395 protein-coding genes and 9 pseudogenes (1 of these 404 running past the window's edge) are annotated in these 456294 nt (G+C 73.2%); 211 read left to right on the forward strand and 193 right to left on the reverse strand.

Annotation, left to right across the window (positions count from 1 at the left end):
• Positions 1-16 precede the first annotated feature (16 nt).
• Positions 17-1240, forward strand: a complete 1224-nt coding sequence (locus tag Sfr03f_RS05000; RefSeq protein ID WP_108952465.1) for a phospholipase D-like domain-containing protein — start codon at positions 17-19, stop codon at positions 1238-1240.
• A 77-nt stretch (positions 1241-1317) separates the two neighbouring features.
• Here the strand turns inward: Sfr03f_RS05000 and Sfr03f_RS05005 are convergent, their stop codons facing one another.
• Genes Sfr03f_RS05005 through Sfr03f_RS05015 form a run of 3 tightly spaced genes read right to left on the reverse strand, consistent with a single transcriptional unit; the run spans position 1318 to position 4158 of the window.
• Complete coding sequence (locus tag Sfr03f_RS05005; protein ID WP_108952466.1) at positions 1318-1920, reverse strand: HD domain-containing protein; 603 nt, start codon at positions 1918-1920, stop codon at positions 1318-1320.
• Between the two features lie 56 nt (positions 1921-1976).
• A complete protein-coding gene (mmuM, locus tag Sfr03f_RS05010; protein ID WP_108952467.1) occupies positions 1977-2903 on the reverse strand; it encodes a homocysteine S-methyltransferase in 927 nt (308 codons plus the stop codon).
• Between the two features lie 10 nt (positions 2904-2913).
• Positions 2914-4158, reverse strand: coding sequence for a YihY/virulence factor BrkB family protein (locus Sfr03f_RS05015; RefSeq protein ID WP_174721532.1), 1245 nt, complete (start codon positions 4156-4158; stop codon positions 2914-2916).
• Between the two features lie 125 nt (positions 4159-4283).
• Here Sfr03f_RS05015 and Sfr03f_RS05020 point away from each other — a divergent pair, with 125 nt between their 5' ends.
• Positions 4284-5927: an acyl-CoA dehydrogenase family protein gene (locus Sfr03f_RS05020; RefSeq protein ID WP_108952468.1), complete on the forward strand. Its 1644-nt coding sequence runs from the start codon at positions 4284-4286 to the stop codon at positions 5925-5927.
• A 107-nt stretch (positions 5928-6034) separates the two neighbouring features.
• Here the strand turns inward: Sfr03f_RS05020 and Sfr03f_RS05025 are convergent, their stop codons facing one another.
• The 3 genes from Sfr03f_RS05025 to Sfr03f_RS05035 all read right to left on the reverse strand — a co-directional run bounded on the left by Sfr03f_RS05025 (position 6035) and on the right by Sfr03f_RS05035 (position 8900).
• The gene (locus tag Sfr03f_RS05025) at positions 6035-6799 is read right to left on the reverse strand and encodes a DUF4097 family beta strand repeat-containing protein (protein WP_108952469.1); all 765 of its coding nucleotides are present in this window, start codon (positions 6797-6799) and stop codon (positions 6035-6037) included.
• A 132-nt stretch (positions 6800-6931) separates the two neighbouring features.
• Positions 6932-7561: a ThuA domain-containing protein gene (locus Sfr03f_RS05030; RefSeq protein WP_108952470.1), complete on the reverse strand. Its 630-nt coding sequence runs from the start codon at positions 7559-7561 to the stop codon at positions 6932-6934.
• 79 nt (positions 7562-7640) lie between these two features.
• Positions 7641-8900: an FAD-binding protein gene (locus Sfr03f_RS05035; RefSeq protein WP_108952471.1), complete on the reverse strand. Its 1260-nt coding sequence runs from the start codon at positions 8898-8900 to the stop codon at positions 7641-7643.
• 219 nt (positions 8901-9119) lie between these two features.
• On the opposite strand from Sfr03f_RS05035, the gene Sfr03f_RS05040 reads away from it, so the two are divergent.
• From Sfr03f_RS05040 to Sfr03f_RS05050, 3 genes are all read left to right on the forward strand, one after another.
• A complete protein-coding gene (locus Sfr03f_RS05040; protein ID WP_108952472.1) occupies positions 9120-10484 on the forward strand; it encodes a radical SAM protein in 1365 nt (454 codons plus the stop codon).
• Positions 10485-10637: 153 nt separating this feature from the next.
• Positions 10638-11309 (forward strand): YitT family protein, encoded by a 672-nt coding sequence (locus tag Sfr03f_RS05045; protein ID WP_108952473.1) that lies wholly within the window; start codon positions 10638-10640, stop codon positions 11307-11309.
• A gap of 66 nt (positions 11310-11375) precedes the next feature.
• Positions 11376-12887 carry a SulP family inorganic anion transporter gene (locus tag Sfr03f_RS05050; RefSeq protein ID WP_108952474.1) on the forward strand — a complete coding sequence of 504 codons (1512 nt, stop codon included), beginning with the start codon at positions 11376-11378 and terminating at the stop codon, positions 12885-12887.
• Positions 12888-12966: 79 nt separating this feature from the next.
• Here Sfr03f_RS05050 and Sfr03f_RS05055 read toward each other — a convergent pair whose 3' ends face one another.
• Positions 12967-13686, reverse strand: a complete 720-nt coding sequence (locus Sfr03f_RS05055) for a hypothetical protein (RefSeq protein ID WP_372514306.1) — start codon at positions 13684-13686, stop codon at positions 12967-12969.
• Between the two features lie 248 nt (positions 13687-13934).
• Positions 13935-15170: a cysteine desulfurase-like protein gene (locus Sfr03f_RS05060; protein WP_108952475.1), complete on the reverse strand. Its 1236-nt coding sequence runs from the start codon at positions 15168-15170 to the stop codon at positions 13935-13937.
• 513 nt (positions 15171-15683) lie between these two features.
• On the opposite strand from Sfr03f_RS05060, the gene Sfr03f_RS05065 reads away from it, so the two are divergent.
• On the forward strand, positions 15684-16445 hold the full coding sequence (locus Sfr03f_RS05065) for a thioesterase II family protein (protein ID WP_108952476.1): 762 nt from the start codon (positions 15684-15686) through the stop codon (positions 16443-16445).
• Between the two features lie 39 nt (positions 16446-16484).
• Here Sfr03f_RS05065 and Sfr03f_RS05070 read toward each other — a convergent pair whose 3' ends face one another.
• Positions 16485-17330: an NmrA family NAD(P)-binding protein gene (locus Sfr03f_RS05070; RefSeq protein WP_108952477.1), complete on the reverse strand. Its 846-nt coding sequence runs from the start codon at positions 17328-17330 to the stop codon at positions 16485-16487.
• Positions 17331-17421: 91 nt separating this feature from the next.
• Between Sfr03f_RS05070 and Sfr03f_RS05075 the strand changes: the two genes are divergently transcribed.
• Both Sfr03f_RS05075 and Sfr03f_RS05080 read left to right on the forward strand, forming a co-directional pair.
• Positions 17422-18048 carry a TetR/AcrR family transcriptional regulator gene (locus Sfr03f_RS05075; RefSeq protein WP_108952478.1) on the forward strand — a complete coding sequence of 209 codons (627 nt, stop codon included), beginning with the start codon at positions 17422-17424 and terminating at the stop codon, positions 18046-18048.
• A gap of 85 nt (positions 18049-18133) precedes the next feature.
• On the forward strand, positions 18134-20023 hold the full coding sequence (locus Sfr03f_RS05080; RefSeq protein WP_108952479.1) for a CocE/NonD family hydrolase: 1890 nt from the start codon (positions 18134-18136) through the stop codon (positions 20021-20023).
• 70 nt (positions 20024-20093) lie between these two features.
• Here the strand turns inward: Sfr03f_RS05080 and Sfr03f_RS05085 are convergent, their stop codons facing one another.
• The 3 genes from Sfr03f_RS05085 to Sfr03f_RS05095 are packed head-to-tail and all read right to left on the reverse strand — an operon-like array spanning position 20094 to position 21709.
• Positions 20094-20312 carry an EF-hand domain-containing protein gene (locus Sfr03f_RS05085; protein ID WP_108952480.1) on the reverse strand — a complete coding sequence of 73 codons (219 nt, stop codon included), beginning with the start codon at positions 20310-20312 and terminating at the stop codon, positions 20094-20096.
• Positions 20313-20351: 39 nt separating this feature from the next.
• The gene (locus Sfr03f_RS05090) at positions 20352-21065 is read right to left on the reverse strand and encodes a VOC family protein (protein WP_108952481.1); all 714 of its coding nucleotides are present in this window, start codon (positions 21063-21065) and stop codon (positions 20352-20354) included.
• 26 nt (positions 21066-21091) lie between these two features.
• Entirely contained in the window at positions 21092-21709 is a 618-nt protein-coding gene (locus Sfr03f_RS05095; RefSeq protein WP_108952482.1) for a TOPRIM nucleotidyl transferase/hydrolase domain-containing protein, read from the reverse strand.
• Positions 21710-22097: 388 nt separating this feature from the next.
• Between Sfr03f_RS05095 and tuf the strand changes: the two genes are divergently transcribed.
• From tuf to Sfr03f_RS05115, 4 genes are all read left to right on the forward strand, one after another.
• The gene (gene tuf / locus Sfr03f_RS05100; RefSeq protein ID WP_108952483.1) at positions 22098-23267 is read left to right on the forward strand and encodes an elongation factor Tu; all 1170 of its coding nucleotides are present in this window, start codon (positions 22098-22100) and stop codon (positions 23265-23267) included.
• Between the two features lie 210 nt (positions 23268-23477).
• A complete protein-coding gene (locus Sfr03f_RS05105) occupies positions 23478-24158 on the forward strand; it encodes a hypothetical protein (RefSeq protein WP_245967402.1) in 681 nt (226 codons plus the stop codon).
• Positions 24151-24741, forward strand: a complete 591-nt coding sequence (locus tag Sfr03f_RS05110; RefSeq protein WP_359289847.1) for a putative immunity protein — start codon at positions 24151-24153, stop codon at positions 24739-24741. Before Sfr03f_RS05105 ends, Sfr03f_RS05110 begins: the two co-directional genes overlap by 8 nt.
• Before the next feature lie 112 nt (positions 24742-24853).
• Positions 24854-25975 carry an AI-2E family transporter gene (locus Sfr03f_RS05115; RefSeq protein WP_108952485.1) on the forward strand — a complete coding sequence of 374 codons (1122 nt, stop codon included), beginning with the start codon at positions 24854-24856 and terminating at the stop codon, positions 25973-25975.
• A gap of 113 nt (positions 25976-26088) precedes the next feature.
• On the opposite strand, the gene Sfr03f_RS05120 is transcribed toward Sfr03f_RS05115, so the two are convergent.
• Together Sfr03f_RS05120 and Sfr03f_RS05125 are read right to left on the reverse strand one after the other, a co-directional pair.
• Complete coding sequence (locus tag Sfr03f_RS05120; protein WP_108952486.1) at positions 26089-26733, reverse strand: dihydrofolate reductase family protein; 645 nt, start codon at positions 26731-26733, stop codon at positions 26089-26091.
• Positions 26734-26834: 101 nt separating this feature from the next.
• A complete protein-coding gene (locus Sfr03f_RS05125; RefSeq protein ID WP_108952487.1) occupies positions 26835-27698 on the reverse strand; it encodes a universal stress protein in 864 nt (287 codons plus the stop codon).
• A 235-nt stretch (positions 27699-27933) separates the two neighbouring features.
• Here Sfr03f_RS05125 and Sfr03f_RS05130 point away from each other — a divergent pair, with 235 nt between their 5' ends.
• The 5 genes from Sfr03f_RS05130 (at position 27934) to Sfr03f_RS05150 (ending at position 34104) form a co-directional block, all read left to right on the forward strand.
• Positions 27934-29298, forward strand: coding sequence for a nicotinate phosphoribosyltransferase (locus Sfr03f_RS05130; RefSeq protein WP_108953449.1), 1365 nt, complete (start codon positions 27934-27936; stop codon positions 29296-29298).
• A gap of 71 nt (positions 29299-29369) precedes the next feature.
• Positions 29370-30356 (forward strand): Acg family FMN-binding oxidoreductase, encoded by a 987-nt coding sequence (locus Sfr03f_RS05135; protein ID WP_108953450.1) that lies wholly within the window; start codon positions 29370-29372, stop codon positions 30354-30356.
• Positions 30357-30513: 157 nt separating this feature from the next.
• Entirely contained in the window at positions 30514-31233 is a 720-nt protein-coding gene (locus tag Sfr03f_RS05140; RefSeq protein WP_108952488.1) for a DUF4389 domain-containing protein, read from the forward strand.
• Positions 31234-31565: 332 nt separating this feature from the next.
• Positions 31566-32672, forward strand: a complete 1107-nt coding sequence (gene rsgA / locus Sfr03f_RS05145) for a ribosome small subunit-dependent GTPase A (RefSeq protein WP_108952489.1) — start codon at positions 31566-31568, stop codon at positions 32670-32672.
• 208 nt (positions 32673-32880) lie between these two features.
• Positions 32881-34104 (forward strand): SGNH/GDSL hydrolase family protein, encoded by a 1224-nt coding sequence (locus tag Sfr03f_RS05150; RefSeq protein ID WP_108952490.1) that lies wholly within the window; start codon positions 32881-32883, stop codon positions 34102-34104.
• Positions 34105-34149: 45 nt separating this feature from the next.
• Here the strand turns inward: Sfr03f_RS05150 and Sfr03f_RS05155 are convergent, their stop codons facing one another.
• Positions 34150-34644: a DUF456 domain-containing protein gene (locus tag Sfr03f_RS05155; protein ID WP_108952491.1), complete on the reverse strand. Its 495-nt coding sequence runs from the start codon at positions 34642-34644 to the stop codon at positions 34150-34152.
• A 177-nt stretch (positions 34645-34821) separates the two neighbouring features.
• Between Sfr03f_RS05155 and Sfr03f_RS31775 the strand changes: the two genes are divergently transcribed.
• The 3 genes from Sfr03f_RS31775 to Sfr03f_RS05170 all read left to right on the forward strand — a co-directional run bounded on the left by Sfr03f_RS31775 (position 34822) and on the right by Sfr03f_RS05170 (position 39804).
• Complete coding sequence (locus tag Sfr03f_RS31775; protein WP_439959675.1) at positions 34822-37293, forward strand: protein phosphatase 2C domain-containing protein; 2472 nt, start codon at positions 34822-34824, stop codon at positions 37291-37293.
• 92 nt (positions 37294-37385) lie between these two features.
• On the forward strand, positions 37386-39128 hold the full coding sequence (locus Sfr03f_RS05165; protein ID WP_108952492.1) for a pyruvate dehydrogenase: 1743 nt from the start codon (positions 37386-37388) through the stop codon (positions 39126-39128).
• A 247-nt stretch (positions 39129-39375) separates the two neighbouring features.
• Positions 39376-39804 carry an ATP-binding protein gene (locus Sfr03f_RS05170; protein WP_245967495.1) on the forward strand — a complete coding sequence of 143 codons (429 nt, stop codon included), beginning with the start codon at positions 39376-39378 and terminating at the stop codon, positions 39802-39804.
• Positions 39805-39826: 22 nt separating this feature from the next.
• On the opposite strand, the gene Sfr03f_RS05175 is transcribed toward Sfr03f_RS05170, so the two are convergent.
• Entirely contained in the window at positions 39827-40816 is a 990-nt protein-coding gene (locus tag Sfr03f_RS05175) for a DUF2637 domain-containing protein (protein ID WP_108952494.1), read from the reverse strand.
• A gap of 238 nt (positions 40817-41054) precedes the next feature.
• A complete protein-coding gene (locus Sfr03f_RS05180) occupies positions 41055-41903 on the reverse strand; it encodes a (2Fe-2S)-binding protein (RefSeq protein WP_108952495.1) in 849 nt (282 codons plus the stop codon).
• Positions 41904-42064: 161 nt separating this feature from the next.
• Here Sfr03f_RS05180 and Sfr03f_RS05185 point away from each other — a divergent pair, with 161 nt between their 5' ends.
• On the forward strand, positions 42065-42871 hold the full coding sequence (locus Sfr03f_RS05185) for a GntR family transcriptional regulator (protein WP_170145034.1): 807 nt from the start codon (positions 42065-42067) through the stop codon (positions 42869-42871).
• 162 nt (positions 42872-43033) lie between these two features.
• On the opposite strand, the gene Sfr03f_RS05190 is transcribed toward Sfr03f_RS05185, so the two are convergent.
• A complete protein-coding gene (locus Sfr03f_RS05190) occupies positions 43034-43837 on the reverse strand; it encodes a hypothetical protein (RefSeq protein ID WP_108953453.1) in 804 nt (267 codons plus the stop codon).
• 161 nt (positions 43838-43998) lie between these two features.
• Positions 43999-45732: a PucR family transcriptional regulator gene (locus tag Sfr03f_RS05195; protein WP_108952496.1), complete on the reverse strand. Its 1734-nt coding sequence runs from the start codon at positions 45730-45732 to the stop codon at positions 43999-44001.
• A gap of 264 nt (positions 45733-45996) precedes the next feature.
• On the opposite strand from Sfr03f_RS05195, the gene Sfr03f_RS05200 reads away from it, so the two are divergent.
• The 4 genes from Sfr03f_RS05200 to Sfr03f_RS05215 are packed head-to-tail and all read left to right on the forward strand — an operon-like array spanning position 45997 to position 51057.
• A complete protein-coding gene (locus Sfr03f_RS05200) occupies positions 45997-46887 on the forward strand; it encodes an FAD binding domain-containing protein (protein ID WP_108952497.1) in 891 nt (296 codons plus the stop codon).
• Positions 46887-47375, forward strand: a complete 489-nt coding sequence (locus tag Sfr03f_RS05205) for a (2Fe-2S)-binding protein (protein WP_108952498.1) — start codon at positions 46887-46889, stop codon at positions 47373-47375. Before Sfr03f_RS05200 ends, Sfr03f_RS05205 begins: the two co-directional genes overlap by 1 nt.
• A complete protein-coding gene (pucD, locus tag Sfr03f_RS05210; RefSeq protein WP_108952499.1) occupies positions 47372-49891 on the forward strand; it encodes a xanthine dehydrogenase subunit D in 2520 nt (839 codons plus the stop codon). The genes Sfr03f_RS05205 and pucD overlap by 4 nt, the downstream gene beginning before the upstream one ends.
• A 29-nt stretch (positions 49892-49920) precedes the next feature.
• The gene (locus Sfr03f_RS05215; protein WP_108952500.1) at positions 49921-51057 is read left to right on the forward strand and encodes an XdhC family protein; all 1137 of its coding nucleotides are present in this window, start codon (positions 49921-49923) and stop codon (positions 51055-51057) included.
• Here Sfr03f_RS05215 and Sfr03f_RS05220 read toward each other — a convergent pair.
• Entirely contained in the window at positions 51002-52384 is a 1383-nt protein-coding gene (locus tag Sfr03f_RS05220) for a chloride channel protein (RefSeq protein WP_108952501.1), read from the reverse strand. The genes Sfr03f_RS05215 and Sfr03f_RS05220 overlap by 56 nt on opposite strands.
• Before the next feature lie 102 nt (positions 52385-52486).
• Positions 52487-52906 (reverse strand): Immediate-early protein 2, encoded by a 420-nt coding sequence (locus Sfr03f_RS05225; protein WP_108952502.1) that lies wholly within the window; start codon positions 52904-52906, stop codon positions 52487-52489.
• 133 nt (positions 52907-53039) lie between these two features.
• Between Sfr03f_RS05225 and Sfr03f_RS05230 the strand changes: the two genes are divergently transcribed.
• The 13 genes and pseudogenes from Sfr03f_RS05230 (at position 53040) to Sfr03f_RS05285 (ending at position 66903) form a co-directional block, all read left to right on the forward strand.
• Complete coding sequence (locus Sfr03f_RS05230; RefSeq protein WP_108952503.1) at positions 53040-54029, forward strand: NAD-dependent epimerase/dehydratase family protein; 990 nt, start codon at positions 53040-53042, stop codon at positions 54027-54029.
• Between the two features lie 221 nt (positions 54030-54250).
• Positions 54251-55876, forward strand: coding sequence for a carbamoyltransferase family protein (locus Sfr03f_RS05235; protein WP_108952504.1), 1626 nt, complete (start codon positions 54251-54253; stop codon positions 55874-55876).
• Positions 55873-56925 (forward strand): glycosyltransferase family 2 protein, encoded by a 1053-nt coding sequence (locus tag Sfr03f_RS05240; RefSeq protein ID WP_170145035.1) that lies wholly within the window; start codon positions 55873-55875, stop codon positions 56923-56925. The genes Sfr03f_RS05235 and Sfr03f_RS05240 overlap by 4 nt, the downstream gene beginning before the upstream one ends.
• Positions 56922-57482, forward strand: a complete 561-nt coding sequence (locus Sfr03f_RS30500; RefSeq protein ID WP_170145036.1) for a D-glycero-alpha-D-manno-heptose-1,7-bisphosphate 7-phosphatase — start codon at positions 56922-56924, stop codon at positions 57480-57482. The genes Sfr03f_RS05240 and Sfr03f_RS30500 overlap by 4 nt, the downstream gene beginning before the upstream one ends.
• Positions 57479-58483, forward strand: coding sequence for a glycosyltransferase family 9 protein (locus Sfr03f_RS05245; RefSeq protein WP_108952505.1), 1005 nt, complete (start codon positions 57479-57481; stop codon positions 58481-58483). The genes Sfr03f_RS30500 and Sfr03f_RS05245 overlap by 4 nt, the downstream gene beginning before the upstream one ends.
• Positions 58480-59430, forward strand: a complete 951-nt coding sequence (locus Sfr03f_RS05250) for a glycosyltransferase (RefSeq protein WP_108952506.1) — start codon at positions 58480-58482, stop codon at positions 59428-59430. The genes Sfr03f_RS05245 and Sfr03f_RS05250 overlap by 4 nt, the downstream gene beginning before the upstream one ends.
• A complete protein-coding gene (locus Sfr03f_RS05255; RefSeq protein ID WP_108952507.1) occupies positions 59427-60668 on the forward strand; it encodes a glycosyltransferase in 1242 nt (413 codons plus the stop codon). Before Sfr03f_RS05250 ends, Sfr03f_RS05255 begins: the two co-directional genes overlap by 4 nt.
• Positions 60668-61408 carry a D-sedoheptulose-7-phosphate isomerase gene (locus Sfr03f_RS05260; protein WP_218028123.1) on the forward strand — a complete coding sequence of 247 codons (741 nt, stop codon included), beginning with the start codon at positions 60668-60670 and terminating at the stop codon, positions 61406-61408. The genes Sfr03f_RS05255 and Sfr03f_RS05260 overlap by 1 nt, the downstream gene beginning before the upstream one ends.
• Positions 61401-63065: a D-glycero-beta-D-manno-heptose 1-phosphate adenylyltransferase gene (gene rfaE2, locus Sfr03f_RS05265; RefSeq protein WP_108952508.1), complete on the forward strand. Its 1665-nt coding sequence runs from the start codon at positions 61401-61403 to the stop codon at positions 63063-63065. The genes Sfr03f_RS05260 and rfaE2 overlap by 8 nt, the downstream gene beginning before the upstream one ends.
• Positions 63062-64009 (forward strand): annotated as a pseudogene (locus tag Sfr03f_RS05270) (glycosyltransferase family 9 protein); the annotation flags it as partial. The gene rfaE2 and the pseudogene Sfr03f_RS05270, both read left to right, overlap by 4 nt.
• A 197-nt stretch (positions 64010-64206) precedes the next feature.
• Positions 64207-65097: a glycosyltransferase family 2 protein gene (locus tag Sfr03f_RS05275; RefSeq protein WP_108952510.1), complete on the forward strand. Its 891-nt coding sequence runs from the start codon at positions 64207-64209 to the stop codon at positions 65095-65097.
• Complete coding sequence (locus Sfr03f_RS05280) at positions 65094-66002, forward strand: glycosyltransferase family 2 protein (RefSeq protein ID WP_108952511.1); 909 nt, start codon at positions 65094-65096, stop codon at positions 66000-66002. The genes Sfr03f_RS05275 and Sfr03f_RS05280 overlap by 4 nt, the downstream gene beginning before the upstream one ends.
• Positions 66003-66159: 157 nt before the next feature.
• Positions 66160-66903: a histidine phosphatase family protein gene (locus Sfr03f_RS05285; protein ID WP_245967403.1), complete on the forward strand. Its 744-nt coding sequence runs from the start codon at positions 66160-66162 to the stop codon at positions 66901-66903.
• 24 nt (positions 66904-66927) lie between these two features.
• On the opposite strand, the gene Sfr03f_RS05290 is transcribed toward Sfr03f_RS05285, so the two are convergent.
• From Sfr03f_RS05290 to Sfr03f_RS05305, 4 genes and pseudogenes are all read right to left on the reverse strand, one after another.
• Positions 66928-67470, reverse strand: coding sequence for a DUF4396 domain-containing protein (locus Sfr03f_RS05290; protein WP_108952512.1), 543 nt, complete (start codon positions 67468-67470; stop codon positions 66928-66930).
• A 175-nt stretch (positions 67471-67645) separates the two neighbouring features.
• A pseudogene (locus Sfr03f_RS05295) lies at positions 67646-68265 on the reverse strand (DUF305 domain-containing protein).
• A gap of 112 nt (positions 68266-68377) precedes the next feature.
• Complete coding sequence (locus Sfr03f_RS05300; protein ID WP_108952513.1) at positions 68378-68800, reverse strand: DUF6153 family protein; 423 nt, start codon at positions 68798-68800, stop codon at positions 68378-68380.
• 141 nt (positions 68801-68941) lie between these two features.
• Positions 68942-69811 (reverse strand): polysaccharide pyruvyl transferase family protein, encoded by an 870-nt coding sequence (locus Sfr03f_RS05305; RefSeq protein ID WP_245967404.1) that lies wholly within the window; start codon positions 69809-69811, stop codon positions 68942-68944.
• A gap of 213 nt (positions 69812-70024) precedes the next feature.
• On the opposite strand from Sfr03f_RS05305, the gene Sfr03f_RS05310 reads away from it, so the two are divergent.
• Complete coding sequence (locus tag Sfr03f_RS05310; RefSeq protein WP_108952514.1) at positions 70025-71065, forward strand: DUF2382 domain-containing protein; 1041 nt, start codon at positions 70025-70027, stop codon at positions 71063-71065.
• 139 nt (positions 71066-71204) lie between these two features.
• Positions 71205-71540: pseudogene (locus tag Sfr03f_RS05315) on the forward strand (TetR/AcrR family transcriptional regulator); the annotation flags it as partial.
• Between the two features lie 81 nt (positions 71541-71621).
• Here Sfr03f_RS05315 and Sfr03f_RS05320 read toward each other — a convergent pair.
• From Sfr03f_RS05320 to Sfr03f_RS05335, 4 genes are all read right to left on the reverse strand, one after another.
• On the reverse strand, positions 71622-74564 hold the full coding sequence (locus Sfr03f_RS05320; RefSeq protein WP_372514302.1) for a helix-turn-helix transcriptional regulator: 2943 nt from the start codon (positions 74562-74564) through the stop codon (positions 71622-71624).
• A gap of 180 nt (positions 74565-74744) precedes the next feature.
• A complete protein-coding gene (locus tag Sfr03f_RS05325; protein WP_108952516.1) occupies positions 74745-75407 on the reverse strand; it encodes a hypothetical protein in 663 nt (220 codons plus the stop codon).
• A 179-nt stretch (positions 75408-75586) separates the two neighbouring features.
• Positions 75587-75895 carry a hypothetical protein gene (locus Sfr03f_RS05330; protein ID WP_108952517.1) on the reverse strand — a complete coding sequence of 103 codons (309 nt, stop codon included), beginning with the start codon at positions 75893-75895 and terminating at the stop codon, positions 75587-75589.
• Between the two features lie 230 nt (positions 75896-76125).
• A complete protein-coding gene (locus Sfr03f_RS05335) occupies positions 76126-76353 on the reverse strand; it encodes a hypothetical protein (protein ID WP_108952518.1) in 228 nt (75 codons plus the stop codon).
• A 157-nt stretch (positions 76354-76510) separates the two neighbouring features.
• On the opposite strand from Sfr03f_RS05335, the gene Sfr03f_RS05340 reads away from it, so the two are divergent.
• The 3 genes from Sfr03f_RS05340 to Sfr03f_RS05350 all read left to right on the forward strand — a co-directional run bounded on the left by Sfr03f_RS05340 (position 76511) and on the right by Sfr03f_RS05350 (position 78413).
• The gene (locus Sfr03f_RS05340) at positions 76511-77623 is read left to right on the forward strand and encodes a hypothetical protein (protein ID WP_108952519.1); all 1113 of its coding nucleotides are present in this window, start codon (positions 76511-76513) and stop codon (positions 77621-77623) included.
• 104 nt (positions 77624-77727) lie between these two features.
• Complete coding sequence (locus Sfr03f_RS05345; RefSeq protein WP_108952520.1) at positions 77728-77991, forward strand: thiamine-binding protein; 264 nt, start codon at positions 77728-77730, stop codon at positions 77989-77991.
• A 59-nt stretch (positions 77992-78050) separates the two neighbouring features.
• Positions 78051-78413: a helix-turn-helix domain-containing protein gene (locus Sfr03f_RS05350; RefSeq protein WP_170145051.1), complete on the forward strand. Its 363-nt coding sequence runs from the start codon at positions 78051-78053 to the stop codon at positions 78411-78413.
• Positions 78414-78435: 22 nt separating this feature from the next.
• Here Sfr03f_RS05350 and Sfr03f_RS05355 read toward each other — a convergent pair whose 3' ends face one another.
• Positions 78436-79092, reverse strand: a complete 657-nt coding sequence (locus tag Sfr03f_RS05355; RefSeq protein WP_108952522.1) for a hypothetical protein — start codon at positions 79090-79092, stop codon at positions 78436-78438.
• A 340-nt stretch (positions 79093-79432) separates the two neighbouring features.
• Between Sfr03f_RS05355 and Sfr03f_RS05360 the strand changes: the two genes are divergently transcribed.
• The 5 genes from Sfr03f_RS05360 (at position 79433) to Sfr03f_RS05380 (ending at position 83399) form a co-directional block, all read left to right on the forward strand.
• The gene (locus Sfr03f_RS05360; protein ID WP_108952523.1) at positions 79433-80083 is read left to right on the forward strand and encodes a 2'-5' RNA ligase family protein; all 651 of its coding nucleotides are present in this window, start codon (positions 79433-79435) and stop codon (positions 80081-80083) included.
• Between the two features lie 33 nt (positions 80084-80116).
• The gene (gene uraD / locus Sfr03f_RS05365) at positions 80117-80659 is read left to right on the forward strand and encodes a 2-oxo-4-hydroxy-4-carboxy-5-ureidoimidazoline decarboxylase (RefSeq protein ID WP_108952524.1); all 543 of its coding nucleotides are present in this window, start codon (positions 80117-80119) and stop codon (positions 80657-80659) included.
• A complete protein-coding gene (gene uraH / locus Sfr03f_RS05370; RefSeq protein ID WP_108952525.1) occupies positions 80656-81018 on the forward strand; it encodes a hydroxyisourate hydrolase in 363 nt (120 codons plus the stop codon). The genes uraD and uraH overlap by 4 nt, the downstream gene beginning before the upstream one ends.
• Before the next feature lie 4 nt (positions 81019-81022).
• Positions 81023-81937 (forward strand): factor-independent urate hydroxylase, encoded by a 915-nt coding sequence (pucL, locus tag Sfr03f_RS05375; protein WP_108952526.1) that lies wholly within the window; start codon positions 81023-81025, stop codon positions 81935-81937.
• Between the two features lie 67 nt (positions 81938-82004).
• On the forward strand, positions 82005-83399 hold the full coding sequence (locus tag Sfr03f_RS05380; RefSeq protein WP_108952527.1) for an 8-oxoguanine deaminase: 1395 nt from the start codon (positions 82005-82007) through the stop codon (positions 83397-83399).
• Positions 83400-83433: 34 nt separating this feature from the next.
• Here the strand turns inward: Sfr03f_RS05380 and Sfr03f_RS05385 are convergent, their stop codons facing one another.
• The gene (locus tag Sfr03f_RS05385) at positions 83434-84030 is read right to left on the reverse strand and encodes a 3'-5' exonuclease (protein ID WP_108952528.1); all 597 of its coding nucleotides are present in this window, start codon (positions 84028-84030) and stop codon (positions 83434-83436) included.
• Between the two features lie 77 nt (positions 84031-84107).
• A pseudogene (locus Sfr03f_RS31640) lies at positions 84108-85482 on the reverse strand (MFS transporter).
• 195 nt (positions 85483-85677) lie between these two features.
• Between Sfr03f_RS31640 and Sfr03f_RS05395 the strand changes: the two are divergent.
• A complete protein-coding gene (locus tag Sfr03f_RS05395; RefSeq protein ID WP_108952529.1) occupies positions 85678-86070 on the forward strand; it encodes a winged helix-turn-helix transcriptional regulator in 393 nt (130 codons plus the stop codon).
• Positions 86071-86319: 249 nt separating this feature from the next.
• On the forward strand, positions 86320-86685 hold the full coding sequence (locus tag Sfr03f_RS05400) for a DUF488 domain-containing protein (RefSeq protein ID WP_108952530.1): 366 nt from the start codon (positions 86320-86322) through the stop codon (positions 86683-86685).
• Between the two features lie 24 nt (positions 86686-86709).
• Here Sfr03f_RS05400 and Sfr03f_RS05405 read toward each other — a convergent pair whose 3' ends face one another.
• The 4 genes from Sfr03f_RS05405 to Sfr03f_RS05420 all read right to left on the reverse strand — a co-directional run bounded on the left by Sfr03f_RS05405 (position 86710) and on the right by Sfr03f_RS05420 (position 90052).
• Positions 86710-87066, reverse strand: a complete 357-nt coding sequence (locus Sfr03f_RS05405; protein WP_108952531.1) for a DUF6204 family protein — start codon at positions 87064-87066, stop codon at positions 86710-86712.
• Positions 87067-87251: 185 nt separating this feature from the next.
• Positions 87252-87929: a hypothetical protein gene (locus tag Sfr03f_RS05410; RefSeq protein ID WP_108952532.1), complete on the reverse strand. Its 678-nt coding sequence runs from the start codon at positions 87927-87929 to the stop codon at positions 87252-87254.
• Positions 87922-88725, reverse strand: a complete 804-nt coding sequence (locus Sfr03f_RS05415) for a class I SAM-dependent methyltransferase (protein ID WP_108952533.1) — start codon at positions 88723-88725, stop codon at positions 87922-87924. The genes Sfr03f_RS05410 and Sfr03f_RS05415 overlap by 8 nt, the downstream gene beginning before the upstream one ends.
• A gap of 118 nt (positions 88726-88843) precedes the next feature.
• Entirely contained in the window at positions 88844-90052 is a 1209-nt protein-coding gene (locus Sfr03f_RS05420; RefSeq protein ID WP_108952534.1) for a pyridoxal phosphate-dependent aminotransferase, read from the reverse strand.
• A gap of 84 nt (positions 90053-90136) precedes the next feature.
• Between Sfr03f_RS05420 and Sfr03f_RS05425 the strand changes: the two genes are divergently transcribed.
• Positions 90137-90721: a winged helix-turn-helix transcriptional regulator gene (locus tag Sfr03f_RS05425; protein ID WP_108952535.1), complete on the forward strand. Its 585-nt coding sequence runs from the start codon at positions 90137-90139 to the stop codon at positions 90719-90721.
• A gap of 398 nt (positions 90722-91119) precedes the next feature.
• On the opposite strand, the gene Sfr03f_RS05430 is transcribed toward Sfr03f_RS05425, so the two are convergent.
• The 4 genes from Sfr03f_RS05430 to Sfr03f_RS05445 all read right to left on the reverse strand — a co-directional run bounded on the left by Sfr03f_RS05430 (position 91120) and on the right by Sfr03f_RS05445 (position 95718).
• On the reverse strand, positions 91120-91944 hold the full coding sequence (locus tag Sfr03f_RS05430) for a hypothetical protein (RefSeq protein WP_108952536.1): 825 nt from the start codon (positions 91942-91944) through the stop codon (positions 91120-91122).
• Positions 91944-93209 carry a VWA domain-containing protein gene (locus Sfr03f_RS05435; RefSeq protein ID WP_108952537.1) on the reverse strand — a complete coding sequence of 422 codons (1266 nt, stop codon included), beginning with the start codon at positions 93207-93209 and terminating at the stop codon, positions 91944-91946. Before Sfr03f_RS05435 ends, Sfr03f_RS05430 begins: the two co-directional genes overlap by 1 nt.
• 82 nt (positions 93210-93291) lie before the next feature.
• The gene (locus tag Sfr03f_RS05440) at positions 93292-94869 is read right to left on the reverse strand and encodes an IucA/IucC family protein (RefSeq protein ID WP_245967405.1); all 1578 of its coding nucleotides are present in this window, start codon (positions 94867-94869) and stop codon (positions 93292-93294) included.
• 246 nt (positions 94870-95115) lie between these two features.
• Positions 95116-95718, reverse strand: a complete 603-nt coding sequence (locus Sfr03f_RS05445; RefSeq protein ID WP_108952539.1) for a DUF1349 domain-containing protein — start codon at positions 95716-95718, stop codon at positions 95116-95118.
• 237 nt (positions 95719-95955) lie between these two features.
• On the opposite strand from Sfr03f_RS05445, the gene Sfr03f_RS05450 reads away from it, so the two are divergent.
• The 4 genes from Sfr03f_RS05450 to Sfr03f_RS05465 all read left to right on the forward strand — a co-directional run bounded on the left by Sfr03f_RS05450 (position 95956) and on the right by Sfr03f_RS05465 (position 99636).
• Positions 95956-97854, forward strand: a complete 1899-nt coding sequence (locus tag Sfr03f_RS05450; protein ID WP_245967406.1) for an IucA/IucC family protein — start codon at positions 95956-95958, stop codon at positions 97852-97854.
• Positions 97855-98011: 157 nt separating this feature from the next.
• Positions 98012-98239, forward strand: coding sequence for a hypervirulence associated TUDOR domain-containing protein (locus Sfr03f_RS05455; protein ID WP_108952540.1), 228 nt, complete (start codon positions 98012-98014; stop codon positions 98237-98239).
• Between the two features lie 5 nt (positions 98240-98244).
• Positions 98245-98577, forward strand: coding sequence for a DUF3140 domain-containing protein (locus tag Sfr03f_RS05460; RefSeq protein ID WP_108953459.1), 333 nt, complete (start codon positions 98245-98247; stop codon positions 98575-98577).
• A gap of 135 nt (positions 98578-98712) precedes the next feature.
• Positions 98713-99636 (forward strand): HipA family kinase, encoded by a 924-nt coding sequence (locus Sfr03f_RS05465; RefSeq protein WP_108952541.1) that lies wholly within the window; start codon positions 98713-98715, stop codon positions 99634-99636.
• A gap of 167 nt (positions 99637-99803) precedes the next feature.
• Here the strand turns inward: Sfr03f_RS05465 and aceB are convergent, their stop codons facing one another.
• Positions 99804-101426, reverse strand: coding sequence for a malate synthase A (gene aceB, locus Sfr03f_RS05470; protein ID WP_108952542.1), 1623 nt, complete (start codon positions 101424-101426; stop codon positions 99804-99806).
• A gap of 102 nt (positions 101427-101528) precedes the next feature.
• Positions 101529-102173, reverse strand: a complete 645-nt coding sequence (locus tag Sfr03f_RS05475) for a nucleotidyltransferase family protein (RefSeq protein WP_108952543.1) — start codon at positions 102171-102173, stop codon at positions 101529-101531.
• Between the two features lie 340 nt (positions 102174-102513).
• Here Sfr03f_RS05475 and Sfr03f_RS05480 point away from each other — a divergent pair, with 340 nt between their 5' ends.
• On the forward strand, positions 102514-102777 hold the full coding sequence (locus Sfr03f_RS05480) for a DUF5955 family protein (RefSeq protein WP_308216748.1): 264 nt from the start codon (positions 102514-102516) through the stop codon (positions 102775-102777).
• Between the two features lie 400 nt (positions 102778-103177).
• Here the strand turns inward: Sfr03f_RS05480 and Sfr03f_RS05485 are convergent, their stop codons facing one another.
• Complete coding sequence (locus tag Sfr03f_RS05485; protein WP_245967407.1) at positions 103178-103951, reverse strand: IclR family transcriptional regulator; 774 nt, start codon at positions 103949-103951, stop codon at positions 103178-103180.
• 179 nt (positions 103952-104130) lie between these two features.
• On the opposite strand from Sfr03f_RS05485, the gene allB reads away from it, so the two are divergent.
• The 3 genes from allB to Sfr03f_RS05500 all read left to right on the forward strand — a co-directional run bounded on the left by allB (position 104131) and on the right by Sfr03f_RS05500 (position 107934).
• On the forward strand, positions 104131-105483 hold the full coding sequence (gene allB / locus Sfr03f_RS30900; RefSeq protein WP_108952545.1) for an allantoinase AllB: 1353 nt from the start codon (positions 104131-104133) through the stop codon (positions 105481-105483).
• A gap of 52 nt (positions 105484-105535) precedes the next feature.
• The gene (alc, locus tag Sfr03f_RS05495) at positions 105536-106651 is read left to right on the forward strand and encodes an allantoicase (protein WP_108952546.1); all 1116 of its coding nucleotides are present in this window, start codon (positions 105536-105538) and stop codon (positions 106649-106651) included.
• Positions 106652-106752: 101 nt separating this feature from the next.
• The gene (locus Sfr03f_RS05500) at positions 106753-107934 is read left to right on the forward strand and encodes a cytochrome P450 family protein (protein ID WP_108952547.1); all 1182 of its coding nucleotides are present in this window, start codon (positions 106753-106755) and stop codon (positions 107932-107934) included.
• A gap of 97 nt (positions 107935-108031) precedes the next feature.
• On the opposite strand, the gene Sfr03f_RS05505 is transcribed toward Sfr03f_RS05500, so the two are convergent.
• Entirely contained in the window at positions 108032-109042 is a 1011-nt protein-coding gene (locus Sfr03f_RS05505) for a Gfo/Idh/MocA family protein (RefSeq protein ID WP_108952548.1), read from the reverse strand.
• Between the two features lie 331 nt (positions 109043-109373).
• On the opposite strand from Sfr03f_RS05505, the gene Sfr03f_RS05510 reads away from it, so the two are divergent.
• From Sfr03f_RS05510 to Sfr03f_RS05540, 7 genes are all read left to right on the forward strand, one after another.
• A complete protein-coding gene (locus tag Sfr03f_RS05510) occupies positions 109374-110378 on the forward strand; it encodes a sugar ABC transporter substrate-binding protein (RefSeq protein ID WP_108952549.1) in 1005 nt (334 codons plus the stop codon).
• Positions 110375-111421: an ABC transporter permease gene (locus Sfr03f_RS05515; protein ID WP_108952550.1), complete on the forward strand. Its 1047-nt coding sequence runs from the start codon at positions 110375-110377 to the stop codon at positions 111419-111421. The genes Sfr03f_RS05510 and Sfr03f_RS05515 overlap by 4 nt, the downstream gene beginning before the upstream one ends.
• Complete coding sequence (locus Sfr03f_RS05520) at positions 111418-112296, forward strand: ATP-binding cassette domain-containing protein (protein WP_245967408.1); 879 nt, start codon at positions 111418-111420, stop codon at positions 112294-112296. Before Sfr03f_RS05515 ends, Sfr03f_RS05520 begins: the two co-directional genes overlap by 4 nt.
• Positions 112297-112417: 121 nt before the next feature.
• Entirely contained in the window at positions 112418-113596 is a 1179-nt protein-coding gene (locus Sfr03f_RS05525; protein ID WP_108952551.1) for an ROK family glucokinase, read from the forward strand.
• Positions 113593-114213, forward strand: a complete 621-nt coding sequence (locus Sfr03f_RS05530) for a sugar kinase (protein ID WP_435841973.1) — start codon at positions 113593-113595, stop codon at positions 114211-114213. The genes Sfr03f_RS05525 and Sfr03f_RS05530 overlap by 4 nt, the downstream gene beginning before the upstream one ends.
• Before the next feature lie 178 nt (positions 114214-114391).
• On the forward strand, positions 114392-117322 hold the full coding sequence (locus Sfr03f_RS05535; RefSeq protein WP_108952552.1) for an SCO1167/SCO6262 family helicase: 2931 nt from the start codon (positions 114392-114394) through the stop codon (positions 117320-117322).
• Positions 117319-119880 carry an SWIM zinc finger family protein gene (locus Sfr03f_RS05540; protein ID WP_245967409.1) on the forward strand — a complete coding sequence of 854 codons (2562 nt, stop codon included), beginning with the start codon at positions 117319-117321 and terminating at the stop codon, positions 119878-119880. Before Sfr03f_RS05535 ends, Sfr03f_RS05540 begins: the two co-directional genes overlap by 4 nt.
• A 41-nt stretch (positions 119881-119921) precedes the next feature.
• On the opposite strand, the gene Sfr03f_RS05545 is transcribed toward Sfr03f_RS05540, so the two are convergent.
• The 3 genes from Sfr03f_RS05545 to Sfr03f_RS05555 all read right to left on the reverse strand — a co-directional run bounded on the left by Sfr03f_RS05545 (position 119922) and on the right by Sfr03f_RS05555 (position 124549).
• The gene (locus Sfr03f_RS05545; RefSeq protein WP_174721558.1) at positions 119922-120284 is read right to left on the reverse strand and encodes a DUF5955 family protein; all 363 of its coding nucleotides are present in this window, start codon (positions 120282-120284) and stop codon (positions 119922-119924) included.
• Between the two features lie 251 nt (positions 120285-120535).
• On the reverse strand, positions 120536-122839 hold the full coding sequence (locus Sfr03f_RS05550) for an AbeC-like domain-containing protein (protein WP_174721534.1): 2304 nt from the start codon (positions 122837-122839) through the stop codon (positions 120536-120538).
• Positions 122840-123100: 261 nt separating this feature from the next.
• Complete coding sequence (locus Sfr03f_RS05555) at positions 123101-124549, reverse strand: NCS2 family permease (RefSeq protein WP_108952553.1); 1449 nt, start codon at positions 124547-124549, stop codon at positions 123101-123103.
• Between the two features lie 334 nt (positions 124550-124883).
• On the opposite strand from Sfr03f_RS05555, the gene Sfr03f_RS05560 reads away from it, so the two are divergent.
• Positions 124884-125501 (forward strand): helix-turn-helix domain-containing protein, encoded by a 618-nt coding sequence (locus Sfr03f_RS05560; protein WP_245967410.1) that lies wholly within the window; start codon positions 124884-124886, stop codon positions 125499-125501.
• Positions 125502-125770: 269 nt separating this feature from the next.
• On the opposite strand, the gene Sfr03f_RS05565 is transcribed toward Sfr03f_RS05560, so the two are convergent.
• Complete coding sequence (locus Sfr03f_RS05565; protein ID WP_108952555.1) at positions 125771-127162, reverse strand: glycoside hydrolase family 10 protein; 1392 nt, start codon at positions 127160-127162, stop codon at positions 125771-125773.
• Positions 127163-127859: 697 nt separating this feature from the next.
• Between Sfr03f_RS05565 and Sfr03f_RS05570 the strand changes: the two genes are divergently transcribed.
• Both Sfr03f_RS05570 and Sfr03f_RS05575 read left to right on the forward strand, forming a co-directional pair.
• On the forward strand, positions 127860-129533 hold the full coding sequence (locus Sfr03f_RS05570) for a cellulase family glycosylhydrolase (protein ID WP_435841950.1): 1674 nt from the start codon (positions 127860-127862) through the stop codon (positions 129531-129533).
• A 477-nt stretch (positions 129534-130010) separates the two neighbouring features.
• Positions 130011-130889, forward strand: coding sequence for a glutathione S-transferase C-terminal domain-containing protein (locus tag Sfr03f_RS05575; RefSeq protein ID WP_108952557.1), 879 nt, complete (start codon positions 130011-130013; stop codon positions 130887-130889).
• A 358-nt stretch (positions 130890-131247) separates the two neighbouring features.
• Here Sfr03f_RS05575 and Sfr03f_RS05580 read toward each other — a convergent pair whose 3' ends face one another.
• A complete protein-coding gene (locus Sfr03f_RS05580; RefSeq protein WP_108952558.1) occupies positions 131248-133221 on the reverse strand; it encodes an FAD/NAD(P)-binding protein in 1974 nt (657 codons plus the stop codon).
• Positions 133218-134201 carry an amino acid ABC transporter permease gene (locus Sfr03f_RS05585; protein ID WP_108952559.1) on the reverse strand — a complete coding sequence of 328 codons (984 nt, stop codon included), beginning with the start codon at positions 134199-134201 and terminating at the stop codon, positions 133218-133220. Before Sfr03f_RS05585 ends, Sfr03f_RS05580 begins: the two co-directional genes overlap by 4 nt.
• Positions 134202-134748: 547 nt before the next feature.
• Between Sfr03f_RS05585 and Sfr03f_RS05590 the strand changes: the two genes are divergently transcribed.
• From Sfr03f_RS05590 to Sfr03f_RS05625, 8 genes are all read left to right on the forward strand, one after another.
• Positions 134749-135291, forward strand: coding sequence for a GNAT family N-acetyltransferase (locus Sfr03f_RS05590; protein WP_108952560.1), 543 nt, complete (start codon positions 134749-134751; stop codon positions 135289-135291).
• The gene (locus Sfr03f_RS05595) at positions 135288-136262 is read left to right on the forward strand and encodes an ABC transporter substrate-binding protein (protein WP_245967412.1); all 975 of its coding nucleotides are present in this window, start codon (positions 135288-135290) and stop codon (positions 136260-136262) included. The genes Sfr03f_RS05590 and Sfr03f_RS05595 overlap by 4 nt, the downstream gene beginning before the upstream one ends.
• A gap of 65 nt (positions 136263-136327) precedes the next feature.
• The gene (locus tag Sfr03f_RS05600) at positions 136328-137347 is read left to right on the forward strand and encodes an amino acid ABC transporter permease (protein ID WP_108952561.1); all 1020 of its coding nucleotides are present in this window, start codon (positions 136328-136330) and stop codon (positions 137345-137347) included.
• A gap of 65 nt (positions 137348-137412) precedes the next feature.
• Positions 137413-138165: an amino acid ABC transporter ATP-binding protein gene (locus tag Sfr03f_RS05605; RefSeq protein ID WP_108953466.1), complete on the forward strand. Its 753-nt coding sequence runs from the start codon at positions 137413-137415 to the stop codon at positions 138163-138165.
• A 66-nt stretch (positions 138166-138231) separates the two neighbouring features.
• Positions 138232-139209 (forward strand): ABC transporter substrate-binding protein, encoded by a 978-nt coding sequence (locus tag Sfr03f_RS05610; protein WP_108952562.1) that lies wholly within the window; start codon positions 138232-138234, stop codon positions 139207-139209.
• A 35-nt stretch (positions 139210-139244) separates the two neighbouring features.
• Complete coding sequence (locus Sfr03f_RS05615; protein WP_108952563.1) at positions 139245-140477, forward strand: LLM class flavin-dependent oxidoreductase; 1233 nt, start codon at positions 139245-139247, stop codon at positions 140475-140477.
• Positions 140478-140498: 21 nt separating this feature from the next.
• On the forward strand, positions 140499-141944 hold the full coding sequence (locus Sfr03f_RS05620) for an NtaA/DmoA family FMN-dependent monooxygenase (RefSeq protein WP_108952564.1): 1446 nt from the start codon (positions 140499-140501) through the stop codon (positions 141942-141944).
• A 121-nt stretch (positions 141945-142065) separates the two neighbouring features.
• The gene (locus Sfr03f_RS05625) at positions 142066-143181 is read left to right on the forward strand and encodes an LLM class flavin-dependent oxidoreductase (RefSeq protein WP_159105551.1); all 1116 of its coding nucleotides are present in this window, start codon (positions 142066-142068) and stop codon (positions 143179-143181) included.
• A gap of 542 nt (positions 143182-143723) precedes the next feature.
• Here the strand turns inward: Sfr03f_RS05625 and Sfr03f_RS05635 are convergent.
• From Sfr03f_RS05635 to Sfr03f_RS05660, 6 genes are read right to left on the reverse strand one after another with little or no spacing between them, the layout of a single operon-like run.
• Positions 143724-146591, reverse strand: a complete 2868-nt coding sequence (locus Sfr03f_RS05635; protein ID WP_176586656.1) for a fumarate reductase/succinate dehydrogenase flavoprotein subunit — start codon at positions 146589-146591, stop codon at positions 143724-143726.
• Between the two features lie 11 nt (positions 146592-146602).
• Positions 146603-147391: an ABC transporter ATP-binding protein gene (locus Sfr03f_RS05640; RefSeq protein WP_245967413.1), complete on the reverse strand. Its 789-nt coding sequence runs from the start codon at positions 147389-147391 to the stop codon at positions 146603-146605.
• Positions 147375-148319 (reverse strand): ABC transporter permease, encoded by a 945-nt coding sequence (locus Sfr03f_RS05645; protein WP_108952568.1) that lies wholly within the window; start codon positions 148317-148319, stop codon positions 147375-147377. The genes Sfr03f_RS05640 and Sfr03f_RS05645 overlap by 17 nt, the downstream gene beginning before the upstream one ends.
• Complete coding sequence (locus Sfr03f_RS05650) at positions 148316-149674, reverse strand: ABC transporter substrate-binding protein (protein WP_245967414.1); 1359 nt, start codon at positions 149672-149674, stop codon at positions 148316-148318. Before Sfr03f_RS05650 ends, Sfr03f_RS05645 begins: the two co-directional genes overlap by 4 nt.
• Before the next feature lie 14 nt (positions 149675-149688).
• Entirely contained in the window at positions 149689-149916 is a 228-nt protein-coding gene (locus tag Sfr03f_RS05655; RefSeq protein WP_108952569.1) for a 4Fe-4S dicluster domain-containing protein, read from the reverse strand.
• A 38-nt stretch (positions 149917-149954) separates the two neighbouring features.
• On the reverse strand, positions 149955-150743 hold the full coding sequence (locus tag Sfr03f_RS05660; protein ID WP_108952570.1) for a GntR family transcriptional regulator: 789 nt from the start codon (positions 150741-150743) through the stop codon (positions 149955-149957).
• A 361-nt stretch (positions 150744-151104) separates the two neighbouring features.
• Between Sfr03f_RS05660 and Sfr03f_RS05665 the strand changes: the two genes are divergently transcribed.
• The 10 genes from Sfr03f_RS05665 (at position 151105) to Sfr03f_RS05710 (ending at position 159816) form a co-directional block, all read left to right on the forward strand.
• Positions 151105-152556 (forward strand): ATP-binding protein, encoded by a 1452-nt coding sequence (locus Sfr03f_RS05665; RefSeq protein WP_108952571.1) that lies wholly within the window; start codon positions 151105-151107, stop codon positions 152554-152556.
• Positions 152553-152975: a roadblock/LC7 domain-containing protein gene (locus tag Sfr03f_RS05670; RefSeq protein WP_108952572.1), complete on the forward strand. Its 423-nt coding sequence runs from the start codon at positions 152553-152555 to the stop codon at positions 152973-152975. Before Sfr03f_RS05665 ends, Sfr03f_RS05670 begins: the two co-directional genes overlap by 4 nt.
• Positions 152972-153331 carry a DUF742 domain-containing protein gene (locus Sfr03f_RS05675; RefSeq protein ID WP_108952573.1) on the forward strand — a complete coding sequence of 120 codons (360 nt, stop codon included), beginning with the start codon at positions 152972-152974 and terminating at the stop codon, positions 153329-153331. Before Sfr03f_RS05670 ends, Sfr03f_RS05675 begins: the two co-directional genes overlap by 4 nt.
• On the forward strand, positions 153306-153971 hold the full coding sequence (locus Sfr03f_RS05680) for a GTP-binding protein (RefSeq protein WP_108952574.1): 666 nt from the start codon (positions 153306-153308) through the stop codon (positions 153969-153971). The genes Sfr03f_RS05675 and Sfr03f_RS05680 overlap by 26 nt, the downstream gene beginning before the upstream one ends.
• Complete coding sequence (locus Sfr03f_RS05685; protein WP_108952575.1) at positions 153968-155242, forward strand: cytochrome P450 family protein; 1275 nt, start codon at positions 153968-153970, stop codon at positions 155240-155242. Before Sfr03f_RS05680 ends, Sfr03f_RS05685 begins: the two co-directional genes overlap by 4 nt.
• Entirely contained in the window at positions 155239-156474 is a 1236-nt protein-coding gene (locus tag Sfr03f_RS05690) for a cytochrome P450 family protein (protein WP_108952576.1), read from the forward strand. The genes Sfr03f_RS05685 and Sfr03f_RS05690 overlap by 4 nt, the downstream gene beginning before the upstream one ends.
• Positions 156475-156640: 166 nt before the next feature.
• On the forward strand, positions 156641-157999 hold the full coding sequence (locus tag Sfr03f_RS05695; protein ID WP_108952577.1) for an MBL fold metallo-hydrolase: 1359 nt from the start codon (positions 156641-156643) through the stop codon (positions 157997-157999).
• 59 nt (positions 158000-158058) lie between these two features.
• Complete coding sequence (locus Sfr03f_RS05700) at positions 158059-158424, forward strand: rhodanese-like domain-containing protein (RefSeq protein WP_108952578.1); 366 nt, start codon at positions 158059-158061, stop codon at positions 158422-158424.
• A complete protein-coding gene (locus tag Sfr03f_RS05705; RefSeq protein ID WP_108952579.1) occupies positions 158421-159164 on the forward strand; it encodes a sulfite exporter TauE/SafE family protein in 744 nt (247 codons plus the stop codon). Before Sfr03f_RS05700 ends, Sfr03f_RS05705 begins: the two co-directional genes overlap by 4 nt.
• A gap of 73 nt (positions 159165-159237) precedes the next feature.
• Complete coding sequence (locus Sfr03f_RS05710) at positions 159238-159816, forward strand: rhodanese-like domain-containing protein (RefSeq protein ID WP_108952580.1); 579 nt, start codon at positions 159238-159240, stop codon at positions 159814-159816.
• A 101-nt stretch (positions 159817-159917) separates the two neighbouring features.
• Here the strand turns inward: Sfr03f_RS05710 and mmsB are convergent, their stop codons facing one another.
• The 4 genes from mmsB to Sfr03f_RS05730 form a co-directional block, all read right to left on the reverse strand.
• Positions 159918-161102 (reverse strand): multiple monosaccharide ABC transporter permease, encoded by a 1185-nt coding sequence (mmsB, locus tag Sfr03f_RS05715; RefSeq protein ID WP_108952581.1) that lies wholly within the window; start codon positions 161100-161102, stop codon positions 159918-159920.
• The gene (gene mmsA, locus Sfr03f_RS05720) at positions 161099-162697 is read right to left on the reverse strand and encodes a multiple monosaccharide ABC transporter ATP-binding protein (protein WP_108952582.1); all 1599 of its coding nucleotides are present in this window, start codon (positions 162695-162697) and stop codon (positions 161099-161101) included. Before mmsA ends, mmsB begins: the two co-directional genes overlap by 4 nt.
• Positions 162698-162724: 27 nt before the next feature.
• On the reverse strand, positions 162725-163828 hold the full coding sequence (gene chvE / locus Sfr03f_RS05725) for a multiple monosaccharide ABC transporter substrate-binding protein (RefSeq protein ID WP_108952583.1): 1104 nt from the start codon (positions 163826-163828) through the stop codon (positions 162725-162727).
• 216 nt (positions 163829-164044) lie between these two features.
• Positions 164045-164530 carry a DUF2975 domain-containing protein gene (locus tag Sfr03f_RS05730; protein ID WP_108952584.1) on the reverse strand — a complete coding sequence of 162 codons (486 nt, stop codon included), beginning with the start codon at positions 164528-164530 and terminating at the stop codon, positions 164045-164047.
• A 393-nt stretch (positions 164531-164923) separates the two neighbouring features.
• Here Sfr03f_RS05730 and Sfr03f_RS05735 point away from each other — a divergent pair, with 393 nt between their 5' ends.
• Entirely contained in the window at positions 164924-166417 is a 1494-nt protein-coding gene (locus Sfr03f_RS05735; RefSeq protein ID WP_108952585.1) for a non-reducing end alpha-L-arabinofuranosidase family hydrolase, read from the forward strand.
• A 63-nt stretch (positions 166418-166480) separates the two neighbouring features.
• Here Sfr03f_RS05735 and Sfr03f_RS05740 read toward each other — a convergent pair whose 3' ends face one another.
• Positions 166481-168307, reverse strand: a complete 1827-nt coding sequence (locus Sfr03f_RS05740) for a glycoside hydrolase family 15 protein (RefSeq protein ID WP_108952586.1) — start codon at positions 168305-168307, stop codon at positions 166481-166483.
• A 219-nt stretch (positions 168308-168526) separates the two neighbouring features.
• On the opposite strand from Sfr03f_RS05740, the gene Sfr03f_RS05745 reads away from it, so the two are divergent.
• From Sfr03f_RS05745 to Sfr03f_RS05765, 5 genes are all read left to right on the forward strand, one after another.
• The gene (locus tag Sfr03f_RS05745) at positions 168527-170119 is read left to right on the forward strand and encodes an ABC transporter substrate-binding protein (RefSeq protein ID WP_108952587.1); all 1593 of its coding nucleotides are present in this window, start codon (positions 168527-168529) and stop codon (positions 170117-170119) included.
• Positions 170116-171108, forward strand: coding sequence for an ABC transporter permease (locus tag Sfr03f_RS05750; RefSeq protein WP_108952588.1), 993 nt, complete (start codon positions 170116-170118; stop codon positions 171106-171108). Before Sfr03f_RS05745 ends, Sfr03f_RS05750 begins: the two co-directional genes overlap by 4 nt.
• Entirely contained in the window at positions 171098-171991 is an 894-nt protein-coding gene (locus Sfr03f_RS05755; RefSeq protein WP_108952589.1) for an ABC transporter permease, read from the forward strand. Before Sfr03f_RS05750 ends, Sfr03f_RS05755 begins: the two co-directional genes overlap by 11 nt.
• A 554-nt stretch (positions 171992-172545) precedes the next feature.
• Positions 172546-173460, forward strand: coding sequence for an ABC transporter ATP-binding protein (locus Sfr03f_RS05760; protein WP_245967499.1), 915 nt, complete (start codon positions 172546-172548; stop codon positions 173458-173460).
• On the forward strand, positions 173450-174142 hold the full coding sequence (locus tag Sfr03f_RS05765; protein ID WP_108952590.1) for an ABC transporter ATP-binding protein: 693 nt from the start codon (positions 173450-173452) through the stop codon (positions 174140-174142). The genes Sfr03f_RS05760 and Sfr03f_RS05765 overlap by 11 nt, the downstream gene beginning before the upstream one ends.
• A 301-nt stretch (positions 174143-174443) precedes the next feature.
• On the opposite strand, the gene Sfr03f_RS05770 is transcribed toward Sfr03f_RS05765, so the two are convergent.
• On the reverse strand, positions 174444-174674 hold the full coding sequence (locus tag Sfr03f_RS05770) for a hypothetical protein (RefSeq protein WP_159105552.1): 231 nt from the start codon (positions 174672-174674) through the stop codon (positions 174444-174446).
• A 475-nt stretch (positions 174675-175149) separates the two neighbouring features.
• Between Sfr03f_RS05770 and Sfr03f_RS05775 the strand changes: the two genes are divergently transcribed.
• Both Sfr03f_RS05775 and Sfr03f_RS05780 read left to right on the forward strand, forming a co-directional pair.
• Positions 175150-176586 (forward strand): PepSY-associated TM helix domain-containing protein, encoded by a 1437-nt coding sequence (locus Sfr03f_RS05775; RefSeq protein ID WP_108952592.1) that lies wholly within the window; start codon positions 175150-175152, stop codon positions 176584-176586.
• 165 nt (positions 176587-176751) lie between these two features.
• Positions 176752-179169 carry a SpoIIE family protein phosphatase gene (locus tag Sfr03f_RS05780; RefSeq protein WP_108952593.1) on the forward strand — a complete coding sequence of 806 codons (2418 nt, stop codon included), beginning with the start codon at positions 176752-176754 and terminating at the stop codon, positions 179167-179169.
• Between the two features lie 73 nt (positions 179170-179242).
• Here the strand turns inward: Sfr03f_RS05780 and Sfr03f_RS05785 are convergent, their stop codons facing one another.
• From Sfr03f_RS05785 to Sfr03f_RS05795, 3 genes are read right to left on the reverse strand one after another with little or no spacing between them, the layout of a single operon-like run.
• Positions 179243-180331 carry an NAD(P)/FAD-dependent oxidoreductase gene (locus tag Sfr03f_RS05785; RefSeq protein WP_108952594.1) on the reverse strand — a complete coding sequence of 363 codons (1089 nt, stop codon included), beginning with the start codon at positions 180329-180331 and terminating at the stop codon, positions 179243-179245.
• A complete protein-coding gene (locus Sfr03f_RS05790; protein WP_108952595.1) occupies positions 180328-180843 on the reverse strand; it encodes an isoprenylcysteine carboxyl methyltransferase family protein in 516 nt (171 codons plus the stop codon). The genes Sfr03f_RS05785 and Sfr03f_RS05790 overlap by 4 nt, the downstream gene beginning before the upstream one ends.
• A gap of 9 nt (positions 180844-180852) precedes the next feature.
• The gene (locus Sfr03f_RS05795; protein WP_170145053.1) at positions 180853-181926 is read right to left on the reverse strand and encodes a type III polyketide synthase; all 1074 of its coding nucleotides are present in this window, start codon (positions 181924-181926) and stop codon (positions 180853-180855) included.
• 120 nt (positions 181927-182046) lie between these two features.
• On the opposite strand from Sfr03f_RS05795, the gene Sfr03f_RS05800 reads away from it, so the two are divergent.
• The 3 genes from Sfr03f_RS05800 to Sfr03f_RS05810 all read left to right on the forward strand — a co-directional run bounded on the left by Sfr03f_RS05800 (position 182047) and on the right by Sfr03f_RS05810 (position 185844).
• Positions 182047-182925, forward strand: a complete 879-nt coding sequence (locus Sfr03f_RS05800; RefSeq protein ID WP_245967415.1) for a UbiA family prenyltransferase — start codon at positions 182047-182049, stop codon at positions 182923-182925.
• Between the two features lie 170 nt (positions 182926-183095).
• The gene (locus tag Sfr03f_RS05805) at positions 183096-184289 is read left to right on the forward strand and encodes a PP2C family protein-serine/threonine phosphatase (protein ID WP_108952596.1); all 1194 of its coding nucleotides are present in this window, start codon (positions 183096-183098) and stop codon (positions 184287-184289) included.
• Positions 184290-184653: 364 nt separating this feature from the next.
• Positions 184654-185844 carry a PP2C family protein-serine/threonine phosphatase gene (locus tag Sfr03f_RS05810; RefSeq protein WP_108953472.1) on the forward strand — a complete coding sequence of 397 codons (1191 nt, stop codon included), beginning with the start codon at positions 184654-184656 and terminating at the stop codon, positions 185842-185844.
• Between the two features lie 106 nt (positions 185845-185950).
• Here the strand turns inward: Sfr03f_RS05810 and Sfr03f_RS05815 are convergent, their stop codons facing one another.
• Both Sfr03f_RS05815 and Sfr03f_RS05820 read right to left on the reverse strand, forming a co-directional pair.
• Positions 185951-187405, reverse strand: coding sequence for an endo-1,4-beta-xylanase (locus Sfr03f_RS05815; RefSeq protein WP_108952597.1), 1455 nt, complete (start codon positions 187403-187405; stop codon positions 185951-185953).
• A 91-nt stretch (positions 187406-187496) separates the two neighbouring features.
• A complete protein-coding gene (locus tag Sfr03f_RS05820; RefSeq protein ID WP_108952598.1) occupies positions 187497-188462 on the reverse strand; it encodes a glycoside hydrolase family 6 protein in 966 nt (321 codons plus the stop codon).
• A gap of 428 nt (positions 188463-188890) precedes the next feature.
• Between Sfr03f_RS05820 and Sfr03f_RS05825 the strand changes: the two genes are divergently transcribed.
• The 5 genes from Sfr03f_RS05825 to Sfr03f_RS05845 all read left to right on the forward strand — a co-directional run bounded on the left by Sfr03f_RS05825 (position 188891) and on the right by Sfr03f_RS05845 (position 196371).
• The gene (locus Sfr03f_RS05825) at positions 188891-189904 is read left to right on the forward strand and encodes a LacI family DNA-binding transcriptional regulator (RefSeq protein ID WP_108952599.1); all 1014 of its coding nucleotides are present in this window, start codon (positions 188891-188893) and stop codon (positions 189902-189904) included.
• A gap of 672 nt (positions 189905-190576) precedes the next feature.
• On the forward strand, positions 190577-192019 hold the full coding sequence (locus tag Sfr03f_RS05830; protein WP_108952600.1) for a non-reducing end alpha-L-arabinofuranosidase family hydrolase: 1443 nt from the start codon (positions 190577-190579) through the stop codon (positions 192017-192019).
• 196 nt (positions 192020-192215) lie between these two features.
• Complete coding sequence (locus Sfr03f_RS05835; RefSeq protein ID WP_108953473.1) at positions 192216-193196, forward strand: PaaX family transcriptional regulator; 981 nt, start codon at positions 192216-192218, stop codon at positions 193194-193196.
• Between the two features lie 319 nt (positions 193197-193515).
• Positions 193516-194805 carry an extracellular catalytic domain type 1 short-chain-length polyhydroxyalkanoate depolymerase gene (locus tag Sfr03f_RS05840; protein WP_108952601.1) on the forward strand — a complete coding sequence of 430 codons (1290 nt, stop codon included), beginning with the start codon at positions 193516-193518 and terminating at the stop codon, positions 194803-194805.
• Between the two features lie 222 nt (positions 194806-195027).
• Positions 195028-196371 carry an MFS transporter gene (locus Sfr03f_RS05845; protein ID WP_108952602.1) on the forward strand — a complete coding sequence of 448 codons (1344 nt, stop codon included), beginning with the start codon at positions 195028-195030 and terminating at the stop codon, positions 196369-196371.
• Positions 196372-196399: 28 nt separating this feature from the next.
• Here Sfr03f_RS05845 and Sfr03f_RS31050 read toward each other — a convergent pair whose 3' ends face one another.
• Complete coding sequence (locus tag Sfr03f_RS31050) at positions 196400-196756, reverse strand: MarR family transcriptional regulator (RefSeq protein ID WP_245967500.1); 357 nt, start codon at positions 196754-196756, stop codon at positions 196400-196402.
• Between the two features lie 170 nt (positions 196757-196926).
• Here Sfr03f_RS31050 and Sfr03f_RS05855 point away from each other — a divergent pair, with 170 nt between their 5' ends.
• The 15 genes and pseudogenes from Sfr03f_RS05855 (at position 196927) to Sfr03f_RS05930 (ending at position 214413) form a co-directional block, all read left to right on the forward strand.
• Positions 196927-197886, forward strand: a complete 960-nt coding sequence (locus Sfr03f_RS05855; RefSeq protein WP_108952604.1) for a crotonase/enoyl-CoA hydratase family protein — start codon at positions 196927-196929, stop codon at positions 197884-197886.
• A complete protein-coding gene (locus Sfr03f_RS05860) occupies positions 197886-199874 on the forward strand; it encodes an acetoacetate--CoA ligase (RefSeq protein WP_108952605.1) in 1989 nt (662 codons plus the stop codon). The genes Sfr03f_RS05855 and Sfr03f_RS05860 overlap by 1 nt, the downstream gene beginning before the upstream one ends.
• Positions 199871-200845, forward strand: a complete 975-nt coding sequence (locus Sfr03f_RS05865; protein WP_108952606.1) for a 3-hydroxyacyl-CoA dehydrogenase NAD-binding domain-containing protein — start codon at positions 199871-199873, stop codon at positions 200843-200845. Before Sfr03f_RS05860 ends, Sfr03f_RS05865 begins: the two co-directional genes overlap by 4 nt.
• Positions 200842-201753, forward strand: coding sequence for an amidohydrolase family protein (locus Sfr03f_RS05870; protein WP_108952607.1), 912 nt, complete (start codon positions 200842-200844; stop codon positions 201751-201753). The genes Sfr03f_RS05865 and Sfr03f_RS05870 overlap by 4 nt, the downstream gene beginning before the upstream one ends.
• Positions 201754-202115: 362 nt before the next feature.
• Positions 202116-203780, forward strand: a complete 1665-nt coding sequence (locus Sfr03f_RS05875) for a glycoside hydrolase family 27 protein (RefSeq protein WP_108952608.1) — start codon at positions 202116-202118, stop codon at positions 203778-203780.
• Positions 203781-203981: 201 nt separating this feature from the next.
• Complete coding sequence (locus tag Sfr03f_RS05885) at positions 203982-205316, forward strand: glycoside hydrolase family 43 protein (protein WP_245967417.1); 1335 nt, start codon at positions 203982-203984, stop codon at positions 205314-205316.
• A gap of 129 nt (positions 205317-205445) precedes the next feature.
• Positions 205446-207077, forward strand: a pseudogene (locus Sfr03f_RS05890) (glycoside hydrolase family 43 protein); the annotation flags it as partial.
• Positions 207078-207598: 521 nt separating this feature from the next.
• Entirely contained in the window at positions 207599-208882 is a 1284-nt protein-coding gene (gene pcaDC, locus Sfr03f_RS05895) for a bifunctional 3-oxoadipate enol-lactonase/4-carboxymuconolactone decarboxylase PcaDC (protein WP_108952612.1), read from the forward strand.
• A 36-nt stretch (positions 208883-208918) separates the two neighbouring features.
• A complete protein-coding gene (locus tag Sfr03f_RS05900; protein ID WP_108952613.1) occupies positions 208919-209554 on the forward strand; it encodes an MBL fold metallo-hydrolase in 636 nt (211 codons plus the stop codon).
• Positions 209555-209627: 73 nt separating this feature from the next.
• Positions 209628-210407, forward strand: coding sequence for an exodeoxyribonuclease III (locus Sfr03f_RS05905; RefSeq protein WP_108952614.1), 780 nt, complete (start codon positions 209628-209630; stop codon positions 210405-210407).
• Positions 210408-210470: 63 nt separating this feature from the next.
• Positions 210471-210944 (forward strand): DUF6278 family protein, encoded by a 474-nt coding sequence (locus Sfr03f_RS05910; RefSeq protein WP_108952615.1) that lies wholly within the window; start codon positions 210471-210473, stop codon positions 210942-210944.
• A 157-nt stretch (positions 210945-211101) separates the two neighbouring features.
• A complete protein-coding gene (locus tag Sfr03f_RS05915; RefSeq protein WP_108953474.1) occupies positions 211102-211857 on the forward strand; it encodes an amino acid ABC transporter ATP-binding protein in 756 nt (251 codons plus the stop codon).
• A 13-nt stretch (positions 211858-211870) separates the two neighbouring features.
• Entirely contained in the window at positions 211871-212854 is a 984-nt protein-coding gene (locus Sfr03f_RS05920) for a glutamate ABC transporter substrate-binding protein (protein WP_108952616.1), read from the forward strand.
• Between the two features lie 18 nt (positions 212855-212872).
• Positions 212873-213517 (forward strand): amino acid ABC transporter permease, encoded by a 645-nt coding sequence (locus tag Sfr03f_RS05925; RefSeq protein ID WP_108952617.1) that lies wholly within the window; start codon positions 212873-212875, stop codon positions 213515-213517.
• Complete coding sequence (locus tag Sfr03f_RS05930; protein ID WP_108952618.1) at positions 213514-214413, forward strand: amino acid ABC transporter permease; 900 nt, start codon at positions 213514-213516, stop codon at positions 214411-214413. Before Sfr03f_RS05925 ends, Sfr03f_RS05930 begins: the two co-directional genes overlap by 4 nt.
• A 175-nt stretch (positions 214414-214588) precedes the next feature.
• Here Sfr03f_RS05930 and Sfr03f_RS05935 read toward each other — a convergent pair whose 3' ends face one another.
• Positions 214589-215356: a hypothetical protein gene (locus tag Sfr03f_RS05935; RefSeq protein WP_174721535.1), complete on the reverse strand. Its 768-nt coding sequence runs from the start codon at positions 215354-215356 to the stop codon at positions 214589-214591.
• A gap of 198 nt (positions 215357-215554) precedes the next feature.
• Here Sfr03f_RS05935 and ggt point away from each other — a divergent pair, with 198 nt between their 5' ends.
• Positions 215555-217342: a gamma-glutamyltransferase gene (gene ggt, locus Sfr03f_RS05940; RefSeq protein ID WP_108953475.1), complete on the forward strand. Its 1788-nt coding sequence runs from the start codon at positions 215555-215557 to the stop codon at positions 217340-217342.
• Between the two features lie 216 nt (positions 217343-217558).
• Here ggt and Sfr03f_RS05945 read toward each other — a convergent pair whose 3' ends face one another.
• Complete coding sequence (locus Sfr03f_RS05945; RefSeq protein ID WP_108952620.1) at positions 217559-220258, reverse strand: ATP-dependent Clp protease ATP-binding subunit; 2700 nt, start codon at positions 220256-220258, stop codon at positions 217559-217561.
• Positions 220259-220792: 534 nt separating this feature from the next.
• On the opposite strand from Sfr03f_RS05945, the gene Sfr03f_RS05950 reads away from it, so the two are divergent.
• The 3 genes from Sfr03f_RS05950 (at position 220793) to hydA (ending at position 224512) form a co-directional block, all read left to right on the forward strand.
• Positions 220793-221635 carry a nitrilase-related carbon-nitrogen hydrolase gene (locus Sfr03f_RS05950; protein WP_108952621.1) on the forward strand — a complete coding sequence of 281 codons (843 nt, stop codon included), beginning with the start codon at positions 220793-220795 and terminating at the stop codon, positions 221633-221635.
• An 89-nt stretch (positions 221636-221724) separates the two neighbouring features.
• Complete coding sequence (locus Sfr03f_RS05955) at positions 221725-223002, forward strand: aspartate aminotransferase family protein (RefSeq protein WP_108953476.1); 1278 nt, start codon at positions 221725-221727, stop codon at positions 223000-223002.
• Between the two features lie 121 nt (positions 223003-223123).
• Positions 223124-224512, forward strand: coding sequence for a dihydropyrimidinase (gene hydA / locus Sfr03f_RS05960; protein ID WP_108952622.1), 1389 nt, complete (start codon positions 223124-223126; stop codon positions 224510-224512).
• A 34-nt stretch (positions 224513-224546) separates the two neighbouring features.
• Here hydA and Sfr03f_RS05965 read toward each other — a convergent pair whose 3' ends face one another.
• On the reverse strand, positions 224547-225881 hold the full coding sequence (locus tag Sfr03f_RS05965) for a cytochrome P450 (RefSeq protein WP_108952623.1): 1335 nt from the start codon (positions 225879-225881) through the stop codon (positions 224547-224549).
• Positions 225878-227056, reverse strand: a complete 1179-nt coding sequence (locus Sfr03f_RS05970) for a terpene synthase family protein (protein WP_108952624.1) — start codon at positions 227054-227056, stop codon at positions 225878-225880. The genes Sfr03f_RS05965 and Sfr03f_RS05970 overlap by 4 nt, the downstream gene beginning before the upstream one ends.
• 597 nt (positions 227057-227653) lie before the next feature.
• On the opposite strand from Sfr03f_RS05970, the gene Sfr03f_RS05985 reads away from it, so the two are divergent.
• Both Sfr03f_RS05985 and Sfr03f_RS05990 read left to right on the forward strand, forming a co-directional pair.
• Entirely contained in the window at positions 227654-228214 is a 561-nt protein-coding gene (locus Sfr03f_RS05985; RefSeq protein WP_108952625.1) for an SMI1/KNR4 family protein, read from the forward strand.
• Between the two features lie 160 nt (positions 228215-228374).
• Positions 228375-229064: a 4'-phosphopantetheinyl transferase family protein gene (locus Sfr03f_RS05990; RefSeq protein WP_218028125.1), complete on the forward strand. Its 690-nt coding sequence runs from the start codon at positions 228375-228377 to the stop codon at positions 229062-229064.
• 105 nt (positions 229065-229169) lie between these two features.
• On the opposite strand, the gene Sfr03f_RS05995 is transcribed toward Sfr03f_RS05990, so the two are convergent.
• Both Sfr03f_RS05995 and Sfr03f_RS06000 read right to left on the reverse strand, forming a co-directional pair.
• On the reverse strand, positions 229170-230045 hold the full coding sequence (locus tag Sfr03f_RS05995; RefSeq protein WP_108952627.1) for an alpha/beta fold hydrolase: 876 nt from the start codon (positions 230043-230045) through the stop codon (positions 229170-229172).
• Between the two features lie 262 nt (positions 230046-230307).
• Positions 230308-231552: a YncE family protein gene (locus tag Sfr03f_RS06000; protein WP_372514295.1), complete on the reverse strand. Its 1245-nt coding sequence runs from the start codon at positions 231550-231552 to the stop codon at positions 230308-230310.
• A 164-nt stretch (positions 231553-231716) separates the two neighbouring features.
• Between Sfr03f_RS06000 and Sfr03f_RS06005 the strand changes: the two are divergent.
• Positions 231717-232730 (forward strand): annotated as a pseudogene (locus Sfr03f_RS06005) (TIGR03842 family LLM class F420-dependent oxidoreductase); the annotation flags it as partial.
• A 167-nt stretch (positions 232731-232897) separates the two neighbouring features.
• Here the strand turns inward: Sfr03f_RS06005 and Sfr03f_RS06010 are convergent.
• The 3 genes from Sfr03f_RS06010 to lplAB form a co-directional block, all read right to left on the reverse strand.
• Entirely contained in the window at positions 232898-233617 is a 720-nt protein-coding gene (locus Sfr03f_RS06010) for a hypothetical protein (protein WP_245967418.1), read from the reverse strand.
• Positions 233618-233806: 189 nt separating this feature from the next.
• Positions 233807-235105, reverse strand: a complete 1299-nt coding sequence (locus Sfr03f_RS06015) for a YeeE/YedE family protein (RefSeq protein WP_108952631.1) — start codon at positions 235103-235105, stop codon at positions 233807-233809.
• Positions 235106-235400: 295 nt separating this feature from the next.
• Positions 235401-236465, reverse strand: a complete 1065-nt coding sequence (gene lplAB, locus Sfr03f_RS06020) for a lipoate-protein ligase LplAB (RefSeq protein WP_108952632.1) — start codon at positions 236463-236465, stop codon at positions 235401-235403.
• A gap of 221 nt (positions 236466-236686) precedes the next feature.
• Here lplAB and Sfr03f_RS06025 point away from each other — a divergent pair, with 221 nt between their 5' ends.
• The gene (locus Sfr03f_RS06025) at positions 236687-237541 is read left to right on the forward strand and encodes a sulfite exporter TauE/SafE family protein (protein ID WP_108952633.1); all 855 of its coding nucleotides are present in this window, start codon (positions 236687-236689) and stop codon (positions 237539-237541) included.
• A 621-nt stretch (positions 237542-238162) separates the two neighbouring features.
• On the opposite strand, the gene Sfr03f_RS06030 is transcribed toward Sfr03f_RS06025, so the two are convergent.
• The 3 genes from Sfr03f_RS06030 to Sfr03f_RS06040 form a co-directional block, all read right to left on the reverse strand.
• Entirely contained in the window at positions 238163-239044 is an 882-nt protein-coding gene (locus Sfr03f_RS06030) for a sugar nucleotide-binding protein (protein WP_108953477.1), read from the reverse strand.
• 121 nt (positions 239045-239165) lie between these two features.
• A complete protein-coding gene (locus tag Sfr03f_RS06035) occupies positions 239166-239948 on the reverse strand; it encodes a class I SAM-dependent methyltransferase (RefSeq protein WP_159105553.1) in 783 nt (260 codons plus the stop codon).
• 206 nt (positions 239949-240154) lie between these two features.
• Positions 240155-240709, reverse strand: coding sequence for a DUF6879 family protein (locus Sfr03f_RS06040; protein ID WP_108952635.1), 555 nt, complete (start codon positions 240707-240709; stop codon positions 240155-240157).
• A gap of 32 nt (positions 240710-240741) precedes the next feature.
• On the opposite strand from Sfr03f_RS06040, the gene Sfr03f_RS30150 reads away from it, so the two are divergent.
• The 3 genes from Sfr03f_RS30150 (at position 240742) to Sfr03f_RS06055 (ending at position 244541) form a co-directional block, all read left to right on the forward strand.
• The gene (locus tag Sfr03f_RS30150; RefSeq protein ID WP_159105554.1) at positions 240742-240894 is read left to right on the forward strand and encodes a hypothetical protein; all 153 of its coding nucleotides are present in this window, start codon (positions 240742-240744) and stop codon (positions 240892-240894) included.
• Positions 240895-243259: 2365 nt separating this feature from the next.
• Complete coding sequence (locus Sfr03f_RS31650) at positions 243260-243637, forward strand: ATP-dependent DNA ligase (protein ID WP_108952636.1); 378 nt, start codon at positions 243260-243262, stop codon at positions 243635-243637.
• Positions 243638-243710: 73 nt separating this feature from the next.
• Positions 243711-244541 (forward strand): pentapeptide repeat-containing protein, encoded by an 831-nt coding sequence (locus tag Sfr03f_RS06055; protein ID WP_108952637.1) that lies wholly within the window; start codon positions 243711-243713, stop codon positions 244539-244541.
• A 20-nt stretch (positions 244542-244561) separates the two neighbouring features.
• Here Sfr03f_RS06055 and Sfr03f_RS06060 read toward each other — a convergent pair whose 3' ends face one another.
• From Sfr03f_RS06060 to Sfr03f_RS06105, 9 genes are all read right to left on the reverse strand, one after another.
• Positions 244562-245326, reverse strand: coding sequence for a TatD family hydrolase (locus tag Sfr03f_RS06060; protein WP_108952638.1), 765 nt, complete (start codon positions 245324-245326; stop codon positions 244562-244564).
• Positions 245310-246581 carry a queuosine biosynthesis protein queC gene (locus Sfr03f_RS06065; RefSeq protein WP_108952639.1) on the reverse strand — a complete coding sequence of 424 codons (1272 nt, stop codon included), beginning with the start codon at positions 246579-246581 and terminating at the stop codon, positions 245310-245312. The genes Sfr03f_RS06060 and Sfr03f_RS06065 overlap by 17 nt, the downstream gene beginning before the upstream one ends.
• Positions 246578-247417 carry a hypothetical protein gene (locus tag Sfr03f_RS30155; protein WP_159105555.1) on the reverse strand — a complete coding sequence of 280 codons (840 nt, stop codon included), beginning with the start codon at positions 247415-247417 and terminating at the stop codon, positions 246578-246580. The genes Sfr03f_RS06065 and Sfr03f_RS30155 overlap by 4 nt, the downstream gene beginning before the upstream one ends.
• Positions 247417-249120 (reverse strand): KAP family P-loop NTPase fold protein, encoded by a 1704-nt coding sequence (locus Sfr03f_RS06080; RefSeq protein ID WP_159105556.1) that lies wholly within the window; start codon positions 249118-249120, stop codon positions 247417-247419. Before Sfr03f_RS06080 ends, Sfr03f_RS30155 begins: the two co-directional genes overlap by 1 nt.
• 294 nt (positions 249121-249414) lie before the next feature.
• Positions 249415-251751, reverse strand: coding sequence for a UvrD-helicase domain-containing protein (locus Sfr03f_RS06085; RefSeq protein WP_108952643.1), 2337 nt, complete (start codon positions 251749-251751; stop codon positions 249415-249417).
• Positions 251748-258467, reverse strand: coding sequence for a DEAD/DEAH box helicase (locus tag Sfr03f_RS06090; protein ID WP_108952644.1), 6720 nt, complete (start codon positions 258465-258467; stop codon positions 251748-251750). Before Sfr03f_RS06090 ends, Sfr03f_RS06085 begins: the two co-directional genes overlap by 4 nt.
• On the reverse strand, positions 258464-263980 hold the full coding sequence (locus tag Sfr03f_RS06095; protein WP_108952645.1) for a hypothetical protein: 5517 nt from the start codon (positions 263978-263980) through the stop codon (positions 258464-258466). Before Sfr03f_RS06095 ends, Sfr03f_RS06090 begins: the two co-directional genes overlap by 4 nt.
• Positions 263977-267165, reverse strand: coding sequence for a DEAD/DEAH box helicase (locus Sfr03f_RS06100; RefSeq protein ID WP_108953478.1), 3189 nt, complete (start codon positions 267163-267165; stop codon positions 263977-263979). The genes Sfr03f_RS06095 and Sfr03f_RS06100 overlap by 4 nt, the downstream gene beginning before the upstream one ends.
• Before the next feature lie 161 nt (positions 267166-267326).
• Positions 267327-268538: a serine/threonine-protein kinase gene (locus Sfr03f_RS06105; protein WP_108952646.1), complete on the reverse strand. Its 1212-nt coding sequence runs from the start codon at positions 268536-268538 to the stop codon at positions 267327-267329.
• A gap of 741 nt (positions 268539-269279) precedes the next feature.
• Here Sfr03f_RS06105 and Sfr03f_RS06110 point away from each other — a divergent pair.
• Positions 269280-271664: a competence protein CoiA family protein gene (locus Sfr03f_RS06110; protein WP_159105557.1), complete on the forward strand. Its 2385-nt coding sequence runs from the start codon at positions 269280-269282 to the stop codon at positions 271662-271664.
• Positions 271665-271943: 279 nt separating this feature from the next.
• Here Sfr03f_RS06110 and Sfr03f_RS06115 read toward each other — a convergent pair whose 3' ends face one another.
• The 25 genes and pseudogenes from Sfr03f_RS06115 to Sfr03f_RS06235 all read right to left on the reverse strand — a co-directional run bounded on the left by Sfr03f_RS06115 (position 271944) and on the right by Sfr03f_RS06235 (position 295959).
• Positions 271944-273164: an SPDY domain-containing protein gene (locus Sfr03f_RS06115; protein WP_108952648.1), complete on the reverse strand. Its 1221-nt coding sequence runs from the start codon at positions 273162-273164 to the stop codon at positions 271944-271946.
• Between the two features lie 197 nt (positions 273165-273361).
• Positions 273362-274471 (reverse strand): DnaB-like helicase N-terminal domain-containing protein, encoded by a 1110-nt coding sequence (locus tag Sfr03f_RS06120; protein WP_108952649.1) that lies wholly within the window; start codon positions 274469-274471, stop codon positions 273362-273364.
• Positions 274471-275735: pseudogene (locus tag Sfr03f_RS06125) on the reverse strand (DNA cytosine methyltransferase). The gene Sfr03f_RS06120 and the pseudogene Sfr03f_RS06125 overlap by 1 nt, the downstream one beginning before the upstream one ends.
• Positions 275736-275767: 32 nt before the next feature.
• Positions 275768-276118: a hypothetical protein gene (locus Sfr03f_RS06130; protein WP_108952650.1), complete on the reverse strand. Its 351-nt coding sequence runs from the start codon at positions 276116-276118 to the stop codon at positions 275768-275770.
• Positions 276119-276165: 47 nt separating this feature from the next.
• Complete coding sequence (locus Sfr03f_RS06135) at positions 276166-277113, reverse strand: alpha/beta fold hydrolase (protein WP_108952651.1); 948 nt, start codon at positions 277111-277113, stop codon at positions 276166-276168.
• Positions 277114-277211: 98 nt separating this feature from the next.
• Positions 277212-278087: an adenine nucleotide alpha hydrolase family protein gene (locus Sfr03f_RS06140; RefSeq protein ID WP_108952652.1), complete on the reverse strand. Its 876-nt coding sequence runs from the start codon at positions 278085-278087 to the stop codon at positions 277212-277214.
• Positions 278088-278211: 124 nt separating this feature from the next.
• Entirely contained in the window at positions 278212-279924 is a 1713-nt protein-coding gene (locus tag Sfr03f_RS06145) for a type IV secretory system conjugative DNA transfer family protein (protein ID WP_108953479.1), read from the reverse strand.
• Between the two features lie 96 nt (positions 279925-280020).
• Positions 280021-280638 carry a hypothetical protein gene (locus tag Sfr03f_RS06150; RefSeq protein WP_159105558.1) on the reverse strand — a complete coding sequence of 206 codons (618 nt, stop codon included), beginning with the start codon at positions 280636-280638 and terminating at the stop codon, positions 280021-280023.
• Positions 280635-281966 (reverse strand): SPDY domain-containing protein, encoded by a 1332-nt coding sequence (locus Sfr03f_RS06155; protein WP_108952654.1) that lies wholly within the window; start codon positions 281964-281966, stop codon positions 280635-280637. Before Sfr03f_RS06155 ends, Sfr03f_RS06150 begins: the two co-directional genes overlap by 4 nt.
• 15 nt (positions 281967-281981) lie before the next feature.
• Entirely contained in the window at positions 281982-282566 is a 585-nt protein-coding gene (locus tag Sfr03f_RS06160; protein WP_108952655.1) for a hypothetical protein, read from the reverse strand.
• A 54-nt stretch (positions 282567-282620) separates the two neighbouring features.
• Positions 282621-283436, reverse strand: coding sequence for an SPDY domain-containing protein (locus Sfr03f_RS06165; RefSeq protein ID WP_108952656.1), 816 nt, complete (start codon positions 283434-283436; stop codon positions 282621-282623).
• Positions 283437-283541: 105 nt separating this feature from the next.
• A complete protein-coding gene (locus tag Sfr03f_RS06170) occupies positions 283542-284339 on the reverse strand; it encodes an SPDY domain-containing protein (protein ID WP_159105559.1) in 798 nt (265 codons plus the stop codon).
• Positions 284336-284719: a hypothetical protein gene (locus Sfr03f_RS30160; protein ID WP_245967419.1), complete on the reverse strand. Its 384-nt coding sequence runs from the start codon at positions 284717-284719 to the stop codon at positions 284336-284338. Before Sfr03f_RS30160 ends, Sfr03f_RS06170 begins: the two co-directional genes overlap by 4 nt.
• A gap of 242 nt (positions 284720-284961) precedes the next feature.
• On the reverse strand, positions 284962-285753 hold the full coding sequence (locus Sfr03f_RS06180) for a hypothetical protein (RefSeq protein WP_108952659.1): 792 nt from the start codon (positions 285751-285753) through the stop codon (positions 284962-284964).
• 151 nt (positions 285754-285904) lie between these two features.
• A complete protein-coding gene (locus tag Sfr03f_RS06185) occupies positions 285905-286333 on the reverse strand; it encodes a hypothetical protein (RefSeq protein ID WP_170145038.1) in 429 nt (142 codons plus the stop codon).
• A gap of 98 nt (positions 286334-286431) precedes the next feature.
• The gene (locus Sfr03f_RS06190; RefSeq protein ID WP_108952660.1) at positions 286432-286926 is read right to left on the reverse strand and encodes a hypothetical protein; all 495 of its coding nucleotides are present in this window, start codon (positions 286924-286926) and stop codon (positions 286432-286434) included.
• A gap of 604 nt (positions 286927-287530) precedes the next feature.
• Positions 287531-288082 (reverse strand): hypothetical protein, encoded by a 552-nt coding sequence (locus tag Sfr03f_RS06195; protein WP_108952661.1) that lies wholly within the window; start codon positions 288080-288082, stop codon positions 287531-287533.
• Between the two features lie 318 nt (positions 288083-288400).
• Complete coding sequence (locus Sfr03f_RS06200) at positions 288401-288895, reverse strand: hypothetical protein (protein ID WP_159105560.1); 495 nt, start codon at positions 288893-288895, stop codon at positions 288401-288403.
• 60 nt (positions 288896-288955) lie between these two features.
• Entirely contained in the window at positions 288956-290467 is a 1512-nt protein-coding gene (locus tag Sfr03f_RS06205; protein WP_108952663.1) for a VirB4 family type IV secretion system protein, read from the reverse strand.
• Entirely contained in the window at positions 290464-290919 is a 456-nt protein-coding gene (locus tag Sfr03f_RS06210; RefSeq protein WP_108952664.1) for a DUF6238 family protein, read from the reverse strand. The genes Sfr03f_RS06205 and Sfr03f_RS06210 overlap by 4 nt, the downstream gene beginning before the upstream one ends.
• Before the next feature lie 50 nt (positions 290920-290969).
• Positions 290970-292442, reverse strand: coding sequence for an SCO6880 family protein (locus tag Sfr03f_RS06215; RefSeq protein ID WP_108952665.1), 1473 nt, complete (start codon positions 292440-292442; stop codon positions 290970-290972).
• A gap of 32 nt (positions 292443-292474) precedes the next feature.
• Positions 292475-293782, reverse strand: a complete 1308-nt coding sequence (locus Sfr03f_RS06220) for an SCO6881 family protein (RefSeq protein WP_108952666.1) — start codon at positions 293780-293782, stop codon at positions 292475-292477.
• 21 nt (positions 293783-293803) lie between these two features.
• Positions 293804-294481 carry a hypothetical protein gene (locus tag Sfr03f_RS06225; protein ID WP_108952667.1) on the reverse strand — a complete coding sequence of 226 codons (678 nt, stop codon included), beginning with the start codon at positions 294479-294481 and terminating at the stop codon, positions 293804-293806.
• On the reverse strand, positions 294481-294792 hold the full coding sequence (locus Sfr03f_RS06230) for a DUF6112 family protein (RefSeq protein ID WP_108952668.1): 312 nt from the start codon (positions 294790-294792) through the stop codon (positions 294481-294483). The genes Sfr03f_RS06225 and Sfr03f_RS06230 overlap by 1 nt, the downstream gene beginning before the upstream one ends.
• 75 nt (positions 294793-294867) lie before the next feature.
• Positions 294868-295959 carry a C40 family peptidase gene (locus tag Sfr03f_RS06235; RefSeq protein WP_108952669.1) on the reverse strand — a complete coding sequence of 364 codons (1092 nt, stop codon included), beginning with the start codon at positions 295957-295959 and terminating at the stop codon, positions 294868-294870.
• 481 nt (positions 295960-296440) lie between these two features.
• Here Sfr03f_RS06235 and Sfr03f_RS06240 point away from each other — a divergent pair, with 481 nt between their 5' ends.
• From Sfr03f_RS06240 to Sfr03f_RS06325, 17 genes and pseudogenes are all read left to right on the forward strand, one after another.
• Entirely contained in the window at positions 296441-297196 is a 756-nt protein-coding gene (locus Sfr03f_RS06240; protein ID WP_108952670.1) for a DNA-methyltransferase, read from the forward strand.
• A 210-nt stretch (positions 297197-297406) separates the two neighbouring features.
• A complete protein-coding gene (locus tag Sfr03f_RS06245; protein ID WP_108953481.1) occupies positions 297407-297976 on the forward strand; it encodes a DUF4913 domain-containing protein in 570 nt (189 codons plus the stop codon).
• A gap of 496 nt (positions 297977-298472) precedes the next feature.
• Positions 298473-299192, forward strand: coding sequence for a hypothetical protein (locus Sfr03f_RS06255; RefSeq protein WP_108952671.1), 720 nt, complete (start codon positions 298473-298475; stop codon positions 299190-299192).
• 136 nt (positions 299193-299328) lie between these two features.
• Positions 299329-299820, forward strand: coding sequence for a hypothetical protein (locus Sfr03f_RS06260; RefSeq protein WP_108952672.1), 492 nt, complete (start codon positions 299329-299331; stop codon positions 299818-299820).
• On the forward strand, positions 299817-300260 hold the full coding sequence (locus Sfr03f_RS06265) for a hypothetical protein (protein WP_108952673.1): 444 nt from the start codon (positions 299817-299819) through the stop codon (positions 300258-300260). The genes Sfr03f_RS06260 and Sfr03f_RS06265 overlap by 4 nt, the downstream gene beginning before the upstream one ends.
• A gap of 10 nt (positions 300261-300270) precedes the next feature.
• On the forward strand, positions 300271-300714 hold the full coding sequence (locus tag Sfr03f_RS06270; RefSeq protein WP_108952674.1) for a hypothetical protein: 444 nt from the start codon (positions 300271-300273) through the stop codon (positions 300712-300714).
• A gap of 43 nt (positions 300715-300757) precedes the next feature.
• The gene (locus tag Sfr03f_RS06275; RefSeq protein WP_245967420.1) at positions 300758-301618 is read left to right on the forward strand and encodes a winged helix-turn-helix transcriptional regulator; all 861 of its coding nucleotides are present in this window, start codon (positions 300758-300760) and stop codon (positions 301616-301618) included.
• Positions 301615-302088, forward strand: a complete 474-nt coding sequence (locus Sfr03f_RS06280) for a regulator (RefSeq protein WP_108952676.1) — start codon at positions 301615-301617, stop codon at positions 302086-302088. The genes Sfr03f_RS06275 and Sfr03f_RS06280 overlap by 4 nt, the downstream gene beginning before the upstream one ends.
• A 62-nt stretch (positions 302089-302150) precedes the next feature.
• The gene (locus Sfr03f_RS06285; protein ID WP_108953482.1) at positions 302151-303293 is read left to right on the forward strand and encodes an MFS transporter; all 1143 of its coding nucleotides are present in this window, start codon (positions 302151-302153) and stop codon (positions 303291-303293) included.
• A 45-nt stretch (positions 303294-303338) separates the two neighbouring features.
• Positions 303339-303653, forward strand: coding sequence for a hypothetical protein (locus Sfr03f_RS06290; RefSeq protein ID WP_108952677.1), 315 nt, complete (start codon positions 303339-303341; stop codon positions 303651-303653).
• 65 nt (positions 303654-303718) lie between these two features.
• A complete protein-coding gene (locus Sfr03f_RS06295; protein WP_245967421.1) occupies positions 303719-304978 on the forward strand; it encodes an ATP-grasp domain-containing protein in 1260 nt (419 codons plus the stop codon).
• Positions 304975-306123: an MFS transporter gene (locus Sfr03f_RS06300; RefSeq protein WP_359288791.1), complete on the forward strand. Its 1149-nt coding sequence runs from the start codon at positions 304975-304977 to the stop codon at positions 306121-306123. The genes Sfr03f_RS06295 and Sfr03f_RS06300 overlap by 4 nt, the downstream gene beginning before the upstream one ends.
• Complete coding sequence (locus Sfr03f_RS06305) at positions 306120-306731, forward strand: HAD family hydrolase (RefSeq protein ID WP_108952678.1); 612 nt, start codon at positions 306120-306122, stop codon at positions 306729-306731. Before Sfr03f_RS06300 ends, Sfr03f_RS06305 begins: the two co-directional genes overlap by 4 nt.
• Before the next feature lie 27 nt (positions 306732-306758).
• Positions 306759-307619, forward strand: a complete 861-nt coding sequence (locus Sfr03f_RS06310; RefSeq protein WP_108952679.1) for an SPDY domain-containing protein — start codon at positions 306759-306761, stop codon at positions 307617-307619.
• A gap of 37 nt (positions 307620-307656) precedes the next feature.
• Positions 307657-308154 (forward strand): hypothetical protein, encoded by a 498-nt coding sequence (locus Sfr03f_RS06315; RefSeq protein ID WP_108952680.1) that lies wholly within the window; start codon positions 307657-307659, stop codon positions 308152-308154.
• 285 nt (positions 308155-308439) lie between these two features.
• Positions 308440-308793 (forward strand): annotated as a pseudogene (locus tag Sfr03f_RS06320) (SPDY domain-containing protein).
• A gap of 171 nt (positions 308794-308964) precedes the next feature.
• Entirely contained in the window at positions 308965-309780 is an 816-nt protein-coding gene (locus Sfr03f_RS06325; RefSeq protein ID WP_108952681.1) for an SPDY domain-containing protein, read from the forward strand.
• A gap of 76 nt (positions 309781-309856) precedes the next feature.
• On the opposite strand, the gene Sfr03f_RS06330 is transcribed toward Sfr03f_RS06325, so the two are convergent.
• The 7 genes from Sfr03f_RS06330 to Sfr03f_RS06360 all read right to left on the reverse strand — a co-directional run bounded on the left by Sfr03f_RS06330 (position 309857) and on the right by Sfr03f_RS06360 (position 316469).
• The gene (locus Sfr03f_RS06330; protein WP_108952682.1) at positions 309857-311572 is read right to left on the reverse strand and encodes a relaxase/mobilization nuclease domain-containing protein; all 1716 of its coding nucleotides are present in this window, start codon (positions 311570-311572) and stop codon (positions 309857-309859) included.
• Positions 311569-312189 carry a plasmid mobilization protein gene (locus Sfr03f_RS31065; protein ID WP_245967422.1) on the reverse strand — a complete coding sequence of 207 codons (621 nt, stop codon included), beginning with the start codon at positions 312187-312189 and terminating at the stop codon, positions 311569-311571. Before Sfr03f_RS31065 ends, Sfr03f_RS06330 begins: the two co-directional genes overlap by 4 nt.
• Before the next feature lie 103 nt (positions 312190-312292).
• The gene (locus Sfr03f_RS06340) at positions 312293-312484 is read right to left on the reverse strand and encodes a hypothetical protein (RefSeq protein ID WP_108952683.1); all 192 of its coding nucleotides are present in this window, start codon (positions 312482-312484) and stop codon (positions 312293-312295) included.
• Positions 312481-313968, reverse strand: coding sequence for a hypothetical protein (locus Sfr03f_RS06345; RefSeq protein WP_108952684.1), 1488 nt, complete (start codon positions 313966-313968; stop codon positions 312481-312483). Before Sfr03f_RS06345 ends, Sfr03f_RS06340 begins: the two co-directional genes overlap by 4 nt.
• A complete protein-coding gene (locus Sfr03f_RS06350; RefSeq protein ID WP_108952685.1) occupies positions 313965-314627 on the reverse strand; it encodes a WhiB family transcriptional regulator in 663 nt (220 codons plus the stop codon). Before Sfr03f_RS06350 ends, Sfr03f_RS06345 begins: the two co-directional genes overlap by 4 nt.
• Before the next feature lie 133 nt (positions 314628-314760).
• Positions 314761-315456, reverse strand: coding sequence for a zinc finger domain-containing protein (locus Sfr03f_RS06355; protein WP_108952686.1), 696 nt, complete (start codon positions 315454-315456; stop codon positions 314761-314763).
• The gene (locus Sfr03f_RS06360) at positions 315453-316469 is read right to left on the reverse strand and encodes a helix-turn-helix domain-containing protein (protein WP_108952687.1); all 1017 of its coding nucleotides are present in this window, start codon (positions 316467-316469) and stop codon (positions 315453-315455) included. The genes Sfr03f_RS06355 and Sfr03f_RS06360 overlap by 4 nt, the downstream gene beginning before the upstream one ends.
• Before the next feature lie 746 nt (positions 316470-317215).
• Here Sfr03f_RS06360 and Sfr03f_RS06365 point away from each other — a divergent pair.
• From Sfr03f_RS06365 to Sfr03f_RS06380, 4 genes are all read left to right on the forward strand, one after another.
• A complete protein-coding gene (locus Sfr03f_RS06365) occupies positions 317216-317518 on the forward strand; it encodes a helix-turn-helix domain-containing protein (RefSeq protein ID WP_308216745.1) in 303 nt (100 codons plus the stop codon).
• A 216-nt stretch (positions 317519-317734) separates the two neighbouring features.
• Positions 317735-318301, forward strand: coding sequence for a hypothetical protein (locus Sfr03f_RS06370; RefSeq protein WP_159105561.1), 567 nt, complete (start codon positions 317735-317737; stop codon positions 318299-318301).
• Positions 318298-319494: an MAB_1171c family putative transporter gene (locus tag Sfr03f_RS06375; protein ID WP_159105562.1), complete on the forward strand. Its 1197-nt coding sequence runs from the start codon at positions 318298-318300 to the stop codon at positions 319492-319494. The genes Sfr03f_RS06370 and Sfr03f_RS06375 overlap by 4 nt, the downstream gene beginning before the upstream one ends.
• Entirely contained in the window at positions 319491-320114 is a 624-nt protein-coding gene (locus Sfr03f_RS06380) for a hypothetical protein (protein ID WP_108952690.1), read from the forward strand. Before Sfr03f_RS06375 ends, Sfr03f_RS06380 begins: the two co-directional genes overlap by 4 nt.
• A gap of 52 nt (positions 320115-320166) precedes the next feature.
• Here Sfr03f_RS06380 and Sfr03f_RS31070 read toward each other — a convergent pair whose 3' ends face one another.
• The 14 genes from Sfr03f_RS31070 to Sfr03f_RS06445 form a co-directional block, all read right to left on the reverse strand.
• The gene (locus tag Sfr03f_RS31070) at positions 320167-320430 is read right to left on the reverse strand and encodes an NUDIX hydrolase (RefSeq protein ID WP_245967423.1); all 264 of its coding nucleotides are present in this window, start codon (positions 320428-320430) and stop codon (positions 320167-320169) included.
• Positions 320431-320462: 32 nt separating this feature from the next.
• Positions 320463-321185, reverse strand: coding sequence for a phosphotransferase (locus tag Sfr03f_RS31075; protein WP_170145020.1), 723 nt, complete (start codon positions 321183-321185; stop codon positions 320463-320465).
• Positions 321182-322744, reverse strand: coding sequence for an NUDIX hydrolase (locus Sfr03f_RS06390; protein ID WP_290429283.1), 1563 nt, complete (start codon positions 322742-322744; stop codon positions 321182-321184). The genes Sfr03f_RS31075 and Sfr03f_RS06390 overlap by 4 nt, the downstream gene beginning before the upstream one ends.
• Positions 322745-323047: 303 nt before the next feature.
• Positions 323048-323695: a hypothetical protein gene (locus Sfr03f_RS06395; protein WP_108952691.1), complete on the reverse strand. Its 648-nt coding sequence runs from the start codon at positions 323693-323695 to the stop codon at positions 323048-323050.
• Complete coding sequence (locus tag Sfr03f_RS06400) at positions 323692-324588, reverse strand: carbohydrate kinase family protein (protein WP_159105563.1); 897 nt, start codon at positions 324586-324588, stop codon at positions 323692-323694. Before Sfr03f_RS06400 ends, Sfr03f_RS06395 begins: the two co-directional genes overlap by 4 nt.
• Positions 324585-325025: an NUDIX hydrolase gene (locus Sfr03f_RS06405; protein ID WP_108952693.1), complete on the reverse strand. Its 441-nt coding sequence runs from the start codon at positions 325023-325025 to the stop codon at positions 324585-324587. Before Sfr03f_RS06405 ends, Sfr03f_RS06400 begins: the two co-directional genes overlap by 4 nt.
• A gap of 74 nt (positions 325026-325099) precedes the next feature.
• Positions 325100-326239, reverse strand: coding sequence for a radical SAM/SPASM domain-containing protein (locus tag Sfr03f_RS06410; protein WP_108952694.1), 1140 nt, complete (start codon positions 326237-326239; stop codon positions 325100-325102).
• Position 326240: 1 nt separating this feature from the next.
• On the reverse strand, positions 326241-327581 hold the full coding sequence (locus tag Sfr03f_RS06415; RefSeq protein WP_108952695.1) for a nucleoside monophosphate kinase: 1341 nt from the start codon (positions 327579-327581) through the stop codon (positions 326241-326243).
• Positions 327581-329545 (reverse strand): phosphoribosyltransferase, encoded by a 1965-nt coding sequence (locus Sfr03f_RS06420; protein ID WP_108952696.1) that lies wholly within the window; start codon positions 329543-329545, stop codon positions 327581-327583. The genes Sfr03f_RS06415 and Sfr03f_RS06420 overlap by 1 nt, the downstream gene beginning before the upstream one ends.
• A complete protein-coding gene (locus tag Sfr03f_RS31080) occupies positions 329542-330798 on the reverse strand; it encodes a class I SAM-dependent methyltransferase (RefSeq protein WP_245967424.1) in 1257 nt (418 codons plus the stop codon). Before Sfr03f_RS31080 ends, Sfr03f_RS06420 begins: the two co-directional genes overlap by 4 nt.
• On the reverse strand, positions 330791-332284 hold the full coding sequence (locus tag Sfr03f_RS06430; RefSeq protein ID WP_159105564.1) for a Rossmann-fold NAD(P)-binding domain-containing protein: 1494 nt from the start codon (positions 332282-332284) through the stop codon (positions 330791-330793). The genes Sfr03f_RS31080 and Sfr03f_RS06430 overlap by 8 nt, the downstream gene beginning before the upstream one ends.
• A complete protein-coding gene (locus Sfr03f_RS06435) occupies positions 332284-333168 on the reverse strand; it encodes a GNAT family N-acetyltransferase (protein WP_159105565.1) in 885 nt (294 codons plus the stop codon). The genes Sfr03f_RS06430 and Sfr03f_RS06435 overlap by 1 nt, the downstream gene beginning before the upstream one ends.
• A 35-nt stretch (positions 333169-333203) precedes the next feature.
• Positions 333204-334085: a phosphotransferase gene (locus Sfr03f_RS06440; protein ID WP_159105566.1), complete on the reverse strand. Its 882-nt coding sequence runs from the start codon at positions 334083-334085 to the stop codon at positions 333204-333206.
• Positions 334086-334163: 78 nt separating this feature from the next.
• Positions 334164-334694, reverse strand: coding sequence for a DUF6415 family natural product biosynthesis protein (locus Sfr03f_RS06445; RefSeq protein ID WP_245967425.1), 531 nt, complete (start codon positions 334692-334694; stop codon positions 334164-334166).
• A 147-nt stretch (positions 334695-334841) separates the two neighbouring features.
• Here Sfr03f_RS06445 and Sfr03f_RS06450 point away from each other — a divergent pair, with 147 nt between their 5' ends.
• Positions 334842-336230, forward strand: coding sequence for an NsdA family TPR-like regulatory protein (locus Sfr03f_RS06450; protein WP_174721536.1), 1389 nt, complete (start codon positions 334842-334844; stop codon positions 336228-336230).
• Between the two features lie 75 nt (positions 336231-336305).
• The gene (locus Sfr03f_RS06455) at positions 336306-336791 is read left to right on the forward strand and encodes an SAM-dependent methyltransferase (RefSeq protein ID WP_108952700.1); all 486 of its coding nucleotides are present in this window, start codon (positions 336306-336308) and stop codon (positions 336789-336791) included.
• 122 nt (positions 336792-336913) lie between these two features.
• Here Sfr03f_RS06455 and Sfr03f_RS06460 read toward each other — a convergent pair whose 3' ends face one another.
• Positions 336914-337420, reverse strand: coding sequence for an ATP-binding protein (locus Sfr03f_RS06460; RefSeq protein ID WP_108952701.1), 507 nt, complete (start codon positions 337418-337420; stop codon positions 336914-336916).
• Positions 337421-337736: 316 nt separating this feature from the next.
• Between Sfr03f_RS06460 and Sfr03f_RS06465 the strand changes: the two genes are divergently transcribed.
• Together Sfr03f_RS06465 and Sfr03f_RS06470 are read left to right on the forward strand one after the other, a co-directional pair.
• Positions 337737-339149 carry a helix-turn-helix domain-containing protein gene (locus tag Sfr03f_RS06465; RefSeq protein WP_245967426.1) on the forward strand — a complete coding sequence of 471 codons (1413 nt, stop codon included), beginning with the start codon at positions 337737-337739 and terminating at the stop codon, positions 339147-339149.
• Positions 339150-339181: 32 nt separating this feature from the next.
• Entirely contained in the window at positions 339182-340087 is a 906-nt protein-coding gene (locus Sfr03f_RS06470; protein WP_108952702.1) for a phosphotransferase family protein, read from the forward strand.
• A 165-nt stretch (positions 340088-340252) separates the two neighbouring features.
• On the opposite strand, the gene Sfr03f_RS06475 is transcribed toward Sfr03f_RS06470, so the two are convergent.
• Genes Sfr03f_RS06475 through Sfr03f_RS06500 form a run of 6 tightly spaced genes read right to left on the reverse strand, consistent with a single transcriptional unit; the run spans position 340253 to position 344315 of the window.
• Complete coding sequence (locus Sfr03f_RS06475) at positions 340253-340939, reverse strand: contact-dependent growth inhibition system immunity protein (RefSeq protein WP_108952703.1); 687 nt, start codon at positions 340937-340939, stop codon at positions 340253-340255.
• A 28-nt stretch (positions 340940-340967) separates the two neighbouring features.
• A complete protein-coding gene (locus Sfr03f_RS06480) occupies positions 340968-341267 on the reverse strand; it encodes an RNase A-like domain-containing protein (RefSeq protein WP_108952704.1) in 300 nt (99 codons plus the stop codon).
• A 41-nt stretch (positions 341268-341308) separates the two neighbouring features.
• Complete coding sequence (locus Sfr03f_RS06485) at positions 341309-341812, reverse strand: hypothetical protein (RefSeq protein ID WP_108952705.1); 504 nt, start codon at positions 341810-341812, stop codon at positions 341309-341311.
• 19 nt (positions 341813-341831) lie between these two features.
• Complete coding sequence (locus Sfr03f_RS06490) at positions 341832-343547, reverse strand: RNase A-like domain-containing protein (RefSeq protein ID WP_159105567.1); 1716 nt, start codon at positions 343545-343547, stop codon at positions 341832-341834.
• Complete coding sequence (locus Sfr03f_RS06495; RefSeq protein ID WP_108952706.1) at positions 343547-343861, reverse strand: WXG100 family type VII secretion target; 315 nt, start codon at positions 343859-343861, stop codon at positions 343547-343549. The genes Sfr03f_RS06490 and Sfr03f_RS06495 overlap by 1 nt, the downstream gene beginning before the upstream one ends.
• A gap of 52 nt (positions 343862-343913) precedes the next feature.
• Complete coding sequence (locus Sfr03f_RS06500; protein ID WP_108952707.1) at positions 343914-344315, reverse strand: WXG100 family type VII secretion target; 402 nt, start codon at positions 344313-344315, stop codon at positions 343914-343916.
• Positions 344316-344805: 490 nt separating this feature from the next.
• On the opposite strand from Sfr03f_RS06500, the gene Sfr03f_RS06505 reads away from it, so the two are divergent.
• The 7 genes from Sfr03f_RS06505 (at position 344806) to Sfr03f_RS06535 (ending at position 351734) form a co-directional block, all read left to right on the forward strand.
• On the forward strand, positions 344806-345108 hold the full coding sequence (locus Sfr03f_RS06505) for a helix-turn-helix transcriptional regulator (protein WP_108952708.1): 303 nt from the start codon (positions 344806-344808) through the stop codon (positions 345106-345108).
• A gap of 168 nt (positions 345109-345276) precedes the next feature.
• Positions 345277-346548 carry a tyrosine-type recombinase/integrase gene (locus tag Sfr03f_RS06510; RefSeq protein WP_108952709.1) on the forward strand — a complete coding sequence of 424 codons (1272 nt, stop codon included), beginning with the start codon at positions 345277-345279 and terminating at the stop codon, positions 346546-346548.
• A 49-nt stretch (positions 346549-346597) separates the two neighbouring features.
• Positions 346598-348394 (forward strand): gamma-glutamyltransferase family protein, encoded by a 1797-nt coding sequence (locus Sfr03f_RS06515; RefSeq protein ID WP_108952710.1) that lies wholly within the window; start codon positions 346598-346600, stop codon positions 348392-348394.
• A gap of 354 nt (positions 348395-348748) precedes the next feature.
• Positions 348749-350164 (forward strand): phytoene desaturase family protein, encoded by a 1416-nt coding sequence (locus Sfr03f_RS06520; protein WP_108953492.1) that lies wholly within the window; start codon positions 348749-348751, stop codon positions 350162-350164.
• A complete protein-coding gene (locus Sfr03f_RS06525; RefSeq protein WP_108952711.1) occupies positions 350161-350679 on the forward strand; it encodes an O-acetyl-ADP-ribose deacetylase in 519 nt (172 codons plus the stop codon). The genes Sfr03f_RS06520 and Sfr03f_RS06525 overlap by 4 nt, the downstream gene beginning before the upstream one ends.
• A gap of 96 nt (positions 350680-350775) precedes the next feature.
• On the forward strand, positions 350776-351279 hold the full coding sequence (locus Sfr03f_RS06530) for a MarR family winged helix-turn-helix transcriptional regulator (RefSeq protein WP_108952712.1): 504 nt from the start codon (positions 350776-350778) through the stop codon (positions 351277-351279).
• Complete coding sequence (locus Sfr03f_RS06535; protein ID WP_108952713.1) at positions 351276-351734, forward strand: winged helix DNA-binding protein; 459 nt, start codon at positions 351276-351278, stop codon at positions 351732-351734. Before Sfr03f_RS06530 ends, Sfr03f_RS06535 begins: the two co-directional genes overlap by 4 nt.
• Before the next feature lie 153 nt (positions 351735-351887).
• Here the strand turns inward: Sfr03f_RS06535 and Sfr03f_RS06540 are convergent, their stop codons facing one another.
• The gene (locus Sfr03f_RS06540; protein WP_108953493.1) at positions 351888-353624 is read right to left on the reverse strand and encodes a cellulase family glycosylhydrolase; all 1737 of its coding nucleotides are present in this window, start codon (positions 353622-353624) and stop codon (positions 351888-351890) included.
• Between the two features lie 510 nt (positions 353625-354134).
• Here Sfr03f_RS06540 and Sfr03f_RS06545 point away from each other — a divergent pair.
• Entirely contained in the window at positions 354135-355169 is a 1035-nt protein-coding gene (locus Sfr03f_RS06545) for an aldo/keto reductase (protein WP_108952714.1), read from the forward strand.
• Between the two features lie 15 nt (positions 355170-355184).
• Here Sfr03f_RS06545 and Sfr03f_RS06550 read toward each other — a convergent pair.
• Positions 355185-355728, reverse strand: a pseudogene (locus Sfr03f_RS06550) (GNAT family N-acetyltransferase).
• Positions 355729-355945: 217 nt separating this feature from the next.
• Here Sfr03f_RS06550 and Sfr03f_RS30165 point away from each other — a divergent pair.
• Positions 355946-356452 carry a hypothetical protein gene (locus Sfr03f_RS30165; protein WP_159105568.1) on the forward strand — a complete coding sequence of 169 codons (507 nt, stop codon included), beginning with the start codon at positions 355946-355948 and terminating at the stop codon, positions 356450-356452.
• Between the two features lie 55 nt (positions 356453-356507).
• On the opposite strand, the gene Sfr03f_RS06560 is transcribed toward Sfr03f_RS30165, so the two are convergent.
• The 4 genes from Sfr03f_RS06560 to Sfr03f_RS06575 all read right to left on the reverse strand — a co-directional run bounded on the left by Sfr03f_RS06560 (position 356508) and on the right by Sfr03f_RS06575 (position 359741).
• Complete coding sequence (locus Sfr03f_RS06560) at positions 356508-356924, reverse strand: hypothetical protein (RefSeq protein ID WP_108952715.1); 417 nt, start codon at positions 356922-356924, stop codon at positions 356508-356510.
• A gap of 105 nt (positions 356925-357029) precedes the next feature.
• Entirely contained in the window at positions 357030-357590 is a 561-nt protein-coding gene (locus Sfr03f_RS06565) for a hypothetical protein (RefSeq protein WP_159105569.1), read from the reverse strand.
• 124 nt (positions 357591-357714) lie between these two features.
• Positions 357715-358458 (reverse strand): response regulator, encoded by a 744-nt coding sequence (locus tag Sfr03f_RS06570; RefSeq protein WP_108952717.1) that lies wholly within the window; start codon positions 358456-358458, stop codon positions 357715-357717.
• A complete protein-coding gene (locus Sfr03f_RS06575) occupies positions 358455-359741 on the reverse strand; it encodes a sensor histidine kinase (protein ID WP_245967427.1) in 1287 nt (428 codons plus the stop codon). Before Sfr03f_RS06575 ends, Sfr03f_RS06570 begins: the two co-directional genes overlap by 4 nt.
• 225 nt (positions 359742-359966) lie before the next feature.
• Here Sfr03f_RS06575 and Sfr03f_RS06580 point away from each other — a divergent pair, with 225 nt between their 5' ends.
• Together Sfr03f_RS06580 and Sfr03f_RS06585 are read left to right on the forward strand one after the other, a co-directional pair.
• Positions 359967-360770 (forward strand): ABC transporter ATP-binding protein, encoded by an 804-nt coding sequence (locus tag Sfr03f_RS06580; RefSeq protein ID WP_108952719.1) that lies wholly within the window; start codon positions 359967-359969, stop codon positions 360768-360770.
• Positions 360767-363127, forward strand: a complete 2361-nt coding sequence (locus Sfr03f_RS06585) for an ABC transporter permease (protein ID WP_108952720.1) — start codon at positions 360767-360769, stop codon at positions 363125-363127. Before Sfr03f_RS06580 ends, Sfr03f_RS06585 begins: the two co-directional genes overlap by 4 nt.
• A 10-nt stretch (positions 363128-363137) precedes the next feature.
• Here the strand turns inward: Sfr03f_RS06585 and Sfr03f_RS06590 are convergent, their stop codons facing one another.
• Positions 363138-363353, reverse strand: coding sequence for a DUF397 domain-containing protein (locus Sfr03f_RS06590; protein ID WP_108952721.1), 216 nt, complete (start codon positions 363351-363353; stop codon positions 363138-363140).
• Positions 363350-364177: a helix-turn-helix domain-containing protein gene (locus tag Sfr03f_RS06595; protein ID WP_108953494.1), complete on the reverse strand. Its 828-nt coding sequence runs from the start codon at positions 364175-364177 to the stop codon at positions 363350-363352. Before Sfr03f_RS06595 ends, Sfr03f_RS06590 begins: the two co-directional genes overlap by 4 nt.
• Positions 364178-364355: 178 nt before the next feature.
• Here Sfr03f_RS06595 and Sfr03f_RS06600 point away from each other — a divergent pair, with 178 nt between their 5' ends.
• Entirely contained in the window at positions 364356-364775 is a 420-nt protein-coding gene (locus Sfr03f_RS06600) for an ATP-binding protein (protein ID WP_108952722.1), read from the forward strand.
• A gap of 12 nt (positions 364776-364787) precedes the next feature.
• Here the strand turns inward: Sfr03f_RS06600 and Sfr03f_RS06605 are convergent, their stop codons facing one another.
• Entirely contained in the window at positions 364788-365369 is a 582-nt protein-coding gene (locus Sfr03f_RS06605) for a TetR/AcrR family transcriptional regulator (protein ID WP_108952723.1), read from the reverse strand.
• A gap of 91 nt (positions 365370-365460) precedes the next feature.
• Here Sfr03f_RS06605 and Sfr03f_RS06610 point away from each other — a divergent pair, with 91 nt between their 5' ends.
• Positions 365461-366642 carry an FAD-dependent monooxygenase gene (locus Sfr03f_RS06610; RefSeq protein WP_108952724.1) on the forward strand — a complete coding sequence of 394 codons (1182 nt, stop codon included), beginning with the start codon at positions 365461-365463 and terminating at the stop codon, positions 366640-366642.
• 156 nt (positions 366643-366798) lie between these two features.
• Here Sfr03f_RS06610 and Sfr03f_RS06615 read toward each other — a convergent pair whose 3' ends face one another.
• Positions 366799-367407, reverse strand: coding sequence for a hypothetical protein (locus tag Sfr03f_RS06615; RefSeq protein WP_108952725.1), 609 nt, complete (start codon positions 367405-367407; stop codon positions 366799-366801).
• A gap of 628 nt (positions 367408-368035) precedes the next feature.
• Here Sfr03f_RS06615 and Sfr03f_RS06620 point away from each other — a divergent pair.
• Complete coding sequence (locus Sfr03f_RS06620; RefSeq protein WP_108952726.1) at positions 368036-369925, forward strand: DUF2075 domain-containing protein; 1890 nt, start codon at positions 368036-368038, stop codon at positions 369923-369925.
• A gap of 54 nt (positions 369926-369979) precedes the next feature.
• Here the strand turns inward: Sfr03f_RS06620 and Sfr03f_RS06625 are convergent, their stop codons facing one another.
• From Sfr03f_RS06625 to Sfr03f_RS06635, 3 genes are all read right to left on the reverse strand, one after another.
• Positions 369980-370357: an STAS domain-containing protein gene (locus Sfr03f_RS06625; RefSeq protein WP_108952727.1), complete on the reverse strand. Its 378-nt coding sequence runs from the start codon at positions 370355-370357 to the stop codon at positions 369980-369982.
• A 132-nt stretch (positions 370358-370489) separates the two neighbouring features.
• Complete coding sequence (locus tag Sfr03f_RS06630; protein ID WP_108952728.1) at positions 370490-371440, reverse strand: sensor histidine kinase; 951 nt, start codon at positions 371438-371440, stop codon at positions 370490-370492.
• Complete coding sequence (locus Sfr03f_RS06635) at positions 371437-372222, reverse strand: MEDS domain-containing protein (RefSeq protein WP_108952729.1); 786 nt, start codon at positions 372220-372222, stop codon at positions 371437-371439. The genes Sfr03f_RS06630 and Sfr03f_RS06635 overlap by 4 nt, the downstream gene beginning before the upstream one ends.
• Positions 372223-372524: 302 nt before the next feature.
• On the opposite strand from Sfr03f_RS06635, the gene Sfr03f_RS06640 reads away from it, so the two are divergent.
• Both Sfr03f_RS06640 and Sfr03f_RS06645 read left to right on the forward strand, forming a co-directional pair.
• Positions 372525-373847, forward strand: a complete 1323-nt coding sequence (locus tag Sfr03f_RS06640) for a S8 family serine peptidase (RefSeq protein WP_108953495.1) — start codon at positions 372525-372527, stop codon at positions 373845-373847.
• Positions 373844-374092, forward strand: coding sequence for a hypothetical protein (locus Sfr03f_RS06645; RefSeq protein WP_108952730.1), 249 nt, complete (start codon positions 373844-373846; stop codon positions 374090-374092). Before Sfr03f_RS06640 ends, Sfr03f_RS06645 begins: the two co-directional genes overlap by 4 nt.
• Positions 374093-374274: 182 nt before the next feature.
• Here Sfr03f_RS06645 and Sfr03f_RS06650 read toward each other — a convergent pair whose 3' ends face one another.
• Positions 374275-375708, reverse strand: a complete 1434-nt coding sequence (locus tag Sfr03f_RS06650; protein WP_108953496.1) for an MFS transporter — start codon at positions 375706-375708, stop codon at positions 374275-374277.
• Between the two features lie 245 nt (positions 375709-375953).
• On the opposite strand from Sfr03f_RS06650, the gene Sfr03f_RS06655 reads away from it, so the two are divergent.
• From Sfr03f_RS06655 to Sfr03f_RS06665, 3 genes are all read left to right on the forward strand, one after another.
• On the forward strand, positions 375954-377201 hold the full coding sequence (locus Sfr03f_RS06655) for a geranylgeranyl reductase family protein (protein WP_218028126.1): 1248 nt from the start codon (positions 375954-375956) through the stop codon (positions 377199-377201).
• A 116-nt stretch (positions 377202-377317) separates the two neighbouring features.
• Positions 377318-378796, forward strand: coding sequence for an AlkA N-terminal domain-containing protein (locus Sfr03f_RS06660; protein WP_281262821.1), 1479 nt, complete (start codon positions 377318-377320; stop codon positions 378794-378796).
• Positions 378797-378818: 22 nt separating this feature from the next.
• The gene (locus Sfr03f_RS06665; protein WP_108952733.1) at positions 378819-379340 is read left to right on the forward strand and encodes a methylated-DNA--[protein]-cysteine S-methyltransferase; all 522 of its coding nucleotides are present in this window, start codon (positions 378819-378821) and stop codon (positions 379338-379340) included.
• 136 nt (positions 379341-379476) lie between these two features.
• Here Sfr03f_RS06665 and Sfr03f_RS06670 read toward each other — a convergent pair whose 3' ends face one another.
• From Sfr03f_RS06670 to Sfr03f_RS06680, 3 genes are all read right to left on the reverse strand, one after another.
• Positions 379477-380232, reverse strand: coding sequence for an SIR2 family NAD-dependent protein deacylase (locus Sfr03f_RS06670; protein ID WP_108952734.1), 756 nt, complete (start codon positions 380230-380232; stop codon positions 379477-379479).
• 119 nt (positions 380233-380351) lie between these two features.
• Positions 380352-381020 (reverse strand): MBL fold metallo-hydrolase, encoded by a 669-nt coding sequence (locus Sfr03f_RS06675; RefSeq protein ID WP_108952735.1) that lies wholly within the window; start codon positions 381018-381020, stop codon positions 380352-380354.
• 68 nt (positions 381021-381088) lie between these two features.
• Positions 381089-381616, reverse strand: coding sequence for an NUDIX domain-containing protein (locus Sfr03f_RS06680; protein WP_108952736.1), 528 nt, complete (start codon positions 381614-381616; stop codon positions 381089-381091).
• A 99-nt stretch (positions 381617-381715) separates the two neighbouring features.
• Between Sfr03f_RS06680 and Sfr03f_RS06685 the strand changes: the two genes are divergently transcribed.
• The gene (locus tag Sfr03f_RS06685) at positions 381716-382858 is read left to right on the forward strand and encodes a glycerate kinase (RefSeq protein WP_108953497.1); all 1143 of its coding nucleotides are present in this window, start codon (positions 381716-381718) and stop codon (positions 382856-382858) included.
• Between the two features lie 44 nt (positions 382859-382902).
• Here Sfr03f_RS06685 and Sfr03f_RS06690 read toward each other — a convergent pair whose 3' ends face one another.
• Positions 382903-383538 (reverse strand): response regulator, encoded by a 636-nt coding sequence (locus tag Sfr03f_RS06690; RefSeq protein ID WP_108952737.1) that lies wholly within the window; start codon positions 383536-383538, stop codon positions 382903-382905.
• Positions 383535-384776 carry a sensor histidine kinase gene (locus Sfr03f_RS06695; RefSeq protein WP_108952738.1) on the reverse strand — a complete coding sequence of 414 codons (1242 nt, stop codon included), beginning with the start codon at positions 384774-384776 and terminating at the stop codon, positions 383535-383537. Before Sfr03f_RS06695 ends, Sfr03f_RS06690 begins: the two co-directional genes overlap by 4 nt.
• Before the next feature lie 172 nt (positions 384777-384948).
• On the opposite strand from Sfr03f_RS06695, the gene Sfr03f_RS30860 reads away from it, so the two are divergent.
• The gene (locus Sfr03f_RS30860; protein WP_108952739.1) at positions 384949-386235 is read left to right on the forward strand and encodes an ABC transporter permease; all 1287 of its coding nucleotides are present in this window, start codon (positions 384949-384951) and stop codon (positions 386233-386235) included.
• Positions 386232-386912, forward strand: coding sequence for an ABC transporter ATP-binding protein (locus Sfr03f_RS06705; RefSeq protein WP_108952740.1), 681 nt, complete (start codon positions 386232-386234; stop codon positions 386910-386912). Before Sfr03f_RS30860 ends, Sfr03f_RS06705 begins: the two co-directional genes overlap by 4 nt.
• 107 nt (positions 386913-387019) lie before the next feature.
• On the opposite strand, the gene pssA is transcribed toward Sfr03f_RS06705, so the two are convergent.
• From pssA to Sfr03f_RS06745, 8 genes are all read right to left on the reverse strand, one after another.
• Positions 387020-387802, reverse strand: a complete 783-nt coding sequence (gene pssA / locus Sfr03f_RS06710) for a CDP-diacylglycerol--serine O-phosphatidyltransferase (RefSeq protein WP_108952741.1) — start codon at positions 387800-387802, stop codon at positions 387020-387022.
• Between the two features lie 67 nt (positions 387803-387869).
• Positions 387870-388526 (reverse strand): phosphatidylserine decarboxylase, encoded by a 657-nt coding sequence (locus tag Sfr03f_RS06715; protein ID WP_108952742.1) that lies wholly within the window; start codon positions 388524-388526, stop codon positions 387870-387872.
• Between the two features lie 201 nt (positions 388527-388727).
• Entirely contained in the window at positions 388728-389933 is a 1206-nt protein-coding gene (locus Sfr03f_RS06720) for an acyl-CoA dehydrogenase family protein (RefSeq protein ID WP_108952743.1), read from the reverse strand.
• Entirely contained in the window at positions 389930-390448 is a 519-nt protein-coding gene (locus Sfr03f_RS06725; RefSeq protein WP_108952744.1) for a MaoC family dehydratase, read from the reverse strand. Before Sfr03f_RS06725 ends, Sfr03f_RS06720 begins: the two co-directional genes overlap by 4 nt.
• A gap of 3 nt (positions 390449-390451) precedes the next feature.
• Positions 390452-391426, reverse strand: coding sequence for an HpcH/HpaI aldolase/citrate lyase family protein (locus Sfr03f_RS06730; protein ID WP_108952745.1), 975 nt, complete (start codon positions 391424-391426; stop codon positions 390452-390454).
• Positions 391423-393450 carry a protein meaA gene (locus Sfr03f_RS06735; protein ID WP_108952746.1) on the reverse strand — a complete coding sequence of 676 codons (2028 nt, stop codon included), beginning with the start codon at positions 393448-393450 and terminating at the stop codon, positions 391423-391425. Before Sfr03f_RS06735 ends, Sfr03f_RS06730 begins: the two co-directional genes overlap by 4 nt.
• Positions 393451-393467: 17 nt before the next feature.
• Positions 393468-394805 (reverse strand): crotonyl-CoA carboxylase/reductase, encoded by a 1338-nt coding sequence (gene ccrA / locus Sfr03f_RS06740; RefSeq protein ID WP_174721559.1) that lies wholly within the window; start codon positions 394803-394805, stop codon positions 393468-393470.
• Positions 394806-395351: 546 nt separating this feature from the next.
• Entirely contained in the window at positions 395352-395927 is a 576-nt protein-coding gene (locus Sfr03f_RS06745; RefSeq protein WP_108952748.1) for a helix-turn-helix domain-containing protein, read from the reverse strand.
• Between the two features lie 302 nt (positions 395928-396229).
• Between Sfr03f_RS06745 and Sfr03f_RS06750 the strand changes: the two genes are divergently transcribed.
• The gene (locus tag Sfr03f_RS06750) at positions 396230-396877 is read left to right on the forward strand and encodes an FMN-binding negative transcriptional regulator (protein WP_108952749.1); all 648 of its coding nucleotides are present in this window, start codon (positions 396230-396232) and stop codon (positions 396875-396877) included.
• 45 nt (positions 396878-396922) lie between these two features.
• Positions 396923-397630 (forward strand): B3/B4 domain-containing protein, encoded by a 708-nt coding sequence (locus tag Sfr03f_RS06755; protein WP_108952750.1) that lies wholly within the window; start codon positions 396923-396925, stop codon positions 397628-397630.
• 21 nt (positions 397631-397651) lie between these two features.
• Here the strand turns inward: Sfr03f_RS06755 and Sfr03f_RS06760 are convergent, their stop codons facing one another.
• Both Sfr03f_RS06760 and Sfr03f_RS06765 read right to left on the reverse strand, forming a co-directional pair.
• Entirely contained in the window at positions 397652-398470 is an 819-nt protein-coding gene (locus tag Sfr03f_RS06760; RefSeq protein ID WP_245967428.1) for a TetR family transcriptional regulator, read from the reverse strand.
• Positions 398471-398672: 202 nt separating this feature from the next.
• The gene (locus Sfr03f_RS06765) at positions 398673-400487 is read right to left on the reverse strand and encodes a 3-hydroxyacyl-CoA dehydrogenase family protein (protein ID WP_108952752.1); all 1815 of its coding nucleotides are present in this window, start codon (positions 400485-400487) and stop codon (positions 398673-398675) included.
• Between the two features lie 375 nt (positions 400488-400862).
• Here Sfr03f_RS06765 and Sfr03f_RS06770 point away from each other — a divergent pair, with 375 nt between their 5' ends.
• Positions 400863-401459 carry a HEAT repeat domain-containing protein gene (locus Sfr03f_RS06770; protein WP_245967429.1) on the forward strand — a complete coding sequence of 199 codons (597 nt, stop codon included), beginning with the start codon at positions 400863-400865 and terminating at the stop codon, positions 401457-401459.
• Here Sfr03f_RS06770 and Sfr03f_RS06775 read toward each other — a convergent pair.
• The 3 genes from Sfr03f_RS06775 to Sfr03f_RS06785 form a co-directional block, all read right to left on the reverse strand.
• On the reverse strand, positions 401426-401923 hold the full coding sequence (locus tag Sfr03f_RS06775; protein WP_108952753.1) for a GNAT family N-acetyltransferase: 498 nt from the start codon (positions 401921-401923) through the stop codon (positions 401426-401428). The genes Sfr03f_RS06770 and Sfr03f_RS06775 overlap by 34 nt on opposite strands.
• 103 nt (positions 401924-402026) lie before the next feature.
• Positions 402027-403586, reverse strand: coding sequence for an alpha/beta hydrolase (locus Sfr03f_RS06780; RefSeq protein WP_108952754.1), 1560 nt, complete (start codon positions 403584-403586; stop codon positions 402027-402029).
• Between the two features lie 261 nt (positions 403587-403847).
• Entirely contained in the window at positions 403848-404888 is a 1041-nt protein-coding gene (locus tag Sfr03f_RS06785) for an Rv2578c family radical SAM protein (protein WP_108952755.1), read from the reverse strand.
• Between the two features lie 173 nt (positions 404889-405061).
• On the opposite strand from Sfr03f_RS06785, the gene Sfr03f_RS06790 reads away from it, so the two are divergent.
• The 15 genes from Sfr03f_RS06790 (at position 405062) to Sfr03f_RS06860 (ending at position 421410) form a co-directional block, all read left to right on the forward strand.
• Complete coding sequence (locus Sfr03f_RS06790) at positions 405062-405502, forward strand: SRPBCC family protein (protein WP_108953499.1); 441 nt, start codon at positions 405062-405064, stop codon at positions 405500-405502.
• 385 nt (positions 405503-405887) lie between these two features.
• A complete protein-coding gene (locus Sfr03f_RS06795; protein WP_372514311.1) occupies positions 405888-408221 on the forward strand; it encodes an MFS transporter in 2334 nt (777 codons plus the stop codon).
• 119 nt (positions 408222-408340) lie between these two features.
• Positions 408341-409174, forward strand: a complete 834-nt coding sequence (locus tag Sfr03f_RS06800; RefSeq protein ID WP_108952756.1) for a M55 family metallopeptidase — start codon at positions 408341-408343, stop codon at positions 409172-409174.
• Positions 409167-410489, forward strand: coding sequence for a M20/M25/M40 family metallo-hydrolase (locus Sfr03f_RS06805; RefSeq protein WP_108952757.1), 1323 nt, complete (start codon positions 409167-409169; stop codon positions 410487-410489). The genes Sfr03f_RS06800 and Sfr03f_RS06805 overlap by 8 nt, the downstream gene beginning before the upstream one ends.
• 5 nt (positions 410490-410494) lie before the next feature.
• The gene (locus tag Sfr03f_RS06810; protein ID WP_108952758.1) at positions 410495-412480 is read left to right on the forward strand and encodes a prolyl oligopeptidase family serine peptidase; all 1986 of its coding nucleotides are present in this window, start codon (positions 410495-410497) and stop codon (positions 412478-412480) included.
• Positions 412481-412488: 8 nt separating this feature from the next.
• Positions 412489-413412, forward strand: a complete 924-nt coding sequence (locus Sfr03f_RS06815; RefSeq protein ID WP_108952759.1) for a S66 peptidase family protein — start codon at positions 412489-412491, stop codon at positions 413410-413412.
• Positions 413413-413457: 45 nt separating this feature from the next.
• Complete coding sequence (locus Sfr03f_RS06820) at positions 413458-414006, forward strand: GNAT family N-acetyltransferase (RefSeq protein ID WP_108953501.1); 549 nt, start codon at positions 413458-413460, stop codon at positions 414004-414006.
• 47 nt (positions 414007-414053) lie between these two features.
• Positions 414054-416213 (forward strand): DUF5107 domain-containing protein, encoded by a 2160-nt coding sequence (locus tag Sfr03f_RS06825; protein ID WP_108952760.1) that lies wholly within the window; start codon positions 414054-414056, stop codon positions 416211-416213.
• A 74-nt stretch (positions 416214-416287) separates the two neighbouring features.
• Positions 416288-418183 (forward strand): transketolase, encoded by a 1896-nt coding sequence (locus Sfr03f_RS06830; protein ID WP_108952761.1) that lies wholly within the window; start codon positions 416288-416290, stop codon positions 418181-418183.
• A gap of 154 nt (positions 418184-418337) precedes the next feature.
• Positions 418338-418679, forward strand: a complete 342-nt coding sequence (locus Sfr03f_RS06835) for a gas vesicle protein GvpO (protein WP_108952762.1) — start codon at positions 418338-418340, stop codon at positions 418677-418679.
• A 103-nt stretch (positions 418680-418782) separates the two neighbouring features.
• On the forward strand, positions 418783-419184 hold the full coding sequence (locus Sfr03f_RS06840) for a gas vesicle structural protein GvpA (RefSeq protein WP_108952763.1): 402 nt from the start codon (positions 418783-418785) through the stop codon (positions 419182-419184).
• Positions 419181-419957, forward strand: a complete 777-nt coding sequence (locus Sfr03f_RS06845; protein WP_108952764.1) for a GvpL/GvpF family gas vesicle protein — start codon at positions 419181-419183, stop codon at positions 419955-419957. Before Sfr03f_RS06840 ends, Sfr03f_RS06845 begins: the two co-directional genes overlap by 4 nt.
• Positions 419958-419961: 4 nt before the next feature.
• On the forward strand, positions 419962-420219 hold the full coding sequence (locus Sfr03f_RS06850) for a gas vesicle protein GvpG (RefSeq protein WP_108952765.1): 258 nt from the start codon (positions 419962-419964) through the stop codon (positions 420217-420219).
• Entirely contained in the window at positions 420216-420542 is a 327-nt protein-coding gene (locus Sfr03f_RS30170; RefSeq protein WP_159105570.1) for a hypothetical protein, read from the forward strand. The genes Sfr03f_RS06850 and Sfr03f_RS30170 overlap by 4 nt, the downstream gene beginning before the upstream one ends.
• 175 nt (positions 420543-420717) lie before the next feature.
• Positions 420718-421410, forward strand: coding sequence for a GvpL/GvpF family gas vesicle protein (locus tag Sfr03f_RS06860; RefSeq protein ID WP_108952766.1), 693 nt, complete (start codon positions 420718-420720; stop codon positions 421408-421410).
• Between the two features lie 65 nt (positions 421411-421475).
• Here Sfr03f_RS06860 and Sfr03f_RS06865 read toward each other — a convergent pair whose 3' ends face one another.
• Entirely contained in the window at positions 421476-422300 is an 825-nt protein-coding gene (locus Sfr03f_RS06865; RefSeq protein ID WP_108952767.1) for a class I SAM-dependent methyltransferase, read from the reverse strand.
• 120 nt (positions 422301-422420) lie between these two features.
• Positions 422421-423848, reverse strand: a complete 1428-nt coding sequence (locus Sfr03f_RS06870; protein ID WP_108952768.1) for a bifunctional phosphatase PAP2/diacylglycerol kinase family protein — start codon at positions 423846-423848, stop codon at positions 422421-422423.
• A gap of 246 nt (positions 423849-424094) precedes the next feature.
• Between Sfr03f_RS06870 and Sfr03f_RS06875 the strand changes: the two genes are divergently transcribed.
• The 4 genes from Sfr03f_RS06875 (at position 424095) to Sfr03f_RS06890 (ending at position 428548) form a co-directional block, all read left to right on the forward strand.
• A complete protein-coding gene (locus Sfr03f_RS06875; protein ID WP_108952769.1) occupies positions 424095-424751 on the forward strand; it encodes a histidine phosphatase family protein in 657 nt (218 codons plus the stop codon).
• Positions 424752-424803: 52 nt separating this feature from the next.
• On the forward strand, positions 424804-426423 hold the full coding sequence (locus Sfr03f_RS06880; RefSeq protein WP_108952770.1) for an ABC-F family ATP-binding cassette domain-containing protein: 1620 nt from the start codon (positions 424804-424806) through the stop codon (positions 426421-426423).
• Between the two features lie 302 nt (positions 426424-426725).
• Complete coding sequence (rsgA, locus tag Sfr03f_RS06885) at positions 426726-427784, forward strand: ribosome small subunit-dependent GTPase A (protein WP_435841895.1); 1059 nt, start codon at positions 426726-426728, stop codon at positions 427782-427784.
• Positions 427785-427801: 17 nt separating this feature from the next.
• Positions 427802-428548, forward strand: a complete 747-nt coding sequence (locus tag Sfr03f_RS06890; protein WP_108952772.1) for an SAM-dependent methyltransferase — start codon at positions 427802-427804, stop codon at positions 428546-428548.
• Positions 428549-428626: 78 nt separating this feature from the next.
• On the opposite strand, the gene Sfr03f_RS06895 is transcribed toward Sfr03f_RS06890, so the two are convergent.
• A complete protein-coding gene (locus Sfr03f_RS06895) occupies positions 428627-429745 on the reverse strand; it encodes a baeRF2 domain-containing protein (protein ID WP_108952773.1) in 1119 nt (372 codons plus the stop codon).
• 91 nt (positions 429746-429836) lie between these two features.
• Between Sfr03f_RS06895 and Sfr03f_RS06900 the strand changes: the two genes are divergently transcribed.
• Positions 429837-430109 carry a DUF6158 family protein gene (locus tag Sfr03f_RS06900; protein ID WP_108952774.1) on the forward strand — a complete coding sequence of 91 codons (273 nt, stop codon included), beginning with the start codon at positions 429837-429839 and terminating at the stop codon, positions 430107-430109.
• 116 nt (positions 430110-430225) lie between these two features.
• On the opposite strand, the gene Sfr03f_RS06905 is transcribed toward Sfr03f_RS06900, so the two are convergent.
• Together Sfr03f_RS06905 and Sfr03f_RS06910 are read right to left on the reverse strand one after the other, a co-directional pair.
• Positions 430226-430777 (reverse strand): type 1 glutamine amidotransferase domain-containing protein, encoded by a 552-nt coding sequence (locus tag Sfr03f_RS06905; RefSeq protein WP_108952775.1) that lies wholly within the window; start codon positions 430775-430777, stop codon positions 430226-430228.
• A 27-nt stretch (positions 430778-430804) separates the two neighbouring features.
• Positions 430805-431176 (reverse strand): DUF2795 domain-containing protein, encoded by a 372-nt coding sequence (locus Sfr03f_RS06910; RefSeq protein WP_108952776.1) that lies wholly within the window; start codon positions 431174-431176, stop codon positions 430805-430807.
• A 177-nt stretch (positions 431177-431353) separates the two neighbouring features.
• On the opposite strand from Sfr03f_RS06910, the gene Sfr03f_RS06915 reads away from it, so the two are divergent.
• The 4 genes from Sfr03f_RS06915 (at position 431354) to Sfr03f_RS06925 (ending at position 435217) form a co-directional block, all read left to right on the forward strand.
• Positions 431354-431596, forward strand: coding sequence for a hypothetical protein (locus Sfr03f_RS06915; protein ID WP_108952777.1), 243 nt, complete (start codon positions 431354-431356; stop codon positions 431594-431596).
• 163 nt (positions 431597-431759) lie between these two features.
• Positions 431760-432662, forward strand: a complete 903-nt coding sequence (locus tag Sfr03f_RS30175) for a hypothetical protein (RefSeq protein ID WP_159105571.1) — start codon at positions 431760-431762, stop codon at positions 432660-432662.
• A gap of 114 nt (positions 432663-432776) precedes the next feature.
• On the forward strand, positions 432777-434045 hold the full coding sequence (locus Sfr03f_RS06920; protein ID WP_108952778.1) for an aminotransferase class I/II-fold pyridoxal phosphate-dependent enzyme: 1269 nt from the start codon (positions 432777-432779) through the stop codon (positions 434043-434045).
• Positions 434042-435217, forward strand: a complete 1176-nt coding sequence (locus Sfr03f_RS06925) for an MBL fold metallo-hydrolase (protein WP_245967431.1) — start codon at positions 434042-434044, stop codon at positions 435215-435217. Before Sfr03f_RS06920 ends, Sfr03f_RS06925 begins: the two co-directional genes overlap by 4 nt.
• A 44-nt stretch (positions 435218-435261) precedes the next feature.
• Here the strand turns inward: Sfr03f_RS06925 and Sfr03f_RS06930 are convergent, their stop codons facing one another.
• Both Sfr03f_RS06930 and Sfr03f_RS06935 read right to left on the reverse strand, forming a co-directional pair.
• On the reverse strand, positions 435262-435843 hold the full coding sequence (locus Sfr03f_RS06930) for a DedA family protein (RefSeq protein WP_108952779.1): 582 nt from the start codon (positions 435841-435843) through the stop codon (positions 435262-435264).
• Positions 435840-436622, reverse strand: coding sequence for an MBL fold metallo-hydrolase (locus Sfr03f_RS06935; protein ID WP_108952780.1), 783 nt, complete (start codon positions 436620-436622; stop codon positions 435840-435842). Before Sfr03f_RS06935 ends, Sfr03f_RS06930 begins: the two co-directional genes overlap by 4 nt.
• A 159-nt stretch (positions 436623-436781) precedes the next feature.
• Here Sfr03f_RS06935 and Sfr03f_RS06940 point away from each other — a divergent pair, with 159 nt between their 5' ends.
• The gene (locus tag Sfr03f_RS06940) at positions 436782-438860 is read left to right on the forward strand and encodes a phage holin family protein (RefSeq protein ID WP_281262822.1); all 2079 of its coding nucleotides are present in this window, start codon (positions 436782-436784) and stop codon (positions 438858-438860) included.
• A gap of 90 nt (positions 438861-438950) precedes the next feature.
• Entirely contained in the window at positions 438951-439376 is a 426-nt protein-coding gene (locus Sfr03f_RS06945) for an OsmC family protein (protein ID WP_108952781.1), read from the forward strand.
• A gap of 51 nt (positions 439377-439427) precedes the next feature.
• On the opposite strand, the gene Sfr03f_RS06950 is transcribed toward Sfr03f_RS06945, so the two are convergent.
• Positions 439428-440294, reverse strand: a complete 867-nt coding sequence (locus tag Sfr03f_RS06950) for a Sco1979 family transcriptional regulator (RefSeq protein ID WP_108952782.1) — start codon at positions 440292-440294, stop codon at positions 439428-439430.
• Between the two features lie 207 nt (positions 440295-440501).
• Here Sfr03f_RS06950 and Sfr03f_RS06955 point away from each other — a divergent pair, with 207 nt between their 5' ends.
• Positions 440502-440807, forward strand: a complete 306-nt coding sequence (locus tag Sfr03f_RS06955; protein WP_108952783.1) for a 4a-hydroxytetrahydrobiopterin dehydratase — start codon at positions 440502-440504, stop codon at positions 440805-440807.
• A 30-nt stretch (positions 440808-440837) separates the two neighbouring features.
• Here Sfr03f_RS06955 and Sfr03f_RS06960 read toward each other — a convergent pair whose 3' ends face one another.
• The 4 genes from Sfr03f_RS06960 to Sfr03f_RS06975 form a co-directional block, all read right to left on the reverse strand.
• A complete protein-coding gene (locus Sfr03f_RS06960; protein ID WP_108952784.1) occupies positions 440838-441584 on the reverse strand; it encodes a glycoside hydrolase family 75 protein in 747 nt (248 codons plus the stop codon).
• A gap of 108 nt (positions 441585-441692) precedes the next feature.
• On the reverse strand, positions 441693-442529 hold the full coding sequence (locus tag Sfr03f_RS06965) for an aldo/keto reductase (protein WP_108952785.1): 837 nt from the start codon (positions 442527-442529) through the stop codon (positions 441693-441695).
• A 116-nt stretch (positions 442530-442645) separates the two neighbouring features.
• Complete coding sequence (locus Sfr03f_RS06970; protein WP_108952786.1) at positions 442646-444472, reverse strand: AMP-dependent synthetase/ligase; 1827 nt, start codon at positions 444470-444472, stop codon at positions 442646-442648.
• A gap of 375 nt (positions 444473-444847) precedes the next feature.
• Complete coding sequence (locus Sfr03f_RS06975; protein WP_108952787.1) at positions 444848-445717, reverse strand: LysR substrate-binding domain-containing protein; 870 nt, start codon at positions 445715-445717, stop codon at positions 444848-444850.
• A 175-nt stretch (positions 445718-445892) separates the two neighbouring features.
• On the opposite strand from Sfr03f_RS06975, the gene Sfr03f_RS06980 reads away from it, so the two are divergent.
• The gene (locus Sfr03f_RS06980) at positions 445893-446915 is read left to right on the forward strand and encodes a bile acid:sodium symporter family protein (RefSeq protein WP_108952788.1); all 1023 of its coding nucleotides are present in this window, start codon (positions 445893-445895) and stop codon (positions 446913-446915) included.
• Positions 446916-446930: 15 nt separating this feature from the next.
• Here Sfr03f_RS06980 and Sfr03f_RS06985 read toward each other — a convergent pair whose 3' ends face one another.
• Entirely contained in the window at positions 446931-447395 is a 465-nt protein-coding gene (locus Sfr03f_RS06985; protein WP_108952789.1) for an FxLYD domain-containing protein, read from the reverse strand.
• A 162-nt stretch (positions 447396-447557) separates the two neighbouring features.
• Complete coding sequence (gene fdhD, locus Sfr03f_RS06990; protein WP_108952790.1) at positions 447558-448415, reverse strand: formate dehydrogenase accessory sulfurtransferase FdhD; 858 nt, start codon at positions 448413-448415, stop codon at positions 447558-447560.
• A gap of 348 nt (positions 448416-448763) precedes the next feature.
• Between fdhD and Sfr03f_RS06995 the strand changes: the two genes are divergently transcribed.
• Together Sfr03f_RS06995 and Sfr03f_RS31475 are read left to right on the forward strand one after the other, a co-directional pair.
• Positions 448764-450080, forward strand: coding sequence for an OFA family MFS transporter (locus Sfr03f_RS06995; RefSeq protein ID WP_108952791.1), 1317 nt, complete (start codon positions 448764-448766; stop codon positions 450078-450080).
• Positions 450061-450192, forward strand: coding sequence for an MFS transporter small subunit (locus tag Sfr03f_RS31475; protein WP_281262823.1), 132 nt, complete (start codon positions 450061-450063; stop codon positions 450190-450192). The genes Sfr03f_RS06995 and Sfr03f_RS31475 overlap by 20 nt, the downstream gene beginning before the upstream one ends.
• Positions 450193-450318: 126 nt before the next feature.
• On the opposite strand, the gene Sfr03f_RS07000 is transcribed toward Sfr03f_RS31475, so the two are convergent.
• The 5 genes from Sfr03f_RS07000 to Sfr03f_RS07020 all read right to left on the reverse strand — a co-directional run bounded on the left by Sfr03f_RS07000 (position 450319) and on the right by Sfr03f_RS07020 (position 455960).
• Positions 450319-451206 carry an ATP-binding cassette domain-containing protein gene (locus tag Sfr03f_RS07000; protein WP_108952792.1) on the reverse strand — a complete coding sequence of 296 codons (888 nt, stop codon included), beginning with the start codon at positions 451204-451206 and terminating at the stop codon, positions 450319-450321.
• Positions 451206-452147, reverse strand: a complete 942-nt coding sequence (locus Sfr03f_RS07005; protein WP_108952793.1) for an ABC transporter ATP-binding protein — start codon at positions 452145-452147, stop codon at positions 451206-451208. Before Sfr03f_RS07005 ends, Sfr03f_RS07000 begins: the two co-directional genes overlap by 1 nt.
• A gap of 4 nt (positions 452148-452151) precedes the next feature.
• Positions 452152-453117 carry an ABC transporter permease gene (locus Sfr03f_RS07010; protein ID WP_245967432.1) on the reverse strand — a complete coding sequence of 322 codons (966 nt, stop codon included), beginning with the start codon at positions 453115-453117 and terminating at the stop codon, positions 452152-452154.
• Entirely contained in the window at positions 453114-454109 is a 996-nt protein-coding gene (locus tag Sfr03f_RS07015; RefSeq protein WP_108952794.1) for an ABC transporter permease, read from the reverse strand. The genes Sfr03f_RS07010 and Sfr03f_RS07015 overlap by 4 nt, the downstream gene beginning before the upstream one ends.
• 126 nt (positions 454110-454235) lie before the next feature.
• Positions 454236-455960, reverse strand: coding sequence for an ABC transporter substrate-binding protein (locus Sfr03f_RS07020; RefSeq protein WP_108952795.1), 1725 nt, complete (start codon positions 455958-455960; stop codon positions 454236-454238).
• A gap of 221 nt (positions 455961-456181) precedes the next feature.
• On the opposite strand from Sfr03f_RS07020, the gene Sfr03f_RS07025 reads away from it, so the two are divergent.
• Positions 456182-456294, forward strand: partial view of a LacI family DNA-binding transcriptional regulator gene (locus Sfr03f_RS07025; RefSeq protein WP_108952796.1) — the beginning only. 1000 nt of this gene lie beyond the right edge of the window; only the first 113 of its 1113 coding nucleotides appear in the window; its start codon is at positions 456182-456184; its stop codon lies off the right edge, out of view.

Raw genomic sequence — 456294 nt, forward strand, 5'->3', positions numbered from 1 at the left:
CACCCAGGAGACGCCCATGACGACGGTCCAGCACCTGAGAGCGCCGGGCGCGGGCCCCGGGGCGCTGCCGGACGCGCCCCTCACCGGGGACCGGGCCCGGCGCATCCGGCGCCGTCTGGAACGGCTGATCGGCACCCCGGCGACCGAGTACAACAGCCTGCTCCCGCTGCGCAACGGCGACGAGATCTTCTCCGCGATGCTGTCGGGCATCCGGGCGGCCCGCAGCACCGTCGACCTGATGACCTTCGTGTACTGGAAGGGGGCCATAGCGCGCGAGTTCGCGGAGGCCCTCGCCGACCGGGCGCGCGCCGGGGTCCGGGTCCGGCTGCTGCTCGACGGCTTCGGCAGCCGGCTCATCGAGCGCCGGCTGCTCGCCGTGATGTCCGAGGCGGGCGTCGAGGTGGCCTGGTTCCGCAGGCCGCTGTGGCTGTCCCCGTTCAAGCAGAACCACCGCTGCCACCGCAAGGTGCTCGTCATCGACGAGACGACGGCCTTCACCGGCGGCGTGGGCATCGCCGAGGAGTGGGCCGGCGACGCCCGTCACGAGACCGAATGGCGCGAGACGCACTTCCGGGTGCGCGGACCGGCGGTGGACGGCATCGCCGCGGCCTTCACCCAGAACTGGGCCGAGTGCCACGGCGGCCTGTTCGACGACCGGGACGGCTTCACCGAGCACCGGCCGGAGGGCGACGCGGTCGTCCAGGTGGTGCGCGGTTCGGCGAGCGTCGGCTGGCAGGACATGAAGACGCTGCTGCGCGTGGTGCTCGAGTCGGCCGAGAGCCGCATCCGCCTGGCCACCGCGTACTTCGCTCCCGACGCGGACTTCGCCGCCCTGCTCGGGGCCGCCGCGCGACGCGGCGTCGAGGTGGAACTGCTCGTCCCCGGCCGGCACACGGACAAGCCGGTGTGCCGGCTGGCGGGCCGCCGCCTGTACGCGGGTCTCCTCGACGCGGGCGTGCGGATCTGGGAGTACCGGCCGACGATGATGCACGCCAAGGTGCTCACCGTGGACGGCGTGCTGTCCCTCGTCGGATCGGGCAACTTCAACCGCCGCTCCCTCGACCACGACGAGGAGATCATGCTCGCGGTGCTGGACGAGGAACTCGCCGCCACCCTCGACGGCCACTTCGAGCAGGACCTGACGGTCAGCGAGGCCGTCGACCCGCGCACCTGGGCGGCGCGCCCGGCGCTGTGGCGGCTGCAGGAGGCCGCCGTCGTCCCCATCCGCCGGTTCCTGTGAAACCCGCCCGTTGTGAAACCCGCCCGCGGCTCAGCCGGGGAGCCTCGGCCGAGCCGCGGGCGCGCCGCAGCCGCGGCTCAGCCGAGCCGGTCGAGTGCGTTGCCGAGGATCCGCCCGGCGATGCCGTCGCGCAGTGAGGCGGCGGGGGAGCTGGCCGGCTTGCGCTCGGCCTGGTCGCGGAAACAGGCGAGGAACTCCTCCGCGATGCCCAGGCGGGGGTGGTGACGCAGCACCTCCGCCTTGAAGGACGCGGAGAAGTCGTCCGTGTACCGCCCGGAGATGTCCAGGCTGGTGGAGCGCTCGAGCAGGTGACCCTCGGGGTCCGCCACCACGTCGACCACGGGGAGCATGTGGCTCAGGACCACCTCCACCAGCCGCCGCCGGCGTTCCACGGGCCAGCCCGCTCCCGCCGCGAACACCCACGCCACGTGTCCGGAGGCGTCGTCGAAACCCAGCGTGTGGTTGTCGAACTCCGGCACCAGCGCTATGTCGTGGAACATCGCCCCCACGTACAGCAGCTCCGGGTCGAACTCTATGCCCTGCTCGGTGCCGTAGGCGGCCGCCCAGACGTAGGACCGCAGGCAATGGTTCAGGAGCGCCGGCGAGCAGTAGGCGGCGGCCACCTCCAGGGCGGCGGCGCACGCGGGACCGTCGGGCGTCTTGAGCGCGTCGGGAGTCATGCCGACGAGTATGTCCGACGCGCTCCGCGCCCCGTGCCCCGCGCCCCGCGGCCGGGTCAGGTCCGGGAGGCGCGGGCGAGCTCCGCGATCGTGGACGGTCCCACGCGGCAGCAGCCGCCGACCAGCCGTGCACCGGCCGCACGCCACCCGGTGACCGCCGCCGGGTCGAACGCGGAGCCTCCCCGCCAGCCGCGCCCCGCCGCGTCCCAGGTCTCGCCGCTGTTCGGGTACGCCACCACCGGCTTGCCCGTCACCCGCGCCGCGGTCCGCACCGCCTGGGCCACGTCGGCGGGCGCGCAGCAGTTGACGCCCACCGCCACCACCTCCGCCGCGTCCGCGGCGAGCGCGAAGGCCTCCTCCAGCGGCTGTCCGGCCCGGGTGCGGCCGCCGTCGACGGTGTACGACAGCCAGGCCGGCACGCCCAGCCCCCGCACCGCCCGCAGCAGCGCCCGCGCCTCGTCGGTGTCCGGCACCGTCTCCAGGGCCAGGACGTCCGGTCCGGCCGCGGCCAGCACCTCCAGCCGCGGCCGGTGGAAGCGCTCCAGCTCGCCGACGGTGAGCCCGTACCGCCCCCGGTACTCGGACCCGTCGGCGAGCATCGCCCCGTAGGGCCCGGCGGAGGCGGCGACGTACAGTGCGCGCCGCACGCCGCCCGCCCGGGCGCGCCGCGCCGCCTCCCGGGCCAGCGCGACGCTCAGGGCCATCAGTTCGGCCGCCCGCCCCGCGCCGGTGCCGCGCCGCGCGAAGCCCTCGAAGGTGGCCTGGTAGCTCGCGGTGATCGCGACGTCCGCCCCGGCCGTGAAGTAGGCCAGGTGCGCCTCGGTGACCGCCTCGGGCCGCTCGGCGAGCAGGCGGGCGGACCACAGGGCGTCGCTCAGGTCGTGTCCCGCCGCCTCCAGCTGGTTGGACAGCCCGCCGTCCAGCACCGGACCGGGGGGCGAGGTCAGCGCGTCGGCGAAGGGGACGTCCGGGATGCCGGTCATACCGCCGAGCCTACGACCCGAGATCCGTCATCCCGTCCTTGACGGCCTCGTTGTTGCGCACCGCCTCGGTGTCCTCCTTGACCGTCGTCTCGTCGTGGCTCTTGCCGTTCTTCGGCACGCCGTCGCGGGCGGCGCCGCTCCTGGCCGCGTGCCGGGCGTGGGCGCGCAGCAGGCGGCCGCCGACGTCCTCCGGCGGCAGGAACCGGGACCAGCGCTCGGGGAACTCCGACGGGGTGTGCGCCTCGTCGTCGGGCGCGAGCGACCCCGCGGTGCGTGCCACGTAGTCGACGATCTGCGCCTTCCGCAGCCGCTCGTTCGCCTCACGGGCGGCTGCGGTCGCCGCGGCCGGCCAGACGCGGTCGATGGCCGCGTTGACCGCCGCGCCCACCAGGACCGCGAAGGCCGACACGCCGATCCACAGCAGGATCGCCACCGGCGCGGCGAGCGAGCCGTAGATCGTCGGCCCCTCGATGGTCGAGGTCAGGTACAGCCGCAGCAGCACGCTGCCCAGCACCCACATGGCCAGCGCCACCAGCGCGCCCGGGATGTCCTCCATCCACGGCGAACGCACCGGCACCGACACGTGGTACAGCGTCGTCAGGAAGACCACGGACAGGACCATCACGACCGGCCAGTACAGCAGCTGCACCAGGGACTCCGACCACGGCAGCACCCGCATCACCACGTCGGGTCCGGCCACCATCAGCGGCAGCGCCACCGACCCGATCAGCAGCGCCACGATGAACAGCAGGAACGCCATCAGCCGGGTCCGGACGATGCCGCGCACCCCGTCCAGGCCGTACATCACGGTGATGGTGTCGACGAAGACGTTGACCGCCCGGGAGCCGGACCACAGGGCGAGCAGGAAACCGAGCGAGATGACGTCGGGCCGGCCGCCGGAGGTCACGTCGTCGAGGATCGGCTTGGCGATCCCGGTGACGCCGCGGTCGGTGAGGACCCTGCGGGATGCCTCCAGGATGTTGTGCTCCACCCCCTCGATCGTCTGCGCACCGGTCCAGGCGTCCACGTACCCGAGCAGACCCACCAGGCTGAGCAGCAGCGGCGGCACCGAGAGCAGGGTGAAGAAGGCCGCCTCGGCGGCCAGGCCGAGGATGCGGTACTCCATGCACGAGTTGACGGTGTCCTTCAGCAGGAGCCAGGCCGTCCGGCGCTTGGAGACGTTGCGGTAGAGGACGCGGGCCCGGTGGAGGCGGCCGCCGGAGGGCTCGTCGGTGTTTTCGCTTGCTGCCTGCACGGGGTAAAGGTAACGGCAGCGCGGCGCGTCCCTGACATTCCCGGGTGGCCGAGATCACCGCGCGGCGGACGACCGGACGGGACGGCCCCTGTGATCGCCGGGCCCGGCAGGGTAGGTTCCGGCCCATGCCGGCAACGCACACCGTGACCAATCAGCCGCCGCCCCTGGCCGGGTACGACGTCTACAGCGCGGACCGCGCGCTCACCGAGGCCGTGGAGAGGCACCTCGCCCCCGAGCTGCTCGACGAGGCCCGTACGGAGCTCTCCGGCCTCGGCCGCAGCGCCGGGTCGTCCCAGGTGCAGGACTGGGGACGGCTGGCCAACGAGAACCCGCCCACGCTGCGCACCCACGACCGCTACGGGCACCGCGTCGACGAGGTCGAGTTCCACCCGTCCTGGTACCAGCTGATGCGCAAGGCGGTCTCCGCGCGGCTCACCGCCGCCTGGTCCCGTCCCGGCGGACACGTGCGGCGGGCGGCCGGGTTCCTGGTGTGGTCGCAGGTCGAGGCCGGGCACGGCTGCCCGATCTCGATGACCCACGCCGCGGTCCCCGCCCTGCGCGCCGACCCCGCGCTGGCCGCCGAGTGGGAGCCCCGCCTCACCTCCACCCTCTACGACCCGGCGCTCGCCCCCGCCGCGGAGAAGCCCGGCGCCATCTTCGGCATGGGCATGACGGAGAAGCAGGGCGGCAGCGACGTCCGCGCCAACACCACCCTCGCCCGGCCGCTGGCCGAGGACGGCGCCTACGAGCTGACCGGCCACAAGTGGTTCTGCTCCGCGCCGATGTCCGACGGCTTCCTGGTGCTGGCGCAGACCGGCGAGGGCCCCACCTGCTTCCTGCTGCCGCGCGTCCTCGCGGACGGCACCCGCAACGTCTTCCGCATCCAGCGGCTCAAGGACAAGCTGGGCAACCGCTCCAACGCCTCCGCCGAGGTCGAGTTCGACGGCACCTGGGCGCGCCGCGTCGGCGAGGAGGGCCGGGGGGTGCGCACCATCATCGAGATGGTCGCGGCCACCCGGCTGGACTGCGTGCTCGGCTCCGCGGCCCTGATGCGGCAGGCCGTCGCCCAGGCCGTGCACCACGCCGGCCACCGCGAGGCGTTCGGCGGCCTGCTCGTCGACAAGCCGCTGATGCGCAACGTGCTGGCCGACCTGGCCCTGGAGTCCGAGGCCGCCACCACCCTGGGGCTGCGGCTCGCCGCCGCCTACGACGCCGTCCAGGACCGGGGCGACGAGGGTGAGCGCGCCCTGCTGCGGCTGGCGGTGCCGGCGGCCAAGTACTGGGTGACCAAGCGGTGCACCCCGCTGGTGGCCGAGGCCGCCGAGTGCCTGGGCGGCAACGGCTACGTCGAGGAGTCCGGCATGCCGCGGCTGCTGCGCGAGTCCCCGCTCAACTCGGTGTGGGAGGGCGCCGGCAACGTGCAGGCGCTGGACGTGCTGCGTGCGCTGCGCCGGGAGCCGGGGGCGCTGGACGCCTTCCTGCGCGAGGTGGGACAGGCGCGCGGCGCCGACCACCGGCTGGACGCGGCGATCAAGCAGCTGCTCACCGAACTCGCCGACATGGAGGGCGCCGAGGCGCGGGCCCGGCGGGTCGTCGAGCGGATCGCCCTGGTCCTGCAGGGCTCGCTGCTGGTGCGGTTCGCGCCGCCGGAGGTCGCCGACCTGTTCTGCGCCTCCCGGCTCGGCGGGGACTGGGGCAACGCGTTCGGCACCCTGCCGCACTCGCCGCACCTCGCCGAGGTCGTGGAGCGGGCCCGCCCGGTGGCCTGAGCCTCCGTCGGCGGGCGGGCGGGTGGCGCCGCGTCGGCCCGTCGGCGGGCGGGTGACACCGTATCGGCCCGCCGCCCGTCGGGCGCAGGCCCGCGGTCCGGTGGCCGTCAGCCGGCGGCCCGCAGCACGATGTCGCCGTTGTCGGAGCGCACGTCCAGCCGGTGGGCGCCCTCGGGGTCGGTGGCCAGCTCGGTGGTGACGTCGCCGTTGTCCGCCTCGGCGTCGACCCGGTAGGCGGTGCCCCGCGGCACCTCCATCGTCACGTCGCCGTTCGAGGAGGAGGCGCCGGCGCGGCGCGGCGCGGCGTCGAAGACCAGCCGGACGTCGCCGTTGTCGGAGACGACCTTCACCTGCGAGGAGGTCAGGCCGGTGGCCCGCAGGTCACCGTTGTCGCCCTCCAGGGTGAGCGGACCGGTGGAACCGGCCACCTCCACGTCGCCGTTGTCCGTCTCGATGCGCAGGGCGGTGCCGAAGCCCTCGGCCTTGATGTCGCCGTTGTCGCCGCTGACGGTCAGCCGCGTGTCCCGGGGGACCAGCACCTCGTAGCGGGCCGAGCAGTTCCCGGCCAGCAGGCCGCAGTCGGTCCTCAGCTCCAGCCGGTCGCCGTCCATCTCCCAGGAGGCCTCCGGGTCGCCGATCAGCGCCCGGCCGGCGAACCACCGGGTCACCTCGATCCTCTCGACGTCCGCCGGGCGCACCGCGAGGTCGCCGTTGTCGGTGTCGATGGTCAGGGGGCCCGTCGTCGCCGCGAAGGACCGCTTCTCCGGCTTCGCGTCGTCCAGGTCGGCACCGCAGCCGCTCAGGGCCGCCAGCGCGAGGACGGCGCCGGCGCTCACCAGGGTGACACGGGCGGTGCGGTTGACTGCGGCCACGGGGGCCTCCGTTCGGGTCGGGCGGGGCGTTCACGTCGACGTGTCGCGACGCGTTACTCACGCTTCCGACGCTACGGAGCGGGGCGCGCCGTCACGATCCGGTGCGCCCCCTTCGTCGTACGGGGGCTGTCCCTACCTCCGCCCCTCGCAGACCCACTCCAGGCCGCCGCGCAGGTGGGCGAGGAAGGCGGGGTCCGCGTACGCCGCGGAGTCGTGGCCCAGGGCCGTGAAGAAGACGCGCCCGCGGCCCTGGCGGTGGTGCCAGGCCAGCGGGTGACGGTCCTCGCCGCCCCGGAGCAGGACGGCGACCTCGGCCGGGTCCGGGACCGGGTCGAAGTCGTACCACTCGTCGCTCCACGTCCACTCGGCCGGCAGGTGGGCCGTCGCCGGGTGCGCGTGGTCCTCGACCAGGACCACGCCGGTGCCGAACGGGGGATGACCGGCGAACCGCGACCGCTGCAACTCGCCCGTGTACCAGGGCCAGTTCTCCTCGGTGCAGGCCGCCGAGTGCAGGCCGGCGAAGCCGGTCCCGGACTCCACCGCGGCGGCCAGCGCGGCGCGGCCGGCGTCGGTGAGGATGTCGCCGGAGGTGCAGAGGAACACCACCGCCGCGTACGGCGTCAGGTCGCCCTCCAGGGCGGCCGGATCCTCGGTGGCGTCCACGGTGAAGCCGTCGAGGCCGCCGACCGCGGCCAGCGCGGCGGGGATCGAGTCGTGGCGGTAGTCGGTGGTGCGGGTGTGGACCAGCAGGCGGCGCGTCATGGCGACACGGTAGGCCGTACCGCGCGCCCACCGGCGGGCGGGAGGGGGATCGGCCGCGCCCGCCGGCGGGCGGGGCGGCTCAGCCGCCCAGGAAGTCGTCGACGAACGCGTTGCGGAAGGCGCGGCGCGGGTCCAGCCGGGCGGCCAGGGCCGCGAAGTCGGCGTGCCGCGCGTAGCGCTCCCGCAGCACCGCTCCGGGCACGGTGAACACCTTGCCCCAGTGCGGGCGGGCGTCGAAGGGCGCCAGCGCCTCCTCGACGCGGCCTATCACGGGCAGCACGGCCGCGGTGTCGTCCACCCAGGTGAAGTGCAGGGCGACGCTGTCCCGGTCGTAGGACGGGCTCAGCCACTGCCCGTCACCGGACACCGTGCGGACCTCGCAGATCTGCAGGACGGGAGCCACCTCCTCGCGTATCGCGGCGAGGGCCCGCAGCGCCTCCACGGCGGAGCCGCGCGGCAGCAGGTACTCGGACTGGAGCTCGTCGCCGCTGCTCGGCGTGAACTCGGCCCGGAAGTGCGGCAGCCGCTCGTGCCAGGGGCCGGGAGTGCCCTGGTGCTCGGTGCAGTTGGCCGGCGGCATGCCCGGCACCGGGTGCACCGGCGTGTCGGCCGCGGGCGCCCACCCGAAGTCGAGGGGGCCCCGGTCCGTCCGGTGCTTGACCCAGACCTGCTCGAAGACCGGACGGCGCCAGGTCGTGAACAGGCTGACGCTGTAGGCGGCCCCGGCGACGGCGGTGAAGTCCAGCCCCGCCAGCGGGAGCTCCGTGAAGACCCGCTGCTCGACCTCGAAGGCCGGCTCCAGGTCCAGGGTGAGGGCGGTGACCACGCCCAGGGCGCCCAGCGAGGTGACCACGCCGCCGAAGCGGGCGTCGTCGCGGCCGACCGTGGCCAGCGAGCCGTCGGAGGTGACCAGCTCCACCTCGCGCACCGCCGAGGCCAGCGGGCCGTTGTCCACGCCGGAGCCGTGGGTGCCGGTGGCGACGGACCCGGCCACCGAGATGTGCGGCAGCGAGGCCATGTTGGCCAGCGCCAGACCCCGCGCGTGCACCTCGCGGGCCAGCCGGGCGTAGCGGACCTGGCCGCCGACCCGGACGGTGCGCGCGGCGGTGTCCACCTCGACGTCGGCCGGCAGCGCGTCCAGCGAGAGCAGCAGGCCGTCCGCGCCTGGGTCGGCGATGGTGTTGAAGGAGTGGCCGCTGCCCAGCACCCGCACCCGGCGCGCGCCGGCCACGGTCTCCCGGAGCTCCCCGACCGACGCCGGGCGGGCCGTCGCGGCGGGGGAGAAGACGATGTTGCCGGCCCAGTTGGTGAGGGCGTCGGCGGTGGCGGTGCGGGGCATGCGAGGTTCCTTCGTGCGGGCGCGGGACCGCGTGGAGGGGCGCGGCGCGGGATCCGGCCCTCAGCCTCTCACCCGGGCACGGGAAACCCCTCACCTGGTCCGACGACTGTGAGGTCCCCCACATCGGGGCGGGGGCGGAGGCGTGTCACGGGGACCCGGTACCGCGCCCGCGCCACCGGCGGCATACGGTGAGAAGTCGCGCATGGGAAGGAGAACGGTATGAGCACGGGCACGGGCAGTCGTACCGCGCTGGTCGAGGATCTGATGGAGCGGTTCCCCGGGGTACCGCGGGAAGCCGTGTTCAAGGAGGACCTGCTGCGAGGCGGTGTCGCCTTCGACGCCTCGGCCCTCAGTGACAACGAGGACGGCGAGGTCAAGCCGAAGTCCTACTTCATCTTCTCCTTCGACCACGGCACCCTGCCCGAACTGGGCGAGGCCGCGCTGCGGCGCCCGCCGGAGGAGATCATCCTCACCGGCGGCCCCTACGACCTGCGGCGCACCGTCGTCTCGGTCCGGGTCAACCCGAACTCGCCGTACCGGGTCGCCGCCGACGAGCACGGCGTGCTGGGCCTCTACCTCGACGGCAAGCGGATCGCCGACGTCGGCGTACCGCCGATGCCCGAGTACTACCGGCACAAGCTCTCCAACGGGAAGTCCGTGATGGAGGTGGCCCCCACCATCCAGTGGGGCTACCTGATCTACCTGACGGTCTTCCGGGTGTGCCAGTACTTCGGCGTCAAGGAGGAGTGCCAGTACTGCGACATCAACCACAACTGGCGCCAGCACAAGGCGGCCGGCCGCCCCTACACGGGCGTCAAGGACGTGGAGGAGGTGCTGGAGGCCCTCGAGATCATCGACAGGTACGACACCCAGAAGGTCTCCACCGCCTACACGCTCACCGGCGGCGCCATCACCTCCAAGGTCGCCGGGCGCGACGAGGCCGACTTCTACGGCCACTACGCCAAGGCCATCGAGGAGCGCTTCCCGGACCGCTGGATCGGCAAGGTCGTCGCCCAGGCGCTGCCCAAGGACGACGTGCAGCGGTTCAAGGACTACGGCGTCAAGATCTACCACCCCAACTTCGAGGTGTGGGACGAGTACCTGTTCAAGCTGCACTGCCCCGGCAAGGAGCGGTACGTCGGCCGTGACGAGTGGCACCGGCGGATCCTGGACTCCGCGGAGGTCTTCGGCCCGCGCAACGTGATCCCGAACTTCGTGGCCGGTGTCGAGATGGCCGAGCCGTTCGGCTTCAAGACGGTCGACGAGGCCATCGCCTCCACCACCGAGGGCCTGCGGTTCTTCATGTCGAACGGCATCACGCCCCGGTTCACCACCTGGTGCCCGGAGCCGACCACGCCGCTCGGGAAGACCAACCCCGACGGGGCGCCGCTGGAGTACCACATCCGGCTGCTGCAGGCCTACCGGCAGACGATGGAGGACTTCGGTCTGTCCTCCCCGCCCGGGTACGGCCAGCCCGGCCCCGGCCGCGCGGTCTTCTCGGTGAGCTCCTTCATGGACAGCCTCCCCGCCGACGAGAGTTACGTCGACAACGAGATCGCCGCCGCGACGGTCGAGCAGGCCTGACCGCGAGGTCCCCGCTCCTCGGCGCCCCGTGCGGCCGGCCCTTCCCCGGGCCGGAGCGCGGGGCGTCCGTGTGTTCCGGTGACCGCGGGCCGTTACCACGGGCGAGAGCTGCTGGAAACAGGCGTGCGAAAAATGGGTGGTACTTTTTCGGTCATGTCGAGTTCTGCCCTCTCGACCACGGCCGACCCCCAGGCCGCGGTCGACTCCCCGGCCCCGGCCCCCGCCGCCCCGGCCACTCCGCACACCCTCGTGGAGAACCTGGCGGCGTACGTGATCGGCGCCTTCCTGATGTCCTGGGGGCTCACGCTCCTGCACGCGGTGGGCGGCGTCACCGGCGGCCTCGCCGGCACGTCCTTCCTCATCAGCTACGCGGGCGGACTGCCGCTCGGCGTGGTGTTCTTCGTCGTCAACCTGCCCTTCTACTACTTCGCCGTGCGCCGCATGGGCCGGTCGTTCACCCTGCGCACCCTGGCGGTGGTCGCGCTCACCTCGGCGCTGACCCCCCTCCAGCAGGAGCTGGTCACCCTCTCCGGGATGAGCCCCTGGTACGCCGCGGTGTTCGGCGGCCTGTGCGTCGGCCTCGGCATGATCGTGGTGTTCCGCCACAACGCCAGCGGCGGCGGCTTCGGCATCCTCGCCCTGCACCTGCAGGACCGCTACGGCTGGCGGGCCGGGTACGTGCAGCTCGCCCTGGACGCCGTGGTGATCCTCTGCGCCCTGCCGCTGGTTGAACCGGAGGTGGTCCTCGCCTCGCTGGCGGGCGTCGCCGTGCTGAACCTGGTCATCGCGATGAACCACCGGCCCGGCCGCTACAACGGCAGCTGACCCGCGCCGCCCTCCGTCCCTTCTTCCCGAGCGCCCTGGCGGCGCCCCGTACAGGAGCGGTCCCGTATGTCCTTCACGCCGTCGCCGGCCCCGGCCGGTGCGCGCCGCCGCCCCTGGCCCGTCCTGCCCGCCTGGGTGCGCGACCCCAGGGTCTGGCGCACCGAGGTGCTGGCCGGCCTGGTGGTCGGGCTCGCCCTGATACCCGAGGCGATCTCCTTCTCGGTGATCGCGGGCGTCGACCCGGCGGTCGGCCTGTTCGCCTCGTTCCTGATGGCGGTGACCATCTCGGTGGTGGGCGGCCGCCGGGCGATGATCTCGGCGGCCACCGGCGCGGTGGCCCTGGTGATCGCCCCGCTCAACCGGGAGCACGGGTTCGGGTACCTGATCGCCGGCGTGATCCTGGCGGGCGTCTTCCAGATCGCGCTGGGCCTGCTGGGCGTGGCCAAGCTGATGCGGTTCGTGCCGCGCTCGGTGATGGTGGGCTTCGTCAACTCGCTGGCCATCCTGGTCTTCATGGCCCAGGTCCCCGAGCTGCGGGACGTGCCGTGGGCGGTGTACGTCCTGCTGGCGGCGGGCCTGGCCATGCTGGTGTTCTTCCCCCGCATCAGCAGGGCGGTGCCCGCCCCGCTGGTCACAGTGGTGATCCTCACCGTGATCACCGTGGCGGCGGGGATCGCGGTGCCGACCGTCGGCGACCGCGGTGAGCTGCCGTCGGCGCTGCCCGTGCCGGGACTGCCCGACGTGCCGCTCACCCTCGACACCCTCACCACCGTGGCGCCCTACTCCTTCGCGATGGCGCTGGTGGGCCTGATGGAGTCGCTGATGACGGCCAAGCTGGTCGACGACATCACCGACACCCGCTCCAGCAAGACCCGCGAGTCCGTCGGCCAGGGCATCGCCAACATCGTCACCGGACTCTTCGGCGGCATGGGCGGCTGCGCGGTCATCGGCCAGACGATGATCAACGTCAAGGTCTCCGGCGCCCGCACCCGGCTGTCGACCTTCCTGGCCGGCCTCTTCGTGCTGATCCTGTGCGTGGTGGCCGGTCCGGTGGTCTCCGAGATCCCGATGGCGGCGCTGGTCGCGGTGATGGTGATGGTCTCGGTCACCGCCTTCGACTGGCACTCCGTCGCGCCCCGGACGCTGCGGCGGATGCCGCTGGGGGAGACCACGGTGATGGTGATCACCGTCGTGTGCGTGGTCGTCACCCACAACCTGGCCGTCGGCGTGGTGGTCGGCTCGATCACCGCGATGGTGGTCTTCGCGCGGCGGGTCGCGCACCTGGTGGACGTCACCGCCGCCGTCCGGCCCGAGGACGGCCGGGTGGTCTACCGGGTCGCCGGCGAGCTGTTCTTCGCCTCGTCCAACGAGCTGGTGACGCGGTTCGACTACCAGGGCGACCCGCAGGACGTGGTCATCGACCTGTCCGCCGCGCACATCTGGGACGCCTCCTCGGTGGCCGCGCTGGACGCCGTCGAAAACAAGTACGCCCAGCGGGGCAAGCGGGTCACCGTGGTCGGCCTGAACGAGCCGAGCGCCCGCATCCACGAACGTCTCGCGGGCCGGCTCTCCGGCTGACCCGCGCCGTGACCCGCGCCCGGGGGTCCGCCCTCCCGCCCACCGGCGGGGAGGCGGGCTCCTCGGCACGCCGGTGCGGTCAGACCTCGCCGCCGCAGATCACGTCGTACGGCCGGCCGAGCGCGAACAGCAGCTCCATCGGCTCCGTCGTCCCGGACGGGCACTCGGTCTTCTTCCTGACCAGGCCGAGGACCTTCAGGCCGGACGGCCCCGCGGACGCGCAGGCGATCTCCTGCGCCCGGTCGTCGACGCAGTCGCCCTCCACCAGCTGACCGCCGCCCGCGCCCGCGTCGCCCGGGTGGTCGCCGGACAGGTTGCGGCCGCAGACCGTCTCGCCGGGGACGCCGCCGGCGGCGTCCGAGCCGCCGTAGGTGATCGACACCTCGATGATCAGGTCGGTGCCCGCCGGACACCGGACCGACTCCGGCATGATGCTGCCGTCCATGACCTCCAGCGCCTCGAAGGTCGCCCCGGACTCGTCGCAGTCGAGCATCCGGTAGCGGTCGGAGCCCTTCTCCGGGTCCGGGCCGCCGCAGTCGCCCTTGCTCCAGCTGCGCGCCTTCCCGTCACCGCCGGAGGAGGACGCGGACGACGCCGCCGCCGACGACGACAGCGCCGACGACGACCCGGACGACGAGGTGTCGTCGTCGCCGAGGGCCTGCGAGACGCCGACACCGAGCGCGATCACCACGCCCAGCGACAGCAGACTCCCCAGGCAGCCCTTCGCCCGGCTCCCCGCGGACGGCTGCCCCGGCGGAACCGGTGGTGGCGACGGCGGGGTGTCGTTCTGCCACGTCACGTTGGTGTGCCTCCCCTGCACTCGACGGACACGGGGGAGGACGGCGGGCCGTCACGGGCGGTTCCGCAGGGAGGCACCCGGGTCCCGCGCCCCGGCCGACGTGCTCCGCCCCGAGCCGGTACCGGTGCTCCCCTCGCAGCCGACCCCGTGCGTGTCCGCGCAGCTGGCCGGCGGCCCCACCGCCTGTTGTCACCTTTTGACTCACGCAGCCCGGCGGCCCGGAACCGCAGCGCCGGGCGGTGCTCGGATCAGCCCAGGACGGTGCGCAGCGCCGTCAGCAGGCGGTCGACGTCCGCGTCGTCGTTGTACGGGGCGAGTCCCAGCCGCACGCCGCCCTCGTCACCCAGGCCGAGGTGGCGGGACGCCTCCAGGGCGTAGAACGAGCTCGCCGGGGCGTCCACCCGGTGTTCCGCCAGCCGCCGCGAGACCTCGGCCGCCGCGACGCCCTCGACGGTGAACAGCAGGGTGGACGTGCGGAGCGGGGCCCGCGAGTGGAGGGTGACGCCGGGGTGCTCGGCGAGCCCTGCCTCGATGCGGGCCCGCAGCCGGTCCTCGTGGTGCTCCACCGCGGCGAAGGCGGCGACCAGCCGCTCGCGGCGGTCCGCGCCGCTCGTGCCGGCCGGCGCGAGGGAGGCCCAGTAGTCCACCGCGGCACGGGTGCCGGCCAGCAGCTCGTACGGCAGGGTGCCCAGCTCGAAACGTTCCGGCACGGCGTCGCCGGACGGCAGCAGCTTGTCCGGGCGCAGCGACTCCAGCAGCTCCGCGCGCCCGGTGAGCACCCCCAGGTGCGGGCCGAGGAACTTGTAGGGCGAGCAGACCAGGGTGTCCGCGCCGAGGGCGGGCAGGTCGACGGCGACGTGGGCGGCGTAGTGCACCGCGTCGACGTGCAGCAGCGCGCCCACGGAGTGCGCCAGTGCGGCGAGGGCCGGCACGTCGGGACGGGCGCCGTTGAGGTTGGAGGCGGCCGTGACCGCGACCAGGCGGGTGCGGGGCGACAGCACCTCCTCGAGGTGCTCCGGGCGCAGTTCGCCGGTGACGGTGTCGAAGCCGGCCCACCGCACGGTGGCGCCCGCCGCCTCGGCGGCCTGCACCCACGGGCGGATGTTGGAGTCGTGGTCCAGCCGCGTGACCACCACCTCGTCGCCCGGCCCCCAGCCCTTGGCGAGGGTGCGGGCGAGGTCGTACACCAGCTGGGTGGCGCTCCGGCCGAACACCACGGTCGAGGGCGGGGTGCCGAGGAAGTCGCCCATGGCGCTCCGGGCCCCGGTGACGATGTCGTCCGCGTTGCGCTGCGCCTCGGTGAGCCGGCCGCGGTTGGCCAGCGGACGGGTGAGGGCCTCGGCGATGGCCTCCACGACGGGCGCGGGTGTCTGGGTGCCGCCGGGAGCGTCGAAGCGGGACCAGCCGGAGGCGAGCAGGGCGGGGAAGGCGGCGCGCACGGCGGCGGCGTCGAAGGGCGCGTCGAGGGACGTCTCGAGGGACATCAGGGGCCTCCTGGGCGGGCGAAAGGCGACGTCACGCCATGATCGCAGCAGTGCCCGGAGGAGGGAACGAGCAGGTCCGGACGCGGCGGCTCCCCAAAGCCGCTCCGCGTCCGGACCCCATGCCGGAAGGTCGGAGGCCGATGACCCTCCGGTGGTCCAACTCCCCCCAGGTGTGCGCCCGGTGGGCGCGTGGCCCCGGGCCGGAACCGCGCGCGGAACCGCTCCACGCGTTCCGTGTCCGGCGAGGGGGTGTCCCGCAGCGGGAAGGGCAAACCCGTCCCGAGGCGTTCCGTGACCGCTCCCGCCTCCTCGCGCGGCGACGAATGCGCCGCCGTCGCACTTGTCACAACATGTGCCGTTAACCGGAACATTCCTCGGATGTGGGGAAAATCCTGCCGGATCTCGCGGTCCGGTGAAGCCGCAGGCCCGGGAAGGGCGGGCGGCCGATCGGCGGTCGAGCGGACGGTGCCATGATCGGAGCACACGTGTGCAGTCGAGCGGAGGGACGGGGCAGTGACCGAGCGCCCGCAGAGGACGGCCTGGATACGCCGGTTCCACAGTGCGGCGCAGGACGCGCCGCACGTCGTGTTCTTCCCGCACGGCGGGGCCGGCGCCACCTACTTCCACCCGCTCTCCCACGCCCTCGCCCCATCCGTCCAGGCGCTGGCCGTCCAGTACCCGGGGCGGCAGGACCGCATCGCCGAGCCCCTCGTCCCGGACGTCGGCGCACTCGCCGACCACATCGCCCGGGAGCTCGAGCCCTGGGCCGACCTCCCGCTGGTGCTGTTCGGCCACAGCCTCGGCTCGGCCGTGGCCTTCGAGACCGCCGTCCGGCTGGAGCGGAGCGGGGCGAAGGTCCGCGCACTGATCGCCTCCGCCCGCCGCGCCCCCTCGCTCGCGACGCGCCGCGCGCTGCCGGCGCTGGAGAGCGACCGCGAGGTGCTCGACATCCTGGAGATGCTGCGCGGGGACACCGGCTCCCCGATGCCGGAGGACCCCGCCTTCCTCGAGCTGGTCCTGCCGACCGTCCGCAACGACTTCCACGCCAGCAACCACTACCGCGCCCCCGCCGGGCTGCGCCTGCGCTGCCCGGTGACCGCCCTGGCGGGGGAGAGCGACCCGGCGGTCGAGGTCGCCGAGGTCGAGCGCTGGTCGCAGCACACCACGGGAGCGTTCCGGCTGCGCACCTTCCCCGGCGGACACTTCTACCTCGACGACCGGGTCGAGGAGATCCGCGCGGAGATCACGGCGGCCGCGGGGGCCGTCACCACCTGACCCGACCGCCGGGCGGGGCACGCCGCGCGGGCGTGGCCCCTACCGGAAGGCCTCCGCGTTGCGGACGGCCCAGTCGGCGAAGGACCGGGCCGGACGCCCCAGCACGGCCTCCACGTCCGGGCCGACCGCCCGCTCGCCGGCCATTGGAGCGCCCAGGACGTCCAGCGTGCCGGTGACCGCGTCCTCGGGCATGAACCGCGCCATGTGGGCGTGCGCCCGCTCACGCGGGAGCTCGACGAACCGGACCTCCTCGCCCAGGGCCCGGCCGAGGGCCGCCGCCTGCTCGCGCGGGCTGACGGCCTCGGGCCCGGTCAGGGTGTACACGCGTCCCGCGTGCCCCTCCTCCAGCAGGGCGGCCGCCGCCACCGCGGCGATGTCGGCCGGGTCGACGACCGGCAGGGCCACGTCGCCGAACGGGGCGTACACCGTGCGCTCGGAGCGGACCGTGCCGGCCCACGCGAAGGCGTTGGAGGCGAACCCGCCCGGCCGCAGGACGGTGTGATCCGTCCCCGCCGCGCGGACCGCGTCCTCGAACGCGCGCAGACGGGCGTGCGAGACGGACCCGGGGCGGGTGGCGACGCTCTGCGAGGAGAGCAGGACGACCCGCTTCACCCCGGCGCCCACCGCCGCGTCCAGCAGGGCCGCCGGGCTCTCGCCGGATACGTTCAGCTCGCCTCCCAGCAGGACGAAGAAGGCCTCGGCGCCCTCGAGCACGGGACGCATGCCCGCGCTGTCGCCGACGTCCGCCCGCGCGTGCCGGACGCCGTCGGGCAGCCCTTCGAGCCGCGGCCGCCGCGAGACGGCGACGACCTCCCCGCCCGCCTCGGCGAGCAGCGGAACCAGAGTCCGCCCGACGTTGCCGGTGGCGCCCGTCACCACGATCATGCGAAACCCCCGTGGGTAAGTGAGTCGGCTGACTGACTCGTAGGCCATGGACGCTAACAGGGCCAACAGGGCACCGCCTATAGTCAGTTGGATGACTGACGCGAAATCGCCCAGGGCGAGGGCCGCAGAAAAGCGCCGCCGGCTGACGACCGAGGCGGCCAGGGTCCTGCACCGGCAGGGCGTCGAGCGGACCACCCTCGCGGACATCGCGCGGGCTGCCGACGTGCCGGTGGGAAACGTCTACTACTACTTCAAGACGAAGGACGAGCTGGTCCTCGCCGCGCTGTCCGAGCACGGCGCGTACCTGGACGAACTCACCGTCCGCCTGGAGCTGTCGGAGGACCCCCGCGACCGGCTCAAGGGACTCGTCGAGGCCTGGATCGAGCAGCGCGAGGTCGCCGCGCGCCACGGCTGCCCCACCGGCAGCCTGGCCGTTGAACTCGGCAAGCGCTCCGACGGGACCCTCGACGGCGAGGCGGGCGCGGTGCTCGGGCGCCTGCTGGACTGGGCCGCCCGGCAGTTCCGCGCCATGGGCGCCCCCGGCCCGGACGACCTCGCGCTCACCCTGGTCTGCGCCTACCAGGGCATGTCCCTGATGGCCAACGCCCTGCGCGATCCGGACGTCATGGCCCGTGAGGGGAGACGGCTCCTGGAATGGCTGGATTCCGTCCAGGCCACCGGCCCGACGACCAAGAGCCTTTCCCCACGGCCCCGTTGAACTGACGTCCGAACGATCATAGGCTCGCGCGCCATGGGCCACGGCCCAGCTCGACCGCACCACCGGCACTGCTTCGCACCCACCCATGGAGGAGCATGTGAGAGCACGTCGCGCGACCGCCTGGGCCGCCTCCGCACTGGTCGGCACCCTCGCGCTGACCGGTACCGTCACCGGCCCCGCGACCGCGGCGCCCGCGGGAACGGCGACCGCCAACGGAGCCGTGGCCACCGCCACCGGCCCGGTCGGCCACCAGGAGAACGACCGCGTCCCCGAGGGTTCCGTCTGGACCCAGCACTACTTCCCGTCCGCCGACGACTCCGGCACCGAACTGCACGCGGACGTCCTGCTGCCGGAAGGGCTGGACCCCGGCGAGAAGGTGCCCGTCATCCTCTCCGTCGGCCCCTACTTCTCGCACGCCGGCCAGACCGGCCCCGAGGGGTTCACCCACACCGGACCGTCCCCCCGCTTCAACGACTTCCTCGAGGGCGCCGACGTCTTCGACAACGGCTACGCCTTCGTCATGGTGGACCTGCGCGGCTTCGGCGGCTCCACCGGCTGCCTCGACTGGGCGGGACCCGGCGAACAGGCCGACGTGAAGGCCGCGATCGCCTGGGCGGCCCGCCAGCCGTGGTCCACCGGCGCGGTGGGTATGTACGGCAAGTCCTACGACGCCGTCACCGGCCTGATCGGCAACAACCTCGACCAGCGGGCCCTGAAGGCGGTCGTCGCCCAGGAGCCCGTCTGGGACATGTACCAGTACATCTACTCCAACGGCGTGCCCCGCCCGAACGTGACCGGCACCGCCAACGCCTACAACGGCATCGCGACCTTCCCGCCGATGGCGGACGACGACGCGCGCTACCAGGCCAACGCCCGCTGGGAGCAGGCGCACCCGGAGTGCCTGGAGCAGAACCTGGCCGGCTACCGCATCGCCGACCAGGAGAGCGAGCACTGGAAGGCGCGGGACCTCGCGGCGATGGCCGAGGGCAGCGACACCCCGCTCTTCGTCACCCAGGGCTTCATCGAGAACAACACCAAGCCCGAGGAGATGGAGGAGTACCTCGACAACCACCGCGGGCCGGAACGCGGCTGGCTCGGCCAGTGGGACCACGTGCGCGGCGGCGACCGGGTCGGCGACGGCCGCCTCGCCATGGGACGCGAGGGCTGGTACGCCGAGACGCTGTCCTTCTACGACCGGTACCTGAAGGGCGTGCGGCCCACGGTCCGGTACCCGGCCTACTCCGTCGAGGACAGCACCGGCGCCTGGCGGGCCCAGCGCACCTGGCCGGTGGTGGAGCGGTCGGTGACGCTGCCGCTGGGCGGCGGGTCCTACGTCGACGACGGCGGCGCGTCCGCCCGCGCCGACCTGGCCGCCGCGGGCGAGGAGAGCGCGGCCAGGACACCCGAACCGCCGTCCGGCACGTGGGACATGGAGAACGCTCCGGCCGTGGAGGCGCCCGCGCCCGAGGGGCTCGCGAAGGGCGTCGCCGAGCGGCAGACGGCGGGCGACGTCGGCTCCAGCTTCTTCGTGTGGTCCAAGCCCCTCGAGCGGCCGGTCCGCGTCACCGGGACGCCGCAGATCCGGCTGACCGCGCGGGGCGAGGGCAACGTCATGCTCAAGCTGTACGACGTCGCCCCCGACGGCAGCGCGGTGATGTTCGACGAGCAGGTCTCCCTGGTGGAGACCGGGCGGCTCTCCGTCGACCTCAAGTCGACGGACTGGACGCTGCGTCCGGGCCACGTCCTCGCCGTGGAGATCGGCTCCGTGCAGACCGGCTCCTGGCGCGACACGCCCTCGGGCGAGACGATCAGGGTCACCGGCGCGCAGCTGCGGCTCGCCCTGGACGACCCCGCCGACGACGTGCCCACCCAGGGGGCGCGCTCGCCGTTCCTGGACACCTACCTCCGCCAGTACACGGTCACCCTTCCGGCCGGCCCCGCCACCTTCACGGTGACCCCGGGCCGGCACCTCTGACCCGTGCCGGCATGACAGGGGCCCGGCGCGTCACCCGCGCCGGGCCCCTCGTGCACGCACCGGCGTACCGTCAGGCGTTCATGCCCGCCCAGAACTCCTCGAAGGACATCTGGCGGTCGCCGTCCGTGTCGAGCGAGTCGACCAGGGCGCGCGCCTGCTCGGCGGTGATCTCCGAGCCCTCGAGCTCCGAGACGACCTGCCGGTACTCCTCCGCGGTGACCTGCCCGTCCCCGTCGAGGTCGTAGCGCTCGAAGACCTTGCGCGCCGCAGCCTTCACGATGTCCGTCATGCGTATCCGTCCGTCGTCACGATCTGAACGCAGGTCAGGTTAGCGGGCCTTGTGCACCGTGAACTCGTTGCCGTCGGGGTCGGTGAGGGACACCCGGCCGCCGTCGTGCCCGTCGCCGTCGAGGTGCGTCGCGCCGGCGGCGACCAGCCGGTCGATCTCCGCCCGCAGGTCCTCGCCGGCCGGGACGGCGAGGTCGAAGCGGATCCGGTCCCGGCGCCCGCCGCGCGGCATCAGCGGCGGACCGCCCCAGGTGATCTTCGTTCCCCCCGCGGGCGACTGGATCGCCGTCTCCTCGTCCTGGTCCCAGACCAGCGGCCACCCCAGCGCCCGGCTCCAGAAGTACCCCACCGCCTGCGTGCCGTCGCAGGCGAGCGCGCCGACGAAGCCGCAGCCGGCGAGGAAGCCGTTGCCGGGCTCGATGACGCAGAACTCGTTGCCCTCCGGGTCGGCGAGCACCACGTGCTCCTCCTCGGGCAGCTGGCCGATGTCGGTGTGCCGGCCGCCGAGCTCCAGCGCCCTGGCCACCGTCGCCCCCTGCTCGTCGGGGGACGCGCTGGTCAGGTCGAAGTGCAGGCGGTTCTGCGCCGACTTGGGCTCGTCCGTCGCGACGAAGCGCAGCGCGAACCCGGTGTCCTTCGCCGCGAGGACCGTGAAGTCGTCACCGCGCTCCTGCCGCAGCCCGCCCGCCCAGAAGCGGGCGAGGCGGGCGGGGTCGAGCGCGTCGAACGTGAGCGCGTGCAGGTACGCGGGCATGCCGGGGGTCTCCTCGGGGTGCGGGGTCACAGGCTGGTGAAGAGGGCGTCGAGCGGGGCGGGCAGTTCGCCGGGGCCGAGGGCCTCGGCCAGGACGCGGCCGTAATGGATCTTGCGGCCCTTCTTCGTGCCCAGGAAGCGCCGCAGCTGCCGCTCGCGGGAACGGCCCTGCTGCGCGGGCTGGCTCTGGAAGATCCGCCAGGCGCGCAGGTCGCCCTCGGCGGCGACCACCGCCTCGACCCGCTCCGTGCCCAGGGCGCGGACGAACTCGTCCTCCAGGTCCGCCACGCACACGAAGACGTCCCGTGCGGGCGCCCCGGCCCGCTCCAGCGCGCGGTCGAACCAGCCCCGCTCGCGCTCGTCGCAGAGGCCGGTGAGCCGCAGGCCGAGCCCGGGAGGCCCGAGGACCCGGGCGAAGCGGCCCGCGTTCATGGCGCCGTTCATCGTCACGACGCACACGCCCTCACCCGCGAGGTCCCGGCCGTGCCGGGCGGCCAGGGCGTCCACGGCCGCGAGATCGCTCGGGCCCTCCAGCAGCACCGCCGTCCGCAGCCCGAGCCGCGTCGCCAGTTCACCCGCCCGCCCGGCGCTCCCGCCGGCCGCCCAGTGCCGCACCGCGTCCCCGAACGCCGCCGTCTCCGCCATGCGCGCGAGTCTGCACCACCGGTGGGGGAGCGGCACCCCAATATCCGCGGGGGCGACGCCGGGCGGCCGGCCCTGCCGCAGGGGCCGGCGAAAACCGTTCGACGGGTGCGCGCCCCGCCCGTCATGCTCGGGGACATGTTCCGGCACGCCTTCGCCCTCGCTGCAGCATCCGCGGTCGCGGATGCTCCGAAGGCTGCCGCCGCGTTCCTCGCAGCGGGCGCCGCAGTCGGCGCGGCCGCCGACGGCGCCCGAAGGTGACCCTCCCCGGACAGAACTTCCGGCGGACCCCGTAGGGGGAGGGTCGGAGAACCGCCTCCGGGGTCCCCGCCGGCCCGCTCCCCCCACCGGGAGGGCCGGACGCCCGCGCGTCGCACCGCGAGGAACAGCCATGCCCAAGACGGCATTCGTCCGCACCAAGCCGCATCTCAACATCGGCACCATGGGTCACGTCGACCACGGCAAGACCACCCTGACCGCCGCGATCACCAAGGTGCTCGCCGACCGCGGGGCCTCCCGCTACGTGCCGTTCGACCGCATCGACCGGGCTCCGGAGGAGGCCGCCCGCGGCATCACCATCAACATCGCGCACGTCGAGTACGAGACCGGCACCCGGCACTACGCGCACGTCGACATGCCCGGGCACGCCGACTACGTCAAGAACATGGTCACCGGCGCCGCCCAGCTCGACGGCGCGGTGCTGGTGGTGTCCGCGCTCGACGGGGTGATGCCGCAGACCGCCGAACACGTGCTGCTGGCGCGGCAGGTGGGCGTCGAGCACATCGTCGTCGCGCTGAACAAGGCCGACGCCGGCGACCCGGAGCTCACCGACCTGGTGGAGCTGGAGGTGCGCGAACTGCTGACCGCGCACGGCTACCCGGGCGAGGAGGTGCCCGTCGTGCGGGTCTCGGGGCTCAGGGCCCTGGAGGGCGACCCGCGCTGGGTCGCGGCCGTCGAGGCGCTGCTGGACGCCGTCGACACCTACGTGCCGATGCCCGAGCGGCACCTGGAGGCGCCGTTCCTGCTGCCGGTGGAGAACGTGCTGACCATCACCGGGCGGGGAACCGTCGTCACCGGCGCGGTGGAGCGCGGCACGGTCCGCACGGGCGACCGGGTCGAGGTCCTCGGCGCGGGACTGGAGTCGGTGGTCACCGGGCTGGAGACCTTCGGGCGGCCGATGGAGTCGGCCCAGGCCGGGGACAACGTCGCGCTGCTGCTGCGCGGGGTGGCCAGGGACGCGGTGCGCCGCGGACACGTGGTCGCCGCGCCGGGCAGCGTCACGCCGAGCCGTCGCTTCACCGCGCGGGCCCGCGTCCTGTCGGCCCGGGAGGGCGGCCGCCGCACCCCGGTGTCCACGGGTTACCGCCCCCAGTTCTACATCCGCACCGCGGACGTGGTGGGCGACGTCGACCTGGGGGAGGCGGGCACGGCGCGGCCCGGGGAGACCGTCGACATGACGGTCGAGCTCGGCTCCGCGGTACCGCTGGAGCCGGGCCTGGGCTTCGCCGTCCGTGAGGGCGGCCGGACCGTCGCCGCGGGGATGGTGACGGAGGTCGGCTGACGGACGCGGGCAGGCCGACGGGGGTCCTGCGCGGCGGGTCCGCCCCCGGGAGCGGGGGCGGACCCGCCCTTCGGGGCGGCAACGCCCGGCAACCGGCGGCCGTCCCTGAGCGGCGGGTGGTAGAAACTCCCCGACGGACGGGGCGCCGGCCCCGTCAGGACCGAGGGGGCAGCGATCTCTTCCGTAATCGCCAACGTTCTGATCGGCCTGGTGACGAGTCTCATCGGAGGCGCGTGCGGCTGGCTCTGGGAGCGCGGCAAGCGCTCCCGGATGCTGCGCCGCAAGGCCGCGTTCTTCGGCGTCGTGCCGGGTGAGCCGTGCCTGGTCGTCGTCGGCAACAAGCACGGCCTGCCCGACGTCACCCACCGCAGGGACGTCGACGTCGTCGCGGAGATCGCCGCCCTGGCCGGCCAGTTCGGCAGCGACGTCGTGACCGAGTCCAGCAACACGTTCCGGGGGAGCAACGACGACCGGACCGAGTTCTGCGTCGGCGGCCCGGTCGGGGAGGCCAACGTCCGCACCGGCGGACACCTCGCGGCGCACCTCCCCGGCGTCCGCGTGCTCCCGTACGACGACGGCCCCGATTCCGTGGCCCTCGTCGTCGGCGAGCACCGCTACCCGTTCGACAAGAACGTCCAGGAGTACGCGCTGGTCGCCAAGTTCACGCCGCCGGAGGCGAGCCGGCCGGTCCTCCTCGTCTGCGGCCAGAGCCCGCTGGCCAACCGGGCGGCCGTTCACCTCCTCAAGCGCCGGTACGCCGAGGTGGCGCGCGCCCTGGAGTCGGTGGATCGTTTCTGCATAGTGGTCCGGGTGCCGGAGATCCGCACCTACGGGTACCAGGCGGCCACCTTCGAGCGCGACGTGACCAGGGAGGCGTTCGCCCGTGCCTGAGACCGGACCGGCCGCGGCCGAGGCCGGACCGCCCGTGAGCGGGGCCGGACCGCAGCCGGTTGCGCTGAGCCGGCGGGACCTGCGCGAGGTCACCGCCTTCGCCGCGACCTGCGCGCGGGAGGTGCTCGACGTGTTCGAGGCGGACCGGCCCGACGACCCCCGTCCCCGCCACGCGCTGGACACCGCCCGGGAGTTCGCCCGGGGCGGCGAGCGCGGCAAGGCGCTGCGCGACGCGGCCTGGGCGGCGCTCAAGGCGGCCCGGGCCGCCGAGGGCGCGGCGGCCCGCGAGGCGGCCCGGGCCGCCATGGCCGCGGCCGGCGCCGCCTACCTGCACCCGCTGGCGAAGGCCACGCAGGTCAAGCACATCCTGGGCTCGGCCGCGCACGCGGCCCACGCCGCCGAGCTGGTCGCCGGCGGTGACCGCGCCATCGGCGAGGAACACCTGCGGCGGGCCGCGCGGCACGCCACCCCGGCCCTGGCCGAGGTGCTCCGGCGCTATCCGGCCGCCCCGCCCGGCGGAGGCCGCACCGGTGAACTCCTGCGGGCCCTGGACGCCGCCCTGCGCGAGCGCGCCCCACGGTGACACACCCGGGCCGGCTGCCGGCGGCGCGCCGGGCGCAGCTGCCCCGGTCGTCGGGCGACCCGCCAACTGCAGGCTGACCGCCACCACTTGGGGCGGCCTCTAGAGTGACCTCATGCCTGACAGGTTGAGTGCCATACGAACCCGCGCAGCGCTCCGTTCCTCGGCGCGCACCTCCGCCGAGCTGCTGCTGCTCCTGCTGACGGCCGCCGCCGCCCTGTGGCTCCTGGGCCGCATGTGGCCGGTGCTGTGGCCGCTCGTCGTCGCCCTGTTCCTCACGACGCTCACCTGGCCCCTCACCCGCTTCCTGCGGGCGCACCGCTGGCCCGCCACGCTCGCGGCCTCGGTGGTGACGGTGCTGTCCCTGGTGGTCGCGGCGGGCGTGGTCGCCCTGATCGCGGTGCCGGTGAGCTCCCAGTCCGGGCAACTGGTCGACGGGGTGGTGGACGGGATCAAGCAGCTGCGCGAATGGGCCGCCGGTCCGCCGCTGAACATCGACGACGCGCAGATCAGCAAGGGCCTCGACGCCGCGGTGGAGCGCCTGCAGGACAGCGCGGGCACCACGGTCTCCGCCGTCGTCACCGGGGTCGGGACGGTGATCAACGGCGTCGTCACCGCCGTGCTGGCGGTCTTCCTGATGTTCTTCTTCCTGAAGGACGGCCCCCGGTTCCTGCCCTGGCTCGCCCGTCAGCTGCCCGGGAAGTACGCCGTCCACGTGCCCGCCGTCGCCGAACGCGGCTGGGACACCCTCGGCGCCTTCATCCGCTCGCAGGCCCTGGTCGGCCTGATCGACGCGGTCCTCATCGGCATCGGCCTGTGGCTCCTCGACATCCCGCTCGTGCTGCCCCTGTCGGTGCTGACCTTCGTCTCCGCCTTCGTGCCGGTCATCGGCGCCCTGTTCGCCGGCTTCGTCGCGGTCCTCATCGCGCTGGTCTCCAACGGGCTGACCGACGCGCTGATCGTGCTGGCGATCATCGTCGGCGTGCAGCAGCTGGAGGGCAACGTCTTCCAGCCCATGATCCAGAGCCGGGGCCTCGGGCTGCACGCCGCGGTCATCCTGCTCGCGGTCACCCTGGGCGGCAACCTGGCCGGTATCGTCGGCAGCCTCCTGGCCGTCCCGGCGGCCGCGCTGATCGCGGTGGTGTGGAACTACGTCCGCGAGCAGCTGACCGAGCGGGACGAGCGGCCTCCGCGGGACGGTGAGGCGGACGGCGGCGCCACCGTCGCCACGGTCTGATCCGCCGCTCCCCGGCACGCCCCGAAAGGCCCGGCCCCGCCGCTCGCGGGTCCGGGCCTCCGCCGTCCTCCGCCCCGGTCGTGCGGGTGGGGCGGGGCGGGCGCGGGTGTTGGTCACCGCCTCCAGAACAGGTGGTGCGTCACCCCGCTCGGGCTCGGCACCACGTCCAGGTGGAAGCGGTCGAGCAGCTCGTCGGGGGACTCCCACAGCCGCAGCCCGGTGCCCAGCTCCACCGGTGAGACCGCCACGTGCAGGGTGTCGACGAGATCGGCGTCCAGGAACTCCCTGACGGTGGTGACACCCCCGCCGAGCCGGACGTCCTTGCCCTGCGCGGCCTCCCGCGCCTGAGCCAGCACCGTCGCCGGGTCGCCGTCGACGAAGTGGAACGTGGTGTCGGACAGCGTGAGGGAAGGGCGCGGGTGGTGGGTGAGGACGAACACCGGCGTGCGGAACGGGGGTTCGTCGCCCCACCAGCCGCGCCACTCGTGGTCCGCCCACGGGCCGCGCTGGGGGCCGAACTTGTTGCGGCCCATGATCTCGGCGCCGATGTTGCGGGCGTAGTCCCGCGTCAGGTAGTCGTCGAGCCCCCGGCTGCCTCCCGGGTCGGTGCGCATCGGCCAGCTCGCGGTGGCGCCGGCCCAGGCGAACAGCCTCTCCGGATCGACGTGGCCGAACGGCCTCTCCAGGGTCTGGTCCTCCCCGGCGCCGATCCCGTCGCTCGAGACGTTGAAGTTCTGCACTCTCAGCAGCTGGGCCACGCGTTCCTCCTGTGTGGGTGACACGACGGTGGGGAGACTCCCCGGGCCGGGAGAAGTCATCGTCGCGCCCTCAGGCCCGCGCGGACGGCACCGCCCCGCGGTCACGTCGCGGGCACGGTGATGACCGGGCAGTGCGCCCGGTGCAGGAGTCCGTGCACCACGGAGCCCACACGCATGCCGGAGTAGCCGCCGTGGCCCCGCCGGCCGACGACCACGGCGAGCGCGTGCTCGGCCGCGCCGGCCAGCACCTCGACCGGTGACCCCGAGGTCACCTCGTGGGTCAGGGACAGGTCAGGCAGGAGCTCCGTCAGGGGAGCGGTGAGCTCGCCGAGCAGCCGGGATTCGGCCTGCTGGAGTGCGGCGGGGTCGGGGTGCCGGGTGAAGACCGGCGGCTGCCACACCGCGACGGTCCGCAGGGCGCACCCCCGCAGACGCGCCTCCTCCGCGGCGAACGCCAGTGCGGCCCGTGACGACTCGCTTCCGTCCACGCCCACCACCAGGTAGGGCGCCGCCTGCGTGGCGTGCTCGGCGTCGCCGACGACGGCCACCGGGCACCCTGCCTGTGCGGTGACGGGGACGACGAGCGAGCCGGCGCCGAGGAACTCCTCCGTCCTGCGCAGACGGCGGGAGCCCAGCACCACCATCACGGCGTTCCGGGACAGGCCCGCCATCACCTGGGCCGGCCGGCCCTCGAGGAGCGCTGTGGCGACCCGGGTCCCGGGGCTCCGCTCGCGCACCAGGTCGGCGGCGGAGGCCAGGGCGTTCCGGCCGGCCACCGCCTGCGCCTGGAAGCGGGGACCGTCGTCGACATGCTGGGTGTCGTGCGGCGGAGGGACGGCGACCACCAGACGCAGGCCGGCCCGGCGTCGCTCCGCCTCGTCCACGGCCCAGTACACGGGGAGGCGCACATCCCTGGCCGGGTCGACCCCGACGACGATCTCAGATCGTTCCGCCGTCTCGTCCATGACGCCTCTCCCTGCCCAGGGTGCGCCCGCGCACGGTGCCGTGCGGCAGCGGAGCCGCCGGAGCGGGTGCGCGCCGCAACCTGTCCACGGCACCAGAATTCCACACGCGGACGCCTCCGCAACCGGGCACCCGAACGGGACCGGGCCGTCGCCGGCCGCTCGGATGCCTGTCCGCGGAGCGGGGAACCCGGACGCCGCGGGGCGCCACGAAACCCACGGGAGGTGAGTGGCCGTGATGCCGGACGCCACCAACACCGATCTGTACGAGATCACCATGGCCATGTGCTACCGGCGCGAGAGGATGGGCGGAACCGCGACCTTCGATCTCTTCGTGCGCGACCTGCCCGCGGAGCGGGGCTTCCTGGTGGCCGCCGGAGTGGAGTCGGCGCTGGACCTGCTGGAGGGGTTCCGGATCGGCGAGGAGGAGACCGAGGCATTCGCCGCCGCGCTGGGGCGGCCACGCCAGGACCTGGAACCGCTGCGCGACCTGACGTTCACCGGGGAGGCCAAGGCGGTCCCGGAGGGGCGGATCGTCCTCGCGGGGGAGCCCCTCATGGAGGTGACGGCGCCCATCACCGAGGCGCAGCTGGTCGAGACGTGCCTGCTCAACCGGATCAGCCACCAGACGGCGATCGCCTCGAAGGCCGCCCGCTGCGTCCTCGCCGCGGCCGGACGGCCCGTCGTGGACTTCTCCCTGCGGCGCACCCACGGCGCCCAGGCGGGCCACCAGGCCGCGAGGCTGGGCGCCCTGGTCGGCTTCGCCGGGACGAGCAACGTGGCGGCCGCGGTCCGCGAGGGGATCCCGGCGGTGGGCACCATGGCCCATTCCTTCGTCGAGGCGTTCCCCACCGAGGAGGACGCGTTCCGCGCGTTCGCCCGCTGCCACCCCGGCCCCCTGACCCTCCTGGTGGACACCTACGACACCGAGCGCGGCGTCCAGGTCGCCGCACGCGTCCTGCGGGACCTGGACCGCGCGGAGGGCTCGGCGGTCCGTCTCGACAGCGGAGACCTGGGGGCACTCGCCGTGCGGGCCCGTGCGCTCCTCGACGCGGCGGGCCTGCCCGGGGTCCGTGTCGTCGCCAGTGGCGGGCTCGACGAGTACGCCCTGGACGCACTCGTCCGGGCAGGGGCTCCCGTCGACCTGTTCGCGGTGGGCACGCGGGTCGGCGTCTCCGCCGACGCGCCCTCCCTGGACTCCGCCTACAAGCTCGTCGAGTACGACGGCCGCCCCGTGATGAAGCTGTCGCAGCACAAGGTCACCGCTCCGGGCGCCAAACAGGTGCACCGGCGCCCGGACTTCGCCGACGTGATCGGACTGGCCGGGGAGGCGCCGCCCGAGGACGGCGTGCCGCTGCTCGAGACGGTGATGCGGCACGGGCGCCGGACGGCGCCCCGGCCCTCCCTCGCCGACCTGAACGCCCGGTTCACGGCGGACCTCGCGGCTCTGCCCGCCTCCGCCCGGCGGATCCGCGCACCCCTCGCGCCGCGAGCGGTGCCTTCGCAGCAGCTGGAGCGCCTCACCGGCCGGGTGCGGGCGCGTACCGAGAAGGCCGCGGCGGCGGCGACGGGCGACCCGACACGCCCGCACGGCCACGCCTGACGATCCCTGCCCGTCAGCTCCGTGTGGCCTCGCACGCGGAGTGGAGTGACGCTGGAGTGGAGGAGGAGACCATGCCGACGCCGCACATTTCCCCACCGACGGTCCGCGACCTCGTCCACGCCGCCGCGACCGCGCCTTCCCTGCACAACGCCCAGCCCTGGCGTTTCGTGTACCACCGCGGTACGGGGGTGCTGGACCTCAGGGCGGACCCGGCCCGCGGTATGCCGTACGCGGACCCCGACCACCGGGCGCAGTTCATCAGCTGCGGCGCCGCGCTGTTCAACCTGCGGGTCGCGGCCGCCCACAGCGGCCTGGTCATGCACGTCTCCCTGCTGCCCGAGCCGGAGGACCCCTGGCTCGTCGCCCGCGTGCGCCCCGGAACGGCGGGCGGCGCGGCGGCCACCGGAGCGCTGGCGAGCCTCCGCCCGGCGCTGGCACGCCGTCACACCAGCCGGGTCCCGTTCGAGGACCACCCCCTGCCCGACGCGGTCCGGCAGCTGCTGATCCGCGAGGCCGAGGCCGAGGGGGCGCGTCTGCTGTTCCCCGGCGGCTGGCACGTCCGCTTCCTGGTCGATCTCATCGCGGAGGCCGAGCACCACGCCGAACACGCCGGCGACCCCGACGAGGCCCGCTGGCTGCGCGTCGGCACCGCCCCGGAACTGGCCCCCGACGGCGTGCCCTGGTCGGCCGTCGGCCCGCAGAGCCAGGACGCGGCGTGGTACAGCCGCGACTTCGGACACGGCACCGGCCGGGAGCAGGCCCGCGTCCGCTTCGAACGCCACCCCCAGCTGGCGATCCTCTCCACGGCCGACGACGACCCCCCGCGCTGGGTGCTCGCCGGGCAGGCCCTGGAGCGCGTCCTGCTCGCGGCCACCACGGTCCAGGTCGCCACCGGCCTGACCACCCAGCCGCTGGAGCGCCAGTCGCTCCGCTGGCTGCTGCGCGACCCCGTGCACGGCCACGGGGCCGTGCAGATGATCCTCCGCCTGGGATACGGCCCCACCGGCGCGGTGACGCGACGCCGCCCCGTCGACGACATCCTCGACCTGGAGCCGTGACGCCGCGCCACCCGCCGCAGGGACGGTGGCGCCCGGACGTGCTCCTCGCGCGGAGGCGGACGCCCGCCCTCATGGTGGTGGTGCGGGGAGTCGGCCGTTGTGCCGTGCGGAACGCCGCACGCCGGGACCCCCGCGAACCGTGTGGGAGCTGATCCGTATGGACTCTCGGACGCCGGCCGCGCCCACCGCCGCGGTGCGGGTGGAGGCGGGGCTGGACGAGCGGCTGTCGCGCTGGCTGTGGCTGGTGAAATGGCTCCTGCTCGTCCCGCACTACGTGGTGCTGGCCTTCCTGTGGATCGCCTTCCTGGTGGTGAGCGTGATCGCCTTCTTCGCGATCCTCTGCACGGCCCGCTATCCGCGGCCCCTGTTCGAGTTCAACGCCGGTGTGCTGCGCTGGAGCTGGCGGGTGCACTACTACTCGGCCGGCGCCTTCGCCACCGACCGGTACCCGCCCTTCAGCCTCGGCGAGGAACCCGACTACCCGGCGCGGCTCCACATCGCCCGCCCCGGCCGCCTCTCGCGCGGGCTGGTGCTGGTCAAGTGGTGGCTGCTGACGATCCCGCACTACGTCGTGGTGGGCTTCCTGGCCGGCGGCGGCTACGGAGGCGGCGGCGACGAGCACGGGGACGGGAGCGGGGGCGGCCCGTGGATGTGGTCGGCGGGGCTGATCACCGTGCTGGCGTTCTTCGCGATCATCGCCAAGGCGTGCACCGACCGGTATCCGAGGGGCCTGTTCGACCTGATCGTCGGGTTCAACCGCTGGGTGCTGCGCGTGGCGGCCTACGCGGCGCTGATGACGGACGCCTACCCGCCCTTCCGCCTGGACCAGGGCGGCGCCGAACGTGACGCCGGACAGGACGGGCCGCGGGAGCGGTGAGGAGACGCGCCGGGCGGTCCACGGGCGGAGGGGTGCGCGCGGTCCACGCGCGGAGGGGTGCGCGCGGTGCGAGGCGGAGGGGTGCGCGATAAACGATGGCGCGCGATCGCCGGCGACCCTAAGCTGTGCCGTGTCGGAGCAGCGCCCCGTTCGTGGGCGCCGCTCGTTCGTGTCGAGGTTTTCAGGAGGTGTGACCGATGGCTGTCTCCGTGACGGGCCCTGCCCGCATCCAGCAGTTCGTTCCGTTCACCTCCGCGGCCTCCGGCTGACCTCACCTCTTCCTGCGCGTCGACGCACGCGCGGTGCCGGGGCCGCCCTTCGAAGGGCTTCCCTTGAACCTCTCCTCTCTTTCCCCGACCTCCTCGCACCCGCTCACCCGCTTCGGCTGGGACGAGGGCTGGGAGTCCGAGTTCGCCCCGTTCGCCGCGCAGGGGCTGCTGCCCGGGCGCGTGATCCGGGTCGACCGCGGCCAGTGCGACATGGTCACCTCCGAGGGCGTGATCCGCGCGGACACCGCGTTCGTCACCCCGCACGACCCGATGCGGGTCGTCTGCACCGGCGACTGGGCCGCGGTGGACCCGGTCGGCGGGCAGCCGCGCTACGTGCGCGACTACCTTCCGCGGCGGACCGCGTTCGTGCGCTCGACGTCGTCGAAGCGGTCCGAGGGGCAGATCCTCGCCGCCAACGTCGACCACGTGGTCGTCGCCGTGTCGCTGGCCGTGGAGCTCGAGTACGCCCGCGTCGAACGGTTCCTGGCCCTGGCCTGGGAGTCCGGGGCGCAGCCCGTGGTGGTGCTGACCAAGGCGGACCTGGTCCCCGACCCCGCGACGCTCGGGTACCTGGTGCGCGACGTCGAGGGGACGGCGCCCGGGGTGCCGGTGCTGGCCGTCAGCGCCGCGACCGGCGAGGGCGTCGACGTCCTCGCCGCGACCGTCTCCGGCGGCACGACCGTGCTTCTCGGGCAGTCCGGAGCGGGCAAGTCGACCCTCGCCAACACGCTGCTCGGCGAGGACGCGATGGACGTCCAGGCGGCGCGGGACGTGGACGGCAAGGGCCGGCACACCACGACCACCCGCAACCTGTTCGCGCTGCCCGGCGGCGGCGTGCTCATCGACACGCCGGGACTGCGCGGCGTCGGGCTCTGGGACGCCGGGCGCGGCGTCGGGCAGGTGTTCGCCGAGATCGAGGAACTGGCCGCCGACTGCCGGTTCCACGACTGCGCGCACGTCGCCGAGCCCGGGTGCGCCGTGCTGGCCGCGGTCGCCTCCGGAGAACTGCCCGAGCGGCGGCTGGAGAGCTACCGCAAGCTGCTCCGTGAGAACCAGTACATCGTGGCCAAGACCGACGCCCGGGCCCGGGCCGAGATGCGGCGCGAGTGGAAGCGCCGCGGAGCCGAGGGCAGGGCCGCGATGGAGGCCAAGCGGGGCCGGATGCGGTGACCGTGCCCCGGAAGGCGGGGTGGCGGCCGAACGGGCCGGCCGCCACCCCGCCGATCCCGGGCTAAACCTCCGTCACCACCCCTCGTACGGGTGATCCTCCGCGACGCGTTCAGCACGCTCCGTGTCCGTCGTGTCACGCTGTGAAACGGTCGGCTCCGTCGAGATCGACGCACGCGCGGCCAACTGAACATCGCGGAGGACGGAACACATGCTCAAGGCGGTACGGGTCATCGTGGCGCTGCTCCTGCTCCTGCTCCTGCTGGGCACGGCGCCGGCCCACGCGGTGGCGCCCGACCGCCGGGTGGAGAAGGAGAAATGGACCGGGACCTGGGCGGCCGCCGCCTCCGGCACCGCCCTGCCGCTGCCCGGCGCGTCCATCCGCAACGTGGTGCACACCAGCGTCGGCGGCACGGCGGCCCGGGTGCGCCTGTCCAACCGGCTCGGCATCCGCCCGCTCCACCTCGGCTCGGTCACGGTCGCGCTGCAGGAGCACGGTTACTTCCCCCGCCCGGACGCCGTGCCCGGAACGATGCGGCGGGTCCTCTTCGACGGCCGGCCCACGGCCGTGGTGCCGCCCGGGCGGGAGATCGTCAGCGACCCGGTGCGGCTCGACGTGCCCGGCGACTCCGACCTGCTGGTCACGGTGTACACGCCGCTGGCCGACGGCCCGGCCACCTACCACCGGATCGCCAAGCAGACCAACTTCCTGGCGCACGGCGCCGACCACACCGCCGACGTGGGCGGCGCCGCCTACACCTCGACGATCCGCTCCTGGTACTACGTCACCGGGGTGGACGTGCGCACCGCCCGCGCGGCGGGCAGCGTGGTGGCGCTCGGGGACAGCCTGACCGACGGGGTGGGCACCACCCCCGACAGCAACAGCCGCTGGCCCGACCGGCTCGCCGACCGGATCGCCGCGCTGCCCCCGCGGCACCGGCTGGGAGTGCTGAACGCGGGGATCTCCGGCAACCGCATCCTCAACGACCGCTCCGGGCCGAGCGCGCTCGAGCGGTTCGACGCCGACGTCCTGCGGCGCAGCGGGGTGCGGACGGTGATCGTGCTGGAGGGCATCAACGACGTGATGACCGACGCGGCCGGCGACGACGGGGTCAAGGCCTTCGAGAAGGCCTACCGCACCCTCGCGAAGAAGGCGCACGCCAAGGGCATCCGGGTCGTCGGAGCCACCCTCACGCCGTACCGGGGGCATCTGGCCTACACCCCACGGCGGGAGGCGCTGCGGCGGCAGGTCAACCGCTTCATCCGGCAGGAGGCGCCGTTCGACGCGGTGGTCGACTTCGACGCGGCGGTACGGGACCCCGAGCGGCCCGACCGGATCCGGTCCGCCTTCGACCCGGGCGACCACCTGCACTTCAACGACGCCGGCATGAAGGCGCTGGCCAGGGCGGTCGACCTCGGGCAGCTCACCGGCTGACCGGTGGCCCGTCGGGTGCGCGGAGCGGCGCGCCCGGCCGGTGTTTCAGCGCAGGAGCACGGTCAGGAGCCAGGCGCCGAGGATCAGGAGCGCCGCGTAGAGCTCCACCAGCAGCGCCGTGCCGCCGGAACGCATCATGCCGCGCACCGCCGCCCTCGCCTCGCGCGGGCGGCGGCCCTCGTGCAGGCGCTCGTGCAGGTAGAGGCCGGCCAGGAAACCCGGGACGGCGCCGACGACGGGCAGCAGGAAGAAGCCGAGGAACGCCCCGAGACCGGCGTAGCCGCGCGGGCCGGGGCGGCGGGCCAGGTCGGTGGTGCGGGAGGCGTGCCGGGGGGTGAACTGGGCGCGCAGCAGCCCGGCGAGCAGCAACAGGAGCGTCGCGCCCACCAGGACCGCCCAGGCGGTCGGGCGCGGGTCGTTCAGCGCCCACCACAGGACACCGGCCCACACGAGCCAGGACCCGGGCACCCCGGGGGTCAGTACTCCGCACAGGCCGAGCACGATGATCACCCCGGCCAGCAGGAGTTCCCACGCTCCCATTCCTCCAGGGTGCCCGAGGAGGAGCACGGGCGCAGGGTTCGGCGTGGCCGGAGTTTCCCGGCGGCTTCGGCCGGTTGTTCGGGTTGCCGTCCGGTCGTGTGTTCTCGGCGGGCGCCCCACCCGAACGCCGCCGCGATGCACGGTTTCAGACGGCTTGCGCGGTCGAAGATTAGGAGCATGAGCCAACAGGGGGAGACGCCCACCGGCCGCCGGGACCAGGACGAGCGTGAGCACGAGGACGACTGGTGGGGCCAGTTGTACGACGGGGCCACCGGCGACACGGGCCCGTCGGCGGCCCCCGACTCGCTGGACGACAGGTTCGCCTCCGTGGCCGGAACGGTGGGCGGGGGCGGCGCCCCCACGGACGGCCGCGCGGTCCCCTCGCCCCGGCCGGAGCCGGGTGCGCCGGGTCCTTCCGCGCCGCCTGCCGGCACGGCGTGGGACGCCTCGGACGGCGGCTTCCCCGCGGGGCCGCAGGGCGGGGCCGAGCCGACGATCGGCGACGACTGGTTCGCCGCGGCCGACCGAAGCCGGGGCGCAGGGGCCCGACCCCGACCCGGGGGCGCACCCGAGGCCCCGGACGCGGACGCGGGCCCGGCCGCGAACCGGACCCCGGCCCGCGGCCCGGCCTCGGACGCCGGTCCTGCCTCGGACGCCGGTCCTGCCTCGGGCCCCGGTCCGGCCTCGGACGCCGGTCCGGCCTCGGACGCCGGTCCGGCCTCGGACGCCGGTCCGGCCTCGGACGCCGGTCCGGCCTCGGACGCCGGTCCGGCCTCGGGCCCCGGTCCGGCCTCGGACGCCGGTCCGGCCTCGGACGCCGGTCCGGCCTCGGACGCCGGTCCGGCCTCGGGCCCCGCTCCGGCCTCGGACGCCGGTCCGGCTGCCGCCCGGGCCTCGGACCCGGCTCGGGCCTCGGGCTCCGGTCCGGCCTCGGACGCCGGTCCGGCCTCGGACCCCGGTCGGAACCCGGCTGCGGTCCCGGAGTTCGGGCAGGAACCAGTTGCGGAGCCCGGTCCGAACCTGGAGCGGGACCCGGACGTGGGTCTGGACTGGGATCCCGACCTGGACCTGGATTTGGATCTGGATCCGGACCTGGAGCGGCTGGACGGCCCGGTGCGCGAGCCCGGGGGCCCCGGCTCCACCGCCGGGCAGCCGCGGAACGGGGCCGAAGGCACAGCCTCCCGTGACGGCACGGCTCCCGACACCGTGGACGGCGGCACCAGGCGCGGCACCGGTGACCCGGCCGTGTCCGGCGAACGGCCGTCGGGCGGCGCCGGCCGCGGCGCGAACAGGGAACAGCTGGAGGGCACGATTGATCGGCCCGCGGCACGCCCTGCAGAGAGCGTGGGTGACGCGGCCGGAGTTCGTCCTGAGGCGGGTGCGGGCGACCGTGCCGGGGAAGGCCCCGCGCGAGGTGCGGGCGACCGTGCCGGGAAAGGCCCCGCGCGAGGTGCGGGCGACCGTGCCGGGGTGCGCCCCGGCGAGGGCGCCGGCGGTCGGGCCGCGACGACGGGTGCGCGGAACGCCGCGGGTGCTCGCGACGCCGACGTGCCCTCGCGAGGGGACACCGCGACCCCCGGGCGCCGCGCCGCCGCGCCGGCGGAGGGTGACCGGGGGGACGCCGCCGGGCCCGGGCGCCGCACCGCCACGCGGCCCGGGCCGTTCCGGGAGGACGCCCCGTTACCGCCCGACCGGGAGACGCTGGACCTCGGTGGCGGGGCGGGCCGGGACGTGGCGTACGTGGGCGACGAACCGCCCGGCTACGACGCCGAGCCCACCTCGCTGCCGATGGCGGACCCCGCCGCCCTGGAGGACCTGGTCCCCGACAGCGTGCTGGACGGCGCCCGGCACGGCGGGCTGACCCTGCGCGCCGCCTCGGTGCGCGGGGACTCGGCCCGCTACCGGGGCGAGGTACGCCGGGACGCGCTGCTGACCGCCCGGTTCGGGGTGGGCGACCGCGCGCTGGTGCTGGTCGCCGTCGCCACCGGCGCCCGCGCCACCCCCACCGGGCAGCGGGCCGCCACCGCGGCGTGCCGCTGGATCGCCCAGGCCGTCGGTCGCAGCGCCGCCCGCCTCGCCGAGGACGTGCGCGAGGGCCGCCGCGCCGACCTCAGGGCGGGACTGCAGCGGCTCACCGACCGCAGCCTCGGCCGTCTGCGGGCCACCGCACGGGTTGAGGGGTGGAGCACCGGCGGCGACGAGGCGACGCTGCGCTGCCTGCTGCTGCCGGCGGACCCCGACTGCCGCATCCGGGTGTTCTTCGGCGTCGGTGACGGCGGCCTGTACCGGCTGCGCGACGGCGACTGGCAGGACCTCGAGCCCCGGCCGGCCGGCCCCGCCGCGAAACCGGGCGAGCTGACCCTGGACCTCGGCATCACCACGCCGCCGAGCCCTTACGAGCCCGCGCCCGAGCCGCCCCGCGAACCGTTCCGGTTCCGCACCTGCGTCGCCCGGCCGGGGGACCGGCTGCTGATGTGCGCGGCCGGCCTGTCCGACCCGCTCGGCGGGGAGCCCGCGCTCCTCGCCCACCTGGGCCGGAGGTGGGCCGCGCCGGAACCGCCCGGGCTCGCCGGTTTCCTGGCGGACGTGCAGGTGCGGGTGAAGGGTTACGCCGACGACCGTACGGCGGCGGCCGTCTGGGAGGCGTGATCGCGCCCCGCGTGGATTGATGGTCCCAAGAACGGGGACACGAGCGGTCCGGACACGGATCGTGAGCACGCAGCGAAGGGGCACGCGGACCCATGGCCAAGCAGAACGTCGCCGAGCAGTTCGTCGACATCCTCACCCGCGCGGGCGTGCGGCGGATGTACGGGGTGGTCGGGGACAGCCTCAACCCCGTCGTCGACGCCGTACGCCGCCACAAGGGCATCGACTGGGTGCACGTACGGCACGAGGAGGCCGCCGCCTTCGCGGCCGGCGCCGAGGCTCAGGTCACCGGGCAGCTGACCGCCTGCGCCGGCTCCTGCGGCCCCGGCAACCTGCACCTGATCAACGGCCTGTACGACGCGCACCGCTCCATGGCCCCCGTGCTCGCGCTCGCCTCGCACATCCCCTCCTCGGAGATCGGGCTCGGCTTCTTCCAGGAGACCCACCCCGACCGGCTGTTCCGCGACTGCAGCCACTACAGCGAGATGATCTCCAGCCCGTCGCAGATGCCGAGGCTGCTCAACACCGCGATCCAGCACGCGGTGGGACGCTCCGGCGTCAGCGTCGTCACCCTGCCCGGCGACATCGCCGACGAGCCGGCCCCCGAGGGCGCCTACGACACCGCGCTGGTCACCAGCCGTCCCTCGGTCCGCCCCGGGGACGCCGAACTCGACGCGCTGGTCGAGATGATCAACAAGGCCGGCAAGGTCACCCTGTTCTGCGGCGCCGGCTGCAAGGACGCCCACCAGGAGGTGATGCGGCTCGCCGAGCTGATCAAGTCGCCGGTCGGCCACGCCCTGCGGGGCAAGGAGTGGATCCAGTACGACAACCCTTACGACGTAGGCATGAGCGGCCTGCTCGGCTACGGCGCCGCCTACGAGGCCACCCACGAGTGCGACCTGCTGATCCTCCTCGGCACCGACTTCCCCTACAACGCCTTCCTCCCCGACGACGTGCAGATCGCCCAGGTCGACGTGCGCCCCGAGCACCTCGGACGGCGCTCCCGGCTCGACCTGGCGGTGTGGGGCGACGTCAAGGAGACGCTGAAGTGCCTGATCCCCCGGGTGCAGGAGAAGACGAACCGCCGCTTCCTCGACAAGATGCTGAAGAAGCACGCCGACGCGCTGGAGGGCGTGGTCAAGGCCTACACCCGCAAGGTGGAGAAGCACGTCCCGATCCACCCCGAGTACGTGGCCGCGGTGCTCGACGACATGGCCGACGACGACGCGGTGTTCACCGTCGACACCGGCATGTGCAACGTCTGGGCGGCGCGCTACATCACCCCCAACGGGCGCCGCCGGGTGATCGGTTCGTTCTCCCACGGTTCGATGGCCAACGCGCTGCCGATGGCGATCGGCGCGCAGTTCACCGACCGGCGCCGCCAGGTCGTCTCGATGTCCGGCGACGGCGGATTCGCCATGCTGATGGGGGAGTTCCTCACCCTCGTCCAGTACGACCTGCCGGTGAAGGTGGTCCTGTTCAACAACTCCTCGCTGGGCATGGTCGAGCTGGAGATGCTGGTGGCCGGCCTGCCCTCGCACGGCACCGCCAACACCAACCCGGATTTCGCCGCCGTCGCCGAGGCCTGCGGAGCGTTCGGCGTGCGCGTGGAGAAGCCCAAGGACCTGCCGGGCGCGCTCAAGGCGGCGTTCCGGCACAAGGGGCCCGCCCTGGTCGACGTGGTGACCGACCCGAACGCGCTGTCCATCCCGCCGAAGATCAAGAAGGACATGGTGACGGGCTTCGCGCTCTCCGCCTCCAAGGTGGTGCTCGACGGAGGCGTGGGGCGGATGCTGCAGATGGCGCGCTCCAACCTGCGCAACGTGCCGCGCCCCTGAGCGATTCCGGCGGTCGCCCCGTCCTCGTCCGGCCTCCCACCGGAACGGGATGAGTGCCGCGTTCCGGACGCGGGCATGCATCTCGTGAGCGCGTTCGAGAAAGGGATGCGCGATTCGGCGTGAACGGGGGGTCATGAAGAGGCAGGCAACAGAGGCGGGCGTCTCCGCCGTCGCCGACGCGGCGGAGCCGTCCACCGGACCGGGCGTGCCACCGCAGTCGCCGGCCACCGAGCGGCCCGGCCGCCGCATGGGCAGGCCCCGGCTCAGGCAGCGCCTGCGCCGGGCGGACCTGGCCGCCGTGCCACGGGCGCGACGCGCGTTACGGGAGCTGGTGCGGTGCGAGGGGCCGGACCGCCGGCTGGACGCGGACCTGCTGGACACGGCGGAGCTGCTCACCACCGAACTGGTCACCAACGCCCTGGTGCACACCGGGCACGGCGCGGTCCTCAAGGTGACGGTCACCGGACGACGGCTCAGGGTCGAGGTACGGGACTTCGTCCGCAGCCGCCCCCCGCGGCTGCCGGCGGGCGAGGAGGCCGACGACGACGCCACCGGCGGCAGGGGCCTCCTGCTGGTGGCCACCCTCGCCGACGCCTGGGGGGTGCGCGCTCACGCCCTCGGCAAATCCGTGTGGTTCGAGCTGGCCTGCGCCAGCGCCGGACCGGTCCGGGCCTGACGGAGGGGCGGGCGGCGCCGGGTCAGCCGAACTGCTGCTCCAGGTCCTTCAGTTTGCGCTCCAGGGTGTCCAACTGGCGCAGGGCCATGGTGTCCTCCTCCGGGGCGGGCAGCGAGGGGCGGCTGCGCAGCGGCAGCTGCTCGGGCTCCGCGGAGACGGAGGCGCCGTCGGCGCGCTCGAGCTCCACCTGGGGCGCCGCCCGCTCGGTCAGCGCGGCCGGAGCGTGCCCGCGGCTCACCGCCTTGAGGTGCGCCCGCTCCACCCGCTTCTGCTCCCTGCGCCGCCGCCGCGACTGCTCCCGCAGCCTCCTGTCCTCGCGGACCTCCTCCACCGCCTCGTCCAGGCTCCGCACGCCCTCCAGCAGCATCAGCGACCAGGCGCGGTAGGTCTCGCGCGGCGCGCGCAGCCACCGCACCGCCCGGATCTGCGGCAACGGCCGCGGAATCAGGCCCTGTTCGCGCAGGGCGGCGCGGCGGGTCTGCTTCAGCGCACGGTCGAAGAGGATCGCCGCGGACAACGACATGCCGGAGAAGAACTGCGGCGCGCCCGCGTGGCCCAGACCTCGCGGCGCGTGCACCCAGTTGAACCAGGCGGCCGCGCCCGCGAACAGCCACACCAGCATCCGGGAACCCAGCGCCGCGTCACCGTGGCTGGCCTCGCGCACCGCGAGGACCGAGCAGAACATCGCCGCCCCGTCGAGGCCGAACGGCACCAGGTACTCCCAGCCGCCGGACAGGCCGAGGTTCTGGCGGCCGAAGCCGACCAGGCCGTGGAAGGAGAGCGCCGCGGCCACCGCGGCGCAGCAGAACAGCAGGACGTACGACGCGGTGCCGTACACCGCCTCCTTGCGCCGCCGTCGCTCCTCGCTGCGCTCCCAGGAGTCGTCCGGGGATGCCGGGCCCACCGCCGACGCCTTGCGGCCACGCGCGAGCACCGCCACCGCGGCCAGCACGCCGAGGAGCAGTACGGCGCCGGGAAGCAGCCAATTCAGCGAAACGTCGGTCAGTCTCATCGGTGTCCCTTGCGTCGGGCTTGGTGGCCTGGCTGGCGGCCATGTTGGCCCAACCGGCGACCGGCGTAAGGGGTTTCGGGGCAAGAGGAGCCGAGGGGGTGGCGGACCGCCCCGCGTTCGCGGTCCCGGGGTCGAACTGCCGTGCGCGGGAGCTGAGTTGTGTTCGAGAGGCAATCCCGCACACGGGTGGTGTGCGAGGCGGTCGCCTGACGGCGCCGGACGCAAATCCGACCAGATGTCAGGCCGCGGGCACCGCGGTCAGCTTGGCGATCCGCTCGGTGTCGCAGGTGCGCGGGCAGGTGACGCAGGTGCTGTTCTCCGCCAGCGTGTAGGCCAGGCAGCAGGTCACCCGGTCGCGGGTGGTGAGCGGGTCGCCGTCCGGCCCGGGCAGCTCCCGGAAGGCGGCCGCGCCGGGCAGCGGCAGGGTGGCGCCGGGCAGCATCCGGCCCAGCTCCTCCACGGCCCGCCGCTCCTCGCCGAGCAGGTTGCCGACGTACCACAGGCCCTCGACCATCTCGTCGGTCACCATGCCCCACAGCGACCGGCCGCGGCGCCGCATCCGCGGGCCGAAGACGTCCAGCACCGGACCCAGGTGCTCGGCGGCGGCGGCCCGCACCTCGGCGCGCAGGGCGTCCTCGTCGGGCACCACCCGGGCACCGGGCAGGGCGGCCGCGGGGTCGCCCGGCAGGCAGGCGAAGGTCCGCGGCCGCACCACGATCCGTCCCGTCTCCAGGTGCACGGCCACGTCGTCCACGGAGAGTCGCGGCACCCGGCGGGAGAGGAAGGCGGGGATCGTGAAGAGGAGGCAGACCGGCCAGGCGTACCGGTGCAGGGCAAGGGAGGCGCCGACGTCCGGCCGCGGGGGCCTGCCGTAGTACTGCTCGACCATCGCCCCGTCCCGGGCGATCAGGCCGGCGACCTCGGGACCGTCCTCGGCGAAGCGGGCCGAGGCGGCCCACCCGGGCCCGGCGTCGGCGCGCTCGGTCGGCAGCGGCTCGCCGGGAGCGACTTCGGTCACGGTCAGGTGCGGGAAGGCGGACGCGAGACGGTCGTACGCGTCCTGAAAAGCCGAGGTGACGAAGGGCACGACGGACTCCCGTTCCCGTGAGCGTGATCAAGCGTTGACAGGTAAGCCTTACCTTACTCATAGAGGCCGGAGCTGGGAACACCGGCGTGCGCCCCCTATCGTGCTGGGAGCCCGGATCCGCGACCCGCGCCGGAATCCGCCGTCACGCCCAGGAGGTCCCCGTGGAGCAGGCACGCCCGCGTCGAAGAGCGGGCGAAGCGGCGTGGCCGCCGCGCGACGCCACGGGCGGGACCCCGGAGGACCGGGCGGGATCCGGAGCCCGCGGCGCGCACCCGCACGACGGCCCGGCGGGCGCCGCGGGAGCGCTGCCCGCGCCCAGGGAGCCGCACGCACCGCGCGTGGTGCGGCGCGCCTCGGTGCGCGAGCAGGTGCTGAGCGCCCTGCGGACCGCCCTGGTCTCCGGGGAGCTGGCGCCCGGCGAGGTCCACTCCGCCCCGGTCCTCGGACAGCGGCTCGGGGTGTCGGCGACGCCCGTGCGGGAGGCGATGCAGCAGCTGGCCCTCGAGGGAGCCGTCGAAGTGGTCCCCAACCGCGGCTTCCGGGTCGCCGAGCGCGGGGCGCGGGAACTGGCCGAACTGGCCGAGGTGCGGGCCCTCCTCGAGGTGCCGGTGGTGCTGCGCCTGGCCCGCACCGTGCCGCCCGAGCGCTGGGCCGAACTGCGCCCGCCGGCCGAGCGGACGGTGCTGGCGGCGTCGTCCGGCTGCGCGGCCACCTACGCGGAGGCCGACCGGGCCTTCCACCGGGCGCTGCTCTCCCTGGCGGGCAACGCCGAACTGGTGCGCATCGCCGAGGACCTGCACCGCCGCGCGCAGTGGCCGCAGGCCGGCGGCGCGGCCCGGGCGCGCGGGCACGCCGAGCTGCTCGCCGATGCGGCCGAGCACCACGCGCTGCTGGACGCGCTGGTGGCGCGTGACCTGGACGTGGTCCGCCGGCTGGTGGAGGAGCACTTCACGGGCGCGCGGCGGTAGTCCCCTTCCGCGCCCGCCGAGGCGCCGCGGGCCTCACGCCCCGGGCGTGGGCGGCCGCCGCCGGCCCTGCGGGACGACCTCCACCGTGCCGGTGACCTCCCGCCGTCGGCGGCATGACCCGAGGATGCCCGTAGGAGGCGGTGGGGACGCACGGGGCGCGCCTCAGGCGGCGCCGTCCGTGGCGACCGGCTCGTCGGGCGCCTCGGTCTCCCCCGGTTCCACCTGCGCGGACAGCCAGGTCGGCACGCCGCCCAGCAGCCGGTGCAGGCGGCGCGCCTCGGCGCGCAGGCGGCGGGCCCGGCTCTCGGGCTCCGTCGTGGCGAGGGAGACCAGCGCCGGGGCCGTCCCGACCAGGTAGCCGATCTCCTCCCGCAGCCGCAGCGACTCGGCGAAGCCGTGCCGGGCCTCCGCTACGTCGCCGTCCCGCAGGGCCAGCGTGGCCAGGTGCCGCCAGGTGAAGGACAGGAGCAGCGGGTCGGGGTGCGCGGTGGCCCCGGCGTGCGCCCTGCGGTAGGCGGCGCGGGCCGCCTGCGGGGCGTTGGCGAGGTTCTGGGCGACCAGACCGCGCCGGAAGTCCAGCAGCGCGCGGCGGGGCGTCGCGGGAGGGATCAGCGCCGCGGCCCGGCCGAGCGCGGCGCGGGCCTCGTCGGCCCGGTCGCGCACCCCGTGCAGGGTGGCGGCGTAGGCGAGGAAGCCCCGCTCGCAGGCCGCCGCCCCGCGTTCCTCCGGGGTGCGGGCCGCGGCCTCCGCCGTGCGCAGCGCGTCCTCGGCGTCCTCCCAGCCCTGTTCGGTGTACAGACAGCGCTCCACCAGGAGCGCGGCCCGCTGCAGCGCGTCCTCGGGGTCGTCGCCCGTGAGCAGGGCCGCCGCGTCCGCCCAGCACGCCCTCGAGCGCAGCCGCCATACGGCTTCCTGCAGTGATTCGCCTTCTGCGGGTGTCGCGGTGTTCGTCGTGGTACCGGACATGGCGGTGTACGCCACGTTGCCCTCCCCGAGCACGCCGTCATCGAGCCGGATGTGGTGGTGGCGGAATCTCAGCACGATTCAGATGTTCCGGCCAAGAGGTCGGGTGAAACATTTCACAAAGTGGCCGGACCCCGGGCGCCGCGGGCCGGACACCGCCCAGGTCAGCTCATCCGCAGGGCCAGGAAGAAGTCGAGCTTGTCCTCCAGGCGGGAGAGGTCACGACCCGTCAACTGCTCGATGCGGCCCACCCGGTAGCGCAGGGTGTTGACGTGCAGGTGGAGGCGGGCGGCGCACCGCGTCCACGAGCCGTCGGCCTCCAGGAAGGCCTCCAGCGTAGGGATCAGCTCGGCCCGGTGGCGTCCGTCGTACTCCCGCAGCGGGTCCAGCAGCCGGGCGGTGAAGGCGCGCCGCACGTCGTCGGGGACGAACGGCAGCAGCAGCACGTGCGAGGCCAGTTCCTGGTGGCCGGCCGCGCAGACCGCGCCGGGACGGGCGGCGGCCACCCGGCGGGCGTGCCGGGCCTCCTCCAGCGCCCCGCGCAGTCCCTCCGCGGAGTGCACCGCGGCGCTGACGCCCAGCGTGAGACGGCCCTCGTCGCCCAGCCCGGCCGCCAGCGGCTCGCGGACGGCGGCCAGCAGTGACTCGGCCGACAGGCCCTGAGGCTGCCGGTCCGCGGCGTCGGCGCCGGACTCCTCGGCCGCGCCCCGGGCGCCGTCGCCGGAGGGCGGCAGCGGCACCAGGGCGACGGCCTCCTCCCCGGAGACCGCCACGGCCAGCCGGTCGGACGGCTCGGGCCCGGCCGCCGACGGGTCGGCCAGCAGCTCCTCCAGCAGCGCCTGCGCCCGGCGGGCGCCCTCGGCACGGTCCTCGACGGCCTGCTGTTCGACGCGGGCCACCACCACCTGCCAGTCCGGGGCGGCGTCGAGGCCCGGCAGCAGCACCGGGGCGGCCACCCGCAGCCGGGCCGCGATCTCGCCGGGAGCGGCGCCCGCCTGGACCAGCTCGAGCAGTTCCTGGGCCAGTCTGCGCCGCACCGTGCGCCCGGCCTCGCGGCGCTCGCGTTCGACGGCCACCAGCTGGGTGACGCCGTGCACCAGATCCAGCCGGGCGTCGGGCCACTCGGCGGCGTCGGCCTGGACGGCGAGCAGCCAGTCGGACAGGACGGGAGCGGCCGGCACGCCCTCCCGGCGCGCGCCCTGGCCGGGCCGCTCGGGGCGGGCGGCGGCGCGGACCGGGAAGAGCGAGTACGTCACCCCGGCGGCCGTCACCCGATGGGGTGCTCGCCGTCCGGCGCGCAGGGCGGCGAGGTGCTCGGCGGCCAGCCGGGTGCGGACCTCCGGGGCGAGCGGGGCGCCGGCGTCCTTGGGGCCCGCGATCAGACGGCCGGCCGGGGAGAGCACCCAGGCCCGCAGGTCGAGGTCCGAGCCCAGCAGCTCCAGCATGACGTCCGGGCCGCCCCCGGCCGGGCCGGCGGTCATCATCCGGCGGTGGCGCTCCACGACCGCCGCCAGGTCCCCGGCCCGCTCACCGGACACCTGGCGCACCACGTGCTCGGTGATGCTCGCGAACGCAACGGACTCGTCCACCGCGAACAGCGGCAGCCGGTGCCGGGCGCACGCCTCGACCACGTCGTCCGGGATGCCGGCCAGCTCGGCCTCGCCGGCCCCGAGGGCGGCGACACCCGCATCGGCGAGAATGCGGACGAACCGTTCCGAGTCGGCCGGTTCGTGACGCCAGGCGAGACCGGTCAGGACGAGCTCCCCACCTGCGAGGTAGCGGCTGGGGTCCTTCAGGTCGGTGGTCATCACACCGCGCACCGCGCGGTCCAGCTCGTCCTCGCCGCCGAGCAGCCGCAGGCCGAGCCCGGGGGTGTCCAGCAGTGCGCGGAGCCGCATTCCAGTCGCCGCCGTTCGGGTCTCGTGGTCGTGGAGCCGGGGAGCCGTCGTGTTCCCGGACGGAAACACACGGATCGCACGACCCCCTCTTTCATACGAATCTACAAGATGGAAGTCCTGGCCAGCGAATTCCTTCGTGCCTTCGGCGACTGACCCGACCGGGTGAGGGGGCGGTGTACTGGCCGGACCGAGCGTCAACACGTATCGGACCACCCCTTCGCGCCACCGGGCGTGGACCCGCAGTCCAGGAGGAGCGGCCCAGGCATGGAATTCCTACGACCGGCCGGCTGGGAGGAGGCGCTCGCGGCGAAGGCCGAGTACCCCGACGCCGTGCCCCTCGCCGGCGGGACCGACCTCATGGTCGAGCTGAACTTCGGCCACCGCCGGCCCGAGCGGCTGCTGGACCTGGGGAGGATCGCCGAGCTGAAGGAGTGGGAGACGGACGGGGACTCCGTCCGGCTGGGCGCCGGCGTCCCTTACACGCGGATCATGGAAGGGCTGCGGCGGGAGCTGCCCGGCCTGGCGCTGGCCTCGCACACCGTGGCCTCCCCGCAGATCCGCCACCGCGGCGGCGTCGGCGGCAACCTGGGCACCGCCTCCCCGGCGGGCGACGCGCACCCGGCCCTGCTCGCGGCCGGCGCCGAGGTCGAGGCCGTCTCGGCCCGCGGCACCCGCCTGATCCCGATCGACGACTTCTACCTGGGGCCCAAGCGCAACGCGCTCGCCCCCGACGAACTGATCCGCGCGGTCCGCGTGCGGCGGGCGGACGGCCCGCAGCAGTACGCCAAGGTCGGCACCCGCAACGCCATGGTCATCGCCGTGTGTGCCTTCGGCCTGGCACTGCACCCGCAGACGCGCTCCGTGCGCACCGGCATCGGCTCCGCCGCCCCCACCCCGGTGCGCGCCCGCGAGGCCGAGGAGTTCCTCGGCGGGGTGCTGGAGGAGGAGCGCTGCTGGGAGAGCGGGCGCGTCGTCCCGCCCGCGGCCGCGCGGCACTTCGCCGACCTGTGCGCCGCCGCCTGCTCACCCATCGACGACGTCCGCGGCACCGCCGCCTACCGCCGCCGCGCGGTGGGCGTGCTGGCCCGCCGCACCCTGGGCTGGGCCTGGGAGGAGTACCGCGGGAGCGCCCGCGCCACGGAGGGAGCCGCATGATGCGCGTCCGGCTGACCGTCAACGGCCGCGCCCGGGAGGCCGACGACGTCTGGGAGGGCGAGTCGCTGCTCTACGTGCTGCGCGAGCGGCTCGGGCTGCCCGGCTCCAAGAACGCCTGCGAACAGGGCGAGTGCGGCTCCTGCACGGTCCGCCTGGACGGGGTGCCGGTCTGCGCCTGCCTGGTGGCCGCCGGGCAGGCCGAGGGGTGCGAGGTGGTCACCGTCGAAGGCCTCGCACCGGAGGGCGAACTGTCCACCGTGCAGCGGGCGTTCGTCGACGCGGGGGCGGTGCAGTGCGGCTTCTGCACACCGGGCCTGCTGGTCGCCGCCGACGACCTGCTGGACCGGAACCCGAAGCCCGCCGACGCGGACATCCGCGAGGCGCTCTCGGGCAACCTGTGCCGCTGCACCGGTTACGAGAAGATCATGGACGCGGTCCGGCTGGCCGCCGCCCGGCGTTGCGCCGAACCGGAAGGGGACCGGGCATGAGCGGCCTCACCGACCCGCGCGGCACGAGCGGCCTCACCGACCCGCGCGGCACGAGCGGCGTCACCGGCCGGCGCCCCGCGCCCGTCATCCCGGGGGTGCGCTCGGAGCTGGGGCCGCCCGGCCCGCTGGCCGGCCTGCCCACCCGCTTCGCCCGTCGCGCCGGCAACGCGGGCGGCGTCGGCGAGTCGGTGCTGCGGCCCGACGGCGTCCTCAAGGTCACCGGGGAGTTCGCCTTCTCCTCCGACCTGTGGCACGAGCACATGCTGTGGGGGCACCTGCTGCGGTCCACCGTGGCCCACGCGGAGATCCTCTCCGTGGACGTCTCCGAGGCGCTGGCCACCCCGGGCGTGCACGCCGTGCTGACCTACGACGACCTGCCCACCGAGGTGCGGCACTACGGACTGGAGATCCAGGACACCCCCGTCCTCGCCCACGGCCGGATCCGCCACCACGGCGAGCCGATCGCCGCCGTCGCCGCCGACCACCCCGAGATCGCCCGGCGCGCCGCCGCGAAGATCAAGGTCGAGTACCGCGAACTCCCGCTGATCACCGACGAGGCGAGCGCGACCGCGCCCGACGCGGTGCTGATCCACGAGGACCGCACCGACCACCACGCCCCGCACGTCCCGCACCCCAACGTCGTGCACCGCCAGCCCATCGTCCGCGGCGACGTCGAGGAGGCCGCGGCCCGCGCCGACTTCGTGGTCCGCGGCGAGTACGAGTTCGGCATGCAGGACCAGGCCTTCCTCGGCCCGGAGTCCGGCATGGCCGTCCCCGCGGAGGACGGCGGCGTCGACCTGTACGTGGCCACCCAGTGGCTGCACGCCGACCTCCGGCAGATCGCGCCCGTCCTCGGCCTGCCCGAGGACAAGGTGCGGATGACCCTGGCCGGCGTCGGCGGCGCGTTCGGCGGGCGCGAGGACCTGTCCATGCAGATCCACGCCTGCCTGCTCGCCCTGCGCACCGGACGCCCGGTGAAGATGGTCTTCAACCGGTACGAGTCCTTCTTCGGCCACGTCCACCGCCACCCGGCCCGGCTGGTCTACGAGCACGGCGCCACCAAGGACGGGAAGCTCACCCACGTGCGCGCCCGGATCGTGCTCGACGGCGGCGCCTACGCCTCCTCCTCCCCGGCCGTGGTCGGCAACGCCGCGTCGCTGGGCGTCGGACCCTACGAGGTGGACGCCGTGGAGGTCGAGGCGCTCGCCCTCTACACCAACAACCCGCCCTGCGGCGCGATGCGCGGCTTCGGCGCCGTCCAGGCGTGCTTCGCCTACGAGGCGCAGATGGACCGGCTCGCCGACGCCGTCGGCATGGACCGGGTCGAGTTCCGGCAGCGCAACGCCATGACCCAGGGCTCGGTGCTGCCCACCGGGCAGGTCGTCGACGCGCCCGCGCCGGTGGCCGAACTGCTGCGCAGGGTCAAGGAACTGCCACTGCCCGAGGAGCGGCCCTGGGAGACCGGGACGGGCGCGGTCGACGTGCGGGCGCTGCCCGGCGGACTGTCCAACACCAGCCACGGCGAAGGGGTGGTGCGCGGCGTCGGGTACGCCGTCGGCATCAAGAACGTCGGCTTCTCCGAGGGGTTCGACGACTACTCCACGGCCCGGGTGCGGCTGGAGGCCGCCGGGGGCGAGGCGGTCGCCTCGGTGCACACCGCGATGGCCGAGGTCGGCCAGGGCGGCGTCACCGTCCACGCCCAGATAGCGCGCACCGAGCTGGGCGTCTCCCAGGTCACCATCCACCCGGCCGACACCCGGGTCGGCAGCGCCGGCTCCACCTCCGCGTCCCGGCAGACCTACGTCACCGGCGGCGCCGTGAAGCGGGCCTGCGAGCTGGTGCGTGAGCGGGTGCTCGAACTCGGCCGGGCCCGGTTCGGCGCCACGCGGCCCGGCTGGCCGGCCGACGGGTCGCCGGACGAGCTGCGGCTGGAGGGCGGCGAGGTGGTCGCCGCGGACGGCACGGTGCTGGCCTCCCTGGCGGAGATCCTCGGCGACGAGGCGGTCGAGGTGGAGACCGAGTGGCGCCACCGGCCCACCGAGCCGTTCCACCGGCACACCGGGCAGGGCGACGGCCACGTCCAGTACTCCTTCGCCGCGCACCGCGCCGTGGTCGACGTCGACGTCGAACTCGGACTGGTCAAGGTGGTGGAGCTGGCCTGCGCCCAGGACGTGGGCAAGGCGGTCAACCCGCTCGCCGTGGTCGGCCAGATCCAGGGCGGCAGCACCCAGGGGCTGGGGGTGGCGCTGATGGAGGAGATCGTGGTCGACCGGGCCACCGGCCTGGTCCGCAACCCCTCCTTCACCGACTACCTCATCCCCACCATCCTCGACACCCCGCCGATGCCGGTGGAGGTGCTGGAACTGGCCGACGACAACGCCCCCTACGGGCTGCGCGGGGCGGGCGAGGCGCCCACCCTGTCCTCGACGCCGGCGATCCTGGCCGCGGTGCGCGCCGCGACCGGACGCGACCTGCGGCGGGCGCCGGTGCGGCCGGAACACCTCACGGACGGATAGACCTCCGCCCGGCGGAAAGGAGTGCCGCCATGCTGGACATCGCGCGGGAGCTGAACGGCTGGATCGGCCAGGGCCGTGACTTCGCCGTCGCCACCGTGGTCGCCGTGGGCGGCAGCGCCCCCCGGCTCCCCGGGGCGGCGCTGGCCGTCGACCGGGACGGCGAGGCGGTCGGTTCGGTCTCCGGCGGCTGCGTCGAGGGCGCCGTCCACGAGCTGTGCCTGCGGGCGCTGGAGGACGGCGAGACGGTGCGCGAGAGCTTCGGCTACGCGGACGCCGACGGGATCGCGGTCGGCCTGACCTGCGGCGGGACCGTCGAGGTGCTGGTCGTGCCGGTGCGCGAGGGCGACGCGGTGCGCCCGGTGTACGCGGCGGCCGTCGCCGCGGCGGCGCGGCGCGAGCCGGCCGCCGTGGCGCGGATCGTGGAAGGCCCCGCCGAGCTGCTCGGCCGCGCCCTGCTCGTCGGGGCCGACGGCGCCGTCTCCGGCGGCTTCGGCCGGGGCACCGAACTCGACCGGACCGTCGCCGAGCAGGCCGCCGCCCTGCTGGACGCCGGGCGCGACGCCTCCCTGATCGAGATCGGAGAGCAGGGCTCGCGGTGCGGAGCACCGCTCTCGCTGCTGGTGGAGACCTCGGCGACGCCGCCCCGGATGATCGTCTTCGGCGCCGTCGACTTCGCGGCCGCCCTGGTGCGGGCCGGCAAGTTCCTCGGCTTCCACGTCACCGTCTGCGACGCCCGCCCCGTCTTCGCCACCGTGAGCCGCTTCCCCGAGGCGGACGAGGTGGTGGTCGACTGGCCCCACCGCTACCTGGAGAACACCGCCGTCGACCCCCGCACCGCCCTGTGCGTCCTCACCCACGACCCCAAGTTCGACGTCCCGCTGCTGACCGCCGCGCTCGGCCTGGACGTCGCCTACGTCGGCGCGATGGGCTCCCGCCGCACCCACCTGGACCGCCTGGCGCGCCTGCGCGAGGAGGGCGTGGGCGAACAGGCGCTCGCCCGCCTGCGGTCGCCCATCGGCCTCGACCTGGGCGCCCGGACCCCGCAGGAGACGGCCCTGTCCATCGTGGCCGAGATCGTCGCCTGCCGCCGGGGCGGCACCGGCGTGCCGCTCAGGGGCGGGGAGCTCCCGATCCACCCCCGGCCGTCCGGCCCAGCGCCTGGGTGACGACCACCGACACCACCGCCGACAGCACGATCAGCGGCACCTGGTCGTGCGCCGCCCGCCCCAGCAGCAGCACCGCCAGCACGGAACTGGTCAGCGGGAGCCCGGTCACCGCCGTCACCGCCGCCGCGATGCCCAGGGCCAGCCCCGGGGTGACGCCCAGGCCCGGCAGCCCGGCGCAGGCGAGGCCCACGCTCGCGCCCAGCAGGACCGACGGGAAGATCGGGCCGCCGCGCAGGCTGCCGAGACTGATGCCCCACGCCAGCCCCTTGAAGAGCACCAGCGCGAACAGTGCCGCGACCGGCCAGGCGTGCGGACTGCCGGCCAGCTGGGCGAGCGTGGCCTGCCCGGAGAGCGCGGCCTCGGCCGGGGACCGCCCGGTGACCAGCGCGTAGGCGGCGACGCAGACGCCCACCGCCAAGGCGCAGGCCACCACCCGCCACGCAACGGGAGAGCCGGCGGCGCTCCCGTTGAACGCGGCGGCGCGGCGCCCCAGACGCCGGGCCAGGGCGATCACCACCGCGATCAGCGCGGCCAGCGGGAGACCCCACAGGAAGTCGCCCGCGTCCGGACCGGGCCGGGGCAGGGCCGACGTCGGCAGGGTCAGCGCCCCGATCGACAGGCCCGTCCAGTGGCCGAAGCCGGTGAAGACCAGCGCGCCCGTCGCGCTCGCGGTCAGGCACGGCAGCAGGAGCGCCACCAGTTGCGCGCCGCCGACGCCCGCCGCCTCCACCACCAGCACGGCGGCCACGATCGGCCCGCCGAGGATGGTGGAGATCGCCGCCGTGGAGCCGGTGGTGGCCACCACCGCCGAGGCCCGCGCGTTGTCCGGGCCCTTCCGCAGGCGCAGCGCCAGCAGCGCCAGTCCGCTGCCGAGCGCCATCAGCGGGGCCTCCGGCCCGAGGACCACGCCCAGCGGGAGGGTCAGCAGCGCGGCCAGCACGACACCCGGCAGTGCCCCGGGCCCGAGGGGAGGGCCGCCGAGGCCGTTCACGGGCAGATGGCCGCCCCGACCCGGCATCCGGGTCACGATCGGCGCCAGGACCAGCCCGGCCAGCAGCAGCGCGGGCAGGGGCCACCACCACGGAGGCCGGGAGTACCCGAACGCCTCGGGCAGCGACGTCCACACCCAGTGCTGGAGCTCGTGCTGGAGCGCGACGAAGAAGAAGCAGGCCAGGGCGACCGGCACGCCGAGCACCGCGGACAGCAGGAGCAGCCGCAGGTAGCCCCGGCTCAGCAGGGTCTGCCGCAGCGCCTGCTCCGCGGTGCCGGCGGCGGGCGGGGCCGACTGCGGGGCGGGTGCGGAGGCGGAGTGGGGGGAAGTGCTCACGTTCTCCTCGGGCGGGTCGCGGGCGCCGGGGCGATGAAGGCCCGGGACCAGTCAACGCGGCGCCGCCGCGCCCCGCACCTCCTCACGCGCACCCGGGCGGCGTCACTCCCACCGCAGCAGCCGGTTGAGGGCGCGGCCGAACAGGTGCCGCCCGGCGGCGCGCAGCACGCCGTCGAAGAGCCCCGGCAGGAACCGCAGCCGGACGTCCTCGCGCCACACGACGCGGGCCCGCCCGCCGGGCCCCGGCCGAACCTCCAGCTCGGCCCAGCCCAGCACCACCCGGCCGCGCTTCTCCAGCCGGCAGCGGCCGCCGGCGCCCGCCGCCGGCGGGTCCCAGACGGTGATCTCCATCAGGTCGAGGAAACCCACCGGCCCCACCCCCGTCCGGGCCCGCACGAAGCGGTCGTCCGCCGTCACCCGGGTGAAGGGGACCACCTCGCCGTGCCGGGGCCAGTGCGTCACCCGCCGCCACGCCTCGTCGAGGGGAAGCGGCACCGTGCGCTCGATCAGGAATTCGGCCATCCGCCGATGGTAGAGAACCGCTCCCGTCCGACCCCCGCATTCACCCGAGCGGGTGAGCCTTCGACATGCGCCGCCCGATCCGGGTACTCGCGGTCCGCAGTTCCCCGCCGCAGGCGAGAGGAAGGAGAGGCGTATGAGCCGCCCCAACTGGTTCGGCCGACCCCGACGCCCCTGGCGACGCGCCCTGGTCACCGGCGGCGCCGGTTTCGTGGGATCCCATCTCTGTGCCCGGCTCGTGTCGGAGGGCACCGAGGTGGTCTGCGTGGACAACCTCTGCACCGGCTCCCGCGCCAACGTGCTGGAGCTGGAGCAGGGCAGCGGCTTCACCTTCGTCCAGGGAGACGTCACCGAACCGGGCCTGCTGGCCGACCTGCCGGGCCGGTTCGACCTGGTGCTGCACTTCGCCTGCCCGGCCTCGCCCGCCGACTACCTGCGACTGCCGCTGCAGACCCTGGAGGTCGGCTCCACCGGGACCCGCCACGCCCTGGAGCGGGCCGGCGTTGACGAGGCGCGCTTCCTGCTCGCCTCGACCTCCGAGGTCTACGGCGACCCCCTGGAGCACCCGCAGCACGAGGCGTACTGGGGCAACGTCAACCCCATCGGCCCGCGCAGCGTGTACGACGAGTCCAAGCGGTTCGCCGAGGCGCTCACCACCGCCCACCGCCAGGTGAACAGCACCGCCACCGCGATCGTGCGGATCTTCAACACCTACGGCCCGCGGATGCGGACCGGCGACGGCCGCGCGGTTCCCACCTTCATCTCCCAGGCGCTGGCCGGCATGCCGCTCACGGTGGCCGGCGACGGCGGACAGACCCGCTCGCTGTGCTACGTGGACGACACCGTGGAGGGCGTCCTCGCCCTGGCCGCGTCGGAGGAGGCCGGACCGATGAACATCGGCGGCTCCGAGGAGATCACCATGCTGGAACTGGCCCGCCGGGTGATCGAGCTGACCGGCTCCGGCTCGCGGATCCGCTTCGTCGAGCGCCCCGTGGACGACCCCGGGCGGCGCCGCCCCGACACCACGCTGGCCCGCGAACGCCTCGGCTGGCAGCCCCGGACCGGCTGGACCGACGGGCTCAGGGAGACCGTCGGCTGGTTCGCCGGAACGGCCCAGGCGGCCTGAGCGCACCCGCGCGGGCGGCCGCCGCGAGCACCGCGGACGGCCGCCCGCGCGCCGGGCGCGCCAACCGGGTGACAGTGGCCCGCCCCGGGTTTCGCCGCCCCCCGATTCGGCACCCGCCCACCCCGCGCCGCCAGGTGCGGCGCGGCGGGAACCGGGCCCGCAGGGACGGCCCGCCGCACAGACCGCCAGACCCCGACCCCACGTCCGGGACGGAGCACTCCATGCGCATCCTTGGCATCAACGCCCTCTTCCACGACCCCGCCGCCGCCCTGGTGGTCGACGGCCGCACGGTCGCCGCGGCCGAGGAGGAACGCTTCAGCCGACGCAAGCACGGCAAGCGCCCGGTCCCCTTCTCCGCCTGGGAGCTCCCCGAGCTGTCGGCCCGCTGGTGCCTGGAGCACGCCGGCGTCCGCCCCGAGGAACTGGACGCGGTCGCCTACTCGTTCGACCCCCGGCTGGCCCGCCCGGCCGACCGGATGGGCCTGGACGACCCCTGGGACCCGCTGCGCCTCGAGTACGCGCGCCGCGCCCCGGAGTTCCTCGCCGAGGCGCTGCCCGGCCTGGACCCCGACCGGGTCGTCTTCGTCCCGCACCACGTGGCGCACGCCGCCTCCGCCGGGCCCGCCTCGCCGTTCCCGGACAGCGCCGTGCTGGTCCTCGACGGCCGCGGCGAGTCCTCCTCCCACCTGGCCGGGCGCTACACCGACGGCAAGCTGGACATCCTGGCCACCCAGGCGCTGCCGCACTCCCTCGGCCTCGTCTACGAGGAACTCACCGCCCACCTCGGCTTCCTGCGCAGCAGCGACGAGTTCAAGGTGATGGCGCTCGCCTCCTACGGGAAGCCCCGCTTCCACCAGCGGCTGCGCGAGCACGTCCACGCCACCGGCGACGGCGGCTTCCGCGCCCACGGCGTCGACTGGGCGGCCTACGCCCCGCCGCGCGGCAAGCACGAGCCGTGGACCCAGGACCACGCCGACCTCGCGGCCAGCGCCCAGGCGGTGCTGGAGGAGGTCCTGCTGGAACTGGTGCACTGGCTGCACGGCGCCGCCGGCGGCGAATCGCTCACGCTGGCCGGCGGCGTCGCCCTGAACTGCGTGGCCAACGCGAGGATCGCCGCGACGGGCCCGTTCCGTGACGTCTGGGTGCAGCCCGCGGCCGGCGACGCCGGCACCGCCCTCGGCGGCGCCCTGCACCTCAGCGAGAACCCCGAGCCGATGCCCGGCGCCGACCTCGGCCGCGGCTGGTCCGACGACGAACTGCGGGCGATCCTCCAGGAGGCGGCCGTCCCCTTCGAGGAGCCCGAGGACATCGCCGAGACCGTCGCCGAGGAACTGGCCCGCGACGGCGTCGTCGCCTGGTTCCAGGGCCGCAGCGAATTCGGCCCCCGCGCGCTCGGCCACCGGTCCCTGATGGCCCACCCCGGCCGCGCGGAGAACCTCGAACGCCTCAACAAGGTCAAGGGCCGCGAGGAGTTCCGGCCCGTCGCCCCGATGGTCGTCGCCGACCGGGCCGCCGAGATCTTCACCGGGCAGCTGCCCAGCCCCTACATGCTGTTCGTGCACGAGGTCGCCGAGGCCTGGCGGGACCGCATCCCGGCCGTCGTCCACGTCGACGGCACCGCCCGCATCCAGACCGTCGAGGAGCGCCGGGAGCCCCTGGTCGCCCGCATGCTGCACGCCTTCGAACGCCGCACCGGGCTGCCGGTGGTGGTCAACACCAGCCTCAACACCGCCGGCCGGCCCATGGTCGACGACCCGCGCGACGCCCTGGAGTGCTTCGGCTCCGCGCCCGTCGACCTGCTGGCCATCGGCCCCTTCGCCGTCCGACGCGGAAGGATGTTCGGATGACGGCCCCCGCCGGGACGCCCGGCAGCGGCCACGCCGGGGAGCCCGGCTACGCGGTGGTGATCCCCACCCTGGTCCGCGACACCCTCGCCGACTGCCTGGCCTCCCTGGTCGCGTCCCACGGCCCCGAACCGGCCGAGATCGTCCTGGTCGACGACCGCCCGGGGCCGGCCGCCGACGACGAGGCCGCCCTGGAGCACCCGCTGTCCGTCCTCGGCGACCTCAGGGCCCGCACCACCGTGCTGCGCGGCGGCGGCCGGGGACCGGCCGCGGCCCGCAACACCGGCGCCCGGGCGGCCGCCGCCCCGTGGATCGCCTTCCTCGACGACGACGTCCAGGTCGGCCCCCACTGGCGCGACCAGATCACCGAGGACCTGGCCACCGCCGCACCGGACACCGGCGGCATCCAGGGCGTGATCGCCGTGCCGCTGCCCGGCGAACGCCGCCCCACAGACTGGGAGCGCGCCACCGCCGGACTCGCCCAGGCCCTGTGGATCACCGCCGACATGGTCTACCGCGCCGAAGCGCTCAAGCAGGTCGGCGGGTTCGACGAACGCTTCCCCCGCGCCTTCCGCGAGGACGCCGACCTGGCGCTGCGCGTCCTGGACGCCGGCTGGCAGATCCGGCGGGGCCGGCGCACCACCCGCCACCCGGTGCGCCCCGCCGACCGCTGGGTCTCGCTGCGCCAGCAGCGCGGCAACGCCGACGACGCGCTGATGCTGCGGCTGCACGGCGCCGGCTGGTGGAAGCAGGCGGCCGCCCCGCGCGGCCGGATCCGCCGCCACCTGGCGATCACCGCGGCCGGCGCGGCGGCCTGCCTGCTCGCCGTCGCCGGACGCCCGAAGGCCGCGTCCCTCACCGCCCTCGGCTGGGCGCTGGGCACCGCCGAGTTCGCCTGGGCGCGCATCGCACCCGGGCCGCGCACCCGTGACGAGGTGGTCACCATGCTGGTCACCAGCGTCCTCATCCCGCCCGCCGCCGCACGCCACTGGCTGGAAGGCCTGTGGCGTCACCGCGACGCCCGGCCCTGGCAGGAGGTGGCCGGCCCGTGAACCCCGCCGCAGCCGTCCTCTTCGACCGTGACGGCACCCTCGTGGAGGACGTCCCCTACAACGGCGACCCGGAGCGGGTCCGCCCGATGCCCGGCGCCGTCGAGGCGCTGGCCCTGCTGCGCGAGCGCGGACTGCCCGTCGGCGTGATCAGCAACCAGTCCGGGATCGCCCGCGGCCTGCTCACCCGGGCCCAGGTCGACACCGTCAACGCCCAGGTCGAGAAGGTGCTCGGACCGTTCGACGTGTGGGAGATCTGCCCGCACTGCCCCGACGACGACTGCCCCTGCCGCAAGCCCGCCCCCGGCATGGTGGAGTCCGCCGCCGCCCGCCTCGGCCTCCCCGCCGGACGCTGCGTGGTGATCGGCGACATCGGCGCCGACGTCGAGGCCGCACGGCGGGCCGGGGCGCGCGCCGTCCTGGTGCCCACGGCGGCCACCCGCGCCGAGGAGATCGAGACCGCTCCCGTGGTCGCCCCCGACCTGCTGAGCGCGGTCCGGCTGGTGGTCGCCTACCTCGACTGCGCCGGGCAGACGGTCGAGGCGGGGAGGCCGGCATGAGAGCCCTGGTGGTCCGGCTGGACAGCTTCGGCGACGTGCTGCTCGCCGGGCCCGCCGTGCGCGCGGTCGCCCGGCACGCCGACGAGGTGGCCCTGCTGTGCGGCCCGCGCGGCGAGCCCGCCGCCCGGCTGCTGCCCGGCGTGGACCGGGTGATCGTCTGGGACGCGCCCTGGGTCGGCCTCCAGCCGCCCCCGGTGGACCGCGCCGACATCGCGCGGACCACCGACCGGATCGCCGCCTTCGGCGCCGACAGCGCGCTGATCCTCACCTCCTTCCACCAGTCGCCGCTGCCCACCGCCCTGCTGCTGCGCCTGGCCGGGGTCGGCCGCATCGCCGCCGACAGCGAGGACTACCCGGGCGCCCTGCTCGACGTCCGCCACCGCCGTGCCGGCCACGACCACGAGGCCGAGGCCGCGCTGCGGCTGGCCGAGGCCGCCGGCTTCCCGCCCGCCGAGGACGACGACGGACGCCTCGCCGTCCTGCCGCCCCCGGAGACCGGCGCGCTCACCGGACCCGAGCCCTACGTCGTCCTGCACCCCGGGGCCAGCGTCCCGGCCCGCGCCTGGGCCCCCGAGCGCTGCGCCGAGGCGGTCCGCGAACTCGCCGCCGCCGGACACCGCGTGCTGGTCACCGGCGGGCCCGGCGAGAGGGAGCTGACCGCCCGGGTGGCCAGCCGGCACGGCCTCGACCTCGGCGGCCGCACCGACGCCGCCACCCTGGCCGGCGTGCTCGCCCGGGCCCGGGCCGTGGTCACCGGCAACACCGGCCCCGCCCACCTCGCGGCCGCCGTCGGCACGCCCGTGGTCTCGCTCTTCGCCCCCGTGGTGCCCGCCGGACGCTGGCGCCCCTGGGGCGTCCCGCACATCCTGCTCGGCGACCAGGAGGCGCCCTGCGCCGGCAGCAGGGCCCGCACCTGTCCGCTCCCCGGCCACCCCTGCCTGAACACGGTGACCGGGCTCGACGTGCTCGCCGCGGTGGAGAAAGTGATGGTGTCCCGATGAGGATCCTGATCTGGCACGTGCACGGCTCGTGGACGACCGCCTTCGTCCAGGGCCCGCACACCTACGTCGTGCCCGTCACCCCCGACAGGGGACCGGACGGACTCGGCCGGGCCCGGACCTTCGACTGGCCGGACTCCGTGGTCGAGCTGCCCCCGCGGGACCTGCGGGAGGCGGGGATCGACCTCGTCGTCGTGCAACGGCCGCACGAGATCGAGCTGGTGGACCGGTGGCTCGGCCGCCGGCCGCCCATGGTCTACCTCGAGCACAACGCCCCCGCCGGCGACGTCCCCGACACCCGCCACCCGGCCGCGGACCTCCCCGGCGTCACCCTCGTCCACGTCACCCACTTCAACCGCCTGATGTGGGACGCCGGTTCCACGCCGGCCACGGTCATCGAACACGGCATCGTCGACCCCGGGCCGCTGTGGACCGGCGAACTTCCGCGCGCCGCCGTGGTCGTCAACGAACCGCTGCGCCGCGGCCGGACCACCGGCACCGACCTCCTCGCCCACTTCGCGCACGCCGCCCCGCTCGACGTCTTCGGCATGGGCACCCATGGCCTCGCCGGAGCCCTCGGCGTCGACGCCGACCGCTGCCGCGACCACGAACTCGCCCAGCGCGACCTGCACGCCGAGATGGCCAGGCGCCGCGTCTACGTGCACCCCGTCCGCTGGACCTCCCTGGGGCTCTCCCTGCTGGAGGCCATGCACCTGGGGATGCCGGTGGTCGCCCTCGCCACCACCGAGGTGACCGAGGCGGTGCCCGAGGACGCCGGAGTCGTCTCCAACCGCCTCGACGTACTGACCGACGCCGTACGGGAGTTCGTCGCCGTCCCGGACCACGCCAGGGCCGTGGGCACACGCGCCCGCACGGCCGCGCTCGCCCGTTACGGGCTGCCCCGCTTCCTCGACGACTGGGAGCGGCTGCTGAAGGAGGTGACCCGATGAGGATCGCCATGGTGTCCGAGCACGCCAGCCCGCTCGCCGCGCTCGGCGGACCCGACGCCGGGGGCCAGAACGTGTACGTGGCCCGCCTGTCCGAGGAACTGGCCCGGCGCGGTCACGACGTCACCGTCCACACCCGCCGCGACGACCCCGGCCTGCCCGACCGGGTGCGGATGCCCGCCGGCACCGTCGTCGACCACGTGACCGCCGGGCCGGCCGAACCGATCCCCAAGGACGAACTCCTCGCGCACATGCCGGAGTTCGGCGAGCACTTGGACCGGGTCTGGGCGCGTGAGCGGCCCGACGCGGTGCACGCCCACTTCTGGATGTCCGGACTCGCCGCCCGGGACGGCGCCCGCCCGCACGGCATCCCCGTCGTCCAGACCTTCCACGCCCTCGGCACCGTCAAGCGCCGGCACCAGGGCGCCCTGGACACCAGCCCCGTCCAGCGCCTGTCGCTGGAACGCCGCCTGGGCGGCGACTGCGACCGGGTGATCGCCACCTGCTCCGACGAGGTGGCCGAACTCGCCGCCATGGGAGTACCGGGCGACCGGGTCTCGGTGGTGCCCTGCGGCGTCGACACCACCGAGTTCCGGCCCGGTCCCGACCTGGCCGGCGCGCCCGCGCGCCGACACCGGCGGCGGCTGTTGGCCTGCGGACGCCTGGTGCCGCGCAAGGGCTACGACCGGGCGATCCACGCCCTGGCCGAGATCCCCGACACCGAACTCCTCGTGGTGGGCGGCCCCTTCGCCTGCCGCACCGAGAACGCCCCGGAACTCGCCGACGCCGTCCCCGAGGCGGCCCGGCTGCTCGCCCTCGCCGAGGAGCTCGGTGTCGCCGACCGCCTCCGGATGCTCGGCGCGGTCTCCCGCGACCGGATGCCCGCCCTGATGCGCAGCGCCGACCTGGTGCTGTGCACCCCCTCCTACGAACCCTTCGGCATCGTCCCGCTGGAGGCGATGGCCTGCGGCGTCCCGGTGCTCGCCACCGACGTCGGCGGACACCGCGACAGCGTCGCCGACCGCGCCACCGGGCGGCTGGTCCCGCCCGACGACCCCGCGGAGCTGGCCCGGGCCGCCCGCGAACTGCTCGACGACGAAGCGCTGCGCCGCGCCTACGGCGCCGCGGGCCGCGCCCGCGTGCTGGACCGCTTCACCTGGCGGCGCGTCGCGGACGGCGTCGAAGAGGTCTACCGCCAGGTGGCGGCGGGCCGCGAACTCTCTTCCTCGGAGGTGGCGTGATGGACATGCGACCGGTTTCCGCCTCGGGCGGCCACTGCGACGCCCTCGACAAGGCCCTCGGCGACTTCCGGGCCAGGGCCCCGCACACCGTCGACCGCTGGGGCGAGCTGCTCGCCGCCGTCCTCACCGGCGGCGGACGGCTGCTCGCCGCCGGCAACGGGGGCAGCGCCGCCCAGGCGCAGCACCTGACCGCCGAACTCGTCGGCCGCTACCGCGACGACCGGCCCCCGTTCTCCGCGATCGCCCTGCACGCCGACACCTCCAGCACCACCGCCATCGCGAACGACTACGGTGTCGACGAGGTGTTCGCCCGCCAGGTCCGCGCGCACGGACGCGACGACGACATCCTGATGCTGCTCTCCACCAGCGGCGCCAGCGCCAACCTGCTGGCCGCCGCCGAGGCCGCCCGCGAGGCCGGACTGCACGTGTGGGCGCTTACCGGACCGGCCCCCAACCCGCTGGCCGCCGCCGCCGACGAGGTGCTCGCCGTGGAGGCGCCGTCCACCGCCACCGTGCAGGAACTCCACCTGGTCGCCGTGCACATGGTCTGCGAGGCCTTCGACGCCGCCCTGGAACGCGGCTGGGGCGCCAAGGGCCGCCGCCGCGCCGGGGCCGCCGCCGCCCCGGACCGCACGGGCGTGCCCGCCCGCGGCGCCGGCGGAGGCCCGCACGCCCTGCAGGCCGGGCTGATCCGGCGCACCCCCGACGACCTGCCGCACGGAGGCCGCCGGCATGAGTGAGAAGGTGAGCGCCCCGCTGGTCGTCGTCGGTGACGCGCTGCTCGACCGCGACCTCGTCGGAACCGCCGACCGGCTGGCGCCCGACGCCCCCGTGCCGGTGGTCGCCGACTGCGTCGAGAGGCTGCGCCCCGGTGGCGCCGCCCTCGCCGCGTACCTCGCCGCCCAGGACGGCCGGCCGGTCACGCTGGTCACCGGACTCGGCGACGACCCCGCCGCCCGCCGGCTGCGGCGGCTGCTGGAACCGGCGGTGCGGGTGATCGCGCTGCCCGTCACCGGCCCGCTGCCGGAGAAGACCAGGCTGCTCGCCCAGCACCGGCCGGTGGCCCGGATCGACCGCGGCGACGGCCGGGCGGCCGGCGCCACCGAGGAGGCCCGGGAGGCGATCCGCTCCGCGCACGCCGTCCTGGTCTCCGACTACGGCCGCGGAGCCGCCGAGGCGCTGCGCGACACCCTCGCCGAGCGGCCGCCCGAGGTGTGGGACCCCCATCCGCGCGGCGCCACCCCGGTCCCCGGGACCCGGCTGGTCACCCCGGCCGAGAAGGAGGCCCGCCAGTTCGCCGAGGGCGGCTCGGGGGAGGACCTGCGCACCGTCTCCCGCGGCGCAGCCGCCCTGGTCCGTGCCTGGCAGGCCGCCGCCGTCGTGGTCACCCTGGGCTCGCGCGGCGCCCTGCTGTCCTACGGCGACAACCCCCTGCTCTTCCCCGCGCCCACCGCCCACGCCGGCGACCCCTGCGGCGCCGGCGACCGGTTCGCCGCCACCGCCGCCGGCCACCTGGCGGACGGCGCGCTGGTGGAGGAGGCGGTGGCCAGGGCGGTCGCCGCCGCCACCGGGTTCGTCGCCGCGGGCGCGGCGGGGGCGATCGGCGTCGACGCCGCGGACACGGAGGCCGCCCCCGCGTCCACGACGGGGGCCGCCGGGGCGGACACGCAGGCACCCGCCGTTCCGGGGACCGCGGAGGGCGCCCCGGAAGGTGCCACCCCCGGGCGGGCGGCGCGGGCTGCCGTGGGAAGGGCGGCGGCAAGGGTCCTGCCCGGGGCGGCGGAGGGTACCGTGGCAGGGACGATCGGGGACGCCGTGGGACAGGCGGCGGCGGACGCCGTGGAAGGGGCCGTGGACGACACCGCTCCGCGCGGCCCAGGCCGGGCCCCACGCCCCGCGCCCCCGGCCGGGGACGAGGACCCGTGTGTCCTGGCCGGGAGGGTCCGCGCGGCCGGCGGGACCGTGGTGGCGGCGGGAGGCTGCTTCGACCTGCTGCACGCCGGTCACGTCGGCCTGCTCGAGGAGGCCCGCCGCCTCGGCGACTGCCTCGTCGTCTGCGTCAACTCCGACGCCTCGGTGCGCCGCCGCAAGGGCGACGGCCGCCCGGTCAACCCGCTGGCCGACCGGGTCCGCGTACTCAAGGCGCTCGCCTGCGTCGACGCGGTCGCCGTCTTCGACGAGGACACCCCGGCACAGCTCCTCGCCCGGCTCCGCCCCGACGTGTGGGTCAAGGGCGGCGACTACGCCGGAGCCGACCTGCCCGAGGCGGCCCTGCTCGAGGAGTGGGGCGGCCAGGCCGTCCTGCTGCCCTACCTGGACGGGCGGTCCTCCACCCGCCTCGCCGCCCGGGCCGCCGCCGCGGTGGCCGCCGCACGCGACGCGGGAGGCCCGAGGTGACCCGCCACCGCGTACTGGTGCTGCGCGCCCTGGGCCTCGGGGACCTGCTGGCCGGGATCCCCGCGCTGCGCGGCCTGCGCCGCGCCCACCCGGACTCCGAGATCACCCTCGCCGCGCCGGCCGAACTCGCCGCGCTCGCACGGGAGTCGGGCGCGGTGGACCGCCTGCTGCCCGCCTCCGCGGCGGGCCGTGCCGTGCCCGCCGCCCTCGACTGGACCGGGCCCCCGCCCGACCTCGCCGTCGACCTGCACGGCAACGGCCCGCTCAGCCACGGCCTGCTCGCCGCGCTGCGGCCCGCCCGCCTGTTCGCCTTCGCGCACCCGGACACCCCCGGCGTCGAGGGACCCCCGTGGTACGCCGAGGAGCACGAGCGCGACCGCTGGTGCCGCCTGCTCGCCTGGTACGGCGTCGACGCCGACCCCGGCGACCTCCGGCTGCCCCGCCCGAAGGCCGCCTCCCCGGCGCCCGGCGCGGTCGTCCTGCACCCCGGCGCCGGATCCCCGGCCCGCTGCTGGCCCGTCGAGAGGTTCGCCGCCGTGGCCGCCGCGCTGCGGGAGCGGGGACACCGGGTGGTGGTCACCGGGGGACCGGGGGAGGACGACCTGGTGGCCGCCGTCGCCGACGGCGCGGGGCTGGACGGCGCCGACCGGCTCGGCGGGGGGCTGCCGCTGCCCGAGCTGGCCGCGCTGGTGGCCTCGGCGCGGGCCGTCGTCAGCGGCGACACCGGTCTCGCCCACCTCGCCGTCGCCCACGGCACGCCGTCCGTCACCCTCTTCGGGCCCACCCCGCCCGCCCGCTGGGGACCGCCCCGCCGGCCGCGCCACCAGGTCCTGTGGCACCCCGGCCCGCCCGGCGACCCGCACGCCCGCCGCCCCGACCCGGGGCTGCTGCGGATCACCGTGGACGAGGTCGTCGGCGCCTTCGGGCGGCTGCCGGCGGAGGAGGCGCGCGACACCGCCGACGAGCCGGCGCGACCGACCACCGGCCCCGGTTGCCCCGCGGACACCCGACCACGCGTACGTCCCGGCCACGCCGCGCCCTCGGGCCACGCCGCGCCTTCGGGCCGTGCCGTGCCCGCCGACCCCACCGCGCCCCCGGACCCCGCCGCGCCCTCCGGCCCCACCGTGACCACCGGAACGCCATGACCGCTCCCGCCCCGCGCCAGGACCCGGGCCCCGCCGTCGGCGTCGTGATCGCCACCCGCGACCGGCAGGACAGCCTCGCCCACACCCTGCGCCGCCTGCTCGCCCTGCCCGAGAGACCGCCGGTCGTCGTGGTCGACAACGCCTCCCGAGACGGCACACGGGAAATGATCGGCCGCGACTTCCCACAGGTCAGGGCGCTCACCCTGGCGGAGAACCAGGGCGCCACCGCCCGCACCCTCGGGGTACGGCTGCTCGAGACCCCCTACGTGGCCTTCAGCGACGACGACTCCTGGTGGGAGCCCGGCGCGCTGACCGCCGCCGCCCGGCGCCTGGAGGCCCACCCGCGGCTCGGGCTCCTCGCCGCCCGCACCCTGGTCGGCCCCGAGGGCGCGGACGACCCGATGAACGAGGTCCTCGCCGCCTCCCCGCTGGGCACCGCCCCCGACCTGCCCGGCACCCAGGTGCTCGGCTTCCTCGGCTGTGCGGCCGTCGCCCGCCGCACCGCCTACCTGGAGTCCGGCGGCTACCACCGGGTGCTCTTCTTCGGGGCCGAGGAGACCCTGCTCGCCTACGACCTGGCGGCCCGCGGCTGGGGCGTGACCTACTGCCCCGACGTGGTCGCCCGCCACCACCCCGCCACCGCGCCCCGACCGCACCGCACCGCCCTGCAACGGCGCAACGAGGTGCTGACCGCCTGGCTGCGCCGGCCGCTGCCGCTCGCCCTGGCCCGCACCCGCGAACTCGCCGTCGAGGCACGGCACGGCGGCCCCGCCCGGCACGCCCTGCGCGGGACGCTGGTGCGGCTGCCGGGCGCGCTGCGGGCCCGCGCACCGCTGCCGCCGCACGTCGAACGCGCCGCCCGGCTGCTGGACGGGGCCCGCGCGTGAACCCCTCCGGAGCCGACCCCCGCGTCAGCGTCGTGGTCATCACCCACAACCGGCGCGACGAACTCCTGTACACGCTCGACCGGCTGGCGGAACTGCCCGAGCGGCCACCGGTGATCGTCACCGACAACGCCTCGGCCGACGGCACCGCCGCCGCCGTCGCGCGCCGCCATCCGCAGGTGCGGCTGCTGCGTCCGGGCCGCAACCTCGGGGCGGTCGGCCGCAACCTCGCGGTGCGTCACGTCACCACGCCCTACGTGGCGTTCTGCGACGACGACACCTGGTGGGAGCCCGGCTCGCTGCGCGGCGCCGCCGACCTGCTGGACCGGTTCCCGGGCGTCGCCGCGGTGACCGCCCGCATCCTCGTGGAGCCGGGAGGCGCCGAGGACCCCATCGTCGCCGAGCTGCGGGACTCGCCCGTCCCCGGACCCGACTGGCTGCCGGGACCCGCACTGGGCTCGTTCCTCGCGGCGGCGACCGTGCTGCGCACCGACGCGTTCCGGACGGCCGGCGGGTTCTCACCGCGCCTGTGGCTCGGCGGCGAGGAGGAACTGCTCGCCGTGGACCTCGCGGCGGCGGGATGGTGGCTGGTCTACGCCGACTCCCTCACCATCCACCACCGGGCGTCCGCCGCACGCGACTCCACCCTGCGGCGCACGCACGGCATCCGCAACACCCTGTGGTTCACCTGGCTGCGGCGTCCGGCGCGCGCGGCGCTGCGGCGCACCCTGCACCTGGCGCGGACCGTGCCGCGCGACGCGGCCTCGCTGCGCGGCTTCGCCCTCGCCGCGGCCGGGCTGCCGTGGGTGGTGCGGGAGCGGCGGGTGCTCCCGGCGACGGTCGAGTCCCGTCTCGTGCTGCTGGAGGCCTCCCAACGGGCGTCGCGGGCACGGCGGTACACCGGATGACGGCGGCGGTTCCGGGCCCCGCGCGGCCCCGCGCGGACCTACCCTGGGCCTGAGGCCGTCCCGTGAGGAGCACGCGTATGGATCTGCCCAGGACCGGCCCGGCGCGACGCGAGCACCCGGCGCGACGCGAGCACCCGGTGCGACGCGAGCGCCCGGCGTGACGCGGCCCCCCGTCCCCGGCGCCCCGGACGGCCTGGCGCCGCCCTGCGCCCTGGCCGGCCTGTGGGCCGTGCGGCACGGGCAGAGCACGGCCAACGTGGCCTTCGCCGCGGCGGAGGCGTCGCACTCCACGGAGCCCGTGCCGGGCCGCGACCGGGACGTCCCGCTGACCGCCCTGGGAGCGGCGCAGGCCCGCGCGCTGGGTGCCTGGCTGGCCGCACCGGCCCCCGCAGGAGGCCCCGACCTGGTCGTGTGTTCCCCCTACCTGCGCGCCCGGCGGACCTGGGAGCTGATGGCCTCCCGCGCCGCCGAGCTCGGTGTGCCGCAGCCGCACGCGCTGGTGGACGAGCGGCTGCGGGACCGGGAGATGGGCGTCTTCGAGCTGCACCCCGCGACCGCGCTGCGCGCCCGGGCGCCGCAGGAGGCGGCCCGCCGGGAGCTGCTGGGGGACTGGTACTACCGGCCGCCCGGCGGGGAGGCCTTCACCGACGTCGCCGTCCGCGTCGGCCAGTTCGTCTCCGACCTGGCCGCCGCCGCACCGGGACGGCGCGTCCTGGTCGTCGCGCACGACGGGGTGCTGGTGGCCCTGCGTCATGTCCTCGCCGGGATCGGGGCCGCCGCGCCCGAGCCGCCGCCACCGGTGCCGAACGCCTCGGTGTCGCACTGGGACGGCGACGGGCGGCGCCTGCGCCCGGTCACCTGGGGCGACACCGCCCACCTGGCCACGGCGGACCTCGCCTGACGGGCCGTCCCGGCCCGCACGGCGTCAGTGGTGGTGGGCGTGGACGACCGCGTGGCCCTTGCCGCGGCCGATCATCCACTTGTTGACCGGAGTGGTGACCAGGAAGGCCACGGCGAAGCCGCCCAGCAGCGCCGACCAGAACAGGCCGTCCGAGAGCTGCGCCTCCATCGCCCCGGGGGTCAGGGCGATGATGCCGTTGTCGACGAGCTCCATCACGGCGATGGAGACCGTGTCGGCGGCCAGCGCAACCTTGACCGCCGCCCGCAGCTCCAGGCCGGCCCTGCGGACCCCGAACAGGGTGAAGGAGTAGCCGAACACGAAGGCCAGCCCGATCGCCAGCACCATGGTCGGCACGTTCCCCCAGGCCAGCGCCGTGCCGATGACCATGCCGAGGATCTCGCCCACGGCACAGCCGGTGAGGCAGTGCAGCGTCGCCTTCGCCGCCATGGCCCAGGTCGCCCCCGGGCGGGGCGTGTGATGGTGCCCCTCGTGATGCCCGGCGTGATGACCGGCGTGGCCCCCGTGCGCCCCGTGGGCGTCACCGGAGTGGTGCCCGGTGTGCTCCATGACCGTTCTCCCCTCGCTGTCGGACGGGGCCCGTCTCCCGGCCCCGCACACCCGAACCATATACCCCCAGGGGGTATTCCGGCAGGAAGGGGGCGAGCTCGTGACACGCCGGTGGGGCGCACGCCGCGGTGCGCGACGCCCGCCCCACCGGGTGACAACAGGTGCTCGCGGCCGGTCAGTTACGGCCGAGGAGGTCCTTCATCCGCTCGATCTCCGACGACTGGGAGTCGATGATGTCCGCGGCCATGCGCCGGGCCGGCGGGTGGGAACCGTCCGCCCGCTCCGTCCGGGCCATGGCGACGGCGCCCTCGTGGTGCTCGATCATCATGCGCAGGAAGGCCTCGTCGAACGCCGGACCGGAGGCCTCGCGAAGGGCCTCCATCTCCTCGGCGGACATCATCCCGCCGGTGCCGCCGTGCGCGGCGTGGCCGCCGGCGTCCGCGGAGGGGACCTCCTCGCCCCAGGACCTCAGCCAGCCGGACAGGGTGGTGATCTCCGGGTCCTGGGCCTTCTCGATCTCCGCGGCGAGGCGCTTGACCTCGGCGGACGCCGCCCGCTCGGGGCGAGGGCGGCCATCTCCACCGCCTGCCGGTGGTGCGGGATCATGCCGACGGCGAAGGCGACGTCGGCGGCGTCCGGCCGCCCCGGGGAGGCCGTCACCGCGGCGGGGGAGTGAGCGCCGTGTCCGGCGGGGTCGTGGTCCCGGCCCCCGCCACAGGCGGTCAGGGCGAGGAGGCCGGCGCCGGCGGCGGCGAGGGCGGCGGCGCGGCGGATCGTGGAACGCTTGTCGGGCATGGTGGTGCGACTCCTGGTGCGTAGGGATCTGAGGCGTGACAGGCGGCGGCGCGGCACCGGACCCCCGGGGGGTATGCGCGCGAGTGGGGCGCGGGGTGCCGTGCGGGGCTGTCTAGATCCGCAGGAGCTGCAGTTCGGCCAGGTCGGGGGGCGCCCGGACGGGCAGGGCCGAGGCGGGGACGCCCAGGGGGCGGGCCGGGGCGGCGGCCGACGGTGCGGCCGGAGTTCCGGCGAGGGGGGGAGGGGTGTACGGGGATGCCGCCTGGGCGGCGGCGCAGGTGTCGTCCGCGTGGCTCAGGTGGCCGGATCCCTGCCCGTGACCCTGGTGGGCTGCGGCGTCGGCGGTCTCCGCCGCGCGGTGGGCGACCCGCTCGCCGTGGGCCGCCGCCGTGCCGTGCGACCCGGTGTGCGGGCGGTCGAGCCCGCCGCCGGGGGCGAGGGCGTGCATGCCGAACAGCCCGGCCAGGACCGCGAGCACCAGCAGCGCGAGCAGCCGCCCCGTGGGGCGGTGGCACGTGCCGAGGCCGGTGATCACCCGCCCATCGTACGACCCCCGCCCGGCACGTCCCTCATACCCCCGCGACCGACCCGGGCCCCGGGCCTCCGGGCGCCGTCAGGCCTCGTGGCCCCGGGCCCTCGGGCGTCGTCAGGCCTCGTGGTCCCGGGCCTTCGGGCGTCAGGCTTCGTGGTGCAGGGCCGCGAGCAGGGTGTCGGCGGGGTCGCGGGCGGTGGAGCCGGCGATGGTCGCCGCCGCGGTGCGGCCCTCGGGCGAGAGGCACCAGTGGAGCCAGCGGTCCAGGCCCTCCGCGCAGACGTGCTCGCCCGGCACCACCGCCGGCCACCCCCACACCCGCCCCTGCGCCGAGACCTTCGCCCCGCCGGCCACGGGATCCACCGCGAGCACCGGCACGCCCGACCGCAGCCCCAGCACCAGGCCGTGCAGCCGGTCGGTGACCACCACGTCCAGCCTGCGCAGCAACGACTCCAGTTGCCCCGGCGTGGCGGCCAGGCGCCAGTCCCGGGAGTCGAGCCGGGTCTCCAGGTCCAGCCGCGCGCAGTCCACGCCCGCGAGCCAGCCGGTGACCGTCTCCGCCACCACCTCGTGCAGCCGCCGCCCGCCGTACTCGTGCTGGCCGTGGGTGAGGACCACCCCGACCACCGGAACCGGGTCCGGGACCGGGGCCCGGGCCGCCAGGTCGGGCGCCGCCGCGCCGGAGGCGTCCCGTGCCAGCACCCGGTGGAAGCCCTGCACCGCGGGGGAGGAGGGGTCGATCACCGACACCCCCACCGCCACCCGCACGCACCGCGCGTACCGCTCGTGCAGCTGCTCGATCTGCGGCCCGTGCAGCGGCCCGCACACGAAGACGAGGTGGGAGTACGCCCGCGGGTCGGCACGCTCCAGCGGGAGCTCCCCGGGCCGGAAGCCGGGACTCCAGGCCACGTCGTACGGCAGTCCGGCCCCGTCCAGCACCTCCCGCACGCGGTCCAGGGCCAGCAGGTCCCCGGCGGTGGCCTCCCCGTGCAGGAAGCTGAACCACCCGGTCACCAGGATCCGTCGCGGCCACCCCGCCTCCGGCGGGTGCGCGCCGTCATCGCTCGTACGCACAGTGCGTGGCGGGTGCCCCTTCCGTCCCGCGTCAAGCGTCGAGGAGCGGCCGTTTACCGGGACATCCGACGACTTCGCGACCGAAAGGCCGTTTCGCGCCGTTTGTCCGTGTCTACCCGTTGGGCGAGCCGAGTGTGGAAGGAGGGTGATGAAATGATCACCCGAGACCAGATCCCCGCTGTCCTCGACCATCCGGTGTACGACGGCACGGGCACGAAGATCGGCGAGGCCAAGCACGTCTTCCTCGACGACGCGACCGGCCGCCCGGAGTGGGTGAGCGTCAAGACCGGTCTCTTCGGGAGCGGCGAGACCTTCGTCCCGATCCGTGACGCCTCGCTGGTGGAGGACCACCTCGAGGTGCCGTACACCAAGGACAAGGTCAAGGACGCCCCCGACGTCGTGGTGGACAGCGGCGGTCACCTCTCCCGCGAGGAGGAGCACCGTCTGTACGAGTACTACGGCGTCAAGTGGGACCAGCCCTGGGAGCAGTCCACGGGCCAGGACAAGAACGCGGCGTCCGGCCGGAGCGGCATGGACAAGGGGACGGCCGGCGCGGCAGGTGCGGCCGGGGGTGTGGCCGGAGGAATCGCCGGCAAGGCCTCCGCACGCGGCCGCAAGGGCGAGGGCGTCGACGACTCCGGCCGGGCCTACGCGCGGGGTACCGGAGCCGAGGGGCGCACCCCCGGTGCCGAGGCCCGTGCGCGTTCCGGCGCCGCCGGCGGCGGCCTCGGCCAGGAGACGGCCGAGAACGCGATGACGCGCTCCGAGGAGCGCATGCACGTACGTGTCGAACGTCAGGAGAGCGGCCGCGCCAGGCTGCACAAGTACGTCGACACCGAAGAGGTGCAGCAGAGCGTGCCGCTGCGGTACGAGGAGGTCCGCGTCGTCCGTGAGCCGATCACCGACGCCAACCGTTCCTCGGCGCTCTCCGGCGAGCCGCTCAAGGAGGCGGAGTTCGAGGTGACGCTCCACGCCGAGCGGCCCGTGATCGAGACCGAGGTGGTCCCGGTCGAGCGGGTCAAGCTCACCACCGAGGAGCGGGTCCAGAACCGCACCGTCACCGGCCGCGTCCGCAAGGAGCGGATCGAGTCGGAGGGCATGGAGGCCACCGGCACGGACGCCACGCCGGGCGTCGACGCGGGCGGCCTGAGCGGTGAGAGCGGCCGCGGCAAGCACCGGAAGGGGGGAAGGTGACAGTTCTTCCCCACGTGGATGGGGGGCGCTGCGGGTCGCTCGTGGTCGTCCGCAACGCCCCCCGGTCTGCGGCCCGTTCGGGGACGAGGTCAGCCTAGGAGGATGCCCGCCCGGCGCACATGAGGGACTGCCCTGCGGGGTGGACCGAGGGTTTCCCCTCCCTCGGCCCGCCCTGTGCCCGATCGTGGCGACGGCCCGCGAACTCGCCGGGCAGCAGGGCCGGGACGCGGTCACCACCCGGCGGCCGGCCGAGCGCATCGAGTACAGCCGACCCGTCCTCTCCAGCCACTTCCGCGGCAAGCGGGGGATCATCGGAGCCGTCGCCCGCGCGGGCGCCCCCGGGATGGCCGCGCTGCTGCGCGCCGCGGCCCGCTCCGCGGAGGGTCTGCGCGCCCGGGTCACCGCCCTCGCGCGCGCCTACCTCGCCTTCGCCGAGGACGACCCGGCGGTCCACGACGCGATGTTCCTGGTGGACCGGCTCGCCGTGCTCTGACCGGCGTTCCGGCGGGCACCGGAAAGGGCGCGAGCCGCGGCGGGGGCGCCGGGTGAGGGGACGTCAGCCGCCGGCCGGGTGGTTGGCGGTGAGGCGGACGATGTCGATGCGGGAGCGGATGCCGAGTTTGCGGTAGACGCGGGTGAGCGTCGCCTCCACCGTCTTCACGCTGACGTACAGCCGACCCGCGATCTCCCGGTTGGTGGCGCCCTCCATGACCAGCCCGGCGACCTGCCGCTCCATCGCGGCGAGCCCCTCCAGCAGCGCGACCCCGCCGCCCGCCGTCCCGCCCGGGCCGCCGGCGGCGCCCGGGACGCGGGCAGCGGGTCCCGCGTGGACGGCGGAAGGCCCGCCGCCCGGGCCCGCCGCGAGGGCCGGCCCGGCGGACGCGGCGGTGTCCGCGGCCGCCATGGCCTCCACCCGCCGCAGCCACGGCAGCGCCCGGCACCGGCGGAACAGCCGCCCCGCCTCTTCGCGGGCGCCCGCCCCGCCGCGCCCGGTGCGGGTGAGCAGTTCGGCCAGGGCCAGCAGCGTGCGGCCCTCCGAGAGCCGCCGTCCCAGCAGGGCGAGCCGTTCGCGCGACCGCGTCAGCAGGAACTCCGCCCCTTCCGCGTCCCCTTCCGCGCTCCGCACCAGCGCCTCCGCGCGGTCCAGCACCGCCAGCACGCCCTCCCGGCGAAGCCGGACCGCCCGGGCCCGGGTCTCCTCCACCAGCCGCCGCGCCTCCTGGGTCTGCCCGGTCCGCACCAGCGCCTCCGCGAGGTCTCCGTGCCAGCGGCCGCCGGCCGGGTCGTCGATGCCGACGCCCGCCTCGAGGGCGCGCACCCGGCTCAGCGCCTCCACCGCCCCGGCCGCGTCGCCCCTGACCAGCCGGACGTGACCCAGGGCGGCGAGGGTGTGCGCCAGGAAGATCTGGTCGCCGTCCCGTTCCGCCGTGCGCACCGCCTCCTCGGCCAGCTCCACGGCACGCGCCGGGTCGCCGCCGGACGCCTCCGCGTGCGCCGCCAGCGCGCCGGCCGCGGCCTCGCCGATCCCGGTGTCCCGGGCCAGCCGCAGCGACTCCCGGGCGAGGTCGACCGCCCGGCCGCAGTGCCCCGAGGCCAACTCCGTCTCGGCCAGCAGCCGCAGGTACTGCACCTCGGCCTCGACCATGCCGCGCCGCCGCGCGCCCCGCAGCAGCGCCGTGACGGTCGACCGGGCCTCGTCCAGCCGGTCGCTCATCATCGTCCAGCGGCAGTGCACCGCTCCGGCGCCGTTGTGGTCGCAGGCCAGCGCGTCGTCCTGCGGCGCCTCCAGGGCGCGGGCGATCGTGGCGGGGGCGTCCGGGTGGCCGCGCAGCACCTCCATGTGGGCCTGGAACGCCAGCGAGAGCAGCTCGGTGTTCCGGTCCCCGCCGGCCGCGGCGAGCCGGGCGGCGAGGGCCGCCTCCTGACGGGCCCGGCCGCTGTCGCCCTCCACCAGCAGCGCCTGCCAGGCCAGCCGGTGGTGGACCAGCCCGAGCAGGCGCGGATCGTCCCCCGCGTCGGCGAGCGCCTGCGGGAAGACGGCGTCCACCTCGCTCAGCGCCTGACCCGCCGCGTCGATCACCACCGTCCAGGCCCGCACCCGCTCGGCGGCCTCGGTGGCCCGGCCGAGCACGTCCTGGGCGATGTCGCGGGCCAGGTCGGTCTCGCCGGCGGTCAGCGCGTCCTCGGCGGCGCGCAGCCGGTACGCGTCGGGGGAGTGACCGGCGTCCTGCGGGGCGTGCCGTGCGGCCAGCAGTCCCAGCGAGGCCGCCACCGAGGGGGCGCCCCGGTCGCGGGCGAGACCGGCCGCCTCGGAGAGCCGCGCGGCGACCTCCGGGTCGGCCCCGGCCGTGGCCAGGGCCAGGTGCCGGGCCCGGTCGATGGGGTCGAAGGCCACCCGTGACAGCGCCGCGTGGACGGCCCGCCGCTCGGGCCCGTCGGCCGCGGCGTACAGCGCGGAGGGCACCAGCGGGTGGGTGAAGCGGACGGTGTGGTTCTCCGGATCGGCGACCAGTACCCCCAGCGCGCAGGCACGGGCGACGTCCGCCTCGGCGTCCGTCCGTCCGGCGGCGTGCAGCAGCGCCAGGGTCGGGCGTGCCCCGGCGGCGGCCACCAGCAGCGTCCGGCGGGTCTCGGCGGGCAGCCGGTCCAGCCGCCCCAGCAGCAGCGCGCGCAGCGACGTCGGCACCGGCAGCGGCTCGCCCGGCCGGGGCGGAGTGGGGCTCTCCGCGAGCGCGCGCCCCAGCTCCAGGGCGAACATCGGGTTGCCGGCACTGGCCGCGCCGATGGCCCGCACCGTCGAACGCGGCAGCGACCGGTGGCCGCGGCGGGCCAGCAGGGCGGAGATCTGCCCGCGGTCCAGCGGCGCGACCCGCAGGGCCTCCGAGTCGTGCGGCAGCCCGCGCAGGCAGTCGTTCACGTCCGGTCCGCCGGGCGTCTGGGTGCGCAGCGCGCAGAGCATCCGCACCCGGGTGCCGTTGATCCGGCGGGCGGCGAAGCCGAGCAGTTCGGTGCTGGCGCGGTCCAGCCACTGCAGGTCGTCGGCGACCACCAGCACAGGCCCGTCGGCGGCCAGCGCGCGGAAGGCGGCCAGGACGGCCAGGCGCAGGGCCAGCCCGTGGTGGCCGTCCGGCCGGAGCACCGCCTCGCCGTGCCCGGTGAGAGCGGCCTCCAGCGCGCAGCGCTGGGTGTCCGGCAGACGGTCGGCGACCCGATCCAGGACGGGGCCGAGGAGGTCGGCGATGGCCAGGAAGGGGAGGTGGGATTCCGACTCGGTGGCCGAACAGCGCAGGACCGTCCGCGACTTTCCGGCGTATTCGGCGGTCAGTGCCCGCAGCGCCGTCGATTTGCCGATTCCGGCCGGTCCGTGGAGCAGTACGCCTCCGCCCTGGGCGAGTCTTCGCCGGGCCGCCGCGAAGAGCTCCTCCTGCCCGATGACCTGGTCGTTCGTCCGGTCGGAGCGGTGGTCGGCGAGATCCTGGACGTCGTGTGGCACGGTCACCGCTCCCCTCGAATGTCGTGTTCTGGTCAATGGTAAGCAACGTGCGGCGCTTATCGGGCGGGAGGTATCCGGGCGTTCTGCGCAAACTCCGGTCGTCCGGCCGGAGCGTAATTGAAAATGGGGAAAAGAAAAGGGCGGAGTCCGGTCATATACCGGCTCCGGCGGTGGCGGGGTGGACGGTCAGCCTTCGGCCAGCGTGTCCGCCGCGCCGTTGACCGCCTGCGGCATTCCGGTGCGGTCCAGCAGGAAGAGCGGCGTGGACAGGCGCTCGGCGAGGTCCAGGGCCGCCGGGTCGTACCCGGCGAGCGAGAAGTGGACGCCCTGCGCCGATTCGCTCATCGCGGTCAGCCACAGGCACTCCACCTCACGGGTGGAGGCCGTCCGCGGGCCCGGGTCGACGTGGGCGATCAGCCCGCGCGCGGCGAGGGCGACACCGGAGGGCGGCCGCTGGTCGGCCCGGCGCACGTCCGGGTGCCCCAGCCACCGCAGGTACAGCGCCGCCGCGGTGACCGCGTCCAGGGGCGTGCGGATGGTCACCGGCTGGAAGGCCGGCCGCGCCGCCGAGGGCCCGCCGGCGTCCCCCGGGACGAGCAGCGGGAGCCGCAGCACGGCCCCGCAGGGACAGCCCAGTTCCGGCCACGGCCACTGGCTGCGCAGCGAGCAGCGGGGGCAGGGCACGGTCACCCAGCTCTCGTGCCAGACCCGCCGGGTCAGCCGGGTCGGTTCGCCCGAGACGTCCAGCGCGGGGGCCACCGGAGTGCCGCAGGCGCAGGGGAACGTCGGTACCCGGTAGACGTGCTCCCGCCGGCAGGCCGGGCAACGCACCGGAACCCTCTCGGACATGGCCACTCCAGGACGTGATGCGGTCGGACTCCCATGGTGCGCCCGGCGCGGGCCGCGTGTCCGTTCCTTGACGGGCTTTCGGCGATGTTTCGCCGGTTACCGGGCACGGTGGTCGGTTTCCGTTCGCCGCGGGGCGTGCGCTCGCGCACCCGTGCCGTGCGACGCGGGCGGTCCGGGGTTCACCGGCCGCAGCCGCAGCCGCAGCCGCAGCCGCAGCCGGAGCCGCCGCCGCGGTGTCCGCCCGCGTCGTGCCCGCCCCCGCACTCCCGGACCCGGGCGCGCTCCGTCGGCTCGAGCAAGGCCGGCGGCCGGTACGGCGCGGCGTGGACCGCCTTCTCCAACGGGTGCGCGGCCCGGCCGGACAGCGGACCGGTGTTCCTCAGGAACCCCGGTTCCGCCGCCTCGGCCGGGCCGCGCCCGTGCATCGCCACGACCGCTGCCGTCACGGCCGCGCGGTCGCCCCCGCGCGGCACGGCGATGCGGTACACGTCGAGCGGACGTCCCCCGTCGCCCTCGCCGTGTCCCCCCGTGGCGTATCCCCCGTTCCCCGGCTCCCCCGTGGCCGGAGCGAGGTCCGCCGCCCCCGTGCCGGCGGACCTCGTTGACACCACAATGCGGCCCGGGCACAGGTTCGTTGAAGAGGCGAAGGCGTTCTCAGAGGTTGATTTGAGGTTGCGCCGCAGTCGCCGGAAGGCGTCAACGGGCTTACGGCAGCAGGTTATTCGAGGTCGTGATGCTCCTCGAGGCCGGGCCACTGTCCGGGTCCTCCGCCCTGCCAGTCGATCCGGTCGCCGGTCTCGACGTCCCCCACGTCGAGGTCGGACAGCCGGAGGATCTCGCGGACGTCGTCCAGGTGCGAGGCGACGCCGAGGGCCTCGTCGTCGGCGGTGACCCGGCGGGAGCCGTCGAGCCCCGGCGGATGCACCACGATGTGCGGTCGGTTCATGTCCCCAGGCTGCTGCGGCGCGGCGGGCCGCGCACCTCGGGCGGTCCGCGGCCCCGCCCGACGGCCTACCCCGTGCCGCCGGTCGGACGCGCGTGCCCTAACCTGCCGCACTGGATCTTCGGTCGCGCACGGGAGGCGACCAGGGAGGGGGAGGGCCGTGTCCGAGCACCTGTCCGACGAGGAGTTGGCCCGGTTCCTGCGGGAGAGCGCCGAGGGGACCGCGGCGGACGCGCCGAAGGAGCCCTCGGCGCGGGCCCGGATGGTCACCGCGCGGCTCAGGGAACAGGAGGCGCGGGGCGAGCTGCCGCAGGGGTGGCGCACCCCCGCGGACCTCGGCGGCCACCGCAGACGTGCCGCCCGCCACCGTCGCGTCAAGGCCGCCCTGGCCGGCGTGGTGGTCCTCGGTCTGGCCGTGCTCGCCCTCAACCCGTCCCTCCTCCCCGGACACCCGTGGGGCGACGGCCCGGCGACGGGTGATCCCGCCACCGCCCGGCGGCTGCCCGCCGAGACCGCCGCCCCCACGGCCGCGCCGGGCGCGGCGCCCGGCGCGGCCACCCTCGAGGACCCCTTCGCCGGGTCCCCGGCCGCCCGCTGGCAGGAGGGCGCGGAGAGCGTCGTGATGCCGCCCGCGAAGGCGACCGGCGTCTTCTCGCGGCAGCAGGTCGCGCGCGCCCTCGAGGGCACCCGCACCCTGCTGGTCGACGCCAACGTCGCCCCCGCCACCCTGCGCGGAGCGCAGCCGAAGGCGGCGCTGGGCGTCCTGGACCCGCTGCAGCCCGAGCTCCTGGACGATCTGCGGACGTCGCTGCGCGACCCGGGCGAGGAGGACAACCCGCTGCTGCTCTTCAGCCGGTTCGATCCCGAGGAGACCCGCGTCGTCGGCGACCGGGTCCGCGCCCGCGGCCGGACGACGCTGGAGGAGGGCGAGCGCGGAGCCCTCTCCATCACCGCCGACTACACCTTCGTCTACCCGGTGACCCGGGCCGACGAGGACTCCACCGAGGTGACGCGGGCCGTGGTGCGCCGGGTGCTGAGGCTGGAGATGCCCGACCCGGAGCGCGTCGTGGCGACCCCCGGCAAGCTCATGATCAAGCGGTACGACAGCCAGTGGAGCAACGGGGGCTGCGGCACCGCCGACGGATGGGCGCACCCCGAGTTCCCCTCCGACCCGCACGGGGCCGCGCCCTCCGGCGGAGCCACCGTCGACCCCTACGACCGCAGCGGCGCCGTCGGCGCCGGAGGCGAGTGCGGGGTGTTCTCCCGCATCTGACCCGGTCGCCGGGGCCGGCGGCGGGCCGGCGACCGTCGGTTAGAGTCGCCGCCGGGCCGGGCGCGGACGTCCGGCCCGGTGCTCAGGCTGCTCTGGGGGCAGGAATGCGTGTGCGGGTGGAGTTCACGACCGAGCCGTTCGACCTCGACGAGGTCCCCGGCCACGCGGTCGCGGCCCGGGAGGCCGTCGAGAGGGCCCAGGGGCTGGAAGCCGTCGACGTCGGACCGTTCGGCACCACCGCCGAGGGCGGCGCCGAGGCCGTGCTCGCCGCGGTCGACGCCGTGCTGCGCCGCTCCCTGGAGGCCGGCGCGTCGCGCGTCACGCTCCAGGTCAACGTGCTGGACGCCGCCGCGGGGGAGGCCGGGTGAGCGCCGCCGGGAGTGCGCGGGAGCGGTTCGTCGACGCGGTGCGGCCGCTGGCCGACGCCATGGGCGCCGTGCTGCTGCCCCCGCAGGAGGCGGGCCCGGACGACGTGGTGCTGCGCTGGGAGGGGGCCGAAGCGGTCGCCGTCCGGCTGCCGCAGCTCGCCGAGTCGCTGGACCACGTGCTGGCCGCCATGGAGCGCACCGCCGGCACGCCGCTCGCCGCACTCGACCGCAGGGCCAAGCAGGAAGTGGTCCGCACCCTCGAGGCCCGCGGCGCGTTCGCCGTCCGCCACGGCGTCGAGACGGTGGCGGGCGCGCTGGGCGTCAGCCGGTTCACCGTCTACAACTACCTCAACCGGGCGCACGGGGAGAGGGCCGCGGAGCGTGGACGGGGCGAGGAGCCGGGCCGGCCCCCGGCCGGCTGACCCCAGCCCGCTGACCCCCGGCTCAGGACGTGGCGGCCGCCCGGTCGACATCGGTGTGGAGGTGCAACATCAGCTCGCTCATCTCGGTGACCTCCGGCGAGTCGGGCGCCACCCCCCGGGCGAGGTTCCCCAGCCAGTCGGTCGTGGCCAGGGCGAGCCGTGTCGCGTCCTGCGTACGGCGGTCACCGAGCAACTGCTCGAGGCGCTGGGCGATGTCGGGGAGTGTCTCCTCGTCGGTGGCCGGCGGCAGGACGTCCCGCAGTTCGGCCGGGAGCGGCGAGCGGCCGCGGTGGGCGCGCACCGCGTCGACGACGGCGGTGTTCTCGCCGAAGTGGTCCAGATTCTCGGTGAGGGCGAGGAGCCGGGCCGTCAGGCGGGGCAGCCCCGGATGACCGTCCAGCCACTCCAGCAACCGGCGGTGCCCCCCGACCCGGTCGTTCACCTGGCTCAGGAGCTCCTTGGCGCGCGGCGAGAGGGACCAGCGCCGGGGGAGGAGCGCGGCGACCTCCTCGGCCAGCCTCGCCTCGTCCTCGGGCCCCAGCGTGCCGGCCGCGAACCGGTTGGCCTTGTCCTCGTCGAGCCCGAACGCGTCGGGGCCCGTACCGCCGCGAGCCGCGTGTGCGTCGCCCCGCCTGCGCCGTAGTCTCCCGGTGACCCTGCTCAGCGGCTTGTCGTGCATCTGTCCTCCCGTCGGCCCGTGGCACGAGCCTCCCGCGCGGCCGATCCGGGCCGGACCCCTCGCGCGAGGTGCGCCGCCGCCGCACGAGGCCGCTGCCGGCCCCACTGTGCCGTCCGGCGCGCGGCGGCGCATGCCGACCGGGACGGGCGGGTGACCCGGCGGGTGCGGCGACCGGCCGGTCAGGTGCGCTCCCGCGGCCGGGAGGCCGAAGGCCCGCCCCGAAGCGCCTCGGGGAACACCAGGTAGCCGTGGTGGGAGCGTCCGGCGCGGGCGGGACCACCCTCGCCAGGGACCGCAGGCCGCAGCGGTGCGGCACCGGCCCCGCGCTATCGTGAACGCCATGCAGCGCCGTGTCACGTCCCCCGGGGTGTCCCGTGCCCCCTCGGCCGGCGGCCGGCTCGGTGAGGCCGACGCGGCGGAGGACGAGGGCTGGCCGGTCGCCGTCGGGACCACCTCGCTGAGCGTCCCGCTGCCCGGCCTCGACCGCCTGGTCGCCCCCTGGCGGCGCGCCTGGGACACCGCGGCCCGACACGGCGGCACCGCCCACGCGACCGTCCTGTTCCCCTTCCTGCCCCGCGAGCGGGTCGACGGCGCCGCCCGGGCCGCCCTCGCTCACGTCTTCGCGGCGCACCCTCCCTTCGAGCTCCGCTTCACCGGATGCGCCCGCTTCCCCGGCGTCCTGTGGCTGCGCCCCGAGCCGGACGCCCCGCTGCGCGCGCTCACCGCGGCCGTCACCGCGCGCTGGCCCGGACATCGCCCGTACGACGGGCTGTTCGGGGACCTCGACCCCCATGTCACCGTCGCCAACAGCGGGGACGCGCGGCAGCACGACCTGATCGAGGCGGCGCTCGCCCCCCACCTTCCGCTGACCGAACGCGTGTCGGCGGTCGACCTGGTGGCGTACGACGGCAACGCGTGGCGGCAGTGGCTGCGCTTGCCCCTAGGCCGGGGGGACGGCGGGCCGGCCGGCCATTCTTCAACAAATTGTTGACGCCCGGTGGCCGGGTGGGGTTGGCTGCCTGATGTGACAGCGAGCTCTCCGACACCGGCCTCCCCGGGCCTCGCCCGGTTCAACGCCCTGGACGAGGCCGCCGCCCGGGCGGTCCTGAGCGGGATCTGCGCCGCCCCGTCCTGGACCTCGTACCTGCTCGCCCGTCGCCCGTACGCCGACGCCGAGGCGCTGTGCGCCGCCGGGGACGCGGCGACGGCGGCCCTGACCGCGGCCGGTCTGGCCGAGGCCATGGCGGCGCACCCGCCGATCGGGCGGCCGAAGCCCGGTGACCCGGTGTCCGCCCGGGAGCAGCGGGGCATGGCGGGAGCACCCGAGGCGCTCAGGGCCGAGATGCTGGAGCTCAACCTGGCCTACCAGGAGAGGTTCGGCCAGGTGTTCCTGATCTGCGCCACCGGCCGCACCGCCGAGGAGATGCGGGACGCCGTCCGCGACCGCCTCGGCAACACGCCGGAGCGGGAGGCGGAGATCGTCCGCGCGGAACTGGGCAGGATCAACCGCATCCGTCTCGCCCGCCTCGCCGAGGCGGGCCCGTCCGAGGAGGACGCACGCCCATGACCTCCGGCGCCGCCACCGCCACCGTGTCCACCCACGTCCTCGACACCGGCCTCGGCCGGCCGGCCGCCGGCGTGCGGGTCTCCCTGGCCGCCCGCACCGGCGCGGCCGGGCCCTGGCAGGAGCTCGGCGGCTCGGCGACGGACGCCGACGGACGCTGCCGGGACCTCCCTGGCCCGCCCGCCGGCACCACCCACGTCCGTCTCGTCCTGGACACCGGCGCCTACCTGGCGGGCCGGGACGGGGCGGGAACCGCGTTCTTCCCCGAGGTGGCGGTGGCCTTCGCCGTCGAGTCCGGCGAGCACTACCACGTACCCCTGCTCCTCAGCCCGTTCGGCTACTCCGTATACCGAGGGAGCTAGCGACATGACCGACAACCCCGCCCGGACCGCGCGACTGGGCCAGAACCAGTACGGCAAGGCGGAGACCCGCGTGGTCCGGATCACCCGCGAGGGCGAGCTCCACCACATCAAGGACCTGAATGTCTCCGTCTCGCTCTCGGGCGACATGGAGGACGTCCACTACTTCGGGTCCAACGCCAACGTGCTGCCCACCGACACCACCAAGAACACGGTCTACGCCTTCGCCAAGGAGCACGGCATCGCCTCCCCGGAGGAGTTCGGCCTGCTGCTGGCCCGGCACTTCGTCGGCACGCAGGAACCCATCCGGCGGGCGCGGATCCGGATCGAGGAGTACGCCTGGGAACGCATCGGCGGCCCTGACGCCAGGCACTCCTTCGCCCGCACCGGCGGCGGCACCCGGGTGGCCCAGGTCGTCCACGACGGGGAACGCGCCGAGGTGGTCGCCGGCCTGAAGGACCTCACGGTCCTCAACACGACCGGCTCCGAGTTCCGGGGCTACCGCAAGGACCGCTACACCACGCTGCCCGAGGCCTACGACCGGATCCTGGCCACCGACGTCTCCGCCCGCTGGCGGTACGCCTGGACCGGCGCGGAAGGGGAGGGAGCGCCCGACTGGGACCTCTGTTACCGGGAGTCCCGGCGCCACCTGCTGGAGGCCTTCGCGCAGACCTACTCGCTCTCCCTCCAGCAGACGCTCTACCGGATGGGCGCGCGGGTCGTGGAGAGCCGCCCGGAGATCGAGGAGATACGTCTCTCCCTGCCGAACAAGCACCACTTCCTCGTCGACCTCGAGCCGTTCGGGCTGGAGAACGACAACGAGGTGTACTTCGCCGCCGACCGTCCCTACGGGCTGATCGAGGCCACCGTCCTGCGCGACGGCGCCGAGGCCCTCATCCCGGCCGACCTCACCACCCTCTGAGCCGTCCGCACCGGCGGCACCCCCGCCGTGACCGCTCGTCCCCACCGCCCCACCCCGGAGAACCACCATGGCAGCCACCGCCGAACGCCCCGCCCGCATCGTCATAGAGAACTGCGCCGTCGCGACCGTCGACGCCCGGGACACCGAGTACGCCCAGGGCCACGTGGTGGTCGCCGGCCAGGTGATCGAGTCGGTGGGGGAGGGCAAGGCCCCCGAGGGGCTGGAGAACGTGGTGCGGCGGATCGACGGCACCGGTCACCTGGTCACCCCCGGGCTGGTCAACACACACCACCACTTCTACCAGTGGCTCACCCGCGGCCTGGCCACCGACCACAACCTCTTCGACTGGCTGGTCGCCCTCTACCCCACCTGGGCGAGGATCGACGAGCCGATGGTGCACGCGGCCGCCCAGGGCTCGCTGGCCATGATGGCGCGCGGCGGCGTCACCACCGCCATGGACCACCACTACGTCTTCCCCCGCGGCACCGGCGACCTCGCCGGCGCGATCGTCCGCGCCGCGCGGGAGACCGGGGTCCGCTTCACCCTCGCCCGGGGCTCCATGGACCGGGGCGAGTCCGACGGCGGACTGCCGCCGGACTTCGCGGTGGAGAGCCTGGACGGGGCGCTCGCCGCCACCGAGCGGACGGTCGCCCGGCATCACGACGCCTCCTTCGGGTCGATGACCCAGGTCGCCGTCGCGCCCTGCTCGCCCTTCTCGGTGTCCACCGAACTGATGCGCGAGGGAGCCGGGCTGGCGCGCCGCCTCGGGGTCCGGCTGCACACCCACGGGTCGGAGACGGTGGAGGAGGAGAAGTTCTGCCACGAGCTGTTCGGCATGGGGCCGACCGCCTACTTCGAGTCCACCGGCTGGCTCGGCGAGGACGTGTGGATGGCGCACTGCGTGCACATGAACGACGCCGACATCGCCGCGTTCGCCCGCACCGGGACCGGCGTGGCCCACTGCCCGTCCTCCAACGCCCGCCTGGCGGCCGGCATCGCTCGCGTCCCCGACATGCTCGCCGCCGGCATACCGGTCGGGCTCGGCGTCGACGGCACCGCCTCCAACGAGTCCGGCGAACTGCACACGGAACTGCGCAACGCCCTCCTGGTCAACCGCCTCGGCCCGCACCGCGAGGCCGCGCTCACCGCGCGACAGGCGCTCCGGCTGGGCACCCACGGCGGCGCACGGGTCCTGGGACGGGAGGCCGAGATCGGCTCCCTCGAACCCGGCAAGCTCGCCGACCTGGTGCTGTGGAGGATGGACACCCTGGCCCACGCCTCGATCGCCGACCCGGTGGCCGCCCTGGTGCTGGGCGCGGCGGCGCCGGTGACGCTGTCGCTGGTGGGCGGCGTCCCGGTGGTGGAGGACGGACGGCTGCTCACCGTCGACGAGGACGCCGTGGCCCGTACCACCCGCGACGAGGCCCGGCGGCTCGCCCGCGTCACCGCGGGCGAGGAGTGAGCCGACCGGGCGGTGGCGGCGGCCGGGCGGAGGGTCAGGCCCCGGGTCCTTCCCAGGCCATGAGGTTGGCGAAGAGCTCGGCCTGCTCCACGGCGTCGTCCAGCGCGTGATGGGTGTGCGGACGGCGTGACAGCAGGTGCCGGGGCATCGTCCCCTTGGCGACCGCCCGCAGGGGCAGGCCCGCCTTGGCCGCGTACAGGGTCTTCATGTCCATGCAGCCTGAGTGGCCGAACGGGCTGCCGCCGGTGAAGCGGATCAGGTACCAGTACAGGAACATCCAGTCGAACGCGACCGGGTAGCCGCAGACCACCGGCTGCGCGCCCGTGGACACCTCACCCACCCAGGCCGTGAACTCGGACAGGGCGGCCGCGGGGTCCGCCCCCTCGCGGCACAGCCGGTCCCGGTCGAGGCCGCTGACCGCGAGCGCCTGCTCGTCGAACTCGGCCGAGATCGGCCGCAGTTCGCGGTAGAAGGTGTGCTCCTCGGGGTCCGCGGGGGTGAAGCCGCCGGCGTCCTGCCGCCCGGCCACCGCGGCGCCGAGGCTGATCATCGAGTAGGGGCCGGGGATGGGGCCGTCCGCCTCGATGTCCACGGAGATGTACAGGCTGGGTTTCACGCGTCGCCGGCTCATGCGCCGAGGCTCTCAGGGCGGACGGGCGCGGGACAGCCATTTTCCGTGCCCCCGGCGTCCGTCGGCGCCGGGGGCGGTCAGGGCAGCCGAGGGGAGGTGGCGTCCGGTCGGCGCGTCCCCCGTCCCGGGCGCAGGGTCGCCGCGGCCAGGGCGAGGGCTGCGGCCCCCAGGGCGGTGGCCACCACGAAGGCCAGGCGGTAGCCGTCCGCGGTCGCGGCCACCGGGGGCGAGCCCTCGTCGAGCAACTCCCCGGTGCGGCCCGCCGCCAGCGTGGTGAGCACCGCCAGCCCGAGCGAACCGCCGACCACCTGCGTGGTGTTGAACAGACCGGAGGCCAGTCCGGCGTCCCGCTCCGCCACCCCGGCCATGGCCAGCCCCGTGAGCGCGGGCATGGCCACGGCGAACCCGGCCGACAGCAGCAGGAGGGGCGCCAGCACGTCGGCGGCATACGAACCGTCGGCCCGTGCCGTGCTCAGCAGTCCCATGCCGGCGGTGGCCAGGACGAGCCCCGTCAGCAGCACGCGGTACGGCCCGAAACGGCCCACCAGCCGGGCCGCCAGGCCCAGCGTGACCGCGCCGATCAGCAGCGGAGCGGGCAGGAAGGCGAACGAGGTGGCCAGCTCGTCGTGCCCCAGCACCCGCTGCAGGTAGAGGGTGCCGATGTACTGGAAGCCGTACATGGTCCCGAGCATCAGCACCTGGGTGCCGTTGGCGCCGGCCAGGATGCGGGAGCGGAGGACGCCCAGCCGCAGCAGCGGGTGGGCCGCCCGGGTCTGACGGACGGCGAAGCCGGCGAACAGCGCCGCCGCGAGACCGGCCAGGGCGAGCGTCGCCCCGGCGGAGCGCCCGCCGGAGCCGATGATCGTCCAGACGGTGGTCATCAGGGCCCCGGTGACCAGCAGCGCCCCCGCCCAGTCGGCCGAGCGGCCCGGTCCCGTCCCCTGGTCGGCGGGCAGCACGCGCACCGCGGCGAACCAGGCGACGACCCCGATCGGCAGGTTGATCAGGAAGATCCAGTGCCACCCCGCCGCCTGGGTGAGCGCCCCGCCAAGGGAAGGTGCCCAGCGCCGCCCCGGTGGCGCCCACGGCGCTGAACACCGCGATGGCGCGGGCCTGTTCTCGCGGCTCCGGGTGGAGGGCGACGATCATGCCGAGCACCACTGCCATGGTCGCGGCCCCTCCGACGCCCTGCAGGGCGCGGGCGGCGACCAGCGTCCCCTGGTCGCCGGCCACCCCGCACAGCACCGACGCCAGGGTGAAGAGGGCGAGCCCGGAGGTGAACATCCGCTTGCGGCCCAGCAGGTCCCCGAGCCGGCCGGCCAGCAGCAACAGCCCGCCGAACGGGATCAGGTAGGCGTTCACCACCCACGCCAGCCCCGCCGCCGAGAACCCGAGGTCACGCTGGATCGCGGGCATCGCCACCGTGACGATGTTGCCGTCCAGGATGGTCATCAGCGCGCCGGCGCAGAGGACCAGCAGCGACACCGATCGTGAACGGGGGCCCGCTGAGGTCGCGTTGACGTGTATCCGGTGCGAAGGTCTGAGCGATGACATGACGACGGATCCCCCTGCGTGTTCCTTGGTGCACGACTTGTAACGGAGTACATCGTCGGTGACCATGGAGCTCCGGCGTAAGGAGGCACTTTCATGTCCCAACGGAACACCGGTGTTACCTCCCAGGCAGTGACCGCGGAGGCGTGTCCGGTCCAGGAGGTACTGGACCGGGTGTCGGGCAAGTGGAGCGTCGGCATCCTGGTCGCGGCGGCGCAGGGGCCCATTCGCTTCACGGAGTTGGAGCGGGCGGTCACCGGCATCAGCCGTCGCATGCTCACCCTGACGCTGCGCAACCTGGAGCGCGACGGACTGCTGACCCGCACCGTCTACCCGACCGTCCCGCCGCGCGTCGAGTACGAGGTCACGCCCGTCGCGCGGGAGTTGTACGAGACGCTCCTCCGGCTGACCGACTGGGCGGAGCGTCACCGCACCACCATCCACCGCTCCCGGGTCGCCTACGACGCGGAGCACGCCGCGCCGGCGTGACCGTCACGGGTGAGGACCAGGGGCTCCGCAGCACGTCCGTCACGGTGACGAGCAGGAGGTCCTGCCCCGCGACGGCCCGCACCGCGTTGATCACCGCCCGCCCACCCCGTCGGAGCCGGCAGACGCAGGCTGCGGCGGACGACCGCATGTTCGAGGACGGAGTGCATGCCGGGGTGATTCCCGCGGCCCCGCGCGGGCGCACCGCTGTTCCCGACTGGCGGAGCGGGCGTGTGCCGCCAGAGTGGAGGCATGGACAGGCAGATCACCCAGCACCGGGTATACGACAGTTCCCCCGACGACGGGGCGCGCGTCCTCGTCGACCGTCTCTGGCCGCGCGGTCTCAGCAAGGAGGCCGCCCACCTGGACGCGTGGCTGCGCGAGGTGGCGCCCACCAACGAGCTGCGCCGCTGGTACGGGCACGACCCCGAGCGGTACGAGGAGTTCCGCGCCCGCTACCTCGCCGAGCTCGCCGACGACGCGCATCGCGAGGCCGCCGACCGCCTGCGGGAGCTCGCCGACCAGGGCCCGCTGACCCTGCTGACGGCCACCCGCGACCCGGGGATCAGCCATACGGCGGTCCTGGCCGAGTGGCTCACCGACGGGGAGCGCCGCTGAGGCGGGGGCACGTGGCGGGGCGGCTCAGGCCTGCTTGCGGGCGGCCTGCCGCTGCCGCTTGCCCAGCGGCGCCTGGGAGAGGTCCTCGGCCTGCGCACGCAGGTGCTTGTAGCCGTAGCCCCGCTCGTCCAGCCAGGCCCGGGCGGCCTGCTCGGCGCGTTCGGTGGCCTCCAGGATGTCCTCCTCCGCCTCCCCGGAGTCCAGGAAGCGGAACGTGAAGGCGGGCCGGGAGGCCACGTCGTAGCTGAGGTGGCCCTCGGGGGTGAAGGCGGCCCGCAGCATGTCGTGCTCCGCGGCGTGGGCCAGGAGCTCCGACCGCTGCCCGGCGTCGAGGCCGTCGAAGGTGCCGCGAACGGTGACGCGGAAGGTGCGTGTGCTCATCCGGCGACCCTAACCGGCGGGGCCGGGCGGCTCCACGGGGTTTCCGCGGGGGGCCACGGGCGACCCGGGGTCGGCCGGACGGCGGGGCGTTCGGCGCGGGGGCGGCCGGAGCGCTCACGGCGCGCGGGGCGGTGGGGCAGTACCGGGGCGGCGGACGCGTGGCCAGGGGCCGAGCGGGCCAAGGGCTAGCGGCGTCTGGGGGAGGCCAGGAGGTAGCGGACGCCGGTGCGGGGTTCGCTGTAGGCACCCGCGTGCCACCCCGAGGCGTTCAGCGCCTCCTCGCAGGAGCGCAGCAGCGCGGGGTCGGCGGTCCGTACCGCCACCGCCTCCGGCTGCGCGGACGGCTCCACCCGGTAGCCCTCGGTGCCCGGACCCGCCGGGCGGCAGCCGGCGGCCTCCAGGGCGATGGCCGCCGCCTGGGGCAGGTGCGAGCGCTCCCAGCCGCACGGGCGGTCCACGGAGCCGTCCGGGTTGGTCATCCGCCGCAGCTCCAGCAGCCCCTGCCAGGCCCCGCGCACCTCCGCCGTGCGGGCCGGGGCGTCGCTCTCGCCGCCGAGCCGGGCGGCGAACACGCCGGTCCGAGACTCCCCGGCCACGGCGGACCGCACGGCGTCGCCCTCCCGCGGCGGGTCCGACCCGGGCGGGGCCGCTGCCACGGCCGCCGACTGCTCGCGCAGCCGGCGGCCCGCCGGGGTGAGGTAGCAGTCGTGCGGCGGCCGGGGGTGCCGGAACGCCAGCCCGAGCCGGACCAGCGCCGCCAACTGGGCGGAGGCGCCCTTCAGCCTCCCGGTGGACGGGTCGGCCGCGTCGATCACCCGCCGCTGCGCCGCCGTCGGACCGGCTCCCGGAGTGCTCTCAGCCACGCCCGGGCCTCCGCGCCTCGATCAGGTACCGCTGGGAGTGGGCCACGAACGGACCGTGCCGCTCGATGAAGTCGTGCAGCACGGCCAGCCGGTCGCGGTACGCCTCGACGGTGAAGCCGGGGACGATCCAGATCACCTTGCGCAGGAAGTGCACCACCGCGGCGACGTCGTGGAACTCCATCCGCAGTGCCTCCTGGCGCAGGTCGGCCACCTCCAGGCCGGCCGCCTCCGCCGCGGCCGCCGCGGCCGGCGGCGTGCTCCCGGAGCGGGTGGCCAGGGGGTCCGCCTCCGCGCCCGCGCGGCTCGCGGGCCCGTCGGGGCGTCCCTCCCGCATGAACTCGGCGAGCTCGCGCACCGTCGCCGCCCCGACCTGCTGCGACAGGTACGTCCCGCCGGGACGGAGGACCCGGCGCACCTCGTCCCAGCGGGTGACCACCGGGTGCCGGCTCACCACCAGGTCGAAGACCCCGTCGCGGAACGGCAGCCCGTCGCTCTCCCCGACGTGCACCACCATGCCGCCCAGCGGCGCCAGGGTGCGGCGGGCGATCGCCACGTTCGGCGGCCACGCCTCGGTCGCGGCCAGCAGCGCCGGCGCCCGCGGGACGGTGGCCAGGACCTCCCCGCCGCCGGTCTGCACGTCGAGCGCCGCCCGGGCCTCGGCCATCCGCTCCCCGAGCAGCCGGGCGTACCCCCAGGAGGGACGCGCCTCGCTCGCCCGGCCCTGGAACCAGGAGAAGTCCCAGCCCTCGGTCGGGACCGACGCCCCCTCGGCCAGCAGTTCGTCGAAGTCAGCCATGGTCAGAGCATCGCAGAGCGGCCACGGCACCCGCACCGCGATATCGGCGGGCCCGCGGCCGGGCGCAGGCGGGTACGCCCCCACCGCCCGTGCCCGCACCGCCCGTGCGCGCACCGCATCACTGGCGGTAGCCCGAGAGGAAGCGGCCGATGCGGCTGATGGCGGTGTCCAGGACGTCGGCGTGCGGCAGGGTGAGGATGCGGAAGTGGTCCGTGCCGGGCCAGTTGAAGCCGGTGCCCTGCACCACCTGGATCTTCTCCCGCAGCAGCAGGTCGAGCACGAACCTCTCGTCGTCGACGATCGGGTGCACCTTGGGATCGATGCGGGGGAACGCGTAGAGCGCGCCCTTCGGCTTCACGCAGGAGACGCCCGGGATCTCGTTGAGCTTCTCCCACGCCGTGTCGCGCTGTTCGTGCAACCGCCCGCCGGGAGCCGTGAGTTCGCGGATGGACTGCCGGCCGCCGAGCGCCGCCTGGATGGCGTACTGGGCCGGGGCGTTGGCGCACAGCCGCATGGAGGCCAGCATGGTGAGGCCCTCCAGGTAGTCCTTGGCGTGCTCGCGCGGACCGGACACCACCAGCCAGCCGCTGCGGAACCCGGCGACCCGGTAGGTCTTGGAGAGGCCGCAGAAGGTGAGCACCACCAGGTCGGGGGCGAGGGCGGCCGCCGGGTGGTGCACGGCGTCGTCGTAGAGGATCTCGTCGTAGATCTCGTCGGCGAACACCATCAGCCCGTGCCGGCGCGCGAGGTCGAGGATGCCCTCCAGGATCTCCTTCGGATAGACCGCGCCGGTGGGGTTGTTGGGGTTGATGATCACGACGGCCTTGGTGCGGTCGGTGATCTTCGACGCCATGTCGGCCAGGTCCGGGTACCAGTCGGACCGCTCGTCGCAGAGGTAGTGCACCGCCTTGCCGCCGGCCAGCGTGGTGACGGCGGTCCACAGCGGGAAGTCCGGCGCGGGGATGAGGATCTCGTCGCCGTCCTCCACGAGGGCCTGGACCGCCATGGAGACCAGCTCGGAGACGCCGTTGCCGAGGAACACGTCGTCCACGCCCACCTCGACGCCGCGCGCCTGGTAGCGCTGGGCCACGGCGCGGCGCGCGGAGAGGATGCCGCGCGAGTCGGTGTAGCCGTGCGCCTGGGGCAGCATCCGGATCATGTCCTGGAGGATCTCCTCCGGGGCCTCGAACCCGAAGAGCGCCGGGTTGCCGGTGTTCAGCCGCAGGACGCTGTGCCCGGCCTCCTCCAGCGCGTTGGCGTGCTCGATCACCGGGCCGCGGATCTCGTAACAGACCTCGCTGAGTTTGCTCGACTGGCGGAACTCCATCGTGTGCCCCTCGGGTTTGTGGTGTTGCTTGGTTTTACCAAGCGGGCACTTGGAAAGTCCAACCTGTTGTCTAGACTGCCGGTCATGTCACCTCGCCGCAGCTACGACCAGTACTGTTCCGCCGCGCGGGCGCTCGACCTCGTGGGCGACCGGTGGACCCTGCTGATCGTCCGGGAACTGCTCGCCGGACCGCGCCGTTACACCGACCTGCACGCCGATCTGCCGGGCGTCAGCACCGACATGCTGGCGACCCGGCTGCGCGACATGGAGCGCGACGGACTGCTCGCCCGGCGCCGCCTGGCTCCGCCCGGAAACGCGTCCGTCTACGAACTCACCGCACGCGGGCGGGAGTTGACGGGGGTGCTGCACGCGCTCGGACAGTGGGGCGCGGGCGCACTGGGCGATCGCGGGCCGACGGACGCGGTGCGTGCCCACTGGTTCGCCCTGCCGCTGCTGCGGGCGCTGGAGGCCGCGGGCGTGCGGGGCGTGGTTCAGGTGTCCCTGGACGAAGGGGAGTTCCACCTCCACGCGGGCTCGTCCGACGGTCCCGCCTACGGTCTGGGGGCCGCGCCCGGGGAGCCGGACCTGCGCCTGAACCTGGACACGCGGACGTGTCTCGCGCTGGCGCGGGGGGAGCTGGACGCGGCGGCGCTGCTGGTGCGGGCCTGAGGCGGAGGCTGCCGCCGGGTGGGGCGGGACCGCTGCCGGGGTGCGGCGAGGGGGTCGGCGCGGCCGAGGCGCGGGGCGTGGGCGCGGCGAGGGTGTTGGCGGGTCCGTGGCCTGGGCGCGGGGCCGTGGCGTGGGGGCCAGTGGGGCCCGTGACGAGGCCCGCTGCCGCGGTGCGGCCGGTGACGAGGCCTGCTGCCGGGGTGCGGCCCGTGGCGGGACCTGTGGCGAGGCCGGCGGCCGGGGCCCCGCGATCGCAGGCCCCGGCCGCCGGCCGGGAGGTGTGCCGCCCGGTGCGGACGGGGCGGGGTTCAGGCCCCGCCCCGCACGGGCGGCGGGGTTCACGCCTCCCCCCGCACGGGCGGCGGGGTTCACACCCCGCCCCGCGCGGGCGGCGGGGTTCACGCCCCGGGGCGGCCCCGGCCACGGGTGAGGGTGTAGCCCCACACCCCGGCGAGGGCGGCGAGGACGCCGCCCGCCGCGGTCCAGAGCCAGCGGTCCGTCCACCACCCGGAGGACCAGCCGTCCTCCAGGTCCGTGCCGGCCAGGACCGGCGCGTCGTCGAGCAGCCCGCCGTCGCCGTCCTCGGTCCCCGCACCGTCCTCGCCGCCCTCGGCGGCCGTCCGCATCGCGACACCGGGGATCAGAGGCTCCGCCAGTGAACCGTCCACGGCCGCGGAGCCGCCGGCGTCCGTCACCTCGACCTGGACCTCGGCCGCTATCGCGCGTCCCACGTCCGACACCGGCAGGCCGACGGCCGACAGGCGCACGTAGTACGTCCCCGGCAGCGGGTCGTTCGCCCACGGCTCGGCCCAGCCGCGCACCGTGCGCAGCGCGCACGCCAGCTCCACCGAGGTGGTGCCCGCCGGGACCGCGCGGGTCTGCGCCCCGTAGCGGCAGGCCTGCCGCCGGCGCAGACCGTCGTAGACGTCGATCTGCCAGGTCTCCCCGGCATGCTCCTCCGGCAGCCGCACGGAGGCGCGGACGGTGGCCCGCTGGGTGGCGTCCGCGGGGAACGACCAGTACAGGTAGTCACCGGTGGAGCCCTGGGCGGTGGCCTTCACCCCCGGACCGATCTCCGTCGCGCTGCGGAACGAGGTGCCCGCCTCGGTCGGCGCCGCGCTCGCCCCCTCCTCGTCGGGGGAGGGGGAGGCGTCGGCGGCCGCGGGTGCGGCGGCCAGACCGGCCAGGAGCAGCGCCGCGGTCAACACACGTCGCACTCGCATCAGTTCGTCCTCCAGACGGCGACCCGCCAGCGCGAGATCCAGCCCCAGACGAGGCCGGCCAGGAATCCGGTGACAACCAGCGCGCCGAGCAGCCACCAGCCGCGGCCCAGCCCGAAGGCGGCCACGTCGTCGGCGTCGGACGGCCCGTCCACCACGTCCACCGTGAGCTCCACCGGCAGTCCCGGCGTCGTCTTCACGCCGGCCGCTGGGGAGAAGGAGTGCGTCACCGCGAGGCAGACCACCTCGGCGGGCGCGTCGTCCTCGTCGCTCTGCGCCTTCGGCAACCTCAGGCCCGTGGAGACCAGGTCGGTGCGGCCGTGCCCGGACGCCTCGCCGCGCACCATCTCCCGCCCGTGGACGGTGACCGCCCGCAGCAGCACCCCGTACCCGGGGGTCACCTCGCGGTCGGCGGCGACGCTCACCGCGGCGCGCAGTTCCTGCCCCGGCTCCAGGTCCACCCGGTACCAGCGGGCCTTCCCGAAGTCCGCGCGGTCCGTGTACAGCCCGGACTTCAGCACCGGCGCGCCCTCGCAGGCGCCGGTGCCCTCGACGGCCACCGGGGTGACCGTCGGGTCCGCGGCGCGCTCGACCAACTGGCCCACGCGGTCGGCGAGTTCCTCCTTGTGCTGTACGGAGGTGTAGGTGCCGCCGGTGGCCTCGGCGATGCAGAGCAGCTGGTCGCGGGTCTTGGCGTCGGGGACCAGACCCAGGGTGTCGATGGTCAGGCCGATGCCCCGGGCCGCGATCTCGCGGGCCACCTCGCACGGGTCCAGCGGGGCGCAGGTGTCCTCGCCGTCGGTGATCAGGACGATCCGGCGGGTGCCCTCGCCCTCCTGGAAGTCACGGGCCGCCGCCTGCAGCGCGGGACCGATCGGGGTCCAGCCGGTGGGCGTCAGCGTGGCGACCGCCGTCTTGGCCTCCACCCGGTCCAACGGGCCGATCGGGTAGAGCTGTTCGGTGTCCTTGCAGCCCTCCTTGCGGTCGTCGCCCGGGTAGTTCGCGCCGAGCGTCCGGATGCCGAGCCGCACCTCCTCGGGGGTCGCGTCCAGGACCTCGTTGAAGGCCTGCTTGGCCGCCGCCATCCGGCTGCCGCCGTCCACGTCCCGCTCGCGCATGGAGCCGCTGACGTCGAGCACCAACTCGACCTGTGGCGTGGGCCGTCCGTCCGTCTCGTCGGCCGCGGCCGACGTGGGGAACGCCGGTCCTGCCGCCAGGGCGGCGAGCAGGGCGAGTGCGCCTACCGCCAACCGTTTTCTTCTGATCATCGCCGGATCGTATTGAACGAAGTGTCGTGCGGTGGCGGCGGGGGTCGATCCCCCGTACTCGGCAATCGGGTTGACGGACGCCTCACCCTTCGAGAGGAGGCGGAAGGAGCGTCCACCGGTCGCCCGGCACGTCGGGTGAGAGGCGCATCAGCGTGAGCGCCTTGGTGGGCAGCGGATCGCCCAGCAGCGCCTCGCGGTCGGGGGTGGAGGGCAGCCGGGCAGCGGCCTCCCGCAGCACGGAGGCCAGAGCCTCGGACGAGCCGGCCGCGGCGCCGAGCGCGCCGGCGACCAGCGATCCGAAGAGCTTGCGGCGCAGCGCCGTCACGTCGTCGGTGACGATCCGCGCAGGGAAGCCGTCCGGCAGCCGCAGCCCGTGACGGGCCAGCCGCCGCGGGGCGACCCGGATGTCCGCCAGGTCCCGGTAGACCAGGCGCACCGGCCTGCCGTCCGGGGAGAGCACCGCGAGCAGGTTCTGGCCGTGGGCCTCCAGGGCCACCCCCAGCTCCAGCAGGCGCAGACCCACGCCCAGGGACAGCGCCGCGAGATCGGTGAGCCAGGAGGACGCGAGGACGGACCCCGCCGCGGCGAGCGCGGCCACGGGCACGACCCGCTCGCCGGGACCCGCGTACACCTCCGGCGCCTCGCGGATCACCGCCGCGAGGTCCGGTGTGCCGTCGCAGGCGGCGCCCAGGGTGCGGGTGACGTGCAGCAGGCCGCCCAGACGCGGCGTCAGGGCCTCCGCGAAGGCCGAGACGATCGCCGAGGAGGCGATCGACCCGGGGGAGATGTCGCGTACCGAGGAGGTCAGCCGGGCCGACAGCGCGGTCTTCACCTGCGGCCCGCCGGGCACCGCCAAGGTGCGCAGGGCCATCAGGGGGTGCGCGGCGAATCCGTCCGCGTCGCCCTGCCTGTTCACCTCTCCGTTCCCCTCGCCATTCCCGGAACCGGTTGCGGTGCCGGAGCCGGTCCCGGTGCCGGTCCCGGTTCCGATTTCGGTTCGGTTGCCGTCCACGGGCAGGCGCAGGACGTGCCGTGCCTGCCAGGGGTGCACGGGCAGCAGCAGCCGGCCGCTGTCGCGCCATTCGGCCGGCCAGTCGCCGGACACCAGGCACCGCTCCCGCTCCACCGGAAGCAGGGACAGTCGTACCACCGGCCGGTGCTCGGGCGCGTAGGCCAGTTCGTCGGCCACCGTGAAACCGGGCCGGGAACGGCAGCCCGGGTGGTACGGATGACCGTCCACCACCCGTTGCTCCCACTCCCACGACGCCGCCGAAGGCCCGGGGGCCGCAGCCGTGTCGGCACGGGACAGCGCCAACGACGTCACGCTGCCCGCGAGTTCGGCGGCGAACACCGTGCCGTGCGGGACGCCCAGGTCCTCCACCAGCGCGGCCGGATCCAGGTACTCGACGCCCGCCAGGCCGAGGCGCGTCACCCTGCCGTCCACCGCGAACGGATCGGCGGGCGGCCCGTGGAGCGCGCGGCCGTCCGCCAGCCGTACGGTCAGGCCGCCGGCCGTGTTGCCGCGTTCCGCGATCCACGGCAGCGGCTCGAAGGCCAGGGCCCGCCACAGCCGGGTCAGCACGGCGGCCCGCGCCCCGGGCAGGGCCGCGCCGAACGGCTCGACCAGGTCGGGGCGCAGGTCCGCCAAGTGCCGTGCCACCTCGTGCTCCTGGCGGACCGAACACCGCACGTCGCCGTCTCCTCCGTGTCGCTGCGTGCCGGGGCATCGGTCGGTGCCGCGGTGTGGCGCTGCCGGGGCCGGCGCCGGTGCTGATGCTGGTGCCGTGCCGCGGTGTGTCGGTGCCGGTCCCGCGCTGTGCCGGTGCGGTTGCCGCTGCGTTCCGGGCCTCGGCGTCGTGTCGCGGCCTCGTGTCGCGGCGTCCTGTCGTGGCCCGGCGGCGTCGGGTCAGGCGTCAGGCCCCTCGTGGAGGCCGGTGTCGGCCGGGCCCCGGGTGAAGCGGGTGAACCGCACCTGGAGTCCCGCGCGTCGGGGCGAGCAGCAGAACGGCCCCGCGCCGGCCACCGCGTCCGGCGACAACGGTGCGAGGCGGACCATGCGCCAGGGCTCCTCCGGGACCCGGGCGCGGATGGTCACCGCGTCGCCCACGCGGCTGGCCCTGACCGTGACCGGACGGCCGTGCCAGTCGGGGACGGGAGCGAGGGACCAGTCGGAGAGGCCGTGGGTGACGACGGCGCCCAGCTGGGGGACCCCGTCACTCATCTCCACCCCGGCCTTGATCCAGGTGTGCGCGTCCACACGGACCATGAGCCCCGCCTGGTCGTACAGCGCGTCGAAGAGGGCCAGGAACGTGACCTCCACCGCCGACCCGCCGGGGAACGCGGTGAGCAGCGCGTGGCCGTCGTCGCGGACGAAGCCGTAGCTGGTGGTGCGCCAGAAGTCGGACTCCTCCCGCGCGGTGACGAGCAGATCCGTGCCCTCGACGGCGGTGGCCAGGGGCGGATTGAGCCAGGTGGCGTCGTTCAGGTCGACTTCCTGCCGGTGGTCCACGGGGTTGTCCTTACGCCGGTGGTGCGAGCGAGCCGGCGTGCACGGCCGTGGCCCCCCGCCCCGGATGCGGTCGTGCGTGCCGCGACAAGATCCTTCACAGCGGAGCGGTACTTGTCCAGGCCGTCTCCCGCGGATGGCCGTCCCTCGCCCCTCCCTCCGGAGCGGACTTCGCGACCGTGCCGGGGCCGGAGATACTGACCGCGACCGCGCCGCCGGACGAACGGACCATCAGCGCACATGCCCCCCATCGCGGACCTCGGCGAGAGCGCCGACGCCTACGCCTGCACGCCGCTCCTCAACTGCCTCCTGCGCGAGGCCGCCCGGCCGGAGGACGGCGCGGGGGAGGCGGGCACGGGCCTGCGCGTGCACCGGCTGGCGGCCAGCGGCCGGCTGCTCAGGGTGCGCGGGACCAGGCGCCCCACCGAGCCGGAGGTGCGCCGAGGGCCGGAGGCGCGCGGGGAGCCGGGATGGCGGCGGCTGGACCACACGGAACTGGTCAAACTGGTCGCCGAGGAGCTCCGCCTGCACACCGGCCTCACCAACGACGAACTGCCCGGCGAGATGCTCGACAGCCGTAACGCCGTCGCCGCCCTGCTCGCCGCCCGCGCCTCGGCCGAGCCGCCCGCCGACCCCTACCTCCGTTCCGAGCAGTCCCTGCTGACCGGCCACCCCTACCACCCCGCGCCCAAGGCCCGCGGCGGGGGACCGGCGGCCGCCTGGCTCCCGTACGCGCCCGAGGCGCACGCCCGCTTCCCGCTGACCCTGCTCGCCGTCCGGGAGGACGCCGTCGTCGAGGAGGGGGACGTCACAGCCCTGGACGCCCTGGGCGAGGCACCGCCCGGCTACCGGCTGCTTCCCGCGCACCCCTGGCAGCTGGAACTGGTGGCGGGCCGCCCCGAGATCCGCCGGGCGTTCGCCGACGGACGGCTGCTGCGCCTGGGCGTCACCGCCGAGCACGCCTGGCCCACTGCCGCCGTGCGCACGGTCCACTTGCCGGGGGCGGACCTCTTCCTGAAGTTCAGCCTCGACGTGCGGATCACCAACGACGTCCGGCGGCTGTGGCGGCACGACCTGCTGCGCCTGCGCCGCACGGACACCGCCGTGACCACCGCGCTGGCCGCCCTGCCGGCCGAGGAGGCGGCGGGCGCGGCCTGGCTGAGCGACCGTGGTTACCGCACGGCGTCCTTCGCCTTCGAGGAACTGGCCGTGCTGGCCCGTGAGGGCCTCACCGCCCACCTCCCGCCCGGCGCCACCGCACTGCTGGCCGCGGCCCTCGCCGAGGGCTTCGAGGGCAGCCCGCTGGACCGGGCCGGCGGCGACCCGCACGCCTGGTGGACGGCGTACCTCCGCGCGGTCGTCCCGCCCGCGCTCCACCTCTTCCACCGGCACGGCGTGGTCCTGGAGGCCCACCTGCAGAACTGCCTGATCGTCGTCGGCCCCGACGGGTGGCCCGTCCGCGCCCTCTTCCGTGACGCGGAGGGAGTCAAGACGGTGCCGGGAGCGGGGCCGATCACCGGGGTCGGACCGGTCGCCGGGGTCGGGGCCGAGTCCGGAGTCGAGGTCGGGGCCGGATCCTTGGGCGCAGCCGGAACCGGAGCCGAGGCCGCAGCGGAACGTGGGGCTGGAGCTGGAGCCGAGCCCGGATCCACAGCTGGATCCGCGGCCGCGGTCGAGCCCGAATCCGCAGCCGGTTCCGGCACCGGCACCGGAACCGGCACCGGAACCGGAACCGGAACCGGGGCAGAGGCCGAAGCCGAACCTGGGGCTGGAGCCGTAGCTGGGGTCGCGGCCGGAGCTGGAGCCGCGGCCGGAACCGGAGCCACGGCCGCGGATGAGCCCGGATCCGGGGCGCGAGCCGCGGTGGAGCGGGCCGCGGGCTGGGAGCGGCTGGTCTACTGCCTGCTCGTCAACCATCTGGGCGAAATCGCCGAAGCCCTGCGCGAGCGGCACCCCGCCCTCGACCCGTGGCCCGCGGTACGACGCGAGATCGCCCGGCACGACATCCCGGAGGCCCGGCGACTGCTCACCCGGCCGACCCTGCCCGGCAAGACGAACCTGCTGCTGCGGTGGACCGGCGCGGACGGGGCGGACGCCCGCTACCTCCCGCTGCCGAACCCGCTGACAGGGACGGCGTGAACGACCGGACGGGCCCGGGCCTCGCGCCGCCGCGCAGGCCGGTCCGCCACCCCGTGGCCCCGGGCGGCAGCACCGGAACTGCGGATCGGGCCATGAGCCCCCACCCTGGAAGGAGACGTCGCGCGCGGTGCGCGGCGCACCGGCCAGGGAGTGCCCGATGGCGAAGAGCGACAGCGGCGACAAGAAGCTGAAGAAGGGCGACAAGGTCGCCTGGAGCAGCCACGGCAGCGAGACCGAGGGCAAGGTGGAGAAGAAGATCACCGAGCGGACCGAGGAGGCGGGGCGCACCGTGGACGCCTCGTCGGACGACCCGCAGTACGAGGTCCGCAGCGAGAAGTCCGGCCGGTCGGCGGTGCACAAGCCGTCCTCGCTGAAGAAGAAGTGACGCCGGTGGACGACGGCGAGCGCGAGGAGACCTGGGGCGAGTTCCGCGAGCTGGTGAACATGAGCCCCTCCGACCTGGAGAAGTGGCTGGCCACCGAGGAGTCCCAGGAGGCGGGCCAGCACAAGGACGGGGGCGAGTCCACGGGCCACGCCTCCGGCCGCAGGATCGTCGAGATCCTGCGCGCGAAGAAGGGCGACCTCTCCGACGACGACTACGGGCACATGCGCAAGGTGGTCGGCTACGTCCGGCGGCACCTCGCCCAGCGCCCCTCGGGCGACGTGCGGGACACCCGCTGGCGGCACTCGCTCATGAACTGGGGCCACGACCCGCTGGTGTGACCGCCAGGTCCCCGCCCGGCTACCATGCTCCTTTCGTGCCGGAGGCGGCAGGCGAGGCGGGCACCGTACGGCGGGCGCCCACCGCCTCGGACCCGGCCGTGACGGCGAGGCGACGACCGGTAGGGCCTGGGACAGATGCTGAGAGAGGTCACCGCCACCCGCTACGTCGAACCGCTGCGGACCGGTGGATCGGTGCCCGGGGTCGTCGAGGCGGACGACCTGGGCACCTACGTGGTGAAGTTCACCGGTTCCGCGCAGGGACGCAAGGCGCTGGTCGCCGAGGTGATCGTCGGGGAACTGGCGCGCCGGCTCCGGCTGCGGGTGCCCGAACTGGTGCGGGTCCGGTTCGACCCGGCCCTCGGCGCGGACGAGCCGCACGCGGAGGTCCGCGGCCTGCTGAACGCCAGCGCGGGCCTCAACCTGGGCATGGACCACCTTTCCGGCGGCGCCGACCTCACCCCCGAGCTGGCCGAGACCTTCACCGTCGACCCCCTGGAGGCCGGTCGGATCGTCTGGCTCGACGCCCTCACGGCCAACGTCGACCGCACCGTGCACAGCTCCAACCTGATGGTCTGGCCCACCCGCGGCACCGCCCCGGCCCGCCTCTGGCTCATCGACCACGGCGCCGCCCTGGTCTTCCACCACCGGTGGGACGACACCGCCCCCGACAAGGCCTACGACTTCCGGCACCACGCGCTGGGCCGCTACGCCCCGGACACCCGCGCCGCCGACGCCGAACTGGCGCCCCGGGTCACCGAGGAACTGCTGCGCGAGGTGGCCGCCGAGGTGCCCGACGAGTGGCTGGAGGGCGAGCCCGGATTCCCGGGGCCGGACGCGCTCCGCGAGGCCTACGTCACCTGGCTCGCCGCGCGGGCGGCCTCCTCGGCCACCTGGCTGCCGGTCGACTTCCCCAGCGGCGACCAGCTCGCCGCGGAGGAGCACGCCCGGCGGGAGAAGAGCCGGCGCGGACGCCCCGGGTGGCTCCAGCGCGTCCCCGACCTCCACGGCAAACCGGCCGCGACGCAGGACTGGTCCGCCCACCTGGACGACGCGGGCTGACCACGCGGGCCGGTGGCGGTCGCCGCGGTCGCTGGAGGCGACGCCCTTGCGGTCGGCGGCGGGGGATGCCGGTGCCCAGCCCGTGCGGTCGGCTCCCCCCGGCGCCCCCGCTGCCCCGGGAGGGGTGGCCGCCCAGCGCGGGAGCGGCGGGGCGGCCGGTCCCGCGGTCAGGCGGCCAGGTGCCCGTACGCGGGCAGCGTGAGGAACTCCTCGTACCGCTCGTCGAGCGCCACCTTCAGCAGCAGGTCGTGCGCCTCCTGCCAGCGGCCGGCCGCGAACGCCTCCTCGCCCAGCTCGGCCCGGAGGTTCCCCAGCTCCTCGGCGGCGACCTTGCGCGCCAGCTCCGGGGTGGCCTTCTCGCCGTTCTCGAACTCGACGCCCGCGTTGATCCACTGCCAGATCTGCGAACGGGAGATCTCCGCGGTGGCCGCGTCCTCCATCAGGTTGAAGATGGCCACCGCCCCCAGACCGCGCAGCCAGGCCTCGATGTACCGCATGCCCACCTGAACCGCGTTGACCAGACCGGCCGAGGTCGGCCGTGCCTCCAGCGAGTCGACCGCCAGCAGGTCGGCCGCCCGCACCTCGACCTCCTCGCGCAGCCGGTCCTTCTGGTGCGGGCGCTCGCCCAGCACCGCGTCGAAGGACGCCCGGCACAGCGGCACCAGGTCCGGGTGCGCCACCCAGGAGCCGTCGAAGCCGTCGCCCGCCTCCCGGTCCTTGTCCGCCCGCACCTTCTCCAGGGCGACCTTGTTGACCTCCTCGTCCCGCCGCGAGGGGATGAACGCGGCCATGCCGCCGATCGCGTGGGCGCCCCGCCGATGGCAGGTGCGCACCAGCAGTTCGGTGTAGGCGCGCATGAACGGAGCCGTCATGGTGACGGAGTTGCGGTCCGGCAGGACGAACTTCGGCCCGCAGTCACGAAAGTTCTTCACGATGGAGAACAGGTAGTCCCAGCGGCCGGCGTTCAGCCCGGAGGCGTGGTCGCGCAGCTCGTAGAGGATCTCCTCCATCTCGTAGGCGGCCGTGATGGTCTCGATGAGCACCGTCGCCCGCACCGAGCCCTGCGGGACGCCCAGGGCGTCCTGGGCGTACACGAAGACGTCGTTCCACAGCCGGGCCTCCAGGTGGGACTCCAGCTTGGGCAGGTAGAAGTACGGGCCCTTGCCCGTCTCCAGCAGCCGACGGGCGTTGTGGAAGAAGTACAGGCCGAAGTCGACCAGGGCGCCCGGCACCTTCTCGCCGTCGACCTCGAGGTGGCGCTCCTCCAGGTGCCAGCCGCGCGGCCGCATCACCACCGTCGCCAGCTCCGCGTCCGGGCGCAGCGCGTACGACTTGCCGGAGGCGGGATCGGTGAAGTCGATGTCGCGCGTGTAGGCGTCGATCAGGTTGACCTGGCCGAGCACCACGTTCTCCCAGGTGGGGGAGAGGGCGTCCTCGAAGTCGGCGAGCCAGATCCGCGCGCCGGAATTCAGCGCGTTGATGGTCATCTTGCGGTCGGTGGGGCCGGTGATCTCGACCCGGCGGTCCAGCAGCGCGTCGGGACACGGAGCCACGCGCCAGGTGTCGTCGTCACGGATCGCCGCCGTCTCGGGCAGGAAGTCGAGGGAGGCGGTGCGGGCGATCTCCTCGCGGCGCCGGGCGCGGCGCTCGAGCAGCTCGCTGCGGCGCGGAGCGAAGCGCCGGTGCAGCTCGGCCAGGAAGGCGAGCGCCTCACCGGTCAGGACCTCCTCCTGCCTGGGCAGCGGCTCGGCGTCGACGACGACGGCCGGGGACGGCGCGGTAGCGGACATCAGCGGACTCCTTCGGCACGGGCACTTCTGGGCATTCGGCACATCTGTACGTCAGTACTTCTGGACAGTGGACAACAGTTTCCTCATGGCGGAAAGCCGGGGTCAACGCCTGGGCCGCAGCCGGGCCAGATCCGCCACGGTGTCGATGTCGTACGGATCGGCCAGGTCCGCGCACTCCACCCGGACGAGCTCCGCCTCGTGCGCTCCCAGGTAGGCACGTGCCCCCTGGTCGCCCACCGCATCCGCGGCGATGCCCGGCCAGTGCGCCGCGCCGAACAGCACCGGATGGCCGCGCGCCCCGGCGTACGCCGCCGACACGAGCGCCCCCGGAAGCTCCCGAGCCCCCTCGGCGAGAGCCGCCTCCCGCACGCGCCGCACGGCCGGCGCTCCGATGCCGGGCTGGTCCACCAGCAGGACCAGCGCGGCCTCGGCGCCGGTCCCCTCCAGCGAGGCGAGTCCGGCCCGTAGCGACGCCCCCATGCCCTGCTGCCAGTCGGGGCTGTCGACCAGGACGCAGCCGGGCAGGCGGGCCCGCGCCCGTACCTCCTCGGCGCCGGCCCCGAGGACCACGTGGACACGCGCGCAGCCGCCGGCGCGCAGGGCGTGGGCGGCCCGCTCCACCAAGAGGGCGCCGCGGTCCTCCAGCAGGGCCTTGGGACGGCCCCCCAACCGCCGCCCGCCGCCCGCGGCGAGCAGCAGTCCGACGACCTTCTCGGTGGCCTCCGGGGCCTGGTGAGCTCCTGTCATGGGTATTGCTTACCTGACCTGGGCGAACGGCGTGGTGGGCCTGTGGACAACCGGCAGCTTCGTTGCCGGGAGTGAACCCTATGGGTGGAATTTGTCGCCATGGAGTGGCGCGAGCGCGGCGGGGTGGCGTTTACTGGCTGCCCCGCTCGTCGGCGCCTGACCAGTGCCGTGCGCGGGAGGGGTCGCGCAGGAGCGAGCGCATGATCTGCGCGACGGCTGGTGGCCCTGGTTCCCAGGGGAGTCGACGTGCGAAACGGTGCCGGCCGACGACGTGAGGGGGAGTGCGGTGTTGCGGAGTTTGGAACGTCCGCCGGCCGACGGCCGGGGTGAGGACCCGCGGGTGGCGGGGCTGAAGGCCGCCGTGGCGCGGCTGCGGCGGGAGTTGGCGTCCTATCGGGTGGAGTTCACGGATCGGGCGGTCGCCGAGGAGGAGATCGCGGGTCTCGCCGCGCTCGCGGCCGAGGGTTCGCCCGACCCGGCCCGGCTGCGGCGTTCGCTGCTGCTGATCGCGAGTGCGGTCGGATCCGTCTCGGCCCTCGCCGGCGGCATGCGCGACGTCCGCCACGCGGTGGAGCGGTTCGACTCCCCGGCTGCGACGGTCTGACGGGCCGACCGCGGGCCGGCCACGTGGCAGGACCGTGGTGGTGCCGGCCGGCCCGGGTTTCCGTCGGCGGAGACCTGGGCCAGGCTGTCCGACCGTCGGGGCACGCGGGACGCGGCATGTGTGACGGGGTGGCCGGTAGGGCCGGGCAGGCTGCCCGCGTGCCGGAGGTCCCATCTCGACGGGGGTCCGCCGGGGCCGACGCCGGGCGGCTGCCCCGCAACGCCTGGCCGAGGGGCCGCCGGGGTGCGGTGCCTCAAGGGGTGTCGGGGCGTCGCCCGAAGTGGTGTCCGCCCGCCGGACTGCCCGCCGAGGCAACAGCGGCGCGGACCGCCCGCCGAGGCCACAGCGGCACGGGTCGCGCAGGCGGGGGCCCTTGCGGCGCGGGCACCTGCGGCGGAGGTCACGGTGTGGGGGCTGCCCCCCGCAGGGTCTCGCCCAGTTCGGCGGCCACCGCCCGCAGCACCGGCACGATCCGCTCCGTCGCCTCGTCGGTGAGGCGTCCCGCCGGGCCGGACACCGACAGCGCCGTCCGGGTGGGCGAGCCGGGGACCGCCACCGCCAGGCAACGGACGCCGACCTCCTGCTCGTTGTCGTCCACCGCGAAGCCGGCCCGCCGGACCTCCTCCAGCGCCGCGAGGAAGGCGTCGGGCGTGGTGATGGTCCGGTCCGTCGCCGCCGGCATCCCGGTGCGGGCCAGCAGCGCCCGCACCTCCTGCGGCGAGGAGTCCGCCAGCAGCGCCTTGCCCACGCCGGTGGAGTGCGGCAGCACCCGACGGCCCACCTCGGTGAACATCCGCATCGAGTGCCGGGACGGCGCTTGGGCCACGTACACCACCTCGTCGCCGTCCAGCAGCGCCATGTTGGCGGTCTCCCCGGTCTCCTCGACCAGCCGGGCCAGGTACGGCCGCGCCCACGAGCCCAGCAGCCGCGACGCGGACTCGCCCAGCCGGATCAGCCGCGGCCCGAGCGCGTACCGGCGGCTCGGCTGCTGCCGGACGTAGCCGCAGGTCACCAGGGTGCGCATCAGGCGGTGGATGGTCGGCAGGGGCAGTCCGCTGTCCGTCGCCAGTTCGCTCAGGCCGACCTCGCCACCCGCGTCCGCCATCCGCTCCAGCAGGTCGAAGGCGCGCTCGAGGGACTGGACCGATCCGCTCGGTGAGCTGGGCGTCGGCACGGGCGTGGTCCTTTCGACCGGAGTCCGGAACGGGGGAAGCGTAGCCGCACCGCGCGGCGGGGCGGTGTCGGCCGGTGGCTCTTGACGGGGCGCGGGCGCGAAGGAATCCTTCAACAAATCGTTGAAGCGCGCCGGTTCACCCGGTCCGGCGCGCGGAGCGGGAGAGGGGGGCCGTCCTCGTGCCCGAAGCACCTGCGCCCGGCACGGAACTGGTGGTGCGTTCCACCCGCGTGGTCACCCCCGCGGGGATCCGGCCCGCCTCCGTCATGGTCTCCGTCTCCCGCGGAGTGATCACGGACGTGGTCGGCCACGACGCCCCCGTCCCGGCCGGCGCCCGCCTCGAGGACCTGGGCGACCTCGCCCTCCTCCCGGGCCTGGTCGACACCCACGTCCACGTGAACGACCCCGGCCGTGAGCACTGGGAGGGCTTCTGGACCGCCACCCGCGCCGCCGCGGCCGGCGGCGTCACGACCCTGATCGACATGCCGCTCAACTCCCTCCCGCCGACCACCACCCCGCGCCACCTCGAGATCAAGCGGGAGGCCGCCCGGGGCCGCGTCCATGTCGACGTCGGCTTCTGGGGCGGCGCCGTGCCCGCCAACGCGGGCGGACTCCGCCCCCTCCACGAGGCCGGCGTCTTCGGCTTCAAGGCATTCCTCTCGCCCTCCGGCGTCGAGGAGTTCCCCGAGCTCGACCTCGGAGAACTGGCCCGCGCCATGGACGAGATCGCCGCCTTCGACGGGCTGCTGGTCGTGCACGCCGAGGATCCGCACCGTCTCGCCGAGGCTCCGCCCTGCGGCGGCCCCCGGTACGCCGACTTCCTGGCCTCCCGGCCCCGCGGGTCCGAGGACAGCGCCGTCGCCCAGGTCCTCGCCCTGGCGCGCGAGTCCGGCGTCCGGGTGCACATCCTGCACCTGTCCTCCGCCGGCGCCCTGCCCCTGGTCGCGGCCGCCCGGGCCGCCGGGACCCGGGTCACCGCGGAGACCTGCCCGCACTACCTGACCCTCACCGCGGAGGAGGTCCCCGACGGGGCCGCCGAGTTCAAGTGCTGCCCCCCGATCCGTGAAGCGGCCAACCAGGACCTGCTCTGGCGGGGCCTCGCCGACGGCACCGTCGACTGCGTGGTCACCGACCACTCCCCGTCCACCGCCGACCTGAAGACCGCGGACTTCGCCACGGCCTGGGGCGGCATCTCCGGTCTGCAGCTCAGCCTGTCCGCCGTCTGGACCGAGGCACGCCGCCGCGGGCACGGACTGGATGACGTGGTGCGCTGGATGTCCGCACGCACCGCCGCCCTCGCCGGGCTGGAGCGCAAGGGAACGCTCGCCGCGGGCCGCGACGCCGACCTCGTCGCGTTCGACCCGGACGCCTCGTTCACCGTCGACCCGGCCGGACTCCAGCACCGCAACCCGATCACCGCCTACGCCGGCCGCACCCTGCGGGGCGTCGTCCGTTCCACCTGGCTGCGCGGGCGGAGGATCCACCGGGACGGCTCGTTCACCGGCCCCCGCGGACACCTGCTGGACCGCTGACCGACCGCCTGCCGCACCGTCGACCGCAAGCCAGAAAGGCAGGACCCCTCCCGTGACGGCGATCCCCCGCTTCACCGGCCCCGCCGAGCCCTACCGGGGCGGCGACCCCTACGCCGACCACCGCACGGCCGCGTTCCCCTTCTCCGGCCTGCCCGACCTTGCGGACCGCCGGCTGGGGGCGGCCGTCATCGCCGCAAACGACGAGTTCTTCGCCCCCCGGGAGAACCTGCTGCTGCCAGGGCCCGCCGTCTTCGAGCCGGACGTCTTCGGCCACAAGGGCAAGGTGATGGACGGCTGGGAGACCCGCAGGCGCCGCGGCGCCTGCGCCGAGGACCCCTGGCCCGCGGCCGACGACCACGACTGGGCGCTGGTCCGCCTCGGCGCCCCCGGCGTGGTGCGCGGCGTCGTGGTGGACACCGCCCACTTCCGCGGCAACCACCCGCAGGACGTCTCCGTCGAGGGCGCCGCCCTGCCGGGCACGCCGTCGCCCGGGGAACTGCTGGCCGACGGCGTGCCGTGGACCACGCTGGTGCCGCGCACCCCCGTCGGCGGCCACGCGGCCAACGGCTTCGAGGTGTCCGTGCAGCAGCGCTTCACCCATCTCCGGGTGCGCCAGTACCCCGACGGCGGCATCGCGCGGCTGCGGGTCCACGGCGAGGTCGTCCCCGACCCGGGGTGGCTGACGGCGCTGGGCGTCTTCGACGTCGTCGCGCTCGCCAACGGCGGCGTGGTCGAGGACGTCTCCGACCGCTTCTACTCCCCGGCCTTCCACACGATCCTGCCCGGCCGGTCGTCCCGGATGGACGAGGGCTGGGAGACCCGGCGGCGGCGCGACCGCGGCCACGACTGGATCACCTACCGGCTCGCGGCCCAGGCGGCGGTGCGGGCCGTCGAGATCGACACCGCCTGTCTCAAGGGCAACAGCGCCGGCTGGGCGTCCGTCTCCCTGCGCGACGGCGAGGGCGGCCCGTGGAACGAGATCGTTCCCCGCACCCGGCTCCAGCCCGACACCGTTCACCGCTTCGTCCTGCCCGGTCCGGCCACCGGCACCCACGCGCGCATCGACGTCCACCCGGACGGCGGAATCTCCCGTCTCCGCCTCCACGGCGCCCTGACCCCGGCGGGCGCCCGGGCCCTCACCGCCCGGATGCGCGAACCGGGCCGCTGACGGCCGCGCGCCACACCGTTCCCGGAACTCGCCGTGCCTCCCGCCCGTTCCACGAGCCGGGGGGCACGGGGCGCCCCCGAACCGACGCACAGGGGGATCCGATGACGGACGTGGTGGACCTTCGGCAGTACGGCGAGGGCTTCCGGGCCGACCCGCACCCGGTCTACGCCGAGTTACGGCGGCGCGGGCCGGTGCACCGGGTGATGCTGCCGGCGCCCGACGAGTACGAGACCTGGCTGATCGTGGGCCACGAGGAGGCGCGCGCCGCGCTCGCCGACCCGCGGCTGTCCAAGGACCCGGAGAAGCTGGGCTCCAGCAGGTTCGAAGGTGACCCGGTGGGCAAGCACATGCTCGCCTGCGACCCGCCCCAGCACACCAGACTGCGCACCCTGGTCTCCAGGGCGTTCACACCCCGCCGGGTCGAGGCGATGCGCCCGCGCATCCAGGAGATCACCGACGAACTGCTCGACCGGATGCTCCCCGCGGGCCGCGCGGACCTCGTCGAGGCGCTCTCCTACCCGCTGCCCATAGCGGTGATCTGCGAGCTCCTCGGCGTCCCGGACGGCGACCGCGCCGACTTCCGCGCCATGTCCGGCAACGCCGTCGCGCCCGCCACCGATGCCGACCGGCAGAAGGCCGCCGAGGCCTTCGGCACGTACCTCACGGAACTGATCGCGGACAAGCGGGCCGCCGGGCCCGGCGACGACCTGCTGAGCGAACTGGTCGAGGTCGCCGGCGACGACGGCGACCGCCTCTCCGACCGGGAGCTCATCGGCATGGCCTTCGTGCTGCTGCTCGCCGGACACGAGACCACGGTCAACCTGATCACCAGCGGCGTCCACGCCCTGCTCACCCACCCCGACCAGCTCGCGCTGCTGCGCGAGGACATGGGGCTGCTCGAGGGAGCCGTCGAGGAGACCCTGCGCTACGAGGGCCCGGTCGAGACGGCCACCTTCCGCTTCGCGGCCGAGCCGCTGGAGGTGGCCGGCGTGCCCTTCGCCCGGGGCGACCAGGTGATGATCGGCCTCGCCGCGGCCAACCGCGACCCGGGCCGCCACCTCGACCCCAACCGCTTCGACATACGCCGGGTGAGCACCGGGCACCTGGCCTTCGGCCACGGCATCCACTTCTGCCTGGGCGCGCCGCTGGCCCGGCTGGAGGCCCGGATCGCCATCGGGTCCCTGCTGCGGCGCGCCCCCCGTCTCGCCCTCGACGGCCCGCCCGGCGAGTGGCTCCCCGGCATGCTCGTCCGCGGCCTGCGCTCCCTGCCGGTGCGGTGGTGACGCACGCCGCGGTACCGGTGCCGGTGACGGGCCGGCGACCGGACGGGGGAGGTGGGGCGGCCGCCGCGGCACGCCGCGGGGGCGCGCCGCCACGGGGTCAGTACAGGCCGGAGGGGATCTCGCCGAGGTGGACGGGGCGCCGCTCCCGGCGGGAGAGCTCGCAGGCCTCCGCGACGCGCAGCGCCTCCAGCGCCTGCCGGCCGTCGCACGGATTGGGCCGGACGCCGCGCACCACGTCCAGGAAGGTGTACAGCTCCGCCTGGTAGGCCGGGGCGAACCGCTCCAGGAAGCCGGACCACGGCTTCTCCGCCGCCGCCGGGCCGCTCGGTCCGGCGGAGAAGAACGGCGTGCGCTCGTCGAGGCCCACCACGATCTGGTCCAGCTCCCCGGCCAGCTCCATCCGCTGGTCGTAGCCCGCGCCGTTCAGCCGGGTCCCGGTCACCGTGGCCAGCGTCCCGTCGTCCAGGGTGAGGATCACGGCCCCGGTGTCCACCTCCCCGGCGTCCCGGAACATCGAGGGCCCGGCGGCCGACCCGGCGGCGTACACCTCGGCCACCTCGCGGCCGGTCACCCAGCGCAGCGAGTCGAAGTCGTGGATCAGCACGTCCCGGTACAGCCCGCCGGACAGCGCCAGATGCTCCGCGGGCGGCGGCGCGGGCTCGGCGGACAGGGCCCGCACCGTGTGCAGCCGCCCCAGCCTGCCGTTCCACACCGCCTCCTGCGCGGCCACGTGCGCCGCGTCGAAGCGACGCTGGAACCCCATCTGCAGCACCGTGCCCGCCGCCTCCACGTCGGCGATCGCCTCCCTCGTGGACCGCAGGTCCAGCGCTATCGGCTTCTCGCAGAACGCCGGCAGCCCGTACCGCGCGGCGCGCCGGATCAGGTCGGAGTGCGCCGACGTCGCCGCGGTGATGACCACCGCGTCGACGCCCCAGCTGAAGACCTCGTTCACACCGGGCGCCACCGTCGCCCCCAGCCGCTGGGCGATCTCGTGGGCCCGGTTCTGGTCCGTGTCGGTGACGACCAGGGATCCCACCTCGCTGTGCCGGCTGAGGACGTGGGCGTGCAGGGCCCCGATCCGTCCCGTCCCGATGACTCCGATGCGCATGAGGACAAAAAATGGCCCTCACCTGACGTGATGTCAAAGCGCATGTCCGTTTGACCGGACATACGGTTTCACTTCCACCACCGATCGGCTCCGCCCTCCCGCCGCCCCGCGGCGGGCACGCGCCGTCCCCGCCGCCGGGGCGTCCGGACGCCGGGGTGACGCATCCCACGCCCTCGCCGGGAAGGCCCGGAACGCCTCACCCCGCCGACCTTCCCCCCATCCGGATGTTCGATAATGCTGCGTTCGGGTGCGGCCGCCGGTGGCCGGCACCCGGTGCCGTACGACGCGGACGAAGATCCGTGAAAGCCGAGAAGGAAGAAGGTCACGCCTCGTGGGACGGTTTCGGACCTGGGTGGGTATCGCGGTGGCGGGGGCGCTGTGCGTCTCGGTCGCGGGCTGCAGCAGCACCGGCGGCAAGCGCGCCGAGGACGCCCGGAAGGCCTCTGCGTCCCAGGGCAAGGCAGCGGTGAACACCCCCGAGTGGACGTTCGCCATGATCACCCACTCGGGTGACGGCGACACCTTCTGGGACATCGTGCAGAACGGCGCGAAGCAGGCCGCCGTCAAGGACAACATCAACTTCCTCTACTCCCACGACGCCGAGGCGCAGCAGCAGGCCCAGCTGGTGGACGCCGCCGTGGACAAGAAGGTCGACGGCATCATCGTCACCCTCGCCAAGCCCGACGCCATGAAGGCCGCCGTCGACCGCGCCGTGAAGGCCGGCATCCCGGTGATCACGGTCAACTCCGGCTCCGACGTCTCCAAGGACTTCGGCGCCCTCACCCACATCGGCCAGGACGAGACGGTGGCGGGCCGAGCGGTCGGCGAGGAGCTCAACACCCGCGGACGCAAGAGGGTCCTGTGCGTCCTGCACGAGCAGGGCAACGTCGGTCACGAGCAGCGGTGCGACGGACTGAAGGAGACCTTCGACGGCAAGGTCGAGAACCTCTACGTCGAGGGCACCAACATGCCCGACGTCCAGTCCTCCATCGGCGCCAAGCTGCAGGCCGACAAGAAGATCGACGCCATCGTCACCCTGGGCGCCCCCTTCGCCGACACCGCGGCGAAGGCGAAGGCCGAGACCGGCAGCGAGGCCGAGATCGACACCTTCGACCTCAACGCCAAGGTGGCCGCAGGCCTGAAGGACGGCACCCTCGGCTTCGCCGTGGACCAGCAGCCCTACCTGCAGGGCTACCAGGCCGTCGACCTGCTGTGGCTGTACAAGTACAACGCCGACGTCCTCGGCGGCGGTCAGCCCGTCCTGACCGGCCCGCAGATCGTCACCAAGGAGCAGGCCGCCGAGCTGGCCGAGTACGCGGAGCGGGGAACCCGATGAGCACCACCACCCCGGCTGCCGCCGCGGTGGACGAACGACTGCTGCGCACCTCGCCGCTGCGGCGGGTGCTCGGCAGGCCCGAGCTGGGCGCCGTGGTCGGCGCCGTCGCCGTCCTCGTCTTCTTCGCCCTCGCCGCCGACAGCTTCCTGACCGGCGCGGGTCTGAGCACCGTCCTGTACGCCGCGTCCACCATCGGCATCATGGCCGTCCCGGTGGCGCTGCTGATGATCGGCGGCGAGTTCGACCTCTCGGCGGGCGTGCTGGTCACCTCGTCGGCGCTGGTCTCGTCGATGTTCAGCTACCAGACCACCGCCAACGTCTGGGTCGGGGTGGGCGTCTCCCTGCTGGTGACGCTCGCCGTCGGCGCGTTCAACGGCTTCATGCTGACCCGCACCAAGCTGCCGAGCTTCATCATCACGCTCGGCACCTACCTGATGCTGATCGGCATGAACCTCGGGTTCACCAAGCTGATCAGCGACACGGTCTCCACCCGGACCATCGCGGACATGGACGGCTTCTCGCAGGCCAAGGCGGTGTTCGCCTCCACGCTCACCGTCGGCGGGATCAACTTCAAGATCACCATCCTCTGGTGGCTGCTGCTGATCGCCGTCGCCTCGTGGATCCTGCTGCGCACCCGGGTGGGCAACTGGATCTTCGCGGTCGGCGGCAACGAGACGGCGGCCCGCGCGGTCGGCGTGCCGGTGGCGGCCACCAAGACCGGTCTGTACATGGGCGTGGCCCTGGCCGCGTGGATCTCCGGCCAGCACCTGCTCTTCAGCTACGACGTCGTCCAGTCCGGCGAGGGCGTCGGCAACGAGCTGATCTACATCATCGCGGCGGTGATCGGCGGCTGCCTGATCACCGGCGGCTACGGGTCCGCCGTCGGCTCCGCGGTCGGCGCGCTCATCTTCGGCATGACCAGCAAGGGCATCGTCTTCGCGGAGTGGAACCCGGACTGGTTCAAGTTCTTCCTCGGGGCGATGCTGCTCCTGGCGACCCTGCTCAACCACTGGGTCCGCAAGCGCGCGGAGGCGACGAAGTGACCACGGCCACCGAACCGACCGCCGAGTGGACCCCCGGGGCGGCCCCCCTGGTCGAGCTGGAGGGGGTCAGCAAGTACTACGGCAACGTGCGCGCCCTGGAGGGCGTGTCCCTCCAGGCCCGGGCGGGCGAGATCACCTGCGTGCTGGGCGACAACGGCGCGGGCAAGTCCACCCTCATCAAGATCATCTCCGGGCTGCACGGCCACGACGCCGGGTCCTTCCGGATCGCGGGCGAGGAGACCCGGCTCGCCGGCCCGCGGGAGGCCCTGGACCGCGGGATCGCCACCGTCTACCAGGACCTGGCGGTCGTCCCGCTGATGCCGGTCTGGCGGAACTTCTTCCTCGGCTCCGAGCCCGTCAAGGGGCGCGGCCCCTTCCGGCGCATGGACGTCGACCTCATGCGCCGCACGGCCCGCGCCGAACTGCTGCGCATGGGCATCGACCTGCGGGACGTCGACCAGCCCATCGGCACCCTCTCCGGCGGCGAGCGCCAGTGCGTGGCCATCGCCCGCGCGGTGTACTTCGGCGCCAAGGTCCTGGTGCTCGACGAGCCGACCGCGGCGCTGGGCGTCAAGCAGTCGGGTGTGGTCCTGAAATACGTGGCGGCCGCCAGGGACGCCGGGCTGGCTGTTGTGTTCATCACCCACAACCCGCATCACGCCCACCTGGTCGGCGACCGCTTCGTGCTGCTCAAGCGCGGCACCATGGCGGGCCACCACACCCGCGACCGGATCACCCTCGACGAGCTGACCCGGCAGATGGCCGGCGGCGACGAGCTGGAGGACCTGCGGCACGAGTTGGAGCGTGCGGAGCCGCCCGCTCCGGGCGGCCCGCAGGCCGTGGAGGGGGAGGACGAGGAGCGCCCGCGGCCGTGACCGGAGCGACAGGGCGGACGGGGCGTCCCGGGCCGCCGGGGCGGGCGGGACGCCCGGGGCGGACGGGCCGGGTGGGGCGGCGCCATGCGGCGGCTCCCCGGATTGAGGCAGAATCGGCGCGATGAGCACCTACCGCGACCTCGCACTGCCCCGGGCGCTGAACCCGGCCAGGGCGGCCGGAGCCCCCATCGGCTCGCGCCGTACCCCCGTCCTCAGGACGGTCGGCTCCCGGGAACGCCGTTCGCACCTGTCGGCGCCCCGCGTGCCCACGGTCGGCATCGACATCGGCGGTACGAAGGTGATGGCCGGCGTCGTCGACGCCGACGGCAACATCCTGGAGAAGCTCCGGGCCGAGACCCCGGACAAGTCCAAGAGCCCCAAGGTCGTCGAGGACACCATCACCGAGCTGGTCCTGGACCTCTCCGACCGGCACGACGTGCACGCCGTGGGGATCGGCGCGGCCGGCTGGATCGACGCCGACCTCAACCGGGTGCTCTTCGCCCCGCACCTGTCCTGGCGCAACGAGCCGCTGCGCGACCGGCTGGCCGAGCGCCTGTCGGTGCCGGTGCTGGTGGACAACGACGCCAACGCCGCGGCCTGGGCGGAGTGGCGCTTCGGGGCCGGCAAGGGCGAGGACCACCTCGTCATGATCACGCTGGGCACCGGCATCGGCGGCGCCATCCTCGAGGAGGGCCGCGTCAAGCGCGGCAAGTTCGGCGTGGCCGGGGAGTTCGGCCACATGCAGGTGGTCCCCGGCGGGCACCGCTGCCCGTGCGGCAACCGCGGCTGCTGGGAGCAGTACAGCTCGGGCAACGCCCTGGTCCGCGAGGCCCGGGAGCTGGCCGCGGCCGACTCCCCGGTGGCCTTCGGCGTCCTCGAGCACGTCAAGGGCGACATCTCCGCGATCACCGGCCCGATGATCACCGAGCTGGCCCGCGAGGGCGACGCCATGTGCGTCGAGCTGCTCCAGGACATCGGGCAGTGGCTCGGCGTCGGCATCGCCAACCTGGCGGCAGCCCTGGACCCGTCCTGCTTCGTGATCGGCGGTGGCGTCTCGGCCGCCGACGACCTGCTGATCGGCCCCGCCCGCGACGCCTTCCGCCGCCAGCTCACCGGCCGCGGCTACCGGCCCGAGGCCCGCATCGCCCGCGCCCAGCTCGGCCCCGAGGCGGGGATGGTGGGCGCCGCCGACCTGTCCCGCCTGGTCGCCCGCCGCTTCCGCCGGGCCAAGCGGCGCCGCACCGAGCGCTACGAGCGGGTCCCCGACGCGGCCGCCCGCACCTCCGGGGACGGCCTGTGACCGACGCCCGGCCCCCACAGCTCGGCGGTGACGTCGAGCCGTCCCGCCCGGACGCGCCCCAGGACCCGCTGCTGCTGGCCGGCGACGACCCGCAGGCCCGCCGCCGGGTGATCCGGCGCCGCGCCCTGACGCTGCTGACCATCGTGCTGCTGATCGGCATCCCGGCCGGCTACCTGGTGATCTCCGGCGCCCAGAGCCGGGACAGCGGCAAGGACAAGGAGGCGCGGTATTCCGCCACCGGCCTCACCTGGGGCTGGCCCTCCAAGGTGCAGCGCCGCATCTACCAGGTGCCCATCCCGCACCCGGCGGAGCTGGTCGCCCAGTACGAGACCAACAACTGGCGGACCAGCCGGCTGCACGTCCAGTTCCTGACCACCGACGCCGGGCTGGACACCTTCCTGCGGTCCATGGGCGTCACCCGGGAGGACCTGGTGAAGGACAGGATCACCGTCAGCGACCGCGACCGGCGGACCGCGGGGTGGGAGTTCCGCGGGCCCGGCCCCTGGTACGGCCTGACCCATGCCCAGGAGGATCCGCTCCCCACCCAGAACGTGGTCGTCAACATGTCGGATCCGGCTAACCCGATGGTGTACGTGGTGTCCCGCACGACGCCGTGACCTGCGGATACAACGGGGAGGGAGGGTCGTTCGCCGCCCGACGGAGGGCGGTGGACGGCCCTCCGCCCGTGTCCGGGAGACGCGGCGCGCGCCGGTTGTCAGAACCCGAACGTAGAGTCGAAAACAGTGGGCGAACGACCCCGGAGTCCGGGGCGCGGAAGAGGAGGAGGGCAGAGGCATGCACGGCACCGGCGGCACCACCGCGGCACTCGCGCGCCTGGCCGCGGTCTTCCTCCCCGCTCCCCTTCCCCGCGAGGGACGCGTCGCCTTCTGGGACCCGGCCGGCGGCCCGCCGCCCGACGGCGCGCGTACCACGGAGCTCACCGTGGTCCGGGCCCACGGCGCGGGAGTCCGCCGCCGCACCGTCCCGGCCGTCGTCCTCCCCGTCGTCGCGGCCCTGCCGCTGCTGGTCCGCGCGCGGCAGGACGCCGGGGCCCATCCCGCCACCGCCTGCTGGGGCGCCGCCGCGCTGCACGCCCTGGCACTGGTCGCCCGGGGTCGCCTGCTGCCCGGCCTCACCCCCGAGGGGTACGACGCCTGGCGCGCGGGCCCGCTGGAGCCCGAGGACGCCGCCCACCTGAGGGCGGTCGCCGCCGCCCTCCCGCCCGAGGGTCACGCCGTCCCGCTGCCCGGCCCCGCCCCGCTGCGGCTGCCCGGCCCCGAGGCGCTGGTGCGCGCCTTCGTCGACGCGGTGGCCGACGCCCTGCCCCGCACCCCCGCGGCCCCCTACGCCGTCGGCGGCCCCTTCGCCGCGCCCGAGGCACAGCACCTGCCCGGGGCCCACGCATGGGCGGCCGAGGTCGCGTCCGGGATGGACGCCGGGGTGCGCATCTCCCTGCGCCTCGACCTCTCCGCCTTCAGCCTCTTCGACAGCGGCGACTCCGACAGCCGCGACGCCGACGGCGGGGCCACCGGCCCGGCCGGTGAGGGCCGGGAGGTCGGTGCGGTCACCCGCCGCGCCGGCGCCGCCGTCGTCCAGGTGCACAGCCTGGCCGACCCCACGCTGATGGTCGACGCCGCCGCGCTCTGGGCGGGCGAGGCCCCCGACGCCTTCGGCCCCCGGGCGCGCGTCGACGCCGCGCTCGCGATCCGCCGCGCCGCCCGCGTCTGGCCGCCGCTGGAACGCCTCACCGAGCAGCACGTCCCCGACGTGATGGCCCTGGGCGAGGAGGAGGTCGCCGACCTGCTGGGCGCGGCCGCCTCCCGGCTGGCCGCCGCCGGGGTCACCGTGCACTGGCCCCGGGACCTCGCCCAGGACCTGGCGGCCACCGCCGTGGTCCGCCCCGCCCCGGGCTCCGCCACCGACGGCACCGGGTTCTTCGAGAGCGAGGACCTGCTCCGCTTCGAATGGCAGCTCGCCCTCGGCGGCGAACCCCTCACCGAGGCCGAGATGGACACCCTGGCCGAGGCTCACCGGCCCGTCGTCCGCCTCCGCGACCGGTGGGTGGTCGTCGACCCGGCGTTGGTCCGCAAGGCCCGCAAGCGCGACCTCGGCCTGCTCGACCCGGTCGACGCGCTCGCCGTGGCGCTCACCGGCTCCGCCGAGGTCGACGGCGAGACGGTCGAAGCGGTGCCGGCCGGCGCCCTCGCCGCCCTCCGGGACCGCCTGGTGGCGGGCCCGCAGCCCGCGCCCCCGCCTCCCGGCCTCGACGCGGAGCTGCGCGACTACCAGCTGCGCGGCCTCGCCTGGCTGGACCTGATGACCTCGCTCGGCCTCGGCGGCTGCCTCGCCGACGACATGGGCCTGGGCAAGACGATCACCCTGATCGCGCTGCACCTGCGGCGCGCCGAGCGCGACCGGGCCGGCCGTGACGGGGCCGGGGGCGACGGGGGCGGGAGTGACGGGGGCGGGCGGCCCACGCTGGTGGTCTGCCCCGCCTCCCTGCTCGGCAACTGGCAGCGCGAGATCCGCCGGTTCGCCCCCGGCGTGCCCGTCCGCCGCTTCCACGGCGCGGGGCGCACCCTCGCCGGCCTCGACGGCGGCTTCGTCCTCACCACGTACGGCACCATGCGCACCGCCGCCAAGGAACTCGCCGAGGCGGAGTGGGGGATGGTCGTCGCGGACGAGGCGCAGCACATCAAGAACCCGTACTCGGCGACCGCCCGCGCCCTGCGCACCATCCCCACGCCCGCGCGGGTGGCGCTCACCGGAACCCCCGTCGAGAACAACCTCTCCGAGCTGTGGGCCCTGCTTGACTGGACCACCCCCGGCCTGCTGGGGCCCCTGAAGTCCTTCCGCGCCCGGCACGCCCGCGCGGTGGAGGGTGGCGAGGACCCGGACGCCGCGGAGCGGCTCGCCCGCCTGGTCCGACCCTTCCTGCTGCGCCGCCGCAAGTCCGATCCCGGCATCGTGCCGGAACTGCCGCCGAAGACCGAGACGGACCGCCCGGTTCCGCTCACCCGCGAGCAGGCGTCGCTCTACGAGGCGGTGGTCCGCGAGTCCATGCTGGTCATCGAGGGCAGCGAGGGGATCGCCCGCCGCGGCCTGGTGCTCAAACTGCTGACCTCGCTCAAGCAGATCTGCGACCACCCCGCGCTCTACCTCAAGGAGGGCGTCTCGCCGGACCGGGCCCGGGCCGACCGCTCCGGCAAGCTCACCCTCCTCGACGAACTGCTGGACACGGTCCTCGCCGAGGACGGCTCGATGCTGGTCTTCACCCAGTACGTCGGCATGGCCCGGCTGATCACGGCCCACCTCACCGCCCGGTCCGTCCCCGCCGAGATGCTCCACGGCGGCACCCCCGTTCCCGAGCGGGAGCGGATGGTCGACCGCTTCCAGGAGGGCGCCACGCCCGTCCTGCTGCTCTCCCTCAAGGCGGCCGGCACCGGTCTCAACCTCACCCGCGCAGGGCACGTGGTGCACTTCGACCGGTGGTGGAACCCGGCGGTGGAGGAGCAGGCCACCGACCGTGCGTACCGCATCGGGCAGACCCAGCCGGTGCAGGTGCACCGGTTGATCACCGAGGGCACGGTGGAGGACCGCATCGCCGAGATGCTCGAGGCGAAGCGGGCGCTGGCGGACGCGATCCTCGGCTCCGGTGAGGCAGCGCTGACCGAGCTCACCGACCGTGAGCTCACCGACCTCGTCTCCCTCCGGAGGCCGGCATGACCCCACCGCACGTTCCCGACCACGGCGACGCGGCCGACGACGACCTGGCTCGCGCGGACGCCGGGGCCGCGTCCCGCGAGGGCCCGGGCCGCACGGGCGCGGAGACTGTCCCGGGGGAGGACCCGGGCCGCACGGACGCCGATGCCGCCCCGGGGCAGGGCCTGGATGCCGGCGGCGATGCCATGGCCCGGAGTACGGGTGCGGCGGACGAGGGCGCGGCGGGGAACCCTGCCGAGGCCGCGCGGCGTGCGCTGCGGGTGGCGCGGGCGTTGGCGCGGCCCGCCGCACCGGCGACGCCGGGGGGCCGCGGTGCCGAGCGCCCCGACCCGGCCTCGGCGCCGACGGCTGCTCCGGCCTCCGGGGCGAGCCCTTCGGCTGCGGCCCGTGCGGCCATCCGACGCCGTCCGGCGACCGTGGAGGCCGCGTCCGACAAGGGACAAGGGGCGGGGGAGCGCGACGGGACCGGCGCGCAGGGAGCCGTCCGGCCGGGGCCGGCCGAACGCGCCCGCGAGGCGCTGAGGGCCGCCCGGGCGGCGGAGGCACGCGCGGACCGGGCCGCGGACACGGCCGACCGGGGCGGGGACGACTGGGGACCCCACGACGACTCCCTGGCCACCGTCTCCGAGCGGTCGGCGCCGATCACGAGAAGACTCGCGGAACTGGGCGCAGCCGCGCCCGGGTCCGGAGCGGCCCTGCCCGAGCGGTCCGCAGCCGCCGCAGGCGCCTTTGGTGCGGACAGGCCCGCAGTTGAGGGCGCGACCGCGGACGGGTCCGCTCCGGGCGGCTCCATCGGAGACGGTTCTGCTGCGGCCGGCTCCACCGCGGACAAATCCGCTGCGGGCGGCTCCACCGGTGGGCGTGCCACCGCGGACGGCTCGGCCGAGGAAGCGGCCACCGCGGACGGTTCGGCGGAGAACGCGGCCACTGCGGGCGGCTCGGCCAAGGACGTGGCCACCGCGGGCGCCACCACCGCGGACCGCGGCACCACGGACCGTCCGACCTCGGACGTCACCACCGCGGACCGGGCCGCAAGGGGGCGTTCCAGCGCCGGGCTCTTCGGGAAGGACGACCACCCGGCGGGAGACGTACCGCCCGGTGCTTCCCTGGTGCACCGTCGGCCCGGCGACGTTCCGGCCGGCGATCTCCCCGCGCCGGGCCGGGCCGGGCCGGCGCGACCCCCCGTGCAGGGCACCCTTCCGCACGACGATCCCGCGCCCGCGGCCCGGCCCCGAGGTGTGGGCGGCGAGCTCCGCAAGACGTTCGACCGGCTGCCCCCGCGCGAGCAGGGCGCGGCCCTCGCCGGCACGCCCTGGGGAGAGGCGTGGATCACCGCGCTCACCGAGCGGGCGCTGGACCCCGCCCGGCTGGCCCGGGGGCGCCGGTACGCCGAGGAGGGACGGGTCGACTCCGTCACCGTGACGCCGGGGCTCGTGCTCGCGTACGTGCACGGCAGCCGCCCGCGTCCCTACCGCGCCCAGGTCCGGGTCCGCACCCTGGACGAGGACGAATGGGAGGCGTTCCTGGACGCCGTGGCGGAGCGGCCCGCCCACATCGCCGCGCTGCTCGACCGGCAGTTGCCGGAAGCCCTGCTCGAGGGGGGCGTCGGTTCCCCGCTGCTGCCGCGTCGGGGAGATCTCCTGCCGTACTGCGGCTGCCCCGACACCGGCCGCCCCTGCAAGCACGCGGCAGCGCTGTGCTACCAGACCGCGCGGCTCCTCGACGCCGACCCCTTCGCGCTGCTCCTGCTGCGCGGCCGGGGCGAGCAGGAGATCCTCGACGCACTCTCCCGTCGCAACGCCGCCCACGCCGCCCGGGCCGCGGCCGAGGCCCGGGCCGCCCGGCGGACGGCGGCCGGCGGGCGTGAGGGGGACGTGCTGGAGGGGGTGCGGGCCACGGAGGCGCTGGCCCGTGGGGCGGCGGGGCTGCCGCCGCTCCCCGCCCCGCCGGCGCGGCCCCCGCATCCCGGCCATCCGCCCGCCTACCCCGCGGCCCCGGGCGGCCCCGACCCCTACGCGCTGGACCAGCTGGCCACGCACGCCGCCGCCCGAGCCCTCGTCCTGCTCAGCACCGGCGAGGACCCGGTGGGAGACCTGACGCTCTGGGAGGACGCGGTGCGCATCGCGGCGGCCCGTCCCGGCTCGGGCCTGACCGCCACGACCCGCACCCTCTACTCGTCCCTCGCCGCGGCGTCAGGCCGCACCTCTGTCGACCTGGCGCGCGCGGTGGCCGCCTGGAGGCAGGGCGGACCCGCGGGGCTGGCCGCGCTGGAGGGCGAGCCGTGGAACCCGCCCGCCGGCCGTTTCGACCGCGCCCGCCCCCTGCTGACGGCCGCCGGGCTGCCGCCGTTCCGCCCCTGGCGCAACCGCCTGACCCACCCGGCGGGGCACGCCCAGCTACGGCTCGGCCAGGACAACCTCTGGTACGCCTACGAGTCCGAACCCGGCGCGGACGACTGGTGGCCGCGCGGTGCCGCCGATACGGACCCGGTCGGCGCGCTCACCGCCCTGGGCCCGGCCCTCGACCCGGCCGAGCTCCCCCCGGACCCGCCGCACCACTGACCGCCCGTTACCGGCTGTCTTACTCGTGGCGGGTCACCGCCTCAGGCGCCCTGGACCAGCCGGGCCAGCTCGCCGACCGCGGTCGCGAGCGGGACCACCGGCTCGGCGAAGGCGGTGAGGCGGTCCAGGGCCCGGCGCAGTACGCCCGGCTGCGGTTCGCTCTCCGCCAGTTCCTCGCGCAGCCTGCGCAGTTCCACGCGCGGCGCGCTGCCGTCCGGGAGTTCGTCCCGGTGCTGGTCCAGCAGCAGCTCGATGCGGGTGAGCAGTTCCTCCACCCGGGCCGACTGCTCACCGGTGAAGGCCGCTCCGACCGCCACCTGCCCCGCCTCGGCCCGTGCGCCCTGCCCGACGGCCTGGTTGCCCACCTGACTGTGGCCCCCGTACTGCTGCACCCCGTGGTTCACGTGAGCGGCCCGGTGCTGCCCGTTCTCCTGAGCCTGCCGGATCTGACCGTTCTCCTGGTCGGACACGACTCTCCCTCCCCGCGACTCGTTCGCGCATCGCCCTGGATCTGACCTTGCACTTCGCTCTGCATCTCGCCCTGCGTGTCGTTCGGCACGGCGCCACGGGTATCGCGCCCCGTACCCCGCGTCCCCTCCGCCGTCACGCCGGCCGGGTCCCAACGCGGGTCCGGGTCCGCACGCCGGTCGCGCCCTTACCCCCGCGGCGCCCCGCCGGCCGGCCCGGCTCCCGGACCCGTCCGCGGTCCCGGTCCCGGCCCCGGCGCCTGGGCGTTCGCCGTGCCGGCCTGCGCCTGGGCGCCCTGCCCGACGGCCTGGTTGCCCACCACGCTCACCCCGCCGGTCTGGAGCACCCCGTGGTTGAGGATGGTCTGCGCCTGGCTGCGGAAGTCCTCGGTGCTGACCCCGTGGTCGTCCAGGAAGTCCCGCACCGCCGCCAGCGTGTGCCGGTCCAGCGAGGCGAGGGCCTCCTGCGCGTCGGCCCGCTGGAAGTGGTTGAGGTACTCACCGCCCTGCCCCAGCTCCCGGATGCTCAGCCGGGCCCCGCGGTCGAAGGCCGGGTCGGTCACCGCGGCGCCCCGGTCGCGGTCCAGCCGCCGGGCGCGCCGCCGCCCCTCGAAGGCGTGGTCGAGGAACGCCCCGACGGCGCCCCCGGGTATCCCGCCGGTCCGGCGCAACGCCCGCACCAGCAGCGTGCCGCGGAACAGTTCGGGGGGAACGCCGCCCCGCAGGTCGATCTCGTGGGCGTCGCGCCGGACCGGGGCCAGCACGTACCGCTCGCAGCGCAGGTGGAGCGTCCGGTCGGCCACGGAGACGTGCAGCAGGTGACTGGGCACCACCTCACCTCCCCACAGCGGGAAGTGGGCGGTCAGGCAGTGCCGGGCGGGACCGGCCGGAGTGCGCGCGATGTCGCGGACGGCGTCCGGCGCCAGCCGGCTCCCCGGCGCGCGCAGGAGGTCGGGCAGCAGGTCGGCGTGCCCCTCCAGTTCGGTGCCCGCGAGGAACACCCGGTCCTTCAGCACCGCGCCGGCCGCTCCCGCGGTCTCGGCCAGACGGGCCCTCAGCCGCTCCACCACGTCCCAGGCGTCGAACGGGTCGACCGCCTCGCCCGGGGAGGCGGGCAGCAGCGGGACGGAGAACGCCCACTGCGAGTCCCGGGAACCCCACCCGACGTAGGGGTCGAAGCCGCTGTACACGGTGACGTTGCCGTGCTGCGCCTCCGCCACCGCCTCGACGCGTGAGGCCAGGTGCGGGTCGGGCCAGGGGAGCGGAGCGGAGCGCGGGTCGAAGGTGTCGCGGAGCAGCCCCGCCCGCAGCCGGGCGTCGAGCTCCTCCTCGTCGCGGAGCAGCACCCGGAACGCCAGCACGCCGCCCGCCACCACGGCGAGCAGCGGCGGGACGCCTCCCAGGTAGCCGCCCGCCAGCCATGCCAGGAAGCCTGGCAGCGGGAGGGCGGAGAGGCCCAGACCGAGCACCACTCCCGTGACGAGCAGGGCCGCGGCGGGGCCGATCAGGCCGCGCAAGGTCGTGCGGACATCCGGGAGTTCACTGCCCCGGGCCGACCACAGGTCCGCCGGTGCCGCCCGTCCGCGGCGGGCGCTGCGGGCGGGAGCGGCGCCCAGGGCGCGGAAGGCGAACGCCGCGAAGAACAGCCACAGCGGGCCGAGGACGCCGATCAGGCACCAGACGGCCGCCAGCCGTCGGCTCAGCGCCGCGTGCCTGCGACGGGCGGCGAGGGCGTGCCGCACGACCGGCACCAGATCCACGCCGGGGGACGGGGCGACGGCCCCGAGTTCGTCGGCCAGCACTCCGTCCACCACGCGGCGGGCGAAGGCCGGGTCGAGATGGGTCAGGGCGCACAGGTACCGGGTGGCGTCCCCCGGCACGCTGCCGCCGGCCACCACGCCGCCCGGCAGGCCGGCCGACGAGGACAGCACGGAGAGGCGCATCTGTCTGCTCCGTTCTCGGACGAGGTTCGGTGCGAAGGGGAGGGCCGCCCGACCGGGTGCCGGGGCGGACGAACCGGGCCGTGCGGCGGCGACCGCCGCCAGTACGAGGCCGAGCAGAAGCCCGAAGAGCAGTCCGTCCACCAGGACGTTGAGGAAGACCTGCTCGGGGCCGAGGCCCAGGACCCAGGTGGAGCCGTCCTGGGTGAGCAGCGTCAGCCAGGAGAGGACCGAGGCGACGAGGGAGAGGGCGATCGCCAGGCCCAGGGCGGCGGCCCACCGCACGCGTGCCCGGACGCCGCCGAGGACGCGGGGCGCCAGCAGCAAGAGCCCCAGCACCACGGTGACCAGGAACGTGCGCCCCGCGAGGGAGTAAGACTGCTCCCACTCCTCGGGGCCCGGTGAAAGGTCCCACCGGACGGACAGCAGCACCCTGCTCACGAGCGCTGGGACCGGTTCGTCGGGCGGGAGCTCCATCAGGGAGTCCGCCACCCACGGGCTTCCCAGGACCACCAGCCCCGCGCACAGCAGGGCGGCCGCACCCCTTCTCACTCCGGCCCCATGTCTTCGCCTCCGGAACGCACGGAACGTACTCGGGAGCCGAACTGTAGAACGAACGGCGACGCTCCGTCAGCGGGACGGCACAACTCGTGGCCGACGGCGTTCGGCGCCCGGTGCCGGAGACGCTCGGTGCCGAGCCGGCATGACGGGCGTGCGGCGGTCGTGTCGCGGCCCGGCCGTCCGTGTGGAGCGGCCGGTGTCCGGCGGCGGCGCGGGCCGCCGCCGGACACCGGCCGCAGGCGAGGCATGGGGCTACTTGACGCCCAGCAGCATCTCGATCGGGCCGATGGCGAAGTAGGCCAGGAAGAGCACCGCCGTGCCCCACAGCAGCCAGTGGACCTCGCGGGCCCGGCCCAGGCACGCCTTGATGACCACGTAGGCGACGAAGCCGGCGCCGATGCCGTTGGTGATCGAGTAGGTGAACGGCATGACGGTGATCGTCAGGAAGGCGGGTATCGCGACGTCGTAGCGGTCCCACTCGATGTGCCGGACCTGCGTCATCATCAGGAAGCCGACCGCCACCAGCGCGGGCGAGGCCGCCTGCATCGGGACCATGGTGAGCAGCGGGGTGAAGAAGAGCGCGAGGGCGAACAGCCCGCCCGTGACCAGGCTGGCGAAGCCCGTGCGGGCACCCTCGCCGACACCGGCCGCGGACTCCACGTAGGTGGTGGCGGACGAGGAGGAGGCCACGCCGCCGGCGACCGCCGCGGCGCCGTCGATGAGCAGGACGCGGCTCAGGCCGGGGACCTGGCCGCGCTCGTCGAGCAGGCCGGCCTCGGCGGTGACGCCGACGACCGTGCCCATGGTGTCGAAGAAGTCGGACAGGATCAGCGTGAAGATCAGCAGGACCACCGTCAGCACGGTCACCTGGCCGAAGGAGCCGAACAGGTCGAACTGGAAGAGCAGCCCGAAGTCGGGAGCGGCGACCGGGTTGTCGGGGAGGGCCGGAGTGGTCAGGCCCCAGCTCTTCACGTCGGCCAGCGCGTTGATGACGATGGCCAGCAGCGTCATCAGGACGATGCTGATGAGGATGGCGCCCTTCACCTTGCGGGCCAGCAGCACGATCGTCACCAGGACGCCGAGACAGAAGACGAGGATCGGCCAGCCGCCGAGGGTGCCGGTGCCCAGCTGCACCGGCACGGTGGTGTTGGCGGCGTCCGGTATGCGGGTGACGAAGCCGGCGTCGACGAAGCCGATGAAGGCGATGAACAGGCCGATGCCGACGCTGATCGCCTGCTTCAGGGGCTGCGGGATGGCGTGCATGATCGCCTCGCGCAGACCGGTCATTACCAGCACGCAGATCAGCAGGCCCTCGAGCACGACCAGGCCCATCGCGTCGTCCCAGGCCATCAGCGGGGCGATCTGGAAGGCGACGACCGCGTTGAGCCCGAGGCCGGCGGCGAGGGCGAGCGGCAGGTTGCCGCCCACACCCATGATCACGGTCATCACCGCGGCGACCAGGGCGGTGGCCGTGGCGAGCTGCGGGACGTCGAGCTGGTCGCCGAACTTGTCCTTGGCGCTGCCCAGGATGATCGGGTTGAGGACCAGGATGTACGCCATGGTGAAGAAGGTGGCGAGTCCGCCGCGGACTTCCCGGCCGAGGGTCGAGCCCCGCTCGCTGATGCGGAAGAACCGGTCCAGTCCGCCGCCACCGCCGCTGCCGGCGTGCGGCGCGGCGGGACCGGCTTCTGTTTTGTGCATGACGTCTCCTGGGAGGAACGGACAGGGGGGAGATGTGAAGGCGCCGTGTCGACGACGCATGACCGCCTGGCGTGACGAACGCATCTGCGGCATCTCGCGGAGCGGATCATACGCATCCGGCGGCAGGTCTCAACTCCTCTGTGTATACGCCGAGTTGATCTTGAGTGGCGTTCTCGTAGGTAGCTACGAACCTGGTGGTGATCTATCCCGCCCAATCGGGACACCGCAGACAGTGGCCATGGAACAACGCCCGGTGACTGCATAGTCTCCGGCCGTGCATCCACCACTCCCTTTCAACGCACGCGCTGCCCGCACACTGCGCGAGAGGCTCGGGATGGCCCCCGGTCATGTCGCCTACGGAATGCGCGCCTCCTACGGGATGAACTACGTGACGCCCGATCACATCGCGGCCTGGGAACGTGGCGTCGCCATGCCCAGCCTCCAGGAACTGACCGCGCTCGCCGGCGCGTTGTGGTGTGCCCCCGGGGACCTCATGGGCGCTCCGCGCACCCTGCGGGAGCACCGGCTGGCCCGCGGGATGGCGCCCGAGGACGTCGCCCACTCGATCGGCATGGGCGTGGCCGACTACCTCCGTATGGAGGAGACCGGACGGTGGACGGGAAGCGCGTACCAGTCCTCCCAGCTGGGCCGCACCCTTCAGCTGTCGGCGCCCGACATGGTCGCCGTCACCGGTCTCGAGGGCGAACTCGCGGCGCTGCTGGTGGAGGCGGTCTCCACCCGGTGGCAGGCACACATCCGCGCCGTCGCGCGGCTGCTGTCGATGGAGAAACGCGAACTGCAGGAACCCTTACGGGTCATGCACGGCGAGTACCAGAACCTCATTGCCAGGACGCTGAGCCGGGCCACCGGCGCCGCCACCTCCGGCGAGGAGGGGAAGAACTACCTCGACAACGTCGTCCAGCGCTTCTGGGAATGTCTCGGCAGCCGGTGAACGACGGGCAGGGCGTGAGCGCCCGGGGCGGGTAACGCCCGCGCCGGGCACGGGCCGGTAATGCCCGCGCCGGGCGCGCGGACGCCCCCGCCGGAGGATCCGGCGGGGGCGCCTGGGGGGGTGTTCGCCGGCCACGAGGCGTGTGGCCGGCGGCCGACCGTGGTGGGGGTCACGGTCACGGGAACCGCACCGGCCTGCCGGGGGGAGGGGGGCACGTCCTCCGTCCCGGCAGGACCGGCAGGTCCCCCGTCAGGCCCGAGGGCCTGGGTTCAGGAGACCGAGCAACCGGTCACGGCCGGAGCGGTGCTGCCACCGTTCGCCGTGAAGCCGAAGCTGGTCGAGGCGCCGGCCGCGAGCGAGCCGTTGTGGGCGGCGTTCTTGACCGTCACCGTGTTGCCGCTGGTGCTGGTGACGCCGTTCCACAGCGAGACGACGGTCTGACCGGAGGGCATGGTCAGCGTGACCGTCCACCTGCCGATGGCGGCGCTGCCGGCCTTGACGGTCACCGTGGCGTTGTAGCCACCGGACCACGAGGAGTCGGTCCTGAGGCTCGCCGTGCAGGAACCGCTGCCGGCGGGCGGCGGGCTGGTGGGCGGCTGCGTCGACGGCGGCGGGCTGGTCGGCGGAGTGGTGGTGCCGCCGTTCAGCACGTCGAGGACGGCGGTGTACGCAGGCTTCTTCTGGTAGTTGCCGTCGAAGAGCAGCGGGGTGCCGCTCGAGCGCCAGGAGTACTTGTCGGTGACGCCCCAGACGGTGATGCCCGTGCAACGGCTCACCGCGAGGCAGCCCTTGACGACCTTCTCGTAGTTGGCGGCCTGCTCGGAGCCGGAACCCTCGATGTCCAGCTCGGTGAGCTGGACGTCGACGCCGAGGGCGGCGAAGCGCTCGAGGTTCTGCTGGAAGTCGGCGGTCACCGGGGAGTTGGAGTTGAAGTGCCCCTGGAAGCCGACACAGTCGATCGGCACGCCACGGGCCTTGAAGTCCTTGACCATGTTGTACACGGCCGTCGACTTCGCGTTGATCCCGTCGGTGTTGTAGTCGTTGTAGCAGAGCTTGGCCGCCGGGTCGACGGAGCGCGCGATCTTGAACGCCTCTTCGATGTACCCCGCGCCGAGCTTGTCCTGGAAGGGCGAGTTGCGGCGGGCGCCGCTGGTGCCGTCCTGGAACGCCTCGTTGACCACGTCCCAGGCGGCTATCTGACCCTTGTAGTGGGTCATCACCTCGGTGATGTGGGTGGTCATGGCCTTGCGGAGTTCGTCGGCGCCCAGCGAACCGACCCAGCTGGGCAGCTGCGAGTGCCAGACCAGGGTGTGGCCGCGCACCTGCATGCTGCGGCTCTTGGCGTGGTTGACGATCCGGTCGGCGGCGGCGAAGTTGAAGCTCCCGCGGCTCGGCTCGACCGCGTCCCACTTCATCTCGTTCTCCGGCGTCACCGAGTTGAACTCGGCGTTCAGCGTGTTGACGTAGTCCGTCTCGCCGAGCCGGTTGTTGGCGACGGCCGTACCGAAGTAACGGCCCTTCGCGGTAGCGGCGGCGCCGAGCGTGGTGGCCGCCTCGGCCGAGCCGGCCAGAGCGACCATTCCTCCGAGGGCCATGGCGCCCGCCGTCCCGAGGACGACCGCCTTTCTCGTGGCTGTGTGCCACAAGGACTGCACCTTCATCGTCTTGCGACCCTTCCGCTGGGGGGTGGTCAGGATCGAACAGGCAACGGCCGGTTGGGACGGCGCCTCACCGAAACATTCGTGTCGCGTCGAAACGCAAGCTTCGCTGTGAGGCGCCGTTTACCGCTGCGAGGCGAGAAATTAGCGAACTGGAGAGGGAGTTGCGCCCCTGGGGGCAATTTTTGTTACGAAACTTCGTCGCAACTTTCGTCTCACGGGTCCGCAACAGCGTGCCCCGCCGGGAAGGCCATCGTCGACGGGGCGCGAGTGGGAATGGATCAGGCGTGGTGCCGGCGTGGCTCGGGAGGGGACGGTTCGGCTCGCGGTCGCTTCCGAGGACCGGAGTCGCTGGAAGCGCTCCCAGTCCGAGGCGGGGTGCGGCTCGACGGGAGGGCAACATCCGATCACGCCATCCTCGCCCTGGGGTGTTGCGGGGGTGGCGGAGGTGCCGTGGGCCCGCGCGGCCCCGTGACGTGGGTGGTTGGGCGCGTTCCGTGGGCGGCGGCCAGGCCGCGTTCTTGGCGCGTCCTCAACCTTGACGTGAACCTTTCCGGCTGGATTCATGGGAGCGCTCCCATCCATGCGCTCCATCTATGCGCTCCATCTCCCGGGCCGACCCGGGAGCCTGTCCCCCCTTTTCCGCGCATCCCCCTCACCGGTGACCGGACACAGCCGGCGCCGGACTGCTGGAGGCAGAGTGAGAACCGCACACGCACCAGGACGACGGCCCCTCGCGGCCGTGATCGCCACCCTGGCCACGCTCCTCGGGCTGCTCGCCCTCGGCGCCGCGCCCGCCCGGGCCGCGGAGCCCGCCCAGGCGGAGGCGGCCGCCCCGGCCGGCCTCCGCGTCACCGACGGCCGCGTGGTCGAGAGCAACGGCAACGCCTTCGTGATGCGCGGGGTCAACCACGCGCACACCTGGTACCAGAGCCAGACGCAGTCCTTCGCCGACATCAAGGCGCTCGGCGCCAACACCGTCCGCGTCGTGCTCGCCGACGGGCACCGGTGGACCGCGAACAGCGCCTCCGACGTGGCCGCCGTGGTCGACCGCTGCAAGGCCAACAAGCTGATCTGCGTCCTGGAGGTGCACGACACCACCGGGTACGGCGAGGAGTCCGCCGCGGGCACGCTGGACCAGGCCGCGAATTACTGGATCGGCCTCAAGGGTGTTCTCGCGGGCCAGGAAGACTACGTTGTCATCAACATCGGCAACGAGCCCTGGGGCAACAACAACCACGCCGGATGGACGGACGCCACCAAGAACGCGATCACCAAGCTCCGCGGCGCCGGCCTCCGGCACGCGCTGATGGTGGACGCGCCCAACTGGGGCCAGGACTGGTCGAACACGATGCGCGACAACGCCGCCTCGGTCTTCGCCGCCGACCCGGACCGCAACACCATCTTCTCGGTCCACATGTACGGCGTGTACGACACGGCGGCCGAGGTGCAGAGCTACCTGAACACCTTCGTCACCAACAAACTGCCCATCGTGGTCGGCGAGTTCGGACACGACCACAGCGACGGCAACCCGGACGAGGACGCCGTCATGGCGACCGCCCAGTCCTTCGGCATCGGCTACATCGGCTGGTCGTGGAGCGGCAACGGCGGCGGGGTCGAGTACCTCGACATGGTGACCAACTTCGACGCCGCCTCCCTGACCAGCTGGGGCACCCGCTTCTTCAAGGGCGCCAACGGCATCGCCCAGACCTCCCGCGAGGCCACGATCTACTCCGGCGGCACGGGTGGCGACACGCAGGCGCCCACCGCCCCCGGCACCCCCAAGGCGTCCACGGTGAGCGCGAGCTCGGTGGCCCTGACCTGGTCGGCCTCGTCCGACAACGTTGGCGTGACGGGCTACGAGGTCCTCCGCGTCGACGGCTCCTCGCGGACCGTGGTCGCCACCTCCACCACCACCTCCGCCACGGTGACCGGCCTGTCCGCGGGAACCGCCTACACCTTCGCGGTCCGGGCCCGCGACGCGGCCGGCAACCGCTCGGCCGACTCGGCCGGCCTGCAGGTCACCACGCAGCCCGGCGGCGACACCCCGAGCGGCAGCTGTGCGGTGGGCTACAAGATCACCAACCAGTGGTCCGGCGGTTTCCAGGGCGAGATCGTCGTGCGCAACACCACCGGCGCGGCGGTGAGCAACTGGAAGCTCGCCTTCTCCTTCGCCGACGGCCAGAAGATCAGCAACATGTGGGGCGGCACCGTCGCCCAGTCGGGCGCCGCGGTGACCGTCACCCCCGCCTCCTACACCACCACCATCGCGGCGGGCGGCTCGGTCACCCTGGGCTTCCTCGCCTCGAAGGGGAGCGCCAACACCGCTCCCGCCACGTTCACCCTCAACGGGGCGGCCTGCTCCGCCCTGTGATCCGCGGCGGCCGCCCGCCCGTGACGGCCGTCCACGACGCCCCGCCGGTCCGCCGGCGGGGCGTCCGCGTCCCCCGGGGGCCGCCGCCGGCCCGCCCCTCCGCGGGCCGTCGGTGGACGTGTTCCTTCCACAGGGTGAGACGCGGACGTCGGACCGTGCCGGGTCCCTTGACGCCGCCGGAGGGCCGCCTGACACTCCGTTGAGGAATCCTGGTGGAGCGATGGGGGATCGCATGGGCCGTGCGGGACCGGACCTCGGGAGTGACGCCGTCCGCGTCGCCATCCGTCCGCTGCCCCTGCTGACCTCCCGCCGCCACATCGATCTCATGCGTGTGTGCAGTGCCGCACGGCGCCCGCACGGCAGTGCCGTCGCCGCCGGTCGCCGCTGACCGGTCCGCGCAGGCACCCCGTCCCGGCCGCGCCAGGGCGCGCGTGCCGGTGCCTTCCCGCACCCGCGCCGAGCATCCCAGGGAGACCCATGTCCGCCACCACGCCCTCCGCCGCGCCGTCCTTCCGCGGCCGCATCGGCCGCGACGCGCGCAGCGGCTACTACGCCGCGGCGCGCCGCTACCGGCTGCACCTCTCCGTCACCTGTCCGCAGAGCCTGCGGATCGCCGTCACCCACAGCCTGCTCGGCCTGGGCGACACCCTGCCGGTCACGCTGCTGCCCGCCGTGCCGGACGGGTCCGACGGCGGGCACCGGCTGCTGCGACCGCTGTACGAGGCCAGCTCCCACCAGTACGCGGGACCCGCGGCCGCTCCCGTGCTCCACGACACCTGGACCGGACGGATCGTCAGCACGCACACGCCCGACATCCTGCGCGACCTCGTCCGGCAGTTCGGCGCCGACGGCCCCGACCTCCTCCCGCACGGCGCCGAGCGGGAGATCGGGAACGTGGACCGGCTCTGCGAGGAGAACATCGGCCGCGCGGCCCAGCGCGCCGGGCAGTCCGGTGCGGACCGTCCCGCGGAACGCGAGGCGGCACTGGCCACCCTCCTGCTCGCGCTGGACGAGCTGGAGGCGCTGCTGAGCGACCGCGAGCACGTCCTGGGCGGCCAACTCACGCTCGCCGACGTGCGGTTGTGGGTGACGCTGGTCCAGCTGGACACCGTCCACCGCCACCACCTCGACGCGGCGGCCATCCACCGGATCACCGACCGCCCCCGGCTGTGGGCCTACGCGCGGCGACTGGCCGCCCACCCCGCCTTCGGGCCCCACCTCGACCTGGAGGGCATCGCCCGCCGGCACCACGCGCACTGCCGGGGCGAGGAGGCGGCCGGGGCGGCCGTGCGGATCGTGGACTGGGCGGCCTACACGCGCCGGGAAGCGCCCGAGCCCGCGCAGCACGCGAGCTGACCCACGGGAGGATCCACGCCCCGACGGCCCCGCCGCGGCGCCCGAGCCGGTGGGGCGGCCGGCCTGGCGGGGCCGTACACCGGGCGGAGCGCGCCCGCCGTGCGCCGCCCGGGACGGGAGCAGTCGGACCGTGCGCCGCCCGGGAGGGGAGCAGCCGGGCCGTGGACCGCCCGGGACGGGAGCAGCCGGACCACGCGCCGCCCGGGGACGGGAGTAGTCGGACCGTGCGCCGCCCGGGACGGGAGCAGCCGGGCCGTGGGCCGCCGCCCCCGGGGACGGGCGCGCACGAGCCGGGTCCCCGGGCCCCGGTTCACGCCCGTGCACGGTCACGCCGTGCACGGGCAGCGCCTCGCGCGGGTCACGCCCGTGCGGCCGGCGCGTCCGGCACCGCGCTCCCGCGGGCGAGGCCCGAGGCCAGCGACCGCAGCAGGCTCCGGGCCGTCGCGTCGTTCTGCTGGAATCCCGGCGCGTCGGTGAAGGGCCGGGCGAACGCGGCCACGGCCCGCTGGTTGGTGGGCGCGCCCAGGGCCACGCGGCGCGGGTGCGGGCGGCTGCCGAGCCGGGGGTCCACCAGGCCGCCGTCCGGATGCGTCACCGCCAGCAGGCCGGACCGGTGGGTGTCGGTGGGGTCGGCCAGCACCTCCTCCGCGACGGCGCCCCTGCGGTGGAGATCCCGCAGGAGCGGGTCGCTGGTGCGGAGCACGGAGGACCGGGGGAGACGGGCCTCGACCAGTGCCGTGGCGTGCACGGTGTGCCCCGGGACCGTCGGGCTGGTGCCGGTGAAGGTGCCGGTCTCCTCGTCGGTGCCCACCCGCAGGTCCGCGCCCGTGAACCGGACCACGCCCGCCCGGGAGAGGGCGAGGAGCTGCCGCAGCCGGAAGCCGGGCGGGCCGGAGGCCAGGAAGCTGAAGAAGCCCTGCCACCAGCCGTCGAGGTCGCGGGCGACGGACCGGGCCGTCAGGGCTCCCGTCCCGGCGAGCCGGGCGAGGTTCCCGTACACCGAGAGCAGGCCGAGGAAGGCGCCGAGGTCGGCGCTGTGCGCGGGGTCCGCGCGCCGCCCGACGTCGTCGCTGACGTACCCGCGCAGGTACTCCTGGAAGGCCTCGGGCCCGCGGAAGGAGAGACCGTCCAGCGGACGGTCCAGCCGCTCCAGGTCCAGCCGGTCGGCGGGATCCGGGACGGCCGCCGCGACCAGCTCCGCCATGCCGTCCGAGTACCAGCCGAGGGCGTCGTAGGCCGCCTCGAACTCGGGCCAGGACAAGGCGGTGCGCTCCGGATGGGCGAGGAACAGCTCGTGGTAGTGCCCGAACCCGATCTCCTTGGCCATCAGCGGCAGGACGTCCCGCCGGATGTCGAGGGGGCGCGCGGCGGACAGCTCCGCCACCTGGGCGGGACCGAAGTACCGCGGCAGCGGCGGCCGGGGGCCCTGGAGCGGGTAGTGCGTCTTGGAGTGGTACGGGACGCCGCGCCGCGATCCGACGTGCAGCACCGGCTCGCGGCCGGATGGCCGGTAGACGAGCCCCCCGCCGGGCTCCTCGGCGAACGCGCCGCCGCGGCCCTCGGTGAGCAGGGACATCAGATCGACGAAGGCGAGACCGAAACCTCGGACCAGCACGTGCTGTCCGGGACGCAGCGCGGACAGGTCGGCGTCCGCCGTGTAGGCGGGCGGGAGGTGGAACAGCCCGTGCCTGCGGGCGAACGCGGCGTGCGCGTCGTGCTCGGCGGGCGGCGCGGAGTCCAGGTGGCCCTGGGCGAGCACGACCAGGTCGGCGGTGATCGGCCGGGCCCGCCCGGCCAGGTGGACCTGCTGCGGCCCGTCGGGCGGACCGGTGACCGAGGTGGCGGTGGTGGCGTGCCACTCGACGGTCACCCGGGGCGGCAGTTCGGTCAGGACCCGGCGGAACACCCAGTCCAGGTACGCGCTCTGCGCCCTGCGCGTCGGGAAGTCGGAGCCGGTGAGGCGGCGCAGCTCGGCCAGCGTCCCGGGGTCGGCGGGCTCCGCGTAGGGCTCCTGCCGTGGCGCCCGCCCGGAGAACTGCGCGGCCCATTCGGCGAGCGAGGGGCCCGGGCGTACCGGGCCCTCCACGGTGGACGACTCGTCGGTGAACATCGTGACGTCCTCCGCCATCGAGTTCATCCGCAGCAGCGGGGACTGGTCCTGCCGCCAGATCCGTCCCGGTCCGGGTGGATGCGGATCCACCAGGTGGACGTGCAACTCGGCCGTGTCCGGCCACAGTTCCGGCAGGTTCGCGGCGATCCGCTCCAGCAGGCCGGTGGCCCGGGGTCCCGCCCCGACGACGGCCAGCACCGCCGGGTGCGTCCCGGCGCTCATCGCTCACCGCCCTCGACGAGCACCCCGCGGCGGGGCGCCGGCCGCTCCAGCCTCTCGCGCAGCCGCTGGAGCGGAGTGCGGGGCAGGGCCCGGGCCGACCCGCGCGCGTAACGCCGCTCGACGTAGAACTGCCCGACGCCCAGGACGGTGGTGACCGCGACGTACCACAGGGTGGCGACCAGCAGCAGCGGGATCACCTGGTAGGTCTGGTTGTAGACCAGCTGGACCGAGAACAGCAGGTCGTGCACGGCCAGCACGCTGACGATGCTGGTGCCCTTGAGCGTGCCGATCAGCATGTTGCCGGCGGTGGGCACGATCGAGCGCATGGCCTGCGGGACCACGACGCGGCGCAACGTCCGCCACCGGCTCAGCCCCAGGGCCTGGGCGGCCTCGGTCTGCCCGCCGTCCACCGAGAGGACGCCACCGCGGACCACCTCGGCGGCATAGGCGGCCTCGTGCAGGGTCAGACCGATGACCGCGGTGAGCGTGGGCCCCAGCAGGTTCACCGTCTCGACCGTGAGGAACTGCGGCCCGAACGGCACGCCGAGCCCGAGCCTCGGGTACAGGGCGCCGATGTTGAACCAGAACAGCAGCTGCACCAGCAGCGGGGTGGAACGGAAGATCCACACGTAGCCCCAGCTGAGCGCGCGCAGCACCGGGTTGGACGACAGGCGCATCACGGCCAGCGGCGTGCCGAGCAGGAAGCCGAGCACCATGACCACGCCGGTCAGCCACAGGGTGAGCAGCAGCCCGTCCAGCACGGCCGCGGTGGCGAGGTACCGGGCGACCACGTCCCACTGGAACGCGTCGTTGCGGGCGACGGAGTTGAGGACCATCGCCAGGACCAGCAGTCCCAGGGCGCCGGCCACCCAGCGGCCGGGGCGCCGGCGGGGCACGACGGCGGGCAGGTCGACGGAGGGACGAGGAAGGGCGGGCGGCGTGGCCGGGGGAGAGGAGGCGGTACCGGTCGGGGTGACCATTGCAGGTCCTCCGGGAGGGAGTCACGGGGCGGCGGGAAGCGTCCCCGGGGCGCTCGGGAAGGTGCGCGCCCGGGAGCGGTGGTCGTCACGCCCGGCGTGTCCCTCAACACGGCCGGTCCGCCCACCGTACGCCGACGGCCCGGACGGATGTCAACAAGTCCGGGCCGTGGACGCCCTGTTGACGAACCGCCGCGGTTGATGCTCAATGGTCCGCATGAACTCCCGGCAGCAGCGCCTCGTCACGCGCGGCCACATCGACTTCGGTCGTGTGTGGTCCGCCTCGTGTCGCCCCTGCTGACCGGGCAGTCGCAGGCCGTCCGGAACGGCCCGATCCCTCCCTCGGTGACCCCGTCGCGGGCCGAGATCTCATCGTCGCACCCCTGAGCGTCCGGCGTCCGCGCCTGCCGCGGCCACGGGTGTGAGCCGGCCGCACACTGCCCGTCCCGGCACCGCCTCGTCACGACGTCCGCCCGCCGCCCCCTCGGGGCGGCTCCCTCCGCCTTCCCTTCTTCCGCTCCCGCAGAGGAGCCGAGAGAGGCGTGCCCGCATGCCCACCACGTCAGAGGATCCTTCGACCTCCACCGCGCCGGACCTCACCCTGCTCCGGGTCCAGGTGTCCGACCCGCGGGTACGGCCGCTGCTCGACGAGCTGCGCGCCGAGTACTCCAGCCGTTACGGCGGTGACGCCGCCGAGGAGCTCGGCCGTTATCCGGACGAGGAGTTCACGCCCGGCCACGGTGGCCTGCTGATCCTGCTCCTGCAGGACGGCGAGGCCGTGGCCGGCGGGGCCTTCCGCCGGTACGACGCCCGGACGGCCGAGCTCAAACGCATCTGGACGCACTCCGCCCACCGGCGGCGCGGCCTGGCGCGGCGGGTCCTCGCCGAGCTCGAGCGCGAGGCCGAACAGGCCGGCTACCGGCGGATCTTCCTCACCACGGGCCCGCGCCAGCCCGAGGCACGCGGGCTCTACCTCACCACCGGTTACACGCCCCTCTTCGATACCGAGGCCGACCCGGAGCGGCTCGGCCCGCTCCCGTTCGAGAAACACCTGCCGCCCCGCGTCCCCACCGGAAAGGCCCTGGACCTGTGACCCCCCTGCGTACCCCGGCCCGCCTCCGCCGCGCCCTGACCGCTCTGGCGCTGCTGTCCGCCCTCGGACTGACCGCCTGCGGGGGAGGGGACCCCCGGGCGGCCGGTCACGACGCGGGGGCCGCGCCCGCGGGAGCGGCGTCGCCCGCCCCGGCGGACGACCCGGTGGCCGGCGTGCGCGAGGTGGGGTCCGTCGCCGCACTGCTGCCCGACGACGTGCGGGCCAGGGGCACGCTGCGCATCGGCAGCTCGATCGGCGCCCCGCCCTCCGCCTACTACCCGAACGGGCAGGACAAGCCCCCCGCGGGCCTGGACATCGACATCGCCGAGGCCGTCGCCCGCGTGCTCGGCGTACGGCTCCAGCGCCAGGACGCGTCCTTCGAGACGATCCTGCCCGCCCTGTCCAGCGGCAAGTACGACGTGGGCACGGGCAACTTCGGGGTCACCGAGGAGCGCCTGAGGACCATCGACTTCGTCACCTACATCAACGACGGCCAGGGCTTCGCCGTGCGCAAGGGCAGCACCCGCGTCACCGGGAAGGTCGACGACCTGACCGAATTGTGCGGCCTGACCGTCGGCACCGGGGCGGGCACCACCTTCGAGGCCACCCTGGAGGAGAACAAGGGCGTGTGCGCCGAGGCCGGACGCGAGCCCTACGACGTCAAGGTGTACTCCGAGAACGGAGCCGTGGTCACCGCGCTCCAGCAGGGCCGGATCGACGTCGTCATGTCGACCATCAACGGCCTGCGGTACCAGGCCGCCCAGCCCGCGGCCAGGACCCGCTTCCTCGGCGAGTACCACCGGCTGGACGTGGGCTTCGCCTTCCGCAAGGGCTCGGCCCTCACCCCCGCCTTCCGCGCGGCCGTCGACGAGCTGATCGCCGACGGCACCTACGCCCGCATCCTCGAGAAGTGGGGCACCACCGAGTCCGCCGTCGAGGCGTCACGGATCAACCCGCCCGAGCACCGCTGAACGCGCCCCGCCGGCGGACCGCTCCACCGGCCCGCCGGCCCGACCTCACCGATCGGACACCACCCATGGGATTCACCACCGACTCCGCGCCGCCCCGCGCGGTCGTGCCGGGCGGCGGCCCGACGGCCCCGCCGGCCGCCGACCCCCTCGCCGGACTCACGGTCGTCCCCGCGCGACACCCGTGGCGGTGGGCGGCGGTCGCGGCCGTGCTCGTGCTGTGCGCGCAGTTCGCCCACGGCCTGGTGACCAACCCCGTGTGGGAGTGGGAGGTGTTCCTCTCCTACGTCCTGTCCGAGACGATCGTCGAGGCGGTCGGCGTCACCCTGCAGCTGGTGGCGTTCGCGACCGTGCTGGGCTTCCTGCTGGGCGCGCTGCTGGCCTTCATGCGGCTGTCCCGCAGCCCCGTGCTGCGCACGGTGGCCTGGACCTACGTGTGGATCTTCCGGTCGATCCCGATGATCGTCCAGCTGGTCTTCTGGTTCAACCTCGGTGCGCTGTACCGGGAGTTGGGCGTGGGCGTGCCGTTCGGCCCGGTGCTGTGGTCGGTGGACAGCAACGACCTGATCGGCACCATGGGGGCCGCGCTCATCGGGCTGTCCCTGCACCAGGCGGCCTACGCCGCCGAGATCGTGCGCGGCGGCGTGCTGGCCGTCGACGGCGGGCAGCTGGAGGCCGCCGCGGCACTGGGCATCCCCCGGACGCGGCAGATCCGGCGGATCGTGCTGCCGCAGGCCATGCGGGCCATCCTGCCCACCGCGGGCAACGAGGTCGTCGGCCTGCTCAAGGGCACCTCGGTGGTCTACGTGATGGCCATCGGTGAGCTCTTCTACCAGGTCCAGGTGGTCTACGGCCGCAACGGCCGGGTGATACCGCTGCTGATGGTCGCCACCGCCTGGTACGTCTTCCTGACCTCGCTGCTGAGCATCGCCCAGTACTACCTGGAGCGCCGCTTCGCGCGCGGCGCCGACCGCACCCCGCCCCCCACCCCGCTGCAGCGGGTCCGCCGGTTCGCACGGACCCTGCGTGCCGCCGGGGCGGATCCGCTCGCCCGCGACTCCCACGGACGCCCCGGAGGCACCCCATGAACGACAGCGTGAAGACCCCCGAGCCGCAGGCCGGGCAGGCGGGGGCCGCGGGGGCACGCCGGGTCATGCTCGACGTGCGCGGCGTCCGCAAGAGCTTCGGCGCACTCGAGGTGCTGCGCGGCGTCGACCTCTCGGTGCGGGCCGGTGAGGTGACCGTGGTCCTCGGGCCCTCCGGCTCCGGCAAGTCCACCCTGCTGCGGACGATCAACCACCTGGAGAAGGTCGACCAGGGGTGGATCAGCGTCGACGGCGAACTCGTCGGTTACCGCCGCCGCGGCGACAGGCTCCACGAACTCAAGGAGAAGGACGTCCTGCGGCAGCGGACCCGGATCGGGTTCGTGTTCCAGAACTTCAACCTCTTCCCGCACCTCACGGTGCTGGAGAACCTGATCGAGGCGCCGGTCTCCGCGTTGCGCCGGCCACGCAAGGACGCGGTGGCCGCCGCCGAGCGGCTCCTCGGCCGGGTCGGTCTCGCCGACAAGGCGGACGCCTACCCCCGCCAGCTCTCCGGAGGCCAGCAGCAGCGGGTGGCCATCGCCCGGGCCCTCGCGCTGGAGCCGAAGGTGCTGCTCTTCGACGAGCCGACGTCCGCGCTCGATCCCGAACTGGTGGGCGAGGTCCTGGACGTCATCAAGGACCTCGCCCGCACCGGAACCACCATGGTCGTGGTGACCCACGAGATCGGTTTCGCCCGCGAGGCGGCCGACCGCGTCGTGTTCATGGACGACGGCGTCGTCGTCGAACAGGGGCCGCCCTCCGAAGTGCTGGACCATCCCCGCCACCCACGCACCCGCGCGTTCCTGTCCAAGGTGCTCTGACCTCTCCCACCCCTCCTTCTCCGCCCCGCCCACGCCCACGCCCACGCCCGAGGAGTCCCACCCGTCATGGCCCCCATCAGCCGCCGCACCTTCGCCCTCTCCCTCGTCACCGGCCTCGCGCTGTCGGCGTGCGCCAACCCCGACGAGGGGCGCACCACCGAGGTACGGAACCCCAAGGGATCCGGCACCACCAAGATCAACAACTCGCCCGACCAGAAGCGCGTCACCACCCCGAAGGTGGACGCGGCGGCCGCCCTGGTGCCCGGACCGATCCGCGACCGCGGGACGCTGGAGATCGTCGGCTCCGCCGACAGCTCCGCCCCGCTGGGCTTCTACGCCACCGACGACAAGACCCGCATCGGCGTGGAGCTCGACATCGCGCACCTGGTCGCCGGCGTCCTCGGCCTGAAGCTTCGGTACACCCCGGTCTCCTGGGAGAACATCTTCGTCGGCCTGGACAGCGGCAAGTACGACGTCGGCTTCAGCAACATCACCGTCACCGAGGAACGCAAGGAGAAGTACGACTTCGCCAGTTACCGCAAGGACGACCTCGCGTTCGAGGCCCGCAAGGGCAGCGGCCTGAGGATCCGCGGCTTCCGTGACGTGGCCGGGCGGAGGGTCGCGGTGGACACCGGCACCAACCAGGAGAAGATCCTGGTCGAGTGGAGCAGGAAGGCCGAGAAGGCCGGCCTGGAACCCGTCGACATCGCGTACTACAAGGCCCAGGCGGACACCTACCTCGCGCTGGAGTCCGGGCGCATCGACCTCTGGCTCGGCCCGAGCCCCACCGCCTCCTACCACGTGGCCTCGGCGGGCAGGACCGAGATCGTCGGGACCTACTCCGGCGGCGGAGCCACCCTCCAGGGCCTCATCGCCGCCACCACGAAGAAGGACAACGGCCTGGTGAAGGCGCTCCACGCCGCGTTGCAGGAGGTCATCCGCAACGGCACCTACGCCCAGGTCCTCGAGCGGTGGGGGCTCTCCGGCGAGGCGGTCGCGAAGTCGGAGATCAATCCGCCGGGTCTGCCGAAGACCAACCAGTAGGACCCACTCGCCAGGCCCGACAGGAAGGTTCCGCCATGCCCGCGCCGTCCACCGACCCCGTGTCCCGCCCCGAACCCCTGCACCTCGCCGTCGCCCTGGACGGCGCGGGCTGGCACCCCGCCGCCTGGCGGGAACCGGAGGCCGCCCCCCGCCGGCTCCTCAGTCCTCGTTACTGGGCGGAGCTGGTGGCCGAGGCCGAAGGAGGGCTGCTCGACTTCGTCACCTTCGAGGACGGACTCGCCCAGCAGTCCTCGCACCCGCTCCGCAGGGACGACCGCACCGACCAGGTGCGCGGCCGGCTCGACGCGGTGCTGACCGCCGCCCGCGTGGCACCGCTGACCCGGCACATAGGGCTGATCCCGACCGTGGTGGCGACGCACACGGAGCCGTTCCACATCTCCAAGGCGATCGCCACCCTCGACCATGTGAGCGGTGGGCGGGCGGGCGTGCGGGTGAAGGTGTCCGCACGCCTCGACGAGAACGCCCACTTCGGCCGCCGCGACATCCCGCCCCTGGAGCTCCCGGGCGGCCCGGGCACCCCAGGGCCGCCCGGCGTCGTCGAGGAACTCTTCGACGAGGCCGCCGACCACGTCGAGGTGACGCGCAGGCTCTGGGACAGCTGGGAGGACGACGCGGAGATCCGCGACGTCGCCACCGGCCGCTTCATCGACCGCGACAAGCTGCATTACGTCGACTTCCGCGGACGCCACTTCAGCGTCAAGGGCCCCTCCATCACGCCCCGCCCGCCGCAGGGCCAGCCCTTGGTGGCCGCCCTCGCCCACGCCACCGTCCCCTACCGGCTGGTGGCCCGCTCCGCCGACATCGGCTTCGTCACCCCGCACGACGTGGACGACGCCCGCGGCATCGTCGGCGAGATCCGCGCCGAGCAGGCGGCCGCCGGACGGGAGGGCGAACCCCTGCACGTCCTCGGTGACCTCGTGGTGTTCCTCGACGAGACCCCGGCACGGGCGGCCGCCCGCCGCGACCGGCTCGACGACGTCGCCGGCGAGGAGTACACCTCCGACGCCGAGATCTTCACCGGCACCCCCGCCCAGCTCGCCGACCTGCTGCTGCACTGGCGCGAGGGCGGCCTCGGCGGCTTCCGGCTGCGCCCCGCGGTCGCCGCCCACGACCTGCCCGCGATCACCCGCGGCCTGGTCCCCGAACTGCGCGGCCGCGACGTCTTCCGCCGCGCCTACGAGGCCGGCACCCTGCGCGGGCTGCTCGGACTCGCCCGCCCCGCCAGCCGCTACGCGTCCACCGCCTGACCCGGAAGGAGACCGCCCACCATGAGCGCCACCGGCCGGGCCGGCACCGCCCGCAAGCAGATCCACCTCGCCGCGCACTTCCCCGGAGTCAACAACACGACCGTCTGGAGCGACCCGGAGTCCGGCAGCCAGATCGACTTCAGCTCCTTCGTCCACCTCGCGCGCACGGCCGAACGCGCCAAGTTCGACTTCCTGTTCCTCGCCGAGGGCCTGCGGCTGCGCGAACACGGCGGCCACATCTACGACCTGGACGTCGTCGGCCGGCCGGACACCTTCACCGTGCTGGCCGCACTCGCCGCCGTCACCGACCGGATCGGCCTGACGGGCACCATCAACTCCACCTTCAACGAGCCCTACGAGGTGGCGCGGCAGTTCGCGAGCCTGGACCATCTGACCGACGGACGCGCGGCGTGGAACGTGGTCACCTCCTGGGACGCCTTCACCGGTGAGAACTTCCGCCGCGGCGGCTTCCTGCCGGAGTCCCGCCGCTACGCCCGTGCCAAGGAGTTCCTCGCCACCGCCACCGAGCTCTTCGACTCCTGGCGCGGCGACGAGATCCTCGCCGACCAGGAGTCCGGCCGGTTCCTGCGGGAGGCCGGGGCCGGCGCCTTCGCCCACAAGGGCGAGGAGTTCACCATCGAGGGACGCTTCGACGTCCCGCGCGGTCCCCAGGGCCGACCGGTGATCTTCCAGGCCGGGGACTCGGACGAGGGGCGCGAGTTCGCGGCCTCCTCCGCCGACGCCATCTTCAGCCGCTACGGCACGCTGGAGGAGGGCAAGGCCTTCTACACCGACGTCAAACGACGCCTCGCCCGGTACGGGCGCGCCCCCGGGGAACTGCTGATCCTCCCCTCCGCCACCTTCGTGCTCGGCGACACCGACGAGGAGGCGGAGGAACGCGCCCGGCAGGTGCGCCGCCAGCAGGTCAGCGGCGCCACCGCGCTGCGCCACCTGGAGTTCGTCTGGAACCGCGACCTGTCCGGCTACGACCCCGAAGGCCCGCTGCCCGACGTCGACCCGCTCGTCGGCGAGCACACGGTGGCCCGCGGGCGGGCCCAGGTGCGGATGTACCGCGATCCGCTGGCCACCGCCCGGGAATGGCGGGAGCTGGCCGAGGCCAACGGCTGGTCCATCCGGGACCTGGTGATCCACACCGGCAACCGGCAGACCTTCGTCGGCTCGCCGGAGACCGTCGCCCGCACCCTGGACGAGTTCGTCCAGGCGGACGCCGCCGACGGCTTCATCCTGGTGCCGCACCTGGTCCCCGGCGGCCTGGACGAGTTCGCCGACACGGTGGTCCCGCTGCTGCAGGAACGCGGGGTCTTCCGCACCGAGTACGAGGGCACCACCCTCCGCGATCACCTCGGCCTCGCCCATCCCGACGCCCACCCCGACGCCCGCCGCGGCGCCGGTGCGCAGGCCGCCGGCCCCGGCCCCGGCCGGGCGGACCGGACGGGCGCCCCCTGACGCGGCGCGCGCACCCGTCGCACGCCGCCCGCCCGCGTCCTCACCGCCCATGCCCGCGCACGACACGGAGGAGCACCATGCCGCCCGGACCCCGCCCGGCCGACCGCCACGAGGACGCGTCATGACGAACCGGACAGCATTCCGTGTGGGCGTCGCGCTGGACGGTGCGGGCTGGCACCCGGCGGCGTGGTCGCACGCGCCGGGGGCGGACCCCGCCACGCTCTTCGCCCAGGAGCACTGGTCCGGCCGGGCCCGGGAGCTGGCGGCGGGGGGCGTCGACTTCGTCACGCTCGAGGACGGCCTCGGCCTGTGGACCGACCGGTTCGGCACCGCACCCGACGACACCGGCCACCGGGTGCGCGGCCGGCTGGACCCGGTGGTGGTCGCCGCGCTCCTGCTGGCGACCACCGGCATCCGGGAGGTCGTGGTCACCCGGAACGTGCCGCACGTGCAGCCCTTCCAGGTGGCGGCACAGTTGGCGTCCCTGGCGGCGATCGCCCCCGGCCGGGTGGTCTGGCGCCCGCAGGTCTCGGCGGACGCCCGCGACGCCACCGTGGTCGGCGGCGCTCCCACGCCCGCCCTCGAACCGGACGACGTGTACGTGCCCACCAGGATCGCGCGGCGGCTGCGCGATCTGTTCCGCGACGCCGAGGACCACGTGCGCACCGTGCGCCGGCTCTGGGCCACCTTCCCGGAGACCGCCCTGGGCGGTGACGACGGCGCCTTCTGGCAGCCCGGACGGATCCGGCCGGTGACGTACGACGGGGAGCCCCGGTATCCGGCCGCCGGGCCGCTGACGGTACCGGTCGGGACCCCGCCGCCGGTCGCCGTACTGGCCCACCACGCGCTGGAGCCCTACCGGCTCGCCGCCGCCGTGGCCGACCGGGTCTTCCTCACGCCCACGACGGACGGCCCGCTGCCCGAACTGATCGCGGCGTTCCGGCAGATCGAGGCGCTCACCCCGGAGTCCCGGCCGACCCAGGTGTACGCGGACATCGCGGTCGTGCTCGGGGACGGCGAGGACCACGCCCAGGAGCGGCTCGGGCAGCTGGACGACGCCGCGGGGGAGCCGTGGTCGACCGACACGGGCGTCTTCGTGGGAACCGCGAAGCGGCTCGCCGCCGAACTGGCCGACTGGCGCGACGGTCTCGGGCTCTCCGGCGTCCGGCTGCGGCCCGCGGTCCTCGCCGAGGACGCCGGACGCGTCCTGCACGACCTCACCCCGCTGCTGCGGTGAACGCCGCCGCGTGACCCGCCGGTGCGGTGACCTGTGCGGTGCGGTGCGGTGCGCGGTGCGGTCCGGCGCGGTGCGGCACGGTGCGGCACGGTGCGGTCCGGCGCGGTGCGTGCGGCACGGTGCCGTGGGGTGCTGCGCGGTCCGGCACGGTGCGGTCCGGCACGGTGCGGTGCGGTGACCTGTTCGGGGCGGTGCGTGCGGCACGGTGCGGTGCGCGGTGCAGCACGGTGCGGTGCGGTGACCTGTGCGGTGCGGTGACCTGTTCGGGGCGGTGCGGTCCGGTGCGGTCCGGCACGGTGCGGTCCGGCAAGGTGCGGTGCCTTTCGCCCCGGCGCGGTGACCGGGTCGGGGCGGCGCGGGCCTGGGCTGCGTCCCCCACCCCGCTCCGGCCCCCCGCCGGCCGACCGCCCCGCCACAGGCGGCTCCGCCCCTCGGGGGGCTGGCCCCGCCACAGGCGGCTCCGGCCCGCCGGTCGCACGGGCCCGCCACAGGCCGCTCCGGCCCCTCCGCCCGCCGGACCGGCCCGCGGCAGGGCCGGGCCGTCACAACGCCCGTGCGGCGTAGGCCCTGACGTCCGCGTCCGGATCCGTCGTCGCGTCGGCCAGGGCCGCCCGGGCGCCCGTGGCGGCGCGGTGCCGGGTCAGCGCGGCGACGGCGGCTTTGCGGACGTCGGCGTTGGGATCGGCGAGGGCCTCGGCCAGGGCGGGGACGGCGATCGCGGGATCCGCTGCGGCCAGGGCGGTCGCGGCGCCGGCCCGCACCTGCCAGGCCGGGTCGGTCAGGGCCGCCGCCGAGCGTTCGGCCAGCGGCGGCGGGCAGCCGGTCGTCGCCAGCGCCTCGTGGGCGGCCGCGCGCACCAGGACGTCGGGATCGCCGACGAGGCCGGTGAGGGCCGGGAGCACCGCCGCGGTTCCGTGACCGTCCGGCGCGGAATCCTCCGGCGGCCCCGCCGCCACGGTGGCACGCCCCGCCGCCACGGTGGCCAGGGCCTTGGCGAGGGCGACGCGGACCTCCCGGGAGGGGTCCGCGGTGGCCGCACGGGCCAGGTCCCCGACGGCGTCCACCGACACGAGGGCACGGACCGCGGCGAGACGGACGCCGATGTCGGAGTCGGCCAGGAGGTCCGCGAACAGCCGGGCGTCGCCGAGGCGCAGGACACGCAGGGCGTCCAGCGAGGCCGCCCTGGCCACCGGGTCGGAGGTGCGGAGGGCGGCGGTGAGGCCCTCGCGCAGGGCCGGTTCGGGATCCAGCGTCTCGACCAGCTCCAGCAGCGAGGCGGCCGCGGCGGCGCGGACCTCGGCGTCGGCGTCGGCGAGCGCGGCGGCCAGAGCCGGACCGGTCCCCGGCGGCGCGGTCTCCGTGAGGACGGTGACGGCCGTCCGGCGGACGCCGGGCTCGGCATCGCCCAGGTAGGGCGCGAGGTCGGCCAGCCCCGGGTCGGCCTCCGCCAGGGAGAGCAGCGCCAGCAGGCGGGGAGTCGCCCCCGCGCCCTCACCGGGGGCGCCCGGGACCGAGCCGCCGCCGGAGCCGGAGCCGGAGGCACGGCCGGAACCGTCGGGGGAACCGCCGCGGGCGGCCCCCGCGGCGGCGCCGTTCACGGCCGGCTCCCGGCCCGCCGCGACCGGCGCCACCTCCCGGGCCCCCGCGGTCGCCACCTGTTCCGGGCGGACCTCGCCGAGGTGCCGCGAAGGCCCGCCGACCGGCGCGAACCCGTCGACCGGCACCAGGTAGGGGGCCACCGGCCGTGCCGTGAACTCCATGGCCCCGGCGGGCGACTTGCGCAGGTCCAGGTGGTGGAACCAGGACGCGTCGTCGCGGCGCGGGTGGTCGAGGCGGTCGTGGTAGAGGCCCCAGCGGGACTCCGTGCGGGCCAGGGACGCCCGGGCGGCCATCTCCGCGCAGTCACGGATGAAGGTGACCTCGGCGCAGCGCATCAGTTCGTGCGCGGTGCGGGCGCCCATCGAGGCGATGTCGGCGCGCATCCGCTCGAACGCCTCCAGGGCCAGCGAGAGCCGGGCACCCGACTTCGGGGGAGCCACGTAGTCGTTCACGAAGCGGCGCAGCTTGTACTCGACCTGGGCCTGCGGCGGGCCGTCCGGGTGGCGCAGCGGACGGTAGACCAGCTCATGCGCCGCCCGCACCTGGTCCTCGGGCAGCTCGCCCTCGTAGGGGGTGTACCGCGACGCGTCCGCGCCCGCCAGGTCGCCGAAGACGAACGCGCCGATCATGTAGTTGTGCGGGACGCAGGCCAGGTCCCCGGCGGCGTACAGCCGGGGCACCGTCGTGCGGCCGTGGTCGTCGACGCGCACCCCCGAGGCCGAATGCCCGCCGCACAGGCCGATCTCCGAGATGTGCATCTCGACGTCGTGGGTGCGGTAGTCGTGGCCGCGGCCCGCGTGGAAGGCGCCGCGGGTCGGGCGCTCCGTGGTGTGCAGGATCGACTCGAGGGCCGAGACGGACTCCTCGGGGAGGTGGCTGAGCTTCAGGTACACCGGCCCCCGGTCGCCGGCCACCTCCGCGGCGAACTCGGCCATCATCTGCCCCGACCAGTAGTCGGAGTCGACGAAGCGCTCGCCGTGCCGGTTGACCTGGTAGCCCCCGAACGGGTTGGCGACGTAGGCGCAGGCGGGCCCGTTGTAGTCCTTGATCAGCGGATTGATCTGGAAGCACTCGATGCCGGTGAGATCGGCGCCCGCGTGGTAGGCCATCGCGTAGCCGTCGCCCGCGTTGGTCGGGTTCTCGTACGTGCCGTACAGGTAGCCGGAGGCCGGAAGGCCGAGGCGGCCGCAGGCGCCGGTCGCCAGGATCACCGCCCCCGCGCGGACGGTGACGAACGCGCCGGTGCGCGTGTGGAAGCCGGCCACGCCCACGGCCCGGCCGTCCGCCGTCAGCACCCGTACCGGCATCACCCGGTTCTCGATCCGGATCCGCTCCCGCATCTCCCGCCGCCGCAGCTGCCGGTACAGGACCTTCTTGACGTCCTTGCCCTCCGGCATCGGCAGCACGTACGAGCCCGACCGGTGGACCTGCCGCACCGCGTACTCGCCGTGCTCGTCCTTCTCGAACTTCACCCCGTACGACTCCAGGCGCCGCACCATCGCGAAGCCGAGGGTCGCGGTCTGCCGGACGGTCGACTGGTCGACGATGCCGTCGTTGGCGCGGGTGATCTCCGCGACGTAGTCGTCGGGTTCGGCCCGGCCGGGGATCACCGCGTTGTTCACGCCGTCCATGCCCATGGCCAGGGCGCCCGAGTGACGGACGTGGGCCTTCTCCAGGAGCAGAACGTCCGCGCCCCTCTCGGCGGCGGTCAGGGCGGCCATCGTGCCGGCGGTGCCGCCCCCGACCACGAGGACGTCACAGGTCAGTTCCTCGGTGTCCGCGAGGTCGGGGATCTCGAGGGAAGTGTCCACCAGGGTGCCTTTCAGGAGCCGAGTGCGGTGAGGAGGTCCCGGCGCAGGGCCGCGCGGGCCGGGTCGTCGTGGGCGGCGCGCTCCCGCGGGCGCGGCACGTCCCGCAGGGCGGTGAGCCGGCCGGAGCCGAGGAGGGCCACACGGTCGCCCAGGAACAAGGCCTCGTCGACGTCGTGGGTCACGAAGACGACGGTCGCGCCCGTGCCGTGCAGCACCTCCAGCAGCAGGTCCTGCATGCCGGCGCGGGTCTGCGCGTCGAGCGCGCCGAACGGTTCGTCCATGAGGACGGCGCGCGGCCGGCCCGCCAGGGCGCGGGCCAGCTGGGCCCGCTGCCGCTGCCCGCCGGAGACCCGGTGCGGCAGCCGGTGCGCCTGGTCGGCGAGGCCGACCCGCTCCAGCCACGCCTCGGCCCGTTCCCTGCGCCGGGCGCGCGGTACGCCCTGGATGGCCAGCGGCAGCTCCACGTTGGCGCGCAGGGTGCGCCAGGGCAGCAGGGCGTCCTCCTGGAAGACGAGCGCCCGGTCCGCCCCGGGCCCGGTCACCGGCCGGCCGTCCTGCTCCACCGCCCCCGCCTGCGCCGGCAGCAGCCCGGCCAGGGTGCGCAGCAGCGTCGACTTGCCGCAGCCGGAGGCTCCGACGACGGTGAGGATCTCGCCGGGGGCGACGTCCAGGTCGACGCCGGTCACGGCGGGCACACCCGGCCGGCCCAGGGTGGCGTCGCGAAGGGTGAGACGGGTCCCGGACGGGGCCGGGCGGGCGGACGGCTTCCCGGCCGGCCGGGTGTCAGACGAGGTGCTCACGACGTGCCTCCTCGGGCTCGACGGCATCCGGGGCGGATGACGCGGACGCGGACGACCCGGGTGCCAACGGCGCGGATGCGGCGGACGGCGCGGATGCGGCGGACGCCGGGGCGGCGGGTCCCGGTGCGGCCCCGGCGCCCGGGACGTACGAGGTGCGCGGCAGCCAGCGCGTCAGGCGACGGCCGGCCAGTTCGACGGCGGTGGAGGTCAGCCAGCCCAGCAGGCCGATGGTGACCATGCCGACGAAGACGCCCGGGTAGTCGACGATCGTGTAGTCCTGCCAGGTGCGGTAGCCGACCCCGTACTGGCCGGAGATCATCTCGGCGGAGATCACGCAGATCCAGGACACGCCGATGCCCACGGACAGGCCGCCGAAGATGCCGGGCAGGGCGCCCGGCAGGACCACCGAGCCGAGGATCCACCGGCGGCCGCCGCCCATGGTGCGGGTCGCCTCCTCCCACACGGGGCTCAGCGCCCGCACCGCGTGCCGGGTGGAGACCATGACCGGGAAGAAGGCGGCGGTGCAGGTGATGAAGACGATCCCCTGCTCGTTGGACGGGAACAGCAGGATGGCGACGGGGACCAGGGCGATGGCGGGGACGGGCCGCACGACCTCCAGGACGGGGCCGAGCACGTCCTCGGCGAGCCGCGAGCGCGCCACGAGCACCCCGGTGGCCACGCCCAGGACGGCGGCGAGCAGGAAGCCGGCCACGATCCGGGTGAGGCTGTCGGTGAGGTCGGTCCAGTAGTCGGGGCCGGAGAGCCGGCCGGCGAAGGTGCGGGCCACCTCCGTCACCGTGGGGAACTGCGAGAAGCGCATCCACAGGTGCACGTCGAGGGAGGTCAGCAGCTGCCACAGGCCCAGCGCGGCGGCCAGGGACCCGGCCCGCAGCGCGAGCCGGCCCGGCCGGCCGGGGTACCGGCTCACGAGGCGCGTCCCAGGGCGTCCGCGTAGCTGATCACCCGGGCCCCGTCGTGGGCGGCGACGTAGGCCCGTGCCGTCTGCGGCGCGACGAACGGCAGCGACCGCTCGCCGTCCCGCACCCAGACGGCCTTGTCGGCGAACCAGAGGGTGCCGGTGGTGGCGTCGGGGACGTAGGCCGCGCGGACGCCGTCCCGGTGCCGCGCGAGGTACGCGAGGAGTTCGTCCGGGGAAGCGAACTCACGCGTTTTCGCGGCGCCTTCGGGCCACACCTCGCTCGCGGCGGCGGGCGGGGCGGCACGCAGCCGTTCGGCGTACCCGGCGCCGAGGGCCTTCCTGACGTACCGGTCGTCGACGAACGCGTCCACGTCGATGTCGCCGGTCAGCTTCGCCGCCTTGAGGACCGCCACGTCCTGTTCGAGCGCCGAGACCAGTTGCGGCTTGAGGGACGGGTCGAAGGTCGCGATGCCGTGGGCCCCGTTGTAGAGGTAGACGACCTCGGCCGGCAGGCCCGTCGCCCCGGCGACCTTCTCCGCGGCGTCCACCGGACGGGCGTCGAGATAGTCGGTCGCCTCCGCCTGGGCCCTGAGGAACGCCTCCAGCACGGCCGGACGGTCCTCGGCGAAGTCCTCGCGGGCGGTGACGCCGTGGAAGGTGGGCAGGTCGAGCTGCGCGCCGTCGTACAGCGCCTTCGCCTTGCCCTGGTGGGCGAGCAGCCCGGGCCAGGCGACGAACTGCGACAGCGCGTCCGCGCTGCCCGCCGCGAGGGCCGAAGCCCCCACCGCGGGCTGCTGGTTGAGCTTCTCGACGTCCCGGGCGGGGTCGAGACCGGCCCGCCGCAGGGCCCGCACCAGGGTCCCGTCGGCGGCGGAGCCGACGCTGGTGGAGACCTTCGCGCCCTTCAGGTCCTTCAGCGAGGTGAGCTTCGAGTCCGGGGCGACGACGACGGTGTTGAGACCGCCCTTCAGGTTGTAGCCGGTGACCGACACCAGGTGGGTGGGCCGGTTCAGCTGCTTGCCCCGGGCCGCGTTGATGAGCAGGGGGAAGTCGCCCATCGAGCCGATGTCGATCTTCCCGGCGGTCATCTGCGCGGTGATGGGGGCGCCGGTGGCGAAGTCCTGCCACTCCACCTTGTACGTGTTGCCGTCGTCGAGGGCCTTCAGTTGTTCCTCGAAGTAGCCGAGGGAGCGCAGGAGGGTGCCGGCGGTGACCGTGTTGATGGTCTTCGACTGGTATCCGACGACGACGGTGACCGTCGGGGAGCCGTTCGCCTCGGCGCTGCCGCCGCAGGCGGACACGGGGAGCAGGAGGACGCTCGCGGCGAGCGCGACCGCCGGACGTCGCAGGGGGGTCGGGGTCATGGGGGATCGGCCTCTCAGCGCAGCAGGTAGGGCATGTCGACCGTCACGGCGCCGGTGGGACACCGGGCCGCGCACGGGCCGCAGTACCAGCACTCGTCGACGTGCATGTAGGCCTTGCCGCTGGACTCGTCGATGGCGAGGGAGTCCAGCGGGCACATGTCCACGCAGAGCGTGCAGCCGTCGATGCACTTCGTGGCGTCGATGGTCACGGGCACGTCGGCCCGTTGGGGCACCAGGGGCATGGCTGTCTCCGGGAAGGTCGTGCGGTTCGGGGTGAGGGCTACAGGGAGCGGTGGAGCCGGCCGCTCATCGCGATGCGGTCGCCGCGGAAGCGGATGAACTCCAGGTCGACCGGGCGGCCGTCGCAGAGGTGCGTGAGGCGCTCCAGCATCAGGACGGCGGCGCCGCGCGGCGCCTGCAGCACGGCTGCGGAGTGCGCGTCGGCGCTGACCGCCTCCAGGGTGATCTCGGCATGGCCGAGCGCGCGGCCGGTGACGGCCTCCAGAAGGCGGAAGACGTCGGTGTTCTCCAGGTCGGCGCCGAGCAGGGCGGTGCCGATGTCGAGCGGGATGTACGTCAGGTCGAGGGAGAGGGGGAGGCCGTTCAGGCGCCGCAGACGCTCGATGCAGACGACGTCGGCGCCGGGCGGGACGCGCAGACGCTCGGTGACGAGCGCGGGCCCGGGGATGAGGCCCACGGTGCGGACCTCGTTGGTGACGTGACCGTGTTCGTGGAGGGTCTCGGCGAGACCCATCAGACGGTCGAGTCCGTGCGGGTACTTCTCGGCGACGACCACGGTCCCGACACCGGGAAGGCGTTCCACCAGGCCCTCGGCGCGCAGCAGGTCCAGTGCCTGGCGCACGGTGTTGCGGGACACCCGGAACTCCGCGGCCAGGGCCGACTCGTGCGGGAGGGTCCCGTCCGGGCAGCCACCCGTGAGGACCTGACGGCGCAGCAGGTCGGCGAGCTGGCGTGCGCGGTCCGCGCGCAGCCGGCGCCGGGTGCGCTGGGCCGCGACGGTGGGCGCGCCCTGGCCGGCGTGGTCCCTGATGCGGTCGGTGGGTGGCATGGCCCGAACCATAACGATCCGGTGCGGGCAGTGGTGTTGCCGCAGTATTGCGCCACTTCCCGGCGCGGCGGACACCGGGATGACCTGGGCGTTCGGTGCGCGGGGGAGGAGATCTGCCGGTTCCGGCGGCGGAGGCAGGACGCGCGCCCCGGCGGCCCGACGGCCACCCGTCGGGGCGCCGGCGTCCCGGCGGGCGCTTCGAAAATTTCGCACCCGTCCCGCAGTCAAACAACCAAATCTGCAAGCAAGTTGGACGAAGGTGAGGTGCAACCCGCCCTCGATGGTGTGTAGTTTGCCCACTGCTCGACCAACACCTGTGCAACGACGCCCAGACGTATCCGAGACCCCGAGGTCCTCATACATGATCGAGATACCGGAGCTGGCCTTCGGCTGCCTGGCCGCCGGGACGGCGGGCGCGTTCGCGCTGGGAGGCGGCCTGTGGCGGTCCAGGCGTGAACAGGACCGGCTCCGGCGGGAGACGGCCGGACTGCGCCACCAGGCCGAGCAGTCCCTCCGGGCCGGGGTCGAGGAGGCCGAGCGCGTCCGCCAGGCGTTCACGGCCGAGCTGGAGCACCTCGTCACCCGGCGCATGCCGGCCGAGGCCACCCGCACCGCCCACCCGCACGTCCCGGTGCCCGGACCGGCCGGCACCGCGGGCACCGCGACCGAACCGGTACTGGAGGCCCTGCGCACCGCGATCCTGCAGGAGCGCAAGCGGGTCGACGCCGCCGCCCGCGCCGGGATGCGCGGCGCCACCCGGGAGATCCAGGCGAGCCTGTACCGCCTGCAGGACCTCCTGCACGGCCTCCAGGAACGTTACGACGACCCCGAGCTGGCGCAGGTCCTGTACACCCTCGACCACGAGAACGAGCAGTCGCTGCGCCGTGCCCAGGTCGCCGCCGTGGTCTGCGGGGCGTGGGTCGGCCTGGCCCGCGAGGAGTCGCACCTGGTCGACGCCGTCACCGGCGGGCAGGCCCGGCTGGCCGGCTACCGCCGGGTCCGGCTCCACAACCACCTGCTGCCCGGCACCGCACTGGTCTCCCACGCCGTGGAACCCGTCGCGATCATCGCCGCCGAACTCATCGACAACGCCCTGCGGCACTCCTCGCCGGAGACCTCGGTCGTCGTCAGCCTCGAGCACGTCGACAACGGCGTGACCGTGACCGTCGACGACGCGGGCGTCGGCATGTCGCCCGACGAGCGCGCCGCGGCACAGCGCATGGTGGCCGGCACCGACCCGATCATGTTCTCCGACCTGGGCGACCCGCCCCGGATGGGCCTCGCCGCGGTCGGACAGCTCACGCGCCAGTTCGACCTCTCGGTGGACCTCTCCTCGCGGTCCCCGTACGGCGGAGTGCGCGCCGTCCTGCTGGTCCACGGCCACCTGCTGAGCCACGTCGACCCGGAGCTGCGCCCCGCCGCCGCGAGCACGTCCCCCTCCACCCGCACCGGGGAGGTGCCCCGGCCGCGCCTGCCCGACGACGAGGCGGACCGGGAGCCCGCCTCCCGGCCCGCGCCCGGGACGGCCCCGGTGGCCGGCCACGAGGCCGCGACGGACGGGACGCCCGAGTCCGCCGCCGGCCACCCTGCCCCCGCCCACGACAGGCCGCAGAGCGGCGCCGGGGACCTCCCGCGCCGCCGCCGCCGTCAGGTCCAGCCGGACCGGGCGGCGCTGATCCGGCCGAGCGCGGCCGAGGCCGCCGCCCCCGCCCGTTCGCCCGAGGAGTGCGCCGCAGCCCTTGGCGCCCTCCAGTCGGCGACCGCCGCCGCCCGTGAAGAAGCGGCCCGAACCGAAGGGACCGATCCCCGATGACGAACCGCGAGACCGGTGACAGCGCGTGGGTCCTCGACCCGATCCTTGAGGTCCCGCACGTGAAGGCCGCCGTGCTGCTCACCCGGGACGGCCTGGTGTCCGGCTTCTCCGAGGCGCTCACCCAGGACTCGGCCGACCGCGTCGCCGCGATCACCTCCACCGTCCAGGGCGCCTGCCGCACCGCGGCCGCCGCGTTCGCCGACATGCCGGCCGCCCGGCTGCGGCAGGTGGTGATCGAGTCCGACCACGGCTACATCCTGGTCGCCCCCACCGACCACGGCACCTGCGTCGCCGCCTTCGGTGACCCGGAGGTCCGGCTCGACCTGCTCGGACACCGCGTGCACTCACAGGTCGCCCGGCTGGGGGAGAAGGCGATGGCCGCCGCGCCCCGCGCGGCCGAGGGCGGCGCCTCCCAATGAGGGGCCACCGAGCCGGCCGGCCGCTGGTGCCCGCCTACCTCTCCACCGAGGGGGTGGCGCGGCCCAGCCGCAACAGCCTGGAGCGCCTGTCGGTGCTCACCTCCACCGCCGGCCCGGACCCCGGTGAGCTGCCCCCCGCCCAGCACGCGCTGCGCGGCGCGCTGGAGGGCGGCTCGCTGACCGTCGTGGAGGCGGCGGCGCTGCTGCGGCTGCCGGTCTCCGCGGTCCGGGTCCTCTCCGCCGCCCTGATCGACCAGGGGCTGGTGACGGCGCGCCCGCCCGTCCCGTCCGCCGGCCAGCCCGACCACGACCTGCTGAAGAGAGTCGCCGATGGCCTCCGCGCCCTCAAGCTCTGACGTATCGCCCGCCGGGAGCCGGGTCCTCGACGACGCCGTCCGGGCCGGGGACCTCCATCTGCCCGCCGCTGCCAGGGAACTGGTGAAGATCGTCGTCGTCGGCCCGTTCGGGGTCGGCAAGACCACCCTGATCGACTCGGTCTCCGAGATCCGCCCCCTGCACACCGAGGAACACCTCAGCGAGGCGTCCGCCGCCGTCGACGACCTCGACGGCGTGCGGGACAAGCGGACCACCACCGTGGCCGTCGACTTCGGCCGGATCACCCTCGGCGAGGAGACCGTCCTCTACCTGTTCGGCACCCCGGGACAGGAACGCTTCCGCGCGCTGTGGACCGACATCGCCTACGGGGCCCTCGGCGCCCTCGTGCTCGTCGACAGCCGCCGCCTCGACGCCTCCTTCGACGTCCTCGGCCTGGTCGAGGAGTCGGGGCTGACGTACGCCGTCGCCGTCAACATCTTCCCGGACTCCCGCCGTTACCCCGAGGAGCAGCTGCGGGAGTCCCTCGACCTGGCGCCCGACACCCCCCTGGTGGAGTGCGACGCCCGGGACACCCACTCCTGCGTCGACGCGCTGCTCGCCCTGGTGGAGCACCTGATCGACCTCGACGCCCGCGCGACGGCCGGGCAGGTGCGCCGATGAGCACGTATCCCGCCCCCGCGGAGTCCTTCGAGCGCTCCGCCCCCGTGCGGCTGTGGGAGGACGGCTTCGCCGCCGACCCGCGCCGCTACTACGAGGCGCTGCGGGCCCAGGGCGCGGTCGGCCGGGCCGAACTCGCCCCCGGCGTACCGGCCTACGTGGTCACCGACCGCAAGGCCGCGCTCGACATGCTGCACGACGACAGGACCTGGACCCGCGACCCGCGCGCCTGGCAGGAGACGGTCCCCGAGGACCTGCCCGTCCTCGGCATGATGCGCTGGCGTCCCAACACCCTGTTCTCCGACGGCGCGCAGCACCTGCGCTACCGCACGGCCCTGCTCGACGCCTTCGCCCTGGTCGAGCCGCACGACCTGCGCGAGCGGGTGATCCGGGCGGTGCACGTCCTGGTCTCCCGGTTCGGGCCGAGCGGCGAGGCGGACCTGGTCCGCGACTTCGCCCGCCCGCTGATGACGCTGGTCTTCAACAGCCTCTTCGGCTTCCCCGAGGGCGAGGCCGACCGGCTCAACGACGCCATCGGCGCGCTGATGGAGGGCGGCGAGGCCGCCGCCGAGGCCGAGGCCGAGTACGGCAGGTACGTGCTGGACCTGATCGCGGCCAAGAAGGCCAGGCGCGGCGACGACCTCACCAGCCGGCTGCTCGACCACCCGCTGGAGCTCACCGTCGAGGAGGTGACCTGGCAGGTCTTCCTCACCCTGGGCGCCGGCCACGAGCCCTCCACCAACCTGGTCACCAACGCCCTCTCGCGCATCCTCGGCAACCCGGCGTACTACTCCACCCTCACCAGCGGCTCCCGCCCCGTGCGCGACGCCGTCCTCGAGGTGCTCCGCTACGAGACCCCGCTGACCAACTACGGCGTGCTCTACGCTCGCGAGCCGGTCAGCTTCCACGGCGTGTGGGTGCAGTCCGCGGTGCCGGTCGTCGTCTCGTACGGGGCGCTGGCGATGTTCGCGGAGGAGGGGCACGGCGGCGCCCACCACCCGCGCGACGCCTCCCACCTGTCGTTCGGCGCCGGCCGGCACACCTGCCCGGTCAAGCACGAGGGCCTGCTGATCGCCACGGAGGCGATCGAACGGCTCACCCAGTGGCTCCCCGACCTGGAGCCCACCGTGCCCCGTGACCGGCTGACCTGGCGGCCGGGCCCCTTCCACCGTTCCCTGGTCGCCCTGCCCGTCAGGTTCACCCCCCGCACCCCCGACCGCCCCGCCGGGCTGCCCGGCGGATTCCCCACCACCCGGACCGGAGCCCGCGCATGACCACCACGCCCACCCGTGTGCCCATCGACCCGTTCGGTTCCGACATCGTCGCCGAGAGCGCGCGGCTGCGGGCGCTGGGACCGGTCGTCCCCGTGGAGCTGCCCGGCGGCATCCCGGCCTGGGCGCCCACCGGCTACGACGCGCTGCGCACCCTGATCCTCGACCCGCAGGTCAGCAAGGACCCGCGCAGGCACTGGAGGCTGTGGCCGGAGGTCGGCGAGCACCCCGAGTGGGCGTGGGTCCTGGGCTGGATCGGTGTGGTCAACATGCTTTCCACCTACGGCAGCGACCACACCCGGCTGCGCCGCCTGGTCGCGCCCAGCTTCACCGCCCGCCGCACCGAGGCGCTGCGCGGCCGGGTCGAGGCCGTCGCCGAGGAACTGCTGGACGCGATGGAGAAGGCGGGGGAGGGCGGCGCCGTCGTCGACCTCAAGGAGGCGTTCGCCCACCCGCTGCCGATGCAGATCATCTGCGAGCTGTTCGGCGTGCCCGACCACCTGCGGCAGGACGTGGTCGAGCTGGTCGCGGCGATCATGGACACCACCGACCAGAGCGCCGAGCACGCGGCCTTCGTGCAGCAGCGGATCGGCACGGTGATCCCCGCGCTGATCGCCCACCGGGCGCGGCATCCCGGCGACGACCTCACCACCGAGCTGATCCGGGTCCGCGACGAGGAGGGCGACCGGCTCAGCGACGAGGAACTGCTGTTCACGCTGCTGCTGGTCGTCGGCGCCGGCTTCGAGACGACGGTGAACCTGATCGCCAACGCGGTGGTGGAGCTCCTGACCCACCCCGATCAGCTCGCCGCCGTCCGCGACGGGCGGCTCGACTGGGACCAGGTCGTCGACGAGGTGCTGCGCGCCCGCCCCTCCATCGCCTCCCTCCCGCTCCGGTTCGCCGTCTCCGACGTCACCGTGGGCGGCGTCACCATCCCCGCCGGGGACGCGATCCTCACCACCTTCGGCGCGGCCGGCTCGGACCCGGCCCACTACGGGGAGACGGCCGACGCCTTCGACGCGGCCCGCTCCGCCGACGACCACCTGTCCTTCGGCATCGGCGTCCACCGCTGCATCGGCGCCCCGCTGGCCCGCATGGAGGCCCGCACCGCGCTGTCCGCCCTCTTCGGTCGTTTCCCCGGTCTGAGCCCCGCCTTCGGCCCCGGAGAGCTGACGCAGGTCCCGTCCTTCATCGCCTACGGCTGGCAGTCGGTCCCGGTCCGGCTCGCGGACTGACGCCCTCGTCGTCCCACCACCCCCGGGGTACCCGCCCCGGGGGTTCTTCGTGTCCCCGGGCTGCCGGAGCCCGTCCCCCACCAGCCGTCCAGATACCCCCGGGGGTATCCGTGTTACAGTCGAACACATACCCCGGGGGGTAATTTTCCAGGAAGGGAGCGACCACGTGTTCTTCGTCGACACCATCGAGCTCGAGGGCCTCGGCAACCGGCACTACCTCGCCGGCGGCAGGCACGCCGCCGTGGCGGTGGACCCGCCGCGCGACATCGACCAGGTGCTGGCGGCCGCGGCGCGCCGTGACGTGCGCATCACCCACGTGGTCGAGACCCACCTCCACAACGACTACGTCACCGGCGGCCTGGAACTCGCCCGGATCACGGGCGCCGTCTACCTGGTGCCCGCCGGAGCGCACGTGTCGTTCGCCCGCACCCCCGTGGCCGACGGCGACACCGTGACGGTCGAGGACGGACTGGAGCTGCGGGCCGTGGCCACCCCCGGGCACACCCCCCACCACACCGCGTACGTGCTCGCCGAGCAGGGCACGCCGGTGGCCGCGTTCACCGGCGGTTCGCTGCTCATCGGCACGGTCGGCCGCCCCGACCTGGTCGAGCCGCGCCTGACCGAGCAGCTGGCCCGCGCCCAGCACGCCTCCGCCCACCGGCTGGCGGCCGAGCTCCCCGACGAGACGGCCGTCCTGCCCACGCACGGCTTCGGCAGCTTCTGCTCCTCCGCGCAGGCCGAGGGGGAGAACACCACCATCGGCCACGAGAAGAACGCCAACACCGCGCTCACCACCGACGTGGACACCTTCGTCGCCGAACTCCTCGCAGGGCTGGAGGACGTCCCCGCGTACTACGCGCACATGGGCCCGGCCAACGCCGAAGGCCCCGCCCCTGTGGACCTGACGCCCCCGGCCGTCGCGGACGCCGCGCAGATCGCGGCCCGGCTCGCGGCCGGCGAGTGGGTCGTGGACCTGCGCAACCGGGTCGCCTTCGCCGAGGGCCACGTCGCCGGGTCGTTCAACTTCGACGCGGACGGCAAGATCGCCACCTACCTCGCCTGGATGATCCCGTGGGGCAAGCCGGTGACCCTGCTCGCCGAGTCCCCGGAGCAGCTGGCCGCCGCCCAGCGCGAGCTGGTGCGGGTCGGCATCGACCGGCCCGCCGCCGCGGCGACCGGCAGCCCGCGCCAGTGGGTGCCCGAGGGCGCCGAGCTCGCGTCCTTCCCGCGCTCCACCTTCGCCGGGCTCGCCGCCGAGGACACCGACGGGATCGTCGTCCTGGACGTGCGCCGCGACTCCGAGCGGGCCGGCGGGCACATCGAGGGCTCCGTGCACATTCCCGTCCACGAGCTGCACAAGCGGCTCGGCGAGGTGCCCGCCGGCACCGTGTGGGTGCACTGCGCCGGCGGCCTGCGCGCCGGAATCGCCGCGTCCCTGCTGGACGCCGCCGGCCGTGACGTGGTGGCGATCGACGACGGTTTCGACTCCGCCGCCGAGGCGGGCCTGACCGTCGTCACCGGCTGAGACCGCCACCTCCGGCCCGGCCCGCCGAGCTGTTCCTCCCTGACTTCCCGAGGTTTGTGATGTCCCTTTTCCCTGACGGCGCGCACCGCGTCGCCGTCGACGAGGCCGAGCGATGTACGCGGGGCGCCGACGCCCCGGCCGTGCTGCTCGACGTGCGTGAGCGGGCCGAGTGGGACGCCGGTCACGCGCCCCGCGCGCTGTCCACGCCGCTGTCCGCCCTGGCGGCGGGGGCGTCGCTGCCCGCCGCGGCCCTGGGCCGGCCCCTGGTGGTGATCTGCCGCGGCGGCCACCGCTCGCGGACGGCCGCCCGGCTGCTGAACGCACGCGGCGAGCGGGCGGTGGACGTCGTCGGCGGCATGCGCGACCGGGCGGCCGCCGGACACCCGGTCGTCGACGGGCGAGGAAACGACGGCCGCCTCACATGACCGCTCTCCTCCTCGCACTCCTCGCCGGCGCGGTTGTCGGCCTGGCCCTGGGCGGTCTGGGCGGCGGCGGCAGCGTCCTGGCGGTGCCCGCCCTGATCTACCTGGCCGGCTTCGGCCCCGCCGAGGCGACCACGGCCAGCCTGATCATCGTCACGCTGACCTCGGTCACGGCGCTCGCCGGACACGCACGCGACGGCAACGTGGCCTGGCGGACGGGGCTGCTGTTCGCCGGCGCGGGCATCGTGCCCGCGGTGCTCGCGGGCGCCGCCGCGGGCCGTCTCCCGCAGGCCGTGCTCACCCTCGCCTTCTCCGCCGTCGCGGCGGGCGCGGCCCTGCGCATGCTGCGGCCCGCCCGCGCCGCGACGACCGGCGAGGCGCACCCCGCCAAGGCCGGCGCCGCGGGCGCCGGGCTCGGCGCGGTCACCGGCTTCCTCGGCGTGGGCGGCGGCTTCCTGGCCGTGCCCGCCCTGGTCGGGGTGGTGCGCCTGCCCATGCGGCGGGCGGTCGGCACCAGCCTGCTGGTCATCGTGATCAACTCGCTGGCCGCGCTCGCCGCCCGGGCCGGCGGCGGCCTGCAGCTCGACTGGGCGGTCGTCGCCCCCTTCACCGCCGCGGCGATCCTCGGCGCGTGGGACGGCAAGCGGCAGGCGAAGAAGCTCGCCGGCCCGACCCTGCAGCGCGTCTTCGCCCACCTGCTGCTCGCCGTCGCCCTGCTCATGCTCATCGACACCTTCGTCTGACCGGCCCGCACGCCCGTCGCGGCGACCGGACCCGACCACCGCCACGTTCACACCCCCGAAGGACGGCACACCCATGACCACTCCCGCCTCCCTCGACCCCCGTGAGGCCCGCTCCCGCCTGGACGAGCTGACCGTGATCGACGTCCGCACGCCCGGCGAGTACGCCGGCGGGCACCTCCCCGGCGCGATCAACGTCCCCCTCGACCAGCTCGGCCGCGCCCTGCCCGACATCCGCACCGCCGCCTCGCGCGGCGAGGTCCTCGTCGTCTGTGCCTCCGGCGCCCGCTCGGAGAACGCCTGCCGGACGCTCGCCCGGCACGGCGTGGACGTCGCGACCCTCGCCGGCGGCACCGGCGCCTGGGCCCAGCAGGGGCACGAGATCGACCGCCCGCGGCAGGGCGGCGGCGGCCGGACCTGGGCCATGGACCGCCAGGTCCGCCTCACCGCCGGCTCCCTCGTGCTGCTCGGCCTGCTCCTCGCCCTCCTGGTCCACCCGGCCTTCCAGCTGCTGTCGGCCGGCATCGCCGCCGGACTCGTCCTCTCCGCGGTGACCGGCACCTGCGGCATGGCCGCCCTGCTCGCCAGGCTCCCCTGGAACCGCCCTTGCGGGGCCGACCTCGACGCCTCCCTGGCCCGCCTGCGCAACGGCTGACCGACGGCGTCAGCGACGAGGGCGGGCCCCCGACGGGACCCGCCCTCGCCACCTGCCGCACCACCGGCCCGTCCGTCCTGACGACGCCGGACCGCCTCAGGTCAGGAACCGACCCTCCGCTTGTTCCACACGTCGAAGCCGACCGCCGCCAGCAGCACCGCGCCCTTGATCACCTGCTGCCAGTCCGTGCCGATGCCGACCAGGTTCATGCCGTTGTTCAGCACGCCCAGGACCAGGCCGCCGATGATGGCGCCCAGGACGGTACCGACGCCGCCGCTCATCGACGCGCCGCCGATGAAGGAGGCGGCGATCGCCTCGAGCTCGAAGTTCACCCCGGCCTTGGGCGAGGCCGCGTTGAAGCGGGCCGCGAAGACCAGGCCGGCCAGCGCGGCGAGCATGCCCATGTTGAGGAAGACCAGGAAGGTGACCTTCCGGTCCTTCACGCCCGACAGCTTCGCCGCCGGAAGGTTGCCGCCGATGGCGTAGATGTGACGGCCGATGATCGCGTTGCGCATCACGTAGCCGAAGCCGGCCACCAGCACACCGAGGATCAGCAGGACCACCGGGGCGCCCTTGTAACTGGCCAGGAGCAGCGTCGCGACCAGCACCGCCGCGGCCAGCGCCACCAGTTTGAGGACGAACGCCGGGGTGGGCAGCACCTCCAGGGCGAACTCGCGCTGGCGGCGCCGGTCCCGTATCTCCTGCAGCACCACTACGGCTATGAACCCGAGCCCCAGCAGCAGGGTGAGGTTGTGGTAGTTCGTCTCCGGCCCGACCTCCGGCAGGAAGCCGTTGGCGATGTTCTGCAGACCGCGCGGGAAGGGGCCCAGCGTCTGGCCCTTGAGGAAGATCTCCGTCAGCCCGCGGAACAGCAGCATCCCCGCCAGCGTGACGATGAACGACGGGATGCCCACATAGGCGATGAAGAAGCCCTGCAACGCCCCCGCGGCTGCGCCGAGCAGCAGGCACAAAAGGACCGCCAGCGGCCACGGCAGCGAGTTCTCGACCATCAGGACGGCGGCGACGGCCCCCACGAAGGCGGTCAGCGAACCGACCGACAGGTCGATGTGCCCGGAGATGATCACCAGCATCATGCCGACGGCCAGGACCAGGATGTAGCTGTTCTGCAGGACCAGGTTGGAGACGTTGCGGGGCAGCAGCAGGTCGCCCTCGGTCCACACCGCGAACAGCGCCACGATCAGACCGAGTGCGAACAGCATGCCGTACTGCCGCATGTTGCGGCGCATGCCGTCCAGCACCAACCGCACCAAGCCCACCGTGCTCATCGTTCGTCCGCCTCTCCCGCGCCGGTGCGCCCGTTTCCCTTGCCGCCGGTCCCGCTCCGGTCCGCCGTCATGCACCGCATCAGCGCCTCCTGGGTGGCCTCCGCGCGGAGGAACTCACCGGTCAGGCGGCCGGCGGCCATCGTGTGGATCCGGTCGCACATGCCGAGGAGCTCGGGCAGTTCGGAGGAGATGAACACCACCGCCTTGCCCTCGGCCGCCAACCGGTCGATCACCGTGTAGATCTCGTACTTCGCGCCCACGTCGATGCCGCGGGTCGGTTCGTCCAGGATCAGGACGTCCGGCCCGGCGAAGATCCACTTGCTGAGCACGACCTTCTGCTGGTTGCCGCCGGACAGCCGCCCCACCGTCTCGAAGACGGTGGGCGTCCGGATGTTCATCGAGGTGCGGAACCCCTCGGCGACCCGCCGCTCCTCGTGCTCGTCGACCACGCCGTGCCGGGCCACCTTGCCGAGCGCGGTCAGCGACACGTTCCGGCCGACCGTGTCGATGAGGTTGAGCCCGTAGTGCTTGCGGTCCTCGGTGACGTAGGCGATGCCGTGCTCCACGCACTCGGGCACCGTGCGGGTGCTGATCTCCCGGCCGTCCTTGAGGACCGTGCCGCCCGCGTGGCGCCCGTAGGAGCGGCCGAAGACGCTCATCGCCAGCTCGGTGCGGCCCGCCCCCATCAGCCCGGCGATGCCGACGATCTCACCGCGCCGGACCCGCAGGGACACCCCGTCGACCACCTTGCGGTGCTGGTCGATGGGGTGGTGCACGGTCCAGTCGCGGATCTCCAGCGCCGGCTCCTCCTCCTCGGCCGGCGCGGCGTACCGGGTCCGCTCGGGGAAGCGGTGGTCCAGGTCGCGGCCCACCATCCCCGCGATGATCCGTTCCTCGGTGGTCGCCGGATCCCGCACGTCCAGCGTCTCCACCGTGCGGCCGTCCCGCAGGACCGTCACCGAGTCGGCGACCCGCAGGATCTCGTTCAGTTTGTGCGAGATGATCACCGAGGTGATGCCCTGGTTCTTCAGCTCCAGGACCAGGTCGAGCAGTTTGCCGCTGTCCTCGTCGTTGAGCGCGGCGGTCGGCTCGTCGAGGATCAGCAGCCTCACCTCCTTCGCCAGCGCCTTGGCGATCTCCACCAGCTGCTGCTTGCCCACGCCGATGTCCGCGACCCGGGTCTGCGGCCGGTCCCGCAGGCCCACCCTGCGCAGCAGGTCCGCGGCGTGCCGCAGGGTCGCGGTCCAGTCCACGAAGCCGCGCCGGGCGTGCTCGTTGCCGAGGAAGATGTTCTCCGCGATCGACAGGTAGGGCACCAGCGCGAGCTCCTGGTGGATGATGACCACGCCGCGCCGCTCGCTGGCCCTGATGTCGCGGAAGCGGCACGCCTCCCCCTCGAAGAGCACCTCTCCCTCGTAACTCCCGTGCGGGTGCACGCCGGAGAGGACCTTCATCAAGGTCGACTTGCCGGCGCCGTTCTCACCGCAGATGGCGTGGACCTCACCCCGCCGTACGGTCAGGTTGACGTCGGACAGCGCCGTCACCCCGGGGAAGGTCTTGCCGATGGAACGCATTTCCAGGACGGGTCCCGCCACGGGCCGTCTCCTTTCCTGCCCGCGCCGTCACTTGAGGTCGGCCTCGGTGTAGTAGCCGCTGTCGACCAGGACCTTCTTGTAGTTCGAGACGTCCACGCTGACCGGGTCGAGGAGGTAGGCGGGCACCACCTTGGCGCCGTTGTCGTAGGTCTCGTCGTCGTTGACCTCGGGCTTCTCGCCCCGCAGCACGGAGTCGACCATCCCCGCGGCGAACGTGGCCAGTTCACGGGTGTCCTTGAAGACGGTCTGGGTCTGCTCGCCCGACACGATCGACTTCACCGACGCCACCTCGGCGTCCTGGCCGGTCACCACCGGCAGCGGCTTGGACTTCGAGCCGTAGTCGTCGGACTTCAGGGCCGAGAGGATGCCGATGGAGATGCCGTCGTAGGGGGAGAGCACCGCGTCCACCCGCTCGGACTTGTACGCCGAGGTCAGCAGGTCGTCCATGCGCTTCTGGGCGGTGCCGCCGTCCCAGCGCAGGGTGGTGACCTGGTTGAGCTCGGTCTGGCCGGAACGGACCTTCAGCTGCTTCTTGTCGATGTAGGGCTGCAGCACCTTCATCGCGCCGCCGAAGAAGTACTTGGTGTTGTTGTCGTCGTTGGAGCCGGCGAACAGCTCGATGTTGAACGGGCCCTTCTTCGAGCCGTCGGCCAGGCCGAGCTTCTCGACGATGTAGGTGCCCTGGAGCTCGCCGACCCGCTCGTTGTCGAAGGAGGCGTAGTAGTCGACGTTGGGGGAGTTGAGGATCAGACGGTCGTAGGCGATCACCGGGATGTCGGCGTCGGCGGCCTGCTGCAGCACGTTGTCCAGCGACTTGTTGTCGATGGCGGCGACGACGAGGGCCGACACGCCCTGGGTGATCATGTTCTCGATCTGGGCGACCTGGGTGTCCGGGTCGTCCTCGCCGTAGACCAGCTGGGTCTTGTAGCCCAAGCCCTTCAGGCTCTTCACGACGTTGCCGCCGTCGGCTATCCAGCGCTCGGAGGACTTCGTCGGCATGGCGATGCCGATGGTGGCGTCCTCGGCGCCGCCCTTCTTCTCCTCGCTGCCGCCTTCGCTGTCCTGCCCGCAGGCGGTCAGCAGCAGGGCGAGAGCGGCGGCGGTGGCGAGTGAGGCTCCGCGCATGCGCATGGGCGTCCATCCTTGGTTCGTGTCGGTGGGGTCAGCCGCAGGGACCGGTCAGTGATGCGCCGTCAATTGTGAGCGCTCACAGTACTGCCGGCCGCGCCATGCGGACAGGTCTCGGTCCGCTCCTTCACGGATCTTCCTCCAGCGGCGCGCAGAGCACGGCGAAACCCCCGCTCCGCCGTGCGCGGAAGCGGGGGTCCGCAGGAGCGGGCGGCCGGCTTAGATCACCTCGTGCAGCTCGGCCTCCATCCGTGACGCCTCCTCGTGGCGGGCGACGGCCTGGGCGAGCAGTGTCCGCAGTACGTAGGCGAACAGCGCGACCCCGAGGACGGCCAGGCCGATCCCGCCCATGATGACGGTGACGCCCGGATCCTCCCGCTGCGCGGGCGCGTTGAGGGCCGTGACGGTGAACCACAGGGCCGACGCGGCCACCACGGCCCCGATCACGCCGTCCACGTACCGGAAGGCCGCGTCGGAGAAGACGGTCCCGCGTCGCGCCATCGTCACCAGCCGCCAGACGCAGACCGCGGCGACCTGCGCCGTCACCATGCCCACGATGGTGACCAGGCGCAGCGGGGTGAGCGGGAGCGCCCCCTCCTCCGGGTCGTGGCCCAGCGCCCACACCATCCCGGCCTGCACGAACACGGTGCCGGCGAGCACCACCACGAGCACGGCGCGCAGCGCACCCACGGTCAGCTTTCCCATTCCTGTCCCTCCATCGATTCGCGATGGGAATCTATCGATTCTCGATATGCATAGCAAGGGGTGCGTGCCAGGCGGGCGTGGCGCGATCAGTGGGGAAGAGCTCGGTTGTGAGCGCTAACAGTCGAGGGGTCCTGAGCTCGGGGAAGGTCGTGTCCCGCGTTGTCCGACTCCCGCGTCACTGGAAGCGGTTCCGGCCCGCCCGGCGCAGGACTATTGCACCGCTCCGTGTTAGCGCTCACACTGGCTGCCGAACGCCGGACCCCACGCCGGGCGCCCCCACGGGCGCCGTTACCGGTGTGGCCGCCGCACGTCCCCGACAGGGGCGATCCCCCCACCGAACCGGCTCCGCCGAACGCCTCCGGCGGGGCGGGGCCGCTACCCCAGGAGGAACACATGGCATCCGAGAAACCGTTGCGCGCGCGCCTGTTATGGCGGTGGCGGCGAGGGACGGTCGGAGCGGCCGTCGCGGCCCTGCTCGCCGGGATGTGCCTCGCGCTCGGCAGCACTCCCGCCTCGGCCGCCACGGTCGACACCGGCGCCACGTACGTCCTCGTCAACCGCGCCAGCGGCAAGGCGATGGACGTGTACAACCTGGCCACCAACGACGGCGCCCGCATCGTGCAGTGGGCCCGCAACGACCAGGCGCAGCAGCAGTGGCAGTTCGTCGACTCCGGCAACGGCTACTACCGGCTGAGGTCGAAGCTCTCGGGCAAGGTGCTGGACGTGTACAACTGGTCCACCGCCGACAACGGCCAGGTCGTCCAGTGGCCCGATCTCAACGGCGCCAACCAGCAGTTCCGCCTCGCCGACTCCTCCGACGGGTACGTGCGGCTGATCAACCGCAACAGCGGCAAGGCGATCGGCCCGCAGAACGGCTCCACCGCCGACGGCACGAACATCGTCCAGTCCACCGACACCGGAGCGGGCCACCAGCAGTGGCAGCTGGTCAAGGTGGGCGGCACCACCACGCCGCCGGACGGCACGTGCTCGCTCCCCTCGACCTACCGGTGGAGCTCCTCGGGCGTCCTGGCGCAGCCGAAGAACGGATGGGTGTCGCTGAAGGACTTCACCGCCGTGAAGCACAACGGCAAGTACCTGGTCTACGGGTCGAACGTGGCGGGGTCCTCGTACGGCTCGATGGCGTTCAGCCCCTTCACCAACTGGTCCGACATGGCGTCGGCCGGCCAGAACGGGATGAACCAGGCCGCGGTCGCGCCGACGCTCTTCTACTTCGCGCCGAAGAACATCTGGGTGCTGGCCTACCAGTGGGGCCAGTGGCCGTTCATCTACCGCACCTCGAGCGACCCCACGAACCCCAACGGCTGGTCCGCGCCGCAGCCGCTGTTCACCGGCAGCATCTCCGGCTCCGACACCGGCCCGATCGACCAGACGCTGATCGCCGACGACCAGAACATGTACCTGTTCTTCGCCGGTGACAACGGCAAGATCTACCGGGCGAGCATGCCGATCGGGAACTTCCCCGGCAACTTCGGCTCGTCGTACACGACCATCATGAGCGACACCAAGGCCAATCTGTTCGAGGCCGTCCAGGTGTACAAGGTGCAGGGCCAGAACCAGTACCTCATGATCGTCGAGGCGATGGGCGCCAACGGCCGCTACTTCCGCTCCTTCACGTCCTCCAGCCTGAGCGGCTCGTGGACCCCGCAGGCCGCCAGCGAGAGCAACCCCTTCGCGGGCAAGGCCAACAGCGGCGCCACCTGGACCAACGACATCAGCCACGGTGACCTGGTCCGCAGCAACCCCGACCAGACCATGACCATCGACCCCTGCAACCTCCAGCTCCTCTACCAGGGCAAGTCGCCCACCGCGGGCGGTGACTACAACCAGCTGCCCTGGCGGCCGGGCGTGCTCACCCTGCAGCGCTGACCGGCCCGGTCCACGCCCCGGACCCTTCCGTCCTCGTGCGGAAGGGCCCGGGGTCCCGGCCGTTCACCGGGCGTGGGCCCGCGCGCGGCCGAGGTTCACCCCGCTGGCGATGATCCCGATGTGGCTGAAGGCCTGCGGGAAGTTGCCCATGAACTCGCCGGTGGACGGGTGGATCTGCTCCGAGAGGAGTCCCGTCGCGCCGGCCCGGGCGCACAGGGAGGCGTACAGCTCCTCGGCCTCCTCCAGCCGGCCCTGGCCGGCCAGGTTGTCGACCAGCCAGAAGCTGCACAGCACGAACGCGCCCTCGTCGCCGGCGAGACCGTCGGGACACTCGTCGTGCAGGTAGCGGTACAGGAGTCCGCCGCCCGCCGACAGGCGCGTCGCCACCGCGGTCGCCGTCGCGACCATCCGCGGATGGTCCACCGGGACGACCCCGCGCAGCGGCAGGGCCAGCAGGCCGGCGTCCAGGGCGCCCCCGCCGGACAGCGCCACGCTGAGGGTGCGCGCCCCCTCGTCCCAGGAGTCCTCGAGGATCCGCCGCCGCAGCTCGTCGGCCGCGGCCCGCCACACGTCGACGCGTCCGGGCAGTCCGTGCCGCTCGGCGATCCGCACCGCCCGGTCCAGCGCCACATGGCACAGTCCCGCCGAGTAGGTGAAGACGCCGCCGTCGTTGCGCACCTCCCAGATGCCCTGGTCGGGCTGGTGCCAGGCGGTGGCCGCCTGGTCCGCCAGGCGGGCGAGGCTGGACCAGAGGGCCGGCTGGATCTCCCCGCCGGCCAGCAGCCACTGGTCGGCGCAGTCGAGGATCTCGCCGTAGACGTCGTGCTGACGCTGGTCGGTCGCGGAGTTCCCCCAGCGCACGGGGGCCGAGCCCCGGTACCCCTCGAGTTCGGGGTCCACCGACTCCTCCCGGACGGGCAGTCCGTCGAGGGTGTACATGATGCGGGGCCGCCCGCTCTGCTCGAAGGCGTCGAGCACCCACCCGAGGAACGCGTCGGCCTCGCCCCGGAAGCCGATGCGCCGCAGCGCGAAGACGGCGAAGGCCGCGTCCCGGATCCAGGCGTAGCGGTAGTCCCAGTTCCGGATGCCGCCGACGGGAGCCGGCAGCGAGGAGGTGGGTGCTGCGACCAGCGAGCCGTTGGACCAGTCGTCGCACATCTTCAAGGTGATCGCGGACCGCCGCACCAGCGGCTCCCCGGGCCCTTCGTACACGCAGTGGGTCATCCAGCGGCGCCACGCGTCACCGGTCGCGGAGAGCATGGCGTCCGCGTCGAAGCGGTGGTGACGGTGGAAGCGGCCCCAGGACAGGACCAGGTCGAGGCGGTCGCCCTCCCGCAGGTCGTAGCTGTTGCGCGGGCCCTCCAGGGGGAGGTTGCAGCGCAGGTGGAGCCTCAGCCCGGGTTGCCGGTACGGCCGCAGTTCCACCCCGCTGAACAGGGCGCGCGCCTGCGCCCCGCCCCGCGGTTCCAGGTCCGCCCGCAGCCGGACCCGGCCGGACAGGACCCGCGCGGAGCGCACGAGTTCGGCACGCCCGCCCGGGGCGTCGTCGTCGAGGTCCGCGCCCTGCCGCAGCGTCAGGGCGTCGGTGAGCCGGACGAGGCCCTCCAGGGTGCGCAGTTCGGTGACGAGCACCCCGGTGTCCTCCACGTACCACTGCCGGGCCTCGACGAGGTCGTCGGGCCGGACGGTGAAGTGCCCACCCCGTTCGTGGTCCAGGAGGCCGCAGAACAACGGCGTCGAGTCGAACCGGGGCAGGCACATCCAGGAGATCGACCCGTCGAGTCCCACCAGGGCCGAGGTCGTGCCGTCGCCGATCAGCCCGAGGTCCTCCAGCGGCGGGTAGCCGCCGCGTCGGCGGATCGGCCGGAACGGTGGGTCGGGGTCGTACATGAGGTCTCGTTCCTCCCCGCGGCCGTGGGCGTGGTCCAGCACCCTCGGGCCCACGCTCGCAGAGGGGGTGGGCGGGCGCTAGGCGGTCACGTGGGGCGCTGCTGCGTGCGGGTGACGGGTCCGTCTCCGCGGCACCTCGCCCCCGGCCGCCTTATTGCAAGTCGTATGCAATAGCATGTTTATCGCAAAGCTGACCGGCGTGGCACGGGCGGAGAACTGATGACTGGTCGACGGATACGGACCCTCGCGGGGGCGGCGGCGATGGGCGTGGCGGCGAGCGCCTGCTCGGCGCCGGGCGGTGACGCGGCGACCGGGGCGCGGGGCGCCGCGGACTCGGTGGTGATCGGCGTGCCCTGGGAGCCGGACACCTTCAGCCCGCTCCTGGGCTACGGCAAGGACGGCAACTCCAAGATCTTCGACGGCCTGCTCGCACACGACGCCTACCTCCGGCTGAGGCCCGCCCTCGCCGAGGAACTCCCCGAGGTCGGCGCCGACGGCCGCACCTACACCTACACGCTGCGGGACGGCGTCACCTTCAGCGACGGCGAACCGCTCACCGCCGAGGACGTCGTCTTCACCTACGAGACGATCCTCGACGCGAAGACCAACAACCCCCACCGCAGCGAACTCGCGGCCGTCGACACGGTCCGCGCGGCCGCCGAGGACAAGGTGGTCTTCACCCTCAAGTACCCGTACGCGGCCTTCGCCGCGCGCACCGTGCTGCCGATCGTCCCCGAGCACGTGGCCGGCGGACAGGACCCCAACACCGGCCCCTTCAACACCCGGCCCGTCGGCACCGGTCCGTACGTCCTCGCCGACTGGCGCAAGGGGGAGAAGGCCGTCCTCAAGGCCAACCCCCGCTACCGGGGCCCGAAGCCCGCGGTGCGGACGCTCACCATGGCGATCGTCACCGACGACGACGTCCGCGCCACCCGCCTGCGTTCCGGGGACCTGGACGGCGCCGTCCTGCCGCCCGACCTGGCGGCGACCTTCAGGGACGACCCGGACGCGAGGACCTACCGCGCCAGGTCCTACGACTACCGCGCCGTCAGCCTCCCCACCGCCCACGAGGTGACCGGCGACCCCGCCGTACGCAGGGCCCTCGACCTCGCGGTGGACCGCGCGACCATGGTCGACAAGATCCTCGACGGCGCCGGCCGCCCCGCCTACGGCCCGCTGCCCAGCGACGACCCGTGGTTCGCCCGGGGCACCGAACGCGCCCACGACGTCGAGGAGGCCGCCCGCGTCCTCGACCGGGCCGGCTGGAAGGCCGGCCGGGACGGCGTGCGCGTCAAGGACGGCGTCCGCGCCGCCTTCACCCTCCACCACCCGGCCGGCGACCGGATCCGCCAGGACCTCGCCCTCGCCTACGCCTCCGACGCCGGGCGGATCGGCGTCGACGTGACGGTGCAGAGCGGCACCTGGGAGGTCATCGAACCCCGGATGGGCCGTGACGCGGTCCTCGCGGGCTTCGGCAGCACCGGCGACCCCGACTTCGGCCTGTACACCCTGCTCCACTCGTCCCTGGCCGGCGACGGCTTCAACAACATGCCCCACTACGACAACCCCGCCGTCGACCGCGCCCTCGACGACGCCCGCCGCACCCGCGACACCGACGCGCGCAGGGCCGCGTACGACACCGTGCAGCGCGAACTCGCCGAGGACCCCGGCTACACCTTCCTCACCCACCTCGACCACGTCTACGTCCTCGCCGACCGCTGGCAGGACCTCACCACCCAGGTCGAACCCCACGAGCACGGCTTCTCCAGCGGACCGTGGTGGAACGTCGAGGACTGGCAGCCGAAGCCGTGACCGCCCCCTCGGCGCGCGACGCCGCCCGGCTGGCCGGACGCCGCCTGCTGTACGCCGTCCCCCTGCTCCTGACCGTCACCTTCGCGGTGTTCGCCCTGGCCGCCGCCTCCCCCTTCGACCCGGTCCGCGCCTACGCCGGAACCGCCGGTCTCTCCGCCGACCAGGAGACCCTGGACCGGCTGGCCGAGAACCTCGGCGCCGGCCGGCCGTTCGCGGCGCGGTGGTGGGAGTGGCTGACCGCGGCCCTCTCCGGCGACCTCGGCGACTCCACGGTGTTCCGCCAGCCGGTGGCCCAGGTCGTCGCCGAACGCATGGTGTGGTCCGCCCTGCTCTGCGCCACCGCCTTCGCCGCCGCCGTCCTCCTGGGCACCGCGCTCGGCGTGCTCGCCGCGCGCCGCCCCGGGTCGCTCACCGACCGGGCCGTGACCTCGGCCGCCTACGTGCTCTCGGCGGCGCCGGTCTTCTGGATCGCGCTGCTCGCCGTCTGGCTCTTCGCCCTGCGCCTCGGCGTGCTGCCGGCCGGCGGACTCACCGACACCGGCAGCGAGACGGTGGACCCGGCGGACGTCGCCCGCCATCTCGTGCTGCCGGCCGGGGTCCTGGCCGTCTCCCAGCTGCCCTGGTTCGTCCTCTACGTGCGTCAGGGGGTGACCGACGCGCTCGCCGAGGACCCGGTGCGCGGCGCCCGTGCCCGCGGCCTCACCGAGCGCACCGTGCTGCTCGGCCACGCCCTGCGCTCCGGGCTGCTCCCCGTCCTCACCCTGATCGGCACCCGGGTGCCCGAACTCATCACCGGGGCGCTGCTGGTGGAGACCGTCTTCAGCTGGCCCGGCATCGCCGCCGCCACCGTCTCCGCGGCCACCTCCGTCGACTTCCAGCTGCTGGCCGCGCTGACCGCGTCCGCCACCGTCGCCGTCCTGCTCGGCAACCTCCTCGCCGACCTGCTGACCGGCCTGACCGACCCGAGGGTGAGCTTCCGTGACCTGTGACGCGCCCACCGCGCTCCCGACCGCCCCCGCCTGGCGGCCCGCCGGACCCGCGCGACGCTCCTGGCGCACCCTGCGGGTCGGCTCCTCCGCCGGCGTCCTCGCCGCGGTGGTCGTCGCCGTGCTCGTGGTCCCGCCCCTGGTCCAGCTGGACCAGCAGGCCGTCCACCTGCATCTGAAGCTCCGGCCGCCCGGCCTCGACCACCCGTTCGGCACCGACGAACTGGGCCGTGACCTGCTGCTGCGCTGCGTCCACGGGCTGCGGGTGTCGCTGTTCGTCGGGGTGAGCGCCGCCCTGGTCGCCGCGGTGCTGGGCACCGCCGTCGGCACCCTCGCGGCGACGCTCGGCGGCTGGGCGGACCGGATCCTGATGCGGGCCGTCGACGCCGTCGCGTCCGTGCCGCACCTCCTGCTCGGCGTGTTCGTGGTCGCCCTGTGGCGGCCCGGCGTGCTGCCCGTGCTGCTCTCGATCGCGGCCACCCACTGGCTGTCCACCGCCCGGATCGTGCGCGCCGAAGTGCTCTCGCTGCGCTCGCGCCCGTTCGTCGACGCCGCGATCTCCGGCGGCGCCTCCCGGTGGCGGATCGCCGTACGCCACCTGGTGCCCGGCGTCCTCCCGCAGGCCGGGCTCGCCGCCGTGCTCTCCGTGCCGCACGCCATGTGGCACGAGTCGGCACTGTCCTTCCTCGGCCTCGGCCTGCCCACCCACATGGCGAGCCTCGGCAACCTCATCGAGGACGCCCGGGGCTCGCTGCTGGCCGGACAGTGGTGGCCGACCCTGTTCCCCGGCCTGTTCCTGGTGATCCCCACCCTCGCCGTGGCCGGCCTGGCCGGGGCGTGGCGCGAGCGGATCAACCCCCGCCGCCGATCGGAGCTGACGCTGTGACCGACGCCGCCCTCCCGCCCTCCACCCCCACGGACGCCGCCCCCACGGGCGCCACTCCCGCGGACGCCTCCGCCGTGGGTGCCACCGCGGGGCCGGCTGCGGTGGGTGACACCAAGGCGGGCGCCGCCGTGGACGCCACTCCCGCGGACGCCACCCCCACGGGTGCCACCGCCGTGGATGCTGCCGCGGGGCCGGCTGCGGTGGGTGACACCAAGGCGGGCGCCGCCGTGGACGCCACTCCCGCGGACGCCACCCCCACGGGTGCCACCGCCGTGGATGCTGCCGCGGGGCCGGCTGCGGTGGGTGACACCAAGACGGGCACCGCCGTGGGTGCCGCTGCCGTGGGCGCCACCGCCGTGGACGCCACCCCCACGGGTGCCACCGCCGTGGATGCCGCCGCGGGGCCGGCCGCAATGGGCGACACCAGGACGGGCGCCGCCTTGGGTGCCGCCGCCGTGGGCGCCACCGCCTCGGGTGCCGCTTCCGCCGCGGGCAACGGTGCCGCGGACGTCCCCGTCGTGCTCTCCGTCCGCAACCTGCACGTCCGCTTCCGCATGCCCCGCGGGCGGGCCGCCGTCCGCGCCGTCGTCGACGTCTCCTTCGACGTCAGGGCCGGCGAGTGCCTGGCCCTCGTCGGCGAGAGCGGTTGCGGCAAGTCCGTCCTGGCCTCCGCGCTCCTCGGCCTCCTCCCCGCGAACGCCGAGACCGCCGGCCACGCCCGTCTCGGCGGAGCGGACCTGCTCACCGCCGGCGAACGCGTGCTGGCCCGGCAGGTCCGCGGACGCCTGGCCGGCCTGATCCCGCAGAGCCCCGCCGCCCACCTCACCCCGGTCCGGACGATCCGCTCCCAGCTCGAGGAGACCGTCGCCGAACTCACCGGCGTCCGGGGCCGCGCGGCGCTCCGGACCGCCGCCGAACAGGTCGCCGCCCGGGCGGCCTTCCCCGCCGGCCACCTGGACCGCCACCCGCACGAACTCTCCGGCGGCCTGGCCCAGCGGGCCGCCACCGCTCTCGCCCTGGCCGGCGACGCGCCCCTGCTCATCGCCGACGAGCCGACCACCGGTCTCGACCGCGACCTGGTCGACCACACGGTGGACGAGCTGCGCCGTCACGTCGACGACGGCGCGGGCCGGGCCCTGCTGATGATCACGCACGACCTCGCCGCCGCCGAGCGCATCGCCGACCGGGTGGCCGTCATGTACGCCGGCCGCGTCGTCGAACTCACCAGCGCCGGCGCGTTCTTCGGCACGCCCGGCCCCCGCCACCCGTACAGCCGCGGCCTCCTCGACGCCCTGCCCGACCGGGCGTTCGCACCCATCCCCGGTCTGCCGCCGCCGCTGGACGCACTCCCGCCCGGCTGCGCCTTCGCTCCACGGTGCGCCTTTGCCGACCGGGCCTGCGCCGTCACCCCCACCACGCTGTCGGGCGTCGCCTGCCACCACCCCCGTGAGGACGTCCATGCGGCTTGAGATCCGGTCCGTCACCGCCGGCCACGACCGCTCGGCCCCCGTGGTCCGGGACGCCTCGCTCACGCTCGCCTCCGGCGAGGCGGTCGGCCTGCTCGGCCCCAGCGGCTGCGGCAAGTCCACCCTGGCCCGCGTCGCCGCCCTCCTGCACCGCCCCTACTCCGGCACCGTGTCCTTCGACGGCGTCCCCGTCACCGGCTGGCGCCACCGGGCGCCCCGCGCCCTGCGCACCGCCGTCGGCGTCGTCCTGCAGCAGCCGCGCCTCGCCGCCGACCCCCGCCTGACCCTCGCCGACCTGATCGCCGAGCCCCTGCGCGCCACCGGCCGCCGCGACGAGGTCCCCGTCCGCGTGCGGGACCTCGCCCCGCTGGTCGGGCTCACTCCCGACCTCCTGCCGCGCCGCCCGCACGAGGTCAGCGACGGCCAGCTCCAGCGCGCCTGCCTCGCCCGGGCCCTCGTCCTCCGCCCTCGCCTGCTGATCTGCGACGAGATGACCGCCATGCTCGACGCGTCCACGACGGCCGCGCTGGTCTCCGTCGTGGAGACCTACCGCCGCGCGACCGGCGCCACCCTCCTCGCCGTCGGCCACGACCCGGTCCTCCTGGCCCGCTGGTGCGACCGCCTCGTCCCCTGGTCCGCCCTCGGCGCCCCGCCGGCCGCCGGGGACGCGCGGCCCCGGCCCTGAACCGGCTCAGCCGTCCCGGCAGCCACTCCGGCCGGATATGGCCTCGGCGCCGACGGGCGCCGGGGCCGATACTGATGCCCCCGACGTGCCGCCGCCCGCAGGCGCCCCGCACTCCGGAGGCCCGGATGCCGCCCGAGACAGCACCGCAGCACGGTGGCTGCGCACCGCTGCCCGCTCGTGGCGGGCGTCCGGCCCACCGCCCGCCCCGGTGAGTCCCGCAGCTCCGGGCGGCGGAACCCGGTTACCGGCCCGGTACCCGCCCGCCCCGGTGAGTCCCGGAGCTCCGGGCGGCGGAACCCGGTTACCGGCCCGGTACCGGCGGGTCGCCACGGCACTGCTCCGGGCCGGCGCCTCCCTCCTGTTCGGCGCGGCCGGGCACACGGCCGCCGGGGGAGGACTCCCGGGCGCGGGAGCCGTGGCCGTCGCGCTCGCCGTGCTGACGGCGATCGACACCCTGGTCGCGGCCCGCGCCCGACGGCACGCGTTCCGGGCCGCGGTCCTCGGGGCGGCGGCGCAGCAGCTGCTGCTGCACCTGGCCCTCCACGCGTCGGCCCGGCCCTCCCCCCACCATCCGCCCGGTGCCGGGGGCGTGCCGCACCGGACGCCCGGCACGGTCCACGCGCACTCCGCGCCGGACGCCGTGACCGCGATGGGGGCGGCCCACGCGCTCGCCACCCTGGGTGCCGTCGTGGTCCTGCTGCGCGGGGAGGGGATGCTGCGGCGCCTGGCACGGCTGCTGGCCCCGGCGCTGCGCCCTCCGCCGCCGGCGGGCACGCCGTGTCCCGGGGCCGTCCGGGTGCCGGCGCCCGCCGGTCCGCCGCCTCTGTCCTTCGGCGCCCGCCTGGCCCGGGCCCGCGGCAGGCGCGGGCCTCCCGTGGTGATCCCGGCCGCCCGCACCGCGCGGGCACGGCCGGAACACACCCGTCCGGACCGGGTCCGGACGGGACGTCGTCCTGTCCACCTTTCGCAGCGCGCCGTGACCCGGCGCGCCGGACGAGGGATCACCCATGACCACGACCGAAACCGGCCCGGCCGCGCAGCCGGCCCCGGCGGGCACCCCCGACGAGGGCCGCCCGCCCCGCTCCCGCCACGGCTTACGCGCCCTGCTCGTGCGCCTGCATTTCTACGCCGGCGTGTTCGTCGCGCCGTTCCTGTTCGTCGCCGCCCTGACCGGCCTGCTCTACGCCTTCACCCCCCAGTTCGACCAGCTGCTGCACGGCGACCTCCTCACCGTCGAGCGGGTCGCCGGCACCCCGCGGCCCCTGGCCGAGCAGATCGAGGCGGCCAGGGCCGCCCACCCCGAGGGCGCCCTCGCGTCGGTGGTCACCCCGCCGGGCCCCGAGGACACCACCCGCGTCGTCTTCTCGCTGCCGGAGCTGGGGGACAAGCAGCACACCGTGTTCGTCGACCCCTACACGGCGGGCGTGCGGGGCGAGCTGACCACCTGGTGGGGCGCCACCCCGCTCACCACCTGGCTCGACGACTTCCACCGCAGTCTCCACCTCGGGGAGCGGGGCACGCTCTACTCGGAACTCGCCGCCAGCTGGCTGTGGGTCGTGGCGGCCGGAGGCCTGGTGCTGTGGATCGGCAGGAGCCGGGGACGGCGTGCCGCCACGGCACGCGGCGTCCTGCTCCCCGACCGCAGGGTTACCGGCGTCCGCCGGACGCGGAGCCTGCACGCCGCGACCGGTGTCTGGCTGGCGCTCGGCCTGTTCTTCCTCAGCGCCACCGGCCTGACCTGGTCGCAGTACGCGGGCACCCGGTTCGACCAGGCGGTCGACGCCGTCCGGGGACAGGCACCGGTGCTCGACACCCGCCTGCCCGGCGCGGAGCCGGACCGGGGCGGCGGCGGGCACGCCGGCCACGGCGGGGGCAGCGGCGGCGCCGCCACGGCCGGCCCGGCGGACTTCGGCGCCGCGTTGCGCACGGCCCGGGACGCGGGTCTCGACGGCACCGTGGTGGTGACCCCGCCGGCGGGCGAGGGCACGGCCTGGACGGTGGCCCAGAGCGACGACGTCTGGCCGGTGCGCTACGACAGCGTCGCCGTGGACGCCGCCGCGGGCGAGGTGACCGACCGCACCCGCTGGGCCGATCACCCGCTCGCCGCGAAGCTGAGCAAACTCGGGGTCCAGGCGCACATGGGCGTGCTCTTCGGCATCGTCAACCAGAAGGTGCTCGCGGCGGTCGCCGTCGGCCTGATGTGCGTGATGTTCTGGGGCTACCGCATGTGGTGGCAGCGGCGGCCCACCCGTGACGACGGCCGGGCGGCCTTCGGGAGGCCGCCGGCCCGGGGCGCCTGGCGGAGCCTGCCGCTGCCGGTGCTCCTCGTCGGGGCGCCGGCCGTGGCGGCCGTCGGCTGGGCACTGCCCCTGCTCGGCGTCACCCTGGCCGCGTTCCTCGCCGTGGACCTCGCGGTGGGCGCGTTCCGCGGACGACGCGCCTGACGCGCCTGACGCCTGAGGGGAGCGCGGGGCCCGTCGGCCCCGCGCTCCCGTTGGACTGTTCGGCAGCCGTTCCCCGAATGCCCGGCATGGCGAATGGCCATCGGGGGCGGCGGTCACTCCAATGGTGGGGGAGCGTTCCCCGGCATCGAGTGAGGCTGCAGGCGGGTGAGTACGAGTTCGCGGAGTGAGGAGGCGTCCCCGGCCGGCCGGCCGGTGGTGTTCCTCCTCGACGAGCACGGCACCGTGCGGCGGTGCGGCGGGGCCGTGACGGACCTCCTCGGCCTCGGCGCCGGGGAGATCGAGGGGCGACCGTGGAGCGAGGTCTGCGCCGTCGAGCCGTCCCCGGGCGACGGACCGGACGGGCCGGGGGACCGGCAGCGCTCCCTCGTCCTGCGGCACCGGGACGGCACGCCGGTCGAGGCGGACGCCGAGGTCGTGCCGCTGCCGCCCGGAGGCCCTTCCGGGCGACTGGTGCTCCTCACCGCCGCCGGACCGCGCGGAGCGCGGACCCACGCGGTACTGCGGGGTGTGTTCGCGCAGGAAGCGGCGGGGCTGGTCGTCGACGCACCCGGTCCGGGAGGCCGGGTGCTCCTCAGCCCCGCCTTCTTCGGACTGGACCAACCCCTCGGCGGAGATCCGTGGGAAGGGCGGCTCGAGGACGTCCTGGAGGCCGACGACGCCGCGCGACTGGACGCCTGCCTGCGACGGGTGCGGGAGACGGGTGAGCCCTTCGCCGACCCGACGGTCCCGGCCCGGGGGCGCGGCCTGCCCGGGAGGGAACGGATCGTCGCGGTGTCGGCGTTCCCCCTGGAGGACCACCGCGACGGTACCCACGGGGCCGCCGCGCTGCTCGTCGACGTCACCGGGCGGAACGCCGACCAGCGGGAGCTCACCCTCCTGCACGCCTCGGCCCGCCGGCTGGGCAGGTCGCTGGACGTGACCGGCGCCGCGCAGGAGGTCGTGCGGCTCCTGGTGGAGGAGGGCTTCGCGGACCTCGCCTGCGTGGACCTGACGGACCCGGTCCGCCACGGCGGGGACGCCGGCACCTTCGTCCCCGGCACACCGCTGCACCGGGTCGCGGTCGCCTCCGAGGACGGCAGCTGGCCCTCCGACATCCACCAGCTGGGGGACCGGGTGCGGGCGAGGGACGTGGAGTCCGAGGCGATCGGAGGCGGAGGCACGGCGGTCGTGCCCGACCTGGCCTTGCTGCGACGGCGGCTCGACTCCGACCCCGAACGGGTGCGGCTGCTCTTCCCGGCCGAAGCCGCCTCGGCCCTCTTCGTCCCGCTGTTCGCCCGCGGCCACGTGCTGGGAGTCCTCAGCGCGTGGCGCCGGGAGGGCCGCACGCCCTACGGCGACGGCGACGTCCCGCAGGTCGACGCCATCGCGTCACGGACGGCGCTGAGCCTGGACAGCGCCCGCCGCTACACCCGCGAACGCCGTACGGTCGAGGAACTCCAGCGGAGCCTGCTGCCCCCGCCGGTGAGCCGGACCACGGCCGCCCGGAGCTCGGGGGTCCTCGTGCCGGCCGGCAGCGCGGAGGGCAGCGGCGGGAGCTGGTTCGACGTGATCCGGCTGTCCGGCGCCCGGACGGCGTTCGTGGTCGGCCGGGTCGCCGGACACGGAGTGCACGCCGCCGGCGCCATGGGCCGGCTGCGCTCGGCGGTGCAGACCCTGGCGGACGTGGACCTGCCGCCCGACGAACTCCTCGGGCACCTCAACGACCTCGTGACCCGCATGGGCGGGGACGAGGTGCACCGGCCCGCCTCCTTCTCCGGCTCGCTGAGCGCCGCGACCTGCCTGTACGCCTCCTACGACCCCGTCACCGGCCTGTGCCGCATGGCCACCGCCGGCCATCCGGCGCCGCTGCTCGCCCGGCGGAGCACCGGCGGCGTCACCCGCGTCGACGTCAGGCCCGGCCCGCCGCTCGGGAGCGGCGACCACCAGCCGTTCGAGGCGGCGCAGCTGAGCCTGGAGCCCGGCGACGTCCTCGCCTTCCACAGCGGCCCGTCGGACGCCGCTCCCTCCGACGACGCCGGGGACCTGCGCCTCGTCGCGGAAAGCGCCCGCGCCGCCGCCGCCGACGACGAGCCCCTGGAGGACGTCACCGGCCGGCTCCTGCACCAGCTGCGCGCCCGGCCCCGCGCCGAGGACCTGACCCTCCTGCTGGCCAGGGTCGACCGGCTGCCGGAGGAGGACTTCGCCTGCTGGAAGCTGCCCGCCGACCCCGACCAGGTCGTCCGCGTCCGCGGTCTCGTCACGTCCCAGCTGGCCCGGTGGGGGCTGGAGGAGGCCTCCTTCACCACCGAACTGATCGTCAGCGAGCTGGTCACCAACGCGATCCGGTACGCGGGCGGGCCGATCGGCGTGCGCCTGGTCAAGGACGAACGCCTGATCTGCGAGGTGTCGGACCCCAGCCAGTCGCAGCCCCACCTGCGCCGGGCGCGCCTGTCCGACGAGGGCGGCCGCGGCCTCTTCCTCGTCGCCCAGATGACCGACCGGTGGGGCAGCCGCTACACGCCCGAGGGCAAGACCATCTGGACCGAGCAGACGCTCGCTCCGCCCGAGGCGCCGCCTCCCTGACGGACCGCCGGCCGGCGGGGGCGGCGGCCGTCCGGCGCGCCCGGACGGCGCACGGCGCGGGCGCACGGTGTGGTCAGCGGGGTGCGGCCGCCTCGCCGCCGTGGTGCGCCGGGTCCGGGCCGGTGTCGTGCGCCAGGGCGTTGACCGCCGCCGCGAAGAGGCGGGGCAGGCGTTGCGCCGCGGGGACGATCAGCGAGCCCAGCACGGGACGGCGGCGCGCCGCCGTCAGCAGCTCCGTCAGGTACCGGTGGCGGCGCGTCGCCCGCTTCCAGTCCGCCTCGTAGCGCTCCGGCGTGCCGCGGCACAGGTTGCGCACCAGGGCCTCGGCCCCGGCGAGCGCCAGGAAGACGCCCTCGCCGGTCAGCGCGTCGATGTAGCCCGCCGCGTCGCCGACCAGCAGCACCCGCCCGTGGCGCCGGGTGCGGGACCGCCGGCGCAGGGGCCCCGCGCCGCGTACCGCGGTGACCGCGGCGCGCGGCGGCAGCAGGTCGAGCAGGTGCGGGAAGCCGGCCATCTGGGCGTCGAAGGGGGCACGCCGGCCGGTGAGCAGCGAGAGGCCGACCAGCCGCCGGCCGAGCGGGGTGACGTAGGCCTCCGCGTGAGGCCCCCAGTGCACCTCGACGGCCGAGGTCCACGGAGCGACGGCGTAGTGGCGGCGCAGCCCGTACCGGGGCGGCGCGCCGGTGCTCACATCGAGGCCCAGGGAACGCCGCAGCGGTGAGTGCAGGCCGTCGGCGGCGGCCAGCCAGCGGGCCCGCAGCCCGGTGTCCGGCAGGGTCACGCCCGTCGCGTCCTGGTGCACGTCGCTCACGCGGACCGGCAGCACCGGCACGCCGGCGTCGAGGACGGCGCGGTGCAGCGCCTCGTGGAGCTCGGTGCGGCGGACGCCCAGTCCGCCCCCGTCGCGGAAACCCGCGTGGCTGCGGTGTTCCCCCTGCACGTAGCGGATGCCGGTGAGCGGCTGCCCCGGCACGTGCAGGCCCAGCCGGCCCAGGGCGCGCACGGCCCCCGGCATCAGGCCCTCCCCGCAGGCCTTGTCGATGGGGGCGGGGCGGGGTTCGGCCACGACGACGTCGAGGCCGGCGCGCGCCGCGTGCAGCGCGGTGGCCAGCCCGGCCGGCCCGCCCCCGGCGACCACCAGGTCGTGGCGGCGGCCGCTCACGCCGGCGCGGCGGAGGCGAGGGCCGCGTTCTCGCAGCGCACCCGGACCGCCAGCAGCAGGGCGTTGGCCGCCGAGAACACCACCGCGGTCACCCACGCGGTGTGCACCAAGGGCAGGGCGGCCACCTCCACGACGACGACCGCGTAGTTCGGGTGGTGCAGGAACCGGTACGGACCGGTGCGCACCAGCGGCGCACCGGGGAGGACGACGACCCGGGTGGTCCAGCGGGGACCGAGGGTGCTCATGCACCACAGGCGCACCGCCTGCGCCAGGAGCACGAGCGCCAGCATCGGCCAGCCCAGGGCGGGCAGGAACGGCCGGTGCAGGAGCACCGGCTCCGCCAGGCAGCACACCAGCAGGCCGGAGTGGAGCGCGACCATGGCCGGGTAGTGTCCCCGGCCGTGCTCCACCCCGTCACGCGTGCGGGCCCACGCGGCGTTGCGCCGGGTGCGGACCAGTTCGGCCAGCCGCTGGCAGACGGCGGCGAGGAGCAGCAGGGCGTACCAGGTCATGTACGGTCCTCACCAGCGCAGAAGGACGAGTTCGGAGCAGAAGCCGGGACCCATGGCCATGAGCAGTCCCCAGGTGCCGGGCTCCGGGCGGCCGGCGTCCCGGAGACCCTGCAGGATGTGCAGGACGGAGGCGGAGGAGAGGTTGCCGACCCTGGCCAGCGACGACCACGAGGCGGCGAGGGCGTCCGCCGGCAGGCCGAGCGTCTCGGTCAGCGTGGCCAGGACCTTGGGCCCGCCCGGATGGCACACCCAGGTCCCGATGTCCGCGGGGGCCAGCCCCTGCTCGGCGAGGAAGGCGCGCACCCCGGCGCCGAGGTGGCCGCGGACGAGGTCCGGGATCCCGGCGTCGATCACGACACGGAACCCGGCGGCCCCCACGTCCCACCCCAGGAGCCGTTCGGTGCCCGGATAGAGGTGGCTGCGGGCCGCCACGACGGCGGGGCCCGCCCGCCGGCCCTGTGCCGCCGAGCCGGCGCAGGCGGCGCCCCGGGCGACCAGGGCCGCCGCGCCGTCGCCGAACAGCGCGCCGGCCACCAGGTTGGCCGCCGAGTCGTCGCGCCGCTGCAGGGTCAGCGAGCACAGCTCGACGCTGAGCAGTACGGCCGTGTCCTCGGGATGGCCGCGCAGATAGTCGTGGATCCGGGCGAGACCGGCGGCCCCCGCCGCACACCCCAGCCCGAAGACCGGCAGTCGCTTGACGTCGGGTCTCAGCCCGAGACGGCCCGCCGTCCGGGCGTCCAGGGAGGGGGCGGCGACGCCCGTGATGGAGGTGCACAGCAGGAGGTCGACGTCCACGGGCCGCAGGCCGGCCTGCCGCAGGGCGCCCGCGACGGCCTCCGCGCCCATCCGCGTGCCCGCGGCCAGCCAGGCGTCGTTGCTCTCCCCGAAGTCGGCGAGCCCGGCGTACCGCTCGATCGGCAGGGCGAGGTGGCGTGTGCGCACGCCGGACGACCGGTGCAGGCGCCGCAGCAGGGCGCGGTCGGCGCCCGGCGCCAGGCACAGGTCGCCGATCGCCTCGGTGAGGTCCTCCTGCGCGTAGACGTGCGGCGGCAGGACGGTGTGCACACCGGCGACCGTGGTCACCGCACCGGTCCGGCCGACCGGGCGGGTTGCGCCGTCGGGGGAGGCGGAGGCGTCGGTGATCGCGGAGACCGGCATGTCGGTGATGCCTTCCACGGGGCGCCTGGCCTATTGCTTCTCCTCGTGACATTCCACCCGTCCGAACCCCTGCCGCCCCTTCCCCTGGTGCCGCGCCGCGTCGCGCTGTGGCGGCTGCTGCTGCGGGCGAGCCACCCGGAGCCCGCCTTCGCCGTGACGGCGTTCGCCGCCGCGCTGGCGGTGACGGCCGGCCGCGGGGCGGTGGGTGCGGCGGCGGTGGCCGCGGCCGTGTTCGCCGGCCAGTTGTCCGTGGGGTGGTGCAACGACGCCCTCGACGCGGGACGGGACAGGGACAGCGGGCGTCGCGACAAACCGGTCGCGGCGGGGGAGCTGTCGCCCCGGACGGCGGGCCTCGCGGCGGTGGCCGCCTTCGCGCTGTGCGTGCCGCTGTCCCTGCTCGGCGGGGCGGTCGCCGGCGCGGTCCACCTGACGGGCGTCGTCTCCGCCTGGACGTACAACCTGCTGCTGAAGCGCACGGTCCTCTCGCCCCTGCCCTACGCCGTCTCCTTCGGGGCCCTGCCGGCCTTCGTGACCCTGGGCCCGCCGGACCCCGCGCCGCCCGCCTGGTGGGCGACGGCCGCGGCGGCGCTCCTGGGCCTCGGGGCCCACGTGGCGAACGTCCTGCCCGACATCGAGGACGATCTCGCCGCCGGGGTGCGCGGGCTGCCCCAGCGGCTGGGCCGCCCGGTCTGCCGGTGGGTGGCCCCCACGCTGATGCTCGCCGCCGTGGCGGTGCTGACCGCGGGGCCGCCCGGTGCGGCCGGCCCCTGGGTGTGGGCGCCGGCCGCGACGGCCGCGGTCGTCGCGTTCGCCGGCACGGCCGCACCGGCGGGCACCGGCAGCAGGCGGCCGTTCCGCGCGGCGATGGCCGTGGCCGCCGTCGCCGTCCTGCAACTCCTCCTGCGGGGCGCGGACATGACATGACCCCCTCCGGGCGCGGGACGGATCCTGGCCCACCCGCCACGCGGGGCGGATGCCCTCGGCCCCGCCCGGGGCGGGCGGCGCCGCCGTGAGGCGTGGGGCTGAAACCCGGGCCGTGGTGGTGATGACCTGGCGTCGGTGGGGAACGAGGTCCCTGACCCAGGGAGGCTGTCGTGGCGCGTGACCGGATCAGGCTGGCCGATGTCCTGGCAGAGGCCGAGGCCGCCGCACCGGTGCGCTCCCTGGACGTCGTGGCGCACGACCTGCGGGAGCGGTTCGACGCGCGGTACGTGTCGTTCCTGTTCGTCGACGTGGTCGGCAGACGTCTGCTCAGGGTCCACGAGGAGCGCGCGACGCCGCGGGAACGGGGCGCCGATCAGGTCCCCCTGGCCGGCAGCCCCTACGACCAGGTCCTGCGCAGCCAGAAGGTGGTGCGGACCTCGGCGGGTGCGCAGGGACAGCGGGTGCTGGCCCCCGTCACCAATCGCGGGGACGCCATCGGGGTCCTGGAGCTCTATGTCACCGAGGTCACGCAGGACGTGCTGGAGCAGATCGCGGAGGCGGCGCACGCGCTGGCGTACATCATGGTCACCGACCGCCGCTTCACCGACCTCTACCACTGGGGCAACCGCACCGCCACGGTCTCCCTGGCCGCGGAGATCCAGCGCCAGCTCCTGCCCTCGGCGCCTTCCTGCGAAGCCCCCCAGTTCACCCTGGCCGGCGCCCTGGTCCCCGCCTCCGACATCGCCGGTGACACCTATGACTACAGCCTCGACCGCGACACCCTGCACCTGTCCGTCACCGACGCCATGGGGCACGACGTCGACGCCTCCCTCATCGCCACCCTCCTCGTCAACGCCTCACGGGGGGCCCGCCGCGCGGGCGCCGACCTCGCCGAACAGGCGCGCCGGGCCCACCGGGCGCTCCTGGAGCACGGCCGCCAGGCGTTCGCCACCGGCCAGCTCCTGCGCGTCGCCCTGGACGGCACCGGCGCGCAGCTCGTCAACGCCGGCCACCCCTGGCCGCTGCTGTTGCGCGACGGCGAGCCGCAGGAGGTCAAGCCGCACGTCGACCTGCCCTTCGGCGTCCTCGCGCAGGGGCCGTACCAGGTGCAGGACCTGGACCTGCGTCCGGGTGACCGCCTCGTGCTCTACACCGACGGCATGCAGGAACGGCAGGCGGCAGCCGTCGACCTGCCCGGGCTCCTCCGTGACACCCGGGCCGAACACCCCCGGGAGGCCGTGCGCGCCATGGTCACCGCGGTGAGCGGCGTGTGCGGCGGGCAGGTCGAGGACGACGCCACGGTCCTGTGCCTGGACTGGCACGGCCCCGCGGGGGAGCCCGCCGCACCGTCACCGGACGCCTGAGCGGCGCGCCGTCCGCGGTCCGCGCCCGGAGGACCGCCCGTCGCCATCGCCCGTCGCTCGTCGCTCGCCGTGGGGCGGCAGGAAGCGGACAATGGGGGAGAGGCACCCTGACCTCTCCCGTCTCCCCACGGCCCGCCGTCCCGACGGGCGGAACCCGGTCACCACCTCCGTCGCGGGACACGCACGGAGCGGGGAGCCCGAGGCCGGCCACGACAGGAGGGCGGACGATGACCAGCACGAGGCGGCACGGCGAGGCCGACCGCGCACCGGCACGGTGTCGCGCGGTCACCGGTCGGCACGACCGGGCGGGCAGGCGGCCTCCGCCGTGATCGGCCGGGCCGAGGCGGCGTTGTCGTGGGTGCGGATGGTCCAGGCCAGTCACACCGCCACCTTCGAGCAGATTCCGGACCTGATCGTCAAGCACGCCGCCGGTGTCGGGCTGCACGACACGGCCGTCTTCGTCGTCGACGTCCGGGAGACGGTGCTGCGCCGGGTGACCGGCGTGGGGCCGGACGCGGGGCAGGGCGGGCAGGAGTACCCCATCGGCGGAAGCCTGCCCGGTCACGCCTTCCAGCGCGTGGAGGTGCTGCCCGAGCCGTCGGCGGGAGTTTCCCCGGGCCGGCGGCGCCGCTGGTGGGTGGCCGTGACCGACGGAGTGGAGCGCCTGGGCGTCCTGCGCACCGACACCGACACGGACACCGACGACGAGCAGACCCGCACCGTCCTCCGCGACCTCGCGTCGACGACGGCTCTGCTCCTGATCAGCAAGCGGTCCTTCAGCGACTCCTACGCACGTCTGGTGCGCACCTCGCCGATGAACGTCGCCGCGGAAATGCAGTGGAACCTCACTCCGCCGGCCGCGTACGCCGGTCAGGACATCACCGTCGGCGCCGTGGCCGAACCCGCGTACGAGATCGGCGGCGACGCCTTCGACTACGCGGTGAGCGGTGACGTGCTCAGCCTGAGCGTCTTCGACGCCATGGGGCACGACACCACCGCGGGCATCACCGCGAACGTGGCCGTCGCCGCGTGCCGCAACGCCCGCCGTCAGGGAGCGTCGCTGACCGAGACCGGTGAGCAGGTCGAACGCGTGCTGCTGGAACAGTTCGGCGGAATCCGCTACGTCACCGGCATCATGGCCCACCTGGAGATGCGGACCGGGCGGCTGACCTGGATCAACCGTGGGCACCATCTGCCGATCCTGATCCGGGGCAACCGGTGGACGACCGAGCTGACCTGCCCGCCCGCCGGGCCGATGGGAACCGACCTCGGTCTGCCGGTGACCGAGTGCGCCGAGTCGCTGGAGCCCGGCGACCGCCTGCTGCTGTACACCGACGGAGTCGTCGAGGCGCGGGACTCCAGGGGCAGGGAGTTCGGCAAGGACCGGTTCGTCGACTTCGTCCGGCGGCATCATTCGGGCCGGCACACCCTGCACGAGACGCTGCGCAGGCTGATGGCGGCCGTCATGGAGCACAACGACGGGCAGATCGACGACGACGCGACGGTCCTGCTGGCGGAATGGCGCAGCGGACGGCAGGACGCGCTCACGCCGTGAAACCGGGCGTCAGCCGACGGGTGGCCGACGCCCGGCTTCCCGAGGGGCTCATGAACCGCGGTGCACGGTCAGGAGCCGCTCGGCGGACGGTTGGTGAGGGGTCCGGTCAGGTGCGGGTCCAGCGCTGGTTGCTGCCGCCGGAGCAGGAGTAGAGCTGGATCAGGGTGCCGTTGCCGGTGCCGGCGCCGACGGCGTCGAGGCACAGGCCGGACTGGACGCCGACGATCGATCCGTCGGAGTTGAGGCGCCACTTCTGGTTGTCGCCGCCCCAGCAGCTGTAGATCTGGACCCTGGTGCCGTTGCCGGTGCCGCCGGCGTCCAGGCACTTGTTGCCGTAGACCCTGAGCTCACCGGCCGCGGTGTACGACCACTGCTGGTTGGTGCCGTTGTTGCAGTCCCACAGCTGGACCTGGGTGCCGTCGGTGGTGCTGGAGTTGGGCACGTCCAGGCAGCGGCCCGAACCGACGCCCTTGACCTGGCCGGATCCGCCGGGGGAAGTGGGGGTCGGCGTCGGGTCGGGGTTGGAGGTGCCGTTGTTGAGGGCGTTGAGGACGGCGGTGTAGGCGGCCTTCTTGCTGCCGTCGTTGTTGAAGAGCAGCGGGGTGTCCCCGGACCGCCAGGAGTCGCTGTCGCGCACGCCCCAGACGGTGATGCCCAGGCAGCGCGAGACGGCCAGGCAGTCGTTCACCACGGCGGCGTAGGTCGTGGGCGAGGCGCCCTGGATGTCGAGTTCGGTGATCGCCACGTCGACGCCGAGGGCGGCGAAGTTCTGCAGGGTGGTGCGGAAGTTGCTGTTGTAGGGGCTGCCGCTGTTGAAGTGCGACTGGAAGCCGACGCAGTCGATCGGCACGCCGCGCTGCTTGAAGTCCTTGACCATGTTGTACATGGCCTGGGTCTTGGCCCAGGTCCAGTTCTCGACGTTGTAGTCGTTGTAGCAGAGCTTGGCGGCCGGGTCGGCGGCCCGCGCGGTGCGGAAGGCCACCTCGATCCAGTCGTTGCCGGTGCGCTGCAGGTTGGAGTCGCGCCGCGCTCCGGAGTTGCCGTCCTGGAAGGCCTCGTTCACGACGTCCCACTGGGCGATCCTGCCCTTGTAGTGGCCCATCACGCCGTTGATGTGGTCGATCATCGCCTGGCGCAGGGTGCTGCCGCTGAGGTTCTGCATCCAGCTCGGCTGCTGGGAGTGCCAGGCCAGGGTGTGGCCGCGCACCTGCTTGCCGTTCTGCACCGCCCAGTTGAAGACGCGGTCGGCGGAGGTGAAGTTGAACTGACCGCGCTGCGGCTCGGTCGCGTCGATCTTCATCTCGTTCTCGGCCGTCACCATGTTGAACTCACGGTTCGCGATCGACGTGTACGTCGAGTCGCCCAGCCGGCCCGAGGCGATCGCGGTGCCGAAGTACCGGCCGCTCTGCTTCGCGGCGGCGCCGAGCGTGTTCTCGGCGGCGCCCGCGTCCGGCGGTCCGATCAGTGCGAGGGACGCACCGAGGACACCGACGAGCAGCGCCAGTAACAGACCGCGTAACTTCGTGCGGACGTGGGGTCTGGGAAGGGCGTACGAGCCCATGACTCTACCTCCGGGTAGACATCGGGGATGGGGGAGGGGGAAGGTCGGGGATGCGCCGCCCGGCGGGGTCGGCCGCGCCGGGCGCTCCGGATCAGTAGCCGTAGATCATCTTGTAGGCGACCTCGGGGAGGAACTGCCCGGCCGAGGAGCCCGCTCCGACGCCGCAGTTCCCGTCGGACTCACCCGGCGTCTTGATCCACAGCAGCATCTCGGCGCCCCCGCCCAGTCGGGTGGGCGTGCCGATCCGGCGGCCGGAGGGGTTGCACCACTGGCCGTTGGAACCGTTGCCGTTGCGGCTGGTGTCCACCACGAACGGCTTGGTGTAGCCGTAGCGCGAACTCAGCGCGCTGTTCACGGCGTTGGCGTAGGCCGTGTTCTGTGCCGTGGTGAAGTAGTTGGAGACGTTCAGCGAGAAGCCGTGGGCCTGCCGCAGGCCGGCCTCGTGGAGACGGCGGGCCATGGTGGCGGCGTCGGTCCAGCCCGGGTTGCCCGCGTCGAGGTAGGTCCAGGTGTTGGGGGCCTGGCGGCTGAACTCGTTGAGGGCTCCGGTGAGCATCGCCTCGCGCTCGTCGATCTGGGCCTGCGTCATGCACCCGTAGTCCCCGAGGGAGTCCGGTTCCAGGATGACGACGGCCGGCCGGCTGCCGATCCCCCCGGCGAACTGGGCCACCCAGCTCGCGTAGGCCGACGGCGAGGAGGCTCCGCCCGCCGAGTGCCCGCCGCAGTAGTCGCGGTTGTAGACGTTGTACGCGACCAGGATGGGCAGCTTGTCCCGGCTGTCCGCGGCGCCCACGTACGCCCCGGTGGCGGTGCCGATGGTGCCGCTCCAGGCACCGAACCAGCGGGCCATGGGCGTGTTGGCTATCGAGGCGTTGATCGCCGCGGACCGGCCGTCGCCGGGGTTCGCGGCGGTCCACCGCTTGGCGCTGGAGTCGGGGTCCACGTAGAAACCGCTGGTCATGGTGGTCGGGTCGGCCGCGTGGGCGGAGGGTGCGGCGGCGATCGCGAGCGGCAGGGCGAAGAAGGCTGCCACCAGGGTGCGGAGTCTGCGGCGCATGTCGGTACCTCGGATTTCCTGGCAGTGATGCGCCGCCGGCCTCGTCCCGGGCGTGCGGCGCGCTGAAGGAAGTGCGGTGGTGCGGCGTCCCCGCACGGTGCGGTCTTCCGGAGGGACGACAGGGGCAGGAGTGCGACCTGGATGGGCGGGAGCGCTCCCACTGGAAGCGCTTCCAGCCATGAGATCGGGGATGCCATCGGTATGGTTGATGCGTTCCGCTTGCCCTGTCAAGGGTCCGGAAGCGAGCAGCGGCCCCACCGGCGGGGAGGGGCCCGCCCGTGTCTGGAAGCGCTCCCATCCCCCGGCCGGATATCGCTCCGGTCGTGTCCGTGACGTCCTCACCCCGGGGTCGGCCCCGCCCCTGCTGGTGAGGCGGCGGCATGGGCGAGGATGGAGGCCGTCCGGTCGACAGGAGAGGATCGCGCCACATGGCACAGGATGCGCCCCGCCGGCAGCCGACGCTCGACCAGGTGGCCGAACTGGCAGGCGTCTCCCGCTCGGTGGCCTCTCGCGCCCTCAACAACGCGCCGCACGTCAGCCGGCTCAAACGCGAGGCGGTCGAACGGGCCGTGCGGCGCCTCGGGTACGTGCCCAACTCGACCGCCCGGGCGCTGGCCACCCGGCAGACGGGTGCGGCCGCCCTGGTCGTCTCCGGGGAGGACCCGTCGATCTTCGCCGACCCGTTCTTCGCCCAGGTGATCGTCGGGGCGTCGGCCGCCCTGGAGGAGGCCGACCTGCACCTGATGCTGTGTCTGGCCGCCTCCGACCGGGGCCGCAGGAGGGTGGAGGAGCTCCTGCGCTCCAACGGCGCGGACGGCGTGATGCTGATGGCGCTGCGCGAGGACGACCCACTCGCCCGGATGGCCGAGGAGGCGACGATGCCCGTCGTGTTCGGCGGGCGGCCGGTCGGTGCGGTTCCGCGCTGGTACGTGGACGTCGACAACGCCGGGGGAGCGCGCGAGGCGACCGAATACCTGATCTCGCTCGGCCGGACAAGGGTGGCCGCGCTCTGCGGGCGGCTGGACACCGAAGCCGGACGCACCCGGTACCGCGGGTACCGGGACGCCATGCTGGCGGCCGGCCTCGACCCCTTCCCGCCCCGGGAGGGGGACTTCACCGAGAGCAGCGGCGCCGCCGCCATGGCCGCGCTGCTCACGGACCGCCCGGACGTCGACGCGGTGTTCGCCGCCAACGACAACATGGGGGTGGGAGCGCTGCGCGTGCTGCGCGGGGCAGGCCGAAGGGTCCCGGACGACGTCGCGGTGGTGGGCTTCGACGACCTGGCCGTCGCCCAGGTGTCGGACCCGCCGCTCACCACCGTCCACCAGCCCATACAGGCCCTCGGGCGGGAGACGGCGCGCATGCTCGCCGCTCTCGTCAACGGGCAGAACCCCACCGCGCTGATCCTGCCCACCCGGCTGGTCGTCCGCGCCAGCGCCTGAGCCGCGAGGGTGTTAGCGATAACAATCAGCCCCGAGGCGGTCCGTCGATCACCCGCCCCGGCGAAGCCCGAGGCCCTGGCAGGGTGACCTCGTGTGCGGAGGCGGCGGAGCCCGAGCGTTTCACCGCGCGCGGCCGACGCCTGCGACGGCGACCGTCCGGCACCGGCTCTCCGTGGCTCGAGGGGTAGCGAAAGGCCTGTTCAGCGGCGTGCCACGGTGCCTCGGGTGCGCTCGGAGGCGGTGGGCCCGCGGTGTGCCGTCGGCGGCGGCCAGGGTGTCCTCCAGCCGGCCCGGCAGAGATTTCTGGTGCACGGGCCTGGCTGACGCCTGGTGTTAGCGGTAACAATCGACCCGTCAGGTTCCCACCGCTCGACCTGACTTGGTGACACTCGACATCCTTCGCGGGATGGGGGCACGGTGTGATCGAGTCGCTCGGGCACTCGGTTGCGTCCGTTCGGGCCAGGTCACGCACCGGATCGCGTCGTCCGGCACGGACGCGGTCCCGACCGGCGTCCGTGCGGCTCGCGGGCGGGTCGCCCGGAGGTCTCGCGGGACCGGAAGCCGCCACGGGGCGGCCCGGTGCGTGGACCGGCGCCGACCACACCACATCGACAGTCCGGACGGCCTCCGGTGAAGCCGTCCGGAATCGCTCGCCAAGATGAGGAAATTGCCATGCCCAGGACAAGTTCCAGCCCCAGGCGGCTGCCGGCGGTGTTCTCCGCCGCGGTCGCGGTACTCGCCGCGCTGGCGGCGATGCTGGTGGCCGACCCGGCCCAGGCGGCCAGCAGCGGCGCCTTGCGTCACGCCGCCTCCGGACGCTGTCTCGACCTGCCGAACTCCGACACCACCAACGGCGTGTCCCTGCAGATCTGGGACTGCTCCGGCAAGTCGAACCAGCAGTGGACGCTGACGGACAGCAACCAGCTGACCGTGCTCGGCCGCTGCCTGGACGTTCCGGGCCACTCCACCACGGCCGGCGTCCAGCTGCAGATCTATGCGTGCAGCGGTGGCGCGAACCAGCAGTGGCGGGTGAACTCCGACGGCACGATCGTCGGCGTGGAGTCCGGACTGTGCCTGGACGCGAAGGACAACGGCACGGCCAACGGCACCAAGGTGCAGCTGTGGACGTGCACCGGCAGCAACAACCAGAAGTGGAGCGGTCTGACCGGTGGCGGGTCGACCCCGACGACGCCCCCGCCGACCGGCGGCGCCTGTGCGCTTCCGTCGACGTACCGGTGGTCCTCGACGGGTGCGCTGGCGCAGCCGAAGAACGGATGGGTGTCGCTGAAGGACTTCACCGCCGTGAAGCACAACGGCAAGTTCCTGGTCTACGGGTCCTACTCGACGGGGTCCACCTACGGCTCGATGGCATTCAGTCCGTTCACGAACCCGTCCGACATGGCGTCGGCCGGCCAGAACGGAATGAGCCAGGCGGCGGTCGCGCCGACGCTCTTCTACTTCGCGCCCAAGAACATCTGGGTGCTGGCGTACCAGTGGGGTTCGGCGGCCTTCATGTACCGCACGTCCAGCGACCCCACCAACGTCAACGGCTGGTCCTCGCCGCAGGCGCTGTTCACCGGCAGCATCTCCGGCTCCGACACCGGTCCGATCGACCAGACGCTGATCGCCGACGGCCAGAACATGTACCTGTTCTTCGCCGGTGACAACGGGAAGATCTACCGGGCGAGCATGCCGATCGGGAACTTCCCCGGCAACTTCGGCTCGTCGTACACGACCATCATGAGCGACACCAAGGCCAACCTGTTCGAGGCCGTCCAGGTGTACAAGGTGCAGGGCCAGAACCAGTACCTCATGATCGTCGAGGCGATGGGCGCCAACGGCCGCTACTTCCGCTCCTTCACGTCCTCCAGCCTGAGCGGCTCGTGGACCCCGCAGGCCGCCAGCGAGAGCAACCCCTTCGCGGGCAAGGCCAACAGCGGCGCCACCTGGACCAACGACATCAGCCACGGTGACCTGGTCCGCAGCAACCCCGACCAGACCATGACCATCGACCCCTGCAACCTCCAGCTCCTCTACCAGGGCAAGGCCCCGAACTCGGGCGGCGACTACAACGCCCTCCCGTACCGGCCGGGCATCCTCACCCTGCAGCGCTGACCCGCACCACATCGGGGAACCCCGGCCGCACGTCGGCCGGGGTTCCCCCTTGCGTGCGGGCATGCGGGCATGCGGGCGTGCGGGCGTTCGGGCGACCAAGTGCCAGGAGGGCGCAGCCGGTTCGCGACCGGGCCGACCGGCCGGTAGGTTGCGGGAGTCACCGAACCAGCCGTACGCAGCCGTGCCGGGGAGCATCGTGGTCCGTCCCTTCGACGTCAACGACATCTATCCCGACGACCCGGCCGACTCGGTGCGGCTTCCCCGCCGGCGGGCCGGGGGGTCACCGCAGAGCCTCGCGGTGACGCTGCTCGCCGACTACACCCTGCGCACGCGCGCGTCCGTTCCCTCGGGGGCGATCGTGGCGCTGCTGGGCGAGTTCGGCGTCACGTCCGCCGCCGGCCGCACCGCCATCAGCCGGCTGGCCCGGCGGGGCGTGCTGGAGAGCAGCCGGCAGGGGCGGCACAGTTCCTACCGGCTCAGTGACCCCGCCGCGGTCAACCTCTCCCTCTCGGGGCATTCGATCGTCGCGTTCACCGAACAGGCCGAGAGGTGGGACGGCGCGTGGACGGTCATCTCCTTCTCGCTCCCCGAGGGCCGCAGCGCGGAGCGCCGGACACTGCGCGGACGCCTGCGCTGGCTCGGGTACGCGCCGCTGTACGACGGGCTGTGGCTGTCGCCCCGGCCGTTCACCCCGAGGGCCCGGGAGGAGCTGGCCGGGGTAGGGCCGGGGTCGCTGACGGTCTTCCGGGCCCAGCACGTGGAACTGGAGTCGGCCGCCCGGCGTGATCCGCTGGACGCCTGGGACGTCGACGCCATCGCGGAGGAGTACACGGCCTTCGTCGACCGGTGGGATCCGCTGCTCGACCGGATACGGGCCGGTGGGGTGAGCGGTGTCGAGGCCGTGTGCGCGCGCACCGAGATCATGGACACCTACCGCCGGTTCCACGTCCTCGACCCGCGGCTGCCGATGCGGTGCATGCCGCCGGGCTGGCGGAGGCAGCAGGTCAGGGACCTTTTCACGGCCGTCTACGACGGTCTCGCCGCAACCGCCCAGGAGCACGTGCGCACGGTGGCCGCGCTGCCCTCCGGAGCGGACGGCGACATCGGGGCGCACACCACCACGGACCTGCTCGCGGGAGTGTGGCTCGGCGAGTCCTGCTCGCCCAACTCCCGCTAAGCGCCGGTTGATTGACGGTTTTCTGTCCGGGGGATACGGTCATTGTTATATGAGGCATGGGGCTCTTGGGCCTCGTGGAGGCCGCCCGCGGCCCTCGGTCCTTGTCCGCGCGGGCCGCGGGCCGGTCCCCCCTCGATCGGCCGAGGCCTCGACGCTCAGCTCCATCGGCCCGCGGTTCCGCCGGCCGCAGACAGTCGCGCCCGCGTCGCGCTCCCGCGCGTGGGCGCTCCCCCCACCGCCGGCACGGTCGGCCTCGGCCGGATGCCGTACGGCGCATTCCGAGGAGTCCGCAGTGAGAAGTCCACGCAGACCGTTAACAATGCTGGCCGCCGTCGTGGTGGCGGTCGGCATCGCGCTGATCGGCCTGGTCACGGTGGCGCCCGCGCAGGCCGCGTCGCTGACCCAGGTGACCAACTTCGGCGACAACCCGGGCAACATGCAGATGCACGTCTACGTGCCGGACAGCCGTCCCGCGAAGCCGGCCGTCGTGGTCGCCATGCACGGCTGCGGCGGCACCGGCCCGAACTTCTACTCCGGCAGCGAGTTCGCCTCGCTCGCCGACCGGTACGGGTTCATCGTCGTCTACCCGACCGCGACCCAGTCGGCGGGATTCGGCAACTGCTTCGACACCTGGTCGGACGCGGCCAAGCGCCGCGGCGGCGGCAGCGACCCCGTCTCGATCATCTCGATGATCAACTACGTGAAGCAGCAGTACAACGCCGACCCGAACCAGGTCTTCGCCACCGGCAGTTCGTCCGGCGGCATGATGACCCAGCACATGCTCGCCCTCCACCCGGACGTGTTCAAGGCCGGCGCCTCCTTCATGGGTGTTCCGTTCGGCTGCTTCGCCAACGCGGCGGACTACCCGCCCGGCACGAGCAGGTGCACCGGCGGAAGCATGAACAGGACCCCCCAGCAGTGGGGTGACCTGGTGCGGCAGGCCTACCCCGGGTTCAGCGGGACGCGGCCCCGGATCCAGCTGTGGCACGGCACCAACGACACCCTCGTGCCCTACTCGCTGCTGCAGGAGAGCGTCGAGCAGTGGACCGACGTGTTCCGGCTGAGCCAGACGCCGACCTCCTCCGACACCCCGCAGCCGGGCTGGAACCGCCGGCGCTTCGCCGACCCGTCCGGCACGGTGAACGTGGAGGCGTACAGCGTCCAGGGCGCCGGTCACTCCCTGCCGTCGAGCGGGATGGCCGCACAGGCCGTCCAGTTCTTCGGCCTGACCGGCAGCACCCCGGGCCCCGGCCCGACGACCGGAAGCCCCAGCACCCCGCCGCCCGGCGGAACCGCGTGCAAGGTGACCGCCGCGGTCACCGCCTGGAACAACGGACTCACCGAGAACCTCACCATCACCAACACCGGCACCTCGGCGGTGAACGGGTGGACCCTCGCGTTCACCCTCCCCGCCGGGCAGGCCATCACCAACGGGTGGAACGCCACCTACAGGGGGACCGGCGGCCAGGTGACCGCCACCAACGTGAGCTTCAACGGCACGCTCGCGGCGGGCGGGTCCACCACGATCGGCTTCCAGGCCACGCACACCGGCAACACGGCCTCGCCGACCGGCTTCACCCTCAACGGCGCCGCCTGCACCGCGGGCTGACCGACGGCTCGACCGGACACCGCGCGGACCGGGGCATGCGAAGGGCCCCGGTCCGCCTCCCCGTGCCGTCAGACGGCCCGGGGAGGCGCGTACACCGGCAGGCGCGGGGCAGGGCGGATGCGCACGCCCGAAGCATTGACAGGTTTCCTGGCAGTCCCGACACTGACCGTCGATCAGGAAACCTGACAGTCCTCCCGGCAGGCAGCGCGAAGGAGCCCTGGCATGAAGCCCTCACCTCCCACCCCCGGCGACAGCACGCAACTGCGCCGCGCGGTGACCTCCAGCTTCCTCGGCAGCGTCATCGAGTACTACGACTTCCTGCTGTACGCGACCGCCTCCGCGGTGGTCTTCGGCGAGGTGTTCTTCTCCGACCTCGATCCGCTGGCCGGCACGGTGGCCAGCTTCGGCACCCTCGCCACCGGCTACGTCGCCCGGCCGCTGGGCGGCGTGCTGTTCGGTCACTTCGGCGACCGGCTGGGCCGCAAGAACATGCTGGTGCTGTCGATGGTCCTGATGGGCGTCGCCAGTTTCCTGATCGGTGTGCTGCCCTCCTACGCGAACGCCGGAAGCCTGGCCCCGATCGCGCTGGTCGTGCTGCGGGTGGTGCAGGGCGTCGCGGTGGGCGGTGAGTGGGGCGGGGCGGTGCTGATGTCCGCCGAACACGCCCGGAAACGGCGCGGGTTGTGGGCGAGCTTCACCAACGCGGGCGCGCCGTGCGGCATGGCGGTGTCCACGGTGGTGATGTCGGTGACCGCCTCGGCCGTGGGCGAGGCGGCGTTCCTCGCCTGGGGCTGGCGCATACCGTTCCTGCTGAGCGTCGTGCTGCTGGCCGTCGGCCTGTTCGTGCGGCTGCGGGTCACGGAGACGCCCGTCTTCACGTCGGCCGCCGCCGAGGAGGCGCCACGGCGCGCCCCGCTCCTCGAGGTGCTGCGCGACCAGCCCCGGGTGCTGCTGCTCGGCGTGGGCGTCGGCCTGAGCGCCTTCGTGGTGCAGGGCACCCTCACCACGTTCGTCATCTCCTACGCGGTACAGGCGGGCTTCGGCCGGCAGACGGTGCTGCACGCCCTCACCGTCTCGTCGACGCTCGCCGTGGCCGGCATCCTCGGCTGGTCCGCGGCCAGCGACCGGTTCGGCCGCCGGCCCGTCGTGGCCGCGGGCGCGGTGGCGGTGGCGGCCTACTCCTTCGTGCTCTTCCCGCTGATCGACAGCGGCAGCACCGCTCTGCTGGTGGTGGCCGTCGTCGTGGGGCAGTCGGTCCTGCACCCGATGATGTACGGGCCGCTGGCCGCTCTGTACGCGGAGCTGTTCGCCACCCGGAGCCGCTACACCGGGGCCTCGCTCGGCTACCAGCTCGCGGGTCTCGGGGCCGGCTTCGCGCCACTGATCTTCGCCGAGGCGCAGGCGCTCGGCGGCGGCACGACCGCCATCTCCCTGGTGATCGCCGCGTTCTGCGCGCTCACCGTGGTCTGCGTCCTGGCGCTGGGCGAGACCAGCCGCAACGAACTGGCCGCGCCCGCCGGTGCCGCGCCCGCAGGGAGCCACCCGGAGGCACGCGAGGCCGTCTGAAGCGCGTGCCCGTCCCGGGGCCGCCGCGTCACCGGGGCGGGCGCAACGCCCGCCAGGCACCGTCGAGGGACGAGCGCAAGTGGGCGCGTTCGGCCCTGCTCAGCCCCGAGAGCATCAGTTCCTCGATCGCGGCGTGGGCGTCGGTGTACTCGGCGAGGAGGCGGCGGCCCTCCTCCGTGAGGTGGACCAGCAGTTCGCGGCGGCTGGCGGGGTTGGGGGAGCGGGAGATCAGCTCACGCTGTTCCAGCGCGCGCAGCATGTCGGCCATGGCCTGGGGCGTGACGAAGGAGTCGCGGGCCAGCTGGGCCGCGGAGATGCCGCCACGCCTCTCCAGCACGGTGAGCGCCGTGTACTGCAGGGTGGTCACCCCCGAGCCGCGCAGCATCTCGTCGAGCCGCGCGCGGATGACGAGTTCCAGCCGCTTGACCGCGTACAGCAAGGACGGCGCGCGCCGGCCCTCGGCTTCCTCCACTGCTTCCCTCCCGGGTATTGACAGGAATCTTGATGGTATCAACCATGGTTGATCATCAAGGTTCCTGATGGTCTGGAGATGGTGTGACCGCAGAGAACGACCTTCCCGCATCCCTTTCGCCGGCCCGTCACGACGACATCGCGATCCTGACCCTGAACCGCCCCGCCAAGCGCAACGCCCTGGACGACGCCACCGTGCGCGGCCTCGGCCGCTTCTTCGACGCCCCGCCCCCCTGGGCGAAGGCCGTGGTGCTGGCCGCCGAGGGCGAGCACTTCTGCGCGGGCCTCGACCTGACGGAGCTCAGGGAACGGGACGCGGTGCAGGGACTGCACCACTCCCGCATGTGGCACCGGGCCTTCGAGCACATCGAGCGCGGCAGCGTGCCGGTGATCGCGGTGCTCAAGGGCGCCGTGGTGGGAGGCGGCCTGGAGCTGGCCGCCGCCGCCCACCTGAGGATCGCCGAGGACTCCGCGTTCTTCGCCCTGCCGGAGGGTGAGCGCGGCCTGTTCGTCGGCGGCGGCGCCTCCGTCCGGGTCCCGCGGCTCACCGGCGTGGCCCTGATGGCCGACATGATGCTCACCGGGCGTGCGCTGGACGCCGATCAGGGCGCCGCGGCCGGACTCGCCACCTACCGGACCGCCACGGGGGAGGGGCTGGCCAAGGCGCTCGAACTCGCCGCCCGCGTCGCCCGGAACTCGCCCGTCACCAACTACGCGGTGATCCACGCCCTGCCCAGGATCGCCGAGGCCGCGCCCGAGACCGGCCTGCTGCTCGAATCCCTGATGGCCGGTGTCGCCCAGAGCAGCCCCGAGGCCAAGGACCGGATGCACGCCTTCCTGTCCGGCAGGGCGGCCAAGGTCGCCGCCCCCGCTCCCGCTCCGACTCCCCGTCCCGCCTCCGCTCCCGCACCATCTGCCGCTCCCGCTCCCGCTCCCGCTCCCGCTCCCGCCTCCGCTTCCCGTCCTCCCTCCGCTTCCGCTTCCGCTCCTGATTCCGCTTCCGCTTCCGCTCCCGTCCTCACCTCCGTCGACGAGGAGGCATGATGAGCACCCTCCACCCTCCCCGGGAACCCGAACTCCTCCACCCGCCCGTCCCGGAGCGGGCCCGGGCCGCACGCGCCACGGATTTCCTCACCTGGCTGCGGGACCACCACAAGGCCGACCTCGCGTCCTGGGACGAACTGCGGGCCTGGTCCGTCGACTCCCTGGAGGACTTCTGGGAGTCGGTCCGGGAGTACTTCGGCGTCCGCTTCCACACCCCCGCCGAAAAGGTCCTCACCACCCGTGAGATGCCCGGCGCCCGCTGGTTCCCCGGAGCCACCCTCAACTACGCCGAGCACGCCCTCGGCCGGGCCGAGGACGCGGAGACGGTCGCCGTCGTCGCGCACTCCCAGACCAGGGAGCCCGTCGAGCTGACCTTCGCCGAACTCGCCGAACGGGTACGGCGGGTACGCGCCGGGCTGCGGCGCCTCGGCGTCGGCAGGGGCGACCGGGTCGCCGGCTACCTGCCCAACATCCCCGAGACACTGGTCGCCTACCTGGCCACCGCCAGCCTCGGCGCCGTATGGGCGGCGTGCGCCCCGGAGTTCGGGCCGCGCAGCGTGCACGACCGTTTCGGGCAGGTGGAACCCAAGGTCCTGCTCGCCGTCGCCGGGTACACCTACGGCGACAAGGAGGCCGACAAGCGGGCCGAGGTCGCGGAGATCCGCGCCGGGCTGCCCGGCCTGCGCCACGTCGTCCATGTCCCGTACGGGCCGCACACGTTGGACCAGGCCGTGCCCTGGGCCGACCTGCTGGCCGACACCGACGAACCCCTCGCCTTCGAACCCGTCCCGTTCGACCACCCGCTGTGCGTGCTCTTCTCCTCCGGCACCACCGGCCTGCCCAAGGCCATCGTCCACGGCCACGGCGGACTGCTGCTCGAGCACCTGAAGAACCACGCCCTCCACTGGGACCTGGGACCCGGCGACCGGCTGCTGTGGTTCAGCACCACGGCCTGGATGATGTGGAACACCCTCGTGTCGGCGCTGCTGGTCCGCTCCTCGATCGTCATGATCGACGGCAACCCGCTCCACCCCGGTCCGGGGGAGCAGTGGCGGCTCGCCGAGCGCACCGGCGCGACCCTCATGGGCGCGAGCCCCGGATACCTCATGGCGTGCCGCAAGGAAGGGATGCGGCCCGCCGAGGAGTTCGGCCTCTCCCGGCTGCGGCAGATCGGAGTGGCGGGCAGCCCCTTCCCGCCCGAGGGCGCCCGATGGGTGGCCCGCCAGTTCGGCAGCCGGGTCCTGCTCAACGTCGGCAGCGGCGGCACCGACGTCTGCACCGGACTGGTGCAGGCCTCACCGCTCACACCGGTGTACGCCGGCGAGATGTCCGGCCCGAGCCTGGCCGTCGACGTCAAGGCCTTCGACCGGGACGGCGAGGCCGTCGTGGGGGAGCTGGGCGAGCTGGTGATCACCTCGCCGATGCCGTCCATGCCGGTCGGCCTCTGGGGCGACCGCGACGGCAGCCGGCTCAGGGACGCCTACTTCTCCGCCTACCCGGGCGCGTTCCGCTTCGGGGACTGGTGCCGGTTCTCCACCGCCGGCTCCTGCCTGATCACCGGCCGGTCCGACGCCACCCTCAACCGTGGCGGGGTGAGGCTCGGAACCGGTGAGTTCTACCGCGTCCTGCAGGACGCCGACGAGATCACCGACAGCGTCGTCGTCCACCTCGAGGACCCCGCCGGAGGCATGGGCGAACTGCTCCTCTTCGTGGTGCCGAGCCCCGGCACCACCTTCGACGACGGCCTGCGGAGGCGACTGTCCTCACGGATACGGTCCGCCCTGTCACCACGCCACGTGCCGGACCGGATCGTCGCGGTGCCCTCCGTGCCGTACTCACGCACCGGCAAGAAACTGGAGGTGCCGGTCAAACGGATCCTGCTGGGCGCCGACCCGGCCGTCGTCGCCTCCCCGGGAGCGCTCGTCGACCCGTCGGCCCTCGACGCGTTCGCCCGATACGGCCGCCGCCGCGCCGAGGAGGCCCGATGAGCGCCGGGCACGTAGCGGTGGTGGGCGCCGGCGTCATCGGTGCGGGATGGGCCGCGCTGTTCCTGGCCCACGGCCTGGACGTCGTCGCCCACGACCCCGCCGACGGCGCCGAGGAACGGCTGAGGGACTCCGTGCGCCGGGCATGGCCGGTCCTGGCCCGGCTCGGTCTGGCCGAAGGGGCCGGCCCGGACCGCCTGCGCTTCGCCGGCAGCGCGGCGGAGGCCGCCGACGGGGCCCGCTTCGTGCAGGAGAGCGGTCCGGAGCAGGAGGAGGTCAAGCGGCGGCTGCTCGCCGAGCTCGACGAGGCGGCCGCGCCGTCGGCCCCGCTGGCGAGCAGTTCCTCCGGGCTGACGCCCACCGCGCTGCAGTCGATGTGCGCGCACCGCCCGGAACGGGTGCTGGTCGGCCACCCCTTCCACCCCTCCCACCTCATCCCCCTGGTGGAGGTGGTACCCGGCACGCGCAGCGAGCGGTCCGTCGTCGAGGAGACGCTCCGCTGCTACACCGCGCTCGGCAAACGGCCGGTCCTGGTACGGCGCGAGGTGCCCGGCCACGTCACCAACCGTCTGCAGGCCGCCCTGTGGCGCGAGGCCTACTCGCTGGTGGAGCGGGGGGTGGCCACCGTCGCCGACATCGACACGGCCGTCTCCGAGGGCCCCGGCCTGCGATGGGCGCTGCTCGGCCCCCTGGTCAACCAGCACCTGTCCGGAGGACCGGGCGGGTTGGCCCACACCCTGGAACACCTCGGACCGCCCGCCCAGCGCTGGATGGACGACCTCGGCACGCCCCAGCTCACCCCGGCCCTGACCGAGGCGCTGGTCCGCGGCGTCGACGAGGAACTGACCGGAGTGGACCAGGCGCGGATGGTGGCCGAGAGGGACGAACTGCTCGTCCAGCTCATCGAGGAGAAGCGCCGCCGCCGGTCCCTGCCTGACACCTCGAGGACCGACTCGACGAGGAGTGCCCCATGACCCGTTACCGCCCCCGCGTCGACCCCGACGCGATCGTCGCGCTCGACACCCACGTGCACATCGAGTGCGACGCCCACGGCCGCCTCTCCCTGGACCAGGAACTGATGGACGCCTCGGCCGCCTACTTCCGCGCCGGCCATCCGCGAACGCCCACCCTCGAGGAGATCGCCGAGCACTACCGCGCCCGGAACATGGCCGCGGTCGTCTTCACCGTCGACGCCACCACCGGCCTCGGCCACCCCCCGCTCTCCAGCGAGGAGATCGCCGAACGCGCCGCCGAACACGCCGACGTCCTCCTGCCGTTCGGTTCCGTCGACCCGCTGCGCGGCGCCCGGGCCGTGCGGCAGGCCCGGCGCCTGGCCGAGGAGTACGGCGTCCTCGGCTTCAAGTTCCACCCCAGCCTGCAGCACTTCGCGCCCGACGACCCCGCCCACCGCCCGCTGTGGGACACGCTCCAGGAGCTCGGCACGGTCGCCCTCTTCCACACCGGACAGACCGGCATCGGCGCCGGGCTCCCCGGCGGGCGCGGGATCAAGCTGCGCTACTCCGACCCGATGCTCCTCGACGACGTGGCCGCGGACTTCCCCCACCTGACCATGATCCTCGCCCACCCGTCGGTGCCCTGGGTGGACTCCTCGATCTCGATCGCCACCCACAAGGCCAACGTGTACCTCGACCTCTCGGGCTGGTCCCCCAGGTACTTCCCGCCGCAGCTCGTCCGGCAGGCCGGCGGCCTGCTGCGCCACAAGGTCCTCTTCGGGTCCGACTTCCCGGTCCTCACCCCCGACCGGTGGCTGGCGGACTTCGAGGAGCTGGACATCAAGGACGAGGTGCGCCCGCTGATCCTCAAGGAGAACGCCCTGACCCTGCTGGGCCTACGCCGGACGCCGCCTCACCAGCGGTGTTAGCGGTAACACGAGGGAGGACCGCCCCGGTCGACGGCTCTGCCCGCGCACCGCCTCTCTGCGCGAGGAAGAACGGGTAGCCGCAGTTCAGCGGCCCATCGGACGGACACCTTCGGCGCGGGCGCCGATTTTGACGTCACGCACCTGGCTGACAGCTCGTGTTAGCGGTAACAATGAAGGCGCACAGTTCGACCCACCCACCCGGCTCGTCGGCAGCAGGCACCCCCACTGCGGACGGGGACTGCGGCATGCCGCGGAGCCGCTCGACACCTCGGAGCGGCCGCCCCCGCCGGGTACGGACCGCTTCCGGGACGCCTCGCCGACGCCACGCGCCGACGGAGCCGCTCGATGTCGAAGGGACGACGATGACCGCACGATTACCCAGGCGACTGTCCTGCCTCCTCACCACCGCGGCCGCGGTGCTGGCTCTCCTGGTGGCCACGCCCCAGGCGCCCGAGGCGCAGGCCGCACCCGAGGCGCAGGCGGCGCCCGGCAGCCCGGCGCTCACCCCGCCGATGGGCTGGAACAGCTGGAACAGCTTCGGCTGTCAGGTCACCGAGACACAGGTCCGCCAGGCCGCCGAGGCCATGGTCTCCTCCGGGATGCGGGACGCGGGCTACCGCTACGTGGTCGTCGACGACTGCTGGTTCGACCCGCAGCGTGACGCCCAGGGCAACCTGCGCGCGCACCCGACCAAGTTCCCCAGCGGCATGAAGGCGCTCGGGGACCACATCCACTCCCTCGGCCTGAAGTTCGGCATCTACCAGGTGCCGAACGAGAAGACCTGCGCCCAGGGCGGCGGCGCCTTCCCCGGCGCCACCGGAAGCCTCGGCCACGAGGCGCAGGACGCCCGCACCTTCGCCTCGTGGGGCGTGGACTACCTCAAGTACGACTGGTGCTCCGGCAACGGCACCCGCGACCAGCAGGTCGCCCGGTTCGCGATCATGCGCGACGCGCTGCGCGCCACGGGGCGCCCGATCGTCTACAGCATCAACCCCAACAGCTACCACGCCATCACCGGCGACAAGTACAACTGGGGCGAGGTCGCCGACATGTGGCGCACCACCGAGGACCTGCTGGACATCTGGCAGAACGGCAACGTCAACAGCTACCCGATGGGCGTGGGCAACGTCCTGGACGTCACCGCCCCCCTGGCCGCCCAGTCGGGCCCCGGACACTGGAACGACCCGGACATGCTGGTGGTCGGACGGCCCGGACTCACCCTGACCGAGTCGCGCTCGCACTTCGCGCTGTGGGCGCTCATGGGCTCGCCGCTGATGGCCGGCAACGACGTGCGGTCGATGTCCGCCGACATCAGCGCCGTCCTGCGCAACCCCCGGCTGATCGCCGTCGACCAGGACGCCCTGGGCGCCGGCGGGCGGAGGGTGCGCGACGACGGCAACACCGAGGTCTTCGCGAAGGAGCTGGCCGACGGCTCGGTGGCCGTGGGACTGCTCAACCGCGGCGGCGGCACCGCGACCGTGAGCACCACGGCGGCCCAGATCGGCCTGTCCGGCACCTCGTTCACCCTGACCGACCTGTGGACCGGCGCCAACTCGAGCAGCGGCGGCCAGATCTCGGCCTCCGTGCCCTCCCACGGCATCGCCGTGTTCCGCGTGTCCGGCGGCACCCCGCTGTCCCACCAGACCGCGCGGCTGCGCGGTGCCGGCTCGGGCCGCTGCGTGGACGTGGACAACGCCTCCACCGCCACGGGCGCGACCGTCCTCGTCTGGGACTGCCACACCGCCGCCAACCAGCTGTGGACGACGTGGGCGGGCGGCGAGATCCGCGTGTTCGGCGACAAGTGCCTCGACGCCTACGAGCGGGGAACCACCAACGGCACCCGGGTGATCACCTGGCCGTGCAACGGCCAGGACAACCAGAAGTGGACCCTGGCCTCCGACGGATCGATCCGCAACACCCTCTCCGGCCTCTGCCTGGACGTCGAGGGGGCCGCCACGGCCAACGGGAGCCGGCTCGTCCTGTGGAGCTGCAACGGGCAGAGCAATCAGAGGTGGAGCCGCACCTGACGAGGTGACCGCCGCAGGGCGCCTCGCTCCGACCGGTCCTCCCCCCGGCGGAGCGAGGCCCCGCGCGGCCGGTCCGCACCCGCCGCGGGTCCGTGCACCCGCTCGCACACCGCACCCGCCCCCCACACGGAAAGAGGACGACCGGTGCCGCACCAGTCATCGCTCCGCCCCAGGCCCGTCTCCCGCCGCGGCCTCGCATGGGTGATCAGTCTCCTGTGCTTCCTGACGCTCTTCCAGCCGTCCGTCGCCCACGCGGACAACCCCCTCGTGCAGACCGTCTACACGGCCGATCCGGCTCCCCTCGTCCACAACGGCCGGGTGTACCTGTACACGGGCCACGACGAGGACGGCTCCACCTGGTTCACCATGAAGGAGTGGCGGGTCTACTCGTCCTCCGACATGACCAACTGGACCGACCACGGCTCCCCGATGAGCCTCGCCACGTTCAGCTGGGCCAGCGCCGACGCCTGGGCGGGCCAGGTCGTCGCGCGCAACGGGAAGTTCTACTGGTACGCCCCGATGAAGAACCGTTCCACCGGCCGCATGGCCATCGGCGTGGCGGTCGCCGACTCGCCCACCGGCCCCTTCCGGGACGCCCTGGGACGCCCGCTGGTGGAGAACGGCGAGATCGATCCCACCGTGTTCGTCGACGACGACGGCCAGGCCTACCTGTACTGGGGGAACCCGAACCTCTGGTACGTGCGGCTGAACGCCGACATGACCTCCTACGCGGGAGCGCCGACCCGGATCCCCCTCACCACCCAGGGCTTCGGGACCCGCACCGGCAACACGGAGCGTCCCACCCTGTACGAGGAGGGGCCGTGGGTCTACAAGCGCAACGGCCTCTACCACCTGGTGTTCGCGGCGGCCTGCTGCTCCGAGTTCATCGGCTACTCGACCGCTCCCGGCCCCACCGGGCCCTGGACCTACCGGGGCACGATCATGCCCACGCAGGGTTCCAGCTTCACCAACCATCCGGGCATCGTCGACTTCGCCGGGAACTCGTACTTCTTCTACCACAACGGCGCGCTGCCGGGCGGGGGCGGCTTCACCCGGTCGGTGGCCGTGGAGAAGTTCGCGTACAGGGCCGACGGCACCATCCCGACGATCAACATGACCTCGGCCGGGGCTCCGCAGGTGGGCACGCTGAACCCCTACGTGCGGCAGGAGGCGGAGACCATCGCCTGGGCCACCGGCGTCGAGACGGAGACGTCCACCGAGGGCGGCATGAACGTCGGCTACATCGAGAACGGTGACTGGATCAAGGTCAAGGGCGCGGCGTTCGGCGCCGGCGCCCGCTCCTTCCAGGCCAGGGTCGCCTCGGCCGCCTCGGGCGGCAGGATCGAGGTCCGCCTGGACAGCGCCACCGGTCCCCTCGCCGGCACCTGCACCGTCCCGGGCACCGGGGGCTGGCAGAGCTGGACGACCGTCTCCTGCCCGGTGACCGGCGCCGGAGGCACCCGTGACGTGTACTTCCGCTACACGGGCGGCAGCGGCTACCTCTTCAACGTCAACTGGTGGCAGTTCACCGCCTGACGGCGCCCGGCCCCGCCCCCACTCCCGCTGTCACCGCGCACGCTCCCGGCCGGACCGTCCGTCCGGCCGGGACCCACCGCGCGCCCCCGCACCCGCTTCTCCAGCCCTCCGACGCGAAGGAGCACCCCCATGTCCTGGCTCCACCACCCCCTCAGCCGCAGAACCGTGTTCACGGCGGCCACCGGCGCCGCCCTCGCCGCGGCGACGTCACGCGCCCACGCGGCCTCCGCCTCCGGCGCCCTCACCCCCGCGGCGGGCGCCCTGGCCGCGGCCTCCTACACCAACCCCGTCGTCTGGCAGGACTTCGCGGACGTCGACATCATCCGGGTCGGCGACACCTACTACATGTCGGCGTCCACCATGCACTACTCGCCCGGGGCTCCCGTCCTGCGCTCGTGGAACCTGGTCGACTGGGAGTTCGCCGGCCACTCCGTGCCGGTGCTGGACTTCGGCGCCAAGTACGACCTGTCCGGAGGGCGCGGGTACGTGCGCGGCATCTGGGCGTCCTCGCTCAACCACCGCCGCAGCGACGACACGTTCTACTGGATCGGCCAGATCGACTTCGCCAAGACCTACGTGTACACCGCCAGGACGGTCGAGGGCCCCTGGACGCGGCGCGCGGAACTGCCGCAGGTCTACTACGACGCGGGGCTGCTCGTCGACGACGACGACACGATGTACGTGGCCTACGGCAACACCCGCATCAGCGTCGCCCAGCTCTCCGGTGACGCCCGGTCCCAGGTCCGGGCGCAGGAGGTGTTCGTCACCCCCTCCTCCGTCGGGACGCTGGAGGGCTCCCGCTTCTACAAGATCAACGGCCGCTACTACATCTTTGTCACCCGGCCGGCGAACGGGCAGTACGTCCTGAAGTCGGACTCCGGCCCGTTCGGCCCCTACACCATGCGGCAGTTGCTGCTGGACCTGCCGGGGCCGATACCCGGCGGGGGCGTCCCGCACCAGGGAGGGCTGGTGAGCACCCCGCAGGGCCAGTGGTACTACATGGCGTTCGTGGACGCCTATCCCGGCGGCCGCGTGCCGGCCCTCGCACCCGTCACCTGGACCTCCGACGGCTGGCCCGTCCTGCAGCTCGTCAACGGCGCGTGGGGGTCCTCGTACCCCGCCCCCGAGCTGCCGCCCCCGCCCCGCGCGACCAGGCCGCTCACCGGCGTCGACACCTTCCCGGGGCCCGCGCTCGGCCCCCAGTGGGAGTGGAACCACAACCCGGACACCAGCCGGTTCACCGTCGGCGGCGGGCTCACGCTGCGGACCGCCACCACCACCTTCGACCTCTACTCCGCCCGCAACACGCTCACCCACCGCATCCAGGGCCCCACCTCCACCGCGACCGTGGTCCTCGACCACTCCGGCATGCGGGACGGCGACCGCAGCGGACTCGCCCTCCTGCGCGACTCCTCGGCCTGGATCGGCCTCAAGCGCGACAACGGCACGACCCGCGTGGTGATGGTGAACGGCATCACCATGAACAGCGACTGGACCACCAGCAGCACGGGAGCCGAGGCCGCCGGAGCGTCCGTCACGGGCAGCAGGATCTGGCTGCGCGCCACCGCCGACATCCGCCCCGGCAGCGGACGCCAGGGAACCTTCTCCTACAGCACCGACGGCGTCAGGTTCTCACCGCTGGGGCCGGCCCTGACGCTCAAGAACGCGTGGCAGTTCTTCATGGGCTACCGCTTCGCGATCTTCAACTACGCCACCGTCGCGCTCGGCGGCTCGGTGCGCGTCGAGCGCTTCGAACTGACCGCCGGAACCGGCTCCGCCCCCGGCTCCACCGCCACCGTCAGCCTCCGCGCCCGCGCGAACGACCGCTACGTCAGCGCCGACAACGCCGGGGCCTCCCCGCTGATCGCCGCCCGCACCGGCGTCGGCACCTGGGAGACGTTCGACCTCGTCGACCTCGGCAACGGCGACGTCGCGCTGCGGTCCCACGCGAACGACCGCTTCGTCTGCGCCGACAACGCCGGGGCCTCCCCGCTGATCGCCAACCGCACCACCGCGGGCAACTGGGAGACGTTCCGCCGGGTGAACAACTCCGACGGCACCGTCAGCCTGCGCGCACGGGCCAACGACCGCTACGTCAGCGCCGAGGACGGCGGCGCCTCACCGCTGATCGCCAACCGCACCTCGATCGGTCCCTGGGAGTCGTTCACCCTCGCCCCGGCCTGACGCGCCGGCGCCGCCCGAAAGGCGCACCACCCGATCGGGACGGCGCCCGGCGTCCCCTCGGTTACCGGGGCGGCGGTGACGGATGAGAAGGTCGGAGCGTGAGTGAGACGAAGACCCCGGCCCTGCAGTTCCGCTTCGACGGGCCAGAACACGCTCCCGTGCTGATCGTCGGGCCCTCCCTCGGCACCACCTGGCACATGTGGGACCGGCAGGTACCCGAACTCGCCCGGCAGTGGCGCGTGCTGCGCTGGGACCTGCCCGGCCACGGCGGGGCGCCCGCCTACCCCGCCGGGTCGGTCGCCGAGCTGGCGGCCCGGCTGCTGGCCACCCTCGACGGGCTGGGTGTCCACCGCTTCGGCTACGCGGGCTGCGCGCTGGGCGGCGCGGTCGGTCTGGAGCTGGCGCTGCGGCACCCCGGACGGGTCGCCTCGCTGGCACTGATCGCCGCCTCGCCCCGCTTCGGCACCCCGGACGAGTTCCGCCAGCGCGGCGTGGTGGTGCGCAGCAACGGACTGGAGCTGATCGCCCGGTCGTCCCCGGAACGCTGGTTCACCGGCGGGTTCGCCGCCGCCCAGCCCGCCATCACCGAGTGGGCCGTACAGATGGTCCGCACCACGGACCCCGGGTGCTACATCGCCGCCTGCGAGGCGCTCGCCGGGTTCGACGTGCGCGCGGAACTGGGCCGCATCGGCGTGCCGACGCTGGTGCTGGCCGGGTCCGACGACCAGGTCACCGGCCCCGCCGAGGCGCGCACCCTGGTCGCCGGCATCCCCGACGCCCGTCTCGCGGTGGTGCCCGGCGCCTCCCACCTGGTGCCGGTGGAACAGCCCGCCGCCGTCACCGACCTGCTGGTGCGGCACTTCTCTTCCGCCTGGCAGGCCGGCCCCGAGGGCTCCGCCGGACCGTCGGTCTCCTCCGTGAGCCAGAACGTGTCCCGCCCCCGGGCCATGCCGATCGCGGAACTGGCCCCCGCCCCCGACCGGTCCGCGGCGGGCCACCACGCCGACCTGTACGACACCGGACTCAAGGTCCGCCGGGAGGTCCTCGGCGACGCCTACGTGGACCGCGCGCTGGACGAGGCGGACGAGTTCTCCGACGACTTCCAGCAGCTGGTCACCCGCCACGCCTGGGGCGACGTGTGGAGCCGGCCGGGCCTGGACCGCCGCTCCCGCAGCTGTGTCGCCCTCGGCGCGCTGGTCGCCGGCGGCCACTGGGAGGAGTTCGCCGCCCACACCCGCGGCGCGCTGCGGGGCGGACTCACCCCCGACGAGATCCGCGAGGTGCTGCTGCAGACCGCCGTGCACTGCGGACTGCCCGCCGCCAACCGCGCGTTCGCCATCGCACGGCAGGTGGTGCGGGAGGAGACCATGCCCCAGGAGTGAACGCCGCGCGGCACCGCGGCGAGGCAGGATGGGGGCATGAAGTTCATCAAGAAGTCCCACTCCTGCGTCCGTCTGGAGAAGGACGGCGGCGTGCTCGTCATCGACCCCGGCATGTTCACCGAGGAGGACGCCCTCGCGGGGGCGGACGCCGTCCTGGTCACCCACGAGCACCCCGACCACTTCGACGAGGCCCGGCTGCGCGCGGCACTGGAGGCGAGCCCGGGGACCGAGATCTGGACCCTGGCCGCCGTCGCCGACTCGATCTCCGCCGCCTTCCCCGGCCGCGTGCACGCGGTCGGCAACGGCGACGCCTTCACCGTCGCCGGGTTCGACGTCCAGGTGCACGGCGAGCTGCACGCGGTGATCCACCCGGACATCCCGCGGGTCACCAACGTCGGCTACCTGGTCGACGGCCGCGTCTTCCACCCCGGCGACGCGCTCACCGTGCCGCAGTACGCCACGGTGGAGACGCTGCTGCTGCCGGTGCAGGCGCCCTGGAGCAAGCTCTCCGAGGTGATCGACTACGTCCGCGAGGTCAAGCCGCAGCGGGCCTACGACGTGCACGACGCCCTGCTCACCGACCTGGCCCGGCCGATCTACGACCGGCAGATCGGCGCCCTCGGCGGCGCGGAGCACCTGCGGCTCGCCTCGGGGGACTCGGCCGAGCTGTGACCTCCGCCGCGTGGGACGGCACGCCCCGGCCGTCCCACGCGGGACTGTCGGACCCAGCCGGTAGCGTGGTCCCATGCGTATCGCCACCTGGAACGTGAACTCGATCACCGCCCGTCTCCCCAGGCTGCTGGCCTGGCTCGAGGCCAGCGGCACGGACGTGCTGTGCCTGCAGGAGGCCAAGGTCGCCGAGGCGCAGTTCCCCTTCGAGCAGCTGCGCGAGGCGGGCTACGAGGCCGCGGTCAACGCCACGGGCCGGTGGAACGGCGTGGCGATCCTCTCCAAGGCGGGCCTGGAGGACGTCGTCAAGGGCCTGCCGGGCGACCCGGGCTACGAGGGCGTCGAGGAGCCGCGCGCGATCTCGGCGACCTGTGGCCCGGTGCGGGTCTGGTCGGTGTACGTGCCCAACGGCCGTGAGGTCGGCCACCCGCACTACGCCTACAAGCTGCAGTGGTTCGAGGCGCTGCGGGCCGCGGTGGCCGGCGACGCGCAGGGGAGCCGCCCGTTCGCCGTGATGGGCGACTACAACGTCGCCCCGGCCGACGAGGACGTCTACGACGTGGCGGCCTTCGAGGGCCTCACCCACGTCACCCCGGCCGAGCGGGCGGCGCTCGCCGCGCTGCGGGAGACCGGCCTGCGGGACGTGGTGCCGCGGCCGCTCAAGTACGACCGCCCGTACACCTACTGGGACTACCGCCAGCTGGCCTTCCCCAAGAACCGCGGCATACGGATCGACCTGGTCTTCGGCAACGAGGCGTTCGCCGAGGCGGCCAAGGACGCGTACGTCGACCGTGAGGAGCGCAAGGGCAAGGGCGCGTCCGACCACGCGCCGGTCGTGGTCGACCTCGAGGTCTGACCGGCCGGATCCGGCCCGCGCGCCCCATGGCCAGGGGCCGGGGCCGGTGCCAGTCTGGACGGCATGAACATCCCCTTCCTGGACCACTGGCGCAAGAGGCACGGTCCGTCCCGGGGAACGGCACTGCTCGTGGGCGGTTCCGGCCCGGGGGCCGGCGCGGGCGCGGGCGACCTCGCGGCGGCCGGGGCGATCGCCGAGCTGCTCGCCGAGTGCGAGCTGCTGCGCGCGCACGCCGCGGGGGAGGGCGTCGAGCTGGACGACTCGCCCGCCTCCCTGGAGGCGCTCGACCAGCTCGCGCCGCGGTGGCGCGACGACGAGGAGACGGTCCTGCGGCTGGGCAACGACGCGGGGCTGTACCTCGGCAGCGTCGTGGTGCGCACGGTGCCGGGGGCGGTGTGGGAGATCTGGCCGAACGGGCGGCCGGTGGTCCGGCTCGCCTCCGGGCGTGAACTGGACGTCGTCGAGACGGGGAGGGGCTGGGCGACGGACGGTTCCCCCGAGCTGTCCCACGTCTACGCCGAGGCCTCCGAATCCTGACAGCACCCGCCCCGCGCACCCGTCGCCCGCGCCGCGGTTCCTGATGCCCTCGCTCGACCGGAGGAGCGGTGTCCGAAGTGCGTGTCTCCGTCACTTGTCGCCCGGTCAGGGATAGTTTACGGACCTGACGACACGGCGATGAGCAATGGGGCTGGGCATGGCCTTCGATCCTCCGATCGAGCCTTTGATCGAACTGCGAGGCGTCAACAAGCACTACGGCGACCTGCACGTCCTCCAGGACATCAACCTGACCGTCTCCCGCGGGGAGGTGGTCGTGGTCATCGGCCCCTCCGGGTCGGGCAAGTCCACCCTGTGCAGGGCGATCAACCGGCTGGAGAGCGTCGAGTCCGGCGCCATCCACCTCGAGGGCCGCCCCCTCCCCGAGGAGGGCAAGGCGCTCGCCGGGCTGCGCGCCGAGGTCGGGATGGTGTTCCAGTCGTTCAACCTCTTCGCCCACAAGACGGTCCTGCAGAACGTGTCGCTGGCGCAGATCAAGGTCCGCCGCCGCAAGCGTGAGGACGCCGACCGGCGCTCGCGTGAGCTGCTGGAGAGGGTGGGACTCGCCGCCCACGCCGACAAGTACCCCGCCCAGCTCTCCGGCGGCCAGCAGCAGCGGGTGGCCATCGCCCGCGCCCTGGCCATGGAGCCCACCGTCCTGCTCTTCGACGAGCCGACCTCCGCGCTCGACCCGGAGATGATCAACGAGGTGCTCGAGGTCATGCGGCAACTGGTCGACGAGGGCATGACCATGGTGGTGGTCACCCACGAGATGGGCTTCGCCCGTTCCGCCGCCAACCGCGTCGTCTTCATGGCCGACGGGAAGATCGTCGAGGACCGTCCCCCCGAGGAGTTCTTCACCGACCCGCACAGCGAGCGGGCCAGGGACTTCCTCTCCAAGATCCTCAAGCACTGACCGGGGCCCCGCCATGAAGAACCCCGCACGCAGCGCCCCCGTCCACGCTCCCCGCGTCCCCGCCCGCACGTCCCGGGCATCCGCCCGGGCACCCCGCACCGTCGTCCGCGCCCTCCTCGCCGCCGCCCTGGCCCTCGCCGCGGCCGCCTGCGGCAAGGACGGCAGCCCTCCCGTGAAGGGCCCGGCCCAGGACGCGCTCCCCACCTACACCGTGAACGAGGACTTCCGGCTGCCCGACTCGCCCACCTGGGTGCGCGCCGAGCGCCGCGGGTACTTCGTCGTCGGAGCCAAGGAGGACCAGCCCTTCCTCGGCGAACGGGACCCGGCCAGCGGCGAGTTCACCGGCTTCGACATCGAGATCGCCCGCATGATGTCCGCCTCCCTCGGCCTCGACCCGGACCGCATCCGGTTCAAGACCATCGCCTCCGCCAACCGCGAGACGGCGCTGCAGAACGGGCAGGTCGACTTCTACGTCGGCACGTACACCATCAACGACAACCGCAAGAAGCTGGTCGGCTTCGCCGGGCCGTACTACATGGCCGGCCAGGGCCTCCTGGTCCGCAAGGACGAGACGGAGATCAAGGGCCCCGAGGACCTCTCCGGGAAGCGGGTCTGCTCGGCGTCCGGCTCCACGCCCTACCAGCGCATCAGGGACGACTTCCCCGAGGCCGACCTGGTCGCCTACGACTCCTACTCGGTCTGCGTCGACAACCTGCTGACCTATCAGGTCGACGCGGTGACCACCGACGACGCCATCCTCATCGGCTACGCCGCGAAGGTCCCCGAGGAACTGAAGGTGGTGGGCAAGCCCTTCTCCGAGGAGCCCTACGGCATCGGCGTGCCCAGGGAGGACAACGCGCTGCGGTTCGCGCTCGACGACGCCCTGGAGGAGCGGCAGAAGAACGGCGACTGGAAACGGGCCTACGAGGCCACCCTCGGCCTGTCCGGGGTGCCGGCGCCCGAGCCGCCCCCCATCGACCGCTACCCGGCGGGCTGACGAGGACCGGAACCTGACGTGAACGTACTGACCGACAACTTCTCCACCTACGGCGAGGGCTTCCTCGGCACCGTCGAGCTCACCTTCTTCGCCTCACTGCTCGCCCTGGTGCTGGGCTTCCTGATGGCCTCCTTCCGGGTCGCCCCGGTCGGATCGCTCAGGGTGATCGGCACGGTGTGGGTGACGGTGCTGCGCAACACCCCGCTGACCCTGCTGTTCTTCGCCGTCCTGCTGGGCCTGCCCCGCTTCGGACTGGTGCTGCCGTTCACCGTCTTCGCGGTGCTGGCGCTGGGCTGCTACACCTCGGCGTTCATCTGCGAGGCGCTGCGCTCGGGCATCAACACCGTGCCGCGCGGACAGGGCGAGGCGGCCCGCAGCCTCGGCATGACGTTCGGCCAGACCCTGTCGCACGTCATCCTGCCGCAGGCCTTTCGCACCGTCATCCCGCCGATCGGCTCCACCCTGATCGCCCTCGCCAAGAACTCGGCCATCGCGGGCGCCTTCAGCGTCACCGAACTGCTCGGCGTCTACAAGACGCTGGGCGAGCTCGGCTACGACGTCGTGTGGACCTTCGTCTGGATCGCCGCCGGCTACCTGATCATCACCCTCGCCATCAGCGCGCTCTTCAACGTGCTGGAGCGCACGTGGGGAGTGCCCCGATGACCTCGACCGCGCGGGCCGAGCACACGCCCACCGCCCTCTACGACATCCCGGGCCCCAAGGCCCGTGCCCGTCACCGTCTCTACGGGGCGGCGGCCACCCTGGTGATCCTGGCGCTGCTCGGCTGGCTGGTGTACCTGCTGGTGGACACCGGGCAGTTCGAGGCCGCCAAGTGGACGCCGTTCCAGTACAAGGGCATCCAGGAACTGCTGCTGCGCGGCCTGGGGAACACCCTCAAGGCCTTCGCCATCGCCGCGGTGCTCTCGCTCCTGCTGGGCGTGGTGCTGGCGATGGGGCGGCTCTCCGAGCACCGGGCGCTGCGCTGGGTCTCCACCCTGCTGGTGGAGTTCTTCCGGGCCATGCCCGTGCTGGTGATGATCTTCTTCGTGTTCGTGGCGCTCGAGGTGCGCCCGCTGCCCGCGCTGGTCACCGGCCTGACGCTCTACAACGGATCGGTGCTCGCCGAGGTCTTCCGCTCCGGCGTCAACTCGGTGGACCGGGGCCAGCGGGAGGCCGCGTACGCCCTCGGCATGCGCAAGTCGCAGGTGATGACGTACGTGCTGGCGCCGCAGGCGGCGCGGGCCATGCTGCCCTCGATCATCAGCCAGCTGGTGGTCGCCCTGAAGGACACCTCGCTGGGCTTCCTGATCACCTACGAGGAGTTTCTGCACGCCGGGAAACTCATCGCGTCGAACCTTGACTATGATTTGCCTTTCATCCCCGTGGTCCTGGTGATCTCGCCGGTCTACATCGGGATGTGCATGTTGCTCTCCTGGTTCGCCGGGTGGGTCGCCCGGCGCCAGCGGCGCAACCCGAAGACCGAGGCCGTCGACGTGGCCCCGGGCGGACCGGGACCACTGCTGCCGGGCGAGGCCCCGCCCACGGCCGACAGGCCGTAGGGAGCGGCGGCTCACAGGGCACCCCTGGATCCGCCCGGCAGCAGCCGGAGATCACTGCTCGCGCGGTGCCGGACCGTCCGCAAGACGGTCCGGGACGCTCGGGGAGAAGGTCAGCTGCGCGCCGGCCGGATCCGAGCCCGGCCGCCCGGCACCGGAGAAGTCCGGGGCGCTCGCTTCACGAACCCGCCCGGTGCTTGGGCTGCGTCTGCAGGGTCTTGACCGTGGGGGCCGACTGCGCCGCCTTGGTGACGTCGCCCACCAGTTCGACGACGTCCGCGCCGTAGGCGGCCGAGTTCACCACCTTGAGCAGCAGGACGAACGAGCCGCCGTCGTACTTGCGCGCCAGCTTCTCGTGGTTGCGGGCCAGGTAGCGGGTGGCCGCCTGGTTGGTGATGGCCCGCTGGCCGCAGAAGAGGAACACCGGCCGCGCTCCCTTGCCCTGGCCCGCCGTCAGCCGGGCCAGCAGCACGTACTCCTCCGTGCCGGGCTCCATCCGGTAGCGCTCGGTGCCGATCTGGAACGCGCCGCGGTCCGGGCCCGCGTCCGGCTCCGTGTTGATCCGCACCCCGGGCAGCAGCGAGTGCAGGTGCGCCGCCAGCCGCCGGTTGGCGCCTGGCCCGCCGACGCAGAACTCGGTCCGCTCGCCGAAGCTCTGCTGCGCCGCGTCGTGCGGCACCAGCTGCGCGTGGGCCTTGCAGTCCTTGACGACGGCGGCGAGCTCCAGCAGCGCGAAGGCGTCGTGCCGCACCACGGTGAGCTCCGGGCCGGCCCCCGGATCGCGGTTGACGACCAGCAGCGACTCCGCGTTGTCGGGCAGTCCGAAGAAGGCCTGCTTGCGGCTCAGGCGGCGGTCGGCGAGGCGGCCGCGGAGCAGCCAGCCCAGTGCCGCGCCCACGCAGAGGGCGGCCACGGCGAGGACGAGGTACAGCACGACGGTATTCATGGGCGCGCAGCCTAGCGGGCACCCATCAGGCGTTCGAGCGCGCCTCTGAAGTGTGCACGGCAATTTGGGCTAGGCTGCGGCGATTACCGATGACCGGAGGTAAAGGTGCGTCTTTCCGTCACACCCCAGCCCGTCACACGGAACAGGACCGGAGCGGCCAGAGCGCCCGGAACGCGACGGCGCACAAGGGGTGCGGTCCTGGCCCTCTCGGCCGCCCTCGTCTCCTCGCTCACCGTCGCCGCGCCGGCCCAGGCGGTGCCGGGCGGCCCGCCGGGCGGCCCGGGTCCCGTCAAGACACCGGTGGCCACGGGCTACGGCGGGGCCGTCTCCAGCGTCGACGCCGACGCCACCGCAGCGGGGCTGGAGATCCTCAAGAAGGGCGGCAACGCGGTCGACGCGGCGGTCGCCACGGCCGCCGCCCTCGGCGTCACCGAGCCGTACTCGGCCGGTGTCGGCGGAGGCGGCTACTTCGTGTTCTACGACGCCCGCTCCCGCAGCGTGCACACCCTCGACGGGCGGGAGACCGCGCCGCTGAGCGCCGGGAGCGACCTGTTCCTCGAGGACGGCACCCCCGTCCCGTTCGCCGAGGCCGTCACCAGCGGGCTGAGCGTCGGCACCCCCGGAACCCCCGCGACGTGGGAGAAGGCCCTGGAGAAGTGGGGCAGCAAGCGGCTGTCCGGCGTGCTGGCGCCGGCCGAGAGGCTGGCCCGTGACGGCTTCACGGTCGACGAAACGTTCCGCTCGCAGACCGCCGCCAACGAGGCCCGCTTCCGCCACTTCCCCGCCACCGTCGAGCTCTTCCTGCCCGGCGGCCGGCTGCCCGAGGTGGGCTCGACCCTCAAGAACCCCGACCTGGCCCGCACCTACGCCCGGATGGCACGGGAGGGCGCCGGTGTCATGTACCGCGGCCCGATCGCCGAGGACGTCGTCGAGACGGTCAACCACCCGCCGGTGGCCCCCGGTTCGGACTACCGCGCGCGGCCCGGACGACTCGAGGAGCGGGACCTGGCGCGCTACCGCGTCAAGGAGCAGGCGCCCACCGCCGTCGGCTACCGCGGGCTGAAGGTCCACGGCATGGCGCCCTCCTCGTCCGGCGGCACCACCGTCGGCGAGGCCCTCAACATCCTGGAGCGGACCGACCTCTCCCGGGCGAGCCAGGCACAGTACCTGCACCGCTACATCGAGGCGAGCCGCCTCGCCTTCGCGGACCGCGGCCGCTGGGTCGGCGACCCCGCCTTCGAGGACGTGCCGACCCGCGAACTGCTCTCCCAGGAGTTCGCCGACTCCCGCGCCTGCCTGATCAAGGACGACGCGGTGCTCACCAGCCCCGTCGCGCCCGGCGACCCGCGTCACCCCGCGGCCTGCGCCGCGGGCGGGCAGGCCGCCCCCACCACCTACGAGGGCGAGAGCACCACGCACCTCACGGTCGCCGACAAGTGGGGCAACGTCGTCGCGTACACGCTCACCATCGAGCAGACCGGCGGCAGCGGCATCACCGTGCCGGGCCGCGGGTTCCTGCTGAACAACGAGCTGACCGACTTCTCCTTCGCCCCGGCGAACCCGGCCGTGCACGACCCGAACCTGCCCGGTCCGGGCAAGCGGCCGCGCTCCTCCATGTCCCCGACGATCGTGCTCGACGGCAAGGGCAGGCCGGTGCTGGCGCTCGGCTCGCCGGGCGGCGCGACCATCATCACCACTGTGCTGCAGACCCTCACCGGAGTCGTCGACCGGGGACTGCCGCTGGTGGACGCCATCGCGGCCCCGCGCGCGAGCCAGCGCAACGCGGCCCGCACCGAGCTCGAACCCGGGCTGTACGACAGCCCGGTGCGCGCCGAACTCGAGGCGATCGGGCACGTGTTCAGCCGCAACCCGGAGATCGGCGCGGCCACCGGCGTGCAGCGGCTGCCCGACGGCCGCTGGACCGCGGCCGCGGAAACCGTCCGCCGGGGCGGCGGCTCCGCCATGGTGGTCCGCCCGGCCGGCTGACGAGCCGCCCCGCACGGCCCCGCCACGCGGGGTCACGCCACGCGGGGTCCCGCCGCGAACGGTCCCGTCGCGTACGACGGCTGCGGGCGTACCGCGGCGGGGACCGGACGCACACGACAGGCGCCGCCCGGCACACGACAGGCGGAGCTCGGCACACGACAGGCGCCGCCCGGCACAGGCCGGGCGGCGCCTTCGGCGCGGGAGACGGCCGCGCGGTCAGGAACCCGTGCCGCCGGAGCCGCCGAAGGGCGGCTCCGGTGGGGCGTCCCCGCCCGCGGCGGTCGAGCCGGCGCTCTCCACCCGGAACGCGGGACGGTCGTCCTCGCCGACCTCGACCACGACCCGCCCGCCGCCGGACAGCCGGCCGTCCAGCAGCATCCGGGACAGCTCGTTGTCGACCTCCCGCTGGATGGTGCGGCGCAGCGGACGGGCGCCGTACTCCGGCTGGTGGCCGTGGCGCGCCAGCCAGTCCACCGCCTGGTCGGTGAACCGCACCGTGACGTCCTGCGCGTGCAGCCGGCGGCGGGTCCGCTCCAGCATCAGGTCGGTGATCTGCCGCAGCTGCACGTCGGTGAGCTGACGGAACACCACGATCTCGTCGATCCGGTTGAGGAACTCCGGCCGGAAGTGCTGCCGCAGGGGCCGCAGCACCCGCTCCCGGCGCGCCTCCTCGTCCACGGCGGCGTCCGCGGCGGTGAACCCCAGCGCGCCGCCGCCCCGGACGATCACCTCGGACCCCAGGTTGGAGGTCATCACGATCACCGTGTTGGTGAAGTCCACGGTGCGGCCCTGGGAGTCCGTCAGCCGGCCGTCGTCCAGCACCTGCAGCAGGATGTTGAAGACGTCCGGGTGCGCCTTCTCCACCTCGTCGAGCAGCAGCAGCGAGTACGGGTGGCGCCGCACCACCTCGGTGAGCTGGCCGGCCTCCTCGTGCCCGACGTACCCGGGCGGGGCCCCGACCAGGCGGCTCACCGTGTGGCGCTCCTGGTACTCGCTCATGTCGAGCCGGACCATCCGCTCCTCGCTGCCGAACAGCGCCTCCGCCAGCGCCCGCGCCAGCTCCGTCTTCCCGACGCCGGTCGGGCCCAGGAAGAGGAAGCTGCCGATCGGCCGGTCCGGTCCGGCCAGACCGGCTCGGGCCCGCAGCACGGCGTCGGAGACCACCCGCACGGCCTCGTCCTGGCCGACCACCCGCTCGTGCAGGTGCTCCTCCAGGTGCAGCAGCCGGTCCTTCTCCTCGGCGGTCAGGCTGGCCACCGGAATGCCCGTCTGCCGGGAGACCACCTCGGCGATCGACTCCACCGTGACCACCAGGTTCTGCCCCTCGTCGGGCTGCTCCTCCTGGCCCGCCGCCTCGACGCGCGCCCGGACCTCCTCGATCCGGTCGCGCAGCCGCATCGCCTCCTCGTACTGCTCGGCGGCGACCGCCTGGTCCTTGTCGCGGGTCAGCTGCTCCGCCTCACGCTGCAGCGCCCGCACGTCGGTGCGCCGGCCGCGCGAGCGCAGCCGGACCCGGGCGCCGGCCTGGTCCATCAGGTCGATCGCCTTGTCCGGCAGGAACCGCTCGGTGAGGTACCGGTCGGAGAGCTCCACCGCCGCCACCAGTGCCTCGTCGGTGTAACGCACCTGGTGGTGGGCTTCGTAGCGGTCGGCGAGGCCGCGCAGGATCTCGATGGCGTCCGCCACCGACGGCTCGGGCACCATGACCGGCTGGAAGCGGCGGGCCAGCGCCGCGTCCTTCTCGATCCTGCGGTACTCCTCCAGCGTGGTGGCTCCCACCACGTGCAGTTCGCCGCGGGCCAGGGCGGGCTTGAGGATGTTGCCCGCGTCCATCCCGCCGCTCTCGCCGCCGCCTCCGGCGCCGACCACCGTGTGCAGTTCGTCGATGAAGACGACCAGTTCGCTGGGATGGGCGCGGATCTCGTCGATGATCCCGTTGAGCCGCTCCTCGAAGTCGCCGCGGTAGCGGGTGCCCGCCACCACGCCGGACACGTCCAGGGCGACCACGCGGCGGCCGGCGAGCACGTCGGGGACGTCGTCGTCCGCGATCCGCTGGGCGAGGCCCTCCACGATCGCGGTCTTGCCCACGCCGGCGTCGCCGATCAGCACCGGGTTGTTCTTGCCCCGCCGGGAGAGGACCTCGACGGTCTGCTCGATCTCCTCCTCGCGCCCGATCACGGGGTCGATCCGGCCCTGCCGCGCCAGCTCGGTGAGATCGCGGCCGTAGCGGTCCAGGTTCGGCGTGTTCATGCCGTGCTGGGGCTGTTCGGGATGGCGGCGCACGGCGGTCGAACCGGCGGGGACCCGGCCGCCCGCGCCGGCCGACGGCTCCTGGCCCTCCGGCGGGGGAGTGGGTGCGAAACGGGCCGTGCTGAGGATGTGGCCGGCCGCCGAGTCGGGGTTCTCGGCCAGCGCGCTCAGCACGTGCTCGGGGCCGATGTAGCCGTCGCCGCGGCTGCGGGCCAGCTCGTGCGCGTCCAGCAGGGCGCGCTTGACGGCCGGGGTCATCGCCACCGAGGCCGGCGGGGTCTCGTCACCCGCGGGGGCGGCGGAGCGGCTGTCGATGTCCGCCGCCAGCTCGTCCGGGTCGGCGCCCGCCCGGGCGATCAGACTGCGGGTCGGCTCGATGGCCAGGGCGGCGCGCAGCAGGTGCTCGGTCTCCAGGTCGCGGCTGCCGTGCTCGGCCGCGTAGGCGGCCGCGGCACGCACCAGGTCCTGGGCGGGCCGGCTCATCAGGCGGCCGATGTCCACGCGCCGCGGCGGGGCGCCGTTGCCGCCGCCCTGCCCCGGGGATCCGCCGCCGGACCCCCGGGCCGACGGTGCGGGACCGAAGAGTCCGCTGCTGAACAGGCGTGCGAAGAATTCTGCGAAGGGGTCCGAGCCGTAGCCCTGCGGACCCGGGAATCCGCTGGTCATCAGCCATCCGTTTCGGCGCGCCCCCTGCATCGCGCGGGCGCACGAGGTCGACAGTCCGTGCGCCCGCCGGGTGCCCCTGCGGCAGGTGGCTACACCTCGGCCGACCGGGCGGCCGCCATCTCGCCCCTCACCTTGAGTGACCGGATGATTGCGTCGCGCGCGCCGCGCGGCGCGACGGGGCACCCGGCACGGACGGCGCGGGCCACGCTCCTGAGGGACGCGGCCCGCGCGGTCTTACCTGGTGCGGGAAGGCCTCGCGGTCCTCCCGCGGGACGGGGCCCGGACACCGGCGTCCGGCCGGCCGAACACCGGCGTCGGCCCGGCCGGGCGCCGGCGGTGCGCGGCTGGCCCGCAAGGGTGGTGATGCGCGGTGACTCGACGGCTTTGCCGGGATGGTCTTGGCAAGGCCCCCGGGGCGTCCTAAGTTCGAGATTCCGGCGGTTGCGGCCGACCCGGCGGATCGACCGGATCCTTTCGCCCAGCGGTGAGTCCCTGCAGTAGAGGCCCTCTGACGTTCCGTCGAAGGAGCAGCTCGTGGCCAACGTCGTACGCGCAGCCCTGGTCCAGGCCACCTGGACCGGCGACACCGAGTCCATGATCGCCAAGCACGAGGAACACGCCCGTGAGGCGGCCCGGCAGGGCGCCGGGGTCATCGGCTTCCAGGAAGTCTTCAACGCCCCCTACTTCTGCCAGGTCCAGGACCCGGAGCACTACCGGTGGGCCGAACCCGTCCCCGACGGCCCCACCGTGACCCGGATGCGGGCCCTGGCCCGCGAGACCGGCATGGTGATCGTGGTGCCGGTCTTCGAGGTCGAGCAGAGCGGCTTCTACTACAACACCGCGGTCGTCGTCGACGCGGACGGAACGGTCCTGGGCAAGTACCGCAAGCACCACATCCCGCAGGTCAAGGGCTTCTGGGAGAAGTACTACTTCAAGCCGGGCAACCTGGGATGGCCGGTCTTCGACACCGCGGTCGGCAAGGTCGGCGTCTACATCTGCTACGACCGGCACTTCCCCGAGGGCTGGCGCCAGCTCGGGCTCAACGGCGCCCAGCTCGTCTACAACCCGTCCGCCACCTCGCGCGGCCTGTCCGCCTACCTGTGGCAGCTCGAACAGCCCGCCGCCGCGGTCGCCAACGAGTACTTCGTCGCCGCCATCAACCGCGTCGGCCAGGAACCCTATGGCGACAACGACTTCTACGGCACCAGCTACTTCGTCGACCCGCGCGGCCGGTTCGTCGGTGACGTGGCCAGCGACAAGGAGGAGGAACTCGTCGTGCGCGACCTCGACCTCGGTCTCATCGAGGAGGTCCGGCAGCAGTGGGCCTTCTACCGCGACCGCCGGCCCGACGCCTACCAGGGACTGGTGCAGCCGTGACGGCGACGGACGAGACGGCCCCGGCCGCCGCCGGCGAGGCCCGCGACGGCGCGTCGGCCGCCGCGGACGAGGCCCGCGGCCCGGCGGGACTGCTCGGCCGGCACCGGGCCGTGCTCCCCGACTGGCTGGCCCTCTACTACGACGACCCCCTGGAGATCGTCGAGGGCGAGGGACGCCGCGTCCGGGACGCCCAGGGCCGCGAGTACCTCGACTTCTTCGGCGGCATCCTCACCACGATGACCGCCCACGCCCTCCCCGAGGTCGCCAAGGCGGTCACCGGACAGGCTGGCCGGCTGCTGCACTCCTCCACGCTCTACCTCAACCGGCCGATGGTCGAACTCGCCGAACGCATCGCCGAGTTGTCCGGCATCCCGGACGCCCGGGTCTTCTTCACCACCTCCGGCACCGAGGCGAACGACACCGCGCTGCTGCTCGCCACCACCTACCGGCGCAGCAACCAGATCCTGGCCATGCGCAACAGCTACCACGGCCGGTCCTTCTCCACCGTCTCCGTCACCGGCAACCGCGGCTGGTCGCCGACCTCGCTGTCCCCGCTGCAGACCCTCTACGTCCACGGCGGCGTCCGCCACCGCGGGCCGTACGCGCACCTGGACGACGAGGCGTTCACCGCCGCCTGCGTCGCCGACCTGCGCGACCTGCTCGGCCACGTGCGCGCGCCGGCCGCGCTGATCGCCGAACCGGTGCAGGGGGTCGGAGGGTTCACCTCCCCGCCGGACGGGCTGTACGCCGCGTTCCGCGAGGTCCTCGCCGAGCAGGGCGTGCTGTGGATCGCCGACGAGGTGCAGACCGGCTGGGGACGCACCGGCGACCACTTCTGGGGCTGGCAGGCGCACGACCGCAACGGCCCGCCCGACATCGTCACCTTCGCCAAGGGCATCGGCAACGGCATGTCGGTCGGCGGCGTGATCGCCCGCGCCGAGATCATGAACTGCCTCGACGCGAACTCCATCTCCACCTTCGGCGGCACCCAGGTCACCATGGCCGCCGCCCTCGCCAACCTGGACCACCTGCTCCGCAACGACCTCCAGGGCAACGCCCGCCGGGTCGGCGGCCCGCTCCTGGAGAGGCTGCGGACCGCCTGCTCCGCCCTGCCCGGCGTGCGCGAGGTCCGGGGCCGCGGCCTGATGATCGGCATCGAACTCGTCCGGCCCGGCACCGACCTGGCCGACCCCGAGGCGGCCGCGGCCGTCCTGGAGGGCGCCCGCGAGGAGGGCCTGCTGATCGGCAAGGGCGGCGGCCACGACACCAGCGCGCTGCGCATCGCCCCGCCGCTGTCCCTCACGGCCGCCGAGGCGGAGGAGGGAGCGGCGATCCTCGAGAGGGTCCTGCGCCGCATCGCGGGGTGACGCCCGGGGCCGCGCGCCCCGTCACCCCCGAATCCGTCACGGAAGGAGAGGCACAGTCCATGTCCCCCGCGGAGACGGGCCGGACCCGCCTCCGGCGGTGCGAAGCGAACGGAGTCGAGCTGTGACGCGCACTCTGATCACCGGCGGTCTGGTCATCACCGCCTCGGACGAACTCCACGTCGACGTGCTCGTCGAGGGCAGTCGGATCGCGGCCCTGGCGACCCCGGACAGCCACGGCTGGACGGCCGACCGCGTGATCGACGCCACCGGCAAGTACGTGATCCCCGGCGGTGTCGACGCCCACACGCACATGGAGATGCCCTTCGGCGGGACGATGTCCTGCGACACCTTCGAGACGGGAACCCGGGCCGCCGCGTGGGGCGGAACGACCACGATCATCGACTTCGCGATCCAGCCCAGGGGCGGTTCCCTGCGGCAGGGCGTGGACGCCTGGCACGAGAAGGCGGAAGGCAACTGCGCCGTCGACTACGCCTTCCACATGATCATCTCCGATGTCAACGAGTCGACCCTCGGGCAGATGGGCGCTCTCGTCGAAGCCGGCATCAGCTCCTTCAAGCTCTTCGCCGCCTATCCCGGGGTCTTCTACTCCGACGACGGCCAGATCCTCCGGGCCATGCAGCGGGCCGCCGACATCGGCGGTCTGATCATGATGCACGCCGAGAACGGCATCGCCATCGACGTGCTCGTCGAACAGGCGCTCGCTCGCGGTGAACGGGATCCGCGCCATCACGGGGAGGTCCGGCACGCGCTGCTCGAGGCCGAAGCCACGCACCGGGTGATCCGGCTCAGTCAGGTCGCCGGTGCTCCCGTCTACGTGGTGCACGTCTCCGCCGAGGAAGCCGTGGCCGAGCTGGTCCAGGCGCGGGACAAAGGGCTTCCGGTCTTCGGCGAGACCTGTCCGCAGTACCTGTTCCTGTCCGACGACAACCTGGCCGAGCCGGATTTCGAGGGCGCCAAGTACGTCTGCTCCACCCCTTTGCGTCCCCGCGAGCATCAGGCCGCGCTCTGGCGCGGTCTGAGGACCAACGACCTGCAGGTGGTCTCCACCGACCACTGCCCCTTCTGCTTCAAGGGGCAGAAGGACCTGGGAAGGGGCGATTTCTCCAAGATCCCCAACGGCCTGCCCGGCGTCGAACACCGCATGGATCTGCTCCACCAGGCGGTGGTGGACGGTCACATCACCCGCCGTCGCTGGATCGAGATCGCCTGCGCCGCCCCGGCGCGGATGTTCGGCCTGTACCCGAGGAAGGGCACCATCGCGCCCGGTGCCGACGCGGACGTCGTCGTCTACGACCCGCACGCGGAGCAGGTCCTCTCGGCCGGGACGCATCACATGAACGTGGACTACTCCGCGTACGAGGGCAAGCGGATCACCGGCCGGGTCGAGACGGTGCTGTCCCGTGGCGTCCCCGTGCTCGAGGACGCCGCGTACGTAGGACACCGGGGGCACGGGGTGTACGTGCCGCGGGGACTCTCGCAGTACTCGTGAGCACCGGCGCCTCCGAGAGCTGGAGGCGACCGGTTCAACGGGGCCGTGCCCTCATCCGGAGATCGCGTGGCCTCAAGGTCATGGCGAGGGCGGGGCGAGTTCTCCGGACGGTCAGGTGCGCCAGACGCCAGCGGGCGGTGATGGTCGCCAGGGCGAGGGTGGCCTCGGTCGTGGCGAAGGCGTCGCCGATGCATCTGCGGGCGCCCGCCGCGAACGGGATGAGGGCGTGGCGGGGCGGTTGAGGGCGGCCGGGATCCCAGCGGTCGGGATCGAAGGCTTCGGGGTCGTCGTAGAGGTCGCGCCTGTGGTGGACGAGATAGGCGCTGTACGCGACGGTGGTGCCCGCCCGCAGCAGGTGCCCGCCCAGTTCGGCGTCGGCCGAGACCGAACGGGTGATGAACCAGCCCGGCGGGCGCATCCGCAGCGTTTCCTTGACGACCCGTGCGGTCAGCGGCAGGTCGGGCAGGTCCCTATGGGCGGCCGCGGCACCGTCCAGGACCGTGTCGACCTCGCGGTGGACCCGCTGTTCGACCTCGGGATGCCGGGCCAGCAGGTCCAGTGCCCAGCTCACGGTGGCCGCCGTGGTCTCCGTCCCGGCCAGGAAGAAGGCCATCGTCTGGTCGCCGACTTCTTCGGAGCTCATGCCGCGCCCGTCCCCTTCGGTGTCGCGGGCCCGGATCAGCGCGGAGAGCAGGTCACCCCGGTCGGTCCCCTGCGAGAGGCGCTGGGCGACGATCTGGTCGAGGGTGCCGCGCAGCCGGGCCCGAGCCCGCAGGTAGGACCGGTTGCCCCGGGTGGGGAGCCGGTCCAGCGGGGGGATCAGCAGCATGCGGCGGCCCATGCCGTTGATGAGGGTGGTGACGTCGCCGAGGATCCGGTCGAGTTCGGCCGGGGGCAGCGAGCGGGAGAAGAAGGCGGCGGCCGCCGCCTTGGAGGCGATGGCCATCATCTCGGTCTGCACGGACAGGACCTGACCGGCCTGCCACGCAGCGGTGCGCTCGTCGATGCAGTCCGTCATGACGTCCGCGTACGCGGCGAGACGGGCTGGACGGAAGGCCGGCTGGAGCATGCGTCGCTGACGGCGGTGCGCGCTGTACGGACAGGTGGGGAGCCCGTTGCCCGCGACTTCCCGCGCCCGGTCGTAGACAGGTCCTCCTTTGTCGAAGACACGGTCGTCGGTGAGGACGCGGCGGGTCAGTTCCGCGTCGCACAGCACGACGACGGGAAGCGGCCCCAGCCGGATGCGGACCAGATCCCCGTGGGCGGGCAGGGAGGTCAGGAACGTCAGCGGATCACGGAGCAACCGCACCAGGTGACCGGCCAGAGGAAGCCCGCCGGGGGCGGAGGGGATCGCGCGCGGGTCTGTCACGTGCGGCTCCGGGACCGCGGGTGCGGGCGACCGGCCGCAACGTCTTCCGGGGCCGAGGCGTCGGTGGGCAGTGCGTGCCACCACCAGCCGATGGAAGGGGCCTCCGGGGGCGCGCCGGTCGCGCTGGGCACGTCCGCGACGGGGCACGTCGCCACACGGACGGCGCCGGGGTGGCGGCCGTCGGGATCGGTGTATCGGGCCGCCCGGATGCCCCATTCGTAGTTGCCACGGATGAGGCAGGTCAGATTGGACACATAGCGGCTCAGCGGCTCGGAAGCGGCCGGCAGGACGAGGTCACGGACCTCGACGAAGCGGGCCAGGATGCGGTCGCGCAGGGCCACGGCCCGCCTCCGGGCATCCTGTGGGGTGCACCCGTACCGGGCTTGATGGAGGGCGACCAGATTGAGGACGGGCTCCGTCCTCGCGGGCCGCCGGGCGGCGTACCACAGTTCCTTGCCGTAGGAGAAGAGGTCGTCGTCGATGGCGGCGACCATGGCGGCCATCTCGGTGAGCGCGTGCACGGCAGGGGCGTTGATCTCCTGATCGGGGATGTCGCTCCCCTCACTGACCTGGAACCAGGCGAGGGTCGGGAAGCCGGCGACGTACAGCAGACGGGTGTGGAGATATTCGTTGAGGTTCGGCATCGACCGCTGCCCGCGGGCAGCGCGTTCCCACGCCACGCCCAGGTACCAGGAGAGGTGGGCGTCCACCAGGCGGCGACGCTGGGTCGCGGAAGCCAGGCGGTGCAACCGCTCGGCCAGCTCCACCACCGGCCCGGTGAAGAGGTTCTCCGGCGGCAGCAGCCCCGCTGTCGGGGTCTCCAGTGTCCGGACGACACGCACGGCCAGGTCCAGGAAGGAGAAGGCGTCCTCCGGGGATTCCTCGTCGCAGGCGAAGTCGTCGAACACGAACATCGTGTACGTCCAGTCCACGGCCATCTGGAGCCGCTCCGCGTCCGCATCGGGGCAGTTGCCCGCGAAGAACAGCGCGGACCTGGTGCCCACGACCCGTTCACGGCGTCCGGGGCCCCGGCCGAGGCCGTGACGCTCCACGAAGGCCAGGCCCTGCGCCTCGAGGAGTTCGACATCCGCGTGGCACCGCCACGGCATGGGGAAGTACATCGCCGGCAGTCGCGTCACGATGTCCGGATCGGACGGGGTGATGTGCTCGCTCACAGTGCTCTCCTCCGCCGACGGGCGTTCACGTGCGGACCGGGTCGTGTTCAGGGACCGACGCCGTCATGGCGTGCGTTCCGTGACGCCGTGCACCAGGCGTCGGGCCGCGTCGGCCGCAGGCGCCGGGAAGGCCGCGGCGTCCAGGGCCCGGAGCGCCTGCCGACGACGCAGCCTGATCATGTCTTCGACGGTGTCCACGGCCCTGGCTCCGGTGCTCAGGACGGGCCGGTGGTCTCCCCCACGCTTCCCCTCCCGGACCCCGGAACCGGTCGCCCTCACCATGCTGGCCGACCGTTCACCGGCCAATGGGCCCGCACCGGCGCACGGGGGCATCCGGAGGGCGGCAGACGGCAGGGGGCGCGGGTGCGGGAGCGGGGCGCGCCGCGCGGGGGAGTGGCGAGCCCTCCGCGCGGGGCGCCGTCACCGAGACGGAAGTCGATGTGAACCCGGCGGTCAGCACGCCGATCCCCACTGCGGCGCCCGCGGCGAAGGCGAGGGCGTTGTCCGCCGCGTAGGCCGGCACCCCGCCGTGCGGGATGCCGTTGCGCCGGGCAGCTCGTCGCGGACGTGTCGGTGGCGCGTGTTATTCCTTGGGGCATGGAGACGGAAACTGCGGTCCCCGAGCGACCGGCCGCACTGCGGGACGCCTTCGGCGCGGGCGACGGCGGGCGCTCCGCCCTGGGGTGGGAGGCCGTGCGGGCCTTCGAGGCGCGATACGGCGTGGTGCTGCCCGAGCCGTACCGGTCGTTCGTCGCCGAGGTGGCGGACGGGTCCGAGCAGGGCCCGCCGGACCACGGCCTCCTGCCCCTCGCCGCACTGCCCTCCGACTGGGGCGACGACCGGCCTCCACGGGACCTCGCGCAGCCGTTCCCGCTCACCGAGGCGTGGCTGTGGGAGGAGGACGACCGCCCGGAGGAGGAACTGGACGCGCTGCTCGGCCCGGTCTTCGACCACGGCACGGTCGTGCTCGGCACCGACGGGTGCGGGATGTACTGGCACCTGGTGGTCACCGGTGCGCACCGCGGCCACATATGGACCATCACCGACGTGGGCGCCCTGCCGTTCGGGGCGGAGTTCGGGCACACCACGGGTGCGTCCGGGTTCGCCGGCTGGGTGGCCCACTGGGCGGCGGGCAAGGAGTGGTTCGACGCGCGCTGACGGGCCGCCGGAGCCGCGCTGCCTCCGCCGGGCCCGTGCCCTTGCGGGCGACCGGGCCGCCCAGGGGCGGCGGACCGGTGCGCAGGGCGGGGGAGGTACCGTCCGGGGGGGCGACGGAGGGGCGTGACGTGCGGGACGAGCAGGACGGGCGGGACGGGCGGTGATGCGCGACCTGCTGCCGCCCGGCGTGCACGTGGCCGAGTCCTTCGGCGATCCGCCCGGCGCCGTGCTGCTGCCCGAGGAGGAGCCGGCCGTCGCGCGCGCCGTGGACAGGCGCCGCCGCGAGTACACCACCGTGCGGCACCTGGCCCGGCGCGCGCTGCGCTGCCTCGGGCACGGCGCGGCGGCCCTGCCCCCCGGCGAGGACCGCGCACCGCGCTGGCCCACGGGCGTGGTGGGCGCACTGACGCACTGCGACGGCTACCGCGCGGCCGCCGTCGCGGACGCCACCGTCGTGGCCTCCGTCGGCATCGACGCGGAACCCCACGAGGCGCTGCCGGAGGAGGCCCTGGGCGGCGTCGCCCTGCCCGAGGAGCGGGAACACCTCGCCCGACTGGACGCGGCACACCCGGAGTTCAGGTGGGACCGGCTGCTGTTCTCGGCCAAGGAGTCGGTCTACAAGGCCTGGTACCCGGTCACCGGTGCCTGGCTCGGGTTCGAGCAGGCGGTCCTGACCTTCGACCCCGCCGGCTCCTTCCGCGCCCGCGTCCTGCCGGAAGCGGTGGTGCCCGGCGGACCGGTGGTCTTCGACGGCCGCTGGTGCGTGACCCGGAGCTTCGTCACCACCGCCGTCGTGGTGACGCGCCCCGACGCCGCACCCCCCGCCCCGTGCGGCTGCCCGGCGCGGTGACGGGGGTGCCGGGGCCGTGGAGCGTGATGCCCGGGCATCCCGGCGTGCGGCCGGCGGACGGCAGGGCCGAGCCGCCGGAGACCCGCCCCGGCGGTTGCCACGGTGTCACTCCGGCGGGTTCCGCAGCGCGGCCACCACGTCCGCCACGTGCTCCGTCGGCAGTGAGTGGTGCCCCGCCCCCTCCACGGTGACCACCGTCGCACCGGGCAGCAGCGCACGCGCGCGTCCGGCGACCCGCCGGGCGTCGTGGGCCCGGCTCGCCCCGGCGAGGAGGACCAGCGTCGGCACCGCGCACCCGCGCAGCGCGGACGCGCCGGGGCGGCGGGCGGGCAGCACCTTGGTGCGGCGGGCGTGCGCGGTGGCGCCGAGGAAGGCGGCCCAGGCGGGGTCGCCGGGCGGGCGGCCCGTCTCCCAGCGGTGGAAGGACAGCACCCGCTGCGGGGTGGGGCGCGCCAGCATCGGCAGCGCCCGCAGGACGTAGGGCAGACGCAGGCCGGCGAAGCAGCCGACCGGGTCGAGCAGGGTCAGGCGGCTGAACCGCCCGGGTTCGCGCAGGGCCTGGTTCAGGGCGATCCACGCGCCGTAGGAGTGACCGCACAGGGCGGTCCGCTCCAGACCGAGGCCGTCGAGGACGGCGGTCAGCCAGGCCGCCAGGTCGTCCGCGTCGCGCGGCGGATCGCCGTCGGGCACGGTGCGGCCGAAGTCGCCGAGCAGGTCGACGGCGTACAGGCGGTGCGTGCGGGCGAGTGCGGGGGCGACGGAGTACCAGGCCATCGAGGTGGCGCCGCCACCCGGGAGCAGCACCAGGGGCGGGGCGTCCTCGGGACCGCAGGCGTGCACCCGGGCGGGGCCGAAACGCGTGGGCACGTCGAGGGCGCGGGTGTCCTCGGGCCAGCGGCGCAGGAGTTCGTCGTACGCCGCGTCGAACGCGGAGCCCCCGCCGTCCCGCCCACCTGTCCCGTGCGCGGTGCTGTTGGTCATGGACACGCCTCACCTTCCCCCGTCGGGACGCGGACCGTTCCCGCATCCTTGCGCCCGACGGGCGACACGGCAAGCGAGGCACCCTTCCCAAGGCAGGGGGACGGGTTCACGATGGTCCGCACGGCACGGCCCGGCGAGCACCCCGACGGGAGGCGGCATGCGCACGCGGCGACCACCCCGGCACGCCCCCGCGGCCCCGCCCGGCGAGCGGTCGCGGCCGGGGCCACGGCGGGCGCCGGGCGGGCGCCCGGGGGCGTGGGGGTCAGCCGATCCCGGTCCAGCCCTGCGGGACCGTGCCGAGCCGGACCCGCTGCGGGTGGTCGCCCACCGGGGTGGAGGTGATCTTCCGCCCGGTGGCGAAGGAGATCGAGGTGACCTGGTCGGCGCCCGACTCCGAGACCACGCACGCGGCGCCGTCGCCCGTGACGGTGGACCAGTACGGCTTGGCGACCGGGATCAGCGGACCCTCCTGCAGGGTCGTGCGGTTCACGATCGTCGCGTAGTCGTCCATGGTGCCCGCGACGCACAGGTTCTGACCGCTCGGCTGCATGGTCAGCCCGTGGTGCCGGGAGTCGTTGACGAAGGAGGTGCGCTCGTCGGAGGTGGCCGGGTTCTTCGGCAGCGTCTTCATCCGGGTGATCTTGTCGGTGGCCACGTCGTACTCGAAGAAGCCGTTGAAGAACGACACCTGGAAGTAGAGCTTCGACTCGTCCGGGCTGAACGCCGCCGGGCGGACCGCGTCCGAGTAGGAGCCGTAGCCCGCCGCGTCCAGCCGCTGGCGCATGTCGATGGTGCGGACCACCTTGAGGGTCTCCGCGTCGGCGACGGTGATCCTGCGGTCGCCCTTGAGGAAGTCCATCCAGGGGGCGTCCAGGTCGTTGTTGACCTCGCCGATGGACATGTTCCAGATCTTGCCGTCCCGCGTGAAGACGTTCTCGTGCGGCTTGTCCCCGGTGGGGAAGTTGCCGATCTGCCGGCCGGTGTGGATGTCGAGCACGTGCACCTTGTTGCCGGTGGAGGCGGACACCGCCACCCGGTTGCCGTCCGGCGAGACCGCCATGTGGTCCGCGCGGAAACCGTCCACCTGGAAACGCCAGTTGATCCGGCCGGTGGTCAGGGAGACCGAGACCACGTCGGCGAAGCTCGGCCGGGAGACCACCACCGCGGAGCCGTCCGGGGTGGAGTACATGTCGTCGGCGAACTGGTCGTGGCCCTCGCCCGCGGTCTCCCTGATGACGAGGAAGCCGGCCAGGCGGACCGGGTTGAGGTAGATCTCCCGCAGCCGCTCGTCCTTGTCCGGGATCAGGTCGATCCTGCCGACCGGCGACAGCTGGGCGTCGGAGGACAGCACGCTCGCGGTGCCGTCCCAGTTGTTCGCGACGAACAGCACCTCGCGCCGCTGCGCGTCCGCGTCCTGGGCGCCTGCCTGCCCCGCACCCGTGACGGCCAGCACCGTCGCGGCCGCCAGGGCGGAGAACACGCGTCCACGTCCGACCTTGAGTCTCACGCTGTGCTCCTGTCTCTCGGGACCGGGTTGTTCCTCCGGGTTGCTGTTACCGGGGGTAAGGTAATGGCCCTACGGGACGGTAACCAGAGTTCGCGCATACCTGGCCGACGTGAGCACGCCCTCGCACTCCCCTTTCGGCCACGCCTCGTCCCCCAGGAGCCCCCATGGACTTCGGACTGGTCCTGCAGACCGACCCCCCGGCCGACCGCGTCATCGACCTGATGCGCCGCGCCGAGCGCAACGGCTTCACCCACGGCTGGACCTTCGACTCCGCCGTCCTGTGGCAGGAGCCGTTCGTGATCCACAGCCAGATCCTCGCCTGGACCGAGCGGCTGGTCGTCGGCCCGATGGTCACCAACCCCGGCACCCGCACCTGGGAGGTCACCGCCTCCACCTTCGCCACCCTCAACGACATGTACGGCGACCGCACCGTCTGCGGCATCGGACGCGGCGACTCCGCGATGCGGGTGGCCGGCCGTAAGCCCAACACGCTGGCCGCCGTGGCCGAGGCGATGCGGGTGATCCGCTCCCTCGCCTCCGGTGAGGAGACCGACCTCGGCGACGGCACCGTCATCCGCATCCCCTGGGTGCGGCCCGGCTCCCGGCTGCCCGTCTGGATGGCCGCCTACGGCCCGAAGGCACTGCGCACGGCCGGTGAGAAGGCCGACGGGTTCATCCTCCAGCTCGCCGACCCGCACCTCACCGAGTACATGGTGAACGCCGTCCGGCAGGCTGCCAGGGAGGCCGGGCGCGACCCGGCGGAGGTGACCGTCTGCGTCGCCGCGCCCGCGTACGTCACCGACGACGAGTCGCCGGAGGCGCTCGCCCACGCCCGGGAGCAGTGCCGGTGGTTCGGCGGCATGGTCGGCAACCACGTGGCCGACCTGGTCGCCCGGTACGGCGCGGACGGCTCGGTGGTGCCGCACGAACTCACCGACTACGTCCGCTCCCGCCAGGGCTACGACTACGCGCACCACGGCCGCAGCGGGAACCCGGACACGGCCTTCGTCCCCGACGAGATCGTCGACCGGTTCTGCGTCCTCGGCACCGTCGAGCGGCACGTCGAGAAGCTGGCCGCGCTGCGCGACCTGGGCGTCGACCAGTTCGCCGTCTACGACATGCACGACGCGCAGGAGAAGGTCGTGGACGCGTACGGGGCACACGTCATCCCCGCCCTCGGAGGCGACCGGGACCGGGGCACTCCCCGCGGAGGCGACCGGGGCCCGGGCGCTCCCCGCGGCGGCGCTTGACGGGGCGGCACCGCGCGGGTACGCCGGATGCGGCACGGGCCCCCACCGCGCCGCCGCACCGATCCGCCCCCCTCGGTTCAAGCCGGCGGGGCGGGTCAGCCCGCCGGCTTCTCCAGCGCGGCCAGCGCCTCGCCCGCCGCCTTCGCCGCGCCGTCACGGATCTTGTCGGCGCTCGGCGTCGTCTTCTCCACGAAGTCGCCGCCGTTGTACGTCACCACGACGATCGCGTTGCCCGAACGGACCGTCAGCTCGGTCTCCTGGACCTTGTTGCCCTTGTCGCTGGTGACCGCGCTCAGCGAGTACGCCTCGTCGCCGAGTCCCTTGAACGGGCCGCCCTTCCCCTCGGCGACGCGGTCGAAGGCCTTCTGCGCGTCCTCGGTGGAGCGGCGGATCTCGAACGAGACGTCCAGCCAGCGGTAGTCGTAGCCCTTCAACGCGTGCCACTGGCACATCCGGCGCACGTCCTTGTCCGTGGACGCGAGTTCACCGGTGGTCAGCTTCCCGGGCACCAGGGAGGTGACGGTCTTCTTGGACACCGCCTTGCAGGGGTCCGGGGCCTTCGTGTGCGTTTTCCCGGCCTCGTCCGTCTTCTTCCCCGGCTCCTCGTCGTCCTTCCCGGACGCTTCCCCCGAATCGCCCGAGTCGCCCGCATCGCCGGAGTCGGCCGAGGACCCCGAGGAGGTGGACTCCTGGCCGCTCGCGGCCGCCTCGGGCGGATCGGCGAGCGGGCCGACGGACATCGCCCAGCCGGCGGAGGCGAGCACGACGACCGGCATCAGGCGCACAGTCAGAGCGAGCGGCAGAGGAAAAGGCACGGCGCACTTCTCTGGGAGACGACGGCGGAGCCTGCCGGGGCAGGCGCACGCCAGTCAAACACGTGTTTCCGTCACGACGGAAGTCCGAACTCGCTCCGTGGCCGACCGGTCACGCGCCCGCGCGCGGCCGGAACCGGTCACTCCACGGAGAGCTGGGCGGAGCGGCCGCCCGAGGGGGCCGACGGACGCTCAGCAGACGCCGTCGCCCGGCTTGGGATTGCCCAGGCCGAACAGCGGGCGGAGCTTGAGGCCGATCCACGTGCCGCCGAGCGCGAAGGCTCCCCAGAGCCAGCCGTGCAGGCTGCCGGAGGCGATGCCCGCCAGGTAGGCGCCGATGTTGCAACCGCCCGCCAGCCGCGCGCCGATGCCCATCAGCACACCGCCCAGCACGGCCGCCACGGCCGTGCGCCAGGGGATGTTCCGGTGCAGGGCCCAGGTACCGCCGAGGGAGGCGGCGAGAGCGGCGCCGATCATGATGCCGATGTCGGTCAGACTGGTCCTGTCGGCCAGCACCGGACCGGCGAGCATCTCCGCGTTGCCGGGACGCTGCCACCAGGTCCAGTTCTCCGGGTGTCCGCCCAGCGCGCCGACCAGTTCGGAGCCCCACAGGCTGAAGGCGCTGGTGATGCCCCACGCCCCGCCGGAGACCAGCAGCACCGCACCGCCCAGGGCCGCCAGCACCAGGGCGCCGACAGCCAACGGCCATGAGCCGCGTACCGCGCGGGCCAGGGCGCCGCGCGCCGAGGGCACCGCGTCCACCGGGGGCGGGTTGCGGCGGGCCTGGACCCGTCGGCTCACCAGCACCACCAGCACGAGTGCGGCGATCGTCACCGCCCAGGAGCCGAACCAGCCGACGTGGTCCGCCAGGACCACCGGCTCGAAGGCGGGCAGGTCCTTCCAGAGGTCGAACTGCCAGGCGGCGAGGGTGGCTCCGGCGATGAACCCGCCGAGGGTGAGCACCAGCGTGGACTGCCCGGACCCGACCACGTACAGCGTGCCTGAGGCGCAGGCGCCGCCCAGCTGCATGCCGATGGCGAACAGCACCGAGCCGAGCAGCAGGCCCAGGCCCAGCGGCCCCGCCGAGGGGGCGGGTGCCGAGCCGAACAGGCCCGTCCCGGTGCCCAGGACGAGGGCGAAGAGGGTGGCGGTGGTGCCGAGCAGCAGGGCGTGGGCGCGCAGACCGGTCCCGTTGCCGACGGCGACCAGCTGCCGCCAGGCGGAGGTGAACCCGAACCGGGAGTGGAACAGACCCACCCCGAGACCGAGGCCGAGCAGCAGCAGCACGCCCGGCTTCGCCCCGTGTGCCGACCACACGTAGGCGGTGAGCGCGACGGCGAGCAGCGCGGAGACGGCCAGCGGTCCCTTGCGGACCGGCCCGAGCGGCGGGGCGGCGGGAGCCGGACGGGAGGTGGGGGCGGGCGGGAGGAGGGCGGCGGACCGGGCGCGCGGCGGCGCGGCCGTCACCTCGGCGGGAGGCGCGGTGGTCAAGGAAGGGCTCCAGGATCGCTAGGTCGCGTGGGGGGAGGGTGCTGAGGTCGTCGGGAGTCGCCGGCGGCGCGTGCGGCGCCGACGGCGGACGTGGATCAGCGGCGACAGAGAGCGTCGTCGACGCACCAGGCCGAGCACGCGAAGAGCGCGAGGGACAGCAGGGAGGCGGGTGCGGACATGCCGACGACGGTATACGTGCATGTTGCATGAATCCAGCGCCGTCTCGCCATGCGGGCGCTCCGGTGAGACGGCGGCCTGCCGCCGAGTGTTCGCGCGACGCCCTCGGGCCCACCCGTCAGGGCACCCGCGCGGTCCACTCCTCCGCGGCGAACTTCGTCCGCACCAGCTCCTCGGCGCGGGCCATCTCCTCGGCGGTGACCTCGCCGGCCGTCAGTCCGTGGCGGTTGCGGAAGGAGGCGATCATGTTCTCGATCACCTGCTCGCGCGCCAGACCGGTCTGCCGCCGCAGTGGGTCCACCCGCTTCCTGGCGCTCCGGGTGCCCTTGTCGGACATCTTCTCCCTGCCGATGCGGAGCACCTCGAGCATCTTGTCGGCGTCGATGTCGTAGGACATCGTCACGTGGTGCAGGACGGCGCCGGGTCCGCCGTCCGGGCCCACCATCCGCTTCTGCGCCGCGCCGGCGATCTTGCCCGCCTCGGTGGCGATGTCGTTGAGCGGCTGGTACCAGGCCTTGATGCCCATGTCGCCCAGCGCCTCCAGCACCCAGTCGTCGAGGTAGGCGTAGCTGTCGGCGAAGGAGAGGCCCGAGACCAGGGACTCCGGGACCGACAGGGAGTACGTGATCGTGCTCATCGGCTCCACGAACATCGCCCCGCCGCCCGAGATCCGCCGCACCACCGTGATGCCGTGGCGGGCCGCGCCCTGCGGGTCCACCTCGTTGCGCAGCGACTGGAAGCTGCCGATGATCACGGCCGGCGTCGCCCACTCCCACACCCGCAGGGTCGGCGCCCGCCGTCCGGCGGCCACCTCGGCGGTGATCACCTCGTCCAGCGCCATGTGCAGGGCGGGCGGCTGCGGGCCGGTGTGGATCAGCTGCCAGTCGTAGTCGCCCCACTCGGTCGCACGGGCCAGCGCGCGCCGCACGGCGACGCCGACGCCCTCCGCGGTGAGTCCCAGCATCACCGTGTTCTCCGGCAGGGCAGCCGTGATCCTGGCCGCCAGCCCTGCCGCGTCCGTCGTGGCGGGAGCGCCCTCCAGGGCTTCGTCGATCGCCAGGAGGGCCTCGTCGGGCTCCAGGAAGAAGTCCCCCGCCACCCGCACGTCGCGCAGCACGCCGTCCCGGACGTCCAGGTCCACGACGACCAGCTTCCCGCTGGGCACCTTGTACTCGCCATGCACAGCTCCGGCTCCCTCCGGTCCCGGGTCCGCCTCGCGCGCGGCCCACTCCACCCCATGATCGCTCGCCGCGGCCCCGGACGCAGCGGGAGTCCGCGCCGGCCGTCACCGTCCCCACCGCCCGTCCCGGCGGGCGACCTGCCGGTCGAACCGGCGGGGTGGACGCGGCGCGGCACCGGGGCGTCGTCGTCGATACTGGGCATCACGGCGTGGACGGGGGAGCGGTGGACTGGTCGACGAGTCTTCTCGGGTTCGCCGCGGGTCTGCTGACCGCGGCGGTGACGGCGCCCGTGGGAGTGTCCGGCGCGGTCCTCCTGCTGCCCGTCCAGCTGAGTGTGCTGGGCGTGCCCAGTCCGGCCGTCACCCCGACCAACCTCCTCTACAACGTCGTCGCGGGGCCCGGCGCCCTGCTGCGCTACCGGCGGGACGGGCGCCTGTACGGTCCGCTGACGCGTCTCCTCGTCGCCGGAACCCTGCCCGGCGTGGTCCTCGGGGCGGTGATCCGCGTCTTCGCCGTCCCGGGCCCCGTCGTCTTCCGGATGCTGGTCGCGGTCCTCCTCCTGCCCCTGGGCCTGTGGCTCGTCGCCCGGACCCTGCGGCCCGCGCCCGCCCCGACCCCCGCACCCGCCCCAACGTCCGTACCCGCACCGGCCCCGGCCCTCGCACCGGCCCCCGCCTTCGGTCACGCGCCGGGCGAACCGTCGCCCCGAACGGTCACCGTGCTGGCCGTCGCCGTCGGAACGGTCGGCGGGATCTACGGCATCGGCGGGGGCTCCATCCTGGGGCCGATCCTGGTCGGGCGGGGCATGCCCGTCTCCAGGGTCGCCCCGGCCGCCCTCGCCACCACCTTCCTGACCTCGGTGGTCGGCGCCGGCACCTACGGCCTGCTGTCCCTGACCGGCAACGGGCACATCGCCCCCGACGTCCTCCTCGGCCTGTCCTGCGGACTGGGCGGCCTGGCCGGCGGCTACCTCGGCGCCCGACTCCAGCCCCGCCTGCCCGAACGCCTGCTCCGCCTCGTGCTGGGCTCGCTGGCCGCGGCGGTCGGCGGGCTCTACGCGGCGCAGGCCCTCGTGTAGGCGGGTCCGGGCACGACCCGCGGTACCGCCGGCTCCGGCGCCCGCTTCCGCCCCCTCGTCGCGGAGGCGGGTGATCACTACACTCGCCCGAGCGTTCGTCGTCCGGACCCCCGCACGGAAACAGCGAGGTGGAAGCCCCATGTTCACGACCCGGCCCACGCTCCAGGGCACCTTCGGCATGGTGGTCCCGGGGTCGGATCGCTGACCTGGGGCTTTGCCGCCCGTCGAGTCCCTGACCTGCGGCAATGCTTCTTTCAGTGTCGTTGGACGGGGTACCGGCTTACGTATCCGGAACTCCCCAGAGCCTCCCTCCGCGACGAAAACTCCCCAGCCGCTCCCCAGGGGGAGCGGCTGGGGAGCGCATGGTGAAGGCCGCTCCGCTGTGGATCCGGCCCAACGGGCAGATGGCCCGAGCTGGCGGATGCCGTCGACGAGGCGCTGTTCGGTCTCAGGAGCGACGTCACCAGGGTGCTCATCTACCTTCCCTGGACCCCAGGAACGGCGACCCCGTCCCCGGATTCACCGTGACGTCACGCGCGTCGGTCACCACGGCACCGGGAATCTGGAAGTGCGGCTGGCACGGAGCGCGAAAGGTGAGGGCGGCCGCAGAGTTGTTCCGCCTCAGCTACGCCCTGGCCTGACGTCGCTTCCGGAGCCCGGCGGCGGACAAGAGCGATCGTTGCTCAGGAACTCGCGTGCGCCGCGCAGGCCGGTGCGGAGTTTTCGCTGGGTGGCACGGCTGTCGAGGCGTACGTCCAGTGGGTCGGGATGCGGGCTCTCCGCGCGAAGGCCCGTGGGCAGCCGGGTGGTGTCGAGGCCGTCGCGCCTGGCGATCAGGAAGCCGAGTTCGTGGCGGCTGAGGGCGTCGGCTCCGCCGAGGTGATGGACGCCGTGCGCCTGCGAGGCCGCGAGCTCCAGCAGGGCTTCGGCGAGGTCGGTGACATGGACCGGGCATCGGACGTCGTCGGTGAACAAGGCGCCGGCGCGGGTGCCGGCGGCGAGTTGGCGCACCAGGCGTTCGTGTTCGGACCGGCCGCCGCCGATGATCAGTGAGGTACGGGCGACGACACTGCCGGGATGCACCAGGCGGACTCCGGTCTCGGCCGCGGCCTTGGCCGCTCCGTAGGGGGTCACCGGGTCGGGCGGTTGTGCCTCGTTGTAGTGGACGAGGCGGCCGGAGAAGACCGCGTCGCTCGACACGTGGATCAGCCGGCTGCCCGACCTCGCGGCGGCGAGCGCGAGCCGGAGGGGAGCCTCGGCCGTGACCCCCCAGTCGGCAAGCCCGCTGGAAGCGTTGATGACGACCTGGGGACGTGCCTCGGCCATCACCCGCTGGACCTGGACAGGCTCCCGAAGATCGAGCCGATACCAGGCGACGGGCTGCCCTCTGTCCCGGGGCGGTCTGGAGGAGTAGGTCGCTGCTGTCGCGTGGTCTGCCGCGACCGCTCGCCGGACCAGTTCGGCGCCGAGGAAGCCTGAACCGCCGACGATCAGCATCTCCATGCCGTACCCCTCCTTCCAGGTACCCGCTCCGGCCCCGTCGAGTTCAGGGACGTGCGGGTTCGCGAGCACCCGTTCCCAGTGATTCCTCAGCTTCGCTGACAGGCTCTGCTTTGGGGACGGATCAGGATTGACCGGCACCGGTCTGATGGTCACGACGCAGCAGAACCACGGCGTATCCGGGCCCGTCCGGGCTGCGGTGCAGCTCCTCCAAGGCCCAGCAGGTCGAGTCCGTGATCACTTCCGTAATCTCCTCCGACGTGGGGAACCAGTAGTCGAACCACGGCGTCGCGATATCGGCGGAGCGGACGCGGATGCGTGCCTGTCCAGGGGAATGCCCTCGCCCCACGTTCCAGGCGCGGTAGGCGGCGTGGACACTGTCGTCTCCGCCCGGATCCGTCCCCGTCCCGATCAGCCGGCCGCCGGACCTGGTCACCGTCGCGAGAGCCTCCAGGACTCGCGGTGCCGTCCGGAGGCTGCCCAGCAGGCCGACGTTGTTCCCGAAGAGGGTCACGGTGTCGAACTCCCCGAGTCCTGGCGGCATATCCGGAACGGAACCGACCACGTTCTCCACGCCGCGGTCCCGCATCACCTTCACCGTGCCCGCAGACGCGTCCAGCCCCATCACGTCCAGCCCTCTAGCGGCCCATGGGACCGCGTGGCGACCACCACCGCAGCCCACGTCCAGGATCCGCCCTGCCGCCGCTCGCTCCCACGCCCACTGCTCCAGGGCTGCCCAGCGCTCGGGCTCTGCGAAGTACGTGGAGGCGTCGTGGGCGTCGATTCGGCCGTCATCCCGCTCGATGATCTCGACGGCCGACCATGATGCGGCTCCGGCAGCCCAACACTGAGTCAGAATCTGCCCGAAGGCATCGCCGATTTTCGGTTCCTTCGTAGGAAGTTCCATGGCCCGATGCTGTCCGTCCGCTTCCATCCGCTGCAGCCGAATTGTCTCCGACGGCCGGCGTCTTGGCCGGATCGCTGCGACGGGTTCCGGCCATCCACCTGTCCACGGTAAGGCTGGCAGGCACGGACCAAGGCGAGGCGTACGGCTGAAAGCTGCGGTGCCATCCCCACATCGCGCTGGAGGCCAGAGAAACGGGCACCGGGCGTTCAGGAAGCTGGCACGCTGTACTTTTCGTGGGGGATGCCACGCTCCCACACCGTTTCGAACGCCGCGGCGCACAGCGCGACGGCGGCCGGGTCCGCCGTACGTTCCCTGCAGTCCGGTGCCCAGTCGCCGGTCCCGGTGAAGTGGTGGAACTGCACGACGCGGTCGTCGAGAAGCCAAAAGTCATTGCCGGGCAGCGCGATGTCCGAGGCACGGCGGCGTGGCAGCCACCGCACGTCCTCGCCGGCCTGCAGATTGAGAGGCGTGATGGCGTGCTCGTAGCGGATGTAATCGGTGACCGGCTCGGAGACGATCCGCGCGCGCCGCATCATCACTCTGCGGGTGACCGCGTCCTGCACGAGCGGCGTCCGCTGCGGCCAGAACGAGCGGGCCGGGTCGAGATTCGGTACGCCGGTGCGCAGAAACGACTCGAAGTCCTTCCGTTCGTCGCCCACCGCGTAGACATCGCGCATCTCCAGGTGAACCGCCGTGCGGTGGGTATCAGCGAGCAGCTCAGCGAACGTCGCGGTGTGCAGTGTCTGTGCGTTCAGCGGCATCACACGCCTCCCTCAAAGTGCCTGCAGCAGCAGTGACAGTTACCGTAATCGACGGTGAATGGGTCGCGCTTCGGGAGCACGTTCCGCACCCGCTGCGGCCACTTCTGATGCTGGTCAAGGTGAGAGTGACGTCCAAGCTGCACCTGCAGCGGCAGCGCCATCTGTCGGTGGTCTTCCCCGGGTAGGGCTCCAGCGGTTCGAACCCGGCTGCACGTGCCTCGGCCGCGGCCGAGGCAAGGTCGGTGCGGCCACTGGCTCGGGGACACTTCTTGCAGCCGGTCGTTCCCGACCGGACTGAGGAAAGGCGCGTCGCGACCTCGTTACCGCAGGAACAGAGGCAGCGCCAACGGTCGGCGGTGCGGCCAGGGTAGGGCTCCAACGGTTCGAATCCGGCCGCTCGTGCTTCGGCGGACGCCTCCTCGTCGGTTGCCGAGTTGCGGCCACAGAACCGGCAGCCCTTCGAACCGCTGTTGACGTTGGAGTAGGTGGGGCTGGTTTCACGGCTGCACTTCGTGCAGCGGCACCGCCACGGTGTTGCGTTGCCTGGGTACGGCTCCAGCGGTTCCAGGCCGGCGGCACGCATGGTCTGGGCCGCCTTCGGCGCGTTCTTGGCAGAGCGCTTTGCCTGCGTCTCTCTTGCTCGGCAGACGCGGCAGCGCTGCCCCGCGTTGCGGACGGCGTTGAACGTCGGACGCCCCTGGTGTCCGCAGATCATGCAGCGCGACGGCCAGGTCGCGTTGGTGCGACCTGGATACGGCACGAGTGGCTCGTATCCACAGGCCCGCATCTCGGTGGCTGCGGCTTCCGCGTCAATGAGGACCGAGGTACTGGGCCGGCCGCCCGCTCGAGGTACATAAGGTTTCTCAATGGCTCGGGTCTCTTCCTCGACCATGGCCCAGACATCGGCCGCCGTAATGAGGGAGGCGGAGCATGTCTCGGTCCACCCGTTCGGCATGACATCGCTTCTGACGAAGGGAACGAGCCCAGCTTCACGGAGGCGACCCAGCACTGCCTGCTCAACGTCGTAGGCGGCCGCTCCAGTCGCGTACTCACGGGCTTGGTGCAGCCGCCAACCCTGGCGCTCGTGTTGGATGAGACGCGAGGTGTACCCGGTACACGCTCCGATCCCGATCTTGACGGCGTTCCACTCGCGGTGGGTGATCACGTAGACCTTCGACGGCCCTGCAAGGTCGATGCCGTGAGTGGCGCAGAACCTGCATCCTCCACCCAAGCGGACCTTCATGAGCGTCGGCGAAACCTCGTTGCCGCAGGTCGTGCAACGGCACCACCACGCAGTTGTCGAGGTGGCATACGGCTCCAGCGGCTCCAGCCCAGCACTACGCATGACAGCGATGGCCACGTCCGGGGCAGTCTTTCTGCGCGCTGTCGCTCTGGCGTCGGCACAGCGCCGACAACCTCCTTGACCCGCCAGAATGCCGCCCAGCCTCGGTGACGTCTCATGACCGCAGCCGTTGCAGCGACACCGCCACGCCTTGTCGCGACCCCCGGGATACGGTTCCAGCGGTTCCAGGTCTGCGGCGCGCATGAGAGCCTCGGCCTCGTCGGCCGGCCACCGACGCCGACCGCCGGGGGAGGGAGCGCAGTACGGACAGGCCCGCAGACCGCGCTTGAGATTGCTCAACTTGATCTGGACGTCCCGACCGCACCCGAGGTGGCGACAGCGCCACGGCTCGCTGGGACCTGGGTAAGGTTCCAGCGGGTCCAGACCGAAGCCCTTCGCCACCTCCATGGCCTGGACGCCGTCAGCGCGCGGCAGTTCACGGCGCCGCGCCCATGCCTGACTGATGCCCTGCCCAGCTTTCTTGCGTCCGCAGGGGCGGCAGCCACCTTGTCCCCGCTTGACCGACCCATGAGTGGGGGTCCCGATCGTGCCGCAGGTCGTGCAGCGGCACCGCCAGGGGATATCCGTGCCGGGGTAGGGCTCCAGTGGTTCCAGACCCGCCGAGGTCATGAGCGCGGCAGCTTGACGGGGGTCGACCGGCGCGTTGGGGACGCACCAGCGGCACGGTCCGCCGCCGCGCTTGATGTGGGAGTAGCGCGGCTTGACCTCCCGGCCGCACGCCACATGACGGCAGCGCCACGGGGGCGTCGCCCCGGGATACGGCTCCAGCGGTTCCAGACCGGCCGCGCGCATCAACGCCACCGCCTCCTCCGGAGGAATCGGCGCCGTTCCCGAGCAGAACCGGCAGCCACTCTGGCGGCCTCTGGCAACGTTAGTCAGCCGCGGCGTCACTTCTCTTCCGCACGCTTCATGACGGCAGCGCCACGGGCTGCCGCTGCCCGGATACGGCTCCAAGGGGACAAGCCCGGCCTCGCGCATGATCATCACAGGATCGCGCGGATCCTTCCGAGGACGTCCCGTCGCCACCCAGCCTCCTCCCGACATGTCTGAAGCCCGAGGAGAGGATGGCACGCGACACTGACAATGAGTGCCGAGTCGGTCAATCAGCCGAACTCGGTCCTTGGCGTGTGCCCGAGGCGCATCCGTCGTAGAGCTGTGATGTGCCTCTCGATCCTCCGATCCAGCCGATGCTCGCCGCAGCGGGTGACGGGCTGCCCCGGGACGCAGCTTTAGGCGGTCTGGCGTACGAACAGAAGGCCGACGGCTACCGAGCCCTCGTCTTCGCCGGGCCCGGTCGTGCCCACCTGCAGTCGCGGAACGGCAGCGACCTCACGCCAGCCTTCCCTGATCTAGCCGCAGCCACTCGTGCCCTTCCGGAAACGATGGTTCTCGACGGAGAGTGCGTCGTTGCCTCCGGGGCCGCCTGGACTTCAGTGCCCTCCAGGCCCGGGGTCGCCGTCGTGGTGCCGCCCGGGCGGCAGCGGTCGAACATCCGGCGCATCTCGTTGTTCGACGTCCTGGAGCTCGCGGGCTGCCCGCCCCACGGCCCGTCACCCTCGCTCTGATCGTTGAAGGACCAGTGTGCTAGTTGATGTCGGCGGTGTGCGCGGTGGTGGCTAGGCGCGGTAGAAACTTTGCATGTGGTGGAGAAAAGCATGGTGGACGGTTCTGGCATTGGGCGGCGCGGCATTGCTGGCCGGAGTGGTGGCTGTTGTCTTTACCCCGCTCACGCGGCATCTGACGTTCTGGGTGACAGGGAGCGAGTGGTCCCAGCTGGACGCCTCGGCTCGGGCTGCGGCCGTGGGTCAGTTCCGCCTCGCCGTCGTTCAGGTGGTGGCTGCCGTTGGGGCCGCCATCGCCTTGACCTATACAGTGCGTACCTTTCGGCTCAGTCGCCGAGGTCAGGTCACCGACCGCTTCACCAAGGCGCTGGAGCGGTTGACCTCGGAGGAGGCGTACGTACGCATCGGGGGTGTTTTGGCGATGGAACAGATTGTGCAGGATGCACCGGATCAGGGCGATCACGCGGCGCGGGTGCTCAATGCGTTCGTGCGGCGCCATGCACCGGATGCCGCGAGGACAACCCTGGCGGCAGCGCAGTTGCCGAAGAGGCCGGAGGAGCATGTCCAGGAGGCGCTGCGCGCGCTGACGGCAAAGCAGCCCTGGCGTATTGGCCGTCGCATGCCGGTGGACCTGGCTGGCCTGCATCTGAAGGGGGCTGGGCTTGAGGACGCGCAGCTGCGGGGGGCGTCGCTCAAGGACGCCTTTCTCGTTGGTGCCAACCTGCGGGGTGCGATGCTCAAGGGTGCCGATTTTTCGGGTGCGGACCTCACCGGGGCTGATCTGTCCACTGCCCGGGGGCTGAGTGAAGCGCAGATCCTGCAGGCGGGCTGTTTGCGCCTATGCCGTCTGCCTGAGGCGCTTGCCGCTTGTAGTGAGGTCACCAGCCGTGTCGACGCGAGTGGGTGAGGTCCGCAGAGCTCACGAAGTCAGGCTTCCAGCGCACAGTCCGCAATGGCTTCCGGCAGGCGGTCCAGCACCTGTGTCCGGGTGGTCAGCTCACGCAGGTTCTGCCAGAAGCGGCGTCTGATCAGTTGGGGTGTCGAATCGTGGAGCTGGGCCAGCCGCTGTTCCAGCAGGTCGACGACTCCGGGGCGGATCGCGCCGGTGGCTCGTCTGCTTGCGGGGAAGTCGGTCTCGGGGAGCAGGCGATGCAGAGGGAGCGCAGCAAGTGCGTAGTCTGGCATGGCTGCGTTGACCGAGAAGTAGGCGCCAAGGTCGATGGCCTGCTTCAGCTCATCGGGACTTCCCAGGAACCAGTGCAGAATGATGCCCGGATGCGGATGGCTGGTGAGCAGGTCCATCAGAGGACCGGTACGACCGCTGCTGTGTAGGGAGAGGATGACCGGCTCGTTGCGAGCGGCGTCGAGGATCTGGGCGAGCACGGACCGCTGCCTGTCGAGGCTGCCGCGACGGTCGAGCCCGATCTCCCCGATGAGGCATGTCTTTTTCAGGGTCGCGGCGAATTGCCGCAGGTCGAAAGCCTTGAGTGCAGCGGGAACCGCAGGGTGCACGCCAGTGCCCCAGACGAGAGTCGTGTCTCGGCGTCGCAGCGCGTGGGCGGTCTCCGCTGGCGTGCGGGTCACAGCAAGTACGACGGCGCCCTTGAGCGCGCCGATCTGGGCGTCGGTCACGTCGGGGGCGATATGAGCATGGCAATCGAGTGCGGGCAGTTCGTCAGGGAAGAGGGACACGGCTCAGTTCCTGGAGGCCGCGCTGGCACAGGTCCACGACGGCGTCGAAATCGGTGTCGGGTGGCAGATCGCCGACAGCGAGGATATCGGTGTCGGCGATGCCGTTGAGGATGGCCTGCTGGACATCGCGGACGTCTCTGCGGCGGTTGATGAGTAGTCTCTGGTGCGCGGCGCCCTGCAAGTGGTCAACGAGGTACACGGTGGGGTCGTGGTGAGGGCCGGTGGTGAAGGAGCCGCGGCGTACCAGGCAGGCGACGCAGAGGCCGCAGTTGAGGTTGGCGTCGCCGCCGAGGTAGCGCGCTCCGTCGAGCTTGCCGCAGGACAGCGTGCCGGCGGCCGCGACGAGCAGCGCGTCTCCCGTCCGTTCGTGGGCGCGCGCGAGCAACTCACCCTTGGTGCAGTGAAGGTAGGGGTTGCCGATCCGTACGGAGATGTCTGCGGCGGCCAGGAGGGCATTGAAGCGTCCGAAGGTCCCGGGATGTGTGGACCGGGTGGACAGGGCACCACCGCGTGCGGCGGTGAGCGGGGGGTTGACGCTGGTGAACCCGTTCTCGGGGACCGTGACCTGCGAGCTTGAGGCGCTGGCTGCGATCGCGGCAGCCAGCATTGCGAACAGCATGCTGCGGCTGCGTGAGGTGGACTCCGGGGACGGGCCGGTCTGGCAAATCTTGATGCCGAGGTGTCGCAAGGGGTGCGCGGCCTGGTTCTGCAGCCACGCGGTGGCCTTGATCTGCGCACCGCGCACCGCAGTGCTGCCGTCGTAGTGACTCAGGTGGATCCGCTCGGTCCCGTCCGTCAGGTGGTCGACGGCGCCGCACAGGGAGTCGAGGCCGCCGCTCAGGAGCATGACGTCGTCGGCCGGTGCCAAGGGGGCCAGCGTGCGATTGACGGGTGCGGCAGGCACGGCGCGCAGCAGCCATACGTCACCGGTGAGCCAGTGCAACAGTTCTTCGACGAGTTGTCCGCATTCGCTGTTCCAGGGGTCGGGATTCACCGTGTGGGCGGTGAGCTCGATCGTTCGTACGAACGTAAGGGGGCGGCGGGCGGTGCGGTCGGCGAGATAGGCCGAGGTGGCGATGCGAGCCAGGTCAGCGGCCGCGACGGGGGCTGGCCCGATCAGGTCCAGGTCCCACCCCAGGGTACCGGTGACGTCCGTGGTGGGTCCGTCGGCACGTGTGCGGGCCCAGCGCAGAGGTGTGGCGGCGGGGTTGTGCTGCTGGGCGTCGTGCGGCAGCACTTCGATGGCGGTGGTCATGATCGTCGTGCGCGCAGCATGCGCAGTGCCTCCCCGGTCACCTTGGCTGCTGTTGTGGTGAATTGCTGTACGGTCATGCGTCGTGCATCAGGGATGATCAGGCGCTTGAGTCGGCGCTCCAGCCAAGAGCGGAGCCATCGCTGCTTGCGGATCGCTTCCTGCGCGGTCAGGTTGCCCTGGGCCTTTTGCGAGCCGAGTTCGACCAGGGACAGCTCGTAGATCCATTCGACGACCAGTCCTCGCAGACCCTCCTGTGGGGCGGGCGGCTCTGAGTCGAGGAGCACAGCCTTGACCCATCTCGTGGCGGCTTTCCTCAGAGCGGCTTCGTCGGGGTGGCCGGCATCGCCGAGGACAGCCTGCAGGATACGGGAGATCTGTGCCCGTGGTCCCAGACTGCGCAGTTCGGCAAGATCGAGGCCCAGTTCTCGCAGGCGGGCTGCGTCGCCGTTGCGCAGGGCATAGGCACCGGCAACGGCGGCAGCTCCGCGGGCAGAGCCTTTGAGGACCTGCCGTCGAGATCCTGCGCCGACTCTGCCTGCGGGGGCTTGTGCCCTTCCGCCGGAGCTTCCTCCCCCGCCGCCACGGGGAGGGACGAGCAGCGCGGAGAGCGGATAGCCGGTGGCCGAGGGCCTCCCGTGTTCCGCGTCGTCGTTCTGCAGCGCCGTGGACAGAGCGCTTAGAACACTGTCGAGGAGTAGTTGCTGTCCCTCGACGGGATCGGGTATGTCGCCCGGTCCGGTGCCGGATGATGCTGCGCCGGACAGCGCGTCGAAGGCGTCGTGGGCCTGCTGCCAGTCCGCTGTGCCGCTGCCTCCGTAGGAGCCAGAGGTGCCCATCAGGACTGCTCCATCGTGGTCTGCGCGTGCTCTCGCACCGCCGGTTCGATGTCTGTCTCCTGTGCCAGCCGGGGGATCAACGCGCGGAGTTCATCGACGTCACTGGCATCCAGGTCGACGACGGCTCCGGGCAGGAGGTACTTGCGTACCTCCCACAGGCCCTCGGCGATGGCCGCCCGCAGCTCGGGGGAGTGCTTCGCTATGTGGACGAGAGATTCGACCAGCGGATCGGTCTCTGTTTCCCGTCGTGCCCGCTGGATCAGTGCATGAACCACTGCCTGTTGGTCGGCGATGGGGGCGGCCACGACCTCTTTCTGGGCGTCGTTGCGGTGTGGGTCCGAGGCACTGGCCAGGTCGCTCACCCAGGTGAGCTGCTGCTGTGTCAGGGAGGCTGCGGCGGTGAGGCTCACCAGTGCCGCGGCCAGGCTCAGGTAGGGGCCGATTGGGGCGTTGACGAGGTCGGGGTCGGACGCAGCCCACTCCTTGCTCATCTCGCTGACCTCGTCCGGTTTCACTCCCTGCTCGTCACGTCCCCAAGCCTGCCAGCGTTCCAGCAATTCGCTGCGCTGGGTCTCCTGAAGGCCGACGAGGGTTTCGAAGTCCTTGGTGTGGCTGTCCTCCAACAGCATGAGCTTGGCGATCACCGAGGCGTCGATGTCGATGCCGTGCCGCTCGGCGATCCGGGTGCGTAGTGCAAACGCGTTCAGAAACCGCTTGATGCTGCGGGGGCTGCCCGAGCGGTGGGTGGATAGACCTTCGGCGAACCGGCTGGCCAGCCGCAGGATGTCGGCATCGGGTTCCCACGCCAGATCCTGCATGTCGGCCAGCACCGGTGACAGGCCCCGGGCGCGGCGCTGTTGTGCGTGTCCGATCAGCTGCGTGTAGTGGTCCTCTTGGGGGCAGCGCCGTTCGGACAGCAGGAGGGCGATGTAGGCCGCGGCCTCGTCCGTGCTGATGCGAGGTAGCGACAGCGGTAGTTGGACGATCTTTTCCAGATAGCGTTCCGCGAATTGCTCGCCGCGGCCGGTGGCGTCAAGGCTGACGGCGATGGACTCCCGCACCATCTGCTGGTCTGCCGCCAGGACGAAGGCCACCTTCTCCACCGACAGGAAGAGCTTGATTGCCTCCAGGGTGGCCATCACGGCATCTGGCAAACACCGGTCAAGGTCGTCCACCAGGACAACCAGCCGCTTCAACGATGTCAGCCCCTGGAGCAGCTCGGCGAACACGCTGCGGAAACCGGCCAGGCTCCTGGCGTCTCCCTTGGACCGAGGGGTGAGCGCTTCGACGAGTTCGGCTGTCTGAGCCACCAGCCTGCCGCGGGCCATGCTGGAGGCGACGCGTGACCAGCTGATGCGCTCCTGGAGGTCGTTGACGGAGTCCTCGAGTTTTCCCTCGCCGTCCGCGTAGGTGGTGAGCAGGTCCTGCAGGATTTCACCGATGACGGCACCGCGCACATCGAACTGGTCGTCGAACTCCCAGGGGTCGAGACGGACGACACGGTATCCGGTCTGCTGGCTCAGTTCTCTCTCCAGGAGCCCCAACACGGTGGATTTCCCCCCACCCCAGGGAGCGTTGATCCCAATGGTCACGGGATCCAGAGACGGAGACTGCAGTGCCGCCACCACAGTGTCGACGATCGAGGTGAACCCCAGAAGGTCAACAGTTGTCGGGTTATCGTCCCACAGCTGCAACTCGCTCACCTTGCGCCCCCCGGCACTCGTACACTCGCTCACTGCCTGACTCTTGGGCCGGCGTGATTCCTTCGGGAAACAGAGCAGCGTTACATCGCGACGAACCCCGGTGCTCGAACATGCATCCGGCGGTTCGGGCCAGGGTCACCCCCTTCACCTCTCTCATCTCTATCACAGCGCTTCCGCACTCTCACGCTGCGACCCTGCCCGGATTGCTGAAGCGGACGATCAGACGGCTCGGATTTGCTGCCGCGCCACCACGACGGCTCACGGGGCAGCCCATCCTGCCTCAGCTTTCCTGCGTCATTTGGCCGCAGACGGTAGGAACGGGCTCGGCTTGCCGTGCCAGGAGATGCGGAGGGCGTCTCGGGCTCGGGTGGCGGCGACGAAGAGTTGGTTGCGGCTCTTCTTGAGTTCGCGTTCGTAGCGCTTGGGGTCGGTGGTCTCGTACTTCCCGATGAGGGAGGTGCGGGGGAGGATGCCGTCGCTGGCGCCGACGATGGCGAGCTTCTGGTACTCGAGGCCCTTGAAGCGGTGCATGGTGCCGATGTGGACTTCGCCGCCGCCCTGGGGGCCGTCCTTGGTGAGGGTGGCGGTGGTGATGCCGTGCTTCATCTCCAGGTCGGCGGCGACGCGGCCGGCCATCTCGCCGTCGGCGACGCAGACTGCCATGGTGCCGCTGGGGTCGCGCACGGTGCCGTCCTCGGAGGGCTGGGTGATCTCGGCGCGCCACCGTTTGAGGGCTTCGGCGAGCTGGTCGATCTCGTCGGTCCAGTCGGTGCAGGCGACGAGTTCGGGGGCGGGGCCGCGGAGCAGGGAGTGGTAGCCGTCGAGGGTGTCGGTGCCGTCGTCGAGGTCGTCGTAGGTGCCGCCGCGGACGACCTGGGCGGCCTGGTCGAGGATTTCCTGGGTGGTGCGGTAGCTGAGGGTCAGCTTCGAGGAGCGGCCGCGGATGTTGATGCCGACGGTGGAGAGGGTGACCTGGCGGTCGTAGATCCGCTGGTGGGTGTCGCTGGCGATGAAGAGGTCGTCCGGGCCGGGGGCGGCCATGGCGCGGAGCATCTTCCAGTGGGCGGGGCTGAGGTCCTGGGCCTCGTCGACGACGATGTGCTGGTAGCGGTGGCGGACGTAACGCACCGCGGAGCTCTTGTCGTCCAGGTGGATCAGGTCGCCGCCGCCGATGTTCTCCTTGTGCTCGGCCCGGGCGCGGATCTTGCGGGCGCGGTCCATCTCGTAGCGGGCGGCGCGCTCGGCGGCCTGGGCCCAGGTTTCGCGGCCCATGGCGTTGAGGCGCAGGGTGAACTGGTCGAGGAGCTTCCAGATGGCCGCGCGGTCGGGGCGGGTGAGGGCACGGCCCATGCCGGCGCGGCGGGCCTTGAAGTAGTCCTGGCGGGTCCCGATGGACTGGCCGAGGACGACCTGCTCCCACTCGTCGAAGAGGAACTCGGCGTCCCAGCGCTGCTCGTCGTGCTCGAAGAGGACTTCGCGGAGTACGTCCAGGGCCCGGTCGTCGGTGATGAGGCTGCGCTGGGCGCCGGGTGCGGAGTTCTCGTTGATGACCTTCTGGGCGAGCTGGTCGATGTGCTTGATGTCGACCCGGTCGAGCAGGGCCGGGTCCATGAGGGAGGTGAGCCGGGAGCGCAGGTCGGCGGTGAGGTTCTTGGTGTAGGTGGTCAGGAGGATCGGCTTGGTGTGGCCGGGCGGCAGGGCGGCGGCGAGGCGGGCGACGCGGTGCAGGGCGACGATGGTCTTGCCGGTTCCCGGTCCGCCGCTGACGCGGGCCGGGCCGCTGTAGTTCCGCTCGACGATCTTGCGCTGGGTGGGGTGGAGGTAGACCTTCCAGGCGCGGAAGTCGCCTTCGGCGAGGACGTTGCGGATGTCGTCGTCGACGGTGGTGACCGCGGTGCGGGTGAGGGCCGCGGCCATGTCGTCCTCGAAGCCCGGCTCGAGGTCGGTGGCGGCGGGCTGCGTGATCTCGCGCTCGACCTCGTCGACGGACATGCCGGCGCCGAGGCCGGTGAGGACCTCGGCGGTCAGCCGCGGGGCCCCTGTGATGAGCTGGTCGAGCTCCTCGTCGGTCGTGACGGTCAGGGCGAGGTCGACGAGGGCGTCGGCGACGCCGAGGCGGCGCAGGTCCTCCGCGGTGCAGCCGTGGAGGAGCGGTTCGGCGGGGGCGGTCGGCGCCTGCTGAGCCGCCGGCATGGGCGACGGTGCGGGCATGGGGGTCGGCTCGGGTGCCGTGGTCGGCTCGTCGGGGGCGGGGGTGAGCTGGAGTCCCGCGCGCTGGAGGACGCTCTGGCCGACGGTGGCGAGGTCGACGAACTCGATCTCGCCGGTGATCCGGTTGATGGCGACCGTGAGCTCTTCGTACACGTCCTTGCGGTGACGGACGGCGACGATGAGCCACTGCTGGACGCCGTCGGCGCCAACGCCGGCGCGGGCGAGAAGAGCCCGGTAGGACCGGTCGATCTTCGCGCGGAAGATGCGGCCGTCGCCCTTGAGCGGCTTGAGATCGAGACTCGGGTGATCAGGGTCGATACGGAACTGGTGACAGAAGTCGTAGAACTTCGTCTTGACCGACGAGTCCATCTTGTAGAGCTCGTTCTCGGCCTTCTGGTAGAGGCTGAGGCGTGCGGTCATCGTGCGGCACCCTGTTCTTCGGAGTCGGGTCGGTCGGTGGCGTCGGGGAGAAGGTCCAACAGAGCCTGCAGGTCGGCGAGCCAGTCGTCGGCCGAGCGGACGGTGAAACCGGCGTCGCGGTAGGCGCGCCAGGTCTTGTGGCTCTCTCCGTCGTCCTGGTCGTACGGGGCGGCCATCACGGCGATGCGCAGGTCGCCGTGGTCCCAGACGAAGTCGGCGAGCCATCCGCGCTCACCCAGCTCGTGGCCGTAGGCGGGGGCCTTCTTGCCGCCGTCGGCCAGCGCATGGGCCAGGCGGGTGAGGGGAGTGTCGGGTTCGTCCTCGTCGAGGTACACGAGGATTTCCTCGTCCCACAGCAGGTCCCGCACGGCCGCCTCGAGAGGCGTGGCGTCGGAGGCGGCGGCGGCGGGAGCCGGCGCCGGTGACGGGGGCGGTGCGGCGGTGCCGTGCCGCATGACGAGGGACTCCAGCTCGCCGACGCCGCCGAACGCCTTCAGGACGGCGGTGTCGAACCTGCCAGCGGTGGCGGTGGTCAGCTGGATGCCGTCTCCGCCGTCGTGGGCGAGGAACTGCAGGATATTGGACCACTGGAGCCAGGAGCGCCAGCGCGCCTTGTGCTCGGGTGTGCCGAGCTGGTCGTCGGCGGTGTCGTCCAGGCAGACCAGGGCGGTCCAGTGGCTGGTGGCCGCGTCTACGAGGAAGGCGACCGGGAGGCCGCTGTCGTCGCACGTCTGGAACAGGTTGAGCGTGCCGGTGCCCTGGACCGGCGCCGGGTCGATGCCGTCCGTGCGGCCCCACGCACCGAGGAGACGGTCGAGGACCTCACGGGTCTGGGCCGGGGTTCCGTTGCCGACGAGTATGTCCTGGCCTGTCGCGAGGAGTCCGCCGACCACGGCCGAGGCCCGCTTGCCCCATGCGGCGTTGTCGGGGCTGCGCAGGTAGGCGAGGAGCATGCTCATCGGGTCGGCGAACGCGGTGGTCCCGAGGTCGTCCCCGCCACGGTCGGCGTAGAGCTGCTTCGCCACGTCCTGGGCGCTGCGCGGGTACGGCGGCCACACCGGCTCGGGCGCCGGCTGCTTCGCGGACGACTCCGCTGTCTTCGTCATCCGTTCGAAGGCGTCGAGGTCGTCCCAGGTGAGCTGGAAGACGGTGCGTCCCTCGACCCGGAGCCGGTTGCGCTTGTCGGCGTCGCCGGCCAGGCGGTTGTGACGGCGGGTGGCATGGAAGCGGTGCCCGTCGAGATAGACGGTGATCTTCTGCTTGGGCCCGTCGGTGCGCTCAAAGGTGAAGTCGGTGCGGGTGTAGCCCTCGTTGCGCTGGGCGGTCAACCGCCAGCCGTGGACGGTTCCGAACTCGTCCAGGCGGAGGTAGGCGCTGTTGTCGCCGCTCTCCTCCAGGACGGTGTCGCCACGCTGGCCGGCCCAGCCGCGCAGCGCCTTCAGGAAACGCGCCTCGAGGTCGGACTCGACCTGCCCGTCCAGCCCGATCTGATCGGTGTTGCCGACCTGCACGGTCTCCCAGGCGTCGGACTCGGTGCCGAGCAGCTCGTCGAGGATCTCGAGAGCCGACTGGCGGGAGACCTTCTCGATGTACTGCTCGTCGGCGTACAGGTACAGGCAGCGATGGCAGGCCGGCCCGCCCTCACCGTTGCAGGGGCATTCCAGGAGGATCCGGCGTGCACTGTCGAGGACCTGGCGGAAGGCCGCCGGGTCGGTGAGGCGATCGAGGTAGCCGGTGCCGTGGGGGAGACGGTCGTAGAGCACGAGGAAGTGCCGCTTCTCCGCGGTGTCACGGTCCGGCATGGTGGCGAGAGTCGTGTCGAGGTGCTGCGGGTCGCCGCCGAACGCGTCGTCCACACCCAGGCGCAGGGCTGCCTGGAAGGAGTGGACCTTCTCCTCGACGAGGACGGTCGCGGCCGGCAGCAGGATGCGCAGTGCCTCGGTCTCCAGCTCGTGGGCGAGCAGAACCGGCTGCTCCTGCGCCACCCCCTTCTGGCCTCGGCGCAGAGGACACCATGGCGTGTGGTGCTTGAGTTCGCGTTGACGGTTGTCCGAGCTGTCGAGAGCATCGCGGTCGTCGTCGAAGACCGGACGGCCGTCGGCGCTCGCAGCCCCGCACGACGTGCACACGTGGAAGGGAGCGATCCGCACGGGCTTCCCGGCGAGCTGCCCGTTCTCGTTGGCGCCGATGCTGAGCGGACCGACGTTGACCCGGCGGATGACGGCCCCGCGGGTGTAGTCGACGCCGAAGATCTCCTTGGTGTGCCGCCACGACTTTCCCACCGCGAAGTGCTTCGGCTCGATGTCCACCATGTCGATGACCGAGTAGAAACGCCGGTCGCGGTCGTCGCTCTCGTCACCGATCCTGGCGTCCTCCCGCTTCTCCCGGGCCGTGACGACGCTGGGCTGGACGACCTGCCACAGGCTGCCGGAGTCGGCGATGCCTTCCTCGCCGCAGCGCGGGCAAGGACTGATGTCCGACTCGGCGTTTTCGGTGCGGACGTAGCCGCACGAGGGGCAGAAACGCCAGTGCCGCCAGTCCTGCTCCCGGCCGGTCATGATGTCGATGCCGGTGACGCGGTGCTTGTAGCCCTCGGCGTAGAAGGTGTTGCCGGGAGCGAGTTCCGACAGCGCGAAGCTGCGCGGCCGCCCGTACGAGAACGACTTCGACTTGTACCGGGCCCGGCCCTCGGGAGTGGTCCCCTCCGGCCAGAAGACCGTGGCATCCAGCGTCGTCGTGGCGTCGATCAAGGCGTAGTTGGGCAGGAGACCGAGGTCGCACAGCACTGTCTGGGCAGGCTGACGCTGGCGCGCGGCGCCCTGCTTGGAGACGGCGGCCAGCTCCGCCTCCAACTCGGCCTTCGTGCGCGCCTGTTCTTCGTCGCCTTCCTTCAGCTCGTCGATGGCTGAGCGAATCGTGCGGATGCGGGTGCGCAGCTTCTGGTTCTCACGCTCCCACTCACGCTCTGCCTTCTCGATCGCGCTGCGAATGCCCCGGACGGCGTACTGCTCGAGTTCCTCCCGGGCGGTGGCGCTCACGCCGGTCGGGAAGAGAGCGAGGAAGTCCGCTACGAGCTTCTTGCCGTGGGCGAGTGCGGCGTCAGTGAAGTCGGCGAGATACCCGGAGGGCCCGAAGAGCTCGTCGACACGGCGCGACAGGGCGCCCAGGGGCCGGCCGTCCTCACGCAGCAGTCGGCCGCGCGCGGCGAGGTCGAGCAGATGCGCGGTGTACTGGCGGCGCAGGATCTCCACGGCCGACAGGTAGGAGCCGGGCGGCACGATCCGCCCGTCGATCATGTCCCGCGGCCGGTCGAGGAAGTATTGGTCACGGCGGGAGCGGTCGGGGATGGTCAGCAGGAAGGCGTTACCGGTGCGACGCCCGGCCCGGCCGGCCTGCTGGGCATAGTTCGCCGGCCGACGCGGGAGAGCGCCGAGAACGACGGCAGACAGGTCACCGATGTCGATGCCCATCTCCAGCGTCGGCGTGCACGACAGCACGTTCGGGTCGTTGAATCCGGTGCCGCTGCGGAACGCGCTCTCGACTCGCTCACGCTTGGCGCGGGTGAGCAGGCCCGTGTGTTCCGCCGTGATGACCTGGTAGGTGCCGGCCCGCCGGTACAGGCTGCGGTAGTAGTCGTCGCGGTAGTCGCGGTCCCGGTCGTGCCGGTCCACCGTCTCCAGCCACCGGTCGCCCGCGACCAGCCGGCCGGACGTGCAGCGGTACGCCGGACACGGCTGACCGTGGTACTGCCCCAGCAGCGACGGGTGGACGGTCTGCTCCCAGAAACACTTCGGGCAGCGCACGTACGCCTCGTTGACCTCCGCGTCACGCAGCAGCTGCAGACGCACCGCACCCGGCTGCAGACCGTAGAGGCGGACCGACGTGTCCCGCGGAGTGCGCGTGGCGAGAAGCCCGGCCTCCGTGAGCTGCGGCAGCAACCGCACCCAGAAATCGTCGGCCTGCTCGCGGGTCATGTCGAGGCAGCGCTGAGCCCAGGTCTGGTACCAGGACAGGCGCCCGGCGGCGAAGTCGAACTCGCTGCCCGGCTTGGGCCGGGCGAGCAGGAAGCTGGGAGCGGAGACGCCCTTGGGGAAGGCTTTCATGCCGGGCGGGCGGCCGCCCCAGATGAAGTAACGGCTGGTGCCCGCCTCGTCGAGGAACTTCTCCAGCCACCGGTGCCCCACGGCGCCTCGCGTGCGAAGCCGCTCCAGCAGGCCGCGCAGGAATGCCAGGTAGCGGGCGTCGTCGTGCGCGGTCAGCAGCAGCCCGCTCTGCTCGGACTCCTCATGGGCGGCGCGCACGATCGCCACGGCCGCCTGCTCGTCGGGGATGTCCACCCATGCGGCCGCGGTGCGCGTCAGCTCGAGGGTTCGCCCGTTGCGGGACCGATGACCGAACTCCATCACGGCCTCGAAGGCGAACCGCTCGGCGATCAGGTCCCAGGTCTTCTTGTCCCCGCCGCGGCCCTTGCCCGACAGCAGACGTGCCACGCCGGTGTGGTCGTGCAGGTCCGGCGGGACGACAGCGGCGAGCGTCTCACGGTCGGTGGTCGCCGCGACGACATCAGCGACCAGGTCGTTGAGCGCGCTGGAGCTCCGCTTGTTCAGATGCTTGGCGAACAGGGCGCGCAGCGAGAACGTGTACGAGCGGGAGGCGACGAAACCGGCCCGGTGCGCGGCATCCTGCACCGAGTCGTTGAACATCAGCGTCTTCGTCTCGCGCTGCTCCTTGTCCATCTCCCCGCCGGTGAAGAGCTGGGTGATGGAGGCCGCGGCGAGCGCGGCGGCGCCGGTACCGAGGAACCGGATCGCGTTGTGGGTGCCGCAGGCCGGGCACCAGTCGTCCTTGGCGGCCCGCTCTGCCGTGTCGCCGAGCTGGACGAGGACGAACACCGAATCGGGGCCGTCGAGACGAGGGTTGCCCTCGTCGTCGTAGTCGCCGATCGGGCTCGGCAGGCGCAGGCGACGGGAGGGACCGTCGAGCACCATGAGCACACCTGCGCCGCCGGTGGTCAGCGACCGCTGGGCAGCCCGGTCCATCGCGCTCTTGCCGTTGCCCTCACGGGCCTCGTTGTCGGTGGCCGCCACCAAGGTGCGCACCTTGGTCTTCTCGGCGGTGACCGAGGCGCGACGGATCTTGTGCGCCTCGAAGTTCAGCTCCTCGTGGTCCGATTCCGGCGCGAGAACCGACCAGCCGGAGCGCCCGCACTCACGGCAGTACACCGCGGGGAGGAAGATCTTCGTCTCCCGGGACATCGTGGTGTCCGGCGTCGTCCGCAGCTGACTCTGCGCACCGGGGGTGTCCCAAGCGAACTCGGCCTTCGGCCAGGGCAGAACACCACGCAGCATGCGCGTGACGGACCGCGCCCACTGGTGCACCGCCACCTGGACCAGGGGACGACTGACCCCGGCCGGCGCGTCCGGATCCCGGGCCACCGACAGCAGAGCGACGAACCGGGCCAGCGCCAGCGCGGCCAGCTGCGGCCGCGTCGTGATCACCTCGTCCCAGCTCTTCGCCCCGTTGAGGCGCATCACATGGAGCACCTCGTCGTAGGTACGCACCGTGCCGTCGAACGCCTTCAGGACCGCGTACGTGAGCCGATTGCGTTTCAACGCGGCCCCGAGCTCGACCGGGTCCGTGATACGCCGTCCGACCACCGCCTCGACGAGGTCGGCGAGAGCCTCGGGGCTGGAGGCTGGGTCGGGCAACGCAGTCAGCGCCTCGGGAGGAGTCGCCTGTCCGGGAAGGAACTTGGCGTCCGGGATCGACTCGTCGAGCATAAACTCGTCGACAGTGAGCCGCTCCTCACCCACGATCGCGTCCGCGGTGAACTCCGTACCGAAGACGTTGGTGGCCACGGACAGGAGCTGCTCCACGCCGTCCTCGTCCGTCCCGGAGGCCAGCGTCGCGGAGGTAGCCACGGGGGTGATCGTGCCGAGCGGCTTGCCGGGCCGGCTCGCCGCGACGGCGATCGCGAGGCGACGCAGCAGCATCGCCACGTCGGTGCCCTGGGCGCCGTCATAGGTGTGGAACTCGTCGACGACCACGTAACGGATGTCGCTGCCCTCCCACAGCGGCGCGTCGGCGGCACGCTGCAGGAGCAGGTCGAGCATCTTGTAGTTCGTGATCAGGATGTCCGGCGGGGACAACTGCATGTCCTGCCGGCGCGTGTACACCCGGTCGTAGTGGGTCGCCGCCTTGTCTCCGATGTACAGGCCGGCGCGCACACCGCCCAGCTCGTTGTACTCGGTCAGCAAGTCGTTGATCCGGGCCGCCTGGTCGGTGGCCAGGGCGTTCATCGGGTAGAGGAACACCGCCTTGACCCCGTTGTTCCCTGCTGCGCGTTCACGGGCACAGTGGTCCAGCACGGGGTAGAGGAACGACTCGGTCTTGCCAGAGCCCGTACCGGTCGTCACCAGAGTGGGCTCCGGCGTGTGACCGCCCTTCGAAGTTAGCCGCTCGAAGGCACGGGCCTGGTGCGCGTACGGCGTCCACCCGTCGGTGCGCACCCAGTCCAAGTGCTGCTGCCAGCCGTCACCGGCTGGCGTGAAGGGCGTACGCAGCCGCAGGAACGGTCCGCGGAACATGCCCGTCGTCTCGTTCCCTAGGAACGCGTGCAGCGCCTTGCGGGCACCCTCGTCCGCCAGGCCATAGGTGGTGGACAGGTACTGGAGCAGGCTCTCCTTGAGCCCCTGTGCCTCGAGAGTCGGCCTCACTTGCCCGGGACCTCCATCTTCTCCGGGTCCCACAGACCCTTCGCTACGGCATCGTCGAGACGCTGCTTGAAGTAGGCGTGAGCTTCGCGCATCTCGCGCTCGCGGTCGGCCTTGTAGAACGGGGCGGTGTAGCCGTCGGGAGGCGTTGCGCGGGGATCGGCGGGGAGCACGCCCTCGGGAGACGGCTCACCGACCGCTTCGAGGTACGCCTCGAACTGCGTCCAGTGCTCCTTGGTCTGGTCGAAGCCGTACGTGTACCGATCCCCGGCAATCTTCCGCTCGTTGGCGTCGAACCATGTGACCTGGTCGAAGTCCTGCATGATCGGGAAGCGGGCCCGATACATGGCGATGAGCGTGTCCGCGTCGATACCGAGCCATACAGCGACCAAGGCGTCGATCTCCACGAGGGCGGCGCGCCGGGCGTACTCGGTACGGAGTGGGGTGTCGCGCTGCCAGGTGGGCGTGACCTTGTGCAGTTCGGTCTTGAGGTGGGGCCACTTGATCGCCCAGGGTTCGCAGTCGCGCCACTTGGGGTCGTACAACTCTCCCCAGAGGTCGCCATAGGCGGTAGTCAGGGCGTTTAGGCGGAGGGCGCGGAGGAGCAGGGCGGGAGCCAAGGGATGCTCGCCTTGGGGAGCAGGAAGGGTGGTGGCAGTGCGGACACGCATGTCACCCTTCCCACTGGTGCGGAGATAGTAGTCGAGGGGAAGCCCAGCCCAAAAACCAGCGACGAGGACAGTCTCGCGCATGGTTGGGAGCCTCATCGAATTCACCTGATCAACATGAGTCACGCCTGGCGGCACGATGCTTGCGAACAGAGCTCGCTCGGTATCGGGAGCAATCTGCCTACGCCACGCAACCCGGTAATCGTTGCTGTAAGGTTCACTGGCTTTCGCCAGCAGGAACTTATCGATCTGGGCGTCCTCGACCTCCTCAGGTTGCACGTTGCGCTTCTCCGCGATCCAGACCCGAGCCTGATCTCGCTCCTCTTCCGAAGCGCACAACATCTCGTACTTAGTCCAGTTGGGCCACTTGTCCTGCTCGCCCAAGAAAACGTCATGGGAAGCCACGCGCCGGTACTCCGACTCGGGCACCGCGTCGTCTGCGAGCGCCCTCGGGTCGAGGCCGCGCACCTCACCGCCGCCCTGGCTGGGCTGCTTGAACATCGGGTTGGCAACGCCGATCTGCGGGCCCTTGAGAATGACCTCGCTCCACGTTTGCGCGTGGTAGTCCATCTGACCATCGACGCCGGTGTTGTAATCGAGGAGTCGCTGGTTTTTTTCTGGGCCGAACTGCGCCTTCTTGGCACCGCTTTCGTGGTATCCCGGGGAGATGTCCGGACCCAGCGTACCGAGACGCAAGGGGTACATTCCCAATGCATCGATAGCCGGGTCTTCCGCTGTACTTACAGGGGTGATTAGGCGGGTGTGCTCCAAAGTTCCTTCATCGCCAGCCAGTCGCTGCCACCGCTTGAGGGTGTTGGGGGTTACACGGACGACACGCTTCGGGTGGGGGCGCTCGTCCCACTCGCCGTTGTACTTGACTCCAGGATCCGTGCCAGCGTCGTTGGCCGAGGACGACAACCGAAGGGAGTCGACGGTGAAAAGCCACGACAAGGAGTCGAAGGCGATCTCGCCTGCGGACCCGTAGATGTGCACTCCGAAGTGGCTTGACCGCCCCACCGGTGGCGGGAAGAAGCGATTGCCGGCGTTGACGAAGTCACCGTGAACGCGTATCCGCCGATACGCTGCCGCCCGCAGTGCTGCTTCCTTGTCCCCGGCGAAGTGGGTGTCAGGATGGACCATCCCGGCCACTCCGCTGTGCCCAGCGTGGTCCCACACCTCGCACATGAATGCGCGGTAAAGATCCGGCTGGCTTCCAGAGATGAGGGGGTAGATGGGTGCCGCAGAGAGGTAACTCGCCACCGTCACCGTGTTGGTCACCTCAGCGATCAGGTGCTCCGCCACCTCTTCGCGAGCGAGTTCAGCTTCTCGCCGCCGGTTCTTCTCCTCGGCCATCGGCTTCTCCGTGAGCATGAACCAGGGTTCAAACTCCGCGAGGACTGGGTTCTCTTTCCACTCAGGCCGGACCCAGGGCGGGTTGCCCACCTGCAGGTCGAAGCCACCTGACTCACCAGTGAAGATGCCAGCGAAATCCAGCTCCCAGTGTAGGAACCCCTGCTCGTCCGCCAGGTCGCGGACGACCCGCATCCAGGGGTAACGGGTCTCGACTGCCTTGAGTGCGTCGTCCATACCCATCTCGGCCTGGATCAGGTCTTCGAGATCTGTCAGCGTCTTCAGGGAGTCGACGGTCGTCGCAAGGGTACTTTCCGGGATTGGGCCCGTCCCCACCATCGATTCCAGGAAGGCGATCCAGTCATCCAGGTTCGCGAGCGGGATGATGTCGCGCCGGCGATGAGCTGGCCCGCTGGCCTTTCTGGAGTTGGAGGAGGTGCGAGGTTTCTTGACCGGGGGCTTCGCAAGGATCTCATCGTCGCCGTCCTCGCCCAGGGAGATCTGGTCACCTTCCATGGCGAACAGCGGCTGACTCTCGACGAACTGGGGCGCGCGAGTGGGCTCGGGCACGGCCGTCTTAGCCTCGACCGACCGTCCGGCCGCTGCCGACAGCAGCGCATCCAGGTCTCCGCCCGCTGGCGCCGCCACCACGGGCGCCGTGGTGTACTCCGCGTCAGTCCCGTCCAGCAGCCCGACCTTGTTCAAGGGCCAGAACCACAGTGCGCACCAAGCGTCCATGACCTGCTTGAGTCGCCAATACGGCGAACCCTCGGCTTCGAACAGGTCTTTGAAGACCTGCTCCTTGGTCAGTGGCAGGCTCCGGTCCCGGTTCTGCTTGTCCCGGCGCAGGAACCCGTATTCCTCGGCGTCCTGCTCGCGGCCGGCGCCCCACACGTCGACGGTGCGCGCGATCTCCTGTTCGCTGAGCTCCATGCGCTTGGCGACGAGTCGCCATAGGAACTCGACGCGACGGGCGGCGGCCTGCAGGCGGGCGAGTTGGCTCCCCTTGCCGCCCGTTTTGGGCTTGGTCTGGATCTTCTTCTTCCATGCCTTCAGCTGCTCCACCTGCGGGCCAGCCAGCCGCTCGGCCAGCTTTTTCGCGTCCCCGTTCGCACCGGCGACTGCACCCCAGCCAGGGCTAGGCAGCAGGAACTGGTGGACGGCGCCCTCCGGCAGCGGCTGCTCCGCTCCATCCGTGGGCGACCGGAACGGCAACTTGGTCGGTGTCAGCGCACCAACGGTCCGCTCCTTCTTGATGCGGTCGGCCTCGTAGATCCAGCGCCGGGCGCCGATCAGGGAGTTGCCACGTCGCAGGTGCAGGCCGAACCAGGGAGCCCGCATACCGGGGTGCATGGTGTTGAGCCAGAGGGAGACCTCGGCCAGTTCGACACCCGTCGCGTTGAGGTCGATGCCGTACGCGTTGTGAAGAGCGATGTATGCCTTCACCTTCTGTTTGGCTTCGAGCACCTTCGAGGCGTCCAGGACGACGCCGAGCTCCTGCTGGCGCCGTTTGAGGTACTCGTTGGCGACCTGGTTGATGGCCTCGTTGAGGAACGCTCCAGAGCCGAGGGCCGGCTCGCAGATTGTGTAACGAAGGAGCTCGCTTGCGCGGGTGCGGATCGTGTTGCCGTCTGCGTCCTTCTCCTGGTCGAGGCGGTGCTTGAGCGCCAGCTCGACGGTGACCTTCGTCAGGGACTCGGGGGTGTAGTAGGAGGCAGACGTCTCGCGGTCGCGGCCGGCCAGGCGGTAGACGAACGTGCCCGGCTCGTACTTCTTTGGGCCGCGGAGGCCGTAGCGTTCGGCGTCTTGGGCGGAGTAGACGACGTGCGTGTTCTCGGGGTAGTCGCTGAGCCGGTCGGCGGGGATCAGCCAGGACCCCTTCTCGGGGTCACCGTATTGCTTGTCGCCCCGCTTCGCTCCGGGCTTGGCGACCTCGGCCAGTTCCTCCTCGGCGATGATGCCGGTGTAGGACATCAGGCCCTCGTAGACCGCGCCGAGCTGGTTGATGCCGAGGTTGCGGTAGGAGATGAAGCCGCCCTGCCGGCCCTTGCGGTCGGCTTCCTTCAGGGTCAGCAGGCGCAGCACCTGGTGGAGAGCGTCGTTGCGCAGGCGCAGGTCGAGCCACTTCGGCGGCTCGTCGCCGTCCTCGTCCCACCGGGGGTGCAGGACGCGGTTGCCGATGAGGGTGATCGCCTTCGGGTCGAACAGTTCGCTGCGCAGCGCCTCGAAGCGTAGGCCGCGCTCTTCGCTGCGTTCGTCGGCGGGCTTGTGGTCGTTCGGCTCGGTGCCGTGCGGGCGGTGGCCGTAGTTGACCTTGTTGAACAGGACGTCGAGGGATGCGTACAGGTGGAAGCCGTTGCGGCTGTCCTCCTCGACCAGCTTCCGCTCGCGCGAGACCAGTTCGCGGAGGCGGGTGATCGAGTATCCGGCCTCGTACGTTGAGTCGTCGGCCGGCAGGATGCCCAGTTCGGGACGGGCCTCCGCATACAGGAGGAAGAGGATGCGGTAGAGGTAGCGCAATGACTCGCGGGTGAGCTGCTTGGCGAACGGGCCCTGCTTGGGGTCCTCGATCTCCCGCGGCTCGACCTTCTCGTCGCGCAGGCGGGCGAGGACCTCGTTGGCGATGATCTCGACCGAGCGTTGGAGCCCGCGGCGGAGCTCGGAGTTCACGCCGATGGCATTGTCGCGCGACGCCTTCAGCAGCTCGTCGATGCGGCGGCCCTTGCCGTCCGGGCGGGGTGCCAGCATGTCGTGGGAGAAGAGCGCGGCGAGGAGGGCGAGTTCGCCGCCCTTGGCGGTGTCGTTGCGGGCGAAGGCGGCGTCCAGGTTGGCGGCGAGGTAGCGCCCTTCGGCCCAGGCGTTGCGGTCGGCGAGGACCAGGACGCCACCGCACAGGAGCAGAACGAAGCGGGGAGCCTCGCCGCCGGCCTTGTGCAGCTCGCTCTGGAAGAGCCAGCCCGCCAGCTTCTCGCCCAGCTCGAGGAGGCCGTCGGAGGTCTTGAGGGGGTGGAGGAGTCGTCCCGCCACGTCGGGATCGAGGGCGCCGTCGAGTGTGTCCGTCCAGCCGCAGTCGAGGGCGACGATCCCGTCTCCGTGCCACGCGACCTGGAGCTCGTACTCCCGGCCGGCGTTGTGCACGGTGATCAGGGCTGGCCGCTCTCCATAGCCGAGGGCCTGGAGGACAGAGGTGTGCCAGGCGTCGAGGCGCTCGGCCCACTCACCCGTCAGGTCGTCGTAGGCACTGCCGAACTCCTCCTGCTGGGCGTGGGAGGCCAGCAGCGGGCGCACGGTTGCCAGGTAGTCGTTGCGGAGCCGGGGCAGGAGCTCGCGTGGTGTGGGGCGCGGGTCGTGAGCGTCGGTCTCCCGGCTGGTCCACAGCGTGAACAGGCCCTCGTCCCCGGCCTTATTGCGCTTGAGGGTGTTCTCCAGTTCCTCACTGAAGTAGTGGGCGGAGAGGTATTCGCCGCGGTTGGCGAAGGAGTCGTAGGTGTAGCTCATCGTGCGGACTCCTCGGTGCGCGGAGCGGAGGGGATGGTGGTGTGCAGGGGTTCGAGGACGCCCAGGACTCGGAGCATCGGGGCGCCGTGCGTCCGCAGCCGGCGTACGAGGTCGCGGCGGCGTGCGGCGGTGTCATTCACCTGCTGGCGGCGGTGCTGCTGGCTGCCGACTGCGATGAGTGCGCCCTGCTCCCACACCGCCACCCGATCCTCATACGGGGCCAGGTACGAGTCGACCTGCTTGTCATAGTCAGCGCGACGCTCGCGCAGGTGCGCCTCGGCGGCGTCGACGGCCTTGCGGACCAGCTTCTGGAGTAGGTCGGGGTTGATCGGCTGGCCGCGGCCCGGCATGTCCGGTCCCACGCCGCATGCAGCGAGGAACGCGGAGTCCATACGCCACACGCGAGGAGCCGCCTCCGCGAGGCCGGTGACGGCCATCCACTCGACGACCGTCGGCTTGCCCGCCGCGTTGGAGTAGACGCCCTGAAGGAGATAGACCGGGCCAGTGAGCGCACCGGGCAGGTCGGCGTGGATCCGCGTCGCCTTCGCGATGTCGGGCCGGTAGGCGAGGATGAAAGCCTCGTCGTACTTGAGCTTGGCGAGGACCTTGTCCGTCAGCCAGTCGAGCACCGGGTGGATGTCGGAGACGTAGGAGACGTTCGGCCACTGGGACGTCGGCTCGTCGCTCTTTCCCTGCTTGGCGTTGCGGGCCGCCTCCAGCCGCTCCGCGGCGTAGCGCTTGTCGAAGGTGATGCGCAGAGTGCCGTCGTACTTCGGCGTGGTGAGGATCTTCTCCTGGACCAAGTACGACTTCGGCAGCTCACGGAACCGGTACTGCAGGTCATCGGGCGGGGTGAATTCGATGCGGCCCTGGGCCGTCTCCGGCCGCCAGTTGAGGGCCTCCCGCTCCGCCTGCGGGTAGATGAGGTCCATCGCGGCGTGGAAGTACGCCCGGGTGTCAGCGAACACATGCGGCACGCTGGCCTCGAGCACCGGCGCCTTGCCAAGGGCTGCCGGAGCAGCGGACGGGTCGGCGAGCCGGGCGTTGACGCCGGCGAGGAGGCCCGCGAGGACGCCACCGGACTCCTGCTGGGACTGCTTGATGGAGCGCTCGACGGTGCCGCCCTTGATGAGGTCGCGGGTGAGGCGGTCCTCTTCCTTCTTGTCGTTGTACAGGCCGGTGACGGCCTCCGCGCTGCCCTCGCCGGTCTCGATCTCATGGGCCTGGGCCTCACGCCGCAGAAGGCGGGCACCGACGAGCCGGTCGTCGAGGGTGAGCGTCTCGCCGCTCTCCTCGTCCCGTCGCCACGGCACGTCGGCGGTGAGGATGAGCGCGCGGAACTCGGGGCTGACGGCCTGCCCGTAGCGGTCGATACGTCCGTTGCGCTGCTCGATGCGGATGAGGGACCAGGGCAGGTCGTAGTGGATGAGGTCGTGGCACTGGTGGTGCAGGTTGACGCCCTCGGAGGCGATGTCGCCGGTGAACAGCAGCCGCACCGGTTCCTCGCGCCGGCCGAACCGGTCGACGATCTCCTGTTGCTGCTGATCGTTGGTGGTTTCGCCGTGCATGACCTCCACGGCGCCGTCGTAAGCCTTCCAGGGGCGGCTCTTGTCGGCGGCGGCCTTGGCAGGATTCTTCTTGAAGCCAAGCCGCGCCGGCACCTCCCGGGCCAGCCAGTCCAGCGTGTCGACGCGCTCGGAGAAGATCACCACGCGGCGCTCCGAGTGCGGGCCCACCTTCAGATCGTCCCTCAGGGTGCGGATGAGGGCATCCAGCTTGGCGGAGTCCTGGTCGGTGATGTCGGCGACCAGAGCCTCCAGCTCCGCGAGGGCCTTGCTCTCGGCAGCGAGAGCAGCACGACGCTCGGAGGTGAGCGCCGCCTTCTCAGACTTGCCGGTGCCCTTGGCCGTGGCGCGCTTCGGGTCGTCGAGGTAGGCGCGACGGTTCTTGAGGGACTGCTGAAGGGCGACGTGGGAGGACAGGAAAGCCTTGAGGAAGTTGTAACCGACCAAGGGATCGGCGCAGACCGACGAGCGTTGGGTGTCCCCGGGGGTCCACTCGCTCGCCAGCTTCTCCAGGACGGCGACCTCCTTCGGCGTCGCCATGGCCGGCACCGGCAACGACGCGCCCCGCTCGGCCCAGGGCTTGCCCTTGAGCCCGTCGCGCACCTCGCGGTCGGTCTTGGTACGCCTGATGTAGAGGTGATCGAGGTCGGCGACCTTGTAGTTCTTGGGGTCGGCGATCGCCGCGGGGTCGAGCATCCGGATGAGCTCGGCGAAGGACTCGGCGTCGCCGTTGTGCGGGGTGGCGCTGGCCAGGATCAGCGCGTCGGTCTGCTCGGCGAGGCGGCGGGCGAGCTTGTTGTTCCGGGTGCCCTTGTTGACGAGGTTGTGCGACTCGTCGATCACCACCGCGTCCCAGGTGATGTTCTCCAGGTGGTGGGCGTACGTCGCCGACTTCAGGGTGTCCACGGAGACGATCGCCCGCTTGAAGTGGGCGAACGGGTTCCGCCCTGCCGGGATCTCCTGCTGGATGCGCTGGATGCCCGTGGAGTCCAGGCGTACCAAGGGGAGGGAGAACCGGGTCCACAGCTCGCGCTGGAACTGCTCCAGCACATGGGCCGGCGTGACCACGAGGATGCGCTCACCGCGGCCGCGCCGGATCAGCTCCGCGAGGATGACCCCGATCTCCAGCGTCTTGCCCAGACCAACCACGTCGGCGATCAGCAGCCGAGGCTGCGGATTCTGCATGGACAGCGCCAGCTCCGCAGGACGCAACTGGTGCTCCTGGCGGTCCATGAGGAAGGAGTCCGCCAGCGCGACGCCGTGCTCGGTCTGCGGGAGCGCGGTCTTGCGGATGACCGCCTCCAGGTAGAGGCGGGCCTTGGCGTGCTTGGACGTGTCGTCGGGCACGAGTCGCGTCTTGCGCGGGTCGAGCACCTCGATGTGGTCCAGGCCGGAGTAGAACACGGCGTCCGTGCCCCTGACGAACGACGAGACCCCGCTGACCTCGACCATGAACCCGTCGCGGGACTCACTGACGGACTTCACCAGCCACTGCTCGTCACGGATGCGGACCTGGGCACCGGGGGCGAAGGTCGGCCTGACACCGGCCGGGTACTGCTCGGTCGCCGCGGGATCGGCGTCGTGCCCCTCAGGTACCTCGGGCTGCATCGCCGTGGTCACGTGGTGCTCCTCAATGGACTGTGTGCGGGTGAAGTACATCGTGTTGCTCGGACAGGGACCGGGTCGGCCGCCTGGTGCGGCGAGACCGGAGGAATGGGAGTTGGACTCCGCATTCTCGTCCCGCCTCGGTCGACCGCGCCGACAAACGGGCGGAACGCCGGTCAGCGCTTCGACCAGGCCAGTGCCGGCCCCGCCGCGTAGCGCTTGCGCAACTCCTCGGCGACCTTTTGGGACGCGGGAGGCCGGGCTTTTTGCGGCACTGACACAGCGGGGCTGTTGCCACCAGGACCTTCCCCGTATCCGGGGACCTGTGCCGACGAATGGCTTCCGGCCTCCCCGCTCCCGCTCACGGCCGGTGTACGCGGTGCCGGCTCATCGCCAGGCGAGACGGGGGGTTCCTCCGCCTGCGGCTCCGACTCCTCGCGGAGTAGTCGCTCGAGCGAGTCGAGCCGGTCCAGCATCTGGCCGTCGGGCTGGGGCGGGACCATCGTGGGATGGTCCTTCGCCGTGGTCTCCTCGATCAACGCGCGCCGGGCCCGAGCCGGGCTCGTTCCCAGTAGATGCATCAGATCGGCGCACTGCCGGGTCACCTCCTCCAGCGAGGGCCGGTCGTCCGCCCTGTGCGCCAGCATGGCCGCCACGATGGGAGCCAGTTCGTCGGGCAGACCGGACAGATCCGGGCCGACCTCGGCATTGACCACCTGCGCGGCGACCGCTTCCCACCGGGCACCGACGTACGGATAGTGCCCGGTCGCTGCGTAGAGCAGGACGGTGCCCAGGCCGTATACATCGGCGGCCTGGGTGACCTCGAGCTCGCCCAGAGCCTGCTCCGGCGGCATGCACCGCACCGTGCCGATCACCACGCCGGCCTGGGTGAGCGACCCCTTCGAAGCCCCGACGAAGGCACCGAGGCCGAAGTCGATGATCACGGGGCCGAAGTCGCCGAGAACGACGTTCTGCGCCTTCAGGTCACGATGGACCAGCCCCGCGGCGTGCACAGCGGCCAGCCCTTCCGCGAGGAGCGCTCCCAGGCTCGCGACGAGGGGAGCGGACAGAGGGCCCTGATCCTTGACGACATCGGCAAGCGGGCGGCCCGGGATGTAGTCCATGGCCAGCCACGGCTGCTCGGCGAACGGGTCGGCGTCGATGAAGCGGGCCACCCGACCGGTGCCCGAGATCGTGCGCGCGATCGCCGCCTCGCGCTCGAAGCGCGCGCGGGTGTCCGGATCCGTCCGGTCCGGCCGGATCACCTTCACTGCGACCGGCTCGCCCGCGACGGAGTAGGCGAGGTAGACCTCGCCCATGCCGCCCGCGCCGAGCTGCCGCTCGACGAGATACGGACCGATCCGCGACGGCATTGTCGCGCTGCTCACCCCACACCCCCTGCCCTCCCCGGCGACAGATCAACGCCGCCGGAAGCATCCGCCGCCTGTACCGTGAGACAAACGCGGCATTTCGGGCGTAGATGCTGATGAATCACCGATACAGCGTACTGATCGGTATCCCCTCCCGAGAAATGATCACATTCTTCCGGGGGGTGAGGCCAGGGGGTGTCCCGAATCGGGCGTCCCGTGGCTTGCCTCTGATTGGTGGCATTCTCCATGCGGCCCGGGCTTGCAGAGCCCCTCGGAGGTGGGTGTTGAGGCGAGGCCTCCGATCACCCCGCGACTGCCGCTCTGCTCGGTCGTGACGATCGCAGCCAGGGTTAGTTGGTTGCTGCTGGACGTCCTCGGCGTCGAACCGGGGCAGGGCCTTCGTGTGCACTCCAATGCATGCGGGCGCCTGCCCGGAGATCCCTTGCACTCCACAGTGGGAGGCCCTCCACGGCCGACGCAGCGACATGGGCGTGGCCGTCGGCTGTGCCACCTCTGTTCTTGCCCCCCCGTGCAGGGGTGCCCGCACCGTACGGGCGTAAAGTGGCGCCTTTCGAAGAGTTGAACCAACCGGGGGGTTGGGAACGGTCAGACGATGTGACCAGGGGGGGCTTGTGGGGCCGCTGCGAAAGGCCGGTCGTCTGCACTCTGCAGATTCGACCGACCGTTCGGTGTGGCCTCCTTGTCGTGCATCGGTCCATACCGTTCTTTTCGCTCCTCAGCGTTTTCCGGAGCTGTCCCATGACTCTGCTTCCTGATGAGGAAGACACCCGCAAGGTCCAGACCGCAGTCACCGGCGCGGCCGGGTCCGACAATCCTGTCTTCCTGCCGTACGACCACGGAGAGTTCGATCTCTTCATGCGGGGCCGCTCACGCGACGACTTCTACTGCGGGATCCTTCTGGGGGGCTGCGGCAAGAAGCTCAGCGCCAAGCGCTACACCGAGAAGAAGTGCCACTTCGCGCACCGACCGCCTGTGCACTGTCGCCGTACTGCCAACGGCGAATCCAGCGCGGACCACCTGTACATCGGTCAGGCGTTGACCCGATGGCTCGCAGGCCAGGCGCAGAGGCAGGTGAAGGCGGTGTACAGGACCGTCGGGGACAGGCCGGGCGGCACTGTGGACTTCCGGCTCTCCGGAGGGAGGCAGTTCATCCGCGTACAGATGGCCCGGCAAGGGTTGCAGCCATGGCGTCGAGAAGCGGAAGCCTTGGCAGAGAAGGCCGATCACGTCGAGTGGATCTTTGGACCGGACAGCATGCTGGCGTTCGACAGGGTGGAATCCCACGGATACGCCATCCGCGTCGAGTGCCGGACGGTCGGCATCACACGCGAGGTGCGGATCGGCACTCAGCTTCCGGGCAACGAGGTCGAGTGGACCACCCTGGAGAAGTGCTCCCTGACTTCGCAGGGAATCGTCACACCGAGTCTGGTGCACACCCCGCACGGGATAGTGCCGCGAGGAGCGTCAACCACCGCCACCGGGCTCTCCTTCCGGCTGGCCGGTGACACCGTTGCCTTCACAGGGGCGGTGCCGAGGGACGGTATAACCCTGCCCGACGGTATGAAGGGCCGGGCCTATGACGCAGACATCCAGCCCCTCGGGTCGGTCGCCGAACGGGCCCGCATCGTCCTTCCGCGTACTCTGACGCCGCCCGACCCGTCACGGGTGTACCTTCTGCGCGACCGTGTGAGCCTGAGTCCTCTTGCCGATTCTGCGCCCAAGGCGCCGGCCTGGCTGCTCTTCGCGTCCGATGTGCGACGACTCGATCCCCAAGAGGCCGCTTCCTGGAGCGAGCTCAAGCCGGCCAGGCCAGCACATGTGACAGCGGCACCCTCGACCCCCGTTACGCACCAGTCCGCTCCCATGGGTCCGCGGCTCGCGGACCCTGAGATCATCGACGGTTTTCGGGCGGCATTGGAACGCACGGCCCATGCTCGTCGCTGGACAACCTGGGAGAAGCTCGTCAGGGGTATCGGGGCAAAGCCGCAGCAGTTCACTCCCGAACACCGGCTCAGGCTTCTCGTCGCGCTCGACTTCCCCCATGTCAAGGGCAAGCCTGTGCTTTCCTCGCTCATCAGAACGGAGAAGGGTGAAACGCCGCCGTTCTTTGCCGCCGTACTCATCAGATTGGGCTGGGTTCCGGGGCTGCCGGCAAACCAGGTGAACGGCATCGCCGACAGGGAGCGGCAGCTCGTCTACAAGGTCTACGGCAGGGACAGCGCGAGCGGGACGAATCGACCGGCAAGCACCGGCCAAGCTCCGGCCGCGGCGCAAGCCGCCCGTGCGGAGGCCGATCCGGGTTCCAAGCCCGCCGGTCTTTCCGCACAGACCGCGGTGGCTGCCGCCCTGGGAACGCTGACCGGGCTGCGCTGGCGATTCGACAGAGCCAGGAAGGACGGCGACCTTGCCGAGGCCAGACGCGCATGGCAGGCGGCAGGCCAGTTGTACGGCACCAAGCTGCCGCCCGAAATTCAGGCGGAATACCGCCCCCTCCTGCGTGATATGAGCCAGTGGGTACACGAGCGCGAAAACGAGCGCACCCTGGCCGAGCTCCGGCCTCTGCTCGACGACCTTGTACGGCGACAGAGCACCGGCGCCGACGATGACCTCCTCGTCGGCCTGTACCGAGCCCGTGACCTGAAGAGGAAGTACCACGGCAAGCTCCCCGACGACCTTCAGGATGCGTTCCTGTTCTGCCAGGAACGCCTGGCCGCGGTGACCGCGCCCGGCGCCGAGGGGGCCCGTTCCGCGGACGCCGCAGCGCCACGCCTGGGGAAGAACAAGTTGAACGAACTGGCGACCGTCGTACGGTCCCTGCTGCAAGACTCCGCCCGCGCCCAGGCCACCATCACCTGGTCCGCCATCCGTAACCGCCTCACCGTGGAAGTCCCTCATCTGCACCCGGACGACCAAGGGCAGGTCCTGGTCCTTGTTGACGCGGACACTCCGCCGGACGAGCCGCTCCTCTCCGCGCTGGTCACCACGAACCAAGGTGACATCCATCCCCTGTACCGGCACGTGGCCTTTTCACTTGAGCGGGAGGTGCCGGTGCAGCAGGACGAACTCCGCTCGTGGTGGCAGATGGATGTTTTGCGCCTCTACAGCATCTGGAAGCACCGCTGAGACCAGTCTGCCAAGCCTCGCCGGCAGGTCTCTGTGCGTCTCCCGGTGCACAAAAGCACTCGGCTCGTACCGGCTTGCCGCCCAGGCGTATGGCTTTCCGTTCGACCGGTCCGCGAAGGTGACGTGTCGGGCGAGGGGGAGGACGGCCTGCATGTGCTATTCGTCTCCGGTCCTCTTACGTTCGAAGACCTTGGAGGTCGGACAGCACCGGGTGGTGTCATGGACGGATAGGTAGGTGGCCGATCTGAAGGAGCTCGATCATCAGCGGATGAGGCAGCCTCAGATGCTGCTGGTCGCATGCTTAGCGAGAGGAGGTGTCGCCGCTCGCGGAGCCGTCGGCGCGACCGCAGAGGCTGCTGGCCGCGACTCGGCCAAGCGTCGCGTGGCCGACAGGGACATGCTGGAGATGAGGTCCTTCAGTACATCCAGCGGCACGTCGGCAGTGAACCCGATGGCCCAGGCCGGTTGATCGGCGGTGGCGTGGTGCCAGGCGGTCCAGGACCGGAGGGCCTGCTCGGGGTGGGCGGCGGCGTAGGTGTCGAGCCGGAGGCCGTGCGAGCGGTCGGGGGCGGTCCAGGTCGTCCAGCGGGTATCGGTTCTCTCGTGCCAGCCGGCTTCGGTGAGGGCGGCGGTGACCTGGGAGACACGCTCGTCCAGGGTGGCCGGATCGGCCGATGCGGGCCCGAGGTGGTCGGCGGCGTTCTCGAGGAGGTCGCGGACGAGGGCAACGGGGGCGGTGGTGGTCGCGCTGGCGTGCCAGACGAGGTCGCCGACGGGGGAGGCGTAAGCGGTGATCCGCCAGGCGATCTGGTGCGGCTCGGCCTCGTGGTTGAGTTCGGCGCGCAGGGTGAGCGACTCGTGGTTGGCGTAGGAGCAGTTGTCGTTCCAAGTGCGGTACTTCTCCCAGTCACGGTGGGAGCCGAGGAACGTGTTCAGGAGCGCTTCGTGATCCTCGATGGTCGCGGATTCGGCGGGTGCCGCGGCCTGGGGGCGGTCCTTGCACGCCTTGCGCAGGGTTGCCGCGGTGATGGCGGCCGGGAGAGGCTTGAGGGCTTCGGCGGCCTGTCGTTCGGCGGTCGTGGCGGGGGCTGGACCGGGGCGGACGGCGGAGCCGTAGATTTTCTGGAAGGCGGCGATGCCCTCGGCGGGGGTCTCGTAGACGTCGGTCACGCCGCGGAGGTGGTCCTCGCCGTGGAGGAAGACGGTGTTGCCGCCCTCGGTGGTGTAGGTGCCGACGGCGACGGTGGTGAAGCCGTCGTGGGCGTGCAGGTGGACGGTAAGGCGACCGGTGCGGATGTCGTCGTAGAGCTTCTGGGCGTTGTCGGAGATCTCGCGGATCTCGTCGCGGGTCAGCCAGGAGGCCGGGTAGTCGGCCCAGGTCCACTCCTCATGGATGGCTTCCTGGAGCTTCGGGGTGATCTCGACAGCGATCCGCTCGGCGCGTAGGGCCTTGGCCGCCTGGTTGGCCCAGTAGGGCTCTTCGGAGTCGATGCGGGCCATGACGAGGGTGCGGTCACCGGTGGGCTGGAAGCCGCGGGTGGTGAGCAGGGCTGCCGGGAGGGGGTTGCTGGGGTCGACGAGGGTGGCGACGACCGCGCTGGGGTGGTGGGGATGTCTGTCGAGCAGTACCTGGAAGGAGGGCGAGTCGGTCTGGTCGTGGGAAATCGGGGGCCTCTCTTGGGTCGTTGGGGGTTGGGTCAGCGTGTGGCGCGCAGGGCGGGTGGGCCCGCGCGGGGTCGCGCCGGCGTCGCGCGGGTGGCGGGTCTGGCTCGCGGCGCCGGGGTGGTGGCGTGGCGGAGGCGGTTGATCACGGTGGTGAACTCGGCGAGGGCGCGGCGGCTGCCGGTGACCAGCTGACGGGGGGTGTTGGCCGGGGTGGCGGTGAGCGAGGTGATGGTGGCGGCGAGGCCGCGGGCGTGGGTGAGGACGGAGCGGCGAAGGATCTTCTCGGCCCAGTAGGCGAGGGAGCCCGCGGGGGAGGAGACGATGGCCAGGATTTCCTCCGGCGTGGTGCCCGCATGGCCGGCGGGTTGGAGGACGCCGCGGTGTTGTGCCTCCCAAAGAACGGTGACGGGGTCGATGTCGGCTCCCCGGTGAGCGAGTGCGGTGAGGCACTCCCAGAGGGTGGCGTGCAGAGGCAGGACGAAGTCCCCCGGCATCAGCCACCGGGTCTCGGCGAGCTCGGAGGGGTGGGCCGTCGCGCTGGCCAGCAGCATCCGCTCCTCCTCCACCGCCTCCGCGGATGGACGCTCTCCGGGCGGTGACGGTGGTGGCCTGCGCGGCATGGAACCGGGGTGCGAGGCGAACTGCTCGGTGAGCCGGTCGAGCAGCGCCGCCAGGGCGTCCGACCGCGCGAGGACCTCGGCGACCGGGTCCGGATGGGAGGCGTCGGCGGCCGCCTGGGCCAGATCGATGGCGTGGGCGCGCAGGAGCCGGCGGACGTGCTCGCCCTTGACGATCTGGGCGTAAGCCGGAAGGTGTTGTGGCCAGGGGCACGCCTGGACCAGTTGGTGCGGATAGGAGGTCGGCAAGGTCGGCATCCGCTCGCGGGCGGCGGCCAGGACGGTGCTCAGCCAGGTGGCGTTCCGGGCGTGCTGTTCGGCGTCGGGTAGGGGAACGGTCCGCAGTGCGGCGAAGAGCGCGCGGTGAGTGGCGTCGGCGAACTGCTCGGGCGCCATGTCACCGAGCATTTGGAGACGGTGGGGTTCGAGGAGGAGGGCACCGAGGAGGGCCTGTTCGGCGTAGTGGACCGGCTGCGGCGAGGCCGGGTCGAGGGTGTCGTCGGCTGGCGTTGTGATGTCGGACATCAGGCGGCGAGAGCGAAGTCGTCGGGATTGAGCGGGACGTTCAGGTGCGGGGCGAGGAGGTGGCCGGCGAGGAGTGGGGGGACCGCATTGCCGATCTGGGAGAACTGCTGGCTCTTGTTGCCCTGCCAGGGGTAGTCGGCGGGAAAGGTCTGCAGGACCCTGCCTCGGCGGCCGTGATGCGGATCGGACTCGGCGGCGCGGTTTCCTCGCCGGCACGGTCCGGGTCGGGGGCGGCGACCCAGACGCACTCGTTGGAGCGGTGGCCGAAGAACAGGGTCCCGGCGGGTTCGTCGGCAGGGCGGACAGTGGCGTTGGCCTGGTTGTTGGTCCGCAGGGCCCACGACCAGCGGTGGGCCTCGGCGGTGAAGGTCGGGGCGGGACGGTTCACGGGACGGTTCTCGCGTGCGCCGCCGCGGGCGGCCCAGCCGGATCCCTCGCGGCGGGACCGCAGGACGACGCCTGCGGTGGGATGGGGGGTCCAGGTGCCGCGGGCCCGGGCGTCGGAGAGGGTCTTGCGGGAGCCGGAGGGAAACGGCTCGGGACCTCCGCCCGGTCCGCCGCCGGCGCACACGGTGGGCACCGGGCGGTCGGTGGCGCCCCAGCCGAGCGCCTCGGCCATGCTGACCCACCGCTTGCGCCCCGGACCGAAGAGGGACTCCGGTTCGGCGGTCCGGGCGTGGGTCGGCGGGGGCGGTTCGGCGTTGCGGACGCGGGAGGCGAGCAGGATCGCCCGCCTCCTGGTCTGCGGCACGCCGTAGTCGGCGGCGTTGAGGATGCCGGTCCAGACGGAGAACCCCCACCCGCGCAGGACAGCCGCGTACTGCCGCCACAGGGGGAGCACGTCCGGGACCTCCTCCATGGCCACCCACTCGGGCTCGCCGACGGCGTTGAGCGCCTGGAGGTAGCGCATGGGCTCGGCCGCGAGCAGGGAACGCTCGTCACGGCAGGCGGCCAGGAGCCGCTCGCGGGTGTCGCGTCCGGCGGCGAGGTCGGCGACGGCCTGGTGGACGAGGGGCTGGTCGACCAGGCCGAGGCGCTTGCCGGCCATCGACCACGCCTGACATGGCGGGCTGGCGATCAGCCCTCGCACCCGGCCCAGGAACGGCCACACCGGATACGCCGCCACGTCCGCGCGGATCGTCAACTGCCCCGCCGCCGCCCGGGTCCGGCACGCCCACGGGTCCCACTCCAATCCGACGTCCCGCACGCCCAGGACGGACAGGGCGTGGCTCCAGCCGCCCGGCCCGGCGAACAGGTCGATCACGGAGAGGGGACGCGCGGGGGAGGAGGAGCAGGTCAACGTGTACGCAGGGAGCGGGACTTGACGGTGTCGGCGGCTGGCTGGGGTGCCGTGGCGAGTGCCGCTCGGTAGGCGGTGCCGCCGACGATCCCGGGATCGACCTCGATGCTCAGGTCGGCCGCGGTGACCAGGGCCTCGACGAGGTCGACGAGGTCCTTCATCGCGATCTCGTCCATGGCCTCGGGGACCTGGTGCCAGACGTCACCGGACACCTGGTGGCGCTCCAGACCGAGACTGTCCAGCAGGGTCAGCAGCGATTCGGGGGCGCCGGTGCGGGTGTCGGCGAAAATCGTTCCGTCGCGGTGATAGATCCGGACGTCGACATCGTGGGCGTCGGCAAGACTCATGGAACTCCTGCTGGGATGGGTGGGGCTTACGGGGGCGCGGAGAGCGCTCATGAGGCCAGACCGAAGTTGTCGGCGCTGGTGCCTCGGGTCGGTTCGGTGTCGTGAGCGGCGAGGGCGGCGATGCGAGCGCTGACGAGCTCCGGGTGGCGGATCGGCAGGGCGTGCGTGGCACGCGGCACGATCTCCAGCCGGGCGTCCGGCAGGAGGCTCGCCAGGTGCGCGGTGTCAGCGGCGGGGATGTGCCGGTCGCCGGAGCCGGCCATCAGCAGCACCCGGGATCCGAGCCGCTCCAGCGCACGCAGGTCATGCGGCTGGTAGCGGTGCAGCGCCTGCCACAGGGTGTTGAGATCGGCGGTGCGTGTGTGCCGCACGCCGTGACGGCAGAGCGGCGGACCGCCCACCGGCTCGGCCTCGGGGCGTGGGGTGAGCGCGTAGCGGTGGGTGGGGGGAAGCCGCCGGCGGGCCCAGTCGACGGCCGAGGGCGCGTGGGCGAAGGCGAGGGACGCCAGCCCGCGCCCCGCGGCGGCCAGGAGGGCACGCGGGCGCAGGCCGGACAGGACGCTCGCCCGGCGGGCGGTCGCCGACAGCAGGACCATGCCGCGCACGCGGGACAGCAGGGCGGGACGGCGTGCGACGAGGTCCTGCAGGAGGAGAGCGCCGAGTGAGTGGCCGACGAGGACCAGCGGCCCCGCCGGGGCACAGGCCGACACGACGCGGTCGAGGTCGTCGGTGAGCTGCTCGACGGACAGCGGCGCCTCGCCGCGGAGGCTGTGACCGTGGGCGCGCTGGTCGTAGCGCAGGACCCGGAATCCGCGATCGGTCAAGTGCCGGGTGTGGGCGCGCCAGAGGTCGGCGGTGACAGACGCACCGTGCACCAGTACGACGGTCGCGGCGTCGGGACGGGGGCGCGCGGGGGCGTCCAGATAGACGGACAGGCGGGTGCCGTCGGAGGCGTACGCGGTGACGGTCTCGGTGGGGAGTTGGGCTGGAGGCATCTCGACCTTGAGCTGAGGGGAGGACGGGGAAGCAGTCGGGGACGGTGCTCGCCCCCGACGGGAAGCGGTGAGGAGGCGCGGCCGTAGGGGTGCCTGCTCTACGAGGCCAGGCCGAAGTCGTCCCGCGCCATGTCCGGGGCCGCCCCGCGGCAGGCCCAGGGGGAGCAGCCCTCGACGACGCCGGCCTCGAGTTCCTCGACGTCGACGCTGTCGTCGCCGAGCCGCCGTTGCATCGCGGCCCACTCGGAGGCGGTGACGTGGTCGATGGGGGCCTCGGCGAGCGGGACGCGGGAGCGGTGCAGGAACGCCTGGCCGAGCAGCTGGTTCCCGGAGGCGTTCGCGCGGGCGTTGCCCTTGCGGATGGCGGCGTCGAACGCGACGACGTCCTCCCACTCCTTCGGGGAGTTGTCGCGGATGTGCCGCCACTGGGCGTTGCCGTGGAACGGGCATCCCAGGCAGCTGGACTTGGGGGTGTCGGCGAGTCCGATGGAGGTGAGGTAGCGGACGCAGTCGTCACGGCTCCAACCCAGGTCGATCAGCGGGTGCCGGTTGCGCATGTACTTCACGTCGGAGTCCTTGGCGCGGTGGAACTCGTCGGTGGAGATTCCGACCCACTGCTCGACGAATACGTCCTTCGGGATCCGCACCGGATGCGGATATCCCAAAAGCTCCCGAATTTTTCTTTTGATCGGTTTTATCTTGTACTCGCCTGTGCATTGGCGCCGGGTCATCCCCGGCCTCCCGTCCGGATTGAGGATGTACAGGGGCATCGAGGCGAAGCGGTGGTCCGGATCGAGGGCGTCGTCGCGGATGTTGCCGGAGGAGACCCGGAGGATGGGGATTCCGGCCGGGTTCGCTATCTCGCGCTCGAGGCGGTCGAGATGGTCGTAGACGGCCTGGGGTTCCCAGCCGGTGTCGGCGAAGATCGCGTAGTCGACCTTGGGGAGGACTCCGCGGGCGGAGAGGGCGAGCATGGCGCTGGACTGGATTCCGGCACCGAGAGAGATCGCGCGGAAGCGAGGGTCTGCGGTAATTGACGGCTCCTTGGGAGTTGGCCGCGAGTGGGCCGCGAAGAAGGCCGGCGAAGCGGGCGAGAGGTCAGCGGCGCCGGGCGTGCTTGGCGACGGCGCGGGCGGTGATGGCCTTGGAGGCGCGGGCGGACGCGGCGGCGAGCTGGTCGGCGTCGGGTTCGAGGTACCAGGGACGCAGGTCGAGCATGGCGGCGCGCATGCCGGTGGCGAAGCACAGGGCGGTGCCCTTGGGGAGGGCGCGGATCGCGTCGGGCGGGAGGATGCGTTCTTGCCGCATGGAGACGGAGGTCGACTTGCCGGAGTCGGAGGTCGAGGTGGAAGTGGTCTCGACGTCGTGGTCGCCGATCAGGCGGGAGAGTTTGTCGGCGAAGTCCGGGTCATCGATGCCGGATCCGATGACCTTGATCGTGGAGGCGGACCACATGGCGTCCATGCCGGCGTCGCCCCAGACCTTCTGGCCCTGGCGGTAGGACTGCAGGATGGTGATCGGGATGATGCCGCGCGAGCCGAGGTGGGAGTAGAGGTCGGGCAGGTCGCTGATCTTGCAGACGTTGGCGGCCTCGTCGAGGATCGCGAGCATCGGCGGGTCGAGTCGGCCTCCGGCCCGTTCGGCCTGGGCGGTCGCGGCGCGCATCACCGAGTCGGCGCAGGCGGCGATCAGGGCAGACGCGCCGCCACCGCCGTCCTTCGACAGCAGGTAGAGGGTGTCGGTGGAGGTGACGAACTCGGACGGCCGGAACTCGGGTACGTCCTTCTGCGAGGTGACCCAGGCGGCGATGTCGGAGTTCAGGAGGGCGGCGGCGTACTGGCGGGCGGTCTCGTAGATGCCGTCGCGGGTCTCGGGCGGGCCCTCGACGGTGCCCTTCAGCTGGGAGGCGACGGCGGTGAAGTCGTGGTCGCGGAGGATGTCGAGCGGGGTGCGGTCGGCGGGGAAGGCGAGCCAGCGCATGACGTCGGTGACGGGACGCTCGTCGAGCGCGGCGGCGAGGAAGAGCTGGGCGAGGATGTTGGAGCCGGCCTTGGACCAGAAGTCGCCCTGCTGGGAGGCGTCCACGGAGGCGGACAGGAAGTGCCCGGCCAGCCGGCCCGCGCCCTCCAGCGTCTTGGCGTCGGCCAGGGGGTTCCACCACATGGTCCGCTCGGCGTGGGCGATCTGCTGCGGGTCCATCGACCAGACCCGGCCCACCGCGGCGCGGGTCTCGATGGTGGCGGTGTAGGCGTCGCCGGCGGCCTTGTTGGAGGTGAGGAGCACCGGGCCGGGCGCGGCGAGGATCGACGGGATCGCGAGGCTGGTCGTCTTGCCGGAACGCGGCGCCATGATCGCGACGGCGACGTCCTCGTATCCCATGCGGACCTCCTGGCGCGTGCCCTGGAGATTACCGAGGAGGATGCCGGCGTCCTTCGGCGCGACGCGCTGGGCGGCGCGCAGGCTCGGGCGCAGAGAGCGTGCCTTGGCGGTGATCGCCTTGGCGAGCAGCGGCTCGATGTCCTTCGCCTTCGCCATACCGGCGACCTTCTTCCCGCGCCCGGCCCGCGTCCTGTGCCGGGACCAGAGCACCGCGGCGGCGATCGCGGCGGCGACGACCAGGAGGCCGGGGACGACGCGGGTGCCGATCAGCAGCGGCGTCCTGCTCACAGCGGGCCACAGCAGCTCGGGGTGGAGGAGGGCGGTGGTGGGCTGGTAGGGCGCCCAGGGGTCGGAGCCGGTGGCCCAGGCGGTGAGATTGCCGCCGAGCCAGGCGAGGTTGGCCAGGGGGACGGCGATGGCGAGGGTGGCCATCAGGACGCGGAAGGCGATGTCGTAGCCGTCGTTGGATGTGTTCGGGGACGAGAAGGGCACGGAAAGCGGTGTCTCCGGGGTGAGGCGGCCGGGCGGTCAGACGCGGGGGCGGGGGCGGCGCGTCGACGGTGAATCCGCGGGTGCCGTGGCGGTCGTGGTGCGTCGCCTGGTCAACGCCTGGTGGAGGACGGAGGCGTGCTGGAGCGTGGTGTGGATGTCCAGGAGCGCCTGGCCGTGGTCGCGCCATTCGCTGAGCGGGTGCCACGCCTCCTCGTTCCGCTCGCCGATCGTGTCGTCGTAGGCGTCGGTGCCCGGGACGGCGTCCCACGGCAGCGTCTCTCGCGTCCGAAGCCACTGCCGCTGCAGCTCGTTGATCTGTTCGAGTGACTGCTCGAGCACACCGAGCTGCCACGGCCAGCACGAGCGGGAGAGTGTGCTCGGGATCCGCCGCAGCTCGCGCTCGGCCGTGGCGAGCAGTTCCTTGGCGCTTCCTCGCACTCGGTCGAAGGCGCGCCAGGTCTCGGCGTCCCGCTGGGCGGCGCGGCGGCCGTAGGAGTCCGGGTCGAGCGGCCAGCCGTCGTTGTCGGTGTGCTCGTCGGAGTAGGCGTCCCACGCGGCGAGGATCCGTTCGCTGTCTCGCAGGTAGCGCTCGAGTTGGCGGAGCTGCTGCTCGTGTCGGGTGGTGGTCATCGCGGTGGTGGCCGGTTTCCTCATGGCGTGCGGGTGGCGGTGGGGGTGGACGGGGGCGGTGGTGAGGGTCGTCTGCTCACCGGGGGCCGCTGTCCTGCCTGTCCGGTGTGGAGGCGGCCGAGGGGAGCGTGGAGGCGGTGCTCGAGTTCTCTCGCGGCTCTGGTGCCGCGGTGGCTGAGTGACGTCTGGGTGACGAGGTGCGTGTGCGGCACGTCGAACATCTCGCGCAGGGCGGGGGCGTCGCTGGTGAGGGCTTGGGCGAGCGCGTGGAGGAGGTGGGGTGGGGTTGTGTCGTCGAGGGAGGCCCGCCACACGATGTCCGCGCCCAGGCCGGGGTCGGGGAAGGTGGCCTCGACGGTCCAGTGGAAGTGGTCGGTGGTGGAGGCGGTCCACCGGCTCACGCGCAGGGTGCGGTAGGGGTGGCGGGCGATCTCGGTGTCGAGGTCGTCCCGCTCGTAGGACCAGCCTGCGGCGGTGAACACCGTCCAGACGTCCTCGTTGTCGTGGGCGGAGACCGGATGGTCGAGGGAGTCCGTGAGGGCGGAGAGGATCTCGACAGGGGTGTGGGCGGTGAACTCCGCGTGCCAGGAGCCGTGTTCGGTTGCTCCGTGGATGTGCCACCACGGTTTGAGATCGTTGGGACCGGGCTCCAGCACGACGGTGTGGCGCCGGTCCGTGCTCGTGAGCGCGACGCTCGGGCGGTCCGGGTCGGTGGAGGCTCTCCACCCGGCCGCCCGCAGGGCCCGGGTGATGTAGCGGGCGTCGCCCTGTCCGGCCAGATGCCGGGGGCTGGTCTCCAGCCAGTCGGTATGTACGGTCAGCGTGCCGGCGGCGACGGGTTCCGGGCATGCCGCGGCGTGGATGTCCTGAAGCACGTGCCCCTTCTCGGCCCAGACGCGGATCTCCAGGCGGCCCTCGGCGTTGCGCTCGGCGATCATCGCGGCGAACTCCTCCGACCCCGGTGTGATCTCGGCCGGCAGGAGCTCTCGGTGGTCGACCCACTCCTGATGGAGGAAATTCAGATACGAGATCGACTTGTCGAGCGCGTCCAGCTTGTCCGCCCAGCTCGGTTCGACGAGCTCGTCCGGCAGGTCGCGCATCTGGGCGCGCGCGACGTCCAGGAGCGTCAGGGCGTGGAAGCGGATCCGGTTGAACGCGCGCCACAGTTCGGCGTCGCGACGCCGAACGAGCGGTGCGCGCGCGTACGGCCTGTCGGACGGCGGCTCGCCATCGCCGCCTGCGCGGGCGAGACGGGCGTGCCAGGCGGCGTCGATCCGCGCGCTGTCGCGGAGGAAGAGCGCCAGCTGACGAAGCCGCCGCTGATGTTCCTCGGGGGTGCGCCAGTGGTTCACGTGACCCTCTCGTGGTTATCGCTGGGCGGCTTCGACGCGTGCCGGGGTCTGCGCGGGGCTGGTGGCGGGGCGCGGCACGAGCCGGAAGGGGGCGCTACGGGCGGCCTTGTCGATCTCGCGGATGGCGTGGCCGTGGACGGCCCACTCGTTCAGCGCGGCCCCTGCCGCGCGGAGGTGGGCGGCGTGGGTGTCATCGAAGGCGGATGTCCTCGGGCCGGCGTTGGGAGGGAGGCTGTCCCGCGTGATCCGCCAGGTCTCGCGCAGCGCGCCGAGGCGGTCGAGCGCGTCCTGCAGGACGGTGAGCTGCCAGGCCCAGCGGCTCTGGGCGGCACCCGTGGGCAGGAGGACGAGCTGGGCGCGGGCGGTGGCGAGGAGATGGGCGGCGCCCCCACGCACGTGGTCGAAGCTCTCGGCGACGGCCGCGTCGCGGTCGGTGGCGCGTCGGCCGTAGGCGTCGTCGTCGAAGGGCCAACCGTCGAGGTCGGTGTGCTCCTCGGAGTACACGCGCCAGGCGGCGAGGACGCGGTCGCTCTCGCGGAGGAACCGGTCGAGGTCTCGCAGCATCGCGCGGTGGGCGGACGGTATGGAAGAAGGCGGCATGGGGAGGTCTCCGCGTCGAGGGGGAAAGAGCGGGGCGCGCGGTGCCGCGCGTGGTCAGCGGTGAGCGGCCGTCGCTGTACTCGCTGACCGTGCGGGAGGCGTGGTGGTCGGCTGGGACGCGGCCCGGGCACGGCGTCGCGTGGCGCGGACTTGGGCGCGCAGGGCGTCGAGGCGTGAGGTGTGGGCCTCGACCAACCGCTTGCCGGTGAGACCGCTCGGCTTCTGGAGAGCCTTGTGGTGCACGTCGTCGCCGTACTGTCCGCGCGGCAGCGGCGCGGGGTCGGTGAGGGCGACGAGGAACGCGTTCACCAGCCGCACCGGAGTGTCGCCGTGGAACGTCGCGCGCCACCACAGCGGGGCGTGCTCGTGCGGGTACTCGCGGACCTCGACGTACCAGGGATCGCTCAGGTCGTCGTCGAAGCGCGAGATCTGGCACAGGCCGTCCGGGGAGCGAGCGTCGCGTTCGGAGATGACCGGCCAGCCCGCGTCCCGGATCGTCTGCCACGGGTCGGTGCCCCCGGCGGATGGGCCGGCGAGAGCGTCCGTGACCGCGGCAAGGATCTCCACCGGCGTGCGGTAGCCGAACGAGGCGTACCAGCGCTGCTCCTCGTCCACGGCGTGGCTCTGCAGCGACCAGTAGGCGAAGTGGCTGGAGCCGTCCAGGATCAGCCGACGGTGACAGTCATCGCTGCGCATCACCATCAGCGGGTTCAGCGGGTCCGACACGAGCGCCCATCCGGCGGCCGCGAGGCCGTGAGTGATGTGGCGGCCGTCGCCGGGGCCGGCGAGATGGCGCGGGCTGGTGTCGAAGAGGACCTTCGTTTCGTGGGCGGCGGCGAACGAGGCGATCTGCTTGTCACTGACCGGCATCGGCCACCCTCCGCAGCGGACACCCGGTAGGCGCGGACGGCAGAGGGACGTATGGGACGGGCCGCGGTGGTGGGGTCAACGAGACTCCTGCGAAGTAGGAGGAAATCAGCGGTAGGTGGCGGTGTGCCGGCTCGCGGGGCGCAGGGCCGGCGCTGTCCCGGGGGGCCCGGAGGAGCGGGCCCAGGCGGCGGTTCGAGCCGACCGCAGGCGCGCTTCGTGCCACGACCTGACCTCGGAGGGCAGCACCGACACGGAGGTGGTCTCCAGGGCGGCGATGGGCGGGACGAAGCCGCGTGCGCGCATCACCGGCCGCGGATCGGACAAACCCGCGGCGAACGCCTGGATCAGGTGCATGGGGGTGGAGGGCGTGAACGTCGCCGTCCAGCCGATCCCCTCCTTGCTGCGGGCCGCCGCCCACCACAGTGAGCCGAGGCGGCCCTGGTGGTACTGCAGCCACGCCGTTCCGTCCGGGCTCCGCGCGGTGTACCGGTCGGCGTCCTGGCTGGTCCTCCACCCGGCGCGCTCCAGTGGCGCCCACACGTTGGGCGCGTGCGCCGAGCGGGGCACCGTGAGGGCGTCGGTGAACGCGGCGACGATCTCCACCGGCGTTGCCTGCCCGAACGTCACCGCCCACGGCTCACAGTTCTCACCGGTGGCCTTGCCGCTGATCGTCCAGCCGGCCGGTGTGCCGTTGGGGTCGTAGGCCACCCGCACCGTGTCGGCCGGGTCCCGGGCCGCGACCCGGCCGCTGGGCCACACCGCGAGGGGCCAGTCACCGGCGGCCAGGAACTCGAAGACGTGCCGCAGATCGCCCCCGCCGGCCAGCGCGCGCGGCGCGACGAGGTAATGCTGCTCTGCCTTCTCGGCGGACGTCGGCCGGGGGCGTCGGCTGAACCTGCTCACCGGCGGCGCCGGACGACGAGCGGCGCCGCCGCAGGCGGCGCGATGGAGACCGGGGCGATCCGGCCGCTCAGGTCGCGGAGGGCGTCGACGTGTTCCTCCAAGCCGGCGCCGATGGCCCGCAGTTCGTTCGCGGCTCGGCCGAGCGCGAGCCATATCTCCGCGGGCAGGGCCCCGCGTTCGGCCTCGGTCCTGGCGAAGCGTGAGGCGGCGGCGACCAGGTCGGTGAAGTGGACCAGGACGCCCTTGTCGGGGTCGAGGATCCGGGCCACGGCGTCCACGGCCCGCTCTGGCGGAAGGCCGGGATCGGACAGGAACCGGGTGAGGCCGTCGAGCTGGTGGCGGATGCTGGTGGTGCGGAAGTCGGCGTGGTGGGGTGGCATCGAGGCCGGTTCCATGCGTCCTCCGGGGCGCGGTCAGTGGTGGTGAGGGAACCCGATCCGCCGTACGGAGCGCAGATCGCTCAGCGCGCGCGGATCTGTCGGACTCGTGACGCCGGCCGGGTCGAGGACGACGCGTCGACGCGGGTAGCGGCGGAAGACGGCGAATGCCAGGCGGGGCTTCAGCCGGGCGGACATGAACGGGACCGCGCGGCCGGCCGCGAAATCCTGGCGGTGCCGGTGCTTCACCGGGACCGTCCGGTGGCAGCTCGCGTCCTCACCGGACGCGGCGACGAAGCGGCGGTGACCGTGAGGGCGGGGGGCGCAGCCGAATGGCGCAGGGCGGTGCTGATCCCGCGGGCGGCGAGCTCGGAGCCCACCCTGCGCACGGCCCGGGCCTGCACGGCGGTGTCCTCGCCGCTCAGACGGTAGACACCGGTCCGCTCGTCACGCGTGAACCCGTTGGCCAGCAGGACCTCCGCGGCCTGCTCGGTGGCGGGCGAGGCGGCGAGGTCACCGTCGGTTTGCCAGGTAAGGACGACGCGATCGGGCTGGGACGGGTGGATCTGCCCGGCATCGGGCGCGTCCGTCAGCGCGGCCGCGTTGACGCGGACCTGGGCGAGCGCACTCTCGTATCGGGCCAGGAGGTCACTGGCGATCACCTCGGCGCTGAGGAACGGGTCGTCACCCAGGGCGATGCCGTTCGGCTCGCGGATCCCGCGGAACGCCTCCGCCGGCAGGCCCTCGGGTGCGAGGGCGGCGGCGAGGAACCCGTCACGGCCGTCGTGCCGGTCGAGCAGGAGCAGCTGGACTCCGTCGTCGCGGGTCAGGACGGCCAGGTGGCCGGGAGGGTGGGTGGCGAGGGACTCGGCGACGAGATCGAGGTCCCACGTCCTGTCCAGGGTGTCGGCGAGTTTCCTCGGGTCCGCCGGGGAGCGGTAGGAGGTGCGCCAGGAGCCGGGGAGTTCATCAGCGAGCACATCGGCGAACGAGGCCAGACGGCCAGGGTCGAAGTGGTGGAGGTCAGGGTCGTGCATGAAGTCCTTCGAGGGGGAGGGAGAGGGTCCGTCAGTGGTTCACGGCGCGGGAGAGGAGCGGCGGAGGCGGCCAGATGGAGTAGTGCGAACTCGCGGAATCGACGCCCCTCGCGCGTGCGCTCCGCCGCCGACGTGGACGTCCGAGCGGTGATCACGGGGTGGGGGCCTCGGCGTCATCGCTGTGGACGAGTTGTCCGAGGACTGTGGTGGTGTACCAGCCGCAGTCGATCAGGTCTCGGCGGCCGGTGAATCGAGGGAGCAGGTACTCCTTCACGGCGCGCAGATGGATGAGGCAGTCGGCGCACCGGCGGCGGAGATGGACCAGGTACCGAGGGTGGGCGGTGAGGTAGGACTGACGGCCGCCGTTGGGGTTGAGCACCCTCCAGCCGTCCTCCTGGGTCGGCAGGTGCCAGGAGTCGGCCACGACCCGCATGGCGTCGCCCCAGAGGTCACCGTTGGTCACGCCGCGTAGGACGAGGACGTGATCGCCGGGCTGGAAGTGCTGGTGGGTGATGTGACGCGCGGGGGTGAGCGGGTCGGGAGTCGGTATCAGCAGCGGGAGGTGGGGATGCGGGAGCACGGGCGGTGTTCCTTCCGCGGAGCGGCGCCGGGAAGAACGATGGTCCGCGCGATCACCGGTTTGGCTAACCGGTGATCGTCGTCTATGTTGCGCCCGCGTCAGAAGGGATTCTCCGTGCCACGGTCGTCGCCGGTCGCGGCGTCGAGCAGTTCGAGCAGGTCGGCACCGTCCGCGTCGCGCTGGTCGATCCACCATCCGGCGCGGGTGATCGCACGGGCCTTGTCCTCGAGGGCTGTCCAGTCCGCTTCGTCCCAGGTGCCCTCGGTGACCAGGGCGGTGTACGCGGCGGTCATGAGCTGGTGGCGGCAGCGTTCACCCCACTGCAGGGCCCGCTCGGGGCCCTCGAGCGGCGGCATGCCGAACTTCTCGGCCCACTCGGCCGCGTCCTGCTGTTCCTGGACGCGCTTGGCCGCGAGCCATTCCTCCTTGCTGGGGCTGTCGATGTCGCGGGCCGCCTTCCAGCAATCGGTGCAGTCCCGTTCGGCCAGCCAGCGGGCGTAGCCGGCGCGGCGGTCGGCGGGGCGATCGGACAGGTCGTGCTGGACCTCGTGCCCACAGGCATGCTCGACGGTCCACTTCGTACGGACGGCCATGTGCGAACTCCTTGAAGAGGAAAGAGGAGACGTGGGATGGGGCGGTTGCCACGCCGGTCAGCGGTGGTGCCGGGCTGTCGCCGTTCCGGGTGCCGGCCCGGGCGCGGCGGAGGCAGTACGGGGAGGAAGCGTCGTCCGTGAGGCCGGGGCGGCGATACGGGGGAGCGCGGTCCGAGGCGACCGGGTGGCGGCCGCCCGGGAGACACGCTCACGCCACTGGCTCGCGCTCGTGGAAAGCGGAGCACGGGCGAAGTCGGGACCAGTGGCTTCCAGGACGTCGTCGGCGTGGACGGTGTGGCCCAGGTTCCGGAGGTCCTTCACGGTCTGGCGGGCGCGGCGGACTCCGTCGCGCTCCGCCCCGGTCAGGCGGTACAGGCCCGCCGTCCCGGCCACCGGCTCGAACTGCTCGCGGACGAGGAGCCATTCGGCGAGGTGAGGGGGGATGCGGGGAGTGGCCTCGGCGACGAAGCCGAAGTCGTGGTCGACGCGGATGACGAAGTGAGGGAGTACGGACAGGAGGTCGCCTCCATGGGAGTTTCCGATGGGGGAGCCGGGCGCGGTGCGGGATCGTCCGAGCCGGGGCCTGTGAGATGGCGCGGGCCGGTCACCGTGTTCGGCCCGGAGGTGGCGCGGGCGGAGCGGGCGGCGGGGGAGCCGACGCGGTGGCCGGTGTCTTTGTTCCGGAGGGTGCCTGCTGCTCGGAGGCTCGCTCGGTGGCCAGGATCTCGTCGTATACCAGCGGCACGGTGGCATCCAACAGGCTCGTCAAATGTTCGGAGACCGCGGCGAGGCGCTCGCCGGCAGCGCGGTACTGGGCAGCGAGGTCTGCCTGGTTGTGCCATGCGCACCAGGTGGCGGCGGCGTCCATGAACTCGCCCAGGGTGGTGAGTGCCGCGTCCGGGTGATCGCCCAGGACGGCATTGCTGACGGCGAAGAACTCGGACAGCTTCTTGGCGCGGCTGAGGGCGGAGGTCCAGCCGGCGATGTGCAGACCTGTGTCCGGGTGACCGATCTCGTCGGCGAATTCCTCGGCGCTTGACTCGGTCCATCTGAGCATGTCGTCCCAGGTGGGCTGGCCGGTGTTGAGGCAGTGGATCTGTTCGCTGGTGCGGCCGACGTTGTCGTGCGGCTCGAATTCGGGGTTGGTCCAGGACAAGCGGGCGGGAACCTTTCGACGAGGGCTGGGGGAGGAGCGTCAGAGGTGGGGCGCCAGGCGCCTGGCGGGGGTCGCCGACGGGGCGGCAGGGACGGAATCGGGTCCGGGAGTGAGGTGCGGGGCCGTCCGGGGTGTGACAGCACGTACAGCCGCAGACCGTGGGGTGAGGTCAGCACGCGGCGGTGGCAGGCCGGGTCGACGCGGACGACGGCTGTCGTGGAGTCGGGCTCCCAGCGGCCGGGCAGGCGCGCGGCGAGGCCCGCGGAGAAGTGGGACACGTCAGGGTGGGCACAGGCTGCCCGAATGGGGCGTTCGTGATCATCGGGTGGGGCCCGGGCGCTGCTCGGGCCGGCCGGGCGGGCGCATGGAGGCGATGAACTCCCGGAGGGACTCGTGCTCTTCGAGGAGGGCGGCGGTTCCCTCAAGGGTCTCGGCGCAGCGTCGCAGTTCCGCCCGGGCGGAGGCGTGGTCGAGGGTCACCGCCGCCTCGTGCGGCTTGAGGTGGGGGTGGGTGAGGATCTTGTGCAGGGCGTGACCGAAGAGGAAGGAGGCCGCGAGGGCATGGCTGGCGGCGAGTGCGAGTCGCTCCCGCGTGCCGGGCGGCCGGTCCAGGTCGCCGGCTGTGGTCTCCGCTCTGGCCAGTGCGAGGGAGTCCAGGAGATGCTGGTGGGTGGCGCTCAGGTGGTGGAGGAGATCGGAGTGCGGAGGCGGGTCGGGGATGTGCCCGGTGTCGTCCAGCAGGGTGAACTCCTGCATCGACTCGCGCAGTCGACGGGCGAGATCCCGCAACTGGTCCGGTGTGGAGGGCGTCATGTGCGGCTCCCGATGGGGCGTGGCAGTGGCTGCGACGGGGATCGGCGCGTGGGCATGCGGTCAGTGCATACGGGCGTCCGTGTCGAAGAGCGCCAACTCGCGCGGGTGAAGGTGGTGCTGGACGACGAAGGAGCGTCCGGCGACCTTCCACAGGCCGCGGCCTCGGTTGAGGTGGGCGACGGCTTCGGTCTCGACGGAGGTGAGGCCGAGGAGGCTCGCGGCGGCGTGGAGTTGGTCGGTCTCCTGGCGGTAGATGACGCGGGTGGAGCAGTCGGCGAGGAGGCCCTCGGCGAGGGCGCGGCCTCGGGATCCGGCGTCGCCGGCTGTGAGGAGGTCTGAGAGCCGGTGGATGACCATGAGGTTGGCGATGCCGAGGCCGCGGGAGAGCTTCCACTGGGCCTGCATGCGTTGGAGGAGCCCGGGGTGGCGCATCAGGCGCCAGGCTTCGTCGTAGACGATCCAGCGCCGGCCACCGTCGGGGTCGGTGAGGGCGGACTCCATCCAGGCGGAGGCACAGGTCATGGCGAGGACGAGGGCGGTGTCGTCGCCGGATCCGCCGAGGCGGGACAGGTCGATGGTGAGCATCGGCGCGCCCGGGTCGAAGACGACGGTGGAGGGGGCGTCGAACATGCCGGCGAGGTCGCCGTGGACGAGGCGGCGCATGGCGTGCGCGAGGTCGCGGGCCGCCTCTCCGAGGTGTCCGGACATCGCTCCGGCGGCCTCGTCGAGGGCAGCCGGGTTGTTGAGGACCGCGGCCACGTCGCCCAGGAGCGGCGTGCGGCCCGTATCGGTGGCGTGGACCACGGTGGCGTCGAGGGCGATGTCCAGGGCGGTGTGCTCCATGGGGCGCAGGTCGCGTCCGAGGACGGTGCGGGCAAGGGAGCCCAGGAGCAGCAGGCGGCGTTTGCGGACCTCGCCGGCCCAGTCCTCCTCGGCGACGGAAGCGGGGCGGGGGGCGGCGTCCAGGGGGTTGAGACGTCCGGGCAGGCCGGGGCCGAGGGCGACGGAGGTGCCGCCGAGAGCAGAGGCGACGGGCGTCCACTCGCCCTTGGGGTCGCAGGGCACGTAGACGCGGTAGCCGAAGGCGACGCCGCGCAGGGCGAGGCTCTTGGCGAGGGCGGACTTGCCCTGCCCGATGACGCCGGCGAGCAGGACGTTCGGATTGGTGAAACCCTCGACGCGCCCGTAGAGAGCGAAGGGGTCGAAGACGAACGACGCTTCGGCGTGAACGTCGCGGCCGATGTAGACGCCCTCGGCGCCGAGTCCGCCTTCGGCGAGGAACGGGTAGGCGCCGGCCGCGACGGCAGTGGTCACGCGGTGTGCGGGAAGTCGCAGTCTGCCGCCGCGGGCGGAGGCCGGCCCTGGCCGACCGCCCGCCGGATACAGCGCGGGTGCCGTCGCGTCGTCCGCGGCGTGGGCGGCTGTGCGGGCGGCGGATTCGGAGCGGGCCTTGACCGCGGCTTCGGCGAGGCGGCGCCGGGCGGCTCGGCGTCCGGCGCGGTCGGTGTGGTGGGGGGTGAACAGAGGGGTGGCCGAGGCGCGGCGTGCGCGTCGGGCGGGCCGGTGGCTCATCGCCGGCTTGCCGTGGTTGTCGTGCGGATGAGGTCGGTGGGAGTGGTCTTGCGTCTCATGGCGTGTCCGGCGGCGAGGTGGCGCTGGCAGATGGTGAGGACGGGCGGCTCATCCGGGAGGCGCTCGGGCCAGCAGCGGGTGGCGTCCTGCCAGGCGGTGGGCAGGAAGTGGAAGGCGTCGTGCACCGCGGTGGCCGCCTGCCACAGCCGGGTGTGCGCGGTGGCGAGATGCCGGCCGGCCGCCGGGTGGGGCGGATGGGTGGCGTCGGCGAGCTGGTCGAGGAGCTGGTGGACGGCGGTGAGGTGGGCGTGGAGCATGTCCAGGTGCGGGCGGTCCGCCGGTCCGGGCGCGTCGGGGGCGGCCTGGGTCCGGGTGCGGGCATGGTGGCGAATGCCTGCGGTGGCCGCACGGAGGTAGGGGTGCGCGTCAGAGGTGGGGTCGGTGCCGGGCAAGGGCGGTTGTTCCTTCCTGTAGCGCCGCGGAGCAGGGGAGGGCGGGCGGTTCACAGGGCTGTGCGGGCGAGGGGGAGGGCGGCGAGGATGAAAGCGTCGGGCTGCTGATAGAACAGGCGGCGCAGGTCCACTCCGGCGGCGACCGCGGCGGTCTCGATCTGGGCGCAGGCAGTGTCGAGCAGGGCGTCGGTGTCGGCGGTGACGGTGATCAGTCCGGTGAGGGCGACATCGGCGTGTCCGGCGATGAGCTGCTGCTCACGCTGCTTGACGTCGGCGTACTCGACGGAGTCCTCCTCGCTTTCCACCTGGCCCCGGCGGGCGCGTTCGCTGGCGTCGGCGATGATCTGCGCCTTCTTGCGCCGCACGTCGCGCAGCGCGGACTCCAGGGCCTGGGGGACATAGACGAGGGAGAGGCTGCGGCGGATGCCGGCGGTGAACATCAGCCCGTGCAGGAACCCGGCGCCCACCTCGATGCGCGGCCAGTTCTCCAGCCAGTAGGTGGCGTGGCGGGCGGTGTCGGTCGCCAGGCGGTCGAACTCCTCCACCTGGACCACAGGCCCAGCGGCGGCGGGGTCGGCCTCGGCGCGCCCGGTGTCGGACCACTGCTGCAGGCCGGCGAGCGCCTTCGGGTCGTAGGCGGTGCGGATCACCGCGGCGATCTCCCGCGCGGTCAGCCAGCCGGTGACCGTCAGCCCGGCGTTGCGGGCGGCCTGCGCCACGGAGGCGGTCGTCTGCTCCATGACGGTGAACGCGCCCGGCAGTCCGCCGCCCGCCTGTCCGACCAGACGCCGGGCGGCCTTCAGATCGAGGGAGAGAGCGAGGTACGTCTCGTGGGGTGCGGCGGCCGGGCCCGCGGAGTCGACGAGTTCGCCGTAGATCTGCCCGGCCACCGGCGCCTCGGGCCGCCCGTTCCTGCCCCAGTGACGGCTGAGCGTGTCGCCGGAATCCGGAACGGTGCGCTCCAGGACCTGCACCGTGGCGATGTGCCCGGTGCGGGCGATGCCGGCCAGCGCGCGTCCCCAGCCGGCGACGTTCTGGTTCTGGGTGGCCGGGTCGAGGAGGGCGAACGCACGGCCGGTGACCCGGGCGACGGCGGTCAGCGTCTGCTGGTGCGGGTCGTGGACCGCGGCTGCCCCGTCGGGGATGTCGCCAGGGGTGACCACCTTCAACGAGGCGGCGGTACCCGGCAGATGCAACACGCCGTCCTGCCGGGGCCGGGACACGGGACGCGCGAGCCACAAGTGCTGCCCGGTGTTTCGGCGCAGCGCGTAGCGGGCGACGACCGGGGCCCATTCGACGAGGGAACGGCCGTCGCGCCGGATCGCGACCAGCGCCGCCACCGACGCCCACAACGGGGTCAGGACGATCGCGCCGATGAGCCCGGTGGACATGACGGTTGCCAGCAGCATCGCCAAGGAAACCGCGACCAGCAGGAGTTGGGGGAGGGAGAGGCCGAGGAGGATGCCGCGCCGGGATCGGTGGGGAAACCTCACAGCGACAGGAGCGACTGAGACTTCAGACATGGTGGGCCTTGGGAGAGAGCGGGGCGGGGTGGTCAGGGACCGGTCGGCGACGGCGCCGAAGGCGACGCGCTGCCCGCGCCTGCGGACCGTTGGGCCGAGGCCGGAGGCGTCGTGGTGGGCGGAGCCGACCGCCAGCCACCGGCCACCGGGCTGGAGCCCGCGGTCGTCGGGGCGGCGCGTCCTGTCTGGCCGCCGGTTCCGGCGCCGACGGCGGTCGGCGTGGACCGCCTGCTCTCGGAGGCCGAAGCGGTGCCCGCCGCGCCACTTTTCACGGGGGTGCTGGCGAGGTCACCGGGAAATCCTCCGGTCGGGAGCGAACTGGGACCCTGGGGCGCTGCGGCACCAGAGGCTCCCGCCCCGGCGGCGACCCCGCCGCTTCCCGCGGTCGCCGCGGCGGCGATGGCCTTTCTCGCGACGCGCTCCGAATGCCGCTTCACGACCTGGGCGCCGGCTCCGCCGGCCCGGTGCAGGGCCTCGGCGTCGCTGCTCTCGGCCGCCCAGTGGACGAACTTGAACGTCGCGTACGGGCAGAGCATCACCAGGAAGAGGATGACGACGCCGGCGAGGGCGTCGGCGAGGGCGCTGATGCCGTCCTTGGCCTCGGTGCGCCCCATCGCGGCGATGCCGAGCACGAAGACGACCGTCATCAGCAGCTTGGAGACGATGAGGGTGGCGGTGGCCTCGATCCATCCCTTGCGCCAGCGCCGCGCGGCCTCCCAGCCGCCACCGGCCCCGGCGAAGACGGCCAGGGTCACCAGGACGAGGATGCCGATCTTGCGGACCATCATCACGCACCAGTACAGCAGCGCGCCGATCGCCGACCACAGCGCGACAGTCGCCACGATCAGCCAGCCGAGACCGCCGGACGCGTTGAGCTGCGAGACATCCGCGATACGACGCACAGCCGACTTCAGGTTCGTGCCGGAGGCTTCCATCAATCCGGCGGACAACGCGTCGACCACCTCGATCGCCACGGTCGTCAACGCGATCGCCGTGAACGCGAACAGCACACCCGACACGGTGCCGGTGAACGCCTGCCGCAACGCCTGACCATCCCGCCGGACGGCCGCGCGCACCAACTGCGCGCAGAACGTGCCGACCAGAGCGACCAGGGCGATCGGCAGCAGCGTCTCGTAATTCTCGCGGAACCAGGGCGCGTTGAGGTCGACGCCGGTGGTGTCGTCGACAGCCTTGGACGCCACGTCCACGGCGGTCGCGGCGAACTCGGCGACTGACGCCGCCAGCCAGTCGCCCATCGCACTGCCCGGATCGGTGACGAACTCGACGGTGTCGCCGATCTCGCAGACCGTGTCCGCGACAGGAAGGTCACAAAAAGCCATGAGGAGCTGCCTCCCTCCTGATCACTGGACGACGTACGGGGCGATGGCCACCAGCGCGCAATCCTGGGAGGGGCGGCACTGGACGGCGAGCGTCACCGAGCGCTTCTCCGCACCCTGTCCGCCGCCGGCCCAGGTGATCGTCTGCTTGCCGGTCACCGTCACGGCGTAGATGTACGCCTCGGTGATCGCCGACGGATCCTCCTCCAGCGCCTGCTTGAACGCCGACGGATACCGTGCCTCGGTGATCGTGGCGGTCGCCCGCTGGTCCTGGTCGCTCATGCGCGCCCACAGGGCGGGGGTGGGCATCTGCCCGGCGACCGACGGCCAGTCCGCGTACTGGGTTTCGCCGGACATCCAGGACCGCATGACGGCGAGCTGTCGGGCGTGGCTGGTGGTGCGGGTGTCGTAGGACCAGAGCATGCGCGTCGCCGCGCGGGCGTAGGCAAGCGGATCGGAGAGGCGCGGCGGCCTCGATGCCGACCCGGCGCTGGTGGGAGGCACCTGTTCGGTGCCGCCGGGTTCAGGTGAGGACGGTCGGCTCGACGGGGCGGCGTCGTTGGCGGGGTGGGGCTCGTCGCTCCGGCTGGTGGCCAGGGCGACGACGGCTGTGACGGCGAGCAGCGCGGCCAGGGCGAGCGCGGCCAGGGTAAGACGCCGCGGCGGTGTCCAGAGGGTGAGGGGGAACCGAGGCACTGGCATCAGTGCACCTGGGAGCCGAGGGCGGAGAAGAAGGCGACGATGCCGTTGGCGGCGCCGAGGCCGAGTGCGGCGCCTGCGGCGACGACCGCCCCCTTCTTGCCGTTCGCCTCGGCCTGGTGGCCGCCGGTGTGGTGGCCCCAGGCCCAGACGCCCAGGGAGACGGCGAGCGCGCCGACGACGGCGATGATGCCGAACAGGTTGATGCTGCTGACGACGGTCTTCAGCACGCTCAGGCCCGGAAGGCCGCCCTCCTTGGGGCTGACGCCCGGGTCGAAGGCGAGATGGAGGAGGTGGTCGGCGAGGGGGGACATGGGGATGACGGAACTCCTTGCGCTCGGCTCGGGCCACAGGGCCCGGAGGAGAAAGCGGGAGGGAAAGAGGGGCGGTCAGACGACGCGGCGGGCTGCCAGGACGGTCCAGTCCTTGAGCGGGCTGATGAGCACCGGTCTGCCGGTGCGAGGGGCCTCGATGACCAGGCCCCGACCGAGGTAGACACCGACGTGCTCGGGGCGTGCCGCGGTGCCGCGGCTGAACAGCAGGTCACCAGGCCGCAGCGCCTTCAAGGAGACGGCCTTGCCCTCGTTGACCTGTGTGTAGGTGGTGCGGGAGAGGGTGACGCCGGCGTGGGCGTACGCCTGCTGGGTCAGCGAGCTGCAGTCGCAGCGGGCCATCGGGTCGGGTCCGTGCGGGTTGGTGCAGGAACCGCCCCACTGGTACATCGTGCCGAGTTGCCGCATCGCCCACACGATGGCCGCGCGCGCCCGGGGATCGGTGCCGGCGGGGATCGAGTAGCCGGCGGGGACGGCGCCTTCGGGTATCCGCCCGAACGTGGATCCGTCGTCCAGCCCGCACGCCGCGGACACCTCGACACCGGAACTGCCGCCGGAAGGGGCCCCTTCCGCCTCGGGCAGGGTCGCGGCGATGGCTTGCCGCAAGGCGGTGGCCAGTGGTTCCCACTGGGCGTACGCGTCCGGGTAGGCGGACCGCTGGACCGCCTGTGCGGCCTGGGTGACGGTCATCTGCTGCCAGCCGCTGACCTCGAGCAGCGCGGCGTAGAACCGCTTCGACGCGTGGACCGGGTCGCGGATCTGATCCGGGGTTCCCCAGCCCTGGGAGGGACGCTGCTGGAACAGTCCCAGCGAGTCGCGGTCCCCGTAGGAGAGGTTCCGCAACCGGGACTCCTGCAGGGCGGTCGCGAGCGCCACGACCTGTCCCCGGTGCGGCACACCCATGCTCACGCCGGTGGCGACGATGACGCGAGCGTTGGGGATCTGCTCACCTGGCAGGTCGAGGCCCTCGATCCGCTCGTCGGGCGTCTTCGCGCCGGCGAGGATCTCTTCGACCTGTTCGCGGATCCTGCCGGTGTCGGGGCCGCTCTGGCACGAGGAGGAGGCGGAGGAGACGGCCACCAGGACGCCAGCGCCCAGCAGCAGCGGTGCCAGTACGACGACCCCGATGCCGGCGGCGAGCGCCTTCAACCGGCGCGGTCCGCGCGCGGCACGGCGACCTTGGGCAGGGGCGGATGGCGAGACGTCACAGAGGTGTCCTTCGAGTAGGGAGACGCTTCCGGACCGCCCAGGCGCGACGGGCGCGGGCGGGGTCCGGGAGAAGGGGAGGAACACTGACCGGCCGGGGCGCGGGCGTGGCGGCTCGCCACGCCGAGGCCGCCCCAGGGGGCGTTCACGCCAGCACGGGAGGGCGTCCTTCGTGCGCTGGGAGCAATACGGTAGGACCGAATCGCCGGTCGACCAAATAGCGGCCGGTGAGGGGCCGGAATCCGGCCCTTCAGGCTTGACTTCTTGGTCGACCGGCGATTCGCCTCTACAGTTTCGGCACTTCGTTCCTCGCCCACCCGGCGTGTGGCCGCGGGCTGTCCGCTGCCCGAATACGAGCCCGCCGGATTCCCGCGGGCGAGGAGAGACGACTCCCCCCACCCGCCACCCGAATCGGGGTACGCCCTTGCCTTTTTCCCTGCACCGGGGCGACGCGCTCACCGTCCTCGCCACGCTGCCGGACGACTGCGTCGACTCGGTCGTCACCGACCCGCCCTACAACTCCGGCGGACGCACCGCGAAGGAACGCACCTCGCGCAGCGCCCGGCAGAAGTACACCTCCGCCGGCGCCGGCCACGACCTGCCGGACTTCGAGGGCGAGAACATGGACCAGCGGTCCTACAGCTTCTGGCTCACCCAGATCATGACCCAGGCCCACCGGCTCACCAAGACCGGCGGCACCGCCCTGCTGTTCACCGACTGGCGCCAGCTGCCCGTCACCACCGACGCGCTGCAGGCGGCGGGATGGCTGTGGCGCGGGGTGCTGGCCTGGCACAAGCCGCAGGCCAGGCCCCAGAAGGGGCGCTTCACCCAGAACTGCGAGTTCGTCGTCTGGGGCTCCAAGGGCGCCATCGACGGCGACCGGCACCCCGTCTACCTGCCCGGCCTCTACTCAGCCTCCCAGCCCTCGGGGAAGAACCGGCAGCACATCACGCAGAAGCCCGTCGAGGTCATGCGCGAGCTGGTCAAGATCTGCCCCGAGCGCGGCACGGTGCTCGACTTCTGCGCCGGCTCCGGCTCCACCGGAGTCGCCGCGCTGCTGGAGGGCCGCGACTTCATCGGCGTGGAGAAGACCAAGCACTACGCCGCCGTCGCCGAGCGGCGCCTCGCCGAGACCGTCCAGCGGATCCTCACCCAGGACGACTTCGACCTCACCGCGTGAGTACCACTCCCACCGCGTTCTCCGAGCACCTCGTATAGAGCCGGGAACCTGCCTTGGCCCGCACTTCCCATTTCGCATTCCGCGGCTTCAAGGAGGCCCATCATTTCCATGCCTGAATTCGAAGAACCCGGTGACCGGACCGAGGAGTTCCCGCCGGTCCGCGTTCCCGGGAGGGGCCTGGAGGAAATCGAGGCCAGCGTCCGCAAGCTGATGGACCAGTCCGCCCGGCAGGCCCGCCAGCTCGACCATCTCGCCGGCGCACCCTCCCCCTTCCCCGCCTTCACGATGCCCGGGGCCGGCGGCTCCCTGCCGTCGGCGCCACCGGATCTGCGGCCGATCCTCGAACTGGAGGGCGAGGAGTACGAGGAAGAACTCAGCGCGCTCAGCGACTGGGTCGATGATTTCCTCATGCCCGTCTACGGCGCCGAGGTGACCACCGCGTCACCGTGGTGCCCGCAGTGGCAGGAACACGACGCCGTCGTGGCGTGGCTGCACGCCCTGTGGCTCGCCTACCAGCAGCACAAGGAAGCCGACGCCGGCCTGAGCGGCATGCTGGTGTGGCACCGGGACTGCCTCCTGCACACCATGGCCGCCATCCGCGCTCCCGGCGGGCCGCTGTCGGCGTGCATGACCTCACCCGACCGGCCCGCCCACCGGATCCTGCCCGGCCCGCCCCCCTCCACCCGCGCCGAGACTGTCCCCGGCAAGGAGACAGCCAAGAAGGAGCGCGGCGACACGGACGGTGAGAAACCGGGCGGGCCGGGCGAGCGGGCGCGATGAGCGTGACAGGGCCGGCCTTCGGGCTCAGCTTCGGCCTTCGGGCCCTGACCGACCTGATCCAGGCTCCGTCCTGCATCCGCGACCCGGCCCTCCTGCGGCTGCGGGAAGCGGTCAGCGCGGAACGCTTCGGGAATGAGCTGACCGGCGACCTCTCCGGCTACCGCAAGCTCGTCGTCGACCACCGCAAGGAGCGGCGGCTCATCTGCACGGTACGCCCAGCGCCCCCGACCTGTGGCGTTCGCGATGAGGTTCACGTGGTTGCGGTGAGGTCCCGCGCGCAGCGAGGTCTACCACACCGCCGGGCACCGGCTGGGCACGCGCCCCCGCCCCGTGAGCGCGAGGACCCACGCGGCCCACTCCCGCCCGCAGCGACTCACCCAGCCCGCCACCGGGGCCGTTCCCAAGCCGGTCACGCGGCTTGCCGCCCTTCCCGGCCTGTCCGCCCGGCCCGTCTCTCCGGCACGGCGCCCCACCCTGTAACCGAAGGAGCAACCGCTTGATCGAACCCGACTACCGCCTGGACGGCTACGCGCCGGCCGACACGTGGATCAAGACGCTGTTCCGGCAGGTGTTCGAAATGGAACAGCACACCCTCGCCGTTCTCGCCGAACACCACACCCCCGACAACACCCACAGCTACTTCCTCCTCCACGACACTGCCGCCACCTGGGGACCCCCGAACACACCGCAGGTCCTCGCCCTCCACCTGCGGCGCGACACCACAGCGTCGACGTACCGCTTCGAACACGCGCGGCTGCCGCTCGCCGCGATGGCACAGTCCTGGCTCATCCAGCGCGGCTGCCCCGCGGACGCCATCATGTTGGGCCCGGACGTGGGAACCGATCCGGCGGACGACACCACCCGCGCCCTGGAGCAGCGAGTGCGCGAGGACGCGGACCGCTTCAGCTTCCTGGACAACTACATCCGCGACGACCCCGACGACATGGTGACCCTCGTGGTGCTCCGCTCCCGCGACGAGTCCGACCCGGCACGGATTCGGGTGCTGTGCGAGGAGGCGGACCTGGACGCCGGCACGCACACGCTGCGCGAGGGAGGCTTCGCCAACGTCGCCGACGCGCTGGACTGGTGCGAAGCGCGCCTTGATCAGCAGGAGGTGTACCTGCCGCCGGTCGACCGGGTGAACCCGCGGACCACAGGACCCGCCCCGAGACCTCCGGCGCCGCCCGCGCGATCCGTTCCGGGCCGCTCACGCTGACACCGGGCGGAACATAGCCGATGATCGCCGGTTGGCCAAACCGGCGCATCCGCGGACTCTGGTCACAGCCGGACGAGGGCGCGCCCCTCCCGGCCTTCCCCCTTTCTCCCTTCCGCCGTACGGAGGTTACGTCCGCATGCCCTCCCACCGAACGGAGTTGCTCGGTGACGCCGCCGACACCGATGACGTCGTCAGGGTGCTCACCGGACGGATCGAGCAGCGCTTCGAGATGAGCATGGGCGAACTCGCCGCGGCGGTCGCCGCGTCCCCGCAAGCCCACCCGGCCGCCACCGAGATCGTGCACTGGCACCGGCTGCTCACCGAGTCCCAGTCCGACCTGGAGCGGGCCGAGGACGAGCTGCTCGCCCAACTGGCCACCCAGCCCAACGAGATCGACGACCCGACCATGGCGCTCGCCCACCGCGTCAACGAAGCGGTCACCGTCCGCGACGGCCGCGCCATGACCGTGCGCTTCCTCCTCGACCCGGACGAGGCCCTCAGGGCGAGGTTCGCCGCCCGCGGCGCCCACCGCGACACCGCCCGGGTGCGCCGCGGACCGGCGGTGAACACCAGTCCTGCCACTGCGGTCGCATCGGCGCCCGCCGCCCTCCGAGGAGGTGTCCGGTGAGTGTCCGCGACAAGCCGTCCACCCAGGACCAGCGACTGGCGGACGTCTTCGGCGCCCCGGTCGACGAGCTGTACACCCAGGCGGTCGGCCCGAAGGCCGCGCCGGCGCTTACCCGGGCGCTGGAGTTGCGGTCCTTCCTCGCCCTGGCCGAAGAGCAGGTCGCCCGCATCCGTGACCGCGTCCACGCCACGACGGCACCGGACCGCGACATGAGCACGCTTTCCTCGGACACCCTGCGCATGGACGCGCACTGGATGGAGGCGGCCATCTCCGCCCGGAACGGCTACCTCTCCGCGCTGGACAACCTCCTGCACGCGATGCCTCCACACCCCCGGCCCACTCCTGCGGTCCGCACCGCGCGGCAGACTCCCAGCACGAGCCCGCAACCGCCCGCCCCCTCCCACGCGGGAGAGGGTCCCGCCCCCGCGCGCCGCTCATGAAAGCCGTCCCATGCCTCACCCGACGTCCGTCGAGATCGCCGCGCGGATCGAGGAGCTGTACGGCGCGCCGCTGAGCGACCTCGACGCCCACGCGCGGCAACGGCCCCCCGGCATGCTCTCCGCCCTCCTCGACGGCTACCACCGGCTCGCCTTGGCCGAGCAGAGCATCCTCGACAACCGCCACCGCCTGCGCCGGCTCATCCACGACGAGCGGCCACTGGGCCCGCCGGAGGTCTCCCACCTCCTCGACGCGGCCCGCCGGCTCGCCGAAGCGGTCGCGGTACGCGACGCCCAGTCCGCCACCAGCGCGGCGGTCTTGCGCAGTCTCGGCCGAGCCGACGCCCCCACACCGGAAGCCGAACCCCGCGCCGGGACCGCGCCGAGCACCGCTCCCGCCCCACCGCTTCCCCCGCCCTCGCCTGCCACGACCGCCGACGCGGCCGTCCCCCGCTGACCGGACGGAACCGCGTCCGTCTCCACATATGGAGCGCTCCCCGTTGAACACCACCGGCCTGCCCGACGCCGACGCCACCGACATCGTCCGGGTCACCGAAGCCCTGCAGATGATCACCCCACGCTGGCACGCGCGGATCCTGCTCACCCTCAGCCAACCGCCGCAGCGCTACACCGACATCGCCATCAGGCTGCCGCACCTGCAGAGCGGACAGCTCCACCCGAGACTCCGCGCCCTGTGCGACGCCGGGCTGGCCGAGCGCACCGAGCACTCCTCCCGCCACGTCCTGTACGGCCTCACCGATCGCGGGCAGCAGCTTCTGCCCGTCTTCCAGATGCTCGGCGCCTGGGCCCACCAGCACCTGGGAAACCCTTCGCGGCTGCCGTTGATCGACCACGTGGAGGACGCCCTCGCCAGGCTGTCGCGCCGACAGACTCCGGCGATCCTGTGGGCGCTGAGGTTCCGGCGCGAGGCGACCGCCCGGGCATTGGCCCATCTCGTCATACCCGGCAACCACTGGGCCAGCGTCTACACCCCCTTGCGGCGGCTCGCCGACGACGGCCTCGTCGTCACCGCGGGAACGGGATGTCCCTACCGGCTCTCCCCGGCCGGGGAGGCGCTCGCCCCGGCCCTCGCCGCCCTGTCGGTGTGGGCCGCCGGACGTCCGATGACGGAGGCCGTGAGCCACCGGCTCTGGGGCAGACCGCGATCCCTCACCGAAGCCACCACAGGACCGCAGCCATGGACGAGCCACCGGTCGAGGCTGCCGGCCCCACCTGCCAGGCCCGGATCTTCCATGCTCCCGGCGGCCGGACGGCACACACCGCATGCGGCCTGGCGGCACCATGACCTCTTCTCACACCCCTCGGCCCCCGTCCCGCAGATGGCCGGAGCCACCCGATGACTCCCTCCACCACCCTCACCCCGCAGGCCGTCCACATGGCTCTGGCCTACCGCCCCGTCATCCGCCTCGTCAGCGAGATAGCCGACCACGGAGCGATACCGCACCACGCCCTCGGAAGCACCCTGAGCGACCTCTCCCGCACCCAGCTGCGCCGTGCGGTCCACCGCGCCGACAGCTTGTGCCTCCTCCAGCGCACGCCCACCGGCCGCGCCCTGTCCCCGGCGGGGGAGGAACTCGCGGACGTCTACGAAGCCACCGCCCGCTGGGCCCGCCGGCACAACTACCCCGCCGCGTTCTGTGACTTCGCCGACCGCGTCCACCACGCCCTCACCCTCCTCACCACAGACGCCCGGCCCTCCGACGGGCCCGCCCCGACGGACACGGACGGACCGACCCGGCTGTTGACCGACTGGCTCACCAGGCACACCCCGAACGTGTCCGCCGACCTGTCACGTGAGGGCCGTGAGTGAGTCGTAGCACTCTGCTGCGCCGGGCCTACCTGCCCCGCGCCGCCGACGCGGCCGCCTTCGCGATGGGCACCTACGGCATTCCGCTGCTGGTACTGGCCACCACCGGCTCCGCGGCGCTGACCGGTCTTTCCTTCGCCCTCGAGTGGATTCCTCGCCTGGCAGCCTTCCCCGTGGCCGGATCTCTCGTCGACCGCTACGGAACCGCCCGGATCTTCCGGGTGGCGTGCCTCACCCGGACCACGGTCGTCGTGGCCGCCGTCGTCATCCTCACCTGCGTGGAGCACCACACACAGGCCGCGACGATGGCCGTGATGCTGCTCGCCGCGGTGACCGGGGTGCTCGCCGAGGTCAGTTACGTGGCGGTGGAGACCTCCGGCAACGTGGCGAGCCGGGGACCGGGCCGCCGGGCGCACCAGATCCAGTCCGTGTTGCTGGGCATCGACCAGGTCGCCACGCTCGCCGGGCCGGCTCTTGCCGGCCTGCTGCTGGAACACGCGGGCCCGCAGGCCATGCTCACCATCTTGGCCGGCTTCTCCCTCCTCGCCGCCGTCCTCGGCCCCCGCCACAGGACCCAGGGGGAGAAGAGGACTGGGACGAGGCGGCACGGGCTGCGGGCGGGGTGGGCGACTCTGCGGTCCCTGCCAGTGCTGGCCTGGCTCGTGGGCGGCCTGGTCGTCTCCAACACGGCCGTCGGCCTCCTCCAGGCCGCCGTCCCCGTGCTCGTGGTCACCGAACTCGGCCGCTCCAGCGCGGACGCCGGAGCGATCTGGTCGGTCGCGGCCGCCACCTCCCTGCTGGCCGTCACCGCCTGCCGCCGGGCCATCGACCGCTGGGGCCTGTGGCCCACCGGAGCCGCGTCCGCCGCCCTCGCCGCGACCGCGACACTCGCCGTCGCCCAGGCCGACACCTACCAGGGCTACCTCACGCTGATCGCCGTCCTCATGGCCGGCGAAGGTGGCCTGACCGTCGTCCTGCGCACCCTGCGCGCCCACCTGATTCCCAGCGACACCTTCGCCAGCACCCTCGCCGTCACCATCCTGCTGCTCCTCATCCCCTTCCCCCTCGCCGGACTGGTGGTGGCCGCCGTGCCGCCCGCCGTTCTCCCGCACGCCGTCGCCGTGACCGCCGTGCTGCAGACCATCGGCCTCGCCGTCACCTTCGCCCGCCTGCGGACCTTGCGCGCCGTCCCAGCCGTCACGCCCTGACCGCGCCCTCCTGCCCACCCGAGTCGTAGGAGCCCTCCTGCGCCCATGCCCGCCACCGCCACCTCATCCGCCCAGATGTCCGGCTTCGGCAACCGGCCGACGATCACCGAACAGTTCCACGCCTTCGACGCCGCCCACCCCTGGATCTACACGTCTCTCGAGCGCCTGGTCGCCCAACACCTCGCGGCAGGCGCCACCCGGGTCGGCATGAAAGCCCTCTTCGAGGCCCTGCGCTGGCGCCGCCCGCACGGGATCACCGGACTCAACAACAACTACACCGCGCTGTACGCCCGCCGGCTCATCGACGAACACCCCGAGTGGGCCTCCGCGATCGAGACCCGACGCCGACGCAGCCCGTGATCTCCGGCGCTACGCCTGCGTTCCTCGCCTTGCTCCTGTCTCACTTCACTTCTGGAGTTCCGCGTTTGTCCGACCGTCCTGTCATCCTGCTCGTGGCCCCCACCGGGGCCGAGTCCGAGGGCTACCGCGGCTACTGCCTGCGGTCCGTGGCCGCCGCCTACGACGTCGTCCTGATCACCCAGGAAGAGCCCTCCTGGGAAGTTCCCTACATCCGGGACTGCGTGGTCGTGCCCGACCTCACGGACCAGACCCAGCTGAACCTGGCCGGGCAGGCGCTCGCCGAACGCTGGAATCTCGCCGGGGCGCTCACCTGGACCGAGTGGTACCTCGTGCCCGTCACCCGGCTCGCCCACCACCTCGGGCTGCCCGCCAACCCGGTGGAGGCGGTGCGAGCGTGCCGTGACAAGGCCGTCTCCCGGGCGCTGTTCGACCAGCACCAGGTGCCCTCGGCGATCTCCCGCAGCGTCCGTACCCTCCAGGAGGCCCAGGCCGTTGCCGAGGAGATCGGATTCCCCGTCGTCCTCAAGCCGACCGCGCACGCCGCCAGCGTAGGCGTGATCCGCGCCGACGACGCCGATCAGCTCACGACCGCGTACCGGCACGCCTCCGCAGCCGCCGCCCACGGACGGGAGAGCACCGACGTCCTGGTGGAGGAGTACCTCGACGGGCCGGAAATCTCCGTCGAATGCGCCACCCAGCACGGCAGCACCACGGTGGTCGCGGTCACCCGCAAGACGGTCGGCATGCCCCCGCACTTCGAGGAGCTCGCCCACTCGGTCGACGCCTCCGACACCTTGCGGGAGACCGTCGCCCCCGTGGCACGGGCGGCGATCGACGCGCTGGGCGTCACCGACGGTGTCTCCCACGTCGAGATGCGCCTTGTCGACGGGCACCCTCGTCTGGTCGAGGTCAACGGCCGCCTCGGCGGCGACATGATCGGCCACCTGGTCCGCCTCGCCACAGGCATCGACCTGGCCCGCGCGGCGGCCGACATCGCCTGCGGACGTATCCCCGACCTGACACCCACCAGGGCCTCGGCCGCCGCGGTCAAGCTCCTCTACCCGCCGACCTCCGGAACGCTCACCCGCCTGCGCTTCCACGGCGCCCAGCCGTGGCTGGACACCGTCCACTTCCAGCGACGCACCGGCGACGAGGTGCTGCTGCCCGCTGACGGCGGTGACACCTTCACCGCCCGTCTCGGCTACCTCGTCACCACCGCGAGCACCGGAGCCCAAGCCCGCGACCGCGCGGAGGACGCCGCCCGCGGACTCACCGTTCACGTGCGCCCCCGCACCGGCACCGCCTGGCGGGAGGCCACCGCGTGAATCGTCCAGCCGTACATATCGTCCGTACCCGTGTCCTGCTGACGGGCTACTACCTCGGCCTCGGCGTCGTGATGGCCGTCTGGGGCGCGCGGATGCCGTCGATCCAACGGGCAGCAGACCTGTCCACCGCGCAGCTGTCGTTGGTGATGCTGGCCGCCGCGCTCGGCATGGTCGCCGGACTCCAGGCAGGCGGCCGCCTCGCCCGTCCTGAGCGCGTCCCTCTCCTTCTCACCTGCGGGGCTGTCGGACTGGCCGGCAGCCTCGCCGCCCTCAGCCAGTGCGAGAGCCTGCCCGCCCTGCTCGTGGTCGCCCTGGTCTTCGGCGTCACGCACGGGGTGCTGGACGTCGCTGTCAATACCGCGGCGGTCCGCTGCCAGGACGCCTACGGCCGGCCCATCATGTCCGGACTGCACGCCTCCTACTCCATCGGCGCGCTCGCGGGTGCCGCTCTGGCCGCCGTCACCGCCCGCACCCCGCACGACCTCCTCTTCCTCACCACCGGTCTCGCGCTCACGGCCGCCGCGCTCGCCGCCATCCCCGGGGCCTGCTCCATGACCGGCCCGTGGGATCCGTCCACCACCAGTGGGCAGGACGCCGATCAGCGCCTGCCCCGCGCCCGAGTCTGGCTGCTGGGTGCCCTGGCCGCGGCGACCCTGCTCGGCGAAGGAGCGGCAGCCGACTGGGCCGCCGTGCACCTCGACGGCCTGCACGCCTCCACCGCCCTGAGCGCCGCCGCGTACGCCTGCTACAGCGCCGCCATGGCCACTGGCCGCCTCACCGGCGACCGCCTGACTGCCACCTTCGGCGCACTGCTCGTCGTACGGACCGGAGCCTTCCTGGCTGCCGCCGGACTCGCCGCCGGCGTCCTCGTGCCCACCACCGCGGCCGCGATCACCGGCTGGACCCTGTTCGGCATCGGACTGTCCCTCACCGTCCCCTGCCTGATCTCCGCCGCCGGAGCCGGCGGCCCCCAGGCCGTCGCGACCGTCTCCGTCACCGGCTACCTCGGGCTACTCGCCGGCCCCGCCCTCATCGGCGCCCTCGCCACCGCGACCACCCTGCCCACCGCGCTACTGCTGCCCGCGCTCCTCGCCGCCGCAGTCGCCTTCCTCTCCCGCCGAGCCCTGGAGCCCCACACCCGATGAAGCACCTCACTCCGTCCGCCGTCGTGCTCGACTTCAACGGCGTCCTGGGCCTGCAGCCCACCGATGCCATGTGGGCGAACCTGACGGCCACCGCCGGATGGCCCGCCGACCAGACCGACTACCTCAAGGCCGCGTTCTGGAACGCCCGCGACCCCTACGACGCCGGCGCCATCACCGACCGCGAGTTCTGGACCACCGCCCTCGGTGCCGAACCCACCCCGCGGCACCTCGACGAACTGCGCGCCGCGGACATCGCGATGTGGACCCGCACCGACGACCGCGTTCTCGACGTCCTCCACCGCGTCCGCGAGGCCGGGCTGCCCCTGGTCCTGCTGTCCAACGCGCCCCACCCGTTGGCCGACGCGCTTGACGACACCGTGTGGCGCCGGAACCTGTTCAACGAGGCCGTCTACTCCGCCCGGCTGGGCCTGTGCAAGCCCGACCCCGCCGCCTACCAGCAGGCACTCGCCGCGACCGGCACCGCACCCGAACGCGTCCTGTTCGTCGACGACCGGCTCGACAATTGCGCCACCGCCCGCGAACTCGGCATGACCGCACTGCACTTCACCGGCGACGCCACCGAACTCGCCACCGCCCTCTCCGTCTGACCACGCCCCGCATCTCCAAGGAACCATGTGCCCCACCCCGACGACCTCGACGGCGACGTCTACGTCTCCCCACGCCACCTCGCCGGCTCCACGCACACCGGAGACCCTGCCCTCGAACCGCTGCGCGCACTCGGCTGGGAACTCCGCCACGACGACCTCGGTAATGCCTACCTGAACGCGCCGGACCGCAAGGTCCGCCTCGGCTACCTCCCCGAAGGCGACGACGACGGCCTCTGGCGGATCAACGCCTACCGCGACGCCTTCGCCCAACCCGCCTGGGGCGTCTGCTTCAACGACAGCTGCCCCACCGAATTCGTCACCGCCTTCACCACCGCCCTCGCCACGGCCTACCAGGAGGGCCCGGAGAGCTACCTCGCCCGACCCCTCGTCGGAAGCGAAGACCGAGACCCCTTCCTCGGCGTGGTCCCCCTCCTTCAGCGCGGCTGGGTGATCGACCGCCCCCGCTGGGGCGTCTTCGCCATCGACTCACCCGACGGCCTCGCCCATCTCGAATACACCACCGGTGACCTCGACCCGGCGGCCGAACTCACCACCCGCGACGCCCGCTGGCACCTGTGGGCCGGCACCTCGGTAAACCGCCCGTACTGGTACGCCACCGCCAGCACCGACACCCCCGTCCCCCTGCTCGCGGCCGTCACCGACAGCGTCTCCGACCCGGCACCGCTCCTGCGCTGGAAGCAGGACGGCCACAGCTATCAGGCCGCCGCCCACGTCACCCCGATCACCCAGCCGCGGCCACGGGTCCCCACCCCGCTCGAGGCCAGCCGGGCCGCCCACCACCGGCCCGTGGCCCTGGCCAGCTCCAGCATTCTCCGTTGGACCACCAGCACCAGCACGGGTCGGCGGACTCACGGCCCCGGCCGGTGAAGCCTCGCCACGTCGGCTCCTGACCGAAGGACCCTCCATGGCCATGCACGCCCGGGCATTCTTCCTCGAGCACCTGCGGCTCCCGTTCAGCGACGCCACCGTCGTCGGCAACACCTACTACGCGGCTCCACAGCCCGACTCGCCCCTCCGGCTCCGGATCTCCTTCGCCCGCACCATCCGCGCCGATGAGTACGAAGGCATCCGCCTGACCGTCCTCCACGCCGAGCGGGGCGAACTGGACGCCGTCACCCTCCTCTTCCAAGACCACCACACCTTCGACCACCGAGACGCCGCCCAAGGCCGCCGCCCCACCGAATCCGGCTACGCCACCATCAACGAGTTCAAGGATCGCCCGGACTGGGTGCCCTGGAAGGACGCTCACACCAACCGCCTCCGCGACGCAATCGAGCAGTACGCGGCCGTCTGGTTCCCCGCCGCCCGAGCGGCCACCGCACCTACCTCGGCGGCGAACCGCACCGCCCACCACACCCCGGCCCCACCGCCAGCGTCGTCAGTCTCCGGCCGTACCCGCTGACTGCGGCAGACTCATTCTCACGGCCTTCGTGCTGAATGTGTGTGTTCCTTGGTCGGAGCACATGTTCAGCCGAAGGCCGCTTCCGGGTCCGCCGGTTACCGCGCCGAGTGATCAAGTACGACGCGCCGTTCGAGGCCACGGGTTAAAGATCAAGCCAGGAAGCGGCGCTGCGTCGGTAGTTCGCCGGGGGCAGACAGGAGAGATCGGCGAAGGACTGGCCAGCGCGAGTGCACGTATGCCAATGTGGACGACCTCCCCAAAACCCAAGGTCAGCGAGGTGTGCCCGTGGCCATGGCTTCCGCGAACCCCGGATTCCCCACCCTCGTCCGCACCCTGCGGCCGCGCCACTGGCAGCTCGGCGCCGGGCAGGCCGCTCTCGTCATGGAGCAGTTCACCGCAGAGGACTTCAACCAGGTGGTCGATGACCGGACGGACGTGCACGTGAACTCGACGGACGGACGCTTCCACCTGGGCTGATTCCTTAATGGTCAGCCCGGAACGGACGGCGAAGGATGGAAGATCGCTGTCACCGGCACAGCCACGGAGCCCGGGTATAGCGTCTCCTCCAGCACTCAGACGCCGGCCGAGGTTGTCGCCGCCACGGTGACGCGCGTACTGCGCACTGCCCCTTTCGCCTAGACATCGAATCCGTCGGCCATTCCATGTCCCTGGGACAGGGAGCACACCTGCATGAGGTGTCCCCTTCGGGGAGCAGCGCTCACCTGGCCATTGCCTTGACCCGCCCACGCTTCATCCAGGCCGTCGTACCGGCTACGGGCGACGCGTTCGTTTCCGGACTCTGGAGGCTCCCTGAACCAGAACTCCCCCATCGATCGTCCCTCCCCGAACGGCGCTCTGCCTGTGTACTGGGTGGGGCCGCGTTGCCTGGCCGGAGATGACGGCCGGCTATATGACACCGTCGCTGACACCTTGACCGGTCTTGGCTGGACGGCCTTGACCATTGTCCGGGGCCTCCACGAGGACACCGAGTTCGACGATGTCCTCGAGGACCGGCAGGTGCTCCGCAGCACCGTCCTGCACGTCAGCCCTGATGGCCTCCGGTGGGCGCAGTGGATGCTGGCGGATGAGCCGTTCCACCTCGGAGGGCTGCCGATGGCGTGGCAGGTCTGCGCTCGCGAAGACCGGAGTGACATGACCGCGCGTTGGTCCGCCTACTTCACGCCTGGACTGCCCGGTGAGGCCGTCGCGGACTTCCTCCTCGCCCTGGACGCCCGCGACCGACCGGCCACCTCCTTTGGCGGCCCCGACCGCGTTCTGGACGCGGTCACCGCCAAAGGGTGGTTCCGCGACATCGACCAGCCCGCGGCCGGGGCGACGGACCCGACGTTCACGTCCCATCTGGCGTTCGGTGAAGTGCCGCCACTGATCCAGGACGGTGATCCGTCGGTGCTGACCGTCGGCCCGGAGGAGGCGGGACCCATGGGGTGGCAGGCGTGGTCCCAGCCCGCGCCGGACGCGCCGTACCTGTGGGCGGCCAGCTTCAGCGCTGGCGTGCCGGCCGACCTGGTCGCCGCGTTCGCAGCCTCGCTCAGTTCCACGGCGCCGGTCCTGCGCCGGGTGCTGCCCGAGAGTACGAAAGATCGACTCCTTCGCGCCCCAGCCTGACAGGGGAGAGGGAATTCAGCACGGAGCCCGGCCGCGTGGTGCGCGGCCGGGCTCCGTGCTGTCACGTCGCTCTTGATCAGTGGCCCAGGCGATGGTTCTGGCCTTGGGCGCGACGCGGCTGGTGTGCGCCGTTCCGGGTGGGCGTGACCTTCCAGGCCGGGGGAGGCGCGTCGGCGGGAAGTTGCGCGCTCCTGCGCAGGCGCCATACGAGGACGTCGCTGAGGGAGTCCGCGCTGTCGAGTTCACGCCGGCGCGCGGCGTCGGTGAGGAGTTGGCCGGGGGAGTGGCCGGCGCTCTCCGCGTCGGCGAGTGTGGCGGCGAGGGCGTACCAGCCGGGCTCGGCCAGGATGCGGTCGGCGCTCTCCGGCAGCACGGCGCGTATCACCAGAGCCTGGCGTCGCAGGACGGTGCGGCCGAGGTGGCGGCCTCGCTGGCGGTGCGCGGCGAGCGGGAGCGCGGCGGCGGAGCGGTAGGCGGCGCGGAGGTGTTCGGCCGCCTGGCGGGCGGCTGCGGCCTGCTGAGCGTGGTTCCTCTTGGCGTGCCAGTGCGCGGCGGCGGTGACGAGGAAGAACAGCATGTCGATGGCCATGGCGGTCGCGGCACCGTCCTCTCCGCGGCCCAGTGCGGAACCACTCTGCACGAGGTCCCAGGCTGCCTGCCGCAGGGCCCGGTCGTAGCCGCGCGCGGCGCGCACGTGGGATCTGGAGGCTCGCTCGAACGCCCAGGCGGTCTCGCGCAGTTGACGGCGGGTGTGGGCAGCCGAAGAGGCGGCCAAGGCGTCAAGGACCTCTCCGGTCGCGGAGATGTGCGCGGCGGCCACGGAGTCGTCGGCGCTCTCCAGGACGAGCAGGGCCTGCCATGCGGCGGAGGCGGTCTCGCGCCGTGCCGTGGCCGGAGCGGCGGAGGCGTTCACCGGTCTTGTAGCGGCTTCCTCGGCCGAGTCCGTGGGAGCGGCGCTTCCGGTCCAGCGTTCCCGCAGACGGGGCAGGGAGAGGTCCGGTGCCAGGCGGGCGCCCGGGTAGAAGACGGGTTCTCCTTCGGCGTTGCGGTCGTCGGGAAGGGCGACCTTGTATCCGAGGAGGTCACCGGAGGGCGCCACGCGCTTGCGAATCAGCAGCCCGGCCGCGGAGAGGCGGTCGAAGAACTCCCCCTCGGTGACGGTGCCGGCCACGGCCCGGCGGACCGTCTCACGCAACTCCTCGCGTGCGGTCCGCTCGTGGCCCAGACGTCGCGCCTTGTGCCGCTCCGCGCTGGTAGGGCGCTGCGCGGCGGTGCCGTCGCCGACGGCGACCTGGTGCAGGCCGAGTTCCTTCTCGATGAGGCGGCACTCGGCCTGCGCGCGCTTGCCCGACCGGAAGTCGTCCGGGCGGCTGCCGTCCTCACACACCAGCGTGGCGACGATGTGGATGTGGTCGTCGGCATGGCGAACGGCCGCCCACCTGCAGCCCGGCCGGCCGCCCCCGGGGTCGATGCCGGTGGCGGCCACGATGCGGCGGGCGATGTCGCCCCACTCGTCGTCGGAGAGGATCCTGTCGTCCGCCGTTGCGCGCACCGACGTGTGCCATACGTGCTTGGCCGGTCGGGCGTGCTTCGCGAGAGCCAGGACGGGCTGGTCGAGGAGGCATTGAAGGTCCTGCAGGGTGGCGCTCGCATCTCGGCCGGGGTCGGGGGCCATTCCGTCGAACGAGGCGACGAGGTGGGGGTCGATGTGCTCTTCCCGCTTGCCGGGCCCGTACAGGTAGTAGAGGAGGCCGATGGTGCGAGAGCCGGGCTTGTGGACGCTGGGAATCACGAGCGGTTATGAGCGATCAGGGCTGTCGCCGCTTCGTGTACGGTGTCGGCGGCGCGCCGGACGGCGGCGACGGCCGCTTCGAGCTGTGGGGCCTCGATACCGGAGTTGACGGCCTTCATTGCCTGGTTGAGGTTGTTACCGGCCCAGCCGAGTCGACGGCGGCTTTCGAACAGTGCAGTGATCACGTCTCGCTCGTCGGCTATCCGGGCGGCGGTGCGATCGAGGTCTCGGGCGGCGGCGAGAGCCGAGCGGGCGAGGAAGCCGGCGACAGAGAGCTGGCAGCGGGCAGCGGCAGCTTGGAGCAGCGTGTATTCGTCCTCGTTGAAGCGGGCCGCCGGCTGGCGCAAGCGTTTCTTCTCCGAGGGTTGCCGCGGGCGCTGTCTGACGCGCGTGCGATGGTTTGCGCCGCGCCGCTCGGATAACTCCTCCTGCTGGTGCTTCGGTCCGCCCTCGGTCGAAGCGCCCTTGACCCGTGCCCCCCGGTGCGGGTCCTCCTCGTCCCCTGAAGGGGCGAGGTCGGCGGAAGCTATGCTTTCGCCCCAACTTGCTCGCGCCGAGACCGAGTCGCTGTTCGGCTGGCGGTCCGGCGTGTCGCTGGTGTTGTTCGGGGCCGTCACGGTGTTGGGTCTCCTTCGGTTGATGCGGGTCGGGCCCCGGTGATCGGGCGGTGGGCCGGGCCACCGGGGCGATGCGGTTGAATTGACGGGGCGGACTTGACGGTCAGCCGCACTCGAGGCAGTGCTCGACGTGTCGGCACAGGGCCCGGGACATCCGTTGCTTCAGGCTCAGGGCCTGCTTGGCGCTGGTTTTGGCCGCCGGGCTGTCGGTGTGGCGCTGGGAGTGGGCGCTCAGGTAGGCGATCTCCCGCTCGAATCCCGCCCGGATCCTCGTGAAGCGAGGGCAGGTCTTCATCGGGCGCTCCTCCTCGTTGTCGTGCTGCCGGCCGTTGGCTTGCGCAGTTCCTGGAGTACGAGGCCCAACCGGTCGTTCCGTCCGCCGGAGAGGCCCTCGCGGCGGAGGATCTCCCGCAGCTGGACCCGGGTGATCGCCTCGTTGCCGTCCCGCTCGAGCAGCTCCTGCACATGCGGCCGTACCTGTTCGGTGAGTTCTTCCACGGACGCCATCACCTCTGGGGACGGACGCTGCCCGCGTGCCGCGCGGGACCGACCGTTGCTGCGGCTGCTGTCCTTGGACCTGGCGTTTGGCTTCCTGCGCAGGGGAACCGGTCCCCGGTCCCTGGTGGTGTCGGTCCCCGGGTTGGTGTTGGTCGGTCCCCGGTCCCCGGTGGTGTCGGTCCCCCGGTCGGTCCCGCTCAGTCCCCGGTCCCTGGCCGCCTCAACCGCTGCCGATCCCCGGTCGCTGATGCGCCCGTCGGGTGACTCGGTTCCCTCTCCCAGCCCTCGCCCAGGTGCCTCGATCGCGGGGGACCGGTCCCCGCCGGGGACCGCGTACGGGTGGGGACCGAGGCGGGGGACCGGCTGCTCCACGGGGACGGTCCCCGTCGGCGTCGAGGGGACCGGTCCCGTCATGTCGCGTTCCGGTGACCACGGTGAGGGAAGTGGCACGGTAGCCAGGGCGAGGGCGTGCCGGCGGGCGGCGAGCTGCTCCAGGAGCTGAGCGCGCTGGACGGCATCGGTCCCGACGGCGGCTTGGCCGATCGCCTTGGACAGGCGTCGCGTCAGCCGTCGGCCCCGGCGTCTCGCTCGCTGCTCCGGGCTCAGCTCGGCGAGTCGCGTGGCGAGGGCGACGGCCCGCTGGGTGGCGCGATCGCGGGTGATCTGGGCGGCGTCGCGGTCGCGCACGGCGATGCCGAGGCGGGACAGGAGCCGCTCACGTGCCTCCCGGCCGAGGGTGGCGAGCAGGCTACGGGAGGCGGTGCCGGGAGACTTCAGGCGCAGCTCGATACCCATGGCCAGGTGCCACAGCGTCGCCGCCATCACCGGCCCGACGAACGCCCGAACGGTTCCACCGACCAGGCCGCTCTCGGCGTACGCCGGAATGACCTGCACGCTGGTGATGATCCACACCAGCGTTCCCGGCACACCTGGCGCGCCCTGGGTGGTCATGTTCTGCCTCGCCATCAGCGCGGTGGCGAAGAGGGCGAGTTCCGCGGAGGCGAACATGGCCACCCGCTCGGCGGTGCCGGCGATGTTGAGGTAGTCCTCGGCGAACCTCCAGCTGGTGTCCGCGCTGTAGGCGGTGCAGCCGAGCGCGGCCAGCGCGGCCATCTTGACCGCCAGGCTGCTCGACGACGACGCCGGCGGCGGGCCGGCCTTGCGCCGCCGCAGCAGCGCCCAACCGGTCAGGCCGAGCGCCGCCGCGGCGGTGGGGACGCCGACGGTGAGCAGCGTGGACAGGTCCAGGCCGACGTCGAAGGGAAGGGCGAGGGGTGTCATGCGACCTTTCCGAACGCGCCGTGCCTGGCCGGCGGCACCGGCACGGACTGGGGCTGGGCTGGACGGGAGCCGCGCTGTTCGGCGACCGGCGGGGTCGTGGCCGGCGGCTGGGGCCGTTGCGGTCGCTTGGTGCGCCGTTTCTTCGGCTGAGGCGGCACACCGAGGGTGCGGTCCCGGTGGGCGATCTTGTAGGCGGCCTGGGTGAGGAGGTCCCGGGCGTGGTGCTGGCTGACCTGGAGGGCGACGGCGAGCCGGTCCGCCCTCCAGCCGCGGACGTAGGCGTGGCTGATGACGACGTCCCGCTCCTTCGCCGTGAGGTGGACGTGGCGGCCGTTGAATACGGCCAGGACGCGCTGGTAGTCCAGCCGCTGGGGCAGCCCGTCGTGCCAGGGCCGCCGGTCGGACTCGGTCAGGCCGCCCCAGATTCCGTCCTTGTCGCCGTTCTCGAGAGCGGAGTTCAGGCAGTCCCGACGGACCGGGCACGAGGCGCACAGGGCCTTGGCCTCGGCGATCGCGTCGTGGTCGCGGGGCAAGGGGAAGAAGAGTTCGTCGGCGTCCTCGGGGTGCAGGTCTCGGCAGGCGGCGCGTCTGTGCCAGCTGGTGTCGCCGAGGGCGCGCAGGCCGGTGGTGGGTGAGGTGTAGGTGGTGATGACTCGCATGGGGTTGGCTCGCGTGTTCTTCCCGCAGGGCGTCTGCCGGGTCGAGGCCGACGATGACGGGCGGAAGTTCCGAGGGCCGTGGCGCCCAGGTGGCGCGACGCCACGGCCGGAAGACGATGGGGGAGGGGGTGGGTCAGGCGGTCGCAGGCGTGGAGGGCTGCCCTGCCTGCTCCGAGGCGAGATCGATACGCCCCGGGTGGGGAACGGCGCGGATCGCGTGGCCGCGGGAACGACCGTCGGGGCCGACCCTGCGTCGACGGCACGGCTCACCCGGCTGGGCCCGGCACCAGGTGCAGCGCACCCCGAGCGGGTCCGGCCAGCCCTGAGCGACGGCTGCCTCGCGCGCGGCTCTCGCCGGCCGGTACGGCGCCAGCTCGGCGCGCACGGCGGGCGGTATGCACGACCCGATCTCCTTCAGCCGCGCCTCGAGGTCCGGGTGCGTGCGGCCGCTGACGAGCTGCCGGTGAGCCGTGGGCTCCACCGTGCCGGAGGCGACAGCCTGCCGGGTGGCCGCCAGTTCCGCCTGCCAGGCGGCCTGGTCGTCCGGGTCGGCGGTGGGGGTGGGATCCGTGTGCCGCTGAAGACGGTCGCGCTGGTAGGCACGCCACCGGCGGGCGATGTCCACCGGCATGATCGCGTACGGCGAGTCGAGAATGTGGGCGCGGGCGACGACCCGGGCGTCCCAGCCGTGTGCGGTCATGGGCACCTCATCGAGGAGCTCGTGCCACTGATCGATCTGGTCGCCGGCCTCGTCCTCGTCGGTGCGGACCAGACGCGGGTCGAGGCGGCCGATGTAGGCGAGCAGAGCGCCGATCTCATGCGGGGTCACGGGGTGGCTCCCTTCCGGTTCGACTTCTCGAGAGCGGCGAGCAGGGCGGCGGTGTGCGCCTGGGCGCGGGTCATGCGCTTGCCGACGACGGGCGGAGTGCCGCGTCCCTGGTGGGACGAGGTCGGCGGGCCGAACGGGCTGGGGGAGTGTTCACGGGCGATCCAGGACCGCCAGTCGGCCGCCCAGGCCGCCGCGGGGCGCGGTGGGTGGGTGGAGCGGTGGGCACGCCACTTGGCGTCGGCGGCGCGCAGGCCGTCCTCGCCGAGCCGTTCGACGTGACCGTTCTGAAGGGCCCAGGTGTGGGTGGCCGGGTCGACCTGCCAGTCGGCGGCCGGGGTGACAGCGGCGGTGCCCACACTGCTGTCCTTACGGTTCACCTTCGGTTCACTACGGTTCTGGGGGCCTGTAGCCGATCCCTCGAGGGGCCGGTTACCGGCCCGTCGGGGGGCTGGTTTTCGGCCCGAGGGGCCGGTGACCGACCCCCGCGCGACCTGTCCGGAAGGGCCGGTTACCGACCCATCAACGGCTCCGGAGGGGCCGGTTACCGGCCCCCCGACGAAGCCGAAGGGGCTGATGAGCGGCCCGCCGGTGGGCGCGGACGGGCCGGTGACAGGCTCTTCGACTGGCCGGATTCCGTACCGTCTCAGGGCCTCGACTCTGAGCTCAGGGGCCGGGTCGAAGGGTGAGTGGGCTGGCGGCTCGCCGTCCGGCTCCAGCTCCCAGGCCCGGACCTCGGCGATGTACGCCGCCGCGCGCGGCAGTCGGTAGACAGCGGTGCGCTGGGGGCCGACGAGTTCCTCGCGGTGCTCGAGCTCGTCGCCGCCGACGAGCTTCGCGAGCGCGGCGCGCACCGAGGACCGCGACGCACGGGTCCGCTCGACGAGACTGGCTACGGACGCCCAGGCGACGCACTGGTCGTCGGGCACCCGGTCGGCGATCGACAGCAGGATCAGCCGGGCCAGCCCTCGGCTGGAGCTGTGCTCCCACACCCACTCGCGGGCTTCGGCGCTCATCGGCGGCCCCCCGCCGGCTGACGGGAGGCGCGGCTCGGCGGCCGGTGGAAGCCGTCGAGGCTTTCGGACAGGGCAGAGGGCATGCCACAATCCCCTTTGCTGTGGCCACGCTGAGACGCCCCTGCCAAGAGGTTCAGCGTGGTGATGGAGGCGATGTCCGCCCTTCCCGGGGCGGTATTGCCGTCAGGCGAGGTGTCCGAGGAGTTCCCGCTCCTCGGACACCGCCGCCGCGTGAGGGCCTACAAGGCCGCGCGTGCGTGCATGAGACTCCCGATGATCAGTCCGCCCGGACGCTGCGCCCGGGGCCGACGAACATACGCGGAGCTCTGCGTCAAGATCCAGACTTGATTCTCAAACCCTCCAGCAGATTCCGCTTAGTGGCGTTTCACTGTTTATGTCCGCATGAGGCGTCGCGCTCAAGGCATAACCTCCGAGCCGGGCGTGTTTACACCTGTTGACGGGCCGACAAGATCGTATGCGGCTCCTTGCTGTTTCTGTCAACACCTGTCAACTCTGAGTCGTCAAGCAGGGGTTCTGTATGCACCTGTTGACGGCGATGGTTTGATGAGGTGCGTGTCTCCGATGGAAGAAGCGAGGTGAGGGTGATGGGCGAGGGGCTCGACGGGGGGCCGGGTGCGCTGGCGGAGAAGATCGACCGGCTGTTCCGCGTGATACACCCCGAAGGTCGGGGGCCGTACTCTCTGCGCGAGGTGGCTCGCGGCGTGGAGGAGCGAGGCGGGCCGCGCATGTCCGCCAGCTTCCTGCACCAGCTGCGCACCGGGCGGCGCGACAACCCGGGGATCAAGTACCTGAAGGCCATCGCGGACTTCTTCGGCGTACCGCCGGCCTACTTCTTCGACGACGAGGAGGGGGAGCGGGTCCAAGCCGAGGTCACCCTCCTGGAGTCGATGCGCGACAACCAGGTCCGCTCAGTCGCCCTCCGCGCGGCCGGCCTCTCCCCGGAGACCCTCCGCACTGTGCAGGCGTTCATCGAACGAGCCCGAGAGCTCGAAGGGCTGAACGTGAGCGACCAGTCCCCACCGTCGTGAGAATCCTCACTCACCTTCGGAGTGTGTGACCTCCGGTGCCAGGCGGGTTGTTCACGGTTGCCCGGTGCGCGAAATAGCCGGTAGCACTCCGTAGCGAACTCATGTACGCAGAGTCTCCATCTTCATGGATCGCGACAGAGCTCTGTGGAGTCTTCAACGAGCGGTCACATAAAGTGCGCGCCGGGGGGCCCAAGTGAGCGCCCGCACGCGTGCGGGTTGAAGATCATGGAGGAAGTGTTGCGCTCCCGGCGACGCATAGAGACATCGCCACGGTTCCGGCCGAGACGGAACACGCAGGCCGACCCCTTGCTGGGCCTCGACATCCCCCGGCCGTTCGACCTGAGCAAACTCTGCGCGGCCGTGTCGGCCCATCGCGGCCGCTCCCTCGTCATCGAGGAAGTGCACGGAGTCAACGGGGCCGACGGTGAACTCTGCGGAGTCTGGGTGGAGCTGGACACCACCGACTACGTCTTCATCGAGGCGTCGACCTCGCCGCTCCACCGGGATCACATCGCCCTGCACGAGATCAGCCACATGCTCCTCGGGCACACCTCCACCAACGAAGACGCTCCCAGGGCCGACCTGAGTCACCTGTTCGTCGCCCTCCCGCCCGAGACCGTTCGGAGCGTGCTGGGGCGGGCCAACTTCAGCAGCCCGCAAGAGCGCGAGGCCGAGCAGTTGGCCAACAGAATAGCCAGGCTGGCGAAGTTGACACCGCGCCAGAGAAGCCGGAATCCGGAACTCGAGCGCCTTGCCGCAGGATTGCTCGGTGAGAGCGCATGATGCGATTCGCGGGACTGGTCGTCGTCGTCCTGTTGTGGATCACGGTCGCGTGGCGGGCGCTCAAGGTCTGGCGGAAAGGACAGGACCGAACCCTCTGGTGGGCATTCCTTGGTCTGGCCGTCATGATGACCTTGCGCCTGCCCGCCGGCAAGGCGCTGGACGAGGCGCTCGGGGTAACGGACCTCTCGTATCTGCTGAAGCATCTCTTCGGCGGGATCCTGGCCTCCGGAGCCCTGCTCGCCTTCCTCCGGAAGGTCTCCGGATCACCTGACGGCCCGAAGGCCCGGCGCCGCAGAATCGTCTTCTCGAGCGCCACCGCTCTGGTGATGTCGGTCCTCTTCTTCGCCGAACTGCAGCCGTACGAGACACCTTTGATCTTCGCGGACACCGTCGCCAGCTACGTGTTCGTGGTCTACACCCTGCTGTTCCTCGGCTACCTCACCGCCTCGCTCCTGGAGGGCATGAGGGTCTGCTGGCGCTGGGGCGACAACTCCAGCGGGCGAGTGCTGGGCTGGGGCCTTCGGGTCGTCGGCGTCGGTCTGGCCTCGGGCGTGCTGTACGCGGTGATGAGAGCCGCGACCGTCACGACCCGCGTCCACGGGAACGGGGTCTTCCCCGGCGCGATCGACGACTACCTGTGCACCGTGTTCCTGCTGTCCGCCCTGGTGCTCATCGTCGTGGGAACGAGCATGCCCGCCCTCGACGCGCTGCACCCGTGGAGGAAGAAGCGCGCCGCGCTGCTCCGGCTGCGGCCGCTGTGGCTTGACCTCACCGAGGCGATCCCGTCCGTCCGCCTCCACGCGCCCCGCAGCGCTCTCGCCGAGCGACTGGACCCGCGCGACGTGCACTCTCGCCTCTACCGGCGAGGCATCGAGATCAGGGACGCCGCCCTGACGCTCAGCGCCTACGCGACGCTGGACGTCCTCGACCGGGCGGAACTGCACGTCGAGGAGCGCGGCCTCTTCGGCACCCAGGCCGCGATCGCCGTCGAAGCCTGCTGGCTCGCCGCGGCCCGCCAGGCCAAGCTCAGCGGCGCCAAGCCCGACAACACGATCGAACACCAGCCCGCCGGCGGCGGCCGCGACCTGCGCAGCGAGATCGCGGCCCTCACCCAACTCTCGGACGTGTACCATTCCCGGCTCGTCCGCGACTTCCTGGCCGTCGGCCACCGCACGATGGAGAAGCAAGCGTGACCACCTTCGTCGCACCCCCGACCCCGACCTACGCCGAGGCGACCCCGCGAGTGAAGGCGGCCAAGGCGCTCACCGACCTGTTCGCGCCGGCCCACCTGGTCATCGGACTGCTTCTGGTGATCGGCTGGCACAGCACCGGCGGCTTCACGGGTGTCGGCTGGGGACTCCTCGGGGCCTTCTTCTGCGGCATCGTCCCTCTGGCGATCATCTACCTCGGCGTACGGCGAGGGAAACTCACGGACAAGCACATCCGAGTGCGCCGACAGCGCATAGCGCCGCTCCTGGCCACCTTGGCGTCCGTGGTCACCGGGATCGCCCTCCTGCACGTCCTGGAAGCCCCGCAGGAGGTCTTCGCCCTCGTCATCGCCATGCTCGTCGGACTCGCCAGCGCGCTGATCGTCACCGTCTGGTGGCAGATCTCCGTGCACAACGCCGTCGCCGGCGGCACCGTGATGATCCTTCTCCTGGTCTTCGGCCAGGCCCTGCTCCTCCCGGCGATCCTGTTCGTTGTGGTCATGGGCTGGTCACGCCGAGTTCTCAAGGCCCACACCGTGGCCCAGCTGATCTGCGGCACAGCCCTGGGCTCCACGGCGGCACTGGTGTTCACGCTGCTGCGCTGATCCGACGGGGATCGGCGCAGCGCAGGAGCGTGACCCTGGACGGGAGAGGCTGTCAGCCGAACAGGCGGCCCAGGAGGGCGCCCTGCCCGGACTGCGGGATGTGGGCCGCCTCGAGCGGGATCCAGAAGCACTCGAAGCGAGTGGGCTCCTGTTCCCCGTCGTGGTCCTCCTGAGCGAACAACGCGCCGACGGGCCGGGACGCGGACGCCAGCCATGTGCTCACGGCCTGCATCCGCGCCTGCAAGCCGGTCAGCGTGACGAGTTGGCGGATCGACCGCTGGGTGGTGCCCACCGCCGCGGCACAGGCCAGCTGCACGAACAACGCCGTGCCGATCTCGATCTGCCAGGTCAGGTCAGGCCAGGAGATGCGAGCAGCAGAGGCAGCTGGGTGAGCGGGGTGACGGCGAGTGCGGTGAGCACCATCGGCCCGGGCCCGTACCGGCGGGCGAGAGCCGGGGCGGTGAGGGCGCCGGCGGCCGCGCCCAGGGCTCCCAGACCCAGGACGACGGCGAAGACGGTCGCCGTCTGCCGGGCCCACCGGTCGAACTCGGTGTCCGTCGCCGTGGCCGTCCAGCGCGAGAGGAGCCGGCACAGGCGCCGCTCGGCCCGTTCCACGTCGCACACCTGGCGCGCCGGGACCAGGTGGGGCGGGCCGACGGGATGATGCGCGAGCGTGTGGTGGAGGCGCCCCAGGAGCGCGCCGACCGCCGCCCACCGGTCGCCGAAGAGTCCGCCCTCGGCGGTCTCGGCGTCCTCGACCCATTCCGACACGGACAACGAGACGCTGCCGGTGGCCGCGATCAGACGCCCATCGGTGAGCGAGGGCCGTACCGCCGGCACGGGGACGCCGGCGCGGCGGGCGTACTCACCCAGGGCGAGGGCCTGTTCCTCGGCCGCCAGGTCGGTTCCGACGGCGTACGTTTTGACGAACCAGCGGCGGCCGTCGCCTTCCTCGGCCAGGTAGTTGCGGGTCGCCGTCCCCGACGGCCCCTCACCGAGTGACGCGGGAGTGAACCCGTAGTGCGATACGAGCGCTTCGGTCACGTCCGGCGCGGTGGGTGGAGACGTCACGGTCGTGCCTCCCAGCCGAGCTCGGTGTAGGCGCGGCCTTGAAGGATGCCGGTGATCGCTTCGCGGGCGTAGGGAACGATCGGGTCGGGCAGCTCGTGCCGGGGCCACCACTCCCAGGCGAGGCACTTGTCGGGCTCGCGGACCTCGGGGACGCCCTTCCAGCGGTGGGCGCGGAAGACGAGCTGCAGCAACGGCTGCCCATCCGGGGAGTCGACGACGTGCACGACGTGCACCAGCTCCACGTCCGCCGGATCGATGACCAGCCCGGCTTCCTCCCATGCCTCGCGCACCAGACAGGTGAGGGCGGATTCCTGTTCGCACCGCCCTGCCAGGAAGTGCCAGGTGTTCCCCGCGTACGCGGAGGCGGGGTGGCGCAGGCCGAGGAGGACGCGGCCGTCGTCGTCCTCGAGGTGGAGGTGTACGCCGACGCCGTTCAGGACAGTGGTGCCGTCTTCGTCCCAAGGCGGCGCCGAGGCTGGCGGCTCCCCAGCAGTAGCACTGTGGGAGGCGTGCTCGTGGATCAGGTCCTGAAGCCCCGGGGACAGCCGCAGCCGCTCGAGCTGGTCCGGGGTGAACCAGCGCAGCAGGACGCCTTCCCGCAGGGGGAGACGGTCGGGGTTTCCGCGCCAGCGGCCGGTGAAGACCTGGAGCGGGATGCGGAGTCCGTCCTCGCTGGTGGCTTCCTCGACGGCGTACGGTTCCAGGCCCTCCAGGCGGAGCCCTGGGACCTCCTCGGCCAGCTCGCGCAGCAGCGTCTCCCGCAGGGTGCGGTCGGTGTGCTTGCGGCCCCCGCCGAGCAGGGCGAACACCCCCGGTTCCCAGATGCCGGGCCTGTGATCGCGCAGGTGGAGCAGGTAGCGGCCCGCCCCGTCATGGATGAGGACGGACGCGTTCACCGGCTCCGGCCGCCCGTCGAGCCCGGCACCGAGGAGCTTGGCGCGCAAAGACGGCGACGCCACCTCACCGAGGGGCAGCCAGCGGCAGCCGGACACCTCCTCGTCCCGCAGCACGACCGCGGGCGGAGGCTCCTGGGTGAGGTAGAAGACGAAGCGGAAGTCGTAGTGGCGGTGAGCCGGCGCACCCTTTGCCGGGCGGGCGGCGCTCTCGTCCACAATGATGTCGGCTGGTGCGCCGAGGAACTGCGGCGTCAGGGACAGTGCGGATGCCGGGATGCCGGTCGCCTCCGTCACCTTGCGCAGCGCCGCGGTCAGCAGGGTGCGGTCGGCGGCCTCAACATGCCCGGCCGGGACGAGTAGCGCGCCGGTGCCGCGGTGGGCGATGTGCAGGACGCGGAGATCGTGGTCGACGACGGCTGCGCTGCAGGTCACGTGGCCAAGCAGGGGCGTACCGCTGGGACCGTCGTCGGGTCGCCCGAGTGCGGCGAGCAGTTTGCTGAGTGCCTCCCGCTCGTCTGGGTGGCGGCCGAGGTACGCCTCAACGGCCTTGCGGAGGTGGACGCTGTCCGGCGTCGCGGGCTCGGGGTTCGAGATCGTGCCCACGGTGGTGGTGGTCTCCAGCCTGCGGTCGGCCGGGTCAGCAGTTGCTCCGGTCGGTGTCAACGAGCCCCCTCCGGGAGTGAATGCGCGGTATGCCGGGTCCAACGACACAGACCCGAATCTCGAACACACGTCTTTCGGACGAATGGCACACCCCGGTATTGAGCGGTTCGGCGAAGGTGCGGGATGCACGCACCCTTACGGCGCGGGAGCCGCCGCGAATCGACGGGTGGCCAAAACGCCGACATTCGACTCACGTTCGAATCATTTGTCCGCAACGTGAGACGAGCCGGACCGGCGTGCTGGTCACCCTGAGCGGAGGGAGACCAGCACACCGGTTGCCGCAGCGGTGGCGGCGCGGGGGCGTCAGATGAGGCCCCAGTCAGAGAGGTTGGAGAGGACCTCCTGCATGCGGGTCTTGCCCATGCGCTTCTTCTCCGCCTCAGCCGGGTCCTCCTTGGCCGCGCCGTACTGCCACCAGGAGCGTCCGGTGTCGCGGTCGCTGACCAGGAAGCGGTCTTTGAGCGCGGGGCCGCGGATGATGAGGGTGACGGTGTGGGGCTCGGCCACGGCCGCGTGGATCATCCGGTGGTGCAGCGTGTAGGAGTCGCCGGCCTTCTCGGTGCGGACCATGTACGGCTGGAGACCGGCGACGTCCATGTCCTCGTCCAGGATGTCGTCGAGGCCGTAGAGCGTGTGGCGGTAGCTGCCGCGCAGGATCCGCGAGGAGTACGTCCACCGGTGGTTGTGGGGCCGGTCGTAGTAGCCGGGCAGGAAGACGTGCAGGCGCAGGCGCCATCCGGCCGGGTCGTCGTGGAGGACCAGCTTGTCGAGGATGTCGTAGTGCTCCGACAGGTTGTTCAGCCTGCTGTCGCCGGGCACCCGGTGGGCCAGGGTGTGCAGCAGGTCGCGGTTGTCCGCGAGCTCTTCGAGGACCTTGCTGGTGGCGGCTTCGACGGTGGGGGTGTCGTTCCAGTCGAGGTCGGCCAGGGGCCTGGTGAGCGAGCCGATCATGACGCGGTCCTTTCTCGAACGGTCGGTGAGGGACTGGCTGCGCAGTGGGCGGTGCCCGCCGCGCAGGCACGGTGCAGGGCAGTGGTCAGGTCCTCGCCGCGGAGGTGAGCGGCTGCGAGTTCGGCGGAGAACGCCGCGCCCGCGCCGTGGGTGTGCACGACGTCGACCCGGTCGGCGGGCATGTGCTGCCGACCCGTTCGGGTGACGGCGACGGCGCCGAGCGCGCCCATGGTGACCACGGCGGCCTCCGGCTGGAGGTCGTCCAGCAGGGCGTGCGCGATCTGCACAGCATCGGGTGACCGCGCCTCGGGCACGCTCGTCTGCACCACGTGCAGGCGGGCCTGCCTTGCGGCATCGCGGAGTTTCGCGTGGACGAGGTCACCGCCCAGGTTGAGCAGCACCGGCGTGCCCGCGGCACTCGCGGTGCGCAACGCCTCGGCTGCGGCCTCGGCGATGACCGTGTAGCCGTCGACGTACGCCAGCCGCGCGTGGGCCAGGGGAGCGGTGTCCGCCTGGTGGAGGCCGGCGTAGGCGTGGGTGAGGTCGGCGAACCAGGTGCGGGTGCCGGCGTCGTCGGTGACCACGGTCAACTGGGGTGTGCGCCGGGGCGCGTGCACGCCATCGGCAGGGTGGTGGACTCCTGCGGCGTTCAGCGCGCTGGTCGTCCACCGGCCGGTGGGGTCGCTGCCGGTCCTGTTGGCCACCAGCGCGGTGCGCAGCCCGGCCTGGGCACAGGCGCGGGCCACGAGCGGCCCGTCCGCGGCGAGTGAGGACGCCGTCCAATTCACCTCGGCGCCCTGGTTGGCGCCGGGGTAGCGGGTGACGTGGAGGACCTGGGCGTGCGCCAGGTAGCTGAAGGACGCCAGGTCCCACCATGTTCGCGGTGTGGTCACCGCTGTTCCCAGCCCCGCTCGGACTCGAAGACGCCCTTGTCGATGTGGGCGAGCGCTTCGGCGGCGTAGGGGATCATCTCGGGCAGGGCGTCGGTGGCGAACCACTGCCATCCGGCGCATTTGTCCTCTTCGAGGTTGGTGATCTCGCCGCTCCAGCGGGTGGGCTCGTAGAAGAGCGCCATGCGGCCGCTGTTGGTGTAGTGGTGCATGACGTGAACGAGCCGGATGTCCTCCGGCGCGATGCTGATGCCGGCCTCTTCGAGGGCCTCGCGGAGCACGCCGCGGCTGGCGGGTTCGCCGTCCTCCAGGTGGCCGGCGATGAAGTGGAAGGCGCCGTCCATGTAGCCGGTGTTGCGGCGTTCGCCGAGCAGGACGCGGCCCTGATCGTCGCGCAGGACAAGGTGGAGGTCGACGCAGGATTTGTAGCGGTCGGACACGGTGTTTCTCCTTCGGGTGTGTGAGCGTCCGGGCAACGGGCAACGAGGTCGGGCGATCAGGGGTTGTGCGGTGGTCAGTTGGCGGGGACGGACTTCCACAGGCGGCACACGGGAACGATGTCGGGATAGGCGGCGCAGGAGGCGCGGCCGTCGACTATCTCCTCGGCGGGGCAGCCACCCATGCACGAGCCGGGGGCCTTGCAGTCGCCGCAGCCGCCGCCGGTCAGCGCGCCGGCGAACAGGTCAAACTCGTTGGCGCCCTTGTTCAGCTTCAGGCGTCCGTCGCGCATCTGGGCGAAGTGGAGGTCGGTGTCGAACAGGAAGGAACACACGTAGGCCCGGCCGTCGGGGAAGACCGAGATGCGGTCCAGGGTGCGGCCGATGCACCCGCGGTAGCCCTCCTTCTCGAAGCGCGGCATGTCCGCTCGGCGGGCGAAGGTGGGCTGGTACCAGACACGGGTCCGGTAACCCTGGGCGGCGTCGTGGAGGCGGTCGGTGAAGTCCAGCCACTCCGAGGGCTCCATGCCGTCCTCCGGGCTGCCGTGGCCACGGCCGATCACGGACAGCACGTGGTACTTGACCAGGCTCACACCGAACTCGTCGGCGAGGTCGAGGAGCTTGAGGCAGTCGCGTTCGTTGCGCTTGCTGACCGTGCAGATGATCCGGGTGTCGAAGCCGCGCTCGCACAGCTCCCGCACCGTCATCAGGGTCTCCTCGAACCTACCCGGCCCGCGAACCGCGTCGTGGGTGCCAGCGCTTCCGCCGTCCACGCTGATCTGCACGTAGGCGAAGTCGGCGGGATCCAGGCGCCGGAACTTGCGCAGCGCCGGGGCAAGCCCGTTGCTGGTGGTGATCACGTGCTCGTAGCCGAGATCGCCCGCGAGGCGGATGGTGTCCTCGTAACGGGGGTGGAGCGTCGGCTCACCGCCGAGGATGGTCAGCTTCGAGCCGCCCATCTGCCGCCAGAACTTCAGCGTCGACTCGATCTCAGGGAACGGCATTTTCAACGCCCGCTCCAAGCGCTCACCCATGTAACAGCCTGAGCAGCGGAGTTGGCAGGCTTCGGTGATGTAGAGGTACACGTTCCGGAACCGGCCGTACTCGACCCGGTCGATCTTCTTCGGCACCGGGGCAGTTGCGGGAGCTGGCATACGGGCGTGCCCGTACGCGTCGACGGGAGGACCGACGGACGGCATCGGCAGGGAAACGGCCATGTCAGGCGCGTCCTTTCGACAGAGGCGCGAACTGTGAACGGAGGGTGGAGAGGGCGGCGGCAACCACCAGCGGCTGCTCCTGGTCGGCATCGACGGTGTGCCAGGTGAATCCGCTCTCCTGCCACAGGGCGCGGATCGGGGCGGCGTGCTGCCGGTAGCGGACCAGGCGCTGGGCGGCGACGTCGGGAGCGTCGTTCATCCGCCGCTCCAACTCGCCGCCGCACGCGGCGCAGCAGCGGAGCAGGTCAGGCCGACGGGTGGCGGGCCGACGGCGCTGCGGGTCGCACCGGGGACAGACGACCCGATGCGCGATGCGATGCCGCAACACCTGGTCGGGAGCGGACAGTTCGAGGGCGACGCTGCGGCAGCCGGTGGCGGACAGGTCCCGCAGCAGAGCGCGGGCCTGACGGGAAGTGCCGGGGTATCCCTCGAGCAGCAGCACGCCGTGGCCGGAGGCGTGCCGGTGCAGGGCACGCTGGACGAGCACGGTGGCCACATCGTCCGGCAGCCACCCCAGCGGATCGCGGCGCCCGGCCATCGCCCGCGCCACCCCGGGATCCGTGCGGGCCTGCCGCTCGGCGAACTCCCGCAAGCGGAACACCTGCGCCCCGCATTCCTCGACAAAGGCGGCTGCCAGCGTGCTCTTCCCGCTCCCGGGCGGCCCCAGGAGCAGGACAACGTCGGCCGAGCCACTGCTGACTGGGTCCGCATCAGCGATCTGGGCCCGGCACCAGGCGGAGAGGTCGGCCGGAGTGGCCAGCAGATGATCTGGCTCGGAGGTGACCAAGTCGTCGCGGCCCGCGTAACCGTAGGCGACGGCGACGGCCTTCAGGCCCGCGGCGCGAGCGTGCCGGACATCGCTGCTGGTGTCGCCGACGTACGCGCTCGCCCCGTACCGGTCACGCAGCGCGCACAGCTTGTCGGTCTTGCCGCCCGGCTCGTCACGGGAGAGCAGCAGCCGGGGCATCGCCTTCTCGGGAAGATCCCGGCCGAGCAGGGCGCGCACAGTGATGCGGTGGCTTCCGGTGACCACCGCGTACCCGGGTCCGGCCGCCAGCTCGGTCAGGGGAGCGATCAGGTCGGGGATGATGCCGGACGGTTCGTCGACGGCGGTCTGCGCGGTGAGTTCCGCGTGTCGCTTCCAGAACCGCTCGGCGACCTCGTAGCCGATCCACCGGGTGAGGGAGGCGCTCAGTACCCCCTGATAGATGAGGGGCAGATCACCGGGACCGGCGAGGTCGGGAAGGTCCCACAGTCCCATTTCTGCCCGCGCGGCCTGGTAGCAGCGCCAGGCCCGGTGGCGGGAGTCGTGCAGGACGCCGTCGAAGTCGAAGACCAGCATCAGGGCGCCTCCTGCAGACGGACGGCCGGCACCCCGCACCAGAAGAGCTGCTGGGGGTGAGGCAGAAGCGAGGCGAGCTCAGTCAACGAGGTCTCGGCTTCGGGCCAGCGGGCGGGGGAGCCGAGCGGGGCGAGCAGGAGCGTGTCGCCCCGGTGCACCGGCAGGAATCGCTGGCCGGCCCATGTGGCGACGGCGCTCTCCGTCTTCTTCGACTCCGCCGCCGTCAGGCCCGTGCCTTCCTCGGCGGCCGGGGCGCCGTCGAAGGGCAGCCGGGGCTGCACCAGGGCATCCGGCGGCCGCTGCCAGCGGTTCACCACCCTCGGCGCGGCGGAGTCGGGACCGGTCTCGCCGTAGCGGAGGACCTTCTGGAGCAGCACGGCAGCGTTGCCCATGCCGCGCTGGAGCCGGAACGCCTCCACGGCTGCCTCGGCCGCGCGCTCGGGGTTGTAGGTTCGGGGAAGCTGCTCACCGCGGGCCATGCCGTAACACAGGAGAGCCACGGCGAGCGCCGCGTGCCACGCCTTGCCGCCCAGGCGCCGCTCGACGGATTCGGCGATGTCCTGGAGGTCGCGGCCGAAGGCCACGCTGAGGGCCGCGAGGTCGATCAGAGGCGTGAGCAGTTCGTTGTCGCGCCGGTAGGCGTGGGTGAGGTGTCCCGTCTTGCGGAGCCGCCCGTTGTCGTCGATCAGCCACTTCTCCGCCTCGCACCGGTTGTCGGGCAGCGTCGGGGCGTGAGCGGCGAGCAGATGGTGCAGCCTCTGGGCCGTGGCCGCCGTGTCCGTGGCGGTGCCGGCGTGGAGGGCCTGAGCGAGTGTGTGGAGCACCGCGGGTATCGGCGTGCGGGCGGTCGTCTCGACGGGGAGTTGTTCGGCGCGGGCGAGGACGTAGTCGACGGCCTCCTCCAGCAGGTGATGCTCGGGATCAGGCCCGAGCGGGCTGCCCAGTCGGAGCTCCTCGCTGAGTACGAGCGCCCGGCCGACGGCGAGCGTGGCCGGCGGAACAGGGCTGGACACCTCCGTGGCCGTGGCGCGTGCGGCGTCGCCGAAGATCCCCGGTGGCACCCAGCCCGCGACCGCCCGCTGGACACCGCCGGCGGTGCGGAGGCGGACGACGGCCCGGGCGGGGGAGCGGTGCCGCACTCCCGGCCACGGCGTCAGGGCGGAGTTCTCCCGCCCCGGCACAACGCCCACCACGGCCGGCGTGCGGTGTTCCGGCCCCAGCCATTCGGCGCAAGTGTCCATATAGGAGGCCAGCGCGTTCGGCTGGAGGCGGCGTGTGGACTGCCACCGCTCGCGCGGCAGCACGGTCACCTGGACGCCCGCGTCGCGCAGCGGACGTACATCGTCTTCGGTGAAGACGGGCACCAGGACCTCGACGCCGCCAGGTCCGGCCACCTCCTTGGCGAGGGCCAGCAGCGTGCGGCCGGTGAGTGGAGGGTCGTCCACCAGCAGCACGTTCCGGCCCGTCGTGAGCGGCGGCCCACCGCCGCCGGGCCGGACGCTCGTCAGCAGCGTGTCGACTCCCGCTGCCTTGAGTTGGGCCGCGACCAGCGGAGCCAGGTAGGCGCCCCCGGTGCGTACGCCCGCCACGAGTACCGGCTTGGTCTCGGTGTTGGTCTGCAGCCATCGCTCGGCGAGCGCGGTGGTGTCCTGCCACTCGACGCCTTGAACGGCCAGGGACGCCGGCATCCGCACGAGCGACTCGTCGCCCAGCAACCGGCCCGGGACACACTCCCGGCTCGGGGCGATCACGGTGTCCTCACCGGCCGTGAGGCGACGGGCCGTCCGTAAGGTCTTGACCTGCAGTAGGCCCGCGCCGGGCAGGCCCGTGTCGCAGACGCGGACCCACAGGGCGGTCAGCGATTCGTAGCAGCGCAGGGCCGGCATCGGCCGCCCCGCCCGGGAGACCAGCTCCCGGGCGAGACGTCCGACGGTCAGGGGCCCTGCGGCCTTCCGCTGGTTCATGCGACGGCCTCGCGGCGGGCCAGGGCGTGGACCAGGCGTCCGAGCTCGCGGTACGGGCTGCGGGTGGAGGCGGCCCACTCCGCCGCGAGCGCCGCCTGGTACTCGTCCTCCTCGGGCTTCCAGCCGTCGCGGTGATCGTGGAAAATCCGCACGCCCTGCCAGGGCAGAGGGGTGAGCCCGTTGGCCCGGGCGAGCTCGTCCAGGTGGGCGGGGGTGTCGCCACGCGTCGTGATGCCGAGGTTGCCCTGGCTGGCGGCCTGACTGGTCTCGATCTGCTCCTGGGCGGAGGCGTACTGGCCGCGCAGCGCCTCCCGCACACCAACCGCCAGCTGGTTCTTCGTCAGAATGCTCAGCACCCCGCCCGGTGCCACCAGCCGGGCGAGGTGGGCGGCCGGGGCTACAGAGTCGGGCAGGTACATCACGACGCCGTGGCAGCAGACGGCGTCGAACGAGACGTCGTCGAAGGGCAGGCTGTAGATGTCGCCCTCGGCCAAGGTGACCCGCTTGGCGAGTTCCGGGACGGCTGCGACGCGTTCGGCGGCGGTGGCGAGCATGCCCGCGGACTTCTCCACGCCGGTCACTTCGTGTCCGGCCGCCGCCAGTCGGAGCACCATCTCCCCGTCGCCGCACCCGACGTCTAGGACGCGTGCGGTCCGGTTGCCGAGTTCCGCGAGGACCCGGCGGGCGGTGATGTCGTGCCGCAGTCGGCCGCGGCCGCCGCTGGAGTAGTCGGCGTAGGCGCCGCCGACGGTGGCGAAGTCCGGGGACGTGGGGGAGGGGATGATGGTCATGCGGGTGCTCTCTTTCTCCAGTTCGGGCCAGTGCTCTACGAGGAAGCGGAACGAGGGGTAACGGCCGGCGGCCAATGCGGAGCCTGCCGCCCCCGAGGGGCGGAGCGTGCCGGAGCGGATCGCCTGCCGCAGCCGCACCAGGCGCGGTATTCGCCCGGCGAGCTGCGCCACGCGCGCCCGCGCCTCCGGCTGCGGGAGCCAGGCCGCCAGCTGATCGGGTCGCATCTCCTCCCACACCACGACGTCCGCCAGCTCCTCGCCCAAGCGCACGGCGAGCAGGTGCGCGACAGCAGTCGTCCCCGGCGACGGGCCGCGGTGCCCCAAGACGCTCACCGATCCCGGAAAGCCGGTGCGCAGGGCGGTGAGATGGTCGGCGAACACGGCGCCGAGACGGCAGGAGAGGCATCCACACACCGACCTCACGCCGGTGAGGTCGTTCAGGGCGAAGATCCGCTCACCCATGGCCGCCCCCGACGGGAGGGCCGTAGAGGCGGTAGTAGTCGTCGACGATGCCGGACTCGGCCAGGATCGCGTTGGTGGCCGCGAGGTTGTGGCCCGGCCGCAGCCGCTCGTCCCCGCCGGCCAGTGCCACCGCGCCGACCGCCAGGCCGGCGAGGACCAGATCGACGTACCGGTTCGACAAGGACTCGGCGTAGTGAAAATTGATCGGCATCCCATGCCCGAGGACGAGGATCCCCGGGCCGTCGGCGAGCTCGTAGCCCGTGCCGAGCACGCCGCGATCGGCCACCACGGCGCTGCCCTCGCGCAGCTCGTCCAGAGCGAACTCGTAGTCCCGGCTGGTGGTGCTCACCAGGACCGCGCCCTCGGGCAGCAGGCGCGCCTGCCGCAGACCGAAGCTGCCCCGGCCGGCGCAGCCCACCACCAGCTTGGGGCGGTGCGCGGCCACCAGGTCATCCAGTGTCCGACCGGTGAGAAAGCCCTCCTCGTGCCCCGCGACCAGGCGGGTGATGTCCGCGTCGAACACCGCAACCCGCATCCTGCGGGCCTTCAGCACCCGGGCGACCTCACTGCCGATCCTCCCGAAGCCCAGCACCAGGGCCGGCTGCCCCTCGAACTTCTCGTCCGGCAGCAGACGCAGCGTGTTGCGGACCGAGGCGTCCGCGATGCCGTAAGACTCGATCATCCCCTTCATGTCGCTCTCGGCGACACTGAACAACGGAAGCGGCAGCGTGAGCCCGTCCAGCTTCCGGATCCCGGACGTCGTCTGCTCCACCAGCCCGATGAAGTGACCGGCCGCGTTGGGCAGATCACGCAGTACCGCGGGCAGGACGTAGCCGCCGTCGTCCATGATCACGCTGCGCAGCCCGGCCGCCGTTACCCGGCCCACGTGATCGGCGATGCCCGCCAGCAGGTCGCTGTAGCGCCACACCGCGATCCCGTGCCGCCCGACCAGGTGCGCGTCGACGCGGTGGGTGTTCGCGTACGGGTACTCCTTGTCGATCACCGTCATGTGCGCGGCCTCCACCCCGAGGGCGAGGAGCGAATCGACGAGCACGAGGAAGTCCCTCATGTGGTGGATCGTCAGCAGCACGCCCACCCCGGCCAGCGGCTTGTCCGGCCACCGGGACGGCAGCCCGCTGGTCAGCGGCAGCTCCGCCACCGCCTTGCCGATCTCCGTCACGGAGAACGGCAGCTGCCGCACCGTCTCGAAGAACGCGTTGGCCTCGGCCTTCGTACCGTAGGAGAACGTCGCCACCAGACGGTGGGTCTGCTCGACGACTGCGGCAGTGTCGGACGGCGCCGCCAGCTCTAGGCGGCCCAGGCCGCCGCCGTCGAACGAGCACGACCACAATGCCGCGCCCGCATCCCCGTGGACGGCGCGGACTCCGGGCGTGTGCTCCAGCCGTCCGGCGAGCTCGTCCAGCAACTGCCGGGCCTCCGTGTCACCGGAGATGAAGTCGACCGTGTGGACCAAGGAACGAGACATCACGCTCTCCCACCGTTACTCGAGTCGAGATGCCCGGGAGTGTGGTCACCGGGCCGGACGAAGGTGTGGCAGCGGCCGACCACGCGCATGCTGCAGGCCGCGAAATCACCGGAGTCGCGCCGGACCACCGCGCGAACGTTCCTCAGCCCTTCACGACCGGCTACCGCGTGCGCCGCCCGGATCAGCCTCTGCCGGGCTTCGGGCGCCGCCCACAACTCGGCGAGCAGCAACTCACCTCGTCCGGCAGCCCGTTGGGGCAGAGCTAGCAGCAGCGATCCCGTGGGCGGATCGAGGAGCAGGTGCTCCTCCCGGAACCGGGCGTCGTCCCGCCAGCGCATCAGCGTGGCCGCAGCGAAGTGAGGGGCGTGGCCGCCGTACTGCTGGGCGGCGGCCGCGACATACTCCGCCAGGGCCGGCACCCGCTCGGCTGCGCCCAGCCTGTCGCCGGTGGGCGTGCCGTGCAGCACGGTGGCCGTCTCCAGCACATGCCATCCGGCGTCGGAGAAGAACTCGACGGCGCCCGGCCGGTCCTCCGGGACGTCGGTGCTCATCACGGGCCATGGGACAGCCGAAACGACCTGCTCGAGCAACTGCTTGCCCAGGCCCGACCGACGCGCGGAAGGACAGACGACTGGCCCCCAGAGCCGTGCCTGGGCTTCGCCCGGCTCCGGCCGGCGCACCGCACACCAGCCGACCAGCCCACCCCCCGCCCGCGCCAGCACGAGAACCGGAGGTTCACCTGTCAGCGCGTTCACCAGCCGCGACCACACCAGAGCCGCGTCGACCGGCCGGTCATCACTGAACCCGCGGATGCAGCGCTGCCCCAGCTCCGCCAACTCCTCGCACAACGCGGACGTCAGAGCGCCCACATGCTCAGTGAGCACCGGCCGTCCCGCCCTCACTCCTTCCGAGTGGCCCGTCATGAGCACAGCTCCCCACCGCGGGCCGAGGAGCCCAGCCACGCCGCCATCTCTGCGGCGGCCGGCCGGTGCGACGGAACCGGGCTCAGCGCCGCCTCCAGCACCGCACCGATCTGCCCGGGAACCCGGAACCGACGCCGAACCCCGGCGGCGATGGCCGAACGCTGCTCGACACGGGCGATGTCGTCCTCCCGCGGCCACGGCATGTCGATCACCGTGCGTCCCGTGAACGCCATCACGCAGGACGCCGCCAGGGACCACACGTCGCTGCTCGTGCTCGGCACCGGACGCCGCCCTGCCAGCACGGCAGCCGCGATCTCCGGCGGCTCGTACAGCACGGACTGACCCGGATGCGGAAAGTCGACCGGCGGTCTGCGCAGGCCCCGCAGTGGCTGCGCGAGAGCGAGATCTATCAACACGTCCGGCTGCCCGGGCGGGGTGAGGATGACGTGGTCCGGCTGCAGATCACCGTGCACCCAACCCGCTTCGTGCAGCGCGGCGAGAGCCGCCGCCGCGCGGAACGCCGACTCCCGCACCACCTCGTACGGGCTGTCCGGCGTGAGCGCCTCGTCGAGGCGGCGCCCCTCGTGCCAGTCCTGGACGTGCCAGGTCCCGGCGTCGGTCGTCCCGTCCACGGCCCAGCGCCCCAGCGCGCGCAGCACCTGCGCCTCCCTGACCGGCGCGAGAGCTACCCACCGGTTCGTCCCCCAGGCAGTTCCGGACTTCACGGCGACCTGGCGCTCGCCCAGGCGGGCGCGGACGACACGGGATCCGCCCCGGTCATGAACCAGGACCGGATCGGACAAGGGGAAGTCGGGATGGTCGATCACGGCCTCGAGCCGGGCGGGTCCGAGACCGTCGCGGATAGGTAAGCGAAGCACGAAGGAGTTCCTGTCTCGATGGATGTACCGGGAAGAAGATCAACCTGCAGCGTGGGCCGGTGGGCCCGCGTCTCGCGGCTACGTCCGCGGAACACTGGCGGCGATGATCAGGACGGTCAGCGCGAGGACGAAGACGACCCCGCGCACCACGTCGCGGCTCAACCGCCAAGGCCGGTGCTCGACCGGCGTGACCGCCTCCGTGCGGCGAGCCACCTCGGCCAGCTCCCGTACCGCCTCGGCCAGCCGGCGCAGATGTACACGGCTGGGAACGAAGCCTGCCGGAGGAGGAGCCGTGCTCAGCAGCTGCGCGCGGACCAGGACTGGGCCACCGCCCACGACGGCGGCCCCGAGCTCGGCGACGTGGCCGCGGAGGCGGGCCATCAGGTCGTGCACGTCCTGGTCGGTGTCCGGCAGCGGCGAGTCGTCGTCGAGCACCAGGGCGACGGTCTCCAGGGCGGTGGTCGCTACGTCCCGCTGGACCGCGTGCGTGGTCCGACGGCCGTCGTGCCGCTCCGCGAGCACCTTGCGGACCGTGCGAGCGACAGGACTCGCGGACGAGGAGAACACCGTGAACTCCCGAGCTGTTGACGTTGAAGTCGTTCGCGGCATCCGAGTACTCCTTCGGCTTCGAGGTGCCAAATGCGTGAGGAGGCAGCTACGTTGAGCGAACCGTGGATTCGGGCCCGGAGGAACGCTCGCCCGGCCCGCGAGGCTGTCAAAGCCGTCAAAGATCACTTCAGACCCGAGGGACGCTTCATGGCGCGAGCCCGAAACACCGCGCTCGCCTCGCGACTTGCCGAGGCCGGGTGGTCCCAGGCCGCAGCCGCGGCCGCGTTCGTCCGGGTGGCCAGGGAGAGCGGTGCGAGCGAACTGCTCGGCGTTTCCCGCTCGCACATCGCCATGTGGATCCAGGGCACCCGGCCGAGTGGGCAGGCGCCGCATATCCTGTGCGAGACGCTGTCCCGCAAGCTCGGCCGTCGGTTGACGTGGGAGGAGTTGGGACTTGGTGACGGCCCTGCCGGCCCTGCGCCCAGCGACACCGACTGGAGCGTCGATCCACTGACCGCGCTGGCCGAACTGGGAAGCGACGACCTCGACATGCACCGACGCAAGCTGCTGGCGACCGCTGCCTACTCCGCTGCCGGGCTGGCCGTCCCGACCGCCACCTGGTGGGCCGACGCTCCGGCCGCCGCCCAGGCCCGCCAAGCGGTGACACGCAAGACCGTTACGACCGCCGACATCGAGGATCTGCGGACACTGACTACGTTCTTTTCCGCCAGGGATCAGCAGCGTGGCGGCGCCACCGGCCGCTCGGCCCTCGTCGGTCACCTCCGTGATGAGGCCGCGCCCCTGCTCAGCAGCCGGTTCACGACCGAACGCCTGCGCCGTGACACGTACTCTGCCGTCGCGGAGATGACCTACCTGGTGGGCTGGATGGCCTTCGACGCTTCCGAGCACCGTGCCGCGCAGCGCTACCTCACCCTCGCCGCCCGCATCGCCGCCGAAGCCGGGGACGGGCCGCTCACCGGCCACATCCTCCGAGCACTCGCGCACCAAGCCGTTGACCTCGGCCATCCCCGCCAGGCCCTTGAGTTGGCCGACGCGTCCATGTCCCCGGACCGCTACGGCCAGGCCACCGCACGGGAGAAGGCACTGCTCGCCGTCGTCCACGCCCGGGCCCTGGCAGCCGGCGGCGACCGCGCCGGCACCCTCGCCGCCATCAACCGAGCCGAGCGGGACCTCTCCCGCGCAGACGCCGAGGAGGAGCCCGGCCGGGTCAGCTTCTTCCAGGAAGCCTCGCTCGCCCATGAAACCGCCTGCGCGCTGCGGGACCTGGGAATGCCGCGCGATGCCGAGAAGCACTTCCAGCGCAGCGTCGCCACCCGCCGCCGCCAGCTCTACGCCCGCACCCACAGCGTGACCCTCGGATACCTCGGCGCCGTACAGGTGCAGCAGGGCCACGTCGATGAGGCGTGCGCGACGTGGAGCCGCGCTCTGGACGCCATGACCGGAGTGCAGTCCGGACGCGCCCGGGATGTCATCGTCCGCATGCGGAGCGACCTGTCTCCCGTGCGCGGCCGCGGCGGCCGTCACATCGCCGAGCTCGACCGCCGTGCCCGGGAGACGTTGCGAGCCATAAGCTGACGCCCGATCACGGCGATGCCCTGCTGCGGGGCGTCCGGCCGTGCCGGCAGCCAGAGGGATGGAGAGGGAAGAACGGTGCCCAGCTACGAGGTCAGTTCGATCGCCACGGTGGTCGGAGGCCACACCAAGGTCCTGGACGACTACCAGGGCGGCGTCCGCTCGATCATCCGGCTCAACGACGAGTACCCGCTGGAGACCCTTCAAGGGATCGAGGAGTTCTCGCACCTCACCGTCACCTGGCGCTTCCACCGGGCGCGCCCCGAAGACGTACAGATGCACGCCCGCAGCCCGCGCGGTGATGCCCGCTGGCCGGCGACCGGCACCTTCGTGCACCGCAACCACCGCCGCCCCAACCAGCTCGCGATCAGCTTCCCGCGCCTGCTCGACGTCGACGGCCGCGATCTCCACGTCACTGACCTCGACGCGGTCGACGGCACCCCCGTCCTGGATCTCGCCCCGTACTTCCAGCAGATGGGCCCGCGAGGCCCGATCCGCCAGCCGGCCTGGCCCGGCGAGATGCTCGACCCCACCTACTGGAGCGACGCCAGCGAGCGCCCGTAGTCGTGTCGGGAGTGGCGGGGCGCCCTTCGGACGGCCCCTCTGCGCGTCGACTGCACACGGCATGAAGACTTCCGGTGTCACAGGAAGACGGCGGGTTCGACGGTCCTTCGGCGACATGGACATCACGCCGATCGGGGGAGAAGCTCAGCGGACTCCGGGCAACGGAAGACGGCCCAAACGCCCTTGCCGATGGACCCTTGGGCGCTCTCGCGCGGCGCTGCCGTCCAGTAGTCGGCCACCGCGCCGACGAGCTTCAGACCGCGGCCACATGTGGCGTGCCGGTCAGGCCGAACCGTCGCCACGGGCGCCCCGCCGGAGTTGTCCGTGACCAGAACACCCAGGGATCTGCCCGGCTTGAGGGCCAGCGCGATGCCGACGTGCTCGCTGTCGTCCGCCGGCCGGGTCCGGCCATGTACCACCGCGTTGGTGACCAGCTCGCTGACCGCCAGCACGACCCCCTCGGTGAAGTCCCCCGACTCGGGGAAGCGCCAACCGGAGAGCTGCTGCCGGACGAAGGACCGCGCGTCGCGTACCGACGCCGGCGTGCTCTCGACTTCGATCGCCGCGCGCTCGATTCCCTGACCATCGGCCAGCTCCGCCAGCACCATGCGGTACGCCGAGGACGTCATCGATCCACCTCCCTGTAGGGGACGATCACCGCCTCCCCGCCGCAGGATCCGACCGGAGACGACAGCGACCGCAGGCCCGGCGACCGGGCGTTCCACGCACCGGCCGACGAGCGGTTCGTCGGGCTTCTGGGAGCAGCAAGATTCGCCCCACCGGTACCGACGAACAACAGTCACCCTTCGCCGATCAGTCACTTCTCGCCCGCAGGTGACTGATCCGGTCACCGAGCCGTCGAATCAGTCACTGATCCCGCCGATGGGGGAGTGCCCGCCCGCTACGCTGCCGGGAGTACGAGCAGGGCGACTTGGAGGAGGTGCCTTGGACGACAAGCCGCACCGTCCGTCCTGCGCTCAGCGGTTACGCGAGGACGCCGCCGTCCGCGGAGAGCCTGTCCAGGAAACCGCCCACCGGATCCACACCCACTGCGGTGTGACGCTGCTCCGCGCCCATCGCCTGGCGCGAGGGCTGACCCTGCAGGAGGCCGCCGACGGCCTCAACGCCCTCGGAGTGCGGTACGAAACAGCACCCCGGGCGGACGGTGACCAACTGGGGCACTGGGAGAAGGGCCGGCAGCCCCGACCGGCCACCGTGGACCTGCTGTGCGAGTTCTACGCGACCACGGCCCAGGACCTAGGTCTGCGCGGAAGCAGCCAGCCCTCCTCGGCCGAAGCGTCAGCGACTCAGGAGAGGGTACCGGCGCGGAGATCCCCGCAGACCACCCCCGCGGTCTCCCCGCGACGGGTGGCGGACACGGTTCCTCTCTCGTTCGAGCAGCAGATTGACGCCGCCCGGCGCTCGGTCGACCGCACCCTCGCGGTGGGCACCGTGACGCCCACCCAGCTCGACCTGCTCGACGAGCAACTGCTGTGGGCCCGCGAACAGTACGTCTACACGCCGCCCGCGCCGATGATCGAGATTCTGCTGGGCCACCTGTCCGAGGTTGAGGACCTGGCCGCCCACCGACAGCCGGCCTCTGTACAGGTCCGGCTCGCCGAACTCACGGCGATGATCGCCACTCTGATCGCCGACGCCCTGATGAAACTCGGGCACCTCCGCCAGTCACAATCCTGGTACGCCACCGCTCGCAACGCGGCCGACGACAGTGGAAACACCGAGCTGCGTGCCCGAGTCCGCGCCCAGGCCGCCATGCTCCCGTACCACTACGGCCCTATCGAAGCCGCGGTCGCGCTCTCCAGGGAGGCCCGGATCCTCTGCCGCAACCGGCCCACCGCCACCGCCGCCTTCGCCTCTGCCGCCGAAGCACGGGCCCTCGCGAAGCTCGGCCACGCCGAAGGAGCGGAAACCGCCCTCCGGCAGGCCACGGAGATCTTCGAACGAAGCCACGCCCGAACGGACACGGGCAACGACGCCTTCGCCTTTCCCGAGCGGCGCCTTCTCCTCTACATGAGCGGCACACTCACCGCTCTCCGGCGGACCGCCGAAGCCCGACGTGTCCAAGAGAGCGCGCTCGCCCTGTACCCGGAAAAGACCGGCATCGACCCAGCCCTGCTCCACTTCGAGGCGGCCCTCTGCCTCGCCCACGAACACAGCACCGAGGAAGCATGCCAACTGGCGGCCGCCACGTTCCTACGGACGGAATCGGCGCATCGGACCCCCATCGTCGAGGAACGAGCGCGGGAGGTCGTCGAAGTCCTGCCGCCCCGCGTTCGCGGCAGCCGCGCGGCGCGGGAACTCCGCGAGATTCTCGCCCTTCCACCCGGCCAGATGTGACACTCGGCCACGTATCCGCGAGCCTGGAACGCATGAGAGAGATGGCACCAGCCCCCGGCGGCTACAACGAGCCCGAGATGCACCTGATCCTGGAACGGGCGTGTGCCACCGCCGGCCTCGACAGCCGGGGCTCCCGCCTCCTCCGCGGCCACACCAACGCGGTCGTGCTGCTGGAGAAGGAACAGGTCGTCGCGAAAATCGCCCGCAAGGGCTCCCGCGTCGAAGATGTGACTCGCAAGGTCGAGTTCGTCAGACGACTGATGGCCACCGGTTTCCCCACCGTCCCGCTCCACCCCGTCGACCAACCCGTCCTCGTCGACGGCCACGCGGTCACCTTCTGGACCTACCTGCCCCAGCCCGAGCAGCCCGTCGAGGCCGAGCAACTGGCCCAGCCCCTCCGCGAACTCCACGCCCTGCCCCTGCCGCCTCTCGGCTTCCCCGAGCACGACAACGTCGCAGCCATCCGATGTTCCCTGTCCGCCATAACCTGCCTGCCCCCGGACGCCATCCGGTTCATGGAAGCGCAGACGGACCGCCTCGCAGCCGAACTCCGGGACATCCGCTTCCCCCTGGCGCCCGGGCTGATCCAAGGCGACCCCCAGCACCGGAACGCCCTCCACGCCCCGGACGGCAGGGCGGTGCTATGCGACTGGGACACGGTCGCCTACGGCCAACCCGAATGGGACCTGGTCACCGTCGAAGTCCACTGCCGCCGCTTCGGTTACGGGCCGCACCATTACCGCCGCTTCGCCGACGCCTACGGCTGGGACGTCACCTCCTGGCCAGGCTACACCGTCCTCGCCAGCCTGCGCGAACTACGCATGATCACTACCAACGCCCGCAAGGTCCACCACGCGCCGACCAGCCTTGTCGAGGTACAGAGGCGGGTGGAGGCCCTAAGGCGGGGCGATCAGGAGTTCCAGTGGAACATCCTTTGAGGGGCTGTCCAATCTGCGGTGGGTCAGCCGGGCTGGCCGACCTCGACCGCGGCCAGGACGCGGAAGAAGGAATAACAGCAAGATACGCGGATTTCTCTGTATGCCGCCCAGTAGGTGGCGGTCACGAGACGGACTCTCGCAGCGCGAGACTTCGGGCAGTTCGTGCTACCGCTTGGGAGATGGGCCGTACTCAGTGGTCGGGGAGGAGAGCCGGGCAGCGGTTGATGCGAGCCAGGCAGCGGGACTGTACGGGGTGGGCGGATCGACCTCCATCCCGAGCTCTGCGAGACCCAGAGCGATGTCAGTGTCGTCGAGGTTCATCGCCAGCAGCTCGGTGATCTCGCCCACGAGCCTGGCGACCAACTGGCTGTTGGTGGTGCGCCGGTAGTCGTCCGTCGCCTCCTCATGACTGCCGAACTCGTCGGGCATTTCCTGGGAGTACCAACCGCCAAGGAACTGTCCCAGTTCGGGGAACTGGGCATGCCATTCCCAGCGAGTCGTCGGTGGGCTGGGAGGAGGGACCTTGCCTTCCATGATGCTCCGCTTGAGGTGGTCGGCGAGGAGGTACAGCCACTGCTGGACATCGGGCTCCGGCAGTCCCACGTCGGGCACGGCATAGAACTCGCCGAGACGCATGCGGAGGCGGCCGGGCGGGTTGTCGGCGTATTCACGTAGTTGCCGTTCCCCGGTAGCGATCGCCCACGGTCGGTTGTGCCACGTGTGCCGGAGGTAGGCGGTGAGCGCGTGGCTGGGTTCGTCGGCGGTGTCGTCAGCGGGTTGGCCGAGGTAGGCGCGCATCACCTGGTCCAGTTCCCCGAAGCGTCGGTCGTGGTCGAAGGGGTCCAGGGGCATGAGAGGCACAGCTTTCGGGTCGGCTTGGTTACAGGTAGACGGGGAAGGTCGAGTGCACGGTGAAGCCGTGCGGCCGGCTCTCGTCCCGCTTGAGGATGACGCGTGCAGCCCGGACCTCAATGGGCTCGCGGCCTGCCAGCATCATCGCCTGGAGCAGAACCCTGCCCACTGGCTCGTGCCGCGACGGCCAGGACGCCTCGATCGTCAGGCGTGAGCGCGCAGATTGTGCGAGCCAGCGGTGGATGACCTGTTCGTTGGCGGTCACGACCTGCTGCGTGGCCCACTGGGCGGTCTCACGATCGGGGTAGGTGGCGGAACGGGTGCGCACGGCGTGCCTTTCTGAAGCGGTTACCGATGGGCCTGTGGGGGTCAGTCCTCCTCGAACCGCCAGAGGACGAGGAGCCTCTGGTCTGTCACACCGATGAGGCAGATGTCCATGGTCGGCCCGGCGATGGCATCGGCGAAGAAGGCCGTTGCCAGGAAGTCGGCGTCCTTCTCCTCTTCAGCCTCGCCGTGGTTGGTGAAGTACCTGGCTCCTTCCCCCAGGCATTCGAGAACCTGCCGAAGGCACCTTTCCCGACTGGGGTCCGGCGTTCGAAGGGAGAGAGCGTCGGCGCGAGGGGTCAGGAGAGACCCTGCTGAGATGAGGGTCGCCAGCTCCAGGGCTCCGGAGGGGGACAGTACTTCCTGAGTGTGCTCGGCCAGGATTTCCGGTTCGACACTCCGAAGGACGGGGTGCTCCCGGACGATTTCCGCAACCGCGTGTGGCCACTCGCCGCCGCGCCAGGATGCCAACGCGGCAAAGCTGTGACGGGCATCGAAGCGTTCGCCGGCGCAGGGTGGCAGGGGCAGCATCTTCGGCCTCAGAGGCATAGGGGGTCTCCGTTGGTGGTCAGGGCAATTCCGGCATAGACGTGTAGACGACGTAGGGAGGTTCGAGGCCGTTCTTGTACTTGAGGACGACCCGTACATGGTGTGTGTCCTGAGCGGCACCCGCATGAGGATTGCCGGCGTCAACCGTACGTCCCGTCGCACCGGTGAACTCGACAGCGTCCAGGCGCAGGATCGAGGAGTCGGAACGAGGCCGGGACAGCCATTGTTCGATTTTCGCCTGGTTGTCCACGCCTGCGTTCATCTGGCCGGAGCCCGCGGGAGGCCCCTTGAACTCCATGGCGTCCTGCGTCAGTTTCTGCGCGGAGGCCAGGTCCGTGAACGTTGAGGCGGCGTTGATACCTGGTTGGTCGCGGAGCCGCTGCGCCAGCTGCTCGTCCGTCTTGCCCACGTGCTTGTCGATGACGTGGCTGTTGTGTATCCCTTCCTGGTTGGCCAGGTCGATCGGAAAGCGGTGGTTGTCCTCGCTGTCCCCGGGCACGGTGTACAGGGGGTTGCCCTTGAACTCGGTCAGAGCGCGTGCCCCGAAGGCTTCGGCCCGGGCCTCCTCGGCGTTGTAGGAGGGAGCACTCAGGTATGCCTCTTCCAGCGGGTCCAGAAGGGCCTGCACTCGAACGGCCTGTCGGCGTACGCGGTTCTCGTACTCGTCGACCGCCTGGTTCATGGCCTCTTCGTCCAGGTGGAGGACGATGCCGACGGACAGGTCCCTGAAGAACCCCTTGCCGAGGTCCCACATGCCCTTGCCCATGTTTTTGAAGTCCTTGAGGTCCACTCCGTCCTTGAGGTCGATCGCCTTGAGGGCGTCCGGGATGCTGTCCAGGACCGCCTTCCGGTAAATGCGGTGGAGGTCGGAACGGACGTCCTGTGCGGCGAGCGCGAAATGGTACACCGCGTCGACCATTACTTCGCAGGTGTCGAAGAGGACGGCGAACACTGGGTGGTTGGCACCCTGCGGCGACCTCGCGGAGTCGTTCTCCCAGTTGTAACCGTGGTGGTTCTGCCCCCAAGCGCTGGTGCCCCACAACGTGCTGCAGAAGGTGCGCATGGCGTGGTACCACTCGCCGTTCTGCTGGTCCGTGATGCTGCTCAGAAGTCCGGTCAGACCATCGCCGGCCATGGTGAGGGTGGACTGGGGCATCCGCCACGTCTCGGAGACCGAGTTGAGACGATGGTGGTTCGGGAGCGGCAGAATCTCCGCGGCCCTGCCGTAACGGCATGCGTGTTCCAGCAGTGGACGTAAGACGTCGAGGACCACGTCCTCGACGTCTTCGAGCGCCTTCTGGACGAAGCTCTGGGCATCGTCGTTGTCGCCCCACTTGAAGTCGGTGATGGGCCCGTAGTCCGGTGGTGTGTCGATGACGACCGGCGGGGGCTGGGTCGCCGGCTGGTGGGACGGGTCCGGATGAGTCGCGGCATCGGCCTTGGAGTAATTGTTCGCCGTGACGGTGAAACCCACAGCGGCGCCGCCCACGCTGACCACGGACTTGGCCCACACATCGAGGAATCGATCGCCAACCCGTTTGTACGTTCTGGTGAACTCGGCCACGGCGGTTCCGTTGCCGCCGCCGTCCGGGTAACGCCCTAACTCGACGAGGAAGTCCTTGATCCCCCGGTGCATGACGTCCTGCTGGCCGGCGGCACCGGACGACACACTCCAGAGCATGGCAGGGGTCACGTCGATCGTGCCGTCCTGCGTGGACGACGGCGGTGTCGACATCAGCCCGCCCCCCAGCCTCGCAGCACTGCCTGGTGCGCAAGCATGTAGTTGGTCCGCCCGGTCACCACGAGTTCGTGCAGCCACTTCTGGGCAGCCTCGAGGTCCTGGGCGGAACGGTCCCAGTCATCGAGCTTGTCGACGAAGACCTCCCGCGCCTCACCCTCCCAGGAGAGGACGACAGGCTGGACACGTTCGTACAGTTCCCCCAGCTTGCTGTTGAGCTGGCGGAGAATGTCTTCCAACTCTCCAGCCAACTCCTCGAGCGAGGAGAAGGCAACGGATATCCGGTCCCCGGAGTCGGCTCCGGTCGGCACAATAACCTCCACACGGTCGCGAAAAGGGTGAGAGCTCGCCGCGGTTGACCGATCAGTACGAGTCGAGGGCGCTGCGAGGGACCCCGGACGGACTCTCCACCGCAGCCGGAGTGGACAACTCGCCTACCTCGCTGTCGACATCCACCTGGATCTGCCGCATCTGCTCCAGCACGTCGAGGTCACGCTGGGAGAACCCGTCACGACTCATGCGTACCGCCTGCTCCAGATGCCTGAGCACCTCACGGATCCGGACGGCATCCTCGGCGGCGGCCCGGTGGAACTTCCGGTATGCCGTTGCCGCCGGCCCCTGCCAACGCTTCTCGATCCGATCCACCACGGCGTCCATGCGTCTCACCTGCTTGTCCAGGTGATCCTGCATGGCGTCCAGATCGCCCGCCAGCTTGGTGAGGTGCTCAGCGGACACGCGGACGTCCGCATCTCCTGAGGACCGCATCCCTGCTGCGGCCGCCTCGCTCGCTTCCACGCCGATTCCCCCAGATGTCAGGCATCGAGTGAGCCCGTCACGCAATATTGCGATCATATGTAGTCAAGATGTGGGCGTGGGGAAGTCGCTGGCGGAGTTGGCCGAATGGCAACCGCCGGAGCATCGGATCCAGGGCTTGCGCGAGTTCCTGGGATCGCCCAACTGGCCTCGGTGACTCCGGCGTCGGCAGGGTGGTTCGCCGACGGCAGACACGTTGATCCCGGAAGGGGCTGGAAACGTGCGGCGAAGCAAGCGAACCTTGATCAGCTCGCGGAAGAGGTATGCGTGAGCGGCGCATTCTAGTGCGGGATCGCCGGTTACCCAAACCGGTGATCCTCAGGACCATGGGAGAAGCTCGGCCGCCGTGCGACGTGCATGCGATAACTGGACAACTGCCGGCGGAGCATCAGTTGCCGCCCAGCCGAGCTTCCCTCTCCCGTACCTCACCAGAGAGCCTCCGATGCCTGCACGACCCTTGCCTGCCCCTATTGCTGCCTCTCCACTCGTACGCACCGCCTTCCTGACGGTGAAGGGCGCCGCCGATTACCTCGGCCTCTCGCCCCACACCCTTTATGTCTGGCGCCACCGCCGTCAGGGACCGCCGAGCTTCCGCATGGGCCGTCGTGGTCGCGTTATGTATCGGCTGGAAGCCCTCGATGCCTGGATCCGAGAACAGGAGCTGGCCGACTCTCGCTCCAACACCTCTCTGAGCCCGTTGAAAGCCGTTGCTCAACAGCGGTCCAGCAGCGTGTCCGATGCCTGACGGAAACGCGGCCCTTGGCGATCCAAGTGACGCGATATGGAAAACCCTGTGGCGGCTGAGCCGGACGAAGGTCATCGGCGGCTTTGGGTTTTGTGTGGGGACTCCAAAGCCAAATACATGGCGCCGATGTGCGCTGCAGTCGATCGAGGAAATGGAGGGGATCTGTAATTGGCTGGCTATGTTGAGGATAGATGGGTCAAGAAGAAAAAAGACCCGATCAGTGGAAAGCGCGAGCGCACGGAGCGCTATGGTAAAGGTAAGAGGTATCGAGTAGGAGGGATACCCGGAGTCAGGGACCGCTCCTTCGACACGTTGGAGGATGCGAAATCATGGCTCCGGCAGTCGAGTACCGATCAAGAGCGGGGTGAGTTCGTCGATCCGCGTGACGGCTCTCTGACGCTCGCCGAGTACATCGAAACCTTCTGGATGCCGGGCGTACGGGGGGCAGCCAAGACCCGCACGAGCCTTGAGCAGCGCATGCGCCTGCACGTGGTGCCGCACCTGGGCGGCATGCCCCTGAACAAGGTCTCTGCGGCTGAACTCCGCGCCTACGTAGTCAAGCTCGAATCCTCTTGCTCCCCGCAGTACGCCCGCAGCATTCTCTCAGCGCTGTCGAGCGTCCTGGAGACTGCGGTGGATGACAAGCGCATCGCTCGGAACCCGATGAGGTCCAAGTCGGTCCGTTGGCCGAAGCTGCCCGATGAGCGTCGCGAGGCGTGGCCCGAGGCGACGGCACGGAAAGTGCGTGATGAGATCAGCCAGCGGCACCGTATAGCTGTAGTTCTAGGGCTTGGTTGTGGCCTGCGTCAAGGGGAAGTCTTCGGGCTCAGCCTGGACGACATCGATTATGGGCGTGGAGTCCTCAATATTCGGCGACAAGTCCAGATACTAAACGGACGTAAATACTACACACTTCCCAAAGGCGGGAAGACGCGCGTCGTGGACATGCCGCGCTCCGTGGCTGACGAGCTGCGGAAGCACGTGCGGACCTACCCCGGCAGTGAGATCGAATTGCCGTGGGGTGGCCCGGAGAGTGACAGGGAGCGGAAAAAATTCAGTCTCGTACTGACGACAAAATACGGTAATGCAATCGCCGCCAACACGTGGAACACCGAGATTTGGAAGCCCGCTCTGGCCAGAGCAGGTGTCATCAAGCCGCAAGTAAAGGGGGCGAAGCGGTGGCAGTGGCAAGCCGCCCCGAAGGACGGCTTTCACGTGCTGAGACACACGTACGCGTCCCTCGTTCTCGAGGCAGGCGAATCGGTCGTGACCCTCGCCAAGTGGCTCGGGCACTCGTCGCCGACCATCACCCTCGACCACTACGCTCACTTCATGCCGGAGGCGGGGAAGAAGGGGCGCAGGGCGATCGACAACCTTCTGGGGGAGCGAGGGGAGGCCGCCGGCGCAAACTCCCCAGATTCTCCCCAGGGCCCGCCCTGAGGGCCCATCAGTCGGGACCCGACACGTAAACAGCGAGGTGAGAGGCGTTATGTTCACCACCCGACCCACCCTCCAGGGAACCTTCGGCATGGTGTCGTCCACGCACTGGCTCGCCTCGCAGTCGGCGATGGCCGTGCTGGAGGACGGCGGCAACGCGTTCGACGCGGCGGTCGCAGCCGGCTTCGTGCTGCACGTCGTCGAACCGCACCTCAACGGTCCCGCCGGTGAGGTGCCGATCCTGCTGGCGCCCGCCGGGGGAGAGGTGCGGGTGCTGTGCGGGCAGGGCGTGGCCCCCGCCGCCGCGAGCGCCGCCCACTACCGCGGACTCGGCCTCGAACTGGTCCCCGGAACAGGCCCGTTGGCGGCGGCCGTGCCCGGCGCCTTCGACGCGTGGATGGTGCTGCTGCGCGACCACGGCACCAAGGAGCTCGCGGACGTGCTCCAGTACGCCGTCGGGTACGCCGAGGACGGACACCCGCCCGTGGAACGCATGGCCCAGACGGTCGCCACGGTGCGGGAGCTGTTCGAGAGCGACTGGACCTCCTCCGCGGAGGTCTACCTGCCGGGCGGCGAACTCCCGCGCCCCGGCACCCTGTTCCGCAACCCGGCGCTGGCCGCCACCTGGCGGCGGCTGCTCGCCGAGGCCGAGGCCCCGGGCGGGGACCGGGTCGCCCGCATCGAGCGGGCCCGGGAGATCTGGCGCTCGGGGTTCATAGCCCGCGCCCTGCTCCGCCAGTCCGCCCGCCCGACCCTGGACACCAGCGGCGAACACCACACCGGCGTCCTCACCGCCGAGGACCTCGCCGCCTGGTCCGCGACGTACGAGGCCCCGGCCACCTTCGACTGGCGCGGCTGGACCCTCTGCAAGGCCGGCCCCTGGAGCCAGGGCCCCGCCTTCCTCCAGCAACTCGCGCTGCTTCCCGACGCGTTGCCGCCGTACGCCTCCGCCGAGTACCTGCACCTGCTGATCGAGGGCTGCAAGCTCGCCATGGCCGACCGCGAGGCCTGGTACGGCGACGCCGACCCCGACGGCGTCCCGCTCGCCGACCTGCTCTCCGCCGGCTACAACGCCGAACGCCGCCGCCTGGTCGACCCCGGCAAGGCGTCCCTCGAGCTGCGCCCCGGCAGCCCCGGTGGCCGCGAGCCGCGGCTGGCCGCCCTGGCGCACCTGATCGCCGACGACGAGCCGGAGTTCAGCGCCCTGGGCGTCGGCGAACCCACCGTGGCCCGTGACGGCGGGACCCGCGGCGACACCTGTCACCTCGACGTCGTCGACCGCTGGGGCAACATGATCGCCGCGACCCCCAGCGGCGGCTGGCTGCAGTCCAACCCGGTCGTCCCGGAGCTCGGCTTCCCGCTCGGCACCCGCCTCCAGATGACCTGGCTGGACGAGGGCCTCCCCAACACCCTCACCCCCGGCCGCCGCCCCCGCACCACCCTGACGCCCTCCCTGGCCCTGCGCGACGGCGTCCCCGTCCTCGCCTTCGGCACCCCCGGCGGCGACCAGCAGGACCAGTGGCAGCTGCACTTCTTCCTCGCCGTCGCCGAGCGCGCCCAGGTGCGCGGCGGTCTCGACCTCCAGGGCGCCGTCGACGCCCCGAACTGGCACAACGAGTCCTTCCCCGGCTCCTTCTACCCGCGCGGCATGCGGCCCGGCCGCGTCGTCGTCGAGTCCCGCACCGATCCCGCCGTCGTCGAGGACCTGCGCCGCCGCGGTCACGACGTCGAGGTGGGTGACGCCTGGTCCGAGGGCCGGCTCTGCGCCGTCGCCCGCGACCCGGCCACGGGACTGCTCTCCGCGGCCGCCAACCCGCGAGGGATGCAGGGGTACGCGGTGGGGCGCTGACCGCCCCGCGGCCCCGCATCGGCACGGCCCGGCGGCACGGCACGGCCTGCACGGCCGCACCGCACGGGGACACCTCAGGACCCGGCCACCGCGCCGGAGCAGACCGGTCCGGCCGAAGCCGGGCCGAAAATCAGATAACAGCAAGAAGCGGCGGCGTGGAGGGCCGCCTCCGGCGGAAGCGGACTTCCCGGCGGCGCGGACCCGCCGCCACCCCGAGGACCTGCGGCCAAGCCGTCGCCCGGCCCCGGTGACGGGGTGTCAGCGCCCCCGCTGCCCCGTCCTGTCGGCGGGGCGGCCTATCCTGATCACGGGAGGACACCGCCGACGAAGGAGTCCGAGGTGCCGACGACATCGATACTCGACGCGGTCGTGGTGGGCGCGGGACCGAACGGGCTGACGGCTGCCGTGGAGCTGGCCCGGCGCGGTTGCTCCGTCGCCGTGTTCGAGGCGCGTGACACCGTGGGCGGGGGCGCCCGGACCGAGGAGCTCACGCTGCCCGGGTTCCGGCACGACCCGTGTGCCGCGGCCCATCCGCTGGGGATCAGCTCCCCGGCGTTCCGCGGCATGCCGCTGGAGAGGTACGGGCTGCGGTGGGTGCACGCCCCGCTGCCGATGGCCCACCCCTTCCTCGACGGCACCGCCGCCGTGCTCTCCCGGTCCGTCGCCGAGACGGCGGCCTCCTTCGGTCCCCGCGACGCGGGCGCCTACCGGCGGCTGGTGGCGCCCCTGCTGAGGAACTGGGACGGGCTGGTCCGCGACTTCATGTCGCTGCCGCTCAGCGCCCTGCCCCGCGACCCCGTCGCGCTGGCCCGGTTCGGGCTCACCGGGCTGCCGCCGTCCACCTGGCTGATGCGGCGCTTCCGCGACGAGCGGTTCAAGGCGCTCTTCGCCGGCTTGGTCGCCCATGTGATGGCGCCGCTCGGCGGCCTCGGCACCGGCGCGGTGGGGCTGGTCTTCGCCCTGGGGGCGCACGCCCGCGGCTGGCCGTTCGCCCGCGGCGGCTCGCAGGCCATCTCCGACGCGCTCGCGGCCTACCTCGCCGACCTCGGCGGGACGGTGCACACCGGCTACGAGGTCAAGCGGCTCGACGACCTGCCGCCCGCCCGTGCCTACGTCTTCGACACCTCGCCGACCGCGCTCGCCCGCATCGCCGGGCTGGGCAACGCGTACCGGGACTTCCGGTACGGCGCCGCCGCCTTCAAGATCGACTACGCGCTGGACGGTCCCGTGCCGTGGACCGCCCTCGAGGCCCGCCGGGCCGGCACGGTGCAGGTCGGGGCGAGCGCCGCGGAGATCGGCACGGCCCTCGACGCCGCCTCCCGCCAGGGCCGGGCCCCGGACCGCCCGTTCCTGATCACCACCCAGCCCGGTCTCGCCGACCCCGGCCGCGCCCCGGAGGGCAAGCAGGTCTTCTGGGCGTACGGTCACGTTCCCAACGGCTGGACCGGCGACCTCACCGACGCGATCGAGCGCCAGCTGGAGCGGTTCGCCCCCGGCTTCCGTGACCGTGTCCTCGCCCGCGCGATCAGCGGCCCCGCCGAGCTCGCCGCGCGCAACGCCAACTACGTCGGGGGCGACATCGCCTGCGGCTCGGCCGCCGGCCTGCGCCTGCTGCTGCGCCCCCGCCCGACGCTGCACCCGTACCGGACCCGGCACACGGCGGTCTTCCTGTGCTCCTCCGCCACCCCGCCCGGTCCCGGCGTCCACGGCATGTCCGGCCACAACGCGGCCAAGGCGGTCTGGCGTGCCCTCAGGGAGGACCGGCGATGACCGCGACGACCCGGATCACCCTGGTCCAGGGCGACATCACCCGGCAGTCCGTCGACGCCGTCGTCAACGCGGCGAACTCCTCGCTGCTGGGCGGCGGAGGCGTGGACGGCGCCATCCACCGGCGGGGCGGACCGGAGATCCTGGCCGAGTGCCGCGCCCTGCGCGCCTCCCGCTACGGCCGCGGCCTGCCCACCGGTCAGGCTGTCGCCACGACCGCGGGCGACCTCGACGCCCGGTGGGTGATCCACACCGTGGGCCCGGTGTTCGACCCGCACGAGGACCGGTCGGAGCTGCTGGCCTCCTGCCACCGCGAGTCGCTGCGGGTGGCCGACGAACTCGGCGCGCGCACCGTCGCGTTCCCCGCCGTCTCCACCGGCGTCTACGGCTGGCCGGTCGACGACGCCGCCCGCATCGCCGTGGCGTCGGTGCGGGCGACCGCGACCGCCGTCGAGGAGGTCAGGTTCGTACTCTTCGACGCACGGGCGTTCCGGGCGTTCGCGGAGCAGGTGCACTGAGTCCCCGGCCGCGACGGACCTGACCGCCGCGTTCCGCCGCGGAGCGACTTCCGAAAACAGTAGCCATGGCTACAGTAGCTATGTACCGTATCCGTCATGAGCAAGAGTTCGCCGGGTCCCACGCCCGGATTCCTGGTGTGGCGGCTCGCCAACCGGTGGCGCGTCGCGGTGGACCGCGCACTGGCTCCGCTGGGGCTCACCCACGCGCAGTACACGCTGGTCGCGTCGCTGCACGGGATGCGGCGGGCCGGGGAGAGGCCCAGTCAGCGCCGGCTCGCCGACCACCTCGGCATGGAGGCCCTGTACGTCTCCAAGCTGGCGCGCGCCCTGGAGTCGGCCGGCCTGGTCGAGCGGGTCCGCGATCCGCGCGACCCGCGCGCCGTCCAGCTGTCCCTCACCGACGAGGGGCAGACCGTCACGCGGCGGGCCGTCGCGGTGGTCCAGGAACTGCTCGAGCAGTTGCTGGAGCCGCTCGGGGGCCTCGACGCCCCGCGGACGCGTGCCTTCACCGACGAGCTGAGGACCTTGCTCGACGCACCTCTCACTCCACCCGCGCACCACGGCGACAGCGACGAGAACGACGAGGGGACCACACCATGACCACCACCGCACCCGCCGGAGCACCCGCCGATGCCCGCGCCCTCGGGCTGGCCCACTACGCCGCCCGCGGCGTCCTGGAACACGTCCTGGCCCGGCACGGTCTCACCTTCGGGCAGCAGGTCGTCCTGCGCGCCGTGCTCACCGCCGACGGCCCGCCGGCGGCGGAGGACGTCGTCGGCCAGGTCCGTCGGTCCCTGAAGAGCGACCCGGCAGAGATCCGCGCGACCATCGACGAACTGCTCACCCGTCGACTGCTGGTGACGGACGGCGGCCACCTGCGCCCCACCGAGGCCGGGCGCGAGGTGACGGCCGCCGCCGGCGCGGAGGTGGCCCCCGTCTCCGCCCGCATCTGGGGCGCGATCCCGGCCGAGGACCTGGCCGCCGCCGGCCGCGTCCTCGCCCTGGTCACCGAGCGGGCCGACGCCGAGCTGGAGGCGCTGAACTCGACGCGCTGAGCCGACGGGTCGGCACATCCTGGCAGGTACGCCGGGTGGCGTCGGGGGTACGCGGGAGGGGGCGGCGAGGGTACGCCGGAGGGGGCGGCCGGATGTCCGGCCGCCCCCTCCTTCATCCTGTTCGGTTACGCTCCCCGTGCACCGATCAGGAGCTCATGAGGCCGTGCAGGTCGCCGTCGGCGCCGCGGACGTGCCGTTGCCCTGGAGGCCGAAGGTGGTGGAGCCGCCCGCCGCCACCGTGCCGTTGTGCGAGGCGTTCTTCGCGGTCACGGCGGCGCCGCTCTGGGTCACCGTGGCGTTCCAGGAGTTGGAGACCGTCTGCCCGCCGGGCCAGGTCCAGGTGACCGTCCATCCCTTGAGGGCGGTGGTGCCCGGGTTGGTCACCGTGACGGTGGCCTGGAAACCGGTGTTCCAGCTGCTGTCGACGCGCAGGGCCGCGGTGCAGCCGCCGTTGCCGCCGCCGTCGGAGGCCGCGGTCCGGGCGGTGATGGAGGCGGAGGCGGTCGAGGTGTTGCCCGCGGCGTCCTTGGCCCGCACCGAGTAGCTGTAGCCGGTGGAGGCGGTCAGGCCGGTGTCGGTGAACGTCGTGCCGGCCGAGGAGCCGACCTTGGTCGCGCCGCGGTAGACGTCGTAGCCGGTCACCGCCGTGTCGTCGGTGGACGCGGTCCAGGAGAGCGAGACGCTGGAGGCCGTGGTCCCGGTGACCTTGAGGCCGGCCGGCGTGCTCGGGGCCTGGGTGTCGCCGCCCCCGGTCCCGCCCCCGCCCGTGAAGCCGGGGGACTTGATGCTCGTGAGGTAGCCGTCCTTGGTGGTGTCGACCGAGGTCCAGTCGTCCTTCAGGATGCCGCCGGTGTCGCCCGAGTCGGGGTTCCAGGACCAGTACGTCCACGAGAAGCTGTCGGCGCCGTACTGCGCGGTGGGGCGCAGGTAGTCGGTCAGCGTCCTCAGCCAGGTCCGGTCGGTGGCGGAGGTCAGGTGGCTGCCGAACTCGCCGACCCAGACCGGGGCGATGTTCTCCTTGAAGATGTAGCCCCAGTTCTTGTCCCAGATGCCCGCCATGTTGGCGGGGAAGGCCGGGTCGCCGAACCAGGGCTGGTTCGCCACGCTCGTCGCGTACTCGTGGGCCGAGTAGACGACGCGGTGGGGCGTGCTGAGCTCCACCGGGTGGTTCCTGACGCCCTGCAGGTTGCCGCCCCACCAGGTGTTGCCACCCTCGAAGGACTGCACGCCCTCGACGAAGATCAGCATGTCCGGGTTGGCGGCGAGGACCGCGTCGCCGCCCTTCTGGGCGGCCAGGCGCCAGTCGACGGCGGGGTCGCCGCAGCCCCAACAGGCGGGATCGTGCGGCTCGTTGTGCAGGTCGATGCCGACCACGGTGGAGTTGTTCGCGTAGCGTGCGGCGATCGACCTCAGGTCGGCGATCCACGTGGACTCGGGGACGGAGCTGGTGTACCAGAGCGCCGACTGGCCCGCGGAGTCCGGGCGGTGCCGGTCAAGAATGATCTTCAGGCCGACGGTGCCGGCGTAGTCGACGATCTTGTCCATCACCTGGAGGGAGTTGAGCCCCTGCAGGTCGGTGTTCATGTTGTAGTAGGTGATCCCGCTCGGCGTCGCGCCGGACTTGAACACGTCGTCGCTGTACGGCAGCCGGATGGTGTTGTACCCCAGCTGCTTCATCTGGTCGATCATGCTCTTGTAGTCACGGGCCCACAGGCCGTGCGGCACGAGGTTGGACGTCTCGAAGCCGAACCAGTTGACGCCCGCGATGCGCACCGGCTGGTCCGCCGCGTCCAGGATCCGGCGGCCGCTGGTGTGCCAGTAGCCCGATCCGGCCGCCGGGGCGGCCTGCGCGGTGCCGGCGGAGGCGAGCGGTGCCGCGAACAGCGCCATGGCGAGGGCGGTGGCGAGCGCGGCCCACCGCCTGGTGCGGTGCGCGCGTCCGGTGCGTCCGGTCCGGGTCGCCCCGAGGCCCCGGCCCGCGCGGCCTAAGAGTCCGATCATCGTCGTGCGCTCCTTCACTGCGAACCCGTTGGCGGGGTGACGCGGGGGACGTCACCCTCGTGGGAGCGCTCCCGTCGGCGCCGCCCATACAGAAGCGGACGTGTTCATGGCGCGTCAAGGGATCTGACGCGGATCCATGTGGTGAAGGAGGTAAGGCGAGTCGGCCGGGGACGGGCCCGCCGGTGGTTCAGGGAGTGACGGCGGGGGTGGCGGACCGCACAGGTGACACGCCGCCCGTGCCGCCGGCCGGTTCGGGTCTTCGCATGGCCCGGCGGGCGCGTGCCCCCTCCCGCGCGACCGTCCGTGCGAGAGCGGAATGTCCTCGCCCGCGGTGCGGTTCGGGGTATTAGCGTGGACGGAGCGAGCGCCCGCCGGGCGCCGACGAGCTGAGGGGGCCGCATGGGCGACGCAGGCGGAAGCAACGCGATCGAGGCGATCAGGAAGACCCGGCTGGGTTCCGAGGGCCCGCTCGTCGGGGTCCAGGGCTTCGGCGCGATGGGCATCAGCTTCGCCTACGGGCAGACGGACGACGCGGCCGCCAGGGACACCCTGGAGGCCGCCGTCAAGGCGGGCGTCACCCTGATCGACACCGCCGACATGTACGGGGCGGGCAGGAACGAGGAGTTCCTCGCGCCGTTCCTCGCCGCGCACCGCGACGAGGTCACCATCGCCACCAAGTACGCCAACGTGGTGCTGCCGGACGGCGGCCGGGCCGTCCGCAACGACCCCGCCTACATCCGGCAGGCCGTCGAGGGCAGCCTGCGGCGACTGGGCGTCGACGTCATCGACCTCTACTACATGCACCGCCGGGACCCGGCCGTCCCCTTCGCCGAGTCGGTCGGCGCCATGGCCGACCTGGTCCGGGAGGGCAAGGTCAGGTACCTCGGCCTCAGCGAGGTCACCGGCGACGAACTGCGCGAGGCGCACGCCGTGCACCCGATCACCGCGCTGCAGTCGGAGTGGTCCGTCTTCAGCCGCAGCGTGGAGCGCAGCGCGGTGGGCGCCGCCGCCGAGCTCGGCGTGGGCATCGTGCCCTACTCCCCGCTCGGCAGGGGCTTCCTCACGGGGGCGTTCACCGACGCGGGCAAGGAGCTCCCCGAGGACGACTTCCGCCGCTCCCAGCCCCGCTTCACGGGGGAGAACGCCAAGGCCAACGCCGCGCTGCTGGCGCCGCTGCAGAAGATCGCCGCGGACCGCGGAGCCACGATGGCGCAGATCGCCCTGGCCTGGGTGCAGCAGCGCGCCGAGGTGCACGGCCTGTCCGTGGTGCCCATCCCGGGCACCAGGAAGCGCGGCCGCCTCCTGGAGAACGCCGCGGCCACCCGGATCACCCTGACCGACGGTGAACTGGCCCTCCTGGAGCCGATCGCCGCCCAGGTCGCGGGCGACCGCTACGCCAGCATGGCCTCCACGGCCGACGCCCGCGAGGCCTGAGGCGGTCCGGACACCTCAGCCTCGTGCGTCCGGCTTCCACTCCTGGACGAGGAGCCCGAGGAGCACCTCGTCCAGGAACTCGCCCAGCACCCACGCCGAGGAGCGCAGCACGCCCTCGCGGACGAAGCCGTTGCGTTCGGCGGCGCGCAGCATGGCGTGGTTGTCCGCCAGCGTCTCGATCTGCAGCCGCTGCAGGCCGCGGACCACGAAGCCGTAGTGGCAGAGCGTCGCGACCACGTCCGTGCCGTAGCCCTTGCCGCGTGCCTCCGGCAGCAGGCCGAGTCCGATGTGGGCGGACCGGTTGTGGTTGTCGATGCCCCACAGCGTCGCGGTGCCGGCCAGGGAGCCCCCCCTCCAGCTCCACCACGGAGAACGCCACCCTGCCCTGAGCCGTGTCGTCCACCACGAGCCGCGGGTCCTGCGAGGTGGGTGAGACCGGCCGCCACGGACCGGCATCGGCCCGGGCGGAGTTGACCACGTCGTCGTAGAGCCCGGTCCGCAGAGTGGGGATGTCGTCCTCGTGCCGGGCCCTCAGCCCGATCCTGTCACCCTTCAGCATGCGGGCTTCCTGTCGGACGGGGATCGCCCGCGGCAAACGGATAAGCGGGTGGCGTGCGTTCGATGCGGTGAAGATGCCGGACGTCACCTCATGCGGTGGGCAACAGGCCGGGCCGGGATGATTGCCGGCGGTGCCGCCGCCCCCCAAGGACACTTCCGGCCCGCGGAACTCCCGCCCGGCTCCGGTACGCTCACCGCACTCGTCCTCCGTGATCTTCGTGAGGGCATGGGTGAAGCCGGAGCGGGGCGGGATGACAGCGGTGGTGCGGGGCCTCGGTGTGCGGGCGCGGCGGGGCGTGGTGACGGGTCTTCTCGCTCTCGGCGCGGTCGCCTGCTCGGCGGGGGAGGCGGAGAAGGAGCGGGACGCGAGGCGGCCGGCGCCGACGCCGTCGTCGTCCGTCGCCTCGGCGTCCGCCACCGGGAACAGTGCTGCGCCGTCCTCCTCCCCGTCCGCCTCGGCGTCGTCGCGCGCGGGGAGGCCGAGCACCTCCGCGGCCGTCCGCGGCGACGCGTCCCCCGTCCCGCGCCGGACCGGCACGACCTCGGGCGGCGGCGGGAGCGTGAGCGGCGGAGGGACCTCCGGCGGGCCGGACGGCGGGTCGGTCCCGCAGAACCCGCACCGCGGTCCCACGCCGCCGCCCGCGCCCGACCGGCCGTCCCCGACCCCGGTGGTGCCCTCGGCCGGACCCGGCGAGCCGGTGGCGACCTACACCTTCGGCGGCTGACGGAGTCGTCCGCGGCGGGCGCACCCCGCCCCGGTGCGCCGTCGGCCCGGCGGGCTCAGCGCAGGAGGAGCAGGGTGAGCACCGCCAGGGCGACGACCACCGCCCCGCCCACCGCGAACGTGAACCGTCCCTCCTCGGACAGCCGCCCCAGGACCCGCACGTCACCGTCGGGGCTGGGGAACGCGTAGAACTCCCGGTGGCCCGAGCCCCGCAGCCGCGCCCGCACCACCTTCAGCCGCCGGACGACGACGTGACGTCCCCGCTCGTCCTCCCGCCGGCCCAGGTGCCGTTCCAGGAAGGCGCGGTGCTCCGGGGAGAGGTCGTCGGGCAGCGGCGCGTCGTCGTCGAGGACGTCCTCCCGCCAGCCCGCCCCGTCCAGCTCGGCGGCGACCCGCCGGGGCCGCGGCGTGGGAGGGGGCGGTTCCTCGGTCTCGGGATCCCAGACGATCCGTCCCGCCGTCCACGACGTCACGTTCCCGTGCCCCTCGCAGGTACCGCACTCGACGGTGCCCCTGCGGCCGCACGGCTTGCAGGGGATGCGCCCCTTGGCGTCGCAGTCCTCGCACCTGACCCTTCCCTAGCCCCGGCAGCCCGGGCAGGCGGCGGCGGGAGTGTGGCACCCCTCGCAGGTCACCCGCTGCTCGGCCGTGCCCGTCCGGCCGGGCCGCAGCCGCCCGGTCGGGGCGTCGGCCAGGCCGCCGTGCTTGAAGGGCTGGGTGCACGCGGAGACGCCCTCGCACATCGGGCACACCCGCGCGGGCTCGCAGGGGCGGTACCTCCTGCCCCCGCAGTCGGGGCACGTGCGGCGGCCGTTGCCGCAGCCGCACGCCCCCTGGTGCACGCTGCCGCGCCGGACCAGGTCGAGCGGCCGGTGGAGCGGCGTCTCGTGGGGGCCGAGCTTGTGCTCCGCCAGCACGTCGTAGGTGGGCCGCCCGGCCAGGTCCACGGCACCCGGCAGGTGCCGCGTCGTCTCGGTGCGGCGTTCCAGGCGGCGGGTGATCCTGAGCTCGACGAGGTGCGAGGGAGACAGGTCGAAGTCCGTCGGCGCCGGGGCCGGCCGCCTGCCGCGGCCGGAGCGTGCCACGTACGCGCACAGACGCGCGCGCACCTCGTCGTCGGACGGATCGTGCAGTGCCAAGGCGGCGTTCACTCCCCCCGGTCGAGCCCGGCCGGACCCGGTCCCGCACGGTCGCCGACGCGGGCCGTGCCGAGCGGCACCAGTGTGGCGGGCGCGCGGACGCGACGGAAGGGCGCACGGGAGCTCAGTGGGCCGGAGGCGGTCCGGTGGGGCCGACCAGGCCGGTCTCGTAGGCGAGGACGACAGCCTGCACCCGGTCGCGCAGCTGGAGCTTGGCCAGGACGCGTCCGACGTGGGTCTTCACGGTGGTCTCGGCGAGGTGCAGGTGGCGGGCCAGCTCGGCGTTGCTCCGGCCCTGGGCGAGCAGCCGCAGCACCTCCAGCTCGCGCGGGGTGAGCACGGTCAGGTCGCGGTGGAGGGGAGCGGCCGGGGCCGGCACGCCGGTGGCGTGAGGAGCCGCCGGCCCGGAACCCGCGCCCGCGGCGGCGCCCGCCGTCGAGCGGGCGTACCGCTCGACCAGGCGGCGGGTGATGGCCGGCGCCAGCAGCGCGTCGCCGGACCGGACCAGCCGGACCGCGGAGACCAGGTGCTCGGGGGTGACGTCCTTCAGCAGGAACCCGGCGGCCCCCGCCTTCAGGGCCGCGTAGACGAACTCGTCCAGGTCGAAGGTGGTCAGGATGATCACGCGGGGCGCGTCGGCGTCGGCGTCGGCGAGGACGCGCCGGGTGGCCTCCAGCCCGTCGAGCCGCGGCATCCGCACGTCCATCAGGACCACGTCGGGCCGGGTGCGCCGGACCGCGTCGACGGCCTCGAGCCCGTCGGCCACCTCGGCCACGACGTCGATGCCGTCCGCCGCGAGGATCATCCGGAAGCCGGTGCGCACCAGGGCCTGGTCGTCGGCGATCACCACGCGCGGTGGTGCGGTCATGCGGTCTCCAGGGGGATGAGGGCGGTGACGCGGAAGCCGCCGGTGAGCCGGCGGCCGGTGTCCAGGGTGCCGCCGTACACGGCGAGCCGCTCGCGCAGCCCGATCAGGCCGCGGCCGTTCCCGGCGGCCGCCGACGGGGACGGACTGCCTCCGGTGTCGGTGACCTCGACCCGCAGCAGCGCGTCGTCATGCGTGACGGTCACCCGCGCGTCGGCGCCGCGGGCGTGCCTGACGGTGTTCGTCAGGGCCTCCTGGACCACGCGGTAGGCGGCCAGTCCCACCCCGGCGGGCACCTCCCGCGGGCTGCCGGTGACGGTCAGCGTGACCGCGACGCCGGTCTGCCGGACGCGGGCGACCAGCGACTCCAGCTGGTCGAGGCCCGGCTGGGGCGCCAGGTCCCCGCCGGCCGGATCCGCGGCACCTTCACCGGCGTCCATGGTCAGCAGGCCCATGGCGTGCCGGAGTTCGGTCAGCGCCGCCCGGCCGCCCGCCTCGGCCGCGAGCAGCGCCTCACGGGCCTGGGCGGGCGCCTTGTCCATGACCGCGCGGGCGGCCCCGGTCTGGATCACCATCATGCTCACGTTGTGCGTGACGACGTCGTGCAACTCCCGCGCGATGCGGGCCCGTTCGTGTTCGGCCGCGCGGCGCAGCTCCTCGGCCCGGCCGCGTTCGAGGGCGGACATCCGCGCCCGGCTCTCCTCCGCGCGGAACATCCAGGCGCGCAGCCCCACGGTCGCCACGAGCAGCGGGACGAGGATCAGCAGCGGGACGTACTGGTTGGGGACCGGTGTCGTCGGCGAGACGCGGACCCCCTCGGAGTCACCGGCGACGGTGAACACCAGGACCGGCAGGCTCACCAGCGTGAGAGCCCGGTAGGGGCTGTAGGCCGCGGCGCTGTAGGCGGCGACGACACAGGCGTAGAAGACGAGCCGGCGGGCGTCGTGCGGGGTCAGCGCGGCCGCGCCCGTCACCACCCACAGCGCGGCCAGCGGGTAGCGGCGGCGCAGCAGCAGCGGGGCCCACGCGGCCACGGTCAGGGACGCCGCGGCGACCACGCTGCCCGCCCCCGCCCCGCGGACCAGCGGGGCCACGCCGTCCGGAGCCCGGGCCACCAGCGAGGCGCCGGTGGTCACGGCCCAGCTCAGCACCACGGAACCGAGGAGCAGCACCAGCGCCGCGTCGAAGAGCAGGTTGCGCCGGGTCGGGCGCGGCAGCGGACCGGTCGGCCGGAACAGCGACCCCAACCCGTCCCGCAGCCACCGCACCGCCGACTCACTCGTCACCCCCGCATCCTCACAGACGCGCGGACCGCCGTGCATCCTCCCTCCGGCCGCCGCCCGCGCACCGGCGTCCGCCCGACGACTACGCCTCGGGGAGGAGGCGGGCGGACGTCGTCCCCGCGGACCACCGGAAATGCTCCGGCCGGCGGACGCGCCCCCGTCCGCACCGCACCTAGCGTCCGGCGGGTCGCAACGACGGCACGACGAGGACGCAACGAGGGAGTCGCCATGACCGCGCCGGTGATCGAACTGCGAGAGGTGAGCCGCAGGTACGGCGAGGGGCCGCCCGCCCTGGACGCCGTGTCGCTCACCGTGCGGGCGGGGGAGGCGGTGGCGGTCGTCGGCCCGTCCGGCAGCGGCAAGTCCACGCTGCTCAACCTGGTCGCCGGGCTGGACCGCCCGGACGGCGGGAGCGTCACCGTGGACGGGGTGCGCGTCGACGGGCTCGGCGAGGCGGCCGCGGCACGCCACCGGCGGGACAGGATCGGCATGGTGTTCCAGTTCTTCAACCTGCTCGACGACCTGACCGTCACCGACAACGTCGTCCTGCCCGCCCAACTCGCAGGGATGGCGCGGCCGGAGGCCTTCCGCCGGGCCAAGGAACTGCTGGAGGTGCTCGGCGTGGACCGTCACGCCGACGCCCTGCCGGGCCGGTTGTCCGGCGGCGAGCGACAACGCGTCGCGGTGGCGCGGGCGTTGATGAACCGGCCGCCACTGCTGCTGGCCGACGAGCCGACCGGCGCGCTGGACAGCGCCTCCGGGCAGGAGGTCGCGGGCCTGCTCGCCCAGCTCCACGCCGAGGGGCAGACCGTCGTCGTGGTCACCCACGACCTCGCGCTGGCCCGGGCCTGCACCACGCGCACGGTCCGGCTCGTCGACGGCCGGGTCGCCGCCGACGGGGCGACCGAGGGAACCGGCGGGACGACCGAGGGAACCGACGGGGCGGCCGCCGGCGCCGGGGCCGACGGAGCCACCACGGCAGCGCGGGCAGACGGCTCCGGCAGCGGCTCGGCCGTGGAGCGGACCCGATGAGCGCGCTGAGCCGGGTGGTGCGCTCGGGCGTGGGACGCCGCAGGGTGCCGGGCGTCGTGATCGGCCTCGCCACCATGATGGCGGTGGCCGCCTCCCTCCTCGGCGGGACGCTCCTGGCGGCCTCCGGCGCGCCGTTCGACGACGCCTTCCGCCGCGCACACGGGGCACACCTGTCGGTCCAGTTCGACGCGGCGCGCGTCGACGCCGGGCAGGTGCGGGCGTCCGCGCGGGCCGCGGACGCCGTCGCCTTCGCCGGACCGTTCCGCACGGCGACCGTCACCCCGCGGACGGACGACGGGACACCGGGCTGGCCGATGACCGTGGCCGGCCGCGCCCGGCCGGGCGGCGGAGCCGACCGCGTCACGCTGACGAACGGCAGGTGGGTCGCCCGCCCCGGCGAGATCGTGCTGTCCGCCGACTCCGCGCTCCTCCCGGTCCTCGGGATGCGGCTCGACTTCCCCGGGCTGCCGGACGGGCCGGAAGTGGAGGTGGTCGGCGTGGCCCGGTCGGTGACCGGGACCGCCGACGCCTGGGTGGTCCCCGCCCAGATGCAGGCCCTCACCGGCGGCGGCGCCGGTGGCTACCAGATGCACTACCGGTTCGCCGACGCCGACACCGGGGCCGGCACCGAGGCGCGCATCGCCGCCGGCCGCAGGGCGGTGACCGCGGGGGCGGGCGCGGGGGCGGTGACCGGCGAGCGGTCCTGGCTGACCGTCAGGAAGGCCGTCGAGCGCGACACGGCGCTCTACGTCCCGTTCCTCCTCGCCTTCGGCCTGCTGGGGCTGGTGATGTCCGTCCTGGTCGTCGGCAACGTGGTCGCCGCCGCCGTCGGCACGGCGACCCGCCGGATCGGCATCCTCAAGGCCGTCGGGTTCACCCCCTCCCAGGTGGTGCGGGCGTACGTGGCGCAGGCCCTGGCGCCCGCGGCCGTGGGCACGCTGCTGGGAGTGCTCGTCGGCCACCTGCTCGCCGTGCCGGTGCTGGCCGAGACCGCGGAGGTGCACGGCGGCACGGCGCTCGCCGTCACCCCCTGGATCGACGCGGTGGTGATCGGCGGGGCGCTCGGCCTGGTGGCGGTGACCGCCTGGGCGGGCGCGTGGCGGGCCGGACGGCTGCGCACCGTCGACGCGCTCGCCCTGGGGGGCGCCGCACGGCCCGGGCGCGGACGGGCGGTCGCACAGCTGGCCGGGCGGCTGCCGCTGACGCGGCCGGTCACCCTCGGCCTGGCCCGGCCCTTCGCCCGGCCCGGGCGCGCACTGGCGATGGGCACGGCGATCGTGTTCGGCAGCGCCGCCGTCACCTTCACCCTCGGTCTCGGCGCGTCGCTGGGGAAGGTGCTGGAGGCCAAGGCCCACGACGTCGCCGACGTCGTCGTGGAGGCGCCACCTGCCGAGCTCGGCCCGCACGGCCCGAAGCCGCGCGAGGAGCCCGTCGCCGACCCCGCCGACGTCGCCGCGGTCGTCGCGGCGCGACCCGGCACCGCCCGGCACTACTCCAGCGTGAAGGCGCGGGCCACCGTGGCGGGTACGGCCGGGGTGACCGAAGTGGTCGCCTTCACCGGGGACGCCTCGTGGGGCGGCTACACGATGGTCGACGGCCGCTGGATCGCGGGACCCGGCGAAGCCGTCGTCCCCACCGGCTTCCTCAGCACCACGGGCACCCGGCTCGGGGACACGGTCACCCTGAACGGCCTGGGCGAGCCGGTCACGGTGCGCGTCGTGGGGGAGGTCCTGGACACCCGCAACGACGGCATGGAGGTCTTCACCGACGCCGCGACCCTCACCGGCGCGCCGCTCGACCCGGCGGAGACCACGCAGCACATCGAGGTGACCTCCGGCACGGACGCCGCCTCCTACGCCGCGCAGCTGGACGAGGCCCTCGCCCCGCTGGGCGTCACCGCACGGGCGGACGGGGACGACCGGGACAGCTCCATGGCCCTCACCCTGGGCGCGCTGTCCGCGACGCTCACCCTGATGCTGGTCCTGGTCGCCGGTCTCGGCGTCCTCAACGGCGTCGTCCTGGACACGCGGGAACGCGTCCGCGAGCTCGGGGTCTACAAGGCGCTGGGCATGACACCCCGCCAGACGATCACGACGGTCGTCGCGTCCGTCCTCGTGACGGGACTGGCCGCCGGCGGTGTCGGAGTGCCGCTGGGCCTCCGGCTGCACGGGGCGATCGTCCCCGCCATGGGCCGCGGCGCGGGACTGCGCCTGCCCGCCTCGGTCCTCGACGTGTACGCCGCGCCGCAGCTCGCCGCGCTCGGGCTGGGCGGGCTGGTCATCGCCGTCCTCGGGGCGCTGCTGCCGGCGGGCTGGGCCGCCCGGGCGCGGACGGCGGTCGCCCTCCGCGCGGAGTAGGGCGGCCCCCTCAGGGGCGGCGTTCCCCCACGTACGAGGTGAACGCCGCCCACCGGGCCCCGGGGAAGGCCAGCACCGGCCCCTCGGGCCTCTTCGAGTCCCGTACCCGCACGGCCCCCGCGCCCACGGCGACCTCCACGCAGTCGCCGCCCCCCGACCCGCTGTAGCTGCTCCTGCGCCACGCGGGCCGGCCCGCGCCGGGGCCAGGGTCCTGCTCACCAGTCATGCCGCGCCCTCCCCTGCAAGTCTCCGGAGCAGGCGCGCGGACTCCTCCGGGGTCAGCGCCTGCGAGCGCAGCTTCCCATACCGCGCGTCGAAGGCGCTGACCCGCGAAGGGTCCGTCACCACCGACCCGACCTCCTGCGACTCCACGTAGCCGACCCGGCGGTGCTCCGCCGTCTCCAGCACGACGAAGCCGCCGTCGAGCCCCGGATGGAACCCCTGCACCGCGGGCATCACCTGCACGTCGACGTTGCGCAGCCCGGCCACCTCGGTGAGGCGGTGCAGTTGCTCCCGCATCACCTCGGGCGCCGCCACGGGGTTGGTGAGGGCGGTCTCCCCGATCACGAACGACAGCTCGACGATGGGGGAGCGCGTCAGCAACCGCTGGCGCGCCAGGCGTGCTTCGGTGTGCAGCTCGATCACCTCGTCCTCCAGCGCGGGGCAGTGGGCGGAGAACAGGGCCCGGGCGTAGGCCTCGGTCTGCAGGAGCCCGGGCACCAGCAGCGGGTCGTACGAGGAGCGGCACACGGCGTCGCACTCGAGGGAGGCGAAGTCCCGGAAGAACGGCGGTAGTTTTGCCCGGTCCACGTCGTCCTGGAGGACCCGCAGCGCCCCCTCCGCGCCGAGGACCCGTTCCGCCGCGTCCGTGAAGGCCCCCTTCGCCGGACGCCGCCCCCGCTCGACCGAGGCGACCTGTTCCAGCGAGTACCCGATCGCCTCCGCGAGCCCCTGCTGGGTGAGCCCCGCACGCTCGCGGTACAGCCGCACCAGCTTCCCGTACGCGCCCCACACCGCGGGGCGTTCGTCGTCCCGTGTACGCGTGCTCATCACACACCTGCCCGCCGCGGTCGCCGTGCCCCCGTCGTCCTCAACGACCCGCGGGCCGGTCGGTTCCGGAGCCCGGCCCGTACCGGACCCGTACCGACCGCCGCGGCGCCCGTACAGCGCCGGACGGTACCGGCCGGCGACCTGGTCCGGCCGGTCCGCGCGGCGACACGGTGACGCCATGGAACCGACCCCGACCCCGACCACGTCTGCGGACCCGCGGTTCACGCTCCGCCTCAGCGGCACCCCCCGCGGCGCACGCCTCGCCCGCCACCTCGCCGCGCAGCAACTCGCGGCCTGGGGCGTCCCGTACGGCAGCGACGCGTCCGACGCCGTCTGCCTCGTGACGGCGGAGCTCGCGGCGAACGCCGTCACGCACGGGCTGGTGCCCGGCCGGGACTTCCGGCTGTCACTGCTCCGGCTCCCCGGGCGCGTGCGCGTCGAGGTGACCGACGCGCGTCCCGAACGCCTGCCGCCGACGGTCCCGCAGGCCGGGGCGGGACGAGGGCTCCTCCTGGTGGCTGCCTGCGCCGACCGGTGGGGACACGAGGTGCGTGACGTCTGCGCCAAGACGGTGTGGGCCGAGGTTCCCTGCCCGTGACGCGGCCCCCGGTCAGTCGCCGAACATCCCCCGCAGCAGCTCCCGCACCCCCGCGCGCAGGGCGTCCGGGCCCGGCAGATCGGCGTGGAACGACCCGGCCGCGCAGGAGAACATCACGCCGTCGGCCCAGGCCACCAGCGACAGCGCCTGCCGGGCCGGATCGGGCGAGCCGAGGCCGGCCACCAGCGCGGTGGCCGCCTCCCGGAACCGCGCGCCGGCCGCGTCGAAGTGGGCGCGCAGCTCCGGCCGGCGGGTCGCCTCCAGCGCCAGCTCGTAACGCGCGATCAGCAGGTCGCGGTTGCCCGTCAGGGAGCGGTGGACGGCGAGCGCCAGGGCGTCGACCAGCTGGTCCCGGCCGCCGCGGGGGTCCGGCATCTCCGCCACGGCGAGGACCTGCGCCTCCCGCTCGGCCAGCCGCAGGACCGCCAGCTCCAGCAGCGCCAGGCGGGTCCGGGCGACGTTCGAGGTGGAGCCGTGCGGCAGCCCGGCCGCCTCGTCCACCGCCCGGTGGGTCAGTCCGCGCATGCCGCGCCCGGCGAGCAGGGCGAGAGCGGTGTCGGCGACGAGGACGGAACGGGAGGTCGGTGCTGGCATGCCCCCAACCTACCGTCGGTACTACGGCCGTAGTATCTTCGGCTCCACGGACACTACGGGTGTAGTGCCCGGCTCCGGAGGAGGAGACGCCATGTCAGCCGTGCCCCGCCCCTCGTGGTCATCGCAGGTCGTCGTCGTGGGAGGCGGCATCGGGGGCCTGACCGCGGCCGTCGCGCTCCGGCAGGCCGGGCGGGAGGTCGTCGTCCTGGAACGCGCGCCGTCTCTGGAACCGGTCGGCGCCGCCATCTCCCTCGCCCCCAACGCCCTGCGCGCGCTGGACGTGCTGGGCGTCGGGGACGAGGTCCGCTCCCGGGCCGCCCGGGTGAGGGAGGGCGGGATGCGCACCCCGTCCGGGCGGTGGCTCGCGCGGACGGACGCGGCCGGGATCACCGAGCGCTTCGGCGACCCGCTGCTCCTGCTGCCCCGCTCCACGCTGGTCGACGTCCTCACCGCCCGCCTCCCCGCAGGCGCCGTCCGCACCGGCTGCCGGGCCGCCGTCGCCGACCCGGGAGACCACGGGCGGCCGGCCAGGGTCACCACCCCGGACGGGGAGCTCGCCGCCGGTCTGGTGGTCGGCGCCGACGGCATCCACTCGCCGGCCCGCGGCGTCCTCTTCCCCGAGCACCCCGGCGTCGTGTACTCCGGCTTCACCACCTGGCGGGTCATGGTCCCGGCACCCGCCGTGGAGATCGTCTCGCACGAGACCTGGGGGCCCGGGCGGCTGTGGGGCACGCACCGCCTCACGGACGGAAGGATCTACGCGTACGCCGCGGCCATGACCCCGGCGGGCGGGAAGGCGGCCGACGACGAGAAGGCCGAGCTGCTGCGCCTGTTCGGCCACTGGCACGAGCCGGTCCCGTCCGTCCTCGCCGCGATCCGGCCGCAGGACGTCCTGCGGCACGACGTCCACCACGTCGCCCCGCCGCTGCCCGCCTACCACCGGGGGAGGGTCGCCCTGGTCGGCGACGCGGCGCACGCCATGCCGCCGACGCTGGGACAGGGCGGCAACCAGGCGATCGAGGACGCCGTCGTCCTCGCCCACCACGCCGAGGACCTGCCCGCCTACACCGCGGCCCGACTGCCCCGGACGTCGGCGCTGGTGACCAGGTCGGTCCGCACCTCACGGCTCGGCATGACCCGCAACCGGCCCGCCGCCGCCCTGCGCAACGCCGCGGTCGCCGCCCTCTCGCGCACCGGCCCCGCCTTCTTCCTGCGCGGCCTCGACGGCATCGCCGACTGGCGGCCCCCGCAGAGTGAGCGACGGACCGAATAGCCCCCATGGGGCTGCTTCGCGAGGTCATCGAGCGGAACGGTGCTTCGGTGTTCGTGCGTCGTTTCCCGACGGTTGCCCGGGCCGCTCAGGGGCCGACCGGGTCCGGCGCATGCGTTCCCGGCGTTCTCCCAGGCCGAGAACGCATGCGCCGGCGCATCAGATGGTCGGGGTGTCGTCAACAACCGGCTTGTGAATCTCGACGACCGGCTTCCACCCCGTGGAGAACTCGATGAAGTCCGCACGGGTGGGGTAGGTGTCGATCGCGCGACGGTCACGCTTGGGGCTGTCGCTCGCCTTGCGTCCCCGGGGCATCTGCTCCTCGAAGATGTCGACCTTCACGTCGGGAACCTCCTTGAGGCCCTGGCGCCAGATCTGAACGACGTCGGCACCGAACGCCTGCCGGACCGCAGCGTAGAGGGCCGTGAGAGCGCCCTTGTCCCCGCCGGGAACAAAAAGCGCCAGGTCCAGCACGACACCGGCGGACTGGAGGACCTCGATGGTCACCGGGCCGTTCTCGTCGGCCACGTAGATTCCGGCTTCGTTCTCGTCGTCGGGAAGGCAGCAGACCTCTTCCTGGAATACGGTCCTCGCCGTGATCGAACCGCCCTCGAAAGCCTCACCGGGCTTGGTCAGAAAAGCAGGGACATAGCAGTCGGGAAGCTTGAGTTCCGCCGTGTCGGCGGAAACGAAGAGCTTGTCCTTCACGCCGAGCTTCGTCACCTCTTCCAGCGAGAGGCGGCGAGCGGCGATCTTCTCCGTGTTCACGATTTCCCTTTCAGGTTGCACTGTCCCTCCGGACGAGGACGCTACCACGAAACCCCGAGGTCAACTGCCCGGTGATCTCTGGGTAGATGACCCCCGGCGGCCTGCGCGGGAGGAGGTCGGAGCGAGTGCCACCCGGTAGGGAACAGCTTACGGTGGATATCGCCCATACCGCCTTCGGGAAGGCGGCGGCGGGGTAAGGCAGACCATTCGTCGTGCGTCTCGAAGAGCGCAGCGGAAATCCACCGGATCGTTCGACACCCAGCAACGGAGTCCCCCGCCTGCGACATCTGGATGGAGCGCGAACCGGAAGTCGCGTACCACCGCGACTTCTTCGTGCGCGGCTTCGACGGCATCGCCGACTGTCGCCCGCCGCAGGGCGGTCGCCGGGCCACCGGCAGCGTGAACCGACCGGCCGTGCGGAGAACGCCCTGCCCTTCAGCGCGCCTCCGCGAGCAGCACCACTTCTCCTTCGGGCTCCCGCCGTGGGCACCGGTGCCGCGTCCGGGACCGCCGGGTACCCTCGACGCATCGTCAACGCGGCCCGACGGGCTTCCGCTCCGCTCCGGCGGGGTCTCGAAGGACACGCCCCCACCCGCACGAGTCTCTTCGTGCTGCCCTGGGGAAGTCCTTGCTGTTCCGCGCGTCCGCGAAAACCGTTGCCGCCATGTCGCTCGACGGCTCCTTGTTCCTGCACCTCACCGACCAGTTCGCCCACGCCCACGGCTACCGTCCCGGCGCCTCGGAGGCGCGCTCCTGGGAGCGCAGCATCCCCGTCCTGGCCGCCGCGCTCAACGACGCGGGCCTGGGCGACGTCGAGGTCATGCTGGAGTACGCGCTCCCGCTGAACAGCAGGCGCGCCGACGCCGTACTCGCCGGGGTGCACCCCGTGACCGGGGAACCGTCGTACGTCGTCGTGGAGTTGAAGCAGTGGAGCCAGGCCGAGCCCCACGAGGACGACCCGGCGCTGTGTCACGTCGACGCGTACGCGCGACCCGTCCTCAACCCGATCGAGCAGGTCCGCCGCTACTGCGAGTACCTCGTCAACTTCAACGGCGCCCTCGCCGAGGCGCCGGAGCGGATCACCGGAGTGGCGTTCCTGCACAACGCCACCGAGTTCGGAGCGAGCGGCCTGCGCGCCGTCGAGTCCGACGACCGGGGCCTGCTCTTCACCGGTGAACGTCGGGGCGAGTTCATCGACCACCTCCGCTCGCGCCTCAGCACCACGCACCCCGGCGCCCGGGCCGCGGACGACCTGCTCGCTGGAAGGACGGTCCCTTCACGCCAGTTGATGGCGGTGGCCGCGCAGGAGGTGCGTGAGCGCGAGCAGTTCGTGCTGCTGGACGAGCAGCAGGTCGCCTACCGCCTCGTCCTCAACGCGGTCCGCCGGGCGAAGCAGTCGGACCACAAGGAGGTCGTGGTCGTCACCGGCGGCCCCGGCACGGGCAAGAGCGTCATCGCGCTCTCCCTCCTCGGCGAGCTGTACCGGCAGGGCGTCCCCGCCCTGCACGCCACCGGGTCGCAGTCGTTCACCAAGACGATGCGCAAGGTCGCAGGCGCGCGCAAGCGGGAGGTCCAGGACCTCTTCAAGTACTTCAACAGCTTCATGACCGCCGAGAAGAACACCCTCGACGTCCTCCTGTGCGACGAGGCCCACCGCATCCGCGAGACCTCCGCCAACCGCTACACCCCCGCCGCCCACCGCACCGGCCGCCCGCAGATCGACGAACTGATCGACGTCGCCCGGGTGCCCGTCTTCCTCCTCGACGAGCACCAGGTGGTCCGCCCCGGGGAGACGGGCACCGTCGCCGACATCCAGGAGGCCGCTGCCCGCAAGGGACTGACCTGCCACGTCGTCTCCCTGGACAGCCAGTTCCGGTGCGGCGGCAGTGACGCCTACCTGCGCTGGGTGGTGCGGCTCCTCGGCCTGGAGCCGGGCGGCCCGGTCGTCTGGGAACCCGACGACCGGATGCGTCTGCTGGTCGCCGACAGCCCGCAGGAGATGGAGGACTTCCTCGAGGCCCGCCGCGCCGAGGGCTACGGCGCCCGGATGTCCGCCGGCTACTGCTGGCGCTGGTCCCCGGAACCCAGGCCGGGCGACCCGCTCCCCGCCGACGTGGTGATCGGGGACTGGGCCCGCCCCTGGAACCTGCGCGGCGACCGCTCCGTCTCCGGCGCGCCCCCGGCCGCCCTGTGGGCCACCGACCCCGCCGGCTTCGGGCAGGTCGGCTGCGTCTACACCGCGCAGGGCTTCGAGTACGACTGGTCCGGCGTCATCATCGGCCCCGACCTGCTCTGGCGCGGCGACCGCTGGATCACCGACCGCACGGCCTCCAAGGACCCGGTCTTCACGAAGGCACCCTCCGACGCCGACGTGGACCGCCTGATCCGCAACACCTACAAGGTCCTGCTGACCCGAGGCATGGTCGGCACCGTCGTGTACTCCACCGACCCGGAGACCCGGGAGAAGCTGCGCGAACTGGCGGGCGCCCTCCCTGAGCGGGAACCCACCGTGCTCTGAACGGGTTGGTGGACCACCGCCCGTCGCGCGACGGCCCTGACGCCCCGGTGCCGCTCAGACGCGGTCGGAGACCCCGGGAGCCGCGGCGGGTTCGCGGGCGTCGGAGACGGAGAGGGCGGCCGGCACGGTGGGGAAGAGGGGGATCACCGTCTCGAGGCCGAGCATGTGCCATATCTGCTGGTAGTGGCTGTTGAAGGCGGCAAGGTACAGCGTGCCGGAGCGGGCCTGCGTCGTGCGTGACAGCGTGATCAGCATGGTGACGCCGGAGGAGTCGAGGTACTCCGTCCCGGAGGCGTCCACCACCAGGGTGGTCAAGCCGCGCTGCACCAGGTCCTCGCACTGCGCGCCGACGGCGGAGGCGTTGTCGAAGTCCACCTGCTGCGGCAGCCGCACGACCGCCGTGTTCTCGCCCTGCACCTGCACGGTCAGCATGAGGTACCCGGTACTCCCGTCTCTTCCCGACATCCACTGTCACGCCCCACCGGGCATGGTCCTACGTCTTCCCGCCGGGCCGCCGCCACACCTCCTGTCACACGGTCGGACGACGGACCGGAAAGTATGAGGTCACGGCAGCTCGGTGTGGAGGCGCACCGTGGTGCCCTCGTCCGGCGAGGAGCGGATCTCGACGAGATCCGTGAGCTGGTGGACGAGCCACAGCCCGCGGCCACCGTTCTGGCGGGCGTTCGGCCGCAACCGCCCGGTCAGCGGGTTCTCGATGTACCCGGCGTCCCGGAACTCGCACACGAGGCGGTCGTCCTCGCTCCAGGTGCGCAGCACCCCCTGGCCGCCGCCGTGCCGGATGCTGTTGGTCGCCACCTCCGTCGCGGCCAGGTGCAGCTCGCGAAGCCGCGAACCGCTCAGACCGTGCTCCTCGGCGCAGGCGGTGATCTTCCCCCGCAGGGCGAGCAGGTCACCGCTGGTGTAGGCGAACTCCTCGTACGGATCGCACGGGCGGGTCAGCGGAACGAAGGGGTACGACGCCTGCGCGTCGTAGTCCTCGCAGGGCGTCGTCCTGCCGTCCCTGCGCATCTCGGGATGGCACCGGGCCATGTCCCGCAGGCCGCTCTCGTCGTGGGCGACGTCGTAGGGGCACAGCAGCCACCAGGCCGGGCCCTGCGCGAAGGCCTTGTTGAGCAGCCACTCGTGGTAGTGCAGCTCCGCGGCCTCGGCGGGGCTGCGGACCTGGGCCCAGGGGGATTCGCCGATCCCGCGGACCGGCCGTCCCTCCTCGACGTGTCTTTGGATCCATCCCTGCCAGGAGTCGATGAGCCGGCCCGGACGGCGCGCCACCCGGCTCGTGTCGACGTAGCGCACGGCCTCGTCCTCGCGGATCTCCGCGCGCAGCAGGGACGCCTTGTCCTCCGGGACGGCCACCACGACGGCCTCGCCGCCCTCGAGCGCGTCCTCGATGAAACCCAGTGTGCCCTGGACGAACTCGTCCCCTCCGGCGTACGGGTAGAGCTCGTGCCGATAACCGCCCGGCGTGGTGGTGGTCTGCTGGAGGGAGGTGGTCATGGCGCCATCACCACCGGAATGTCGGGGACCGCGAAGCCGGACAGCTTCCAGGCTAGTCGCACGGTCTCGTTCGCCCCTTCCAGGATCACCTTCCGCTCCGGAAGGTGCCGGGCCGCGTCGGCCAGGGCCCTCATCCCGGCGGCGTCGAAGAACTCCAGGGCGTGACAGCGCAGACGCACCGTCGCCGCGTGCGCCAGGAGGGTGCACAGGACGGTGCCGAAGAGCAGCGCGCCGTCGCTGTCGACGATCCCGTCCACCGCCCATCCCTTCCGGCCCGCCCGATACACCCGGAATGCCGTTGACGCTGGACGGCTGCCCAGATGGTGGGGGTGCACGCACGCGATCTGGTCGAGCGTGGAGGGATCCCAGTCCGCGCCGCTGTAGGCACAGACCACCAGGGCCCCGGTGTCGGCCGCGAACTCCTCGAGCTCCAGTTCGCTGCGCAGCAGATCACCCGCCGGCTTCGCGGGGGAGGCGGGCCGGACGTGGTGCAGCACCCGGAGCGAGCGGAAACCCTCACGGCCGGCGTTGGCGGCCTCGCGGCGCACCGCGGCGAGCAGGGAGACGTCCAGCCGGGCCGGGTCGAGGACGAGCTGCGCGAACTCGCTCCCGCGGGGCTGGAGGCCGGGACCGACGATCAGCACCTTGTCACCGTGCAGCGCCCCGTCCGCGACGAAGGCCCTGCTGCGGTCGATGACGTCCTCGGTGCGGTCCAGCACCTGGCAGACGTGGTCACCTGTGTCGACCTCGTCCAGGGTCGTCAGGGTGCGCGGCGCTCTCACTGCTCCTCCCTCGGTTCCGCGTCTCACTCTACTGACATCCGCGCCGCCGCACGCGCGGCCCGTCCGGGGGCCGGGCGTGCGGGAGCACGGTCCCCGCGCGGGCGGGTGCGGCAGCCCCGCCCGGAGCGCCTTGCCTGGTCCCCGGGACAGGAGGATCGTGGAAGAGGGGCCGACGGTTGGGCCGGAACACGGCAACCGCGCCGTCGCGTGGCGGACCCGCCAGGACCCGAACACGATCCCGAGCCTTGCCGCACGAACGGCGCACATCCGCACATCGGACAGCGCACGAAGTGGAGAAGGCGATGAACGGGCCTGTGAGCGGACCCTTCGGAGGACAGCCGGAGCGGGCCGAAGCACGAGGGAACGAGCCGACGTACACCGGCCGCTACGTGGTCCTGCTGGACCAGGCCGAGGCGCGCCAGGGCATGGAGGGCCTGCGTTCCGCGGTCGGCGTGCAGAGCGTGGAGACGGTGTCGGGAGCGGACCCGGGCGAGGCCACGGAGGTGCTGGCGGCGTCCGGCGCCTCGGTGCTCTTCGACAACCTCGGGGTCGCCGTCGTCGACACCGACCCCGACCAGCGGCATGCGCTGGTGACCGCCGCCGAGACCAGTTCCTCGGTCGTCGCGGCGGAGCCCGAGCGGTACGTGTACGCGCTGATGATCACCGAGGCGGAACGCACGGTGACGCACTCCTACCCGGCCTACCGCAGCGACGACGACCAGATCGCCCGCCAGGCCAGGGCGGAGGTGACCGCGCACCGCGGCCCCACCTGGGACGAGACGACCTGCACCTGGGGTCTGCAGGCCATCCGGGCCAACTTCTCCACCCTGACCGGACGCGACGTCAAGGTCTGCGTCCTGGACACCGGGGTGGACACCGGCCACCCGGACCTCGCCGGCTGCCTGGAGGAGACCGCGTCCTTCGTCGAGGGCGAGGCCGTCGAGGACGGCAACGGCCACGGCACGCACTGCATCGGCACCGTCGCCGGCCCGGCCGACCCGGCGGACGCGCCCCGCTACGGCGTCGCCGGTGACGCCCGCGTGCTGGCGGGCAAGGTGCTCAGCAACCGCGGATCCGGGACCGACGGCCAGATCCTGGCCGGGATGTCCTGGGCCGTGTCGCAGGGCGCGAAGGTGATCTCCATGTCGCTCGGAGCGTCCGTCGAGCCCGGCGAGCTCTTCCCGCAGACCTACGAGCAGGTCGCCAGGCGCGCCCTGCGCCTGGGCACCGTGATGGTCGCGGCCGCCGGGAACGAGAGCAGGCGCCCAGGAGTGGTCAGGCCGGTCGGACGGCCCGCGAACTGCCCCTCGATCCTCGCCGTCGCCGCGCTGAACAAGGACCTGGCCACCGCGTTCTTCTCCTGCGGCGCGATCAACGGGGAAGGCGGCGAGGTGAACGTCGCCGCACCGGGTGTCGGCATCTTCTCGGCCGCGCCCGGCAGCTCCTACCAGTCGCTGATGGGCACCAGCATGGCCACGCCGCACGTCGCCGGCGCCCTGGCGCTGTACGCCGAGGCGGACCCGGAGATGGCGGCGGACGCCCTGCGCGACCGGATGCTGGCCGGGGCCTACCCGCTGCCGCAGCTCGCCGAGGACGTCGGATCCGGGCTGCTCCAGGTCCCGTGAGCGAGCCGGACGCGCCCAGGACCGTCGGGGTCGTCCTGGCGGTCGACCCCGACCGGTTCGACGAGGTCGTGGAGGCCCTGCGGCGGGCCGGGCTGCGCGTGACGGCCGAACAGCCGCTGCTCGGCTCCCTGTCGGGGACCCTGTCGGAGGACCGGCTCCCCGCACTGGCCGCCGTCGACGGCGTGCTGGCGGTCGACCGCGACCGCACCGTCACCCTCCCGGAGCCCGGCTCGCCCCTGCAGTGACCGCCGCACGACGCACACTGCACGGCGCACGACGCACGACGCACGACGGCGGCGCCCGCCCCTGCTCGGGAGAGGGGCGGGCGCCGCCGTGCGGTGCGGGCCCGGCCTTGGTGCGGGCCGGACGTGGTGCCGTTCGGACCGTGGCGTGGGTCAGGCCGCGTGGTGTCGGGCCGCGTGGGCGGTCAGACGGTGGTGGAGGAGGCGGCCGCGGGGGCCGCTTCGCCCGCCCGGCCGTCGGCCTCCGGGGCCTCGGCCTCGTCCAGGGCGACGTCCTTGGTCTCCTTGCCGAGGAGCAGCGCGATCAGCGTCAGCACGCCCATGGCGGAGAGGTAGACACCCACCAGCCACGGCGAGCCGTCACCGGCCTCCCACAGGGCGACGGCGATGAACGGGGCGACCGCAGCCCCGAGGATCGAGCTCACGTTGTAGGAGATGCCGGAGCCGGTGTAGCGCACGCTGGTCGGGAACAGCTCGGGCAGCAGCGCGCCCATCGGGCCGAAGGTCATGCCCATCAGCGTGAAGCCCAGCACCAGCCACAGCACCACGCCCAGGGTGCCCAGACCGATCAGCGGGACCCAGACCAGACCGAAGACGACGATGCAGGCCGTCACGCCGATCAGCGTGCGACGCCGCCCGTACTTGTCGGCCAGCGGGCCGGAGACCAGCGTGAAGACGGCGAAGAAGAGCACGCCGAAGATCAGCATCAGCACGAAGGTGGTGTAGCCGTACCCGAGGCCCGGGACGGCGGCGTCCGTCGGGGTGCGGCCGAAGCTCAGCGAGAAGGTCGTCATCAGGTAGAAGAGGACGTACGTCGCCAGCATGAAGAAGGTGCCCAGCACCAGTTGCTTCCAGTGGCCCCGGAAGACGGTGGCCAGCGGCAGCTTGCGGACCAGGCCGGCCTCGCGGGTGCGGGTGAACACGGGGGCCTCGACCAGCCGCATCCGCACCCACAGGCCGATCGCGACCATCACCGCGGAGAACAGGAACGGGATCCGCCAGCCCCAGTCGAGGAACGCCTCGGAGGGCTGCGAGGGGTCGGCTCCGGCCGCGGACGGCAGCAGCGCGCCGATGACGAGGAAGAGACCGTTGCCGATGATGAAGCCCAGCGGGGCGCCCAGCTGCGGGAAGGTGCCGAAGAGGGCGCGCTTGCCCTTGGGGGCGTTCTCGGTGGCGATCAGCGCGGCGCCGCTCCACTCGCCGCCCAGCGCGAAGCCCTGCGCCAGCCGCATCACCACGAGGAGCGCGGTGGCGACCCAGCCGGCCTGCGCGTAGGTCGGCAGCACACCGATCAGGAAGGTCGCGATGCCCATGGTGAGCAGCGAGGCCACCAGGGTCCCCTTGCGGCCGAGCCGGTCGCCGAGGTGACCGAAGACCATCGCGCCGATCGGGCGGGCCACCATCGCCGCGCCGAAGACGGCGAAGGAGGAGAGCAGCGCGGTCGTCGGGTCGTCGCTCGGGAAGAAGAGCGTGGGGAACACCAGGACGGCGGCCGTGGCGTAGATGTAGAAGTCGTAGAACTCGATCGTGGTGCCGATGAGGCTGGCCACGAGGACGCGCGACCGCGGGTTGACCGGTGTCGGCGCGGAGCCTGTGGATGCGGGTGCTGGTTCGGTCATGTCGTTCACGGGTCTTTCGCACGAGGGGAAGGCCGCCGGCGCCGTCGTCGGCGGCCCGCGCGACGGAACGCGTCGTTCCGGAAGAAGGACGTGTACCGCGCTGTCCAGGCACGATCTCATGATCGTCTCACTTCCCGGCAAAGATGTCTCGCTCCGTGAGACGCCGGGGTCGCGGCCGGACCAGTGACGGAAGGACCGCCACGGGGCCCTTCGGCCGTCACGCGGCGGGATGGGAGGATGAGCCCGTGACTCTCCCGACCTCCGTGGACGTCCTCGTCGTCGGCGCCGGCCCGGCCGGTTCCTCGGCCGCCGCCTGGCTGGCCCGCGCCGGCAAGGACGTCCTGCTCACCGACGCGGCGACCTTCCCCCGTGACAAGACCTGCGGCGACGGCCTCACCCCGCGGGCCGTCGCCGAGCTGGTCCGGCTCGGGCTGGAGGACTGGCTGCGCACCCACACCGTCAACCAGGGCCTGCGCGCGCACGGCTTCGGACAGACGCTGCTGCTGCGCTGGCCCGGCGGCTCCCTGCCCGACTGGGGCTCCGCCGTCCCGCGCACCGAGCTCGACGACCACCTGCGCACGGTGGCCATGAAGAGCGGCGCGGCGGCCCAGGACGGCGTCCGCGCGCTGGACGCCGTAATGGAGGGCGGGCGCGTCCGCGGCGTGCGGTTCCGGGTCGGCAAGGGGGACGACGCGCCGGTCGAGACGGTGCTCTGCCGCCGCCTGGTCGTCGCCGACGGTGTGCGCTCGCCGCTGGGCAAGGCCCTCGGCCGCGAGTGGCACCGCGACACCGTGTACGGCGTGGCGGGCCGCTCCTACGTCGCCTCCGACCGCTCCGACGACCCGTGGATCAGCAGCCACCTCGAACTGCGCGACGAGAACGGCGCGGCCCTCGCCGGCTACGGGTGGATCTTCCCCCTCGGCAACGGCGAGGTGAACCTGGGCGCCGGCACCCTCGCCACCGCGAAGCGGCCGGCCGACGTGGCCATCAAGCCGCTGATGCGCCACTACGCCGAGCAGTGCCGGGAGGACTTCGCCCTGCGCGGCGAACTGCGCGCCCAGACCTCCGCCCTGCTGCCGATGGGCGGCGCGGTCTCCGGCGTCGCCGGACCCAACTGGGCGCTGATCGGCGACGCCGCCGGCTGCGTCAACCCGCTCAACGGCGAGGGCATCGACTACGGCCTGGAGACCGGCAGGCTGGTCGCCGGGATCATGGAGGAGCACGACGACCTGTCCGTGGTCTGGCCCGAGGTCCTGCGCGGCCACTACGGCGAGGCGTTCTCCGTCGCCCGCCGCCTGGCCGGCCTGGTGACCGTGCCGCGCCTGCTGCCGGCCCTCGGCCCGGTGGGCATGCGCTCCCAGCTGCTGATGCGGCTCGCCCTGCGGTGGATGGGCAACCTGGTCACCGACGAGGACCGCGACGCGGCGGGCCGCGTCTGGCGCTGGGCGGGGCGCCGTTCGATTTCCCTGGACCACCGCAAGCCGTTCGCGTAGGCCTGTCCGCCGGACAGGCACCGGCCCGGGGCGGCGGCGGTGCCGGCCGTCCCCCGATCGAGGGCCATGTCGGATTTCTGCCAGCCCCGCCCCTTGCGATGCCGGATGCTGGAGGCATGCGGAACGGAATGCATCTGGACGTGGAGCACTGTGTGCGGGCCGTGCGGTCGAGGGACGCGCGGTTCGACGGGTGGTTCTTCACGGCCGTGCTCAGCACCGGGATCTACTGCCGGCCGAGCTGCCCGGCCATGACGCCCAAGCCCGAGAACATGGTCTTCCACCCCAGCGCGGCCGCCTGCCAGCAGGCCGGCTTCCGCGCCTGCAAGCGCTGCCGGCCCGACACCACGCCCGGATCGCCGGAGTGGAACGAGCGGGACGACGTCGTCGCGCGGGCCATGCGGCTGATCGCCGACGGCGTGGTGGACCGCGAGGGAGTGCCGGGACTGGCCTCCCGGCTCGGGTACAGCACGCGGCAGATCGAACGGCAGCTGCTGGCCACGCTCGGCGCGGGCCCGCTGGCCCTGGCGCGGGCTCAGCGGGCCCAGACCGCCCGGATGCTGATCGAGACGACCGCGCTGAACATGGCGGACGTCGCCTTCGCCGCCGGCTTCTCCTCGGTGCGCAGCTTCAACGAGACCGTGCGCGAGGTGTACGCCCTCACCCCGGGGCAGCTGCGGGACAAGGCCGCCCCCGCCGAGGGCGCGACCGGCGGCACCCTGTCGCTGCGGCTGCCGTTCCGCGCGCCGCTCAACCCGGACAACCTCTTCGGCCACCTCGCCGCCACCGCCGTGCCCGGCGTGGAGGAGTGGCGGGACGGCGCCTACCGCCGCACGCTGCGGCTGCCGCACGGGCACGGCGTGGTCTCCCTCGCCCCGAGGCCGGACCACGTCGCCTGCCGGCTCACCCTGACCGACCTGCGCGACCTCACGGTCGCCATCAGCCGCTGCCGCCGCCTGCTGGACCTCGACGCCGACCCCGTCGCCGTCGACGACCAGTTGCGCGCCGACCCGGTGCTGCAGCCCTACGTCGACAAGGCGCCCGGGCGGCGGGTGCCCCGCACGGTGGACGAGGCCGAGTTCGCGGTCCGGGCGGTGCTGGGGCAGCAGGTGTCCACCGCGGCGGCCCGCACGCACGCCGCCCGGCTGGTGGCCGCGCACGGGGAGGGCGTCGACGACCCCGAGGGCGGGCTCACCCACCTCTTCCCGTCGCCCGAGGCGCTGGCCGCCCTCGACCCCGAGTCGCTCGCCATGCCGCGCAGCCGGCGCGGGACCCTGACCACCCTGGTGGGACGGCTGGCCGACGGGACGCTCAGGCTCGGCGTGGAGAGCGACTGGCCCGAGACGCGGGCGCGGCTGCTGGAACTGCCGGGCTTCGGGCCCTGGACGGTCGACGTCATCGCGATGCGGGCGCTCGGCGACCCCGACGCCTTCCTGCCCACCGACCTCGGCATCCGGCGCGCGGCGCGGGAGCTGGGGCTGCCGTCCACCCCCGCCGCGCTCACCGCACGCGCCGAGGCGTGGCGTCCGTGGCGGGCGTACGCGGTGCAGTACCTCTGGGCGACCGAGAGCCACCCGATCAACTTCCTTCCGGTGTGAAGGACTTCGAGGGATGAGAGTGATGAAGCAGCACACTGTGGCGGACAGCCCCTACGGCGACCTGACGCTGGTCGCCGAGGACGGCGTCCTGTGCGGGCTCTACATGACGGAGCACCGGCACCGCCCGCTCGAGGAGACCTTCGGCGCGCGGGTGACCGCCGACGAGGGTCCCTTCCCCGCGGTGGTGGAGCAGCTCGAGGCGTACTTCGCGGGCGAGCTGCGGGAGTTCGACCTGCCGCTGCGGATGAACGGGACCGCCTTCCAGCGGTCCGTGTGGGAGCGGCTGCTGGCCATCCCGTACGGCGAGACGCGCTCCTACGGGCAGCTCGCCGCCGAGCTGGGCAGCCCCGGCGCCTCCCGGGCCGTCGGGCTCGCCAACGGGCGCAACCCGGTGAGCATCATCGTGCCCTGCCACCGGGTGATCGGAGCGGGCGGCTCGCTCACCGGCTACGGCGGCGGCCTGGAACGCAAGCAGCGGCTGCTGGAGTTCGAACGCTCCGGCGCGGGTGCCGCCGAGCCGTCCGCCGCGGGTGTCCTGTTCTGACCGGTTCCGTCGGGCAGCTGTCGACCTTGATCACCTGTACCTGCAACGGCGGCACCAACCAGCAGTCGACCCGGGGCGGTTGAGCCAGCGGTCCGGGCCCGGGCCCTGACGGGGCCCGGCCGCCCGGTCAGGGCGGTCAGGCGGCCAGGTCCCGCAGCAGGCGGGGCAGGGCGGTGCCGATGGGTTCGCGGATCACCTCGTCCGCGAGCTCGTCGTACGGCGTCTCCTCCGCGTTGACGATCACCAGCCGCGCCCCGTGGTCGACGGCAACCCCGGCGAAACCGGCGGCGGGGTGCACCTGGAGGCTGGTGCCCACGGCGACGAAGACCTCGCAGGCCTTGGCGATCGCCAGCGCCTGGCTCAGCACCTCGGTGTCCAGGCGCTCGCCGAACATCACGGTCGTCGGCTTCAGGACACCCCCGCAGGCCGGACAGCGCGGGTCCTCCTCGCCGGCGTCCAGCCGGGCCAGCGCCTCGGACATCGGGCCGCGGGCGTGGCAGCGGACGCAGACGACGGAGCGCACGGAGCCGTGGAGCTCGAGGACCTTGCGGTCCGGCATCCCGGCCTTCTGGTGCAGTCCGTCGATGTTCTGGGTGAGCACCCGGACCGGCACGCCGGACCGCTCCAGCTCGGTCACCGCCCGGTGCGCGGCGTTCGGCTCGGCGTCGAGGAGCCCCGACGTGCGGCGCATCCGCCAGGAACGGCGCCGGATCTCCGGATCGTTCACGTAGTACTCGTAGGTGACCAGCTTCTCCGCGTCCGGGTCCTGCCGCCACACGCCGTTGGGCCCCCGGTAGTCGGGGATGCCGGAGTCGGTGGAGATCCCGGCGCCGCTGAGGACGGCGACCAGCGGCTTGGAGGAACGGCTGGGGGAGGGCGTGGACGTGGTCATGCGCCCGAGAGTAGGTCCGGACGGCGGGACGCCGCGAACCCTTATCGCGCCCGCTGCCCGCTGCCCGCCGCCCGCACGGTCGTGCACCGCACGGGCGCCGGAGGGGGGAGACGGCTGCGTCAGACGGCCGCGGCCGCCGCACGCAGGGCGGCCGCGGCACCGTGGGGGACGGGGTCGCCGTGCCCGAAGACCGCCGTCTCGGCCTCCAGCCCGGCGAGCCGGCGCAGCGACCCGACGGCCCGGGCACGGTCGGTGTTGAAGACGCCCAGCATGGTCCGGCCGACGTTGGCGACCGCGTCCCCGGTGAACAGCACCCGCGGCCCGGGCAGGTGGAGCGCGATCGACCCGTCCGTGTGCCCGGGCACCGCCACCACCACCGCCCCGCCGCCGAACTCCAGCACGTCGCCGTCCTCCACCTTACGATCCACCCGGCACGGCGGGGCCGGGGGCAGGGGCGGAAGGGACTCCCGGATCGGCACCTCGAACGCCTCGAGCACCGGCGGCGCCCCGACCGCCTCGCCGCGGATCACCGGCGCCTCCAGCCGGTGGGCCACCACCTCCGCACCGTGCCGGGCGGCCAGTTCGGCGGCCGCGCCCGTGTGGTCCTCGTGCCAGTGCGTCAGCACGATCCGCCGCAGGCGGCCGTCCAGGACCTCCTCGATCCGCGCGGCGCAGTCGGCCGTCCCGGTGTCGACCAGGGTCAGGTCGTCGCCGTCCCGCCACAGATAGGCGGCCCCCACCGGGAAGCGGAGCATGCGCAGCGTCGGCAGAACCTCGATGACGTCCATGCCCCCAGCCTGCACGGCCGGCCCGGCGGGCGCGCAGGCGTTCGCCGACAGCTCACCGGGGAACCTGGTCAGGCCCCCGCCGCGGGTTCGCGGGACGGCCGGTCGACGCGGCGACCGTTCTCCAGCTCGGCCGGGCCGGAGCCGTCGGCGAGGACGTCCAGGGCGGCCGTCACCCGGTGCAGGAGGGAGCCGAGCAGGTACCGGGGCAGTTCCTCGCGGGGTACGAAGCGCCAGGACAGCAGCTCCTCCTCCTGCAGACGCACCGCGGCGACGGACTCCTCGTCCAGCACGCCGCCGTCGTACAGGTACACCACGATCGGCGGGCGGACGGCGGCCTGGACCCAGTCCACGGCGAGCAGACGCCCCGGCGGCACGTCCAGGCCGATCTCCTCGGCGGTCTCCCGCCGGGCGCCCTGGCGAGGCGTCTCGCCGTCGTCGGACTCCACCGTGCCACCGGGCAGCACCCAGCCCTCGCGGTAGTTGGGCTCGACCAGCAGCACCCGGCCCTCGGCGTCACGGAACAGGGTGGCGGCGCCGCACAGGATGCGGGGCAGGCCGGCGATGTAGGCGGCGTACGCCTCGTCGGGGGAGGTCACGCGGGTCAGCCTAGCGAGAGCGGTGCGTGGCCATGGCGGTCGCGGGCGGACGCGTCCTAAGGTCGCTGCGACGGGTGGCCGGAGAGCGGAGGCGTTGTGGTGGAGAAGGCCCGGCGGGTGCTGATCGCCGCGGACAAGTTCAAGGGATCGCTCACCGCGGTCCAGGTGGCCGAACGGGTCACGGCGGGGCTGCGGCGGGTGGCGCCGGACGTCGGCGTGGCCCCGCTGCCGGTCGCCGACGGCGGCGACGGGACGGTGGACGCGGCGGTGGCCGCCGGGTTCACCCGGCACCGGGCGCGGGTGACCGGTCCCGTGGGGGAGCAGGTCGGCGCGGCCTTCGCGGTGCGGGCGGACACCGCCGTGGTGGAGATGGCGGAGGCGAGCGGACTGCAGCGGCTGCCGGGCGGGGTCCTCGCACCGCTCACCGCGACCACCCGCGGCTCGGGGGAGCTGCTGCGGGCCGCGCTGGACGCGGGGGCACGGACGGTGGTGTTCGGCGTGGGCGGGAGCGCGACCACGGACGGCGGCGCGGGCATGCTGGCCGCGCTCGGGGCGCGGTTCCTGGACGCGGACGGGCGGGAGCTGCCGCCCGGGGGAGGGGCGCTCGGGGCACTGGCGTCGGTCGACCTCTCCGGCCTGGACCCCCGGCTGGGCGACGGGACGGTGGACCTCGTCCTCGCGAGCGACGTCGACAACCCGCTGACCGGGCCCTTCGGCGCGGCCGCCGTGTACGGGCCGCAGAAGGGGGCCTCGCCCGAGGACGTCGCGGTGCTCGACGCGGCCCTGGAGCGGTACGCGGAGGTCATGGAGGAGGCCGTGGGAACCCGGGCCAAGGGCCTCGCACAGGCGCCGGGGGCGGGCGCCGCGGGGGGCCTCGGCTACGCGGCGCTGCTGCTGGGGGCGCGGTTCCGGCCCGGCATCGAGGTGCTGATGGAGGTCGTCGGGTTCGCTGCGGAGCTCGAGCGGGCGGACCTGGTGATCACGGGTGAGGGCTCGCTGGACGCGCAGACGCTCCGGGGCAAGGCCCCGGCGGGCGTCGCGGCGGCGGCCGGGGCCGCGGGCATCCCCGTGGTCGCCGTCTGCGGCCGCCTCGCCCTCACCCCCGGGGAACTCCGGGACGCCGGCATCGCCCGCGCCTACCCCCTGGCGGCGCTGGAACCGGACGTCACCCGCAGCGTCGCGAACGCCGGCCCCCTGCTGGAGCGCGTCGCGCAGTCCCTGGCCCAGGACTGGCTCGCCTAGGGCCGCCGGCCGGGAACGCGCCCCAGCCGCGCCGCACTCCCGGGTCAGCGGCGGATGAGGCCGAGGTCGGAGGCGGTGGCCACGGCAGCGGTGCGGGAGCCGGTGCCGAGCTTGGCGTAGACACGGGCCAGATGGGACTTGACGGTGCCCTCGGTGAGGTGGAGGCGCCGGCCGATCGCCTGGTTGGACAGCCCTTCGGCGACCAGGGAGAGCACTTCGGTCTCCCGGCGGGTCAAGGTGGCGTGGGGGGTGCGGAGCCTCTCCATGAGGCGGTCGGCGACGGCGGGGGCGAGGGTGGTGCGACCCGCGGCGGCGCCGCGTACGGCGGCGGCGAGGTCCTCGGGCGGCGCGTCCTTGAGGAGGTAGCCGGTGGCGCCGGCCTCGATGGCGGGCAGGGTGTCCGCGTCGGAGTCGTAGGTGGTGACGATCAGCACCCTGGGCGCGTCCGGCCGGGCGGTGATCCGGGCGGTGGCCTCGGCCCCGCCCATGCCCTTGCCGAAGCGCAGGTCCATCAGGACGACGTCGACGCCGCCCCGCGCGGCGCGGGCGACGGCCTCCTCGGCGGTTGCCGCCTCGGCGACGACGGTGAGGCCGGGTTCGGTCTCCAGCACGGCGCGGAGCCCGGCCCGCACCACCGGGTGGTCGTCGGCCAGGAGCAGCCGGACGGGTGCGTCGGTCACCGGTGGGCCTTACTTCCGTCGTCGCGGGCGGGGGGCTCCGGTGTCACGGGGAGCCGGGCGGCCAGGGCGGTGCCGTGGCCCGGAGCGGACTCGACGGTGAGCGTGCCGCCGAGGTCGTCCAGGCGCGCGCGCATGGCGGCCAGACCGAAGCCTCCGCTCCCGGGGCCGGGGCCGGGGCCGGGGCCGTCCAGCCGGCCGGGGTCGAAGCCGACGCCGTCGTCGGCGACCTCGACCGCCACCTGGTCGCCGAGGTAGCCGAGGGTTACCTCGGCGGTGGTGGCGCGGGCGTGGTGGACGGTGTTGGCGAGCGCGGACTGGGCGACCCTCAGCAGCGCGACCTCGTGCGCGGTCGGCAGCGGCGTGGCACGGCCGGTGAGGCGGAAGCGGGCGGTGACCGGGTGCCGCGCGGAGGTGGTGGAGCACAGGCGTTCCAGCGCTCCGGCCAGGGTGGCCTCCTCCAGGGCGGGCGGGGTGAGGGCGGAGACGAAGCGGCGGGCCTCGGCGAGGTTGTCCACGGCCGCCCGGCGGGCCTGGCCGACATGCCGTGCCGCGGTGTCCGGGGCCGCGGGCAGGGCCCGTTCGGCGGCGCGCAGCAGCAGCTGGATGCTGGAGAAGCCCTGGGCGAGGGTGTCGTGGATCTCGCGGGCCAGGCGTTCACGCTCGGCCAGCACACCGGCGGTGTGCTCCGCCCTGGCCAGGTCGGCCCGCGTCGCGGTGAGTTCCTCGATCAGCCGGCGGCGCTGTTCGCTCTCCCGGTACAGCGCCTGGTACCCCCACACCACCGCGACGGCGACCGCGGCGCCCAGGACCGGGCCGATCGCCATGGCGGGGGCGAAGGAGCCCTGGTGGGCCGCGAAGGCGGCGACCGCCGCGAGCGCGGTCGCGCCGACGGCGGCCAGGCCCGCACGGCGGGGCAGCAGGTGGGTCTGCAGGAAGTACAGGGGGAAGGCCACCCACACCGCGTCGGCGGTGAGCACCAGCAGCACCAGCCAGCAGGCGCCCACGGCGGCCAGCCAGCAGGCCGCGGCCCGCCGGGACCGGCGGACCCGGGGCAGGGCCGGACCGGCGGCGTACCCCACGGCGCACACCGCGGCCGCGGCGACGGTCGCCGCCGCGCGGGGCCCGCCGTCCGCCACGGCACGGCCGGCGGCGAGCACGAGGAGGGCGACGACCAGCAGGTGCAGGCACCAGGTGAGGGCCCGGGAGGTCGGGGTGAGTGCGGGAGCGGCGGCGTTCACAGTGCCTCCAGCCTAAGGAACCGTCCCGCCGGTCGGCCTCCGCCGAAAGTTACAAGCCGGGCGCCGCCCTTCGGCCCGCCAAGTGACGCCCTGCGCCGGATGCCCGCGCGGGGGGCCGCGGCGAGGGTGGTGACACACCCGTTCCACCGCCGGAAAGAGGCAGGCAGAAGTCGTGTTCGTCGCATGGAGAGACCTCAGGTTCGCCAAGGGGCGCTTCGCCCTGATGGGGACCGTCATCGTGCTCATCACCCTGCTGGTCGGCCTGCTGTCCGGCCTCACCGCCGGGCTGGGCCGGCAGAACACCTCCGCGATCACCGGCCTGCCCGCCGACAGGATCGCCTTCCAGGACTCCGGCGGCGGGCTGGACGTCTCGTACTCCGACTCCACGGTCACCGAGGAGCAGTGGCGGCGGTGGGCCCGGACCCCGGGCGTCCGGTGGGCGGAGCCGCTGGGCATCACCACCACCCGGGCCACCGCCGGGGACAGGAGTGCCGCGGTCTCCGCCTTCGGCGTCCGGGCGGGGTCCCGCCTCGCCCCGCACGGCGGGCAGCTGGACGAGCGGTCGGTGGTGCTGTCCGGCACGGCCGCCGACGACCTCGGCGTCCGGCCGGGAGGCACGCTCACCCTGGCCGGGCAGCGGCTGACCGTGGCCGCCGTCGAGGGCGACGCCTCCTTCAGCCACACCCCGGTCGTGTGGACCAGCCTCGACGTCTGGGCGAGGACAGCACCCCACCCGGGCACCGGTCCCGGCACCGGCCCCGGCCCTGCCGCCGGCACCGGTCCCGGCGAGGGCACCGGCACCGGCACCGGCACCGGCCCCGGCGAGGGCACCGAGACCGGCCCCGGCGAGGGCACCGAGACCGGCACCAGCGACGGCCTCGGCGATGGCACCGGTTCCGGTTCCGGCGATGGCACCGATTTCGGCACCGGCACCGGCCCCGCCGCCGCCCGGACCGCGACCGTGATCGCGCTGAACACCGGCCCCGGCGTCGACACGGCGGCCGCCGACCGGGCCGCGGGCACCAGGACCCTCGCCAAGGACGACTCGCTCTCCGCGATCGGCTCCTACACCTCCGAGAACGGCTCCCTGCAGCTGATGCGCGGCTTCCTGTTCGCCATCTCCGCCCTGGTCGTCGGCGCCTTCTTCACCGTGTGGACCATCCAGCGCAGCGGCGACGTCGCCGTCCTCAAGGCGCTCGGAGCCTCCACGGCCGTGCTCCTGAAGGACGCCCTCGGCCAAGCCGTCGTCCTGCTGGCCGGCGGCACCCTCATCGGCACCGGCCTCGCCGCCGCCCTCGGCGCGCTGGTCTCCGGCACCGCCGTGCCGTTCCTCCTGACCCCCGCCACCGTGCTGCTCCCCGCCGCCGTGACGATCCTCCTCGGCGCGGCGGGGGCCGCCCTGTCCGTCCGCCGCGTCACCTCCGTCGACCCGCTGACCGCCCTGGGAAGTGCCCGATGAGCCTGAACCTGACCGACGTCACCCTCACCTACCCCGACGGCGACGCCCGCCTGACCGCCCTCGACCGGGTCACCCTGGACGTCCCCGGGGGAACCCTGACCGCCGTGGTCGGCCCCTCTGGCTCCGGCAAGTCCAGCCTCCTGGCCGTGGCCGCCACACTGATCACCGCCGACTCCGGCACCGTCACCGTCGACGGCGTCGACACCACCGGCATGGGCCGTGGCGAGCTCACCGCCCTGCGGCGCCGCAAGATCGGCATCGTGTTCCAGCAGCCCAACCTGCTGCCCTCGCTCACCGCCGCCGAACAGCTCCAGGTCATGGCCGTCATCGACGGCCGGAGCCCCGGGCGGGCCCGGGCCCGCGCCCTCGACCTCCTCGACGCGGTCGGTCTCGCCGACCTGGCCGACCGGCGCCCCCACCAGCTCTCCGGCGGCCAGCGCCAGCGCGTCAACATCGCCCGCGCCCTGATGAACGACCCCACCGTCCTGCTGGTCGACGAGCCCACCAGCGCCCTCGACCACGAACGGGGCGCCGCGGTCGTCGACCTGATCGCCCGCCTCACCCGCCGGCGGGCCACCGCGACCGTCCTGGTCACCCACGACACCACCCACCTCACCGCCGTCGACCAGGTCGCCGAGGTCCGCGACGGCGTCCTGCGCCGGCCCGCCCGCCGCTGAGACAGGCCCGAGGGGCGGGCCGGGGCGCACGGACGGGCAGCCCGGGAACGCCGACGGCCCCCCGAGCCGTGGAGGCTCGGGGGGCCGTTCGTCAGGCGGGGGCGGCGCTACTGGAGCTGGGCCGCCCGGGCCTCGCGACGGTTGTCGCGGAAGTTGTTCACACGGCGCGCCGTGGCGAACAGCGGGATCACCGCGCCCAGGACCAGCTGCAGCGCGCAGCCGGCCTGCAGCAGCAGCTCGCCGCTGGGCGCACCGGCCGCCCAGGCGACCAGCATGCCCATGGAGGCCACGATCCAGATCAGCATCGCCACCGCGGACTTGCCCCGCGGCTTCGGGTACTCGACGCGGCTCACCATCAGCCACGCCGTCCCCAGCACGGCCAGCAGCGTCGCGACGAACGGAAGCTCGAGCAGGACGATGGAGACCACCGTCAGCGCCCCGAACGGGGACGGCATGCCCTGGAACGTCCCGCTCGGCACCGTCACGATGGAGAACCGCGCAAGCCGCAGCACCACCGCCAGCAGCACCACGATCGCGGCCAGTGCCGCGACCCGCTGATGCGCGTCGTCGGCGACCATGCCGTACACGAGCACGAAGTACGCCGGCGCCAGGCCGAAGCTGATCAGGTCGGACAGGTTGTCCAGCTCCGCGCCCATCGGCGAGGCCCGCAGCTTGCGGGCGACCTGGCCGTCGAACAGGTCGAAGATCGCCGCGGCCAGCATCAGGATCACCGCGGTGGCCGCGCTGTGACGGGCCATGCCCGTCTCCTGGCTGCCGGTGAGGTGCGGGATCAGGATGCCCGTGGTGGTGAAGTACACCGCCATGAAGCCGCAGGTCGCGTTGCCGAGCGTGAGGGTGTCGGCTATCGACAGGCGCAGCGACAGAGGCATCTCCTCCTCGTCGCACTCCTCCGCAGGGCCGTCCGCCGAAGGCGACCAGCCGGTACTCGGATCTCGGTCAGTCACGGTCAATGCGAGTCACCCCAGCCACGGTCTTCTGGCCGACCTCGACCGCGACCTCCACCCCGGCCGGGAGGTACAGGTCGACGCGCGAGCCGAACCGGATGAGACCGATCCGCTCGCCCTGCTCGACCTTGGTCCCCTTGGGGATGTAGGGCACGATGCGGCGGGCCACCGCGCCGGCGATCTGGATCATCTCGATGTCGCCGAGCTCGGTGTCGAAGTGCCAGACGACGCGCTCGTTGTTCTCGCTCTCCTTGTTGAAAGCGGGGACGAACCCACCCGGCACGTGCTCGACCGACGTCACGGTGCCGGCCAGCGGCGCGCGGTTGACGTGGACGTTGAGCGGGCTCATGAAGATGGCGACGCGGGTGCGGCCGTCCTTCCAGGGCATGATGCTCTGCACCACGCCGTCGGCGGGCGAGATCACGCGGCCCTGCGTGATCTCACGCTCCGGGTCCCGGAAGAACCACAGCATGCCCGCCGCGAGAGCGGTGGCGGGCACGGCCACGGCCTTGGCCGCGCCGGAACGGCGCGCCCGGAGCAGGCTGAGTGCGGCCGTGGCGACCGTCGGCGCGAGCCACGGCGACGCTCCCCGCGCGAGCCGGGTGCCGGCGATGCTGTCGCGGTGTGCAGAGTCTTGGCTGTGGGGCATGGAAGACCTTCGTAGCGGGATGGTGCCGCGCTGCAGTTCTGGGGACGGCGGCTTTCCGGAATCGTACCGGGCAGGCACTGCAACTGGGCAAGCCAGAAGCCGAGTCGAGGACCGGGAGCGCTGACGGGGTGTGATCTTCTTCTCGAAGAAAACACCCCGTAGCGGGACAATCGGCCGGGCTGTGACCGGAACTCTCCGGAATCAGCCCTGGAAGCGGTACTCCTCGAGGAGTCTGCGACCAATGATCATCTTCTGGATTTCTGCGGTGCCTTCACCGATGAGCAGCATCGGAGCCTCTCGGTAGAGGCGCTCGATCTCGTACTCCTTGGAGAAGCCGTAGCCGCCGTGGATCCGGAAGGCATCCTCCACGACCTCCTTGCAGTACTCGCTGGCGAGGTACTTCGCCATGCCTGCCTCGAGGTCGTTTCGTTCCCCGGAGTCCTTTTTGCGGGCTGCATTCACCATCATCGCATGAGCGGCTTCGACTTTGGTGGCCATTTCGGCCAATTTGAACTGGATCGCCTGGTGCTGGGCGATCGGCTTGCCGAAGGTGTGGCGCTGCTGCGCGTACTGCACGCCCAGCTCGAACGCACGCTGTGCGACGCCGCAGCCACGGGCCGCCACATTCACGCGCCCCACCTCGACGCCGTCCATCATCTGGTAGAAGCCGCGGCCGGTTTTGCCACCCAGTACCCGATTGGCCGGAATTCGCAGGCCATCCATGATGAGCTCGGTGGTGTCGACCCCCTTGTAGCCCATCTTGTCGATCTTCCCGGGGATGGTCAGCCCGGGGAGGACCTCGCCGAAGCCGGCCGGCTTCTCGACGAGGAAGGTCGTCATCGACCGGTGCGGCGCGGTGCCCTCGGGGTGTCCTTCGTCACTCTTCACCAGCACGGCCACCAGCGTGGACGTCCCGCCGTTGGTGAGCCACATCTTCTGCCCGGTGAGGACGAAGTCCTCGCCGTCGCGGACCGCCTTGGACGTGATGGCCGACACGTCCGAACCGAGCGCCGGCTCCGACATCGAGAAGGCGCCGCGGATCTCGCCGGCCGCCATCCGCGGAAGGAAGTACTCCTTCTGCTCGTCGGTGCCGTGCTGCTTGATCATGTAGGCGACGATGAAATGGGTGTTGATGATGCCGGAGACCGACATCCAGCCCCGGGCGAGCTCCTCCACGCACAGCGCGTAGGTCAGGAGCGACTCGCCCAGACCCCCGTACTCCTCGGGGATCATCAGCCCGAACAGGCCGAGTTCCTTCAGGCCGTCGACGATCGCCTGCGGGTACTCGTCGCGGTGCTCCAGCTGGGTGGCGACCGGGATGATCTCCTTGTCCACGAACTCCCTGACCGTGGACAGGATCTCCTGCTGGACGTCGGTCAGACCGTGGGTCCGGGCGAGTCGGCTCATCCCTTGGACTCCTTCTCCTTCAGCTCGGGCCGGCCGGGCTGCTCGCCGCCGCGCTCCTTGATGTACGTCCCGGTCGGCACCATCACCTTGCGGCGGAAGACGCAGACCAGCGTGCCGTCCTGCTTGTAGCCCTTGGTCTCCACGTACACGATGCCGCGGTCGTTCTTCGACTTCGAGGGCCACTTGTCGAGCACGGTGGTCTCGCCGTAGATCGTGTCGCCGTGGAAGGTCGGCGCCACGTGCTTGAGCGACTCGATCTCCAGGTTGGCGATCGCCTTGCCCGAGACGTCCGGCACCGACATGCCGAGCAGCAGCGAGTAGATGTAGTTGCCCACCACGACGTTCTTGCCGAAGTCGGTCGTCTTCCCGGCGTAGTTGACGTCCATGTGGAGCGGGTGGTGGTTCATGGTGAGGAGGCAGAACAGGTGGTCGTCGTACTCGGTGACCGTCTTCCCCGGCCAGTGCTTGTACGTAGCCCCGACCTCGAACTCCTCGTAGGTGCGCCCGAACTGCACGGCTCAGCCCTCCGGAATCTCGAACTTGCTGGTGCGCTTCAGGCCGGCCGCGCGGCCCTTGCCCGCGATGACCAGCGCCATCTTCCGGCTCGCCTCGTCGATCATCTCGTCGCCGAGCATGGCCGAGCCCTTCCTGCCGCCCGCGTCCGAGGTGCACCATTCGTACGCGTCCAGGATCAGCTCGGCGTGGTCGTAGTCCTCCTGGGAGGGGGAGAAGACCTCGTTGGCGGCGTCCACCTGGCCCGGGTGCAGCACCCACTTGCCGTCGAAGCCCAGGGCCGCGGCGCGCCCGGCCACCTCGCGGAAGCCGTCCACGTTGCGGATCTGCAGGTAGGGACCGTCGATCGCCTGGAGGTCGTTGGCGCGGGCCGCCATCAGGATCTTCATCAGGATGTAGTGGTAGGCGTCGGCGCCGTAGCCGGGCGGCTGCTCGCCGACCACCAGGGACTTCATGTTGATGGAGGCCATGAAGTCGGCGGGGCCGAAGATGATGGTCTCCAGACGCGGCGAGGCCTCGGCGATCGCGTTGACGTTGTTGAGGCCCTGGGCGTTCTCGATCTGCGCCTCGATGCCGATCCGGCCGACCTCGAAGCCCATCGTCTTCTCGATCTGGGTGAGCAGCAGGTCCAGCGCGACGACCTGCTCCGCGTTCTGCACCTTGGGCAGCATGATGCAGTCCAGGTTCGGGCCGGCGCCCTCGACGACCGTGACCACGTCCCGGTAGGTCCACTCGGTGGTCCAGTCGTTGACCCGGACCACGCGGGTCTTGCCCGTCCAGTCGCCCTCGTTGAGGAACTTGACGATGGTGTGCCGGGCCTCCGGCTTCGCCAGCGGCGCGCAGGCGTCCTCCAGGTCCAGGAACACCTGGTCCGCGGGCAGCCCCTGGGCCTTCTCCAGGAAGCGCGGGTTGGAGCCGGGGACCGCCAGGCAGGAGCGCCGGGGGCGCAGACGGTTCACGGACGGCTGGGGCGCGGTCATGCGGGGACCTCCAGGGGGTCGAGCTTGTGGGCCTTGCGGATCTCGTCGACGATACGGCCGATGATCCCGGTGATGTCGAAGTCCTTCGGGGTGAACACCGCGGCCACCCCGGCGGACCGGAGCTGCTCGGCGTCCGCGCCCGGGATGATGCCGCCGGCGATCACCGGGATGTCGTCCGCGCCGGCCGTGCGCAGCCGGGTCAGGACGTCGGGCACCAGCTGGGCGTGCGAGCCGGACAGGATGGACAGGCCGACCGCGTGCACGTCCTCGGCGAGGGCGGCGTCCACGATCTGCTCCGGCGTCAGCCGGATGCCCTGGTAGACCACCTCGAAGCCGGCGTCGCGGGCGCGCACGGCGATCTGCTCGGCGCCGTTGGAGTGCCCGTCCAGGCCCGGCTTGCCGACCAGGAAGCGCAGCTTGCCCACGCCCAGGTCGCGGGCGGTGGCCTCGACCCGGCGGCGGACCTCGGCGAGCCCGGTGCCCTCCTCGGCCGCCACCGCCACCGGGGCGGACGAGACGCCGGTGGGCGCCCGGTACTCACCGAACACCTCCCGCAGCGCTCCCGCCCACTCCCCGGTGGTCGCCCCCGCACGGGCGCATTCAAGGGTGGCTTCCATGAGGTTGTCGTCGCCGCGCGCCGCCTGCTTCAGCCGCTCCAGCGCCTTGCACGGGCGCGGGTGGTTGAACGGCGGCTGGTAGCGGGTGTCCCGCCAGGCCTGCAGCGAGGCGATCACCCGGGCCTCGACGGCCGGGTCGACCGTCTGGATGGCCGTGTCCAGGTCCGCGGTGAGCGGGCTGGGCTCGGTCGACTCGAAGACGTTCACGCCGACGATCCTGTCGAGTCCCGACTCGATCCGCGCCCGGCGCTCGGCGTGCGAGGCGACGAGCTGGGACTTCAGGTAGCCCGACTCCACGGCGGCCATCGCGCCGCCCATCTCCTGGATGCGGTCCATCTCCGCCCAGGACGCCTCGACCAGCTCGGCGACCTTGGCCTCGATCACCGTCGAGCCCTCGAAGATGTCGCCGTACTCCAGCAGGTCGCTCTCGTAGGCGAGGACCTGCTGGATCCGCAGCGACCACTGCTGGTCCCAGGGCCGGGGCAGGCCCAGCGCCTCGTTCCAGGCCGGCAGCTGCACGGCGCGGGCGCGGGCGTCCTTGGAGAGGGTGACGGCCAGCATCTCCAGCACGATCCGCTGGACGTTGTTCTCCGGCTGCGCCTCGGTCAGGCCGAGCGAGTTGACCTGGACGCCGTAGCGGAAGCGGCGCTGCTTGGCGTTCTCGATGCCGTACCGCTCACGGGTGACGCGGTCCCAGATGCGGGTGAAGGCCCGCATCTTGCACATCTCCTCGACGAATCGGACGCCGGCGTTGACGAAGAACGAGATCCGGGCGACGACGTCGCCGAACTTCTCCTCGGGCACCTGGCCGCTGTCGCGGACCGCGTCGAGCACGGCGATCGCGGTGGACATCGCGTAGGCGATCTCCTGGACCGGGGTGGCTCCCGCCTCCTGCAGGTGGTAGCTGCAGATGTTGATCGGGTTCCACTTCGGCATGTGGGTGACCGTGTAGGTGATCAGGTCCGTGGTCAGCCGCAGCGAAGGCCCGGGCGGGAAGACGTGCGTCCCCCGGGAGAGGTACTCCTTGACGATGTCGTTCTGGGTGGTGCCCTGCAGGGCCGCGACGTCCGCGCCCTGCTCCTCGGCGACGACCTGGTAGAGCGCCAGCAGCCACATGGCGGTGGCGTTGATGGTCATCGAGGTGTTCATCTTCTCGAGGGGGATGTCCTCGAAGAGACGGCGCATGTCGCCGACGTGGGCCACCGGGACCCCGACCCGGCCGACCTCGCCGCGGGCGAGGACGTGGTCGGAGTCGTAACCGGTCTGGGTGGGCAGGTCGAACGCCACCGACAGGCCGGTCTGCCCCTTGGCGAGGTTGCGCCGGTACAGCTCGTTGGACGCCTCGGCCGTCGAGTGGCCGGCGTACGTCCGCATCAGCCACGGACGGTCCTTCTGACGCTCTGACATCTGTCTTCCGCCGATCCTCAGACGTTCCGGAAGCGGTTGATCGCGTCGAGGTGCTGGGCGCGCATCTCGTGGTCGCGGACGCCCAGGCCCTCCTCGGGTGCCAGGCACAGCACGCCGACCTTGCCCTGGTGCAGGTTGCGGTGGACGTCGTAGGTGGCCTGGCCGGTCTCCTCCAGGCTGTACGTCTTCGACAGCGTCGGGTGGATCTTGCCCTTGGCGATCAGGCGGTTGGCCTCCCACGCCTCGCGGTAGTTGGCGAAGTGCGAGCCGATGATCCGCTTGAGCGACATCCACAGGTAGCGGTTGTCGTACTGGTGCATGTAGCCGGAGGTGGAGGCGCAGGTGGTGATGGTGCCGCCCTTGCGGGTGACGAAGACCGAGGCGCCGAAGGTCTCCTTGCCGGGGTGCTCGAAGACGATGTCGATGTCCTCGCCGCCGGTGAGCTCGCGGATGCGCTTGCCGAAGCGCTTCCACTCCTTCGGGTCCTGGGTGTTCTCGTCCTTCCAGAACCGGTAGTCCTCGGCCGCGCGGTCGATGATCAGCTCGGCGCCCATGGCGCGGCAGATCTCCGCCTTCTCCGGCGAGGACACCACGCAGATCGGGGTGGCGCCGCCGGCCAGCGCGAACTGGGTCGCGTAGGAGCCGAGGCCGCCGCTCGCGCCCCAGATCAGGACGTTGTCGCCCTGCTTCATGTTGGCGCCGTTGGCGGAGACCAGCTGCCGGTAGGCGGTGGAGTTGACCAGGCCCGGGGAGGCGGCCTCCTCCCAGGAGAGGTGGTCCGGCTTCGGCATCAGCTGGTTCGACTTGACCAGCGCGATCTCGGCGAGGCCGCCGAAGTTGGTCTCGAAGCCCCAGATGCGCTGCTCGGGGTCGAGCATCGTGTCGTTGTGGCCGTCCGAGGACTCCAGCTCGACGCTCAGACAGTGCGCGACGACCTCGTCGCCGGGCCGCCAGGCGTTGACGCCGGGGCCGGTGCGCAGGACGACGCCGGCCAGGTCGGAGCCGATGATGTGGTACGGGAGGTCGTGGCGCTTGGTCAGCTCGCTGACCTTGCCGTAACGCTCCAGGAAGCCGAAGGTCGACAGCGGCTCGAAGATGGACGTCCACACCGAGTTGTAGTTGACCGAGGAGGCCATCACGGCCACCAGGGCCTCGCCCGGGCCGAGTTCCGGCAGGGGGACGTCGTCCAGGTGCAGGGACTTGCGGGGGTCCTTGTCGCGGGTCGCGAGGCCCGCGAACATCTCCGTCTCGTCCTTGTGCACGGTGATCGCACGGTACGACTCGGGGAGCGGGAGGGCGGCGAAGTCCTCCGACGAGGCGTTCTGCGACTGGATCGCGTCCAGGATGTCCTTCACGGTCACGGTGTTGCCTCCGGCGACGGGCGCCCGCCTGAGGGGCGCAGAGGGTACGTCGGTGCTGCGGGTGTGGTGCGGTGCTGTGGGTGTGGTGCCGTCGGTTCGGCGGGTGGTGCGGCAGCGCGTGGTGGCGCGGGGGATGCCTGTGACGCAGGCGTCCGGACGCGCGTGGCCGTGGGGCCGTGCGGGGACACCCGGCGCACGGTTCGTGTGGTGCGCCGGCCGTCCGGACACCCACAACGTATGGCACGGCGTGACGGTTGACAAGGCACTGAGTGCCAGGAGTTCCGCTCAGGTGAAAACTTTGCCGTTCAGGTGAGCGATGATCGATCAGGCGAGGTTCCGGCGGCGTTTTCGATCGATGATCGATCAGCTCTCACAAGGGGCTTTGCCTCATCGGGCTGAAGCCGGTGCGGGCCCGCCGTCGCCTCCGTATGGACCCTTCCGGCACCTCGAACTGCCCGGAAAGGTCTTCGCTCGCACACTGCTCCGCCCCTGGGGTGACACTCGGTGCCACCTCCGCGGTGGCGTCGGTCATGGGGGGTGTTACGCGGGTCCCGGGGGCAGGTGGACGGTCATGATCAGATGGCAGGGCCCGCTGCCCGAGCCGCGGTAGGCGTGGGTGGTGTCGGCGTCGAAGGTGGCGGTCTGCCCGGCGGCGACGGTGTGCTCGACCCCGTCGACGACGAGCACCATCTCGCCCGTGGTGACGCTGACGGTCTCGGTCACGCCGGCCTGGTGCGGGTGGCTGGGGTACTCCTCGCCGGGCTCCAGCGTCCAGCGCCAGACCTCGGTGGCCGCCGGTCCGCCGGTGGTCAGCATGAGCCGGGCCTCGCTGCCGTGCTCGCCCTTCCACAGAGGAGTGACGGTGTCGGCGCTCACCACCCGTACGCGCTGCTCGGGGCGGCCTTCCGTCAGGGCGGAGACGGAGGCGCCGAGCGTGTCGGCGAGGCGGACCAGGGTGGCGAAGTTCGGATTGCCCTGGGCCTTCTCCAGGGCGACGAGGGCGCCCTTGCTGACCTTGGCCCGGCGGCCGAGTTCGTCCAGGGACAGCCCGGCGCGGATGCGGGCCGCGCGGACGTTGTGCGCGAGCGTCCGCAGCGCCGCCTCGGTCTCGGTCATCGCCGTCACCCCTCCGGGCGGGTAGGTCACCACACTGGACCGGGCGGTCGTTCGATTGACGACTTGTGGTCGGTGCGTTGTACGGTGGAGTCGTTCCATTGATGGTAGGGGATGGACCGCCCGCGGTCGCTCCACTGCCGGCCCTGGGCGGCTCCCCGGCCCGCGGACGCGCCGTCCTGCTCGCCGCAGCGTCCTGGCCGCACGCGTCCACCGCGCCCGGCTCACCGGCCCGGGCGCCGTCGCCGTCAGCCTCCTGACCCTCACCCTCACCTGAGCCATCCCCTCTCCGGAAGGAGCCCGGCGTGTTCATCCAGCCCTGGGACGCCGCCCTGGACGACGCCGAATGGCGGACCTGGATCGCGGACGGCCACGACTTCGGCATCCTCGCCGTCAACGGCCCGCCCGGACACCCGCCTGTCGTGGTGCCCACCCACTTCACCGTCGACGGCACCGCCCTGCTCGTCCACCTCGCCCGCCCCAACCCTGTCTGGAAGGCGATCGAGGCCGACCCGGACGTCACCTTCACCGTCACCGGGGACTACGCCTTCATCCCCGGGCCCTGGCGCGCCAAGCCCGGCGTCCCGCCCACCGACGGCGTGCCCACCAGCTACTACGCCGCCGTCCAGTTCACCTGCCGGGCCACCGTCGTCGACGAACCCGAGGCCAAGGCCGAGCTGCTGCGCCGCCAGATGGCCCACTTCCAGCCCGACGGCGACCACGCCGCCATCGAGATCGGCCTGCCTCCCTACGGGCGGATGCTGCCCGGCATCCGCGGCCTGCGCCTCGACGTCACCGAGGTCCGGGCCAAGTTCAAGTACGACGACCACAAGCCCGTCGAACAGCGCACCGACACCGCCCGCCGGCTCACCGAACGGGGCACCGCCCTGGACGTACCCACCGCCGCCCAGCAGCTCCGCCGCCTGGACCGCGTCGGTACCTGGAAGTCCTGACCGCCTTCGCCCCCCGGCCCGCTCACCGAACGGAACCGCTCCACGATGACCGCCCTGCGCATCAGCCCCGCCGTCGCCGACGCCTTCCCCGACACCCTGATCGCCGTCGTCACCGCCACCGGCCTGAACGGCCGCGAGGCCTGGCCCCGCACGGCTGCCGCCGTGGAGGTCCTGGAGCAGGACCTCGCCACCGGCGCCTGGACCCCCGCCGACGAGAGCGACCCGCGCATCGAGGCGTGGCACACCGCCTACCGCTCCTTCGGCACCAATCCCCGCCGCATCCGCCCCAGCGTCGACGCCCTCGGCCGCCGCCTGGCGAAGAAGGGCACGCTGCCCCGGATCAACCCGGCCGTCGACTCCTACAACGTCGTGTCCGTCCGCCACGCCCTGCCCGCCGGCGCCTTCGACCTCGACCACGTCACCGGCGACGTCGAGATCCGCCACGCCGACGGCACCGAGACCTTCACACCGCTCGGCGAACCCGGCACCGTGGAGAACCCCAGGACCGGCGAGATCGTCTACACCGACAGCACGGACGTGCTGACCCGGCACTGGAACCACCGCGACGCCCACCGCACCCGGGTCACCGAGGACTCCACCCACGTCGCCTTCGTCCTGGAGACCCTGCACGCCACCCGCGACGGCCACCTCCTGGCCGCCGCCGCCGGCGAACTGCGGGACCTGCTCGGCGAACACTCCGCCCGGGTCACCGTCCACCACCTCGGCCCCGCACACCCGCAGGCCACCCTCTGACCCCGTACCTCCCGGGAGGGATCAGGGGCGGTCGCGGAGGGCCTTCTCGATGGTGTGCATGATCTCGTCGAGGGGGGCGTCGACGCGGGCGACGGTGACGAGGACCTCCCCGGAGGCGGAGACCGAGGCCGCGTCGGGGGAGACCTGCCCAGCCCCGTCCCGCCCCGCGCCGATCCCCCGCCCGAACGTCCGCCGCACGATGGCGAAGGCGTGGTCCAGCTGCCGCTCCACGTCCCCCTGCCCGTCCGCCCGCAGCCACCGCCGCAGCACGTGGTTGTGGGCCGTGACGACCGCGGACGCCGCGACCTCCGCCAGCAGCGGGTCGTCGTTCGCGTCGTCCGCGTGCGCCTTCTCGTCGAAGTGGCCCAGCAGGTAGCGGGTGAACAGCCGCTCGTACCGGGCGACCGAGGCGATCTCCGCCTCCCGCAGCGTCGGCACCTCACGGGTCAGCTTGTAGCGCGCCACCGAGACCTCGGGGTGGGCCGCGTACATCCGCATGACCTCCTTGATGCCCCGGCACACCGTGTCCAGCGGATGCTCGTGCGCGGGGGCCGCCTTCAGCACCGCCTCCGCCCGGACCAGGGTGTCGTCGTGGTCCGGGAAGATCGCCTCCTCCTTCGAGCGGAAGTGGCGGAAGAAGGTGCGGCGGGCCACGCCGGCCGCCGCCGCGATCTCGTCGACGGTGGTGGCCTCGTACCCCTTGGTGGCGAACAGCTCCATGGCCGCCGCCGCCAGCTCGCGGCGCATCTTGAGCCGCTGGGCCGCGGCCCGGCTGCCCGCGGCGCTCTCCGGGGCGTCGGCCGCGGCGGGGGTACGTGTCGACTTGGCGGGGTGGGACATGCCCTGAACGTACTCCATCCGCGCACCCTCGTGCGCGCGTCCCGGTCCGCCCCGTCCGGCGGTGGACCGGGCGACGCGAGGCGGGGCCGGCGCCAGGGGCGCCACCGGGCCGGGCGGAGGGAAGCCGGGCCTCTCCAGCAGGCCTCCCCAGTCCCCGGGGGACTCCGGGTCCCCCGGGGCGCGGCCGGCGCGCGGGCGGGGCTCAGCGCCGGGCATATTCGCGGAAGCCGCGGCCCGTCTTCCGGCCCAGGCAGCCCGCGGCCACCAGGTGCTCCAGGAGCGGCGCCGGGGCCAGGCCCGGGTCGCGGAACTCGCGGTGCAGCACCTTCTCGATGGCCAGCGAGACGTCCAGCCCGACCACGTCCAGCAGTTCGAACGGGCCCATCGGGTAGCCGCCGCCCAGCTTCATCGCGGCGTCGATGTCGTCCAGCGTCGCGTAGTGCTCCTGGACCATCTTCACCGCGTTGTTGAGGTAGGGGAACAGCAGCGCGTTGACGATGAAGCCGGCCCGGTCGCCGCAGTCCACGGGGTGCTTGCGGATCTTCCGGCAGACCTCGAGAACGGTGGCGTGCACGTCGTCGTCGGTGAGCACCGTGCGGACCACCTCGACCAGCTTCATCGCCGGGGCCGGGTTGAAGAAGTGCATGCCGATCACGTCGCGCGGGCGGGAGGTCGCCCGGGCGCAGGCGACCACCGGCAGCGAGGAGGTGGTCGTGGCCAGGACCGCGCCCGGCTTGCAGACCTTGTCCAGCGCGGCGAACAGCTGCTGCTTGACCCCGAGGTCCTCGGCGACGGCCTCCACGGCCAGGTCGACCTCGGCGAAGGCGTCGTAGGAGCCGGCCGGGGTGATCCGGTCCAGGGTCTGCGCCGCCGCCTCGGCGGTCATCCGGCCCCGGTCCACCGAGCGGGCCAGCGACTTGCCGATCCGCGTCTTGGCGGCGGTCGCCTTCTCCTCGCTGCGGGCGGCGATCACGACGTCGTAGCCGGCCTTGGCGAAGACCTCGGCGATGCCGGAGGCCATGGTGCCGGAGCCCGCGACGCCGACCGAGCGCACCGGACGGCCCGCGCCGGCCTCGGCGTCCTGGCGCGGGGTGAGCGCGTCCGGGACGACGGTGGCGGAGCCGGGCGCCTCGTAGGTGTAGAAACCGCGGCCGGACTTGCGGCCGTTGAGCCCGGCGTCGCTGAGCTGGCGCAGGATCGGCGCCGGGGCGTGCAGCCGGTCGCGGGACTCCTGGTACATCGCCTCCAGCACGGTGCGGGCGGTGTCGACCCCGATCAGGTCCAGCAGCGCGAGGGGGCCCATGGGCAGGCCGCAGCCGAAGCGCATCGCCGCGTCGATGTCCTCGCGGGAGGCGTACCGCGACTCGTACATCGCGGCGGCCTGGTTGAGGTAGCCGAACAGCAGCCCGTCGGCGACGAAGCCGGGCCGGTCGCCCACCTTCACCGGCTCCTTGCCCAGTTCGACCGCCAGGTCGGTCACGGCGGCGACGGCGGCCGGCGCGGTGAGCACCGAGGAGACGATCTCGACCAGCTTCATCGCGGGCGCCGGGTTGAAGAAGTGCAGGCCCAGCACCCGCTCGGGGCGGGCCGAGTCGGCGGCGAGCCGGGTCACCGACAGGGCGTTGGTGCCGGTCGCCAGGATCGCGTCCGGGCGGACGATGCCGTCCAGGGCGCGGAAGATGCCCTGCTTGACGTCGTACGACTCCGGGGCCACCTCGATCACCAGGTCGGCGGGGGCGGCGTCGGCGAGGTCGCCGGAGGTGCGCAGCCGGCCGAGGACCCGCTCGCGCTCCTCCTCGGTCAGCCTGCCCTTGGCGACGGAACGGGCGGTGGAGGTCTCCAGCGCGGCGGTGGCGCGGGCGGCGGCCTCCGGACTGACGTCGATGCCGACGACGTCGCGGCCGGCCCGGGCGAGGACCTCGGCGATGCCCGAGCCCATCGTGCCGAGGCCCACCACGGCGACGGTCCGGAGGGTGGAGGCGCTGTCGGAGGGGGACAGGGAAGAGGGAGCGGCCATGACGGACTCCAGGAAGGCGTGAGGTGACGGCTGGGACGCGACGCCGGCGGCGAAGGCCGAAGGGCGTGCGCGGATGAGGAGTCGGCGAGGTCGACGGCGACCTGCCGGGTCGTGCGGGCGTGCCTGTGTCCGACCGGTCCTGTCCCGGAACCGGGTCGTGCGGCGTTGCCGCGGTACGCCGTACGGGACGTACGTGCCTGTACCGAACCGACTGCGCTCGCGGCGGCTGCGTCACCAGGCCGCTGCGAGGAGGTGCGAGGGGTAGCTCGCTCGAATGAGCTTAACCGGCCGGTAGTGAGCGCGCCAGAGGGTGCGGCGTGTTCGGGTGTGTGATCCGGCTCCCACGGGGCCGGGTGATTTGCGTAGGGTTGGGGCGTGAACGACGACGAGGGTCAACTCGCGCTGTTGGACGCCCGGTTGCGGGCCGAGTCCGGGGGAGGGTTCGCCCACCGGCGGCTGGTGTCGGACGCCGGGGCCGAGGAGCTCGCCGAGGTGCTGAGCGAGCCCGGACACCCACTGTGGGCGGTGGAACTGGCCGCCTTCCGGCTCGGACTGGCCGGTGACGTCCGGGCGTTCGAACCCCTGGTGCTGCTGCTGAACCACCGGGACGCGCCGCGCTGCGCCTCGGCGGCCCACGCGCTGGCCCGGCTGGGCGATCCGCGCACCGCGCGGGCGGCGGCCGCGCTCGCCACCAACGAACTGCGCGTGGGCTACGCCCTCCACCCGGTGCGGCTGCTGGTCGCCCTGCGGGCGCCCGAGGCGGTACCCGCGCTGGTGACCGTGCTGGAGCGGCGGCTGTCCGCGGCGCGCGACCCGCACCGGGAGGTGGCGCTGGCCTGCGTCGAAGGGCTCGGCGAACTCCGCGACCCGCGCGGCCGGGCGGTGCTGGAACGGGCTCTGCGAAGGGAGGAGTTGGCGGAGGCCGCCCGCGCCGCCCTTCAGTCGCTGGAGGCCGCCCCGGGCCGGACGTAGCGGACCTCGGGGACGTCCACGCCGTCCACCGTGTAGGGCTCCTCGGCACCGTCGCGGGCGAAACCGTGGCGCTCGTAGAAGGCGCGGGCCGCGGTGTTGTCGCGCACCACCCACAGGTAGGTGTCGCCCTCGGCGGGCAGGCACGCGCGCAGCAGGGCGCTGCCGAGCCCGGCGCGGTGGTGCGCAGGGTCCACGTACAGGGTGTAGAGCTCCCAGCCCGGTTCGGGATCGCGGTTCGGGCCGAGGCAGGCCCAGCCGGCGACCTGCCCGTCGCGCTCGGCGACCAGGTTGACGACGCCGGGGCCGGCGCCCTCCAGGAGCGTGCGGTGGCGCGCCGCGGCGGCGACCGGGTCCATCCGGTCCAGGTACCCCTGGGGCATCAGTCCCGCGTAGGCGTACCGCCATCCGGCTGTCCGCACCTCGGCGACGCGCGCGCAGTCGTCGGCCGTCATCTCTCTGATCATCCGGCCATGATGCCCCGCCCACCGGACGGCCTGCTCCGGCTTTTCGTCCCGCCACCGGGGCCGCGCGGGTACGGCTCGCCGCCGCACCCGCGCGGTGTCCGGGTCAGGGCCGGGGGAGCGGCCAGGGGTGGGGCGGGACGACGGCCCGGGTGGCCTCCTGGGCGGGCTTCGGGTCGGGGAGGGCCGGGCAGGTGGCGTCGGCGTCACCGGAGGGACGGCGCGGGACGGTGCCGTCGGTGAGGTAGGCCGCGAGGTGCCGGTCGAGGCACCTGTTGCCCGACAGGGTGACGCCGTGGTTGCCGCCGCCCTCCTCGACCACCAGGGAGGAGCCGCGCAGCAGGCGGTGCGTCCGCACCGCCCCGGCGTACGGCGTCGCCGCGTCCCCGGTCGCCTGGAAGATCAGCACCGGCGGCGCCTTGTGGTTCGTGACGTCCAGGGGCCGCCGCAGGCCCTGCGTGGGCCAGAACGCGCAGGGCGCGTTGTACCAGGCGTTGCTCCAGGTCATGAAGCGCGCCTTCTCGTGCACCGCCCAGTTGTCGGCGCGCCACCGCCCCCACTCCCGCGGCCAGGGGGCGTCGCGGCACAGCACCGACGTGTAGACGCTGTACCCGTTGTCCCCTGCGGCGTCCACCGCGCCGACCGCCCGGTAGGCCTGCACCAGCGGTGCGGGCTGCTTCTTCACCGAGTAGGCGGAGAACGCCCGGGCCAGCAGCGGCCAGTAGCCGTTGTGGTAGCCGCCCGGCAGGAAGAGGTCCTCCAGTTCCGCCGGGCCGACCACGCCCTGGGCGGGCTTCGCGGCGACCGCCGCGCGCATCGCGTACCACTTCGCCTCGACCCGCGCCGGGTCGGCGCCGAGCCCGTAGACGGCGTCGTGCCGCGCCACCCAGGCCATGAAGGCGCGGTGGCGGTCCTCGAAGGCGATGTCCTGCTGGAGGTTGTTCTCGTACCAGATCCCGGTGGGGTCGACCACGGAGTCGAGCACCATCCGCCGCACCCGGTGCGGGTACAGCTTGGCGTACACCGAGCCCAGGTAGGTGCCGTAGGAGTAGCCGAGGTAGTTGATCCTCTGCGCGCCGAGCGCGCGCCGGATCACGTCGAGGTCCTTCGCCGCGCTCACCGTGTCGATGTACGGCAGCAGGTCCCGGTGCTTCTTCCCGCAGGCGGCTGCGAAGGCCCGCGCGCGCTCCAGGTTCGCCCGCTCCAGCGCGGCGGTGGCCGGCACCGTGTCGGGGCGGACCGGGGCGGAGTGGCCCGGCACGCAGTTCAGCGCGGGGCGCGACTTCCCGACCCCGCGGGGGTCGAAGCCGACGACGTCGTAGCGCGCGGCCACGGACGCGGGAAGCCCGGAGGCGACGACGCGGGCGAGGCCCACCCCGCTGCCGCCGGGGCCGCCGGGGTTGACCAGCAGCGGGCCGAGCGACTTCTTCGCGGTGTGCGGGACGCGGGTGAGGGCCAGGGCGATCTTCCGGCCGTCCGGGGCGGCGTGGTCCAGCGGCACCCGCACGGTGGCGCACTGGAGCCGGGGCGCGTCCTCGGTGGCGCACTTCTTCCAGGCGGGCCGCGGCGGGGCGGGTGCCGGAGCGGCCTGCGCCGTCGGTACGGCGGTCAGGGCCGAGGCCAGCGCGACGGCGGTGCCGCACAGGACGGCGACGCGTTTCTTCATCAGTCTCCCCGGGGTCCGGCGGTCCGTGCGTGCCACGGCCCAGGGCGCATCGTGCCGTCGGAAGGGGGGAGGAAGAACACGTTTCGGGGGAGATTGACCCCTTCGGGTCGCGCCCGTGCCGCCGGGCGGGGCACGCCGCGCACGGCGGAGCGTCCGGCGGCGAGCGTTCGGCCCGGAGCCTGCCGCGTCCGCGGCGGGTGGAGGAGCCCGCTCGGAGCGCGGGGGCGGGAAGCCGCTCGGAGCGCGGGTGCGGGAGCCCGGTCACAGCAGCGAGAGCTGCACCGGGCCCTCCGCGTCGGCGGCGGCCTCGGTGGCCGGCCGGGCGGGGCGGACGCGGCGGCGGGCCGCTCCGCCCTCCGGGCCGATGCCGTACTCGCGGGCCAGCTCGTGCACCTGGCGGGTGATCTGCCGCTGGTACCAGGTCGGCGCGTACGCCCCGCCCGCGTACATCCGCTCGTAGCGGCCCACCAGCCCGGGGTGGTGCTCGGCCAGCCAGGCCATGTACCACTCGCGCGCCCCGGGCCGCAGGTGCAGCACGAGCGGCGTCACCGAGCTCGCCCCCGCCTCGGCGACGGCACGCACGGTCGCGCGCAGCTGGTCGGGCCGGTCGCCGAGGAAGGGGATCACCGGGGCCATCAGCACCCCGCAGTCGATGCCGTGCTCGGCGAGCGTGCGGACGACGTCCAGCCGGCGTTCGGGCGCGGGGGTCCCCGGCTCCACGGTGCGCCACAGCTCCCGGTCGACGAAACCGACGGAGACGTTCACGCCCACGTCGGTGACCTCGGCCGCCTGCTCCAGCAGTTCGAGGTCGCGCAGGATCAGCGTGCCCTTGGTCAGGATGGAGAAGGGGTTCGCGTGGTCGCGCAGCGCCGCGATGATCCCCGGCATCAGGCGGTAACGGCCCTCGGCCCGCTGGTAGCAGTCGACGTTCGTGCCCATCGCGATGTGCTCGCCCTGCCAGGCCCGGGAGGCCAGCTTGGCGTGCAGCAGCTCGGGGGCGTTCAGCTTCACCACGATCTGCGAGTCGAAGCCGAGGCCGGTGTCGAGGTCCAGGTAGCTGTGCGTCTTGCGGGCGAAGCAGTAGACGCAGGCGTGGGTGCAGCCGCGGTACGGGTTCACCGTCCATTCGAACGGCATCCGGGACGCGCCCGGCACCCGGTTCACGATCGAGCGCGCCCTGATCTCGTGGAAGGTGACGCCGCGGAACTCCGGGGTGTCGAAGGTCCGGGTGGTCACCGAGTCCGCCCCGAACAGGGCGGGGTCCGTCTGCCCGGACTCCGGCGTGAGGTTCTCCCAGCGCATGCAGGCCTCGCTTCGGTCGTGTCGAACAGCGATAATAGAACACTTGTTCCCTTGATCGTGCGATCGGCACCCGGCGGAACGGCCGGGCGCGGTGTGCCGCCGATTTGGCGGGCGTGTGCGGGGGTGGTTTGCTGGCGCCGGACGTGCTGGATCCCCAGGAGCTGGAGGAAGCGATGGCGCAGGTGGAGGCCACGACCGAGCGGGTCGTCGCGGCGAACGCGCAGGAGGTGTACGCCGCTCTCGCGGACTACGAGGGCACGCGCGCCAGGCTGCTGCCCGAGCAGTTCAGCGAGTACGAGGTGCGCGAGGGCGGCAGGGGCGCGGGCACCCTGGTGCACTGGAAGCTGCAGGCGACCGAGAAGCGGGTGCGGGACTGCCTCCTGGAGGTGACCGAGCCGTCCGCCGGGGAGCTCGTCGAGAAGGACCGCAACTCCTCCATGGTCACCACCTGGCGGGTCACCCCGGCCGGCGAGGGGAAGTCCCGGGTCGCCGTCAGCACCGTCTGGAACGGCGCCGGCGGGATCGGCGGCTTCTTCGAGAAGACCTTCGCGCCCAGGGGACTGGCCCGGATCTACGACGCCCTCCTCGCCCGGCTGGCCTCCGAGGTGGAGTGACCTCCTGGGTGGAGTGACCTCCGGGGTTGGAGTGACCTCCGCCGCGGTGTCGTGGCCGGCCGCAGGACCCGGTCGGTCACGACAGCCGGGGGCCGGCCGGTCAACAGCCCTCTGGCGAAGCCCTGTTGCCCTCACCGTTTCGAGTGACTTGCGTAACCGTAATCCTTCGCTGCCGTTCGCCTGGTGACGTGCGACGAACGGGAGGGCGCAAGTGGGCGTGACGGGCGGGACCGCGCTGCTGCGGGACGAGGCCGGGCGGCGGGACCGGACCGGGGCGCCGGCGCCGGGCGGCGAGGACACCCTCCCGCTCCCCGCGGCGCAGGCGTCCGCCGAGCCGCCCGCGCGGCTCACCCCGCGCGGCGTGCGGCTGGTGTTCGCCGGACTGATGCTCGCGCTGCTGCTCGCGGCGCTGGAGCAGATGATCGTCGCCACCGCCCTGCCGAGGATCGTCGGCGACCTCCGGGGCATGGAGAAGATGTCCTGGGCCATCACGGCCTACCTGCTGACCTCCACCGTGGTGCTCCCGGTCTACGGAAAGCTCGGCGACCTCTTCGGCCGCAAGGGCGTCTTCCTGTTCGCCATCGTCGTCTTCGTCGTGGGCTCCGCCGCCTGCGGACGGGCGGAGACGATGGACCAGCTGATCGCCTTCCGGGCGGTCCAGGGGATCGGCGCCGGCGGGCTGATGATCGGCGTGCAGGCGATCATCGCGGACATCGTGCCGCCCCGCGAACGCGGGCGCTTCATGGGGCTGATCGGCGCCTCCTTCGGCCTGGCCTCGGTGGCCGGACCGCTGCTCGGCGGCTACTTCACCGACCACCACTCCTGGCGCTGGTGCTTCTACTTCAACGTGCCCTTCGGCCTGGTCACGCTGGTCGTGGTGGCCTTCGTGCTCAAGCTGCCCAAACCCGCCGCGCGGCCCCGCCTGGACGTCCTGGGCACGATCCTGCTGGTCGCCGCCTCGACCTGCCTGGTGCTGCTGACCAGCTGGGGCGGCACCGAGTACGCCTGGGACTCCCCGCAGATCCTCGGCCTGGCCGGGGGCGCCGTCGTCGCCACGGCGCTCTTCGTGGTCGCCGAGCGGTTCGCGGCCGAACCGCTCATCCCGCTGCGGCTGTTCCGCGACCCGGTCTTCAACGTCACCGCCCTGGTCGGCCTGGTCGTCGGCATCGCGCTGTTCGGCGCCGCCAGCTACCTGCCCAGCTACCTCCAGATGGTCGACGGGGCCACCGCCACCGAGTCCGGCCTGCTGATGCTGCCCATGATGGGCGGGGTGGTCGGCGCCTCGGTGCTCTCCGGGCAGCTGATCAGCCGCACCGGCCGCTACCGGATCTACCCGATCCTCGGCGGCGCGCTCTCCGCCGTCGGCATGGGGCTGCTGTCGCTCCTGGACACCGGCACCGAGCGGGTCACCTACAGCGCCTGGATGTTCGTCCTGGGCGTGGGCATCGGCCTGGTGATGCCGGTCCTGGTGCTCGCCGTCCAGAACTCCGTGCGCCCCGCCGACCTGGGCACCGCCACCAGCGCCAACAACTACTTCCGGCAGATCGGCGGCAGCGTCGGCGCCGCCGTCTTCGGCACCCTCTTCGCCGACCGCTTCACCGACGCCCTCGCCGACCGGCTGCCCGGCCTGCCCGGCGGCGCGGCCGCCGCCCCGCACACCGAGTCCGTGAGCCCGGAGATGGTGCGGGCACTGCCGGCGCCGCAGCGCGACGCCTACATCGCGGCCTACGCCGAGGCCATGCCGCGGATCTTCCTCTACCTGGTGCCGGTCCTCGTGCTCGGCCTGATCATCGCCTTCTTCCTCAAGGAGAAACCGCTGGTGTCCCACAACGTCCCCGCCGCAGAGCCCCAGGGCGCCGAGCCGGCCGCGGCGGCCGCTGCCGCCGCCCCCTACGCGGCCTCCGTCCCGCTCACCGTCGAGGTGACCGCCTCGGTGCCCGGCGCCCGGGCCCCCTACGGCGGCGGGATCGCCGTCTGCGGCGCGGTGCGGCACGCCGACGGCACGGTGGTGCCGCGCGCGGCGCTCACCCTGATCGACGGCGCCGGGCAGCAGGTCGGGCGCGGCGCCAGCGGCGAGGACGGCCGCTACGCGCTGGCCACCCCCGGCCCCGGCTCCTACGTGCTGATCGCCGCCGCCGGCGGGCACCAGCCGCAGGCCGTGCAGGTCACGGTGGGGGAGCGGCCGGTCGGGATGGACGTGGTCCTCGGCGGCGCCGGACGCCTCGCCGGGACCGTCACCACCGCCGACGGCACCCCGGTGCGGGACGCCACCGTCACCCTCACCAACGTCCACGGCGAGGTGGTCTCCGCCTCCCGCAGCGGCTACGACGGCGGCTACGTCATCAGCGACCTGGTGGCCGGCGAGTACACCCTGGCCGCCAGCGCCCACGCCTACCGGCCCACCGCCCTGCCGGTCACCGTGCAGGCCTCCCGGGAGACCCGGCAGGACATCGAGCTGGCCGGCGGAGCGGTGCTGCGCGGCGTGGTCCGGGGCGGCGGCGGACGGCCCGTGGAGGACGCCCGGGTCACCCTGCTGGACGCCGCGGGCAACGTCGTGGACACCCTCACCACCGGCCCCGACGGCACCTTCCGCTTCGTCGACCTGTCCTCCGGCGAGTACACCGTGATCGCCGCCGGCTACCCGCCGGTCGCCACCGTCCTGCAGGTGGCCGGCGGCGGCCGCACCGAGCGCGACCTGCAGCTCGGGCACCAGGACTGACCCGCCGGGGCCGGCCGGGGGTTCCCCGCGGCCCCGGCACGGGGGAAGATCGCGCCCTGACCGCCTCGGTCTACACTCACGCCCATGCACGCGTGTGACCGGCAGGAACGGAGCGACCGATGAAGATCCTCATCAGCGCGGACATGGAGGGCGCCACCGGCGTCACCTGGCCGGCCGACGTGCTGCCGGGCACCCCCCAGTGGGAGCGCTGCCGTCCGATGTTCACCTCGGACGTCCAGGCCGCCGCGCTCGGCTTCTTCGACGGCGGCGCCGACCAGGTGCTCGTCAACGAGGCCCACTGGAGCATGCGCAACCTGCTGCTCGAGCAGCTCGACGACCGGGTCGAGATGCTCACCGGCCGGCACAAGGCGCTCTCCATGGTCGAGGGCGTCCAGCACGGCGACGTCGACGGCATCGCCTTCATCGGCTACCACGGCGGCGCCGGGATGGAGGGCGTCCTCGCCCACACCTACCTCGCCAACCAGCTCACCGGGGTCTGGCTCGACGACGTCCGCGCCAGCGAAGGCCTGCTCAACGCCCATCTGGTGGCCGAGTACGGGGTACCGGTCATTCTGGTGACCGGCGACGACGTGGCCTGCGACGACGCCCTCGGGTACGCGCCCGAGGCGCGGAAGGTCGCGGTGAAGGACCACGTCTCGCGCTACGCGGCCGTGTGCCGCACGCCGGCCCGGACCCACGCGGACATCCGGGCGGCCGCCAAGGAGGCGGTGTCGCTGGCGGTCCGTCACGAGCCCGTGACGGCCGGCCCGCGTACCGTCGCCGTGGAGTTCGACGCGGAACACCTGGCCGACGCGGCTACCGTCGTGCCGGGCGTGGACCGGGTCGGCGAGCGCAAGGTCGCCTACACCGAAGCGAACATGTACGACGCAATCCGCACCTTCAAGGCGGTCACCACGATCGTCTCGGCCGCGGTGGAGGAGACGTATGGCTGATCAGCAGGCCCTCGACGAGGTCGTGACCTTCGCGTCCGACCTGATCCGCATCGACACCACCAACCGGGGCGGCGGCGACTGCCGCGAACGCCCCGCCGCCGAGTACGCGGCGGCCCGGCTCGCCGAGGCGGGCCTGGAGCCCACGCTCCTGGAGCGCACCGAAGGACGCACCAACGTCGTCGCCCGCCTCGAGGGCACCGACCCCTCGGCGGACGCGCTCCTGGTCCACGGCCACCTCGACGTGGTGCCCGCCGACGCCTCCGAGTGGACCGTGCACCCCTTCTCCGGGGAGATCCGCGACGGCGTGCTCTGGGGCCGCGGCGCGGTGGACATGAAGAACATGGACGCGATGATCCTCTCCGTGGTCCGCTCCTGGGCCCGCGAGGGCGTGCGGCCCCGCCGCGACATCGTCATCGCCTTCACCGCCGACGAGGAGGACAGCGCCGTCGACGGCTCCGGCTTCCTCGCCGACCAGCACGCGGGGCTGTTCGAGGGCTGCACCGAGGGCGTCAGCGAGTCCGGCGCCTACACCTTCCACGACGGCTCCGGCGCCCGGATCTACCCCATCGGCGCCGGCGAACGCGGCACCGGCTGGCTGCGGCTCACCGCGCGCGGACGCGCCGGCCACGGCTCCAAGGTCAACCGCGCCAACGCCGTCACCCGCCTCACCGCGGCGGTCACCCGGCTCGGCGAGCACAACTGGCCGCTGAACCTCACCCCGACCGTGCGCGCCGCGATCGCCGAACTCGCCGCGGTCTACGGCATCGACTCCACGCGCTACGACCTCACCGACTCCGACCAGGTCGACGAGCTGCTGGTGAAGATCGGCCCCGCCGCCGCCCTGGTCGAGCCCACCCTGCGCAACAGCACCAACCCGACCATGCTGGACGCCGGCTACAAGGTCAACGTGATCCCCGGCGAGGCCGGCGCGCACGTCGACGGGCGCTTCCTGCCGGGCGGCGAGGAGGACTTCGAGCGCACCCTGGACGAGCTGACCGGCCCCGACGTCGAGTGGGAGTACTACCACCGCGAAGGCGCCCTGCAGGCACCGGTGGACTCCCCGACCTTCGCCAAGCTGCGCGCCGCCGTCGAGGAGTTCGACCCCGAGGCGCACACCGTGCCGTACTGCATGTCCGGCGGCACCGACGCCAAGCAGTTCGCCCGGCTCGGCATCACCGGGTACGGCTTCGCCCCCGTCTGGCTGCCCGAGGGCTTCGCCTACCAGCAGCTCTTCCACGGCGTGGACGAACGGGTGCCCGTCGAAGGACTGCACTTCGGCGTCCGCGTGCTCGACCGCTTCCTGCGGACGGCCTGACAGAGATGGGGGACCAGGTGCGGAAACTGGCGTACGGGACGTGGCCCTCGCCGATCGGGGCGGCGCTGGCCGCCGACCACGACGGAGCCCCGCAGTACCCCGGGTTCGTCGGCGACGAGGTCTGGTGGACCGAGCCCCGGCCCGCCGAGGCAGGCCGCCGCGCCCTGGTGCGCCGCCGCGCCGACGGCACCGAGGAATCGGTGCTGCCCCCGCCGTGGAACGTGCGCAGCCGGGTGATGGAGTACGGCGGCCGCCCCTGGACCGGGACCGTCCGAGAAGGACGGCCGGTCGTCGTCTTCGTGAACTTCGCCGACCAGCGGCTCTACCGCCACGAGGTGGAGGGCGGCGGCGAACCGCAGCCGCTCACCCCCCTGTCCTCCGTGGGCGGCGGCCTGCGCTGGGCAGAGCCCGAGGTGCGCGAAGGACCGGGCGGCAGGGCCGAGGTCTGGTGCGTGCTGGAGGAGTACACCGGCGACGGCCCCTCCGACCTGCGGCGCCTGCACGTGGCGGTGCCGCTGGACGGCAGCGCCGCCGAGGACCGCGGCGCGCTGCGTGAGCTGTCCCGCCCCACCCACCACTTCGTCACCGGGGCGCGCGTCTCCCCGGACGGCACCCGGGCCGCCTGGCTGGCCTGGGACCACCCCCGGATGCCCTGGGACGGCACCGAACTGGTGGTCGCCGACATCACCGAGGACGGCGTTCTCGCCATGCCGCGGGTGATGGCCGGCGGCGAGGAGGAGTCCGTCGCCCAGGTCGAGTGGACGGCCGACGGCCGGCTGATGTGGAGCAGCGACCACTCCGGCTGGTGGAACCTCTACCGGGACGGCGAGCCGGTCTGCCCCCGCGAGGAGGAGTTCGGCGGACCGGTGTGGACGCCGGGCAGCCGCTGGTTCGCGCCGCTCGAATGCGGGCTGGTCGCCGTCCTGCACGGCAAGGGCGCCCAGGTGCTCGGCGTGCTCGACCCCGAGGCCTGCGAGGTCGTCGACGCCGCCGGTCCCTGGAGCGAGTTCGCCGCCGCGCTCGCGGTGCACGGCGACCGGGTCGTGGCGGTCGGAGCGGGCGCCAGGCGCTCCTTCGAGGTCGTCGAGCTGGACACCCGGCTGGGCAGCGCCCGCGTCATCGGCTCCGCCCACCGGGACAGCGTCGACCCCGCCTACCTGCCCGAACCCGAGGCGCGGGTCTTCACCGCCGCCGACGGCCGGGAGGTGCACGCGCAGGTCTACCCGCCGCACCACCCCGAGGTGACCGGCCCCGACGGCGAACTGCCGCCGTACGTGGTCTGGGCGCACGGCGGGCCCACCAGCCGGGTGCCCATGGTGCTCGACCTGGAGATCGCCTACTTCACCTCCCGCGGCATCGGCGTCGTCGAGGTCAACTACGGCGGGTCCACCGGCTACGGACGCGAGTACCGCAACCGGCTGCGCGAGCAGTGGGGCGTGGTCGATGTCGAGGACTGCGCGGCCGCCGCCCTCGCCCTCGCCGAGGAGGGCGTCGCCGACCGCGCCCGGCTGGCCGTGCGCGGAGGCAGCGCGGGCGGCTGGACCACCGCCGCCTCGCTCGCCTTCACCGACGTCTACGCCTGCGGCACCGTCATCTACCCCGTGCTCGACCTGACCGCGTGGGCCTCCGGGGAGACCCACGACTTCGAGTCGCGCTACCTGGAATCCCTGGTCGGCCCGCTGGCCGAGGTGCCCGAGCGGTACCGGGAGCGCTCGCCCGGTGAGAGCCCCGAGCGGATCGAGGCGCCGTTCCTGCTGCTCCAGGGGCTGGAGGACCCGATCTGCCCGCCCGCGGCGAGCGAGCGGTTCCTCGAGCGGGTCCGGGCCGGCGGGCGGGGCGTCCCGCACGCCTACATCGCCTTCGAGGGCGAGGGCCACGGGTTCCGGCGCGCCGACACGATGGTCCGGGCGCTGGAGGCGGAACTGTCGCTGTACGCGCAGGTGTTCGGCTTCGAGGCGCCGGACGTGCCGGTGCTGGAACTGAGGAAGTAGGGGCGACCGTGCGGGAGTCGACCAGACCGAGGAGGCTGGCGCCGGGCGCGAGGGTGGCGATCGTCGCCCCCAGCGGGCCGGTGCCGGACGAGCGGCTGCAGGGCGGTCTCGACCTGCTGCGCGGCTGGGGGCTCGACCCCTTCGTGATGCCCCACGTCAGGGGCCGTCACGAGCGGTTCGCGTACCTGGCGGGGTCGGACGCGGACCGCGCGGCCGACCTCCAGGCCGCGTGGTGCGACCCGTCCGTCGACGCGGTGATCTGCGCGCGTGGCGGGTACGGCGTGCAGCGCATGGTGGACCTGCTCGACTGGTCCGCGCTGCGGGCCGCCGGGCCCAAGGTCTTCGTCGGCTTCAGCGACATCACCGCGCTGCACGAGGCGTTCGCCACCCGCATGGGACTGGTCACGCTGCACGGGCCGATGGCCGCGGGCGTGGACTTCCTCAAGAACGAGAAGGCCCGCGAGCACCTGCGGGCCACCCTCTTCGCGCCGGAGACCACGCAGGTCATCACCGGCTCCGGCGGGACGCTGGTGCCCGGGCGGGCCCGCGGCGTCACGCTCGGCGGCTGCGTCAGCCTGCTCGCGGCGGACCTGGGCACGCCGCACGCGCGGGCCGGGGCGCGGGGCGGGCTGCTGATGCTCGAGGACGTCGAGGAGGAGCGGTACCGGCTGGACCGGATCCTCACGCAGCTCCTGCGGGCCGGGTGGCTCGACGGGGTGGCCGGCGTGGTGCTCGGCTCCTGGCTGGGGTGCGGGCCCTACGAGGAGCTGCGGGCGCTCTTCGCCGACCGGCTCGGGGGCCTCGGGGTCCCCGTCGCCGAGGAGTTCGGCTTCGGCCACGGCGAGGGCGCCCTCACCATCCCCTTCGGCGTCACCGCCGAACTCGACACCGAGACCCGAACCCTGACCCTGGACCGCCCGGCCCTGGCCTAGGCCCGCGCCCGGTGACGGGAGGGCCGGATCGGTAGGGTGATCGACATGCACGAGAGCTCGTACGTGGCCGTCACCGACCGGGTCGGTCTGCGGCCCCTCACGTTCGCCGACGAGGCCGAGTTCACCGCCCGGGCCCGGGAGAGCCGGGAGCTGCACCACCCGTGGCTGTTCCCGCCGGACACCCCCGACGCGTTCCGCGCGTACGCGTGGCGGATCACCGGCAGCGCGGACAAGGAGAGCTTCCTCGTCTGCGACCGCACGGAGGACGGCGCCCTCGCCGGATACGTGACCGTCAACAACATCGTGCACGGCGCCTTCCGCTCCGGCGCCCTCGGCTACGGCGCGTTCGCGCACGCCGCCGGACGCGGCCTGATGACCGAGGCGCTGACCGCACTCGTCCGGTACGCGTTCGCGCCGCCGCTGAACCTGCACCGGCTGGAGATCAACGTCCAGCCAGGCAACGCCCGTTCGATCGCGCTCGCCCGCCGCGCCGGGTTCGCGAAGGAGGGGTTCTCCCCGCGCATGCTGTTCGTCGACGGCGCCTGGCGCGACCACGAACGCTGGGCGATCACCGCGGAAATGATCCAGGACTGACCGACCCGCCTCTGGCGCCGGGGACGCCTGGCCGCTTCCATGGTCGGGTGACGACCATCCGCCGTGAGGTGCTGACGCTGCCCGCCGCCGAGTTGGGCCCCGACAACCCCCTGCCGCCGCTGAAGCCGCTGGACGAGGTCCACCAGGTCGAGGACCGCGACCGGCAGGGCCTGCCACGGGACATGGCCCGGCAGATGGGGTACGCCCCGCTGACCGGACTGCTCCCCGAGCGGATCCGTGACGGCTACGACCGCCGCCGCGAGCCCCGGCCCGTGGAGACGGTCGTCCTGGAGAACGACCGTCTCCGGGTCACCGTGCTGCCGGCGCTCGGCGGCCGGATCGCCTCCCTGGTCCACAAGCCCACCGGACGCGAACTGCTGTACCGCAACCCGGTGTTCCAGCCCGCCTGCTTCGCGCTGAACGGCGCGTGGTTCTCCGGCGGCATCGAGTGGAACATCGGCGCGACCGGGCACACCGCGCTCTCCTGCTCCCCGCTGCACGCCGCCCGCGTCACCGCGCCCGACGGCGGGGTCATGCTGCGGCTGTGGGAGTGGGAGAGACTGCGCGACCTGCCGTTCCAGGTCGACCTGTGGCTGCCGGACGGCTCCGACTTCCTGTACGTGGGCGTACGGATCCGCAACCCGCACGAACGGCCCGTCCCCACCTACTGGTGGTCGAACATCGCCGTCCCCGAGGAGCGCCGGGTTCTCGCGCCCGCCGACGCCGCCTGGCACTTCGGCTACACGCGACGGCTCCGCCGGGTGGACGTGCCCGCCTACGACGGCGTCGACCGCACCCGGCCGCTGAACAGCGTCTTCCCGGCCGACTATTTCTACGACGTGCCCGACGGGCGCCGCGGGTGGATCGCCGCCCTCGACGACGCGGGAAGCGGGCTCGTGCAGACCTCCACCGACACGCTGCGCGGACGCAAGCTGTTCGTCTGGGGCAGCGGCCCGGGCGGGCGGCGCTGGCAGGAGTGGCTGACCGAGCCCGGCACGGGCGGCTACTGCGAGATCCAGGCCGGGCTGGCCCGCACCCAGCTGGAGCACGTCAAGCTGGACGCCGAGAGCGAGGTGTCCTGGCTGGAGGCGTACGGCCCGCTGGACGTGGACCCGGCCGCGGCGCACGGCGACGACTGGTCCCACGCCCTGGCCACGGCGGAGGAACGGCTGGAGGCGGTGCTGCCCCGCGCCGACGTGGAGGCCGCCTACGCCGCCTGGTCGCCGGCCGCGGACACCGAGCCCGGCGAGCGGCTCGCCACCGGCTCGGGCTGGGGCGCGCTGGAGGTGCTGCGCGGCGGTTTCGCGCTGCCCGGGACGCCCTTCGCCCCCGACACGCTGGGGGAGGAGCAACGCCCCTGGCTGGAGCTGCTGCGCAAGGGCACGCTCCCCGAGGAGGACCCGCAGGCCGGTCCGCCGTGCCCGACGCCGGTCGCGCCGCACTGGCGGGACATGCTGGAGACCGCCGCCGCGACCGCCACCGCCGAGTACCACCTGGGCCTGGCCCAGTGGCACGCCGGCGACCGCGCGCAGGCCGTGCGGAGCTGGGAGCGCGGGCTGAAGGCGGCCCCCGGGCACTGGGCCCTGCTGCGCTGCACCGCGTTCGCCGACCAGGAGGAGGACAACCCCGAGCGGGCCGCGGACCGCTACGAGGAGGCCTTCGACGCCCTGTGCCGCGCCGCCGCGGGCAGCGATCCGGCCACCCCGGACACCCCCGACGCCCCGCGCGGACCGGACGCGCCCGACGTCCCGCACGCACCGGACGCGCCCGACGTCCCGCACGCACCGGACACGCCCGACGTCCCGCACGGACCGCACACCCCCGACGTCCCGCACGGACCGGACACGTCCTGCACCCCGCACGGGCCGGACGCGGGGCCGCCCGCCCCGGACGGGTGGGAGCCGGCCCTCGCGGCGCTGGGACGCGAGACGGCCGAGGCGCTGCTGGGCGTGGGCCGCACGGCGCGCGCCCGCGAGGTGTACGAACGGCTGCCCGCACGGACGCGGGCCCGGGGCCGCTTCCGGCTCCTCGAGGTGGAGATCCTGCTGGCCGAGGGCCGGCGGGACGCCGCCCGCGCCGTTCTCGACGAGGACTTCGAGGTGGCGGACCTGCGCGAGGGTTCGGAGACCCTCAGCCGCCTGTGGGCCGCCTGCACGGACGAGCCCCTGCCGGCCCGCCACGACTTCCGGATGCGCCCGCCCGAGTGAGCCCCGGCCGTTTCGGTCACCCGGCCAGGGGGACGCGGATGAGGTCACGCGCAACGCCGATTCCGAGGGGACCCATGCACTCCGACGACCGAGCACCCGCTCCCACCGACGCCTTCGACCCCGCCGAAGCCGCCCACCTCGCCGAGCTGGGACAACAGCTGCGGGTGGACAGCGTGCGCGCCGCCGCGGCCGCCGGGTCCGGCCACCCGACCTCCTCGATGTCGGCGGCCGACCTGATGGCCGTGCTGCTCGCACGCCACCTGCGCTACGACTTCGCCAACCCCGGCCACCCCGGCAACGACCGCTTCGTGCTCTCCAAGGGGCACGCCTCGCCGCTGCTGTACGCGGCGTACAAGGCCGCCGGAGCCATCGACGACCAGGAACTGCTGACCTTCCGCGAGCACGGCAGCCGGCTCGAGGGCCACCCCACGCCGCGCCGGCTGCCCTGGGTGGAGACCGCCACCGGCTCGCTGGGCCAGGGCCTGCCCGTGGGCGTGGGCATCGCCCTGTCCGGCAAGCGGCTGGAGAAGGCCCCGTACCGCGTGTGGGTGCTGTGCGGGGACAGCGAACTGGCCGAGGGCTCCGTGTGGGAGGCCGCCGAGCAGGCCTCCTTCGAGCACCTGGACAACCTCACCGCCATCGTCGACGTCAACCGGCTCGGCCAGCGCGGCGAGACCCGCCACGGCCACGACCTGGACGCCTACGCGCGCCGCTTCAAGGCGTTCGGCTGGCACACCGTCGAGGTGGACGGCCACGACACCGAGGCGATCGAGCGGGCGCTGGGCGAGGCGTCCTCCACCGTCGGCCAGCCCGCCGTGGTGCTGGCCCGCACCCTCAAGGGCCGCGGCGTGGCCGCGGCCGAGGACAAGGAAGGGCTGCACGGCAAGCCGCTGAAGGACGCCGAGGAGGCCATCGCCGAACTCGGCGGCGAACGCGATCTGCGGGTCGAGGTCGGGGGGCCCCGCGAGGCCCCCGAGAGGCCCGCCCCGCGCATCGGAGAACCCGAGCTGCCGCGCTGGGACAAGGGCGAGGAGGCGGCCACCCGGGACGCCTACGGGGCGGCGCTCGCCGCCCTCGGCACCGCGCGGGGCGACGTGGTGGCCCTGGACGGCGAGGTGAGCGACTCCACCCGCGCCGAGGCCTTCGCCAAGGAGCACCCGGAGCGGTTCTTCGAGTGCTACATCGCCGAACAGCAGCTGATCGCCTCCGCCGTCGGGCTGGCCGCGCGCGGCTGGGTGCCCTACGCGTCCACCTTCGCCGCGTTCCTGAGCCGGGCCTACGACTTCGTGCGGATGGCGGCGGTCAGCGACTCCGGCCTCAACGTGGTCGGCTCGCACGCGGGCGTGTCCATCGGGCAGGACGGGCCCTCCCAGATGGGTCTGGAGGACCTGGCGATGTTCCGGGCGGTGCACGGATCCACCGTGCTCTACCCGTGCGACGCCAACCAGACCGCGAAGCTCGTCGCCGGGATGGCGGACCTCACCGGCATCCGCTACCTGCGCACCTCGCGCGGCAAGGGCCCCGTCCTCTACGGGCCCGACGAGGAGTTCCCGGTCGGCGGCAGCAAGGTGCTGCGCTCCTCGGACGAGGACCGGCTCACCCTGGTCGCGGCCGGCGTGACCGTCCACGAGGCGCTGAAGGCGGCCGACGAACTGGCCCGCGAGGGCGTCGCGGTACGGGTGGTCGACCTGTACTCGGTGAAGCCGGTGGACCGCGAGACGCTGCGCAGGGCCGCCTCGGAGACCGGCTGCCTGCTCACCGTGGAGGACCACCACGAGGAGGGCGGCCTCGGCGACGCGGTCGCCTCCGCGTTCGACGACGGGGCCCCGTCGCCGCGGCTGGTCCGGCTCGGCGTGCGGTCCATGCCCGGGTCGGCGAGCCCCGAGGAGCAGTTGCGCGAGGCGGGCATCGACGCGGCCTCGATCGTGGCTTCGGCACGCCTGCTGACCGAGCAGGGCGTGCCGGGCTGACGCCGTCCCGCCTCCACCGGACCGACACGGGTCCGCCCCATGTGTGGGGCGGCCCCACGGGCCTGTCACGGGAAGTCCGCCATGGCGTCCGGTCGGTGTGCATCGGGAGGTTTGCCGTCAGGGTCACCGGTCATCCGCACTCACAGAGGTGGCCATGACGAACTCATCGAAGCAGGAAACTGCAGACACCGAGAACACCGAGAAGACCGAGAAGAAGGAGCCGGAACAGCGCCGGCCGCGCCCCACCGAAGTGCTGCGTGAGGCGCGGGGTCAGCTCGAGGAGCTGACCGGGATGGCCGCCGAGTCGGTGTCGTCCTTCGAAAGGACCGAGGACGGCTGGTCGTTGCAGGTGGAGGTGCTCGAACTCGAGCGCGTCCCCGACACGATGAGCCTCCTGGGGACCTACCAGGTCGACCTGGACCCGGACGGCATGCTCACCGGCTACAAGCGCATCAGGCGCTACGAACGCGGACGTTCGGACGGCAACCGCCGCTGACCGCGGCGGTTCACGCGCCGCGGAACGTCCGCCCGACTTCCCGTGACAGGGCAGGGGCCCGCATGCCTGGCGGAGCCCTGCCCGGAAACAGTGAGGAGCACTCGTGACGGTTGTACCGGCACAGCAGAGCGGTGGTGGAGGCGGCAGCAGCGGCCTCTACGACGTTCTCGAACTCGTCCTCGACCGGGGCCTCGTCATCGACGCGTTCGTTCGCGTCTCCCTGGTCGGCATCGAAATCCTGAAGATCGACGTACGTGTCGTCGTCGCGAGCGTGGACACGTACCTGCGTTTCGCCGAGGCGTGCAACCGCCTCGACCTGGAGTCCGGTCCGCGCAAGAACCCCGGCCTGCCCGACCTGGTCGGCGAGATGCAGGAATCGGGCGCCCACGGCAAGACCAAGGGCGCGCTCTCGGGAGCAGCCGAGAGCATCTCCGACGCCTTCCGGCAGGGCCGCGAGGGAAGCAAGGAACCCGCGTCGTCCCGGCGTAAGGAGGAGGAGAAGTGAGCACCTACGTCTACGGGATCGCCTCGGCGTCCCACCCGTCGCTGCCCGAGGGCATGGGCGGCGTCGGCGACCCGCCGAACCCGGTGCGGTTGCTGAAGGAGGGCGACCTGGTCGCCGTGGTCGGCGACGCGCCGGAGGATTTGCGTCCCAAGCGCCGCGACCTCCTGGCCCACCAGACCATCCTCGCCGAGGCCGGCGCGGGCGGCTGCGTGCTGCCGATGCGGTTCGGCAACGTCGCGCCGGACGACGAGTCGGTGCTGCGGGTCCTGTCCGAGCGCTCCGGGCACTACGCGGAGCGGCTGCGCGCGCTGGACGGCAAGGCGGAGTACAACGTCAAGGCCAACCACGACGAGGAGGCCGTCCTGCACGTGGTGATGGCCGAGGACGCCGAGGTGCGATCCCTGGCCGAGGCCAACCGGCAGGCCGGCGGCGGCAGCCACGACGACAAGCTGAAGCTCGGCGAGATGGTCGTCGGCGCCGTCAAGGCCCGCGAGGAGGTGGACGCGGCCGCGCTGCAGCAGGCGCTGGAGCCCCAGGCCGCCTCGGTCGCCACCGGAGCGGAGTCCACCGGCTGGATCACCAACCTGTCCTTCCTGGTGGACACCGCGACCGCCGACCGGTTCATCGCCGCGGTGGAGCAGTACCGCGAGGCGAACCCGCACGTGCAGCTGCGCGTCAACGGGCCGCTGCCGCCCTACAGCTTCGTGGAGCCCGGCCCGGCCGACCACGCCCAGGACGGCGCGGGGCAGGCTGCCGGCGCGGCCGTGGAGTGACGCCGTGGGACTCCTCTCCCAGGTGCTGCTGCTGCCGTTCGCGCCGGTGCGCGGCAGCGCCTGGGTGATCCGCCAGGTGATGCGCGAAGCCGAGCGCATCTACTACGACCCTGCCACTATCCGCGCCGAACTGGCGAGTCTGGAGGAGCAGTTGGAATCAGGCGAGATCAGCGAGGAGGAGTTCGACCGGCGTGAGGACGAGCTGCTCGAGCGGCTCGAGGCCGCTGCCGGCGTGCAGCAGGGGGGAGGTGGGTTCGGATGAACGCGCACCGCTGGGAACTCGGGCTCGCGGCCACCGCGGGCTACGTCGTCGGACGCACCCGGACGCTGCCGCTCGTGGTGGCCGTCGCCATCGTGCTGGTCGGCCGGGACGAGCCCCGTGCCTACCTGGCCGGCCAGGGGCGGCGGCTGCTGATGGAGGGCGTCCGCACCGCCGGGGCCGCGACGGCCTGGTGGGACGACTCGACGGTCCGCGAGATGTTCACCCGCTCGTCGCACGACGACGCCGGTGACCGCCACGCGGGGCCGGACGAGGACGAGCTCACCGCCGAGGAGGGCGGCCGGCACGAGATCGAGCCGGCCTGAGCGACCCGCGGGCCGCCGCTCCGACGTCGTCCGGGACGCGTGTCCCGGGCGGGGGAACTGGAGCGGCGGCCCGGGCTCGGGCAGGGTTGGGGTACCGGACCTCCACCGGCGGAACCCGGACCTCCACCGGCGGACCCGGACCGCCTGCCCGGTTCCACGGCGAGAAGGAGAGACCATGAGCGGACTGCGGTACGTCTACGCGGTCTGCCGCCCGTTCGAGGCGGCGCTGCAGGCCCAGCTGGCCGGCGTGGCCGGCTCCCCGCCCACCGCCGTGCACCACGAGGGCCTGGTCGCCGTGGTCAGCACGGTGCCCGCCGAGGAGTTCGCCGAGACGCCGCTGCGGGACCGGCTGGAGGACCGCTCGTGGCTGACCGCCACGGCCAGGGCGCACGAACAGGTCATCGACGCCCTCACCACCGTCACCACCCCGCTGCCGCTGCGGTTCGCCACCGTGCTGCCGGACGACAGCGCCGTGCGGATCCTGCTGGAGACCCACGCCGCCGAGATCCGCGCCGTGCTCGACCGGCTCGCGGGCCGGGTCGAGTGGAGCGTCCGCGTCTACGCCGGGGCGGAGCCCGACGCCGAGCAGGCCGGGCACTTCGCCGGCCGTCTGCACGAGGAACTGCGCGCCGCCGCCGAGGACGCCCGGCTGCACCCGCCCCGCATCCTCAAGGTCACCGAGGCCGAGGAGGGCGCCTGGGGGCGCAACCTCCTCGACGCCGCCTACCTGGTGCCGCGCCGGCAGTCCGGCGGCTTCGTCGAAATGGTCGACAAGGCCCGCGAAACCCTCCCCGAGGGAGGGGTGAAGGTCCACCTGACCGGCCCGTGGGCCCCGTACTCCTTCTGCTCCCTCGGCGGAGCCCGGTAGAGGCCCCGGTTCGGGCCGGCGACACGCGGCTCCGGCTCGGGCCGCAGCCCCGGCTCAGGGGGCGGTCAGCCCGCCACGCGGCACAGGATCTCGCCGTGCGGCACCGTGAAGCGTCCTTCCGGCGCGCCGCCCCACTCGCGCCACGCCGCGCCGATCTCCGCCAGGGCCTCCGGGCCGGCCAGGCCCAGCTCCCGCACCCGGTCCGCGTAGACGGGCGCCGACGTGCGCTCCGCCCACATCGTGCCCCACCAGGCGCGCTCCTCGGCGCTCGTGTACACCCACGCGGACGAGGACTCGGCGACCTCCTCGAAGCCTCCCGCCTCCGCGGCCCAGCCGGCCAGGAAACGCCCCGCGTCCGGCTCACCACCGTTGGCGCGCGCCGTGCGGCGGTAGAGCTCCTGCCACCGCTCCAGGCCGGGAGAGGCCGGCGCCCAGCTCATCGCCCCGTAGTCCGAGTCGCGCGCCGCGACCAGCCCGCCCGGCCGGGTCACCCGCCGCATCTCCCGCAGGGCCGCCACCGGGTCTCCCACGTGCTGCAGCACCTGATGGGCGTGGACCACGTCGAACTCGCCGTCCCGGTAGGGCAGCGCGTGCACGTCGCCCACCGCGAACTCCAGATTCGCCACCCCGCGCCGCGCCGCCTCGGCGCGCGCGGCCTCCAGCACCCCCGCCGCCCGCTCCAGGCCGACGACCCGGCCGCCCGGTACCAGCTCCGCCAGGTCGGCGGTGATGGTGCCGGGGCCGCAGCCGACGTCCAGCACCCGCATGCCCGGGGCGAGCGAACCCAGCCAGTACGCGGCCGAGTTGGCCGCGGTCCGCCAGCGGTGGGAGCGGAGCACCGCCTCGCCGTGCCCGTGCGTGTACACCGCGGTCTCCTGTGCCCTGCCCATGCTGCGCCCCCTTTGGCGAAGAACTGCCGACGGGCACCACGCTAGCCCTGTCGACCGCATCATGAGATATCCGTCTCATGATGCGGTCGACGCGGGTGGGCGTGCGGCCGTCCTCCCCGGTCAGGGCATCGGGCGGTACACCGTCAGGACGCGCGGCAGCTTCCGCAACGTCACCGAACCCTCCACCCGCGTGACTTCGCCGTCGTAGGCCAGCAGGGTGCCGGGCGAGACCCGCTCGATGTGCAGGTGCGGCACCTGGACGGCGGCGTGCGCGGGTGAGCGGGTCAACGGGCCGGCCAGGGCGGCGGACAGCAGCCGCAGGGCCGGGCGCCGGCCCCCGTGCACCACCCGGACGTCGAGCTGGCCGTCGGCGAGGTCCAGGCGCCGCCCCGACATCACGCCCATCCGGTGGTAGGTGCCGTTTCCCGCGAACAGCAGCCACAGCGGGTGCGTCCGGCCCTGGAGACGCGCCTCCAGCGGATGCCGGTCGGCGCGCAGCACCCGCGCCGCCGCCAGCACACCGGCCGGCCAGCCGCCGATCCGGCCCGCCCACCGCTCCCGCTCCCGCACCAGCTCGGGGTAGATGCCCAGACTGCAGGTGTTGAGGAAGACGCCCCGCCGCTGCGCGGTGGAGAACATGCCCACGTCCACGCGGACGGCGTCCCCGCGCTCCAGCGCCCGGGCCAGTCCGCGCACGTCCTCCACGCCGAGGTCGTAGGCGAAGTGGTTGAGCGTCCCGCCCGGCAGCACGGCCAGCGGCAGGTCGTGGCGCAGCGCGATCCGGGCAGCCGCGTTGACGGTGCCGTCCCCGCCGCAGACGCCCAGCACCCGCGCCAGCGAGGCGGCGCGCTCCAGCTCGTCCTCCAGCGCCTGCGGCTCACACTCGACGATCTTGGCCAGGGGGAGCGCGGCGCGGAGGGCCTGCGCCCGCTCGGAACTGCCGGAGGCGCTGTTCACCACCATGATCAGACCCGCCCCGTCGGTGAGCGCCGGGGCGGACGCGCGCGGGCGGGCCGGCGGCTTGCCCTGGTCGCGGGTGGGCACCAGGGCCCGCGCGGCGAAGGCGGCGCCCACGCCCAGGGCGGCCCCGGCCAGCACGTCGCCGGGGTAGTGCACGCCGGTGTACACCCGGGACAGCGCCACCGCCCCCGCCAGCGGGGCCACCGCAGCGCCCCAGCCCGGGGACTCCATCGCCACCCCGGTCGCGAAGGCCGCGGCCGAGGCCGAGTGGCCGGAGGGGAACGAGGTGGTGTGCGGCTGCTTGTCCAGCCTCCGCACCAGCGGCACCACGTCCAGCACCGGCCGGGTACGGCGCACCGACCACTTGCCGACGGTGTTGATGGTGGCCGACGCCAGCGCCAGCGACCCGACGCCCCGCACCGCGGCCCGTCTCGCCCGCGGCGTGCGGGAGGCGGCGACCACGCCCGCCACGGCGAACCAGAGCACGCCATGGTTGGCCGCCCGGCTCAGCCGCGGCAGCAGCACCCCGGCCCCGGGCCAGTGCTGCCTGGCCACCGCCTCGAACACACCGCGGTCCGCGTCCAGCATGCGTCGCAGCACCCCCCTGGCCGTTCCGCACGATCCCCGGGCGCCGCCCGCGCCCCCGCCTGCACCGAAGTCACGCGTCATTCCCGACGAGTACCCGCTCGAGGAGACTTCCCGTCGCAGACACACCGCACGCGCCCCGAAGGACGGGCCACCGGAGCGCACAGGTGCACGAACCACCGGGAAAGGGAACCCGGCAGCACACGCGCCCCTCGTCGCCGAACCGCCGAACGGAAGGAGGGGAACCGGATGCGTCTGCTGCTCATCCGCCACGGGCAGATCCCGTCCAACGCGCACGACGTGCTGGACACCCGCGTGCCCGGCCCCGCCCTGACGGAGCTGGGGGAGCGGCAGGCCAGGGCCCTCCCGGACGCGCTGCGCGGCGAGGACATCGGCGCGCTGTTCGCCTCCACCCTGCTGCGCACCCAGCAGACCGCCCGCCCGCTCGCCCGCAAGCTCGGCCTGGAGGTGCGGGTGCGCGACGGCCTGCGTGAGATCACCGCCGGGGAACTGGAGGGCGAGCCGGGGTACGGCGAGCGCGGGCTGCGGTACATGGAGATCGCCTTCTCCTGGGCGGCCGGCCAGGTGGGGCGGCGGATGCCGGGCGGCGAGAACGGCGTCGAGATGCTCGGCCGCTACGACGCCGTCGTCGAGGAGGCGGCCGCCCTCGGCGCCGGGACCGTCGCCCTCGTCAGCCACGGCGCGGCCATCCGCACCTGGACCGCCGCCCGCGCCGCCGACGTCGACGTGGAGTTCGCCGCGTCCCACCCGCTGGACAACACCGGCGTGGTGATCCTCGAGGGCTCACCCGAGGGCGGCTGGGAGGCCCTGTCCTGGGCCGGGGCCGTGGTCTCCACCCCCGGCCCGGACTCCGGGAGCGGCCCCACGGGCCGTCCCGTGGAGTGAGACCGGATAACGGTTTGCCCTGGTCGCGCACGGACCCGGACAATGCCTCCCCATGGGATACCTGGAAGCCGCGCACCTCGAGTACTACCTGCCCGACGGCCGAGCCCTGCTCGGCGACGTCTCCTTCCGGGTGGGCGAGGGCGCGGTCGTGGCGCTGGTCGGCCCCAACGGCGCGGGCAAGACCACGCTGCTGCGGCTGATCTCCGGCGAGCTGAAGCCGCACGGCGGCACCGTGACCGTGCAGGGCGGACTCGGCGTGATGCGCCAGTTCGTCGGCTCGGTGCGCGACGAGACCACCGTCCGCGACCTGCTGGTCTCCGTCTCCACACCGCGGATCAAGGCCGCGGCCGACGCGGTGGACGCGGCGGAGCTGGCGATGATGACGGACGACGACGAGGCCGCGCAGATGCGCTACGCGCAGGCGCTGGCCGACTGGGGCGAGGCCGGCGGCTACGAGGCGGAGACGCTCTGGGACATCTGCACCACCGCCGCGCTCGGCGTGCCCTACGACAAGGCGCAGTGGCGGCAGGTACGGACCCTCTCCGGGGGCGAACAGAAACGCCTGGTGCTGGAGGCGCTGCTGCGCGGCACCGACGAGGTGCTGCTGCTCGACGAGCCGGACAACTACCTCGACGTGCCGGGCAAGCGGTGGCTGGAGGAACGCCTCGGCGAGACGCGCAAGACGGTGCTGTTCGTCTCCCACGACCGGGAGCTGCTCTCCCGCGCAGCGCAGAAGATCGTCAGCGTGGAGCCCGGCCCCGCCGGGGCGGACGCCTGGGTGCACGGCGGCGGCTTCGCCACCTACCACGAGGCGCGACGGGAGCGGTTCGCCCGCTTCGAGGAGCTGCGGCGGCGCTGGGACGAGAAGCACGCGCAGCTGAAGAAGCTGGTGATCAACCTCCGGCAGGCGGCCGCGGTCAGCCACGAGATGGCCTCCCGCTACGCCGCCGCGCAGACCCGGCTGCGCAAGTTCGAGGAGGCCGGCCCGCCGCCGGAGCCGCCGCGCGAGCAGGAGATCACCATGCGGCTCAAGGGCGGCCGGACCGGCGTGCGGGCGCTGACCTGCGAGGCGCTGGAGCTCACCGGGCTGATGAAGCCGTTCGACCTGGAGGTTTTCTACGGCGAGAGGGTCGCCGTCCTCGGCTCCAACGGCTCCGGCAAGTCGCACTTCCTGCGGCTGCTCGCCGGGGAGGACGTCGCGCACACGGGCGCGTGGAAACTGGGGGCGCGGGTGGTGCCCGGCCACTTCGCCCAGACGCACGCCCACCCCGAGCTGCTGGGCCGCACCCTGCTGGACATCCTGTGGAGCGAACACGCACAGGACCGCGGCGCGGCGATGTCCCGGCTGCGGCGCTACGAGCTCACCAAGCAGGCCGAGCAGAGCTTCGACCGGCTCTCCGGCGGGCAGCAGGCGCGGTTCCAGATCCTGCTGCTCGAGCTGCAGGGCGTGACGGCGCTGCTGCTCGACGAGCCGACGGACAACCTCGACCTGGAGTCGGCGGAGGCGCTGCAGGAAGGACTGGAGGCGTTCGACGGCACCGTCCTGGCGGTGACGCACGACCGGTGGTTCGCGCGGTCCTTCGACCGGTTCCTCGTCTTCGGCAGCGACGGCAACGTCCGCGAGACCCCCGCCCCCGTCTGGGACGAACGCCGCGTGGAGCGCGCCCGCTGACGCCGCATGCGAAGACGCCGGCGGCAGCGGGGTGATAGCGTTGCCGCCGGAGCGACGACCGGTTCGCCCGTGGAGATCCGAGGAGGTGTGTTGATGACTGTCGTGGAGACGCCTGCCGTGTGCGGCGCCCGGACCATCCTCACCTCCCGGGCCCCGTCCTGACCTCGCCTGCCTGCCTCCTCCTCAGTTCGTAGGAGCGATCCGGCACGCCCGTCGTCCGGCGGGGCCCCTGTTCAAGGGTCTCCACGTTGTCTTCCCACACCACTGCACAACCGTCCGCTCTTCCTTTCTCCGCACGCGTCCTGACACCCGCCGACTACGGCTGGGACACCGAACGTGAGCGCTCCTTCGCCCCGTCACGGGCCGACGGACTGGTCCCCGGCCGCGTCGTGCGGGCCGAGAGGGGCCGGTGCGACGTCGTCGGCGAGACCGGCCCCGTCCGCGCGTCGGCGCCCCCCTCGAGCGCCGGCGACCGGCTGACGCCCTGCACCGGCGACTGGGTGGCCCTCCGGCCGGCCGGCGCGACGACCTCCGCCACGGTGGTGGACGTCCTGGAACGCCGGACCGCCGTGGTCCGCGCCGCCTCGTCGCGCACCTCCCAGGCCCAGGTACTGGCCGCGAACGTCGACACCGTCGCGGTCGCCGTCTCCCTCGCCGATCCGCTCCGCCTCGGGCGGATCGAGCGGATGCTCGCCCTGGCCTGGGAGAGCGGCGCCACCCCCGCGGTCGTGCTCACCAAGGCGGACCGGTGCGCCGACCCCGCCTCGGCGGCCGCCGAGGTGGCCACGGCCGCCCCGGGAGCGGAGCTGCTGGTCACCAGCGCCACCACCGGCGAGGGCCTGGACGTCCTCACCGCCGTCCTGACCGGCACGGTCGTCCTGCTCGGCCCCTCGGGCGCGGGCAAGTCCACCCTCGGCAACCGCCTGCTCGGCGAGGACCTCCTGGCCACCGGCGCGGTCCGCGACAGCGACGGCAAGGGCCGCCACACCACCGCCTGGCGGGAACTGCTGCCGCTGCCCCACGGCGGAGTCCTCATCGACACCCCCGGCCTGCGGAGCGTGGGCCTGCACGACGCCGGCGAGGGCCTGGAGCAGACCTTCGCCGACATCACCGAGCTGGCCGACGACTGCCGGTTCACGGACTGCGCCCACGCCACCGAGCCGGGCTGCGCGGTGCTCGCCGCCGTCGAGGACGGTCACCTCACCCGGCGGCGCCTCGACAGCTACCACCGGCTGCAGCGCGAGAACGCCCACGCCGCCGCCCGCACCGACGCGAGGCTGCGCGCCGAGCTGGAGCGGCCGATGAAGCAGCTCACGCGCCAGGCGCGCGCCCTCAGGCGCTCCTCCCACTTCAAGGCATGACGGAAAGGACGCAGGTCATGGACCTTCCCCGCATCTTCACCATCCGCGAGAGCGGCCACCGGATCCACAACCCGCTGACCGCCGAGAAGCTCGCCGCCCTGGGCGCCTCCCTGCGCCTCGCCCCCGGGACACGGGTGCTCGACCTGGCCAGCGGCTCGGGCGAGATGCTGTGCACCTGGGCGCGTGACCTGGGCGTCACCGGCACCGGAGTGGACATCAGCACCGTCTTCACCGCGCGGGCCCGGGCCCGCGCCGCCGAACTCGGCGTCGCCGACCGGGTCGGGTTCGTCCACGGCGACGCCGCCGGCCACGTCGCGGACCGGCCCGTCGACCTGGCCGCCTGCGTCGGCGCCACCTGGATCGGCGACGGCGTCCCCGGAACGGTCGGGCTGCTCGAGCGCAGCCTGCGCCCGGGCGGTCTGATGCTGATCGGCGAGCCGTACTGGCGGCGGACGCCTCCGGACGAGGAGACCGCCAAGGCGTGCCAGGCCACCTCCGTCGCCGATTTCCTGCCCCTGCCCGAACTGATCGAGCTGTTCCAGGCCCTCGGGTGGGACGTCGTGGAGATGCTGCTTGCCGACCAGGACAGCTGGGACCGCTACGTCGCGGCCCAGTGGCTCTCCATGCGCCGCTGGCTCGACGAGAACCCGGACGACGAACTCGCCCCCGACGTACGCGAACAGCTCGGCTCCGAGCCCGCCCGGTACGCGCGCCACGGACGGGAGTACCTCGGCTGGGGCGTCTTCGCCCTCATGAAGCGCTGACGGTCGCGCGGCGCTGACGGCCGACGGTCCGTCCCGACGGAACGCCCCGCACGGGGCGCTCCGCCGGGACGGGGGAGGTCAGCTCCAGCGCAGCAGAGCGCCCAACCCGCCGGTGGGCAGAACGGGGGAGTCGTCCTCGAGGGCGGGCTCCACGGAGATGGCGGGGGTCCCCGCGGCGACCGCGGAACGCAGCAGCGCGTCGTCCGCCCTCGCCGCCCACGCATGCTGCTCGCCGAGGATCCGCAGGTCGGAGCGCCGCACGGCGAGCTGGTCCGGCTCCTCGCCGATCCAGATCTGCCGGTGCCCGTCCGGCCCGTCAAGGTGGACCAGCAGCTCGTCGATCCGGTGCTCCCTCGCCGCCGCCACCAACGCGGGCACCCCCTCGACCGCCCCCGCGCCGCCCTGCCGGTCACGGCCCCGCGCCGCCAGGAACCGCGCGAGGTCCGCCTCCGCCCGCTGCCGCTCATGGGTGGCGCGCAGGTCCTCGACCTCGCCGTCCAGCAGGCGGCTGCCCACCCCGTGCGAGGCCTCCACGGTGCACTCCCGCACCTCCTGCGGCAGCTGGTCGCGCACCGACCGCCGGTCCCGGTCCTCACCGACCAGGATCACCAGATCGGCGCGCGTCTCCTCCACGCATGCCGCGGTCTCCCGCGCGATCTCCGCCGCGTTGCGCTCCCAGGTGTTCTCCACCGCCAGCTGGAAGTGCCGCTCCGACCAGTCGGACGAGGCGGTGCGGTGCAGCGGCCACTGACTGCCGACCACCTCCCCGGCGTCCGAGGAGCCGAGCGCGGTGCGCAGCTCCAGGTCGGCGCCGCGGCGGCTCACGTAGACGACCAGGCAGGTGGGGTCCTCGCCCAGCAGGTTCAGCAGCGGCGAGACGTGCGGCAACGGCGCCCACACCGCGGTGGTCTCCCGCATCGGGGGCCGGGCCAGCGACGGGTCCAGCACCACCTCGCCGTCGTGGGCGAAGAGCGCCCGGCCGTGCGGCTCGGTGGAGTGCTGGAGTTCGTCGACCGCCGCCCGCACCGCCTCGCAGGTCGCCTCGTCCGCGCCCTGCGAGGCCAGCTCACGGGCGACCGCCTGGGCGGTCAGGTGCCTCTCGCGCGGCGTGTCCTGGGTGTGGCGCGAGGTGTCCACGTAGACCGAGGCCCACGGGCCCCGGCGCTCGTACAAGGGCTGAAGAAAAGCGAGATCCATGGTTCCGCGTCCGATGTCGGTCCGATGTCGGTCGGGTGGTTGTCTTCCTTCGTGCGTCGGATCCGTGTCACAGGCGGGTACCCGTGCCCCCATGAAGGAACACGAGGAACGGGGTGCCGCCATGGCAGGAGTCGAACCCGACCGGCTGGACGACCAGCAGCTGATGAAGGAACTCGAGACCATCCACCGCACACGTCACGACACGCTGCTGCACGGGTCCAGCGACGCGCTGCGCACCCACAACGAGCGCATGGCCCAGCTGGAGGGCGAGTACCTGCGCCGCCACCCGCGCCGGCCGGTCTCCGCGGGGCGCACCCGGGAGGGCGCCCGGGAACGCGACCCGGAGCAGGCCGCGCGCGACTGAGCGGCCGTACGAGCGGAACCCGCCCGACGCCGACACGGTGAAGGGGCCGGCCCACCGGGGCCGGCCCCTTCACCGTGCTTCACCGCGGGCCGCCGTCGCGGGGGCCTGGCGGGGTCTCAGCCCCGGTTCTCGGCGGCCTTGGCGAACTCCCGCAGCAGGGCCTCGTCGAAGGCGTCCAGGTCGTCCGGCTTGCGGCTGGTGACCAGGACGTTCGGGCCGTTGGTGTCGACCTTGACCTCCTCGTCCACCCAGGTGCCGCCGGCGTTGGCGATGTCGGTCCGCAGGCTCGGCCAGGAGGCGAGCTCCCGGCCGGAGACCAGACCGGCCTCCACCAGCGTCCACGGGGCGTGGCAGACCGCCGCGACCGGCAGGCCGCGGTCGAAGAAGTCCTTCACCAGCTCGACGGCCTTCTCGTCCATCCGCAGGGCGTCGGGGTTGGCGACGCCGCCGGGCAGGACCAGGCCGTCGAACTCGTCGGCCGAGACCTCGCCGACGGTCCGGTCGACGGGGAAGGTGTCCGCCTTGTCCAGGTGGTTGAAGCCCTGGACCTCGCCGGACCGGGTGGACACGAGGACCGCCTCGTGTCCGGCGTCGGTGACGGCCTGCCAGGGCTTGGTCAGCTCGATCTGCTCGACGCCCTCGGGGGCGGTCAGAAACGCGATGCGCATGGTTGCGTTCCTCATCCTCTCGTGTCGTTACTCCGGACGGGTGATCGCCTCGGCGAGTTGCTGGACGTTGGAGTAGCGGGCCTTGTGCGGCAGGTGCTCCAGGGGCTCCACCAGGGCGTCCGGGGCATGGTTGCGGCGCAGGGTGCGCGCCAGCTGCTGGGGGCCGGCCGGGAAGGACGTGCGGCCCAGGATGCGCGCGAGCTCCAGCCGCACGGTGGCCAGTGGGGCCTCCCGTACCGCCGCCGCGCCGCCCGCCACCGCCGGGTCGTCGTCGGCGACCGGCTCGGGGTCGTGCCATTCCTCCGTACGGGTGGGGTGTCCGGACTGCAGCAGTCCCCGCAGCTCGTGCTTCATCTCGTCGTCCCGGTGAACGCTCAACCGGTCGCTGCCACGCTGCATGGCTCCCTCCACATCTTCGGGTGGCCCCCGCGTACCCGAGGAGGCCGAGGCGACACACCGACGCCCGGGGCGGAGCGGGCCGCGTCCCGTCGGCGCGCGGGAGTCCGAAATGTCCGGCAGGCTGAAGGTGACCCGGGACGCTCCGGCGCCCCCGTTCACCCCTGGGAGGACGGACCCATGGTGGTGCTCGTAGTGATCATTCCGGTCCTGATGCTCTGCATGATGCTGGCGATGGACTGGTACGAGGACTTCGTCTTCCCCCCACCGGAGGGGGACACGGCCTCGGAAGAGGGGGACGTCGCACTGCCTGCCACGACGCCCCTGCCGGTTCCTCTGGCGCTCCCCGCGCCGCCGGCGGTACGGCCCGCCCTGCCGGGCGGTACGCCCGGCGCCGGCGGTCAGCCGGGACGGGCGTCCTGAACGTCCGGGCGGCACGGAGGGGGAGGCGGGCCGGGAAAGGGGCCCCGACCTCCCCCGTTCGGCTGCGGACGTCACGCGGATGGCGCCGCGCCGCGAGCGGTGGGCCGGGGACCGGGCTGGGATGGAGGCACCCGTAGTCGTCCGGCTGAAGGAGCCCCGCCCCATGCGCCGCACTCTCCGTGTCCTGTCCGCCGCCGCCCTCGCCGGCGCGGCCGTGACGGTCGCCGCGCCCACCGCCTCCGCGGAACCGGCCTCCTGCGAGGCGGGCACGGTCGGCGCCTCCGCCCAGGCCGTGGCGGGCATCGCCACCTCGCAGCAGCGCGCGACCCGGCCGGGCGCCGCCGACGCCTGCCCCGAGCAGGACGGCACCCGCGGTCTGCGGGGCGCGGTGGCCGCGGCCCCCTGCGAGGAGGGCGCCGACCCGGCCGCCTGCGCGGCGCCGGAGGACGCCGCCCTTCAGGACGCCGCCCTTCAGGACGACGGCCTCGAGGAGGCCGGAACGGATGCGGCGCTGGGCGGCACGGCCGACGACCCGGGGCCGTCGGAGGCGGAGGACCTGACGGGCGACGTGCCGGAGGGCGACGCGGCGGCCGACGTGCCGGGCGACCCGGCACTCGGCTCCACCACCGGGATCGAGGTCGAGCCGGTCGAACCCGAGCTGCTGCACGAGCCCGGCGGTGGCCCCGGCGGTCCCGGTGGCGGCGCGGGCGGGGGACCCGGCGGCGGTTCCGGAGGGCCCGGCCGTCCCGGCGGCTCCGGCGGCTCCGGCGGCGGTACCGGCGGTTCCGGCGGTCCGGGCGGCACCGGCGGCGGCCGGGGTGAGGACCCCGGGCACCGCCCGGGCCCCGGCGGACAGGGCGGCAAGGAGGGTCACGGCGGCAAGGAGGGCCACGGCCGCACCGCCCCGCCGGTGCACCGGGGCGTGGAGGCCGGCGCGGGCGGCGCCTTCACCGACTCGGTGCCGCTGCAGGTGGCCGGCGGCCTGCTGATCGCCGGAGCCGCGGTCGCCGCCGGGCACCGCGTCCGGCAGCGTCTCGCCCCCTCCCGCGGCGGCCGCATGCGCTGATCGCCGCGCGGCGGGTCATGTCCCGCCCGTCACGGGGTACTCGGGGCCATCGGACACGGCATCCGGTGCGGAAGGACCGCGACGGTTGATGCCGGTGACCGCGCGGAGGTGCGGATGGCGCGGACGGAACGCGGCGGGGCGGCACCGGCCGTCGGACACGGCCCGGTGCGGTTCGGGCCGCGCATGCCGGACGACGGCCTGCCGGTGCTCCCGGAACTCGCCGCGGTGCTGACCGCCGCCGCCCGGCGGGCCGAGGACGAACCGCCCGGCGGTGGTCCCACCCTGCTCGAGGCGGCGGCCGGCTACTGGACCCGGCGCGGACTGCCGACCGGGCCCGACCGCGTCGCGGCGGCCCCCGGCGCGCCCGCGCTGCTGCTCGCGCTGACCGCCACGCTCGGCGGCGACGTCCTGGTGCCGCGCCCGTGCGCCGCCTGGTGGGCGCCCTACGCGCGGCTGCTCGGCCGCCCCGTCTTCCACGTCCCCACGCCGCCCGAGTCCGGCGGCGTGCCCGACGCCTACGCCCTGCTGGAAACCGTGCGGCGGGTGCGCCAGGAGGGCGGCGACCCGCGCCAGCTGGTGCTCTCGCCCGCCGACGAGCCGACCGGCGTGGTCGCCGCCCCCGACTTCCTGCACGAGACCGTCGAGGCCGCCGAGGCCGAGGGGCTCTTCGTGATCAGCGACGAGACCTGGCGCGACACGGTCCACGATCCGCACGGCACCGTCCTGCTCAGCCCGGCCGAGATGCTGCCGGGCCGGGTCGCGGTCGTCTCCGACCTGCGCGGCGGGCTCCTCCCGGCCGGCTGGCCGGCCGCGATCGCCCGCTTCCCGACCGGCCCGGGCGACGGCGGCGCGCTGCGCGCCCGGGTGCTCGACGTGCTCACCGCGCTGGGCGCGCAGATCCCCAGGCCCCTCGCGGTCGCCGCCGCCTACGCGCTGAGCGAGCCGGAGGAGGTCACCGCCCGCCGCGCCGCCTCGGTCCGCCTGCACGCCCGGCTGGCCACCGCGGTCCACGAACTGATCGTCTCCGTCGGCGGGCTGACCCTGCCGCCGCAGGCCGGGCGGTGCGTCTACGCGGACCTGTCGCCGCTGGCCGACGCCCTCGCCACCCACGGCGTGGGCGACGCGCAGGAGCTGGAGGAACGGCTCGACGCGCACTACGGCGTCCCGGCGAGCGGCGGGCACCGCTTCGGCGACGACCTGGCCGCCCCCCGGGTGCGCCTGTCCACCGGTGACCTGCTCGGCGGCGACGCCGCCGAACGCGCCGCCTGCCTGACCGCCCCCGACCCGCTGGAACTGCACCGCGTGCGGGGGGCGCTGACCCGGTGGAGGACGGCCTTCGACGGCCTCGGCACACCGGCCGAGCGAGGGGAGAGCCCGCGATGACCCAACCGCGCCACCGGTCGCAGCAGTTGACCGGACCCGACCACCGTCTCGACCCGGACCACCGGGACGACGCCGGTCGCCGGCCCGGGGAGGTCCCCGGAGCAGGGGGAGGACAGGAGGGGAGCCCGGGGCGGCTGCGCACCGCCGCGCCGCCCCGGACCCGCACGCCGTCGCCCGGCGGCCTCACCGCCCCCGGCCAGGGCCGGCGCTGGCCCAGGTCGTTCGAGGACCGGCTGACCGCCCCGCTGCCCGGGCTGCGCTCCTTCGCGCGGTTCGCCCGCGAGGGCGCGGTACGGCCCAAGCGCGAAGGGCTGGCGGACATCCCCCGCATTCCCTGCCGCCCCGAGCCGCTGCCCCGGGTCGACGGGCGTCAGGTCGCCGTCAGCTGGGCGGGACACGCCAGTTGGGTGATCCGCATCGGCGGGCTGACCGTGCTCGCCGACCCGGTGTGGTCCCGCCGGATCCTGGGCACGCCCGCCCGGGTCACGCCGGTCGGCGTGCCCTGGGACGCGCTGCCCCCGGTGGACGCCGTGGTGATCAGCCACAACCACTACGACCACCTCGACCTGCCGACCCTGCGCCGGCTGCCGTCCGACACGCCGATGCTGGTGCCCGGCGGGCTGGGACGGTGGTTCACCCGCAAGGGCTTCCGGCAGGTGGTGGAGCTCGACTGGTGGGAGTCGGCCCGACTGGGCGGCGTGCGGCTGGACTTCGTGCCGTCGCACCACTGGTCCAAGCGCACCCTCACCGACACCTGCCGCTCCCTGTGGGGCGGCTGGATGCTCACCGCCCCCGGCGCCGGCAGCGGCCCGGGCGACGGCGAGGGGGAGCGACGGCGCGTGTACTTCGCCGGCGACACCGGCTACGGACACTGGTTCCGGCGGATCGGCGAGCGCTACCCCGGCATCGACCTGGCGCTGATGCCCATCGGCGCGTACGAGCCGCGGTGGTGGCTGCGCGACGTGCACTGCGACCCGGAGGAGGCGGTGCAGGCGACCCTCGACCTGGGCGCCCGGCGGATGGCCCCGATGCACTGGGGCACCTTCCTGCTCTCCTCCGAACCGGTCATGGAACCCCTGCACCGGGTCCGCGACGCCTGGGCCGCGGCCGGCCGTCCCCGCGAGGACCTGTGGGACCTGCCGATCGGCGGATCGCGGGTGCTCGGCGACTGACCGCCCGCGACCACGCCGCACGGAGGGGGCCCGTGACGGCCCCCTCAGCGGTCCCGGTAGTGGCTCCAGGCGGCCGGCGCCGCGCTGATCGTCAGGGTGAGGAGCACCGCCGCGACCACGCCCTTCCACGGCTCGTCGAAGAGCGATCCGCCGAGCACGCCGATGACCTGGTAGGTCGCCGCCCAGACCACACAGGCCGGCGCGTTGCCGCGGACGAAACGGCGCAGCGGCCAGTGAGCCACCAGGCAGGCCAGTATCACCGGCAGCCGCCCCCCGGGTATCAGCCGGGACAGCACCAGCACCGCCACCGCGTGACGGCGCAGCCGGTCCTGCGCCTGCTCCATCCGCTCCTGCGGGGCGCGGTCTCGGATCCTCTCCAGCCAGCGGGTGCCGCCACGGGAGTCCATGCCGCGCTGCCCCAGCGAGTACAGCGCCACGTCCCCCAGGAACGCGGCGGTCGAGGCCACCAGCAACTCCACCCCGAGGGTCACCCCGGGCGCCCCGTGGTGGAAGGCCACCACCGCGCCCGAGCTGACCAGCGCTCCCGTCGGGATCACCGGGACCAGGGCGCCGGCCAGCACCAGGAGGAACAGCATCGGGTAACCGACCGCGCCGTCCGGCGTCATCCGGCGTCCCCGAACCGCGCCGACTCGCCGTGCCCCAGCAGGCGCACGTCGACCTCCGGAGCACTGCGCGCCGCGAGGCGGGCGAACTCGTCGCCCGGCGCGTGGAACTCGTACGGCCGCACGGCGTCCATGCCCACCGGCCAGAACGTCCCGTAGTGCACCGGCACCGCGCAGCCCGGACCCAGCCTCCGCAGCACCTCGGCCGCCCGGGCGGCGTTGAGGTGACCCTCGCCGAGGAACGGACCCCAGCCGCCGACCGGCAGCAGCGCCAGGTCGACCGGACCCACCTCCTCGGCCATGGTCTCGAACAGCCCGGTGTCCCCGGCGAAGTAGGTGCGCTGCTCGCCCTCGACGACGAAACCCAGCGCGGGGGAGCGCTGCGGACCGACCGGCAGCCGCCGCCCGTCGTGCAGCGCGGTCACCGCCCTCACGGTCAGGCCGGCGATCCGCACCCGGTCGCCCGGCGCCACCTCCCGGACGTCCAGCTCGCGCGACCTGGCCAGCCGGCCCAGCGCCGGCACCGCCCGCCCCGTCCCGTGCGGCACCAGCAGCACGGTGCCCGGGTCCAGCCGGGCCAGCGACGGAAGGTGCAGATGGTCGGCGTGCAGGTGCGAGACGAGCGCCACCCGCGCACGCCAGGCGTCCGGCGGCGGCGGGGCGCCCCGCCGGCGGCGCAGGTGCGCCAGACGGCGCGTGAACAGAGGGTCGGTCAGGACGCGCACACCGGAGTCCCGCAGCGTGCAGGTGGCGTGACCCCACCAGGTGATCTCCGCGGGCACCTCGATGCCCTCCTTTCCACGACTTGCCGACGAGCCTACGGGTAACGGCACGGTGGGCGAGGACAGGCCTCCGGGCTGCCCGTACCTGCCGTCTGCCCGGTATGACAGGGTTGAACGGTCCGCCCGCCGGACGGGTGGATCACAGGTCGAGAACGCGAGGTGCGAGTGAAGGACCGCTGGCGGCGGGGCGCGGGACAACTGGGGCGGAGCGTCGCCGTGTGGGTGGTGTCCACGCTCACCATGCTCGTCCTGGCCGGGCTGCTGCCCGACTTCCGCCTGGAGGCGCCCGACGGCGCCAGCGCGACCCGGCTCGGTGTGACCGCTGCGCTCGGCGCCGGCGTCTTCGGCCTGCTGTCCGCGCTGGTCTGGCCGCTGCTGGTGCGGTTGCTGCTCCTGGTGCCCGCACTGGTGCTGGCGCTGCTGGTGTTCTTCCTCAACGGCGCTCTGCTGCTGGTCGCGCTGTGGGTCAACCCCGTCCAGCGCGGGGAGGCCGGGCCGGAGACCGCGGTGGTGGTCGCCGCGGTGATGTCCGCGGTGGCCTCGGCCACCGGCGGCGCCCTCGCCGTCCGCGACGACGACGCCTACCGCCGCCGCCTCTACCGGCTGTCCGACCGCCGCAACCGACGCGAGGCGCGCGCCGCGATCGAGGGTCCGGTCACCCCCGGCATCGTCTTCGTCCAGCTGGACGGCGTCGGCCACGACGTGCTGACGGACGCCGTCGAGCGGGGACTGATGCCCACCGTGGCCCGCCGGCTCGGCAAGGACGCCGCGGCGCACGCGCCCACCCACCGGATCATGCCCTGGCGCACCGACTGGTCCAGCCAGACCGGCGCCAGCCAGCTCGGCATCCTGCACGGTTCCAACGCCGACGTGCCCGCCTTCCGCTGGTACGACAAGCAGCGCCGTGAGGTGATGGTCTGCAACCGTCCCTCCAGCGCCGTGGTGCTGGAGCAGCGGGCCGTCAAGCACGCCGGCCACCCCGGTCTGCTGGCCGTCGACGGCGCCAGCCGGGGCAACCTGTTCAGTGGCGGGGCCGGCGAACAGGCCCTGGTGCTGTCCATCGCGGCGCGCCGCCGCGGCAAGGGATTCCGTTCCCGCTCCGGCTACTTCGCCTACTTCTCCGACCCCGCCAACGCGGTCCGCACCGTCCTGTCCTTCGTCGCCGAGGTGTTCCGGGAGATGGGGCAGTCACTGCGCGCCCGCGCCGAGCGCCGGCGGCCGCGGGTGGGCCGCGGAGGGCTGTACCCGCTGCTGCGCGCCTTCGCGACGGTCGTCCAGCGCGACGTGGTGGTCTACGCGGTCGCCGGGGACATGCTCACCGGCCGCGGCGCCGTCTACGCCGACCTGGTCGCCTACGACGAGGTGGCCCACCACTCCGGGCCCCGCAGCCGGGACGCCGCCCAGGTGCTGCGCCGGCTGGACCGGACCCTGGCGCTGCTGGAGAAGGTCGCCGAACACGCGCCCAGGCCCTACCGGTTCGTGGTCCTCTCCGATCACGGGCAGAGCCCCGGCGAGACCTTCCGCTCCCGCTACGGCCTGTCGCTGGGCGACATGGTGCGGGCCGGCTGCGGACTGCCCGTGCCGCGCCGGGCGCGCCGCACCCGCAGCGGCGCCGAGGCCCGGGCCGCGGTGCTGGCCGCGCTGCACCGGCCGGTCGAGGAGCGCGCCGGGGAGCACCTGCTGCCGGCGCCGGCAGCCGAGCCCGTCGTGCTGGCCTCGGGCAACCTGGGCCTGGTGTCCTTCCCCGACGTGGGGCACCGGATGAGCCGCGAGGAGATCGACGCCCGGCACCCCGCGCTGCTGTCCACCCTGGCCAACCACCCCGGGATCGGTTTCCTGCTGGTCCGCAGCGAGCGGCACGGCGCCCTGGTGATGGCCGCGCACGGGGTCGAGGTCCCGCTGGAGGAGCTCAGCGACGACGAGCCCGGCCCGCTCGCGTGCTACGGCCCCGGGGCGGTGGCCGCCGTGCGGCGCACCGACGGCTTTCCCCACGCGGCCGACATCATGATCAACTCCATGTACGACCCGGGCACCGGCGAGATCCACGCCTTCGAGGAACAGATCGGCTCGCACGGCGGGCTGGGCGGTGAGCAGAGCCGGGCCTTCCTGATGGCGCCGATGACGCTGCCCGCCCCGCAGGAGGAGCTGGTGGGCGCCGAGGCCGTCCACCGGGTGCTGCGGCGGTGGCTGGAGGGTTCGCGGGACGAGACCTTCGGGCGCGCCGCGAGGAATGTGTGATGGCATGGGGGTAGCCGATGGAGGTGATCCGGGACGCCGTCCCGGAAGCCGCATCGGCGTCAGAAGTGTTTCCGTAGGAAGGAATCAAACGTGGCCACCACGCGATCCGCCCACACCGTCTGGGAGGGCAACCTCCTCGAGGGCAACGGCGTCGTCACCTTCGACTCGTCCGGGATCGGCGAGCAGCCGGTCTCCTGGCCGTCGCGGGCCGAGAAGGCCAACGGAAAGACCAGCCCGGAGGAGCTGATCGCCGCGGCCCACTCGTCGTGCTTCTCGATGGCGCTCTCGCACGCCCTGGCCGGCGCCGGCACCCCGCCGTCGCGGCTCACCACGTCCGCGGACGTCACCTTCCAGCCCGGTGAGGGCATCACCGGCATCCACCTGACGGTGGAGGGCGAGGTGCCGGGCATCGACGAGGACGCGTTCGTCGCCGCCGCCGAGGGCGCCAAGAAGAACTGCCCGGTCAGCCAGGCGCTGACCGGCACCACCATCACCCTGTCGGCGAAGCTCGCCTGACACCCCGTCGGCGCGGCGGACCTCCTCCGCCGCGCCGCTCGGAGGCGGCGCTCACCGGTAGTGCTCCCGGTACTCGCGCAGCAGGGCGCGGGTGCGTTCGGCGGAGGTGGCGCGGGCCGTCATGTGGTCGAGGGCCTCCAGGTGGGCCGCGACCTCGTTGCGGGAGTCGAGGTAGAGCGCTCCCGTGAGGTACTCGGTGAAGACCATGTCGGGCAGCTCCGGCTCCGCGAAGCGGAAGAGGGAGAACGGGGCGTAGGCCCCCGGGTGCGGCCCGGCCGCGAACTCGGCGATCTGCAGGGTGACGTGGGCGTGCCCCATGGCCTCCAGCAGCCGGTCGATCTGCTCGCGCATCACGCGGGCGTCGGCGCTGACCGGGCGGCGCAGCACCGTCTCCTCCATGATCACCCACAGTTTCGGCGGAGCCTCGCGCTCCAGCAGCCGCTGGCGGGTCATCCGCAGCGCCACGTGCCGCTCCACGGTGGCCTCGGCGTCCACCCCGGTCGCACCGGCGCGCAGCACCGCCCGGGCGTAGTCCTCGGTCTGCAGCAGCCCGGGCACGAAGTGGGGCTCGTAGGACCGCAGCATCTTCGCCGCGCCCTCCAGGCTCACGAACAGCGAGAACCAGTCGGGCAGCACGTCGTGGAACCGCTGCCACCAGCCGGGGCGGTTGGCGTCCTCGGCGAGCGCCACGAACTCCGCCGCCTCCTGCTCGGGGACCCCGTAGGCGGCAAGCAGCATCTGCACGTAAGGGATCTTCAGCGCGACCTCGGCCGTCTCCATGCGCCGCACCGTCGCGGGCGCCACGTGCAGGATCCTGGCGGCCTCCTCGCGTTTGAGTCCGGCCGTCTCGCGGAGCTCCTGGAGCCGCTTGCCGAGCACCACCTGACCGACGGTGGGCGCGGTGCGTCGCTCGCTCACGCCGTCCTCCCCACACCTTCACACCTTCGCTGCGGGGGGCAGTCTGCCACGCCGCTCCGCGATCTCCCACCGTTGCGGTCATTTCCCGGTCACGGCTCGTGGACGTGCCGTGGTCGCGGTCCGCGGGTCCGCACCGGGGCGGGGAGCCTGTGGCAGGCTGGCCGGGACGGATCATCCGGAGTCACGTGTGTGGGAGGAGAACGGTCCATGGCCGTGGAACCGCTGACGGAGCAGGAGATCGAGGACCGGCTGTCCGCGCTGCCGGCCTGGCGGGCGGTGGACGACCGGCTGGTCCGCTCCTACCGCCTCGCCTCGCACCGGGCGGCCGCCGCGCTGGTCGCGGACGTCGCCCGCACGCAGGACGAGCTGGACCACCACTCCGAACTGACCCTCGGCTACGACACGGTGGACGTGTCGGTGAACACGCACAGCGTGGGCGGGCGGATCACCGCCCTGGACGTCGGGCTGGCCGCCCGGATCGAGGAGCTGGCCGCCCGCCACGACGCGCACTGACCACCGCGCCCCGCGCCGCGTCGCCCGGCCCTAGGGGTTGACGAAGGACCCGAGGAGGCGCCGGCCCTCCTCGACCGCGGCCCGGGCGCTCTCCAGGGGCCGGACCTCGGCGTCCTTGAACACCAGGTAGGTCACCCCCGAGTGCGCGCCGCCGCCCACCGGGTGGGGGTCGAGCCCGAGGGCCTTCGCCGCGGCGTAGGAGGCCTCGCCGATGATGCCGGCGGGGCCGAGGTCCCCGACCACCGCGTAGGCGATCCGGTCCCCGTGGAGCAGCACCACCGGGTCCCCGGCGTCCACCCCCGCCGTGGCGTGGTCCCACGCCCTGCCGGGCTCCGGCACCACCACGTACGGCAGCCGGTCGGCACGCAGCGGCATTCCGTCGGCCTGGTGGAAGGCGGTGTCGGGGCGGAAGTAGGGGTCGGTCCGCTCGTTGCAGAGCCTGGTGCGCAGCCCGTCGCAGTCGACGTCGAGGTCGGCGGTCCAGTGAACCACGTCGCCCTGGGCGCAGACCGGCACCTCGGGGCGGCGGCCCTCGTCGGTGCGGAAGGCGCCTCGGGAGACGCGGTGACAGGTCTTCAGCCTGTCCCGCACCGTCCACGCGGTCACCGGGAGGTCGACGACCCGCACCGTGCGGCCGTCGGGCGGCGCCCCGGGCCGGGCGCGCGGCACCCCGGCCCCGGGGTCGTAGGCCGCGCCGGCGACGCCCGCCGGGAGCAGCGCGGCTGACAGGAGGGCCACGCCGAGGAACGCCGTACGGGTCGGGCTGCTGATACGCACTGCTGCGGAACCCTCTTTCTCCGGGCCCTGCGGGCCGATCGGGTCAGCGGGGGAAGCAGTCGGGCGGCCGTCCCGGGGCCGGAGGGCGGCCCCGGGCGGCGCGCACCGTCAGACCATGTCGAAGGTGGCGGGGTCCGCGCCGGTGCGCCGGCCCTCGTCCAGTGCCCGGACCGCGGCCAGGTCCTCCTCGTCCAGGGAGAAGTCGAAGACCTCGAAGTTCTCCTTGATCCGGGACGGCGTGGCCGACTTCGGGATCACGATGTTGCCCGTCTGCAGGTGCCAGCGCAGCACCACCTGGGCGGGCGTGCGGCCGTGCTTGCGGGCGATCGCGGCGATCGCCGGCACCTCGAGGAGGCCCTTGCCGGCGCCCAGCGGCGACCAGGCCTCCGTGGCGATGCCGAGCCCGGCGTGGAACTCGCGCGCCTCGGATTGCTGCAGACGGGGGTGCAGCTCGATCTGGTTGACCGCCGGGACCACCGAGGTGGCCTCCATCAGCGTGCGCAGGTGCTCGGGGAGGAAGTTGGAGACGCCGACGGCCCGGATCAGGCCCTCGGCGTGCAGCTTCTCGAACGCCTTCCAGGTCTCCACGTAGGTGCCCCGCTTCGGCAGCGGCCAGTGGATCAGGTACAGGTCCACGTAGTCCAGGCCGAGCTTCTTCAGCGAGGTGTCGAAGGCGCGCAGGGTGGAGTCGTAGCCCTGGTCGCTGTTCCAGAGCTTGGTGGTGACGAAGACCTCCTCACGGGGCAGGCCGGAGGCGGCCACGGCCCTGCCCGTGCCCCGCTCGTTGCCGTAGGCGGCCGCCGTGTCGATGCTGCGGTAGCCGGCCTCCAGGGCGGCGGCCACCGCGCGCTCCGCCTCGTCGTCCGGGATCTGCCAGACCCCGAACCCCAGCTGGGGCATCTCCACACCGTTGTTCAGGACGACCGGGGGGACCTTGCTGCTCACGCGCTCTCGATCCTTCGTTGGACGGACAATGCATCCCATCCTCAACGATGCGCGGGCGCGCCGCATTCCGGGGGCGGCGGACGGGTCCCGTCGGCCGGCCGGCGGCCGTCCGCCCGTCAACTCCGGTACAGCGCCTCCACCTCGGCCTGGTACGCCTTCTCGATGGCCTTGCGCTTGAGCTTCAGGGAGGGCGTCAGCAGTCCCTGCTCCTCGGTGAAGGGCTGGGCGAGGATGCGGAAGGTGCGGATCGACTCGGCCTGCGAGACCAGGCTGTTGGCGGCCTGCACGGCGCGCCGCACCTCCATCTCCAGGGCGGGGTCGCGCACCAGTTCGGAGGCGGTCAGGGGCGGTTTGTCACGCATCTGGAGCCAGTGCTCGACGGCCTCCTGGTCGAGGGTGACCAGTGCCGCGATGTACGGGCGGTCGTCGCCCACCACCAGGCACTGCGCGACCAGCGGATGGTCGCGGACCCGCTCCTCCAGCATCACCGGGGAGACGCTCTTGCCGCCGGAGGTCACCAGGATCTCCTTCTTGCGGCCCGTGATGTGCAGGTAGCCGTCCTCGTCCAGCCGGCCGATGTCGCCGGTGGCCAGCCAGCCGCCGCGCAGCACCTCCTCGGTGGCCCGGGGGTCGTTCAGGTAGCCGTGGAAGAGGATGTCGCCGGCCAGCCAGATCTCGCCGTCGTCCGCGATGTGCACGGTGACGCCGGGGATCGGCGGGCCGACCGTGCCGGAGCGGACCCGGTCGGGCGGGTTGGCGGTGGCCGCGGCGGTGGTCTCCGTCAGGCCGTACCCCTCGAAGACGCGCACCCCCGCCCCGGCGAAGAACAGGGACAGCCGGCGGTCCATCCCGGAGCCGCCCGTCATGGCGTGCCGCACCCGGCCGCCGAGCGCCTGACGCACCTTGCCGTACACCAGCTTGTCGAAGAACTGGTGCTGCATCCGCAGCGCGGCCGACGGACCGGGTCCCCGGTCCCAGTCCCTCTCCTCCACCGCCTCCGCGTACCGCACGGCCACCTCGACGGCCTTGTCGAAGGCGGCCCCCTTCCCGAAGCGTTCCGCCTTGCGGCGGGCCGCCTGGAAGATCTTCTCGAAGATGTACGGCACCGCCAGCACGAAGGAGGGCTGGAAGGACGCGAAGTCCGCCATCAGCACGGCGGCGTTCAGCTCGGGCTGGTGCCCCAGCCGCACCCCGTGCCGGATGGCCGCCACCTCCACCATCCGGCCGAACACGTGGGCCAGCGGGAGGAAGAGGAGGGTGGACGCCTCGTCGCCCGGGCGGGAGCGGAAGACCGGCTCCCAGCGGCCCACCATGGTGTCCGCCTCGGCCATGAAGTTGCCGTGGGTGAGGACGCAGCCCTTGGGGCGGCCGGTGGTGCCCGAGGTGTAGATGACCGTCGCCACGGTCTCCGGGGTGACCGCGTTGCGGTGCCGGTGGGCCACCTCGTCGTCGAGGTGGGCGCCGGCCGCGGTGAGTTCCTCCACCGCGCCCGCGTCCATCTGCCACAGGCGGCGCAGGCTCGGCGCGCGGTCGATCACCGTGGCCACCGTCATCGCGTGGTCCTCGTGCTCCACGACGGCCGCGGTGACCTCGGCGTCCTGGAACATCCAGGCGACCTGCTCGGCCGCGGACGTCGGGTAGACCGGCACCACCTGGGCGCCGACCGTCCACAGCGCGAAGTCGAAGAGCGTCCACTCGTAGCGGGTGCGGGCCATCACGGCCACCCGGTCGCCGAACCGGACGCCCTCGGCTATCAGGCCCTTGGCGAGGGCCAGCACCTGGTCGCGGAACTCGGCCGCGGTGACGTCCTGCCAGTCGCCGGAGCGGGTCCTGCGGGTGACCACCACGCGGTCCGGTTCCGTCAGGGCGCGCCGGAAGACGGTGTCGGCCAGGCCGCCGACGGGCGGTGTCCCCGCCAGCGGCGGGTTGTAGTACTCACGCAAGGCCGATCCCCGCTTCCGTGCCCTGGTCACGCGCTCTGGTCACGCGCCGTGAACCGGTTCCCCCGGCGCGTGAAACTACCTCACCCGGCGGTCGGCCGGGAGGGGGTCCGGTGACCGCGGGCGGCCGGAAGGCGCCGGTGCGGGCGGAGCGAATGGGGTGAAGGGGGGTATGGCGGCCACCTGGACCTACGCGGGCGTAACTTCTGTGCGCGGGTCTTTACGGAACCCCCGCGGGCCGGTCACCGGGTCGCGCGTGTCGTGTTCACGACGCGCGTGACGGGGGCGGCACGCACGGGGCGCTCCCCGCTTCACGGGCAGCGCGCGGAGGCGCCCCGCAGTTCGGGGACGCCCCGCGGTTCAGGGGCGGCCCGCGGTTCAGGGGCGCCCGCGGTGCAGGCGTTCGCCTCCGGCGAGGACCGCCGCGGCCAGCGCTTGGGCGGCGCCGCGGGCCGGGCCCGGCCGGTGGCCGTGCAGCAGGACGAAGTCCACCCGGCCCAGCTCCGGCAGCCCCGCGCGGTCCGGCACCCGCACCAGCCCCGGCGGGATCAGGCCACGGGAGTGCGGCATCACCCCCAGGCCGGCGCGGGCCGCGGCGATCAGGCCGTTGAGGCTTCCGCTGGTGCAGGCGATCCGCCAGGCGCGCCGCTGCCCCTCCAGCGCCTCCAGGGCGAGCGCGCGGGTGATGCCCGGCGGCGGGTAGACGATCAACGGCACCGGGCGCTCCGGGTCCAGCCGCAGCCGCTCCGCGCCGATCCACACCAGCCGGTCCTGCCGCACCAGCTGCCCGCGCGGGTCGTGCGGCCGCCGCTTGGCCAGCACCAGGTCCAGCTTTCCCGCCGCCAGCCGCTCGTGGAGCGTGCCGGAGAGCTCGACGGTCAGCTCCAGGTCCACCTCGGGGTGGTCGTAGCGGAACCCCTCCAGGATCTCCGGCAGCCGGGTCAGCACGAAGTCCTCCGACGCCCCGAACCGGAGCCGGCCGCGGGGGCGCTCACCGGAGAAGAACGACGCCGCCTGCTCGTGCACCTCCAGGATCCGGCGCGCGAACCCCAGCATCGCCTCGCCGTCCTCGGTGAGCTCCACCGAGTGGGTGTCCCGGACGAACAGCGGCCGGCCGGCGGCGTCCTCCAGACGGCGCACGTGCTGACTGACCGTCGACTGGCGCACCCCGAGGCGGTGCGCGGCCCGGGTGAAGCTCAGCGTCTGCGCCACCGCGAGGAAGGTCCGCAGATGGGAGGGGTCGTACATGAGAGGAACCCTAACGGCGGACCGGTCGTCGGTCATCACGGGGCGCGATCACAGTGAGAGCGGTATGCCGGATTCCCGATCACGACGGGAGGGTGGACGATGGAGAAGGCGCACGTCACGACTTTGTGCCGTGCCCCGCCCCCCGCCCCCTGGAACCCCGGAGCACTGGAACACCGTGAAACGCCCGCAGTGGCCGCGCTGGATGCCGGTCGACCCCTACATCGTGCTGCTGCTGGCGACCATGGGGGTGGCGGCGCTGCTCCCGGCGCGGGGAGCGGCCGCGGAAGGGGTCTCCTGGCTGGCGACGGCCGCGGTGGCGTTCCTCTTCTTCCTCTACGGAGCGCGGCTGTCCACCCGCGAGGCGCTGGACGGCCTGCGCCACTGGCGGCTCCACCTGACCATCCTGGGCTGCACGTTCGTGCTCTTCCCGCTGCTCGGACTGGCCGGCCAGGCGCTGGTCCCGGTCCTCCTCGACGACACCCTCTACCGGGGGCTGCTCTTCCTCACCCTGGTGCCGTCCACCATCCAGTCGTCCATCGCCTTCACCTCCATCGCACGGGGCAACGTGCCCGTGGCGATCTGCGCCGGCTCCTTCTCCTCCCTCGCCGGCATCGTCGTCACCCCCCTGCTGGCGGCGCTGCTGCTCGGGGGCGGGATCGGGGGAGGGGGCGGGTTCTCCACGGACGCGGTGCTGCGGATCGTGCTGCAGCTGCTCGTGCCGTTCCTCGCCGGGCAGCTGCTGCGGCGCTGGATCGGCGAGCTGGTGCTGCGGCACCGGCGGCTGCTGTCCCTCGTCGACCGGGGGGCGATCCTGCTGGTCGTCTACTCCGCCTTCAGCGAGGGCATGGTGCGGGGCGTCTGGGGCCAGGTGAGCGTGGTCCGGCTGCTGGAACTGATCGGGGTCGAGGCGGTGCTGCTCGCCGTGGTGCTGGCGGTCACCTGGTACGGCTCCAAGGCGCTCCGGTTCGACCGGGGGGACCGGGTGGCGATCCAGTTCGCCGGCTCGACGAAGTCGCTGGCGGCGGGGCTGCCGATGGCGAGCGTGCTGTTCGGGGCGGAGGCGTCCCTCGCGGTGCTGCCGCTGATGCTGTTCCACCAGATGCAGCTGATGGTCGCCGCGGTCGTCGCCCGCCGCCGCGAACGGGACCCCGCCCCCGCCGGGGACCCCCTCCGGCACGCCGCCACGGACCACCGGTAGCGGGGCCCGGCCCGGCTACCGGGCCGGCATGCGCTCCACCGTGGAGACCCGGACGTCGGCGATCGACTTCAGCGGGCCGTTCTCGATCTCGGACGCGAGCGGGGCGGTGTCCCCCCGCTTCGTCCTCCCCGGCCCCAGCCCGTCCGCCGTCACCCCGGTCGAGCCGAGGACGTCGCCGTCCGCGTCAAGGAACTCGAAGCCGACGAAGTAGTGCGCGGCGTCCTTGCCGCCGTTGGTGATCTCGTACCTCACCACGTACGAGCCCGGGCCCCACGTCGCGTGGTCCTCGAAGCCCGACTCCAGGATCCTCGCGTCGCGGGGGGAGACGCCGTCCGCGCCCGGAACGGTCCCCGGCCGCGCGTCCGCCCCCGCCCGGATCCCCTTCGCGGTGCCGGTGTCCTCCGCGGCTCCGCAGCCGGCGACCAGGCCCGCGGCCACGACCAGGCCGACGACGGCGACGGGAACTCTTCCTCTGCGCATGGCACCTCTCCTGAGCGGACGGCCGGAACGCCCGGAACCTAGCGACCCGCCCCGGCCGACGCACGCAGCGACATGCCGAGTCGCCCGCACGGGCCACACCTCGACCACCTGACCGATACACGGCGGGGTCACCCCCCGCCGTGAGTCGGGAGGAACGGGACGTCAGGCCCGCGCGGCGGCCGGGGCCGTGAGGGCGATCCGCTCCTCGCCCGCGTAGACGTTCATGGAGGCTCCCCGCAGGAACCCCACCAGCGTGAGCCCCGTCTCCGCCGCGAGGTCCACGGCGAGCGAGGACGGCGCGGACACCGCCGCCAGCACCGGTATCCCCGCCATCACCGCCTTCTGCGCGAGCTCGAAGGACGCCCGCCCCGACACCATCAGCACGGTCCGCGACAGGGGCAGCGCGTCGTTCTGCAGGGCCCGCCCGACCAGCTTGTCCACCGCGTTGTGCCGCCCCACGTCCTCCCGGACGTCCAGCAGCTCCCCGGTCTCGGAGAACAGCGCCGCCGCGTGCAGCCCGCCGGTGCGGTCGAACACCCGCTGAGCCTCCCGCAGCCGCTCCGGCAACAGGGACAGCAGCGCCGGCTCCAGCGACATGCCCGGCCCGTCCCCGTCGTCGATCGCCCAGCGCGCCGTCGTGCGCACCGCGTCCAGACTCGCCTTGCCGCACAGCCCGCACGAGGAGGTCGTGTAGACGTTGCGCTCCAGGGTGATGTCCGGCATCACGACCCCGGGGGCGGTCCGCACGTCGACCACGTTGTACGTGTTGGACCCGTCGGCCGTCGCCCCCGCGCAGTACACGATGTTGCGCAGCTCCGCCGCCGAGCCCAGCACCCCCTCACTGACCAGGAACCCGGCGGCGAGCGCGAAGTCGTCGCCGGGCGTGCGCATGGTGATGGCCAGCGGCTTGCCGTTGAGCCGGATCTCCAGAGGCTCCTCGGCGACGAGCGTGTCCGGACGGGCGGAGACCACCCCGTCCCGGATCCGGATCACCTTGCGTCGTTCCGTGACTCGTCCCATAACCCTGTCAGCCCCGGTTCTGTACGTGCTGGTGGCCGAAGCGGCCCTTGCTGCGGAGACTGCCGCGGGTCACCGGGCCGGGTCGTCGTCCGGCGAGGTGACCTCGGCGCTCTCATTGTCCTGAACGCGCAGGGCGAGGTCGCACCCTGCTCCCCGGTGGACGCGGACCATGCGGTGCTCGCCTGCCGGGACTCCTCACCCGTACCCGCTGCGCGCGGGTCGAACGCTCCCGCGGGTGGGTGTCCCCCGTCGGGCACCCCGAGGCATGGCGCCTGGCGGTGCGGGAAGAGGAGCGGGGAGCGTCCGGAGTCTTCCCAAGCAGGTAAGCGGTACCTAGGGTTCCGGATCATGAGTCCACCGGTAGCACCGCCGGGATGGAGCCGCTGGCTCGTGCCCCCGGCCGCCCTCTCCGTCCACCTGTCCATAGGCCAGGCCTACGCCTGGAGCGTCTTCAAGGCGCCCCTGGAGTCCTCGCTCGACATCAGCGGCACGCTGAGCGCGCTCCCCTTCCAGCTGGGCATCGTGATGCTGGGCCTGTCCGCGGCCTTCGGCGGAACCCTCGTCGAACGCAACGGCCCGCGCTGGGCGATGACGGTCGCCCTGGTGTGCTTCTCCTCGGGCTTCCTGCTCTCCGCCCTCGGCGCGTACACCGGGCAGTACTGGCTGATCGTCCTCGGCTACGGCTTCGTCGGCGGCATCGGCCTCGGCATCGGCTACATCTCGCCGGTCTCCACCCTGATCAAGTGGTTCCCGGACCGGCCGGGCATGGCCACCGGCATCGCCATCATGGGCTTCGGCGGCGGCGCGCTGATCGCCTCGCCCTGGTCCACCCGGATGCTGGAGTCGTTCGGCTCCGACTCCTCCGGCATCGCCACCGCCTTCCTGGTCCACGGCCTGGTCTACGCGCTGTTCATGTCGCTCGGCGTGCTGCTGATCCGCGTGCCGAGGCCCGCGGAGGGCGGCGCCGCCGAGGACGCCACGGCCGGCGTCGGCGGGGTCCAGGTGTCCGCGCGCGACGCCGTGCGCACACCGCAGTTCTGGCTGCTGTGGCTGGTGCTCGTCATGAACGTCACCGCGGGCATCGGCATCCTGGAGAAGGCCGCGCCGATGATCACCGACTTCTTCGCCGGCTCCTCGACGCCGGTGTCGGTCTCGGCCGCCGCCGGGTTCGTGGCGCTGCTCTCGGCGGCCAACATGGCGGGCCGGATCGGCTGGTCCTCGACCTCCGACCTGATCGGACGCAAGAACGTCTACCGCGTCTACCTCGGCGTCGGCGCGCTGATGTACCTGCTGATCGCGCTGTTCGGGGACGCCTCCAAGCCGCTGTTCGTGCTCTGCGCGCTGGTGATCCTGTCCTTCTACGGCGGCGGCTTCGCGACCATCCCCGCCTACCTGAAGGACCTGTTCGGCACCTACCAGGTGGGAGCCATCCACGGACGGCTGCTGACCGCCTGGTCCACCGCGGGCGTCCTCGGCCCGCTGATCGTCAACTGGATCGCCGACCGGCAGCAGGAGGCGGGCAAGGAGGGCCCCGAACTGTACGGGACCTCGCTGTTCATCATGATCGGGCTGCTGGTCGTCGGCTTCGTCGCCAACGAGCTGGTGCGGCCGGTGCACGCGAAGTACCACGTGAAGGAGGGCGTCCATGTCCCCGAACCCGCCTGAGGGCGCCGGGCGCCGCGGGCTGATCGCCCTCTCCTGGCTGTGGGTCGGGGCGCCGCTCGCCTACGGCCTCTACGAGCTCGTCCGCAAGGCCACCCAGCTCTTCACGGGCTGACCCGGCGCCGGCCGCCGCCCACGGCGCGTCCCGTTCCCGCAGTGGGAAACGGGACGCACCCGCGGCGGGACGTCCGTCGGGGACGTCCCGCCGCGGGCCGGACCGCACGGGGGAGTGCTCAGCGCCTCAGTGCCCGGGGCACCCTGGAAGCTGCGCGCAGGCCACGAAGTGGTCCGGCTCGGCCTCGTGCAGCTCCCCCTCGGCGCCCGCGTCGTGGAACACGCAGCTTCCTACCGGCTCGGCGTCGACCCAGTCCACGCCCAGCCGCGGCACGGCGGCCAGCAGGTGCCGGGTGTAGGGGTGCATCGGATTGCCGAAGACCTTCTCGGTCGCCCCCCGCTCGGTGATCCGCCCGCCCCGCAGCACCACCGTCTGCTCCGCCAGGTAGGTCCCCAGGGCGAGGTCGTGCGTGATGTACAGGACGCCCAGGCCCCGTTCGCGCAGGTCGCCCAGCAGGTTGAGCACGTCCACCCGGGTCGAGGCGTCCAGCATGCTGGTGATCTCGTCGGCGACCAGGAACTCCAGTCCGTCGAGCAGCAGCGCCCGGGCGATCAGCAGGCGCTGCAACTGGCCGCCGCTGAGCTGGTGCGGGTACTTGTTCAGCACCTGCCCCGGATCGAGCCGCACGTCGCGCACCGCCCGCTCCACCCGGCCGCGCCAGTCGGCGGCGGACACCCTCGGGTAGTAGGCCTCCTTCACCAGCGCGAAGACCCGGTCCGCCTTGAAGACGGGGTTGAAGCAGCTGAACGGGTCCTGGAAGATCCCCTGCACCCGGCGGTAGTACTCCCGGCCGGAACGCACCGGCTCGCCGCCCAGCGTCAGGGACCCCGCGGTCACCGGGGTCAGACCCAGGATCATGCGCCCCAGGGTCGACTTGCCGCTGCCGCTCTCCCCGAGCAGGGTGACGACCTCCCCCCGCCCGACGGTGAAGGAGACCCGGTCGACGGCGGTGACCGAACTGCCGGAGAAGGTGCCGGTCCGGAACGTCTTGGTGACGCGGTCGAGTGTCAGCATCAGACCTTCCAGCACGCTACGTGGTGACGGGGGGCGACCTCGACGACCGGCGGCTGCTCGGCGCAGCGGTCGTCCGCCAGCGGGCACCGGTCGCGGAACCGGCACCCGGCGGGCGGGGACAGCAGCGAGGGAGGGCTGCCCTCGATGCCGGACAGCCGGCCCTCGGAGCGCCGCACGCCCGCCTCGGGCAGCGCGGCGAGCAGCCGGCGGGTGTACGGGTGGCGCGGCGCGCTCGTGAGGATGTTCGCCGGCGCCTTCTCGGCGAGCAGGCCCGCGTACATCACCATGATCGTGTCGGCGATGTGCGAGGTCAGCGCGAGGTCGTGGGTGATGAACACCATGCTGGTGACCAGGCCCTGGTCGCGCAGGCCCACCAGGGCGTGGGCGACGGCCTTCTGGTTGGAGACGTCCAGCGCGCTGGTCACCTCGTCCGCCACCAGCAGCGAGGGGTCGAGCAGCGTGGAGATGACCATCACCGTGCGCTGCTTCATGCCGCCGGACAGCTCGATGGGGTAGCGGTCCAGGACCTCCGGCTTCAGGCCCACCAGGGCGAGGCGCCGGTGCAGCTCCGCGGTGTCCACCGACGCCCCCCGCGAGGCGAGGAGTTCGCGGATCATCCGGCCGATGCGGCGCGTGGGGTTCATCGCGCTCATCGAGTACTGGGGGACCAGCGAGATGCGCCGGAAGCGGAAGGCGTTCATGGCGCGGTCGTCGCCCACCGGCACGTCGTCCCCGTCGAGGGTGACGGTGCCGCCCACGTGACGCATCCGGCCGTCCATGCGGATCAGCGACTTGCCGAGCGTGGTCTTGCCGCAGCCCGATTCCCCGACCAGGCCGAGGATCTCGCCGTCGTCGACGAAGAAGCTGACGCCGTCCAGGGCGCGCACGTCGCCCCGCAGCGTGCGGTAGTGGACCCGGAGGTCGTCGACGGTCAGGGTCATGTGCTTACGACTCCCTCAGCTTGGGGTTGAACACCTCGTCCAGACCCACGTTGGCGACGTACAGCGCGCCGACGACCGCGGTGATGCCCACCCCCGGCGGCACGAACCACCACCACAGGCCCAGCTGCAGCGCGCTCCACTGCTGCGCGCTCTGCAGCATCAGGCCCAGCGACACGCTGTCGGTGGGGCCGAGGCCGATGAAGTCGAGGGAGGAGGCGATGAGGATGGAACCGCCGAACAGCAGGATGAACGTCATGAACAGGTAGGAGCTCATGTTCGGCGCGATCTCCCGGAAAATGATCTTCCAGGTGCGGCTGCCGCTGAGCCGGGCCAGATCGACGAAGTCGCGGGTGCGCAGGCTGAACGTCTGGGCGCGGATCGCCCGCGCCGCCCACGGCCACGAGGTGAGGCCGATGAACAGGCCCTGCACCGGCACGCTGCGCACGCCGAGGTAGGCGTTGACGATCAGCAGCACCGCCAGCGACGGGATGACCAGCACGATGTTGGTCAGCATCGTGAGCACCTCGTCCAGCACGCCGCCCCGGTAGCCGGCGAAGAAGCCGACCAGCATCGCGATGACGGCCGCGATGCCGCCGCCGATCACGCCGACCAGGAAGGTGGCGCGCAGCCCGTACACGAACTGGGCGAAGACGTCCTGCCCGAAGGTCGTGGTGCCGAACCAGTGCTCGCCGCTCGGCCCCACCGCCTGGGCGCCCGAGTACGCGTTGGGGTCCGGACCGTCCAGCAGCAGAGGGCCGAACAGGCCGGTCAGCAGCAGCACCAGGACGACGGCCAGACCGATCAGCAGCTTGGGATTGCGGAGCGCGTAGTGCAGGGTCTCGCGGGTGGGGCTGAGCGGAGCCGACGGCTCGGCCGCCCCGGAGGCGAGGGGCGGGCCCGCGTCGGAAGCGGGCTGCGCGGTCGCGACCGGCTCGGAGGCCGGTTCGCCGAGTGGGGGCATCGCGTTCATGACTGGCCTCCCGCCATGCCGGTGCGGGTCCGGGGGTCGACGATCACATAGACGAGGTCGATGACGAAGTTGGCGATCAGCACGCCGATCACGATGAACAGGAAGGTGCCCTGCAGCAGGAAGAAGTCGCGGTTCTGGATCGCGGCGAGGATCAGGCTGCCCAGGCCCGGATAGTTGAAGACGATCTCGGTGACCAGCGCGCCGGCCACCAGGACGCCCAACTGCAGTGCCAGCCCGGTGATCTGCGGCAGGACGGCGTTGCGGAAGGCGTACCGGCGGATCAGCCGCTGCGGGGCGCCCAGAGCGGCCAGGTAGGACGAGTGGTCCGCCTCCAGCTCGTAGATGATCATGTTGCGCATGCCGATGGCCCAGCCGCCCAGGGCGACCAGGAACATGGACAGGAAGGGCAGCACCCAGTGGTGCAGCGCGTCGGTGAAGAAGATCCAGCTCCACGACGGCTCGATGTCCAGGCTGTAGCCGCCCGAGACCGGGAACCAGCCCGCCCGCGCACCGAACACCCAGGCCAGCAGGACGGCGATCCACATGTACGGCATGGCCGTCAGCAGGTAGCCGGCCGGCAGCACGGTGTTGTCCAGCACCTTGCGGCGGGCGGCCAGCGCGCCGAGCCAGTTGCCGACGAACCAGCTGAGCAGGATGGCCGGGATCATCAGCGCGAGCGTGTAGGGCAGCGCGCCCAGGATGATCTCGCTCACCGGCTGCGGGAAGACCCAGATCGAGATGCCGAAGTCGCCCTGCAGCAGCGACGACCAGAAGTGCAGGTACTGCTCCCAGACGGGCCGGTCGAAGCCGAACAGCTCGTTGTAGTAGGCCCGCATGTGCTCCACGGCCTCCGGCTGCGAGACCCGGGCCCGGGAGATCATCGCGGAGACGGGATCGCCGGGCATGAACCGCGGGATCAGCCAGTTGACCGTGACGGCGAAGACGAAGGTGAGGACGTAGACGAGGAGCTTGCGGGCGAAGTAGCGGCGCAAGGGTGAACTCCAGGATCGGGGGAGGCGGGGGAGGGCGGCGCCCGGGCGGCCGCCCGGAGGCGCCCCTTCCCGCCGGAGTGGTCCGGCGGGAAGGGGCGCGCCCGGCGGCCGCCGCGGCCGCGGGGACTACTTCTTCGCGGGCTTCAGGCCGGTCAGCGCCTCGAAACCGCCCAGCTCCAGCCAGTTGCGCCACAGGGTGGGCGCGTGGTGGTTGTCGCCCTTCTCCGAGGGCCAGTTGGTCCAGGTGCCGGTCGTCGACTGGGACCACAGGCCGTTGTACCAGAGCGGGATGACGGGCATCTCGTCGAGCTGGATCTTCTGGATCTTCGAGACCGCCTCCTTCATGCCGGCCTCGTCGTCGGTCCTGACCCCGCCGAGCTCGTTGACGAGCTTCCACGCCTCCTTGTTCTCGTACCGGCCGAAGTTCACCGTGTTCTGCTGCTCGCGGACCGGCAGCTGGAACATGTACTCGTAGTACGTCCACGGGGTGTTGGACAGCTGGCGCTCGTTGTTGATCACCAGGTCGAACTCGCCCTTGCCGCGCAGGTCGGTGAGCGCGTTCTGGTCCGGGAACTCGGTGCTCACGTCGATGCCGGCGGCCTTGGCGCTCTCCGCGACGACCTTCGCGGCCTCCATCCAGTCGGTCCAGCCGGACGGCACCATCAGCTTCAGCTTCAGCTTCTTGCCGTTCTTGTTCTCCACCAGGCCGTCGCCGTCGGTGTCCTTGTAACCCGCCCCCTTCAGCAGGTCCTTGGCCTTGGCGGTGTCGAAGGAGAAGCCGCTCCTCGCGGTCAGGCCCTTGTCGATGTAGGCGTCCCACTGCGGCAGCAGACCGGTCGGGTCGGCCGGCCGCACCAGCTCGCCGTAGACGCCCGTGACGATCTTGTCGATGTCGATCGAGTACGCCAGCGCCTTGCGGAAGGCGGCGTCGTCCATCGGCTTGCGCCGGGTGTTGGGCACCAGCCAGGCCGTGTTGGCGGACAGCATGTAGGGCGGCCCGTCGTAGTACGAGACGGCCTTGCCGGCCTTGATCATCTGGGCGGCGCCCGGGAGGAAGTTGTTGCTCAGGTCCAGCTGTCCCTGCCCGATCTGGCCGATGACGACCTCGTTGCTCGGGTTGGAGATGTCGACGATGTACTTGGGCGCCGGCTTCATGCCGAGCGCCTTCACGCCCCACCAGTCGTCACGGCGCTCCCACACCACACGGTCCTGGGTGTGGCTCTTGAGCTTGTAGGCCCCGGAGGCCACCGGCTTGTCGTTGACGCCGTTGAGGACGTCCTCCTCGGAGAGCTTGCTCCACACGTGCTCCGGCACGACGGGCTGCCCGTAGAGGGTGAAGTCCCACTCCTGGTAGCGCGCCTCCTTGAAGGTGAAGCGCACGGTCCGCTCGTCGACGGCCTCCGCCTTCGACAGCCAGTCCCACAGCGTGTGGAACGAGGAGGCCTCCAGCTTGCCGATCTCGTAGGAGAAGACGACGTCCTCGGCGGTCATCGGCTTGCCGTCCGACCAGGTGATGCCCGAACGCAGCTTCACCTCGTAGGTCTTGTCGTCCTTCCACTCCCCGCCCTCGGCCAGCCACGGCTTGAGCTCACCGGCCTGCGGGTCGAAGTGGAACAGCGTCTCGTACGCCAGGCCCTTGGTGCCGGTGGCGTGGTCCCAGTTGTGCAGGGGGTTGTAGTTGGCCGGCGGCCCCCACTGGGTGCCGCTGGTGTAGAGGGTCTCGCTCCTCGGGAGTCCGCCCTGGCCCACTCCCTTTCCGTCCGGGGTCGTGGAGGAACCCCCGCCCGTACACGCCGTGGCGACCATGCCGCCCACGGCCGCCAGAGCGATGAGCCGCGCTCGGATGCGCATCGGTCAACTCCCTCCCCGCCCGTCCTCGGGCAGAGCCAACTGAACCGGGTAAGTGGCGGAAGTCTCGGCCCGTCGGGCGGCGGTGTCAAGGGGGTACGGGAGCGCTCCCGGGGCTTCGTTACACGGAAGTTGTTACGCCAGGGTCCGCGGTGGGCAGGTCTGGACGTGCGGTGGTGCCGCTACGATGACGGCACCCACATGAAGCGGTTAAGCGAGGTCACATGTCCAGGCGTCGCCCCACCATGGAGGACATCGCGCGCCGCGCGGGCGTCTCCAAGGTCGCGGTCTCGTACGCGCTCAACGACCGGCCCGGCGTCTCGCCGGGGACCCGGGC

The sequence above is a fragment of the Streptomyces fragilis genome, assembly GCF_003112515.1.
In the GTDB taxonomy this organism is placed as follows: Bacteria; Actinomycetota; Actinomycetes; order Streptomycetales; family Streptomycetaceae; genus Streptomyces; species Streptomyces fragilis.

Coding starts and splice junctions, on each gene's coding strand:
- Sfr03f_RS05310 (WP_108952514.1), top strand. CDS start 70,025: ATGATCACCCGAGACCAGATCCCCGCTGTCCTCGACCATCCGGTGTAC.
- Sfr03f_RS06775 (WP_108952753.1), bottom strand. CDS start 401,923: ATGATCAGAGAGATGACGGCCGACGACTGCGCGCGCGTCGCCGAGGTG.
- Sfr03f_RS06760 (WP_245967428.1), bottom strand. CDS start 398,470: ATGTCCCACCCCGCCAAGTCGACACGTACCCCCGCCGCGGCCGACGCC.
- Sfr03f_RS05075 (WP_108952478.1), top strand. CDS start 17,422: ATGACTGACGCGAAATCGCCCAGGGCGAGGGCCGCAGAAAAGCGCCGC.
- Sfr03f_RS06410 (WP_108952694.1), bottom strand. CDS start 326,239: ATGGCCGTTTCCCTGCCGATGCCGTCCGTCGGTCCTCCCGTCGACGCG.
- Sfr03f_RS05815 (WP_108952597.1), bottom strand. CDS start 187,405: ATGGGCTCGTACGCCCTTCCCAGACCCCACGTCCGCACGAAGTTACGC.
- Sfr03f_RS05865 (WP_108952606.1), top strand. CDS start 199,871: ATGAGCGCCGGGCACGTAGCGGTGGTGGGCGCCGGCGTCATCGGTGCG.
- Sfr03f_RS05230 (WP_108952503.1), top strand. CDS start 53,040: ATGAGCCGCCCCAACTGGTTCGGCCGACCCCGACGCCCCTGGCGACGC.
- Sfr03f_RS06095 (WP_108952645.1), bottom strand. CDS start 263,980: ATGAGCTACACCTACGACTCCTTCGCCAACCGCGGCGAATACCTCTCC.
- Sfr03f_RS05085 (WP_108952480.1), bottom strand. CDS start 20,312: ATGACGGACATCGTGAAGGCTGCGGCGCGCAAGGTCTTCGAGCGCTAC.
- Sfr03f_RS06180 (WP_108952659.1), bottom strand. CDS start 285,753: ATGCACGACCCTGACCTCCACCACTTCGACCCTGGCCGTCTGGCCTCG.
- Sfr03f_RS06605 (WP_108952723.1), bottom strand. CDS start 365,369: ATGCCAGCACCGACCTCCCGTTCCGTCCTCGTCGCCGACACCGCTCTC.
- Sfr03f_RS06730 (WP_108952745.1), bottom strand. CDS start 391,426: ATGACCGCGCCCCAGCCGTCCGTGAACCGTCTGCGCCCCCGGCGCTCC.
- Sfr03f_RS06430 (WP_159105564.1), bottom strand. CDS start 332,284: ATGTCTCGTTCCTTGGTCCACACGGTCGACTTCATCTCCGGTGACACG.
- Sfr03f_RS06315 (WP_108952680.1), top strand. CDS start 307,657: ATGGCCATGCACGCCCGGGCATTCTTCCTCGAGCACCTGCGGCTCCCG.
- Sfr03f_RS05765 (WP_108952590.1), top strand. CDS start 173,450: ATGCGGCTTGAGATCCGGTCCGTCACCGCCGGCCACGACCGCTCGGCC.
- Sfr03f_RS05565 (WP_108952555.1), bottom strand. CDS start 127,162: ATGAAGGTGCAGTCCTTGTGGCACACAGCCACGAGAAAGGCGGTCGTC.
- Sfr03f_RS05125 (WP_108952487.1), bottom strand. CDS start 27,698: ATGGACGAGACGGCGGAACGATCTGAGATCGTCGTCGGGGTCGACCCG.
- Sfr03f_RS06900 (WP_108952774.1), top strand. CDS start 429,837: ATGAAGGAACACGAGGAACGGGGTGCCGCCATGGCAGGAGTCGAACCC.
- Sfr03f_RS05860 (WP_108952605.1), top strand. CDS start 197,886: ATGAGCACCCTCCACCCTCCCCGGGAACCCGAACTCCTCCACCCGCCC.
- Sfr03f_RS05425 (WP_108952535.1), top strand. CDS start 90,137: ATGTCACCTCGCCGCAGCTACGACCAGTACTGTTCCGCCGCGCGGGCG.
- Sfr03f_RS06925 (WP_245967431.1), top strand. CDS start 434,042: ATGACCCAACCGCGCCACCGGTCGCAGCAGTTGACCGGACCCGACCAC.
- Sfr03f_RS05080 (WP_108952479.1), top strand. CDS start 18,134: ATGGAGGAGCATGTGAGAGCACGTCGCGCGACCGCCTGGGCCGCCTCC.
- Sfr03f_RS31775 (WP_439959675.1), top strand. CDS start 34,822: ATGAGCCAACAGGGGGAGACGCCCACCGGCCGCCGGGACCAGGACGAG.
- pucD (WP_108952499.1), top strand. CDS start 47,372: ATGAGCGGCCTCACCGACCCGCGCGGCACGAGCGGCCTCACCGACCCG.
- Sfr03f_RS06115 (WP_108952648.1), bottom strand. CDS start 273,164: ATGGCCCGCATCGACTCCGAAGAGCCCTACTGGGCCAACCAGGCGGCC.
- Sfr03f_RS06350 (WP_108952685.1), bottom strand. CDS start 314,627: ATGCGAGTCATCACCACCTACACCTCACCCACCACCGGCCTGCGCGCC.
- Sfr03f_RS05535 (WP_108952552.1), top strand. CDS start 114,392: ATGCACGGCACCGGCGGCACCACCGCGGCACTCGCGCGCCTGGCCGCG.
- Sfr03f_RS05600 (WP_108952561.1), top strand. CDS start 136,328: ATGGGATTCACCACCGACTCCGCGCCGCCCCGCGCGGTCGTGCCGGGC.
- Sfr03f_RS05690 (WP_108952576.1), top strand. CDS start 155,239: ATGACCACCACGCCCACCCGTGTGCCCATCGACCCGTTCGGTTCCGAC.
- Sfr03f_RS05435 (WP_108952537.1), bottom strand. CDS start 93,209: ATGATCAGAAGAAAACGGTTGGCGGTAGGCGCACTCGCCCTGCTCGCC.
- Sfr03f_RS06540 (WP_108953493.1), bottom strand. CDS start 353,624: ATGGCGCTGTTCGCGGCACCGCTCGCCTCCGCCGGCACCGCGCAGGCC.
- Sfr03f_RS05030 (WP_108952470.1), bottom strand. CDS start 7,561: ATGACGCGCCGCCTGCTGGTCCACACCCGCACCACCGACTACCGCCAC.
- Sfr03f_RS05170 (WP_245967495.1), top strand. CDS start 39,376: ATGGGCAGGCCCCGGCTCAGGCAGCGCCTGCGCCGGGCGGACCTGGCC.
- Sfr03f_RS06395 (WP_108952691.1), bottom strand. CDS start 323,695: ATGATCGGCTCGCTCACCAGGCCCCTGGCCGACCTCGACTGGAACGAC.
- Sfr03f_RS05875 (WP_108952608.1), top strand. CDS start 202,116: ATGACCGCACGATTACCCAGGCGACTGTCCTGCCTCCTCACCACCGCG.
- Sfr03f_RS05115 (WP_108952485.1), top strand. CDS start 24,854: ATGCCTGACAGGTTGAGTGCCATACGAACCCGCGCAGCGCTCCGTTCC.
- Sfr03f_RS06485 (WP_108952705.1), bottom strand. CDS start 341,812: ATGCCTCTGAGGCCGAAGATGCTGCCCCTGCCACCCTGCGCCGGCGAA.
- Sfr03f_RS05165 (WP_108952492.1), top strand. CDS start 37,386: ATGGCCAAGCAGAACGTCGCCGAGCAGTTCGTCGACATCCTCACCCGC.
- Sfr03f_RS05675 (WP_108952573.1), top strand. CDS start 152,972: ATGAGGGGCCACCGAGCCGGCCGGCCGCTGGTGCCCGCCTACCTCTCC.
- Sfr03f_RS06285 (WP_108953482.1), top strand. CDS start 302,151: ATGGGCACCTACGGCATTCCGCTGCTGGTACTGGCCACCACCGGCTCC.
- Sfr03f_RS05325 (WP_108952516.1), bottom strand. CDS start 75,407: ATGTCCGAGAGGGTTCCGGTGCGTTGCCCGGCCTGCCGGCGGGAGCAC.
- Sfr03f_RS06790 (WP_108953499.1), top strand. CDS start 405,062: ATGGCGCAGGTGGAGGCCACGACCGAGCGGGTCGTCGCGGCGAACGCG.
- Sfr03f_RS05335 (WP_108952518.1), bottom strand. CDS start 76,353: ATGAACCGACCGCACATCGTGGTGCATCCGCCGGGGCTCGACGGCTCC.
- Sfr03f_RS06535 (WP_108952713.1), top strand. CDS start 351,276: ATGACCACCACCGCACCCGCCGGAGCACCCGCCGATGCCCGCGCCCTC.
- Sfr03f_RS06915 (WP_108952777.1), top strand. CDS start 431,354: ATGGTGGTGCTCGTAGTGATCATTCCGGTCCTGATGCTCTGCATGATG.
- Sfr03f_RS06145 (WP_108953479.1), bottom strand. CDS start 279,924: ATGGCCACCCTCGCCATCGCCGTCCCCCTGGCCAACCTCGCCTGGCTC.
- Sfr03f_RS30170 (WP_159105570.1), top strand. CDS start 420,216: ATGAACGCGCACCGCTGGGAACTCGGGCTCGCGGCCACCGCGGGCTAC.
- Sfr03f_RS06545 (WP_108952714.1), top strand. CDS start 354,135: ATGGGCGACGCAGGCGGAAGCAACGCGATCGAGGCGATCAGGAAGACC.
- Sfr03f_RS05275 (WP_108952510.1), top strand. CDS start 64,207: ATGACCGCTCCCGCCCCGCGCCAGGACCCGGGCCCCGCCGTCGGCGTC.
- Sfr03f_RS05045 (WP_108952473.1), top strand. CDS start 10,638: ATGTCGAGTTCTGCCCTCTCGACCACGGCCGACCCCCAGGCCGCGGTC.
- Sfr03f_RS06920 (WP_108952778.1), top strand. CDS start 432,777: ATGGCGCGGACGGAACGCGGCGGGGCGGCACCGGCCGTCGGACACGGC.
- Sfr03f_RS05385 (WP_108952528.1), bottom strand. CDS start 84,030: ATGAGCCGGCGACGCGTGAAACCCAGCCTGTACATCTCCGTGGACATC.
- Sfr03f_RS05830 (WP_108952600.1), top strand. CDS start 190,577: ATGCCCAGGACAAGTTCCAGCCCCAGGCGGCTGCCGGCGGTGTTCTCC.
- Sfr03f_RS06120 (WP_108952649.1), bottom strand. CDS start 274,471: ATGTCCGACATCACAACGCCAGCCGACGACACCCTCGACCCGGCCTCG.
- Sfr03f_RS06460 (WP_108952701.1), bottom strand. CDS start 337,420: ATGACGTCCTCGGCGTACCGCATGGTGCTGGCGGAGCTGGCCGATGGT.
- Sfr03f_RS05655 (WP_108952569.1), bottom strand. CDS start 149,916: ATGCCCCTGGTGCCCCAACGGGCCGACGTGCCCGTGACCATCGACGCC.
- Sfr03f_RS06930 (WP_108952779.1), bottom strand. CDS start 435,843: ATGACGCCGGACGGCGCGGTCGGTTACCCGATGCTGTTCCTCCTGGTG.
- Sfr03f_RS05705 (WP_108952579.1), top strand. CDS start 158,421: ATGACCGCTCTCCTCCTCGCACTCCTCGCCGGCGCGGTTGTCGGCCTG.
- Sfr03f_RS06415 (WP_108952695.1), bottom strand. CDS start 327,581: ATGCTGGTCTTCGACTTCGACGGCGTCCTGCACGACTCCCGCCACCGG.
- Sfr03f_RS05575 (WP_108952557.1), top strand. CDS start 130,011: ATGTCCGCCACCACGCCCTCCGCCGCGCCGTCCTTCCGCGGCCGCATC.
- Sfr03f_RS30175 (WP_159105571.1), top strand. CDS start 431,760: ATGCGCCGCACTCTCCGTGTCCTGTCCGCCGCCGCCCTCGCCGGCGCG.
- Sfr03f_RS06780 (WP_108952754.1), bottom strand. CDS start 403,586: ATGAAGAAACGCGTCGCCGTCCTGTGCGGCACCGCCGTCGCGCTGGCC.
- Sfr03f_RS05205 (WP_108952498.1), top strand. CDS start 46,887: ATGCGCGTCCGGCTGACCGTCAACGGCCGCGCCCGGGAGGCCGACGAC.
- Sfr03f_RS05590 (WP_108952560.1), top strand. CDS start 134,749: ATGCCCACCACGTCAGAGGATCCTTCGACCTCCACCGCGCCGGACCTC.
- Sfr03f_RS05355 (WP_108952522.1), bottom strand. CDS start 79,092: ATGCACGACAAGCCGCTGAGCAGGGTCACCGGGAGACTACGGCGCAGG.
- Sfr03f_RS05910 (WP_108952615.1), top strand. CDS start 210,471: ATGAACATCCCCTTCCTGGACCACTGGCGCAAGAGGCACGGTCCGTCC.
- Sfr03f_RS05555 (WP_108952553.1), bottom strand. CDS start 124,549: ATGCACAAAACAGAAGCCGGTCCCGCCGCGCCGCACGCCGGCAGCGGC.
- aceB (WP_108952542.1), bottom strand. CDS start 101,426: ATGTCCGCTACCGCGCCGTCCCCGGCCGTCGTCGTCGACGCCGAGCCG.
- Sfr03f_RS05620 (WP_108952564.1), top strand. CDS start 140,499: ATGAGCGCCACCGGCCGGGCCGGCACCGCCCGCAAGCAGATCCACCTC.
- Sfr03f_RS06490 (WP_159105567.1), bottom strand. CDS start 343,547: ATGTCGACACCGCCGTCGTCCACGCAGGACGGCACGATCGACGTGACC.
- Sfr03f_RS05250 (WP_108952506.1), top strand. CDS start 58,480: ATGAGGATCCTGATCTGGCACGTGCACGGCTCGTGGACGACCGCCTTC.
- Sfr03f_RS06150 (WP_159105558.1), bottom strand. CDS start 280,638: ATGAGGAAACCGGCCACCACCGCGATGACCACCACCCGACACGAGCAG.
- fdhD (WP_108952790.1), bottom strand. CDS start 448,415: ATGGGACGAGTCACGGAACGACGCAAGGTGATCCGGATCCGGGACGGG.
- Sfr03f_RS06640 (WP_108953495.1), top strand. CDS start 372,525: ATGAACGGGCCTGTGAGCGGACCCTTCGGAGGACAGCCGGAGCGGGCC.
- Sfr03f_RS05235 (WP_108952504.1), top strand. CDS start 54,251: ATGCGCATCCTTGGCATCAACGCCCTCTTCCACGACCCCGCCGCCGCC.
- Sfr03f_RS06835 (WP_108952762.1), top strand. CDS start 418,338: ATGACGAACTCATCGAAGCAGGAAACTGCAGACACCGAGAACACCGAG.
- Sfr03f_RS05135 (WP_108953450.1), top strand. CDS start 29,370: ATGCCGACGCCGCACATTTCCCCACCGACGGTCCGCGACCTCGTCCAC.
- Sfr03f_RS05605 (WP_108953466.1), top strand. CDS start 137,413: ATGCTCGACGTGCGCGGCGTCCGCAAGAGCTTCGGCGCACTCGAGGTG.
- Sfr03f_RS05985 (WP_108952625.1), top strand. CDS start 227,654: ATGGAGACGGAAACTGCGGTCCCCGAGCGACCGGCCGCACTGCGGGAC.
- Sfr03f_RS05215 (WP_108952500.1), top strand. CDS start 49,921: ATGCTGGACATCGCGCGGGAGCTGAACGGCTGGATCGGCCAGGGCCGT.
- Sfr03f_RS05345 (WP_108952520.1), top strand. CDS start 77,728: ATGCGTGTGCGGGTGGAGTTCACGACCGAGCCGTTCGACCTCGACGAG.
- Sfr03f_RS05415 (WP_108952533.1), bottom strand. CDS start 88,725: ATGGCTGACTTCGACGAACTGCTGGCCGAGGGGGCGTCGGTCCCGACC.
- Sfr03f_RS05090 (WP_108952481.1), bottom strand. CDS start 21,065: ATGCCCGCGTACCTGCACGCGCTCACGTTCGACGCGCTCGACCCCGCC.
- Sfr03f_RS06890 (WP_108952772.1), top strand. CDS start 427,802: ATGGACCTTCCCCGCATCTTCACCATCCGCGAGAGCGGCCACCGGATC.
- Sfr03f_RS05500 (WP_108952547.1), top strand. CDS start 106,753: ATGACGGACGTGGTGGACCTTCGGCAGTACGGCGAGGGCTTCCGGGCC.
- Sfr03f_RS05240 (WP_170145035.1), top strand. CDS start 55,873: ATGACGGCCCCCGCCGGGACGCCCGGCAGCGGCCACGCCGGGGAGCCC.
- Sfr03f_RS05825 (WP_108952599.1), top strand. CDS start 188,891: ATGGCACAGGATGCGCCCCGCCGGCAGCCGACGCTCGACCAGGTGGCC.
- Sfr03f_RS06590 (WP_108952721.1), bottom strand. CDS start 363,353: ATGACTGGTGAGCAGGACCCTGGCCCCGGCGCGGGCCGGCCCGCGTGG.
- Sfr03f_RS06445 (WP_245967425.1), bottom strand. CDS start 334,694: ATGCCGCGAACGACTTCAACGTCAACAGCTCGGGAGTTCACGGTGTTC.
- Sfr03f_RS05665 (WP_108952571.1), top strand. CDS start 151,105: ATGATCGAGATACCGGAGCTGGCCTTCGGCTGCCTGGCCGCCGGGACG.
- Sfr03f_RS06715 (WP_108952742.1), bottom strand. CDS start 388,526: ATGCCCCACAGCCAAGACTCTGCACACCGCGACAGCATCGCCGGCACC.
- Sfr03f_RS05465 (WP_108952541.1), top strand. CDS start 98,713: ATGCTGAGAGAGGTCACCGCCACCCGCTACGTCGAACCGCTGCGGACC.
- Sfr03f_RS05935 (WP_174721535.1), bottom strand. CDS start 215,356: ATGAATACCGTCGTGCTGTACCTCGTCCTCGCCGTGGCCGCCCTCTGC.
- Sfr03f_RS06140 (WP_108952652.1), bottom strand. CDS start 278,087: ATGCTCGCCCTCTCCGCCCGCGGAGTCCTCCCCAAGGTCGACTACGCG.
- Sfr03f_RS05420 (WP_108952534.1), bottom strand. CDS start 90,052: ATGGAGTTCCGCCAGTCGAGCAAACTCAGCGAGGTCTGTTACGAGATC.
- Sfr03f_RS05740 (WP_108952586.1), bottom strand. CDS start 168,307: ATGTACGACCCCGACCCACCGTTCCGGCCGATCCGCCGACGCGGCGGC.
- Sfr03f_RS06040 (WP_108952635.1), bottom strand. CDS start 240,709: ATGCCGCTGAACGCACAGACACTGCACACCGCGACGTTCGCTGAGCTG.
- Sfr03f_RS06765 (WP_108952752.1), bottom strand. CDS start 400,487: ATGGCCGCTCCCTCTTCCCTGTCCCCCTCCGACAGCGCCTCCACCCTC.
- Sfr03f_RS06165 (WP_108952656.1), bottom strand. CDS start 283,436: ATGCCGGTCAGTGACAAGCAGATCGCCTCGTTCGCCGCCGCCCACGAA.
- Sfr03f_RS06215 (WP_108952665.1), bottom strand. CDS start 292,442: ATGTCTGAAGTCTCAGTCGCTCCTGTCGCTGTGAGGTTTCCCCACCGA.
- Sfr03f_RS06110 (WP_159105557.1), top strand. CDS start 269,280: ATGACTCTGCTTCCTGATGAGGAAGACACCCGCAAGGTCCAGACCGCA.
- Sfr03f_RS06365 (WP_308216745.1), top strand. CDS start 317,216: ATGTCCGCCAGCTTCCTGCACCAGCTGCGCACCGGGCGGCGCGACAAC.
- Sfr03f_RS06975 (WP_108952787.1), bottom strand. CDS start 445,717: ATGTACGACCCCTCCCATCTGCGGACCTTCCTCGCGGTGGCGCAGACG.
- Sfr03f_RS05840 (WP_108952601.1), top strand. CDS start 193,516: ATGCTGGCCGCCGTCGTGGTGGCGGTCGGCATCGCGCTGATCGGCCTG.
- Sfr03f_RS06865 (WP_108952767.1), bottom strand. CDS start 422,300: ATGGGCAGGGCACAGGAGACCGCGGTGTACACGCACGGGCACGGCGAG.
- Sfr03f_RS05610 (WP_108952562.1), top strand. CDS start 138,232: ATGGCCCCCATCAGCCGCCGCACCTTCGCCCTCTCCCTCGTCACCGGC.
- Sfr03f_RS05000 (WP_108952465.1), top strand. CDS start 17: ATGACGACGGTCCAGCACCTGAGAGCGCCGGGCGCGGGCCCCGGGGCG.
- mmuM (WP_108952467.1), bottom strand. CDS start 2,903: ATGACCGGCATCCCGGACGTCCCCTTCGCCGACGCGCTGACCTCGCCC.
- Sfr03f_RS05585 (WP_108952559.1), bottom strand. CDS start 134,201: ATGGTCACCCCGACCGGTACCGCCTCCTCTCCCCCGGCCACGCCGCCC.
- Sfr03f_RS06280 (WP_108952676.1), top strand. CDS start 301,615: ATGACTCCCTCCACCACCCTCACCCCGCAGGCCGTCCACATGGCTCTG.
- Sfr03f_RS06530 (WP_108952712.1), top strand. CDS start 350,776: ATGAGCAAGAGTTCGCCGGGTCCCACGCCCGGATTCCTGGTGTGGCGG.
- Sfr03f_RS05660 (WP_108952570.1), bottom strand. CDS start 150,743: ATGCCACCCACCGACCGCATCAGGGACCACGCCGGCCAGGGCGCGCCC.
- Sfr03f_RS05930 (WP_108952618.1), top strand. CDS start 213,514: ATGACCTCGACCGCGCGGGCCGAGCACACGCCCACCGCCCTCTACGAC.
- Sfr03f_RS05360 (WP_108952523.1), top strand. CDS start 79,433: ATGCAGCGCCGTGTCACGTCCCCCGGGGTGTCCCGTGCCCCCTCGGCC.
- Sfr03f_RS05820 (WP_108952598.1), bottom strand. CDS start 188,462: ATGCGCCGCAGACTCCGCACCCTGGTGGCAGCCTTCTTCGCCCTGCCG.
- Sfr03f_RS07005 (WP_108952793.1), bottom strand. CDS start 452,147: ATGACCCTGACCGTCGACGACCTCCGGGTCCACTACCGCACGCTGCGG.
- Sfr03f_RS05040 (WP_108952472.1), top strand. CDS start 9,120: ATGAGCACGGGCACGGGCAGTCGTACCGCGCTGGTCGAGGATCTGATG.
- Sfr03f_RS05050 (WP_108952474.1), top strand. CDS start 11,376: ATGTCCTTCACGCCGTCGCCGGCCCCGGCCGGTGCGCGCCGCCGCCCC.
- Sfr03f_RS06675 (WP_108952735.1), bottom strand. CDS start 381,020: ATGGACGTCATCGAGGTTCTGCCGACGCTGCGCATGCTCCGCTTCCCG.
- Sfr03f_RS06625 (WP_108952727.1), bottom strand. CDS start 370,357: ATGCTGACCGTGCAGGTGCAGGGCGAGAACACGGCGGTCGTGCGGCTG.
- Sfr03f_RS05525 (WP_108952551.1), top strand. CDS start 112,418: ATGAGCACCTACCGCGACCTCGCACTGCCCCGGGCGCTGAACCCGGCC.
- Sfr03f_RS06745 (WP_108952748.1), bottom strand. CDS start 395,927: ATGACCGAGACCGAGGCGGCGCTGCGGACGCTCGCGCACAACGTCCGC.
- Sfr03f_RS05905 (WP_108952614.1), top strand. CDS start 209,628: ATGCGTATCGCCACCTGGAACGTGAACTCGATCACCGCCCGTCTCCCC.
- Sfr03f_RS06860 (WP_108952766.1), top strand. CDS start 420,718: ATGAGCGGACTGCGGTACGTCTACGCGGTCTGCCGCCCGTTCGAGGCG.
- Sfr03f_RS05515 (WP_108952550.1), top strand. CDS start 110,375: ATGAGCACCACCACCCCGGCTGCCGCCGCGGTGGACGAACGACTGCTG.
- Sfr03f_RS07010 (WP_245967432.1), bottom strand. CDS start 453,117: ATGAACGCGATGCCCCCACTCGGCGAACCGGCCTCCGAGCCGGTCGCG.
- Sfr03f_RS06795 (WP_372514311.1), top strand. CDS start 405,888: ATGCTCGCGCTGCTGCTCGCGGCGCTGGAGCAGATGATCGTCGCCACC.
- Sfr03f_RS06810 (WP_108952758.1), top strand. CDS start 410,495: ATGGGGGACCAGGTGCGGAAACTGGCGTACGGGACGTGGCCCTCGCCG.
- Sfr03f_RS06660 (WP_281262821.1), top strand. CDS start 377,318: ATGCGGAACGGAATGCATCTGGACGTGGAGCACTGTGTGCGGGCCGTG.
- Sfr03f_RS05060 (WP_108952475.1), bottom strand. CDS start 15,170: ATGTCCCTCGAGACGTCCCTCGACGCGCCCTTCGACGCCGCCGCCGTG.
- Sfr03f_RS05245 (WP_108952505.1), top strand. CDS start 57,479: ATGAGAGCCCTGGTGGTCCGGCTGGACAGCTTCGGCGACGTGCTGCTC.
- Sfr03f_RS06205 (WP_108952663.1), bottom strand. CDS start 290,467: ATGAGCCACCGGCCCGCCCGACGCGCACGCCGCGCCTCGGCCACCCCT.
- Sfr03f_RS05920 (WP_108952616.1), top strand. CDS start 211,871: ATGAAGAACCCCGCACGCAGCGCCCCCGTCCACGCTCCCCGCGTCCCC.
- uraH (WP_108952525.1), top strand. CDS start 80,656: ATGACCTCCGGCGCCGCCACCGCCACCGTGTCCACCCACGTCCTCGAC.
- Sfr03f_RS05225 (WP_108952502.1), bottom strand. CDS start 52,906: ATGGCCGAATTCCTGATCGAGCGCACGGTGCCGCTTCCCCTCGACGAG.
- Sfr03f_RS06880 (WP_108952770.1), top strand. CDS start 424,804: ATGGGATACCTGGAAGCCGCGCACCTCGAGTACTACCTGCCCGACGGC.
- Sfr03f_RS06360 (WP_108952687.1), bottom strand. CDS start 316,469: ATGAGCGCCGAAGCCCGCGAGTGGGTGTGGGAGCACAGCTCCAGCCGA.
- Sfr03f_RS06345 (WP_108952684.1), bottom strand. CDS start 313,968: ATGACACCCCTCGCCCTTCCCTTCGACGTCGGCCTGGACCTGTCCACG.
- Sfr03f_RS06470 (WP_108952702.1), top strand. CDS start 339,182: ATGAGAGAGATGGCACCAGCCCCCGGCGGCTACAACGAGCCCGAGATG.
- Sfr03f_RS06290 (WP_108952677.1), top strand. CDS start 303,339: ATGCCCGCCACCGCCACCTCATCCGCCCAGATGTCCGGCTTCGGCAAC.
- Sfr03f_RS05155 (WP_108952491.1), bottom strand. CDS start 34,644: ATGGGAGCGTGGGAACTCCTGCTGGCCGGGGTGATCATCGTGCTCGGC.
- Sfr03f_RS06955 (WP_108952783.1), top strand. CDS start 440,502: ATGGCCGTGGAACCGCTGACGGAGCAGGAGATCGAGGACCGGCTGTCC.
- pucL (WP_108952526.1), top strand. CDS start 81,023: ATGACCGACAACCCCGCCCGGACCGCGCGACTGGGCCAGAACCAGTAC.
- mmsB (WP_108952581.1), bottom strand. CDS start 161,102: ATGAGCACGGTGGGCTTGGTGCGGTTGGTGCTGGACGGCATGCGCCGC.
- Sfr03f_RS31650 (WP_108952636.1), top strand. CDS start 243,260: ATGCTCGCCGCAGCGGGTGACGGGCTGCCCCGGGACGCAGCTTTAGGC.
- Sfr03f_RS06220 (WP_108952666.1), bottom strand. CDS start 293,782: ATGGCTTTTTGTGACCTTCCTGTCGCGGACACGGTCTGCGAGATCGGC.
- tuf (WP_108952483.1), top strand. CDS start 22,098: ATGCCCAAGACGGCATTCGTCCGCACCAAGCCGCATCTCAACATCGGC.
- Sfr03f_RS30155 (WP_159105555.1), bottom strand. CDS start 247,417: ATGGGCACCTCTGGCTCCTACGGAGGCAGCGGCACAGCGGACTGGCAG.
- Sfr03f_RS06585 (WP_108952720.1), top strand. CDS start 360,767: ATGAGCGCGCTGAGCCGGGTGGTGCGCTCGGGCGTGGGACGCCGCAGG.
- Sfr03f_RS05150 (WP_108952490.1), top strand. CDS start 32,881: ATGCTCAAGGCGGTACGGGTCATCGTGGCGCTGCTCCTGCTCCTGCTC.
- Sfr03f_RS05130 (WP_108953449.1), top strand. CDS start 27,934: ATGCCGGACGCCACCAACACCGATCTGTACGAGATCACCATGGCCATG.
- Sfr03f_RS05560 (WP_245967410.1), top strand. CDS start 124,884: ATGGCCCCCGGTCATGTCGCCTACGGAATGCGCGCCTCCTACGGGATG.
- Sfr03f_RS05195 (WP_108952496.1), bottom strand. CDS start 45,732: ATGCGGCTCCGCGCACTGCTGGACACCCCCGGGCTCGGCCTGCGGCTG.
- Sfr03f_RS06995 (WP_108952791.1), top strand. CDS start 448,764: ATGAGTCCACCGGTAGCACCGCCGGGATGGAGCCGCTGGCTCGTGCCC.
- Sfr03f_RS06505 (WP_108952708.1), top strand. CDS start 344,806: ATGCCTGCACGACCCTTGCCTGCCCCTATTGCTGCCTCTCCACTCGTA.
- Sfr03f_RS05945 (WP_108952620.1), bottom strand. CDS start 220,258: ATGACCAGCGGATTCCCGGGTCCGCAGGGCTACGGCTCGGACCCCTTC.
- Sfr03f_RS06705 (WP_108952740.1), top strand. CDS start 386,232: ATGAGCCTGAACCTGACCGACGTCACCCTCACCTACCCCGACGGCGAC.
- Sfr03f_RS05790 (WP_108952595.1), bottom strand. CDS start 180,843: ATGACCTGGTACGCCCTGCTGCTCCTCGCCGCCGTCTGCCAGCGGCTG.
- Sfr03f_RS06595 (WP_108953494.1), bottom strand. CDS start 364,177: ATGAGCACGCGTACACGGGACGACGAACGCCCCGCGGTGTGGGGCGCG.
- Sfr03f_RS05870 (WP_108952607.1), top strand. CDS start 200,842: ATGACCCGTTACCGCCCCCGCGTCGACCCCGACGCGATCGTCGCGCTC.
- Sfr03f_RS05810 (WP_108953472.1), top strand. CDS start 184,654: ATGGTCCAGGCCAGTCACACCGCCACCTTCGAGCAGATTCCGGACCTG.
- Sfr03f_RS05505 (WP_108952548.1), bottom strand. CDS start 109,042: ATGCGCATCGGAGTCATCGGGACGGGACGGATCGGGGCCCTGCACGCC.
- Sfr03f_RS05745 (WP_108952587.1), top strand. CDS start 168,527: ATGACTGGTCGACGGATACGGACCCTCGCGGGGGCGGCGGCGATGGGC.
- Sfr03f_RS05700 (WP_108952578.1), top strand. CDS start 158,059: ATGTCCCTTTTCCCTGACGGCGCGCACCGCGTCGCCGTCGACGAGGCC.
- Sfr03f_RS06420 (WP_108952696.1), bottom strand. CDS start 329,545: ATGAACCAGCGGAAGGCCGCAGGGCCCCTGACCGTCGGACGTCTCGCC.
- Sfr03f_RS06515 (WP_108952710.1), top strand. CDS start 346,598: ATGTTCACCACCCGACCCACCCTCCAGGGAACCTTCGGCATGGTGTCG.
- Sfr03f_RS06340 (WP_108952683.1), bottom strand. CDS start 312,484: ATGAAGACCTGCCCTCGCTTCACGAGGATCCGGGCGGGATTCGAGCGG.
- Sfr03f_RS05350 (WP_170145051.1), top strand. CDS start 78,051: ATGGGCGCCGTGCTGCTGCCCCCGCAGGAGGCGGGCCCGGACGACGTG.
- rfaE2 (WP_108952508.1), top strand. CDS start 61,401: ATGAGTGAGAAGGTGAGCGCCCCGCTGGTCGTCGTCGGTGACGCGCTG.
- Sfr03f_RS31050 (WP_245967500.1), bottom strand. CDS start 196,756: ATGCTGCGCGGCTCGGGGGTGACCACCCTGCAGTACACGGCGCTCACC.
- Sfr03f_RS05995 (WP_108952627.1), bottom strand. CDS start 230,045: ATGACCAACAGCACCGCGCACGGGACAGGTGGGCGGGACGGCGGGGGC.
- Sfr03f_RS06035 (WP_159105553.1), bottom strand. CDS start 239,948: ATGGAACTTCCTACGAAGGAACCGAAAATCGGCGATGCCTTCGGGCAG.
- Sfr03f_RS05900 (WP_108952613.1), top strand. CDS start 208,919: ATGAAGTTCATCAAGAAGTCCCACTCCTGCGTCCGTCTGGAGAAGGAC.
- Sfr03f_RS05650 (WP_245967414.1), bottom strand. CDS start 149,674: ATGACCCCGACCCCCCTGCGACGTCCGGCGGTCGCGCTCGCCGCGAGC.
- Sfr03f_RS05430 (WP_108952536.1), bottom strand. CDS start 91,944: ATGCGAGTGCGACGTGTGTTGACCGCGGCGCTGCTCCTGGCCGGTCTG.
- Sfr03f_RS06820 (WP_108953501.1), top strand. CDS start 413,458: ATGCACGAGAGCTCGTACGTGGCCGTCACCGACCGGGTCGGTCTGCGG.
- Sfr03f_RS06230 (WP_108952668.1), bottom strand. CDS start 294,792: ATGTCCCCCCTCGCCGACCACCTCCTCCATCTCGCCTTCGACCCGGGC.
- Sfr03f_RS06130 (WP_108952650.1), bottom strand. CDS start 276,118: ATGAGTCTTGCCGACGCCCACGATGTCGACGTCCGGATCTATCACCGC.
- Sfr03f_RS06030 (WP_108953477.1), bottom strand. CDS start 239,044: ATGGAGATGCTGATCGTCGGCGGTTCAGGCTTCCTCGGCGCCGAACTG.
- Sfr03f_RS06260 (WP_108952672.1), top strand. CDS start 299,329: ATGCCCTCCCACCGAACGGAGTTGCTCGGTGACGCCGCCGACACCGAT.
- Sfr03f_RS07020 (WP_108952795.1), bottom strand. CDS start 455,960: ATGCGCATCCGAGCGCGGCTCATCGCTCTGGCGGCCGTGGGCGGCATG.
- Sfr03f_RS05735 (WP_108952585.1), top strand. CDS start 164,924: ATGGCATCCGAGAAACCGTTGCGCGCGCGCCTGTTATGGCGGTGGCGG.
- Sfr03f_RS06785 (WP_108952755.1), bottom strand. CDS start 404,888: ATGCGCTGGGAGAACCTCACGCCGGAGTCCGGGCAGACGGACCCCGCC.
- Sfr03f_RS06610 (WP_108952724.1), top strand. CDS start 365,461: ATGTCAGCCGTGCCCCGCCCCTCGTGGTCATCGCAGGTCGTCGTCGTG.
- Sfr03f_RS06720 (WP_108952743.1), bottom strand. CDS start 389,933: ATGAGCCGACTCGCCCGGACCCACGGTCTGACCGACGTCCAGCAGGAG.
- Sfr03f_RS05070 (WP_108952477.1), bottom strand. CDS start 17,330: ATGATCGTGGTGACGGGCGCCACCGGCAACGTCGGGCGGACTCTGGTT.
- Sfr03f_RS06735 (WP_108952746.1), bottom strand. CDS start 393,450: ATGTCAGAGCGTCAGAAGGACCGTCCGTGGCTGATGCGGACGTACGCC.
- Sfr03f_RS05615 (WP_108952563.1), top strand. CDS start 139,245: ATGCCCGCGCCGTCCACCGACCCCGTGTCCCGCCCCGAACCCCTGCAC.
- Sfr03f_RS06800 (WP_108952756.1), top strand. CDS start 408,341: ATGAAGATCCTCATCAGCGCGGACATGGAGGGCGCCACCGGCGTCACC.
- Sfr03f_RS05175 (WP_108952494.1), bottom strand. CDS start 40,816: ATGAGACTGACCGACGTTTCGCTGAATTGGCTGCTTCCCGGCGCCGTA.
- Sfr03f_RS05710 (WP_108952580.1), top strand. CDS start 159,238: ATGACCACTCCCGCCTCCCTCGACCCCCGTGAGGCCCGCTCCCGCCTG.
- Sfr03f_RS06905 (WP_108952775.1), bottom strand. CDS start 430,777: ATGCGCATCGCGTTTCTGACCGCCCCCGAGGGCGTCGAGCAGATCGAG.
- Sfr03f_RS06670 (WP_108952734.1), bottom strand. CDS start 380,232: ATGACCACGTCCACGCCCTCCCCCAGCCGTTCCTCCAAGCCGCTGGTC.
- Sfr03f_RS31080 (WP_245967424.1), bottom strand. CDS start 330,798: ATGGGTGAGCGGATCTTCGCCCTGAACGACCTCACCGGCGTGAGGTCG.
- Sfr03f_RS06650 (WP_108953496.1), bottom strand. CDS start 375,708: ATGACCGAACCAGCACCCGCATCCACAGGCTCCGCGCCGACACCGGTC.
- Sfr03f_RS06580 (WP_108952719.1), top strand. CDS start 359,967: ATGACCGCGCCGGTGATCGAACTGCGAGAGGTGAGCCGCAGGTACGGC.
- Sfr03f_RS05625 (WP_159105551.1), top strand. CDS start 142,066: ATGACGAACCGGACAGCATTCCGTGTGGGCGTCGCGCTGGACGGTGCG.
- Sfr03f_RS06525 (WP_108952711.1), top strand. CDS start 350,161: ATGACCGCGACGACCCGGATCACCCTGGTCCAGGGCGACATCACCCGG.
- Sfr03f_RS06475 (WP_108952703.1), bottom strand. CDS start 340,939: ATGCCCCTGGACCCCTTCGACCACGACCGACGCTTCGGGGAACTGGAC.
- Sfr03f_RS06270 (WP_108952674.1), top strand. CDS start 300,271: ATGCCTCACCCGACGTCCGTCGAGATCGCCGCGCGGATCGAGGAGCTG.
- Sfr03f_RS05260 (WP_218028123.1), top strand. CDS start 60,668: ATGGACATGCGACCGGTTTCCGCCTCGGGCGGCCACTGCGACGCCCTC.
- Sfr03f_RS06570 (WP_108952717.1), bottom strand. CDS start 358,458: ATGACCGCACCACCGCGCGTGGTGATCGCCGACGACCAGGCCCTGGTG.
- Sfr03f_RS05380 (WP_108952527.1), top strand. CDS start 82,005: ATGGCAGCCACCGCCGAACGCCCCGCCCGCATCGTCATAGAGAACTGC.
- Sfr03f_RS05540 (WP_245967409.1), top strand. CDS start 117,319: ATGACCCCACCGCACGTTCCCGACCACGGCGACGCGGCCGACGACGAC.
- Sfr03f_RS31475 (WP_281262823.1), top strand. CDS start 450,061: ATGTCCCCGAACCCGCCTGAGGGCGCCGGGCGCCGCGGGCTGATCGCC.
- Sfr03f_RS06190 (WP_108952660.1), bottom strand. CDS start 286,926: ATGGCCGTCCGTACGAAGTGGACCGTCGAGCATGCCTGTGGGCACGAG.
- Sfr03f_RS05845 (WP_108952602.1), top strand. CDS start 195,028: ATGAAGCCCTCACCTCCCACCCCCGGCGACAGCACGCAACTGCGCCGC.
- Sfr03f_RS05020 (WP_108952468.1), top strand. CDS start 4,284: ATGCCGGCAACGCACACCGTGACCAATCAGCCGCCGCCCCTGGCCGGG.
- Sfr03f_RS05475 (WP_108952543.1), bottom strand. CDS start 102,173: ATGACAGGAGCTCACCAGGCCCCGGAGGCCACCGAGAAGGTCGTCGGA.
- Sfr03f_RS06160 (WP_108952655.1), bottom strand. CDS start 282,566: ATGCCGCCTTCTTCCATACCGTCCGCCCACCGCGCGATGCTGCGAGAC.
- Sfr03f_RS06065 (WP_108952639.1), bottom strand. CDS start 246,581: ATGACCACCGCCATCGAAGTGCTGCCGCACGACGCCCAGCAGCACAAC.
- Sfr03f_RS05580 (WP_108952558.1), bottom strand. CDS start 133,221: ATGAGCGCCGGGACGCACCCGGCGGTGCTGGCCGTCGTCGGGGCGGGA.
- Sfr03f_RS30160 (WP_245967419.1), bottom strand. CDS start 284,719: ATGCCACCCCACCACGCCGACTTCCGCACCACCAGCATCCGCCACCAG.
- Sfr03f_RS06895 (WP_108952773.1), bottom strand. CDS start 429,745: ATGGATCTCGCTTTTCTTCAGCCCTTGTACGAGCGCCGGGGCCCGTGG.
- Sfr03f_RS05005 (WP_108952466.1), bottom strand. CDS start 1,920: ATGACTCCCGACGCGCTCAAGACGCCCGACGGTCCCGCGTGCGCCGCC.
- Sfr03f_RS05290 (WP_108952512.1), bottom strand. CDS start 67,470: ATGGAGCACACCGGGCACCACTCCGGTGACGCCCACGGGGCGCACGGG.
- Sfr03f_RS05915 (WP_108953474.1), top strand. CDS start 211,102: ATGGCCTTCGATCCTCCGATCGAGCCTTTGATCGAACTGCGAGGCGTC.
- Sfr03f_RS06985 (WP_108952789.1), bottom strand. CDS start 447,395: ATGCGCAGAGGAAGAGTTCCCGTCGCCGTCGTCGGCCTGGTCGTGGCC.
- Sfr03f_RS05670 (WP_108952572.1), top strand. CDS start 152,553: ATGACGAACCGCGAGACCGGTGACAGCGCGTGGGTCCTCGACCCGATC.
- Sfr03f_RS07000 (WP_108952792.1), bottom strand. CDS start 451,206: ATGCTGACACTCGACCGCGTCACCAAGACGTTCCGGACCGGCACCTTC.
- Sfr03f_RS05405 (WP_108952531.1), bottom strand. CDS start 87,066: ATGAGCACACGCACCTTCCGCGTCACCGTTCGCGGCACCTTCGACGGC.
- Sfr03f_RS05775 (WP_108952592.1), top strand. CDS start 175,150: ATGACCACGACCGAAACCGGCCCGGCCGCGCAGCCGGCCCCGGCGGGC.
- Sfr03f_RS05395 (WP_108952529.1), top strand. CDS start 85,678: ATGTCCCAACGGAACACCGGTGTTACCTCCCAGGCAGTGACCGCGGAG.
- Sfr03f_RS05760 (WP_245967499.1), top strand. CDS start 172,546: ATGCCCCGCGGGCGGGCCGCCGTCCGCGCCGTCGTCGACGTCTCCTTC.
- Sfr03f_RS06135 (WP_108952651.1), bottom strand. CDS start 277,113: ATGCCTCCAGCCCAACTCCCCACCGAGACCGTCACCGCGTACGCCTCC.
- Sfr03f_RS06665 (WP_108952733.1), top strand. CDS start 378,819: ATGAAGCAGCACACTGTGGCGGACAGCCCCTACGGCGACCTGACGCTG.
- Sfr03f_RS06805 (WP_108952757.1), top strand. CDS start 409,167: ATGGCTGATCAGCAGGCCCTCGACGAGGTCGTGACCTTCGCGTCCGAC.
- Sfr03f_RS05140 (WP_108952488.1), top strand. CDS start 30,514: ATGGACTCTCGGACGCCGGCCGCGCCCACCGCCGCGGTGCGGGTGGAG.
- Sfr03f_RS05255 (WP_108952507.1), top strand. CDS start 59,427: ATGAGGATCGCCATGGTGTCCGAGCACGCCAGCCCGCTCGCCGCGCTC.
- Sfr03f_RS05730 (WP_108952584.1), bottom strand. CDS start 164,530: ATGGGAAAGCTGACCGTGGGTGCGCTGCGCGCCGTGCTCGTGGTGGTG.
- chvE (WP_108952583.1), bottom strand. CDS start 163,828: ATGCGCATGCGCGGAGCCTCACTCGCCACCGCCGCCGCTCTCGCCCTG.
- Sfr03f_RS06830 (WP_108952761.1), top strand. CDS start 416,288: ATGCACTCCGACGACCGAGCACCCGCTCCCACCGACGCCTTCGACCCC.
- Sfr03f_RS06870 (WP_108952768.1), bottom strand. CDS start 423,848: ATGCTGGACGCGGACCGCGGTGTGTTCGAGGCGGTGGCCAGGCAGCAC.
- Sfr03f_RS06755 (WP_108952750.1), top strand. CDS start 396,923: ATGACCGCCCTGCGCATCAGCCCCGCCGTCGCCGACGCCTTCCCCGAC.
- Sfr03f_RS06450 (WP_174721536.1), top strand. CDS start 334,842: ATGGCGCGAGCCCGAAACACCGCGCTCGCCTCGCGACTTGCCGAGGCC.
- Sfr03f_RS06875 (WP_108952769.1), top strand. CDS start 424,095: ATGCGTCTGCTGCTCATCCGCCACGGGCAGATCCCGTCCAACGCGCAC.
- Sfr03f_RS06225 (WP_108952667.1), bottom strand. CDS start 294,481: ATGCCAGTGCCTCGGTTCCCCCTCACCCTCTGGACACCGCCGCGGCGT.
- Sfr03f_RS06085 (WP_108952643.1), bottom strand. CDS start 251,751: ATGACCGCACGCCTCAGCCTCTACCAGAAGGCCGAGAACGAGCTCTAC.
- Sfr03f_RS05095 (WP_108952482.1), bottom strand. CDS start 21,709: ATGGCGGAGACGGCGGCGTTCGGGGACGCGGTGCGGCACTGGGCGGCC.
- Sfr03f_RS05190 (WP_108953453.1), bottom strand. CDS start 43,837: ATGTCCGGTACCACGACGAACACCGCGACACCCGCAGAAGGCGAATCA.
- Sfr03f_RS06055 (WP_108952637.1), top strand. CDS start 243,711: ATGTGGTGGAGAAAAGCATGGTGGACGGTTCTGGCATTGGGCGGCGCG.
- Sfr03f_RS06630 (WP_108952728.1), bottom strand. CDS start 371,440: ATGACCACCTCCCTCCAGCAGACCACCACCACGCCGGGCGGTTATCGG.
- Sfr03f_RS05685 (WP_108952575.1), top strand. CDS start 153,968: ATGAGCACGTATCCCGCCCCCGCGGAGTCCTTCGAGCGCTCCGCCCCC.
- Sfr03f_RS06375 (WP_159105562.1), top strand. CDS start 318,298: ATGATGCGATTCGCGGGACTGGTCGTCGTCGTCCTGTTGTGGATCACG.
- Sfr03f_RS05455 (WP_108952540.1), top strand. CDS start 98,012: ATGGCGAAGAGCGACAGCGGCGACAAGAAGCTGAAGAAGGGCGACAAG.
- Sfr03f_RS05200 (WP_108952497.1), top strand. CDS start 45,997: ATGGAATTCCTACGACCGGCCGGCTGGGAGGAGGCGCTCGCGGCGAAG.
- Sfr03f_RS06200 (WP_159105560.1), bottom strand. CDS start 288,895: ATGACGCCCTCCACACCGGACCAGTTGCGGGATCTCGCCCGTCGACTG.
- Sfr03f_RS05450 (WP_245967406.1), top strand. CDS start 95,956: ATGCCCCCCATCGCGGACCTCGGCGAGAGCGCCGACGCCTACGCCTGC.
- pssA (WP_108952741.1), bottom strand. CDS start 387,802: ATGCCTCTGTCGCTGCGCCTGTCGATAGCCGACACCCTCACGCTCGGC.
- Sfr03f_RS05400 (WP_108952530.1), top strand. CDS start 86,320: ATGGACAGGCAGATCACCCAGCACCGGGTATACGACAGTTCCCCCGAC.
- Sfr03f_RS06600 (WP_108952722.1), top strand. CDS start 364,356: ATGGAACCGACCCCGACCCCGACCACGTCTGCGGACCCGCGGTTCACG.
- Sfr03f_RS06500 (WP_108952707.1), bottom strand. CDS start 344,315: ATGCGGTCCTCAGGAGATGCGGACGTCCGCGTGTCCGCTGAGCACCTC.
- Sfr03f_RS05680 (WP_108952574.1), top strand. CDS start 153,306: ATGGCCTCCGCGCCCTCAAGCTCTGACGTATCGCCCGCCGGGAGCCGG.
- Sfr03f_RS06305 (WP_108952678.1), top strand. CDS start 306,120: ATGAAGCACCTCACTCCGTCCGCCGTCGTGCTCGACTTCAACGGCGTC.
- Sfr03f_RS06910 (WP_108952776.1), bottom strand. CDS start 431,176: ATGCAGCGTGGCAGCGACCGGTTGAGCGTTCACCGGGACGACGAGATG.
- Sfr03f_RS05035 (WP_108952471.1), bottom strand. CDS start 8,900: ATGCCCCGCACCGCCACCGCCGACGCCCTCACCAACTGGGCCGGCAAC.
- Sfr03f_RS06245 (WP_108953481.1), top strand. CDS start 297,407: ATGGACCAGTCCGCCCGGCAGGCCCGCCAGCTCGACCATCTCGCCGGC.